This window comes from Pseudoxanthomonas sp. G3, assembly GCF_057654715.1.
This window is the reverse complement of the sequence record NZ_CM172805.1, coordinates 2,119,609-2,575,595: the sequence shown is the minus strand read 5'-3', so window position 1 is coordinate 2,575,595 and position 455,987 is coordinate 2,119,609. Positions and strand designations below refer to the sequence as shown.

General features: G+C 67.0%; 413 protein-coding genes, 9 tRNA genes and 5 pseudogenes (2 of these 427 only partly in view). 216 read left to right on the top strand and 211 right to left on the bottom strand.

What is annotated here, in order from left to right:
* The 3 genes from AC23D6_RS12185 to AC23D6_RS12175 form a co-directional block, all read right to left on the bottom strand.
* Positions 1-1,229, bottom strand: the 5' portion of a protein-coding gene (locus tag AC23D6_RS12185) for a DUF1501 domain-containing protein (RefSeq protein ID WP_487749523.1). 253 nt of this gene lie to the left of the window's left edge; 1,229 of the gene's 1,482 nt are visible here — the first part of the coding sequence; it begins with the start codon at positions 1,227-1,229; its stop codon lies off the left edge, out of view.
* Between the two features lie 9 nt (positions 1,230-1,238).
* Positions 1,239-3,110 carry a DUF1800 domain-containing protein gene (locus AC23D6_RS12180; protein ID WP_487749522.1) on the bottom strand — a complete coding sequence of 624 codons (1,872 nt, stop codon included), beginning with the start codon at positions 3,108-3,110 and terminating at the stop codon, positions 1,239-1,241.
* Between the two features lie 98 nt (positions 3,111-3,208).
* Entirely contained in the window at positions 3,209-4,612 is a 1,404-nt protein-coding gene (locus AC23D6_RS12175) for a GntP family permease (RefSeq protein ID WP_487752630.1), read from the bottom strand.
* A gap of 172 nt (positions 4,613-4,784) precedes the next feature.
* Here AC23D6_RS12175 and AC23D6_RS12170 point away from each other — a divergent pair, with 172 nt between their 5' ends.
* From AC23D6_RS12170 to AC23D6_RS12160, 3 genes are all read left to right on the top strand, one after another.
* Complete coding sequence (locus AC23D6_RS12170) at positions 4,785-7,004, top strand: TonB-dependent receptor (RefSeq protein WP_487749521.1); 2,220 nt, start codon at positions 4,785-4,787, stop codon at positions 7,002-7,004.
* A 238-nt stretch (positions 7,005-7,242) separates the two neighbouring features.
* Entirely contained in the window at positions 7,243-10,584 is a 3,342-nt protein-coding gene (locus AC23D6_RS12165; RefSeq protein ID WP_487749520.1) for a hybrid sensor histidine kinase/response regulator, read from the top strand.
* A gap of 95 nt (positions 10,585-10,679) precedes the next feature.
* The gene (locus AC23D6_RS12160; RefSeq protein ID WP_487749519.1) at positions 10,680-11,168 is read left to right on the top strand and encodes an NUDIX hydrolase; all 489 of its coding nucleotides are present in this window, start codon (positions 10,680-10,682) and stop codon (positions 11,166-11,168) included.
* A 1,224-nt stretch (positions 11,169-12,392) separates the two neighbouring features.
* Here the strand turns inward: AC23D6_RS12160 and AC23D6_RS12155 are convergent.
* Both AC23D6_RS12155 and AC23D6_RS12150 read right to left on the bottom strand, forming a co-directional pair.
* Positions 12,393-13,058, bottom strand: coding sequence for a response regulator (locus AC23D6_RS12155; protein WP_487749518.1), 666 nt, complete (start codon positions 13,056-13,058; stop codon positions 12,393-12,395).
* A gap of 80 nt (positions 13,059-13,138) precedes the next feature.
* Complete coding sequence (locus AC23D6_RS12150) at positions 13,139-13,906, bottom strand: 3-hydroxybutyrate dehydrogenase (protein ID WP_487749517.1); 768 nt, start codon at positions 13,904-13,906, stop codon at positions 13,139-13,141.
* 133 nt (positions 13,907-14,039) lie between these two features.
* Here AC23D6_RS12150 and AC23D6_RS12145 point away from each other — a divergent pair, with 133 nt between their 5' ends.
* From AC23D6_RS12145 to AC23D6_RS12115, 7 genes are all read left to right on the top strand, one after another.
* Positions 14,040-15,878: a 3-hydroxybutyrate oligomer hydrolase family protein gene (locus AC23D6_RS12145; protein WP_487749516.1), complete on the top strand. Its 1,839-nt coding sequence runs from the start codon at positions 14,040-14,042 to the stop codon at positions 15,876-15,878.
* A 201-nt stretch (positions 15,879-16,079) separates the two neighbouring features.
* Positions 16,080-16,694 carry a CDP-diacylglycerol--serine O-phosphatidyltransferase gene (gene pssA, locus AC23D6_RS12140; protein ID WP_487749515.1) on the top strand — a complete coding sequence of 205 codons (615 nt, stop codon included), beginning with the start codon at positions 16,080-16,082 and terminating at the stop codon, positions 16,692-16,694.
* Positions 16,695-16,764: 70 nt separating this feature from the next.
* Positions 16,765-18,177: a class III poly(R)-hydroxyalkanoic acid synthase subunit PhaE gene (gene phaE, locus AC23D6_RS12135; protein WP_487749514.1), complete on the top strand. Its 1,413-nt coding sequence runs from the start codon at positions 16,765-16,767 to the stop codon at positions 18,175-18,177.
* Positions 18,174-19,244 carry a class III poly(R)-hydroxyalkanoic acid synthase subunit PhaC gene (locus tag AC23D6_RS12130; protein WP_487749513.1) on the top strand — a complete coding sequence of 357 codons (1,071 nt, stop codon included), beginning with the start codon at positions 18,174-18,176 and terminating at the stop codon, positions 19,242-19,244. The genes phaE and AC23D6_RS12130 overlap by 4 nt, the downstream gene beginning before the upstream one ends.
* 8 nt (positions 19,245-19,252) lie before the next feature.
* Positions 19,253-19,624 carry a YfeK family protein gene (locus AC23D6_RS12125; RefSeq protein ID WP_487749512.1) on the top strand — a complete coding sequence of 124 codons (372 nt, stop codon included), beginning with the start codon at positions 19,253-19,255 and terminating at the stop codon, positions 19,622-19,624.
* Positions 19,625-19,663: 39 nt separating this feature from the next.
* The gene (locus tag AC23D6_RS12120; RefSeq protein ID WP_487749511.1) at positions 19,664-19,867 is read left to right on the top strand and encodes a PspC domain-containing protein; all 204 of its coding nucleotides are present in this window, start codon (positions 19,664-19,666) and stop codon (positions 19,865-19,867) included.
* Between the two features lie 4 nt (positions 19,868-19,871).
* Positions 19,872-20,309, top strand: a complete 438-nt coding sequence (locus AC23D6_RS12115; RefSeq protein WP_487749510.1) for a hypothetical protein — start codon at positions 19,872-19,874, stop codon at positions 20,307-20,309.
* Positions 20,310-20,465: 156 nt separating this feature from the next.
* Here AC23D6_RS12115 and AC23D6_RS12110 read toward each other — a convergent pair whose 3' ends face one another.
* The 4 genes from AC23D6_RS12110 to AC23D6_RS12095 all read right to left on the bottom strand — a co-directional run bounded on the left by AC23D6_RS12110 (position 20,466) and on the right by AC23D6_RS12095 (position 23,477).
* Entirely contained in the window at positions 20,466-20,882 is a 417-nt protein-coding gene (locus AC23D6_RS12110; protein WP_487749509.1) for a hypothetical protein, read from the bottom strand.
* A 73-nt stretch (positions 20,883-20,955) separates the two neighbouring features.
* On the bottom strand, positions 20,956-22,167 hold the full coding sequence (locus AC23D6_RS12105; RefSeq protein WP_487749508.1) for an NAD(P)/FAD-dependent oxidoreductase: 1,212 nt from the start codon (positions 22,165-22,167) through the stop codon (positions 20,956-20,958).
* Positions 22,168-22,251: 84 nt separating this feature from the next.
* Positions 22,252-22,947: a TetR/AcrR family transcriptional regulator gene (locus AC23D6_RS12100; protein WP_487749507.1), complete on the bottom strand. Its 696-nt coding sequence runs from the start codon at positions 22,945-22,947 to the stop codon at positions 22,252-22,254.
* A gap of 125 nt (positions 22,948-23,072) precedes the next feature.
* Entirely contained in the window at positions 23,073-23,477 is a 405-nt protein-coding gene (locus tag AC23D6_RS12095) for a GFA family protein (RefSeq protein ID WP_487749506.1), read from the bottom strand.
* A gap of 102 nt (positions 23,478-23,579) precedes the next feature.
* Here AC23D6_RS12095 and AC23D6_RS12090 point away from each other — a divergent pair, with 102 nt between their 5' ends.
* The 3 genes from AC23D6_RS12090 to AC23D6_RS12080 all read left to right on the top strand — a co-directional run bounded on the left by AC23D6_RS12090 (position 23,580) and on the right by AC23D6_RS12080 (position 25,826).
* On the top strand, positions 23,580-24,812 hold the full coding sequence (locus AC23D6_RS12090; RefSeq protein WP_487749505.1) for a cyclic di-GMP phosphodiesterase: 1,233 nt from the start codon (positions 23,580-23,582) through the stop codon (positions 24,810-24,812).
* Positions 24,813-24,886: 74 nt separating this feature from the next.
* Positions 24,887-25,258 (top strand): YciI family protein, encoded by a 372-nt coding sequence (locus AC23D6_RS12085; protein WP_487749504.1) that lies wholly within the window; start codon positions 24,887-24,889, stop codon positions 25,256-25,258.
* A gap of 136 nt (positions 25,259-25,394) precedes the next feature.
* Positions 25,395-25,826, top strand: a complete 432-nt coding sequence (locus tag AC23D6_RS12080; protein WP_487749503.1) for a nuclear transport factor 2 family protein — start codon at positions 25,395-25,397, stop codon at positions 25,824-25,826.
* Positions 25,827-25,832: 6 nt separating this feature from the next.
* Here AC23D6_RS12080 and AC23D6_RS12075 read toward each other — a convergent pair whose 3' ends face one another.
* Entirely contained in the window at positions 25,833-26,162 is a 330-nt protein-coding gene (locus AC23D6_RS12075; protein WP_487749502.1) for a hypothetical protein, read from the bottom strand.
* 71 nt (positions 26,163-26,233) lie between these two features.
* On the opposite strand from AC23D6_RS12075, the gene AC23D6_RS12070 reads away from it, so the two are divergent.
* The gene (locus AC23D6_RS12070; protein ID WP_487749501.1) at positions 26,234-26,434 is read left to right on the top strand and encodes a hypothetical protein; all 201 of its coding nucleotides are present in this window, start codon (positions 26,234-26,236) and stop codon (positions 26,432-26,434) included.
* 63 nt (positions 26,435-26,497) lie between these two features.
* Here the strand turns inward: AC23D6_RS12070 and AC23D6_RS12065 are convergent, their stop codons facing one another.
* The 6 genes from AC23D6_RS12065 to AC23D6_RS12040 all read right to left on the bottom strand — a co-directional run bounded on the left by AC23D6_RS12065 (position 26,498) and on the right by AC23D6_RS12040 (position 33,711).
* Positions 26,498-27,019, bottom strand: coding sequence for a nuclear transport factor 2 family protein (locus tag AC23D6_RS12065; protein ID WP_487749500.1), 522 nt, complete (start codon positions 27,017-27,019; stop codon positions 26,498-26,500).
* A gap of 5 nt (positions 27,020-27,024) precedes the next feature.
* Entirely contained in the window at positions 27,025-27,249 is a 225-nt protein-coding gene (locus AC23D6_RS12060) for a hypothetical protein (protein WP_487749499.1), read from the bottom strand.
* Between the two features lie 153 nt (positions 27,250-27,402).
* Positions 27,403-29,640 (bottom strand): CocE/NonD family hydrolase, encoded by a 2,238-nt coding sequence (locus tag AC23D6_RS12055; protein ID WP_487749498.1) that lies wholly within the window; start codon positions 29,638-29,640, stop codon positions 27,403-27,405.
* 429 nt (positions 29,641-30,069) lie between these two features.
* Positions 30,070-30,825: an SDR family oxidoreductase gene (locus AC23D6_RS12050; RefSeq protein WP_487749497.1), complete on the bottom strand. Its 756-nt coding sequence runs from the start codon at positions 30,823-30,825 to the stop codon at positions 30,070-30,072.
* Between the two features lie 124 nt (positions 30,826-30,949).
* Positions 30,950-31,843: an AraC family transcriptional regulator gene (locus tag AC23D6_RS12045; RefSeq protein WP_487749496.1), complete on the bottom strand. Its 894-nt coding sequence runs from the start codon at positions 31,841-31,843 to the stop codon at positions 30,950-30,952.
* A 113-nt stretch (positions 31,844-31,956) separates the two neighbouring features.
* Positions 31,957-33,711 carry an EAL domain-containing protein gene (locus tag AC23D6_RS12040; protein ID WP_487749495.1) on the bottom strand — a complete coding sequence of 585 codons (1,755 nt, stop codon included), beginning with the start codon at positions 33,709-33,711 and terminating at the stop codon, positions 31,957-31,959.
* Positions 33,712-33,919: 208 nt separating this feature from the next.
* Between AC23D6_RS12040 and AC23D6_RS12035 the strand changes: the two genes are divergently transcribed.
* On the top strand, positions 33,920-36,472 hold the full coding sequence (locus AC23D6_RS12035) for a methyl-accepting chemotaxis protein (RefSeq protein ID WP_487749494.1): 2,553 nt from the start codon (positions 33,920-33,922) through the stop codon (positions 36,470-36,472).
* 41 nt (positions 36,473-36,513) lie between these two features.
* Here AC23D6_RS12035 and AC23D6_RS12030 read toward each other — a convergent pair whose 3' ends face one another.
* Positions 36,514-36,777, bottom strand: a complete 264-nt coding sequence (locus tag AC23D6_RS12030) for a hypothetical protein (RefSeq protein ID WP_487749493.1) — start codon at positions 36,775-36,777, stop codon at positions 36,514-36,516.
* A gap of 116 nt (positions 36,778-36,893) precedes the next feature.
* Positions 36,894-37,286: a RidA family protein gene (locus tag AC23D6_RS12025; RefSeq protein WP_487749492.1), complete on the bottom strand. Its 393-nt coding sequence runs from the start codon at positions 37,284-37,286 to the stop codon at positions 36,894-36,896.
* A gap of 142 nt (positions 37,287-37,428) precedes the next feature.
* Here AC23D6_RS12025 and AC23D6_RS12020 point away from each other — a divergent pair, with 142 nt between their 5' ends.
* The 3 genes from AC23D6_RS12020 to AC23D6_RS12010 all read left to right on the top strand — a co-directional run bounded on the left by AC23D6_RS12020 (position 37,429) and on the right by AC23D6_RS12010 (position 39,459).
* Positions 37,429-38,352 (top strand): LysR family transcriptional regulator, encoded by a 924-nt coding sequence (locus tag AC23D6_RS12020; protein ID WP_487749491.1) that lies wholly within the window; start codon positions 37,429-37,431, stop codon positions 38,350-38,352.
* A 97-nt stretch (positions 38,353-38,449) separates the two neighbouring features.
* Positions 38,450-39,010: a dihydrofolate reductase family protein gene (locus tag AC23D6_RS12015; protein WP_487749490.1), complete on the top strand. Its 561-nt coding sequence runs from the start codon at positions 38,450-38,452 to the stop codon at positions 39,008-39,010.
* Between the two features lie 77 nt (positions 39,011-39,087).
* Positions 39,088-39,459: a YciI family protein gene (locus AC23D6_RS12010; RefSeq protein WP_487749489.1), complete on the top strand. Its 372-nt coding sequence runs from the start codon at positions 39,088-39,090 to the stop codon at positions 39,457-39,459.
* Positions 39,460-39,477: 18 nt separating this feature from the next.
* Here the strand turns inward: AC23D6_RS12010 and AC23D6_RS12005 are convergent, their stop codons facing one another.
* Complete coding sequence (locus AC23D6_RS12005; protein WP_487749488.1) at positions 39,478-40,173, bottom strand: aspartate/glutamate racemase family protein; 696 nt, start codon at positions 40,171-40,173, stop codon at positions 39,478-39,480.
* A 176-nt stretch (positions 40,174-40,349) separates the two neighbouring features.
* Here AC23D6_RS12005 and AC23D6_RS12000 point away from each other — a divergent pair, with 176 nt between their 5' ends.
* The 6 genes from AC23D6_RS12000 (at position 40,350) to AC23D6_RS11975 (ending at position 44,802) form a co-directional block, all read left to right on the top strand.
* Positions 40,350-40,757: a GntR family transcriptional regulator gene (locus AC23D6_RS12000; RefSeq protein WP_487749487.1), complete on the top strand. Its 408-nt coding sequence runs from the start codon at positions 40,350-40,352 to the stop codon at positions 40,755-40,757.
* Positions 40,754-41,638, top strand: coding sequence for an ABC transporter ATP-binding protein (locus tag AC23D6_RS11995; RefSeq protein ID WP_487749486.1), 885 nt, complete (start codon positions 40,754-40,756; stop codon positions 41,636-41,638). The genes AC23D6_RS12000 and AC23D6_RS11995 overlap by 4 nt, the downstream gene beginning before the upstream one ends.
* On the top strand, positions 41,635-42,321 hold the full coding sequence (locus AC23D6_RS11990; protein ID WP_487749485.1) for a hypothetical protein: 687 nt from the start codon (positions 41,635-41,637) through the stop codon (positions 42,319-42,321). The genes AC23D6_RS11995 and AC23D6_RS11990 overlap by 4 nt, the downstream gene beginning before the upstream one ends.
* 7 nt (positions 42,322-42,328) lie before the next feature.
* On the top strand, positions 42,329-43,480 hold the full coding sequence (locus AC23D6_RS11985; RefSeq protein ID WP_487749484.1) for an acyltransferase family protein: 1,152 nt from the start codon (positions 42,329-42,331) through the stop codon (positions 43,478-43,480).
* A gap of 149 nt (positions 43,481-43,629) precedes the next feature.
* A complete protein-coding gene (locus AC23D6_RS11980) occupies positions 43,630-43,899 on the top strand; it encodes a hypothetical protein (RefSeq protein ID WP_487749483.1) in 270 nt (89 codons plus the stop codon).
* Between the two features lie 156 nt (positions 43,900-44,055).
* Positions 44,056-44,802 (top strand): hypothetical protein, encoded by a 747-nt coding sequence (locus tag AC23D6_RS11975; RefSeq protein WP_487749482.1) that lies wholly within the window; start codon positions 44,056-44,058, stop codon positions 44,800-44,802.
* Positions 44,803-44,937: 135 nt separating this feature from the next.
* On the opposite strand, the gene AC23D6_RS11970 is transcribed toward AC23D6_RS11975, so the two are convergent.
* On the bottom strand, positions 44,938-45,927 hold the full coding sequence (locus AC23D6_RS11970; protein ID WP_487749481.1) for a cyanophycinase: 990 nt from the start codon (positions 45,925-45,927) through the stop codon (positions 44,938-44,940).
* Between the two features lie 217 nt (positions 45,928-46,144).
* The gene (locus AC23D6_RS11965) at positions 46,145-46,927 is read right to left on the bottom strand and encodes a hypothetical protein (protein ID WP_487749480.1); all 783 of its coding nucleotides are present in this window, start codon (positions 46,925-46,927) and stop codon (positions 46,145-46,147) included.
* Between the two features lie 337 nt (positions 46,928-47,264).
* On the opposite strand from AC23D6_RS11965, the gene AC23D6_RS11960 reads away from it, so the two are divergent.
* The 7 genes from AC23D6_RS11960 to AC23D6_RS11930 all read left to right on the top strand — a co-directional run bounded on the left by AC23D6_RS11960 (position 47,265) and on the right by AC23D6_RS11930 (position 53,421).
* On the top strand, positions 47,265-47,861 hold the full coding sequence (locus tag AC23D6_RS11960) for a hypothetical protein (RefSeq protein ID WP_487749479.1): 597 nt from the start codon (positions 47,265-47,267) through the stop codon (positions 47,859-47,861).
* Between the two features lie 123 nt (positions 47,862-47,984).
* A complete protein-coding gene (locus AC23D6_RS11955) occupies positions 47,985-48,551 on the top strand; it encodes a DUF2878 domain-containing protein (protein ID WP_487749478.1) in 567 nt (188 codons plus the stop codon).
* A gap of 111 nt (positions 48,552-48,662) precedes the next feature.
* Positions 48,663-49,154, top strand: a complete 492-nt coding sequence (locus tag AC23D6_RS11950; RefSeq protein ID WP_487749477.1) for a TspO/MBR family protein — start codon at positions 48,663-48,665, stop codon at positions 49,152-49,154.
* A 151-nt stretch (positions 49,155-49,305) separates the two neighbouring features.
* Positions 49,306-50,106, top strand: a complete 801-nt coding sequence (locus tag AC23D6_RS11945) for a transglutaminase family protein (protein WP_487749476.1) — start codon at positions 49,306-49,308, stop codon at positions 50,104-50,106.
* 735 nt (positions 50,107-50,841) lie between these two features.
* Positions 50,842-51,339, top strand: a complete 498-nt coding sequence (locus tag AC23D6_RS11940) for a hypothetical protein (protein WP_487749475.1) — start codon at positions 50,842-50,844, stop codon at positions 51,337-51,339.
* A gap of 263 nt (positions 51,340-51,602) precedes the next feature.
* The gene (locus AC23D6_RS11935; RefSeq protein ID WP_487749474.1) at positions 51,603-52,400 is read left to right on the top strand and encodes an oxidoreductase; all 798 of its coding nucleotides are present in this window, start codon (positions 51,603-51,605) and stop codon (positions 52,398-52,400) included.
* A 1-nt stretch (position 52,401) separates the two neighbouring features.
* Positions 52,402-53,421: an AraC family transcriptional regulator gene (locus AC23D6_RS11930; protein WP_487749473.1), complete on the top strand. Its 1,020-nt coding sequence runs from the start codon at positions 52,402-52,404 to the stop codon at positions 53,419-53,421.
* A gap of 184 nt (positions 53,422-53,605) precedes the next feature.
* On the opposite strand, the gene AC23D6_RS11925 is transcribed toward AC23D6_RS11930, so the two are convergent.
* From AC23D6_RS11925 to AC23D6_RS11915, 3 genes are all read right to left on the bottom strand, one after another.
* Positions 53,606-54,055: a hypothetical protein gene (locus AC23D6_RS11925; RefSeq protein ID WP_487749472.1), complete on the bottom strand. Its 450-nt coding sequence runs from the start codon at positions 54,053-54,055 to the stop codon at positions 53,606-53,608.
* A gap of 349 nt (positions 54,056-54,404) precedes the next feature.
* Positions 54,405-55,103, bottom strand: a complete 699-nt coding sequence (locus AC23D6_RS11920; RefSeq protein ID WP_487749471.1) for a hypothetical protein — start codon at positions 55,101-55,103, stop codon at positions 54,405-54,407.
* Between the two features lie 99 nt (positions 55,104-55,202).
* Entirely contained in the window at positions 55,203-55,415 is a 213-nt protein-coding gene (locus AC23D6_RS11915; protein ID WP_487749470.1) for a YegP family protein, read from the bottom strand.
* Between the two features lie 678 nt (positions 55,416-56,093).
* Between AC23D6_RS11915 and AC23D6_RS11910 the strand changes: the two genes are divergently transcribed.
* Positions 56,094-56,291: a hypothetical protein gene (locus AC23D6_RS11910; RefSeq protein ID WP_487749469.1), complete on the top strand. Its 198-nt coding sequence runs from the start codon at positions 56,094-56,096 to the stop codon at positions 56,289-56,291.
* A gap of 385 nt (positions 56,292-56,676) precedes the next feature.
* On the opposite strand, the gene AC23D6_RS11905 is transcribed toward AC23D6_RS11910, so the two are convergent.
* From AC23D6_RS11905 to AC23D6_RS11845, 13 genes are all read right to left on the bottom strand, one after another.
* Positions 56,677-56,762: transfer RNA gene (locus tag AC23D6_RS11905), tRNA-Leu, on the bottom strand.
* A gap of 58 nt (positions 56,763-56,820) precedes the next feature.
* Entirely contained in the window at positions 56,821-57,408 is a 588-nt protein-coding gene (locus AC23D6_RS11900) for a cysteine dioxygenase family protein (RefSeq protein ID WP_487749468.1), read from the bottom strand.
* A gap of 236 nt (positions 57,409-57,644) precedes the next feature.
* Positions 57,645-58,772: a homoserine O-acetyltransferase MetX gene (metX, locus tag AC23D6_RS11895; RefSeq protein WP_487749467.1), complete on the bottom strand. Its 1,128-nt coding sequence runs from the start codon at positions 58,770-58,772 to the stop codon at positions 57,645-57,647.
* Between the two features lie 540 nt (positions 58,773-59,312).
* The gene (locus tag AC23D6_RS11890) at positions 59,313-60,323 is read right to left on the bottom strand and encodes a tetratricopeptide repeat protein (protein WP_487749466.1); all 1,011 of its coding nucleotides are present in this window, start codon (positions 60,321-60,323) and stop codon (positions 59,313-59,315) included.
* Positions 60,323-60,760 (bottom strand): cytochrome c-type biogenesis protein, encoded by a 438-nt coding sequence (locus tag AC23D6_RS11885; RefSeq protein WP_487752629.1) that lies wholly within the window; start codon positions 60,758-60,760, stop codon positions 60,323-60,325. The genes AC23D6_RS11890 and AC23D6_RS11885 overlap by 1 nt, the downstream gene beginning before the upstream one ends.
* Positions 60,761-60,777: 17 nt before the next feature.
* On the bottom strand, positions 60,778-61,278 hold the full coding sequence (locus tag AC23D6_RS11880) for a DsbE family thiol:disulfide interchange protein (RefSeq protein WP_487752628.1): 501 nt from the start codon (positions 61,276-61,278) through the stop codon (positions 60,778-60,780).
* 92 nt (positions 61,279-61,370) lie between these two features.
* Entirely contained in the window at positions 61,371-63,311 is a 1,941-nt protein-coding gene (locus tag AC23D6_RS11875; RefSeq protein ID WP_487749465.1) for a heme lyase CcmF/NrfE family subunit, read from the bottom strand.
* A 291-nt stretch (positions 63,312-63,602) separates the two neighbouring features.
* Positions 63,603-64,067, bottom strand: coding sequence for a cytochrome c maturation protein CcmE (ccmE, locus tag AC23D6_RS11870; protein ID WP_487749464.1), 465 nt, complete (start codon positions 64,065-64,067; stop codon positions 63,603-63,605).
* Between the two features lie 4 nt (positions 64,068-64,071).
* Entirely contained in the window at positions 64,072-64,239 is a 168-nt protein-coding gene (ccmD, locus tag AC23D6_RS11865; RefSeq protein ID WP_487749463.1) for a heme exporter protein CcmD, read from the bottom strand.
* Entirely contained in the window at positions 64,236-64,994 is a 759-nt protein-coding gene (locus tag AC23D6_RS11860; protein WP_487749462.1) for a heme ABC transporter permease, read from the bottom strand. Before AC23D6_RS11860 ends, ccmD begins: the two co-directional genes overlap by 4 nt.
* A 15-nt stretch (positions 64,995-65,009) precedes the next feature.
* Complete coding sequence (gene ccmB / locus AC23D6_RS11855) at positions 65,010-65,696, bottom strand: heme exporter protein CcmB (RefSeq protein WP_487749461.1); 687 nt, start codon at positions 65,694-65,696, stop codon at positions 65,010-65,012.
* Entirely contained in the window at positions 65,693-66,337 is a 645-nt protein-coding gene (gene ccmA, locus AC23D6_RS11850) for a heme ABC exporter ATP-binding protein CcmA (RefSeq protein ID WP_487749460.1), read from the bottom strand. The genes ccmB and ccmA overlap by 4 nt, the downstream gene beginning before the upstream one ends.
* A 106-nt stretch (positions 66,338-66,443) precedes the next feature.
* Positions 66,444-67,076: a DUF3293 domain-containing protein gene (locus tag AC23D6_RS11845; RefSeq protein ID WP_487749459.1), complete on the bottom strand. Its 633-nt coding sequence runs from the start codon at positions 67,074-67,076 to the stop codon at positions 66,444-66,446.
* On the opposite strand from AC23D6_RS11845, the gene AC23D6_RS11840 reads away from it, so the two are divergent.
* On the top strand, positions 67,021-68,172 hold the full coding sequence (locus AC23D6_RS11840) for a pyridoxal phosphate-dependent aminotransferase (RefSeq protein WP_487749458.1): 1,152 nt from the start codon (positions 67,021-67,023) through the stop codon (positions 68,170-68,172). The two genes, AC23D6_RS11845 and AC23D6_RS11840, sit on opposite strands and share 56 nt — an antisense overlap.
* A gap of 155 nt (positions 68,173-68,327) precedes the next feature.
* A complete protein-coding gene (locus tag AC23D6_RS11835) occupies positions 68,328-69,125 on the top strand; it encodes an amidohydrolase (RefSeq protein ID WP_487749457.1) in 798 nt (265 codons plus the stop codon).
* Between the two features lie 734 nt (positions 69,126-69,859).
* Here the strand turns inward: AC23D6_RS11835 and AC23D6_RS11830 are convergent.
* The 11 genes from AC23D6_RS11830 to AC23D6_RS11780 all read right to left on the bottom strand — a co-directional run bounded on the left by AC23D6_RS11830 (position 69,860) and on the right by AC23D6_RS11780 (position 82,439).
* Positions 69,860-70,306, bottom strand: a complete 447-nt coding sequence (locus AC23D6_RS11830; protein ID WP_487749456.1) for a PaaI family thioesterase — start codon at positions 70,304-70,306, stop codon at positions 69,860-69,862.
* Positions 70,303-70,686 (bottom strand): hypothetical protein, encoded by a 384-nt coding sequence (locus AC23D6_RS11825; protein WP_487749455.1) that lies wholly within the window; start codon positions 70,684-70,686, stop codon positions 70,303-70,305. The genes AC23D6_RS11830 and AC23D6_RS11825 overlap by 4 nt, the downstream gene beginning before the upstream one ends.
* A gap of 11 nt (positions 70,687-70,697) precedes the next feature.
* A complete protein-coding gene (locus tag AC23D6_RS11820) occupies positions 70,698-71,906 on the bottom strand; it encodes a PQQ-dependent sugar dehydrogenase (RefSeq protein ID WP_487749454.1) in 1,209 nt (402 codons plus the stop codon).
* A gap of 23 nt (positions 71,907-71,929) precedes the next feature.
* Positions 71,930-73,801 carry an ABC transporter ATP-binding protein gene (locus AC23D6_RS11815; RefSeq protein ID WP_487749453.1) on the bottom strand — a complete coding sequence of 624 codons (1,872 nt, stop codon included), beginning with the start codon at positions 73,799-73,801 and terminating at the stop codon, positions 71,930-71,932.
* A gap of 87 nt (positions 73,802-73,888) precedes the next feature.
* Positions 73,889-74,986 (bottom strand): efflux RND transporter periplasmic adaptor subunit, encoded by a 1,098-nt coding sequence (locus tag AC23D6_RS11810; RefSeq protein WP_487749452.1) that lies wholly within the window; start codon positions 74,984-74,986, stop codon positions 73,889-73,891.
* Positions 74,987-75,006: 20 nt separating this feature from the next.
* Positions 75,007-78,102: an efflux RND transporter permease subunit gene (locus AC23D6_RS11805; protein WP_487749451.1), complete on the bottom strand. Its 3,096-nt coding sequence runs from the start codon at positions 78,100-78,102 to the stop codon at positions 75,007-75,009.
* A 243-nt stretch (positions 78,103-78,345) separates the two neighbouring features.
* Positions 78,346-79,194: a LytR/AlgR family response regulator transcription factor gene (locus tag AC23D6_RS11800; RefSeq protein WP_487749450.1), complete on the bottom strand. Its 849-nt coding sequence runs from the start codon at positions 79,192-79,194 to the stop codon at positions 78,346-78,348.
* 2 nt (positions 79,195-79,196) lie between these two features.
* Positions 79,197-80,282 (bottom strand): sensor histidine kinase, encoded by a 1,086-nt coding sequence (locus tag AC23D6_RS11795; RefSeq protein WP_487749449.1) that lies wholly within the window; start codon positions 80,280-80,282, stop codon positions 79,197-79,199.
* A gap of 106 nt (positions 80,283-80,388) precedes the next feature.
* Complete coding sequence (locus AC23D6_RS11790; protein WP_487749448.1) at positions 80,389-81,033, bottom strand: trimeric intracellular cation channel family protein; 645 nt, start codon at positions 81,031-81,033, stop codon at positions 80,389-80,391.
* A gap of 34 nt (positions 81,034-81,067) precedes the next feature.
* On the bottom strand, positions 81,068-81,508 hold the full coding sequence (locus AC23D6_RS11785) for a carboxymuconolactone decarboxylase family protein (protein WP_487752627.1): 441 nt from the start codon (positions 81,506-81,508) through the stop codon (positions 81,068-81,070).
* A gap of 43 nt (positions 81,509-81,551) precedes the next feature.
* The gene (locus AC23D6_RS11780; RefSeq protein WP_487749447.1) at positions 81,552-82,439 is read right to left on the bottom strand and encodes an RNA polymerase sigma-70 factor; all 888 of its coding nucleotides are present in this window, start codon (positions 82,437-82,439) and stop codon (positions 81,552-81,554) included.
* A gap of 113 nt (positions 82,440-82,552) precedes the next feature.
* Between AC23D6_RS11780 and AC23D6_RS11775 the strand changes: the two genes are divergently transcribed.
* Both AC23D6_RS11775 and AC23D6_RS11770 read left to right on the top strand, forming a co-directional pair.
* Positions 82,553-84,070, top strand: a complete 1,518-nt coding sequence (locus tag AC23D6_RS11775; protein ID WP_487749446.1) for a fumarate hydratase — start codon at positions 82,553-82,555, stop codon at positions 84,068-84,070.
* Between the two features lie 174 nt (positions 84,071-84,244).
* Positions 84,245-84,880: a glutathione S-transferase family protein gene (locus AC23D6_RS11770; RefSeq protein ID WP_487749445.1), complete on the top strand. Its 636-nt coding sequence runs from the start codon at positions 84,245-84,247 to the stop codon at positions 84,878-84,880.
* 118 nt (positions 84,881-84,998) lie between these two features.
* On the opposite strand, the gene AC23D6_RS11765 is transcribed toward AC23D6_RS11770, so the two are convergent.
* The 4 genes from AC23D6_RS11765 to AC23D6_RS11750 all read right to left on the bottom strand — a co-directional run bounded on the left by AC23D6_RS11765 (position 84,999) and on the right by AC23D6_RS11750 (position 88,309).
* Positions 84,999-86,108: a sterol desaturase family protein gene (locus tag AC23D6_RS11765; RefSeq protein WP_487749444.1), complete on the bottom strand. Its 1,110-nt coding sequence runs from the start codon at positions 86,106-86,108 to the stop codon at positions 84,999-85,001.
* Between the two features lie 47 nt (positions 86,109-86,155).
* Positions 86,156-86,575 carry an arsenate reductase (glutaredoxin) gene (gene arsC / locus AC23D6_RS11760; protein WP_487749443.1) on the bottom strand — a complete coding sequence of 140 codons (420 nt, stop codon included), beginning with the start codon at positions 86,573-86,575 and terminating at the stop codon, positions 86,156-86,158.
* A complete protein-coding gene (locus tag AC23D6_RS11755) occupies positions 86,575-87,759 on the bottom strand; it encodes a phospholipase A (RefSeq protein WP_487749442.1) in 1,185 nt (394 codons plus the stop codon). The genes arsC and AC23D6_RS11755 overlap by 1 nt, the downstream gene beginning before the upstream one ends.
* A gap of 64 nt (positions 87,760-87,823) precedes the next feature.
* Entirely contained in the window at positions 87,824-88,309 is a 486-nt protein-coding gene (locus AC23D6_RS11750) for a DUF456 domain-containing protein (RefSeq protein ID WP_487749441.1), read from the bottom strand.
* Positions 88,310-88,538: 229 nt separating this feature from the next.
* Between AC23D6_RS11750 and AC23D6_RS11745 the strand changes: the two genes are divergently transcribed.
* Entirely contained in the window at positions 88,539-88,748 is a 210-nt protein-coding gene (locus AC23D6_RS11745; RefSeq protein WP_093298942.1) for a cold-shock protein, read from the top strand.
* A gap of 91 nt (positions 88,749-88,839) precedes the next feature.
* Here AC23D6_RS11745 and AC23D6_RS11740 read toward each other — a convergent pair whose 3' ends face one another.
* Positions 88,840-89,316, bottom strand: coding sequence for a glycine zipper 2TM domain-containing protein (locus AC23D6_RS11740; RefSeq protein ID WP_487749440.1), 477 nt, complete (start codon positions 89,314-89,316; stop codon positions 88,840-88,842).
* Between the two features lie 142 nt (positions 89,317-89,458).
* Positions 89,459-89,899 (bottom strand): hypothetical protein, encoded by a 441-nt coding sequence (locus tag AC23D6_RS11735; RefSeq protein WP_487749439.1) that lies wholly within the window; start codon positions 89,897-89,899, stop codon positions 89,459-89,461.
* Positions 89,900-89,975: 76 nt separating this feature from the next.
* Here AC23D6_RS11735 and AC23D6_RS11730 point away from each other — a divergent pair, with 76 nt between their 5' ends.
* On the top strand, positions 89,976-90,788 hold the full coding sequence (locus tag AC23D6_RS11730) for a tRNA threonylcarbamoyladenosine dehydratase (protein WP_487749438.1): 813 nt from the start codon (positions 89,976-89,978) through the stop codon (positions 90,786-90,788).
* Here AC23D6_RS11730 and AC23D6_RS11725 read toward each other — a convergent pair.
* Both AC23D6_RS11725 and AC23D6_RS11720 read right to left on the bottom strand, forming a co-directional pair.
* A complete protein-coding gene (locus tag AC23D6_RS11725; protein WP_487749437.1) occupies positions 90,769-91,536 on the bottom strand; it encodes a TatD family hydrolase in 768 nt (255 codons plus the stop codon). The two genes, AC23D6_RS11730 and AC23D6_RS11725, sit on opposite strands and share 20 nt — an antisense overlap.
* 4 nt (positions 91,537-91,540) lie before the next feature.
* Positions 91,541-91,765, bottom strand: coding sequence for a DUF6116 family protein (locus AC23D6_RS11720; RefSeq protein ID WP_487749436.1), 225 nt, complete (start codon positions 91,763-91,765; stop codon positions 91,541-91,543).
* 172 nt (positions 91,766-91,937) lie between these two features.
* Here AC23D6_RS11720 and AC23D6_RS11715 point away from each other — a divergent pair, with 172 nt between their 5' ends.
* From AC23D6_RS11715 to AC23D6_RS11685, 7 genes are all read left to right on the top strand, one after another.
* The gene (locus AC23D6_RS11715) at positions 91,938-92,750 is read left to right on the top strand and encodes a glycine zipper 2TM domain-containing protein (protein WP_487749435.1); all 813 of its coding nucleotides are present in this window, start codon (positions 91,938-91,940) and stop codon (positions 92,748-92,750) included.
* Between the two features lie 149 nt (positions 92,751-92,899).
* Positions 92,900-94,063, top strand: a complete 1,164-nt coding sequence (locus AC23D6_RS11710; protein ID WP_245124111.1) for an acyl-CoA dehydrogenase family protein — start codon at positions 92,900-92,902, stop codon at positions 94,061-94,063.
* A 93-nt stretch (positions 94,064-94,156) separates the two neighbouring features.
* On the top strand, positions 94,157-94,708 hold the full coding sequence (locus tag AC23D6_RS11705) for a GNAT family N-acetyltransferase (protein WP_487749434.1): 552 nt from the start codon (positions 94,157-94,159) through the stop codon (positions 94,706-94,708).
* Complete coding sequence (locus tag AC23D6_RS11700; RefSeq protein ID WP_487749433.1) at positions 94,705-95,193, top strand: nucleotidyltransferase family protein; 489 nt, start codon at positions 94,705-94,707, stop codon at positions 95,191-95,193. The genes AC23D6_RS11705 and AC23D6_RS11700 overlap by 4 nt, the downstream gene beginning before the upstream one ends.
* A complete protein-coding gene (locus tag AC23D6_RS11695) occupies positions 95,183-95,833 on the top strand; it encodes a glutathione S-transferase family protein (RefSeq protein WP_487749432.1) in 651 nt (216 codons plus the stop codon). The genes AC23D6_RS11700 and AC23D6_RS11695 overlap by 11 nt, the downstream gene beginning before the upstream one ends.
* A 13-nt stretch (positions 95,834-95,846) precedes the next feature.
* Positions 95,847-98,108 carry a thiamine pyrophosphate-dependent enzyme gene (locus AC23D6_RS11690; protein WP_487749431.1) on the top strand — a complete coding sequence of 754 codons (2,262 nt, stop codon included), beginning with the start codon at positions 95,847-95,849 and terminating at the stop codon, positions 98,106-98,108.
* Between the two features lie 30 nt (positions 98,109-98,138).
* On the top strand, positions 98,139-98,681 hold the full coding sequence (locus AC23D6_RS11685) for an NADPH-dependent FMN reductase (protein ID WP_487749430.1): 543 nt from the start codon (positions 98,139-98,141) through the stop codon (positions 98,679-98,681).
* A 4-nt stretch (positions 98,682-98,685) separates the two neighbouring features.
* Here the strand turns inward: AC23D6_RS11685 and ubiM are convergent, their stop codons facing one another.
* Together ubiM and ygfZ are read right to left on the bottom strand one after the other, a co-directional pair.
* Positions 98,686-99,918: a 5-demethoxyubiquinol-8 5-hydroxylase UbiM gene (ubiM, locus tag AC23D6_RS11680; protein WP_487749429.1), complete on the bottom strand. Its 1,233-nt coding sequence runs from the start codon at positions 99,916-99,918 to the stop codon at positions 98,686-98,688.
* Between the two features lie 89 nt (positions 99,919-100,007).
* Positions 100,008-100,871 (bottom strand): CAF17-like 4Fe-4S cluster assembly/insertion protein YgfZ, encoded by an 864-nt coding sequence (gene ygfZ / locus AC23D6_RS11675; RefSeq protein ID WP_487749428.1) that lies wholly within the window; start codon positions 100,869-100,871, stop codon positions 100,008-100,010.
* Between the two features lie 39 nt (positions 100,872-100,910).
* Here ygfZ and AC23D6_RS11670 point away from each other — a divergent pair, with 39 nt between their 5' ends.
* Genes AC23D6_RS11670 through lolD form a run of 10 tightly spaced genes read left to right on the top strand, consistent with a single transcriptional unit; the run spans position 100,911 to position 107,563 of the window.
* Positions 100,911-101,096: a DUF1674 domain-containing protein gene (locus tag AC23D6_RS11670; protein WP_487752626.1), complete on the top strand. Its 186-nt coding sequence runs from the start codon at positions 100,911-100,913 to the stop codon at positions 101,094-101,096.
* A gap of 58 nt (positions 101,097-101,154) precedes the next feature.
* A complete protein-coding gene (gene sdhC, locus AC23D6_RS11665) occupies positions 101,155-101,547 on the top strand; it encodes a succinate dehydrogenase, cytochrome b556 subunit (RefSeq protein ID WP_487749427.1) in 393 nt (130 codons plus the stop codon).
* Complete coding sequence (gene sdhD, locus AC23D6_RS11660; protein WP_487749426.1) at positions 101,544-101,927, top strand: succinate dehydrogenase, hydrophobic membrane anchor protein; 384 nt, start codon at positions 101,544-101,546, stop codon at positions 101,925-101,927. The genes sdhC and sdhD overlap by 4 nt, the downstream gene beginning before the upstream one ends.
* Positions 101,928-101,931: 4 nt before the next feature.
* A complete protein-coding gene (gene sdhA / locus AC23D6_RS11655; RefSeq protein ID WP_487749425.1) occupies positions 101,932-103,722 on the top strand; it encodes a succinate dehydrogenase flavoprotein subunit in 1,791 nt (596 codons plus the stop codon).
* A 17-nt stretch (positions 103,723-103,739) separates the two neighbouring features.
* Positions 103,740-104,522: a succinate dehydrogenase iron-sulfur subunit gene (locus AC23D6_RS11650; RefSeq protein ID WP_487749424.1), complete on the top strand. Its 783-nt coding sequence runs from the start codon at positions 103,740-103,742 to the stop codon at positions 104,520-104,522.
* Positions 104,523-104,526: 4 nt separating this feature from the next.
* On the top strand, positions 104,527-104,958 hold the full coding sequence (locus tag AC23D6_RS11645) for an MAPEG family protein (RefSeq protein ID WP_487749423.1): 432 nt from the start codon (positions 104,527-104,529) through the stop codon (positions 104,956-104,958).
* Positions 104,955-105,203 carry an FAD assembly factor SdhE gene (locus tag AC23D6_RS11640; protein WP_487749422.1) on the top strand — a complete coding sequence of 83 codons (249 nt, stop codon included), beginning with the start codon at positions 104,955-104,957 and terminating at the stop codon, positions 105,201-105,203. Before AC23D6_RS11645 ends, AC23D6_RS11640 begins: the two co-directional genes overlap by 4 nt.
* Positions 105,154-105,609, top strand: a complete 456-nt coding sequence (locus AC23D6_RS11635) for a hypothetical protein (RefSeq protein WP_487749421.1) — start codon at positions 105,154-105,156, stop codon at positions 105,607-105,609. The genes AC23D6_RS11640 and AC23D6_RS11635 overlap by 50 nt, the downstream gene beginning before the upstream one ends.
* Before the next feature lie 6 nt (positions 105,610-105,615).
* Positions 105,616-106,863 carry a lipoprotein-releasing ABC transporter permease subunit gene (locus AC23D6_RS11630; RefSeq protein WP_487749420.1) on the top strand — a complete coding sequence of 416 codons (1,248 nt, stop codon included), beginning with the start codon at positions 105,616-105,618 and terminating at the stop codon, positions 106,861-106,863.
* Positions 106,856-107,563: a lipoprotein-releasing ABC transporter ATP-binding protein LolD gene (gene lolD, locus AC23D6_RS11625; RefSeq protein WP_487749419.1), complete on the top strand. Its 708-nt coding sequence runs from the start codon at positions 106,856-106,858 to the stop codon at positions 107,561-107,563. The genes AC23D6_RS11630 and lolD overlap by 8 nt, the downstream gene beginning before the upstream one ends.
* A gap of 27 nt (positions 107,564-107,590) precedes the next feature.
* Here the strand turns inward: lolD and AC23D6_RS11620 are convergent, their stop codons facing one another.
* The 7 genes from AC23D6_RS11620 to AC23D6_RS11590 all read right to left on the bottom strand — a co-directional run bounded on the left by AC23D6_RS11620 (position 107,591) and on the right by AC23D6_RS11590 (position 112,693).
* Complete coding sequence (locus AC23D6_RS11620; protein ID WP_487749418.1) at positions 107,591-107,908, bottom strand: EthD family reductase; 318 nt, start codon at positions 107,906-107,908, stop codon at positions 107,591-107,593.
* Between the two features lie 29 nt (positions 107,909-107,937).
* A complete protein-coding gene (locus tag AC23D6_RS11615) occupies positions 107,938-108,357 on the bottom strand; it encodes a TfoX/Sxy family protein (protein WP_487749417.1) in 420 nt (139 codons plus the stop codon).
* A gap of 1,556 nt (positions 108,358-109,913) precedes the next feature.
* Entirely contained in the window at positions 109,914-110,180 is a 267-nt protein-coding gene (locus AC23D6_RS11610; RefSeq protein WP_487749416.1) for a hypothetical protein, read from the bottom strand.
* Positions 110,181-110,268: 88 nt separating this feature from the next.
* On the bottom strand, positions 110,269-110,913 hold the full coding sequence (locus AC23D6_RS11605; protein ID WP_487749415.1) for a hypothetical protein: 645 nt from the start codon (positions 110,911-110,913) through the stop codon (positions 110,269-110,271).
* Between the two features lie 595 nt (positions 110,914-111,508).
* On the bottom strand, positions 111,509-111,877 hold the full coding sequence (locus AC23D6_RS11600; protein WP_487749414.1) for a hypothetical protein: 369 nt from the start codon (positions 111,875-111,877) through the stop codon (positions 111,509-111,511).
* Between the two features lie 71 nt (positions 111,878-111,948).
* On the bottom strand, positions 111,949-112,347 hold the full coding sequence (locus AC23D6_RS11595) for a hypothetical protein (protein ID WP_487749413.1): 399 nt from the start codon (positions 112,345-112,347) through the stop codon (positions 111,949-111,951).
* A gap of 58 nt (positions 112,348-112,405) precedes the next feature.
* Complete coding sequence (locus AC23D6_RS11590; RefSeq protein WP_487749412.1) at positions 112,406-112,693, bottom strand: hypothetical protein; 288 nt, start codon at positions 112,691-112,693, stop codon at positions 112,406-112,408.
* A 989-nt stretch (positions 112,694-113,682) separates the two neighbouring features.
* On the opposite strand from AC23D6_RS11590, the gene AC23D6_RS11585 reads away from it, so the two are divergent.
* The 23 genes from AC23D6_RS11585 to pbpC all read left to right on the top strand — a co-directional run bounded on the left by AC23D6_RS11585 (position 113,683) and on the right by pbpC (position 148,485).
* A complete protein-coding gene (locus AC23D6_RS11585; protein WP_487749411.1) occupies positions 113,683-114,702 on the top strand; it encodes an integron integrase in 1,020 nt (339 codons plus the stop codon).
* Positions 114,692-117,085 carry a DNA internalization-related competence protein ComEC/Rec2 gene (locus AC23D6_RS11580; protein WP_487749410.1) on the top strand — a complete coding sequence of 798 codons (2,394 nt, stop codon included), beginning with the start codon at positions 114,692-114,694 and terminating at the stop codon, positions 117,083-117,085. The genes AC23D6_RS11585 and AC23D6_RS11580 overlap by 11 nt, the downstream gene beginning before the upstream one ends.
* A gap of 2 nt (positions 117,086-117,087) precedes the next feature.
* On the top strand, positions 117,088-117,744 hold the full coding sequence (locus tag AC23D6_RS11575) for a MotA/TolQ/ExbB proton channel family protein (RefSeq protein WP_487749409.1): 657 nt from the start codon (positions 117,088-117,090) through the stop codon (positions 117,742-117,744).
* Positions 117,745-117,753: 9 nt separating this feature from the next.
* Positions 117,754-118,176, top strand: a complete 423-nt coding sequence (locus AC23D6_RS11570) for an ExbD/TolR family protein (RefSeq protein WP_093485470.1) — start codon at positions 117,754-117,756, stop codon at positions 118,174-118,176.
* Between the two features lie 38 nt (positions 118,177-118,214).
* Positions 118,215-119,927 (top strand): lipid A export permease/ATP-binding protein MsbA, encoded by a 1,713-nt coding sequence (gene msbA / locus AC23D6_RS11565; RefSeq protein WP_487752625.1) that lies wholly within the window; start codon positions 118,215-118,217, stop codon positions 119,925-119,927.
* Positions 119,924-120,934, top strand: coding sequence for a tetraacyldisaccharide 4'-kinase (lpxK, locus tag AC23D6_RS11560; RefSeq protein WP_487749408.1), 1,011 nt, complete (start codon positions 119,924-119,926; stop codon positions 120,932-120,934). The genes msbA and lpxK overlap by 4 nt, the downstream gene beginning before the upstream one ends.
* A 23-nt stretch (positions 120,935-120,957) precedes the next feature.
* On the top strand, positions 120,958-121,719 hold the full coding sequence (kdsB, locus tag AC23D6_RS11555) for a 3-deoxy-manno-octulosonate cytidylyltransferase (protein WP_487752624.1): 762 nt from the start codon (positions 120,958-120,960) through the stop codon (positions 121,717-121,719).
* Entirely contained in the window at positions 121,716-122,180 is a 465-nt protein-coding gene (locus AC23D6_RS11550) for a low molecular weight protein-tyrosine-phosphatase (RefSeq protein WP_487749407.1), read from the top strand. Before kdsB ends, AC23D6_RS11550 begins: the two co-directional genes overlap by 4 nt.
* A 31-nt stretch (positions 122,181-122,211) precedes the next feature.
* On the top strand, positions 122,212-123,627 hold the full coding sequence (locus AC23D6_RS11545; RefSeq protein ID WP_487749406.1) for a hypothetical protein: 1,416 nt from the start codon (positions 122,212-122,214) through the stop codon (positions 123,625-123,627).
* Positions 123,624-125,471, top strand: coding sequence for an excinuclease ABC subunit UvrC (gene uvrC / locus AC23D6_RS11540; RefSeq protein WP_487749405.1), 1,848 nt, complete (start codon positions 123,624-123,626; stop codon positions 125,469-125,471). The genes AC23D6_RS11545 and uvrC overlap by 4 nt, the downstream gene beginning before the upstream one ends.
* Positions 125,472-125,476: 5 nt before the next feature.
* Entirely contained in the window at positions 125,477-126,124 is a 648-nt protein-coding gene (pgsA, locus tag AC23D6_RS11535; protein ID WP_487749404.1) for a CDP-diacylglycerol--glycerol-3-phosphate 3-phosphatidyltransferase, read from the top strand.
* A tRNA-Gly gene (locus tag AC23D6_RS11530) sits at positions 126,115-126,190 on the top strand. The genes pgsA and AC23D6_RS11530 overlap by 10 nt, the downstream gene beginning before the upstream one ends.
* A gap of 105 nt (positions 126,191-126,295) precedes the next feature.
* A tRNA-Cys gene (locus tag AC23D6_RS11525) sits at positions 126,296-126,369 on the top strand.
* 28 nt (positions 126,370-126,397) lie between these two features.
* Positions 126,398-126,473, top strand: a tRNA-Gly gene (locus tag AC23D6_RS11520).
* A gap of 110 nt (positions 126,474-126,583) precedes the next feature.
* Positions 126,584-126,670, top strand: a tRNA-Leu gene (locus AC23D6_RS11515).
* A 1,142-nt stretch (positions 126,671-127,812) separates the two neighbouring features.
* Positions 127,813-129,711 (top strand): hypothetical protein, encoded by a 1,899-nt coding sequence (locus tag AC23D6_RS11510; RefSeq protein ID WP_487749403.1) that lies wholly within the window; start codon positions 127,813-127,815, stop codon positions 129,709-129,711.
* Positions 129,712-129,824: 113 nt separating this feature from the next.
* The gene (locus tag AC23D6_RS11505; RefSeq protein WP_487749402.1) at positions 129,825-131,942 is read left to right on the top strand and encodes a hypothetical protein; all 2,118 of its coding nucleotides are present in this window, start codon (positions 129,825-129,827) and stop codon (positions 131,940-131,942) included.
* Positions 131,939-135,196 (top strand): RHS repeat-associated core domain-containing protein, encoded by a 3,258-nt coding sequence (locus AC23D6_RS11500; protein WP_487749401.1) that lies wholly within the window; start codon positions 131,939-131,941, stop codon positions 135,194-135,196. The genes AC23D6_RS11505 and AC23D6_RS11500 overlap by 4 nt, the downstream gene beginning before the upstream one ends.
* Before the next feature lie 1,104 nt (positions 135,197-136,300).
* On the top strand, positions 136,301-137,923 hold the full coding sequence (locus AC23D6_RS11495) for an FMN-binding glutamate synthase family protein (protein WP_487749400.1): 1,623 nt from the start codon (positions 136,301-136,303) through the stop codon (positions 137,921-137,923).
* A 58-nt stretch (positions 137,924-137,981) separates the two neighbouring features.
* Positions 137,982-138,056: transfer RNA gene (locus AC23D6_RS11490), tRNA-Val, on the top strand.
* A gap of 289 nt (positions 138,057-138,345) precedes the next feature.
* A complete protein-coding gene (gene gyrA, locus AC23D6_RS11485) occupies positions 138,346-141,036 on the top strand; it encodes a DNA gyrase subunit A (protein ID WP_487749399.1) in 2,691 nt (896 codons plus the stop codon).
* A gap of 87 nt (positions 141,037-141,123) precedes the next feature.
* Complete coding sequence (locus AC23D6_RS11480) at positions 141,124-146,067, top strand: alpha-2-macroglobulin family protein (protein ID WP_487749398.1); 4,944 nt, start codon at positions 141,124-141,126, stop codon at positions 146,065-146,067.
* Positions 146,068-146,109: 42 nt separating this feature from the next.
* On the top strand, positions 146,110-148,485 hold the full coding sequence (gene pbpC / locus AC23D6_RS11475; RefSeq protein ID WP_487752623.1) for a penicillin-binding protein 1C: 2,376 nt from the start codon (positions 146,110-146,112) through the stop codon (positions 148,483-148,485).
* Positions 148,486-148,521: 36 nt separating this feature from the next.
* Here the strand turns inward: pbpC and AC23D6_RS11470 are convergent, their stop codons facing one another.
* Positions 148,522-149,001 carry a redoxin family protein gene (locus AC23D6_RS11470; protein ID WP_487749397.1) on the bottom strand — a complete coding sequence of 160 codons (480 nt, stop codon included), beginning with the start codon at positions 148,999-149,001 and terminating at the stop codon, positions 148,522-148,524.
* A gap of 150 nt (positions 149,002-149,151) precedes the next feature.
* Between AC23D6_RS11470 and AC23D6_RS11465 the strand changes: the two genes are divergently transcribed.
* The gene (locus AC23D6_RS11465) at positions 149,152-149,595 is read left to right on the top strand and encodes an Hsp20/alpha crystallin family protein (RefSeq protein ID WP_487749396.1); all 444 of its coding nucleotides are present in this window, start codon (positions 149,152-149,154) and stop codon (positions 149,593-149,595) included.
* A 139-nt stretch (positions 149,596-149,734) separates the two neighbouring features.
* Entirely contained in the window at positions 149,735-150,619 is an 885-nt protein-coding gene (locus tag AC23D6_RS11460; RefSeq protein WP_487749395.1) for a DnaJ C-terminal domain-containing protein, read from the top strand.
* 187 nt (positions 150,620-150,806) lie between these two features.
* Here AC23D6_RS11460 and AC23D6_RS11455 read toward each other — a convergent pair whose 3' ends face one another.
* The gene (locus tag AC23D6_RS11455; protein WP_487749394.1) at positions 150,807-152,993 is read right to left on the bottom strand and encodes a M3 family metallopeptidase; all 2,187 of its coding nucleotides are present in this window, start codon (positions 152,991-152,993) and stop codon (positions 150,807-150,809) included.
* Positions 152,994-153,136: 143 nt separating this feature from the next.
* Between AC23D6_RS11455 and AC23D6_RS11450 the strand changes: the two genes are divergently transcribed.
* Positions 153,137-155,170, top strand: a complete 2,034-nt coding sequence (locus AC23D6_RS11450) for an amidohydrolase family protein (protein ID WP_487749393.1) — start codon at positions 153,137-153,139, stop codon at positions 155,168-155,170.
* 94 nt (positions 155,171-155,264) lie between these two features.
* Here AC23D6_RS11450 and AC23D6_RS11445 read toward each other — a convergent pair whose 3' ends face one another.
* Positions 155,265-155,864: a hypothetical protein gene (locus AC23D6_RS11445; RefSeq protein ID WP_487749392.1), complete on the bottom strand. Its 600-nt coding sequence runs from the start codon at positions 155,862-155,864 to the stop codon at positions 155,265-155,267.
* Between the two features lie 127 nt (positions 155,865-155,991).
* Between AC23D6_RS11445 and AC23D6_RS11440 the strand changes: the two genes are divergently transcribed.
* Both AC23D6_RS11440 and AC23D6_RS11435 read left to right on the top strand, forming a co-directional pair.
* Entirely contained in the window at positions 155,992-156,474 is a 483-nt protein-coding gene (locus tag AC23D6_RS11440; protein WP_487749391.1) for a glutathione peroxidase, read from the top strand.
* A complete protein-coding gene (locus AC23D6_RS11435; RefSeq protein ID WP_487749390.1) occupies positions 156,471-156,875 on the top strand; it encodes a hypothetical protein in 405 nt (134 codons plus the stop codon). The genes AC23D6_RS11440 and AC23D6_RS11435 overlap by 4 nt, the downstream gene beginning before the upstream one ends.
* Here AC23D6_RS11435 and AC23D6_RS11430 read toward each other — a convergent pair.
* The 7 genes and pseudogenes from AC23D6_RS11430 to AC23D6_RS11400 all read right to left on the bottom strand — a co-directional run bounded on the left by AC23D6_RS11430 (position 156,860) and on the right by AC23D6_RS11400 (position 163,786).
* Positions 156,860-157,642 (bottom strand): alpha/beta hydrolase, encoded by a 783-nt coding sequence (locus AC23D6_RS11430; protein ID WP_487749389.1) that lies wholly within the window; start codon positions 157,640-157,642, stop codon positions 156,860-156,862. The genes AC23D6_RS11435 and AC23D6_RS11430 overlap by 16 nt on opposite strands.
* A complete protein-coding gene (locus tag AC23D6_RS11425; RefSeq protein WP_487749388.1) occupies positions 157,639-158,175 on the bottom strand; it encodes a TlpA disulfide reductase family protein in 537 nt (178 codons plus the stop codon). Before AC23D6_RS11425 ends, AC23D6_RS11430 begins: the two co-directional genes overlap by 4 nt.
* A 96-nt stretch (positions 158,176-158,271) precedes the next feature.
* Positions 158,272-159,051 carry a ferredoxin--NADP reductase gene (locus AC23D6_RS11420; protein WP_487749387.1) on the bottom strand — a complete coding sequence of 260 codons (780 nt, stop codon included), beginning with the start codon at positions 159,049-159,051 and terminating at the stop codon, positions 158,272-158,274.
* A gap of 68 nt (positions 159,052-159,119) precedes the next feature.
* Positions 159,120-160,250: an NAD(P)/FAD-dependent oxidoreductase gene (locus AC23D6_RS11415; protein ID WP_487749386.1), complete on the bottom strand. Its 1,131-nt coding sequence runs from the start codon at positions 160,248-160,250 to the stop codon at positions 159,120-159,122.
* Positions 160,251-160,399: 149 nt separating this feature from the next.
* Positions 160,400-162,040, bottom strand: a complete 1,641-nt coding sequence (locus AC23D6_RS11410) for a pseudouridine synthase (RefSeq protein WP_487749385.1) — start codon at positions 162,038-162,040, stop codon at positions 160,400-160,402.
* 32 nt (positions 162,041-162,072) lie between these two features.
* Positions 162,073-162,834: pseudogene (gene scpB / locus AC23D6_RS11405) on the bottom strand (SMC-Scp complex subunit ScpB); the annotation flags it as partial.
* A 46-nt stretch (positions 162,835-162,880) separates the two neighbouring features.
* The gene (locus AC23D6_RS11400) at positions 162,881-163,786 is read right to left on the bottom strand and encodes a segregation and condensation protein A (RefSeq protein ID WP_487749384.1); all 906 of its coding nucleotides are present in this window, start codon (positions 163,784-163,786) and stop codon (positions 162,881-162,883) included.
* A 382-nt stretch (positions 163,787-164,168) separates the two neighbouring features.
* Here AC23D6_RS11400 and AC23D6_RS11395 point away from each other — a divergent pair, with 382 nt between their 5' ends.
* The 12 genes from AC23D6_RS11395 (at position 164,169) to AC23D6_RS11340 (ending at position 182,121) form a co-directional block, all read left to right on the top strand.
* Complete coding sequence (locus AC23D6_RS11395; protein WP_487749383.1) at positions 164,169-164,468, top strand: YciI family protein; 300 nt, start codon at positions 164,169-164,171, stop codon at positions 164,466-164,468.
* Positions 164,465-164,731: a BolA family protein gene (locus AC23D6_RS11390; RefSeq protein ID WP_487749382.1), complete on the top strand. Its 267-nt coding sequence runs from the start codon at positions 164,465-164,467 to the stop codon at positions 164,729-164,731. The genes AC23D6_RS11395 and AC23D6_RS11390 overlap by 4 nt, the downstream gene beginning before the upstream one ends.
* 87 nt (positions 164,732-164,818) lie before the next feature.
* Complete coding sequence (locus AC23D6_RS11385) at positions 164,819-167,083, top strand: glycoside hydrolase family 3 N-terminal domain-containing protein (RefSeq protein WP_487749381.1); 2,265 nt, start codon at positions 164,819-164,821, stop codon at positions 167,081-167,083.
* A 183-nt stretch (positions 167,084-167,266) separates the two neighbouring features.
* The gene (locus AC23D6_RS11380) at positions 167,267-168,295 is read left to right on the top strand and encodes a LacI family DNA-binding transcriptional regulator (RefSeq protein ID WP_487749380.1); all 1,029 of its coding nucleotides are present in this window, start codon (positions 167,267-167,269) and stop codon (positions 168,293-168,295) included.
* 101 nt (positions 168,296-168,396) lie between these two features.
* The gene (locus tag AC23D6_RS11375) at positions 168,397-171,444 is read left to right on the top strand and encodes a TonB-dependent receptor (RefSeq protein ID WP_487749379.1); all 3,048 of its coding nucleotides are present in this window, start codon (positions 168,397-168,399) and stop codon (positions 171,442-171,444) included.
* A 66-nt stretch (positions 171,445-171,510) separates the two neighbouring features.
* A complete protein-coding gene (locus AC23D6_RS11370; protein ID WP_487749378.1) occupies positions 171,511-173,031 on the top strand; it encodes a tryptophan halogenase family protein in 1,521 nt (506 codons plus the stop codon).
* A gap of 384 nt (positions 173,032-173,415) precedes the next feature.
* Entirely contained in the window at positions 173,416-175,053 is a 1,638-nt protein-coding gene (locus AC23D6_RS11365; protein WP_487749377.1) for a glucoamylase family protein, read from the top strand.
* Between the two features lie 81 nt (positions 175,054-175,134).
* On the top strand, positions 175,135-176,412 hold the full coding sequence (locus AC23D6_RS11360; RefSeq protein ID WP_487749376.1) for a sugar ABC transporter substrate-binding protein: 1,278 nt from the start codon (positions 175,135-175,137) through the stop codon (positions 176,410-176,412).
* The gene (locus tag AC23D6_RS11355; RefSeq protein WP_487749375.1) at positions 176,409-177,293 is read left to right on the top strand and encodes a carbohydrate ABC transporter permease; all 885 of its coding nucleotides are present in this window, start codon (positions 176,409-176,411) and stop codon (positions 177,291-177,293) included. The genes AC23D6_RS11360 and AC23D6_RS11355 overlap by 4 nt, the downstream gene beginning before the upstream one ends.
* Positions 177,290-178,111 carry a carbohydrate ABC transporter permease gene (locus tag AC23D6_RS11350; RefSeq protein WP_487749374.1) on the top strand — a complete coding sequence of 274 codons (822 nt, stop codon included), beginning with the start codon at positions 177,290-177,292 and terminating at the stop codon, positions 178,109-178,111. Before AC23D6_RS11355 ends, AC23D6_RS11350 begins: the two co-directional genes overlap by 4 nt.
* 42 nt (positions 178,112-178,153) lie before the next feature.
* Positions 178,154-181,306: a discoidin domain-containing protein gene (locus tag AC23D6_RS11345; RefSeq protein WP_487749373.1), complete on the top strand. Its 3,153-nt coding sequence runs from the start codon at positions 178,154-178,156 to the stop codon at positions 181,304-181,306.
* 137 nt (positions 181,307-181,443) lie between these two features.
* On the top strand, positions 181,444-182,121 hold the full coding sequence (locus tag AC23D6_RS11340; protein ID WP_487749372.1) for a hypothetical protein: 678 nt from the start codon (positions 181,444-181,446) through the stop codon (positions 182,119-182,121).
* A gap of 156 nt (positions 182,122-182,277) precedes the next feature.
* On the opposite strand, the gene AC23D6_RS11335 is transcribed toward AC23D6_RS11340, so the two are convergent.
* The 3 genes from AC23D6_RS11335 to glk form a co-directional block, all read right to left on the bottom strand.
* On the bottom strand, positions 182,278-182,934 hold the full coding sequence (locus AC23D6_RS11335; RefSeq protein WP_487749371.1) for a bifunctional 4-hydroxy-2-oxoglutarate aldolase/2-dehydro-3-deoxy-phosphogluconate aldolase: 657 nt from the start codon (positions 182,932-182,934) through the stop codon (positions 182,278-182,280).
* A gap of 147 nt (positions 182,935-183,081) precedes the next feature.
* Entirely contained in the window at positions 183,082-184,992 is a 1,911-nt protein-coding gene (edd, locus tag AC23D6_RS11330; protein ID WP_487749370.1) for a phosphogluconate dehydratase, read from the bottom strand.
* Between the two features lie 232 nt (positions 184,993-185,224).
* Positions 185,225-186,232, bottom strand: coding sequence for a glucokinase (glk, locus tag AC23D6_RS11325; RefSeq protein WP_487749369.1), 1,008 nt, complete (start codon positions 186,230-186,232; stop codon positions 185,225-185,227).
* Positions 186,233-186,664: 432 nt separating this feature from the next.
* On the opposite strand from glk, the gene AC23D6_RS11320 reads away from it, so the two are divergent.
* Positions 186,665-187,747 carry an ABC transporter ATP-binding protein gene (locus AC23D6_RS11320; RefSeq protein ID WP_487749368.1) on the top strand — a complete coding sequence of 361 codons (1,083 nt, stop codon included), beginning with the start codon at positions 186,665-186,667 and terminating at the stop codon, positions 187,745-187,747.
* 49 nt (positions 187,748-187,796) lie between these two features.
* On the opposite strand, the gene AC23D6_RS11315 is transcribed toward AC23D6_RS11320, so the two are convergent.
* Positions 187,797-188,999, bottom strand: coding sequence for an amino acid aminotransferase (locus AC23D6_RS11315; protein ID WP_487749367.1), 1,203 nt, complete (start codon positions 188,997-188,999; stop codon positions 187,797-187,799).
* 277 nt (positions 189,000-189,276) lie between these two features.
* Here AC23D6_RS11315 and smc point away from each other — a divergent pair, with 277 nt between their 5' ends.
* The 16 genes and pseudogenes from smc to AC23D6_RS11235 all read left to right on the top strand — a co-directional run bounded on the left by smc (position 189,277) and on the right by AC23D6_RS11235 (position 206,974).
* The gene (gene smc, locus AC23D6_RS11310) at positions 189,277-192,780 is read left to right on the top strand and encodes a chromosome segregation protein SMC (protein ID WP_487749366.1); all 3,504 of its coding nucleotides are present in this window, start codon (positions 189,277-189,279) and stop codon (positions 192,778-192,780) included.
* Positions 192,781-192,816: 36 nt separating this feature from the next.
* A complete protein-coding gene (gene zipA / locus AC23D6_RS11305; protein WP_487749365.1) occupies positions 192,817-193,551 on the top strand; it encodes a cell division protein ZipA in 735 nt (244 codons plus the stop codon).
* A gap of 35 nt (positions 193,552-193,586) precedes the next feature.
* A complete protein-coding gene (locus AC23D6_RS11300; protein WP_487749364.1) occupies positions 193,587-194,021 on the top strand; it encodes a T6SS immunity protein Tdi1 domain-containing protein in 435 nt (144 codons plus the stop codon).
* A gap of 145 nt (positions 194,022-194,166) precedes the next feature.
* Entirely contained in the window at positions 194,167-194,520 is a 354-nt protein-coding gene (locus tag AC23D6_RS11295; protein WP_487749363.1) for a DUF2200 domain-containing protein, read from the top strand.
* 149 nt (positions 194,521-194,669) lie between these two features.
* The gene (locus tag AC23D6_RS11290; protein WP_487749362.1) at positions 194,670-195,002 is read left to right on the top strand and encodes a low molecular weight protein tyrosine phosphatase family protein; all 333 of its coding nucleotides are present in this window, start codon (positions 194,670-194,672) and stop codon (positions 195,000-195,002) included.
* 9 nt (positions 195,003-195,011) lie between these two features.
* Positions 195,012-195,386 (top strand): VOC family protein, encoded by a 375-nt coding sequence (locus AC23D6_RS11285; RefSeq protein ID WP_487749361.1) that lies wholly within the window; start codon positions 195,012-195,014, stop codon positions 195,384-195,386.
* On the top strand, positions 195,383-195,742 hold the full coding sequence (locus AC23D6_RS11280; RefSeq protein WP_487749360.1) for a GFA family protein: 360 nt from the start codon (positions 195,383-195,385) through the stop codon (positions 195,740-195,742). The genes AC23D6_RS11285 and AC23D6_RS11280 overlap by 4 nt, the downstream gene beginning before the upstream one ends.
* 603 nt (positions 195,743-196,345) lie before the next feature.
* Positions 196,346-198,284, top strand: a pseudogene (gene ligA / locus AC23D6_RS11275) (NAD-dependent DNA ligase LigA); the annotation flags it as partial.
* Between the two features lie 173 nt (positions 198,285-198,457).
* Positions 198,458-198,706 (top strand): annotated as a pseudogene (locus tag AC23D6_RS11270) (BRCT domain-containing protein); the annotation flags it as partial.
* 127 nt (positions 198,707-198,833) lie between these two features.
* On the top strand, positions 198,834-199,805 hold the full coding sequence (gene epmA, locus AC23D6_RS11265) for an EF-P lysine aminoacylase EpmA (protein WP_487749359.1): 972 nt from the start codon (positions 198,834-198,836) through the stop codon (positions 199,803-199,805).
* Between the two features lie 109 nt (positions 199,806-199,914).
* A complete protein-coding gene (locus tag AC23D6_RS11260; RefSeq protein WP_487749358.1) occupies positions 199,915-200,676 on the top strand; it encodes a DUF3011 domain-containing protein in 762 nt (253 codons plus the stop codon).
* A gap of 48 nt (positions 200,677-200,724) precedes the next feature.
* The gene (gene mtnA, locus AC23D6_RS11255) at positions 200,725-201,783 is read left to right on the top strand and encodes an S-methyl-5-thioribose-1-phosphate isomerase (protein ID WP_487749357.1); all 1,059 of its coding nucleotides are present in this window, start codon (positions 200,725-200,727) and stop codon (positions 201,781-201,783) included.
* Between the two features lie 175 nt (positions 201,784-201,958).
* Entirely contained in the window at positions 201,959-203,104 is a 1,146-nt protein-coding gene (locus AC23D6_RS11250; RefSeq protein WP_487749356.1) for a GGDEF domain-containing protein, read from the top strand.
* Between the two features lie 118 nt (positions 203,105-203,222).
* Positions 203,223-205,025 (top strand): sensor histidine kinase, encoded by a 1,803-nt coding sequence (locus AC23D6_RS11245; RefSeq protein ID WP_487749355.1) that lies wholly within the window; start codon positions 203,223-203,225, stop codon positions 205,023-205,025.
* Complete coding sequence (locus tag AC23D6_RS11240) at positions 205,022-205,462, top strand: response regulator (RefSeq protein WP_487749354.1); 441 nt, start codon at positions 205,022-205,024, stop codon at positions 205,460-205,462. The genes AC23D6_RS11245 and AC23D6_RS11240 overlap by 4 nt, the downstream gene beginning before the upstream one ends.
* A 3-nt stretch (positions 205,463-205,465) precedes the next feature.
* A complete protein-coding gene (locus tag AC23D6_RS11235; protein ID WP_487749353.1) occupies positions 205,466-206,974 on the top strand; it encodes a sensor histidine kinase in 1,509 nt (502 codons plus the stop codon).
* A gap of 27 nt (positions 206,975-207,001) precedes the next feature.
* Here AC23D6_RS11235 and AC23D6_RS11230 read toward each other — a convergent pair whose 3' ends face one another.
* The 3 genes from AC23D6_RS11230 to AC23D6_RS11220 form a co-directional block, all read right to left on the bottom strand.
* Positions 207,002-207,322 carry a hypothetical protein gene (locus tag AC23D6_RS11230; protein ID WP_487749352.1) on the bottom strand — a complete coding sequence of 107 codons (321 nt, stop codon included), beginning with the start codon at positions 207,320-207,322 and terminating at the stop codon, positions 207,002-207,004.
* Positions 207,323-207,467: 145 nt separating this feature from the next.
* Entirely contained in the window at positions 207,468-207,884 is a 417-nt protein-coding gene (locus tag AC23D6_RS11225) for a hypothetical protein (RefSeq protein ID WP_487749351.1), read from the bottom strand.
* 265 nt (positions 207,885-208,149) lie between these two features.
* Entirely contained in the window at positions 208,150-208,506 is a 357-nt protein-coding gene (locus AC23D6_RS11220; protein ID WP_487749350.1) for a hypothetical protein, read from the bottom strand.
* A 182-nt stretch (positions 208,507-208,688) separates the two neighbouring features.
* Between AC23D6_RS11220 and AC23D6_RS11215 the strand changes: the two genes are divergently transcribed.
* The 4 genes from AC23D6_RS11215 (at position 208,689) to AC23D6_RS11200 (ending at position 214,182) form a co-directional block, all read left to right on the top strand.
* Complete coding sequence (locus AC23D6_RS11215; protein ID WP_487749349.1) at positions 208,689-211,109, top strand: DEAD/DEAH box helicase; 2,421 nt, start codon at positions 208,689-208,691, stop codon at positions 211,107-211,109.
* Positions 211,106-211,981, top strand: coding sequence for a ribonuclease H-like domain-containing protein (locus tag AC23D6_RS11210; RefSeq protein ID WP_487749348.1), 876 nt, complete (start codon positions 211,106-211,108; stop codon positions 211,979-211,981). The genes AC23D6_RS11215 and AC23D6_RS11210 overlap by 4 nt, the downstream gene beginning before the upstream one ends.
* 85 nt (positions 211,982-212,066) lie before the next feature.
* Positions 212,067-212,888, top strand: a complete 822-nt coding sequence (locus AC23D6_RS11205; protein WP_487749347.1) for a hypothetical protein — start codon at positions 212,067-212,069, stop codon at positions 212,886-212,888.
* A gap of 172 nt (positions 212,889-213,060) precedes the next feature.
* Positions 213,061-214,182 carry an HDOD domain-containing protein gene (locus AC23D6_RS11200; protein WP_487749346.1) on the top strand — a complete coding sequence of 374 codons (1,122 nt, stop codon included), beginning with the start codon at positions 213,061-213,063 and terminating at the stop codon, positions 214,180-214,182.
* Between the two features lie 463 nt (positions 214,183-214,645).
* Here AC23D6_RS11200 and AC23D6_RS11195 read toward each other — a convergent pair whose 3' ends face one another.
* Positions 214,646-215,074: a type II toxin-antitoxin system death-on-curing family toxin gene (locus tag AC23D6_RS11195; RefSeq protein ID WP_487749345.1), complete on the bottom strand. Its 429-nt coding sequence runs from the start codon at positions 215,072-215,074 to the stop codon at positions 214,646-214,648.
* Between the two features lie 10 nt (positions 215,075-215,084).
* Entirely contained in the window at positions 215,085-215,306 is a 222-nt protein-coding gene (locus tag AC23D6_RS11190; protein WP_487749344.1) for an AbrB/MazE/SpoVT family DNA-binding domain-containing protein, read from the bottom strand.
* 112 nt (positions 215,307-215,418) lie between these two features.
* Here AC23D6_RS11190 and lexA point away from each other — a divergent pair, with 112 nt between their 5' ends.
* The 5 genes from lexA to AC23D6_RS11165 are packed head-to-tail and all read left to right on the top strand — an operon-like array spanning position 215,419 to position 221,988.
* Positions 215,419-216,024 carry a transcriptional repressor LexA gene (lexA, locus tag AC23D6_RS11185; protein ID WP_487749343.1) on the top strand — a complete coding sequence of 202 codons (606 nt, stop codon included), beginning with the start codon at positions 215,419-215,421 and terminating at the stop codon, positions 216,022-216,024.
* Position 216,025: 1 nt separating this feature from the next.
* Entirely contained in the window at positions 216,026-216,652 is a 627-nt protein-coding gene (gene imuA, locus AC23D6_RS11180) for a translesion DNA synthesis-associated protein ImuA (protein WP_487749342.1), read from the top strand.
* A gap of 9 nt (positions 216,653-216,661) precedes the next feature.
* The gene (locus tag AC23D6_RS11175) at positions 216,662-218,080 is read left to right on the top strand and encodes a Y-family DNA polymerase (RefSeq protein WP_487749341.1); all 1,419 of its coding nucleotides are present in this window, start codon (positions 216,662-216,664) and stop codon (positions 218,078-218,080) included.
* Positions 218,077-221,337 carry an error-prone DNA polymerase gene (locus AC23D6_RS11170; RefSeq protein WP_487749340.1) on the top strand — a complete coding sequence of 1,087 codons (3,261 nt, stop codon included), beginning with the start codon at positions 218,077-218,079 and terminating at the stop codon, positions 221,335-221,337. The genes AC23D6_RS11175 and AC23D6_RS11170 overlap by 4 nt, the downstream gene beginning before the upstream one ends.
* A gap of 6 nt (positions 221,338-221,343) precedes the next feature.
* Complete coding sequence (locus AC23D6_RS11165) at positions 221,344-221,988, top strand: alpha-ketoglutarate-dependent dioxygenase AlkB (RefSeq protein ID WP_487749339.1); 645 nt, start codon at positions 221,344-221,346, stop codon at positions 221,986-221,988.
* Between the two features lie 128 nt (positions 221,989-222,116).
* On the opposite strand, the gene flgL is transcribed toward AC23D6_RS11165, so the two are convergent.
* The 12 genes from flgL to AC23D6_RS11105 form a co-directional block, all read right to left on the bottom strand.
* Positions 222,117-223,319: a flagellar hook-associated protein FlgL gene (gene flgL, locus AC23D6_RS11160; protein ID WP_487749338.1), complete on the bottom strand. Its 1,203-nt coding sequence runs from the start codon at positions 223,317-223,319 to the stop codon at positions 222,117-222,119.
* Complete coding sequence (gene flgK / locus AC23D6_RS11155) at positions 223,316-225,196, bottom strand: flagellar hook-associated protein FlgK (protein ID WP_487749337.1); 1,881 nt, start codon at positions 225,194-225,196, stop codon at positions 223,316-223,318. Before flgK ends, flgL begins: the two co-directional genes overlap by 4 nt.
* Before the next feature lie 14 nt (positions 225,197-225,210).
* Positions 225,211-226,275, bottom strand: a complete 1,065-nt coding sequence (gene flgJ, locus AC23D6_RS11150; protein ID WP_487749336.1) for a flagellar assembly peptidoglycan hydrolase FlgJ — start codon at positions 226,273-226,275, stop codon at positions 225,211-225,213.
* A gap of 1 nt (position 226,276) precedes the next feature.
* Positions 226,277-227,458: a flagellar basal body P-ring protein FlgI gene (locus AC23D6_RS11145; protein WP_487749335.1), complete on the bottom strand. Its 1,182-nt coding sequence runs from the start codon at positions 227,456-227,458 to the stop codon at positions 226,277-226,279.
* Between the two features lie 10 nt (positions 227,459-227,468).
* Positions 227,469-228,155, bottom strand: a complete 687-nt coding sequence (gene flgH / locus AC23D6_RS11140; RefSeq protein ID WP_487749334.1) for a flagellar basal body L-ring protein FlgH — start codon at positions 228,153-228,155, stop codon at positions 227,469-227,471.
* A gap of 38 nt (positions 228,156-228,193) precedes the next feature.
* Positions 228,194-228,979, bottom strand: coding sequence for a flagellar basal-body rod protein FlgG (gene flgG, locus AC23D6_RS11135; protein WP_142124956.1), 786 nt, complete (start codon positions 228,977-228,979; stop codon positions 228,194-228,196).
* A gap of 797 nt (positions 228,980-229,776) precedes the next feature.
* A complete protein-coding gene (locus AC23D6_RS11130; RefSeq protein ID WP_487749333.1) occupies positions 229,777-230,529 on the bottom strand; it encodes a flagellar basal body rod protein FlgF in 753 nt (250 codons plus the stop codon).
* Positions 230,530-230,645: 116 nt separating this feature from the next.
* Positions 230,646-231,866 (bottom strand): flagellar hook protein FlgE, encoded by a 1,221-nt coding sequence (gene flgE, locus AC23D6_RS11125; RefSeq protein WP_487749332.1) that lies wholly within the window; start codon positions 231,864-231,866, stop codon positions 230,646-230,648.
* A gap of 36 nt (positions 231,867-231,902) precedes the next feature.
* Positions 231,903-232,586 (bottom strand): flagellar hook capping FlgD N-terminal domain-containing protein, encoded by a 684-nt coding sequence (locus AC23D6_RS11120; RefSeq protein ID WP_487749331.1) that lies wholly within the window; start codon positions 232,584-232,586, stop codon positions 231,903-231,905.
* Positions 232,587-232,613: 27 nt separating this feature from the next.
* Positions 232,614-233,021, bottom strand: coding sequence for a flagellar basal body rod protein FlgC (flgC, locus tag AC23D6_RS11115; RefSeq protein WP_093303034.1), 408 nt, complete (start codon positions 233,019-233,021; stop codon positions 232,614-232,616).
* An 11-nt stretch (positions 233,022-233,032) separates the two neighbouring features.
* Positions 233,033-233,419, bottom strand: a complete 387-nt coding sequence (gene flgB, locus AC23D6_RS11110) for a flagellar basal body rod protein FlgB (protein WP_487749330.1) — start codon at positions 233,417-233,419, stop codon at positions 233,033-233,035.
* Between the two features lie 199 nt (positions 233,420-233,618).
* Positions 233,619-234,575, bottom strand: a complete 957-nt coding sequence (locus AC23D6_RS11105) for a chemotaxis protein (protein WP_487749329.1) — start codon at positions 234,573-234,575, stop codon at positions 233,619-233,621.
* Between the two features lie 648 nt (positions 234,576-235,223).
* Here AC23D6_RS11105 and flgA point away from each other — a divergent pair.
* The 4 genes from flgA (at position 235,224) to AC23D6_RS11085 (ending at position 238,032) form a co-directional block, all read left to right on the top strand.
* Entirely contained in the window at positions 235,224-235,865 is a 642-nt protein-coding gene (gene flgA, locus AC23D6_RS11100; protein ID WP_487752622.1) for a flagellar basal body P-ring formation chaperone FlgA, read from the top strand.
* Positions 235,866-236,030: 165 nt separating this feature from the next.
* Positions 236,031-236,339, top strand: a complete 309-nt coding sequence (flgM, locus tag AC23D6_RS11095; RefSeq protein WP_487749328.1) for a flagellar biosynthesis anti-sigma factor FlgM — start codon at positions 236,031-236,033, stop codon at positions 236,337-236,339.
* Between the two features lie 5 nt (positions 236,340-236,344).
* The gene (locus AC23D6_RS11090) at positions 236,345-236,689 is read left to right on the top strand and encodes a flagellar protein FlgN (RefSeq protein ID WP_487749327.1); all 345 of its coding nucleotides are present in this window, start codon (positions 236,345-236,347) and stop codon (positions 236,687-236,689) included.
* Positions 236,690-236,862: 173 nt separating this feature from the next.
* Complete coding sequence (locus tag AC23D6_RS11085) at positions 236,863-238,032, top strand: ATP-binding protein (protein ID WP_487752621.1); 1,170 nt, start codon at positions 236,863-236,865, stop codon at positions 238,030-238,032.
* A gap of 150 nt (positions 238,033-238,182) precedes the next feature.
* Here AC23D6_RS11085 and AC23D6_RS11080 read toward each other — a convergent pair whose 3' ends face one another.
* The 33 genes from AC23D6_RS11080 to flhB all read right to left on the bottom strand — a co-directional run bounded on the left by AC23D6_RS11080 (position 238,183) and on the right by flhB (position 280,480).
* Positions 238,183-238,452: a GIY-YIG nuclease family protein gene (locus AC23D6_RS11080; RefSeq protein ID WP_487749326.1), complete on the bottom strand. Its 270-nt coding sequence runs from the start codon at positions 238,450-238,452 to the stop codon at positions 238,183-238,185.
* Positions 238,445-240,160, bottom strand: a complete 1,716-nt coding sequence (locus AC23D6_RS11075) for an EAL domain-containing protein (RefSeq protein ID WP_487749325.1) — start codon at positions 240,158-240,160, stop codon at positions 238,445-238,447. The genes AC23D6_RS11080 and AC23D6_RS11075 overlap by 8 nt, the downstream gene beginning before the upstream one ends.
* Positions 240,157-240,771, bottom strand: a complete 615-nt coding sequence (locus tag AC23D6_RS11070) for a sensor histidine kinase (protein WP_487749324.1) — start codon at positions 240,769-240,771, stop codon at positions 240,157-240,159. The genes AC23D6_RS11075 and AC23D6_RS11070 overlap by 4 nt, the downstream gene beginning before the upstream one ends.
* A 137-nt stretch (positions 240,772-240,908) precedes the next feature.
* Positions 240,909-242,099, bottom strand: a complete 1,191-nt coding sequence (locus tag AC23D6_RS11065) for a methyl-accepting chemotaxis protein (protein ID WP_487749323.1) — start codon at positions 242,097-242,099, stop codon at positions 240,909-240,911.
* 270 nt (positions 242,100-242,369) lie between these two features.
* A complete protein-coding gene (locus AC23D6_RS11060) occupies positions 242,370-243,440 on the bottom strand; it encodes a protein-glutamate methylesterase/protein-glutamine glutaminase (RefSeq protein WP_487749322.1) in 1,071 nt (356 codons plus the stop codon).
* Positions 243,440-244,042 carry a chemoreceptor glutamine deamidase CheD gene (gene cheD, locus AC23D6_RS11055; protein WP_487749321.1) on the bottom strand — a complete coding sequence of 201 codons (603 nt, stop codon included), beginning with the start codon at positions 244,040-244,042 and terminating at the stop codon, positions 243,440-243,442. Before cheD ends, AC23D6_RS11060 begins: the two co-directional genes overlap by 1 nt.
* Entirely contained in the window at positions 244,039-244,947 is a 909-nt protein-coding gene (locus AC23D6_RS11050; protein ID WP_487749320.1) for a CheR family methyltransferase, read from the bottom strand. The genes cheD and AC23D6_RS11050 overlap by 4 nt, the downstream gene beginning before the upstream one ends.
* 105 nt (positions 244,948-245,052) lie before the next feature.
* Positions 245,053-247,278, bottom strand: coding sequence for a methyl-accepting chemotaxis protein (locus AC23D6_RS11045; RefSeq protein WP_487749319.1), 2,226 nt, complete (start codon positions 247,276-247,278; stop codon positions 245,053-245,055).
* Between the two features lie 92 nt (positions 247,279-247,370).
* Complete coding sequence (locus tag AC23D6_RS11040; protein ID WP_487749318.1) at positions 247,371-247,775, bottom strand: hypothetical protein; 405 nt, start codon at positions 247,773-247,775, stop codon at positions 247,371-247,373.
* A gap of 157 nt (positions 247,776-247,932) precedes the next feature.
* Positions 247,933-250,554, bottom strand: coding sequence for an EAL domain-containing protein (locus AC23D6_RS11035; RefSeq protein WP_487749317.1), 2,622 nt, complete (start codon positions 250,552-250,554; stop codon positions 247,933-247,935).
* 179 nt (positions 250,555-250,733) lie between these two features.
* Positions 250,734-252,980, bottom strand: coding sequence for a methyl-accepting chemotaxis protein (locus AC23D6_RS11030; RefSeq protein WP_487749316.1), 2,247 nt, complete (start codon positions 252,978-252,980; stop codon positions 250,734-250,736).
* 201 nt (positions 252,981-253,181) lie between these two features.
* Positions 253,182-253,673: a chemotaxis protein CheW gene (locus tag AC23D6_RS11025; protein WP_487749315.1), complete on the bottom strand. Its 492-nt coding sequence runs from the start codon at positions 253,671-253,673 to the stop codon at positions 253,182-253,184.
* A gap of 92 nt (positions 253,674-253,765) precedes the next feature.
* Complete coding sequence (locus AC23D6_RS11020; RefSeq protein WP_487749314.1) at positions 253,766-256,465, bottom strand: methyl-accepting chemotaxis protein; 2,700 nt, start codon at positions 256,463-256,465, stop codon at positions 253,766-253,768.
* Between the two features lie 145 nt (positions 256,466-256,610).
* Positions 256,611-257,390, bottom strand: coding sequence for a flagellar brake protein (locus tag AC23D6_RS11015; RefSeq protein ID WP_487749313.1), 780 nt, complete (start codon positions 257,388-257,390; stop codon positions 256,611-256,613).
* Positions 257,391-257,530: 140 nt separating this feature from the next.
* Positions 257,531-260,170 carry a Cache 3/Cache 2 fusion domain-containing protein gene (locus AC23D6_RS11010; protein ID WP_487749312.1) on the bottom strand — a complete coding sequence of 880 codons (2,640 nt, stop codon included), beginning with the start codon at positions 260,168-260,170 and terminating at the stop codon, positions 257,531-257,533.
* Positions 260,171-260,329: 159 nt separating this feature from the next.
* On the bottom strand, positions 260,330-262,540 hold the full coding sequence (locus AC23D6_RS11005; RefSeq protein ID WP_487749311.1) for a methyl-accepting chemotaxis protein: 2,211 nt from the start codon (positions 262,538-262,540) through the stop codon (positions 260,330-260,332).
* A gap of 216 nt (positions 262,541-262,756) precedes the next feature.
* Positions 262,757-263,950, bottom strand: coding sequence for an OprO/OprP family phosphate-selective porin (locus AC23D6_RS11000; RefSeq protein ID WP_487749310.1), 1,194 nt, complete (start codon positions 263,948-263,950; stop codon positions 262,757-262,759).
* Between the two features lie 81 nt (positions 263,951-264,031).
* Positions 264,032-266,020, bottom strand: a complete 1,989-nt coding sequence (locus tag AC23D6_RS10995; RefSeq protein ID WP_487749309.1) for a chemotaxis protein CheA — start codon at positions 266,018-266,020, stop codon at positions 264,032-264,034.
* 44 nt (positions 266,021-266,064) lie between these two features.
* Positions 266,065-266,430 carry a response regulator gene (locus AC23D6_RS10990; protein ID WP_487749308.1) on the bottom strand — a complete coding sequence of 122 codons (366 nt, stop codon included), beginning with the start codon at positions 266,428-266,430 and terminating at the stop codon, positions 266,065-266,067.
* Positions 266,427-266,741, bottom strand: coding sequence for an STAS domain-containing protein (locus AC23D6_RS10985; protein ID WP_487749307.1), 315 nt, complete (start codon positions 266,739-266,741; stop codon positions 266,427-266,429). The genes AC23D6_RS10990 and AC23D6_RS10985 overlap by 4 nt, the downstream gene beginning before the upstream one ends.
* A gap of 185 nt (positions 266,742-266,926) precedes the next feature.
* Positions 266,927-267,925 carry a chemotaxis protein CheW gene (locus tag AC23D6_RS10980; RefSeq protein WP_487749306.1) on the bottom strand — a complete coding sequence of 333 codons (999 nt, stop codon included), beginning with the start codon at positions 267,923-267,925 and terminating at the stop codon, positions 266,927-266,929.
* A complete protein-coding gene (locus tag AC23D6_RS10975; RefSeq protein ID WP_487749305.1) occupies positions 267,922-268,704 on the bottom strand; it encodes a ParA family protein in 783 nt (260 codons plus the stop codon). Before AC23D6_RS10975 ends, AC23D6_RS10980 begins: the two co-directional genes overlap by 4 nt.
* Positions 268,704-269,666 carry a flagellar motor protein MotD gene (motD, locus tag AC23D6_RS10970; protein ID WP_487749304.1) on the bottom strand — a complete coding sequence of 321 codons (963 nt, stop codon included), beginning with the start codon at positions 269,664-269,666 and terminating at the stop codon, positions 268,704-268,706. Before motD ends, AC23D6_RS10975 begins: the two co-directional genes overlap by 1 nt.
* A gap of 12 nt (positions 269,667-269,678) precedes the next feature.
* The gene (locus AC23D6_RS10965; RefSeq protein ID WP_487749303.1) at positions 269,679-270,419 is read right to left on the bottom strand and encodes a flagellar motor protein; all 741 of its coding nucleotides are present in this window, start codon (positions 270,417-270,419) and stop codon (positions 269,679-269,681) included.
* A 235-nt stretch (positions 270,420-270,654) separates the two neighbouring features.
* Entirely contained in the window at positions 270,655-272,400 is a 1,746-nt protein-coding gene (locus tag AC23D6_RS10960) for a chemotaxis protein CheA (RefSeq protein WP_487749302.1), read from the bottom strand.
* A 27-nt stretch (positions 272,401-272,427) separates the two neighbouring features.
* A complete protein-coding gene (locus tag AC23D6_RS10955) occupies positions 272,428-272,562 on the bottom strand; it encodes a hypothetical protein (RefSeq protein ID WP_487749301.1) in 135 nt (44 codons plus the stop codon).
* A 34-nt stretch (positions 272,563-272,596) separates the two neighbouring features.
* Positions 272,597-273,208 carry a protein phosphatase CheZ gene (locus AC23D6_RS10950; protein WP_487749300.1) on the bottom strand — a complete coding sequence of 204 codons (612 nt, stop codon included), beginning with the start codon at positions 273,206-273,208 and terminating at the stop codon, positions 272,597-272,599.
* Positions 273,208-273,588, bottom strand: coding sequence for a chemotaxis response regulator CheY (gene cheY, locus AC23D6_RS10945; protein ID WP_435306692.1), 381 nt, complete (start codon positions 273,586-273,588; stop codon positions 273,208-273,210). The genes AC23D6_RS10950 and cheY overlap by 1 nt, the downstream gene beginning before the upstream one ends.
* A 160-nt stretch (positions 273,589-273,748) precedes the next feature.
* The gene (locus AC23D6_RS10940; protein ID WP_487749299.1) at positions 273,749-274,501 is read right to left on the bottom strand and encodes an RNA polymerase sigma factor FliA; all 753 of its coding nucleotides are present in this window, start codon (positions 274,499-274,501) and stop codon (positions 273,749-273,751) included.
* Entirely contained in the window at positions 274,498-275,376 is an 879-nt protein-coding gene (locus AC23D6_RS10935) for a MinD/ParA family protein (RefSeq protein ID WP_487749298.1), read from the bottom strand. The genes AC23D6_RS10940 and AC23D6_RS10935 overlap by 4 nt, the downstream gene beginning before the upstream one ends.
* Positions 275,366-277,102: a flagellar biosynthesis GTPase FlhF gene (gene flhF, locus AC23D6_RS10930; RefSeq protein WP_487749297.1), complete on the bottom strand. Its 1,737-nt coding sequence runs from the start codon at positions 277,100-277,102 to the stop codon at positions 275,366-275,368. Before flhF ends, AC23D6_RS10935 begins: the two co-directional genes overlap by 11 nt.
* 166 nt (positions 277,103-277,268) lie before the next feature.
* Entirely contained in the window at positions 277,269-279,353 is a 2,085-nt protein-coding gene (flhA, locus tag AC23D6_RS10925) for a flagellar biosynthesis protein FlhA (RefSeq protein WP_487749296.1), read from the bottom strand.
* Positions 279,350-280,480 (bottom strand): flagellar biosynthesis protein FlhB, encoded by a 1,131-nt coding sequence (gene flhB, locus AC23D6_RS10920; RefSeq protein WP_487749295.1) that lies wholly within the window; start codon positions 280,478-280,480, stop codon positions 279,350-279,352. The genes flhA and flhB overlap by 4 nt, the downstream gene beginning before the upstream one ends.
* Positions 280,481-280,591: 111 nt before the next feature.
* Between flhB and AC23D6_RS10915 the strand changes: the two genes are divergently transcribed.
* From AC23D6_RS10915 to AC23D6_RS10900, 4 genes are all read left to right on the top strand, one after another.
* On the top strand, positions 280,592-280,978 hold the full coding sequence (locus tag AC23D6_RS10915) for a hypothetical protein (protein ID WP_487749294.1): 387 nt from the start codon (positions 280,592-280,594) through the stop codon (positions 280,976-280,978).
* A 63-nt stretch (positions 280,979-281,041) separates the two neighbouring features.
* The gene (locus tag AC23D6_RS10910; RefSeq protein WP_487749293.1) at positions 281,042-282,331 is read left to right on the top strand and encodes a TolC family protein; all 1,290 of its coding nucleotides are present in this window, start codon (positions 281,042-281,044) and stop codon (positions 282,329-282,331) included.
* A complete protein-coding gene (locus tag AC23D6_RS10905) occupies positions 282,328-283,587 on the top strand; it encodes an efflux RND transporter periplasmic adaptor subunit (RefSeq protein WP_487749292.1) in 1,260 nt (419 codons plus the stop codon). The genes AC23D6_RS10910 and AC23D6_RS10905 overlap by 4 nt, the downstream gene beginning before the upstream one ends.
* Positions 283,588-283,591: 4 nt before the next feature.
* Positions 283,592-286,771: an efflux RND transporter permease subunit gene (locus AC23D6_RS10900; protein WP_487752620.1), complete on the top strand. Its 3,180-nt coding sequence runs from the start codon at positions 283,592-283,594 to the stop codon at positions 286,769-286,771.
* Positions 286,772-286,855: 84 nt separating this feature from the next.
* Here the strand turns inward: AC23D6_RS10900 and AC23D6_RS10895 are convergent, their stop codons facing one another.
* The gene (locus AC23D6_RS10895) at positions 286,856-287,839 is read right to left on the bottom strand and encodes a GGDEF domain-containing protein (RefSeq protein ID WP_487752619.1); all 984 of its coding nucleotides are present in this window, start codon (positions 287,837-287,839) and stop codon (positions 286,856-286,858) included.
* Positions 287,840-288,057: 218 nt separating this feature from the next.
* On the opposite strand from AC23D6_RS10895, the gene AC23D6_RS10890 reads away from it, so the two are divergent.
* On the top strand, positions 288,058-288,702 hold the full coding sequence (locus AC23D6_RS10890) for a hypothetical protein (RefSeq protein WP_487749291.1): 645 nt from the start codon (positions 288,058-288,060) through the stop codon (positions 288,700-288,702).
* Positions 288,703-288,796: 94 nt separating this feature from the next.
* Here AC23D6_RS10890 and AC23D6_RS10885 read toward each other — a convergent pair whose 3' ends face one another.
* The 28 genes and pseudogenes from AC23D6_RS10885 to AC23D6_RS10750 form a co-directional block, all read right to left on the bottom strand.
* Positions 288,797-289,387, bottom strand: a complete 591-nt coding sequence (locus AC23D6_RS10885; protein WP_487749290.1) for a TetR/AcrR family transcriptional regulator — start codon at positions 289,385-289,387, stop codon at positions 288,797-288,799.
* A gap of 215 nt (positions 289,388-289,602) precedes the next feature.
* Positions 289,603-290,394 carry a flagellar biosynthetic protein FliR gene (fliR, locus tag AC23D6_RS10880; protein WP_487749289.1) on the bottom strand — a complete coding sequence of 264 codons (792 nt, stop codon included), beginning with the start codon at positions 290,392-290,394 and terminating at the stop codon, positions 289,603-289,605.
* Between the two features lie 125 nt (positions 290,395-290,519).
* Positions 290,520-290,789 carry a flagellar biosynthetic protein FliQ gene (locus AC23D6_RS10875; protein ID WP_487749288.1) on the bottom strand — a complete coding sequence of 90 codons (270 nt, stop codon included), beginning with the start codon at positions 290,787-290,789 and terminating at the stop codon, positions 290,520-290,522.
* A 181-nt stretch (positions 290,790-290,970) separates the two neighbouring features.
* Positions 290,971-291,783, bottom strand: coding sequence for a flagellar type III secretion system pore protein FliP (fliP, locus tag AC23D6_RS10870; RefSeq protein WP_487749287.1), 813 nt, complete (start codon positions 291,781-291,783; stop codon positions 290,971-290,973).
* Position 291,784: 1 nt separating this feature from the next.
* Positions 291,785-292,177 carry a flagellar biosynthetic protein FliO gene (gene fliO, locus AC23D6_RS10865; protein WP_487749286.1) on the bottom strand — a complete coding sequence of 131 codons (393 nt, stop codon included), beginning with the start codon at positions 292,175-292,177 and terminating at the stop codon, positions 291,785-291,787.
* Between the two features lie 8 nt (positions 292,178-292,185).
* Positions 292,186-292,512, bottom strand: coding sequence for a flagellar motor switch protein FliN (gene fliN, locus AC23D6_RS10860; protein WP_487749285.1), 327 nt, complete (start codon positions 292,510-292,512; stop codon positions 292,186-292,188).
* Positions 292,509-293,546, bottom strand: coding sequence for a flagellar motor switch protein FliM (fliM, locus tag AC23D6_RS10855; RefSeq protein WP_487749284.1), 1,038 nt, complete (start codon positions 293,544-293,546; stop codon positions 292,509-292,511). Before fliM ends, fliN begins: the two co-directional genes overlap by 4 nt.
* Before the next feature lie 12 nt (positions 293,547-293,558).
* Complete coding sequence (locus AC23D6_RS10850) at positions 293,559-294,116, bottom strand: flagellar basal body-associated FliL family protein (protein ID WP_487752618.1); 558 nt, start codon at positions 294,114-294,116, stop codon at positions 293,559-293,561.
* A 185-nt stretch (positions 294,117-294,301) separates the two neighbouring features.
* On the bottom strand, positions 294,302-295,513 hold the full coding sequence (locus AC23D6_RS10845) for a flagellar hook-length control protein FliK (RefSeq protein ID WP_487749283.1): 1,212 nt from the start codon (positions 295,511-295,513) through the stop codon (positions 294,302-294,304).
* On the bottom strand, positions 295,513-295,965 hold the full coding sequence (gene fliJ, locus AC23D6_RS10840; RefSeq protein WP_487749282.1) for a flagellar export protein FliJ: 453 nt from the start codon (positions 295,963-295,965) through the stop codon (positions 295,513-295,515). Before fliJ ends, AC23D6_RS10845 begins: the two co-directional genes overlap by 1 nt.
* A 17-nt stretch (positions 295,966-295,982) precedes the next feature.
* A complete protein-coding gene (locus AC23D6_RS10835; RefSeq protein ID WP_487749281.1) occupies positions 295,983-297,380 on the bottom strand; it encodes a FliI/YscN family ATPase in 1,398 nt (465 codons plus the stop codon).
* A pseudogene (locus AC23D6_RS10830) lies at positions 297,377-297,907 on the bottom strand (FliH/SctL family protein); the annotation flags it as partial. The gene AC23D6_RS10835 and the pseudogene AC23D6_RS10830, both read right to left, overlap by 4 nt.
* Before the next feature lie 83 nt (positions 297,908-297,990).
* On the bottom strand, positions 297,991-298,977 hold the full coding sequence (gene fliG / locus AC23D6_RS10825; RefSeq protein ID WP_487752617.1) for a flagellar motor switch protein FliG: 987 nt from the start codon (positions 298,975-298,977) through the stop codon (positions 297,991-297,993).
* Positions 298,978-298,990: 13 nt separating this feature from the next.
* Positions 298,991-300,664 carry a flagellar basal-body MS-ring/collar protein FliF gene (gene fliF, locus AC23D6_RS10820; protein WP_487749280.1) on the bottom strand — a complete coding sequence of 558 codons (1,674 nt, stop codon included), beginning with the start codon at positions 300,662-300,664 and terminating at the stop codon, positions 298,991-298,993.
* Between the two features lie 53 nt (positions 300,665-300,717).
* Entirely contained in the window at positions 300,718-301,077 is a 360-nt protein-coding gene (fliE, locus tag AC23D6_RS10815; protein WP_487749279.1) for a flagellar hook-basal body complex protein FliE, read from the bottom strand.
* A gap of 77 nt (positions 301,078-301,154) precedes the next feature.
* Positions 301,155-302,606, bottom strand: a complete 1,452-nt coding sequence (locus AC23D6_RS10810) for a sigma-54 dependent transcriptional regulator (protein ID WP_487749278.1) — start codon at positions 302,604-302,606, stop codon at positions 301,155-301,157.
* On the bottom strand, positions 302,599-302,979 hold the full coding sequence (locus AC23D6_RS10805) for a response regulator (protein ID WP_056878992.1): 381 nt from the start codon (positions 302,977-302,979) through the stop codon (positions 302,599-302,601). The genes AC23D6_RS10810 and AC23D6_RS10805 overlap by 8 nt, the downstream gene beginning before the upstream one ends.
* Before the next feature lie 15 nt (positions 302,980-302,994).
* Positions 302,995-304,419, bottom strand: coding sequence for an RNA polymerase factor sigma-54 (gene rpoN / locus AC23D6_RS10800; RefSeq protein ID WP_487749277.1), 1,425 nt, complete (start codon positions 304,417-304,419; stop codon positions 302,995-302,997).
* Positions 304,420-304,656: 237 nt separating this feature from the next.
* Entirely contained in the window at positions 304,657-305,289 is a 633-nt protein-coding gene (locus AC23D6_RS10795; protein ID WP_487749276.1) for a response regulator, read from the bottom strand.
* Positions 305,290-305,501: 212 nt separating this feature from the next.
* The gene (locus AC23D6_RS10790) at positions 305,502-306,089 is read right to left on the bottom strand and encodes a PilZ domain-containing protein (RefSeq protein WP_487749275.1); all 588 of its coding nucleotides are present in this window, start codon (positions 306,087-306,089) and stop codon (positions 305,502-305,504) included.
* A gap of 3 nt (positions 306,090-306,092) precedes the next feature.
* Positions 306,093-306,398, bottom strand: coding sequence for a hypothetical protein (locus AC23D6_RS10785; protein WP_487749274.1), 306 nt, complete (start codon positions 306,396-306,398; stop codon positions 306,093-306,095).
* On the bottom strand, positions 306,395-306,811 hold the full coding sequence (fliS, locus tag AC23D6_RS10780) for a flagellar export chaperone FliS (RefSeq protein ID WP_487749273.1): 417 nt from the start codon (positions 306,809-306,811) through the stop codon (positions 306,395-306,397). Before fliS ends, AC23D6_RS10785 begins: the two co-directional genes overlap by 4 nt.
* Positions 306,812-306,867: 56 nt before the next feature.
* Positions 306,868-308,232, bottom strand: coding sequence for a flagellar filament capping protein FliD (fliD, locus tag AC23D6_RS10775; protein WP_487749272.1), 1,365 nt, complete (start codon positions 308,230-308,232; stop codon positions 306,868-306,870).
* A gap of 434 nt (positions 308,233-308,666) precedes the next feature.
* Positions 308,667-309,872, bottom strand: a complete 1,206-nt coding sequence (locus AC23D6_RS10770) for a flagellin (RefSeq protein WP_487749271.1) — start codon at positions 309,870-309,872, stop codon at positions 308,667-308,669.
* Between the two features lie 84 nt (positions 309,873-309,956).
* On the bottom strand, positions 309,957-311,105 hold the full coding sequence (locus AC23D6_RS10765) for a flagellin (protein WP_487749270.1): 1,149 nt from the start codon (positions 311,103-311,105) through the stop codon (positions 309,957-309,959).
* 81 nt (positions 311,106-311,186) lie between these two features.
* The gene (locus tag AC23D6_RS10760) at positions 311,187-312,398 is read right to left on the bottom strand and encodes a flagellin (protein ID WP_487749269.1); all 1,212 of its coding nucleotides are present in this window, start codon (positions 312,396-312,398) and stop codon (positions 311,187-311,189) included.
* Between the two features lie 342 nt (positions 312,399-312,740).
* Positions 312,741-313,313, bottom strand: coding sequence for a hypothetical protein (locus AC23D6_RS10755; RefSeq protein WP_487749268.1), 573 nt, complete (start codon positions 313,311-313,313; stop codon positions 312,741-312,743).
* Positions 313,291-314,145, bottom strand: a complete 855-nt coding sequence (locus tag AC23D6_RS10750; protein WP_487749267.1) for a hypothetical protein — start codon at positions 314,143-314,145, stop codon at positions 313,291-313,293. Before AC23D6_RS10750 ends, AC23D6_RS10755 begins: the two co-directional genes overlap by 23 nt.
* Before the next feature lie 165 nt (positions 314,146-314,310).
* Here AC23D6_RS10750 and AC23D6_RS10745 point away from each other — a divergent pair, with 165 nt between their 5' ends.
* Positions 314,311-314,727, top strand: a complete 417-nt coding sequence (locus AC23D6_RS10745) for a hypothetical protein (protein ID WP_487749266.1) — start codon at positions 314,311-314,313, stop codon at positions 314,725-314,727.
* Positions 314,728-314,854: 127 nt separating this feature from the next.
* Positions 314,855-315,808, top strand: coding sequence for a helix-turn-helix transcriptional regulator (locus tag AC23D6_RS10740; protein WP_487749265.1), 954 nt, complete (start codon positions 314,855-314,857; stop codon positions 315,806-315,808).
* Between the two features lie 7 nt (positions 315,809-315,815).
* On the opposite strand, the gene AC23D6_RS10735 is transcribed toward AC23D6_RS10740, so the two are convergent.
* The gene (locus AC23D6_RS10735; protein ID WP_487749264.1) at positions 315,816-316,442 is read right to left on the bottom strand and encodes a TetR/AcrR family transcriptional regulator; all 627 of its coding nucleotides are present in this window, start codon (positions 316,440-316,442) and stop codon (positions 315,816-315,818) included.
* Entirely contained in the window at positions 316,442-316,699 is a 258-nt protein-coding gene (locus AC23D6_RS10730; protein WP_487749263.1) for an acyl-CoA-binding protein, read from the bottom strand. Before AC23D6_RS10730 ends, AC23D6_RS10735 begins: the two co-directional genes overlap by 1 nt.
* Before the next feature lie 152 nt (positions 316,700-316,851).
* Here AC23D6_RS10730 and AC23D6_RS10725 point away from each other — a divergent pair, with 152 nt between their 5' ends.
* The gene (locus tag AC23D6_RS10725) at positions 316,852-318,840 is read left to right on the top strand and encodes an SDR family oxidoreductase (protein ID WP_487749262.1); all 1,989 of its coding nucleotides are present in this window, start codon (positions 316,852-316,854) and stop codon (positions 318,838-318,840) included.
* 85 nt (positions 318,841-318,925) lie between these two features.
* Here AC23D6_RS10725 and AC23D6_RS10720 read toward each other — a convergent pair whose 3' ends face one another.
* The 4 genes from AC23D6_RS10720 to AC23D6_RS10705 form a co-directional block, all read right to left on the bottom strand.
* Complete coding sequence (locus tag AC23D6_RS10720) at positions 318,926-319,354, bottom strand: group II truncated hemoglobin (RefSeq protein WP_487749261.1); 429 nt, start codon at positions 319,352-319,354, stop codon at positions 318,926-318,928.
* 82 nt (positions 319,355-319,436) lie between these two features.
* On the bottom strand, positions 319,437-320,393 hold the full coding sequence (locus AC23D6_RS10715) for a restriction endonuclease (protein WP_487749260.1): 957 nt from the start codon (positions 320,391-320,393) through the stop codon (positions 319,437-319,439).
* A 256-nt stretch (positions 320,394-320,649) separates the two neighbouring features.
* Positions 320,650-321,210 carry a phasin family protein gene (locus AC23D6_RS10710; protein WP_487749259.1) on the bottom strand — a complete coding sequence of 187 codons (561 nt, stop codon included), beginning with the start codon at positions 321,208-321,210 and terminating at the stop codon, positions 320,650-320,652.
* Between the two features lie 95 nt (positions 321,211-321,305).
* Positions 321,306-322,550 carry a patatin-like phospholipase family protein gene (locus AC23D6_RS10705; protein ID WP_487749258.1) on the bottom strand — a complete coding sequence of 415 codons (1,245 nt, stop codon included), beginning with the start codon at positions 322,548-322,550 and terminating at the stop codon, positions 321,306-321,308.
* A gap of 87 nt (positions 322,551-322,637) precedes the next feature.
* Here AC23D6_RS10705 and AC23D6_RS10700 point away from each other — a divergent pair, with 87 nt between their 5' ends.
* A complete protein-coding gene (locus AC23D6_RS10700) occupies positions 322,638-323,354 on the top strand; it encodes a DUF8198 family protein (RefSeq protein WP_487749257.1) in 717 nt (238 codons plus the stop codon).
* Here AC23D6_RS10700 and AC23D6_RS10695 read toward each other — a convergent pair.
* Positions 323,351-323,626 carry a polyhydroxyalkanoic acid system family protein gene (locus AC23D6_RS10695; RefSeq protein ID WP_487749256.1) on the bottom strand — a complete coding sequence of 92 codons (276 nt, stop codon included), beginning with the start codon at positions 323,624-323,626 and terminating at the stop codon, positions 323,351-323,353. The two genes, AC23D6_RS10700 and AC23D6_RS10695, sit on opposite strands and share 4 nt — an antisense overlap.
* A gap of 100 nt (positions 323,627-323,726) precedes the next feature.
* Between AC23D6_RS10695 and AC23D6_RS10690 the strand changes: the two genes are divergently transcribed.
* On the top strand, positions 323,727-324,530 hold the full coding sequence (locus AC23D6_RS10690) for an FHA domain-containing protein (protein ID WP_487752616.1): 804 nt from the start codon (positions 323,727-323,729) through the stop codon (positions 324,528-324,530).
* Here AC23D6_RS10690 and msrQ read toward each other — a convergent pair.
* Positions 324,499-325,128 carry a protein-methionine-sulfoxide reductase heme-binding subunit MsrQ gene (gene msrQ, locus AC23D6_RS10685; protein ID WP_487749255.1) on the bottom strand — a complete coding sequence of 210 codons (630 nt, stop codon included), beginning with the start codon at positions 325,126-325,128 and terminating at the stop codon, positions 324,499-324,501. The two genes, AC23D6_RS10690 and msrQ, sit on opposite strands and share 32 nt — an antisense overlap.
* 9 nt (positions 325,129-325,137) lie before the next feature.
* Complete coding sequence (msrP, locus tag AC23D6_RS10680; RefSeq protein ID WP_487749254.1) at positions 325,138-326,106, bottom strand: protein-methionine-sulfoxide reductase catalytic subunit MsrP; 969 nt, start codon at positions 326,104-326,106, stop codon at positions 325,138-325,140.
* Between the two features lie 202 nt (positions 326,107-326,308).
* Here msrP and serC point away from each other — a divergent pair, with 202 nt between their 5' ends.
* From serC to aroA, 3 genes are all read left to right on the top strand, one after another.
* Positions 326,309-327,394 (top strand): phosphoserine transaminase, encoded by a 1,086-nt coding sequence (gene serC / locus AC23D6_RS10675; RefSeq protein WP_487749253.1) that lies wholly within the window; start codon positions 326,309-326,311, stop codon positions 327,392-327,394.
* Positions 327,395-327,491: 97 nt separating this feature from the next.
* Positions 327,492-328,649 (top strand): prephenate dehydratase, encoded by a 1,158-nt coding sequence (pheA, locus tag AC23D6_RS10670; RefSeq protein ID WP_487749252.1) that lies wholly within the window; start codon positions 327,492-327,494, stop codon positions 328,647-328,649.
* A gap of 46 nt (positions 328,650-328,695) precedes the next feature.
* A complete protein-coding gene (aroA, locus tag AC23D6_RS10665; protein ID WP_487749251.1) occupies positions 328,696-330,006 on the top strand; it encodes a 3-phosphoshikimate 1-carboxyvinyltransferase in 1,311 nt (436 codons plus the stop codon).
* Between the two features lie 180 nt (positions 330,007-330,186).
* Here aroA and AC23D6_RS10660 read toward each other — a convergent pair whose 3' ends face one another.
* The 3 genes from AC23D6_RS10660 to AC23D6_RS10650 all read right to left on the bottom strand — a co-directional run bounded on the left by AC23D6_RS10660 (position 330,187) and on the right by AC23D6_RS10650 (position 331,934).
* Positions 330,187-330,753: an energy transducer TonB gene (locus tag AC23D6_RS10660; RefSeq protein WP_487749250.1), complete on the bottom strand. Its 567-nt coding sequence runs from the start codon at positions 330,751-330,753 to the stop codon at positions 330,187-330,189.
* A 151-nt stretch (positions 330,754-330,904) separates the two neighbouring features.
* A complete protein-coding gene (locus AC23D6_RS10655) occupies positions 330,905-331,111 on the bottom strand; it encodes a hypothetical protein (protein WP_487749249.1) in 207 nt (68 codons plus the stop codon).
* Between the two features lie 175 nt (positions 331,112-331,286).
* Entirely contained in the window at positions 331,287-331,934 is a 648-nt protein-coding gene (locus AC23D6_RS10650; protein ID WP_487749248.1) for an energy transducer TonB, read from the bottom strand.
* A 111-nt stretch (positions 331,935-332,045) separates the two neighbouring features.
* Here AC23D6_RS10650 and serS point away from each other — a divergent pair, with 111 nt between their 5' ends.
* Complete coding sequence (gene serS / locus AC23D6_RS10645) at positions 332,046-333,326, top strand: serine--tRNA ligase (protein ID WP_487749247.1); 1,281 nt, start codon at positions 332,046-332,048, stop codon at positions 333,324-333,326.
* A gap of 192 nt (positions 333,327-333,518) precedes the next feature.
* Here serS and AC23D6_RS10640 read toward each other — a convergent pair whose 3' ends face one another.
* A complete protein-coding gene (locus AC23D6_RS10640; RefSeq protein WP_487749246.1) occupies positions 333,519-334,253 on the bottom strand; it encodes a DNA alkylation repair protein in 735 nt (244 codons plus the stop codon).
* A gap of 59 nt (positions 334,254-334,312) precedes the next feature.
* On the bottom strand, positions 334,313-334,891 hold the full coding sequence (locus AC23D6_RS10635) for an FMN-dependent NADH-azoreductase (RefSeq protein WP_487749245.1): 579 nt from the start codon (positions 334,889-334,891) through the stop codon (positions 334,313-334,315).
* Between the two features lie 115 nt (positions 334,892-335,006).
* Between AC23D6_RS10635 and AC23D6_RS10630 the strand changes: the two genes are divergently transcribed.
* The 6 genes from AC23D6_RS10630 (at position 335,007) to AC23D6_RS10605 (ending at position 339,692) form a co-directional block, all read left to right on the top strand.
* Positions 335,007-336,014, top strand: a complete 1,008-nt coding sequence (locus AC23D6_RS10630; RefSeq protein WP_487749244.1) for a LysR family transcriptional regulator — start codon at positions 335,007-335,009, stop codon at positions 336,012-336,014.
* Positions 336,015-336,136: 122 nt separating this feature from the next.
* A tRNA-Ser gene (locus AC23D6_RS10625) sits at positions 336,137-336,226 on the top strand.
* A gap of 141 nt (positions 336,227-336,367) precedes the next feature.
* Positions 336,368-337,132: a TIR domain-containing protein gene (locus AC23D6_RS10620; RefSeq protein WP_487749243.1), complete on the top strand. Its 765-nt coding sequence runs from the start codon at positions 336,368-336,370 to the stop codon at positions 337,130-337,132.
* 298 nt (positions 337,133-337,430) lie between these two features.
* Positions 337,431-338,147: a hypothetical protein gene (locus AC23D6_RS10615; RefSeq protein ID WP_487749242.1), complete on the top strand. Its 717-nt coding sequence runs from the start codon at positions 337,431-337,433 to the stop codon at positions 338,145-338,147.
* A 366-nt stretch (positions 338,148-338,513) separates the two neighbouring features.
* Positions 338,514-339,302, top strand: coding sequence for a DUF5694 domain-containing protein (locus tag AC23D6_RS10610; protein ID WP_487749241.1), 789 nt, complete (start codon positions 338,514-338,516; stop codon positions 339,300-339,302).
* A gap of 63 nt (positions 339,303-339,365) precedes the next feature.
* Complete coding sequence (locus tag AC23D6_RS10605) at positions 339,366-339,692, top strand: hypothetical protein (RefSeq protein ID WP_487749240.1); 327 nt, start codon at positions 339,366-339,368, stop codon at positions 339,690-339,692.
* 54 nt (positions 339,693-339,746) lie between these two features.
* Here AC23D6_RS10605 and AC23D6_RS10600 read toward each other — a convergent pair whose 3' ends face one another.
* A complete protein-coding gene (locus tag AC23D6_RS10600; RefSeq protein ID WP_487749239.1) occupies positions 339,747-340,280 on the bottom strand; it encodes an REP-associated tyrosine transposase in 534 nt (177 codons plus the stop codon).
* 138 nt (positions 340,281-340,418) lie between these two features.
* Here AC23D6_RS10600 and AC23D6_RS10595 point away from each other — a divergent pair, with 138 nt between their 5' ends.
* The 3 genes from AC23D6_RS10595 to AC23D6_RS10585 all read left to right on the top strand — a co-directional run bounded on the left by AC23D6_RS10595 (position 340,419) and on the right by AC23D6_RS10585 (position 345,570).
* The gene (locus tag AC23D6_RS10595; RefSeq protein WP_487749238.1) at positions 340,419-340,697 is read left to right on the top strand and encodes a hypothetical protein; all 279 of its coding nucleotides are present in this window, start codon (positions 340,419-340,421) and stop codon (positions 340,695-340,697) included.
* A gap of 490 nt (positions 340,698-341,187) precedes the next feature.
* Positions 341,188-342,354: a serine hydrolase domain-containing protein gene (locus tag AC23D6_RS10590; protein ID WP_487749237.1), complete on the top strand. Its 1,167-nt coding sequence runs from the start codon at positions 341,188-341,190 to the stop codon at positions 342,352-342,354.
* Between the two features lie 210 nt (positions 342,355-342,564).
* Positions 342,565-345,570, top strand: coding sequence for a sensor histidine kinase (locus AC23D6_RS10585; RefSeq protein ID WP_487749236.1), 3,006 nt, complete (start codon positions 342,565-342,567; stop codon positions 345,568-345,570).
* Positions 345,571-345,582: 12 nt separating this feature from the next.
* Here the strand turns inward: AC23D6_RS10585 and AC23D6_RS10580 are convergent, their stop codons facing one another.
* A complete protein-coding gene (locus AC23D6_RS10580) occupies positions 345,583-346,425 on the bottom strand; it encodes a type 1 glutamine amidotransferase domain-containing protein (RefSeq protein ID WP_487749235.1) in 843 nt (280 codons plus the stop codon).
* A 108-nt stretch (positions 346,426-346,533) separates the two neighbouring features.
* Here AC23D6_RS10580 and AC23D6_RS10575 point away from each other — a divergent pair, with 108 nt between their 5' ends.
* Positions 346,534-347,448: a LysR substrate-binding domain-containing protein gene (locus AC23D6_RS10575; protein ID WP_487749234.1), complete on the top strand. Its 915-nt coding sequence runs from the start codon at positions 346,534-346,536 to the stop codon at positions 347,446-347,448.
* A 506-nt stretch (positions 347,449-347,954) separates the two neighbouring features.
* On the opposite strand, the gene AC23D6_RS10570 is transcribed toward AC23D6_RS10575, so the two are convergent.
* From AC23D6_RS10570 to AC23D6_RS10560, 3 genes are all read right to left on the bottom strand, one after another.
* Positions 347,955-348,758 carry an isocitrate lyase/PEP mutase family protein gene (locus AC23D6_RS10570; RefSeq protein ID WP_487749233.1) on the bottom strand — a complete coding sequence of 268 codons (804 nt, stop codon included), beginning with the start codon at positions 348,756-348,758 and terminating at the stop codon, positions 347,955-347,957.
* Between the two features lie 95 nt (positions 348,759-348,853).
* A complete protein-coding gene (locus AC23D6_RS10565; protein WP_487749232.1) occupies positions 348,854-349,072 on the bottom strand; it encodes a hypothetical protein in 219 nt (72 codons plus the stop codon).
* Between the two features lie 414 nt (positions 349,073-349,486).
* On the bottom strand, positions 349,487-350,353 hold the full coding sequence (locus AC23D6_RS10560; RefSeq protein WP_487749231.1) for a M28 family metallopeptidase: 867 nt from the start codon (positions 350,351-350,353) through the stop codon (positions 349,487-349,489).
* A 155-nt stretch (positions 350,354-350,508) separates the two neighbouring features.
* On the opposite strand from AC23D6_RS10560, the gene AC23D6_RS10555 reads away from it, so the two are divergent.
* Positions 350,509-351,156 (top strand): response regulator, encoded by a 648-nt coding sequence (locus tag AC23D6_RS10555; protein WP_487749230.1) that lies wholly within the window; start codon positions 350,509-350,511, stop codon positions 351,154-351,156.
* Positions 351,157-352,004: 848 nt separating this feature from the next.
* On the opposite strand, the gene rne is transcribed toward AC23D6_RS10555, so the two are convergent.
* A complete protein-coding gene (gene rne, locus AC23D6_RS10550; protein WP_487749229.1) occupies positions 352,005-355,178 on the bottom strand; it encodes a ribonuclease E in 3,174 nt (1,057 codons plus the stop codon).
* 388 nt (positions 355,179-355,566) lie between these two features.
* Between rne and AC23D6_RS10545 the strand changes: the two genes are divergently transcribed.
* Positions 355,567-356,556, top strand: a complete 990-nt coding sequence (locus AC23D6_RS10545; protein ID WP_487749228.1) for an RluA family pseudouridine synthase — start codon at positions 355,567-355,569, stop codon at positions 356,554-356,556.
* Here the strand turns inward: AC23D6_RS10545 and AC23D6_RS10540 are convergent.
* The 4 genes from AC23D6_RS10540 to AC23D6_RS10525 all read right to left on the bottom strand — a co-directional run bounded on the left by AC23D6_RS10540 (position 356,544) and on the right by AC23D6_RS10525 (position 360,004).
* A complete protein-coding gene (locus AC23D6_RS10540; RefSeq protein WP_487749227.1) occupies positions 356,544-358,601 on the bottom strand; it encodes an AAA family ATPase in 2,058 nt (685 codons plus the stop codon). The two genes, AC23D6_RS10545 and AC23D6_RS10540, sit on opposite strands and share 13 nt — an antisense overlap.
* A gap of 230 nt (positions 358,602-358,831) precedes the next feature.
* The gene (locus AC23D6_RS10535; protein WP_487749226.1) at positions 358,832-359,221 is read right to left on the bottom strand and encodes a DUF1761 domain-containing protein; all 390 of its coding nucleotides are present in this window, start codon (positions 359,219-359,221) and stop codon (positions 358,832-358,834) included.
* A 22-nt stretch (positions 359,222-359,243) separates the two neighbouring features.
* Complete coding sequence (locus AC23D6_RS10530; protein WP_487749225.1) at positions 359,244-359,657, bottom strand: energy transducer TonB; 414 nt, start codon at positions 359,655-359,657, stop codon at positions 359,244-359,246.
* Positions 359,657-360,004, bottom strand: coding sequence for a 4a-hydroxytetrahydrobiopterin dehydratase (locus AC23D6_RS10525; RefSeq protein ID WP_487749224.1), 348 nt, complete (start codon positions 360,002-360,004; stop codon positions 359,657-359,659). Before AC23D6_RS10525 ends, AC23D6_RS10530 begins: the two co-directional genes overlap by 1 nt.
* 92 nt (positions 360,005-360,096) lie before the next feature.
* Here AC23D6_RS10525 and AC23D6_RS10520 point away from each other — a divergent pair, with 92 nt between their 5' ends.
* Both AC23D6_RS10520 and AC23D6_RS10515 read left to right on the top strand, forming a co-directional pair.
* Positions 360,097-360,693, top strand: coding sequence for an NfuA family Fe-S biogenesis protein (locus AC23D6_RS10520; protein ID WP_487749223.1), 597 nt, complete (start codon positions 360,097-360,099; stop codon positions 360,691-360,693).
* Between the two features lie 15 nt (positions 360,694-360,708).
* Complete coding sequence (locus AC23D6_RS10515) at positions 360,709-362,379, top strand: hypothetical protein (protein ID WP_487749222.1); 1,671 nt, start codon at positions 360,709-360,711, stop codon at positions 362,377-362,379.
* 79 nt (positions 362,380-362,458) lie between these two features.
* Here AC23D6_RS10515 and AC23D6_RS10510 read toward each other — a convergent pair whose 3' ends face one another.
* Entirely contained in the window at positions 362,459-362,917 is a 459-nt protein-coding gene (locus tag AC23D6_RS10510; protein WP_487749221.1) for a c-type cytochrome, read from the bottom strand.
* A gap of 7 nt (positions 362,918-362,924) precedes the next feature.
* Entirely contained in the window at positions 362,925-363,320 is a 396-nt protein-coding gene (locus tag AC23D6_RS10505; protein WP_487752615.1) for a c-type cytochrome, read from the bottom strand.
* A 381-nt stretch (positions 363,321-363,701) separates the two neighbouring features.
* Here AC23D6_RS10505 and AC23D6_RS10500 point away from each other — a divergent pair, with 381 nt between their 5' ends.
* From AC23D6_RS10500 to AC23D6_RS10490, 3 genes are read left to right on the top strand one after another with little or no spacing between them, the layout of a single operon-like run.
* Positions 363,702-364,844, top strand: coding sequence for an efflux RND transporter periplasmic adaptor subunit (locus tag AC23D6_RS10500; protein ID WP_487749220.1), 1,143 nt, complete (start codon positions 363,702-363,704; stop codon positions 364,842-364,844).
* Positions 364,841-368,359, top strand: coding sequence for an efflux RND transporter permease subunit (locus tag AC23D6_RS10495; protein WP_487749219.1), 3,519 nt, complete (start codon positions 364,841-364,843; stop codon positions 368,357-368,359). The genes AC23D6_RS10500 and AC23D6_RS10495 overlap by 4 nt, the downstream gene beginning before the upstream one ends.
* Positions 368,356-371,466, top strand: coding sequence for an efflux RND transporter permease subunit (locus AC23D6_RS10490; protein WP_487749218.1), 3,111 nt, complete (start codon positions 368,356-368,358; stop codon positions 371,464-371,466). Before AC23D6_RS10495 ends, AC23D6_RS10490 begins: the two co-directional genes overlap by 4 nt.
* Positions 371,467-371,524: 58 nt before the next feature.
* On the opposite strand, the gene AC23D6_RS10485 is transcribed toward AC23D6_RS10490, so the two are convergent.
* From AC23D6_RS10485 to ykgO, 8 genes are all read right to left on the bottom strand, one after another.
* Positions 371,525-372,763 carry a TraB/GumN family protein gene (locus tag AC23D6_RS10485; protein ID WP_487749217.1) on the bottom strand — a complete coding sequence of 413 codons (1,239 nt, stop codon included), beginning with the start codon at positions 372,761-372,763 and terminating at the stop codon, positions 371,525-371,527.
* 4 nt (positions 372,764-372,767) lie between these two features.
* Positions 372,768-373,298 carry an N-acetyltransferase family protein gene (locus AC23D6_RS10480; RefSeq protein ID WP_487749216.1) on the bottom strand — a complete coding sequence of 177 codons (531 nt, stop codon included), beginning with the start codon at positions 373,296-373,298 and terminating at the stop codon, positions 372,768-372,770.
* Between the two features lie 9 nt (positions 373,299-373,307).
* Positions 373,308-374,192 (bottom strand): carbon-nitrogen hydrolase, encoded by an 885-nt coding sequence (locus tag AC23D6_RS10475; RefSeq protein ID WP_487749215.1) that lies wholly within the window; start codon positions 374,190-374,192, stop codon positions 373,308-373,310.
* Between the two features lie 93 nt (positions 374,193-374,285).
* Positions 374,286-375,602, bottom strand: a complete 1,317-nt coding sequence (locus AC23D6_RS10470) for an NTP/NDP exchange transporter (RefSeq protein WP_487749214.1) — start codon at positions 375,600-375,602, stop codon at positions 374,286-374,288.
* A gap of 7 nt (positions 375,603-375,609) precedes the next feature.
* Positions 375,610-376,560, bottom strand: coding sequence for an aldo/keto reductase (locus AC23D6_RS10465; RefSeq protein WP_487749213.1), 951 nt, complete (start codon positions 376,558-376,560; stop codon positions 375,610-375,612).
* Positions 376,561-376,674: 114 nt separating this feature from the next.
* Positions 376,675-377,706: an agmatine deiminase family protein gene (locus tag AC23D6_RS10460; protein ID WP_487749212.1), complete on the bottom strand. Its 1,032-nt coding sequence runs from the start codon at positions 377,704-377,706 to the stop codon at positions 376,675-376,677.
* 32 nt (positions 377,707-377,738) lie between these two features.
* Entirely contained in the window at positions 377,739-378,065 is a 327-nt protein-coding gene (locus AC23D6_RS10455) for a hypothetical protein (RefSeq protein WP_487749211.1), read from the bottom strand.
* Positions 378,066-378,187: 122 nt separating this feature from the next.
* Positions 378,188-378,313 carry a type B 50S ribosomal protein L36 gene (gene ykgO / locus AC23D6_RS10450; protein ID WP_010342887.1) on the bottom strand — a complete coding sequence of 42 codons (126 nt, stop codon included), beginning with the start codon at positions 378,311-378,313 and terminating at the stop codon, positions 378,188-378,190.
* Between the two features lie 175 nt (positions 378,314-378,488).
* Between ykgO and cmk the strand changes: the two genes are divergently transcribed.
* The 10 genes from cmk (at position 378,489) to AC23D6_RS10400 (ending at position 388,436) form a co-directional block, all read left to right on the top strand.
* Positions 378,489-379,166: a (d)CMP kinase gene (cmk, locus tag AC23D6_RS10445; RefSeq protein ID WP_487749210.1), complete on the top strand. Its 678-nt coding sequence runs from the start codon at positions 378,489-378,491 to the stop codon at positions 379,164-379,166.
* A gap of 147 nt (positions 379,167-379,313) precedes the next feature.
* Positions 379,314-381,005, top strand: coding sequence for a 30S ribosomal protein S1 (gene rpsA / locus AC23D6_RS10440; protein WP_487749209.1), 1,692 nt, complete (start codon positions 379,314-379,316; stop codon positions 381,003-381,005).
* 96 nt (positions 381,006-381,101) lie between these two features.
* A complete protein-coding gene (locus AC23D6_RS10435) occupies positions 381,102-381,407 on the top strand; it encodes an integration host factor subunit beta (RefSeq protein WP_056878658.1) in 306 nt (101 codons plus the stop codon).
* A gap of 75 nt (positions 381,408-381,482) precedes the next feature.
* The gene (locus AC23D6_RS10430; protein ID WP_487749208.1) at positions 381,483-381,755 is read left to right on the top strand and encodes a LapA family protein; all 273 of its coding nucleotides are present in this window, start codon (positions 381,483-381,485) and stop codon (positions 381,753-381,755) included.
* 3 nt (positions 381,756-381,758) lie between these two features.
* Complete coding sequence (gene lapB, locus AC23D6_RS10425) at positions 381,759-382,937, top strand: lipopolysaccharide assembly protein LapB (RefSeq protein ID WP_487749207.1); 1,179 nt, start codon at positions 381,759-381,761, stop codon at positions 382,935-382,937.
* On the top strand, positions 382,937-383,914 hold the full coding sequence (locus AC23D6_RS10420) for an MraY family glycosyltransferase (protein WP_487749206.1): 978 nt from the start codon (positions 382,937-382,939) through the stop codon (positions 383,912-383,914). The genes lapB and AC23D6_RS10420 overlap by 1 nt, the downstream gene beginning before the upstream one ends.
* Positions 383,915-383,932: 18 nt before the next feature.
* On the top strand, positions 383,933-385,846 hold the full coding sequence (locus AC23D6_RS10415) for a polysaccharide biosynthesis protein (protein ID WP_487749205.1): 1,914 nt from the start codon (positions 383,933-383,935) through the stop codon (positions 385,844-385,846).
* The gene (galU, locus tag AC23D6_RS10410; RefSeq protein WP_487749204.1) at positions 385,843-386,745 is read left to right on the top strand and encodes a UTP--glucose-1-phosphate uridylyltransferase GalU; all 903 of its coding nucleotides are present in this window, start codon (positions 385,843-385,845) and stop codon (positions 386,743-386,745) included. The genes AC23D6_RS10415 and galU overlap by 4 nt, the downstream gene beginning before the upstream one ends.
* A 51-nt stretch (positions 386,746-386,796) precedes the next feature.
* Positions 386,797-388,095, top strand: coding sequence for an NAD(P)/FAD-dependent oxidoreductase (locus AC23D6_RS10405; RefSeq protein ID WP_487749203.1), 1,299 nt, complete (start codon positions 386,797-386,799; stop codon positions 388,093-388,095).
* A gap of 2 nt (positions 388,096-388,097) precedes the next feature.
* Complete coding sequence (locus tag AC23D6_RS10400) at positions 388,098-388,436, top strand: tRNA-binding protein (RefSeq protein WP_487749202.1); 339 nt, start codon at positions 388,098-388,100, stop codon at positions 388,434-388,436.
* A gap of 55 nt (positions 388,437-388,491) precedes the next feature.
* Here the strand turns inward: AC23D6_RS10400 and AC23D6_RS10395 are convergent, their stop codons facing one another.
* Genes AC23D6_RS10395 through AC23D6_RS10385 form a run of 3 tightly spaced genes read right to left on the bottom strand, consistent with a single transcriptional unit; the run spans position 388,492 to position 392,751 of the window.
* Complete coding sequence (locus AC23D6_RS10395) at positions 388,492-389,697, bottom strand: acetyl-CoA C-acyltransferase (protein WP_487749201.1); 1,206 nt, start codon at positions 389,695-389,697, stop codon at positions 388,492-388,494.
* Between the two features lie 26 nt (positions 389,698-389,723).
* On the bottom strand, positions 389,724-392,096 hold the full coding sequence (locus tag AC23D6_RS10390) for a 3-hydroxyacyl-CoA dehydrogenase/enoyl-CoA hydratase family protein (RefSeq protein WP_487749200.1): 2,373 nt from the start codon (positions 392,094-392,096) through the stop codon (positions 389,724-389,726).
* Positions 392,097-392,121: 25 nt separating this feature from the next.
* Positions 392,122-392,751, bottom strand: coding sequence for a TetR/AcrR family transcriptional regulator (locus AC23D6_RS10385; protein WP_487749199.1), 630 nt, complete (start codon positions 392,749-392,751; stop codon positions 392,122-392,124).
* A 220-nt stretch (positions 392,752-392,971) separates the two neighbouring features.
* Between AC23D6_RS10385 and ndk the strand changes: the two genes are divergently transcribed.
* From ndk to AC23D6_RS10335, 10 genes are all read left to right on the top strand, one after another.
* Positions 392,972-393,397: a nucleoside-diphosphate kinase gene (ndk, locus tag AC23D6_RS10380; protein ID WP_487749198.1), complete on the top strand. Its 426-nt coding sequence runs from the start codon at positions 392,972-392,974 to the stop codon at positions 393,395-393,397.
* Positions 393,398-393,503: 106 nt separating this feature from the next.
* Entirely contained in the window at positions 393,504-394,631 is a 1,128-nt protein-coding gene (rlmN, locus tag AC23D6_RS10375; protein WP_487752614.1) for a dual-specificity RNA methyltransferase RlmN, read from the top strand.
* The gene (gene pilW / locus AC23D6_RS10370) at positions 394,621-395,436 is read left to right on the top strand and encodes a type IV pilus biogenesis/stability protein PilW (RefSeq protein WP_487749197.1); all 816 of its coding nucleotides are present in this window, start codon (positions 394,621-394,623) and stop codon (positions 395,434-395,436) included. Before rlmN ends, pilW begins: the two co-directional genes overlap by 11 nt.
* A complete protein-coding gene (locus AC23D6_RS10365; RefSeq protein WP_487749196.1) occupies positions 395,433-396,245 on the top strand; it encodes a RodZ domain-containing protein in 813 nt (270 codons plus the stop codon). Before pilW ends, AC23D6_RS10365 begins: the two co-directional genes overlap by 4 nt.
* 61 nt (positions 396,246-396,306) lie before the next feature.
* Complete coding sequence (locus AC23D6_RS10360) at positions 396,307-396,942, top strand: YfgM family protein (RefSeq protein ID WP_487749195.1); 636 nt, start codon at positions 396,307-396,309, stop codon at positions 396,940-396,942.
* Positions 396,943-396,959: 17 nt separating this feature from the next.
* The gene (bamB, locus tag AC23D6_RS10355; RefSeq protein ID WP_487752613.1) at positions 396,960-398,129 is read left to right on the top strand and encodes an outer membrane protein assembly factor BamB; all 1,170 of its coding nucleotides are present in this window, start codon (positions 396,960-396,962) and stop codon (positions 398,127-398,129) included.
* 184 nt (positions 398,130-398,313) lie between these two features.
* Entirely contained in the window at positions 398,314-399,714 is a 1,401-nt protein-coding gene (gene der, locus AC23D6_RS10350; RefSeq protein ID WP_487749194.1) for a ribosome biogenesis GTPase Der, read from the top strand.
* Positions 399,711-400,928, top strand: a complete 1,218-nt coding sequence (locus tag AC23D6_RS10345; RefSeq protein WP_487749193.1) for a molybdopterin molybdotransferase MoeA — start codon at positions 399,711-399,713, stop codon at positions 400,926-400,928. The genes der and AC23D6_RS10345 overlap by 4 nt, the downstream gene beginning before the upstream one ends.
* A gap of 61 nt (positions 400,929-400,989) precedes the next feature.
* Positions 400,990-402,126, top strand: coding sequence for a molybdopterin-synthase adenylyltransferase MoeB (moeB, locus tag AC23D6_RS10340; RefSeq protein WP_487749192.1), 1,137 nt, complete (start codon positions 400,990-400,992; stop codon positions 402,124-402,126).
* Positions 402,127-402,222: 96 nt separating this feature from the next.
* A complete protein-coding gene (locus AC23D6_RS10335) occupies positions 402,223-404,064 on the top strand; it encodes a monovalent cation:proton antiporter-2 (CPA2) family protein (protein ID WP_487749191.1) in 1,842 nt (613 codons plus the stop codon).
* A gap of 9 nt (positions 404,065-404,073) precedes the next feature.
* Here AC23D6_RS10335 and AC23D6_RS10330 read toward each other — a convergent pair whose 3' ends face one another.
* On the bottom strand, positions 404,074-404,847 hold the full coding sequence (locus tag AC23D6_RS10330; RefSeq protein WP_487749190.1) for an alpha/beta hydrolase: 774 nt from the start codon (positions 404,845-404,847) through the stop codon (positions 404,074-404,076).
* Between the two features lie 10 nt (positions 404,848-404,857).
* Complete coding sequence (locus tag AC23D6_RS10325) at positions 404,858-405,154, bottom strand: DUF1244 domain-containing protein (RefSeq protein ID WP_487749189.1); 297 nt, start codon at positions 405,152-405,154, stop codon at positions 404,858-404,860.
* A gap of 80 nt (positions 405,155-405,234) precedes the next feature.
* Between AC23D6_RS10325 and folD the strand changes: the two genes are divergently transcribed.
* The 5 genes and pseudogenes from folD to tadA all read left to right on the top strand — a co-directional run bounded on the left by folD (position 405,235) and on the right by tadA (position 410,387).
* Complete coding sequence (gene folD / locus AC23D6_RS10320) at positions 405,235-406,092, top strand: bifunctional methylenetetrahydrofolate dehydrogenase/methenyltetrahydrofolate cyclohydrolase FolD (protein WP_487749188.1); 858 nt, start codon at positions 405,235-405,237, stop codon at positions 406,090-406,092.
* Positions 406,093-406,283: 191 nt separating this feature from the next.
* Positions 406,284-407,741, top strand: coding sequence for an IMP dehydrogenase (guaB, locus tag AC23D6_RS10315; RefSeq protein WP_487752612.1), 1,458 nt, complete (start codon positions 406,284-406,286; stop codon positions 407,739-407,741).
* A gap of 116 nt (positions 407,742-407,857) precedes the next feature.
* Positions 407,858-409,423 (top strand): glutamine-hydrolyzing GMP synthase, encoded by a 1,566-nt coding sequence (gene guaA, locus AC23D6_RS10310; RefSeq protein WP_487749187.1) that lies wholly within the window; start codon positions 407,858-407,860, stop codon positions 409,421-409,423.
* A gap of 97 nt (positions 409,424-409,520) precedes the next feature.
* Positions 409,521-409,685, top strand: a pseudogene (locus AC23D6_RS10305) (GIY-YIG nuclease family protein); the annotation flags it as partial.
* 216 nt (positions 409,686-409,901) lie between these two features.
* Complete coding sequence (gene tadA / locus AC23D6_RS10300; protein ID WP_487752611.1) at positions 409,902-410,387, top strand: tRNA adenosine(34) deaminase TadA; 486 nt, start codon at positions 409,902-409,904, stop codon at positions 410,385-410,387.
* On the opposite strand, the gene AC23D6_RS10295 is transcribed toward tadA, so the two are convergent.
* Positions 410,384-410,848 carry a DUF2721 domain-containing protein gene (locus AC23D6_RS10295; protein WP_487749186.1) on the bottom strand — a complete coding sequence of 155 codons (465 nt, stop codon included), beginning with the start codon at positions 410,846-410,848 and terminating at the stop codon, positions 410,384-410,386. The genes tadA and AC23D6_RS10295 overlap by 4 nt on opposite strands.
* A gap of 100 nt (positions 410,849-410,948) precedes the next feature.
* Here AC23D6_RS10295 and orn point away from each other — a divergent pair, with 100 nt between their 5' ends.
* Entirely contained in the window at positions 410,949-411,512 is a 564-nt protein-coding gene (gene orn / locus AC23D6_RS10290) for an oligoribonuclease (protein WP_487749185.1), read from the top strand.
* Positions 411,513-411,576: 64 nt separating this feature from the next.
* On the opposite strand, the gene AC23D6_RS10285 is transcribed toward orn, so the two are convergent.
* Entirely contained in the window at positions 411,577-412,515 is a 939-nt protein-coding gene (locus AC23D6_RS10285; RefSeq protein ID WP_487749184.1) for a mechanosensitive ion channel family protein, read from the bottom strand.
* Between the two features lie 93 nt (positions 412,516-412,608).
* A complete protein-coding gene (gene ppsA, locus AC23D6_RS10280; protein WP_487749183.1) occupies positions 412,609-414,981 on the bottom strand; it encodes a phosphoenolpyruvate synthase in 2,373 nt (790 codons plus the stop codon).
* Between the two features lie 151 nt (positions 414,982-415,132).
* Between ppsA and ppsR the strand changes: the two genes are divergently transcribed.
* Together ppsR and AC23D6_RS10270 are read left to right on the top strand one after the other, a co-directional pair.
* Positions 415,133-415,954: a posphoenolpyruvate synthetase regulatory kinase/phosphorylase PpsR gene (ppsR, locus tag AC23D6_RS10275; RefSeq protein WP_487749182.1), complete on the top strand. Its 822-nt coding sequence runs from the start codon at positions 415,133-415,135 to the stop codon at positions 415,952-415,954.
* A 117-nt stretch (positions 415,955-416,071) separates the two neighbouring features.
* On the top strand, positions 416,072-416,554 hold the full coding sequence (locus AC23D6_RS10270; protein ID WP_487749181.1) for a DUF1249 domain-containing protein: 483 nt from the start codon (positions 416,072-416,074) through the stop codon (positions 416,552-416,554).
* Positions 416,555-416,566: 12 nt separating this feature from the next.
* Here AC23D6_RS10270 and AC23D6_RS10265 read toward each other — a convergent pair whose 3' ends face one another.
* From AC23D6_RS10265 to AC23D6_RS10255, 3 genes are all read right to left on the bottom strand, one after another.
* Complete coding sequence (locus tag AC23D6_RS10265; protein WP_487749180.1) at positions 416,567-416,794, bottom strand: hypothetical protein; 228 nt, start codon at positions 416,792-416,794, stop codon at positions 416,567-416,569.
* A 200-nt stretch (positions 416,795-416,994) separates the two neighbouring features.
* Positions 416,995-417,070, bottom strand: a tRNA-Glu gene (locus AC23D6_RS10260).
* Between the two features lie 52 nt (positions 417,071-417,122).
* Positions 417,123-417,198 (bottom strand) — tRNA-Ala (locus AC23D6_RS10255).
* Positions 417,199-417,337: 139 nt separating this feature from the next.
* Here AC23D6_RS10255 and AC23D6_RS10250 point away from each other — a divergent pair.
* The 21 genes from AC23D6_RS10250 to AC23D6_RS10150 all read left to right on the top strand — a co-directional run bounded on the left by AC23D6_RS10250 (position 417,338) and on the right by AC23D6_RS10150 (position 435,200).
* Positions 417,338-418,069 (top strand): beta-ketoacyl synthase chain length factor, encoded by a 732-nt coding sequence (locus tag AC23D6_RS10250; protein WP_487749179.1) that lies wholly within the window; start codon positions 417,338-417,340, stop codon positions 418,067-418,069.
* Positions 418,062-418,859, top strand: a complete 798-nt coding sequence (locus AC23D6_RS10245; protein ID WP_487749178.1) for a lysophospholipid acyltransferase family protein — start codon at positions 418,062-418,064, stop codon at positions 418,857-418,859. The genes AC23D6_RS10250 and AC23D6_RS10245 overlap by 8 nt, the downstream gene beginning before the upstream one ends.
* The gene (locus tag AC23D6_RS10240) at positions 418,837-419,106 is read left to right on the top strand and encodes a phosphopantetheine-binding protein (RefSeq protein ID WP_487752610.1); all 270 of its coding nucleotides are present in this window, start codon (positions 418,837-418,839) and stop codon (positions 419,104-419,106) included. Before AC23D6_RS10245 ends, AC23D6_RS10240 begins: the two co-directional genes overlap by 23 nt.
* A gap of 20 nt (positions 419,107-419,126) precedes the next feature.
* On the top strand, positions 419,127-419,381 hold the full coding sequence (locus AC23D6_RS10235) for an acyl carrier protein (protein WP_487749177.1): 255 nt from the start codon (positions 419,127-419,129) through the stop codon (positions 419,379-419,381).
* A gap of 13 nt (positions 419,382-419,394) precedes the next feature.
* A complete protein-coding gene (locus AC23D6_RS10230) occupies positions 419,395-419,946 on the top strand; it encodes a COG4648 family protein (RefSeq protein WP_487749176.1) in 552 nt (183 codons plus the stop codon).
* Positions 419,939-421,618: an ApeI family dehydratase gene (locus tag AC23D6_RS10225; RefSeq protein ID WP_487749175.1), complete on the top strand. Its 1,680-nt coding sequence runs from the start codon at positions 419,939-419,941 to the stop codon at positions 421,616-421,618. Before AC23D6_RS10230 ends, AC23D6_RS10225 begins: the two co-directional genes overlap by 8 nt.
* The gene (locus AC23D6_RS10220; protein ID WP_487749174.1) at positions 421,608-422,387 is read left to right on the top strand and encodes a glycosyltransferase family 2 protein; all 780 of its coding nucleotides are present in this window, start codon (positions 421,608-421,610) and stop codon (positions 422,385-422,387) included. The genes AC23D6_RS10225 and AC23D6_RS10220 overlap by 11 nt, the downstream gene beginning before the upstream one ends.
* Entirely contained in the window at positions 422,384-423,328 is a 945-nt protein-coding gene (locus tag AC23D6_RS10215; RefSeq protein WP_487749173.1) for a lysophospholipid acyltransferase family protein, read from the top strand. Before AC23D6_RS10220 ends, AC23D6_RS10215 begins: the two co-directional genes overlap by 4 nt.
* Positions 423,309-424,862, top strand: coding sequence for an HAL/PAL/TAL family ammonia-lyase (locus AC23D6_RS10210; protein WP_487749172.1), 1,554 nt, complete (start codon positions 423,309-423,311; stop codon positions 424,860-424,862). The genes AC23D6_RS10215 and AC23D6_RS10210 overlap by 20 nt, the downstream gene beginning before the upstream one ends.
* Positions 424,852-425,283 (top strand): acyl-CoA thioesterase, encoded by a 432-nt coding sequence (locus AC23D6_RS10205; RefSeq protein WP_487749171.1) that lies wholly within the window; start codon positions 424,852-424,854, stop codon positions 425,281-425,283. The genes AC23D6_RS10210 and AC23D6_RS10205 overlap by 11 nt, the downstream gene beginning before the upstream one ends.
* A complete protein-coding gene (locus AC23D6_RS10200; RefSeq protein ID WP_487749170.1) occupies positions 425,280-425,915 on the top strand; it encodes an outer membrane lipoprotein carrier protein LolA in 636 nt (211 codons plus the stop codon). The genes AC23D6_RS10205 and AC23D6_RS10200 overlap by 4 nt, the downstream gene beginning before the upstream one ends.
* A complete protein-coding gene (locus tag AC23D6_RS10195) occupies positions 425,908-428,280 on the top strand; it encodes an MMPL family transporter (RefSeq protein ID WP_487749169.1) in 2,373 nt (790 codons plus the stop codon). The genes AC23D6_RS10200 and AC23D6_RS10195 overlap by 8 nt, the downstream gene beginning before the upstream one ends.
* Positions 428,277-429,509: an NAD(P)/FAD-dependent oxidoreductase gene (locus AC23D6_RS10190; protein ID WP_487749168.1), complete on the top strand. Its 1,233-nt coding sequence runs from the start codon at positions 428,277-428,279 to the stop codon at positions 429,507-429,509. The genes AC23D6_RS10195 and AC23D6_RS10190 overlap by 4 nt, the downstream gene beginning before the upstream one ends.
* Positions 429,509-430,045, top strand: a complete 537-nt coding sequence (locus AC23D6_RS10185) for a DUF3261 domain-containing protein (RefSeq protein ID WP_487749167.1) — start codon at positions 429,509-429,511, stop codon at positions 430,043-430,045. Before AC23D6_RS10190 ends, AC23D6_RS10185 begins: the two co-directional genes overlap by 1 nt.
* Entirely contained in the window at positions 430,042-431,232 is a 1,191-nt protein-coding gene (locus tag AC23D6_RS10180) for a beta-ketoacyl-ACP synthase (RefSeq protein ID WP_487749166.1), read from the top strand. Before AC23D6_RS10185 ends, AC23D6_RS10180 begins: the two co-directional genes overlap by 4 nt.
* A complete protein-coding gene (locus AC23D6_RS10175) occupies positions 431,229-431,687 on the top strand; it encodes a hotdog family protein (protein WP_487749165.1) in 459 nt (152 codons plus the stop codon). Before AC23D6_RS10180 ends, AC23D6_RS10175 begins: the two co-directional genes overlap by 4 nt.
* On the top strand, positions 431,687-432,421 hold the full coding sequence (gene fabG / locus AC23D6_RS10170; protein ID WP_487749164.1) for a 3-oxoacyl-ACP reductase FabG: 735 nt from the start codon (positions 431,687-431,689) through the stop codon (positions 432,419-432,421). Before AC23D6_RS10175 ends, fabG begins: the two co-directional genes overlap by 1 nt.
* Positions 432,418-433,659 carry a beta-ketoacyl-ACP synthase gene (locus AC23D6_RS10165; RefSeq protein WP_487749163.1) on the top strand — a complete coding sequence of 414 codons (1,242 nt, stop codon included), beginning with the start codon at positions 432,418-432,420 and terminating at the stop codon, positions 433,657-433,659. The genes fabG and AC23D6_RS10165 overlap by 4 nt, the downstream gene beginning before the upstream one ends.
* Before the next feature lie 23 nt (positions 433,660-433,682).
* Positions 433,683-434,120 carry a hypothetical protein gene (locus AC23D6_RS10160; RefSeq protein WP_487749162.1) on the top strand — a complete coding sequence of 146 codons (438 nt, stop codon included), beginning with the start codon at positions 433,683-433,685 and terminating at the stop codon, positions 434,118-434,120.
* Positions 434,117-434,647: a hypothetical protein gene (locus AC23D6_RS10155; protein WP_487749161.1), complete on the top strand. Its 531-nt coding sequence runs from the start codon at positions 434,117-434,119 to the stop codon at positions 434,645-434,647. The genes AC23D6_RS10160 and AC23D6_RS10155 overlap by 4 nt, the downstream gene beginning before the upstream one ends.
* A 112-nt stretch (positions 434,648-434,759) precedes the next feature.
* A complete protein-coding gene (locus tag AC23D6_RS10150; protein WP_487749160.1) occupies positions 434,760-435,200 on the top strand; it encodes an excinuclease ATPase subunit in 441 nt (146 codons plus the stop codon).
* A 45-nt stretch (positions 435,201-435,245) separates the two neighbouring features.
* Here AC23D6_RS10150 and AC23D6_RS10145 read toward each other — a convergent pair whose 3' ends face one another.
* The 6 genes from AC23D6_RS10145 to AC23D6_RS10120 all read right to left on the bottom strand — a co-directional run bounded on the left by AC23D6_RS10145 (position 435,246) and on the right by AC23D6_RS10120 (position 441,848).
* The gene (locus AC23D6_RS10145) at positions 435,246-437,507 is read right to left on the bottom strand and encodes a heavy metal translocating P-type ATPase (RefSeq protein WP_487752609.1); all 2,262 of its coding nucleotides are present in this window, start codon (positions 437,505-437,507) and stop codon (positions 435,246-435,248) included.
* 116 nt (positions 437,508-437,623) lie between these two features.
* A complete protein-coding gene (locus AC23D6_RS10140) occupies positions 437,624-438,019 on the bottom strand; it encodes a heavy metal-responsive transcriptional regulator (RefSeq protein WP_487749159.1) in 396 nt (131 codons plus the stop codon).
* Positions 438,020-438,107: 88 nt separating this feature from the next.
* Positions 438,108-438,620 carry a DUF411 domain-containing protein gene (locus AC23D6_RS10135; protein WP_487749158.1) on the bottom strand — a complete coding sequence of 171 codons (513 nt, stop codon included), beginning with the start codon at positions 438,618-438,620 and terminating at the stop codon, positions 438,108-438,110.
* Between the two features lie 11 nt (positions 438,621-438,631).
* Positions 438,632-439,531 carry a copper resistance protein B gene (locus tag AC23D6_RS10130; protein WP_487749157.1) on the bottom strand — a complete coding sequence of 300 codons (900 nt, stop codon included), beginning with the start codon at positions 439,529-439,531 and terminating at the stop codon, positions 438,632-438,634.
* On the bottom strand, positions 439,528-441,330 hold the full coding sequence (locus tag AC23D6_RS10125) for a copper resistance system multicopper oxidase (protein ID WP_487749156.1): 1,803 nt from the start codon (positions 441,328-441,330) through the stop codon (positions 439,528-439,530). The genes AC23D6_RS10130 and AC23D6_RS10125 overlap by 4 nt, the downstream gene beginning before the upstream one ends.
* Before the next feature lie 116 nt (positions 441,331-441,446).
* Positions 441,447-441,848, bottom strand: coding sequence for a CopL family metal-binding regulatory protein (locus AC23D6_RS10120; protein WP_487749155.1), 402 nt, complete (start codon positions 441,846-441,848; stop codon positions 441,447-441,449).
* Between the two features lie 151 nt (positions 441,849-441,999).
* Between AC23D6_RS10120 and AC23D6_RS10115 the strand changes: the two genes are divergently transcribed.
* A complete protein-coding gene (locus tag AC23D6_RS10115) occupies positions 442,000-443,022 on the top strand; it encodes a glucokinase (RefSeq protein ID WP_487752608.1) in 1,023 nt (340 codons plus the stop codon).
* A gap of 412 nt (positions 443,023-443,434) precedes the next feature.
* On the opposite strand, the gene AC23D6_RS10110 is transcribed toward AC23D6_RS10115, so the two are convergent.
* The gene (locus AC23D6_RS10110; RefSeq protein WP_487749154.1) at positions 443,435-445,096 is read right to left on the bottom strand and encodes an ATP-binding protein; all 1,662 of its coding nucleotides are present in this window, start codon (positions 445,094-445,096) and stop codon (positions 443,435-443,437) included.
* Positions 445,097-445,252: 156 nt separating this feature from the next.
* On the opposite strand from AC23D6_RS10110, the gene AC23D6_RS10105 reads away from it, so the two are divergent.
* From AC23D6_RS10105 to AC23D6_RS10095, 3 genes are all read left to right on the top strand, one after another.
* Entirely contained in the window at positions 445,253-445,510 is a 258-nt protein-coding gene (locus AC23D6_RS10105; protein WP_487749153.1) for a hypothetical protein, read from the top strand.
* A 1,003-nt stretch (positions 445,511-446,513) separates the two neighbouring features.
* Positions 446,514-448,409 carry a molecular chaperone DnaK gene (gene dnaK, locus AC23D6_RS10100; RefSeq protein WP_487749152.1) on the top strand — a complete coding sequence of 632 codons (1,896 nt, stop codon included), beginning with the start codon at positions 446,514-446,516 and terminating at the stop codon, positions 448,407-448,409.
* Positions 448,410-448,475: 66 nt separating this feature from the next.
* Positions 448,476-449,060 carry a nucleotide exchange factor GrpE gene (locus tag AC23D6_RS10095; RefSeq protein WP_487749151.1) on the top strand — a complete coding sequence of 195 codons (585 nt, stop codon included), beginning with the start codon at positions 448,476-448,478 and terminating at the stop codon, positions 449,058-449,060.
* Between the two features lie 97 nt (positions 449,061-449,157).
* Here AC23D6_RS10095 and AC23D6_RS10090 read toward each other — a convergent pair whose 3' ends face one another.
* Positions 449,158-450,072, bottom strand: a complete 915-nt coding sequence (locus AC23D6_RS10090; RefSeq protein ID WP_487749150.1) for a DnaJ C-terminal domain-containing protein — start codon at positions 450,070-450,072, stop codon at positions 449,158-449,160.
* Positions 450,073-450,242: 170 nt separating this feature from the next.
* Between AC23D6_RS10090 and AC23D6_RS10085 the strand changes: the two genes are divergently transcribed.
* The 7 genes from AC23D6_RS10085 to AC23D6_RS10055 form a co-directional block, all read left to right on the top strand.
* Positions 450,243-450,737: a hypothetical protein gene (locus AC23D6_RS10085; RefSeq protein WP_487749149.1), complete on the top strand. Its 495-nt coding sequence runs from the start codon at positions 450,243-450,245 to the stop codon at positions 450,735-450,737.
* A gap of 165 nt (positions 450,738-450,902) precedes the next feature.
* Positions 450,903-451,556 (top strand): BON domain-containing protein, encoded by a 654-nt coding sequence (locus AC23D6_RS10080; protein ID WP_487749148.1) that lies wholly within the window; start codon positions 450,903-450,905, stop codon positions 451,554-451,556.
* 252 nt (positions 451,557-451,808) lie between these two features.
* A complete protein-coding gene (locus tag AC23D6_RS10075; protein ID WP_487749147.1) occupies positions 451,809-453,515 on the top strand; it encodes a cation:proton antiporter in 1,707 nt (568 codons plus the stop codon).
* Positions 453,516-453,722: 207 nt separating this feature from the next.
* Entirely contained in the window at positions 453,723-454,199 is a 477-nt protein-coding gene (locus AC23D6_RS10070) for a redoxin domain-containing protein (RefSeq protein WP_487749146.1), read from the top strand.
* 2 nt (positions 454,200-454,201) lie between these two features.
* A complete protein-coding gene (locus tag AC23D6_RS10065) occupies positions 454,202-454,738 on the top strand; it encodes a DsbA family protein (RefSeq protein ID WP_487749145.1) in 537 nt (178 codons plus the stop codon).
* Positions 454,739-454,848: 110 nt separating this feature from the next.
* Complete coding sequence (locus AC23D6_RS10060) at positions 454,849-455,310, top strand: PRC-barrel domain-containing protein (protein ID WP_487749144.1); 462 nt, start codon at positions 454,849-454,851, stop codon at positions 455,308-455,310.
* Between the two features lie 528 nt (positions 455,311-455,838).
* A protein-coding gene (locus AC23D6_RS10055; RefSeq protein WP_487749143.1) for a PAS domain-containing protein crosses the window boundary here: on the top strand, positions 455,839-455,987 show its 5' portion. It continues 1,141 nt past the right edge of the window; only the first 149 of its 1,290 coding nucleotides appear in the window; its start codon is at positions 455,839-455,841; its stop codon lies beyond the right edge, outside the window.

Sequence of the window (455,987 nt, the reverse complement as noted above, 5' to 3'; positions counted from 1 at the left end):
ATGAGGATCTCCGACATGATGCGGCGGTAGTCGGTGGTCACCGGCACATCGCCGAAGGTGGGCGAAAGCGTTTCCGGATTCAGACCGGGCCAGCTGCCGTAGAAGCGGCGGCCATTCACCGGGCCGCCGAGCACCAGCATCGGATTGCCATAGCCGTGGTCGGTGCCACCGTTGGCGTTGGCGCGCACGCGGCGGCCGAATTCCGATTGCACCACCACCGTCACCCGCGCCATTTCGCCCGTGCCGTTGAGTTCGGCATAGAACGCGGCCAGCGCGGCGGAGAGTTCGTTGATCTTGTTCTGATAGTAGTGGTAGCCGCTGCCCGCGGTGCCTTGCCCCTCGTGCGTGTCCCAACCGCCCAGGTCCAGCGTGGCGTAGCGCAGGCCCAGGTTGAAGCGGATGCTCTGCGCGATGGTCCACAGCTGCTGCGCGAAGTTGCCGGTCGGCCAGCTCGCCGGCAGGCTGGCGTAGCCCTGCTGGCCGATCAGGCGTAGCGCGCCGTCGGCGCGTCGGCCGGTGACCTCCAGGCCGGTCTGGCCGTTCCACAGCGAGGCCACCGTCTCGGCCACGCCGCGCAGGCCGGCGGGCGAGTCCGAACGCGTGCGTTGCCAGCTCCACGCCGTGGTGTTGAGCGAGAAGTCCGACGGGCTGCTCATGGTCAGCGCATCCACCGCGCCCATCAGGCCGGCCGGCTGCGTGCCGCTGACGCCCAGGGCGGGCAGGGTGCCGGTGCCGCTCGGGCGGGTCTCCCACGCGCGCGTCATCCAACCGCTCGGCGAACCGTATTTGCCGGGCGTGCCCAGGTCGATGTACAGCTGCGCATCGAAGTGGCTGCGCGTGACCGTGGTAGCCATGCCGCAGGCATGCACGATGGCCAGCTTGCCGTCGTTCCACAGATCGCGCAGGCCGGTCGCGGAGGGATGCAGGCCGAAGCCGGTATCCGCACCGCCGGCGAGCGTGAGCGGCAGCGCGCCGTACGCGCCGCTGGTCTCGATCTTCAGGCTGGGGCGTGCCTCCTCGTAGAAGCCGCGGTCCACGCCTCCGGTGGGCACGACCAGATTGAGGCCGTCCAGGCCGCCGCGCAGGAACAGGTGCACGACGGTGTCGTAGCTATTGACGGCCGCATCCACCGGATCGGCGAACATCAGCGTGCCGCCGGCCGCGCTGACGATGGCGGCGCTGCCGCAGCCTTTGACGAATTCGCGTCGGGTCAGTTTGAAATCGCGCATGGCGGGCCCTCAGCGGCTCATGAATTCGGGAGTCATCAGGATCAGCGCCACCAGACTGCGCAGGCGCTCGTGGTTGTAGTGCCGCTTCAGGTCGCTGCCCTGCCACGTGTTGGTGTCGGTGATGACGTAGGTGTTGGGGTCGCCGTTCTGCGCCATGAACGCCACCAGCGCCTGCTTGCGCGCGGCTTCCGGCTGGTAGCCCAGCAGGCGCGTGCACCACCAGGTCACCAGGTTGTTGGCTGTCCAGTTGGCGACGGGGACGTTGGCGCGCGTGGTATCGACCACCGGATGCAAGGGCACGTCGCCGTCCCGGGTTTCGGTCAACCAGCCCAGCACGCGCCAGGTCATCGCGAACGAGTTGGAGCCCGACCACGCCAGGCCCGTGTCAGGGTATCCGTTCGGCGCCGGCCAGTTGTAAGGCGCATGCCCGGTGAAGCCGTAGAGCCACATGAAGTCGTTGCTGCGGCCGTGGTCCAGACGCAGCGTCCAGTCGCCGCCCAGCGTGCGCATCGCCGCCACCGCGGCATCGAAGGGGCGACGGTTCTTCTGGCCGAAGCTGTTGATGAAGTCGTCCGAATTCAGGATATGGCGCATCACCAGTTCGATCTGGTTCGGCGCCTGCCAGTTGGCGCGGAAGATCGCCGCGGCGCTGTCGATCAGCCCTTGCCGCGGCGTATCGCCGATGAAGCGGCGGATCAGTTTCTTGCAGATGAATTTCGCCACGCGCGGATGGCTGGCCAGCCGATCCAGCACGTCGCGGCCATCCTTCAGCGCGGGCTGTTCGGGATAGATCAGCATGCCGAGCAGGAACTTCGGTCCGGCGTCGTGCCACGACTGCCGGTAGACGAAGGTGCCGTCGTTCTCGCTGGGGAACTGCCAGTGCCCGTTCTTCGCCGACCAGCCGGTGAAGGCGGCCGAGGTCTCGTACACGTCGATGTCGGTATATCCGATGGGATACGCCGGGTCCTCGGGGCAGGGCGGCACCTGGAACGGGTCCATGAAGCCCAGGTAGTTCTCCGCGCCGAGGGTGTGCAGCTCCAGCAATTCGCGGGCGAAGTTCTCGTTCGGGCCTGAGCGCGAATTGCTGATGTTGTCCAGGTAATACAGCATCGCCGTGCTCTGGGCCACGCCTTCCAGCATCGTGCGGAAGTTTCCCTTGGCGTTGGCGCGGATCACGTCGCGGTCGTAGTGCACGAACACCGGGCCGACGCTGAAGTCCGTGCCGAGCACATTGAAATGGTCGTGCCAGAAGTTCACCAGCACCTCGCGCAGCTGGCGGCGCGAGTACACGGCACGCACGAACGCCGCGCGCTGCACCTCGTTGGCCGGACGCATGCGGATGCTGTACTCCGGATCCGGCACCACGTGGTCGGCCCACAACTGGGCCAGCGACTTGTTGAGCGTGGTGTAGCCGCCGGCGGTCAGGCGGTTGGTGACGGCGCTGTCGTCGATGGCCTCCCAGTTGAGCTGCCAGTCCACGTAATTGGCCAGGCGCTGGCGGTCGGTGCTGCCCAGCGCGTTGAACTCGGCGAGCGTGGTGGCGGTGGCGCCGTAGCTGAGGTTGTTCAGCGCCTGCACCGCGAACGGGGGGCGCGCCATCGTCAGCAGACGCGCATTCGTCTGCCCCACCATCACACGGTCCCCGCTGGCGGCGACCGCCGGCTCGGGTGCGGGCGTGGTGTCCTTCGGGCTGGGCTGTTCGCCGCCCTTCCAACCGTACAGGCGGTTCAGGCGCTGGCGCACCTGGGTGGCGAGGTCCGCCTTGGGCCGCGACAGCAGCACATCGGTTTCCGCCTCATTGCGAAGCGCCGGACCGGTCGCGGTACGGCGGACAGGTCCGCGCGCGGCGAACCGGCGCCACGGGAGGGTATAGCGCGCCATGCGGTGTTTCCCACATTCCCCAGAATGGCGGGAGTATTGGCCAAGACCCGCGCGATGTATGCGACCGCGCGCACAGCCCGGTCACGTGGCGCGCGGTTTCAGACCAGGCCGGTGGCGTAGAACACGCCGATCACCACGAAGACGGCCGCGGTCTTGATGAGGGTGATCGCGAAGATGTCCTTGTAGGACTGGCGGTGGCTCAGCCCGGTGACGGCCAGTAGGGTGATCACCGCACCATTGTGGGGCAGGGTGTCCATGCCGCCGGAGGCCATCGAGGCCACGCGATGCAGCACCTCCATCGGGATGCCGGCCGCGTTCGCATTGGCGATGAAACTGTCTGCCATCGCCGCCAGCGCGATGCTCATGCCGCCCGAGGCCGAGCCGGTGATGCCGGCCAGCGCGGTGACCGAGATCGCTTCGTTGACCAGCGGGTTCGGGATGGCCTGCAGCGCATTGGCCACCACCAGGAAGCCGGGCAGGGCGGCGATGACGGCGCCGAAGCCGTATTCGGAGGCGGTGTTCATCGAGGCCAGCAGCGCACCGCCGATGGCGCTCTTGGTGCCCTCGGCGAAGCTGGCGAACACCGGCCTCCAGGCGAATGCGATCACCGACACGATGCCCACCAGCAGCGCGCCCTGCACGGCCCAGATCGCGGCGACCTTCGAGACCTCCTGCACCACCGGCGCCGGATTGCCGATGACGGCCGGGACGAAGGACTGGCTGTCGCCATAGAAGCCCGGAATCCAGCGGGTGAACAGGAAATTCGCCACGCCCACCAGTAGCAGCGGCAGGATGGCGATCAGCGGATGCGCCAGGCGGTCACCCCTGAAAGGCTCGGGTTCGTTGCGCAGCTCTTCAGTGCCGGCATAGCCCTCGCCATTGCGCGCGGCCACACGGCGGCGCCATTCCAGATACGTCATGCCGACGATCAGGATGAAGACGCCGCCGATCGTGCCCAGCACCGGCGCAGCCCAGCCGGTGGTGCCGAAGAACGACGTGGGGATGATGTTCTGGATCTGCGGCGTGCCCGGCAGCGCATCCATGGTGAAGGTGAAGGCACCCAGCGCGATGGTGCCCGGCACCAGCCGCTTGGGGATATCGCTCTGGCGGAACAGTTCCGCCGCGAACGGGTATACCGCGAACACCACCACGAACAGCGACACGCCGCCGTAGGTCAGCAACGCGCACACCAGTACGATGGACAGCATCGCGCGCTGGGCGCCGACCACCTTGATCGTCGCCGCCACGATCGCCTTGGAAAACCCGGAGATCTCGATCAGCTTGCCGAACACCGCGCCCAGCAGGAACACCGGGAAGTACAACTTCAGGAAGCCGACCATCTTGTCCATGAACAGGCCGGTGAACATCGGCGCGACCAGCGAGGGATCGGTCAGCAGCACCGCGCCCAGCGCCGCGATCGGCGCGAACAGGATGACGCTGTAGCCGCGGTAGGCCACGAACATCAGGAAACACAGCGCGGCCAGCACGATCAGGAACGACATCCACGACTCCTCGGCCAGCGCCGGTTGCAGTGCGGCGAGTATCGGCAGGGCCGTGGCGCCCATCCCACTGTACGAAGGTACGATGCCCTCCGCACGGGCCACCCCCTAGTGTTCGCTTCAATCGGCGGCAACCGCCCGCCGCCAACGTCATACCCGGGAGGAGGGGAGACCCATGAAGCGCAAGCACTTGAGCCTGGCCATCGGCTGCGTCCTGTTGTCGTCCGTGCCGGTGGCATGGGCGCAGGACGCCGCGCCGGTCGGCGCATCGCCAGCCACCAACGCCACCACGCTGGATTCGGTCAAGGTCACCGCGCGCAAGCGCGAGGAGACCCTGCAGGACGTGCCGGTGGCTGTCACTGCGTTCACGCCGGAGACGCTGGACAGGCTCAACATCAAGGACCTCGGCGACCTCGACGCGCAGGTGCCTAACCTGACCGTATACGCGGCGCGCGGCTCCACCAGCACCGTCACCGCCTACATCCGCGGCGTGGGCCAGGCCGATCCGCTGTGGGGCGTGGACCCGGGCGTGGGTATCTACCTGGACGACGTCTACATCGCCCGCCCGCAGGGCGCGTTGCTGGACGTGTTCGACGTGGAGCGCATCGAAGTGCTGCGCGGCCCGCAGGGCACGCTGTACGGCAAGAACACCATCGGCGGCGCGATCAAGTACATCTCGCGCGGCCTGCCGCAGGAAACCACCGGTTTCGCCTCGGTCACCGTGGGCAACTACAACCAGCTGGATGTGAAGGCGGCCCTCGGTGGCGAAATCGGCGGCAAGGACAGTGGCCTGCGCGGTCGCGTCTCGGTGGCCAGCATGAACCGCGACGGCTTCGGCGATAACACCTATACCGGGCAGGAGGTCAGCGACAAGGAAATCAATGCGGTGCGCATGCAGCTGGGCGCGTACTCGCAGGACGATTTCGACGTGCAGTTCGCCTTCGACTACATGGACGACCAGTCCGGCGTGCGTGGCGCGAAGATGCTGGCGCCCAATCCGCTGGCGCCGGCCTATCCGCCGACCAGCGACCGCTACGACATCCGCAGCGGCATGAAGAACATCAACGACACCGAGATGAAGGGTGCCTCGGTGACGGCCAACTGGCGTCCGAGCGATAACTGGGCGTTCAAGTACGTCGCCGCCAAGCGCGAGTCCGACACCGAGACCAATATCGACTTCGACACCACGCCGTTGCCGTTGGTGGACGTGCGTGCGTTCTACAGCGACAGCCAGGTGAGCCAGGAACTGCAGGCCAACTACGACGGCGGCGGCCGCGCGCGCGGCGTGATGGGCCTGTACTGGTTCAACGGCGACGCCGGCGGCCAGGTGCTGAACTACTTCTGGAACCCGCTGCTGGCCACCGGCCTGACCAATCCGCTGTTCGGCGATACCCAGGGCGTGGTCAACACCAAGAGCATCGCGCTGTACGCCGACTGGACCTTCGACCTGACCGACCGCCTGAAGCTGGACGTGGGCGCCCGCTATACGGACGAAGACAAGCATGCCATCGCGCTGAACCGTTTCTACACCAACAACCAGTACACGACCTCGTGGGGGACGGCGGCGAACTTCAACAAGACGGTCAACTTCAAGAACGTCTCGCCGAAGGTGTCGCTGGACTACCAGATCACCCCGGACATCATGGTCTACGGCCTGGCCTCGCGCGGCTTCAAGTCGGGCGGTTACAACATCCGCGCCAACACCACGGCGGTGCCGCGCTCGGGCGAGCCGTTCGACGACGAATCCGTCGACAGCTTCGAGATCGGCAGCAAGATGTCGTTCCTCGACCAGCGCCTGTTCCTGAACCTGTCGGCGTTCCACAACAAGTACGAGGACATCCAGCTGTCGGTGTTCACCTCGTACACGCTGCCGAACGGTTCGCAGAGCTTCTTCGGCGACTTCACCAACGCCGGCAAGGGCACCGTGAACGGCGTGGAAGTGGAGTACCAGTTCCTGCCGACGGCAAACTGGCTGATCAGCGGCAACCTGGCCTGGCTGGACGCGAAGTACGACGAGTTCATCACCAGCGGCGTCAACGTGGCCGACAGCCAGCGCTTCACCAACGCACCGGAGTTCTCCGGCGCGATCAATGTGGAGTACCGCACCGACCTGGCCAACGGCGGCAACCTGTCCGCGCGCGTGGGTTATTCGTACCAGTCCGAAGTGTGGCCGACCACCGACCTGAGTCCGCTGATCCGGCAGGAAGGCTACGGCCTGGTAAGCGCGGGCGTGATCTGGAAGCTCGACGACGCGTGGAGCCTGTCGTTGCAGGGCACCAACCTGGCCGACGAGGAGTACCGGACCACCGGCTACAACATCGCCGCCTACGGCGTGCTGACCGGCTTCTACGGTCCGCCGCGGCAGTACAGCCTGACCGCGCGTTACGACTTCTGAGTACGCGCAAGGCCACGGTGCGGGAACGGCAACGGCGGGCGAAAGCCCGCCGTTGCTGCGTTATGCTCGCTGGCATGTCCCTCCCTCACGTAGCGTGCGCCATGCGCACGATCGCCGAATCCGCCGCTCGCCTTGCACGGTACGGTCGTGATGCCGCCTCGACCGCCGCAGTGGGATCGACGCACGGGCTCGAACACCACGAGGTCATGCGGGCAGCGCACGCTACGTGGAGCACCGCATGTTGAGCGTCAGCGTGGTGGTGCTGGCTGGGTTGCTATGGCTGGGTGTGCTGTTCGGCTCGGCGCTGTATGCCGAGCGCCATCCGCGCGTGCTGGCGGTCCAATGGCCCTACATCTACGCCTTGTCGCTCGCGGTCTACTGCACCTCGTGGACGTTCTTCGGCACGGTGACGCAAGCGGCGCGCTACGGCTGGCCGCTGCCGCCGACGTTCGTGGGCACCATCCTGCTGTATGTGTTCGGCGCCTTCCTGCTGGTGAAGCTGGTACGGATGGCGCACGAATCCAACGCCACCTCGCTGGCCGACCTGATCGCCACGCGCCTGGGCAAGGACGGATGGCTGGCGGCGACCATCACCCTGATCGCCGCGCTGGGCCTGATCCCGTACATCGCGCTGCAGTTGAAGGCCGTGGCGATGAGCTTCGCACTGCTCACGCGTTCGCCCGGCAACGACGCGCTACCCGCCTGGCAGGACAGTGCGCTGTACGTGGCGCTGGCGATGGCGGTGTTCGCGATGCTGTTCGGCACCCGTCGCGCCAGTGCAGTGGAGCACAACCGCGGGCTGGTACTCGCGATGGCCTTCGAATCGCTGTTCAAGCTGGCGGCGATGCTCGCGCTGGGCCTGTTCGTCTGGTGGGGCTTGCCGGACCTGCCCCACGTGGCACCCGTGCAGGCGTCCCCGTCCGCCACCTACGGTTTCATGCCGCTGGTGGCCTTGGGCGTGCTGGCGATGTTCACCCTGCCGCACCAGGTGCATGTGGGCGTGGTGGAGTGCCGCGACGAGCGGCATGTGCGCACCGCACGCTGGCTGTTCCCGCTGTACATGGTGCTGATGGCGGCGCCGCTGCTGCCGCTGGCGCGCGCCGGCGGCGCGATGTTCGGCGATGCGGTGCCATCCGATCTCTATGTGCTGGCGCTGCCGCTCTCCCAGGGGCAGCAGGGGCTGGCGCTGCTGGCTTTCCTCGGCGGCCTGAGCGCGGCCACCGGCATGGTGGTGGTGAGCACGCTTACGCTGAGCCTGATGATAGGCAACCACTGGCTGGCGCCGGGCCTGCTGCGTGGCGGCTGGCTGCGCGGTACCGGCGGCGACCTGCGCGGTGCGGTACTCGCCCAGCGGCGCATCGGCATCGTCGCGGTAATGCTGCTGGCGTGGGCGTATAGCCGTCTGGTCGCCGGCAACGACGCGCTGGCCGACGTCGGCGCGGTGTCGTTTTCGGCATTGGCCACGCTGGCGCCGGCGCTGGGATTCGCGATCTGGCGCCCGCAGACGCCACCACGCGCGGTCATCGCCGGAATCTTCGTGGGCTTCCTGGTATGGGGTTGGCTGTTGCTGCTGCCGGTGACGATGGATGCGCGTGGGCTGGCGCCTGCGTGGCTGCAGGAAGGCCCGTTCGGCATCGCCGGCCTGTCGCCCGACGGCTTCTTCGGCCTGACCGGCTGGAGCCGATTGGGTCGCGCGGTCGGCGTCAGCCTGTTCCTCGGCACGGCAGTAACGCTGCTCGTGATGGGCTGGCGCGGCACGACACCGCGCAGGCTCGACAGTCGCGGTTTCGATGCGAAAACGCTGCGTGATGCCGGCCGTCGCTTCCTGCCGCGCGAACGCGTGGAGGAACTGCTCGCCGACGCCCCGCGGAGCGGACCAGTGCCGGGCGTGATCGAGGCGCGACTGGAACGCGAACTGTCCGCGGTCCTGGGTTCCGCCTCCGCACGCTTGCTGCTGGACGCTGCCAGGCGCGAGAGCGGCGACCTGGAAACCGTGGCCGCCATCGTCGGCGAGGTCTCGCAGGACCTGCGCTTCAACCAGCAGGTGCTGGAGGCCGCCCTGCAGAACATGAGCCAGGGCATCAGCGTGATCGACCGCGAGCAACGGCTGGTGGCATGGAACCGGCGCTACCGGGAGATGTTCGGCTTTCCCGCCGAGCTGCTGCAGGTCGGGCGCCCGATCGCCGAACTCACGCGCTGGGCACTCGCGCGCATGCCGCAGCGCGGCCACGACGAGCGCGCGCTGGAGCGGCGCCTGGCCTTCATGCGCGCAGGTACGCCGCACCTGACCGAGCGCGTGTTCCCCGACGGCAGCATCGTCGAGATTCGCGGCAATCCGATGCCGGGCGGCGGGTTCGTGGCCACGTACACCGACGTGACCGCATCGCGCCAGGCCGAACGCGAACTCAAGCAGGCGAACGAGACATTGGAACAGCGGGTCGCCGAGCGCACCGCGCTACTGGAAACCGCCAAGCGCGAGGCTGAGCACGCGAACGATGCCAAGAGCCGCTTCCTGACCGCCATCGGCCACGACCTGCTGCAGCCGCTGCATGCGGCGCAGCTGTTCACCGATGCGCTGTCGCAGCAGCTGTCCGAAGCACGCCAGCGCGACACCGCGCTGCAGGTGCGCGGCGCGTTGGACTCCACCACCGACCTGCTGACAGGCCTGCTGGACATGTCGCGGCTCGAAGCCGGCGGCCTGCTGCCGGAGCCTCGCGACCTGCCGCTGATGGAAGTACTGGAACCACTGGCGTCCGAGTTCCGCGTGCTGGCGAACGAACGGGGTCTTTCGTTCGACATCGTGCCGACCCGCGCCTGGGTGCACACGGACCCTCAGCTGCTGCGCCGAATCCTGCAGAACTTCCTCGCCAACGCGGTGCGTTACACCGCGCGCGGCGGCGTGCTGCTGGGCGTGCGCCGGCGGGGCGATCGCCTGCGCGTTGAAGTGTGGGATACCGGGCCTGGCATCGCCGAGGCCGAGCAGCAGCGGATCTTCGAGGAGTTCCGTCGTGGCGACGACGTCCCGGGGCAGGGTCTCGGTCTGGGCCTGTCGATCGCCGATCGCATCGCCGCGCTGCTCGATGCGCCCTTGTCGCTGCGTAGCCGGCTGGGACAGGGCGCCGTGTTCGCGGTGGAATTGGTGCGCGTGGCCACGCCCGCGCCGGCGCCGGTGTCCTTCGGCAAGCCGGGTCTCGCCGGTCGTCACGTGTTGGCCGTCGACAACGATCCGGCAGCGTTGTCCGCGCTGCGACAGGTGTTGGAGGGCTGGGGCTGCAGTGTGGCCGCCGCGGTGGGAAGCGCAGGCGCGGAGGCGGCGCTGTGTGAGCGTTCGGCAGACCTGTGGCTATTCGACTTCCATCTGGACGATGGCGATACCGGTGTGGCACTGGCCGAACGCCTGCGGAGCGCGCACGGCGCCCGGCCCTGCCTGATCCTCACCGCCGACCAGACCGAGGCCGTGCGCCGCGCGGTGCGCGATGCCGACCTCCCGCTGCTCGCCAAGCCGGTGCGGCCGCTGGCGCTGAAATCGGTGCTGGACCGATTGTTGGCCGCGCGGGTCTCTGATGTGGGAGCGACGTAAGTCGCGATCTCGGGTTTGCCAGCGGCCCATCGCGACTTACGTCGCGCCCACAGCAGCAATCGCTAGAATGCGCGCCTGGATTCCGGAGTTCGCGCATGCCCTACACCCCCATCGTCGCCACCCTCGGCTACGTGCTCTCGCCCGATCGTTCGCAGGTGCTGCTGATCCACCGCAACGCGCGCCCCGACGACCAGCACTTGGGCAAGTACAACGGCCTGGGCGGCAAGATCGAGCGCGACGAGGACGTGGTGGCCGGCATGCGCCGCGAGATCCACGAGGAGGCCGGCATCGTCTGCGACGCGATGACGCTGCGCGGGACGATCAGCTGGCCGGGCTTCGGCAAGCACGGCGAGGACTGGCTGGGCTTCGTCTTCGTGATCACCGCGTACAGCGGTACTCCGTACGAGACCAATCCCGAAGGCACGCTGGAGTGGGTACCGGTGGAGAAGATCCTGGACTTGCCGCTCTGGGACGGCGACCGCCACTTCCTGCCCCTGGTGTTCGACGACGACCCGCGCGGCTTCCACGGCGTGATGCCGTACCACGAGGGCCGCATGGTCTCGTGGGACTACTCTCGGATCTGAGGCCGGGCTGCCCGACCCTGTAGGAGCGACGTCAGTCGCGACCGGAATCCAAATGGGCACTGCACCATGGATCAGCGCTGATTCCCAAGACGCATGTTCCTCCTCGTTCCGGTCATCCATCTGAGTACAGGAGGCCAGGGTCCACGGTCGCGACTGACGTCGCTCCTACAGAGGGCGTCGCGTGTTCCACGTCCCTGCTTGTCCACATTCCCTGTGGAATGACATTGGGGAAACCATGTGGATAACCGCGTCGGCGCCTTGTGCCGCGGGCCTGTCAAGATATGTGGTGAATTTTTGACCAGTGCGTGACCGGTGGGTTTCGGGGTTGTCCACACCGCATGTGGATGGTCTGTCGACCAACATGTGGATAAGCATCGGCGCGCGTTGTGGCGCAACGCTGTCAAGGCGTGTGGCTAAATTATGACCAGTGCCGGTGTCGGCCGTGCCGGTGTCGGCCGTGCCGGCGGATTGTTTCACGCGATAAGCCGTCATCCCGGCCTGAGCCGGGATGACGGCGCTGTCGTCCCAGCGAATGCTGGGACCCATCTTGCTTTGCTACTGATACCTCAGCGCGGGCAGCGGCAGGAGCAAAGTGGATCCCAGCTTTCGCTGGGATGACGTTCAGAAGGGGGATGAGGTTCCGAAGGGGGGATGAGGCTCCTAACGGCAATAAAGTTTCGTCATCCCGCGAAAGCCGGGACCCAGCGACTTGGATCCCCGTCATGCGTGCAAGCGAAAGGCACTGGGTCCCGGCCTGCGCCGGGATGACAATGCCGTCGTCCCAGCGAACGCTGGGACCCATCTTGCTTTGTTCCCGATACCCCAGCGCAGGCAACGACAGCAGCAAAGTGGATCCCAGCTTTCGCTGGGATGACATTCCGAAGGAGGATGAAGTTCTGAAGGGGAGTAATGCTCCGTCATCCCGGCGAAAGCCGGGACCCAGCGACTTGGACACCCGTCATGCGTGCAAGCGAAAGGCACTGGGTCCCGGCCTGCGCCGGGATGACAATACCGTCGTCCCAGCGAACGCTGGGACCCATCTTGCTTTGCTGCTGATACCCCAGCGCAGGCAACGGCAGGAGCAAAGTGGATCCCAGCTTTCGCTGGGATGACGTTCCGAAGGGGGATGAGGTTCCAAGGGAAATAAAGTTCTGTCGTCCCAGCGAATGCTGGGACCCATCTTGCTTTTGCAGTGAGCAGATGCCGATGCGGTTTGCGCCGTGCTCAGCCCTCGATCTGCCGCGCCGGATCTGCCAGTTCCAGTTCGCGCAGCACCACGCCGGCCTGCGTGCGGTTGCGCACGCCGAGGCGGTCGAAGATGGCGGACAGGTGCGCTTTGACGGTTCGCTCTTGAACGTCCAGGCGGTCGGCGATCTGCTTGTTCAACAGGCCCTGCGCGACCAGCGTCAGCACGCGGAACTGTTGTGGCGAGAGGCTGGCCAGGCGACCGGCCAGTTCGGTGTCGTGTTCCGAGGATTGCGCGCGCGCCACCGCGGCGCGAAGTGAGGCCGGCAGCCATTGCTCGCAGGCGAGCACGCTGCGGATGGCATCGCGCAGCTCGTCCAGTCCGGAGCTTTTCGGCAGGTAGCCGGCCGCGCCGTGATCGAGTGCGCGCCGCACCACGCGCGGATCGTCGTTGGCCGATACCACCACCACCGCGACCGCCGGGAACTGCGCGCGGATCGCCGCCAATCCCGCGAGCCCATGATTGCCCGGCATGTGCAGGTCCAGCAGCACCAGGTCGATGTCGTCGTGCGCTTCCAGCGTGGCGATCACGCCGTCCAGCGACTCGGCCTCGCGCACCGTCAGTTGCGCCACGGCATCGACGGCCGCGCCACGCAGGGCGGCACGGAACAGCGGATGGTCGTCGGCGATCAGGAGGTTGGGCATGGGGGCAGGAGTGAGCGGAGAGGAGTGAGTAAGGTGTGGGCTTTCGCTCGCTTCTCACTCCTCTTCACTCCCGGCTCGCTTCATTGCACGGTCCAGCCGCCGTCCACCACGATCGTTTGCCCCGTGATGTTGCGCGCGGCCGGCGAGGTGAGGAAGGCGGTGATGCCCGCCAGTTCGTCCAGGCCGATGAACACGCCCTTCGGCATCGGCTTCAGCATCACCTGGCTGACCACGTCGGCCTCGGAGATGCCGCGCGTGCGTGCCTGGTCGGCGATCTGCTTGTCCACCAGCGGCGTCTTCACGTAGCTGGGGCAGACCGTGTTGATGGTGATGTCGGTGTCGGCGGTTTCCAGCGCCAGCACCTTGGAGAAACCCACCAGGCCGTGCTTGGCCGCCACATAGGCGCTCTTGTACGGGCTCGCCACCAGCGCGTGGATGCTGCCGATGTTGACGATGCGGCCGAAGCCGCGCTCGCGCATGCCGGGCAGCACCGCGCGCGTCAGGCGGGCCACGCCGACCAGCATGACCTGGACGAGGAAATCCCACTTCTCGATCGGGAAATCTTCCAGCGGCGAAACATGCTGCAGGCCGGCGTTGTTGACCAGCACGTCGATGGGTCGCGAGATCGTCGCCAGCGCCGCGTCGATGCTGTCCTGCGAGGTGACGTCCAGCGCCACGGCTTCGGCGGAGCCGCCTGCGGTACGGATCTGCGTGGCGACCGCTTCGGCGGCCTCGAGGTTCAGGTCGCTGACGATGACGTGGCGGCCGGCTTCGGCCAGCTGCGCGGCGATGCCGGCGCCGATGCCGCTGGCGGCGCCGGTGATGAGGAGGGTGTGGGTGGGTTGCATGGGGGAGCTCCTGCGTGTCATCGCTAGGGTAGCAGGCAGGCGCGCGCGGTTCGTGGTACCAAAGTACGATGACGGCGCTTCCTGCGGAGGGTAGTTTCGTGGCATTGACCGGAACCCTGGACGCTTTCCACGCATGAACGCGAACACGCGCATTACCCGTGGCGTCCTGCTGGGCGCGGTGCTTCTCGCCGCCTGTAGCAGTACGCCCCCCAAGCCCGAAGCGGTGGCCCACATGATCCAGCCCCAGCACACCACCGAGCACCGCGGCAGCGACGACCTGCTCACCGCCGGCCTGGGGCTCGACGGCCTGCGTGCGATGGCGGCGCCGGCGTTCGCCGATCCGGCGCACCCCACCGCCGCCGAGTTGCGCCGCCGCGCGATCTGGGCGAACTGGCGCGGCATCGCCGACCTGTCACCGACCGGGGGCTACGGCCAGGCCTATGGCAGCGTGGCCAGCATTCCCGGCCGCGAGTATTCCGCGCTGGCGAAAGTCCCCGGCGCCACCCAGCCGCACCGCGTGCTGGTGCAGGTGCCGGACAGCTTCGATGCGACGAAGCGCTGCATCGTGGTCACCGCCTCGTCGGGTTCGCGGGGCATCTACGGTGCGATCGCCGTCGCCGCGCCTTGGGCGTTGCCGAAGGGCTGTGCGGTCGCCTACACCGACAAGGGCGCGGGCACGGATTACTTCGATCTCGACGAACAGCAGGGCGCGCGCGAGGACGGCACCGTTGGCGCATTGGGCACGGATGCGCTGGCCTTCGTGCCCGATGCGCCGGTCGGCGCCAGCGGCGTGGCAGTGAAGCACGCGCATTCCAAGGACAATCCGGAAGCGGATTGGGGCCGTCACGTGAAGCAGGCGGCCGAGTTCGCGCTGGCCGCGCTGGACCAGGCGTTCCCGCAGGCAGCGCCGTTCCGTTTCGACAATACGCGTGTCATCGCGGTCGGCATCTCGAACGGCGGCGGCGCCGTGCTTCGCGCCAGCGAGGAAGAGGGCGGCTGGCTGGATGCCGTCGTCGCCGGTGAGCCCAACATCTACGCCGCGGACGCGACGGGTGCGCGCTCGTTGTACGACTACACCACCGAGGCGGCGCTGCTGATGCCGTGCGCGTTGCTGGACCTGCCGGCGGAGACGCTGCCGCAGCCGCCGCTGCGCGCGCAGGTGGAACCGTTGTGGACGGCACGCTGCGCCACGCTGAAGGCGGCAGGACTCGTCAGCGGAGGCGATGCGAAAGCGCAGGCAGCGTCGGCGCATGCACAGTTGAAAGCGAATGGCTGGACCGACGAGGCGCTGGTGGCCGGCGCGCTGAGCGTGGGCTTCGATCTGTGGCGTGCGGTGGCGGTGACGTACGCCTCAGCCTATGGCCGTTACGGTGTGGGTGAACATCCGTGCGGGTTCGCATTCTCGGCGCAGAACCCGGACTTCAGCGCACGCACGGCAAGCGCCGCCGAGCGCGCCGCGTGGTGGTCCGACGGCAGCGGCATTCCGCCGGGGGCCGGCGTGGGCATCGTGGACACGAAGCTAGCGCCGCCGGACTTCACCCTGCCGGGGCTGCAGTGCCTGCGGGCGCTGCAGACGGGCACGAGCGACGAGGCGCGCCGGGTGCAGGCCGGCATCGCGCAGACCGCCGCGCGCTACCCGCGGACGCGCCGGCCGGTGGTGGTGATCCATGGCCTGGACGACGGGTTGGTGCCGCCCGCATTTTCCAGTGCGCCTTATGTGGACGCCGCGCGTGCCGCGAATCCCGACGTGCGCTACTGGCAAGTACGCCACGCGCAGCATTTCGATGGGTTCCTCGCATTGCCGGCCTACGGCGCGCGCTATGTGCCGCTACTGCCCTATGTCTACGCCGCGCTCGACCAGGTCGATGCCACGCTCGATGGCCGCCGCGAGTTGCCGGCCAATGCGTTGATCAGCGCGCAGCCGCGGGGCACGGGTAGCGTGGAAACGAGCCAGTTTGCGATTCCGAGGTAGGGGATGACGGTTGTGGGAGCGACGTAAGTCGCGATTGGGCGAAGTCCAGAAGGCAGGGCGTGCCCGTCGTCCTGATTCATCCCCGGATGTCTGGCATCTTTTCGCGACTTACGTCGCTCCCGCAACAGGGGATCACGCCCCCACGACGGTTTCACCCGGTTCGGCTTACCCTGTAGGCCGTTCCTGGTCACGCGTGCCGCCATGTCCCGACACTTCTCGATGATCCGCGACTTCCAGCTGGCCGACTGGTTCACGCTGGGCAACGCGTTCTGCGGTACCGGCGCGATCTTCGCGGCGATGCGCTTCCTGCAGGAGGGCATCCTGCGCGACCTGATGATCGGCATGGCGCTGATCCCGCTGGCTTTCATCTTCGACGCCCTCGACGGTCGGGTGGCCCGGTGGCGCAAGCAGGCGTCGGTGCTGGGGCGGGAACTGGACTCGCTGGCGGACGTGATCTCCTTCGGCGTGGCCCCGGCGGCGCTGGCCTATGCCTGCGGCATGCAGGGCGGCTGGGACTGGCTGGTGCTGTCGTACTTCGTCGCCTGCGGCGTCAGCCGGCTCGCGCGCTACAACGTCACCGCCGAAACGCTCGCCGACGGGGGCGACAAGGTGAAGTATTTCGAGGGCACGCCGATCCCCACCAGCCTGCTGCTCGTGGTGCTGCTGGCCATCGCGGCCTATCTTGGCCACGTGGGGCCGCAGCTGTGGCTGGGGGCGTTGAAGCTGGGACCGTGGCTGCTGCATCCGCTGGTGCTGCTGTATGCGGTGTCGGGCACGCTGATGATCAGCAAGACCCTGCGCATTCCGAAGCCGTGAGCTGTGAGGTGACGGCGCGTCATGCACGTGCCGCCGGCCGCGGCTAGAATCGGTCGGGAAGGGAGGGCACATGGCAAATTCCGTTCCACCGTGGCCGGGCGATTTCGAATCGGTAGCCCAGCAGTACTGGAGTCTCTGGGGCGATGCCCTGCGGCAGGCCGGCGCAACGCCGACCATGTCCATGCCCGGCGCCGTGCCGGGCTGGCAGCAGACGGTCGACTGGTGGTCGAAGCTGGTGCCCGGCGGGCAGGCGCAGGTGGACGAGGCCGTGGGCCGCTTCCAGCGGCAGGCGAGCCAGTGGTTCGGCCAGATGCAGCAGGTCTCCGCGCAGTTCACCGGCCGCGACCACGACGCCACCGACATCGGGCGTGCCTGGCGCTCTGCGCTCGGCATGGCCGAGCCTGCGCCCGCCCACAACCCGTTCGCCGACATCTTCCGCCACATGCAGGGTGGTGCGCATGGCCTGGATGGCTGGATGCAGCAGATGCGCCCGTGGTTGGACAATCTGCAACGGGATGGCGACCGCTGGCTGCACCTGCCGACCTTCGGCCTCGCACGCGAGCACCAGGAGCGCTGGCAGCACCTGGCGCAGGCCTACCAGGACTACCAGCATCGTGTCGGCGAGTACGACCAGTTGATGTTGAAGGTGGCGCAGGACGCGTTCGTGCGCTTCGAACGCAAGCTGGAAGAACACGCCGAGCCCGGCCGCCAGTTGCAGAACGCGCGCGCGCTGTTCGACCTGTGGATCGACGCGGCCGAGGAGGCCTACGCGCAGGTCGCGATGTCGGACGATTTCCGCCACGTCTATGGCGGCCTCGCCAACGCGCAGGCCCGCCTGCGGCTGGGCGTCCAGCGCGAGGTGGAGCAGGTCTGCGCGCTGTTCGGCATGCCGACCCGCACCGAGGTGGACTCCGCGCATCGCAAGATCGTCGAACTGGAGCGCGCGCTGCGGAAGCTGACGCGTGCGCAGGCGGCGCCCGCGCGGCGCGCACCTGCAGCGCGTGCCACGGCGCAGCCTGTCGACGTGCCAGAAGAAACGTCGGCCCCGGCGCCGGTGGAAGCGAAACCCGCGAAGGCGCCCGCACCGACGAAGCGCAAGGTCGCAAAAAAGCGTGCCCCGACCCGTCGCAAGCCGGCACCGCCGAAGGCTGCGCCCAAGCCGCGTGCGGCGGCCAAGAAGACCGCCGCCAAGAAGCGCGCGCGACGCGCGGTCGCCGCCGTCGCGCCGGCCGTGACCAAGCAGGAGCGCGTGCCTGCGCCAACCAAGGCTGCCCCGCGCAAGCCGGCGAAGGCGGCGAAATCCACCGCCAAGTCGGTGAAGAAGCCGCCGGTGTCGAAGGCGACGAAGAAGCCGCCGGCACCTGCCGCGAAGCCAGCGTCGGTCGTGTCGATGAAGGACTGGGTGGCGCGCAATGCCGCGCGCGCGGCGACGGCCGAGCCGCCCAAGGCCGCCAAGAAGGCGAAGCGGGGTAAAGGCAAGTGAACGGACCGCTCAACTTCACCGCCGAAGCGCTGGCCCAGGAAGCCACGACGCTGACGCAGAAACTGTCCGCCGGCCTGCATACCTTGCCGGAGGTGGAGGATGTGCACTACGGCGCCACCCAGAAGCAGGAAGTCTGGCGCGACGGCAAGGTCGTGCTGTACCGCTTCGTCGGCGAGAAGGCGCCGACGGCGAAGGTCCCGCTGCTGATCGTCTATGCGCTGGTCAACCGTCCGTACATGGTGGATCTTCAGCACGACCGCTCGCTGGTGAAGGGCCTGCTGGCGCAGGGTGAGGACGTCTACGTCATCGACTGGGGGTACCCGGACCGCTCCGACCGCTTCCTCGAACTCGACGACTACATCAATCGCTTCATCGACGGCGCGGTGGACCACCTGCGCGACAGCAGCGGCCGCGATGCGGTCAACGTGCTGGGCATCTGCCAGGGCGGCGCGTTTTCGCTGTGCTATGCCTCGCTGCATCCTGAGAAGGTCAAGAACCTCATCACCATGGTCACGCCGGTGGATTTCCACACACCGGACAACATGCTGTCGCACTGGACGCGCGAGCTTGACGTGGACCTGTTCGTCGAAGCGCTGGGCAACGTGCCCGCCGACATGATGAACGCGTGCTACCTGATGCTGAAGCCATTCCGGCTGAACCTGCAGAAGTACGTGGGCCTGGTCGACATCCTCGACGACAAGCGCGCGATCGAAGATTTCCTGCGGATGGAGAAGTGGATCTTCGACTCGCCGGACCTCGCTGGCGAGGCCTTCAAGCAGTTCATCACCCAGTTCTACCAGCGCAACGGCTTCATCAAGGGCGGCATCCGGATCGGCGACGAGACCGTGGACCTGGGCTTCGTCGACATGCCGGTGCTGAACATCTATGCCGAACAGGATCATCTGGTGCCGCCGGATGCGTCGCGCGCGCTGAAGGACGTGGTGGGTACGGCGGACTACACCGAGTTGAGCTTCAAGGGCGGACATATCGGCATTTATGTCTCCAGCCGCGCCCAGCGTGAAGTACCCACGGCGATCCATCACTGGCTCGGCCAGCGCACACGATGAGCCCGACGATGCGTGGCATCCTGGTCCTGCTGGCGGTGCTGTTGCCGGACGCCGCGCAGGCCGCGCCGTCCGCGGCTGCCCAACGCGAGATCCAGGGGTTGATGGATGCCCTGTCGGCGTCGTCGTGCGAGTTCCAACGCAATGGCACATGGCATGGCCGCGACGAGGCACGCAAGCACCTGCAACGCAAGTACGACTACCTGCTGAAGCGCAATCTGGCCGATACCGCCGAGCAGTTCATCGAACGCGCCGCCAGCAAGAGCAGCATCAGCGGACGCGCCTATCAGGTGCGCTGTCCGGGCCAGCCGGTGCAGCCGGCGGCCAGCTGGTTCAGGACGAAACTCGACGCATTGCGCGGTTCAGCCGCATCGGCGCGCTGACGCGCTAGACTGGCTGGGGACAACCGTGGGGAGTTGCTGATGACTGCTGCATCCAAGCCGTTTGCCAGGTCATTGAACGACCGCATGATCGCGGGCGTGATGGGCGGCATCGCCCACCGCTATGGATGGAGCGCCACGTTGCTGCGGGTGATCTTCGTGATCGTCTCCATCGCGTCCGCGGCGTTCCCCGGCATCCTCGTCTACCTGATCCTCTGGCTGCTGATGCCGAACGAGCAGGACTGATGCCATGGCGCCCGCGGGGCTGTGGGTCGCTCGCGTGCTTGGCGTCGTGTGGGCGGTGCCCAACACCCTGATCGGCGTGCTCGCCGGCGTCGCCGGCATGGCCTTCGGCGCGCGCATGGAATGGAGCGGTCGCGATTTCGCCCTTGTCTTCCATCGCTGGCCCTGGGGACCCGGCGGAGCGATCACCTTCGGCAACACCATCCTCCACACCGGCGACACGCTGGAATCGGAATGCATCACCTACGAGCATCGCGCCGGCCGGACGCAGCACCCGCGTATCCGCCTGGGCGACCATGAGCGGGCGCATGTCTACCAGTACATGGTGCTGGGGCCGCTGTTCCTGCCGGTCTATCTTTTGTGCGGTGGCGTCAGCGTGCGCAATCCGTTCGAGCGCGCCGCTGATCGCTATGCGCTGACGGGCAAGGGCTGGTGGCCGGGCTGACCGACGAGCGGCATGCGGTCTTTCACTGCCTGCCCACGCCGACGCGCGTAGCGTCTGCATCGTCCGAAGCCCGCAAAGAACCCGTTCGATGCGGATCGGCAAGGAGGGCCCAGCCACCCGGGACGCACCCGACGTGACCGGGCCTTCTCATGTCGTTCATCCGCCGTGCGCGCTGCGTGTGCGGGCGGTCTTCTTCCCAGCGGCTCTCTTGGTGGTTTTCCGCGCCGTCTTGCGGGGCGCGGATTTTTTTGCGGTCTTGCGGGCCGTCTTTTTCGTGGCTTTCCGCACGGCCTTCTTGGCGGTCTTGCCAGCGGTTTTCTTGGTCGCCGTCTTCTTGGCAGCCTTCTTCGTCGCTTTCTTGGCCGCTTTCGTGGGCGCCTTCTTTGCGGTCTTCTTGGCCGTCTTGCGGCCCGCGCCGGACCGCTTGCCGCCTCCGTCCTGCTGATTGACGGTGGCCCACGCGATGCGTTCGGCAACCTCGCGTGGACGGCCCTGTTCCACTTCGCTTTCTTCGATGTGTTCGGCCTGGCGCTTCTGTTTGTCCGTGTAAGCGGACTTGTCTCCACGGGGCATGGTGTCGTCTCCTGCGGTGGACGTCCCGGCAGGGTGACGCGCGGGGGATGACGCGGATGTCAACGTCGCGCGGTCAGGGCGAACGTTCGAACGAGAACAGCGGCCACAATGCGTGCCGCTGTCGTCGCAGCCGTGCGCTCAGCAGGTCGGCGCCGAGTACGCTGTAGGTAATGCCGTTGCCGCCGTAGGCCATCGCGAAGTGGACGCGCGGTCCCCATTGCGGGTGAGCGCCGAAGAACGGCAGGCCGTCGGCCGTCTCTGCGAACGTGCCGGCCCATGAAAACGCCGGGGTGACGTCCAGGCCGGGGAACAGGCGGTGCAGGCGCTTCACCAGCGTGCGGGCCTTCTTCTGCACACGCGCATCACGTCGCGCGGGAATGTCGACGGCGTCGTCCTCGCCCCCCAGAAGCAGGCGTCCATCGGCCGTACTGCGTGCGTAGAGGTAGGGGCGTGCGGTCTCCCACAGCAGCGTGTCCCGCAGGAAGCCCAGGCGCTCGGCGGGGAGGGGATCGGTGATCAGGGCATAGCTGCTGCGGTTGCGTGCGACCCGTCGCTGCAGCCAGTGCTGGCTGGCATAGCCGGCGGCGAGCACCACGTGCCTGGCACGCACGCACGCGCCGGAGGCGGTCCGCAACGCGACGCCCCGGGGGGTCGTCTTGAGGTCGACCACACAGGTGCGATCGAAGATGCCGGCCCCCTGGCGCTGCAGGCGTGCGAGCAGGCGATACGTCAGCCGGTACGGATCCACGCGCGCCGCCTGCGTGCTGAGCAGGGCGGCCGGGGCGTCGAACCCGTAATCGTCGCGGATGCGCGCGCTGTCGAGAAGCGTCACCGCCAGCCCATGGCGCCGCCGCGCCTCGTACTCGTCCTTCATCGCAGCCACGTCGCGACGGCGACTCGCGTAATACAGGCTGTCGTTGCGCGCGAATTCCACGTCGCGCCAGGGCGACGCGATGTCTCCCAGCATCTCGATGGCCTGCGCGCAGGCGCGGTAGGCGAGGGCGGCGTCGGCTTCGCCGTAACGGCGCGCGAGGTCCACAAGGTGGGTATCGATCTCGTATTGCAGCAGGGCGGTGCTGGCTGCCGTGCTGCCCCAGCCGATGTCGCGCTGCTCCAACACGGCGACGTCGAATCCCTCGGCCGCCAACCGGTCGGCGACCAGAGCGCCGGTGATGCCGCCCCCCACGATCGCAACATCGCAACGATGGTCGGCCTGCAACGCCGGGAATGCGTGCATCAGCCCGTTCTTGACCGCCCAGTAGGGGTAGCCGCTCTTGAGATCCATGCCCTGCCCATGTAACGCGATGCCCCATGCTGGCATCAGGGCGCGCAGGCGCAGGTGAAGGAGACGCTGACCCGCGCCGCACGCTCAGCGCGGCAGGGTGCCCTGCAGGAACAGCTCCACGGCGGCCAGGGCCTGTGCTTCCAGCGTATCCACGTCCGGCAGTTGGGTACTGCCCGCGGCCAGGCGCACGATCTGGTCGCCGAACAGGCTCATGTAGAACTGCGCGGCGGCCGCCTTGGGCGAAGCCAGCTGCATGCGGCCGGCAGCCACCTGTTGTTCGAAGTAGTCGGCCAGGGTGGCACGGATGGACGCCACGGCGTGATCGAAGAACCAGTCGCGCAGTGCCGGGAAGGATTGGCCCTCGCCGATCACGATGCGATAGACCACCTGCGAGTCGGTGCGGGCCATCAACTGCGCCATGCGGATGGCAACGCGGCGCAGCGCCTGTTCGGGTGGCAGCTCGGTCAGGTTGAGGTCGCGGAGCAGGTGGGTATGCATGTCCAGCCGGCGCTCGAGGATGGCGCTGGCCAGGCCCTCCTTGTCGCCGAAGATCCGGTACAGGGTGGCCAGCGAGCCGCCGGCGCGGGCAACAATCTCGCTCAGGCGCGCATGCTGGTAGCCCTTCTCGGCGAACACCTCGGTGGCAGCGTCGAGGAATTTCTCCGCGCGGATCTCGCCGCGCCGGCACAGTTCGACCTGCGGGCGCGGGCGCAGCGGTGAATCGCCGGCGGGGTGCGTGTCGGTGAAAACGTTTTCCAGATATTCGGAGGAAATGCTCACGGGAAGTCCCTGCGCGACCGGGTGTCGACGTTTCCGCAGCCTAGCAAAAGGGCGCATGACTGTGGCAATCCCATGACACGATTCGAGCGGTGGGCCGGGGGTATTTTCGGCCGCCGCGAGAGGCCTTACAGATAGCTTGTCAGCGTGGGCGGGGCCTGCCAGCGGTCGTGCGCACCGTCGACGTAGGTGATCGGTGCGGCGGCGAGTTCTTCGGGTGTGGCGTCCTCCAGGCAACCCAGGTTGACGCCATAGATGCGCTCGCCCTCCGGAACGTTGTTGCCGATGCCGAACGGACGCACACCGCAGGTGCGGCAGAAGTGATGCGAGTTGCGCAGGGTGTTGAAACGGTACTCGGTCAACGCCTCCTCACCGGCGAGCAGGCGGAACCGGTCCGGGGTGACGATGGCCGGCCAGAAGCGGTTGCGCCGGCAGACCGAGCAGTTGCAGCGGTACGTCGGCCGGGTCAGGTCGATGTCCGCCTCGAAGCGGACCGCACCGCAGTGGCAGCGGCCGGTATAGGTCTTCAGCATGGGGCCTCCTGTGCCGATATCGCTCCCGGGGTGTAGGGGTTCCCCCGCTGGTCCGGGTCGTCGCCCGGGAGAATACTGGACCCCAGCCCGCCGGAGACATGCATGCTGAGGACCCTCGACGTCGCCGACCTGCGCCCCGGGATGTTCGTCCAGAAGCTGGTCGGGCCGTGGATGCAGCATCCGTTCTGGCGGACCTCGTTCCTGCTGGACGAGACGCGGCTGTCCGAACTGCAGGACAGCGGGGTCGAGCAGGTGATCGTGGATCTGGCACGCAGCGAGGTCGAGGTCGAGCTGGACACGGAGGGGGCCGACGGCATCGCGGAGCCGGCGACCCTCTCGGCCCCGCCTGCAGCCGATCCGGTGCTCGAGCGCCGCCGCGTGGTCGTGCCCGACGGCAATGCGGGTCTCGGCGCCGAACTCGCCCGGGCCCGCCGGATCTGCGACGACGGCCGCGAGGCGGTGGAGGCGATGTTCCGGGAGGTGAGGCTGGGGCAGGGCGTGGACGCCCAGCACGTGCTGCCGCTGCTGGACGAAATCACCGGCTCGGTCGAACGCCATCCGACCGCGCTGGTCAGCGTGGCCCGGCTGAAGGACGCCGACGACTACACCTACCTGCACTCGGTCGCCGTGGGCGCGCTGATGGCGATGCTGGCGCGCCAGTTGGAGCTGCACGAAGACCAGGTGCGCGAAGCCGCCCTGGGCGGCCTGCTGCACGACATGGGCAAGGCCTTGCTGCCCCAGGACGTGCTCAACAAGCCCGGCAAGCTGACCGAAGAGGAATTCGCCATCGTCCGTCAGCACCCCGTGCATGGCGAACGTCTGTTGCGCGAGGGCGGAATCGCCCAGGAGGCGATCCTGCACATCGCCCGCCACCACCACGAAAAATTCAACGGCGCGGGCTATCCGCAGCGGCTCTCCGGCGCCGAACTGCCGTTGCTGACACGGATGAGCGCGATCTGCGACGTGTACGACGCCATCACCTCCAACCGTCCGTACAAGGCCGGCTGGGATCCGGCCGAGTCGCTGCGCCGCATGGCCAGCTGGCAGGGCCACTTCGACCAGACGCTGCTGAAAGCCTTCGTGCGCAGCGTGGGCATCTATCCCATCGGCGCCCTCGTGCGTCTGTCCAGCGACCGCCTGGCGGTGGTGGTCGAACAGAATCCGGCCACCCTGCTGGCCCCGCGCGTGCGCGTGTTCTATTCGACCAAGTCGCGCACCCATCTGCTCATGACGGACGTCGACCTGGCCACCGCCGGCGACCGCGAGCGCATCGTCAGCGTCGAGTCCCCGGCCAGCTGGGGTTTCCGCGAACTCGAGAAACTCTGGCTGCCCTGATCCACCGCCGGAATGTCGATTCCCGCCGCCGTCGCGCGTCGCTGGAGCAGTTCCCATGCCTCAGGAGGCAGACCATGCGGTTCCTTTCGATGATCCGGGTCGACGAGACCACCGGCCAGCAACCCAGCGAACGCCTGATGACCGAGATGATGGCACTGATCGGCGAGATGTCCGCCGCCGGCGTGCTGCTCGACACCGCCGGGCTGATGCCCAGTGCGCAGGGCGCGCGCGTGCGCTCGCGCTTCGGCGAGATCCGGGTGACCGATGGCCCGTTCACCGAGGCCAAGGAGGTCATCGGCGGCTTCGCCATCCTCAAGGCCGATTCGCTGGAGGACGCGATCGCCCATACGCGCCGCTTCCTGCAGGTGCACGGGGATGAGTGGGACATCGAGTGCGAGGTGCGCGCCATCGAAGAAGCGCCCGACGGCGGCATGTCCGGCGGCTGAAAGACGACGGCGGTCGACCAACTTCCGGCACGTGGACGCGGCGGGTGCTTGCGCCAGCATGGCCCGCCCGCCGCGTCATTCCCGTGACCGGGCAGACCCGAAGGCCATCCCCCGAACAAACGCGAAGGAGTTCCGCATGTCGTTGCTTTCCCTGGTCATGGCGGCGGCCGCTGCCGCGACGCCGGCCCCCACCGCCGATGCCGCTACCCTGGCCGCGATCGAGGCTACCTGCCTGGACTACATCGATGGCCAGCTCGAAGGCGACCCGGCGCGGGTGTCGCGCGCGCTGCATCCGGACCTGGCCAAGCGCGCCGTGGTCGGCGACACGCCTTACGAGCGGCTGGGCCTGCGCCGGATGTCGAAGGACGAACTGGTGGAGCTGACCCGCCAGGGCGTATTGAAGACGCCGAAGGAGCAGTGGAACCGGAGCTGCCGCGTCCTCGATGTCACCGCCGAGACCGCCGCGGTGCGCCTGGAAACACCGTGGTTCGTCGATCATTTCCACATGGGCCGCTTCGACGGTCGCTGGGTGATCGTCAACGCGCTGTGGCACAGCAAGCCGCGCTGATGCCGCCTATCGCGGCGTTGCGTCGGCCGCCTTGCGGAACAGGGCCGCGCACAGCAGCCACACCGCGACATACGCGGCGGTGAAACCCAGCAGGAATCCGCGCGGTGCCTGCACCGTGGTCCCAAGCGCCAACCCGGCTGCCACGACCTGCAGGCCCGCCATCACGACCAGGGTGACGGCCATGCCGCGGGGCTGCCGGCGGGCGAGCAGGGCGCCCGCGATGCCGGCCAGTGGGATCGCCATGAAGGCCAGGTTCGCCGGGTGTGCGGGTTCGCCGACGATCCCGACGGCCAGGTTCGCCCACACCAGCAGGAACGCGGCGCCCAGCGCGATCACGCTCGCGACGAGATACGCCGGCGCCCGCGCCGCGCGCCGCGATCTCGAAAGCGACGCAGCCGGTGAGCAACATGGCGCCGAACAGGGCGAAGTCCGATCCCGTCCAGGCCACGTCGGACGTGAACCGCATCGCCACCCAGGGGGCGATCAACAGCGCAACGGCGCCGCCCCAGGCGAGGGGGCGCAGCCGGCGGATCCAGTGGGTCGTGGTGGAGGGAAGCGGCATGCTCGCCATCGTCAAGTTCCGTCAGCCTGCAGGAGTGCAGGCCTAGCGTCCATGCCGGGCGTGGGCGGGCGAGAGGCCGTGTGTGAAGCCAGTGCGAAGTCGCGGCGCGTCAGGGCGCGGGCGGGGCAGGCCGATGGCCGTAGCTCAGCACCCGGGTGATCTGCCAACGACCTTCCTGCTCGCGCCAGACCATGGTGAAGTCGGCCATGCCACCGCAGTCGTTGCCGCCGGTCGTGCAGAACGTGTGTTCGCCCTGCGCGATCGTGCCGTAGCCGCGGATCGGATACACCTTCAGCGAGCCCGGCACCAGGCGACGCTGGTACTTGCCGCAGACGTTCTCGCGCGTGCGGCCGATCATCTCTTCGCGCGTCCAGGTGACGCCGCCGTTGTCGTGATAGAACTCCACCGCCGCATCGAAGTAGTCCGCATGGCGCGCCAGCTGCGCCGGGTCCTCGCAGTGGTTGAACGCATCGAACACGGCCGCATCCAGTGCGGCCACCGTGCGCGTCAGGTCGTCCTGCGAACGTTCGGCCGGTGCCGCGGCGCCGGTGCGGCCAGCGAAGGCCAACAGCACGAGGCCCACCAGCGTGGGCATCGCGCGCTTCAACACCAGCGTCCGTGGAGTGCGCATGGCGGTCATGCCGGCGTGGCCGCCAAGCGCGGGCGCGCACCCAACAGGCGCGCCGGCAGCATCAGCAGCGCATGTAGGAAGGCGAACAACGCGGAGAACGTGACGCCCACCAACCGGAAGGGCAGCGACACCAGCCACACCACTGGCCACAGCACCAGCACCAGCAGGGCCAGCGGCCAGCACAGCACGAACAGGATGCACCAGGCGACAAGCGCGACGAGGGTCTTCATGAAGGCTCCTTGGGCGGGCGCCGACAACCGGCACACCCGGATCCTCGCGCCGCGTCGCCGCTGCGGACAACCGGCTTGCGACGAAACGGCCCTCATGGCGATGGAAGCTGGTTCAGTCGGGCTGAAGCGGATGCGCCACGCGGACCGCGCCGGTCAGTCGCGCAGGCCGAACGTCAGGCAGCTGCTGCCGTGCCACTGGATCTCGAGCGGCTCACCCGCGTCGGCAAGCACTTCGTCCGATGGATCCTTGCCACTGCCGAGGTTGAGTTGACGATCGGGCTGCTTGATGACGCCGAGCGTGACCACCAGCCGGCTGCCCGCCGCCAGCTTGCGCCCGAGCAGGCGCGTGTCCTTCACGACCAGGCGATGCGGCGCGCCGGGCTGCAACAGGCGGCGCTTGCGGCGATTCTCGCCGTAGCTCGCACGCTGCAGCCACCAGGCGAGGTCGAGGTACTGGCCTTCGGCGCTCAGTTCGTACACACCGATCGCCAGGTCCACGTCGTGCTTGTTGACGGTGAAATCCAGCACCCCGCCGAAAGGACCGGCGAGTTCCATGTCTTGCGCCTGTGGCTCGCCCACGAAGGCCAGACCCAACGTCGGGTCCAAGCGGGTGTTGACCACTTGCTGGGGCGGTGTCCATCCGGCGTCACTGCGATCGCCGAAATCCACGCGCTGGCGGGCAACGACCCCGGCTCGCGGCTGCGCCGACAGCGTGTAGACATCCGGCGATGCGCCCGGGGCCAGGCACAACGCCTGCGTGCGCGTGGCCATGGAGTCCAGCGTGTCCGCGTGACGCCAGGCATCGGTGCCCATGGCCTGCCAGTTCACGCGTCCTGCCAGCAGCTCCGGTTTCGGCGAGCCCTTCAATACATGGTCGAACCACGCCAACCGCAGCGCCTGCAGGTTGATGCGCGCGGCGGCATCCGGCACATAGCCTTGCACGTTCGGCGGTACGCCCGTCTGCATGGTGATGTGTTCGTAAGGCCCGATCACCAGCGTGTGGTCGGCGTCCGGGCGGTGTCGAAGATGCTCGCGCAGATAATGCAGCACGCCGGCCTGTCCGCCATCGAAGTAACCCGTCGTGGCGAGCACCGGAATATCGATGCCTGCATAGTCCTCGCCCTGCGGGATCATCGCCTGCCAGTAGCCGTCGTAGGCGGGATGGCGCAGCCATTCGGCGAAGACCGGGTTCGCACTGCCATCGAGGGCGGATCGCTCGCGGTACGCTCGACCGCTGGCGTAGGCGTCATGGTCTAGCTTCGCCCAACGCGCGCTGTCGCCGTAGCGCGCATCGTCCAGCCAGCGGCTGCTCGCGGTGTACAGCGGCCACGGGTACATGAAATTGAGGAAGACGCTGCCTTCCATCGGGATGTCGATGCCGGGCGCCGCCGACGCCGACGTGGCGATCGCCTTCAGCGCGGGCGGTCGGTACTTCGCCGCGGCCCACTGCGCGAAGCTGTTGTAGCTGCCGCCGAACATGCCCACCTGGCCATCGCTCCACGCCTGCGCGGCGATCCAGGCGATCACCGCGGCCGCATCGCGGCCGTCGTGGACGAAGGGGGCGATCGCGTCGGGGCTGCGGCCCTTGCCACGGCTGTAAGCGACCGCGCCGGCGTAGCCGTGCGCGGCCATCGTCTTGGCATCGCCCCATGCCACGTCATCATTGGCGTAGATGGTGAACTGGAGCAGCGTGGGCAGCGGCGGTGCTTTCGCCGGACGCACGATGAGGGCGGCGATCCGCGCGCCCTCAGGCGTGGTCAGCAGGGCGTCGCGATCGATGACGTAGCGACGCGCATCGTCCTCCTGCAGCGCGCCGGCGAACAGGGGCTGGAATGCGGCATAGGCCGCGTACACCTGATAGGCGCGGACCAGGTCGATGGCCTCGGGCAGTGGCAGCCGTGACCGGCCCGCAACCTTGGCCAAGGCCGCATCAAGCTCGCCCCGTACCCGAGCAAGCGACGTGCCGAACGAGAACTCCGCCTGCAATGCCGTCCGGTCGTCCAGTGAGCCAAAACGCTCGGCGAAGACCTGTCGCCACGCCTGCGCGTACGCCATCCCATGCTGCGCCTGCACCGTCTTAGCGCGCGCGTGGATCTCGTATTGCAGGAACTGCGGAGGTTGCGACGGGGCATCGCCACGCAGCGTCCGCAATGCCAGGATGCTGTCGACCGCCTGCGCGTACTGGCCGGCGACGAGCTGCAGGCGGAACCGTGTCGCGAAGTCGCGCTGGGGATCCTCGTCGCGATAGACCGCCAGCGCATCGCGCGCCAGCGTGGTCATTGCCGCCTCGACCTGGCCGCCCTGCAGGCCTGCGGGGACGCGGAGATCCTTTGTCTGGGCGAAGGAGGGGAGGGCGAGTGCCGTCAGCAGGAATCCCAGCAGCAGTCTCATGTTGGTCCGGTCCGTGGAGGGCGCGGGAAGCTTTGCACGCAAGGCCGTGGCGGGGAAGAGCGATGCGACGAAACCGGGCCCGTCGGTGACGAAACGGGCACGTGGCGCGCTGGAGAGTGGTTGGCGGAACGGCAGAACAGACGACGGGCATTGCACCTGCTCGGCGGTACCGACGTCATCCTCCCCGAATGATCCGGAGCGCCTCGTCAGCGCGTGAGGTTGTGTTGCTGACAGGGCGCCAAGGCGGGAGAGGAAGCTTGCCCGATACCTCCTGCAGCGCGCGTGTCGACACCGCTCGCATCGCGCGTTGTTCGCTTTCGCCGAGCAACGTGGACAGGCGTGGGCCTTCATGGAATCTCATGATGATTCTCCTTCGAGCACGTCGGGAAAGGGAGACCGGGCCCGCGATCGCGGGCCCGGCGGCTGACATCAGATGACCTGTCCGCCCGATACTTCGATGCGCTGTGCGGTAACCCAGCGATTCTCGGGGCCGAGCAGGCCGGCGATCATCGGCCCGATGTCGTCGGGCACGCCGACGCGGCCCAGCGCGATCATCTCGGCGAAGACCTTGTTCAGGTCGGGCATGTCGCGCACGGCGCCGCCGAGGAAGTCGGTCTCGATCGCGCCGGGTGCCACCACGTTCGCGGTGATGCCGCGGCTGCCCAGTTCCTTGGCCAGATAGACGGTCAGGATCTCGATGGCACCCTTGGCCGCGGCGTAGGCCGAGAACCCCGGATACGACACGCGGGTCAGTCCCGTGGAGAGGTTGACGATGCGCCCGCCATCGGCGATCAGCGGCAACAGGGCCTGGGTGAGGAAGAAGACGCCCTTGAAATGCACGTTGATCAGATGGTCGAACTGCGCTTCGGTCGTCTCCGCGATCGTGGCCATTTCGCCGTGGCCGGCGTTGTTGACCAAGTGATCGAAGCTCGTGCGCTGCCAGGTAGAGACAAGAACGTCGCGCAGGCGATCCACGAAGCCCGGGAAGGTGGCCACATTGCCGACGTCGAGCGGGAGGGCGGCGGACTTGCGGCCCATGGCCAGGATCTCGGCGACGACGGCCTCGGCTTCGGCGGCGCGGGAATGGTAGGTGACGATGACGTCGCCGCCGCTGCGGGCCACGCTCAAGGCGGTGTTGCGGCCCAGGCCGCGGCTGGAACCGGTCACCAAAGTAATCGTGCTCATACTGAACTCCAGGTGGGTTGGGGAGTCAGTACTGTCCTGCGCAAGGCCCCGACGAAGTTGCGGGAAGCGGGGACATCTTTGCCTATTCCTGCGACCCGGCCGATACGATCGACCGGCGCCGGCGTCACGCCATCGTCTGGACCCGCGCCTGGGCGGATCGGATGTCGCGGGCCGGCGGTGCGCCGAACAGGCGTCCATACTCGCGCGTGAACTGCGGGACGCTTTCGTAGCCCACGGCATAGGCCGCGTTGCTGGACGATTTTCCTTCCGACAGCATCATCCTGCGGGCTTCGATCAGGCGCAGCTGCTTCTGGAACTGCAGTGGGGACAGCGATGTGACCGCGCGGAAATGCTGGTGGAACGTGGAGGCGCTCATGCCGGCCACCTCGGCCAGCTTCTCGATGCGCAGCGGCTGCGCATATTCCGAGCGGATGACGGCCACGGCCCGCGCCACCCGTTGCAGGCTGCCGTCCACCGCACCCAGGGTACGGATGGCGCCGCCGTGGCGGCCCGCCAGCAGCCAGTAATGGATCTCGCGCAGGTACTGGTCGCCCAGGATGCGCAAGGCGTTCGGCTGCTCCAGCAAGTGCAGCATGCGGCTGGCGGTGTCCGCCACTTCGCGGTCGGTCGGTTCGACCTGCAGCGTGTCGGACGGCGCCGTCGCGTGTGCGGTCACCTGGGTGACCAGACCTTCGATGAGGCTGGGTTCCAGATCGATCACCACCGAGTAATAGGGCGTGCCGGCGCTCGCGTGGGTGATCTGGCTGACGGTGGGAATGTCGGCCGTGATCAGCATCGAATCGCCGGCAGCCAGCTCGATCGTGCGGCTGCCCATCGAAACCCGCTTGCGCCCCTGCACGATCAGCGCCACCAGCGGGCGCGAAATGGCGTACTGCAATTCGCCTGGGTGCAGGGCGCGGATCACGGTGACGCCCTTCAACGGCGTGCGCGCAACGCCATCGGCGTCAGCGCGCAGGTCGGCAAAGCGCCGCACGGCGGCCAGCAGGGTCTCTGTCATGGGCCAAAGATAGCGCGGGCTGATCGGCCATTGGGGCTGCCCGTAGCTTTGGGCAAGAAAACGAAAGGAATCAGCAAACGCTAGGCGCGCGGGCCCCGGATCGGTCGCGACAGTCAGTCGTGCGGGGGCGACGCCGCATCCAGCACGTGCAGGCCCACCGACAGCCGCTTGGCCACCCGTTTGGCCGCGGCGGCCTGCGAGGCGACTTCCTCGGCGGTGCAGAAGCGATGGGGATTGACCTGGGCCACGCCGATGGTGAGCGTGGTCAATGGGAAGGTGGTGTAGCGGCCAGCACGGTCTTCGCCTTCCAGGACACCGCGCGCGAGGTCATCGTCGTCGAACAGAGCGCGGCCGGCGGCGTTGAATTCAGCGACCATCTCGCGGCATCGGCGCTCCCAGTCGTCGCTCTGGAAAAGCACCACGAAATCGTCGCCGCCCACATGGCCGACGAAATCCCATTGCGGTTCAGCATGTCGCAGGAGCGTCGACGCTACCAGGCGGATCATGCGGTCGCCTCGGAAGTAGCCGTACTGGTCGTTGTACGGCTTGAAGTGGTTGAGGTCGCAATACGCCGCCCTGAACGGCTGCTGCGCGTCGATCAACCGCGTGATGTGCTCGGCAATGGGAATATTGCCCGGCAGCAAGGTGAGCGGGTTGGCGTAGCGCGCGGCTTCGATGCGCAGTTCCGTGACGCGCCGGACCAGCGCCTCACCGGTGCCCACGCCGGCGTAACGACCCTCGCGGGTGATGATGAAGCCATCCGAGAGATAGCGCTGGTCTTCGCCCAGCAGGATCTCCGACATCGCATCCACGCTCTGCGCCACGTCCGCCATGATGGGCGAGGCATGCATCAGCTGGACGCAAGGCTTGCGTCCCAACAGCTCGCGGGCGAAGGGCACGGCCATGCGCTCATTGAACACCCGGCGGTTGATGAGTCCGAGCGGAAGCCCTTTGCCGTCCACGACCGGCAGGGCCTGCAGGTCAGGGTGTTGGCGGAAGACCTGCTCGGCATCGAAGTTGCTGGCGCTGTCGGTGATCGACGGTGCCTCGATCAGCAGGTGTGCGGCGGTGACCTTGGGGAAGGTCGAGCGACGCCCGCTACGCGGCCATACCGGCAGTTTCTCGGGTGACGCCAGGCGGAGGTCTTCCGGGACGGCATCGGTTGCCCGTTCGGCCGGGCGACCCAGCAGGTACCCCTGCGCGTAACGGATACCCAGATCCCGGATGATCGCCAAATCCTGCGTGCGCTCAACGCCTTCGGCGATCAGGTCGGAACCCAGACTCTCGGCCACCTGCACCAGCGCACGCACGATACTGAGCCGTCCGGGGCTCTCTGCGATCTCGTGGACCAGATAGCGATCGATCTTGACGTACTCGGGCCCCAGCTCGTGCCATAGCTCGAAGTTGGAATGCCCGTTACCGAAGTCGTCCAGCGCAATGCGGATGCCGGCTGCGCGAAGGTAACCCAGTGCATCGGCCAGGCGGCCCACGTCCTCGACGATGTCGCGTTCGGTGATCTCGATGACGAAGCGGCTCAGGTCCCGTCCCGCCGACCGCAGTCCCTCGATGATCTGCTGCGGGCGAAACGCATCCTGCAGGATTGCATGCGCGCTCAGGTTGACCAGCAGGCGCCCGCCGCGTTCGAAATCGAAGCTGCGCACCAGCATGCGCGCGGCCTGCGTCTCCAGTTCGCCCAGGCGTCCGGTAACGCGTGCCAAGTCCAGCAACTGCAGCGGCGTCATCGTCCCGTGTGCGTGCCGCATCAGGCCTTCGTGCGCGACGACACGCTGGTCTTCCAGATGGACGATGGGCTGGTACACCGCGCGCAATCCGCCCGGACTCAGGGCAGCGTCCAGCACAGCGGACATCGGGGCGGGGGCGGGGCAGGCGAGCATGGGGCCGGGACGCTAGCGCGATCGCATGACAGTGGCGTGTCAGTTGCCGCCGTCATCGTGCTGTAGCGCACGCCGCGTACAACACCTTCATCCCGGAACGCCGCACGCGTGGCGACCAAGGACATTAAAGTCCTGGCGGAAGCGGCCGATATCGATGCGTCATTCTGTCCGGAATACGCCCATGGCCTTCCCCGCATCCCTGAAGTCGGTCCTTCATCGCGCGTACGATGCTGCTGCACGCAGCCTGCGCCTTCTTCCCTCCACGCAGCTCGCTCGTATGAGTCTGGCCGGCAAGATCCAGGCCAGCCTGCTGGTGTCCGGTCTCGGCCTGCTGGTGATCGCACTGGCGTACTGGCGCGCCAGTGTAGGCGCAGAGCGCGCCGGCGACACGTTCGCCGGCTATCAGGCACGTGCGGTGCTCGCAGGCGCGCTCGCCCAGCAGGTCGCCGAGGCGCGCCGATTGCAGACGGCCTATGCGCGCAGCTTGTCCGACGAGCATCGTGCTGCCCTGCAGTCCGCGCAGCGACGTTTGTCGAGCACGCTTGCCGCGGAAGCCGGCACCGTCGCCGACGGTCCGCGCCCGCCTGCGTTGAAGGCCGTTGCCGCCCAGATTGCGCAGTTCGGTGAAGGCATCGCCTCGCTCAATGCGCGCGTGGACGAGATGGGGCAGGGCGAATCCGGACTGCTCGCTCAGCTGGATGCAGCGGCCACTGCACTCGAGCGGCGCATCGACGACGCAGGCAACCCAGCGCTGATTGGCCACGTGCAGCGCATGCGGCGGTTCGAGAGCCAGTTCCTGCTGACCGGCGACGCGGCACACACCGATCGCGTCAGCGAGGAGAAGTTGCCGTTCGATCTGGCACTGACCGCCTCGCGCCTGTCGCTGGAGATGCAGGACGCGTTACGTGCCGACATGGACGCCTACCAGGGTGCCTTGCTGGCGTACACCGCCGCGCGCATCGGGCTGGATGTCGAAGCCCAGTCGCTCGAGGACATCGCAGCCGGCATCACCCCCGCGCTGGACGCACTGCAGCAGGCCCAGGCCGATGCGTTGGCGAAAGCGCGTGCGCAGCAACGGTCCCAGGGACGCTGGATCGACGCCTTCTTCATGCTGACCTGGCTGCTGGTGTCCGCAGCGGTGATCATGACCCTCCTGATGGTGCTTCGTGCGGTGCGCCGGCCGATCGAAGATACGTTGCGCTTCGCCGGCGATATCGCCGAAGATCGGTTGGACACCGTGCTGACGGTGCACAACCCGCACGATGAGATCGGCCGTCTCGCCGCGACGCTGAGCCACATGCAGGCCCGCCTGCGTACTCGCATAGAGGCCGAACGCGCCGCAGCACGCGAAAACGAGCGTGCCCGCCAGGCGCTGGATTGCGCGAAGACCGGCTTGATGATGCTCGACGCCGAGGGTGCGCTCGCCTATGCCAACCGTTCCCTGATGGCTGTGTTGCCGGACGCGGCGGCGATGGTTGGCCATCCCGCCACGCAGCTGCATGCGGCGTTTTCCGAAGCCCAACGGCGCTTGGCGACCGGCGAGTCGGCGTTCGAGGAAGAAGTCGAGCATGGTGGCGTGTGCTATCAATGGACCATCAACAGCGTAGTAGTCGAGGGCGCACGCATCGGCGCCACCGTCGAATGGCGCAGCCGTGCCGTCGAGATGTTGGTGGAGCGCGAGATCGCCGCCGTGGTGGATGCGGCAGCGCGTGGTGATCTCGCTGGTCGCGTTCCGTTGGAGGACAAGCAGGGCTTCGTATTGACGCTGGCAGGCAGCACCAATCGCCTGCTGGATGCCTTCCAGTACAACTTGTCGGCGCTGCAGGGCCTCTTGGCCGCGCTGTCGCAAGGCGACCTGACCGCGCGGATGGAAGGCGACTTCCACGGCGTGTTCGGGCGCATGCGCGACGATGCCAACGCCACCGTCGCGCAGCTGACCGACATCGTCGGTCGCATCCAGGATGCGTCCACCTCGATCAACACCGCCGCCGGCGAGATCGCCTCGGGTAATTCCGATCTGTCGCGCCGTACTGAGCAGCAGGCGGCGAATCTGGAAGAAACGGCCGCTTCGATGGAGGAACTGACTTCCACCGTGCGTCAGAACGCCGAATCGGCCCGACAGGCCAACCAGCTCGCCATCGGCGCCGCGGGCGTCGCCTCGCAAGGCGGCGAAGTGGTCGGCAAGGTCGTCACCACCATGACCGACATCGAACAGTCCTCGAAGAAGATCGCCGAGATCATCTCCGTCATCGATGGCATCGCCTTCCAGACCAACATCCTGGCGCTCAACGCGGCGGTGGAAGCCGCGCGTGCGGGCGAACAGGGCCGCGGCTTCGCCGTGGTCGCTAGCGAGGTCCGCACGCTGGCCCAGCGCAGCGCGAACGCCGCCAAGGAGATCAAGGGCCTGATCGAAACCTCGGTGGACAAGGTGGCCGACGGCTCGGCCCTGGTGCAGCAGGCCGGCACGACCATGAGCGAGATCGTCGCCTCGGTGCAGCGCGTGACCGATATCATGGCGGAGATCTCCGCCGCTTCGCAGGAACAGAGCACGGGCATCGAACAGGTCAACCAGACCATCACCCAGATGGATGAAACCACCCAGCAGAACGCCGCGCTGGTGGAAGAGGCTGCCGCTGCCGCCGGGAGCCTGCAGGTGCAGGCAGGAGCACTGCGCAAAGCCGTCGCGCAGTTCCGTACTGGCCGCGCGCCGCTGCGCCGCCCGCTACCGGCGTGAGGCTGCGCGTGCGAGTCACGCCCGCACGCTGCGGACACGCATCAGCCTGTCGGTGGGAAGTCGGCGAGCGAGACGCCGTCGACCGCCACCAACCGGTCGAGCCGGACGCGTTCCCCCGTGCCGAGTTCGGCGTACTCGATGCCGTCACGGGCCGACAGGGTGACGATGCGGGTGTCCCGCTCGTGCGCCTTGCCGTCATCGTCGACGAACCGGATCAGCGTCGTCGCACGGCGCGTCGCCGTCGCTTCGAGCACATCATGGAACTCGCAGTTGATGGGCGTGTAGGGGTCGGAGGGAGAGGGCATGGGAGATCCCGGACGCGGATGGCATCGGTCGGATGGCCAGCCTAGCGCGGGGCGTCGACGGCGTCGCTCGCCGCCAGCGTACCAGCGTGCGCGATGCCATCAGACGGGCGCGGGGCTCACCCCGGAATTCGCGCGATCACCTTGATCTCGAAGTCGAAGCCGGCCAGCCAGTTCACGCCGATCGCGGTCCAGTTGGGATAAGGCTGAGCCGGGAAGACCTCGCCCTTGACCTTCATGACGGTGTCGAACTGGCGCTCGGGGTCGGTATGGAACGTCGTCACGTCGACGATGTCATCGAGCGTGCAACCGCCCGCCTTCAGGGTGGCCTCCAGGTTGGCGAACGCCAGGCGGACCTGGGCTTCGAAATCCGGCTCGGGGGAGCCGTCGCTGCGGCTGCCGACCTGGCCGGAGACGAACAGCAGGTCGCCGGAGCGGATCGCGGCGGAGTAGGTGTAGTGGGCGTAGAGGTCGTGCCGACCGGCGGGAAAGACGGCGTCGCGGGATGCCATGGGAGTACTCCTCAAGTGGGTGGGGCCGTGAGGCCCCGGGACATGGCGAGCACTCTAGGCAGCGCTCCCCGGGGGATAAACACGCGGATCGCGGGATCACTGTTTGTAGAATCCAAACAATCCCCGCTGCCTTGGAGTTCGCATGGACCGTATCGACGCGATGCAGGCCTTCGTCCGCGTGGTCGAGACCGGCAGCTTCACCAAGGCGGCCGACACGCTGCAGGCCAGCAAGACCCGGGTGACGCAACTGGTGCAGCAGTTGGAGACGCACCTGCGGGTGAAGCTGCTCCACCGCACCACGCGCAAGGTCAACGTCACCGCCGACGGCGCCGCGTATTACGAGCGCGTCGTGCGCCTGCTGGCCGACCTGGACGATGCAGAGACCAGCCTGTCCGCGGCCTCCGAAGCACCGCGCGGACGGCTGCGCGTGGATGTGCCCGCACCGTTGGCCAGCCACGTGCTCGTGCCGGCATTGCCCGATTTCCATGCGCGCTATCCCGATATCCAGCTCGACCTCGGCGCCAGCGATCGCAAGGTGGACCTGATCGACGAGAACGTGGACTGCGTGATCCGTGGCGGCGTCCTCACCGATGACTCGCTGCGCGCACGTCACGTGGCCGACCTCGCGCTGGGGGTGTACGCCGCGCCGTCCTATCTGGCACGCGTGGGGAGGCCGGCGCATCCGCAGGCACTGGAAGACGCCGCGCATCGCGTCATCGGCTATCGCAGTGCGCGTACCGGCAACCCGCTGATGTCGCCGATGCGGCGCGGCGAAGAAGAGGTGCGCGTGCAGGGCCGTCACGTGCTGTCGGTGGATGACGGCAATGCCTATCTGGCGGCCGGCATCGCCGGGCTCGGCGTGCTGTGGCTTCCCACCTACATGGCGCGCGAGCCGCTGGCGCGGGGTGCGCTGGTGCCGCTGTTCGAAGACTGGCGGATCGAGCCGATGCCGATGTACCTCGCGTTCCCGCCCAGCCGGCACGTCAGCCGCAAGCTGCGGGTGTTCATCGACTGGGTCGTGGAGCTGTTGGCGCAGCATGCGCCCGCCATCCAGCCGCCGCGTTGATGCAGGACGCAGCGGCACGCGCTTCTTCATCGGGTGGGCGTCGACCCCATCCGCACATCGGCATACTCCTGTCATCCGCCATGAGACATTCGCCGCCATGGGACTTCTGACCTTCAGCCTCAACCTCACCCTCGACGGCTGCGTGGACCACGAAGAGGGCATCGCCGATGAAGAAACGCACGCGTTCTTCACCCGGCTCATGGACGAGCATGGCGCCATGCTATGGGGCCGCGTCACCTACGAAATGATGGAAGGCTACTGGCCGAAGGTGGCACGCGGCGAGGTGGAGGCGCCCCCGGCGACGCGCGAGTGGGCGCGGAAGCTGGAGGCGAAGCCGAAGTATGTGGTGTCGTCGACGCGGAGCGAGTTCACCTGGGCGCAGAGCCACCTCCTCACGGGCGAACTGCGCACGGGCATACAGGCGCTGAAGGATGCGACACCGGCCGGTGTGCTGCTGGGCAGCGGCATGCTCGCCACGGAATTGGACCGGCTGGACCTGATCGACGAGTACCGCTTCCTCGTCCATGCCCGCATCGCCGGCCACGGCCCGACCCTGTACCAGCGCGGACTGCCGCACGCGCGACGGCTTGATCTGGTGTCGGCGACCCCGCTGCGCTGCGGGGCGGTCGCGCTGCATTACCGGCGTGCGCGCGACTGACAGCCGCGCCTCGGGCGGCATGTCGATCTACGGCCTTCCGCTTCGTCGCCCAGGCATCTCTGCACAAAGGAACCGCCATGAAGTATCTCGGCCTGGCCTATTTCACCCCCGACAAGTTCGCCGCGATGTCGCCTGGCGATGTCGAAGCCTTGGTCAGCCAGTGTCCCGCCCTGGACGAGCAGATGCGGGCGACCGGCAAAGTGCTGGTATCCGCCTCGCTGGGGGATCTGGAAGGCTGGCGGACACTGCGCCCGCAGGCCGGCAAGACGCAGGTCAGCGACGGGCCTTACACCGAATCGAAGGAAGTCGTGGGTGGCCTCTTCATCATCGAAGCGGACAGCCACGACGAAGCGCTGCGCATCGCGTCCATGCACCCGGCGGCGACGCTGGGCGAGGCGGGAGGATGGGCGGTCGAGCTGATTCCGATGGATTTCTATCTCGAGCGCTAGCATGCGCGGTGGATTGCCTTACTCCGTCAGCGCAGCCTCCACCGCGGCGCTGGCATGCAGAGCCGTGGTGTCGAACAGCGGCACGCGCGCGTCCTGCGGGCCCACCAGCAGGCTGATTTCGGTGCAGCCGAGGATGATGGCCTGCGCGCCACGCGCGACCAGATCGTCCATGACGCGACGATAGGCATCGCGCGAAGGATCGCGGATGACACCGCGACAGAGTTCGTCGTAGATCACGTCGTGGACGATGCGACGGTCGTCGGCGTCCGGCACGAGGACTTGCAGCCCGTGCCTGTCCTGCAGGCGCTGGCGGTAGAAATGCTGTTCCATCGTGAAGCGGGTACCCAGCAGGCCGACCGTGCGATGTCCGGCGGCGGTGATGGCCGCGCCGGTGGCATCGGCGATGTGCAGCAACGGAATCGACACGGCCGCCTCCATCTGCGGCGCCACCTTGTGCATGGTGTTGGTGCACAGCACGAGCAGGTCGGCACCGGCGGCCTGCACGCGGCGCGCGGCGTCGGCCAGCACCTCGCCGGCGGTGTCCCAGTCGCCATCGCGCTGCAGCTGTTCGATCTCGTGGAAGTCGACGCTGTACAGCACGACCTTGGCCGAATGCAGGCCAGCCAGGCGGGCCTTGATGCCTTCGTTGACCAGGCGGTAGTACGGCACCGTCGATTCCCAGCTCATCCCGCCGATCAGTCCGATCGTCTTCATGCCTGTCCTGCCGTGTATGTCCGAGGCAGGAAGTATGTAGGCCGGCGTGCCGCGCCGGGTTGAGCAGTTTGAGGGGTGAGGGTGCGGTCTGTTGCAGGCCCCCGACACCGGGGGTGCTTTACAGAGGATTCCCTGCTGTGCATACTGTGCATATAAACTATGCACAGTGGGTGGCGGTGAGCGCGGAACTGTTTCTGTCGACCACCGACAGCACGCCGATGTACCAGCAGATCGTCGACCAGATCACCGCCAAGGTGATGGCTGGTGACTGGAAGCCGGGACAGGCGCTGCCGTCGATTCGCGAGCTGGCCAGCGCCAGCCGGGTCAGCGTGATCACGGTCAAGCGCGCCTACGCGGAACTGATGCTGGCCGGGATCATCGTTACCCGGCACGGCATGGGCTCCTTCGTGGCCGAGTCCTCGGACCTGCCCACCGACTTGCTGCGCGCGGAATTCACCCAGCACTTCGACGCGATGCTCGCCTGTGCCGCGCGCCTCGGCATTACCCGCCACGAGATACGGCAACTGCTCGATGACGAGCAAGCCGATCCCACGCCCGACACCTCCGGAGGATCCACGCCATGACCGCCGCACTCGCCTTGTCCGGCGTGACCAAGCGCTACGACAGCTTTGCGCTGCAGGACATCACCCTGAGCATGCCCGCCGGGCAGATCATGGGATTGGTGGGCGTCAACGGCGCTGGCAAGACCACCTTGCTGCGCATCCTCAGCGGGCTGGCGCGCGCCGACGCCGGCACTGTCGAAGTATTGGGCCGCGTGATGCCGGCGCAGCAGGTGGCGGTCAAGCAGGAACTCGGCTTCGCGTCGGAAGACATGCGCCTGTACAAGAGCCAGACGCTGCGCTGGCACATGGATTTCATCCGTTCGATCTATCCGGGCTGGGATGAGGCGTACGCCGCCGACCTGCTGCGTCGGTTCGACCTGCGGGCGGAGCAGACGCTCGCGGGCTTCTCGCACGGCCAGCGCGTCAAGGCGCTGCTGCTGTTGAACTTCGCCCGCCGCCCCAAGCTGCTGCTGCTCGACGAGCCCACCACCGGTCTCGACCCCGTCGCACGCGACGAGGTGCTGCAGGCGCTGGCCGACATCCTGCGCGACGACGCCCGCAGCGTGCTGTTTTCCTCGCACAACACGCGGGATATCGAGCAACTGGCGGACACGATCAGCTTCGTCCACCAGGGCCGCCTGCTCGCGTCCAAGGACAAGGAGTCCTTCCTCGACGACTGGCGCCGGATCATCTGCCAGGGCACGTGGCCGGCGGATGCGGATGCGTGGCCCGAGATCGCGATGACGCGCCAGAACGGATCCCTGCTGGAGCTGAAGGTGCGCCAGTTCAGCGACGGCCTCCTCGGCCGCCTGCAGGCGCAGGGGCTGGACATCCGCAGCGCCGAGGCGATGAGCCTGGAAGACATCTTCGTCACCACCGTGCGGGCGGGAGGTGCCGCATGAAGCGTTTCGAACTCAACCTGCCGGTGATCAGGCACCTGATCGCCAAGGACTGGGCGCTGTTCCAGAAGCAACTCGCGGCCTACGTGACCGGGGGCATCTTCGCGCTCTGCCTGATCGGCATGGCCAAGGGATGGAGCTTCTACCTGGGCTCGCTGTTGCTGCTGGTCGTCATGGTCGGCATCTCCTGCTTCTCGATCTCCACCTCGTTACTGGTCGAGCGCAAGGAGCACACGCTGGCCTTCGTCATGAGCCTGCCGCTCACGCCGTTGGACTTCTATCTGGCGAAGCTGCTCGGCAACCTGGTGACGTTCTTCGTGCCGTTCCTGCTCCTGTCCGCCGGCACCCTGGCCGTCATCGCGTTCACGCCCTTGCCGGATGGACTGATCGTCTTTTCGATCCTGATTTTCGGCTTCGTGACCCTGGCCTACAGCGTCTCCCTGAGCGTGGCCATGGCAGTGGAATCGGAAGGCTGGAACACCTTCGCCATGATCGGCAGCATGGTCCTGATCAATCCTTTCATCATGTTGCTGGGGCAGATCCCCGAGATCACCGGCAACGCGAACACCGAACGCGTCGTCTGGAGCCTGCCCGCCGTTTCCATCCTGCTCGTGGAGATCGTGGGGAGCATCGCCGTGCTGGTGATCACCGGCTGGGTGCGCTGCCGCAAGAAAGCGTTCTACTGACGCCGCCATGTCGGCGCCCGATCGCCTCCACGCGATGGACAACCTGCGGGCGCTCGCCATGCTGTCGGGCGTGCTGTTCCATGCGGCGCTGGCCTACAGTCCGCTAGCGCACGCCTTCATTCCCACGGCCGATCGCGTGTCGTCGACGGCGGTCGACGTGGGCATCTGGTTCCTGCATCTGTTCCGCATGCCGCTGTTCTTCGTGGTCGCCGGCTTCTTCGCGGCGATGCTGGTAGTGAAGCGCGGGATGGGCGGGATGTTCCGGAATCGTTTCATGCGCATCGCGCTGCCGTTCGTGATCTTCCTGCCGCTCGTGCATGGGGCGCTGAAGTACAGCACGCTGCACGCCGCGGAGACGGTGCAGCACCCATCGCCCATGCTGGCGATGATCCGGCAGCTGCTGCAGACGCAAGGCCTGCCCGAACAGCTGCCCGGCACCGGGCACCTGTGGTTCCTCTACTACCTGCTGTTCTTCTACGTGCTGGTATGGTCGGCGAAGAACTTCGGACTGGAGGCACTCGCACAGCGCGTGCGCGACCTGCGCCCGGTCTGGCTGCTGGGTGGGCTGCCGTTGCTGCTGGTGCCGTCGCTTGCCGCCGTCAGCGCGCCGCATCCCGCACCGGAAAGCCTCCTGCCGCAGTTCTGGGCCTTCGGTTTCTACGGGCCGTTCTTTGCGTTCGGGTACCTGCTGTATGACCACGACGCGATGATGGAACCGCTCCGGCCGCTCGCGCCGTGGCTGCTGGCCGCCAGTTTGATGCTCTATGGCGTCTTCTGGGTCCTGCTGGATCGACACGTACCCAGCCTGAGGGATCCTTCCGCCTCCTGGCCACTCGCCGTGCTCGAGGCTTACGTCAGCGTATGGATGACCTGTGCCTGCCTGATCGCAGGCAAGGCGTGGTTGGATCGTCGCCATGCCGTGCTGCGCTATCTGTCGGAGGCGTCGTATTGGATCTACCTCGTCCACCTGCCGATCCTGTTCGCGCTCCAATACCGTTTGCTGGACGTGAAGGCGCCTTGGGGCATCAAGTTCGTGTCGTCGGTGCTCGCGACCTTGGCGCTTTGCCTGTTCGGTTATCACGCGGTGGTGCGCAAAACGCGGCTGGGCGGGCTGCTGGGCGCGCGAGCGTCCGCAGCGATGGTGGAGATGGGAAAGTGATGTATTGCGCGTTTCGTACGACGATCAGACGACCAACGGCACCCCAATTTCACAGTCCTTGCACGTAGACCAATCCAGCCTGAAGGCAGGTTGCAGCAGCGGTGGCAAACGCCGCTATATTCCGTCTCCCCAGACGAAGGAGGATTTGAATGTTTACGACGAAGCGATATCTGAAGGCGGCGCGTGTGCTCGGTGTGGCGCTGGTGGCCGGTGTGGCGCTGAGCGGCTGCGCGACCTACGACGACGAATTCGCAGGCATCAACTCGCGCCTCGATTCGCTCGACACCAAGGTGCAGGGCGCAGCCCAGAGCGCCGAGTCGGCCAATCAGTCCGCGACGCAGGCGAATCAGCGTCTCGACCAGATCGAGCGCCGCGTCCAGCAGCTCGAAGCCGCCCCGCGTCGCGTGCCGCGCGGCTGATCGCGCTTGCGCGACGTGTTGCGCACCGTGTGAACCGGAACCCGGTGGCCCGTGCGGCCACCGGGCTTCCTTCATGATCCCATGAGTGTTTCGAGGAACCGCGTCATCCGTACTTCCCTACATTCCGCGATCAGGACCGCCGCCCACGCGCTGATCATGGCGCTGGCGTTGGCCAGTTTCGGTGCCAGTGCCGCGAAGGCCAGTGCCCAGAAGGCCGTTGCAGAGAAAGCCGCCGACGAGAAGGCGGCCGACGAAAAAGACGCCGACGGAAAAGACGCCGCGCAAGCGGACAACAGCCCCGATCAGCTCCCGCCCGGTCAGGACGTATCCGACACGGTGATCGAGCTCGCAGGCTGGATCGTCGCGAGCAAGGACAGCCAGGGCTATCCATTTGCCATCATCGACAAGGCCGCGGCGCAGGTGCTGGTGTTCGGCGGCGACGGTCGCCTCCGCGGCGCCGCGCCCGGGCTGTTCGGCTCGGCGGTCGGTGATCACACCGCGCCGGGCGTTGCGGGTCTCGCGCTGCGCGAAATTCCCGGTCGTGACCGCACCACGCCTGCCGGCCGCTTCGTAGGCGGTTTCGGCCCGTCCATCGACGCCGGACGCGTGCTGTGGGTGGACTACGACTCCGCGGTTTCCATCCATCCGACCGCCACCGGCGTACCGGCCGAGAAGCGCGAAGAGCGGCTCGCATCGGCCACGCCCGACGACAATCGCATCACCCATGGGTGCATCAATGTCGCGCCAGGGTTCTACGAGCGCATCATGCAGCCGACGTTCGAGAAGGGCGGGGTGTTCTACATCCTCCCCGACAAGGATTCGCTCGCGGAGACGTTTCCGGAATTCGCGGAAAGTCGCGCGACGGCGCAACGCAGCGGCGGCAAGCGCGCACGGCGCCGTTGAAGGGTGCGTCCTCCCCCGCGCGGCGTACCGACGAGAATGACGCTGCGCGCAGGCCCACCCATCCAGCAGAACGGGTCGGCGCGCCGTTCCATCGCATAGCCACGCCGACTGTTCCCGAGCGCTGAGCCGTGTTGTTCAGTACGCCGAGCCGCCCGGCTGGGTGGAGCTCAGTACGCCGGCTTCCGCGGTGACGGTGTAGACGGTACCGCCCACCGGCGCCCAGTTCACCAGATCGAAACCGTCGCCCGCGGCGATGCGCGCGACACCGATGTTGCGGTAGGTCAGCGGCTGTTTGGCCGCGCACACTTGGGGCAATCCCGGTGCCTGCAGGAAATACACCTTGCCCGTGCCGACCACGCTCGCATAACCGCCGTTGGCCACCAGCAGCGCGGTCGCTTCGTCGACGGCGATGCCGCGCGGGGCGCTGCTCCAGCCGTTGGCGGCCACGCGGCACAGAAAGGCGAGGTTGCGGCCCATGCGGTCGCGTGCGGCGAAGTGGGGGTCGCCGATGACACCTTGCAATGTCGGCACCCCGGCGAAGTCGCGATCGAAGGTCAGATAGCGGTTGAACGGATCGGCCAACGCCTGGCTGCTGGTCGCACCCTGGCTGGCGTTCGCGCTGTAGACGAACTGCGTCAGCACGTTGAGGCCGGCACTCGTGCCGCCCACCGGCTTGCCCTGCGCAATGCGCGCATTGAGCGTGGACTGCACCGGCGTGCCTTTCCAGAAGTTGAGGTAGTTGGACTGATCGCCGCCGGCGATCCACACCACTTCCGCCTTGGCGATGATCGCGGCGACATCCGCATGTTGGGCGGCGGTCGCGCTGGGAATGATCAGCGTGGCGACCGAATGGATGTTCGGGCACAGGCCCTGCACATACGGGTTGTAGGCATCGGCACCGGTGGCGCGGATGATCAGGAAATCCCCGTTGCCGCCGAGGTTGCAGAGCCACTGGAAGGCGGCATCGACGTCGGCGCCACCTCCCATCAGGACCGTGCCGGGCGTAGTGGCAGGCGAGACATCGCCCGTGCTGCCGACGCGGACATAGGTATAGGGCGGGGCCTTGCCGGCCAGTGCGGATGTGGACAGGATCGAAGCGAGCAGGAGCGCGAGCAGACGACGCATGGAACACCTCATCGTTGGGGTGACTTCCATGCAGACGGTCCAGCGCCTTCGATCCCCCATGCAGGCCGGTACGTTCAGCAGGCCATGGCGCATATCCAAGCCCGCGAAGGTGCCGTCAACCGTGGCCAAGCCGGGGCGGGCCACCGGTTATCGCCGCACGCGGGGCACGGAGGGTATCCCGCGCGCTGCACCGGTGGCCCGCCTGGCCTGCAACGCCTCAGAAATCGAAACGCCCGGTCACCGAGATCGGCACCGAGACGCGCTTTCCGGTGTCGTTGATACGCGCCAGACCGAGCCCGCCAACCGCGGAATCGTCGCCGGAAAGATCGTCGATGTAGTTCACTCCGGCGGTCAGTCTCATGCTGAAGCGTTCGGTGAAGGAGATCTGCGCGCCTGCCTCGAGTCCGCCGCTCAGTGCCCAGTCCTTCTCGTAGAACGGCGCGTTCGGGATCGTGATCGCCGCGTCGGGAATCTCGAACGTGGCCCGGATGTCATCGGTTTCGGTGGCGCCCAGTCGCGCTGAGACGAACGGCCTGACCCGACCACCGTCGCGGAAGAAGTGTCGGTAACCCACCTCCCACGTGTACGCGTCATAGCCCGAGAAGCGACCGAACACGTCGAGCTCGGTATCCAGTGCGGGCACGTAGGCGGCACCGACGCGCACACGCCCATCATCGGCGCTGGTCTCCTTCGCCTGCAGGAATATTTCGCTCCGGTCACTCAGTCCGTAGCCCAGCTCCAGGCCGAAAGACTTGGCGGTGCCATAAATCTGCTCGTGGCTGCGCGAGCGGATCCGCAGCTCCGCGCTCACGCCGGCCAATGCGGGATTCAACGGACCGAGATCCGGTACCGGGGCCACCGCGCCGGTATGGACATCGCCGCTGATCGGCCTGTCGGCGCCCCCGAACACGGATATCGAGAACTTACCCTGCTCGGGGCCGGCGGCATAAGCAGGACCCGCGGCGGCCAGTAGCAGGGCGGCGAAGACGTTGATGCGCATGTGTCTCTCCACGAAGTTGGTCATGCCTACGGGTTGTAGGCATCGCATCTACGCGCAGGGAAGTGCACTTGGATTCACCGATCTGTATTCCGTAAGCGCGCTTTCATGCGCCTTCACGGAACGTCGACGTCGCTGTATGCGCGGCGGCCGTTCGTCGGTGGCCGTTCGTCTTCATCACGGGTCTGCATCCAGCGTTGCCGGATGACCGTACGTAACCCGCCATGCGCCTCATGCGCCGCATGGCGGCCGCTCTTCGAGTGTGCGCTCCACGCTCCACTCGCGCATGTCCGTGTCGAAGGTTCTTCCCCTGAGTGCTTACTTCACAGGACATATCCTCATGACCACGTTCCGTACACGCGCTTGCGCGCTGATTGCCGCATTGCTTCTTCCGTTGCCTGTCCTCGCCGCGCCGACCGTCAACACCCTGGGTGGGGACACACGCGTCCAGCTTTCCGGAGACCTGGTGGGCGCGCTGACCTCCCTCGGCGTGTCGGTACGCGCGACGTATCCGGCCCGACTTCGTGGCGCGCATGCTGCGTTCCCGATCCCGGGAGGCGAGCTGGATCTGGGTTCGCTGAAGGGCGAGGTGGACCACGCAGGCGGCCTGACGCTGCAGGCCGGCGCCACGCAGGTCAATCTGAGCAGTTACACCATCGATACCACCGGCGCGACACCGGTGCTGACGGGACTGGTCAAGCTCAACGACAGCGTCCTGGGTCGGCTTCCCCTGTTCGACATCACGCTGGTGAGCGCGCCCGTCGTACGGGGGTTGCATGCCCGCGCAGGCTCGGTGCAACTGGACAACGTGAAGCTGACGCTCAACGCGGAAGCGGCCGAGGCCCTCAACGCCGTCTTCAACGTCACGGCGTTCCAGGCCGGCCTGCCGGTCGGCACTGCGCGGCTCAATACGTACTTCTACGAGCCCGCGCCTTGAAGACGTTCGTGCGCGTCCTGGCCGAGGGAATGCCCCCTCGGCCAGGCGATTCGGGGAAGGGATACCATGCGTCAGTCCGCTAGCGTGGGCGTCGGCCCACTGCATCGACGCGCATCGTGGTCGATGCTCCTTTTCAACGTGGTGGGCAACCAGCTTGTCTGGTTGATCGCCGTCGATCGGGCAGCGGCCGGATACGCATGGCCGGGCGTAGCGGCCGCCATCCTCTTCGTTCTGATATGCCTTCATGTGTCGCCCGCGCCCCGCGTGGAGACAAAACTGGTCGCCATCGCCGTCGCGCTGGGGATGTGCGTCGATGGGGTGGCCTCCGCGCAGGGCTGGGTGACTTATGCGGTGCCGCTTGCGAACGGCCATCTTGCGCCCCTCTGGATCCTCGCGCTCTGGGCGTCGTTGGCGGTCACGCTCAACGTCTCGCTGCGCAGCGTGCAGCATCGCTTGTGGCTCGCCGTGCTGCTCGGTGGCATCGGTGGCCCCCTGGCTTACCTGGCCGCCGAAGCGGGTTGGGGCGCGGTTCGATTCGAGGCGCCCCGTGCGATGGGACTCGCCTGGCTGGCCGGCGCCTGGGCCCTGCTGTTGCCGACGCTGCTGGTGGCTGCGCAGCGACTGCAGGCCGCGCACCATCGGCAGGCGCATGTCGGCGCCACCGCCCCCAGCGCGGAGTCGCCAGGCTGATCGCTTGCACGCCGAAGCACACGGGTTCATCGCGCCACGACATCGGCGCTGCAAGATGTAAGTAGTGTGTTTCTTTCGATGGATGTTTACCCACCCGATGATGGAGCCAGCATGACCCGTACTCGACAGATCCTGGGTTTGGTGGTCTGGCTGTTGGCCTGCTACGCCGTGGCCGGCATTGGCGCCGTGGCGTCGATCGATGCGGCCACCTTCTACGACGCGCTGGTGCAGCCGAGCTGGGCGCCCCCGGCATCGGTGTTCGGGCCGGTCTGGACCGTGCTCTACGGCATGATGGCGATCGCTGCGTGGCAGGTGTGGCGCGAAGGAGGCTGGTCGCGGCAGCGTCGCCCGCTGCTCCTGTTTCTGGCTCAGCTGGTCGTCAATGCCCTGTGGAGCTGGCTGTTCTTCGCCTGGCGACAGGGCGGCATGGCCTTCGTCGACATCGCGCTGCTGTGGCTGCTGATCCTCGCCACCGTCGTGGCCTTCTGGCGGGTGCGTGTTACTGCCGGTGTGCTGTTGCTGCCTTATCTTGGCTGGGTGAGTTTCGCGCTGGCGCTGAACTATGTCGTTTGGCGCAGTAATCCCGACCTGCTCGGTTACTGAGGACGTGGGCGGGCGTAGCGGAGCTGCCACGCGACGCTTCATCGGCACATCACGCGGGGCGCGCGTGGGGTGTGAGAGGATGCGTGCCCGCATCCGCACGCCTTGACGGACGACGCTCGCGCATGAATTTCCCTCATCCCCCGGTTGGACCATGCGTCTGCTAGCCGGATGCGAACTGACGGTCGAATCCACCGAGGATTGCGCGGTGGTCGCCATGCTGCGACCGCGCAGTGGCGAGTCGCAATGGCTGATCAGCGAAACCTATGCGTTCGATCCCCACGTGCGCCCGACCGAATACGTGGATGCGTTCGGCAACCTGTGCCAGCGTTTCGTGGTGCGCCGTGGGCGCATGCGGATCCGGGCCGAACTGGAGGTCGAAATCGAACGCGACATCGCGGTCGCGCCGTGGGTCGCGCCGGTTCCCGCGGCGCTCCTGCCCGATCACACGCTGCAGTACCTGCTGCCCAGCCGTTACTGCCCGAGTGATCGCGCGTTCGACCAGGCGCAGACCATCGTGGATGCGGCGGAGCCGCGCAGTGGCCAGGTGGGCGCCATCGTGGAATGGATCCGCACCCATATCGCCTACCGGTACGGCGTGAGCGACGCCACGACGGATGCGCTCGACACCCTGGCGGCAGGGGCCGGCGTCTGTCGCGATTACGCGCATGTCGGCATCACGCTGTGCAGGAGTCTGCGCATTCCTGCGCGGATGGTGGTCGGCTACCTGCATGGACTGGAACCCATGGACCTGCATGCCTGGTTCGAGGCCTACCTGGAGGGTCGTTGGTACACGTTCGATCCGACGCAGTCCGCGCCGCGCGGTGGCCGGATCGTCGTCGCCTACGGACGCGACGCGGCCGACGTGGCCTTCCTGACCAGTTACGGTGGACTGCAGACGGTGGACATGCAGGTATGGGTGGGGGAGCGGACGGGGGACGCAGGCGCTGTGTAAGGTGGGGGGCGAGCCATCTTCGCTCGCCAGGCCGATGACGCGGTGCGATCCTGAGATGAAGTCGCGTCGCCGTCGCAAGCCGCCTGCCGCTGGATCACGCCCTGTCGACTAAGTACCTCGCGGGTGGAGCAGACTGCCTTCGTCCTCCGCGGAATCGTCGCGATGGGTTGCAGCGAGGTGGCGAAGCCTCGCGTCGGGATTCTGGAAGGCGCGTAAGCTTGGGCTTCCCGTCGTCCGGCCCATCCTGGGGATGGGCGAGTAATCGACAAGGTATGGCGCGCGTGTGCCGCGGACGTGGCGCGCTATGCGCTTGCATCCGGCGCGCCATGAGGCGCGACATGACGCGCCATACGCCTGCAAGCCGCGCGCGATGCGTAGGGAATGGCCGGTGATACCACAGGATATCGACGTCGGAATGCCGTCCCATGGCAGGCCAAAGACAGCGCGATGACGCGCCATGGCGTTGCATATCGGCACGGATATCGTGCGGCATGGCGAACGGTAGGCGGGGATAGGTCGCACGATACCGGTTGGTATTGGCGGTGATACCGCTTGGTATGGCGGGTCATGCGCGGGCCGGTGTCGTGCGAGGTCGCGGCCTATCACGCGCGAGACGAAGCAAGGACGGCGAGCACGCGGCGGATAAATGTTAGAGGCTTTTCTTCGCGTGGCGTTCTACAGTCGGGGCGTCCGCCAGAGGGCGGGCATTCAACGACAAGGAGACAAGGACGCACCATGAGTCAGAACATTATCGATATCACGTTCGAGAACGATGCATTGGCCGACATCGACGGCGCATTGGGCATATTGCATATGCGATTGGGCGGGCTGGTGGCCCTCGACCCGGTGAAGCGGCGCCGGCTGCACAAGATGGGCGACAAGTCGGAGGCGTTCTGCCGGCTGGCGGTCGACGTGCTGACCAGCAATCCGCAGATCCTGCCCCCGACCTTCGATCTGGCCGCCCTGCAGCGCGATGTCGCGGCGCTGGATGCACTGCGGGCACGCACGGTGCAGCTGATGCGCCTGTACCAGCGGATGCTGGACACCGAAATGGCCTTGGGCAGCGACATCATGTCGAACAGCGTGGAGGGTTATCAGCTGCTCAAGCTGGCCGGCAAGAGCGGTGGCTTGGACTCGCTGCGCAAGCAGTTGTCGGTGCGGTTCAAGAGCAAGCGGGCGAGGGCAGAGTCCGAAGAGGAAGAGCCGGCAATGGGGAGTCAGGCGTCAGCGTAAGAAGCTCACCATGCTTGTATAAGTCGCACCGCAGAGGGAGCCGCAAGGCTCCCTCTTTCTTGCGGGCTTGCTGCGATGGTGGGCGTGGACCGTTGCCGTGAAAGTAGTCCTTCAGCGATCCGAGCGGACATCGCAACCAAACTCATGCCAACAAGCCATGGCACGCTAGGCTAGCAAAGTGGCGCACTTCGCTAGTCCGTTGGCATTTGGCGCAGATCAAAGTGGCGCCACCTTCCAAACGGGCGCAGTCCCAGGGTTCTGCCATGAGCACCATTCTTGTCACCGGCGCGTCTTCCGGTATCGGTAAAGCCGCCGCACTCCACCTGCTTCGGCAGGGCCATACGGTCTACGTAGCCGCCAGACGCGTCGAGGCCATGGCGGATCTGGCCGCCAAGGGCGCCATCCCGCTGCGCATGGACATTACGAGCGAAGCTGACGTGTCTTCGGTCGTGGCGCGCATCACCCGCGACCATGGCGCCGTGGATGTGCTGGTGAACAACGCGGGCTACGCCATTTACGGCGCGGTGGAAGACACTTCGATGGAGGATGCCCGGGCCCAGTTCGACGTCAACCTTTTCGGGCTGGCGCGCCTCACCCAGCTGTTGATTCCCGCCATGCGCGCGCGTGGGCGCGGAACGATCATCAACGTCTCGTCTATGGGTGGCAAGATCTACACACCGCTCGGTGCCTGGTACCACGCCACCAAACACGCACTGGAAGGCTGGAGCGATGCGCTGCGACTCGAGTTGCAACCGTTCGGCATCCATGTGGTCGTGATCGAGCCTGGCCTCATCGCTACGGAATTCGGTGACGTCATGACCCAGCCCATGCTGGCTCGTTCCGGGGCCGGTCCCTACGGAAAGCTGGCGCACGCGATCGCCAAGTCCGCTGCACCCATGTCGCCACCGACGGTCGTGGCCAACGCCATCGACCGGGCCGTGCGGGCGCGTCGGCCCAAGACGCGCTACGTGGCCGGCAATCTGGCGCGCCCGCTGATGTTCGTGCGCAAATACCTCGGGGATCGCGTTTATGATCGTCTGATCATGAGCCAATTCCGCTGACATGGCACGTAGTGCCTTTCCGGTAGATGCCGGCTGGCGACCCTTGCTCAAGGATCTGGGCATCCGCAGCGATACGTTGCTGCGGCGTGCCGGTCTCCCGCAGGAGTTGTTCACCCGCCCCGGCAACGGGCTGACCACGGCAGAGTACTTCCGCTTCTGGGAGTGCCTGCAAGCGGAGGCAGGCGATCCTTTGTTGCCGTTGAGGCTGGTGGAAGCGATCCAGGCGGAATCCTTCATTCCGCCGATCTTTGCCGCGCTGTGCAGCACCAACTTGTTGCAGGCTGGCCAGCGCCTGGCGACCTACAAGAAACTCATCGCGCCGATGAGCTTGCAGGTTGACGTGGATGCCGAGGGTGCGCTGACCCTGTCGCCGCGCTGGCTGGAAGCGGGCGCAACGGTACCGTTCGTCGTCGTCGCCAGTGAGCTCGCGTTCCTGCTGCGCCTGGCGCGCATGGCGACGCGGGAACCCATTGCGGCGATGCGGGTCACGATGTATCACTTGCCTCCGGCCTCGCAAGCGAAGGCTTACGCGAGGTTCTTCGGTGTCGTACCGCAGCAGCGAGACGGTCCCGGAATCACCTTCTCGGCGCTCGACGCGCGCCGGCCATTCCTCACGGCCAACGACGCGATGTGGAAGGTGTTCGAGCCGGACATGCGCAAGCGCCTGGGTGAGTTGGAGGCCGAAGCCGGCATCCAGCAGCGTGTCCGCTCGGCGTTGATGGAGCTGCTTCCTGCCGGTCAGTCGGGCATCGATGCCGTTGCGGCGCTGCTGTCGATGAGCAAGCGTACGTTGCAGCGACGACTGGAAGAAGAGGGCAGCCACTATCGCGCACTGGTCGACGCGACGCGCGAAGCGCTGGCCAAGCACTATCTGAAGCGGACGGAGCTTTCACTGGGTGAGATCGGCTTTCTCCTCGGATTCGAGGATCCCAACTCGTTCTTCCGCGCTTTCAACGTGTGGACGGGAGAAACGCCAGAAACATTCCGAAGGCGGGAACGTGAGGCTACACAATTGCCATGAAAGGTTGCGACCCGACGGATTTGCCCGGCAGTAAGTTGCGCGCCCCGATGTCCCGCATCGGGCGTTGATGCTCCATCAGTGGTCCAACGATGCATGCGAGCCGGACTATTCCGACGTCCCGCAGAGCGCAGTACCGCGCGCCTATCCGGTGAGACCCAAGGTGGCGCTGGCGTTTCCGGGCGAGCTACTCAACACGGCGGGACGCCCGTTTACTCACACGACGGGTCTCTTCAATCCAATCCAGGGCTTCGCGGTAGCCTTCCTCGCTCTCCAGAACGCGATCCGTCAGGGACCGCCCGGTCAGTGTGAGGTACTCATTGAGGTCCGCCGGGGTGAGTCCGGCGGCTTCGGTGGCCTGATGGAACAGGTGCCAGCGCATCGCGCGTTTCTCGAGTTCGTAGCGCGGCCAGAACGCGCGAAGGACATCCGCACCCGCGCGCACGCGATGGGCCGGTTCCCCTAGGCGCTTGTCCTTAGGGACGAGGCGATTGGCGGCGGCGAGGAGCAGGTGTGCCATGTCCTCGCGCTCTGCGGTCTCCTTCGTCGTCTGCAGTTGGCGTGCACACCGATCGAGGGCGGCGGACAGCTCGCGGAGCGAGGCCTGGAGGTACGGATTCGGGTGGTCTTTGATCATCGTTCGACAGTGCACGGGTCGCGAATGGCGCCCATTCACCACGGTAGACGTCTGGAGGGGCCATTTCCCTATGGGGATGAGTACGTAGGATGGGTTGAGCGAAGCGATACCCATCGTCGCGATGCCGGCACTCTGCAATTGATGGGTATCGCCTGCGGCTCAACCCATCCTACGAGACTGGTGATGCGTCTACACCAGCGGACGCTGGACGCAGGAATGGCGCTGGGCAGCGACATCATGTCGAACAGCGTGGATTGCGATAGGTTGGGGTGAGCTTGCGAAGCCCAACGCCGGGATGTCGGAAGTTGGGCGATGTTGGGCTTCACTTCGTTCAGCCCAACCTATGGTCCTAACACGCAAAGAAGATCATCGCGTGGGTGATTCCCGTCAGTACGGTGAACACCGCGAAGAGATGAGGAAGCGTGTTATCGCTGAACGAACGCTCTCGAAACGTAGCCCTGAAGAATCCCAGAAGATAGACCGACCAGAATGTGCTGCGCTGCTCCGCGGTCTCTAGATAGTGGAGACCACCATAGTGCTCGTTGCTGACGCTTTGCCCATTTCTTGGTGCGCGCATTCCAATCTGGTTCAGATCGATAATTGGCTTCCAGCCTTCTAGATAGAATCTGGGCACTGGTCCGATCGGGTTTCCTACTGCCTCTGCATTCTGGGCAGCCGTCCGCTCTGTACCCCAGCTCACCGATGCATTTGCGAGTCCTGCAGCCAACTTCCTCCCGGCCCTGGAGTGACCTGCTTGCCACCTGGCATCTTCAACAAAGTCCCCCCAAGGCTTGGCCTCGCTCACAAGCCAGAATCTGATCCAGAAGTAGAAAAAGCCTAGCCATGCCACTGCCAGGATCACCTGGGGATACTTCAGCTTGACCGGGATAAGGTTTCGTACTGTGCCGGCATCAACGACGTGGCCACCAGCTAGGTTGAATGTCACCAGGCCAATTGCCAGCGCATACAAGTCTCGCCGCTGCCTGAGCGCGTCGAGCTCAGTATCTTTCCTGTTTGCGATATTCCTCCGGCCGCTTCCGCCCACCATGCGCCCTCCCCGTCAAGTTGTGATCCAAGACACGTGATACAGGGTTTCCAGTTGTAGGATAGTGGGGTCGGCTGCCGCTAACAGCCGACCCCGAGGCCGTTAGGCCTGGTACCACTCACCGCGTACCTTGTCGTTGATTTGAATGCCAGGGATGGCATTCACAACGAGACGAATGCCGGCCACGCAGTCCGCGTGGTTCTTGTACCCCTCGCCACCATTGGCGATCTTGCGGGAGTTCTCCGCAAAGAGGGTCCACCGGAATTCGCCGGCATCGTCTTTGTACAGGACGAACTGCTTGGGAACGCTAGCCATACACTTTCCTCTGATATGCAGCGAATGCTGCGGGAACCACCGTACAGCCTCCAATCCCAGGGGTGTTGCAGATAAGTGTGTGGATAACCGGTGGAAATCTCAGTACCTGCGACGACGTTTCAATGACTTCCCTCTCGGGAGGCAGCTGGTGAAACATTGATCAATCCTCGCCTAGAGCCACCTTTCGAGTGGATGCCGTAGAGACGGGCGCCACGAGGCGCCCATCCATCGCTGACGATGTCGGCGTGTAGGTTCACGATGTTGTCGTGCTCGCCGATGCTTCTGACGGACATGCGCTCGTTCTGGCCCGGATGGACCAGGAACTTTAAGTGGCGGGCACGGCCTTGCCTCGCGACAGCGTCTCAGCCCCGGCGACAGGCCATGCGACATCGACCCATCCAAGCAACTAGGCCCTAGCTGGGATCATTTGTTCCGCGAGGACATCAGGAGCGAGGAGGAGAAGCGGGCCGCGCAGGCGAAAGAGAACGCGCGCCGCAAAGGCCTGCGGACGAAGAACTGGCACCTGAAGTACCTTGACGAGGGACGGCAGGCTGAAGGACTAGCTAGTAAGATGGGTTGAGCGAAGCGATACCCATCGTCGTGGTGCCGACGCTCTGCAAATAGATGGGTATCGCCTGCGGCTCAACCCATCCTACGAGATCGCGTGATGGAGAGAAGATGACAGGTGTTGGTCGTCCCGAAAAAGTTCATGTGGAGAACGAGTGGTACGACGGCCCGCGTGCCGGCGTTGCCGACATAGGTGGCGTGCCACATCGTTTCAAGTCCCAGTTTGACGAGAAGGATGACGAGTATCTTGGGACGTTCCTAGTCTGGCCGATAGAAAAGGAAGTGCTGGATCTGGAGCGCGAACAGTGAGAGATATTCGTCGCTTGGAGCGCGCTCTACAAGTTAGGCGAAGTGGGTAGCGAGTCCCATCCAGGGCATGGCGGAATAAGCGCCCGATGGGATGAAATCGAGGCCATTCTCAAACCAATCAGGGATGCGATTCCTGCGTCCGCCAGGCGAGCCGTTGCGGAGATGACGTACCTGGATCGCGAGGTGCGCTTGCGAGTTCCGGGCCCGCCTACATGTTGAGCTGGAGACTTCTTGAGAGCGCGCGGGGCTGACTTCGCCGTGAGCGACACGTAGCGCTCACGGCTTGGTGATGAGCGGTGACCGGTTCGGTCGCCTGCAGCCCATCCATTCTGGGAACGCTTGGAGCCCACAAACGAAAAAACCCTGGAGGTCCAGGGTTTGATCTTGGTGCCGGAGGTGGGACTCGAACCCACACGCTTTTAAGGGCGGCGGATTTTGAGTCCGCTGCGTCTACCATTCCGCCACTCCGGCGCGGACGCGAAGTATAGCCGAGCGCGGGGCCTCGCCGACAGGGCAGGCCCGTGTGGGCTCAATTGACCTGGTCGGTGCCCAGCAGGCGCTCGCCGCGGCGCTGCCAGCCGCTGGTGCCGGCGTCTTCCTCCGGCGTATAGATCCCGCAGCGGACCATCGTGCGCTGGTAGACGTGCAGGCTGACCGCCACCGCCTTGTCGCTGGGGTTGCGGATGGTGTGGTACTCGTGCGGCGGGATCAGGCTGCCGGCCGACCCGGTGCCGGCTTCTATCGTCCCGGCCGGGACGAAGCGGTAGCGCACGTCATCGTGCTCGGCCAACTCGTACTGCGTGATCTCCAGCCGTCCGCGCCACACCCCTTCCACGCACCACATGCCCGAATGATCGTGGATCTTCGTGCCCTGGCCGGGGCCCCAGGTCATCGCGATGACGCTGTAGCCGTGCTCCGGGCTGGTGTACAGCTCGCGCCGCGCGTAGTGGTCGGAGATCGGCTCCAGCACACAGGCGGGCAGCCGCACGTCCTCATCGCAGATCAGTTCGCACAGCGACTTGCGCAGCGCATCGGTGACGGCGCGGTCGTCGCCCAGGGCGACGGCGGCGTCCAGCGAGGCGACCAGTTTGTCGGCGCCGGGGAAATCGAGGGTCATGGCACGGCCCGGGTCAGGAAGTGGGGCCATTTTAGCCGCCCGGGCCGGGGAGGGTGGCGTGCAGTGCGAGATGAAGGTGATGGAATCCCTCGCCCCGTTCACGGGGAGAGGGTGCCCGAAGGGCGGGTGAGGGGCGAACGGAGGCAGGATGGGTCGGTGCACGTGCGACGACCGCGCTCGCCCCTCATCCGCCTTCGGCACCTTCTCCCCGCCTGGCGGGGAGAAGGGAAGCACGGTCAGATCCCCGCCAGGAAGTCCCGCACTGCCGGCCCGAAGCGGTCGTAGTCCACCAGGAAGGCGTCATGGCCCTGCGGCGATTCCAGCGGCACGAAGTCCGCCTGCGCGCCGCCGGCGGCCAGGCCCTCGGCGATCTGCTGCTGTTGCTGCAGCGGGAACAGGATGTCGGTGGTGGCGCCGATGGCCAACGCCCGCTGCACGCGGATCTTCGCCAGGCCCTTCACCACGTCGCCGTCTGCCTGCTCCTGACCGGCATACTCGGCCAGGTCGAACCAGTCCATCGAGCGGCTGAGGTAGAGATAGCAGTTCGGGTCGAAGCGACGCACGAAGCGGCGCGCATGGCCTTCCAGATAGCTCTCCACCTGGAACTCCAGGCCGAACGGCTCCTCGTCCGGGCGGTCCGACTCCAGCCGCACCCGGCCGAAGCGGCCGTCCCATTCCAGCGCCGAGCGGTAGGTGATCACGCCCAGCTTGCGCGCCATCCGCATGCCGGATTCCGGATATGTGTCGTCGTCGTACTGGCCGTGGTTCCAATTCGGATCCAGCCGGATCGCCTCGCGCTGCAGTGAACGGATGGCGATCGAGAACGGCAGCGCCTGCGCACTGCCGGAAATGTTGATGTGGGTGCGCGCCGCGCCCGGGTGCAGCAGCAGGTAGGCCAGCGCCGTCATCCCGCCCATCGAATTGCCGATGATGCAGGCCAGTTGCTCGATGCCCAGCCCACGCACCACGTCGAAGGCCGCGTTCGCGCCGTCTTCCACCGAGAGTTCCGGGAAGTCGAGGCGGTACAGCGCGCCGGTATCCGGATTGACCGAGGCCGGCCCGGTGGAGCCCTTGCAGCTGCCCAGCGAGTTCACGCAGACGACGAACCAGCGGTCGGTATCGATCGGCTTGCCCGAGCCCAGCATCGGCTCCCACCAGCCTTCCTCCGGATTGCCGGGATTGCGCGCGGCATGCGCGTCGGGCGACAGCCCGGTGACGATCAGCACCGCGTTGTCGCGCCGTTCGTTCAACGTGCCCCAGGTTTCATACGCGACCCGCGCTCCATGCAGCGCGCCACCCCGCTTCATGCGGAACGGCGAGGGCAGGGGATGGAAGCGGGTGCCGGGGGGGATGAATTCGGTCATCCGCCAAGTGTAACGACCCCGGCGGCGCTATTCCCCCTGCCAGCGCAGTCCGACGCGCACAGGCAGGTGGTCCGAGCCGAGACCGCAGCGTGTTCGGCTCATGCGGCAGGCGAGGCGGGGGTCATCGTCAAAGTGCGGGCAAGGCGCGGGAGTGATGCCACGTCGTGCACGCGTCGCGCATTCGGAACCATCGGTGATGCGGGAACGAAACCCCTCTCCCTGCGAAGCGGGGAGAGGGTGCCCGAAGGGCGGGTGAGGGGCGAGCGGAGCGGGGATGCCGGCGTTGCAATCAGCGTCAACGTGCGGCTACGACATTGGCCGAAGGATTCGCGCGAAGAGCGCCCCTCATCCGCCTTCGGCACCTTCTCCCCGCAGGCGGGGAGAAGGGAAAGACGCAAAGCGCTTTACGGATCCTCATCCACCTTCGACACCCACCCCGGCCAGGCGCACCGCGCCCGGCGTTCCAACGTTCTGCACGCCATGCCGCGCAAGCAGAGTGCTCTCACCCCCGCTTGCGGGGGGAAGGGAGCGACACGCGCCTTACGGCACCACGCGATCGATCGTCAGCGTGTAGGCGTTGCCGGCCTTCACGTCGGCGGTGATGGCGGTGGCTTCCAGGTCGCCGGCGGTGGCGGTGGCGGCGCCGCCCTTGGAGATCCGCGCGACCAGTTGCACCTGCGGCAGCTGCGAGAGCTTCAGCGTCGGCATGGGGCTGTCGCCGTCGCCGAGCGGCACGGTCATCGGGAACGACGCCACCGGCAGGCGCTTGGCCGCGACCGGCATCGGCGGGCCGCCGACCTGGCGCGCGAACACGAACAGCATGTCGCCCGGGGCGAGATTGTCCTTCAGCGCGGGCGCGAGATCCACCGTCACCGTCAGCAGTGCAGGCGATGCCTCTGCTGCAGGCGCGACCTCGCCAAGCGGCCGCAGGCCCGCTTCCGCACGGGCTTCGTTGATCTGCGTGCGCAGGGTGGCGGCGGTGTTGGGATCCACCTGGGCCAGCAGCGGTTCCCAGGTCTTCGCGGCCTCGGCCGGCTTGCCTTCCTGGCGTTGGGCCAGGCCGACGAACCAGGCGGCGCGCTGGTGGCCGGGATTGATCTGGCGCGCACGTTCCAGCAGCGCCATCGCCTGCGCGTCGAGCTTGCGCTCAGCGTTGTTGAACAGGCGGGCCTGCGCGGCTTCCACCAGCAGGTCGGCGTCGTCGGGCATCAGCTGCACCGCGCGCTCGAACGCCTTCTGCGCATCGCCGAAGCGCTGCAGCGCCGCGTAGGACTTGCCGAGCAGGCGCCAGCCTTCGGGTTCGTTGGGCTGTTTCTTGAGTTCGGCTTCGAGCTGGACGATGGCGTCTTCCAGCGTGGCCGGACCGGCGGCGGTGGCCTGCGGTTCCAGCGCGGCGGGCGTGCCGACCACGCGGTACAGCGCGAAGGTGGCGATGCCGAGCGCCAGCACGCCACCGATCACCAGCGGCCTGGCGCCACGCCACAGCGGCCACAGCACCGCCAGCAGCACGGCGACGGACAGCACGATGGCGAGGATCACGAACGTGGTCATCACCACTCCTGGTCGGTGTCGTCGGTGGCGGGGGCCGGTTGCCTGGCGCGGCGTGCGACGATGCGCCCCACCCACACGCCGCCGGCCAGCAACAGCAGCAGCGGGCCGAACCAGAGCACGTAGGTGCCGGGCGCGACGTCGGGCTTGTACAGCACGAACTCGCCGTAGCGATCCACCAGGAACTGCTTCACCTGCGCGTCGTCCTTGCCTTGGCGCATCAGGTCGAGCACTTCGCGGCGCAGGTCGTGGGCGATCTGCGCATTGGAATCGGCCAGCGACTGGTTCTGGCACATCACGCAGCGCAGTTCGGCGGTCAGCCTGTGGAAGCGGGCTTCCTCGGCGGCGTCACGGAACCGCAGCGGGGTCGGGTCGCTGGCCTGGGCGAAAGCGGGCGCGGCAATGGCGACCAGCAGGGCCAGCAGCAACGCGCGCAGCAGGAGGGCGGGGGAGGTGCTCATCGGCCGGCTTCGATCTTCTCCAGCGCGGGAATCAGCTGGTGGTCGATGATGGCCTGGTCGATGGCGCCGACGTGCTTCCAGCGGATCACGCCATGGCCGTCGACGAGGAAGGTTTCCGGCGCGCCGTAGATGCCCCAGTCGATGGCGCTACGGCCTTCGACATCGGCGATGACCATCATGTACGGATTGCCGAACTGCTCCAGCCAGCGCAGCGCGTCCGGGCGTTCGTCCTTGAGGTTGTAGCCGATGAAGCGCACGCGCTTGGTCAGCGCGAACCGCGTCAGGACCGGATGCTCCACACGGCATTCCGGGCACCAGCTACCCCACACGTTCATCACGTAGGGCTGGCCGGCGAGGTCGGCGTTGGTCACGCGCTTGCTCGGTTCGTGCAGCAGCGGCAGGTCGAACGCGGGCGCCGGCTTGCCGATCAGCGGCGACGGCAACGCATCGCGATCGCTGCGGTCGGACTGCTTCACGCCGTAATACAGCAGGCCCATCAGGCCGACGAAGAACAGGCCGATGATGACCAGCGCGAAGGTCAGCGCACCACGCGAGCGCGGCGGCGACGGCGGAAGTTCGGACGCGTTGTTCATGCGGGGGTCGCCTCGTTCTTGCGGTGATTCCGGAAGCGGCGGTCGGCGGCAGTGACGAAGCCGCCCAGCGCCATCAGGGCGGCGCCGAGCCAGATCCAGCGGACAAACGGTTTTATGTGCACGCGCAGCGCCCAGGCGCCATCGCCCAGCGGTTCGCCGAGCGCGACATAGACATCGCCGAGCACGCCGGGTTGTATGCCGGCCTCGGTCATCACCTGGCCACCGCTGGCATAGGCGCGTTTCTCCGGGTGCAGCAGCACCACCGGCGCGCCATCGCGCAGCACCTGCACGTGGCCGCGGTCGGAGAGGTAATTCGGGCCCTGGGTTTCGTCCACGCCCTGGAAATGGAAGCCCCAGCGGCCGACCTCGACGGTCTGCCCCGGCTTCACCGCCAGTTCGCGCTGCACGTTGAGCGCTTCCACCAGCAACGCGCCCACCAGGAACACCGCGATGCCGGTGTGCGCCAGCGTCATGCCGAGCATCTCGGGCGTGAAGCGGCCATTCGCGCGCAGGCGCGACCAGATGAAGCGCACGGTGCCCAGGCCGACCCACGCCGCGCCCAAGATGCCGGCGGCGGCCTTGAGCTTGCCCTGCGGTGCGACGAAATAAGCGACGGCGGCCAGCACGATGGCCAGCAGCGCCCACGGCAGCAGCATCGCGCCCAGGCGCGACGCCTTGTCGCGCTGCCACTTCGTCAGCGGGCCGAACGGCACCAGCGCCACCAGCGGCGCCATCAGCACGATGAACAACAGGCTGAAGTAGGGTGGGCCGACCGAGATCTTGCCCAGGTCCAGCGCGTCGGCGATCAGTGGGTAGAGCGTGCCCAGCAGCACCATCGCGCAGGCGGCGGCAAGCAGCAGGTTGTTGGCCAGCAGCAAGGTCTCGCGCGAATTGGCGGCGAAGTACGATGTCTCCGAGGCGTCATCGGCCAGCTGTGGTGCGCGCCACGCGTACAGCAACAAGGAACTGCCGATGACGACGCCGAGGAAGATCAGGATGAAGACGCCGCGGGTCGGATCGGCCGCGAACGCGTGCACGCTGGTGATCACGCCCGAACGCACCAGGAACGTGCCCAGCAGCGACAGCGAGAACGCGGCGATGGCGAGCAGCAGCGTCCAGCCGCGGAACGCGCCCCGCTTCTCGGTGACCGCCTGCGAGTGGATCAGGGCCGCGCCGATCAGCCACGGCATGAAACTGGCGTTCTCGACCGGATCCCAGAACCACCAGCCGCCCCAGCCCAGTTCGTAATACGCCCACCAGCTGCCCAACGCGATGCCAAGGGTGAGGAAGCCCCAGGCCACGTTCGTCCACGGACGGGTCCAGCGCAGCCAGCGCGCATCCACGCGGCCATCCAGCAACGCGGCGATGGCGAAGGCGAACGGCACCACGAAGCCCACGTAGCCCACGTACAGCAGCGGCGGATGGATGATCATCCCCGGGTCCTGCAGCAACGGGTTCAGGTCACGGCCTTCGCCGGGCGAGGGCAGCAGGCGGATGAAGGGATTGGAGGTGAAGATCAGGAAGGCGAGGAAGCCGATGGCGACCACACCCATCACGCCGAGCACGCGCGCCATCACCACGTCCGGCAGTCGACGCGAGAACAGCGCCACCGCGCCGGTCCAGATCGCCAGCACCAGCGCCCACAGCAGCAGCGACCCTTCGTGCGAACCCCACACCGCGGTGTAGCGGTAGACCATCGGCAGCAGCGAGTTGGAGTTGTCGGCGACGTACTTCACCGAGAAGTCCTGCCGCACGAACGCGACCGTCAATGCGATGAAGGCCAGCATCATCAGCCACAGCTGCGCATAGGCCGCGGGGCGGGCGATGTCCATCCACGCAGCCTTGCCCCGGTGCGCGCCGGCCAGCGGCAGCACCGCCTGCAGGATGGCCACCAGCAGCGCCAGGATCAGCGCGATTTGTCCGAGTTCAGGAAGCATCAGTCATCCATTCCCTCGCCCTGCGGACGGGGGTGAGAACGATCTGCTTGCGCGGCATGCCGCGCAGATCGTTTGAACGCCGGGCGCGCTGCGCCCGGCCGGGGAGGGTGCCGAAGGCGGGTGAGGGGCGAGCGGAGTCGCCGAAATAAGAGCAACGGGAAGATATCCGGATGCGCCGGCCCGCGGCTTTCCCGTCGGCCACACGACGAGAAGCAAGAGCGCCCCTCATCCGGCCTTCGGCCACCTTCTCCCCGCAAGCAGGGAGAAGGGAGATCACGGCGGGCTTGGCGATCAATTCGCCGGCCCCGTCGGTGCGGCCTGCACGTCGTGCTTCTGGTGCGCCTTGCCCATCTTGTCGGCGACTTCCTTGGGCATGTAGGTCTCGTCGTGCTTGGCCAGCACGTCTTCGGCGACGAACACGCCGTCCTGCATGGTGCCGGTGGCGACCACGGCCTGGCCCTCGCGGAACAGGTCCGGCAGGATCTTGCCGTAGCGCACGGTCAGCTGCGCATCGCCGTCGGTGACGCGGAAGTTCGACACCAGCGAGCCGGGTTCGCGCTTGAACGAGCCCTTCTCGACCATGCCGCCGAGGCGGAAGCGGGCGCGCTCGCTGGCGTCGCCGCGCAGCACTTCGGCGGGGGTGTACAGGTAGGCCACGTTGCGTTGCAGGGCCATCGCGATCAGCGCGGTGGCGGCACCGGCGACCAGCAGGGCCAGCAGCACGAACAGCAGGCGGCGGCGTCGGACGGGATTCATGCGGTCAGCGTTCCAGGTCGGCAGGGGCGGCGTTGCGGCGGGTATCGCGTGCGGCGCGCTGGCGGGCGGCGCGCAGTTCGCGGCGCACCTGCAGGCGCGGCGCGAGGAAATCCCACGCCAGCACGAGCGCGAACACGGCGTAAGCGCCGATCACGTATTCGAGGTAGGTCACGGCGCGGCCCCCTTGGCGGCGGCGAGTTTCGCCACCCAGTCCTTGCCGGCTTCGCGGCGCAGGTTGTCGGCGCGGGCGCGCGCCAGCAGCGAGCCGGCGAACCAGAACTTGGTCGCCACCACCATCAGTACCAGCGGCAGCACCATGCTGTCGTCCATGCTCGACTCACCGAACACGCGGATGGTCTGGCCCTGGTGCAGCGAGTTCCACCACACGACCGAGTAGCGGATCACCGGCAGGATGGCCACGCCGACGATGGCGAGCAGGCCGGCCGCGCGGGCGGCATTGCGGCGGTCGTCGATGGCGCCGTACAGGCCCATCACGCCCAGGTAGAGGAACAGCAGGATCAGCTCGGTGGTCAGGCGCGGATCCCAGTCCCACCACGTGCCCCACATCGGCTTGCCCCAGATGCTGCCGGTGGCCAGGGTGATGAGGGTGAACGCGGCGCCGGTGGGCGCGCAGGCCATCGCGAGGATCTCGCACAGCTTGATGCGCCAGATCAGCGCGATGGCCGCGTAGAACGCCATCAGGCCGAACACGAACATGCTCATCCACGCGCTGGGCACGTGGATGTAGAGGATGCGGAAGCTGTCGCCCTGCTGGTAGTCGGCGGGCGCGACGAACAGTGCCTGCCACAGGCCCACGCCGAGCAGCACGATCGCGGCGAGGTAGCACCACGGCGTCCAGCGCGCCGCGAAGCGGTCGAAGTAGGGCGGCGAACCGAGTTGGTGGAACCAGCGGACGAGTGGATTCATGCGCAGCGTCGGTCTTCAGGTCAGGGCGATGCGGATCGCCGCGGCGGCGGCCAGCGGGGCGAGCAGCAACGACAGCAGCAGGCCGGCGGCCAGCCAGAGGAGGGCGCCGGAGGCATCCAGGCCTTGCGCGTTGGCGGCCACGGCGCCCGCGCCGAACACCAGCACCGGCACGTACAGCGGCAGCGCCAGCAGGGCCACAAGGATACCAGAGCGCCTCATGCCGACCGTCAGGGCCGCGACCACCGCGCCCAGCAGGCTCAGCAGCGGCGTGCCCAGCGCGAGCGTGGCGAGCAGCATCGGCAGCTCGCTGCGCGGCAGGTGCAGCATCTCGCCCAGCAGCGGCGCGGCCAGCACCAGCGGCAGGGCGGTGGTGGCCCAATGGGTCAGCACGCGCACCAGCACCAGCCAGGCCAGCGGCACCGGCGCCAGGATCCATTGTTCGAGCGAGCCGTCCTCGGCATCGCCGCGGAACAGCGTATCCAGCGACAGCAGGCCGGCCAGCAGCACCGCCACCCACAGCACGGCGGGCGCTACCTTCGACAGCGCCTGCGGCGAGGTGCCCAGGCCGAGGGCGAACAGCACGACGACCAGCAACGCGAACAACGCCGGTTGCAGCGCGTCGCCACGGCGGCGCCACAGCAGTTGCACGTCGCGCACGACCAAAGCGCGGGCGGTCTGGAACAGGGAGGGCGCCGGGTTCATGCGGGACGCTCCAGCAGCAGCATGCGCGTCTGCACCGGCGGGGCCGCGTAGGCGCCGTGAGTGGTGACCAGCGCGGTGCCACCATCGCGCAGGTGCGCGGAGATCATCCGGTTGACCAGGGTGATGCCGTCCAGGTCGAGGTTGGCGTAGGGCTCGTCCAGCAGCCACAGCGGCGACGGCGAAAGCCACAGGCGGGCCAGCGAGAGGCGCTTCTTCTGCCCGGCGGAGAGCTGTCGCGCGAGCGCGTCCTCGTAACCGGCCAGGCCGACCATGGCCAGCGCGTTGCCCGGCATCTGGCGCGCGCGGCGCCCGTGCAGGCCGCACAGGAAATTGAGGTTCTCCAGCGCGCTCAGGTCGCCCTTCAGCGCCGGCAGGTGGCCCAGGTAGGCCATCGCATGGGCGCGGCGCGACGGGCCGGCCGGATGGCCATCGATGTCGATATGCCCCGCGTCGGCCCGCAACAGCCCGGCCAGCACGCGCAGCAGGGTGGTCTTGCCCACGCCGTTGCCGCCCTGCACCAGCAGGGCCTCGCCCGCGTCCACCGCGAAATCCAGCGGCCCGAACACCGGCTCGTCGTTGCGCGAGAACGCCAGGCCTCGGGCGGCCAGCAACGGCGGATGGGGAGCAACGGCGTCGGTCATCGGGTCGGGCGTTCCCGGGCGGGAGGCTGGGTGTCCTGAGGCTCAGCCGCCCATTCTAAACGGAGCCGCCGGTCCGGCCGCCTGCGACAGACCGTCGCGCCTCGGCCTAGCCGACCCAGTCGGTATGCGGGTCGCTGGCGGCGCAGGCCGGACGGGGCCACATCATCCGCAGGCGCACGGCTTCGCCCGCCGCCCAGTACAGCGTGCCGCCCTGGCCGAACTCCCGCGCCAGCGCGTCGGCCTGTGCCAGGGTGGCGTCCAGGACCAGGCAGCCGTACTCGACCATGCCGCCCCGGTTGTCGCAGCCCAGCGCCGGATGCAGGGCCAGTCCCAGCGCCTGCACGCGCGCTTCCAGGCGGGCCTGCGCGGCGTCGTTGTCCGGGCGCGCCGCCTCGCCGGGCGGCGGATTCCAGGCGGTGATGAACAGATAGCGTTCGGCCATGACCTGGCGCTCGATCTCCGGCGCGGTGAGGCCGGTGCAGAACAGCCATTCCTTGCGCCCGAGGGTGACGAAGTAGTGCGCCGCGGCCCAGGCGATGGCCAGCCGCGCGCGCTCGGCCTCGGGGACATCTCCCTTCGCGGCGCCATCGGCGGGAATGCTGTGTTCGGCCATGGCCGCATCATCGCGCGTCACGTCGAGCGCGTACACTCCGTGCTCCCTTCCGCCGAGTACCTGAACCGGGATGTTCCAGCCGCAGACCAAGCTGCCCAGGGTGGGCACCACCATCTTCACCGTCATGTCGCAGCTCGCCGCCGAGCACGGCGCGGTCAATCTGGGGCAGGGCTTCCCGGATTTCGCGGTGCCGCAGCGGCTGGTGGACGAACTGGATGCGGCCATGCGCGCCGGCCACAACCAGTACGCACCGATGACGGGCGTGGCGCCGCTGCGCCAGGCCATCGCCGAGAAGGTGCTGCGCTGCTACGGGCGCGAGGTGAACCCGGACACCGAGATCACCGTGACCAGTGGCGCCACCGAGGCGTTGTTCAACGCGATCCACGCGGTGGTGCGCCCGGGCGAAGAGGTGATCGTGCTGGACCCGGCCTACGACAGCTACGAGCCGGCCATCGACCTGGCCGGCGCGCGCGCCGTGCACGTGCCGCTGGATCCGCAGACGTTCGCCGTGGACTGGGACCGCGTGCGCGCGGCGATCACCCCGCGTACCCGCCTGCTGATCGTCAACAGCCCGCACAACCCGTCCGGCGCGATGTTCGATGACGCCGATATCCGCGCGCTGGCCTCGCTGCTGGAGGGCACCGGCATCTACCTGATCTCCGACGAGGTCTACGAGCACATCGTGTTCGACGGCCGCCGCCATGAATCGATCCTGCGCTATCCCGACCTCGCCGCGCGCGCGTTCGTGGTCTCCAGCTTCGGCAAGACCTACCACTGCACCGGCTGGAAGATCGGCTACGCCATCGCGCCGCCGGCGCTGAGCGCGGAATTCCGCAAGGTCCACCAGTACAACGTGTTCTGCACGTTCGCGCCGGCGCAGCACGCGTTCGCCGCGATGATCCGGCAGGAGCCGGAGCACTACGAGCAGCTGGGCGCGTTCTATCAGGACAAGCGCGACCGTTTCCGTGAACAGCTGCTGGGCACGAAGTTCAAGCCGCTGCCGGTGCCGGGCGGTTACTTCCAGCTGGTCGACTATTCCGCGGTCAGCGACATGCCGGATGCCGAGTTCGTGAAGTGGCTGACCGTCGAGCACGGCGTCACCGCGATTCCGCTGTCGCCGTTCTACGAAACGCCTCCGGCCGGCCAGCGCCTGGCGCGTTTGTGCTTCGCCAAGAATGAGGCGACGCTGGATGCGGCGATTGCGCGGTTGAAAGCGCTGTAATGATTCGTCATTCCGGCGAAAGCCGGAATCCATCTGGCTTTTGCTCCAGATTCAGAGAAAAACGGCAAAGCCCATGGATCCCAGCGTTCGCTGGGATGACGTCGGAACCATTGTGCGGTCGCCGTCATGCTGATGGCGGCCTGGAGACAGAACCCATGCAGGACCTCCGCATTTCCCTTATCCAAGGCGAAACCCGCTGGCACGACCCGGCGGGCAACCGCGACTACTACGGCGGGCTCATCGCGCCGCTCGCGGGGCAGACCGATCTGGTGATCCTGCCGGAGACCTTCACCAGCGGCTTCAGCAACGAGGCGATCGACCAGGCCGAGGGCATGGAGGGCGGGACGGTGGCGTGGATCCGCGAGCAGGCGGCATCCCTCGGCGCGGCGGTGACCGGCAGCGTGCAGTTGCGCACGGCCGATGGCGTGTTCAACCGACTGCTGTTCGCCACGCCCGACGGTGGGCTGCAGCATTACGACAAGCGCCATCTGTTCCGCTATGCGAACGAGCATCAGCGCTACGCCGCCGGCCGTGAGCGCCTGACGGTGGAATGGAAGGGCTGGCGGATCAATCCGCTGGTCTGTTACGACCTGCGCTTCCCGGTGTTCGCGCGCAACCGCTACGACGTGGAGCGCGAAGGCCAGTTGGATTTCGATCTGCAGCTGTTCGTCGCGAACTGGCCGGCACCGCGCGCGTACGCGTGGAAGACGCTGCTGCGGGCGCGGGCGATCGAGAATCTCTGCTACGTGGCAGCGGTCAATCGCGCGGGTACGGATGGCAATGGGCATGCGTACAGTGGCGACAGTGCGGTGATCGACTTCCTGGGGCAGCCGGTGGTGGAGTTGCCGGCGGGCGAGGGGGTGGTGACGTCGACGATTTCGGCGGAGGCGCTGGCGGCGCATCGGGAGCGGTTCCCGGCGATGCTGGATGCGGACCGGTTCGAGCTGCGTTGAACTCCGCCTTTGAAGTCCCTCTCCCGCCGGGAGAGGGGTTGGGGTGAGGGGCAACGAAGACTATCTCTTTGGTCTGCTCTGGCAGGCACCACATCCACGATGGTCATTTTGTTCGACGGTCTCGCGACGGACCTTCTTTTGTTCGCGCATGGTGCCGCTCGCCGCGGGGGCCTTCTTTCTTTGCTTGTGCAAAGAAAGAAGCAAAGAAACACACCCCAGGCGGCACGCCCTGCGCTTCGCTCCGGGTCCGCGAGCGGGCCGGGAATTTTCGTAAGGCACATCCATGTGCCATACGAAAACGCCGCCCATCCAGGGCGGCGCCCTTCGGGTTTTACCCGGCCCACTCGCCGTGCCTCATGGGGGCCCGAAGGCAGGAGCAAAGCAGGAGCAAAGCAGGAGCAAAGTCACAGCGCCCCGTCGATCTGTCAGGCGCGGCTCCTGGGGCCCCTTAGGTCCGGCAGTCACGGCGGGTAAAACCCCGCAGGGCGGCGCACAAGGACGTGCGCCGTTTTCGGCCGGGGCAGGAGGCCCCGTCCGAAAATTCCCGCCGGGACTGCGCACCCGTCGCGCAGCGGCGGGCGGACCGCCGGGGGGTGTTTCTTTTGCCTACTTTTCTTTGCACAAGCAAAGAAAAGTAGGGCCCCCGCGGCGAGCGGCACCATGCCTAACCCCACAGCCATCTCACCGCAAATCTATGAGCCCGACGTGCTCATGAGCGCGTGTGCGTATCGCGCTCAGCCCGCCTTCTGCGGCAGGATCTGGCACACCGCCTGGCACATGGCCAGCACACGGCCGGCCTCGTCGCGGACCTCTCCGGCGAGGAACAACTGTGTGCGCGTTCGTTCCACCAGGCGGGCGTGGCAGGTGATGTGCGGCATCTCCTGCGTCACCGGGCGCAGGTACTGCGTGTTGAGCGACGTCGTCACGCTGGGCGGGGCGATCAGGTACGAGAACGGGCCGAGCGTGTTGTCCAGCGCCGCCACGATGAAACCGCCCTGCATGTGCCCGATCGGATTCTGGTAACGCGCCAGTACCGGGAACCGCATCGTCAGCGACGCGCCTTCCACGTAGGCCACCGGCTCGCCCTGCATGTCGATCAGGCAAGGAGGCGGAATCTGCAACGGTACGCCCGCCGGCAAGCGCGTCCGCAGCAGGGCGTTGATGTCGGTGCGGTCGCTCATGGCGTGAAGCTCAGTTCGAACGAGGTGTAGAACGGCGCGCGCGGCGGTGGTGCCAGCGACTTGCCGTTGACCTGCTTCTGCACGCAGATCGCCAGCGGCGTGCCGCCCTCGCGCCAGGTGCGGCGGACCGCGCCGGCGGCATCCAGCTCGGCGACGATCACGAACGGCGAGGTATCGGCGTTCGGTGTCGCGCACTCGGCGGCGGCGTCCTGCAGCACGCGCGCCTGCGTTTCCCGCAACGCCTGCGACGTCGCCGCAGGCAACGAGGCCTCATCGGCGTCGGCGCGCTGCTTGGCCTGGGTGTAGTCGGTCGGCGCTTGCGCGTGCGCGGCGACGGCGCTGACCATCGCCCATGCGAACAAGGCGGTGCGGAGCATCATCGGGCGCATCGTCACGGGGCCTTAGGCGGTTCGATCCGCAGCAGCTTGCCGTCTTCCTCGTCGGTGACCACGTAGACGTTGCCGTCCGGGCCCACGCGCACGTCACGGACGCGCTCGCCGATTTCGTTGAGCAAGCGTTCTTCGCCGAGGACGGTATCGCCCTGCAGGGTCAGGCGGATCAGGTTGCGCTCGGCCAGCGAGCCGAGGAACAGGCTGTCGTTCCACGGGCTGTCCGGCTGGCCGGTGTAGAACGCCATGCCGGAAACGCCGGGGGATTTCTCCCACATATGGAAGGGCTGTTCCATGCCGTCCTTCGCCTTGCCCTCGGCTTCGGGGATGGGCTGGCCGGAATAGTTGATGCCGTGGGTGATGATGGGCCAGCCGTAGTTCTTGCCGGCTTCGGGCAGGTTGATCTCGTCGCCGCCGCGCGGGCCGTGCTCGCTCTGCCACAGCTTGCCGGTGCGCGGATCCAGCGCCATGCCCTGCATGTTGCGGTGGCCGTAGCTGAAGATCTCCGGGCGCGCGCCGGCCTTGCCGACGAAGGGGTTGTCCTGCGGCACGGTGCCGTCGAGGTTCAGGCGCACCAGCTTGCCCTGCAGCTTGTCCAGCTCCTGCGACATCGGACGCTTGTTGCGCTCGCCCTGGCTGATGAAAAGATGTCCTTTGCCGTCGAAGACCAGGCGCGAACCGAAATGGTTGGGGCCGTCGACCTTCGGTTCCTGGCGATAGATCACCTTCACGTCGGTGAGCGCGTCGCCGGCCAGCGTGCCGTACGCGACCGCCGTGCCTGCGGTGCCGTTGTCGCCGGGCTCGGCGTAGCTGAGGTAGATGCGCTGCGTGCTGGCGAAGTCCGGTGCCAGCACGACATCGAGCAGGCCGCCCTGGCCGGTGGCGAACACCTTCGGCACCCCGGTGATCGGCGCGGATACGGCGCCGTCGGTGCCGACGCGCCGCAGCGCGCCGCTGCGTTCGGTGACGAGCATCGCGCCATCCGGCAGGAAGGCCAGCGCCCACGGATGAGCGAGCCCGCTGGCCACCTGGGTGACGCGGATCTGGCCCTTCGCGCTGGTCAGCGTTTGCGCAGGCTGGCTGGCGGGCGCGGCCTGAGCGGCGGCGGGCGCCGCCGCGCTGGAGGCATCGCCGTTGGCGGAAGAGTTACACGCGGCCAGCGGCAGCGCGAGGAGGAGGGCGGTGGCGAGTCGGTGGGGAGCGTGGCGCAACGTCGTGTCTCCTGTGGGGGAAGTCAGCGGTAGCCGGCGGCCTGCAGTTCGAACAGTTCCGCGTAGCGGCCGCCTTGGGCCATGAGGTGCTCGTGGGTGCCGCTGGCCTCCAGCCGTCCCTCGTTAAGCACCAGGATGCGGTCGGCCATGCGGACGCTGGAGAAACGGTGCGAGATCAGCACCGCGGTCCGATTGTCCGACAATTCCTTGAAGCGTTGGAAGACCTCGAACTCCGAACGCGCATCCAGCGCCGCCGTCGGTTCATCGAGGATCATGACCTGCGCATCGCGCATATAGGCGCGGGCGATGGCGATCTTCTGCCACTGGCCGCCGGACAGATCCACGCTGTCCTTGAAGCGCCGGCCCACGAGCTGGTCGTAGCCGCGCGGCAGGCCTTCGATCACCTCGTCGGCCATCGCGCGCGCGGCCGCGGCGCGCACGCGGGCTTGATCATCCATGGCCTCGATGCGGCCCACGCCGATGTTCTCGCCGGCGGTCAGGTGGTAACGCACGAAGTCCTGGAAGATCACGCCGATGTTGGCGCGCAGGTCGTCGATGTCGTAGTCGCGCAGGTCGCGGCCGTCGAGGAGGATGCGACCCTCGTCCGGGTCGTAAAGCCGTGCGAGCAGCTTCACCAGCGTGGTCTTGCCCGCGCCGTTCTCGCCGACCAGTGCCAGCACTTCGCCGGCGTGCAATTCGAAATCCAGGTGCCGCACGGCCCAGCGTTCGGCATCGGGATAGCGGAAGCCGACGTTCTCGAACACGAAGCCGCGGGTGATCGGCTTCGGCACCGGGATGGCATTCGCGGGCGAGGCGATCTCGGGTTCGATCTCGAAGAACGAGAACAGATCGTCCAGGTACAGCGCCTGCCCGGCGACCTGCGAAAAGCCGATCAGCAGGCCTTCCAGCAGCTGGCGCAAGCGCAGGAAGCTGCCGGCCAGGAAGGTCAAATCGCCGATGCTGAAATCCCCGCGCACGGTGCGCCAGGCGATGTAGCCGTAGGCCACGTAATAGCCCAGCGTGCCGAGCGCGGCCAGCAGCGCGCCCCAGAACGCGCGTCGCCGGGCCAGGGCGCGGTTGGCGACGAAGAACTTCTCGGCCAGCGTGCGGTAGCGGTCGATCAGGAACCGATGGAGGTTGAAGATCTTCACCTCCTTCGCGGTCTCGACGCTGGCACCCATCTGCCGCAGGTATTCCAGCTGGCGGCGTTCGGGCGTCCACTGGAAGTTGAGCGAATAGCCGAGCGCGTTGAAGTGCGCTTCGCCGACGAAGGCTGGCACCAGCGCCAACGCCAGCAGTGCGATCAGCCACGGCGCGTAGACCAGCAGGCCGGCGGCGAAGCTGACCACGGTGATGGCATCCTGCACCTGGCCGAACAGCTGGCTCATCAGGTTCATGCGCCCCATCGTCTGCCGGCGCGCGCGATCCAGTTTGTCCTGCAGGTCGGGGTCCTCGAAGTCTTCCAGGTCCAGCTGCGCCGCGTGTTCCATCAGGCGGATGCTGGTGGCGTTGGTGAACAGCTCCGACAGCAGCGCGTCGGCATAGCTCACCAGCCGGCCGAGCAAGTCCGACACAATGGCCAGCCCGAACTCCAGCGCCAACAGCCCGACCAGCGTATCGAGCTGACCGCTGCGCCAGGCCTCGCCCAGCGAGCCGAGGTCCAATCCCAACCCGACCAGGCGGATCGCCTCGTCGATGATCAGCTTGCCGATGTACAGGGCGGCCACCGGCATGACCGCGCGCACCACGCGCAGGCCGAGGCTGGTGAGCGTCAGCGTGCGGCTGGTCTGCCAGATCTGGTGGAGGAACGGCCCCAGGTTGCGCATCGCATCGAAGCGTTCGCGCAGGTTGGGTCCGGTGCGCCGGGGGGGCGCATGCGAGGGAGAAGACGCCATGGCCCGATTGTGCCTGCTGGCGACCTCGGCGTCAGTGAACGCGTGATGCGCCGTCGCGTCCGGACATCGATCCCGAGGTGATGAGCCTCAGCGCATGGCCAGCGTCGGCTGCGCCTGCACGGAGACGGCCTGTCCGGGCTCGACACGCTCGCCGCCGCGCACGATCAGGCGGTCGCCGGCATGCACGTCGCCGCTGACTTCGACCAGATCGTCCACCGTCGCGCCGGTTTTCACCGGCAGGCGCTCGGCCTTGCCGGCAGCGTCCACGCGCAGCACGAAATCGCCCTCGCGCCGCAGGATCACCGCATCGCGTGGCACGGCGACGACCGTGCGGGTCTCCGCGCTCGGCAGGCCCACGTCGACCGCGGTGCCGACCGGTGCCTGCAGGTCGCGCACCGCGATGCGCAGTTCCAACTGCCGCGAGGCTTCATCGCCCACCGGCACCAGCGCGCTGACCGGGTAGTCGCGCTCGCCGCCGCCGGTGCGCACGCGTACGAGGGTGCCGCGCTCCAGATGGCGGGCGAGGTCCACGGGCGCACGCACGCGTACTTCAGGCGCCGCGGTATCCACCAGGCGCGCCACGGATGCGCCGGTGACCAGGTATTCGCCGCGCTGGGTGTGGCGCTCGGCGACAACGCCGTCGAACGGCGCGCGTACCACCATCTGCGTGCGCTGGTGGCGGATCTGGGCGAGCTGGGCCTGCGCACGCGCGCGCTCCTGCGCCAGCACGTCGCGGTCGGCGCGCAGCTGTTCGTACTGCGAACGCGCGATGTTCTGCTGCGCTGCCAACTGCGCATAGCGCTGCTCCTGCCGCGCGGCGAGGTCCAGCTGGGCCTGGATGCGGGCCAGGTCCGCCTCTCCTTCGCGCTCGCGCAGGCGCAGCGTGGTGTCGTCCAGCACCGCCAGCGCCTGGCCGGCACGCACGCGCTGCCCGACCTCGGCCACCTGCAACACGCGGCCTTCGCGCTCGCTGGCTACGCGCGCGTCCTGGCGGCTGATGATGCTGCCGGGCGCCCAATGGCGCGGCGCGAAGTCCGTGCTGATCGCGGGCGCGACGCTGACGATGGCCGGAGGCGGTTCCGGCGTGGCGGCAGGGGCGCTGGCATCGGCGTCCAGGCGAAGCAGGGGGAGGGCGAGGACGCCGGCCAGCGCAAGGGCGATCAGGGACTTGTGCAGGGTACGCATGGGGAGCTCCGGAGCAGGGGTCAGGACACGGGATGGGGCAGCGGTGCGTCACCGGTCGGCAATGCCGCACGCGTGGGCGCGGTGCGTCCGGCCAGGCGCAGCAGCGCCGGCACCAGCACCACGGTGAACAGCAGGCTCAGCGCGACGCCGCCCACGGACACGGCGGCCAGTCCGCGGTAGATCACCGCGCCGGGCCCAGGATTGATCGCCATCGGCAGCGCGCCGAGCACGCCGGTGAGGGCGGCGATCAGGATCGGACGCAGGCGCTGTTCCAGGGCCTGCTTCAGTGCGTCGTCCAGCGAGGCACCTTCGGCCTGCGCCTCGCGCGTCTGCGCGACCAGCAGGATCGCGTTGTTGATCACCATGCCCAGCAGCATGATGAAGCCGATCATCGACAGCAGGTCGAGCGTCTGCCCGGCCGCGAGGTCGAGTACGCGCAGGCCGGCCACGCCGCCCAGCACCGCCATCGGCAGCGTCGCCATGACGAACAGGCTGTCGCGCAGCGAGCGGAACATCGCCGCCATCAGCATGAACAGCACCACCAGCGCCATCGCGAAGTTGAGGCCCATGCTGCGCACCACTTCGCCCAGCCGGTCGGCGCTGCCGGAGATACGAATCGCGGCGTCGGGCGGCAGCGCGTCGCGCAGGGTGGGCACGATCTCGTCGTCGACGATGTCGAGCGCTTCTTCCAGCGACATCGCCGCCGGCGGGTCCACAGTGAGGGTGACGGTGCGACGACGGTCGATGCGGCGCAGCTGGTTGGGAGCCAGCACCGTGTCCACCTGCGCCAGCTCGGCCAGGCTCAGCACGCCGCCCTGCGGTGTGGCCAGCGGCGCGGCGCCCAAGCGCGCGATGTCGTCCTCGCCGTTGCTACGCAGGATGATGGCCAGGCGGCGATCGCCGTCGAAGTGCTCGCCCAGCCATTGGCCGTCGCCCAGCGTACGCACCACGGTGCCCAGTTCGGGGCGGCGCCAGCCGGCCTCGGCCAGGCGGCGATCGTCGGGATTGACGCGCAACTCCGGCGTGCCGCCGTCCGCGCTGGGCCAGGCCTGCACGTTGGCGCCGGCGAAACGGTCGGACAACGCCTTGCGCCCCGTCTCCGCGGCGCGCGCCAGTGCATCGCCGTCGCTGTGCTGCAGGTGGATGGCGATGGCACGTGCGGAGCCGCCGAAGCTGCCGAACAGGTCGCCTTCGCTGGCGAAGGCGCGCGTATCCGGGAAGCCGACCACGATCTCGTCGCGGACGATGCGCTCGAGCTCGCCGATGTCGTCCGGGTCCACCACGCGCGCGCCCAGCGTGCCGCCGCCTGGCCACAGGTTGAGGTACCAGTTGCTCAGCTGCGGGCCTTTCTCGCCGTCCATGTAGGGGCGCATGCGTTCCAGCAGGACCGGCGCGATCTCGCGGTTCACGCGCTCCGGGCTCATCCCGGGCGGGAAATTGAAGAAGGCATCGACGGCAGCGCGCTTCACCGGCGGCAGGTAATCGATCTGAGGCATCAGCACCGCCGCGAGCAGGGCGGGCGCCAGTACCAGCGCGCCAACCCAACCCAACTGGCGTGTCCGGCCCTCGGTGGTCTTCAGCGCCCAGTCGCTGAGGCGCGACCAGAACCGGTGCTGCCGTTCTTCGCCCGGGCGCGTGCGCAGCCAGCTGCCGGCGGCCGCAGGCAGTACGGTGACGGCGATCAACAGCGAGATGCCGACGGCGATGGAAATGGTCAGCGCGAGATCGGCGAAGAGCTGGCCTTCGACGTCTTCCATGAAGATCACCGGCAGGAACACCGCCACCGTGGTGAGGGTGGATGCGACCAACGCACCGCCGACCTGGCGCGTGCCTTCCAGGGCGGCGTGCGTCGCCGACAGCCCCTGTTCGCGCAGGCGCACGATGTTCTCGGCGACCACCACCGCCGCGTCCATCACCATGCCCACGGCGAAGGCCAACCCGGCCAGCGAAATGACGTTGAGGCTGCGGCCGGTCAGCTGCAGCACGATGAAGGTGGCCAGCAGCGAGATGGGAATGGCGCAGGCGATCAGGGCGGTGGCGCGCACGTCGCGCAGGAACCACCACAGGCAACCCACTGCCAGCAGCACGCCGGCGGTCAGGCTGCCGGACAGCAGGCCGAGCGCGCGGTTGATGAACACCGAGGCGTCGAAGCTCTGGGCGATGTCCAGGCCGAGCGGCTTCAGTTCCTGCTCGCGCACCTCGGCGACCACCTGCTTGACCTCGTCCAGCGTGTCGAGCACGTTGGCGCCGCTTTCGCGCAGGATGCGCAGGCCGATGGCCGGATTGCCGTTCTGGTAGGCGAAGAAACGTTGCTCGGGGCGCTTGACCTCGACGGTGGCCACATCGGCCAGGCGCACCGGCCGACCGTCGCGCCAGGCGAGGATCAGGTTGCCCATCGCGTCCGGCGAATAGCGGCCGGCGAAGCGCAGCACGTATTCGCGACGCCCGGCTTCGACCACGCCACCGGAGACGTCGGTGGCGCGCGCGGCGACCGCCGCGACCTCCGGGATCTGGATGCCGAGCGTCGCCGCGCGCGCGAGGTCAAGGGTGATGGTGAGTTCTTCTTCCGCGCCGCCGTTGATCTCGACGCCGGCCACGCCGTCGACCGACGTCAGCCGCGGCACGATGCGATCTTCGATGAACTGCCGGTAGTCGAGGATATCGCCCCGGGTGCCGGGCAGTTTCTGCACGAAGAAATACGTCAGCGAATTGTTGGCGTTATCCGCACCCGCCTGGACCACGGGGGGCGTGGCATCGCGGGGCAGCGGCTGAAGGCGGTTCATCCGCGACAGCACTTCCACCAGCATCGCGTCCATGTCGCTGCCCACGGCGAAGGTCAGGTTGATGAAGCTGTTGCCGGCGTTGACGTTGGAGGCCATCTCCTCCAGCCCGGGCAATCCCTGCATCACCGTCTCGATCGGCTCGACGATCTCCGATTCCATCTCCTGCGGGGAAGCAGCGCGCCAGCCGGTCTGGATCGACATCTGCGGGCGCTCGATGTCCGGGAACAGCTGCAGCGGTAGCTTGCCCAGGCTCAGCAGGCCGAACGCACAGACCATCGCCACCACCACGGCGACGGCGGCGGGATTGCGCAGGGAGGCTTCGGTGAGTTTCATCGTACGGGCGACCTTGGCTACGGCGGTGCGCACGATGCGCGCAGCGGCAGACGGCGCTATGGCCCGGAAGTCATGCGCGGCGCCGCATTGCGGCGAGCGGTGGACGCGGTGCGGCGAACCGAGGGTCGAGAATGCGCGTTACGCAGGTGGAGCACAGCTGTTGTGGGAGCGACGTAAGTCGCGATGGCCGTATCAAGGTGCGTCATCGCGACTTACGTCGCTCCCACAAGAAGCAGAGGAGGCTTACAACAACACCGCCAGCTTGTCGCGATGGCTGCGGGAAAGCTTGAGTTCCTGCCCGCAGTCCAGGCGCAGGAAGCTTTCGCCGTTCGTGTGCGGGCGCATTTCCACCACGCGGCGGGCATTGACGATGGTGGAGCGGTGGATGCGCGGGAAACGCTGCGGGTCCAGCTGCTTTTCCAGTTCGCGCATGGTCGCGCGCAGGATCAAGGTGGTGCCGTTGGCGTCGTCGCCATCCACATGGATGCACATGTAGTCGCCGGCCGCGTCGATCCAGCGGATGCTGTGCAGGTCCACGCGCACGGTGCGGCCGCCGTCGCGCACGGCGAGTTTCTCTTCGCGGCGCAGCAGGTCGAGTGCGTCGGGCTTCAGGGCTTCGTCCAGGTCCAACGGCGGCCGGCCGCTGAGCTCGCCCAGCAGGCCGAGCAGGTGGGCGCAATGGCCGCTGGCTTCGCGCTGCGCGCGTGCCTGGCGCACGCGGGCCAGCGCCTGGGCGAGGCGCGAATCCTCGACCGGCTTCAGCAGGTAGTCGGTGGCCGAGGCCTCGAACGCGCGTATCGCGTAGTGGTCGTAGGCGGTGACGAACACCACCAGCGGCAGCTCGTTGGCGGGAATCGCGCGTAGGGTCTGGAACCCGTCCATGCCCGGCATCTGCACATCGAGAAACATCAGGTCCGGGCGGTGCTCGCGCAGGCCCGCGATCGCCGCGGCACCGTCGCCGTACTGGCCGACGATCTCGATGTCGGGATGCGCGGCCAAACGAATCTCCAGTCCGCGGCGCGCGAGCGGCTCGTCGTCGACGATCAGCGCGCGCAGGCGCGGGGCGGGGGGCATGCGGGCGTGGCTGTCCATGCTTAGTCCCCGAGGGTCTGCGAGGTTTCGAACGGCAGGCGCAGCGACACTTCCAGGCCGCGCTCGCGGTTGCGGACCGAAAAGCCGCCCGCCTCGCCATACAGCACGTGCAGGCGCTCGCGCGTATTGCGCAGGCCCACGCCCTTGCCCGGCGGCAGCTGGCTGCCTTCCAGGCTGCCGCAGCCCGGGCCGTCGTCGATGACGCGCAGCACCAGTTGCTCGCCGTCGCGTTCGGCTTCGATGCGCAGCAGCCCGCCGGCGACCTGTTTGGCAACGGCGTACTTGATGGCGTTCTCCACCAGCGGCTGCAGCAGCAGGCTGGGCAGCAACGCGCGCCAGCAGTCCTCGTCGATGTCCGTCTCGATGCGCAGGCGCTCGGCGAAGCGGATCTTCTCGATGTCCAGGTAGAGCGTCAGCGCGTCCAGTTCCTGGCGCAGCGTGACCCGCTGCATCGGGTCGTTGTCCAGCGAGTGGCGAAGGAACGACGACAGGCCCTGCACCATGCGGTTGGCGGTGGCGTTGTCGCGGTCCAGGATCAGCGTAGAAATGGCGTTGAGCGTGTTGAACAGGAAATGTGGGTTGAGCTGGTAGCGCAGCATCTTCAACTGCGCCTGGTGGGCCATGCTGCGCGCCGCGAGCGCGCGCTGGGTCTCGCCCTGCAGTTGGCGGTAGTACTTGATGCCCATGTAGGCGCCCACCCAGGCCAGGACGACGTAGATATAGCCCAGCGAATAAGCGAGGAATTCCAACCGCGTGGACGGCCGGCAGGTTTCGCAGAAGTCCACCAGCGCTTCGCGGGTGACGAAATCGATGGTGGCCGAACTGAGCAGGATGGCCGGCATCATCACCGCCAGCAGCCGGCGCGGCGGCAGGCCCCAGCAGGCCCGCAGCAGGTAGCGCAGGCCCAGGGTGACCACGGCGCCGGTGATCGTCGCCGTCAGCGGCACCACCCAGTAGCCGGACGGCTTGCCGTGCGCGACCGCGTACAGACAGCCCTGCGCGAAGTAGGCGCCCCAGCCGCCCAGGTGCAGCAGCCAGAAGGCCTGCTGGCGGGGCATGTCGAGGGAGCGGGAGGCGGCGATGGCCATGACGGAAGACGGGACGGACGCAGGTGCCGCCATGCTAAAGCCATGCGTGCTCCGCTGCCGCACGGCTCATCGGCCCCCGTGCACGCTTGGGCGCACGGGACGCGCTTCAGCGCAGCGGGCCGGGCGGTTCGCCGTCGCCGCCGGACTGCAGGGCGACCGGCAGGTGCCATCCGTAAGCCACCGCCATCATGCGCAGGCCGAAACACAGTCCGGCACCGACCAGGGCGCAGGGCAGGGCAGGCAGCGACAGCCAATGGCCCAGCGCCACCACCAGCGCGCCGGCCAGCGCCGCGACCGCGTAAAGTTCGGCGCGCAGCACCAGCGGCACCTGCGCCAGCAGCAGGTCCCGCGCGATACCGCCGCCGATGCCGGTCAGCATGCCCATCGCCGCGGCCATCGGGGGCGAGATGCCGTATTCGAGTGCCTTCCGGGTTCCGGCCACGGCGAACAGCGCCAAGCCCATCGCGTCGAACAGGCGCACGGGATTGCGGAGCTTTTCGATCAGCGGCGCGCGGAAGAACGTCACCACGCCGGCGGCCAGCGAGGTGACGGGATAGCGCCAGTCGCTGAGCGCAGCGGGCGGCGTGGCGCCGATCAGCAGGTCGCGGGTGATGCCGCCAGCGGTCGCGGCGATGAACGACAGCACCAGCACGCCGAAGATGTCGAGCCGGCGACGCACGCCCAGGGTGGCGCCGCTGAGCGCGAACACGAACGTGCCGACCAGGTCGAGGATGAGCACCAGGGTTTCCATGGTGCCCATTGTGCCGCCTGGATCGGCTCTGGGGTCAGGGCAGGACCGGTTGCATGCCCACGCCCAGGCGATTCCAGGCGTTGATCGTCGCCACCGCCATGGTCAGCTCGGCGATGCCGTGTTCGTCGAAGTGCGCCTTCAGCGCCTCGTAGGTGGCGTCGGCCGGCGCGCCGGACGGCAGCGTGGTCAGTTGTTCGGCCCAGGCCAGCGCGGCGCCTTCGCGGGCATCGAAGAAGCGGCTGTCGCGCCAGCCGGCCAGCGTATGCAGCTTGCGCGACTCCACCCCGGCCTTGACCAGTGCGCTGCTGTGCATGTCCATGCAGTAGGCGCAGCCGTTGATCTGCGAGACGCGCAGGAAGATGAGTTCGAGGAACTCCTTGCCCAGCACACCGTTATGGACGGCGGTGCTGGTGGCGTACAGGCCGCGGAAGGCCTCCGGGACGTGCTTGGGGTAATCGACGCGATGGAATTTCATGCTCATGGCGGTGCCTCAATGGCGGCCACGATGGCCACCTTCGCTACCAGGACGCGCCACTGTCCTTCGCCGTGACACCCCTGCCCAATTTGTCCGGATTGGCGACGGTGAAGATCTCGCTGATGCGCTCGCCGTCGCTCATCGCGACCATCACCGCCACCAGTACGCCATCGCGGTAGCGCAGGATCGCCGGTTCCCCATTCACCGTGCCCATGCGCCAGGCGATGGCGGGGTCCTGCCGGCGGTACGCAGCCCAGAACAGCCGCGCGATGCGGATCGCGCCCAGCAGCGGGCGGATGACGGCCAGCGCCTTGCCGCCGCCGTCGGAGACCAGTAGCGCGTCTTCCCGCAACAGGGCGGTGATGGCCGGCTGGTCGCCACGGCGGGCGGCCTGCATGAAGCGCTCCAGCAGGCGGCGATGGTTCTCCGGCGGCACATCGAAGCGCGGACGCCCCGCCTGCACGCGTTCGCGCGCGCGGTGGACCATCTGCCGGCAGTTCGCTTCGCTCTGGCCCAGCAGGGGCGCGATCTGCGCGTAGTCGTAGTCGAAGGCCTCCTTCAGCAGGAAGGCCGCGCGTTCTTCCGGGCCCAGCCGCTCCAGCACCGCCAGGAACGCCAGCGAGACCTGTTCGGACACCTCGGCGGTGCGCTCGGGGCCGGGCGCTTCGTCGATCTCGCTGGGCTCGGGCAGCCAGGGGCCGGTGTAGTGCTCGCGCTGCACGCGCGCGGCGCGCAGGCGGTCGATGCCCAGGCGGGTGGCGGCGGTGACCAGCCAGGCCTCGGGGTCGCGGATGCCCGTCTTGTCGGCCTGCTGCCAGCGCAGCCAGGTGTCCTGGACCACGTCTTCGGCATCGCTGCGGCTGCCGAGCAGGCGGTAGGAGAGCCCGAACAGCCGGGGGCGGTGGGTTTCGAAGGTGTTTTCGGCGTTCATGCGACCAAAGACGGGCGAGGGCGCCCGCCCGTGACAGCCGGGCGGCGTGTCACTTTGGCCTAAAATGGCGGCTTCCGCCCGCGACCCCACCGGCAGCTCCGGCATTCCGCCCCATGACCTCGATCAAGCAAGAAGACCTCATCCAGTCCATCGCCGATGGCCTGCAGTACATCAGCTACTACCACCCGGTCGACTACATCCAGAACCTCGCCGCCGCCTACGAGCGCGAGGAATCCCCGGCGGCCAAGGACGCCATCGCCCAGATCCTGATCAATTCGCGCATGTGCGCCGAGGGCCACCGCCCGATCTGCCAGGACACCGGCATCGTCACCGTGTTCCTCGAGATCGGCATGGACGTGCGCTGGGACGACGCCACGATGGGCGTGGAGGAGATGGTCCACGAAGGCGTGCGCCGCGCCTACAACCACCCGGACAACAAGCTGCGCGCCAGCGTGCTGGCCGACCCGGCCGGCAAGCGCACCAACACCAAGGACAACACGCCGGGCGTGGTGAACGTGAAGGTCGTGCCCGGCAACACCGTCGATGTGATCGTCGCCGCGAAGGGCGGTGGTTCGGAAGCGAAATCGAAGTTCGCCATGCTCAACCCGTCCGATTCCATCGTCGACTGGGTGCTGAAGACCGTCCCGACGATGGGCGCCGGCTGGTGCCCGCCGGGGATGCTCGGCATCGGCATCGGCGGCACCGCCGAGAAGGCGATGCTGCTGGCGAAGGAATCGCTGATGGAGCCCATCGACATCACCGACCTGCAGGCGCGCGGTCCGTCCAACCGTGCCGAAGAACTGCGGCTGGAGCTGTACGAGAAGGTCAACGCGCTGGGCATTGGTGCGCAGGGCCTGGGTGGCCTGACCACCGTGCTCGACATCAAGGTCAAGGATTACCCGACCCACGCGGCGAACCTGCCGGTCGCGATGATCCCGAACTGCGCCGCCACCCGCCATGCGCACTTCACCCTCGACGGCAGTGGCCCGGTGATGCTGGACCCGCCCTCGCTGGAAGACTGGCCGGAGCTGACCTACGACGCCTCCAAGGGCCGCCGCGTCGATCTCGACACGCTGACGCGCGAAGACGTAGCCAGCTGGAAGCCGGGCGAAGTGCTGCTGCTCAACGGCAAGCTGCTGACCGGTCGCGACGCCGCGCACAAGCGCATGGTCGACATGCTCAACAAGGGCGAGCCGCTGCCGGTCGACCTGAAGGGCCGCTTCATCTACTACGTCGGCCCGGTCGATCCGGTGCGCGACGAGGTCGTCGGCCCTGCTGGCCCAACCACCGCCACCCGCATGGACAAGTTCACCGAGCAGGTGCTGGCGCAGACCGGCCTGCTGGGCATGGTCGGCAAGGCCGAGCGCGGCCCGGCGGCGATCGAGGCGATCAAGAAGCACCAGTCGGCCTACCTGATGGCGGTCGGCGGTGCGGCGTACCTCGTGTCCAAGGCGATCAAGGCGGCGAAGGTCGTCGGCTTCGCCGACCTGGGCATGGAGGCGATCTACGAGTTCACCGTGCAGGACATGCCGGTGACCGTGGCGGTCGATTCGCAAGGCACCTCGGTGCACAACACCGGGCCGAAGGAATGGCAGGCGCGGATCGGGAAGATTCCGGTGGTGGTGGCCTGACGCTGGTCCCTTCTCCCTGCGGGAGAAGGTGCCGAAGGCGGATGAGGGGCGAACGAAGCCGGTGCGCTCGCAGTCTTCCTGACCTTCGTCGCCCCTCACCCCAACCCCTCTCTCCCACAGGGACTTCCTTCGGTCGCCGCGGGGAGAGGGGCTTTCAGTTCCAGGAGCCACTGCATGTCTACTACGTTGTATTACTCCCGTAGCACCGCCAGCCTGGTCGTCCACTGGCTGCTGATCGAGCTGGGCATCCCGCATGAACTGCATGAACTGGATTTCGACAGGCGCGATCAGAAATCGGACGACTACCTGAAGCTCAATCCCGCCGGCGTGGTGCCTACGCTGGTGATGGACGGGCAGGTGATCACCGAGACCGCCGCCATCCTGATGCATCTGGCCGATACGCACCCGCGCGCCGACCTGGCGCCGGCGGTGGCGAGCACACAACGTGCGCAGTACTACCGCTGGATGCTGTTCTGCGCCAACACGCTGATGCCGGCGTACCGCGCGTGGTTCTACTCGGACGAGATCGCCGGCGAGGCCAATGTGCAGGCGACCCAGGACCATGCGCGGGCGAAGCTGGAAAAGGCGTGGGGGCAGGTGGCGGACCACCTCGAAGCGCACGGCCCGTACCTGCTGGGCACGCAACGTACCGCGGCCGACTTCCTGCTGACGATGCTGATGCGCTGGTCGCGCAACATGCCGAAGCCCACCGACACCTGGCCGGTGCTGCAGGCCCACGCGCAGCGCATGAAGGCGCTGCCGAGCTTCAAGGAAGTCTATGCCCGCGAAGGGCTGACCGATTGGACGTAGTGGAGATGCGTCCTGTGGGAGCGACGTAAGTCGCGAAGCTCCGAGGCTGAATCCACGCGGGCCGATGGAAAAAGCTCGCGACTTACGTCGCTCCCACATCGACCATCACCACGCCCGCTCAATCCACGTATTCGTCGAACTTCCTGCCGCCCTGGAACGGCATCAGGTGCTGGCGCAGGAGGCCGCGCGGCACCGTCTCCAGCTTCATCACGCCGTACTCTTCCGGCCACGCTTCCTGCTTCGGCGGCAGCTTGAAGGTGCCCATCAGCATGTCCACCAGCGGCAGGTGGATGGCGTAGTTCACGTCCAGGTAGTCCTTGTGCCGGGCATGATGCCAGTGGTGGTAGCGCGGCAGCACCAACAGATACTCCAGCCAGCCGAAGCGGATGCCGAGGTTGGCGTGTGCCAGCACCGCCTGCAGACCGACGAGGATCACGTAGGCGTTCACCGCCGGTGTCGAGAAACCGAGCACCAGCAGCGGCAGCAGCACCGCGCTGCGGGTCAGCACGATCTCGACGAGGTGGATGCGCGAACCGGCCAGCCAATCCATCTCGCGACTGGAATGGTGGACCGCGTGGAAGCGCCAGAGCCACGGAATGTTGTGGTAGGCGCGGTGCAGCAGCGCCTGGGCGAGATCGGCGACAAAGACGGCGATCAGGAACTGCGCCCAGACCGGCAGCGACTGGATCGCGTCCTTCAGCGCCGGGAATGCGGCCAAGCCGGCGATCATCGACGTGGACGCCGTCACCAGGATCAGGATGAACTGCACCAGCACGTGGCTCATGAAAAAGTAGCCCACGTCGGTACGCCAGCCCGGCCGCAGTGGCGATAGGCGGCGCTTGCCCAGGTAGTGCTCCAGCGGCACGAACACCAGCGCCGAGAAGAACAGCGAGATGACGAACCAGTCCAGCCCCAGCGAGTACGGGGTCTTGCCGATGGCATCGAACTGCACGTTGGTGCCGCCCAGCAGCACGGCAAGCGTCGCGCTGCCCACGCCGATCAGGGCGATGCGCTTGTTGCGGTCGCGCAGGATGGCCAGGGTGCCCAGCACGAACGCCGCGACCAGGCCCACCAGCAACAGGTGGCGGGCGAACTGTTCGTTATAGGCTGCGCGGAATTCCTTGCTCGTCAGCAGTTCGGGGTAGTGGAAGCACAGCACCGCCATCAGGCTGAGCAAGCCCAGCATGGCGGAGGCATACGCGAAGAACGAACGGCGCGGTCGGGGCATGGGCGGCTTCCTTGGCAGGCGGTACGGGTCCTGCGCCCGATCTTACGTCAGCCGATGCGATTTCCGGCCGCATCCACGACCGGCTCGCCGTCTTCCTTGTTGAAGGCACCGCGCTGCGGCTGCGGCAGAATGTCGAGCACCGCTTCCGAGGGGCGGCAGAGCTTCGTGCCCAACGCCGTGACCACGATGGGACGGTTGATCAGCACCGGATGGACCAGCATCGCATCCACGAGCGCGGCATCCGATGCGTCAGCCAGGCCGAGATCGGCGTAGAGCGCCTCCTTCGTGCGTACGACGTCGCGCACGGGGACCTGCATGGCGGCGATCAGCGCCAGCAGCGTGGCGCGATCCGGCGGTGTCCGCAGGTACTCGATGACACGCGGTTCGATGCCGGCGTTGCGGATCAGTCCCAGCGTGTTGCGCGATGTGCCGCACGCGGGGTTGTGGTAGATCGTCACTTCGTCCATCAGTACCAGTCCAACAGCGAGATGCCCAGGCCGAGGTAGGTGGCCTTGTGGTTGTAGTCGATCAGGCTTTCGCCGTAACCATGGAAGACCTGCACATGGCCGCGGAAGGTGCGGTTGATCGGGAAGCCGTAATCCACCTGCAACGCGCCGTGCGAATCGTCGCCGCCCCGCAGCGAGTGCCGTCCCAGCACAGTGAAAACGTGGCCGCCTTTCGCATAGGTCAGCATCGCGTCGCCACGGCCGATGTAATCCTCGATGTCCGGGTTGTCGTCATCGTTACCGTCGGGCACGCGGTACCACGGCCGCACGACGAACGCCCAGTTCTCGCGGTCCAGGCCGATGGTGGCGATCACGCGGTTCCAGCTGCGCGAGAGCGGATCACTGCGGCCGTTGGACTGGTGGTTGATGCCGATGCCGGCCATGCGGCCCTTCCAACCGGCGATGCTGTAGTTGTTGCGGAACACCAGCATCACTTCCGGTTCGTAGTTGGTCTCGCGGAACGGGCGCGACTCCTCGCCGTTGTAGACCTGCCAGCGCGAGCTCTGGGTGTACGCGCCCCAGATGTCGCCGTTGTCGCCGAACAGGTTCTCGGCGAACTTGGTCTTGAAGCTGAGCTGGAACTTGGCCTCGATGTCCTGCAGTGCCTGCGGCTCGGTCACCGTGTTGTCGGGGTTGGGGGAAGTGGGCGTTTCGTTGACCCGGCTGGTCCAGAACGCCGGCAACAGGTACAGCGGCTTGTAGCCGCGCAACTGGAACACGCCCAGCTTGGAGTCCTTGGCCAGTTCCCAGCGACTGTCGAGCAACGAGCCGCGTCCGGCATTGGCGATCAGGTCGGCATCCTCCGGATCGTCGGCGCGGAACCAGGCACCCAGCCGGCGGCGGGTGCGCTCGCTCAGGGCGAGATCCGGGTCCTGCGCTTCGGCGGCAGCCCGTGCCTCGGCGCGGGCCTTGGCCCGGGCAGCGGCTTCTGCCTCCTTCGCGGCCACCGCTTCCTCATCGGCCCGACGGGTGTCGGCGGCGGTGCGTCCGAGCGCGCCGTCGTAACAGGCCAAGCGCGCCGCGTCGTTCTCCAGGGAGAAGCAGGCTTCGGCCGGTGTCGCCACGGGCGCGCTTTCCTGCGCATGGGCAGCCAGTCCGTAGGTAACACCGATGACCAGCGGCAGCAGTCGGATGCGATGCGTCATGCAAGGGCTCGTGCAGTGGGGGCGGGACCATTCTGCCAGCCGGCGCGTGGAAGGCGGACGGATGTCAGAAGATCCAGGCGAAAACGAACAGGCCGAGCATCGCGAACGCGAGCCCCAGCTTCAGCACTACGCCCAGCACGATGCCCAACCAGGTGGCCAGGCCGACCTTGGTCGCCTGGCGAAACTCGCGCCCGTGCCAAAGCTCACCCACCAGCGCACCGATGAAGGGGCCGGCCAGCAGGCCGATGGGCATGAAGAACAGGCCGGCGAAGGTCCCGATGACGGTGCCCAGCAGGGCCTTCTTGCTGGCGCCCACCCGCTGCGCGCCGATGGCGGTGGAGAAGATGTCGACGGCGAACGAGAGCGCCGTCAGCAGGCCCAGGACCACCAGCGTGACCCAGCCGATCTGCTGGAAATCACCGGCCCAGGCCGCCAGCAGCATGCCGGCGAACACCAGAGGCAGGCCGGGGAGGGCGGGCAGGATCACTCCCGCGATGCCCACGAGGATCAGCACGACGGCCGCGGCGTAATACAGATACTGGATGTCCAAACAATTCTCCTAGGGAATCAAGGGCTTGGCGGGGGGTTGACTTTTTCGCGGAGGCGTTTGCATTTTGCCAAATGCCGGGTTACTGTGCGGCCGCTGTCGTTGCCAAGGTCACCGTGCACCGTGGCCTGATGGGGTAGATCCATGATCCGCTGCATCGCTTGTACCTCGTGTCCTCCTTGCAACCAGCCGCCGAGAGGCGTAACCACCACCCGTTCCAAGGAGCAACTAGATGTCCGAGCGTGAAACCGGAACCGTGAAATGGTTCAACGATGCCAAAGGCTTCGGCTTTATCAGCCGGGAAAATGGCGAAGACGTGTTCGTGCACTTCCGCGCCATCCAGACCCAGGGTTTCAAGAGCCTGAAGGAAGGCCAGAAGGTCAGCTTCACCGTCGTGCAGGGCCAGAAGGGCCTGCAGGCGGATGCGGTGCAGCCTGTCTGACATTGAGGTGATGCGTACCGCGCCCGGCGCGGGCTCCGCATGAAAAAGCCCGGCAGATGCCGGGCTTTTTCTTTGTCTGCGGGGGCGGAACTCAGCGCAGGACCACGCGGCCGTTCTGGACGCGGACGTAGGTGTTCTCGCGGATGCCCCCCAGATCGTGCTGGTTGATGGTCACGCGGCGACCATCGTCCATGCGTACGGTGACGTTGTAGGTGTCGCCGGTCGTGCGCTTCTGGATGGCGTTGCCGGCCGCCGCGCCAGCCACCGCACCAGCGACCGTGGACACGTTCTTGTTGCCCTCGCTGCCGCCCGTACGGTCGGAGATCTGGCGACCCGCCACCGCACCGACGATGCCGCCGAGCACGGCGCCCGTCGCTGACGGTGCGCTGCGGCCCGAGGAGACGACGTCGATGCGTTCGACGATGCCGCAGTCCGCGCAGTAGCGACTGGCCGGGGCGCTGTAACCGCCGCTGCCGTAACCGCTGCTGCCATAACCCGGAGAGGTGCTGGCGCAACCGGCGAGGGCGACGGTGGCGGTCAGGCCGATGACGAGCAGACGCATTTTCATGGGAAGCCTCCTATGTGCGATGGAGCCCGCCGTAGGTCGGGTCCTTCGGTCGCATGCTCCGCACCCGCGCGTGAACGTGATGACAATCGGGCCGCTTGCGCGGCCCGATTGTTAGGTGTGATTCAGAGGCGTGAGGCCGCCGTCATCCCTTGAAGTCCTGATGGCAGGCCTTGCAGTCCGCGCCCACTTTGTCGACCAGCGTGGCTGCCGCGGCGCAATCGGTCGGCGGCGCACTGAGGGCGGCGTCCAGGTCCGCGCGGAACTGGCTGGTGTGGCTCTTGAAGCGGGCGTCGTCGGCCAGGCCGGGGAACGCCAGTTCGAGATCGTTCGCCATCGCGCGCAGCGTGCGCACGTGCGGAATCGTGTCCGTGGCCGCACAGCGGTTTTCCTTCACCTTGTCCGCCAACTGGCCGGCATGCTTGCCCATCACGTGCATGACGCTGTGCGGGAAGGGGTCCTGGCGCGCCTGCAGCGCGCGCATCGCCATCACCGTGCAGATGGCGCCCACCACCAGGCCGATCAGGAAGAGGAAGAAGTAGCGCGAAGCGGCGGACGGCTTCTTGGTCTCGGGCTGGCTGGCCATGCGGCGGGCTCCTGATGGATGACAGGGCGATGGTACGACGGCCGTCACGGTTCGCGCCACGGCTTACACTAGTGAGATGAAGAAAGAACTCAGAGACCGCTTCGCCGGCATCGACCGCCTCTACGGCGTAGGCGCGACGGAACGCTACGCGGCTTCGCGCGTGGCCATCGTCGGCATGGGCGGCGTAGGGTCGTGGGTGGTCGAAGCGCTGGCCCGCTCGGGCGTCGGCCACCTCACGTTGATCGATGCCGACGACATCTGTGTGTCCAACACCAACCGGCAGTTGCCGGCGCTGGAAGGCCAGTATGGCCGCAACAAGGCCGAGGCGATGGCCGAGCGCTGCCGCGCGATCAATCCTCTGGTCGATGTCGAGATCGTGCCGCAGTTCCTCACGGCCTCCAACATGCGCGAGTTGCTGGATCGTGAGTTCGACCTGGTGCTCGACGCCTGCGACAGCTTTCGCGTGAAGGTGGAAATGATCGCCTGGTGCCGTCGGCGGAAACTGCCCATCGTGGTCTCCGGCTCGGCTGGAGGGCGCACCGATCCCACCCAGATCCGCCTGCGCGACCTCTCGCGCACCGAGCACGACGCGTTGCTCGCGCTGGTGCGCAAGAAGTTGCGCTCAGACTTCAACTTCCCGAAGAACCGCGGCCGCTATTTCGGCGTACAGGCGGTCTACTCGTTGGAGAACGTCAATTATCCGCAGGCCGACGGCAGCGTGTGCGGCCTTCGCCCGCAGCTGGGAGCTGATGCGGCGTTGAAGCTGGATTGCGGCGTAGGCTTGGGCGCGGCGACGCACATCACCGGTGCCTTCGCGTTCGCGATGGTGGGCAAGGCGTTGGAACTGCTGCTGAAGAAATCCCGCTCCGTCAGTGCGACGGCAGCCTGAAGAGGCGCTCCGCGTTCCGGGTAGTAAGCCGAGCGATCTCGTCGGGTGCGACACCGCGCAGCCCGGCGATGACGTCGCGGATCACCGGCAATCGCGCCGGTTCGTTGCGTTGGCCGCGGATGCCTGAGTCCGGCTGGTCCGGCGAATCGGTTTCCAGCAGCAGGTAGTCCAGCGGCATCGTCGTGGCGAGCGTGCGCAGCCGGTTGGCGCGATCGTAGGTCACCGGTCCGCCCAGGCCGATCAGGAAGCCGGCCTGCCATAGCTGTTTCGCCTGTTCCGGGCTGCCGGAAAAACTGTGCACCACGCCGCGCAGACCGCCGATCCGCCGGATCGACGCGATCACGGCATCCACCGCACGGCGCGCATGGACGATCACCGGCAGGTCGAACTCGCGCGCCAGCCGAAGTTGGCCATCGAAGTACTCCTGCTGCGTCTCCGCATCCAGCCCTTCCACAAAGAAATCGAGGCCGCATTCGCCGACGGCGACGGGCTTCTCCCGTTCGATCCAGGTGCGCAGGTCTTCAAGGTGGGTGGGCCGATGTTCGGACAGGTACATCGGGTGCAAGCCATAGGCGGCGAACAGGCCGGCATCCTGCGCGCAGACATCGCGCAGTTTCGGCCACGAAGCCGCCGTCACGGCAGGCACCACCTGGCGCGTCACTCCGGCGGCGCGCGCACGTGCCAGCACGGACGCGCGATCGGCGTCCAACTCGGGCGCATCGAAGTGGCTGTGGCTGTCAACCAGCATGGGGTCAGCGACGGGCGTCGGGGGCCTCGAGCGAGGAGGGCGGGTCCTTCCTCCGTTTCCAGTTGGCCAGCAACAACGTGCCCAGGCCGAACAGGATCTCGTCCACGAACGGCACCGGATCCGGCAGGAACAGCGTGACCACGAACAGCGCCGCGGTGATCTTGAACAGCGTGGGGTAGCGCAGCTTGCGCGCCCAATCGAGGAAGGGCAGCAGGATGGGATTGGGCATGGCGTCGGCACTCGAACGCGTTGGGATGGGCGTCACGCTAGCATGATCGGGAGGTCACGGAATCGTTCATTTTCCGTTGTTTTTCGTGGCCGTTCGCGGGTACTTGGTTCAGGTTCGCAGTGGTGCAATGATGACCAATGTGAACCGGGCACGGCCCGACTTGGAGGCAGCGATGAAGAGCAATACCACAACGATTCTTGTCGCCGTCGGCGCGCTGCTGGTGGGCGGTGTGGCCACCGCGGCTTTCCTCAAGGGCGGCGACAAGGGCCCGGCAGGCGATGGTCTGGTGACGGCCGCGGACGGCTCGCTGATCGCCGATGACGCGGCGTCGACCGACAACCAGATCCCGGTCGGCACCCTGCAGTACGCCGAGGTGGTGAAGTCCACCCCGGTGACGAGTTCGGAGAAGCTGTACGCCACGGTGATCGGCACCGAGGCCGTGCGCGAGACGACCACCAGCACCACCCCGCGCGAGGTCTGCCAGGACGTCGTCGTGCAGGAACGTGCGCCTGAGCGCGACGGCAACGTCGGCGGTACGGTGGCTGGTGCGGTGATCGGTGGCCTGCTGGGCAACCAAGTGGGCAGTGGCAGCGGCAAGAAGGCCGCCACGGTTGCCGGCGCCGTCGCCGGTGGCGCCATCGGCAACCAGGTGGACAAGCGCCACGTGGGCGGCAAGGTGGTCAGCCGCACCGAGCGCCAATGCCATACCGAGAACGCCACGTCCGAGTCCTCGCGCGTGACCGGCTACAACGTCACCTACCGCAACCCGGACGGCTCGACCGGCACGATGCGCATGGACAGCAAGCCGGGTAGCCGCATCGCGCTGGGCACCACGGACAAGGTCGTCGGCTACGACGTCACCTACCGCTTCGAAGGTCAGGAAAAGACCATTCGCATGGAACAGGAGCCCGGCGCCCGCCTGCCGGTGATCGATGGCCAGGTCGTGACCCAGACCGCCAGTGTGGATGCGCCCAAGCAGGGCTGAGCCCGCTGTCCCGGCCGGGACCTGCGTTTCAACGTGGCACCCCTCGAAGGCCGGCGTTTCGCCGGCCTTCGCTTTGCGGACTGGCGCTTACCGCCCCCGATAGCCACCGCATACAATCGCCGGATACCTCATATGCCGGTTGAAGCGCGATGGCCCTGAACCCGTACGACCTGTTCGATGTCCGCTCCCTGCTGAGCGAAGAGGAGCGCGCCGTCCAGGACGCGGTTGCCCGATTCACCGACGAGCGCGTGCGCCCGATCATTGGTGACGCCTTCGACCAGGGTCGGTTCCCGAAGGAACTGGTGCCGGAGATTGCCGAACTGGGCCTGCTGGGTTCCTCGCTCCCGGAGAAGTACGGCTGCGCCGGCCTCAACGCGGTCAGCTACGGCCTGATCTGCCAGGAACTCGAGCGCGGCGACAGCGGCATCCGCAGCTTCGTCAGCGTGCAGTCCTCGCTGTGCATGTATCCCATCTACGCCTACGGCAGCGAAGAGCAGCGCCAGCGCTGGCTGCCCGACATGGCGGCGGGCAAGGTGATCGGCTGCTTCGGTCTGACCGAACCGCACGGCGGTTCCGACCCGGCCAACATGAAGACCCATGCGCGCCGCGACGGCGACGACTGGGTGATCAACGGCTCGAAGATGTGGATCACCAACGGCAACCTGGCCGACATCGCCATCGTCTGGGCGCAGACCGACGAAGGCATCCAGGGCTTCCTGCTCGAGAAAGGCATGGCCGGCTTCACGGCGCAGGAGATCAAGCACAAGATGAGCCTGCGTGCCTCGGTCACCAGTGCGCTGTTCTTCGACAACGTGCGTGTCCCCGACAGCAGTCGCCTGCCCAACGTGAAGGGTCTCAAGGGCCCGCTGGGCTGCCTGACCCAGGCGCGCTACGGCATCACCTGGGGCCCGATCGGCGCGGCGATCGCCTGCCTGGACGAAGTGCTGGCCTACACCAAGGAACGCATCCTGTTCGACCGCCCCGTCGCGGCCACGCAGAGCGCGCAGATCAAGATGGCGGAGATGGCCCGCCGCATTACCCTGGCGCAGCTGCTGTCGCTGCAGCTGGGCCGCCTGAAGGACGCCGGCACGATGGCGCCGCAGCAGGTCTCGCTGGCGAAGTGGAACAACTGCCGCATGGCCATCGACATCGCGCGCGAGTGCCGCGACCTGCTGGGCGGCGCCGGCATCACCACCGAACACGCCGCCATCCGCCACGCGCTGAACCTGGAATCAGTCATCACTTATGAAGGCACGGAGACCGTGCACCAGTTGGTGATCGGTCGCGAGCTGACAGGCATCAACGCGTTTTGACAGCGCGCCGCAGCTTGTGTGCGGCCGGTAATGCGCGTGGAAGGCAGGGCCCGCACGCGGGGTGGCCTTCCGTTACGGGACGACATGGCACCGATGGACCTTTCCGAACTGCGACTCGAAACCCCCCGCCTCCTGCTGCGGTTGCCGCGGCGCGAGGACTACGAAGCGTGGGCGGCGTTCGCCACCGATGAAGAGACCATGCGCTACATCGGGGGCACGCAGGCGCGTTCGCCGGCGTGGCGCAGCCTGGCGGCGACGCTGGGGAGCTGGCACCTTCAGGGGTTCGGCATGTTCTCCGTCGTCGAGAAGGCCAGCGGCCGCTGGATCGGCCGGGTAGGGCCTTGGCAGCCGGAAGGCTGGCCGGGCACCGAGGTGGGCTGGAGCATCGCACGCGAGGCCTGGGGCCGTGGCTATGCACCGGAAGCGGCGACGGCCAGCATCGACTGGGCGTTCGACCACCTGGGCTGGGACGAGGTGATCCATACCATCGATCCGCAGAACGCCAACTCCAAGGCGGTCGCGGCAAAACTCGGATCGGCCTACCTGCGGATGGATCGCCTGCCCGAACCGCACCACGAGAAACCGGTGGAAGTCTGGGGGCAGACGCGCGCGCAGTGGCGGGCACGCAGGGCCGCGCACCCGTGACCTCGTCGTCCGCGCTGCACGCAGGCCTGCATGATGCCTTGCCGGAGCTGGCGCGGACCTTCCGCGATCCGTGGTGGATCATCGGCAGCGCTGCCATGGCGCTCGCTGGCGTGGCCGGCATCGAGCCGCAGGACATCGACGTGCTGTGCAGTCGAAGCGATGCGTTGAAGCTGCGCGAGGCGTGGTCCGATCATGTCGATGCGATGTTCCGGCCGGCGGACGAAGCACGCTTCCGTTCCACCTTTTCGCGCTTCACGCACCTGCCAATGCCGCTCGAAGTCATGGGTGGTCTGGAGGTGATGACGGCCAGCGGCTGGCAGGCGCTCCATGTGCACGAAGACCTGCGCATCGATATCGCCGGTCACGCGGTACGCATCCCGACGCTGGCCGACCAGCACCGCATCCTGCTGGCCTTCGGTCGCGACAAGGATCTCGCCAAGGCCGCCCGCATTTCCCAGTCGCCGGAGCGCCCATATGTCACCTGAGCCCGTCACCGTCCACGGCATGTCCACGTCCGGCAACTGCCACAAGGTGCGCCTGCTGCTCGAGCATCTGGGACGCCCTTACACGTGGATCGAAGTCGACAGCGCCAATGGCGGCACCCGCACGCCGGCCTATCTGGCGAAGAATCCGAACGGCAAGGTGCCGATGCTGGAGCGCGCTGACGGCCCCGTCCTGGTGGAGTCCAACGCCATCCTCTGTTGGCTGGCGGAGGGCAGCACCTACCTGCCGGCCGATGCCTGGCAGCGCGCGCAAGCGCTGAGCTGGCTGTTCTTCGAGCAGTACAGCCATGAGCCCTACATCGCGGTCGCGCGCTTCATCCGTGGCTGGACTCCGCTGGATTCGCCGCGTCGCGCGGATCTGCCTCGCCTGCAGGAGCGCGGCGCGCAGGCGCTGGCCGTGATGGAGAAGCATCTCGAACGGGCGGACTGGTTTACCGGTCCGGCCTATGGCGTGGCCGACATCGCGCTGTTCGCCTATACCCACTGCGCGGACGATGGTGGTTTCGACCTGGCCGCGTATCCGCGCATCACCGACTGGTTGGCGCGCGTGCGCGCCACGCCGGGCTTCGTTCCCATGCCGGGCGTGATCGACGATGTCGCCGCGCGCCTGGCGTCTTCCTGATCCGAGCGAGCACATGACGTCGAAAGCGATCCCCGCACGCATGAAGGGCCTGAACCGGGCCGAGATCTGCGACCAGAACTTCATCGAATTCGTCAGCGAGTGGAACGGCCAGGCGCATACAGCGCCGGCAGCGGGCGAGCCCGTCCTGCCCGGTAGCGCGCTGGACGCGCGCGGCTTCGTCGAGCTGCTCGAGTCGCAGCTGGTCAGCCGTCACCTCGATCTGATGGCGCGGGTGTTGCGCGTGCAGAACAAGGTCTTCTACACCATCGGTTCCAGCGGCCACGAAGGCAACGCGATGGTCGCGCGCGCGACGCGCCATACCGATCCCGCCTTCCTGCACTACCGCAGCGGCGGCTTCATGGCTGAGCGCTTCCGCAAGCTGCCCGGCATGGATCCGGTGATGGACTCGGCGCTGAGTTTCGCGGCCAGCGCCGAAGATCCCGCGTCCGGCGGCCGCCACAAGGTGTGGGGCAGCAAGCCGTTGTGGGTGCTGCCGCAGACCTCGACCATCGCCTCGCACCTGCCCAAAGCGTTGGGCACGGCCATCGCGATCGAGCAGGCGCGCCGGATCGGCCATGCGCTGCCGATCCCCGAAGACAGCATCGCGATCTGTTCCTTCGGCGATGCCTCCTCCAACCACGCCACCGCGCAGACCGCATTCAACGCGGCGGCATGGACCGCCTACCAGAAGCTGCCGGCGCCCGTGTTGTTTGTGTGCGAGGACAACGGCATCGGCATCTCGGTGAAGACGCCGGATGGCTGGATCGGCCGCAACTTCCGCGACCGCGCGGACTTGGACTATTTCCACGCCGATGGCCTGGACTTGGCGGCCGGCTACGGACAGGTGCAGGCGGCCGTGGCGCATTGCCGTCGCACACGTCGGCCGACGTTCCTGCACCTGCGCACCACCCGGATCATGGGCCACGCGGGGACCGATTTCGAAATCGAATGGCGTCCGCTGGAAGAACTGTGCGCCGTGGAAGCGACCGACCCGTTGTTGCGCAGCGCGGACATCGCGCTGGCATCGGGCTTGTACACGAAGGCGTCGTTGCTGGCGTTGTACGAGGCCACGCGCAAGCGTTGCTTCGCCGCCGCCGAAGAAGCCGATCGCCGGCCCAAGATCGGCTCGCTGGAAGACGTGGTGGCCCCGCTGGCCCCCTACAGTCCGCGCGAGGTCGCGAAGGAAGCGCGCCGCGTCGCCCCGCACGAGGTGCGCGTGGCCGCATTCGGTAGCGAGGACAAGCTGCCGGAGAAACTCCCGCCGCGGCACCTCGCCATCCAGATCAACAACGCGCTGCACGACCTGTTCTGCAAGTACCCGGAGACGCTGCTATTCGGCGAGGACGTCGCGCAGAAGGGTGGCGTGTACACCGTCACCAAGGGGCTGCAGAAGGCGTTCAAGGGCAGCCGCGTGTTCAACACGCTGTTGGACGAAACGATGATCCTCGGCTTGGCCCAGGGCTACGCCAACATGGGCATGCTGCCGCTGCCGGAGATCCAGTACCTGGCGTACTTCCACAACGCCTGCGACCAGATCCGCGGCGAGGCCGCGAGCCTGCAATTCTTCAGCAACGACCAGTATCGCAATCCGATGGTCGTCCGCATCGCCGGTCTGGGATACCAGCGTGGGTTCGGTGGTCACTTCCACAACGACAACTCGATCACCGCGCTGCGCGACATCCCAGGCCTGGTCGTCGGCTGCCCATCGCGGGGTGACGATGCCGCCGCCATGTTGCGCACGCTGGCCGCCCTGGCGAAGGTCGACGGCCGCGTCACCGTCTTTCTTGAGCCCATTGCGCTGTACATGACCAAGGATCTGTACGAGACCGGCGACGGGCAGTGGCTGTTCCCGTATCCGCCGCAGGACGAGGCGATGAGCCTGGGCGAGGGGCGCGTGTACGGTGAAGGCGCGGACGATCTGGTGATCTTCACCTACGGCAATGGCGTACCGATGAGCCTGCGCGCGGCGCGGACCATCGAAGGCAAACACGGTTGGAAGGTGCGCGTGGTCGACCTGCGCTGGCTGGTGCCGCTCAACGCGGCCTTCATCGCCGAACAGGCGAAGACGGCCAAGCGCATCCTGGTGGTCGACGAGGGCCGGCAGGCGGCCGGCGTGGGCGAGGGCGTCATCACCGCGATCGCCGAAGCCGGGTATCGCGCGCGTCCGTTCCAGCGCGTCGTCGGCGCTGATACCTACACGCCGCTGGCCGGCGCCGCCTTCCTGGTGCTGCCGGGCGACGCGGACATCGTCGCCGCGGCCGACCGGCTGGCATGATGGCGGCCTTGCTCTGATCGAGGAACGGATATGGCCACACCCCGCATCGGCATCATCGTCGGCAGCCTGCGCGCCGCTTCCTTCAATCGCCAACTGGCCGGCGCCGTGCGGGTGATGGCGGGCGACCGTTTCGTCTTCGAGGAGATCGGCATCGACGACTTGCCGTTGTACGACCAGGACGACGATGCGGACTTTCCGGTGGCGGGCTCAACGTTCAAGCGACAGGTGGAAGATTGCGATGCGTTGCTGTTCGTCACGCCGGAGTACAACCGGTCCATTCCCGGCGTGCTGAAGAACGCCATCGACGTGGGCAGTCGTCCCGGCGGCAGCAATTCCTTCGGCGGCAAGCGCGCAGCGATCATCGGTACCTCGCCAGGTGCGCACGGTACGGTGTCGGCGCAGCAGCACCTGCGCAATGTGCTGGCGGCGGTCGATGTCGCCGTGCTGCCGCAGCCGGAGATCGCGATCCAGTACCGCGAAGGGCAGATCGACGCGTCCGGCGAGATCCTCGACGAACGCCTGCGCAAGCGCTTGCAGATGTTCCTCGATCGCTTCGAGGCCTGGCTCGGCTGAGGCGTCAGCCCGGGCGCAACAGCGCCAGGCCATCGCGCACCCGTTGCAGCGGGTGCCGTTCGCCCGACGTCTCGGCGGCCAGCATGCCGGCGAGCGCACGCCGGAACGGGGTCAGGCGCTGCCCCGCACGCAGCACCCCTTCGCGCATCAGCCGCGCCGGCACCCGATCGTCGGTGTAGAGCGCGACGATCGCGCGCGTGGCCAGGTACAGCGCGCGCGTGCCGCGCCGGTGTTGGCGTTCGTAGCGCGCCAGCCCTTCGGCGCATCCCAGGTCGCCGTTGCGTTGCAGGGCCTCGCGCGCCATCGATGCCAGACGTTCGACGCTGGCCAGGCCGAGGTTGAACCCATGCGCGGTGACCGGATGCATGCCGACCCCGGCATCGCCGGCTAGCGCGAACCGGCGGCCGACGAACCGGCGCGCATACACACCGACCAGCGGATACACGTGGCGGCTGCTTTCCAGCTTCATGTGGCCAAGGCGGTGGCCGTAGCGCTGTTCGATCTCGCGGGCGAAGGCGTCCACATCCAGCGCGGCCAGACGCCGGGCCGCGGCGTCGGGCAGGGTGACGACGATGGAGGCCGCATGCTCCTGCAACGGCAGCAGCGCCAAGGTCTGTCCCGTCCCGAACCACTCCCACGCCACGCCCTGGTGAGGCTGTTCGTGGTGCATGCGGCAGACGAGCATGCTCTTGCCGAAGTCGTGCTGGTCCGCGCCGATGCCCATCGCGCGGCGCGTCTCGGAAAAGCGGCTGTCGGCGGCGATCAGCAACGGCGCTTCCAGCCGCGAGCCATCGGCCAGGGTGACGCCGGCATGATCGTCGGTCGCATGCACGGCGTGAATGCGCGCGCTGTCGAAGAGGTCGAGGCCCGGTAGATCACTGACGGCCTTCCATGCGGCTTCGCGGATACGGTAATTCGGCACAAGCATGCCGAGCCGGTCCTTGCCGGCGAGCCCGGCCTCGATGCGCATGCCGTGCAGGCAATCGCCGTCCATCACGCGCGCCGCGCGCAGGGGAGAACCCGCGTCCTCCGGCAGGTGCTGCCAGATGCCGAGATCGCGCAACAGACGCATGGAGGCATGCGTCAGGGCGATCTCGCGCCCATCGAAAGCAGGTTCGGCGAGCGCCGCACGCGATTGCCGTTCGACCAGCGCCACGCGTAGGTCCAGGTCGCAGAGCGCCTTGGCCAGGCTCAGGCCCGTCGGGCCGGCGCCGATGATCATGACGTCATGTTGCATGCGCGCGTGCTCCTCGCGGGGTTACCCCCAGTCTAGGCACACGCGCGATGGCGTCATTGACGTGGATCAATCGCCCGGCAGGGGAGCGCTCAGCGGCGAAGACCTTCCAGCAAGGGTTCCTGCACCAGGGCCACGCTATCGACCGTAAGCCCGTCGCCCGCGTGGTCCAGCGGCAACACCGCCAGCAGGCGCGCGCGCCCGCGTTCCTGGGCCACGCTCACTACTTCGCCGATGTCGCGCGTCTCATCGCGTACGGCTGCGCCGGGCGCGACCTCCGCGCCGACGATGAAGCCCTGCAGCGACCGCTTGGCCTTCCCGAGGAAGTGCGTGCGCGCCACGATTTCCTGGCCGGGATAGCACCCTTTCTTCACGCTGTACGCGGCCAGCCGGTCAAGTGCGAGCTGTTGCGGCGTCCACTGTTCGCGCTGCGTGTCGGACAGCCGGGGCAGGCCGTGGCGAAGATCGGCGTCGCGCCAGGCGGCCTGCTGGTGCGCATTTTCGGCTGCATGCGGGCCGATGCGCCACGTGCGCGGTCCGCCATCGCCACCAGCATCCAGCTCAACCCCGTCCTCGCCGATGCCCAATGCCGGGCCCTGCGCCTGGCCTGGTACGGCAAACGTGCCGCTGATGCCCGCGCCGTCCGGTGCCTCGACCTTCAACTTTCGTCTAAACACGAAACGCCGCAGCGCCTCGACGAAGGGAGCGACCGGGTGGTCCGGCAACACCAGCCACAGGCGATCTTCGGCCAGCTTGGCCAGCGCGAACACCGCAATCACGCGCCCCTTGGGCGTCAGCCACGCATTCCACTGCCAGTATCCAGGCGCCAGGGCAGCGACATCGTTGGCAAACTGGGCGTGGGCGAAAGCCGTCGCATCCGGGCCTTCCAGCGTCACCAACGCGTGGTCGGGCAGGGCGAAAACAGGCGTACTGGTACGGGAAAGGTTGTCAGCCAAGGGGGCGAGGATTAAAATTTTGTGCGTTGCGAGACCGCCATGATAGGTCAAACATCCCCGACTCCCGACACCGATCCCGGAACACAGCCGCCCGAAACCTCGACCCCGCCTGCGGGTGAAGGGGCAGGGGGAACGGCCGTGGCGAAGGAGATCGGCGGACGCGACGGGCCCGAGCCCACGCGTTACGGGGATTGGGAAAAGAACGGACGCTGCATCGATTTCTGAGCAGCGTGCGTAAAGCCAACGCGGTCTGACCGCCCAGCCGAGACAACGAGCGCAACGAATGGCGACTCCACAACGTCCGCTTTCTCCCCATCTTCAGGTCTACCGCTGGCAGATCCAGATGGTGACGTCCATCCTGCACCGCGCCACCGGCATCGTCCTCGCCGCCGGCGCGCTGCTGATCACCGCGGGCCTGCTGACGCTGATGATCGGCCCGGAAGCCTGGAACTGCTTCACCGACCTGGCCGGCGCCTGGTATGGCCAGGTGTTCCTGTTCGGCTGGACCTGGGCCTTCGCCTACCACCTGTGCAACGGCATCCGCCACATCGTGCAGGACTTCGCCATCGGCTACCGCATCGCCACGTTCGTGCGCAGCAGCTGGCTGTCGGTGATCGGCAGTCTGGTCATCACCGCCCTGGTGTGGGCTTACGTGCTGGTGGGAGGTGGCGCATGAGCGATTTCCGTACCCCGATCAAGAACGCGCGCGGCCTGGGCTCGGCCAAGACCGGCACGGAGCATTTCGTGCACCAGCGCCTGACCGCCACCGCGCTGGTCGCGCTGACGATCTGGTTCCTGGTGTTCGTGCTGAGCCTGGTCGGCGCCGACTACGTCACCGCGACCGCCGCCGTCGCCAAGCCCTGGAACGCCGTGCTGCTGGTGGGCTTCCTGGTCGCCACGTTTTGGCACGCCCAACTCGGCCTGCAGGTGATCCTGGAGGATTACATCCACAACTCGCTGCTCGCCCTGGCGGTGCAGACCACCGTCAAGTTCATCGCCGTGCTGGGCGCCATCGTGAGCGTCTTCGCCGTAGCCCGCATCGCGCTGGGGAATTGAGTCAATGTCCGCTTACAAGATCACCGAACACAAGTACGACATGGTCGTGGTGGGTGCTGGCGGCGCCGGCCTGCGCGCGACCTTCGGCCTGGCGGCCAAGGGCCTGCAGACTGTCTGCCTGACCAAGGTCTTCCCGACCCGCTCGCATACCGTGGCGGCGCAGGGCGGCATCTCCGCCGCGCTGGGCAACATGGGCGAAGACGACTGGCGCTACCACTTCTACGACACCATCAAGGGCTCGGACTGGTTGGGCGACCAGGACGCGATCGAGTACATGTGCCGCGAGGCCATCCCGGCCATCATCGAGCTGGAGCACTACGGCGTGCCGTTCTCCCGCACCGAGGACGGCAAGATCTATCAGCGTCCGTTCGGTGGCATGACCACCCGGTACGGCGAAGGCCCACCGGCGCAGCGCACCTGCGCCGCCGCCGACCGTACCGGCCACGCCATGCTGCACACGCTGTACCAGCAGTCGCTGGCGCATGACGCGCGCTTCATGGTCGAGTACTTCGCGCTGGACCTGATCTTCGATGAAGAGGGCGCCTGCCGCGGCGTGCTCGCCCTGGACATGGCCACGGGCACACTGCACCTGTTCCGCGCCCACGGCGTGGTGCTGGCCACCGGCGGCTACGGCCGCGCGTACTTCTCGGCAACGTCCGCCCATACCTGCACCGGCGACGGTGGCGGCATGGTGATGCGCGCCGGCCTGCCGATGCAGGACATGGAGTTCGTGCAGTTCCACCCGACCGGCATCTACGGCGCGGGCTGCCTGATCACCGAAGGCGTGCGCGGCGAAGGCGGCATCCTGCGCAACAGCAACGGCGAGCGCTTCATGGAACGCTACGCGCCGCACTACAAGGACCTGGCTTCGCGCGACGTGGTCAGCCGCTCGATGACCATCGAGATCCGCGAGGGCCGCGGCGTCGGCGAGCACAAGGACCATATCCTGCTTGACCTGACCCACCTGGGCCCGGAAGTCATCAACGAGAAGTTGCCCGGCATCGCCGAAAGCGCCCACATCTTCGCCGGCGTGGACGTGACCAAGCAGCCGATCCCGGTCATCCCGACGGTGCACTACAACATGGGCGGCATCCCGACCAACTACCACGGCGAGGTCGTGCGCAAGGTCGGCGACAACCCCGATGCCGTCGTGCCCGGCCTGTACGCGATCGGCGAAGCCGCCTGCGTGTCGGTCCACGGCGCCAACCGCCTGGGTTCGAACTCGCTGCTCGACCTGGTGGTGTTCGGTCGCGCGGTCGCCAACCGCTGCGCCGAGACCATCAAGAGCGGTTCGTCGCACAAGCCGCTGGCCGGCGATGCCTGCGACAAAGCGCTGTCGCACCTGGACAAGCTGCGCAACGCTAACGGCGACACGCCCACCTCGGTGATCCGCGACAACATGCAGCGCACGATGCAGGCCGATGCCGCGGTGTTCCGCACCAGCAAGACGCTGAAGGAAGGCTGCGACAAGATGGCCGACATCTTCTCCAGCTTCCAGGACGTCAAGGTCAGCGACCGTTCGCTGATCTGGAACTCCGACCTGATCGAGACCTACGAACTGCACAACCTGCTGCTCAGCGCGGTCGCGACCATCAATTCGGCTGAGCAGCGCCACGAGAGCCGCGGCGCGCACGCGCACGAGGACTTCCCGGAGCGCGACGACGTCAACTGGCAGAAGCACACGCTGGTCAATGTCGCCGAAGACGGCAAGTGCAGCTTCGATTTCCGCCCTGTGCACATGTACACGCTCAGCAAGGACGTGGATGTGGTGCCGCCCAAGCCGCGCGTTTACTGAGCCGGGAGACCTGACACATGGCCGAATTTTCCCTCCCGAAGAACTCGCGCGTCACCAAGGGCAAGCACTTCCCCGCGAAGGGCGCCAAGAACGTGCGCACCTTCAAGGTGTACCGCTGGAACCCGGACGACGGCGCCAACCCGCGCACGGATACGTACGAGATCGATCTCGACAAATGCGGCCCGATGGTCCTGGACGCGCTGATCAAGATCAAGAATGAGATCGATCCCACGCTGACGTTCCGCCGCTCGTGCCGCGAGGGCATCTGCGGCTCGTGCGCGATGAACATCGACGGTACCAACACGCTGGCCTGCACCAAGGCCATCGGCGATTGCACCAAGGCGGAAGTGCCGATCTATCCGCTGCCGCACATGGACGTGGTGAAGGACCTGGTTCCGGACCTGACCCACTTCTATGCGCAGTACGCGTCGATCAAGCCGTGGATCCGCACGCAGACGCCGGCCCCGCCGGACCGCGAGCGCCTGCAGTCGCCGGAAGACCGCAAGAAGCTGGACGGCCTGTACGAGTGCATCCTCTGCGCCTGCTGCTCGACCAGTTGCCCGAGCTATTGGTGGAATGGCGAGCGTTACCTCGGCCCGGCGATCCTGTTGCAGGCTTACCGCTGGATCATCGACTCGCGCGATGAGGACACCGGTGCGCGCCTGGATGATCTGGAAGACCCGTTCAAGCTCTACCGCTGCCACACCATCATGAATTGCGCGCGGACCTGCCCGAAGGGCCTGAACCCGGCGCTGGCGATCGCCGAGATCAAGAAGCTGATGATGGCGCGTCGCGCCTGACCGCATGAGCGACGCACCTGCCACGGCGATCCTCTGGCCCGCAGTGGCGATGGCCGGCCTGACCTTCCTGGTGTGGGTCAGGTTGTACCACCTGCGTTTGGGCGAAATGGCCCGCAAGCGTATTCACGCGCAGGCCCTGGCCAACGCCGCGGATTCGGTGCGCCTGCTGATCGATACCCGCGCGTCGGACAACTTCCGGAATCTGTTCGAGTTGCCGGTGCTGTTCTACGCCGGCGTGCTGCTGGCGGCGCAGCTCGGCGTGTCGGATACGTTGTCTCTTGCCCTCGCGTGGTCCTTCGTCGGATTGCGTGCCGTGCACAGTGCGGTCCACTGCACCTTCAATCACGTCATGACCCGCTTCGTCGCCTACGCGCTGGCGACGCTGGTGCTGATCGCGTTCTGGACGCGCTTGGCGTTCGCGCTGGCGGCGGCATGAGCGGCGACCCGGAACTCAAGCGCATCCGCTGGCGCTGCCGGCGCGGCATGCGCGAACTGGACCAACTGTTCGGCCGTTACCTGGACCGACGTTGGGAGACCGATTCCGAACAGCAGCGCGCGGTTTTCCTACGCCTGCTCGACTGCGAGGACGATAAGCTCTGGCGCTGGTTCATGGGTTACGAGCAGTGTCCCGATGCGGAACTCGCCACCTTGGTCGAACGGATCCGTCAGTTGCCGGCTTGAATGGCGCCCTTCGCGCCTGCTGCAGGGGTGGCTGGCCTTGCTGGGGTTGTTGGCCGCGTTGTCGCTGCTGCTCTGTGAGCTGCCCTCGACGATCGCCTGGCCCGGGGCGGTGCTGGCACTGGGTCGCGGCCTCTGGCTGGCGCGGGCCTATGGGGCGTTGCCAGAGCGTGAATTCTGGTTTCCCGGTGACGGCCGATTGGCCACCGTCGATGGGTCTCCGCTGCACGACCTGCGCCTGACCTGGCGCGGGCCGATGGCTTTCCTGCGCTGGCGCGAACGGCCGGGCGGAGCCTGGCGCCATGCAGCGTGGTGGCCCGACACGCTACCGACCCGTGCCCGGCGTGAACTGAGGCTTGCTGCGGACGGCGCCGATGCTGGGCGGCCGGCAAGCCCGATGGCACCATAGGGGTCTATGTTCAAACCCATCCCCGTCGCCATCGGCCTGCGCTATCTCCGCGCCAAGCGCCGCAACGGTTTCATCTCCTTCATCTCGCTGGCCTCGGTCGTCGGCATCGCCCTGGGCGTGATGATCCTGATCACCACGCTGTCCGTGATGAGCGGCTTCCAGCGCGAGATCCGCGACCGCCTGCTGCAGGCCACCGCGCACGCCACTGTGATGGGGGCGGGCGAAGCCATGCAGGACTGGCCGCATGCCACCAGGATCGCGATGGACGACCCGCGCGTGTCGGGCGCCGCGCCCTTCATCCATGTACAGGCCATGCTGAGCGGCAACGCCGACCCGCAGGGCGCGCTGGTCACCGGCATCCTGCCGGGTGAAGAGCCGAAGGTCTCCGTGATCGGCGACAAGATGAAGGCCGGCACGCTGGATTCGCTGAAGCCGGGCGAATTCCATATCCTGCTCGGGCAAGAGCTGGCGGCGTGGCTGCGCGTCGGGGTTGGCGACAGCGTGACGGTGACCGCGGGCGACTTCCAAGGCACGCCGATGGGCGCGATGCCTAAGATCAAGCGCTTCACCGTCACCGGCATTTTTGCGGTCGGCCACAACGACGTGGACCGGAACCTCGCGCTGGTGCATATGGGCGATCTGCAGCGTGTGTTGCGGATGGGCGAGGGTGTCACCGGCGTCCGACTGAAGCTGCACGACATGTACCAGTCCTGGGATGTGGCGCGCGACCTCGCGCTGCGCCTGCAAGGCCCTTACCGGATCAGCGACTGGACCAGCGAGAACGCCAACCTCTATCACTCGTTGAAGATGGAAAAGACGGTGATGGGCATCCTGTTGTCCTTCATCATCCTGATGGGCGCGTTCTCACTGGTGAATTCGCAGGTCATGCTGGTCACCGACAAGCAGGCCGACATCGCCATCCTGCGCACGCTGGGCCTGACGCCGCGTGGCGTCATGCAGGTCTTCATGGTGCAGGGCGTGCTGATCGGCGTGATGGGCACGGTGATGGGCGTGATCGGCGGTATCCTGCTGACCGTCAACCTGGAGTACATCCTCGCGGCCATCGAGGGAGTGTTCAACGTCACCCTGCTGCCATCGGATGTCTACTACATCACGGGGCTGCCCTACGAACTGGACGCAGGCGAAGTGGTGCTGATCGCGGCGGTCGCGCTGACGATGAGCTTCCTCGCCACGCTGTATCCCGCGTGGCGCGCCGCCCGCACCCAGCCCGCGGAGGCGCTGCGTTATGAATGAGTCCATCCGCACCGCCGTCATCCACGCTGAAGCGCTGGGCAAGACCTATGCCGAAGGCAAGCTGCGCACGCCGGTCTTCGACGGCCTGGAGCTCAACGTGCAGCCCGGCGAAACCGTGGCCATCGTCGGTGCGTCCGGCGCAGGCAAGAGCACGCTGCTGCACCTGCTCGGGGGCCTCGACACGCCCACCTCCGGTGAGGTCTACGTCGCCGGCAAGAAGATGTCGTCGCTTTCGGATGCCGCGCGCGGACAGCTGCGCAACACGTCGCTGGGCTTCGTCTACCAGTTCCACCACCTGTTGCCCGAGTTCACCGCGCTCGAGAACGTCATGATGCCGGTGATGCTGGGCGGCGCGGCGACGGACGATGCCGCCGCGCGCGCGAGAGCCCTGCTGGAGTCGGTGGGCCTGGGGCACCGCCTGGAACACAAGCCGGGTGAACTCTCCGGTGGCGAGCGCCAGCGTGCGGCCGTCGCGCGAGCCCTCGTCAACCAGCCGGCCTGCGTCCTCGGCGACGAGCCCACCGGCAACCTCGACGAGAAGACCGCGGCGACGGTGTTCGACCTGATGCTGGAGCTCAACCGCGCGCAGAAAACCAGCCTGGTCCTGGTCACCCATGACCGCCGCCTGGCACGTCGTCTGGATCGCGTGCTCGAACTGCACGAAGGCAAGCTGCGCGAACTGGCGCCCGAATCAGTCTGACGGGAGCACCTGCGGTCACGAGCGAGTTCAGTCGTGGCTTTCAATCAAGGCGAACGACAGCTCTGGCTTGAGTGTCGTGTACCGTCGGACGTCGGCCATCAGTGTAGGGCCTGCTACAGCGACCGCACGTTGGGCGGCTTCCATACTGGGAAAGTAGGCGTGCGATGCTGCGATGATGCTGCCGGGTGGCGGGGGCTCGCCTGCAATATGACGGTCGCTTTCGAGTCGTAAAAGCCCTTCTGGTGCAAGCAACGTGCGCGTGAGCCGCATGTGCTCAGCGTTGTAGTAAGTGTGGTCGAACGAGGCGCCTTCGACCCATCGATACACCCCCATGACTCTCACCATACTATCTCCGTATAAACAGTTGTCTGGTCTTAGTTTGCGCGCGAATGCTTGGCCTGGGTCTTGCGCGGCCGTTTAGCCGCCGCATCTTCTCGCGCCGCAACCAATGCAGTCCCCGCCCAATACGCCATGACGGCGCGATCCTCGAAGACCTCTGGAGGCGCCCGGTAGTACTGCAGGGTAGCGATGCCGCCTTCCTTGGGGTACGAGAACGGCGGCAGGCTCCTCTCGATGAACGCGGGCGCCGTGTTCGCGTTCGCCTTGAAGTAGAGCACACCGTCATGCACGGTGGCGATGAACAGGTCGTCGCAGTAGATATAGGTGCCGCCGAACATCTTGCGCTGCCTGAGCCGGCCGAGCCCCGCGAGAAGATGTAGCGCGGTGGCGAGAACGTCTTCCGAAGATGTCCGTCCGCCCGCTCGTATAGTGACGTCGCTCGTGGTGCTTCTCATAAGGGAACGTGTACTCGGTCAGAGTGTCGATGGGATAGAACGCGCCGGGGAACAGGAGAACAATGACCACGGATATCAGGGTGCCAACGATCATCGGCAGCGCGATGGCTAGCATGGGCGGGAACAGGCCGGACGATCTCCGGCCGCAAGCCGGGCATCCTCGCAGTCAACGCACCAGGCATCTGGCGTCGGGCTATCATTCCTCAGCAGACCAATGAAACCCCACCGCCCGCTTTGTGTCCAAACTGGCAAGAATGTGTTGGCACATAAATGCTTCCGGTTGCGGGCCATGTGCAGAGCATTGAATCGAATCGCCCATATGCGGCCTAACACCGGAATTAAGCCGACCCGCGAAGCGGGTTCGGCTTGAATGAATTGTTAGGCTGCATGCTCATCAATGCCTCCGTACGTGAGCGAAGATGATGAGAACAATAAGAGCCAGTCCAAGCACGACCCATGTTAGACCGAAGATGAGGTTGTACAGAGGCTGGCCGAGGAATGTCAGGAACGCTTGCTCCAGGCCGCAGTTGGATCGGCAGGGTCCAATCCCGGTCGGCCTTAGAAAGAGCATGACCGAGCCGTAGCCGATCGCTACAAGACCAAGTATCGATCCAAAGACCACAACGAACGTGGACGGCCGCTTTAGATATCGTGTAGCCACACTCTTTCCCATGCAGCCTAACGCCTGAATTAAGCCGAGCCGCGAAGCGGCTTCGGCTTGAATGAATTGTTAGGCGCGTATCTAACGCGAGTAATGGCAGGAAACATCGATTGCGCGCTCGGTAGGCCCGAATGTAAAGGTCAATTCTGGATGGCCGCCACCAAACTGGTACGGCGGAAGCGGACTGGTAAAGGAGTATGACCAGATTATGGCCGGCCTATCAATGAAATCAGGATCACCGAGAGCGCTTTGAAGCTGAGCCTTACTTAAGCCCAAGAGAGACTCTGCGTTGCTTGGGCATCTGGCGTTAGTAGGAGTGCCCATGGGTAGTGCTCGCATTGCGCGAAGGTCTTTGGCGAGGGAGTCGAGTAGCGACGAGTTTGCTGTGGCTGTTGCGCAACCAGTCAATGTAAGAAGCAGGCAGGATTGCAAGATGCGTAATTGCATGACTAGCGCCTAACGCCTGAATTAAGCCGACCCGCGAAGCGGGTTCGGCTTGAATGAATTGTTATGCGCCAAGGTAAGCCCGAAGCCCGCGACCTGCAACGGGTCCGGAGCATCCGGGAGCAGGACATCACTCGCCGCCAGCCCGTAACAGGGTGGGGCCGGTAAAGACCGAAGCCGGGAGCGACGCCGGTCCGCAAGCCAGCGAATCATCCGTAGGCCGCGCGGCGCGAGAGCGATGTACCCGAAGTCGAGTGAAGCGAAGTCGGAAGGACGCGCCTGGTTGCCTTGTATCAACAATCGATCAGCACCGAAGCCGGAGGCACCGCATGATCGGCTGCCAACCGAAGCCGACAGCGATCAAAGTCTTACCCACGTATAACACCAGAATTAAGCCGACCCGCGAAGCGGGTTCGGCTTGAATGAATTGTTAGAGCCCATGCCGGAGTGCTCACGCACCGCACCTGAATTCCGCCGCAGCCACCGCCTTTTCACTAGCCTCCAGCGATCTTGCTCTTGCTGCATCTGCGTTCTCCTGGGTCGGCTCAGACTCCGCTTTGTCCAAGGCATCTTGCGCAATATCTGCAGCACGATCCGCCTCATCAATAAGCTGGTCAGCTCTGGCGTTGCAGCTCTTGCCGGAAGCCACATGATTGCCGTCAACTTCTGTTGCGCAGGACGCGAGTAGCAGCACATGTGTGCTCAGTAAAATTCTCATGGGCTCTAACGCCTGAATTAAGCCGACCCGCGAAGCGGGTTCGGCTTGAATGAATTGTTAGACGACAAGTAGTCGATTGACGGAGACATCAGATAGGCACCCCAATCAGCTTGCGATGAACCCGCCGATTTGCCTGATGCTCCATGAATAGATCGCCGAGCACGAAATAGATTGCAGCAGCGTACTTGTTGGGCTTCAGGTCGGTTGCGTTGTCCGCAAACTCAAGAAGTTCAATATCAACACCCCCAACTGGCGTTAGGCAGGACGCCTGGTCATAAATGAACTTCATGGCTCCCTCCGAAAGCGAGCCGAGCAGGGACGGCACAACTTCAGGTCTCGAGTGCGGAAACGTCTTGTCTTGAAATAAGCATGTCCCAGCAACTGTGTGGCTTCGAATCGTCACAACAAAATCAGTCAAGTGCGAGCCGCCAGAGGCCATCTGATTCCTGGAACTAAAGTGCCGAACTGCTTCGAAGGATGGAAAGGAAACGGCGCCGGCGTGGGATTGCATTGGCACGGCCACCGAGTCTTGGCGGAACAGATCCAGAATCCCGTCAAGATCTGCTGCTACGCGCACATCAGTCTCTTCCGAGAAGTCGCGAAGAAGCTGCTCCTGCCAGTAGAGCAGACGTCCATCCGCTCGACACTGGCCGCGAAGAGTCGTTACGAACTTGGCGAACCGCTCCTCGCCGCAGTAGCTCTTTAGGTCACTTAGCTTGCTGCGATCTGTCACTGTCGTCTAACACCGGAATTAAGCCGACCCGCGAAGCGGGTTCGGCTTGAATGAATTGTTAGGGCGCGAGCAGCTAGCCCAGCCCGATCTAGTTAATTGCATGATTCACCAGTTAGCCAGAGCTTGCATGCGTCAACCTCGGCTACTTCGGCCGCTGATTCGAACTCTAGGATGTGCCAGTGGCCGTGTGACGCGAGCCTAGGGATTGCTGTGATGCTCATCCTGTATGCAGGCCCCAGCACTCTGAATAGTCCCTGGTACTCCGCGAGCGAGGCTTTATCCGAGCGATCTACCGTCATGAACGTAGCGATATGGTTTGCGGTAAGGCGTGGGTCGCAGCTAACCACAGCAACAGCACCATGTGGATCCATATAAGTGCAGCCATGGACTACAACTCGCTTGCCCTCGTACAAAGAGAAAGACTCTTTGAGCTTCAAGAGATCTAACTCTGGTGGTGAACTGGTGTGCATGTTGGCACATGCGCCAAGATAGGCCGATACAACCAGCATGAGCACCTTTGATGTTCTCATCGCGCCCTAACACCTGAATTAAGCCGAGCCGCGAAGCGGGTTCGGCTTGAATGAATTGTTAGGCATCAGGCTAGGGGCCGTAATGCCAAGGGCGCCGGCCAAATTACCGGCTCCGCGCCGTCAATGCTATAGCCCTCCAGCTCCGTTAGGGTGTGGTCATTTGCCCAAAGCATGACTCCAACCAAGCCACCAACGGCAGTCTTGCCTGAGTAGTCGGCAAGGATGTAGTTGTCTTGAGTTGCCGGATCAGCATCAAATGACGAACCGAACAGTACTGTCGGACAGTCGCCACAGCCGCATTTTGCAATGACTTTCAGAGACTCGATCTGGCTCAGTCGATCCGGAGCCTCGCGCTCCAACAGGAATCTGAGCAAAAGTCTCTCCTCATCCGAGATATCTCGTTGATAAGGAGTGCAGTAGTCAGAATCTTTCACTGATGCCTAACACCTGAGTTAAGCCGACCCGCGAAGCGGGTTCGGCTTGAATGAATTGTTAGCTGGCCAGCCTAGAAGCCCAGCCATGATTCATCTTCGATGATGCCGGAGGTATCCCCCAGCTTTGGGTCTGCGGATCTGATAGCGGCGAAGAAATCGGAGGGATCTTGGAATCGTGCCAGTTCGCGGCGAGCATCGTCTATCAGGACTAGATCAGGCACTGGCCTGCTTACATCCAAGCAAAGGATATCGTGGAAATCACCGCCAACTGGGATGAAGTTGTTGGGAATGTCCCAGTCTCCGAGGACGGCAAAAGCACTGGCAATATCGTCCGCACGGAACATCGGCCATGGCACTCTGACCTGTCCGTTGGCTAGCAAAAGCTCCAGACCTGCAGGCAGGGCCAGTAAGTCATCTAGAAACGGAGGTGGTGTGGCTTCCCACAGCTTGAATGCAGCGAAATAGTCCATGGCCAGCTAACACCTGAATTAAGCCGACCCGCGAAGCGGGTTCGGCTTGAATGAATTGTTAGGCATGCTGCCCGGGAACCAGCAACGACTCAAGCTTTTCAATGGCAGGCAGGACTGCCGGATGGCGCTTTACCCAGAGCGGCCCGAGGTAGTCAGCAATGCTCCTGGAGCCAAGCGTGTCATGAAGGGTGCCGGCCTTTGTAGCCTCAAGTAGGTCGTGGGCAAGATCCATGACTTGCTCAGTGATATGGCCTTGTTCGGTCCCTGCCTCGTCACTCCACTCCCGTTGGATGGAAGAGATCAGCTTTCCCGCGGCAACATCAATTGCGGTGCGCTCTCTCGGCATGCCTAACACCTGAATTAAGCCGACCCGCGAAGCGGGTTCGGCTTGAATGAACTGTTAGGCGCTGAGCCGGGATGGCACACGCCGTGTTCTGATGAGTAGTGTAAGCGGCCTTGGGTGTCGCGCAGTCGCAGCTTGAAAAGGCCAGCTTCTTGACCAGATGGCCACACACTAGGCCCATAAGAGAAATCTGCTCCCTCCCCAGATCAAGCGCAACCTCATGAGTGGCCGGGACGAAATGTCCCAGTACAACCTGCCAAGGCTCTCCCGCTCGAGCATTCAGCAGCTCAACCGAGCCGGGGTACAGCGTATATGGCGGACCCGACGAGCCGTAGGTATGGAAGGCGACACGCGCGGCAGAGCTGTTGCGAATGTGCACCAGTACATCCGGGCCTGCAGCTGCGAGGCAGCCGCGCGCGTCCAACTCAATGGTGATGTCTGCGTCCGCCGAAGAAAGCGAGTGGGCGCACCCGGCTAGTGCTATTGAAATGAGGGCGACCATCCTTGTTCTCATGCGCCTAACACCTGAGTTAAGCCGTGCCGCGAAGCGGCATCGGCTTGAATGAATTGTTAGGCCGGGAGCCGACGACGCTTTGGCAACACAGCCACAAGTAGGCAGATTACAGCCGAAGCAAATACGACGATAGCAGCAGTGCCGTTGCCGTTGGTCTGGCAGATATCCATTACCCACCTGCCCGGGATCTTCGCACCTGGTTGCGAACATGCAACAAAGGGATTTGACAGCAGGCGGTAACCCCACCAGGCGAAGTAGAGCGAGCCGACGCCAAACGAAATCCGGATAAGCGTACGCATCTCGCTCCGAACGGCCTAACACCTATTAGACCCTGATTAGGGGTGGTAGCGCGGAGTATTGAGGGGTTGTGCTGAGGCGTCAATCGGGGAACTTCTTAGCCGTATCAAAGACTTGCCCGACAGCAGATGGGCCTCTCTGAGCTCATGCTGTCGTCGTTATCCGCAGGGAGTGCGGTGGTATGGGTTATCGGCGCGAGGATGGGGCGGTAACGCCCGAGGATAAGCAGGCGCGTGGACCTACGTTGATCGACGAGGTGCGCCGACGGATTCGGGCGAGACACTACAGCGTTCGCACTGAGCGCGCCTACGTGGGGTGGATCCGGCGCTTCGTCCTGGCCAACGGGCGGCGCCATCCGCGCGAACTGCAGTCGGTGCACGTGGAAGCCTTTCTGACCGCGCTGGCTGTCGAGGGTCACGTTGCGGCGAGCACGCAGAACCAGGCGCTGGCGGCCTTGCTGTTCCTGTACCGGGAGGTGCTCGGCCTCTCGCTGGAGGGCCTGGAGGACATTGTTCGCGCCAAACGACCGCAGCGCATACCCACGGTCTTGTCGCGCGCGGAGGTGTCGTCGCTCCTGCTGCATGTCGAGGGCCGCGTAGCCTTGCTCGCCCGGCTGCTCTACGGCACGGGGATGCGGCTCATGGAAGCCGTTCGGCTCCGGGTGAAGGATGTCGACTTTGAACGGCACGAAATTACCGTGCGCGACGGCAAGGGCGCGAAGGACCGCCGCACGATGCTGCCGACCTCGTTGGTCGCCGCACTGCGCGAGCAGGTGTCGTTCGCGCTGGCCCTCCATGCCAGAGACATCGAAGCCGGGGCGGGCGAGGTCTGGCTGCCGCATGCGCTGGCACGGAAGGACCCGACGGCCGCGCGGCATTCGGGCTGGCAGTATGTGTTTCCTGCGCGCGGGCTGAGTCTGGACCCTCGCGACGGTTGTCGGCGTCGCCATCACGTGGATGAGGATGTGCTCTCGCGTCAACTCAAGCGCGCACGTATCGCGGCGGGCATCGTCAAGCTGGTGAGTGCGCACACGCTCCGACACTCGTTCGCCACGCATCTGATCGAGGCCGGCTACGACATCCGCACGGTGCAGGAGTTGCTGGGCCATAAGGATGTGGCGACGACGCAGATCTACACCCACGTGTTGAACCGCGGTGCCGGTGCCGTTCGCAGCCCGTTGGATCGTGCCGATGGCGGGTGATGAAGCCGAAGCGGGAGTGGCGCCGCCCTTCGGCTTGGCGTGCGCACTGGGCTGGCTCGCAGGCGCGGCGTGTGCGTTGTGGCGCAGCGAGCTGCCGAGTGTGACCGCGCTCTGGGCTGGACTGCTTGTTGGCTTGATCGGATGGGGATTGCCCAACCGCGGGCGATGGGTGGCGGCCGCCATGGTGGGCCTGTCATGGACGGGCCTGCACGCGACGTGGAGCCTGCAGGCGCAGTTGCCGGTGGCGTGGGAAGGGCGGGACGTCGTCGTGAGCGGTCGGGTCGAGGGTCTGCCGGAACCCGAAGCGCGCCGCACGCGCTTCCTGTTCCGCGTCGACGACGACGCGAGCCAGCCGGCGCCGCTGCGGGGCCGGCGGATGCGCGTGGCCTGGTACGACGAGCATGGTGCGGTAGAGATCGGTCCGCGTCGAGCACTGGGTGCGGGCGAGCGATGGCGTTTCCCTCTGCGGGTGAGGGCGCCGCGCGGGCTTGCCAATCCAGGGGGATTCGATGCCGAGCGCCATGCCATGGCGTCGCGGATCAGCGCGACCGGCTACGTGCGTGCGGCTGACGCGGCGACGAAGCTGGCGGCGGGGCAGGGTATCGATGCCTGGCGTGCCCGGATGTCCGGGCGCATCGAGGAGGCCGTGCCCCACGCCTCAAGCCGCTTCGTGCGCGCGCTTGCGCTGGGCGACACGCGCGGACTGTCGCAGGAGGACTGGCAGGTGTTGCGGGCGGCGGGGCTCACGCATCTGATCGCGATTTCTGGGTTCCACGTGGGCTTGGTCGCCGGCGCGTTCGCGCTCCTCGCCGTCCTCGTGTGGCGACTGTTCCCGTCGGCGGCGCGTCGCGTGCCCAGGCCACAGGCCGTGGCATGGCTGGCATTGCTGGGTGCGCTGGGTTACGCGGCCGCGGCGGGGTTCGCCTTGCCCACCTTGCGGACCGTGTTGATGATCGCGGTGGTCGTGCTGGCGCGCACGTCGCGACGGCCCGCGCGCGTTGTCGACGCCCTGGTGTTGGCCCTATTGGCCATCCTCCTGGTCGACCCCCTGTCGCTGATCGCGCCCGGGTTCTGGCTCAGTTTTGCGGGCGTGGCGTGGCTGGCGTGGTGCCTGCCCACATCGCTGCACTGGGCCAAGGCGTTCCTGCCCGCTCAGGGTGTCGCCACCGTCGGCCTGTTGCCGCTGACCGCCGTGTTGTTCGGACAGGCTTCGCTGGCGGGTCCGCTGGCCAACCTGCTTGCGATCCCGTGGTGGAGCCTGGTCGTGGTGCCGTTGGCGCTGCTAGGCACGCTGGCGGAACTGTTCCATGCGGGAGCCGGCGGCCTAGCCTGGCGGGCCGCGGCGACGTGCTTCGATCTGACCTGGCCGGTGTTCACGTGGCTGGCGGAGAGTCGCTTCGCCCTCTGGTGGCTGCCAGAGCCCTCCCGCTGGGCCTTGCCGCTGGCGCTCGTGGGGGCGTGCTGCTTGCTGATGCCGCGCGGCATGCCGGGGAAGGTGCTCGCGTCGCTGCTGTGGTTGCCGCTGCTGTGGCCCGATCGCGAGCTTCCGCGAGAGGGCGAGGCGGAACTGATGGTGATCGACGTCGGGCAGGGCCTTGCCGTGCTGGTGCGAACCTCGCGCCATGCCCTGCTCTACGACGCCGGCCCTGCGGTGGAGGAGGGCTTCGATGCGGGCGAACGTGCGGTGGTGCCCGCTTTGCGCGCGTTGGGCGTACCGCGATTGCATGCGCTGGTGGTCAGCCATGGCGACAACGACCATGCCGGTGGTGTCGAGGCGGTGCGGGACGTCATTCAGGTGGATACCCTACTGGCGCCCGCGGGGTCATCGGTGGCAGGTGATGCGCCCTGTGTGGCCGGCGCCGTGTGGCGATGGGATGGCGTGGAATTCCGCTTCCTGCACCCGCCACCGTACTTCCCCTATTTCGGCAATGAAGCGAGCTGCGTCCTGCGCGTCAGTACACCGCAGGGCGCGGTGCTGTTGCCGGGCGACATCGGCCGCCAGATCGAAGGGGGATTGGTGCGCAGGCAAGCCGGCTTCCTGCGCAGCGACGTTGTCGTGCTGCCGCATCACGGCAGTGCGGGATCGTCCGCGGGCGGATTCGTGCGCGCGACGGGTGCGCGCTTGGTCGTGGGGTCCAGCGGGTTCGGCAACCGCTTCCGTCATCCGCGGGAGGACGTGGTGGCCCGCTGGCGGGGAGCGGGAGCGGAAGTGCTGGACACCCAGTCCAGCGGTGCCGTCCGCATCTGGCTGGGGCGCGACGGGCTCGCGGTCCGTGAGCGGCGTCACGACCGGGCGCACCTGTGGGACGCCGTGCGGCGCCAGCGGGCCGGTGGGCTATCCTATCGGTTCGAAGATGGACGGCCCGATGTGCCGGAGGACTGAACGTGCTGGAACTGGTGAAGGCCGGCGGTTGGCCGATGATCCCGCTGCTGCTGCTGGGCGTGCTGGCGCTGGCCATCGTGGTGGAACGCTTCTGGTCGCTGCGCCGCAAGGAGATCCTGCCGCCCGGACTGGGCGAGGAAGTCCGCACCTGGGCGACCCGCGGCCAGCTGGAGCCGGCCCATATCGAATCCCTGCGCCGCAACTCTCCGCTGGGTGAGTTGCTGGCGGCGGCGTTGGACGTCCGCAACAAGCCGCGCGACCAGATCCGCGAGCGCATCGAGGACACCGGGCGGCATCTGGTTCACCGGATGGCGAAGTTCCTCAACGCGCTGGGCAGTATCGCCTCGGCCGGTCCGCTGCTGGGCCTGCTGGGCACGGTGGTCGGCATGATCCAGATGTTCCTGGGCATCCAGGACAGCGGCGTGGGCGATGTCAACGCGCTGGCCGGCGGCATCGGCAAGGCGCTGGTGTGCGCGGCGGCGGGCATGATCGTGGCGATCCCCGCGCTGCTGTTCCACCGCTACTTCCGCGGCCGCGTGACCGGTTACGTGATGGAAATGGAGAAGGAAGCCAGCGCCCTGGTGGATGCGCTGGAAGCCCGCCATCCTCGCGTCGTGCCGCGCCCGGCCGCCGCGTCGCCGGCGGCGACGGGTTCCTGAGGCCGCCGCATGCGCATCCGTGACGACCGCGCGCAGGACGAGCCCGACCTCAACCTGGTGCCGCTGATCGACGTGATCCTGGTGCTGATCATCTTCTTCGTGATCACCACCACCTTCGACGCCCGCTCGATGCTGCAGTTGCAGCTGCCCAGCGCGAACGGCGAACCCGTGGCGGCGCAGGTGAAGGCGCTGAGCGTGCTGGTGAACGCGGACGGCCGCTACTTCGTGGACGAACACGAAGTGCTGCGTACCGACATCGACGCGCTCAAGCAGACGCTGGAGCAGGTGGCCGGCAGCGACCGCGCTCGCCCGGTGTTGTTGCGCGCCGACGCCCGCACGCCGCACCAGGCCGTGGTCACCGCGCTGGATGCGCTCGGCCAGCTGGGCTTCCGCAAGATCAACATCGCCACCGCGCCGGAGGCGCAGAAGTGAGCGATCCGAACTCGCCGTGGCAGGTCTACAAGCGGCTGATGGCGTTCGCCCGGCCGTATCGTGGACTGCTGCTGCTGGCCGGGCTCGGCATGCTGATTGAGGCCGCGGCCGGCGGTGCCTTCAGCAAGCTGATGGAGCCGGTGGTCAACGAGACCTTCATTGATCGCGACCGCGCGAAGAGCCTGTTGCTGCCGCTGGCGATCGTCGGCCTGTTCGTGATCCGCGGCATCGCGGGATACGTCACCGACATGGGCATGGGCAAGGCCGCGCGCAGCATCGCCCGCGATGTCCGCGTCAACGTGCTGGGCAAGTACCTGCGCCTGCCGGGCCTGCGCTTCGATACCGAGCCGGTGCCGGCCATGCTGGTGCGGCTGGGATCGGATGCCGACCAGATGGCGCAGGCGGCCGTGGATGCGATGAAGGTGATGCTACAGCAGGTGCTGCAGATCATCGCCGCGCTGGTGGTGATGTTCTGGACCAGTTGGCAGGTCACGCTGGCGATCCTGATCATGGCGCCGCCGCTGGCGTGGATCATGGACAAAGTGGCCAAACGGTACCGGCGCATCAGCCACCGCATCCAGGAGAGCGGCGCGGAGATGATGCAGGCCGCGGACCAGACGCTCTCCAACCAGCAGGAAGTGAAGGTCTACGGCGCCCAGCGCAGCGAACTGGCCCGGTACGAGAGCCTGGCCAACGCCAACCTCAGGCTGGCGATGAAGGTCGAGGCGACGCGCAGCATCTCCTCGGCGATGGTGCAGCTGATGGGCGCCATCGGCCTGGCGCTGCTGCTGTTCTTCGCCGGCCGCGAGGCGATGGCCGGGCGGCTGACGGCGGGCGGTTTCGTGACGCTGATGATCTCGATGATGGCCATCATCCCGGCACTCAAGCAGCTCACCAATGTGCAGAACATGCTCCAGCGCGGCGTCGCCTCGGCGCAGCGGCTGTTCTCCGTGCTGGATGCGGAAGACGAGCAGGACTCCGGCACGCGTCCGCTCGATCGCGCACGCGGCCTGCTGGAATTCCGCGACATCACCACGCGCTACCCTGGCCAGGCGCGTCCCGCGCTGGAGGACATCAGCTTCACGGCCCGGCCCGGTACCGTCACCGCGATCGTCGGGCGCTCCGGCAGCGGCAAGTCGACGCTGATCAAGCTGATCCCGCGCTTCTACGAAGCCGAATCCGGGCAGATCCTGCTGGACGGCCATCCGCTGCAGGACTATCCGCTGGCCGACCTGCGCCGGCAGATCGCACTCGTGGGACAGCAGGTGATGTTGTTCGACGGCACCGTCGCCGCCAACGTCGCCTATGGCGAACTGCAGGATGCGGATGACGCGGGCATGGACGCGGCGGTGCGCGGCGCCAATGCGATGGAGTTCGTGCAGGAATTGCCTGAGGGCCTTCAATCGCCGATCGGCAACAAGGGCGGGCGCCTGTCGGGCGGCCAGCGCCAGCGCCTGGCGATCGCGCGCGCCATGCTGAAGGACGCGCCGATCCTCATCCTCGACGAAGCCACCGCGGCGCTCGACAACGAGTCCGAGCGCCTGGTGCAGAACGCATTGCAGAAGCTGATGCCCGACCGCACCACCCTGGTCATCGCCCACCGCCTGTCCACCATCGAGCACGCCGACCAGGTGCTGGTGCTGGATCAGGGCCGGCTGGTGGAGCAGGGCACCCATGCCGAGCTGATCGCCCGTGGGGGGCTGTACGCGCATCTGCACCAGATGCAGTTCCGCGAGGGCGAACCGGGGTGAGCAAGCGCGTGGCGCAGACCCCCGCATACTGGTTCGGCGATGCCCCCGTGCCCTTCTGGGCACGGGCGCTGTCCGGCGTCTACGCCGCATTGGTCGCATTGCGCTTGAAGCTCTACCGTGCCGGCCTGTTTCGCCGCCTCGGCGTCGGCGTGCCGGTGATCGTGGTGGGCAACATCACCGCCGGTGGTACCGGCAAGACGCCCTTGACCATCGCGCTGGTGGAGCGCTTGCGTGCGGCGGGCTTCAAGCCCGGCGTCGCCAGTCGCGGTTATGGTCGGCGCGACGACGCCACCCCACGCTGGGTCGATGCTGCCACGCCGCCCGAAGAGGGCGGTGACGAGCCGGTGCTGATCGCCCGCCAGACCGGCACGCGGGTGCGCGTCGACCGCGACCGGGTGGCGGCGGCGCGTGCGCTCGCGGCGGCGGGCTGCAACGTCGTGGTCTGCGATGACGGCCTTCAGCACTACCGACTGCGCCGCGACATCGAGATCGAAGTCATCGACGGTGCGCGCCGCTACGGCAACGGTCGGATGATCCCGGCCGGCCCGCTGCGCGAACCGGTACCGCGGTCGGCCGCATGCGATTTCCGCGTCGTCAACCTGGCTTCGCCCGAGGCCGAAGCCGCCTTCGGCGAATGGCCGATGCGATTGCAGTCCGAGGTCGCGGTGCCGTTGCGTGGCGGGCGTCCGCGGCCGCTGTCGGCCTTCGCAGGCCAGCGCGTGCATGCGGTGGCCGGGATCGGTCATCCGGCGCGCTTCTTCGCCATGCTACGGGGCTGGGGCCTGGGCGTGGTGCCTCACGCCTTCGCCGACCACCACGACTATCGCGCCGAGGATTTCGCCTTCGGTAGCGAACTGCCCGTGTTGATGACGGAGAAGGACGCAGTGAAGTGCGCGACCTTCGCCACCGATTGGTTCTACAGCGTGCCGGTTGCCGCCCAACTGCCGGAAGCCTTCTGGATCGCGCTGTTCGACAAGCTGGGCGCGCCACCGCGTCCGTCCCACTGATCTCCTTGCCGATGCCTATCACCATGCCGCCCTTCGTCGTCGCCATCCCCGCCCGCTACGCCGCTTCGCGACTGCCGGGCAAGCCGCTGCGGTTGCTCGGTGGCACGCCGTTGGTCGTGCACGTGGCACGCCGCGCACTGGCTGCCGGCGCGCAGCAGGTCTGGGTGGCCACCGACGATGCGCGCATCCGCGATGCGCTGGTCGGCACCGAAGTGCAGGTGGCGATGACCTCCGAGCGGCATGCGTCGGGCAGCGACCGCCTGGCCGAATGCGCCGACATCGCCGGCTGGGACGACGACGCGCTGGTGGTGAACCTGCAGGGCGACGAGCCGTTCGCGCCACCGGCGGGCATCCGCGCCGTCGCCGAAGCCCTCGCGGACAGCGGCGCGCCCATGGCGACCTTGGCAGTGCCGATCGAAGATGCGGCGACGTTGTTCGACCCCAATGCAGTCAAGCTGGTACGTGCGGCCAACGGCGACGCGCTGTACTTCAGCCGGGCACCGATTCCGTGGCATCGCGACGGCTTCGCCCACTCGCGCGAGGTGCTGCCGCCGGGCGAATGGCTGCGGCACATCGGCATCTATGCGTATCGCGCGGGATTCCTGCGCCGCTTTTCGACACTGCCGCCAGGACGGCTTGAGCAGGCGGAATCCCTTGAGCAGTTGCGTGTGCTGGAAGCCGGGCATCGGATCGCCGTCGCCCTGACGCCCGCGCCTTTCCCGCCCGGCGTGGATACGCCGGAAGACCTCGCGCGCGCGGAAACCCTTCTCCAGGGCGGCGCGTGAAACTGCTGGTGGTCTGCCTGGGCAACATCTGCCGCTCGCCGATGGCCGAGGGTGCGCTGCGTGCCCGGCTGGAGGCCGCGCGGCTGGCCGGGTGGGTCGAGGTGGACTCGGCCGGCACCGGCGGTTGGCACGCGGGCGAGCCGCCGGATCGGCGCGCGATCGCCTGCGCCCGCGCGCACGGGGTGGACATCGCCGGCCAGCGCGCGCGTCAACTGCGCGCGGCCGACTTCGACCATTTCGACTGGCTGCTGTGCGCCGACGGGGACAACCTGCGCGACGTGCGCCAGTGGGCCCCCGCCGGGCGCCGCGACCGGGTCGCCCTGCTGCTGGACTGGGCCGGGACGCAGCCTGGAGGGGAGGTACCGGACCCGTACACGGGTGGGACCGAGGATTTCCAGCGGGTCTGGCGACTGGTCGATTCGGCGGCACAGGCGGTCGTGGCCCGGCTCTCCGCCATGTGAGACTTGGGCATAATCAGGGAGGATGAACGACATGACCATGGCCCCCGAGCTGCCGCGTGGCCTGCAATGGCTGAACGCGCCCGCGACCACGCTGCACGAGCAGCGGGGCCGCATCGTGGCGCTCGCCTTCGTCAACAGCGCGTCGGCCTGGTGCGCCCAGCGGCTGGCCGATCTGGCCGTGCTGCAGGCCCGCTACCTGGGTCGACTGCAGGCACTGGCCATCCATGTGCCCCGGTTCGACAGCGAGCGCGATCCGCAGCAGGCCCTCAAGCGCCTGCGTCGCCATGGCAATGCGCTGCCGCTGGCGCATGATGCCGACTGGGTGGCCTGGCAGCGCTACGGCGTGGAGTCCTGGCCGACGATCCTGTTGATCGACGGCGAAGGGCAGGTGCGGCACCGGGCGGTGGGCGCCGATGGGCTGCAGGACCTGGAGCGCCAGATCGCCCGGTTGTGCGACGGCCTGCATGCGCCGCCGGACGACGACCTGCGCAGCTTCCGCGAAATCCATCCGGAACCGCGGATGCCGCTATGTTTTCCGACCGGGCTGGTGGCCACGCCGGACCGCCTGTTCGTGGCGGACAGCGGCCACCATCGCGTGCTGGAGTGCAACCATCAGGGCCGGGTGATCCGGCAGTTCGGCATGGGCACAGCCGACTTCGCCGATGGCGAACTCAACCATGCGGCTTTCCGGCGTCCGCAGGGCCTGGCCCTGGTGCGCGAGTCCCTTTATGTCGCCGACACCGGCAACCACGCGCTGCGGCGGATCAACCTGGCCACCAGCACGGTGGACACGCTGTGCGGCAACGGGCGTGCCGGCGAACCGGCCGAAGGCGTGGTCGACGTGGCGCGGAACGTGGCGCTCAACCAGCCGCAGGCGCTGGTGGTGAACAACAACCAAATCTTCCTGGCGATGGCGGGCGACAACCGCATCTGGAGTTACGACCTGGGCACGCGCGAACTGCGCGCCCGCGCCGGCTCGGGCCAGTTGGACGTGCGCGACGGCAGTGGGCCGATGGCGGCCTTTGCGCAGCCGGCCGGTCTGGCAGCGGTGCTGCAAACGCTTTATGTCTGCGATGCCGTCGGGTCGTCGCTGCGCTCGATGCAGCTGCGCGGCGATACTGTGCAGACGCTGGTCGGACAGGATGCCTGGACCTTCGGCGCGGAGGACGGCCCGCGCGACGGCGCGCGCCTGCAGCATCCGCAGGCGATCGCGCTGAGCCCCGATTCGCCGGTCATGTGGATCGCCGACAGCGGCAACGGCAGCCTGCGTACATTGCGCCTGGGCGGTGGTGAGGTCACGACCGTGGCGTTGCCGCGCCGGCTGCACGGGCCCGCCGGCCTGTGCGTCGCCGCGGGCGCGGTATGGATCGCCGAAACCGACGCTCACGCGGTCCTGCGCTACGATATCGGTACCGGCGAATTGAGCCACGTCCCGATCGACGAATGAGTCGTAGTCCCCAGCCGGCGTTCGACGGCAAGGCCTTTGCGGCCCGCCTGAGCACCGCACCCGGCGTTTACCGCATGTATGCCGCCGACGACAGCCTGCTGTACGTCGGCAAGGCGGGCGCGCTGCGCAAGCGTGTCACCAGTTATTTCAATAATTCGCCGAAGTCGCCGCGCATCCAGTCGATGTTGACCCAGGTCGCGCGCATGGACGTGACCGTCACCCGCACCGAAGCCGAAGCGCTGCTGCTGGAAAACCAGCTGATCAAGTCGCTGACGCCGCGTTACAACGTGCTGCTGCGCGACGACAAGAGTTATCCCTACGTGATGCTGACGCGCGAAGAGTGGCCGCGCATCGCGTTCCATCGGGGCGCGCGCGCCATCCCGGGCCGCTACTTCGGGCCTTATCCCGGCGCCACCGCGGTGCGCGAGACGCTCAACCTGATGCAGAAGCTGTTCCGCATCCGCAACTGCGAGGACAGCGTGTTCCGCAACCGTTCGCGGCCCTGCCTGCAGTACCAGATCGGCCGTTGCAGCGCGCCCTGCGTGGGGCTGGTGGCCGAAGCCGACTATGCCGAATCGGTCCGCCAGGCCTGCCTGTTCCTCGACGGGCGCAGCGACGAGCTGACCAAGGAACTCACCCAGGCCATGGAGCAGGCCAGCGTGGCGCTGGAGTTCGAACGGGCGGCGCGGCTGCGCGATCTGGTCGCCTCCATCCGGACGCTGCAGGCCCGCCAGTACGTGGACGGACGCGCGGCGGACCTGGACGTGCTCGCGTGCGCGATGCAGGGCAGCCAGGCCTGCGTGCTGCTGTTGGCGTTCCGCGACGGCCGCAACCTGGGCACGCGGACCTTCTTCCCGAAGACCAATGGCGAGGACAGCGCGGAGGAAGTGCTCGGCGCCTTCGTGTCGCAGTACTACGCGGAGCAGCCCGCGCCGCAGGAAATCATTCTCGATCGCGAGATTCCGGACGCCGAGCTGATCGAGCATGCGCTCGCTGCGGCCGCCGGACGCAAGGTCCAGCTGAAGTGGAACGTGCGCAGCGAGCGCGCCGGCTACCTGGACCTGGCCAAGCGCAACGCGGAGATCGCGCTCACCACCGAGCTCACCAGCCGCAACGCACAGACTGCGCGCAGCGAAGCGTTGAAGGACCTGCTGGGGCTACCCGAGGTCGCCAAGCGCATCGAATGCTTCGACATCAGCCACACGATGGGCGAGGCGACGGTGGCGTCGTGCGTCGTGTTCGATGCCAACGGAGCGGTGCGATCGCAGTACCGCCGCTACAACATCACCGGCATCACGCCCGGCGACGATTTCGCCGCCATGCATCAGGCGATCGAACGCCGCTTCCGCCGCGCGGTGGAGGAAGGCGGTGTGATGCCCGATGTGCTGCTGATCGACGGCGGCGCCGGCCAACTCGCGCAGGCGCAGTCCGCATTGGCGGACCTGGGCGTGGCGGGCGTCACCTTGGTGGGCGTGGCCAAGGGCGTCGAGCGCCGGGCCGGTCATGAAGCACTCGTGTTACCCGATGGGCGCGAATTGCGCCCGGGCGCCGCGTCGCCGGCCCTGCAGCTGATCCAGCAGGTACGCGATGAAGCGCATCGGTTCGCAATCACCGGGCATCGCGGCAAACGGCAGAAAGCCCGGATGACGAGCAAGCTGGAGGACATCCCGGGCATCGGACCGCGTCGTCGCGCCAGCCTGCTGAAGCACTTCGGCGGACTGGCCGGGCTGAAAGCCGCCGGCGTGGACGAGATCGCGCGCGTCGAGGGCGTGAACGCCGCGCTCGCGGAACGAATCTACGCTAACCTGCACGGGCTGCCGTCGCCCGAGGCCGGAAACGAGTAAGTTCGATGAAGTTGACCGTTCCCACCTGGCTCACGCTGCTGCGGATCGTGCTGATCCCGGTGCTGGTGCTGGTGTTCTACCTGCCGTACACGTGGACCAACTTCGCGGCGGCCTTCATCTTCATCCTGGCGGCAGTCACCGACTGGCTGGACGGCTGGATCGCGCGCCGGTATCACCTGTATTCAGCCTTTGGCGCCTTCCTGGACCCGGTGGCGGACAAGCTGATGGTGGCCGTATCCCTGTTCCTCATCGTGCAGGACAACCCGACGATGTGGATGGCGATCTGGGCGGCGGTCATCGTCGGGCGCGAGATCGCGGTGTCGGCGTTGCGCGAGTGGATGGCCGAACTGGGCCAGCGCGCCACGGTCAAGGTGGCCGCACTGGGCAAGATCAAGACCATCGTGCAGATGGTGGCGCTGTCCTGCCTGCTGTATGCGTCCACGCCGGGCTCGCAGGCGTTGGCCGACATCTGGATGGGGCGGTGGGTCTTCGTCCTGGGCGACTGGCTGCTGGCCATCGCGGCCCTGCTGACCCTGTGGTCCGGCATCCAGTACCTGATCGCGGCGTGGCCGATCCTGCGTGACGGCGAGAAAAAGACGGTTGACAGTTCCGAACAAGCCGCTACAATTTCGCCTCTCACGACGCGGGAATAGCTCAGTTGGTAGAGCACGACCTTGCCAAGGTCGGGGTCGCGAGTTCGAGTCTCGTTTCCCGCTCCATATTGGCCTCGAGAGGGGCAGCGACAGAACCCCGCATGCGGGGTTTTGTTTTGCAGGCGCCTTGAAAACGCGCCGTGATTGCGCCAGTCTGGCGCGGTCGCCATCGGCCTGGTGGCAGAGTGGTTATGCAGCGGACTGCAAATCCGCGTACGCCGGTTCAATTCCGACCCAGGCCTCCACATCCAGAAAGACGCAATGTCTTTCAACGCGGGAATAGCTCAGTTGGTAGAGCACGACCTTGCCAAGGTCGGGGTCGAGGGTTCGAGTCCCTTTTCCCGCTCCATATTCGCTCCCCTCAGGGAGTACGCCGAAGCCCCGCACGCGGGGCTTCGCTGTTTCTGCTGGGCAGGTGCCGCTTTCCAAGCTGGCACGACTGAGGCAGGCTATCCCCGTGCCCGGATGGCGAAATTGGTAGACGCATCGGACTTAAAATCCGCCGGCCGTGAGGCCATGCCGGTTCGATTCCGGCTCCGGGCACCATAAGTCATTGTCGGCGCTAATTTTTTCTTCAAGCGCTGTGCCAACGTGTGCCAAGTGTGCATCCGGTGTCGCATCTACCACCGGATGAATATTGATATGCGTTTTCGGTGTGCCAACGCTGGCACAGTTGGTAGACACAGGCTGGCACACAACAGTGCTGCGTGTGCCAGGTGTGCCAGCCCGCGATGAGCAAGTATTTGAACGAGTAGGGCTTACGTCGGAGTTCGATTCCGGCTCCGGGCACCAAAACTCACTCCCAGGACGACCGATACCGGCAGAAGAAGCCTGAAACCGCTTGTCATGTTCTCTCCGGCAAACCATCGAAGTCGCGGGATGGCCTTATCAGGCCGCCCGGCGCTCGAAGAGCGGGAGGACAAATTCCGTCAGTTCCATTTCGTTGATCGCTGGACCACCCGGGCAGCGTTGGATCCACGAAGGAGGCCAGGCGGATTTAGGACGGTCCGGACGAGTTCGGTCGGGACGACTGCTACATCCTGACCCGGTCCGCCCTCGCCGGCGGGCTGAAGGTGGTGGAGCTCTGACTAGCCAATTGGACTGCTTCAGCTTTCGGGAAGCCAGGGGCCGAAGAAATCTCCACGGCACCTTCACCTCCATATCGCTAGCCGAACAACGCAGATGGCGGGGCTTATCAGTATCACTAAGCCTGCATATTAGCCATCAAGCCAGATGAGCCACGAAGCTGGAATGATGGAAGAGGGGGCTCCACTCCAAAACCGCTCGCGTCGACCAGGCAAAGCGGTTCATCAAGAGGCGGAGTGATCCATGGAGCGGCTCGCTGGTTTACCGGTACGCGCGCGGCGAGCGCGATACTCAAAAAGTTGCTGCCAAAGCAAAACACTGCCCGTCAATACAGGGTGTTGAGCTCATCCTCGATGACCTCAAGTCGATCGGCGATGTGGAACGATCTCCACTTCCCTTTGCTAAGCCCTCTCGCTTGGAGGTGACAGTCAGTTCGTCAGATGCTCGCCCTTCCCCGCGCGCGATCGGTACGGTCGCTCACTCGCGTCATGCGCCTCTTGAGCAGGGGCGACGGGCACACTGCTCGACACGATATGGATCGCAAACCGCTTGCAGTAAACGTATGTAGCTGCAAGATTGTTTACAGGGTGGGGAAGGGGGAAATGATGACGATCATTCGCACGCCGCAGGAAGCGGTGGCGCCGTATTGCGTGTCCTCTATTCGAGGGAATAAAAGGGTGGTCGGGGCTCTGAGACTCGCACTTCTGTGCGCACTGGTTTTCTGCCTGATTCCTGAGCTTCGCGCAGAAGAAGCTGGAAGCGCGCACCAGTCTTACAAGGACCGACTGAAAGGTTCCCGCGACGTGGCTCAAGCCGGCCCAGGTCTGATGGGCGATAGCGTTGGCCTTTACACAGGCCAGGCGTCTTTCAGCCACGTAGACCTTGACGTTCCGGGCAACAGCGAATTGCCGATTTCAGTACGCCGAAGTCTGACCGTCGACTCCAATCGCAATCCTCTAGGCACATCGGCTCCGGACGCCACACTGAGACAGCGGCGCTCCCAGTTTGCCTTTGGTGACTGGGACCTTGAGCTTCCGCACCTGGAAGCTGTGTTCTCCTCGGCGGGCTGGGTTGTAGGAACGAGTGCCTCTACCGCGAGATGCTCTCAGGGGTTGAAGGCTGCAACCACAGTGGTTCAGCCGGTCAGGTTCTTTGCTGACGAGTTCTCTGAAGGCGTCAGTTTGTCCGGAGTGGCGGGGGGCGGTCCACTGTTGACTCCGGTGGCAACTGTCGACAAGCCGAATGTACTGCCGGCTACGACGTGGATCACAAAATCACTTTGGCACTTTTCCTGTGTCCCCCTTGCATCAAGTCAAGGGGGGGAGGGGTTTCTAGGCATCGCTCCGGACGGAACACGCTATCGATTCGATTGGATGGCGGAATACTTGGAGAAGCCGATCTTCAAACTCAGCACCGTCTCGAGCGTGGCCGCGCCGGCGCCGGTGGTGATGCAGAGGAAGCTGTTTCGGTTGTACCCCACTTCCATCTCCGACCGACACGGAAACACGATCACTCTACAGTGGCAGGGTAATAAACTGCTTTCCATCGCCTCAAATGATGGCAGGTCACTTGCATTCACGTGGTCCACGACCACACCTAGTCGCATTACGCAAGCCCAGTCAGGAAGCGAGCATGCGTCGTATAGCTATGCCACGGATGGGCGTCTTCAGTCCGTAACCTATGCCGATGGTAGCGGCTGGACGTTAGACAGCAGCGGACTATGGAATGCCCCCCGCTATCAGCCTATCGCCGGCGGTACGCTGGAAACGGACTACACGAACTACAGTTTTCATCTCTATTGCGGCTACGCACGAAAGCTCAATCCTGCAAGCGCTGTGCTCAGCATGACGCACCCTTCCGGAGCGACGGGTGTGTTCACCTTCTCCTGGAAGCGACATCTCCGTACCGACGTGCCGCTGACAGAGTGCGATATCGGCGAACCCATCAACTACCACCCGTCCGCCTACCAGGGTTCGCAGACACCACCGCCCGATCTTCCTGAGAACCTATGGTTCAGTAAACGTGCGGTTCTGAGCGATACGTTGGCTTTGGTCAGCAAAATCCTGTCCGGACCAGGTATTGGGGGGAACTATACGTGGTCTTATCAGTACGGCCAGTCCTTGCAGGACACCATGCCATTGGGTCCGGCGGCCGCCACAAATGGACGTCGGATCGCCACGGTCGTGATGCCGGATGGTGGGATAGAGGAGAGCATCTTCGGCTCGCAGTATGAGATCAACGAATCACAGTTGCTCGAAAGGAGAACATATCAGGCGGGGGCGCTTCTCAAATCGGAGTTCTTCTCCTACAGCGCGCCTAACGGCTTCGTGGACATGTTTGGAACTGGCGGAACGCGCGATGCACAGTTCTCGCTGCGCAATCGCCCTCTTCAGCAGTCAGTAGTCAGACAGCAGAGCCAAGACTTTACCTATCGCGTCGACGTATTCGATCACCGCGCTCGTCCTTCTCGCATTACCCGCAGCAGTGGGCCCTCTCCATGACTTTAGATATCCACGCGGATAGCACGCCTTCACCCTCAACCAATCGAAGCGTCTCGGGATCGAACTGCCTGCCAGAGAAGGGGCGTCGCATTCTTAAGTGCCCGTCCTCGGTCATGGTTGCTCTCTTGCTGGCGCTTCTTCCCCCGGTCGCGTCAGCGCAGCAAGGGAGATTTGTCTGGGAGGACTTCTCGAAACGGATCGAAGCCAGTCGCGAGGTCAAACCACTGGGGGATGATCTCTTTGGGGATCGCGTCAGTTTGTCTAATGGCGCCCTATCGTTCGGAAATGTCGATATCGACATCCCGGGCTCGAACGGCTTGCCCGTTCGGTTCGGTCGCAGCTACAGCGTGATGAACCGACGATACTATGGAAACACGGGGATGCTCGCCGACTGGGAAGCCGATCTCCCCAACTTGAATGGCATCTTTGGACCGGATTGGACGATTGCTCCAGGAGCGGGCCAGCCGGGGTCGACCAATCGCTGCAGTACGGTGGGATACCCGCCCTTCGCTGACCCCTTCAAACTGGAAGATTTCTTTCAGGGGATACACCTCGACATCCCGGGTGGCTACAGCGGCCAGGTGCTCAGAAAGGCGCCCACAGTTCCTGGTCCAGCGGACGGTTCAGCCTATGCGTGGGTCAGCACCGATGGGCAGACGCAACTCAAGTGCCTACCTGCGATAAAAAACGGCGCGGGCGAAGGCTTCATGGCGATCACGCCCGACGGTACCCGCTATTGGTTCGACTGGATGGCCCAGGTGTACGAGCCGGCCGTCAAGACAATCGACGATTTCAACAACAGGCCTACTCCCGTTCTCCTCTACAAGAAGAAGAACATTCTCTATGCCACTCGAGTCGAGGACCGGCATGGGAACTACGTTACGTATTCATATGCCAATGCGTGGAATGCGCCCGGTCGGCTAAGTTCCATCCAGTCCAGCGACGGCCGCAGTCTCACATTCGGGTGGACCGGCGATTTCATCAGCAGTGCAAGTGATGGAAATAGAATCTGGACCTACAGTTATGCGACAACGCCATCCGGCCGTGGGACTTTGACCGGTGTGGCACTGCCAGACCAATCCCGATGGAACATCAATTTCGCTCAGTTCACAGGAGCAGAGCTTCTGTTTCGCGATTTCGTACCTGGGGGCGAGGTCATTCGCACATGCACGTTAAACGAGTTGCCGATGAACTTCGCTGATCAGCCGACAGGGACGCTAACGCATCCTTCAGGAGCGGTAGGCACGTTTGTGGTGGATATTCGAGAGCACGGTCGAAGCAGGGTTCCTCTCAGCTGCAGCAACTTCTCAACTCCGTACAACGATCCCAATGATGACATCAACCTGTGGGCCATAAAGGGCTACAGCCTGACGCTCAAGCAAAAGAGGATCGCCGGCCCAGGTATTCAGGAGGCTATCTGGGACTACACGTACACGCCTGGAACCTCTATCCATAGATATCCGGGCACCACAAATAGCTATCCAGTTTGCGACTGGGCTAACGTCAATTGCTCACTACCGCCCTGTATGTCGGAAACGTGCGCCGGCGCCAGTGTCACCACGGTAATCGGGCCTGGTGGCGACTGGCAGCGATATACCTACGGCAACACCTATCGATACAACGAGGGCAAGCTTCTAAAGGTTGAAACCGGCGCGAGCGGCGGACCCTCTCTCAATACGGTGGTGAATCGTTACGATCTCAGTCAGCAGGATTCCGTATATCCCGCACGGTATGGGACAGCGATGGGCGGAGGAGACGGCGTGTTTCAAAAGGAGTTTCACCGACCTTTGGTGGAGAGCGCGATCTGGCAACAGGATGTGACTTTCACGCGGAAGAATGTGACCTTCGACTTTTGGGCGCGACCCAAACGTGTCACGAGATCAAGCGCGCCTGGAACTGCGCCGAGCGCCCCAGGTCCAATTGCTGAGCCGCCGCCGACGCTCTCGACGCCAGTCCTATCGATGCCCGCCGTCGCGTACACCGGACAAACCTTCACCCTTAGTTGGACCGCGCAACCTGGCGCAACCCACTATGTTGTCGAGTCTCGCCTAAGCACGGGCCAGTTTGGTACCCATTTCACCGGAGGGGCTACAAGCACCACGGCGAAGGTCCGAGTGGTCACAAGCTTTATTGCACGAGTGAAAGCGTGCGATGGCAGCACTTGCGGGGAGTTCTCCCAGCAGCAAGTGACCTCGATCCGCAGCAGTGGCGGCGGAGGATCAAACCCATGACGTTCCATAGCGGCAACTCACAAGAAGGACTTTTAGTGAACACGCAAGCGTCTCCCTCGCGCTCGAATAGGTCAGCCCTTGGAATGTTCTCGGCGCTCTGCGCTGCGCTGGCCGCGGCTTTTCCCGCGCTGGGCCTTGCTGCCAGCTACTCGAGAACGGACGACATTGTTTACCACGACAACCTAACGAAGTGGGTTCTGGGTCAACAGGTCTCCAGCACAAACGTCAATACGGGCGTAGTGGAGTTCAGGACCGACTACGACCCGACAACGGCCATGCCTTTGCGCAGGTACGGCCCAGGCACCGCTGCGACGCCGGGCAAGCTAGTGCAGACAGCCACGTACTACGCCGACGGCACAATGGCGACGGTCAAGGACGGCAACAACAATGTCACCACGTTGACGGACTGGTACCGCGGCATCCCCCGGACCATCCAGTACGCCGACGGCGCGGTCGAGAGCGCCACCGTCAATCCGCAGGGTTGGGTCACTTCGGTCACCAATGCGGCGGGCAGCAAGACCTGCTACGGCTACGACGCTATGGGTCGCGTGAACCTGATCACTCAGACGTCGGAGACAACCCCAGGAGTCTGTGACACGTCAGCCTGGAATCAAACCGTATTGACGTTCGTCAATGTAGGAGTGGCCGAATACGGCATCCCAGCCGGTCACTGGAGGCAGACGGTCACGACCGGGAATGCCGTCAAGATCAATTACTACGACGGACTGTGGCGCCCGCTGGTGACGCGTGAGTACGACGCAGCCAACGAAACGGCGACAAAGCGCTTCCAGCGGTTCACTTACGACCATGATGGGCGAGTGACATTCGCTTCATATCCGGGCGCGACCGATGCGCTGACCACAGGAACCTGGACTACCTACGACGCCCTTGGCCGAGTGAAGGTGTCGTCGCAGGACAGCGAGCTGGGCGTGCTCACGACGACCACGACCTATGCGTCGGGTTTCCAGACCCACGTGACCAATCCGCGCAACTACACCACGATCACGGAGTACCAGGCCTACGATCAGCCGAGCTACGACAGCCCCACGGGCGTCACCCAGTCCGCGGGCGCGGATACCTCCGCGACGGAGATCCATCGCGATGTGTTCGGGAAGCCGCAGCGTATCCGCAAGCGCAACGCGGATGGCAGCCTGTTCGTGGATCGGCACTATGGCTACAACGATTACCAGGAACTTTGCCGTTCCGAAGAGCCCGAGACCGGCACGACGCTGATGGGCTACGACACGGCAGGCAACCTGAAGTGGTCGTCCTCCGGTCTCCCCGCAGGTCAGGCCTGCGAGCCGAACGGCACGACGGCGGCAGTAGCGGCCCGGCGAAGCGATCGCACCTACGACAATCGGAATCGCTTGCAGGATCTGGCGTTCCCCGGTGGAAGCGGCAACCAGACGTGGCAGTACTGGCCGGACGGCTTGCCTTACAAGATCACGACACACAATGATGGACTGAATGCCGGCATCGTGGAGAACACCTACGCTTACAACAAGCGCAGGATGCTCACCGGGGAAAGTTCAACCCAGCTTGGCTGGTATACGTGGGGAATAGGCTACGGCTACGACAGCAATGGCAGCCTGTCCACGCAGACCTACCCCACGGGTCTGGTGATCAGCTACGGCCCCAACGCGTTGGGGCAGGCGACTCGCGCCAGTGATCAGACTGGCTACAGCTATGCGCACGGTGCCACGTACTACCCGAATGGCGCACTCAAGCAGTTCACTTACGCGAACGGTCTGACCCATTCGATGGCGCAGAATGCGCGGCAACTCCCGGACCGGGTCACGGCAAGCGGTCTGGCGATGGACTTCAGCTATCGCTATGACGCCAATGGCAACGTGAACCAGATCTACGATCACGTGCCCGACATGATTCCGGGCAGTGCTCCCAAGTATCGGCTGATGGAATATGACGGTCTGGATCGCCTTGCCGCCGCAGGTTCGGCCATGTTTGGTGGCGACCACTGGCACCGCTTCACATACAACGCCCTGGACAACATGACATCCTGGAAGCTGGGCGGCGTGAAGGATTACGCGCAGTACGTGTACAACACGCAGAACCGACTAGCCAACATCAAGAACAGCGCTGGCGCCAGTATTGTCGGATTTGAGTATGACCCGCAGGGCAATCTAGCGACCAAGAACGGCCAGACCTACCAGTTCGATTACGGCAACCGCCTGCGCGTAGTCTCAGGAAAAGAACACTATCGCTACGACGGCCATGGTCGTCGGGTGCTCGCCTGGGAGGTGGCGGGTGACAACATCCTGTCGATGTACTCCAATGCCGGGCAAGTGACGTACGAGGAGAACTATCGCCCCAATGCGCAGAAGGCGAGCGAACACATCTATCTCGCCGGAAGCATCATCGCCAGTCGCGAGCGCAATATCGTCACCAACGTGTACTCGGCAAAGTTCCATCATACGGATGCACTAGGCAGCCCGGTCGCGATCACCAACCAGGCTGGCGCGGTCATCGAGCGCAACGATTACGAGCCCTACGGCGCCATCATCGGCAAGCCGACCTATCAGGGCATCGGCTATACGGGGCATGTGCAGGATGGGGCTACCGGGCTGACGTATATGCAGCAGCGGTATTACGACCCCACGGTTGGCAGATTTCTTTCCGTTGACCCGATCACCGCTCATAGCGGTGACGCGCGATACTTTCATCGCTATTGGTATGCGGCAGGCAATCCCTATAAGTACACAGACCCAGACGGTCGACTTCTAGACACGATCTGGGACGTCGGTAGCGTCGTATATGATCTAGGTAAGGCCGCCTATGGAAAAATCACGGGCAAGGACCATCTTGTCAGAGAAGGTCTAATCGACGCAGGTGTTGATACTGCGTCGATGTTAATCCCGTTTGTACCCGCAGGGGCATCGAAGGTAGCTAGAGCGGGCGGTGAAGCTGTCGATGCCGCGCGGAAAGTGCCAAATCCTAATGGCCGAGCCGGGGGGGCCGCTCATCAAGGTAAAGTGGCAGAGGTGAAAGCTGACGTTGAGTCGCGAGGACTCACTGCCGTTCAAGAGTATAAAGTTAGCACCCCCGGGGGTAATAAAGAGACTCGCTACGTGGACGTCGCGGGAATCGATCAATCAACGGGTAAAGCTACTGAGTTCCATCAAGTTGGAAGGTCAACATCAAATGGCGGTCCCGTTTCTCGCGAGAGAAAAGCTATAGATGACGTAACCACGGCTAAGCCTGACGTTCCCGTTAAGTATCACCCATACGACAGATGATCGGAAAACAGATAAATTTCTACCTGACGGCGAATGATGAAGCTGACTTACTGAGCGCGATCAGTGCGGAAGCTGGAGCTGCGTTCCTAAAAAGCGATTCGAGTGGTCGTTACTATGTGGCGCCGGCTGAAAGAAGGGAGGGCGATCGGGCGATCGCGTACATATGCCCACCGTCGAGTTCGCAAGTAGTCTTGGGCTCCCTCCTCCGAGAGCGACCAGACGCCTCTCAGCTACTGGCAATCGAAGCAATTTTACCTCCAGCGGAGCCAGGCAAGATTTCTAGAGGACGGCTCTGGTATTCACCGAAGTTGTATGTGAATGGTGGGCATTCCGAGAAGCCGCGGAGTTTTGTCCAGTGGGCCAATCTTGTGATGAGTATTTCCAGGCGCACGCTCATCAAGTATGAGAGGGGAGACTGGATAGGTAGAGAGGTCGGCTCATTGATTGAGAAAGGTGAGGTCCGCTTGTTGTTCTAGGACCATAGGTTGGGGTGAGCTTGCGAACCCCAACGGGCAGGGAAGATGATGGGCCCTCGACTATAGGGGTGCCCGCCAGTAGGGCTGCACGTACTTCTTCGCGGTGAGTCCGGCCAAACGTGCCGACAGCCTCCTGGTCCACCGAGTCGGTGATCTCCCGAGGGTGAGGCTGTTCTGGAGGCGCCTATCGTTCTAATAAGCTGTGGGAGGGTAGCGACTCATGGGAAGCGAGTCATATCGTGAGTCAGAGTTGGTTTTGAGGCGAGCTGTTGTTAATGTAATCAATGCCTTAGAAGGTTTTTTCGGTTGAGGCTCCGGGCACTACTCTCGCCACGCCTTCAGCGTTTCTGTTTCTTCTCTTCTTCGCGCACCTTGCGGCGCACGAACAGCGCGACGAAGACACTGATGCCCACCATGACGATGCTGCCGCCGATGGCCAGCCAGCCGACCGGCTCCATGAATATTTCCCTGAGTATCGGATGCATGTGCGCGCCTCCCCGGTTGTGGTAGCGCCAACGTCGCACTGCCGATGCCGGCGGGCATTGATCCGGATCAATCCGGTCATCGGTTGCGACGTGCGGTCGCAGGGCTTGGCATAGAATCTCCGCTGGCCCACGGGAGACCGCCGATGCAGCGTTACCTCGCCTATGCCGTCACGGTGTTGCTGACGGCCTGCATGCTGGTGCTGACGTTCTCCTGGCCCGTCGCCTGGTGGGGCGTGGCGGTCTTCGGCGCGCTGGCGCTGCTGGGAACGTGGGACGTGCTGCAGACGCGCAGCACCTTGCGCCGCAACTATCCGGTGCTCGCGCATTTCCGCTATGGGCTGGAGTCGGTCGGGCCCGAGATCCGCCAGTACTTCATCGAAGGCGACACGGCCGAAGTGCCGTTCTCGCGCCAGCAGCGTTCGCTGGTCTACCAGCGCGCCAAGGGTGTGATGGACGTCGTTCCGTTCGGCAGCCAGCAGGACGTGTACAGCGTGGACTACGAATGGATCAATCATTCGATGGCGCCGACGCATGTGGATTCGCACGACTTCCGCGTGGTCGTCGGCGCGGGCTCCGCGCAGCCGTATTCGGCCAGTGTATTCAACATCTCGGCGATGAGCTTCGGCGCATTGTCGGCCAACGCGGTGCGCGCGCTGAACGAGGGCGCGCGACGCGGCAACTTCTACCACGACACCGGCGAAGGCTCGATCTCGCCCTACCATCGCGAGAAGGGCGGGGACCTGGTGTGGGAGATCGGCTCGGGCTACTTCGGTTGCCGCGATGAACAGGGGCGCTTCAGTGAGGCGCGCTTTATCGAGAATGCGCGCGCGTCGCAGGTGAAGATGATCGAGCTCAAGCTCTCACAGGGCGCCAAGCCCGGTCACGGCGGCGTGCTGCCGGCCGCGAAGGTGAGCGCCGAGATCGCCGCCACCCGTGGCGTCCCGATGGGGCACGACTGCGTGTCGCCAGCGAAGCATTCTGCGTTTTCCACGCCGGTGGCGTTGTTGCAGTTCATCGCGCGCTTGCGCGACCTGTCCGGTGGCAAGCCGACGGGCTTCAAGCTGGCCATCGGCCATCCCTGGGAATGGTTCGGCATCGCCAAGGCGATGCACGAGACCGGCCTGCTGCCGGACTTCATCGTGGTGGACGGTGCGGAAGGCGGCACCGGCGCGGCACCGGCGGAGTTCATCGACCACGTGGGCGTGCCGATGCACGAGGCTCTGCTGCTGGTCCACAACACGCTGGTGGGCCTGAACCTGCGCGACCGCGTGCGGGTCGGCGCGGCCGGCAAGATCATCAGCGCTTTCGACATCGCCCGCACCATGGCCATGGGCGCCGACTGGTGCAACGCCGCCCGAGGCTTCATGTTCGCGCTGGGTTGCATCCAGTCGCAGAGCTGCCACAACGACCGTTGCCCCACCGGCGTCGCTACCCAGGACCCGGTACGCTGGAAGCACCTGGACGTGGGCGACAAGTCGGTGCGCGTGCAGCAGTTCCACGACAACACCCTGAAGGCGCTGCGCGACATGCTGTGCGCGGCGGGCTTGGACCACCCGCAGCAACTGGGGCCGGAACACATCCTGCGCCGGGTTTCGCCCATCGAAGTGCGCTCGCTGGCCTCGCTGTACCGGTTCCTGGAGCCGGGCGAACTGCTGGACCGGGTGCCGGCGCATGCGGTGTTCCGGGACTTCTGGGCGGAGGCGCGCAGCGATGCGTTCGCGCCGCCGCGCCGGGTCAGCGCCCTGTGCGACACCAAGGATCGCTGAGGCCGGTGCGTTGACCCGCTCCCCGGTCCCCGTTTATCATGCGCGCCCCGACGAATTCGGGCGGTTAGCTCAGCGGTAGAGCACTGCTTTCACACGGCAGGGGTCACAAGTTCGAAACTTGTACCGCCCACCAGTTCCAGCGAAAAGCCCGGCCCCGGCCGGGCTTTTTCGTGTCCGGCGCCCGCCGTCCAAGCCTGCACCACCGGCGAATCCCTCAGTCCTCGCGAGCTGGCCGCAGCGGACCCCATAAGTGCTTGTTTCTCGGGCTGAAACGGTCGGTCTGGCACGTCCGTTGTGATACACTCGGCAGGTTGCAGAACCCGCCGGAATCCCCGCCTGTCGCTGCCTCGCTGGCCCACGCCGGCTAGGCGCGTTTTGGCCCGGATTCAGGCCCGAGACAACCAAAGAAGCACGGAACCCGAATGGCCGAGACCGCCAAGGAAATCATCCCCGTCAACCTCGAAGACGAGATGCGCCGCAGCTATCTCGATTACGCGATGAGCGTGATCGTGGGGCGCGCGCTCCCGGATGTCCGCGATGGCCTGAAGCCCGTCCACCGGCGCGTCCTGTTCGCGATGAACGAACTGGGCAACCACGCCAACAAGCCGCACGTGAAGTCCGCCCGCATCGTCGGTGACGTGATCGGTAAGTACCACCCGCACGGCGACCAGTCGGTCTACGACACGCTGGTGCGCATGGCGCAGCCGTTCTCGCTGCGCTACATGCTGGTCGATGGCCAGGGCAACTTCGGCTCGGTCGACGGCGACGCCGCGGCGGCCATGCGTTACACCGAAGCGCGCATGGCGCGGCTCACCCATGAGCTGCTGGCCGACATCGACAAGGAAACCGTCGATTTCCAGCCCAACTATGACGAGAAGGAACAGGAGCCGACGGTCCTGCCGACGCGCTTCCCGAACCTGCTGGTTAACGGTTCGGCCGGCATCGCGGTGGGCATGGCCACCAACATCCCGCCGCACAACCTATCGGAAGTGGTCAACGGCCTGATCGCGCTGATCGACAATCCGGAACTGGATGTCGACGGGCTGATGCAGTACATCCCCGGACCGGATTTCCCCACCGGCGGCATCATCAACGGCACCGCCGGCATCATCGCCGGCTATCGCACCGGCCGCGGACGCGTGCGCATGCGCGCCAAGGCCGACATCGAGGTCAACGACGACAACGGCCGCGAGTCGATCATCGTCACCGAGATCCCGTACCAGGTGAACAAGGCGCGGCTGATCGAGAAGATCGCCGAGCTGGTGAAGGAGAAGAAGCTCGAGGGCATCAGCGAGCTGCGTGACGAGTCCGACAAGGACGGCATGCGCATCTACATCGAGGTCAAGCGCGGCGAATCGGCCGAGGTGGTCCTCAACAACCTGTACCTGCAGACGCCGATGGAGTCGGTGTTCGGCATCAACATGGTCGCGCTGGTCGACGGTCGCCCGCAGCTGCTGAACCTGAAGCAGATGCTGGAAGCGTTCGTGCGCCACCGCCGCGAAGTGGTCACCCGCCGGACCATCTTCGAACTGCGCAAGGCGCGCAACCGCGCCCACATCCTCGAAGGCCTGACGGTCGCGCTCGCGAACATCGACGAGATGATCGAGCTGATCAAGACCTCGGCCAATCCCCAGGAAGCGCGCGAGCGCATGCTGGCCAAGACGTGGGAACCGGGCCTGGTGGGTTCGCTGCTCGCCGCCGCTGGCGCCGAGGCCTCGCGGCCGGAAGATCTGCCGGCCGCGATCGGGTTCGTCGACGGCCGCTACCAGCTCAGCGAGGCCCAGGCCACGCAGATCCTGGAAATGCGCCTGCACCGCCTGACCGGCCTGGAGCAGGAAAAGCTCACCGAGGAATACCGCCAGCTGCTGGACACCATCGCCGGCCTGATCCGCATCCTCGAGAATCCGGACGAGCTGCTGCAGGTGATCCGCGACGAACTGCTGAACGTCAAGGCCGAGTTCGGCGACGAGCGCCGCAGCGAGATCCGCCACAGCGAAGAAGACCTGGACATCCTGGACCTGATCGCGCCGGAAGACATGGTGGTCACGCTGTCGCATGCGGGCTACGCCAAGCGCCAGCCGGCCAGCGCCTACCGCGCGCAGAAGCGTGGTGGCCGCGGCCGCAGCGCGGCGGCGACCAAGGAAGAGGATTTCATCGACCAGCTGTGGCTGGTCAACACGCACGACACGCTGCTGACCTTCACCAGCAGCGGCAAGGTGTTCTGGCTGCCGGTCTACCAGCTGCCGGAGGCCGGCTCCAATGCGCGCGGCCGTCCGATCATCAACTGGATCCCGCTGGAACCCGGCGAGAAGGTCCAGGCCGTGGTGCCGGTGCGCGACTACGAGGAAGGCAAGTTCGTCTTCTTCGCAACGAAGAACGGCACGGTGAAGAAGACCCCGCTGACCGAGTTCGCGTTCAAGCTGGCGCGCGGCAAGATCGCCATCAACCTGGATGAGGGCGATGCCTTGGTCGGCGTGGCGCTGACCGATGGCGAGCGCGACATCATGCTGTTCGCCTCCAACGGGCGTGCCGTGCGGTTCTCTGAGTCGCTGGTGCGTGCCATGGGCCGTACCGCCACCGGCGTGCGCGGCATGCGGCTGGCGGAAGGCGCCGATGCGGAGGGCGAGGGTGAGCAGGACGAGGGCGAAGCGGCCGACGGCGAAGGCGGCACGACGATCGCCGAGGCCGGGTCCGAAGTGGTCAGCCTGGTCGTCATCGATGGCGATGGCGACATCCTGACCGCCAGCGAACGCGGCTACGGCAAGCGCACCCCGGTGATCGACTATCCGCGCAAGGGGCGCGGCACCCGCGGCGTGATTGCGTTGAAGACGACGGAGCGCAACGGCCGCCTGGTCGGCGCCATCCAGCTGTCCGACCACCACGAGGTCCTGCTGATCTCCGACGGCGGCACCCTGGTGCGCACGCGCGCGGCGGAAATTTCGCAGGTGGGGCGCAACACCCAGGGCGTCACCCTGATCCGCCTGTCCGACGGCGAGACCCTGCAGGCGGTGGAACGCCTGGACGCCTCGCTGGATGAGGACGATAGCGCCGAAGGCGGCATCGCGGCCACTCCGGCGGCGACCGACGCCAGCGACACCGCGCCGGAGGCCTGACCGGCGTACGAGGCGTGCGGGCGTTGACCCCGCCGCCTCGATCCCTGCGTTCTATACTGCCGACACGACCACGGCAGGGAATGGCACATGGGATCGGTACATCGGAACGGGACGAACGCGCGTAGCCGTTGGGTGCGCGCGTTTTTTATTGTATGCCTGGTCGCAACGGCACTGGCGGGCTGCAAGCGCAACGAGACCGGCCAATTGCCGGAGGCCAGCGGCGATCCGATCAAGGCCGAGGCGGCGAAGGTCGAGGGTTTCGCCCTTGTCGGCGCGTATCCAGACCAGCACGACGGCGATCTCGCCATCGCGCTGGAGTTCAGTCGTCCCTTGGTGAGTTCCCAGGCATTCGACGATCTGCTGGTGGTGAAGGGCGCCAACGGCGCCGTGGTGAAGGGCAGCTGGGTGCTGGACGACAAGGGCCTGATCCTGCGCTTCCCGTCAGTCGAAGCGGCGAAGGATTACGAGATCACGCTGAAGGCTGGCTTGTCGGCGGCCGACGGCACGCGCCTGGGCAAGGACGATACGCGCAAGGTGCATACCGGCGAACTGGATCCCGCCGTGGGGTTCGCTTCGCAAGGCAGTGTGCTGCCCGCGCGCGAGAGCCGGGGCCTGCCGGTGGTATCGATCAACGTGCCGGAAGTGGACGTGGAGTTCCTGCGCGTCAGCGAGAAGCAGTTGCCGAAATTCTTCGCCGAGTACCAGCGCGGCGGCCGCCGTGGCAGCTGGGACCTGGACAGCGACTACGGCGACAGCACACCCATCGGCGACCTTGCCGAGCCCGTCTATCTCAACCGGTTCGTGCTGGGCGGCAAGCCGAACGAACGCGTGCTGACCTACCTGCCGATCCAGGACATCCGCGAACTGCAGGATCCGGGCCTGTACTTCGCCGTGATGAAGCGCACCGGCAAGTTCGCGGGCGAGTTCGAGACGGCCTTTTTCACCGTCAGCGATATCGGCCTGCATACGCGTGCGTACAAGGACACCGTGTTCGTGCACACCGCGTCGCTGCAGGACGGCGCTGCGATCGGCAGCGTCGAGCTGAAGGTACTGGATGCGCGCGGCGAGGCCGTGCTCGCCGGCAAGACCGATGGCAACGGCAACGCCTTGCTGAAGTACACGCTCGATGCCGGCCACGTGCTGGTCGCCACGCGCGGCAAGGACGTGTCCATGCTGCCGTTCAACCAGCCGGCGCTGGACCTGTCCGAATTCGCCGTCGCGGGGCGCGAGCAGGCCTGGTTCGACGTGTTCGCCTGGTCGGGTCGCGACCTGTACCGCCCCGGCGAAACCGTGCGCATCTCGGCGCTGCTGCGCGACAACGACGGCAAGCCCGTGCCTGCGCCTAAGTCGGGCGCGGGGCAGCCGATCTTCCTGCGACTGAAGCAGCCGGACGGCAAGGTGTTCCGCGAGACACGCCTGCAGCCGGGGACGCAGGGGTATTTCAGCTTCGAGCAGACGATTCCAGTCGAAGCGCCCACCGGGCGCTGGCTGGTCGAGTTCCGCACCGATCCTGCCAGCAAGGAAGCGGTGCAGGGCATGGCCCTGCGCATCGAAGAGTTCCTGCCCGAACGCATGAAGCTGGACCTCGACGCGGGTCAGGCGGTGCTGAAGCCCGGCGAGCCCTTGAAGCTCAAGGCCACGGCGGCGTATCTCTACGGCGCGCCGGCCAGCGGCAACCGCTTCACCGCCAAGTTGGCCGTGGCGGTGGAGCAGCATCCGTTGGAGCAATTGCCCGGCTACTTCTTCGGTGACCCGACGCTGGAGTTGCCGAAGGAAGCCAAGGACGTTATCGACACTACGTTGCCGGAGAACGGCGTGCTGCAGGAGGACATCGCACTGCCCGCCGAGGCCAAACCGCGCAGCACCATCGCCGCCATCGTGTCCGGCAGCGTCTACGAAACCGGCGGCCGCACAGTGAACCGCACGCTCAAGCGCGTGATGTGGCCGGCGGGCGCACTGGTGGGTGTGCGTCCGCTGTTCGACGACAAGGACGGCGCCGATGCCAACGCCAACGCGGCGTTCGAACTGGTGCGCGTGGACGCCGCCGGCAAGCCGCAGCCGGCGAAGGGGTTGAAGGCCACGCTGGTGCGCGAACTGCGCGATTACCACTGGAACTACGACGAAGACGGCGGCTGGGATTACGACTTCACCCGCCGCTTCGAGAACAAGGACACCCGCACGCTCGATATCGGCGCGGGTGCGGCGAAGATCGACTTCCCGGTGGAGTGGGGCGAGTACCGGCTGGATGTGTTCGACCCGGCCACCGGCCTGACCACGCGCTATCCATTCCGCGCCGGCTGGAGCTGGGACGACCAGAATCGCGGGCTGGATGCACGCCCCGACAAGGTCAAGCTGGCCCTGGACAAGACCGGCTACAAGGCCGGCGACACGCTGAAGGTCACGGTGACGCCGCCCCACGCAGGCAAGGGCCTGCTGATGGTGGAAGCCGATCGCATGCTGTACGTGCAGGCGATCGAAGCCAAGCCGGGCAGTACGTTCTCGATCCCGGTGACGAAGGAGTGGGAGCGGCACGACGTTTACGTCACCGCCCTCGTGTTCCGCGGCGGGTCGGCGCCCAGCAAGATCACCCCGGCGCGCGCCGTGGGCGTGGCGCACGTGCCGATGGATCGTCGCGACCGTCGCGTCGCGGTCGGCCTGTCGGTACCGAAACAGATGCGGCCTGAGCAGGATCTGCGGGCCAGCGTCAGCGTGCCGGAACTCGCTGGCCAGACCGCACACGTCACCGTGTCCGCGGTGGACGTGGGCATCCTCAACATCACGCGGTTCCCGGTGCCGGACGCCAACGCGCAGTTCTTCGCGCAGCGGCGCCTGGGTGTGGACGCCTATGACATCTACGGGCGCGTGATCGAGAGCTTCGAGGGCGGGAGCGCGAAGATCCGCTTTGGTGGCGACATGGCCTTGTCGGCGTTGCCGCAGGCGAAGCGTCCGACCGCACGGGTGCAGACGGTCGACCTGTTCTCCGGACCGGTGAAGCTGGACGGCAAGGGCAATGCGCGGATCGCGTTGAGGGTGCCCGACTTCAATGGCACGCTGCGCGTGTCGGCCCTGGTGTATTCGGACACGCGCTATGGCAACCGCGATCGCGAGACCGTGGTGCGCGCGCCGATCGTGGCCGAAGCCAGCCTGCCGCGCGTGCTCGCGCCCGGCGACAAGAGCACGGTGACGCTCGACGTGCAGAACTTCACCGGCAGGACCGGCGCGTTCAAGGTGCAGGTCAATGGCGAAGGCCCGCTCAACATCGCCGAGGGCAGCCGTACCGCCGACCTGGCCGTGGACGCCAAGCGCACGCTGACCTTCCCGATCACGGCAGGCGAGGGCTACACCACCGCGCAGGTGCGGGTCCGCGTGGAGGGCAACGGCTTCAAGGTGGATCGCCGCTACGACGTGCCCGTGCGCGCGGGCTGGCCGGCGGTGCTGCGTTCCCGCACCCAGGTGCTGGACAGCCTGGCGCCGGTGGAAATGGGCGCTGGCTTCGCCGACGGGCTGATGCCGGGCTCGGTGACCGCACGCATGACGGTCAGTGCGCTGCCGCCGATCCCGTTCGCCAGTGCGCTGAAGGGGGCGTTGGAGTATCCGTACGGATGCGCCGAACAGACGACCAGCAAGGGGTATGCGGCGCTGGAGCTCGACGACGCGACGGCGAAGTTGCTCGGCATCGACGGCCTGGAGGCGAAGAAGCGGCGCGAACGCATGGAAGGTGCTTTCGGACGGCTCGCGTCGATGCAGGTGGCCAACGGCCACTTCTCGATGTGGGGCAACGACGATTACGTCAATCCGGGACTGACGCCTTACATCGCCGAATTCCTGCTGGACGCGCGCGAGGGCGGGTTCGCCGTGCCAGAGACCGTGCTGCAGAAGGCACTGACGCGCCTCAACGAGGACCTGCTGGCCGGTGGCGCGCAGTTCTATGGCTACGATCGGCGCGACCACCTCAAGTTCGCCAACCAGGCCTATGCCGGCTACGTGCTCGCGCGGGTCAACCGTGCGCCGCTGGGGACGCTGCGCGCGCTGTACGACAACGAGCGCGGCAAGACGCTGACCGGCCTGCCGCTGGTGCACCTGGGCATCGCGCTGTCGCTGCAGGGCGACCGCAACCGCGGCGCGAAGGCGATCGCGGAAGGCTTCGCCAAGACCGGTGACCGCCCCGAGTACCTCGGCGATTACGGCACCAAGCTGCGTGACGATGCATTGATGATCGCCCTGGTGCACGAGCGCAAGCTGGCCAAGCCCGAGTACGACCGCCGCACGATCTCGCTGGGTCGCGAACTGGATGCGCGCCGCAACAGCGGGTGGATGTGGCTGAGCACGCAGGAGCAGGTCGCGTTGGCGCGCCTGGGCAAGGCGCTGATGGTGGACCAGAAGAAGCTGGTGTCCGGTCAGTGGAGCATCGGCGGCGACGCCGAGGCGGTGGCGCCGGTGCGCCTGTTCGGCCGCAGCGTCGACCACGCCACGCTCGCCCGCGGCGTGCGTTTCGTGCCTGAGGGCTCGCCGCCGTTGTATGCCTCGCTGGACGTGGCCGGCATACCACGCAGCGCGCCCGCCCCGGACAACCGCCAGATCGGCATCGAACGCCGCTACTACACGACCGATGGCCAGGAGTGGAAGGGCGGCACGCTGAGGGAAGGCGAGGCGCTGATCGTGCGCGTAGGCATCACCGCGAACGTGGCGATGCCGGATGCACTGTTCACCGATCTGCTACCGGCCGGCCTGGAGATCGAGAACTTCAACCTGGGCGACGCCAAGCAGTGGACCGAGGTGGTGGTGGACGGCATCGCCATCAGCGACCGCGGCAGCGCCGCCGACGTCAAGCACGAAGAGTTCCGCGACGACCGTTACGTAGCGGCGCTGAAGCTGGACCGCGGCGATACCGCGAAGCTGTTCTACCTGGTGCGTGCGGTGACGCCGGGCACGTACACGGTGCCGCCGTCGCTGGTGGAAGACATGTACCGTCCGGATATCCGCGGTGTCGGCAAGGCCTCGCCGGCGACGATTACGGTGGTGCAGCCTTAGCGCTGGGAACGAGTGGAGAGCAACGAGGAACGAGCGCTGCAGGTGGCGAGCGGGCGGGAAATCCACGCGCTCGCCATCACTCGTTTGTCGTTTCTCGCCCTGTTGCGCTGGGCTACCATCGCCGCGCTCGTCGCGCTCCTGTGCCTCGATTTCGCTTTCCCGCCCCCACTGCCGAAAACCCGCGACACGAGCACGCTGGTCACCGCCCGCGACGGCACGCCGTTGCGCGCCTTCGCCGACCGCGACGGCGTCTGGCGTTATCCCGCGACGCCCGAAACGGTATCGCCGCTCTACCTGCAGGCGCTGCTGAACTACGAGGACCGGTGGTTCTGGCGGCATCCCGGCGTCAATCCATGGGCCCTGGCGCGAGCCGCCGGGCAGTTCGTCCGGCACGGGCGCGTGGTCTCGGGCGGCTCGACGCTGACGATGCAGGTCGCACGCATGCTGGACCGGCATTCGCGCACGCCGTGGGGCAAGGCCAAGCAGATGTTGCGGGCGGTGCAGCTGGAGGCGCATCTGTCCAAGCGCGAGATCCTCACGCTGTACCTGGAGCGTGCGCCGTTCGGCGGCACCATCGAGGGCGTGGAGGCGGCCAGCTGGGCGTATCTCGGCAAACCGGCCTCGCGCTTGTCGCATGCGGAAGCCGCGTTGCTCGCGGTGCTGCCGCAGTCGCCCAGCCGCCTGCGCCCGGATCGTCACCCCGATGCGGCGCGCGTGGCGCGCGACAAGGTCCTGCAGCGGATGGTGGACCTCGATGTCTGGTCGTCGGCGGAGGTGGAGGATGCGCGCATCGAGCCGGTGGTCGCGCGGGCGCTGCAACCGCCGCTGCAGGCGGCGCTGCTCGCCGAGCGCTTGCGTCGCGCGCACCCGCACGTGGCGCAGATCGCGTCCACACTCGATGCCGGACTCCAGCGGACCTTGGAAGAACGCCTGCAGAGTTACTTCTCGACGCTGCCGCCGCGCACCTCGGCCGCGTTGCTCGTGGTCGACAACGCCACGATGGAAGCGCGCGCCTATGTGGGTTCGGTGGCTTTCGGCGACCGCGAGCGGCTCGGCCACGTCGACATGGTGCAGGCGTGGCGCTCGCCAGGGTCGACGCTGAAGCCGTTCCTGTACGGGCTGGCGCTGGACGATGGCCTGATCCATTCCGAAAGCCTGCTGGTCGACGCGCCGCAGGCGTTCCATGGCTACCGCCCCGGCAACTTCGATGCCGCGTTCAACGGGCCGGTCAGCGCCGCCGATGCCTTGCGCCTGTCCCTCAACGTGCCGGCGGTGGACCTCCTGGACCGCGTCGGGCCGGAGCGCTTCTCCGCGCGCCTGGCGAACAATGGCCTGGTGCTGAGGTATCCGCGTGGGGCCAAGCCGAACCTGTCGCTGATCCTCGGCGGCACCGGCGCGCGTCTGGAGGATCTCGTCGGCGCGCACGCGGCGCTGAATCGGGACGGCTTGTCGGGGCGGGTGCGTTATACCACGCAGGATCCGCAGGCGGACCGTCGGCTGCTGTCGCCGGGTGCGGCGTGGATCATCCGCGAAGTCCTCGAGGCGCATCCCCGTCCCGGGTATGGCGGCGGCGTGCTCGACACCGGGCTGCGGCCCCGCGTGGCGTGGAAGACCGGCACCAGCTATGGCTTCCGCGATGCCTGGGCGCTGGGCGGGACGCGCCGCTACACTGTCGGTGTGTGGGTGGGGCGTCCTGATGGCACGCCGCTGCCGGGCCAGTACGGCGCCGTCACCGCGCTGCCATTGATGTTCGAAGTGATCGACAGCCTGCCGCGCGCACGCGCCGATGCCGAGCCGCGTGCGCGTCCGTCCGACGTCGCCGCGACCGAAATCTGCTGGCCTCTGGGATTGCCGCCCGAGCCCGAGGCGCCAGCGCTCTGCCAGCGCAAGCGCGACGCGTGGATCTTGGGTGGCAACGTGCCGCCGACCTTCGCCGAGCGCGACGCGCGCCTGTGGAGCGTAGGGCGTGAGCGTTTCGAGATCGATGCACGCAGCGGCCTGCGCCTGTCGGGCGAGTGCACGCGTCCGCACGAGGCGCGCAGCGCCGACATCGCGCGGTGGCCGGCGTTGGCCTCGCCGTGGCTGCCGGCGCAGACCCGCGCCGCGTCGCGACTGCCGGCGCTATCGCCGGATTGCCAGCCCGACGGTCGCGAGGCCATCGAGGAGCTGCGCATCGAAGGCCTCAACGACCGCGCCATGCTGGCGCGTGCGCCGGGCAGTCCGCACGGCGTGCGGTTGCAGTTGCGCGGCCTTGGCACCGACGCCCGCATCCAGTGGCTGCTGGACGGCCGATGGATCGCCGAGACGCGCGGTTTGCAGGCGTTCCAGCGCGATTTCGACGAGCCCGGCGAGCATCAGCTCACCGCGCTCGCTGACAGCGGGGCGTGGACGCGCGTCCGGTTCAACGTGCTGCGCTAGCCCTCGGACGCATCGCCAGCGCGGCGGGGCGGAAGCTCAGCCCAGCTGTTCCAGCATGTGCTCCGCGCCGGACACCTTGTATTCGCCGGGCGCTTCGACGAAGACGTGCTTCACCACGCCGTCTTCGGCGTACAGCGAGAAACGCTTGGCGCGGATGCCCATGCCGTAGGCGCTGGCGTCCATCTCCAGGCCCAGCGCCTTGGCGAGGTCGGCGTTGCCGTCGGCGAGCATCTGCAGGCCGTCCGGCACGTGCTGGGTCTTGCCCCAGGCCTGCATGACGAAGGGGTCGTTCACGGAGACGCAGAACACTTCGATGCCGCGCTTGCGGAACTCCTCGAAGTGCTGCACGTAGCTGGGCAGGTGCTTCTCCGAACAGGTCGGGGTGAACGCGCCGGGCACGGCGAACAGCACCGCCTTGCGGCCATCGAACAGGGTGACGGTATCCACCGTCTCCACGCCCTCGCGGATGCGCTTGAGGGTCACTTCGGGAATGCGCTCGCCAACCTGGATGCTCATGGGACTGCCTTTGTATGGATGAAAACTGAATGCAGTGTAGCGCGCACCGGAGGCACCTCCGTGACGGTCTTGAAACCGGGAGCCGCGTGCCTACTTTCCGGGACATGGGCGGCCGGGATGCCGGCGCCACTTTCCCGAGGAGACATCGACATGAGCATCGTGCAGTACAACCCCTGGGGCAACGCGCGTGGCCTGCAGGACGAGATCAAGCAGGTCTTCGACCGCTTCCTGGGCGAAGCCGACGCCGACCAGTCCAACGTGGTGACCAGCCAGTGGGCCCCGCGCGTGGACATCCGCGAGGACGCCGACCGGTTCGTCATCCTGGCCGACATTCCCGGCGTGGACCCCAAGGACATCGAAATCCACATGGACAAGGGCATTCTCAGTCTGCGTGGCGAACGCGCCGCGGAGAAGAAAGAGGAAGGGACGCGGTTCTCACGCGTCGAGCGCGTATCCGGCACGTTCTATCGCCGGTTCTCGCTGCCCGACAGCGCCAACCCGGACGGCATCACCGCCACCGGCAAGCATGGCGTGCTGCAGATCGACATCCCGAAGAAGCCCGAGACCACGCCGCGCCGCATCCAGGTGCAGTGAGTCCCCGGCCCGTCGCCTGCACGGCGGGCTTGCGGGCGGAGCGATAGAATCGGCCCGTGGCGCCCGCGTCGCGGGCCGATTCTTTTCCGGATGCCTGTCCTGCATGGGACGGGCATCCGCGTGATCCTGCGGAGATCCCATGCAGTTCAAGGACTATTACGCGGTGCTGGGCGTCGAGCCCTCGGCCGGCGATGCCGAGATCAAGACGGCCTACCGCCGCCTGGCCCGCAAATATCACCCGGACGTCAGCAAGGAGCCGGGGGCGGAAGAGCAGTTCAAGGCCGTCAACGAGGCCTACGAGGCGTTGCGCGACCCGCAGAAACGCGCGGCTTACGACCAGTTGCGCGCGCGCGGCTACCGTCCGGGCGAAGAGTTCCGTCCGCCGCCGGATTTCGGGCGCGGTGGACCCGGCGCGCAGGACTTCGATTTCGAGGAGATCTTCGGTGGCGCGGGCGGTGGCGGTGGTGGCTTCAGCGACTTTTTCGAAGGCCTGTTCGGCCGTCGCGGACGGGCGGAGCAGCCGGGGCCGCGAGGGCCACAGGGGCCTCGCGACTCGCGCGCCAAGCTCGCGGTGCCACTGCAGGCCGTCCACGACGGCGGCAGCGTGCGCGTCAACGTCAACGGCCGCCAGTTGGACGTGCGGGTGCCGACGGGTGTGAAGCCGGGCCAAGTGATCCGCTTGGCCGGGCAGGGCAGCCAGGGCGGCAACCTGCTGCTGGAAGTCGAGTACGCGCCGCATCCGCAGTTCGAGGTGGACGGCCGCAATATCATCCACGTGCTGTCGGTGACGCCGTGGCAGGCGGCACTGGGCGCCTCGCTCAGCGTGCCCACCCTGGGCGGCGCGGTGGAACTGAAGATCCCGCCGGATTCCGATACGGGCCGCAAGCTGCGTCTGCGTGGGCGTGGCCTGCCGGGGTCGCCGCCGGGCGACCAGATCGTCGAATTGGAAGTCACCACGCCGCGCGCGGAGACCGACGAACAACGCAAGGCGTACGCCCAGTTGGCCCAGGCCTTCGGGCAGTGATGAACGGAGAGGGTTGGCGAAAAAACCGCCAGCCCGCTTGACATGGCCGGTACGCAAGGGCGCGCGCCGGTTATCCACAGATTCGTGCAGCACTCATCCACACCCGGTGTGGACAACCTCGTCCGTGCAGCGCCCATAAAAAAACCACGCCACCCGAAGGTGGCGTGGCCGGCGACGAGGAAGTCGCTTACTTCACCTGCTTGGCGGCCGGCGCAGCCGCCGGCGCCGTCAGGCCGCGCTTCTCCAGCAGCGGCTCGATCTTCGGATCGTGGCCGGCGAAGTCGCGGAACAGCTTCATCGCATCCTGGCTGCCGCCCTGCGACAGGAGCGTCTTGCGGAAGTGGTCGCCGTTCTCGCGCTTCAGGCCGCCGTGGCTCTTGAACCATTCCACGCTGTTCGCGTCCAGCACTTCGGACCAGATGTAGGCGTAGTAGCCGGCCGAGTAGCCGCCCATGATGTGGCTGAAGTAGGGCGTCTTGTAGCGCGGCGGCACCGGTGCGTAGTTGATGCCGTCGGCGGTCAGCGCGGCGGCTTCGAACTTCATCACGCCGGCGGCGTCGGGCACCTGGTCGGCGGTGATCTGGTGCCAGCGCTGGTCCAGCATCGCGGCGCCGAGGTATTCGGTGGTGGCGAAGCCCTGGTTGAACTTGGACGCGGCGATCACCTTGTCCAGCAGCGCCTGCGGCATCGCCTCGCCGGTCTTGTAGTGCTTGGCGTAGTTGGCGAGGATCGACGGCCAATCGGCCCACATTTCGTTGACCTGCGACGGGTACTCGACGAAGTCGCGCGGCACGCTGGTGCCGCTGAAGTACGGGTACTTCACGTCCGAGAACATCCCGTGCAGGGCGTGGCCGAACTCGTGGAACGTGGTGGTCACTTCGTCCCACGTCATCAGCGTGGGTTCGCCGGCGGGCGGCTTCGGCACGTTCAGGTGGTTGGCGACCACCGGCTTGTCGCCGGTCAGGCCCGACTGCGACACGTAGGAGTTCATCCACGCGCCACCGCGTTTGGAATCGCGCGCGTACGGGTCGAAGATGAAGATCGCCAGCTGGGAACCGTCGGCGTTGAACACGTCATAGGTCCAGGTATCGGCGTGGTACTTCGGCAGGTCGGTGCGCTCCTTGAAGGTCAGGCCGTACAGCTGGGTGGCGGCGAAGAACACGCCGTTCTCCAGCACGTTCTTCATCTCGAAGTACGGCTTGAGCTGCGACTCGTCGAAGTTGTACTTCGCGGCGCGGACCTTCTCGGTGTAGAACGCCCAGTCCCACGGCGCCAGCGCGAACGTGGGCTCGCCCTTGGCCTTCTGTTCCTGGTCGATCATCGCCTGCAGGTCGGCGGCTTCGCGCTTGGCATTGGCCACGGCGGCCGGCGCCAGCTTGCCCAGCATCGCGTTGACCGCTTCGGGCGTGCGCGCGGTCTGGTCCTCCAGGCCGTAGGCGGCGTGGTTCGGATAGCCCAGCAGCTTCGCGCGGTCTGCGCGCAGCTTCATGATGCGGGAGACCAGCGCGGTAGTGTCGAACTCGCCGCCGCGGCTGCCGCGCGCGACCGAGGCCTCGTGCAGGCGCTGGCGCAGCGCACGATTGGTCAGCTGCGACTCGGGAGGCTGCCCGGTGGTGTTGAGCAGGGTCAGCACGTACTTGCCTTCCAGGCCGCGCTTCTTGGCGGCTTCGGCGGCGGTGGCGATCTGGCCTTCGGTCAGGCCATCGAGCTGCTTCACGTCGTCCACGACCACGGCCGAGGCGTTCACTTCCTTCAGCACGTTGTCGCTGAAGGTGGTGGCCAGCGAGGCCAGTTCGCCGTTCATCGTCTTCAGCGTCGCCTTGTCGGCGTCGTTGAGGTTGGCGCCCGAGCGCACGAAGCTGGTGTGGTAGCGCTCGATCAGGCGCACGCTTTCCGCGTCCAGGCCCAGGTCGTTGCGCTTGTCGAACAGCGCCTTGATGCGGGCGAACAGCTTCGGGTTGAGGCTGATGGCATCGCCGTGGGCGGCGAATTTGGCCGAGTAGTCGGCACGCAGCTTGTTGCGCGCGTCATTGGTATCGGTGCCGACCAGGTTGAAGAATACGGTGGTGGCGCGATCCAGCACCTGACCGCTCTTCTCCATCGCGATGATGGTGTTTTCGAAGGTGGGCGCAGCCGGGTTGTTGGCGATCGCATCCATTTCCTTCAGTTGCTCGGCCATGCCGGCATCGAAGGCGGGGGCGAAGTCGCTGTCCTTGATCTTGTCGAACTGCGGGTAATGCAGCGGCAGCGGGCTTTCCGCGAAGAAGGGGTTGGCGGCCTGGGTGGCCTGGGTGGCCGGCGTGGCGGCCTGGCTGTAGGCGGGCATGGCGAGTCCAAGGGTCGCGGCAAGCGCGATGGCGAGGCGGGTGGTCATGAAGCACGACGTCCTGACGAGGTAGATAGCCAAGGGTAACCCAGGGGTCCAGGCCGGACCCATGACGAAAGGCATGGGCACGCCTCCGGAAAGCCCGTCAATCTGCGGCAGAATCCCCCGAGCGCCCCCTGACGGAGAGTCCTGTGAAGCCTGTCCTTGCATTCTGCTGCGCGCTGTTGCTGGCGCCCTCGGCCATGGCCGCCGAGACCCTGAAGTACGTCGCACTGGTGGATGGCGGCAAGCAGGCGGGCGAACAGACGGTCACCCTCGGCGATGACGGCGTGACGCGCGTGGATTTCATCTTCAAGGACAACGGGCGCGGGCCGGAGTTGAAGGAGGAGTACACCCTCGCTGCGGACGGGACGTACCAGCGCTACCAGGTGAAGGGCGTATCCACGTTCGGCGCGCCGGTGGACGAGACGTTCATCCGCGAAGGCGATCGCGGCCGCTGGAAGAGCACGTCGGACACCGGAACGCATGCCTTCGTCGGTACCGCGCTTTACACGCCGCTGGGCGGTACACCCGCTTCGACCTCCGTCGCGCTGGCGGCGCTGGCCAAGCGCCCGGACGGGAAGCTGCCGCTGGTGCCGAGCGGCACGCTGACGCAGCGCAAGCTCGCTTCGATGGATATCCGCAGCGGTAGCCAGTCGCGTACGGTGGACCTGCTGGCGCTGACCGGTATCGGCTTCACGCCCAGCTTCGTCTGGGTGACCCGCGATGCCGAACCGCGCCTGTTCGCCTTCATCTATCCGGGCTTTCTGCAGCTGATCGAGGATGGTTGGCAGGCATCGGCCAACACGCTGGAAGCGCGGCAGAAGATCGCCGAGCGCGAGGCGCTGCTGGCGATGCAGCAGCGTCTGGCGCACCCGCTGCCGGGCACCACGCTGATCCGCAATGCGCGTGTGTTCGACAGCGAGAAGGCCGTGCTCGGGCCGGCGTCGGACGTGGTCGTCCGGGAGGGCCGGATCGTGTCGGTATCGCCCGCCGGGCAGGCCAAGGTACAGGCGCAGCAGGTCGTGGACGCCGGTAACCGCGTGCTGCTGCCTGGCCTGTACGACATGCACGTGCATGCGGGCAGTTGGGAGGGCGGCCTGCACCTGGCGGCGGGCGTCACCAGCACGCGCGACATGGGCAACGACAACGCGACGTTGCAGCAACTGATGGCCGAAGAAAAAGCGGGTACGCTGATGCATCCGAGGGTGATCCCGGCCGGGTACATCGAAGGCCAGAGTCCGCATTCGTCGCAGGGCGGCTTCGTGGTGAAGGACCTGGCTGGCGCGAAGCAGGCCATCGACTGGTATGCCGACCACGGCTACCCGCAGATCAAGATCTACAACTCCTTCCCGAAGGAGATCCTGCGCGACACCACCGCGTACGCGCACCAGCGCGGCCTGCGGGTCAGCGGGCATGTGCCCGCGTTCCTGCGCGCGCAGGACGTGGTGGAGCAGGGCTATGACGAGATCCAGCACATCAACCAGGTGATGCTGAACTTCTTCGTCACTCCCGAGACCGATACCCGCACGTTGGCACGCTTCTACCTGGTCGCGGACAAGACCGATGGCCTGGACTTCGACAGCAAGCCGGTGCAGGACTTCATTGCAGAGCTTGCACAGAAGCAGATCGTCATCGATCCCACGCTGGCGACGTTCGAGTTCATCCATCAGCGCGAGGGCCAGTTGTCGCCGATCGTCGCCGACGTGGCCGACCATCTGCCGCCGGACGTGCAGCGCAGCCGGCGCGCAGCCGAAATGGACATCAAGGACGACGAGACGGGCGCACGTTACAAGCGCAGCTTCGACAAACTGGTGGAGTTCACCGGCCGCATGTACCGGGCCGGCGTGCCGATCGTGGCCGGTACCGATGAACTTCCCGGCTTCACCCTGCAGCGCGAGCTGGAACTGTACGTGCAGGCGGGGCTGACGCCATCGCAGGTCCTGCAGGTGGCTACCTGGAACGGCGCCAAGTACACCCGCACGCTGGAGGATGCCGGCTCGATCACGCCAGGCAAGCGCGCCGATCTGGTGCTGGTGGACGGAGATCCGACCACGGACATCGCCGACGTACGCAAGCTCGCGCTGGTGATCAAGGGCGGGCAGGCGTACTACCCCGCCGAAATCCACGAAGCGTTGGGCATCAAGCCGTTTGCGCCTGCCCTGAGCGTGCAATCCGCTCGCTGACGCATCGGTTGTAGGAGCGACGTCAGTGGCGACCGTACACCTGGAATTCCTGGTCTGCGGTCGCGACTGACGTCGTTCCTGCGGGAGGGCAGGGCTACGTCAGGATCTCGTAACGCCGCCAGATCCACGACAACTCGTACAGCAGTGCCATCACCGCGAACGTGCCGTGGAAGCGCGGGCTGCGGGACACGATGGCGGCCAGGCTGCCGGCGATGTAGCCGGCATTGCGCACCCAGTACTCCACGCCCAGCTGTTGCGCGTAGGCATCGCCCTTGATGAGGGTGTCGCCTGCATCGACGACGAACATCAGGGCGAGCAGTCCGAAAAACCACTTGCGTCGTCCGTAGTAGTACTCGCGGTAGCCACCGCCTTCCGGCAGCGATTCCGGGAAGACCAGGGCGCACAGCAGGTACAGCAGCAGCGCGTACAGCGTGACGTAGAGGTACAGGCTGAAGTTCCAGTGCGCCTGGTGGGACAGGCTGAATTCCCACCACCAGAAATGCAGCAGGTAGACGAACATGAAGCCCGCCCAGACGAGGTGGATGCTGTAGACGCGGTGGGCATTCGGTCGTTCCACCAGTCGCGCCACGTGGCGCAGCAGATGGGTGAGGCCCAGGCCGACGATCATGCCCAACAGGATGCGGACATGGATGTAGAGGTTGGCGTGGCTGGCGGGATCGGCGGCTTCTGGCATGGGCAGCGTTCTGGATCCGGTGCGGGGCCACGTTAGCCGATCATCGGAGGCATGGACAGCGGTCGGGGCGTCGCCTTGCCCTGCGCGCGCGGGCGGTGTCTCATAGCGCCTTTCCCGGAGAGCACGCATGACCACTGCCTACGACTTTTCCGCCCAGGACATCGACGGCCGGGAGCGGTCGCTCTCGGAATACCAGGGCAAGGCGCTGTTGATCGTCAACGTGGCGTCCAAGTGCGGTTTCACGCCCCAGTACACCGGGCTTGAGGCGCTGTGGCGCGAATTCGGCCCGCAGGGGCTGGTGGTGCTCGGCTTCCCGTGCGACCAGTTCGGCCACCAGGAGCCCGGCGACGAGGCGGAGATCCGCAATTTCTGCTCGCTGAACTACGACGTGACCTTCCCGATGTTCGCCAAGATCGACGTCAACGGCGATGCCGCGCATCCGCTGTGGACGTGGTTGAAGCAGGAGAAGAGCGGGCTGCTGGGCATCGGCGCCATCAAGTGGAACTTCAGCAAGTTCCTGATCGGGCGGGACGGCAAGGTGCTCAAGCGTTATGCGCCCACCGACACGCCGGAATCACTCGCGGGGGACATCCGCGCCGCGCTCGCGTGAGCGACGTGCCCGCCAGCGGTACGCCGCTGTTCCACATCGAATTCGCGACCACCGACTACGGCCTGCGCGCCTGGGTGACGGGCGTCAACGGCACGCTGGACACCACGCTGGCGTATTGGCGCACGATCGCCGAAGAAGTGCGCCGCCTGCCGCCCAAGGGCCTGCTGGTGGTGGACGACATGGAAGGCGAGCCGCCGCCGCCGGGGCAGTTGCTGGAGTTCGTGCAGGCCATGCAGGGGCAGGGCATGGAGGCGGTCCGCATCGCCTATGTCGAACGGCATGCCGAACAGCTTGCGCAGGTGGAATTCGCCGGCCTGCTGGCCAACGAGCACGGTTTCAATGCCCGCGTGTTCGCCGACGAAACGGCGGCCGCGCTGTGGCTGCGCTACGGCGAGCGTTGACCTTCCAACCGCGACGGTGCTGCCTCCGCGAGCAGCCGCCGCGTGAGTGGCGACCACACTTTCCACGCGTGGCCGCCGTCCACCACGACCACGTGGTCCTGCGGCAGCAGGCCGGCAAGCGGCGGCATGGCACCGGCCAGCCGGTCCTGCGCGCCGTAGCCGAGCCAGACGGTCCTGGTGCGGGCCGGGTCGTGCTGCCACGATTGCAGGTGGCGCCAGAGTTCGCGCTGATAGTTGTCCGCGTCCACCTGGGCGGGAACGGGGCCCGCCCGCCACCGCTCCAGTCCGGCCTCACGTAGTTCATCGATGAGCGGCCGCTTGCCCAGGTAGGGCGCCAGCAACACCAGGCCATCTGCGTCCCCGGGATAGGCGCGGTCGTACATCAGCGTGCCCATGCCGCCCATGGAGGCGCCGAGCAGCCACACCTGTCGGTAACCCCGCTGGCGTGCCGGCGCGATCACTTCCTCGTGCAATCGTTGGGGCGCGCGTCCCTGCATGTAATAGGCGAATCCCAGACCGGTCAGCAGAACGTCCGCGTCGGTCCATGCCGCCTGTATCGCGGGCGCAATACCGCTGGCGCGCAGGGCGGCGATGTCGTCGCCGCGACCCGGCAGGACCACCACAAGACGCGTCGCCGGTCCGTCGGCGGGCACGAGCGCCTGCGGTATGGGCGCGCGTGCATTGCCGCCGCCGGGGAGGCAGGCAGCCAACCCTGCCGCCAGCAAGAACAGGCCGCCGATCCGCAGGATTCGCCGGGCGATGCTCACGGGGCGGAGACCTTCCGCTGAAGCGCTTCTTCCGGCAGCAGCTGCAGCAGTTCTTCGGTGAAGGATTCCAGGACGTCTTCCGAGTACCCGCGATGCGTCTGCGCGATCACACCGTCCTGGCCGATGATGAACATGTTGGGCAGGGCGGTCACACCGTAGCGATCACTGACCACACCGCGTTCGTCGTGCACGTAGGTGACCTTGAGGTCCTTGTTGGCGCGGATCACGGCATTGAAATCACGGCGCGGTTCCTTGAAGTTCACCGCAATGACTTCCAGGTGTTCGCGGCCGACGATGTCCTGGACCCTGGCGAGCATGGGCAGTTCGCGCCGGCACGGCCCGCACCACGAGGCCCAGAACGTCACCACGACCACTTTGCCCTGCAGGGCCGCCAGATCGACGGGGTTGCCCTCGCGATCCTTCAAGCCGATGGGCGGCGGCGTTTCCCCTATCCCGGGCTGCTTCACCGGTTCGGCGGCATGGGCATACGTTGTGACGGCCAGCAGGACCGCCAGCCACAGGCTACGCATCATTCGCTAGTCCTCCCCAGGACGTTGCGGGCGAGCGTAGCACCCCGTCGAAGACTTGTGCGGGCCCCCAAACGAGGCGGGACAGGTGGGGCCGGGGGGTTACTTCTCCACGAACGCGCGTTCGAACACGTACTGCCCGGCCGTGCCGATGCGCGGCGCCGCCGTGAAGCCGCGGCCGTCGAGCAGCGCGCGGAAGTCGGCCAGCATCTGCGGGCTGCCGCAGATCATGGCGCGGTCGTGCTCGGCATCCAGTGCCTCGATGCCGAGCGTCTTCATCATCTCGCCGCTGGCCATCAGGTCGGTCAGCCGGCCGCGGTTTGGGAAATCCTCGCGGGTGACCGCGGGGTAGTACAGCAGCTTCTCGCGGATCGTCTCGCCGAGGAACTCGTGCTGCGGCAGTTCCTTCTCGAAGTAGTCGCGGTAGGCGAGGTCTTCCACGCTTCGCACGCCGTGGGTCAGGATCACCTTGTCGAAGCGCTCGTAGGTCTCCGGGTCCTTGATCACCGAGAGCCAGGGCGCCAGGCCCGTGCCGGTACCCAGCAGGTACAGGTTGCGGCCGGGGTGCAGGTCGCTGATCAGCAAGGTGCCGGTGGGCTTGCGGCCGATCAGCACGGAATCGCCGGGCTTGATGTGCTGCAGGCGCGAGGTCAGCGGACCGTTGGCCACCTTGATGCTGAAGAACTCCAGCTGCTCTTCCCAATTGGCGCTGGCGATGGAATAGGCGCGCAGCAGCGGCTTGCCGTCCACTTCCAGGCCGATCATCACGAACTGGCCGTTCTCGAAGCGGAAGCCGTCGTCGCGGGTGGTGGTGAAGCTGAAGTAGGCGTCCGTCCAGTGACGGACATCGAGCACCGTCTCGGTGCCGAACGCGGAGGACATGAGGGGGTCTTGGCTATCGAATCAACGGCCTATTGTAGCCGACGTCGCCACGCCGGCCTTGATCGAACTCAATCGTGCCGCGCGGGAGTGCCCGCGTCCGGCTCGGGAACCACATGGCCGCGCTGGTGGAAGTACAGCTGCTCGGCGACCCTGCGCATGAAGGGCGTCCTCAGCGCCAGATCGAATGGCGCGTCGAACTGCAGCCGATCGAAGGCCCAGCGCAGCGCGCGTTTGGTTCTGAAAGCCGCTACGGCGTCCGTCGCGACGGGCATATCGTCATCGACGCAGGAGTGCAGGCGGTGCGCGATGGCCTCGCCAACCGCGCTCCCATGGCGCAGGCCGGCATGGATGCCGCCGGCGGTGACCGGCGATACCATGCCTGCCGCATCGCCAGCGAGCAGCACGCCTCTCCGCTGCCGCGGATGGACGGGTCCGCCGCAGGGAATCAGGCCGGCGCGGACGCTGCTCGGACGCCGCGATCCGGGCAGTCCCGTCATCACGGCGGTATGGCGAAGGAAGCCCTCGATGTCCGGCACGACGGTCGAGCCGGGCAGATGCCGGCGCGCCAGTCCCGCTTGCACGCCGGTCGGCGTCTGGGCCACCCAGCCGATATAGCCTGGCGCGTAGCGCTTGCTGATGAAGCAGTGCAGGGCACTGGGCTCGCGGAGCGCCGCACCATCGAATTCGTATTCGACGCCGTACAACCATTGATCCACGCGACCCAGCCCAAGGCGCGTCGCCACGCGCGATGTCGCACCGTCGGCGCCCACGAGCCAGCGTGCGCGCCCGATCCCGGGCAGCCGCCAGTGAGCTCCGATCCGCACCGCATCACGGAACGGCGCGCCCAAGCGCAAGGCGATGCCGCGATCCACGAGCCCTTCGCCCAGCCAGCGCATCAGGGCGGGCGTGTCCGTGGTGTGGAAGCGGTAGCCGGGCGCGGCGAGCAGCAGGCTCCGGAGATTGGGCGCATACAGCCGTGCGTGCGGCACGGCACGCACGAGCCGCGCGGGCAACCCGGCCAGGCAGGGATGAAGCAGCGCCTCATCCACCAGGATGCCGGTCGTATGGAGGCGTTCGCCCAGATCGCGCTTGCGATCAATCACGCAAACGCGCGCGCCGTGTTGCGCGAGGGCATGGGCGCATGCGATGCCGGCGAAGCCGGCCCCCACCACGATGACGTCGTAATCCGTTTCCTGCACGCGCGCGGCTGCCCAGTATCTCGGGAGCGTCCAAGATGCGTCGCGTCTGCGTAGTCGCCATGAAGCGACGGTGAAGCTTCGGAAACTCCGTGTGCCTCAAAAAAAGGAAGGCGCCCCGCAGGGCGCCCTCGTTCCACTCAGCAGCTCGCTCAACCGTGGCCGCCACCGCGCGGACCGCGCTGGCCGCCGCCGCCGGGTCGTCCACCCGGGCCGCGACCACCGGCGGGACGACCACCCGGACGCGGACCTGCATGCTGCGGCCGATTGCCGCCGCCAGGACGCCCCTGCGGACGCGGACCACGAGGCTGCTGGCCGTAGGGATTGAATCCGGGGTTTGCGTGGTCGGACGGGAAACTCGGCGCATTGCCGGGATGGCCGTATGGGCGCGCCGCACGCTGCGGCTTGCCGGCACCCTGTGCTCCACGCGGGCCGCGCTCGGCGGCGAAGCCACCGCCGCGGTCGTTGCCGAAGCGATCGCCACCGAAGCCGGCACCCGCACCCGCACCTGCGCCGGGACCGCGCTTGCCACCGGGCTTGCCGCCAGCGCCAGGACGACCGCCGGGCTTGCCGCCGTAGGGCTTCTTCGCGCCGCCGGGACCGGCGTTGCGGTGACCGGCAGGGCCGGTGTCCACGCCGTCCGGCACGTACCAGCTGCGGAACGCCGCGGGATTGCCATCCGGCAGGGGCTTGGGGCCCTTCGGCGTGCGCTGTTTGAACGGCTTCTGCGACTGACGGGCGGCTTGTTCGCCGCTGACGGTCAGGCCCCCGTGCGGCTTCTTGCCGCGGCCACGGCCGCGGTCTTCGCGTACATGGTCGAAGCGGCGCAACTCGCGGCCTTCATCGGCCGTGTTGTGGCCGTTGACGTAGGCGCTGCCGCTGCGGCCGCCCCCGAGATGTACGGTGGACTTGGAGGCCTTGCGCTGGCCGATGACCGGTTGCAGCGTCAACGCGGCGGGCGCGCCGTCTTCCAGGCCCAGGTCCTTGCGCAGCGCTTCGACCTGCGCGTCCGGCAGTTCCTGCGACTGGCCGCGCAGCAGCGGCTGCGGCAAGCTGACCTTGCCGTAACGCACGCGCTTCAGGCGGCTCACCTGGCAGCCCTGCGATTCCCACAGGCGGCGCACTTCGCGGTTGCGGCCTTCCTTGACGACCACGCGGAACCAGTCGTGCGAGTCGGTACCGCCGATGCGTTCGATCTCGTCGAACTTGGCCGGGCCGTCGTCCAGCGCCACGCCGCGGCGCAGGCGGTCGACGATATTGTCCGGCACGCTTTCCTGGCCCTCGGGCGCACGCACGCGGACCACGTACTCGCGCTCGACTTCGTACGACGGGTGCATCATCGCGTTGGCGAGTTCGCCATCGGTGGTGAGGAGCAGCAGGCCGGTGGTGTTGATGTCCAGGCGGCCGATCGCGATCCAGCGCGCGCCCTTCAGCGCAGGCAGGGCTTCGAAGATCGTCGGACGACCCTCGGGATCTTCGCGGGTGGTCACTTCGCCTTCCGGCTTGTTGTAGATCAGCACGCGGGCCGGTTCGGTGAGCGCGCTGGCGACGAAGGTCTTGCCGTCCAGTTCGATCTTGTCGCCGGCCTTGACCGACAGGCCGGTCTGCGCGGTTTCGCCATTGACCTTGACCAGGCCGTCGGCGATGCGCTGTTCCAGCGCGCGGCGCGAGCCCAGGCCGGCTTGGGCGAGCACCTTGTGCAGGCGTTCTTCCAGGCGGGACGCTTCGACCGGTGCGCTCTCACGCTTCAGGGACAGTTTGCCCAGCGTGGTCTTCTTCGGGGTGTTGCTCATTGCTTCTGCTCCGACGGTGCCCGGCCTTCCTCGTCGGAAGCAGCGGCGTCGTCATCTTGGGGGTGGGAGTCATCGGGCTCACCGGCGTCTTCGCCGGTGTCGTCCGATGCGGTGTCTTGATGGTCTTCGTTGTCGCCGTCGTCGTTCGACGCGGCAGTCTCATCGCCGCCGTGGTCGGCGTCGTCTTGCTCGTCCGCCGGCGCGTCGCCGCTGGCGATGCTGACCGGCAACGGGGCGCCGTCCAGCGGCAGCTGCGGTTCCAGTTCGCCGATGTCGCGCAGTTCGGACAGCGGCGGCAGTTCGTCCAGGCGCTTGAGCCCGAAATAATCCAGGAAACCCTTGGTCGTGCCGAACAGCGCCGGTTTGCCCGGCACATCGCGATGGCCGACCACGCGGATCCATTCGCGCTCTTCCAGCGCCTGGATGATGTTGCTGCTCACCGCCACGCCGCGGACCTGTTCGATCTCGCCGCGCGTGATCGGCTGGCGGTAGGCGATCAGGGCCAGCGTCTCCAGCGTGGCGCGGGTGTACTTGGTCTTGCGCTCGGTCCAGAGGCGGGCGACCCAGCCATGCACGTCGGCCTTGACCTGGTAGCGATAGCCCGACGCCACTTCGACCAGTTCGACGCCACGGTCGGCGCAAGCCTCGGTAAGCTGCTGCAGGGCGGCTTCGACGCTGCCTTCGGGTGCAGGTTCCTCTTCGGGAAACAGGCCATGCAGCTGCGCCAGCGTCAGCGGCTGGGTGGCCGCCATCAGCGCGGCTTCCACGATGCGGTTGATGAGCGATTGATCCATGCGGTCCTGTCGTTCGGGCAGGCAGCGGGCGTGGGCGCCGGCTGCGTCAGGGGGTGTCGTTGGCGGCGTCGGTATCGTCGAATTCGCTGGAGAACTGCAGCGGTTCGTTGGTGTTGTTCAGGGCGAGCGACTTGATGTAGATCGGCGCGAGCGGGGCTTCCTGCACGATGTCGAGCAACTGCTCCTTGGCCAGTTCCAGCATGGCGAGGAAGGTCACCAGCACGCCCAGCTTGCCTTCCTCCACCGTGAACATGCTTTCGAAGCGGTGGAACTTGCCATCCTCCAGCCGCGTCAGCACGTCGCCCATGCGCTGGCGCACGCTCAGCGCTTCGCGCTTGATGGCATGGCCGCTGAAGAGCTCGGCGCGCTTGAGCACGTCGTGCAGCGCCAGCAGCATTTCCTTCAGTTCCACCGGCGGCGGCAGCTTGACCGCCGCCCGGTCCGGCACGTGCGCATGCACGGGCGTGGTGTCGCGATCCTGGCGGGGCAGGGCGTCCAGGTCCTCGGCGGCCTGCTTGAAGCGCTCGTATTCCTGCAGGCGGCGCACCAGCTCCGCGCGCGGATCGCCCTCCTCGCCTTCTTCCGATACCGGTCGCGGCAGCAGCATGCGCGACTTGATCTCGGCCAGGATCGCGGCCATGACCAGGTACTCGGCCGCCAGTTCGAACCGCAGTTCCTGCATCACGTTGATGTAGTCCACGTACTGCCGGGTGATCTCGGCGACGGGGATGTCCAGAATGTCCAGGTTCTGCCGGCGGATCAGGTACAGCAGCAGGTCGAGCGGGCCTTCGAAGGCGTCGAGGATGACTTCCAGCGCGTCCGGCGGGATGTACAGGTCCTGCGGAATCTGCAGCACCGGCTGCCCATGCACGACCGCCAGCGGCATTTCCTGCTGCTGCGGATGCGTGGACGGGTTGGACGGAGTCGCGTCGGACGCGAGTTCTGGGCTCATCAAGAAACAGCCATCGTGCTAATCACAGCCTCGGCATGCGTAGGGCGCGCGGCAGGGGCGGCGCGGTTCCGGCAATGCGCTAACAACATCATGCGTCGCAGGGCGAACGCTTCCCTTACAGCAACCAGCAATGCACACCGCGGGAGCCGCGGGGGCGGACAGCGAGAGGTCGTCGGGCGCGGGCGGGTGGGGGCAGCGAATCAAACGTCCCGGTGGTCCCCGTGGAGGGGTGGGCGGACCGTGGTGGCCGGTGCCTCCCCTGGACGGGCCGCTGCTTCCGGCCGTGCAATGGAGGACAGGGTAAGCGCTGGCCGGGACGGTGTCCAGCACCGTGCACCGGGTGGGCACGTACAATTCAGGCTTCGACTCCGGAGTGAAGACCATGTGGTATGCCATTGAAGGCCATGACGCGGCCGACGTCCTGCCCAGGCGCCTGGAAGCCCGCGCGGCCCACCTGGCCCGCTTGACCGCCCTGCGCGATGAAGGGCGCCTGCTGCTGGCCGGTCCCTGTCCGGCGATCGACGCAGAGGACCCGGGCCCGGCCGGTTTCAGCGGCAGCATCGTTATCGCCGAGTTCGACTCCCTTGAGGAAGCCCGCGCCTGGGCCGACGCGGACCCCTATGTCGCGGCCGGGGTGTATGCCAGGGTGGACGTGCGCCCGTTCCGCAAGGTCCTGCCGTGAACAGGATCGAGCGGATTCGAGATGCGCTGGCGGTGCTGCAGCCGACCTTGCTGGATGTGGTGGACGACAGTCATAAGCATGCCGGCCACGAGGGTGCACGCGATGGCCGCGGTCATTTCACCGTGCGGATCGTCAGTCCGGCCTTCGCGGGCAAGGCCCCGCTGGCGCGGCATCGGGCCGTCTATGTCGCCCTGGGCCAGATGATGCAGACCGACATCCACGCCTTGGCCATCGAGGCCCGGACCCCGGACGAGGCGGGCTAAGCCGCGCGACGTTTTCCGGCACTGCCGCATGCAGTGCGCTGTGAAAACGTTTACATTCGCCCCCTTTCGCATCGCCGGGAGGGCGCCATGACCCGAAACCACCACCCCCTTGCTCTCAACCCCTTGCGGGTCGGTCTGTTGGCCGCGCTGATCGCCGCGCCTGTCGCGGCCAAGCCCCCGGTCTACGCCACGTCGGCCGAAACCGCGTTCGTCGACGCCTTGCTGGCGAAGATGACGGTGGAGGAGAAGCTCGGTCAGCTGAACCAGCCCCCCGGCGTTGGCAACAACACCGGCCCGGCCGCGATGGCGGGCAACGAGGACCAGATCCGCCGCGGCGAGATCGGCTCCTACCTGGGCACCCAGGGGGCGGCGCTGACCTGCCGTCTGCAGAAGATCGCAGTGGAGGAGTCCCGGCTCGGCATCCCCCTGCTGTTCGGCTACGACGTGATCCACGGCCACAGGACCGTCTTCCCGGTGCCGCTGGGCGAGTCATCCAGTTTCGATCCGGACGAGGTCCAGCACGCCGCGCGCGTCGCCGCGATCGAGGCCGCGGCGCACGGCATCCATTGGACCTACGCACCGATGGTCGACATCGCGCGCGACCCGCGCTGGGGCCGCATCGTGGAAGGCGCGGGTGAGGATCCGTATCTGGGTTCGGTGCTTGCCGCCGCCCGGGTGCGCGGCTTCCAGGGGGACGACCTGCGCAAGCCAGACGCGGTGCTGGCGACGGCCAAGCACTTCGTCGCCTACGGCGCGGCCGAAGCGGGGCGCGACTACAACGTAGCCGACATTTCCGAGCGTACGTTGCACGAGGTCTACCTGCCGCCGTTCAAGGCGGCCGTCGATGCGGGTGCGCAATCGATCATGGCCTCGTTCAACGAGATCGCTGGCGTACCCATGCACGCGCATCGGCCGTTGATCCAGGATCTGCTGCGGAAGGAATGGGGCTGGGACGGCCTGCTGGTGAGCGACTACACCGGTGTGATGGAACTGATGCCGCACGGTGTAGCGGCAAACCCGGAACAGGCCGGCGCGCTGGGCCTGCGCGCCGGCGTCGATGTCGACATGGTCAGCCAGATCTACGTCAAGGATCTGCCGGCGGCCGTCAAGGCCGGCCGCGTGCCGATGGCCGAGGTGGATGCCTCGGTGCGCCGCGTGCTCAACGCGAAGTACCGGCTGGGCCTGTTCGACGATCCGTACCGCTCCTGCACGCCGGACGGCGCGCGCGAGCGCGCGCTGACGCTGACGCCGGACCACCGCGCCGCCGCGCGCCGCATGGCGCAGAAGTCGATGGTGTTGCTGGAGAACGAAGGCGACGTGCTGCCCCTGTCGAAGTCCATCCGCACGCTGGCAGTGATCGGCCCGCTGGCCGACCATCGCCGCGCGATGCTAGGCAACTGGGCGGTCGCGGGGCGCGAGGAAGACGCGATCACGCCGCTGGAAGGCCTGAAGGCCGCGCTGGGCGACAAGGCGCGCCTCATCGTGGCCAAGGGCGCCGACATCGACAGCCAGGACACCTCCGGCTTCGCCGACGCCGTTGCGGCGGCCAAGCAGGCGGACGCGGTGGTGATGTTCCTCGGCGAACACCCGGACATGAGCGCGGAGGCCAACAACCGCACCACGCTCGACCTGCCGGGCGTACAGGAGCAACTCGCGCTCGCGGTGGCCGCGACCGGTAAGCCCTTCGCGCTGGTCTTGCTCAACGGGCGACCGCTGTCCATCGGCGGCCTCAAAGGCAAGGTGCCGGCGATCCTAGAAGCGTGGTTCCCGGGTGTGGAGGGTGGCCCGGCGATTGCCGATGTGCTGTTCGGCGACGTGAACCCGTCGGCCAAGCTGCCGGTGACGTTCCCGCACAACGTGGGGCAGGTGCCGATCTATTACGCGCACAAGAACACCGGCCGTCCGCCGCGCGAGGAAGAGAAGTACACCAGCAAGTACCTCGACGTGCCGTGGACGCCGCTCTATGCCTTCGGCCATGGCCTCAGCTACACGACGTTCCGATACGACGCGCCGGTCGTGTCGAAGAAGACGCTCGCGCCGTCCGCCCTGGCGCAACAGGTCAGCGTGCGCGTCACCAACTCCGGCAAGCGGGCGGGCGAAGAGGTGGTGCAGCTGTATGTGCGCGACGACGTGGCCAGCATTACGCGCCCGGTGAAGCAACTGCGTGGCTTCCAGCGCGTCGCGCTGAAGCCGGGTGAGTCGAAGGTCGTCACCTTCTCGCTCGGCTTCGATGACCTGTCGATGCTCGACGACCGCATGCAGCGCGTGGTGGAGCCGGGCACGTTCACTGTCTTCGTCGGCGGCAGCTCGGATATGACGCGCGAAGCAAAGTTCGAGGTCGCGGCCAAGTAAATGTGGCGTTGCAGTGGGCGTGAATATGCTGCAGCGCAAAATACTTACGAATACCTGCTGGCTTATGTAAGTACATGAATTTCAAGTGTTTTCTGGTTTGAATAACGCGGGCTTTACACGTTTCCGTGAAAACGGTTACAGTCCGCGCCACTTGTAGCAGTCATCACCGCGGAGGGGCGGGGAATGGCGCGAACCTCGGTCACCATCAAGGATGTCGCACGTGAGGCACGGGTTTCCGTGGCGACCGTGTCGCGTGCCTTGAACGGACACGAGAACGTCGCCGAGTCGGTGCGCCAGCAGGTGCTGGCCACCGCCGACCGGCTGCGCTACCAGCCCCATGCCGCCGCCCGCAGCCTCAGCAGCCGCCGCACCCAGACCATCGGTGTGGTGCTCCCCGATCTGTATGGCGAGTTCTTCTCCGAACTGATCCGCGGCATCGACTTGGTGGCGCGTGCGCGCCGTCAGCACCTGCTGGTCTCGAGCTACCACGGCCATCCGGAAGAGCAGGGCGAAGCCTTGCGCGCGATGCGTGGGCGCGTGGATGGCCTACTGGTGCTTTCGCCCTACACCGACCAGCCGGGTTTCCTCGTGGACAACCTGCCGTCATCGCTGCCGGTCGTCCTGATCAACACCGATGTGCAGGAAGCGGCGTACCCCGCGCTGACCATCGATAACTACAGCGCCGCCGTCGCCATGGTCGAGCACTTGGCGCAGGCCGGTCATCGCCGCATCGCCTTCATCGGCGGCCCGGAAGGCAACTTCGACGCACGCGAACGCCTGCGCGGCTACCGCGACGCCCTCGCGCGCTTGGTGCCTGGCGCGACGCCGTTGGAGTTCGCGGGCGATTTCAGCGAATCCGCCGGTTACGAGGCTGGAAAGCGGATCGCGCAGATGCAGGAAAAACCGCAGGCCGTGTTCGCGGCCAACGACATGACGGCGCTCGGTTGCCTGTACGCCTTCAACGAAGCCGGCGTGCGCGTGCCGCACGACGTCGCGCTCGCGGGCTTCGATGACATTCCGTTGGCGCGCTTTGTTCACCCGACCTTGACCACGATGCGGGTCAGTATCGCGGAGTTGGGTGGGCAGGCGATGAGCCGGCTGCTGGACACGATCGATTCCGATGGCGAGCGCGTGGCGCCGTCGGCGACGCTGGTTCCCGAACTGATCGTGCGGGAATCGAGCATCGGAGCGGTGCCCCAGGCGAAGAAGTAGCAAGGAGAGGCACCCGCTTTTTTTTGGGTGGGCTTGTAACCGATTACAGGCGGCATCAAGCCAGCCCCGCAATGAAACAACTTTTTGGAGGGAGAGAGCCAATGAAGCATCGCAACCGTTCCACAACCCAACCCAAGCGCAAGCTGCTGACCTGTGCGCTCGCCAGCGTGCTGGTCATCGCGAGCGGCCATGCCATCGCGCAGTCGTCCAATGCCACGCTGCGTGGCAAGGCTGAAGCCGGTGCGCAGGTGACTGCCGTCAACACCGCCACGGGCACCAAGCGTCAGGTGACCGCGACCGCCGACGGCAGCTACGCGCTCGTCGGCTTGGCGCCGGGCACCTATAAGGTTACTTCCGGTGGTGCCGAACGCACGGTGACCCTGCAGGTCGCCACGTCGGTCAATCTGGATCTTGCTGGCGCCGCGCCGGCCGCTCCGACGGGCGATGCGACCACGCTGGACACCGTCCGCGTATCGGCGCCGCCGCTGCAGGAGGTCAAGACCTCCGAAGTCGGCACCAACGTGTCGCTCAAGCAGATCAATACCATCCCGCAGCTGACGCGCAACTTCCTCGAGTTCGCCGACACCGTACCGGGCATGCAGTTCGAGACGGACTATGCTTCGGGTCAGTCCAAGCTCCGCGGTGGCGCGCAGAAGACCAGTGCCATCAACGTCTACATCGACGGCGTTGGTCAGAAGAACTACGTGCTGACGGGTGGCGTTGCAGGCCAGGACCAGAGCGCGGGTAATCCGTTTCCGCAGCTGGCGATCGGCGAATACAAGGTGGTGACCTCGAACTACAAGGCGGAGTTCGACCAGGTTGGCTCGGCAGCCATCATTGCCCAGACCAAGTCGGGGACGAACGAGTTTAAGGGTGAGCTGTTCACCCGCTACACCAATACCTCGATGCGCCAGCCGACAGTGGGCGAAGTCGCTGCTGGTGAAGAAAAGGATCAGACCAAGCAGAACGAGTATGGCTTTGCCTTGGGCGGCCCGATCATCCAGGACAAGATGCATTTCTTCTTCAGCTACGAAGCGAAGGATTTCATCCTCAACGTCAGTCCGGTGGCTGCACCCGCCGATCGCTCCAACTATGAGGCGTTTCTTCCGGAGCGCATTCGCGCACAATTGGGGCCGACTACGTCTCCGTTCAACGAAGACCTGTACTTCGGCAAGATCAGCTGGGATATCGGCGACAACGATCGACTGGAACTGTCGGCTAAGTATCGCGACGAGGAAGGCGTCAGTGGCAACGGCGGTACGACCACGGACAGCGCCGCCAAGGTCAATTTCAATACCGACAAGCGCTACGATCTCCGCTGGATGCATTACGGTGAGACTTTCCTCAATGAAGCGCGCGTCACGTACGAAGATTCGCTCTTCAATCCGGCGGCGTACGTCATCGGCAATCAATCGGTCTTCACACGCGGCCTGCGCGAGAACGAGGTCCTGATAACCAGCGACTCCACCAGTGCGTTGTCGATCCAACGCAAGGGGCAGAAGGGTCCCGCGTTCCAGAACGACCTGACCTTTAACTCGTTCGAATGGATGGGCGACCACGTCGTCAAGATGGGTGTGAAGTTCAAGTCGGTCGAGTTGACGCAGAGCGAGAACTCCGCCATCAATCCGACGTTCCGTTATGCCGTCAACGACGGCTCGGAGACGCCCAGCCCGTACCTGCCTATCGGTACTAACACGATCCCCTATCAGGTGAATTTCAACGCTCCCTTCGAAGGGGCCTCGCCGATCGTCACCACCAAGGCGAAGCAGTACGGCATCTACATCCAGGACGACTGGGATGTCACGGATCGCCTGCAGTTGAACCTCGGCCTGCGCTGGGATTACGAAGAGATCCCGTCCTACCTCGATTTCCAGACTCCGCAGGAAGTGGTGGATGCATTGTACGGCCCGGGTACGGGCAGCAATTCGGGCGGTGTCTATGCCGACCAGCTGCGCGCCGGTGGCATCAATATCGAGGACTACATCAGCACCGGCAACAACCGCGAGGCCGACAAGAACAACTGGGCACCGCGCCTGGGCTTCTCGTACGACCTGACCGGTGACGAGCGCTGGGTGCTGTTTGGTGGCGCGGGCCGCAGCTACGACCGCAACCTGTACGACTACATGGGGCTGGAACAGGTCAAGTCTGCGCTTTCCACCTACCGGATCAATTTCGTCGAGAGCTCGGGCTGCGCTCCGGTTTCCGCCACGTGTGTGAACTGGGATCCACGCTATCTCAATGGCATGGGTGAGCTCTATACACTGGTCGATGCGCGGAATCGCAACGGCGAGATCGATCTGATGAACAACGATCTGGTCACGCCCTATTCCGATCAGTACTCGCTCGGTATCCGCGGCACTATCGGCGAGTGGAACACCTCGGCGACCGTGGCATATATCCACAGCAAGGAAGGGTTCGTCTTCACCTTGGGCAATCGCTACCCCAATGGCAACTTCTACGATGCGCCGTCCTGGAACGCCAACGATATCGCGCAGCCGTGGGAGCATTCGCCGCCGGGCTTCGGTTCGCTGATTCTTGGCGACAACGGTATCGAAACCAAGACGACCCAGCTGTTGTTGTCGGCCGAGAAGCCGTACACGGAAGAATCGGGCTGGGGCTTCACCGCGGCTTACACGTTCTCCCGCGCAAAGGGCAACCGCGGCGGCGACGAACACTACTCCTTCGATGCACCGACGATCGATGCGTATCCTTTCATCGACTTGAAGGCTGTGCCGCGCCACCGCCTGGTAATGACAGGCATCTACGACCTGCCTTGGGGCTTCACGGCTTCCGCGAAGGTCACGCTGGCCACGCCGCCGCCGCTCAACTCCGTTGTCGGCTGGTGGGAGTACGGCTCGGCCACGGCGGTTCCGCCGCTGATCGTCTCCGTCGATACTCCCGGGACGCTGGGTACCAAGCAGCTGGATCTGTCGCTGTCCAAGCGTTTCGATATCGCCGAAGACATGGCATTTGAAGTGCGTGCGGACATGATCAATGCGACCAACGCCAAGAACTACAGCACGTATCGCACGACGTGGGGCTCGGGTGGCGTATACGATCCGGAGACGAGCGTGGTCAGCTCGGGATCTGGCGTCAATAGTTACTCGCCGCCGCGCACACTATTCGTCAGCGCGCGTCTGACCTGGTAACAGAGTGTCGTCATCGGCCATGTTCGGGACCCGCGCAAGCGGGTCCCGTCATTTGGGGGAGGGGAGATGGACGGGAATTCGATTCGCGAGATCGTGGTGGTGGGCGGCGGTTCGGCCGGCTGGATGGCCGCGGCAGCCTTGGTGAGACATCTCGATCGCAGCTGCAAGGTCCGGCTGGTCGAGTCCGACGAGATCGGCATCATCGGCGTCGGCGAGGCCACGGTGCCGCACATCCGCACGTTCAACGCGCAGGCACTGGGGCTGGATGAAGCCGAGTTCGTGCGGGCCACGCAAGGCACGTTCAAGCTCGGCATCGAGTTCCGCGACTGGGCGCGCATCGGCGATCGCTACATGCACGGCTTTGGCACGGTGGGCCATGATCCAGGCCCGGCGGCCTTCCATCACTACTGGTTGCGCCTGCTGCTGGCAGGAAAGGACGTCGGCGACATCGGCGCCTACCAACTGCAGACGGTGGCGTCACGCGAAGATCGATTCCTCCCGGGCGCAAACGATGTTCCGCCCACCTCGCCGCTGGCTTCGGTGGCCTACGCCTACCACTTTGACGCCACGCTCTACGCCCGCTACCTGCGTGGATTCGCGGAGGGGCAGGGCGTGGAGCGGATCGAAGGCAAGGTCGTCGATGTGGAGCTTCGTCCCGAAGACGGCTTCGTCTCGGCGGTGGTCATGGCCGATGGCCGACGGGTCGAAGGCGATCTCTTCATCGATTGCTCCGGTTTCCGTGGCTTGCTGATCGAACAGGCGCTCAAGACCGGTTACGAGGACTGGAGCCAGTGGTTGCCCTGCGACCGTGCCGTGGCCGTGCCGTGCGCGCGCGTGGGCGACCCGACGCCGTACACGCGCTCGACGGCGCGCACCGCCGGCTGGCAATGGCGGATTCCCTTGCAGCACCGCACGGGCAACGGATTGGTGTACTGCAGTCGGTTCCTCAGCGAGGACGAAGCGGTCGGCACCTTGCTGGCCAACCTCGATGGCGAGGCACAGGCGGACCCACGGCCCCTGCGATTCGTGACCGGCAAGCGGAAGCAGTTCTGGAACCGCAACGTGGTGGCGGTTGGACTTGCGAGCGGCTTCATGGAACCGTTGGAGTCGACCAGCCTGCTGCTGATCCAGACCGCGATTCTTCGCTTGCTGGACATGTTTCCGCGTCAGGGTATCGATCCCGGGCTGGCCGCCCGTTACAACGCGCGCACGCACTTCGAGTACGACCACATCCGGGATTTCCTGATCCTGCATTACAAGGCGGTCGAGCGCGATGAGCCTTTCTGGAAAGAATGCCGCGAGATGGCCATCCCCGATACGCTGCAGGCCAACATCGACCTGTTCCGCAACAGCGGGCGCTTCTACCGCGACGGTGAGGAGTTCTTCGCCCTGCAGAGCTGGGTCCAGGTGATGCTGGGCCAGCGCATCGTGCCGACCGCATATTCGCCACTGGTCGATCGCCTCTCGGAAGCCGAGGTCGAGGCTTTCGTGGCCAATGTCAGGCAGACGATCGACCGTTGCGTGCAAGCCATGCCCAAGCATCAAGCCTTCATCGAGCGGCATTGCCGGGCGCCGGCAATTCCCTGACCCCCTGATAGCCTTTGCAGACGTTGCAGTGCAGCATGGCGGGCCTTCAGTTTCTTTCGGGAAAACAATCGCTTGCAGCACGCAAGATCCACGGTTGGCCGCTTTTGCCATGGTCGATGAAAACGGTTACATTTTCGTGGCGAGATCTCATCCGTGGAGGGCGGACGTGACGCACGAGAGGCTGACCCGAGGCATGTCGCACGCAGGTGCGACGAGCCTGGAGCGAAACACACCGGTCGATCCGGTGACGGGAGCCCGTGCCTTCTCCGCCCGCTGCCTGATCGGCAACGAAATCCCACTTTTCTACTGACCGTCGGCGAAGCCCGTCCGTCGTATGGCGCACGGTGTTTCGCTCCTGCATGTAACCGTTTACAGCCCAGCACGATGACCACGAACGAAGCTCGCTTTCCGTTGACCCGCAGCATCACGGCGCTCCTCTTCATGCTGGCGATCGCCGCCTGCCAGAGGACGCCGGAGCCTGCGCCGAAGCCCGCGGCCACGCCAGCCCCGCCCGTGGTCGCCGCAAAACCCGAGCCGCCGGCCAAACCCGAGCTTCCGCCGCTGTTCCGCGATATCGAGCGCCGCACGTTCCAGTTCTTCTGGGACACGACCAACGAAGTGAATGGACTGACGCCCGACCGCTATCCGTCGCGCCCTTTCGCGAGCATCGCCTCGGTCGGCTATGCGTTGACGGCGTACCCCATCGGCATCGAGAACGGCTGGGTGAGCCGCACGCAGGCGGTGGACCGTACGCTGACCACGCTGAAGTTCCTGCGCGATCTGCCGCAAGGCGCGCAGAAGGAAGGGCGGGCCGGTTACAAGGGTTTCTACTATCACTTCCTCGACATGGACACCGGCCAGCGCTTCAACACTTGGGTCGAACTGTCCAGCGTGGATACTTCGCTGCTCATGATGGGCGTGCTGTTCGCGCAGTCCTACTACGACCGCGACGACGCGCGTGAGAAGGAGATCCGCGAGATCGCCGATGTGCTGTACAGGCGCGTGGACTGGACCTTCCTGCAGAACAACAAGCCGTTGATCGCGATGGGCTGGTTCCCCGAGAGCGGCACGATCCCGCACGATTGGAAGGGCTATAACGAAGCGATGATGGTCTACGTGCTGGCGATGGCCTCGCCGACGCACCCGGTGGGCCAGGACGCGTGGGAAGTGTGGACGCGCAGCTACGGCGAGCTCTGGGGCGTATTCCAGGGTCAGGAGTACCTGACGTTCGCGCCGCACTTCGGTCATCAGTACAGCCACGTTTGGATCGACTTCCGCGGCATCCAGGACGCGTACATGCGCGAACGCGGCATGGACTATTTCGAGAACAGCCGCCGTGCCACGTATGCGCAGCGCGCCTACGCGACCGAAAACCCGATGAAGTGGAAGGACTACGGCGAGAACGTCTGGGGCCTGACCGCGTCCGATGGTCCCCAGCAGACCCTGCAGGAGTACCGCGGCGAGCAGCGCCAGTTCCGCCACTACTCCGCGCGCGGCGCCGGCTTCCGCGAGAATTTCGACGACGGTACGATCGCGCCGACGGCCGCGGTCGCCTCGCTGCCGTTCGCGCCGGAGATCGTGATCCCGGCCACGGAAGAGATGCACCGCCGCTATGGCGACTACCTGTACTCGAGCTACGGGTTCCTCGACTCGTTCAACCCGAGCTTCGACTACGACATCCCGCTGAAGACTGGGCGCATCGTGCCGGGCAAGGGCTGGGTGGCCAGCGACTATATCGGCATCGACCAGGGCCCGATCCTGGCGATGATCGCGAACTACCGCAGCGACTTCGTCTGGAACGTGATGAAGAAGAACCCCTATATCCGTGATGGCCTGAAGAAGGCCGGCTTCGAAGGCGGCTGGCTGGACGCGAAGACCGAGCAGGCCGCACAGAGCGCGCCGACCGCACCGACTGCGCCGCCGGATCTCGACGCCGCGGCGGCACGCGCGTTGGGTACCGCCGAATCGCGTGCTAATCAAGCCGCGCAGCCCGAGGCGGCGCGCCCGCAGCAGCCGGAGTAAGCTGCACGCATGATCGAGCGCGTGCCAGCGTCGTTCTCTCCAGCACGCATCAGGGCCGCCTTCGCTGGAAGGCGAACCTTGATGCGCTGCTGTTTCCTGTTGGTTGTCGTGGGCCTCGTCGCCGTGCTCGCGGGCTGCGCGCGTACCGAAGACACGCGCACGACGGTGCGTTTCTGGGTAATGGGGTATGAGGGCGAAGTAGTCGCCAAGCTGCTGCCCGAGTTCGAACGCCAGCACCCGGACATCCACGTCGACCTGCAGATCGTGCCGTGGTTGTCTGCGCACGAGAAGCTGCTGACCGCCTTCGCGGGCGATTCGCTGCCCGACGTGTGTCCGATCGGCAATACCTGGATCCCGGAGTTCGCCGCGCTCGGTGCGCTGGAACCGCTGGATGACGAGGTCGCGGCGACGCCGGGTTTCAATGCGCCGGATTTCTTCCCGGGGGTCTGGGACACCGGCGTGATCGACGGTCGCGCCTATGCGGTGCCGTGGTATGTGGAGACGCGCCTGCCGTTCTATCGCCGTGACGTGCTGGCGAAGGCCGGCGTGAAAACGCTGCCGACCAGCTGGTCCGAGTGGCGCATCGCGCTGCGCAAGGTCAAGCAGGTAGCGGGCGAGGGCAACTACTCGATCCTGCTGCCGCTCAACGAGTTCGAACCCTTGTTGAGCCTGGCCATCCAGCAACCCGAGCCGCTGCTGCGCGACGGCGGACGCTACGGTAACTTCCGCAGCGAAGGCTTCCGCCAGTCGCTGGGCTTCTACAAGGAGATGTTCGACCAGGGCTGGGCGCCGGTGGTGACCAACAACCAGATCTCGAACGTGTGGGACGAGTTCGGCAAAGGCTTTTACTCGTTCTACATCTCCGGTCCCTGGAACATCGCCAAGTTTAAGGAGCGGCTGCCTGCCGCCCAGCAGGATGACTGGATGACGATGCCGCTGCCCGGGCCGAACGGTCCCGGCGCATCGTTGGCCAACGGCACCAGCTTCGTGGTGTTCAAGAACTCACCGAACAAAGATGCGGCCTGGAAGCTCATCGCCTGGCTGTCGTCGCCGCAGGTGCAGACCGAATTCCATGCCCTGACGGGGGACCTGCCGCCGCGCCGTTCCCCGTGGCTGACGCCCGCGCTGGCTGAGGATCCTTATGCCAAGGCCTACCGCGAGCAGCTGGAGCGCGCCGTGTCGACGCCGAAGGTGCCGGAGTGGGAGCGTATCGCCACGGAGATGCGGCTGGTCGGCGAGCAGGTGGCGAATGGGCGCATGACGGTGGATCAGGCGGTCGAAGAACTGGATCGTCGCGCTGACCGCATCCTCGAGAAGCGTCGCTGGATGCTGGACCATGCCAAGGGTGCTGCGCCGTGAGGTCCTCGCACGCGCTCGCGGGGTGGTTGTTCGCCGCCCCGGCCTTGACGGTCATCGTTGTGTTCTTCGGGTTGCCGGTGCTGGCCGCGTTCGTGCTGAGCCTCACCGATTTCGACATCTACGCGCTGGCCGACATCGGCAACCTGCGCTTCGTCGGCCTCGACAACTACCTTGGCCTGTTGCAGAACCCGTTGTTCTGGAAGTCGCTGGGCAATACCGTCTACTTCGTCGTCGTGGGCGTACCGCTTTCCGTGGCGGTGTCGTTGGGCGCCGCGCTGCTGCTGCATTCCAAGCTGGGGCGCTTCAAGGGCTTCTTCCGTACCGCGTTCTTCGCACCCGTGGTTACCACGGTAGTGGCGGTGGCGGTGATCTGGCGCTATCTCTTCCACACCAAGTACGGCCTGGTGAACTGGGGCCTGTCGTGGGTGGGCGTCGATGCGGTGGACTGGCTCGGCGATCCCACCTGGGCGATGCCGACCATCATCCTGTTCGCTGTGTGGAAGAACTTCGGTTACAACATGATCATCTTCCTGGCCGGCCTGCAGAGCATCCCCGAGGATCTCTACGAAGCCGCGCGCATCGATGGTGCATCGCGCTGGGCGCAGTTCCGCCACGTCACCCTGCCGCAGCTCGGCCCGGTGCTGTTGCTGGTCGGCATCCTGACCATGGCCGGTTACTTCCAGCTGTTCGCCGAACCCTACGTGATGACCCAGGGCGGTCCGTTGGAGAGCACCAAGAGCGTGCTGTACCTGATGTACGAAGAAGGCTTCAAGTGGTGGAACCTGGGCAACGCGTCGGCGGTGGCGTTCCTGCTCTTCATCCTGATGACGGCCGTCACCAGCGGCCTGCTGTGGTTCGCCCGCAAGCGGGGCGTGGAATGAACAATCGTCTGGCTGCGATCGCCGTGAACGGCCTGCTGGTGGCCCTGGCCGTCGTCAGCCTGGGGCCGCTGCTGTGGATATTGTCGGTGTCCTTCATGCAGACGGGCGAAGCCGGGCATTTCCCGCCGCCCCTGCTGCCGTCCGCGCCCACGCTGGACAACTACCGCGACCTGTTCGTGCGCGCCGGCATGGGCCGCTACCTGGTGAACAGCTTCATCGTCTCGACCAGCGTCATGCTGCTCTCGCTGCTGTTCAATACCATGGCCGGCTATGCATTCGCCAAGCTGCGTTTCAAGGGCCGCGACAGCACCTTCCGCGCGTTGCTCGCGGCGTTGGTGATCCCGGCGCAGGTGGCCATGATGCCGTTGTTCCTGCTGCTCAAGCAGATGGGGCTGGTGAATACCTATGCCGGCGCTATCGTGCCGGGCATGGCGGCGATCTTCGGCATCTTCCTGGTGCGCCAGTACGCGCGCTCGATCCCCGACGAACTGCTCGAGGCTGCGCGCATCGACGGCGCCAGCGAAGCGCGCATCTTCTTCCAGATCGTGCTGCCGGGCCTGAAGCCCATCCTGGTGACGCTGGCGATCTTCAGCTTCCTCGGCGCCTGGAACGACTTCATGTGGCCGTTGATCGTGCTGAGCGACGATGCATTGCAGACCCTTCCCGTGGCGCTGGCGGCGTTGTCGCGCGAGCACGTGATGGACTACGAACTGATGATGGCCGGCTCGGTCGTCACCATCCTGCCGGTGCTGCTGCTGTTCCTCGTGCTGCAGCGCTACTACATCCAGGGCTTGCTGCTGGGTAGCGTGAAGGGCTGAGTCTCGCCACGCCTGCCGCCCGTGTCTGACGGAGATGACAACATGGTGTCGATTTTCGCCCGCCTGACGGCCGGGTGGGTATTGCTTCCGGCGGTGTGCGCCGGTGCCCAGGCCGCCAATCCCGTGCGCGTGCTGGACGCATTCGATGACGCGTCCACATGGCGTGTGGTGACCTCCAACCAGGTGAGCGCGGCACTGCGGCCGGTGGACGGCGTGGAAGGCAAGGCGCTGTGCCTGGACTACGACTTCAACGGCGTGTCGGGCCATGCCGGCATCCAGCGCGACCTGGTGCTCGACTATCCGCAGAACTACCAGTTCGATTTCCGGCTCCGTGGCGATTCGCCGCGCAACGACCTGCAGTTCAAGGTCATCGATGCCAGTGGCGACAACGTATGGTGGGTCAACCGGCCGAAGTACGACTTCCCGAGCGACTGGACGCCGGTACGCTACAAGACGCGCCACATCGACAAGGCCTGGGGTCCGGATCCGGACCGCGTGCTGCGCAAGAGCGTCAAGCTGGAATACACCATCTACAACAACGTCGGGGGTAAGGGCTCGGTCTGCTTCGACCAGCTGACGTTCCAGCCGCTGCCGGTCGATGACGGCGCCCCGTTGACCGGTAAGGCGAGCGCGAACGTCGCGTTCCCCGCCGGTGCCGCATCGCTGGCGGTAGATGGCAACCCTGATACCGCATGGTCCGCGGACCTGCACGGCAACAAGGATCCGCAGCTGACGCTGGACCTGGGCAAGGTACGCGAGTTCGGCGGCCTGGTGCTCGACTGGAAGGCGGGCCAGCACGCGTCCGACTACCTGGTGCAGATCTCGGACGAGGGTGCGCGCTGGCGCGACGTGCGCACGGTCGTGGACGGGAATGGCGGACGCGACTATCTGGCGCTGCCGGAGTCCGAGGCGCGGTACATCCGCCTGTCCGTCGGCGATGGCCCGGGCACGTCTTTCGCGCTCGCCGGGCTGGAGGTCAAGCCGCTGTCTTTCGCGGCGCATCCCAATGATCTGATCAAGGCGATGGCCGCCGACGCGCCCAAGGGATGGTTCCCGCGCGGATTCAGTGGCGAGCAGCCCTACTGGACCATCGTCGGCCTCGACGGCGGACGCGAACAGGGCCTGATCGGCGAGGACGGCGCCATCGAGATCGCCAAGGGCGGTGTCAGCGTTGAACCCTTCGTGCAGGTGGACGGGCGTTGGCTCGGCTGGTCGGACGTGCAGGCGACGCAATCGCTGCAGGACGGTTACCTGCCGATTCCCACTGTCACGTGGACACATCCGCAGTTCTCGCTGGCCACCACGGCGTTCGCCGCCGGCAGGCCCGGCGAATCGCGCGTCGTCGCAAGGCATCGCCTGACGAACACAGGCAACGCGCCGCGCGCGTATGCCATCGCGCTGGCCGTGCAGCCCTGGCAGGTCAATCCGCCCAGCCAGTTCCTCAACACCACGGGTGGCTTCAGCCCGATCAACGCGATCGCGCTGAGCGACGGCGTGGCGAGCGTGAACGGACGCGCCAGCCTGCGCTTCGCTTCGCCGGATGGCGTGATTGCCACCCGATTCGACGAAGGCTTGGTGCGCGAACGCATGGAGGGTCTCGCCACGTCGACGGCCGGTGCGGCATCCGTCGACGGCGATGCAACGGGCTTGGCCTCTGGTGCTGTGCTGTACCGTTTCACCCTGGCACCCGGCGAGAGTCGGGACATCGACTGGGTCGCACCGCTGGAAGGCGCCTTGCCCGCGCGCATCGATGCCGCACGCGACCAGCAGGCGATGACCGCGGTCTGGCGCAAGAAGCTTGACGAAATGAAGCTGCAGGTCCCGGCCGAAGGTCAGGCTGTCGCCGATACGCTGCGCACCGCGCTGGCTCACATGCTGATCTCGCGGATCGGGTCGCGCCTGCAGCCGGGCACGCGCTCGTACTCGCGCAGCTGGATCCGTGATGGCGCGATGATCTCCGAGGGCCTGCTGCGCCTGGGGCGTCCGGAAGTAGTGAAGGAATATGTCGAGTGGTACGCGCCGTACCAGTTCGAGAATGGCAAGGTGCCGTGCTGCGTGGATGATCGCGGTAGCGATCCCGTGCCCGAGAACGACAGCCACGGCGAACTGATCTTCAACATAGCCGAGTACTACCGCTACACCGGCGACAAGGCCTTCCTGCGGGCGATGTGGCCGCACGTGCAGGGCGCGTTCGCCTATATGGAGGAGCTGCGCCTCAGTGAGCGCACGGAGGCCAACCGCGCCGTCAACGCGGCGTTCTACGGGATGATGCCGGCCTCGATCAGCCACGAAGGCTATTCGGCCAAGCCGATGCATTCGTACTGGGACAACTTCTGGGCGCTGCGCGGCTACAAGGACGCTGTCGAGGTGGCCGAGGCGCTGGGCGAGGTGGGCGAAGCCAAGCGCATGGCCGCGTCCCGCGACCAGTTCCGCGACGACCTCTACGCCTCGCTGCGCGCGGCCACCGCGCGCAACAAGATCGACTACCTGCCGGGTGCGGCCGAGATCGGTGATTTCGATCCGACCTCGACCACCATCGCGCTTGCACCGGGTGGCGAGCAGGGCAAGCTGCCGGCCGATCTGCTGGACAACACCTTCCAGCGCTACTGGCGCGAATTCGTGCAGCGCCGCGACGGCCAGCGCGAGTGGAAGGATTACACGCCGTACGAGTGGCGGAACGTCGCCGCGTTCGTGCGACTGGGCTGGCGCGAGCGGGCGTGGGAAGTGCTGGACTTCTTCTTCAAGGATCGCGCACCGCAGGCCTGGAACCAGTGGGCGGAAGTGGTCTCGCGCACCCCGCGCAAGCCGTTCTTCGTCGGCGATCTTCCGCACGCCTGGGTCGCCTCGGATTTCGTGCGCTCGGCGCTGGACATGTTCGCGTACACCCGTGAGGTCGACGACAGCCTCGTGTTGGCGGCAGGCGTGCCGGCGGCATGGCTCGATGGAAAGGGCATCGCGATCGATGGCTTGCGCACGCCCAATGGCGTGCTGGGCTACCACCTGCGCAATACCGATGGACGACTCCAGCTCGACGTGAAGACGGGCATGACGCTGCCCAGCGGTGGCCTGGTACTGCCATGGCCCTATACGGGCGAGCCGGGCGAGACCCGCATCAACGGCAAGCCCGCGCAGTGGACGAACGGCGAACTGCGCATCACGACGCTGCCGGCGAAGGTCAACATTCGCACACGCTGACCGCTTCGTAGAGCGGAGCTTGCTCCGCTGCTTCGATGCCGATGCATGCTCGACCTGGTGGAGCCGAGCAAGCTTGGCTCCACGTCGTGTCGTTGGAGGGAGTACATTGCCGGGCACCCCCCCTCCGCGTCGCCGCCATGGTTGCCGACACCCCGCGCATCCCGCTCTGGCCAGTGCCGCTGCTGATCGCACTGCTATTCCTGCTCGCGGCGCACACGGCCTACCTGCTGTCGATCCAGGCGGGCCACGTGCTGGCCTGCGTGCCGTACCTGGAGGGCTGTGTTTCGATCAGCCGGGCGGCACGCCATGGCGTGGGAAACCACCTCTTCCGGTTGCTGGTGATGCCCTGCGCGGTGCTGCATGCACTGGTCTGGCTGCTGGCGCACCGCTGGTTGCGCGGCGGCGGCGGGATGGTCGTGCTGGGTGTGGTTTCGGCCATCGCGCTCGCGGTCTACGCGACCTTCCTCGGCACCGATGGCGAGACCTACCGGTTCCTGCGCCGTTACGGCGTGGTCGTGTACTTCGGCTTCGGCTATCTCGCGCAGTTGGCGCTGATGCGGCGCGCTTCGCGGACGGATGCGTTGCCGACCCGCGTCATCGCGTGGATGTCATGGGTCGCGGTCGCGATGCTGGGGTTGGGCATCGCGAACGTCGTGGCAGGGCTGGTGGTTGCGGATGCCTCAGCGAAGGATCGCTGGGAGAACGTCTTCGAGTGGTGGCTCGGCCTGCTGATGGTTGGCTGGTATGGCGCGCTGGCGGTGGGTTGGCGGCGACAGGGGCTGGCGATGGAACTCAAGCGTCATGTCCCACTGTAGGAGCGACGTGAGTAGCGACCGTACGACGACAGCGTCCCCATAACTCCAGATCACGCAGAGCGGTTTCATCTGCATGGGAAGGCCGCCGCACCCCGATGCCAGGACGGCTCGCTCTCGCGGTCGCGACTTACGTCGCTCCCACAAAAAGAACGAAGCTCAGCCGCGCACACCCTTGACGATGGCGGCGGCCTTGGCCGAACTGGCGGTGACCTTGTCCCACTCGCCGTTGTCCAACCAGCCCTTCGGCACCATCCACGAACCGCCGATGCAGACGACGTTCGGCTGCGACAGGTAGTCGGCCGCGGTGTCTTCGGTGATGCCACCGGTGGGGCAGATCTTCAGCTCCGACAGGGGGCCGGCCAGGCCCTTGAGCATCGCCAGTCCGCCGACCGCGGTGGCCGGGAACAGCTTGCAGACGCGGAAGCCGCGCGCCATCAGCGCCAGCAGTTCGGTCGGCGTGGCGGCGCCGGGCACCACCGGGATATCGGCGGCGGCCAGCGCATCGGCGAGCGCCGGCGGTGTGCCGGGCGTGACCAGGAAGTCGGCACCCGCATCGATGGATTGCTTCATCTGCTCCGTGGTCAGCACCGTACCGGCGCCGATCACTATATCCGGCAGCTCCTTCTTCAGCATCGCCAGCGCATCCATCGCCACCGGAGTGCGCAGCGTCAGTTCGATCGCCGGCAGGCCGCCCTTGAGCAGGGCCTCGGACACGCGACGTGCTTCATCCAGCGTGTGCACGGTGACGACCGGCAGGATGCCGGCGGCATGGAGGAGGGTGGCGGCTTTCTGCTGACGGGCTTCGATGGTCATGGTGTGTCGATGAGTTGGAGTGAGCCCCTCTCCCATCGGGAGAGGGGTTGGGGAGAGGGGCGACGAAAGTCAGGATAGTTCACCCCCACCCTGGCGTTCGCCCCTCATCCGCCTTCGGGCACCTTCTCCCGAAGCGAGAGGGCAAGTTCAAGCATCCTTGGCTTCGTGCGGGGCTTCGGCCGCCAGCGCGGCGTCGCCGAGCTCGTATTCCGCGTCGTACTCCCAAGTGCCGTCGTGGAACGGCAGGCCGCAGGAGATGGACATGCCGCCCCGATCCGCCGCAGTAACGACGTCGCGATTGATCGCGAACAGGTTGCGGCCCAGGTCCAGCGCCGCGGGCGAGGTATTGGGTGCGATCTCGCGTGCGGCCCACTCGTCGGCATCGACGAGCGCTTCCAGCGTGCCGGCCTCGGCATCCAGACGCAGGATGTCGCCTTCGCGTAGCTTCGCGAGTGGGCCACCGCGGGCGGCTTCCGGCGTCAGGTGGATAGCGGCGGGGATCTTGCCCGAGGCGCCGGAGAGGCGGCCGTCCGTCACCAGCGCCACGCGGCGCCCCTGGTTCTGCAGCAGGCCCAGCAGCGGCGCCAGCGAATGCAGTTCCGGCATGCCGTTGGCGCGCGGCCCCTGGTAGCGGACCACGGCGACGAAATCCTGCGGCAGCGCGCCCGCGGCGTGCAGCTTGTTGAGCGCGCGCGGATCGTCGACGACGACGGCGGGCGCTTCGATGAAGCGGTACTCCGGTTTCACCGCCGAGGTCTTGATCAGCGAGCGGCCGAGGTTGCCGCGCAGCAGACGCAGGCCGCCCTGCGCTTCGAACGCGCGCGCCACCGGACGCACCACATTCTCGTCCGCGCTCTGCGCGATGCCGGGCGCATAGGCCAAGCGGCCATCCTGTAGCCGCGGTTCGTCGCAAAACGCGCGCATGCCGCCGGGCACGATCGTCGGCAGGTCGTGCATCAGGCCGGCGTCGAGCAGTTCGCGGAACACGAACTGGGTGCCGCCTGCGGCCGCGAAGCGGTTCACGTCGGCCTCGCCGTTGGGGTAGACGCGTGACAGCAGCGGCACCGTCTGCGCGATCAGGTCCATGTCGTCCCAGGTCAGGATCACGCCGGCCGAGCGCGCGACCGCGATCCAGTGGATCGTGTGGTTGGTGGAACCGCCGGTCGCCATCAGCGCCGCCATGGCGTTGACGATGGCGCGCTCGTCGATGAGGCGACCGATCGGGCGGTAGTCGTCGCCCAGCGCGGTGATCCGCAGGGCCCGCTCGGCGGCGGCGCGGGTCAGCACGTCGCGCAGCGGCTGGTCGGGATTGACGAACGACGTGCCCGGCAGCTGCAGGCCCATCGCTTCCAGCAGCACCTGGTTGGAATTCGCGGTGCCATAGAACGTGCACGTACCGGGCGCGTGATAGCTCGCGGCCTCGGCTTCCAGCAGTTCCTCGCGCGTGGCCTGGCCGGCGGCGTAACGCTCGCGGACGGCGGCTTTTTCCTTGTTCGGAATGCCCGGCGCCATCGGGCCGGCCGGCACGAACACCGCCGGCAGATGGCCAAAGGCGAGTGCGCCGATGAGCAGGCCGGGGACGATCTTGTCGCACACGCCAAGGTAGAGCGCGGCATCGAACATGTCGTGGCTGAGCGAGATCGCCGTGGCTTGAGCAATCACATCGCGAGAGAACAGGGACAGCTCCATGCCGGGACGGCCCTGGGTCACACCGTCGCACATCGCGGGTACGCCACCGGCGACCTGCGCGGTAGCGCCGAGGTCGCGCGCGACCCGGCGGATGATCTCCGGATAATGCTCGAACGGCTGGTGCGCCGACAGCATGTCGTTATAGGCGTTGATGATGCCGAGGTTGGGCGTGGCCTCGGCGCGCAGGCGGCCCTTGTCGGTCGGGCCGCAGGCAGCGAAGGCGTGCGCCAGGTTGCCGCAGCTCAGGCGTTCGCGCTGCGGCCCTCCGCGGTGGGCGGCGTCGATGCCGTCGAGGTAGACGCGGCGCAACGGCGCACTGCGCTGGCGGATGCGTTCGGTGACTTCCTGGATGCGGGGGTGCAGGCTCATGGGCGTAGGGCTAGGCTGCAGACGTGGGCATTCTGCATGGCGTGGCGGAAGAGGTCGTGAGAAGCGCGCCGCACCCGGGGCTCCACGTGCGGAGCGGCAGGACGGAGGAAGACGGCGACGGCATGCTGCTTTCTACCGCCTTTGACGCAGGCGCGAAAGCGACCAAAGCAAGACCAGTCTTGGTGCGCGACGCGTCATCGTGCTGCGATGCAGCGCGCAAATGCGCGAAACCTCAGGCGCGCGCGGCTTGCCCCGGGCCGAACAGTTCCACCGCATACGCCGCCGCACCGAGCAGGCCGGGGCGCGGATGCACATTCGCCAGCGTGGGGACGCGCGCCATCGCCGGCGAGAAACGACCTTTGTGTTCGAAGCGCTGGCGGAAGCCGGAGTGCTGCAGCGATGACAGCAACTTGGGTACCAAGCCACCGGTGAGGAATACGCCATCCCAGGCGCCGGTGGTGAGCACCAGGTCGCCCGCGATCGCGCCGAACACCGCGCAGAACACATCCAGCGTGCGCACGCAGCGCGGATCGCCGGCGGCAGCGCGCGCGGTGACATCCTTCGGTTCCAGCGGACCGCCCGGATCTTCGCCGGCGATCTCGCTCAACGCGCGATACAGGTTGACCAGGCCGGGGCCGCAGATCAGCCGCTCGTTCGACACGCGGCCGAACTGGGCGGAGAGGATTTCGAGAATGCGGATCTCTTCCGGCGTGCCTGGCGGGAAGCTGACGTGTCCGCCCTCGGTTTCCAGCGGATACGCGCGGCCGTCGCGGATCACCAGCGCGGCGACGCCCAGGCCAGTGCCCGGGCCGATGACGGCGTAGGTGCGCGCTACCGACAGCGGTGCGGGCGTCCATTGCGCGCCACCGATGGCGACCACGTCGCGCGGTGTCAGCAGCGAGACCGCCATGGCTTGCGCGGCGAAATCGTTGACCAGCTTCAGGCCCTGGAAACCGAGCGCTTGGCGCGTGCGGTTCACCGAGATCACCCAGGGGTGGTTGGTGATACGCGCTTCATCGCCATCGACGCGGCCGGCGACGGCGAACACCCCGTTCTGCGCGGTGGCGCCGGTCTCGTCGAGATAATGCTGCGCGGCATCGGCGAGCGACGGAAAATCGGCGACCACGAACTCGCGCACGCTGTCGTCGAGCAAGGGCACCGCGGCGTTCGGATCCGCCAGGGCGAAGCGTGCATTGGTGCCGCCGATATCGGCGAGGAGGACGCGGTCGGCGTGGCTCATGCGGAAAACATCCTGTTCGCTGCAGTGTGGCTTCCGAAACTGATCCGCTGCATTCGCCTGGTCGATCCTGTATTGCCGTGGAGAGGCCACGTCGCGTGGGCGGCGCATGATAGCGCGCACCCGCGTTGCGGGGAGGCCGTCGTTCCCGCGCGTGGGCCATGCGTATACGTATGCGCGATGGCAGCGTGGGCCGGTGGGGGTGCAGGCGAGCGGGAGAGGGTTGGACGCATGGGCGACGCACGTGCGGTGGAGACTTCAGGACATCGGCACCGGGGCCGCTTGCGTTGTGAAAACGGTTACATGGCAGAATAGCCCATCTTCCCCGCCCACGGAACGGGAAGCGAATGCGTCGCCCGCGAGGGCGACGGCTGCGACCGGGAGGGGCCCGGCGGCGGCAACCCAGCAGACGGGCGATGCCCGACCGGAGCAGTGATGGCCAGTGTCCAACTCGACCGCGTGCGCAAGGTGTACGACAACGGCCAGGTGGCCGTGCACGGGGCCAGTTTCGAGATCGCCGACGGCGAGCTCATGGTGCTGGTGGGGCCATCCGGCTGCGGCAAGTCCACGCTGCTGCGGATGATTGCCGGCCTGGAGGACATCACCGACGGCAACCTGCTGATCGGCGGCCGCCGCGTGAACGACATGGCGCCCAAGGATCGCGACATCGCGATGGTGTTCCAGAGTTATGCGCTGTACCCGCACATGACCGTGGCCGAGAACCTCGCGTTCGGCCTGAAGTTGCGCGGCGTCCCGCGCGCCGAGATCGACCGCCGTGTCAACGCCACAGCCGACACGCTGGGCATGACCCACATGCTGGGCAAGCTGCCGCGCGAGATGTCCGGCGGACAGCGCCAGCGCGTGGCGCTCGGGCGCGCGCTCGTGCGCGAGCCTTCGGTGTTCCTGCTGGACGAACCGCTGTCCAACCTCGATGCCAAGCTGCGCCATTCCGTGCGCACCGAGATCGGCCGCCTGCATCGCCAACTCGGCGCGACGATGGTCTACGTGACCCACGACCAGGTCGAGGCGATGACGCTCGGCCAGCGCATCGTGGTGCTGAAGGATGGCGAGATCCAGCAGATCGATACGCCCATGGCGTTGTACGAACGGCCGGCGAACCTGTTCGTCGCCGGCTTCCTCGGCAGCCCGGCGATGAACGTCCTGCAGGGCACGCTGCGGCAGCAGGATGGCTTGCGCCTGGTGCTCGACGACGGTGCGACGCTGCCGCTGTCGCCCACGGCGGTCGCCGACGCCTGGCTAGGCCGGCGCGTGGCGATGGGGCTGCGTCCGGAACACCTGCAGCCCGCGGGCATCGGCAAACCGGCGTTCGAGGCGCAGGTCGAGTTGATCGAGCCGGTAGGCAACGAGGTCTTCGTCAATCTGTCCTACGCCGGGCACGCGTTGGTCGCGCGCATGCCGCCGCAGCACCTGCCCGAGCCGGGCCAGGTGCTGCGGGTGACCGTCGAGAACGCCGTGCCGCATTTCTTCGATCCGGAGAGCGGGTTGCGGTTGGGGTGAACAAAGAAGGGAGGCCGAAGCCTCCCTTTCCGTTGCGCGTGCGCTGCGCTCAGCTGCGGCTGACGGCGTGTACGGCCCGCGCCACGTAGTCCAGGTTCTGCTGGTTCAACGCCGCCACGCAGATGCGGCCGGTGCCGACGGCGTAGATGCCGAACTCGTCGCGCAGGCGATCCACCTGCGCCTTGCCCAGGCCGGAATACGAGAACATGCCCGCCTGCTGCTGGATGAAGGCGAACTCCGGCGCGCCGAGCGCCGCCAGCTTGTCGACCAGACCGGCACGCAGCGCGTGGATGCGCTCGCGCATGTTGCCCAGTTCGACTTCCCACAGGGCGCGCAGCTCGGGGCTGGATAGCACGCCGGCCACCAGCGCGGCACCGTGCGTGGAAGGGCTAGAGTAGATCGTGCGGATGATGCGCTTGACCTGCGACTGCACCGCTTTGGCGGCGGTGGCATCCGGGGCCACCACGGACAGCGCGCCGACGCGTTCGCCGTACAGCGAGAACGACTTGGAATAGGAGTTGGCGACCACGAAGCTGTCGATGCCGGCCTCGGCAATGATCCGCACGGCCGCGCCATCCTCGGCGATGCCCTGGTCAAAGCCCTGGTAAGCCATGTCGATGAAGGGGAACAGGCCACGCTCCTTCAGCACGCCCGCCACCTGCTTCCACTGTTCGACCGTCAGGTCGGCGCCTGTGGGGTTGTGGCAGCACGCGTGCAGCAGCACCACGGTGCCGGGCTTCAGCTGGCCCAGGTCGGCGAGCAGGCCGGCGAAATCCAGGCCGTGCGTGGCGGCGTCGAAGTAGGTGTAGTCGACGATATCGAAGCCGGCCGCACCGAACACCGCGCGGTGGTTCTCCCAGCTGGGGTTGCTGATCGCCACGGTGGCGTGCGGCAGTAGCTTCTTCAGCAGATCCGCGCCGACGCGCAGCGCACCGCTGCCGCCGACGGTCTGGGTGGTGGCCACGCGGCCGGCGGCCACGAGGGCCGACTCTGTCCCGAACACCAGCTCACGGGTCGCGGCGTCGTACGCGGCCAGGCCGTCGATCGGCAGGTAGCCGCGCGGTTTGGCGGCGGCGGCCAGCGCCTGTTCCACCTGGCGCACGCAGTCGAGCAGGGGAATGCGGCCCTGTTCGTCGTAATAGATGCCGACGCCCAGGTTGACCTTCTGGGTACGGGGATCGGCGTTGAAAGCCTCGGTCAGCCCCAGGATGGGGTCGCCGGGCACCAGTTCGACGGATGCAAAAAGAGACACGGAATGTGGGCCGTTGCGTGGGAGAGGGGGAGGGGTGGAGCGGCCTGCGATGCTAACAGGCGGGAACCTTTCCCGTACTTCGCGCCCTGGGCGGCGTACGGCACTGGGAGCCCCGGGCACACTGTGGCGGGGGCCGCTATACTCATCGGTTGGTGCGCCTTCGGGTGCACCGGATTACCATATAAATCAATAGATTGGCAATCAAAGCTGATCCCATTACACACTTGCGGCAGCGCGCCGGCCCGGTCCGGTCGCGGTGCCCGGAAGACACCGCCGCATGCGCCTTTCCACCATCAAGCTGTCCGGTTTCAAGTCGTTCGTCGATCCCACCGTGCTCCACCTGCCGACCAACATGACCGGCGTGGTCGGACCGAACGGCTGCGGCAAGTCGAACATCATCGACGCCGTGCGCTGGGTGATGGGCGAGAGCTCGGCCAGTCGCCTGCGCGGTGACTCGCTGACCGACGTGATCTTTTCCGGCAGCTCCGCGCGCAAGCCGGTCAGCCAGGCCACGGTAGAGCTGATCTTCGACAACAGCGACCACGCCATCAGTGGTGAGTTCGCCGCGTTCAACGAAATCTCGGTCAAGCGCCAGGTCAGCCGCGACGGCCAGAGCAACTACTACCTCAACGGTACCAAGTGCCGCCGTCGCGATATCACCGACCTGTTCCTCGGCACCGGCCTGGGCCCGCGCAGCTACTCGATCATCGAGCAGGGCATGATCAGCCAGATCATCGAGGCGCGCCCGGAAGACCTGCGCATCTATTTGGAAGAGGCCGCCGGCATCTCCAAGTACAAGGAGCGCCGCAAGGAAACGGAGACCCGCATCCGCCACACCCGCGAGAACCTGGACCGCCTCAACGACTTGCGCGAAGAGATCGGTAAGCAGCTCGAACACCTCAAGCGCCAGGCCAAGCAGGCCGAGCAGTACAAGGCCTTGCAGGAAGAGCGCCGCATCAAGGACGCCGAATGGAAGGCGCTGGAGTACCGCGGCCTAGACGGCCGGCTGCAGGGCCTGCGCGAGAAGCTGGGCCAGGAAGAGACCAAGCTGCAACAGCTGATCGCCGAACAGCGCGAAGCCGAGCGCCTGCTGGAAACCGACCGTGTGCGCCGCGAGGAAGCCGCCGAGGCGTTGAACCGTGCGCAAGGCGAGGTCTACCAGGTCGGCAGCACGCTGGCGCGCATCGAGCAACAGATCCAGCACCAGCGGGACTTGGCCGAACGCCTGAAGAAGGCGCGCGACGAGGCCCACAACGCCCTGCAGGAACTCGGCCAGCACATCAGCGGCGACGAGACCCGGCTGGCGGTGCTGCGGGAATCGGTCGCCGACGCCGAGCCGCAACTCGAACAATTGCGTGAGGAAGACCTCATGCGCCAGGACGCCCTGCGCGAAGCGGAAGCCGCGCTGGCCGACTGGCAGCAGCGCTGGGAAACCCACAGCCGCGAGACCGCCGAGGCCTCGCGCGCCGGCGACGTGGAGCGCACGCGCGTGGACTACCTCGATCGCCAGGCCCTCGAAGCCGATCGCCGCCGCGAGGCGCTGGCGAACGAGCGCGCCGGCCTGGACCTCGATGCACTGGCGAGCGCGTTCGAACAGCTGCAGATGCAGCACGACACCCAGAAGGAATCGCTGGAGACGCTGACCGAGCAGGTCGAGGCGCGCAAGCAGGGCGCCAACGACGTGCAGGAACAGCAGCGCGGCGCGCAGGCCGAGTTGTCCGAGGTGCGCAAGCGCGCCCAGGAAGCCCGTGGCCGCCTGTCCTCGTTGGAGACGCTGCAGCACGCCGCGCTCGGCCAGGAGCAGGGCGCGGCGATGAGCTGGTTGCAGGCGCGCGGCCTGGACAGCGCGGCGCGCGTGGGCGAGAGGCTCACGGTCGAGCCGGGCTGGGAGAACGCCGTCGAAGGCGCGCTGGGCCAGTTGATCGAAGGCGTGCTGGTCGATGCGCCCGAATCCCTGGTCGACGCGCTGGGCGAACTCGGCGAAGGCCGCATCGCGCTGGTGTCGGGCGAAGCGGGCGAGGTGGTCGTCGCACCCACTTCGCTGGCCGCCAAGGTGCAGGGCCCGGCCGCCATCCGCCGGCTGCTGGCCCGCCTGCATGTCGCCGACGATCTGGCCGAGGCGCGTCGCCTGCAGGCACAGCTGCCCGAGGGCGATTCCGTCATCACCCGCCATGGCGAACGCTTGGGTGACGGCTGGGTGCGCGTGCTGCGCTCCGGCGCAGCCAAGCAGGGTGCGCTGCTGCGCGAGCGCGAGATCCAATCGCTGCGCGGCGAGATCGAAACATTGCAGGCGCGCGAAGCCGAACTGGAAGAGCGCCTGGCGACCTTGCGCGACCAGTTGCTGGCCGCCGAGCAGCAGCGCGAAGACGCCCAGCGCGCGCTGTACATGGCCCACCGCGCCGTGTCCGAACTGGCCGGCCAGCTGCAGAGCCAGCAGGGCCGCGTCGACGCCACCCGCACCCGCATCGAACGCATCGACGGCGAGATCGCGCAGCTCGTCGAAACCCTGGACGCGAGCCGGGAGCAGGCGCGCGAGGCCCGCAGCAAGCTGGAGGACGCTGTCGGCCGCATGGGCGATCTGGAAGCGGCGCGCCAGGCCCTGGAAAGCGAGCGCCGCGAGCGCGTCGACGCCCGCGACCAGGCCCGCGAAGCGGCGCGCACTTCACGCGATACCGCTCACGCCCTGGCGTTGACGCTGGAGTCGCAGCGCGCCCAGATCGTCTCGCTGAGCCAGGCCCTGGACCGCATGGGCGGCCAGCGCGGCCAGCTGGATTCGCGGCTGGAAGAGCTCACCTTGCAGCTCAACGAGGGCGATTCGCCGGTGCAGGAGCTCGATGCCCAGCGCCAGGCCGCCCTGGAGCACCGCGTCACCGCCGATCGCCAACTGGCCGAGGCGCGCGCGCTGCTGGAGGGCATCGACAACGAACTGCGCCAGTACGAACAGACCCGCCAGCAGCGCGATGAGCAGGCGCTGGCCCAGCGCGAGCGCATCTCGCAGCGCAAGCTGGACCAGCAGGCGCTCGCATTGAAGGCCGAGCAGCTGTCCGAAGCGGTCGTGGCCGGTGGCTTCGTGCTGGAGGACGTGATCAACACGCTGCCGGACGTCGCCGACATCCGCGAGTGGGAGCAGGCCGTCACCCAGATCGACGGCCGCATGCGCCGGCTGGAGCCGGTCAACCTGGCCGCCATCCACGAGTACGGCGAAGCCAGCCAGCGCTCCGAGTACCTGGAAGCCCAGAACGCCGACCTCACCAGCGCGCTGGAGACGCTGGAGGAAGCCATCCGCAAGATCGACCGCGAGACCCGCGGCCGCTTCAAGGACACCTTCGATCGCGTCAACGCCGGCGTGCAGCAACTGTATCCGCGCCTGTTCGGCGGCGGCCACGCCTACCTGGAACTGACCGGCGAGGACCTGCTGGACACCGGCGTCGCCATCATGGCGCGGCCACCGGGCAAGCGCGTGTCCAACATCTCGCTGCTGTCCGGCGGCGAGAAGGCGATGACCGCGGTAGCGCTCGTATTCGCCATCTTCCAGCTCAATCCCGCGCCGTTCTGCCTGCTGGACGAGGTGGATGCGCCGCTGGACGAAGCCAACGTCGGCCGCTTCACCAACATGGTGAAGGAGATGAGCGAGAAGGTGCAGTTCCTGTTCGTGTCCCACAACAAGGCCACGATGGAAGCCGCACACCAGCTCAGTGGCGTTACCATGCGGGAACCCGGTGTCAGCCGCCTGGTGTCGGTGGACCTGGAAGAGGCCGCCCGCCTGGCTGGCGCCGCCTGACCACCTGATCGATCCCAACCTGCCGGAGAATCCCCTGTGTCCGACATGGCCATGCTTCGTATCGGAATCCTCGTCGCCGGCGTCCTGCTGCTGGTCGCGATCTTCCTGTTCGGCCGTCCCAAGAAGCCCAGCCAGGGCCGCCGCATCGAGACCGCCGAGCGCGACACCGCGCGCGTCGAGCCCAGCCTCGCCGGCGACGACACCAGCGAACAGGTGCAGGACTACAGCGGCGAGCGCGTCAGCCAGCCGGAACTCGGCCTGCCGGGCGGCACGCCGGTCGCCGGGGTGGAGAACGACCTGGGCAAGCGGCCCAGCCAGGATTTCGACAAGATCGTCTCGCTCTACGTCGCGGCCAAGGCCGGGCACGTGCTGCGCGGCGAGGACATCGTGGTCGCCGCCGAGAAGACCGGCCTGACCTTCGGCCACATGAACGTGTTCCACCGCCTGGTGGAAGGCCACCCGGAACGCGGCCCGGTCTTCAGCATGGCCAACATCATGCAGCCGGGCAGCTTCGACATGGCCCACATCCGCGAGCTGGAAACCCCGGCCATCGCCTTCTTCCTGACCCTGCCGGCACCGATGACCGCACTGGAGGCCTGGGAGAAGATGCTGCCCAACGTCGAACGCATGGCCGAACTGCTCGGTGGCGTGGTCCTCGACGACAGCCGCAACACCCTCGGCCGCCAGCGCATCCAGCACATCCGCGAAGAGCTGCGTGCGTACGACCGCCAGCACGAAGCGCCGCCGCTGACGAAGGCGCCGCGGTGGTGAGCATGAAGATCGTGCGGTGCATTCACTAACGCCGCATGCAGCTGGTCGCCATCATCGAGGCGTCCTGGGGCTGGACCGGTTTGAAGCCGCTGCTCGTGGTCGGCGAGAACGCGTTCGGGAATCTCATCGTCAAGGACGTTGAGGAACGCTACTGGCGTCTCTGCCCCGAAGATCTGTACTGCAGGGTGATTGCGGCTTCCAGGTCCGAGCTCGATACGCTCTCCAGCGATCAGGACTTCCTGCGCGATTGGAGCATGACCGAACTGACGCGGCAGGCAAAGGAACGATGGGGTCCGCTCCGTCCAGGATTCAAGTACTGCCTGAAGATCCCCGGTGCGTTGGGAGGCCAATACGGTGGAGACAATCTCGCCACCATGTCGCTTGAAGAACTCATTTCTGCATCCGGCTCGATCGCCAAGCAGGTCGATCAACTGCCCGACGGCGCGCAGGTTCGTTTGGTAGTGAAGTAGCGCATAGGTTGGGGTGAGCGAAGCGAAGCCCAACATGGCCAGAGCCGCTCCCGCTTCTTCAACGGATAAAGATCACGTGTTGGGGTTCGCTTAGCTCACCCAACCTATGACAACGACGGTTGGGTCCGTCCGTGGAGGTTTTTCGATGTCGCACCGCATCTTCACCACCTCCTTCGCCAGCGTGTATCCGCTCTACGTGCAGAAGGCCGAGCGCAAAGGGCGCTCGAAGGAAGAGGTCGACGAGGTCATCGGCTGGCTGACGGGGTACGACGCGGCCGGGCTGGCGAGGCAGATCGAGGCGAAGACGGATTTCCAGACCTTCTTCGCCGAAGCACCCCGCCTGCATCCCCATGCGTCGCTGATTACCGGCGTGGTCTGCGGCGTGCGGGTCGAAGAGGTTGAAGATCCGCTGATGCAGAAGATTCGCTACCTCGACAAGCTGGTGGACGAGCTGGCGAAAGGGAAGGCGATGGAAAAGATCCTGCGGTGCCCGAAATAAAGGAATGCACCGTAGGCTGGGTTGGAGCGAAGCGGAAACCCAGCACTCGTACATTCGTGGGAATCGCTGGGTTTACGCTGCGCTCCAACCCAGCCTACGGCCGCCACGCAGGCCTTGGACGACCCTTTCGACATCCCGCACACTGCCCCATGCCCCGCAACATCCTCTTCATCTGCACCCAGAACCGCCTGCGCAGCCCGACGGCGGAGCAGGTGTTCGCCGATTGGCCGGGTATCGAGACCGCGTCGGCAGGGCTAGGCAACGATGCGGAAGTGCCGGTGTCGCCCGAGTTGCTGGCGTGGGCGGATATTGTCTTCGTGATGGAGAAGGCGCACCGAAACCGCCTGTCGGCGAAGTTCGGTTCCCACCTCAAGGGTGCGCGGGTGGTCTGCTTGGATATCCCGGACGAGTACGAATACATGGACCCTGAGCTGGTCCGCCTGTTGAAGCAGAAGGTCACGCGTTTCCTGCCCGCTGGATGAGGCCTCCCGATGATCGACCTGAAACTCACCGACGTCCGCCCCTTCATCGGCAGCAAGGACTTCGACGTCTCCCGGGCTTTCTATGAAGCCCTCGGCTGGACGACGGACTATCTCGACGACCAACTGGCCCGGATGACGAACGGCGCACACAGCTTCTATCTGCAGCGCTACTACCAGAAGGACTGGTTGGAGAACACGATGCTGCACATCACCGTGGCCGATGCCGCCGCGTGCCACGCGCAAATCGCCACAGTGTTGGTTAGTGGTGCGTTCGGTGAAGCCCGCGTCGCGCCGCCCAGGCACGAGGACTACGGCGCCCTGGTGACGTACGTCTGGGACCCGGCGGGGGTGTTGCTGCATCTGGCGCAGTGGGACGACGCATGAGCCGCCCCCTGCAGACCTACGCCGGCCGTTGCCATTGCGGCGCCATCCGCTTCGAGATCGAGAGCGACTTTCCCGAGCTGACGCAGTGCGACTGCTCCCTCTGCCGCAAGAAGAACGCGCTGATGGTGAAGGTGCACGAGAGCGCCTTCCGCCTGCTGACGGGCTCGGAGGCGCTGGCCGAGTACCAGTTCCACACCCATACCGCGCACCACCACTTCTGCAAGGTGTGCGGCATCTACCCGTTCCACCGCAAACGCGTCACCCCGGACTACTACGGCATCAACGTCTATTGCCTGGACGGGTTCGATCCCGCTGGCATCCCGGTGCGCATGACGGTGGGCGCGGGCATGCCGTGACTGACGGTGCCACCGGTTTTCCCGCTGACGACGGCGCCTTGGAGTTGCATGCCATGGAACGGGACGTGCTGTACCCGTTCCACGCCTGACCTGGCCCGCAGCGGGCGTTCCACGGGTCGTGTTTCTCACATTCCCCGCATGAGATGGCACTCTGCGCTCCATCCATGGAGCTCGGAGCCCCATCGATGGCTTTCTGAGCTCCATCGATTACACTCCGAGCCCCATCGATCACACTCCGAGCTCGATCGATCACATTCCGAGCCCCATCGATCACATTCCGAGCCCGATCGATCACTTTCCGAGCCCGATCGATCACATTCCGAGCTCCATCGATCACACTCCGAGCCCGATCGATCGCACTCCGAGCCCGATCGATCACACTCCCAGCTCCATCGATCACACTCCCAGCTCCATCGATCACATTCCGAGCTCCATCGATCACATTCCGAGCTCCATCGATCGCACTCCGAGCCCCATCGATGGGGCTCCCAGCGCCATCGCCCGACGGTGGACCCGGCAACGCCACGCGACGGAAGGCAGGGGCGGCCCTCGACCCGCCCGGCCTGCACCTCCCGTCACGGCCCGCGGCCTTAGAATTCACACATGACGCCGCCGACCCCTGCCGCCCGTATCGCCGACCTCCGCCGTCAGCTGGAGGATGCCAATTACCGCTACCACGTCCTCGACGAACCCAGCATCCCAGACGCCGAGTACGACCGCCTGCTGCGCGCACTGGACGAACTGGAAGCCGCGCACCCCGACCTGGTCACCGCCGATTCGCCCACCCAGCGCGTGGGCAATGCGCCGGCCGGCAAGTTCGCCGAAGTCCGCCACGCCATCCCCATGCTGTCGCTGGGCAATGCCTTCAGCGACGAGGAAGTGCAGGATTTCGTCCGCCGCATCGCCGACAAGCTCAAGCGCCCGGCCTTGCGGTTCTCGGCCGAGCCGAAGCTGGACGGCCTGGCTATCAGCCTGCGGTACGAGAACGGCGCCTTCGTCCAGGGCGCGACCCGCGGCGACGGCGCCACCGGCGAGGACGTCACCCTCAACCTGCGCACCATCAAAGCCATCCCGCTGACCCTGCGCGGCACCGGCTGGCCCGCCGTGCTGGAAGTGCGCGGCGAGGTCTACATGCCGCGCGCCGACTTCGAGAAATACAACGAGCACGCGCGCAAGCACGGCGGCAAGGTGCTGGCGAACCCGCGCAATGGCGCCGCCGGCTCGCTGCGCCAGTTGGACCCGCGCATCACCGCGCAGCGGCCGCTGGCGTTCTTCGCCTACGGCACCGGCCTTGTCGAAGGCGGCGAGCTGCCGGATTCGCATTCGGCCACGCTGAAGCAGCTGCGCGGCTGGGGCTTCCCGGTCAGCAGCCTGAGCGACGTGGTGGAAGGCGTGGACGGCCTGCTCGACTACTACCGGCGCATCGGCGAGGCACGCGATGGGCTGCCGTTCGACATCGACGGCGTGGTCTACAAGCTGGACGACGGGGAAGGGCAGCGCGAGATGGGGTTTGTCTCGCGCGCGCCGCGCTGGGCGATCGCGCACAAGTTCCCGGCGCAGGAACAGATGACGGTGCTGGAGTCCATCGAGGTCAACGTCGGCCGCACCGGCGCGGTAACGCCGTGGGCGCTGATGCAACCCGTGCACGTCGGCGGGGTGACCGTCACCCGCGCCACCCTGCACAACGCCGACCAGGTGGCGCGCCTGGACGTGCGCAACGGCGACACGGTGATCGTGCGCCGCGCCGGCGACGTGATCCCAGAGGTCGTCGGTGTGGTGCCTGAGCGGCGCCCGGCCGGCACCGTGCAATGGCAGATGCCGACCGAATGCCCGGTCTGTGGGTCGGAGATCGTCCGCGAGGAAGGCGAAGCGGTCTGGCGTTGCAGCGGCGAGCTGACCTGCCCGGCGCAGCGTAAGGAATCGATCATCCATTTCGCCTCGCGTCGTGCGATGGATATCGAAGGGCTGGGTGAGCGCTTCGTCGAGGATCTCAGCGACCTCGGCTTCGTGCAGAACGTGGCCGATCTCTACAAGCTGACCGTGGACGATCTGCTCGAGATGAAAAGCCGCGCAGACGAGCGCGACGGCACCACGCCCCTCGCACTTACTAAGAGCGGGGTGAAGTCGGGCAAGGTGGCGACGAAGTGGGCCGAAAACCTGATCGAGGCCATCGAACGCAGCCGAAACACCACGCTGGAGCGCTTCCTGTTCGGGCTGGGCATCCAGCACGTGGGCGAGAGCACGGCCAAGGCGCTGGCGCAGTGGTTCGGCGACCTGCAGCTGATCCGCCGCCTGCCGTGGCCGCTGTTCAAGCGCGTCCCGGACATCGGCGGCGAAGTCGCGCGCTCACTGGGCCACTTCTTCGATCAGCCCGGCAATCAACAGGCCATCGATGACCTGCTGGCGCGCGGCGTGGTCATCGGCGACACGCGTCCGCCGTCCGGCAAGCTGCGCGCCGGCCTCGACTTGGCCACGCTGCTGGTGGACCTGGAGATTCCGAAGGTCACCCGCGTGCGCGCCGAGCAGCTGGCGTCCGCTTTCCCTTCCGTGCCGGCGCTGCTGGACGCGCCGGTACACAACTTCGTCACTGCCGGCCTGCCGAGCGACTCGGCCAACGCCTTCGCCGCGTGGCTGGAGGACGAGGCGAACGCGCAACTGCTCTCGCGCAGCGGTGAAGCATTGGAGACGTTACGGGCGATCACGCCCGAAGAGGTCGCCGCTCCCGCCGGCCCGCTCGAAGGCAAGACCGTCGTGCTCACCGGCGGCCTGGCCGCGATGAGTCGCGACGAGGCCGGCGAGAAGCTCGAGGCGCTTGGCGCCAAGGTCGCCGGCAGCGTGTCGAAGAAGACGCATCTGGTGGTCGCCGGCGAAGCGGCCGGTTCCAAGCTGGCCAAGGCGCAGGAACTGGGCATCGAGATCTGGGACGAAGCGCAGTTGCTGGCGTTTCTGGAGCGGTACGCTTGAGCGGCAGGGATGATCGGTGTGGGAGCGACGTAAGTCGCGATCGCGCTTGTTGGCGTGTGCGGGCCGTGGCGGGTGCGCGGGCTCGGTTCATCGCGACTTACGTCGCTCCCACACCTGACATCGCGCGATGAACTGGCAGCCCTCCGCCTCGATGGACGCGCTGCGCCTGCGCGCGCAGCTCAACCGCCTCGTGCGCGAGTTCTTCTTCGCGCGCGATGTGCTGGAAGTCGAGACGCCGATCATGTCGCGGGCTGGAAACACCGACCCGAACATCGCGTCGTTTTCGCTTGAGTTCTCCGGTCGCACCGACGGTGCGCCGCGCACGCGCTGGCTGCGCACGTCGCCGGAGTTTCCGCTGAAGCGGCTGCTCGCGGCCGGCGTGGGTGATTGCTTCGAGCTGGGGCGCGTGTTCCGCGACGGCGAAGCCGGGGGGCGGCACAACCCGGAGTTCACGATGCTCGAGTGGTACCGCGTGGGCTGGACGCTGGAACCGCTGGTCGACGAGACGGTGGGGCTGGTGCAGGCCGCGCTGGCGATGATCGGGCGGGAAGCGACGGTCGTGCGTTCGAGTTTCCGTGACCTCTACGCGCAGCGCCTGGGCTTCGATCCGATGACCGCCGAGCTGGACGTCGTGCGCAACGCGGCGGCCCACATCCCAATCGACGGCGAAGGCCTGACCCGCGACGACTGGCTCGACCTGCTGATGACGCACGTGCTGCAGCCGGGCTTCGGCCGCGACGAGATCCGGGTGGTGCACGACTATCCGGCCACGCAGTCGGCGCTGGCGCGCGTGGTGGAGCGCGACGGCGTGCCGGTGGCGGAGCGCTTCGAGCTGTACCTCGGTGCGCTGGAGCTGGCCAACGGCTACCACGAGCTCACCGACGCGGTGGAGCAGCGGGCGCGCTTCGAACGCGATGTCGCCGTGCGGCAGGCGCGGGGTGATGTCGCGCCGCCGATCGACGCAGCGCTGTTGGACGCGTTGGCGCACGGCATGCCGGCCTGTGCGGGCGTCGCGCTGGGCGTGGACCGCCTGCTGATGGCAATGCTCGATACGCCGCGCATCGCGGACGTGGTGGCGTTCGATTTCGCGCGCGCCTGAAAGCCAGCCAAACGCGCCGCGCGCGTGGCTCGGTTTGCAAACGATTACGTGAGCGCGCGTTCATCATCGCTGCGTAGATTGCGTGCCAACACCCACGAGGACGCACGCCATGGAACGCTCCCTGATCGCGACACTGGTGCTCGGCACCGTCGCCCTGTTCGGCAACGTAGCTGTAAAGGCGGCGCCGCAGTACGACGACCGCTACTACGGCAACAGCCAGATCGTCCGCTGCGACTCCAACGACAACCGCTATCGCGAGTGCCGAATGGATACGCGCGGCGGCGTGCAGATAGTGCGGCAGATTTCCAAGACGCGTTGCGAAGAAGGCCGTACCTGGGGCCGCATGCGGGATGGCGTGTGGGTCGACCGTGGTTGTCGTGCGGAGTTCGCCAGCGGTCGTGGTGGCGGCGGCTGGGCTAATGTGCAGCGCATCCGTTGCGAGTCCAACGATGGCCGTTCGCGCACCTGTCCCATCAGCGGTCGCGGCGATGTGCGGCTGATCCGCCAGCTGTCCAAGGCGCCGTGCAGCGAAGGCTACAGCTGGGGTCAGGACCGCAACGCGATCTGGGTGTCGCGTGGCTGCCGTGCCGAGTTCGAGGTCTACGGCCGGGGCAACGGCTGGAATGGCGGGGGCTGGAACAACGGCGGCTATGACAACGGTTATGGCAATGGCTATGGCAGCGGCTACGGCCAGACCTTCCGCTGCGAGTCCGAGAAGGGGCGCACCCGGACCTGCGGCGTGGACGGCCGTCGCGTGCAGCTGGTTCGCCAGCTGTCCAATGCCGCCTGCATTGAGGGCCGCACCTGGGGCCGCGATGCCCGCGGCGTCTGGGTCACCGACGGCTGCCGGGCCGAGTTCCGCAGCTGGTGATCGCCCGGGTGTGAGGAGAGGCGGGGAGGGGGCCGGTACAATGGCCCCATGACCGACCCCATCGATTACGCCCGCTACGACCGCATCCGCCCCATCCGCTGGACCGGGAGCGCGCTGGAACTGCTGGACCAGCGCAAGCTCCCCTTCGTGGTGGAGTACCTCAGCTGCACCACCAGCGACGAGGTGGCCGCGGCCATCCACGACCTGGCCGTGCGGGGCGCCCCGGCGATCGGCATCGCCGCCGCCTGGGGCGTGGTGCTGGCTTCGCGTGAAGTGATGGCCGCCACGCCTGCCGAAGCCGCCGAGAAGTTGGAACCGGCCCTGCAGCGCCTCAACGCCGCTCGGCCCACCGCGGTCAACCTGGCCTGGGCATTGACGCGCATGCGCGCGGCCCTGAAGACCGCCGGCAGCGACTGGCGCGGGGTGCTCGAACTCGAAGCCCTGGCCATCGCCGAAGAAGACCTCGCCGCCAACCGCCACATGGGCGAACTGGGCGCGGCGCTGATTCCCGCCGGCAGCGGCGTGCTGACCCACTGCAACACGGGCTCGCTGGCCACGGCCGGGTTCGGTACTGCGCTGGGCGTGATCCGTGCCGGCGTGGCCCAGGGTCGCATCGGCAAGGTCTACGCTGGTGAGACCCGCCCCTGGCAGCAGGGCGCGCGCCTGACCGCATGGGAACTGCAGCAGGACGGCATTCCCGCCACCCTGATCGCCGACTCGGCCGCCTCGCACCTGATGAAAACCGGCGCCGTGCAGTGGGTGGTCGTGGGTGCGGACCGCATCTGCGCCAACGGCGACACCGCCAACAAGATCGGCACCTACCAACTGGCCATCGCCGCGCGCCATCACGGCGCGAAGTTCATGGTGGTGGCGCCCTCGTCCACGGTGGACATGGCGACGCCGAACGGCGACGCGATCCACATCGAGGAACGCGATCCGGCCGAACTGCTCGGCATCGGCGGCACCCGGATCGTCGCCGAGGGCGTGCCGGCCTGGAACCCGGTGTTCGACGTGACCCCGGCCTCCCTGATCGATGCCATCGTCACCGAGAAGGGCGTCATCGAGCAGCCCGACGAAGCGCGCATGCGCGCGGCCTTCGGCGGCTAGGTCCCGTCATGGGGGAAGGGCACGGGGAGCCTGAAAGCGACGCGGCGCGTCAGTCCGGCGTGGCCCGGAGCCGCGTCCGATGAGGCGCCGGCGTCGCCGAAACGCTGCTGCGGCGGGCGCGAGCCCGTTGGCACGGGCGTTGCACCGCCTGGGTGACGTTGGCCAGGAATCGCGCATGCGCGCCCGCTCTCTTCCCGCTTCGCCCGTGGTGGCGCCCGGCATGCTGCGAAGCCTGCGGGGCCTGCTTGCGCGCGATTCCACCCGCGGCCTGAATGCCGCCGAGCGCGAAGACCTGACCCAGGCCCAGCTGCGCGCCACCCGCCCCATCGTCAGCGGCGTGCTGCTGTGCGGGGCCGTGCTGCTGGCGATCATCGCCATGTTCGAAGTGATGGGTCTTACGCCAGCCATCGGCTATCCGGCCTGGCTGCAACTGGCGGTGGCCGGCGTGGTGGCCGGCTGCGCTGCGGGCGTCGCCCGGCTGCTCCAGTGGCAGCAGCGACTGATCCTGACCCTGGTGGCGACGCTGCTGACGGGCATCTTCATGAGCATGCCGCTGCCGGGCGCGACCGGGCAGCTTGCGCTGCGCACGGGCCTGTTCCAACTGCTGCCGCTGGCGCTGATGGCCCTGATGGTTCGGCCGGTGTCGCTGCTGGCCTTCGCGCTGCTGATCGTGGTGATGGCGCAACTTCGGATCGTGCTGCATGGGGTACCCGGCTCGGGCAGCGCGCTCTACTGGTTGTATACGCTCACCACGATCGGCTTCGGCCTGGTGCTGGCGGGCTATCGCACCGACTTCGCGGTCTCGGCGTGGCAGATGCGCCGCCGCCTGGTGGAGCAGGCGCACACCGATGCGCTGACCGGCCTGCTGAACCGCAACGGCTGGAGCGAACGTGCCGACGCCGCGCTCGCACGCGCCACCGTGGCCGGCGCGCCGATCGCGCTGGTGGTGCTGGACATCGATTTCTTCAAGCACATCAACGACCGCCTCGGGCATGACGGCGGCGACCTGGTGCTGCAGCGGCTGGGCGCGATCATGCGTGCCCGCACAGGGGGCGACGAAGGCTGCGCGGCGCGCATCGGCGGCGAGGAATTCGCGGTATTGCTCGATGGCGAAGACGCACGGTCGGCCTCGGCGTTCGCCGAGCGCGTGCGCCGCGAATTCGGCAAGGAAAACGACGGCGTGGTAGCCACGCTGTCCGCCGGCGTCGCCGCGCACGTGAAGGGCGAATCGCTGCGCGAACTGATGCGACGCGCCGACCAGGCGCTTTACGAAGCCAAGCGCGAAGGGCGCGACCGGGTCTGCGTCGCGCCGGCTCCCTGAACGCCAGGCTGAACGCCGCGGCCTTCATTCCCAATATGACGATCCTGCGCTAGCATCCGTTGGCTTCGCGCGCGGCGACTGTCGGGGTCTCCGGCGCGATTTTTCTAGTCAGGGGATCATGAACGAAGATCGTGCCCGCGCGACGTGGGGAAAATGGCGCCTGCCCTTGCTGGGGCTGGTGATCCTGCTGATCGTCGTCGGACCGGTTATCCTGCTGCAGCAGTTGGCCCGCTCCACGCAAAAGGCCGCCGACGAAGTCGTCCACACCCATGAGGTCGAAGCCACCGTGCTCGGCCTGGCCCTGGACGTACGCGAGATGGAAAGCTCCGCCATGCTGATCGCGCTGGGGGCCGATCATCCATTGGCACGCGAACGGTTGGTGAGCGGCAGGACTTCCTTGCCGGAGCGCTTCCAGAAGCTCGCGCGATTGACGGCGGACAACCCAGAACAGTTGGTGCGGGTCGGCCGCCTGCGCGAACTGGTGAATGCACGCATCGAGGTGGTGGACCAGTTGCTGGAGGCGCCGGAAGCCTACAAGGGATCGGTGGTGGCACCGCTGGCGACGCGGTTTCCCATCCGCGGCCTGCTGCTGGAGATCCTCGACGACGAGCGCGCCCTGCTGGATGCGCGCAGTCGCGACGCGAACGAGCAACGTCGGCGCATGGAATGGATCCGCATGGCGGCGCTGGGCGCCCAGCTGTTGCTGATCGTCCTGGTGGTGATGTCGCTGGGGCGGCAGGTGGCGCGACGGCTGAACGCCGAGAAGGAGACCGCGCGGGCCAGCCAGCGCGCACTGGTCATGCTGGACACGGTACGCGAACCGATCGTGTTGCTGGACGGCGAACAGCACATCCAGGTGCATAACGCCGCCTTTGCCGAGTTGTACGGCATCGAGAAGGGCCGCAAGGTCGCGAGCCTGGACGACCTGGGCGTCGCGTGGTCCGACAAGGTGATGCGCAAACGCCTGGACGACGTGCTGGCACGGGGGCGCGAGCTCTGGGACTACGAACTGCAGCAAGAAACCGCCGACGGCCTGAACCGGACGGTGTTGATCAACGCCCGCCGGATGCCGTTGCCGGATCAGGAAGACCATGCGGTGCTGGTGACGGTCAGCGACATTTCCCTGCAAAAGACCGCGCAGCAGGAAATCGCCGCGCTCAACCGCCAGCTGGAAGGCAAGGTGGAACAGGTCTCGGAAGTGAACCGCGAACTGGAAGCCTTCAGTTATTCGGTCTCGCACGACCTGCGTGCGCCGCTGCGCCACGTCGCCGGTTTCTCGGACAAGCTCGGACGCCACCTGGGCGAGGGCATCGACGAGAAGAGCCGCCACTACCTGAACGTGATCGGCGACTCCGCGCGCCGGATGTCGCAGCTGATCGACGATCTGCTGGTCTACTCGCGTCTGGGTCGCAGCGCGCTGCGCCTGCAGGCGGTGGACATGCAATCGCTGGTCGCCGAGTCGCGGGCGATGCTCGACGCCACCGAGGCGGGCGAAGGCCGTGCCGAGCGCGTGGAGTGGCGCATCGGTCCGATGCCGATCGTGCTGGCCGACGAGAACATGATGCGCCAGGTATGGGGCAACCTGCTCGGCAATGCCGTCAAGTACAGCAGCCTGCGCGATCGCGCGGTCATCGAGGTCGAACACCGGAAGCAGGACGATGGCAGTCATCTGTTCAGCGTGCGCGACAACGGTGCCGGCTTCGACATGGCCTACGCCGGCAAGCTGTTCGGCGTGTTCCAGCGCCTGCACAAGGCCAGCGAGTTCACCGGCACGGGCATCGGTCTGGCCAGCGTGCGGCGCGTGCTCGGCCGTCATGGCGGCCGCATCTGGGCCGAATCGGCGCCCGACCAGGGCGCGACCTTCTTCTTCACCCTTCCCGCGGCACTCGACACCGCGCCTTCCCGAGATCACGACGCATGAGCGACATCCGCACCATCCTGCTGGCCGAAGACAGCCTGGCCGACGCTGAAATGGCGATCGATGCGCTGCGCGAGGCCAACCTGGCCAATCCCATCGTGCACGTCGAGGACGGCGTGGAAGCGCTGGACTACCTGCTGCGGCGCGGCGCGCATGCGAATCGCGAGGAGGGTCTGCCGTCCGTACTGCTGCTGGACATCAAGATGCCGCGCATGGACGGCCTGGAAGTGTTGAAGAACATCCGCGGCCACGAGCAGCTCAAGCACCTGCCGGTGGTCATCCTGTCGTCCTCGCGCGAAGAAAGCGACCTGGCGCGCAGCTGGGACCTGGGCGTGAATGCCTACGTGGTGAAGCCGGTGGACATCGATCAGTTCTTCCAGGCAGTGAAGACGCTGGGCACGTTCTGGGCCGTCATCAACGAAACACCGGCGCGAGGCTGATCGATGCCGCGTACCGGGACGCCGCTGGGCCGCGTGAGGATCCTCCTGGTGGAGGACTCCGAGCTGGACGCCGAACTGCTGGTCGAGCAATTGCAGGATGCCGGCCTCGATGCCGAGTTCCAGCGCGTCGACGATGCCGCGAGCATGACCGCGGCGCTGGCCGGCGATCCTTTCGACCTGGTGATCTCGGACATGGAACTGCCGGGGTTTTCCGGCTACCAGGCGCTGGAGCTGCTGCAGGCGCATGATGCGCGGCTGCCGTTCGTGTTCTTCTCCGGCACGATCGGCGAAGAAGCGGCCGTCAAGGCCCTGCAGGAAGGCGCCAGCGACTACGTGCTCAAGCACACGCCCGCGCGTCTGCCGTCGGCGGTGGCGCGCGCGATCCGGGAAGCGCGTCGCGAGCGGGAGCGCGAGTACGCCGAACGCGAACTGATGCGCTCGCAACGACTGGACTGCCTGGCGATGCTCGCCGCGGGGCTCAGCCACGACCTGCGCAACATCCTGCAGCCGCTGTTGATCGTGCCGGATCTCTTGTCCACCTACAGCAACGACCCGAAAATCCTCCGTCTGGGCGCGGTGATCTCTGAGAGCGGCAAGCGTGGCCACGAGATGGCCGATTCGATGCTGTCGTTCGTGCGCGGCTCGCGCAAGGCGAGCGAGCGGATCGAAGTGGCGGCGCTCTTCCAGGCCGTGCAGCTGCTGCTGCAGGGATCCCTGTCCAAGCGGGTGCGCCTGGCGATCGAGCCGCCTGAGGAAGGCTTGCAGATCGAGGGCAACTACACCGAATTCCAGCAGTGCCTGATCAACCTGTGCCTCAACGGCATCCAGGCGATGGCGGAGCAGGGCGGGGCGTTGACGCTGTCCGCCCGGCGCGAGGCCAATGCGGAAGGGCGCGAGCACGTGGTGATCCGCGTGGCCGACGAAGGCAGCGGCATGGACGAGGCTACGCGCCAGCAGTTGTTCACGCCGTTCTTCACCACCAAGGCCAGCGGTACCGGCTTGGGGCTGATGTCGTGCAAGCGCATCGTTGAATCGGTGAAGGGTCGCATCCACGTGGAAAGCGCGCTGGGCCGCGGTACCGCCTTCGAACTGTGGCTGCCCGCGGCGCCGTCGCTCGAGTGGAGCGCGCCCGAAGGCACGGTGTTCCACGACGGCGAGGGCCGCCGCATCCTGCTGGTGGATGGCGACGCCACCCGCTTGTCGCTGCTGGGCAATGCGTTGGCCGCGCAGGGCTACGACCCGATGATGGCGCCGGACGGCGCGGTGGCGTTGCAGCAGATCGCCCGCATCGGCCTGCCGGCGTTGGCGATCCTGGACGACGACATCCTGCTGCTGTCCGCCGCGGACGTGCTGGCCGTGCTGCAGGAGGCGGGCTTCGACGGCCCGGTGATCCGCCTGCGTGAGCCCGGCATGCAGGCTGATGCCCATGATTGCGCGGCCGTGGTGACGAAGCCCGTGCAGATCCAGTCCCTGTTCGGAGCGATCGAGCACGCTCTGGGCATGCGCGCCTGAGCGGCAGGGTTCCGGCGTTTCGCGGCCTCAGACGTGGCCGGCCGCCGGCTTCAGTCGCTGCCACACCGCGCGCATGATCGGCTGCGCGCGGTACCAGCCGATCGGCGTGTCCGGGCAATAGCGCTGAAGGCGATCGCGCAGGGCCGGCGCGATCTCGTCGAACTCGCGCTGGTGATGCAGCAGGTAGGCGTCGTAGCCCACCTTCAGGCACCGCTCCAGATCACCCACCGTGGCGCCGACGACCTGGAAGGTGTCCTCGTTGAGGCGCGTTTTCCAGTACGCGAGTTCGGCATCGATATCGACGATCTGCGCGGTCGCTTGGGTGCTGCGGACATGATGGCTGGCCATGGTGATCCCCGTGTCGGTGTGGTGGTCTGACCGGATGAGTTTTGGTTCGCCAGAGTGATGCTTAAGTGAAATAAAGAGCGTTTTAACCGGTGTTTAACCGCGTGCGCGCGTTTTTATTCACTTTTGCATGGGATGCGTGAAGGCGTCACCGCTGGCGCATCGCCGCCGCCAGGATCGCGCGTTCGTCCATCAGGGCGACGGGGGAGGGTGGAAACAACGGCGGATCTTCTTCGAACGGGGCGTGCAGTCGTTCCCACACCCGCTCGATCACCGCCTGCGCGAGGGGCCAGTCCAGGCGTACGCCTCGCAGGATGCTCGCGTGGTAGCGGGCCGGTAATGACGGCATCAGTTCCTGCAACGACTGCCGGTGCGAAAGCAGATAGACGTCGTAGGCGAATTTCAAGGTGGGCACGTAGTGCCGGAACGGCGTGCCGGGACGGTGGAACGGCTGGCTGGCGTAGGTGTTTTCCCAGAACAGGAGTTCGGCGTGGATGTCGATGACGGCACACGGCGCGTGCACGTCCGCCCAAGCCGGGGCGATCAGGTGATTGAACTGTGGCATGCGATCCCACTCCCTGGCGCAAGGCCTGACGGAGCATGGACCCGCTGGATGAAACACGGCTTACCAAAGCATGACACCGCCGCGTCCCCGTCCCCACCGCGCGATCCCACCGCGCAGCCCCCCGTGGCAACGTTTCCCTCCCGCGTCCGCACAGGTACGCGGTCCATGATCCTGCCGGTTCTTGTCGTTATCGGCCCCTGCTTAGAGGGACACGCGCCGCGGTGCAGGGGCCGGCCAACCGTTCGTCGTCAACTCACCCGGGAAGTCAGTGCATCTGCGCCGTGTCGGGCTCATGTTCGTCGAGCCAGCGCCATGCCTCGCGCAGCAGCGTGCGTGCCACCGGCCACTCCGGACCGGCATCGCCACGCAGGCGCTCCCAATGATGTTCGAGTTCGAGTTCGGTATCCAGATCGAGGTCGTGGCCGCCATGGTCTGCATGCGACGCGGCGGCGAACGCGTATGCCCGGCAGGCATCTTCCCAGGCCACGTCGGGATGCAGGCGGCGGCGCCGGCCGTAGTCGTGGGCAGTGAAGGCAGCGAAAGCGTCGTCGGCGCGATCCGGTGAACGGAACGGTGTCTGGCGCAGGGTGTCGAGATGCTCGCGATAGAGGTGTCGGTTCATGGGCGGACGCTTCCGGCGGGGGTGTGGCCGTGGTAACCCGGCGCGCGTTACCCGTGGGTGACAAATCCCTTCAAACGCTTATCACAAAGATGAGACGCAGCCGTGCGATCAGCCACCGCTCAGTCTCAGCGGCTGAGACACACTCGGCGTCAGATGGCGGCTGCCCTGCAACGAGATACCCCATGCCTGCTCAGACCTCCCTGGTCCGCCACTACGCCCGTGATGCCGCCGTCCTGCCCGCGGAGTCTGGTGACGGCCATGCGCTGGCGGAACGCCTGGCGGGCAAGTACCACGATCGGGTGACGGGCCGGTTCGTCATTCCGGGCCGTGAAGGCCGCTATGCCGACCTGCCCGATGATCTGCCGCCGCCGCTTGCCGCCGCCCTGCGCGCGCGTGGGATCGGGCGGTTGTATTCGCACCAGGCCGAAGCCTGGACGGCCGCGCAGGCCGGCAAGCACCTCGCGATCGTCACGCCCACCGCGTCGGGCAAGTCGCTGTGCTACACGATGCCGGTGGTGGCCTCGGCGCTGTCTCGCAAGGGCAAGGCGCTGTACCTGTTCCCGACCAAGGCGCTGGCGCAGGACCAGGTGGCCGAACTGCTGGACCTCAGCCGCGCCGGCGAGCTTGGGCTGAAGGCGTTCACCTTCGACGGCGACACGCCGGGCGATGCGCGCCAGGCGATCCGCCTGCATGGCGACATCGTGGTCAGCAATCCGGACATGCTGCACCAGGCCATCCTGCCGCACCACACCAAGTGGGCGCAGTTCTTCGAGAACCTGCGCTACGTGGTGATCGACGAGGTGCATACCTACCGTGGTGTGTTCGGCAGCCATGTCGCCAACGTGCTGCGCCGGCTCAAGCGCGTATGCGCGTTCTACGGCGCGGAGCCGCAGTTCATCCTGTGCTCGGCCACCATCGGCAACCCGAAGGCGCATGCCGAAGCGCTGATCGAGGCGGACGTGGACGCGATCACCGAATCCGGCGCGCCCACCGGCGATAAGCATGTGCTGTTGTGGAATCCGCCGGTGGTCAATCCCGACCTCGGCCTGCGCGCATCGGCGCGGTCGCAGAGCAACCGGATCGCCCGCCTGGCGATCAAGGCCGGGTTGAAGACCCTGGTGTTCGCCCAGTCGCGCACGATGGTGGAAGTGCTCACCAAGTACCTGAAGGATGTGTTCGACCACGATCCGCGCAAGCCGGCGCGGATCCGCGCCTACCGTGGTGGCTACCTGCCCACCGAGCGGCGCGAGGCCGAGCGCGCGATGCGCGATGGGCGCGTGGACGGCATCGTGTCGACCTCGGCGCTGGAACTGGGCGTGGACATCGGCAGCCTGGACGCGGTGGTGTTGAACGGGTATCCGGGCTCCATCGCGGCGACGTGGCAGCGCTTCGGCCGCGCCGGTCGCCGGCAGCAGGCGTCGCTGGGCATTCTGGTGGCCAGTTCGCAGCCGCTGGACCAGTACGTGGTGCGGCATCCGGAGTTCTTCGCCGACAGCCCACCGGAGCACGCGCGCATCGCGCCGGACCAGCCGATGATCCTGCTGGACCACATTCGCTGCGCCGCCTTCGAGCTGCCGTTCCTGGCCGGCGAGATGTACGGACCCATCGATCCGTCGCCGTTCCTGCAACTGCTGGACGAAGACAGCGTGGTGCATCGCGAGGGCGATCGCTACGAGTGGATCGCCGACAGTTATCCGGCCAATGCGGTCAGCCTGCGCTCGGTGGCGGACGGCAATTTCGTCGTGGTGGACCGCACCGACGGGCGCCAGGTGATCATCGCCGAGGTCGACTTCAGCGCCGCGCCGCTGACGCTGTACGAAGGGGCGATCCACATGGTGCAGTCCACGCCGTACCAGGTGGAGCGGCTGGACTGGGAAGGCCGCAAGGCCTACGTCACCCGCACCCACGTGGACTACTACACCGACGCGATCGACTACACCAAGCTGAAGGTGCTCGAGCGCTTCGACGGCGGCATCGCCGGGCAGGGCACGTGCCACCACGGCGAAGTACACGTGGTCCGGCGCGTAGCCGGCTACAAGAAGATCCGCTACTACACGCACGAGAACATCGGCTACGGCCCGGTGAACCTGCCGGACCAGGAGATGCACACCACCAGCCTGTGGTGGCAGTTGCCGCCGCCGTTACTGGAAGCGTCGTTCGGCTCGCGCCAGGAGGCGCTGGATGGCTTCCTCGGCGCCGCGCATGCGCTGCACATCGCCGCGACGGTAGCTGTGATGGCCGAGGGACGCGATCTGCAGAAGGCGGTCGGGGATGGCGACGGTGCGTGGTTCGCGCTGCCGGACACGCAAGGCAGGGGACAGCTGCGCGGCGGCGAGGGCCAGCTGTTGTCGCCGACGTCGGGCGATCGTTTCGTGCCGACGGTGTACCTCTACGACAACTACCCCGGTGGCATCGGCCTGAGCGAACCCTTGTGGCGACGCCAGGCCGAACTGGTGCGTCGTGCCACGGACCTAGTGGGCCGCTGCGACTGCAAGGCCGGTTGTCCGGCGTGCGTGGGTCCTGTGCTGGCCACCGATGAGGAAGCCGACACCACGCCGCGTGCGCTCGCGATGCGCGTGCTGCAGCTGCTGGATGCCGCATGAGCATCAGCCTGGAGACACTTCAGCGGCTGCGACGGCAGGCGGGCCACGCGGCGGCGGCGGAACCGGTGGCGCGCATCGCGGAATCCCCCCGTGAGGCCGAAGCGATCGCAACATTGCGGCGCATGCTGGGTATCCGCGAACGCGCGCGCCCAGCACTGCCCGTGCCCGCGCGCGACCGTCATCTGCCGGGCACCGAAATCGCGCCTGGACTGCTGTTGCTGGAAGACGTGCTCCCGTTCGACAACGTACCGGATGAGGTGGACGGCACGTTCGCACGCACCGGCCTGCTGCCGACCCGCGGCATGCTGTTCTTCGACACCGAGACCACCGGCCTGTCGGGCGGCACCGGCACGCGCGCCTTCATGGTGGGCGCGTCGGACTTCGTGCCCGGCGGCCTGCGCGTGCGCCAGTTGCTGATCACCCACCTGGCGGCCGAACCGGCGATGCTGCGCGAATTCTCGCGCTGGCTGGCGGAGGACACGCGCCTGGTCAGCTACAACGGGCGCTGCTACGACGCACCGCTGCTGGCGACGCGCTACCGCCTGGCACGGCAGGGCACGCCGCTGGCCGGCATCGAGCATCTGGACCTGCTGTTCCCCACGCGCCGCCGGTATCGCGGCGTATGGGAGAACTGCCGGTTGGGCACCATCGAACGCCATGCGCTCGGCATCGTGCGCGAGGACGATCTGCCGGGCTCGGAAGCGCCCGGCGCGTGGTTGCAGTATCTGCGCGGAGGCGATGCAGGCCTGTTGCGGCGCGTGCTGCTGCACAACTTCCAGGACGTGGTGACGTTGGCGCGATTGCTGCTGCATCTTTCGGCGCCGCAGGATGTGGCGCCGGATGGAAGTGTATTTACCTCGCTTCCGCCTTGACCCCGTGACGGGGCGGGCGGATGCTGGCCGTGTCGGAACCCCACGAAGACGCACTGCCTGTCCGCCCTGCCACAGGAGCCGTCCCATGCATCGTCCCGTAGTCCTCTGCGTGCTGCTCGCCGGCACGTCGTTCACCGCCGCCGCGCAGGACCGCTTGCCGGTCGTCGATCGCTTCTACCTCGGCGCCGGCCGCTATTGGGCCGACCACGACCTGGACACGCGCTGGGATGCGAGCGATGGCTCCATGGGCACGCACGTTAATTTCCAGCGCGACCTGGGCTTCATCGACCGCCAGGATGCGCTGGTCTGGAATATCGGCGGCAGCTTCGGCGCGGAGCGGCGGCACAAGATCGATGCCTTCGGCTACGACTACGACGATGACACCCGCCGCCTGCTGGACCGCACGCTGCAGATCGGCGACAACGCGTACCCCGTCGATGCCGACCTGACCGGTCGCCTGGACCTGAAGATCACCGGCGTGTCCTACACCTGGTTCTTCCATCAGGACGGCCAGCGCGCAGCCGGCGTAGGGCTTGGCGCGATGCGCTACGACATCGCCGCCGAACTGGACGCCACCGCCACCGTGGCCGGCTCACCGGTGGCCTATGCGAACGACCTGTCCGAGGCCGAGTGGGCGCCGATGCTGCGCGTCGAGTACGCGCACGCGCTGTCGGCGCACTGGCGCTGGGGCGCGTCGCTCGCCTACACGCGCAAGAACAGCGGCAACGTCACCGGCGATGCGCTGGACGCGCAGGTGGAGCTGGAATATTTCCCGTGGGAGCGCTTCGGCTTCTCGTTGCGCTACAACTACAACGATGTGGACCTCGATTTCGAGCGCACCCGCTTCGACGGCAACCTCAACCTCAACAACCGCGGGCCGCAATTACTGGGCTTGTTCCGCTTCTGAACCGCGGCGCTGTCGGGGATCCACCGACAGCGGAGTGTGAAGCGGTGCGCACTCCGCCACATCGCCCTTCAAGAAGCGGCGGGGGCGGCCGACATCCTTGCTAGATTTCATCCGTCCGTGCCGCGCGACCGCGTGGGCACGCATTGAACCTGCAATAAAAAGGGGCCGTGCCTTGCGCATTCTGTACGTTGGCGATACCGCCTGCCTGCCTGACGATCTGGCCGACTACATCGGCGACATGGGAGACGCGTGGACCGTGGAGACGGTCGCCGACGGCAAATCGGCGATGTTCACGGTCTCCAACGGGCCGGTGGACGTGGTGATGGTCGGCCCCGGCTTGCCCGACCTGCCGCCGGCCACGCTGCTCGGCCAGATCCGCACGTTGCGTCCGGAAACCATCCGCATCGCCCTGCTCGAAGGCAGTGCCGACAGCCTGTCCGCGCCGATCAAGCTGATCGGCGTGGCGCATCGGTTCCTGCCGCTGCCGCTGTCGTCGGAAACGGTGCTGGAATCGATCCATAGCCTGGAAGAGCTGCGCGACCTGCTGGACAGCCCGCGCCTGCGCCGGGCGATCGGCCGGGTCGAACACCTGCCGTCGCCGCCGCACCTCTATTTCGCGCTGACCCGTGCGCTGGAAGAAGACGAAGGCACCGCCAACGACATCGCCAAGCTCGTGGCCGGCGACCCGGCCATCGCGGCCAAGGTGTTGCAGCTGTGCAATTCGGCGTACTTCTCCAACGGCCGCTCGATCACCGACCTGCGTGCCGCAGTGACGCGGCTGGGCCTGGGTACGCTGCGCGACCTGGTGCTGGCCAGCGAGGTGTTCTCGATGAAGACCACCTCCAGCGTCGACCGTGCCGCGCTGCAGAATCGTGCGCTGTTGGCCTCGCGCCTGGCGGCCAAGATCCTGCCGCGCACCAGTTCCGAACTCGGCGCCACCGCGGCGCTGCTGGCCGATATCGGCCTGCTGTTGCCGGGCGTACGCGATGAACGCGACACGCCGGTGGCCGATGACGACGACCGCCCCGGCCATACCGAGGCCGGCGCCTACCTGCTGGGCCTGTGGGGCCTGCCGATGCCGATCGTCGAGGCTGTCGCGTTCCATCGTCAGCCGCAGCGTTCCAGCCTGCGCAGCTTCTGGGTGCCCGGCGCCGTGCATGTGGCCGGCGCGCTGGCCAGCAACGAACCGGTCGATGAGAGCTACCTGAAGTCGCTGGGCGTGCTGGACCAACTGCCCAGCTGGCGGCAGATGGCCGAAACCATGGTCGAGCGCGCCGAAGAGCAGGCCGCCTGACGCGTCGTCCGATTCCGCGTACGCGCCTGCGCGCGACGCGGCGTCTGCGATGCTTCACGCCCGTCTCATGGAGCGGCACGCGAGGGGAAGTCATGGCCGTCATTCCGGCGCAAGCCGGAATCCATGGCCTGTCAGCGATGTCCTTTCTTAGGAATGTCAGGGAAGGCAACGGCAAAGTGGGTCCCAGCTTTCGCTGGAACGACGAGCCTCACCCCTTGCCGTCATTTCCGCACAAGCGGGGCCTTTCAGTGATGTCCTTCCTCGCGGATGTCAGGGAAGTCAACGGCAAGGTGGGTCCCAGCTTTCGCTGGGACGACGGGCCCGAATCCTTACCGTCACCTCTTGCCGTCATTCCAGCGCAAGCTGGAATCCATCGTCCGTCAGTGATCCGTATCCCTCGTGCGACGGGAAGCAAAGGCAAGGTGGGTCCCGGCTTTCCGGGGACGGCGGTGGTGCGTCGCTGTCAGGGACTGTAGGCGGGAGAGGGCTCCTGCACCTTGCCCGGAGACGGGATGATGATCCGCGGGCGTAGCCACGCGGCGAAGTCGCTTTCGCCGATACTGCCTTCCGACAGGCCCAGGTACTGCGGATAGAGCTCGTGGTCTTCCGCCGATAGCGTGGCGCCATTGAGCACGATGAAGACTTCGCAGGCCACGGCCGCGATGCGCTTGTTGCCGTCCACGAAGGGATGGTTGCGGGCCAGGCCGAAGGCCGTGGCAGCCGCCAGATCGGCCAGGTCCGGCGCAGGTTGCCCGTAGGCGTGCAACTGCCGGGGCCGCGCCAGCGCAGATTCCAGCAAGCCCTCGTCGCGAATGCCCATGGCGCCACCGTGTTCGGCCAATTGCCGGTCATGGATGGCCAGGGCCAGCGCCCGGCTGATCCAGACGATCATCCGCGCTGCCTCATTGGGCCAGCTTGTGGAGCAGGGTGCGGCGGCTGCGCATCACTTGCTCGGCCACCTCCATCTGCTCGGCCAGGGTGGGGTCGTAGACCGTCAGGCGGATACCGTCGGGGGTCTCGAGCGCGTGGAGTTCATCGCCTTTTTCCAAACGAAGGCGCGCCAGGAGCTCCTTGGGCAGGATGACGCCGGCAGAGTTGCCGACCGTGGTGATCTTGAGTTTCATGACTGCCTCCTTGGCGTTATAACCATGGTTATATTGAGGCGCGGGAGGCGTGAAGGCAAGCCGCACCTCTTTTCTCGCCATGTGAGATCTAAAGGTGTACAAATGTACACCTATGAACCGCGTCGACCTGCCTCCCCAACGTGCCGCTGTCCTGGCCTTCCTGCACCGGGAGCTGGCAGCCGGCCGCGCGCCCAGTCTGGCGGACATCGCCGATGCCTTCGGCTTCGCCTCCCGCAATGCCGCGCAGAAGCATGTGCAGGCCTTGGTGGCCGATGGCCTGGTGGAACAGGCGCCCGGCCAGAAACGCGGCCTGCGCCTGCCGGGCGGCACGGCCGATCTGCTGCCGCTGCCGGTGCTGGGCCGGGTGGCCGCCGGCCAGCCGATCGGGGCGGACATCGGTCTGGACGAGCAGCTGTGGCTGGACCGCCGGCTGTTCTCGCCGCAGCCGGATTACCTGCTGAAGGTGCAGGGTGATTCGATGATCGACGATGGCATCGTCGACGGCGACCTGGTCGGCGTGCACCGCACGCCCGACGCGCGCGACGGGCAGACCGTCGTGGCCCGCATCGACGGCGAACTGACCATCAAGCGCTTGCAGCGCGAACGCAAGCGCATCCGCCTGTTGCCGCGCAATCCCGCGCACGCACCCATCGACGTGCAGCCGGGGCAGGAGTTCGCCATCGAAGGCGTTTATTGCGGCCTGGTGCGGCGCGGCTGAGATGGGTGCGGTCGTCGCCCTCGATACGTTGCTGGCCGCGCGCACGCTGTGGCATGCGGGCCGCAGCGCGGCCATCGCCGCCGATGGTGAATCCACCGGCCATGCCGCGCTCGATGCGCTGCTGCCGCAGGGCGGCTGGCCGCGTCGCGCGTTGACCGAACTGCTGCTGCCCGCCGACGGCGTGGGCGAACTGGCGCTGCTGCTGCCCACGTTGGCGCGGATGACGCAGGCCGGCAGCACGGTGGCGGTGATCGCGCCGCCGTACATTCCGTATGCCCCCGCCTGGCAGGCCGCGGGCGTGGACCTGGCCTTGCTGGAAATCGTGGAAGCCACGCCGCGCGATGCGCTGTGGGCGTTCGAACAATGCCTGCGTAGCGGCGCCTGCGCGGCCGTGCTCGGTTGGCCGATGCACGCCGATGGGCCTGCGCTGCGACGCCTGCAGGTGGCGGCCGACAGCGGGGAATGCCTGGGTTTCGCGCTGCGCGACCGTCGCCATGCGGCCAATCCGTCGGCGGCCGCCTTGCGCCTGGAGGCTACCCGCGATGCGCGTGGCGGCACGCAGTGGCAGGTGCGCAAATGCCGCGGCGGACCGGCGCCCGCACAATCGTTCGCGCTGGTCGCGCATTGAGGCGCGCGCATGCTCTGGGCCTGTGTATTGCTGCCGCAGCTGGCGCTGGACGCCGTCCTCCGGCGTTTGCCTGATCCCGATGCGCCGCTGGCGCTGGTCGGCGGCGCCGTGCAACTGCGCACCCTGCAGGCGGTGAATGCCGCTGCTGCGCAGGCGGGCCTGCGGACCGGCATGCGGCTGACGGCGGCGCATGCGCTGCTGCCGGAGTTCGCGATGGTCGAATACGACCCGACGGCCGAAGCGCGCTGGCAGCGTTTCCTCGCCGCGTGGGCATACCGGCACAGTTCGCTGGTCAGCGTGCAGTGGCCGGGTTGCCTGGTGCTGGAGGTACGCGCCAGTTTCCGCCTGCTGGGGCCGTGGCCGCGCATCGAGGCGCGCTTGCGCGAAGAACTCGGCGCGCTGGGTTTCCAGCATCGCCTCGCCCTGGCACCCACGCCGCGCGCGGCGCACGTGTTCGCCGGCCTGCGCGACGGTCTGGCGGTAATGCAGCCGGCGGCGATGGCCGACATGCTGGACCGCGTGCCGGTGCGGCGCGCACGCCTGCCGGACGACGCCGGCGAGCGCCTGCACCGCATGGGCATCCGCGACCTGCGCACGCTGCGCGGGCTGCCGCGCGACAGCCTGCGCCGCCGTTTCGGCCTGCCGGTGCTGGAGCACCTGGACCGGCTGTACGGCCAGGCCGACGATCCGCTGGCGTACTACGCGCCGCCGGACCACTTCGACGCGCGCATTGAACTCGGCTACGAAGTCGAGAGCCACATGGCACTACTGTTCCCGCTGCGCCGGCTGATCGGCGACCTGTCCACCTACCTGTCCATCCGCGACGGCGGCGTGCAGCGTTTCGTCCTGCGGCTGGAACACGAGCAAGGCCACACCGATGTCGAGGTGGGCCTGCTGGCCGCCGAACGCGAACCCGCGATGCTGTTCGAGCTGACCCGCAACCGCCTGGAGCGCGTGCAGATCGCGCAACCGGTAGTGGGCGTGCGCCTGCTCGCCCGCGAGTTGCCACCGTTCGTGCCGGCCGCGCGCGACCTGTTCGATACGCGACCGCAGCAGCAGCTGCCGTGGCCGCAACTGCGCGAACGCCTGCGCGCGCGGCTGGGCGACGAAGCGGTGCATCGCGTAGCGCCTGCCGGTGATCCGCGCCCGGAACGCGCGTGGCGACGCGTGCAGGGCGACGGTAGCCGCATCGAATCCGCACCGGTACGTCCGCCACGCCCGACCTGGCTGCTGCCGCAGCCGGTGCCGCTGCGCGATCCGCATCCGCGCATCGTGTCCGGGCCGGAGCGGCTGGAAAGCGGCTGGTGGGACGGCGAGGACGCGCGCCGCGACTACTACGTGCTGGAAACCTCGCAGGGCCAGCGGGCCTGGGCGTTCGCGCCGCCGGGCGAGCAGGGCGGCTGGATGCTGCACGGGTGGTTCGCATGAGCTGGGACGATGCAGTGGACGGCGTCGACCGCGACACGCCCGGCGGTCGCCCGCCCCGCGCGTGGGAAGTGGCGCAGCGGTTGCGCCGGCATGCCGCCGCTAACGACGACGGCCCGCAGGAGGATGCCTGGCCGGCCTATGCGGAACTGCATTGCCTGTCGGACTTCTCGTTCCTGCGCGGTGCGGCCAGCGCGGAAGAGCTGTTCGAGCGCGCGCGCGATCTCGGTTACGAAGCGCTCGCGATCACCGACGAATGCTCGCTGGCCGGCATCGTGCGCGGTTGGGAGGCATCGCGCGCGACGGAGGTGTCGCTCATCGTCGGCAGCGAGTTCACCCTGGCGTGCGGGCTGAAGTGCGTGCTGCTGGTGGAAACCACGGCCGGCTACACGCGGCTATGCGAACTGATCACCACCGCCCGGCGCGCCGTCGACAAGAAGGGCTACCGGCTCACGCGCCAGGACGTGGAACGCGTCCTGGGCGATGTCGATGCCGCCATCTGCGGCCTGTTCGCTCTGTGGCTGCCCACGCGGGATATCGACGATGCGCAGGGGCAATGGCTGCAGTCGGTGTTCGGCGATCGTGCGCACGTGGCGGTCGAACTGCACCGTGAGCAGGACGATGTCGCACGCCTGCGGCAGCTGCTCGACGTGTCGACGAGGTTGGCGATGCCGGCCGTGGCCGCCGGCGACGTGCATATGGACGTACGCCGCCGCCGCGCGCTGCAGGACACGATGACGGCGATCCGCCACGTCGCACCGTTGGCCGACTGCGGCGAGCACCTGTTCCGCAACGGCGAACGCCACCTGCGGACGCGACGGGCGCTGGGCAACATCTATCCGCGCACCCTGATCGACGCTGCGGTGGCGCTGGCGCGTCGCTGCAGGTTCGACCTCAAGCGCGACATCCACTACCGCTATCCGGCCGAGCTCGTCCCGGCGGGCCACACGCCCACCACGTGGCTGCGCGAACTGACCGAGCGCGGCATGCACGAACGCTGGCCTGACGGCGCGCCGCCTTCCGTCGTCGCGCAGATCGACGGTGAGCTGGCGCTGATCGAGAAGCTGGAATACGAGGCCTTCTTCCTGACCGTGGAAGACATCGTCCGGTTCGCCAAGGCGCGCAACATCCTCTGCCAGGGGCGCGGCTCGTCGGCGAATTCGGCCGTCTGCTTTGCGCTCGGCATCACCGTGGTGAATCCGGCCGAGAGCCGCCTGCTGATGGCGCGTTTCCTGTCCGAAGAGCGCGACGAACCGCCGGATATCGACGTCGACTTCGAGCACGAACGCCGCGAGGAAGTGCTGCAGTATGTCTACGCGAAGTACGGCCGCCGCCGTGCCGCGCTGGCCGCCACGGTGATCCGCTACCGCGGCAAGAGCGCGGTACGCGACGTGGCCAAGGCGTTCGGCCTGCCTCCGGACCAGATCGCGCTGCTGGCCGACTGCTACGGCTGGGGCAACGGCGAGGCGCCCATGGAACAGCGCCTGCGCGAGGCGGGCTTCGACCCGGAGAATCCGCTGATCCGGCGCGTGCTGGCGGTGACCGACCAGCTGCGCGACCACCCGCGTCACCTGTCGCAGCACGTGGGCGGCTTCGTGATCGGCGATGCGCCGCTGTCCACGGTGGTACCGGTAGAGAACGCCTCGATGGACGACCGCACCATCATCCAGTGGGACAAGGACGACCTGGAGACCATGGGCCTGCTCAAGGTCGACTGCCTGGCGCTGGGCATGCTGACCTGCATCCGCAAAGCGGTGGACCTGGTAGAGAAGCACCGCGGATTCCGTCTGGATCTCGCGCGCCTGCCGAACAATGACGAAGCGACTTTCGAGATGATCCAGGCTGCCGACACCGTGGGCGTGTTCCAGATCGAATCCCGCGCGCAGATGAGCATGCTGCCGCGGTTGAAGCCGAACAAGTATTACGACCTGGTGGTGGAAGTCGCGATCGTGCGGCCCGGACCGATCCAGGGGGGCATGGTGCATCCCTATCTGCGCAGACGGCAGGGCAAGGAGCCGGTGACCTATCCGTCAGAAGAAATCCGCTCGGTGCTGGAGCCTACGCTGGGTGTGCCGTTGTTCCAGGAGCAGGTGATGGAACTGCTGATGAAGGCGGCCGACTACACGGACAGCGAGGCGGACAGCCTGCGTCGGTCGATGGCGGCCTGGGGACGTGGCGGTGACATGGAGCCGCACCGGATCCGCGTCCGTGAGCGCATGACGAAGAAGCATTATTCGCAGGAGTTCATCGACCAGATCTTCGAGCAGATCAAGGGCTTCGGTTCCTACGGCTTCCCGCAGAGCCACGCCGCCTCGTTCGCCAAGCTGGTCTACATCAGCTGCTGGCTGAAACGGCATGAGCCGGCCGCCTTCGCCTGCGCGCTGCTCAATGCGCAGCCGATGGGCTTCTATTCGCCCAGCCAGATCGTGCAGGACGCGCGCCGGGGGCAGGGCGGGCGCGTGTCCATCGACGTGCTGCCCGTCGACGTCGCCGTCAGCGACTGGGACAACACGCTGGAAGGCGGCCATGTGCGCCAGGGTGTCGACGATGGCGGACAACCGTCGCTGCGGCTCGGCTTCCGGCAGGTGGGCGGGCTGTCGGAGGCCACCGGCAAGGCGATCATGGCCGCGCGGGCGGAACGTGCGTTCAACGACGTGCGCGACCTCTGCCTGCGGGCCAGGCTCGATGAGAAGGCGCGCACTGCGCTGGCCGAAGCGGGCGCGTTGCAGTCGCTCGCCGGGCATCGTCATGCCGCGCGCTGGGCCGTCGCCGGCATCGAGCGGCAGCGTCCGCTGCTGCCCGGCAGCCCGGACGAGGACGCGATCGTCCTGCCTGCGCCGACGGTGGGCGAAGACGTGACCTCGGATTACCGAATGACGGGCCTGACGCTGGGCGCGCATCCGCTGTCGTTGCTGCGCGAGCGCCTGCGGCGGCAGCGCGTGGTCGATTCGCAACAACTGCGCGGTTTGCCGCACGGGCGGGGCGCATTCGCGGCCGGCATCGTCACCCAGCGGCAACGGCCGGCGACGGCGAAAGGCACCATCTTCGTCACCCTGGAGGACGAGCACGGCATGGTCAACGTGGTCGTGTGGTCGCACGTGGCGCTGCGCGACCGCAAGGCCCTGCTTGGCGCGCGCCTGATGGCGGTCCGCGGCCGTTGGGAACAGGTGGACGGCGTCTCCCACCTGATCGCACGCCGGCTGGAGGATTTCACCCATCTGCTGGGCGAGATCCAGCCCGGCTCCCGCGATTTCCACTGACCTCCCATGCGTGCGCTGACCGCCCACACCGAAGATCTGTTCGCCCCCACGATGCACCACCTGGTGGATGATGCGCAGGGCGGCATCCGCTACTGGCCGGATGTCATCGATCCTGCGACGGCCCAGCGCTGGTTCGATCTGCTGCACGCGGGCGCGGCCTGGACGCATCTGCAGCGGCCGATGTACGACCGCATCGTCGACGTGCCGCGGCTGCTGGCGAACTATGCCGTGGACGCACTGCCGGCCGACCTGCCGCTGGCCGCGCTGCTGGCCTGCGTGCAAGCCAAGGCGCCTGCGCCGTATACGCGCATCGGCATGAACCTCTATCGCGACGGCGACGACAGCGTGGCCATGCACGGCGACAAGCTGCATACGGTGGCGGCCGGCCATCCGATCACCCTGGTCTCGCTGGGCGCACCGCGGCGCATGCTGATTCGCGCGCGTGAAGGAAAACGCGAGACGCTGGCAGTGGACCTAGCCCCGGGCAGCGTGTTGTCGATGAGCCATGCGTCGCAGCGCACGCACGAGCACGGGATTCCAAAGACCCGGCGTTCGCAGGGGCCGCGAATCAGTGTGGTGTTCCGGGTGAGGCTTCCGTCCCCTGTGGGAACAGGTGGCTTGGCAGGTGTGGGGCGACGTAAGTCGCGATGAGGCGTTACCGGTGGCCCATCGCGACTTACGTCGCTCCCACAATAGTTTCCCGATTCCCCAAAAAAACGCCGCGAGGGTTCGCGGCGTGAGGGCAAGGACTGCTTGAAAGAGGGAAGGACGCGCCGCCGTCAGCCCATCAGCTTGAACAGCGACAACGACTGCATCTGCATGAAGACCGTCTGTGCGGCCTGCAGGGCGGTGTTTTCCATCTGGTAGCGACCGATGGCCTCGGCCCAGTCCAGGTCGCGCAGGGTGGACAGCGTGCCCTGCAGGGTGACGTTGTTGGCTTCGCGCAGCGCCGCCGCATCGTCGATGGCCGACAGCTGCGCGCCGCCACTGGCGCGGGCGTCGATCATCTTGCTTTGCGCCGTGGCGATGTCGCGCATCGCGGCCTGCAGGTTGTTCTGCATGGCGGCGCGCTGCGCGTCGCTGGTGGGGTTGGTCTCCAGCGTGGTGATCAGGCCCTGCACGGTGGCGAAGATGTCGCGCGAGCCCGCTGGGCCCAGCGTGAAGCTGTCGCCGTTGGCCGGTTGGCCGTCGATCCTCATTTGCACGCCAGCGAAGGCGATGCTCTCGCCCTTCGCATACGTGCCGGTGGTGACGACGGTACCGCCGCCATCGACCACCTGGTAGGTGTCGCCGGCGCCGAAGCTGAGCGTATACGTGCCGCCGTCCCAGGCCGCGGAATCGGTGACGCTGAACCCCATCAGCAGGCCGGTGCCGGTATTGCCCGGCGCGGCCTGGCCGTCGATGCGGCCATCGCCCGTGCGCAAGCGCAGGAACACCTCGCTGCCCGGCAGGGTGTCGGCGACGAACATGTCCGGCGCCACTTCCACCTGCCGCTGGGTCTGGTCGCCGCTGTAGATCACGCCGCCGCCGGAAATCGCGAACGGCGCGCTGCCGTCGCTGGTGCCGCCGAACAGGTAGCGCCCGGCGCCGTCGGTGCTGTTGGCCAGGTCCAGCAGGCCGGCGTAGATCGCCTTCAGTTCCGTGCTGATCGCCTTGCGGCTGTCTTCGCCCATGGCCGCGTTGTTGGCCTGGATGACGAGTTCGTTGACGCGCGCCATCGCATCGCCGACCTGGGTCAGTGCGTTCTCCTGCAGGCCGAGGCGGTTCTGCACCGCATTGGCGTTCATGCCGAAGCGTTCGAGTTCGGCCACGGCGCGATCCAGCCCGACCGCGGTGCCGGCGGCCACGGGATCGTCCTTCGCCGTGACCAGGCGCTGGCCGCTGGCCAACTGTTGCTGGGTGTGCGCCAGCTTCGCCTGCTTGGCCAGCATCGTCGTGATCGACTGCTGGTACATCATGCCGGTGGAGATGCGGTAGTTCATCGGCGGGTCGCGGCCAGGAGGGATTGGAAGAGCGTGTCGGCGGTGGCGATGATCTGCGACGCCGCCTGGTACGCCTGCTGCAGGCGCATCAGATCGGCGGCTTCTTCGTCGAGGTTGACGCCGGAAATCGCATCGCGCGCGGCCTGCGCCTGGTCGTGGATGACCTGCTGGGCCTGCGCGGAATAATCCGCCTGGCGCGCCGCCGAACCGACCTGCGTGGTCAGCCCGCCGATCGCGCCGTTGAGCGTCAGCGTGCCGCCGTTGAGCACGCGTGCGTCGTCGAGGTTGGACAGCAGCTTGGCGTTGCCGTTGTCGCTGGAATTGGCGCCGGTGGGCCCCACGCTGAAGGTGTCGCCAGCGGCAGGCGCACCATCCAGCACCACGCTCCAGCCGTTGTAGGCGATGGTCTGGCCGGGCGTGTAGGCGAACGGGCCGGTGCCGTTGATCGTGTACTGCGTGGCGTCGAGGAACTCGATGTCGACCGGCGCCAGCAAGCCGGCGTTGGCGGCGTCGGTGACCTTCAGGCCGCTGAGCTTGCCGCTGCCGGTGTTGGCCAGGTCGGTGGTCGCCTTCACCGGCGTGGCGGCGGCGATGCGACTGGGGTCGGTGATCGCCACGCTCAGATTACCGGCCGCGCCGGCGGTGGGCTGCAGCAGGAAGCGGTCGTTCGCCGCCGGCGTGCCGGAGGCGAGCACGACTTCAATGCCGTTGACCACTAGCGGATCCGCGGCCGTGCCGGTGCCCGTCATCGGGATGCTGGCGCCGGTATCCGGATGCGTGGCCACCCAGCCGGTCCCATCGAAGCGCAGCAGCACGTTCTGCGCGTTCAGTCCAGCGACGCTGCCGACCGAGGTGGTCAGGTTGGCGTTGCCGGTGTTGTTGGCGTTGGAAGAGATGCGCGGCGCCGCCAGGCTGAAGAAATCCGCACCCATCTGCCCGTACTGGTCCATGCCCGCGCGGTGGCCTTCGTTGAAGGTCTGCGCCAGCGAGGTCGCGATGCGGCCGAGCTCGGCCATCGCCGGGTCCAGCACGGTGGTGCGGAACTCGACCAGGCCGCCGATCTGACCGCCGAGCGCGCGCTTGTCGAGCGTGACGCGCTGGCCGTTCGTTTCCAGCGCGACCTGCAAGCGCTCCGGCCGATACGGATCGGCGACGGTGACCAGCGTGCTGGCAGTAGCGCCGACCACCAGCGGTTGTCCACCGGCGCTGAACACGTTCACCAGCCCGCCGTCCTGCGTGACCGCGTTGCCGCCGGTGAAGGCGACCAGTTCACTGATCAGCTGGTCGCGCCGGTCCAGCAGGTCGCCGGACGGGCTGCTGCTGCCGCCGATCTGGCCGTTGAGCTGGGCGATTTCCTTCGCCAGCCGATTCACTTCGCCGGTTGCCGCGGTGAGACCGGCGTTGACCTCGGTGTCCAGCCCGTCGAGGTGCTGGTCGATCTGGCGGAAGCGGGTGACCAGCGCGTTGGCCTGCGCCAACACGCTTTCACGGTCGGCGGAGCCGGCGGCATTGGACGACAGCGCATTGACCGAATCGAAGAAGCTGGACCACGGCGCGCTGATGCCGGTGGCTTTCTCCGAGAACAGCTGGTCCAGGCGCGTGGACATCACCGACAGCTGCTGCAGGCGCGAGAGTTCGCCGCCGCTGTCGAGCAGGCGCGAGGTGGCCAGCGAATCGGCCATCCGGCGCACGTCGACGATCTGCACGCCGTTGCCCTGGTACCCGTAGCCGAAGAACGTACCGTCGCGCGCTTCGAACTCGGTGCGCTGGCGCGAATAGCCCGGCGTGTTGATGTTCGCAACGTTGTGGCCGACGGTGGACAGCGCCCGCTGGAACGCGATCAGGGCGCTGCTGCCGGTGGCGAGAAGGTTCGACATGCGTTATCCCCTGGTCAGCGCCGCAGCGCGTTGCCGATGGCGTTGCCCACGACGTTGCCGACCGGGCCGCCGACCGTGGTGCCGATCGCCGACAGCACCTTGCCCAGGGTGGGGCCGTTGGCGATGGAGGCGATCTTGTTGGCGTAGGTCGGGTCGGTGGCGTACCCGGCGCGCTGCAGGCCGCGGGCGAAGCCGACGATGTCCTTGCCGGCCGACAGCGCCTGCTGGTAACGCGGGTTGTTCTTCAGCATGCGCACGTAGTCGGCGAAGCTTTCGGCCGGCGACGAATACGCGCGGAAGTCCGCGGTCTCGGAATGCTTCACGCCATTGGTGTACTCGTGGGTGGCGCTGCGCGCGCGTTCGCCCTTCCAGCCGGTGGCCTTGATGCCGAACAGGTTGTGCGCGCTGTCGCCGTCGCCGGTCTTGATCTGGCGCTTGCCCCAGCCGGTTTCCAGCGCCGCCTGTGCGACCAGTGCGCGCGGGTCCACGCCCAGTTCCTTGGCGGCCTTCTGCGCATGGCCCCAGATCTCGGCGACGAAACGCTCCGGCGTATTGCGCGCGTACTTCGACGGATCGGCCGAGGCGACCTGTTCGACCTCATCGCACGCCGCATCCGGGCGCACGGTGATGGTGTCCAGGGTGATCGTGTCCGGCATCGCCGTGCCGCCGTGCGTGTCGCGGCTGCCGATGCCGCGGCCGGCGATCGCGTCGAGCATGGAATCGGCATCGGTGCCCGGCAGCAGGCGCTTGTACGCCGACAGCGCCGTGGTCGCCGGCACCGCGGGCGTGGCCGCGTCGGTGGCGCCCAGCTGGCGCGCGATCATCGGGGCCAGGCCCAGGCCGCGACCCTGCGACATCGCGGTGGCGATCTGCTGGTCGTACATGTCGCGGAAGACCTGGTTCTCGCCCGGGAACAGCGAATCGCCGAAACCCGCTTCGCGCATGCACTTGATCATCATCTGCGCGAACTGGCCCTCGAGTTTGCGCGCGACCTCGTGGATGCGGGCGTTGTCGGCCTTCGCGCCGGCGTCGGCCAGCGGCAACGAGGGAGTGAGGGCGCTGAGCGGGGCACTGGCCATGTCAGATCACCTCGAGCTCCGCGCGCAAGGCGCCGGCCTGCTTCAGGGCTTCCAGGATCGCGATCAGGTCGCCGGGCGCGGCACCGACTTCGTTCACCGCGCGGACGATCTCGTCCAGCGACGTGCCACCCTCGAACTTGAACATGCGGTTGCCTTCCTGGCTGACCGAGACGCTGGACTGCGGGGTCACCACGGTGGTGCCGCCGCGGGAGAATTCGTTCGGCTGGCTGACGTTCGCCGACTCGGTGATCGTCACCGTCAGCGAGCCGTGCGTCACCGCCGCCGGCATCACCTGTACCTGCGCGCCGATCACGACGGTGCCGGTACGGGCGTTGACGATGACTTTCGCTGGCGCGCTGCCGGGCGTGAGTTCCAGGTTTTCGACTTGTGCGAGGAAGTTCACCCGGCGCGAGACGTCGGCCGGTGCACGCACGGCGACCGTCACCGCATCGATGGCGTAGGCGCTGCCGCTGCCGAAGCTCTGGTCCAGCGCCGCGACCATGCGCGACACGGTAGTGAAGTCGGCGCGGTGCAGGTTGAGGGTGACGGTGCCTTCGCCGCTGTCGAGTGCATTGGGGATCGCGCGTTCGACGGTGGCGCCGTTCGGGATGCGGCCCACGCTGGGCACGTTGACCGAAACGCGCGAACCGTCCTTGCCTTGCGCGCCGAAGCCGCCGACCACCAGATTGCCCTGGGCGATCGCGTAGACCTCGCCGTCGGCCCCGCGCAGCGGGGCCATCAGCAGGCTGCCGCCACGCAGCGAGGTGGCGTTGCCGATCGAGGACACGGTGATGTCGATCGGCTGGCCGGGCTTGGCGAAGGCGGGCAGGTCGGCGTGGATGGCCACGGCGGCGACGTTCTTCAGCTGCGGATTGACGTTGGCCGGGACGTTGACGCCCAGCTCGCCCAGCATGTTCTTCAGGCTCTGCACGGTGAAAGGCGCCTGGCTGGTGCGGTCGCCCGTGCCATCCAGGCCCACGACCAGGCCGTAGCCGACCAGCGGGTTGCTGCGCACACCGCCGACCTGCGCCAGGTCCTTGATGCGCTCGGCGCGCGCGGCCGGCGCCAGGCAGATCAGCACCAGCCCGATCCAGGCCAGCAGGCCCAGCAGCGTGTAGGGGTCGATACGGCGCGGTTTCTTGGTCGGCGCGGCGTTGGAACGTTCGGGGTTCGGCGTATCCATGGCGCGCGGCTCAGTTCGGGAAGATCGGGGAGTTGAAGAAACGGCCCAGCCAGCCCATCGAATTGGACTGCGCGATCGCGCCGCGGCCGCCGTAGGCGATGCGCGCGTCGGCGACCTTGCCGGAGGAGATCGTGTTGTCCGGGTTGATGTCGGCGGGGCGGACGATGCCCTGGATCTGCACCAACTCGTCGCCCTGATTCAGGCGCATGTTCTTCTGGCCCTGCACGACCAGGTTGCCGTTGGGCAGGCGCTGGATCACGGTGACCGTCACGCTGCCCTGCAACTTGTTGCTCTGCGCGCTGTTGCCGGCGCCGCTGAAGCCGCGGTCGCCGTTGATCGAAGCGCTGAGGATGTCGCGCCCGTTCCAGGTGACCGGCGCGCCGGCGATGTTGGGCGCGGCCAGGCTGACTTCGCTCTGCTTGTCCACCGAGGTGGTAGCCGAGGTTTGCGCGGTGGTGTTCTCCACCAGGTTGATCGTCAGCAGGTCGCCCACGTCGCGCGCGCGGCGGTCGGCGTACAAATTCAACCCGGGGCCGGCGCGGTAGATCGAACCCGCGGTGGCCGGCGCCTGCGCGGCGACGATCGGCTGGATGGGCTGCATCGGTGCGTAGGGACGCACGTCGCCGTAATAGCGCGCGCAACCCGGCAACAGGACCAGGGCGCAGGCGAGGGTAGTGGCGGACGTGGAGCGCTTCATGGCGAGCCTCGTGGTGTCTCGTGGGGGCGTCAGGCGGATCAGACGTTGTTGTTGAGGTAACCGAGCATGGAGTCGGTGGTGGAGATGGCCTTGGCGTTCATTTCGTAGGCGCGCTGGGTTTCGATCATGCTCACCAGCTCTTCCACGACATTGACGTTGGAGCCTTCCAGCGAGCCCTGCACGACGCTGCCCAGGCCGTTCAAGCCGGGTGTGCCGTTCTGCGCGGGACCGGAGGCGGTGGTTTCGACATAGAGGTTTTCGCCCTTGGCCTGCAGGCCCGACGGATTGACGAAATCGGTCAGCGTCAGCGAACCGATCTCCAATGCCTGGGCTTGGCCGGCCATGGTCACGCTGACGGTGCCGTCGTTGCCGATCGTCATCGACTGCGCGCCCTCGGGCACCTGGATGCCGGGTTGCACGGGATAACCGCTGTTGGTGACCAGTTCGCCCTGCGCATTGATCTGGAACGAGCCGTCGCGGGTATAAGCCGGCGAGCCGTCAGGCAGCAGTACTTCGAAGAAGCCGCGGCCGTTGACCATCACGTCGAGCGAGCGACCGGTCTGCTGCGGGTTGCCCTGCTGGAAATCCTTGGAGGTCGACACGACACGCACGCCGGTGCCGAGCTGCAGGCCGGACGGCAGTTGGGTCTGCGAGGAGGTGGAGCCGCCCGGCTGGCGCACCTGCTGGTACAGCAGGTCTTCGAAGCTGGCGCGGTCGCGCTTGAAGCCGGTGGTGTTGGTGTTCGCCAGGTTGTTGGAGACCACGGACATGCGCGTCTGTTGCGCGTCCAGTCCGGTCTTGGCGACCCAAAGGGCCTGATTCATGGCGGGGTTCCTCGCGGGTGAAGGGGTGAAACCGCGTGCTGCGGTTCCTCGCCCTCTCTCAGGCAAGTCCTGTGCCGAAACGGGTGTCGTAAGTCCGGCGCGGGTGCGCGGCGGAAAGCTGGCGGGCGGCGGGCCGGCAGGCGTTCTAGCGTTTTTGGGCATGGTGCCGCTCGCCGCGGGGGCCTCCTTTCTTTGCTTGTGCAAAGAAAGGAGCAAAGAAACACACCCCAGGCGGCACGCCCTCCGCGCTGTGCGCTCCGGGTTCGCGAGCGGTCCGGGAATTTTCGTAAGGCACATCCATGTGCCATACGAAAACGCCGCCCATCCAGGGCGGCGCCCTTCGGGTTTTACCCGGCCCACTCGCCGTGCCTCATGGGGCCCTGAAGAGCCAAGTCAGAGGCGTGCACGCCGGATCTGTCCGTGTTGGCTTTCGGGGCCCCTTTAGGTTCGGCAGTCCCGGCGGGTAAAACCCGCAGGACGGCGCACATGGATGTGCGCCGTTTTCGGCCGGGGCAGGAGGCCCCGTCCGAAAATTCCCGCCGGGACTGCGCACCCGTCGCGCAGCGGCGGGCGGACCGCCGGGGGGTGTTTCTTTTGCCTACTTTTCTTTGCACAAGCAAAGAAAAGTAGGGCCCCCGCGGCGAGCGGCACCATGCACCAACAGAAGAAGGCCCGTCCCGACAGGCCATGAAACCCATCCATCGCGGGCGTGGTACCAGACAGAGCGCGTGGCGAATACCGACTTCGTTGCCCCTCACCCCAACCCCTCTCCCGATGGGAGAGGGGCTTAGAAGTTACTAGCCGCCCAACCGCAGCAGCTGGTTCGACGACTGCGCCATCTCGTCGCCCGTGCGGATCACCTTCACCTGCATCTCGAACTGCCGCTGCAACTGGATCATCTGCACCAGCGCCCCGGCCGCGTCTACGTTGCTGCCTTCCAGCACCCCCATCGTCAGGCTGTTGCCGGTGGCCGTGGGAAGTGCGGGGGCTTGCGGATCGGACGGGCGCATCAGACCGTCGCCGCCGCGGGCCAGCTGAGACTGCGCCGCTTCCACGATGCGCATGCGGCCCACGACCGCCATCGTCTGCGGGCCTTCGCCCTGCGGCACGATCGAGACCGTGCCGTCGGCGCCGATGTCGATGGACTGCGCCGGCGGTATCGCGATCGGATTGCCGTTCTCGTCCAGCACCGCGCGGCCGCCGGCGGTGACCAGCTGGCCGTTCGGAGTGACGTTCAACTCGCCGTTGCGCGTGTACGCCGTGCCGCCGTCGGCGGCCTGCACGGCCATCCAACGGTTCGGCTGCAGCGAGGCATCGAGCGAACGCCCGGTGACCATCTGCGAACCGGTGCGGCCGTCGAAGCCCGGATCGATCAACACCGCGTCCACCCGCGACGGGAATCCCGGGCCCTGGATCTTGAACGCCTCGGTGCCGGCCAACGCGGCCTTGAAGCCCTTGGTGTCCACGTTGGCCAGGTTGTGCGACACGGTGCCCTGCGCCTGCAGCGAGGCGCGTGCACCGGTCATCGCGACATAAAGCGCTTTATCCATGGGGAAAGGCCAGCAGTGAGTGGGGAGGAGTGAGGAGTGAGGAAGGGCGGAGGTGTGGGTTCAGCGAGTGCGGTTGACTCCACTCACGCCTCACTTCTCTCCGCTCACGCCTCGCCTCACCTGATGTTGATCACCGCCTGGGTGATCTGGTCCTGCGTGGACAACGCCTGCGAATTCGCCTGGAAATTGCGCTGCGCCACGATCATGTTGACCAACTGCTCGGTCAGGTCGACGGTCGAGGACTCGAGCGCGCCGGAGGCCACCTGGCCGAAGTCCGAGGTGCCCGGTGCGCCGATGCGCGGCTCACCCGACGCGTAGCTGTGCGTCCAGGTGTTGTTGCCCTGCGACACCAGGCCCTGCGGGTTGGAGAAGTTGGCCAGCGCGACCTGGCCCAGCGCACGGTCTTCGCCGTTCGAATAGCGGGCGTAGACGACGCCGGTCTCGGACACGCTGAACTCGTTGAGCTTGCCGGTGGCGTAGCCGTCCTGGTTCTGGATGCGCTTGGAGAACTGCTCGCCGTACTGGGTGGTGCCGCTGATGTCCAGGGTCATGTTCAGCACGCCGGCGCCGGTGCTCGGCGTGAACGGCGCCAGGGCGACCTGGCCGTTGGCCGGCGCGGTCAGCGCGCCGTTGTTGTCGAACTGCACCGTGGTCGCCGCGCCCATCGAGGTGCCGTCGACGTAGACGTGCATGTTCCACTCGTTCGGGTTGGGCGTCTTCACGTAGTAGACGGTCTGCTGGTGGGCCACGCCCAGCGAGTCGTACACGGTGACCGAGGTGGTCTCGTTGTAGCTGGCGCTGTCGGTCGGCGAGAACGGCGTGATCGTCGGCTGCGCTGCGTTGCCCGGCAGGGTGACGCCGAGCTCGACATTGGTGGTCGGCGAGGGCGGGCTGTCGGTGGTCAGCAGGCGCAGGTCGGTCATGCTGCCGGTGTCGAAGCCGGTGCCGTCGGCGCGCGGCGGGAACACCTGCAGGCGGTAGCCTTCCGGCGTGGTGACGTAGCCGTTGGCATCGCGCTGGAAGTTGCCCGCGCGTGTGTAGACGTTGGTGCCGTTGTTGCTGACGGTGAAGAAGCCTTCGCGGTCGATCGCCATGTCGAGGTAGCGGCCGGTCTGGTTGATGTCGCCCTGCGAGAACTGCTGAGCGACGTTGGTCAGGCGCACGCCGGCGCCGATGCTGTTGCGCGTCAGGCCGTAACCGGTGGTGGAGAACACCTCGGCGAACTCCGCGCGCGACTCCTTGAAGCCGGTCGTGTTGACGTTGGCGATGTTGTGCGAGGTCACGTTGAGGTCGGCATTGGCCGCCCTCATGCCGGACAGCGAGCTGTTGAATGCCATGGAAGACTCCTTGCGGGTACGGTGGGAGCGTGAGGGTCAGGTCGCCGACTTGCCGATGCGCAGCACGTAGTCGAGCGGGGCGGTGCCCAGGCCGGGCAGGTTGAGGTACAGCCCATCGGAACCGATGGTCACGCTGTCGACGGTGGCGTCGACGTAGGTGTTCAGGGCGGTGGCGGTGCCGTCGGCGGCCGTGTGGGTGGCCTTGATCGAGTACGTGCCTTCCGGCGCGCGTTCGCCGTTGGCCTTCAGGCCATCCCACGCGAACGTGGTCTCGCCCTTGGCGGTGGCATCGACTTCGATGGTGTCGACCACGACGCCGCTGGCGTCGGTGATCTCGAACTTCACCGTACCCGCACTCGGTGACATCACCAGGCCGGTGGCGTTGCCGTTGGCCGGCAGGGCCACCGCATCGGACGGTACCACCACGGAATGGCCGACCAGCGAGGCGCCCTTGAGCACCTGGTCGCCGGTCAGTGCGGCGGTGAAGCCGGTGACGGTGCCGTTGAGGTCGCTGATGCCCTGCACGGTGGAGAACTGCGCCAGCTGGGCGACGAATTCGCTGTTGGACAGCGGCTTCAGCGGGTCCTGGTTGGCCAGCTGCTGCGTCATCAGGCGCATGAAGTCGGCCTGGCCCAAGGTATCGGCCTTCTTGGCCGTGGTCGCTGCGCCAGTGGTGCTGGTGTTGATCGCGGCGAAGGGATCGCCGTTGACGGTGGTCATGTGCGTGTTCGCTCAGTCGGCGGGGCGTCAGCGGCCCATGGTCAGGGTGGCCAGGGCGAGTTCCTTGGCGGTGTTCAGTACTTCCACGCCGGCCTGGTAGCCACGCGAGGCGGAGATCAGGTTGACCATCTGCGCCACCGGATCCACGTCTGGCGCATACACATAGCCATCGCCATCGGCCATCGGATGGCCGGGCTCGTAGCGTTTGATCGGCGGCGCTTCGCTCTGGGTGATTTCCTTCACCTGCACCGAGGTCAGCGAGCCGTCGGCGTTGAGCGGACGGGCCTGGAAGATCGGCTCGAGCGGTTTGTAGACCGCTTCAGGCGAGGACGCGATGGAATCGGCGTTGGAGAGGTTGCTGGCGATCGTGTTCAAACGCACCGACTGCGCCTGCAGCGCGGAGCCGGCGACGTCGAAGATGGGCAGGTTGCTCATGGCGCGTCCCCTTACTGGCCAGTGATGGCGGTGAGCATCGTGCGCACCTTGGATTCGATGAAGCTCAGCGAGGCGCGGTACTCCAATGCGGCCCGGCCGTAGGCGGCGCGCTCGGTGTCGGCATCGACGGTGTTGCCGTCCAGGCTGGGCTGCACGCCGGCGCGTTCGAACACGCGCGGGCTGGCATCGAGCAGGGTGAGGTGCTGCTCGTGCGTGGTCTGCAGGGGCGAGGCCTTGGCGGCGGCCTGCTCCAGGGCGGCCTGGAAGTTGAGGTCCTTGGCCTTGAAGTTGGGCGTGTCCGCGTTCGACAGGTTGCTGGCGATCAGCTGCATGCGCTGCTCACGCAGCGGCAGCGCCGCGGCATGGACGCCCAGATAATTGGAGATGGGATTGGACATGGCACCGCTCCGGCAGACCGTTGCCGGGGGTGCTGCAAGGCGTGTGCCAGAACACGGTCGACGCCTCAACTGGCGTCTTGATGGCCCCCTTGGTAAGGGGGCGATTCGCGCCAGCGGCGCGAATGGGGGATCGGCAGCGTGCGGCGGGGCCCGGGATTCGCGTAGCGGATCCTGGGGGTCTTATCGCATCGCGATAAGACTATGCCGCCGCCATTTGCGCGGCGGCGACCTGATTGAGCCGGAACAGCACGTGCTCGGCCAGCTCATGCGGGCTGTACTTCGCCACGAAGGCGTTGGCGCCCACGCGTTCGACCATGGCGTTGTTGAACACGCCCGACAGCGAGGTGTGCAGCAGCACGTACAGGCCGGACAGGCCCGCGTGGCGCCGGATTTCCGTCGTCAGGGTGTAGCCGTCCATGGCCGGCATCTCGATGTCGGAGATGACCATCGCATACCGCTCGGCCGGGTTCTCGCCGGCGGCGTGCACCTGCAAGAGGTGGTCCAAGGCCTGGCGGCCGTCGGAGAGCAGGGTGGCGGTGACGCCCAACTGTTCCAGCACGCTGCGGATCTGCGAGCGCGCGACGCGGGAGTCGTCGACCACCAGTACCTGCATCGGCGGGGCATCCGGGGACAGCGCCATTTCGGGCGCGAGCGTGGCGTCCATGCGCGACTGGCAGATGTCGGCCAGCACGCTTTCCACGTCGATCACCTGGATCAATTCGCCCTGGAAACGCGTTACCGCGGTCAGGAAGCTGTTCTCCGCGCCCAGTTCCGGCGGCGGATGGATGTCTTCCACGGCGATGTTGACGATGCGCTCCACGCCGCTGACCAGGAAGCCTTGGATGGAGCGGTTGAACTCGGTGACGACCAGGTAGTTGGGCGCGTTCTCCGGGCTGGGGTCGCGCTCGGGGTGGCGGATGCTCAGGCCCAGGTCGAGCACGGGTACGGAGCGCCCACGGACGTCCGCCACGCCGACGAATTCAGGCGGCAGGCCGGGCAGCTGGAACAGGTCCGGCCGGCGCAGGACTTCCTGCACCTTGAAGACGTTGACGCCAAAAAGCTGACGCCCGCCCAGGCGGAACAGCAGCAGGGCGAGGCGGTTGTGGCCGGCCAGGCGGGTGCGCTGGTCGATGCGGTTGAGCAGGTCCTGGGTCATGTCCAGCATATCGGCCGGGGGGTGGGGGTCTTGAGTGGTCGTCCACGTGCTGTCCAGACATGGTGCCGCTCGCCGCGGAGGCCTTCTTTCTTTGCTTGTGCAAAGAAAGAAGCAAAGAAACACACCCCAGGCGGCACGCCCTGCGCTTCGCTCCGGGTCCGCGAGCGGGCCGGGAACTACGTAAGGCACATCCATGTGCCATACGAAAACGCCGCCCATCCAGGGCGGCGCCCTTCGGGTTTTACCCGGCCCACTCGCCGTGCCTCATGGGGACCCTGAAGAGCCAGGTCAAAGGCGTGCACGCCGGATATGTCCGTGTTGGCTTTCGGGGCCCCTTTAGGTCCGGCTGTCCCGGCGGGTAAAACCCGCAGGGCGGCGCACAAGGATGTGCGCCGTTTTCGGCCGGGGCAGGAGGCCCCGTCCGAAAATTCCCGCCGGGACTGCGCACCCGTCGCGCAGCGGCGGGCGGACCGCCGGGGGGTGTTTCTTTTGCCTACTTTTCTTTGCACAAGCAAAGAAAAGTAGGGCCCCCCGCGGCGAGCGGCACCATGCTGGAGCACCCAGGATCTTGAAGAGGCACTCTGAGGCGCACCTTCTGGCACAACGCTTGCACCTCCTCCGCCGATGAACCGCCGGAGCCTGCCCATGCTGCGCCTGACCACCGCCCTGATCGGCGGCCTGACCGCGTGCGCGGTGATGGCGGCGGACTTCCAGCCGGTCGACACCATCAAGGCTGCCGCCCTCGGCGCGTTGCCCGCGGGCGCCGAGGCCGAGGCCACGCTGGACCCCGCACTTCGCCTGCCGCGCTGCAGCGGATCGCTGGTCGCGCGCGTACAGGGCAGCAACAGCGTGGAAGTCAGCTGCCCGGACGGCTGGCGCCTGTTCGTGCCCGTGCGCGTGCGCCGCAGCCAGACCGTGCTGGTGCTGAGCCGTGGCATTGCGCCGGGCGAAACGATCACCGCCGACGCCTTCATTCCCGAAACCCGCGACGCCTCGCGCATCGTGGGGGCCGCTGTCGCCGATCCGTCCCAGGCCGTGGGCCGCGTCGCCCGCCGCACGCTGAGCGCGGGCGCCGTGCTGTCAGCTTCCGATCTGGTCGCGCAGCGCCTGATCCGGCGTGGCGACAATGTCGCGCTGGTGTCGCGGCGCGGCGGCGTGGAAGTGCGTGTGGTGGGCAAGGCGCTGGGCGATGCCGGCGAGAACGAACGCGTCACCGTGGAAAACCTTTCCTCGCGCCGGGTCGTGCAGGGCGTGGTGGGGCCGGGCGGCGACGTCTGGGTCAGCCGATGAAAAAAAGTTCGCATCGCCCCTCAAGTTGTCCGAAAGGGAGCCGATACCGACGCTGGGTGGAAGAACCGGCGACAATCCGGCCTCTGCGGAAATGTGGAATCCGTCACTAAAGTTGGCGCTTCCACGGCCGATAACCTCGATGAACCCTGTTACAGGTGAACCAACATGAGCCAGAAAATCGAAGGCACTCCCCCTGCCGCCGTACGCAGCACCGGCCCCGTGGGCGGCCGCGTTGCCCCGGCGGGTGCTGACCGTTCGCGGCCGGTGGAAGCCAGCACGGGCGGCGACAGCCTGCGCCTGACCGGCGAAGCCGCCAGCCTCCAGGCCGTGCAGCGCGAACTGTCGACCGCCCCGGCGATCGACCAGGCCCGCGTGCAGGCCGTGCGCGAAGCGCTGCAGGCCGGCACGTACCAGATCAACGCCGAAGCGATCGCCGACGGCATGCTCGGCCTGGAAGACCAGCTGGGCGGTTGAACCGGATGAGCCACGCCCCCCTCCAGCGACTGTCCGCGGCCCTGGAAGAGGAGCGTCGCGCCATCGTCGAGCACGACGTGGAAGCGCTCGTGCGCTCCACCCAGGAAAAGCTCGACGCGCTGCGCGCGCTGGAAGCGGCTGCGGCCGGTTTCGGCTTCCCCGCCGAACTGCAGGCACGCCTGTCCGAGTTGGCCGAGTTGAACCACGCCAACGGCATTTTGCTGGCGCGCCGCCGCCGCGAAGTGAACTGGGCGCTGCGCCACTTGGGCCGCAGCGAAAGCACCGGCGCCTACGACGCGCAGGGACAGACGACGGCGGTGTCCGCGGTCCGTCCGCTGGCCGTCGCCTGAGCAACACGCCGCCCGCGTCGCGAACTGCGACGCCGCAACTTGCCGGCATCCCGGCACCGCCCGATACTGGCCACCCCTCGCCGCCGCCGATCGCGACCGTGGCCAGCGCGCCTTCTCCCAATCCTTCCCACGATGCCCACCCGCACGAGCGGGCGCCGCGCTTCGCCGACCTGATGGCGCTGGGCGAACTGATGGACGACGGCTACCTGCTCTGCCGGGGCGATGGCCATCCCATGCACGCCAACGCCGCTGCGCGCGCGCTCGTGCCCGAACAGGGCGACGCGCTGAGTGCGCTCGTGGCGCTGCTGCCGGCGGAGGCGATCCGCACCGCGCGCGAGGAGGGGCGCTGGAACGGCGACCTCACCCTGGCCGACGGCCTGGTCCTGCAGGTGCGCGCCTATTGCCACGACACCGGCGACGGCGGCTACTGCCTGATCGTCTTCCACGACGTCAGCGAAGCGCATGCGCGCCAGCAGGAACTGCAACGCCGGCACGCCCAGCTTCGGCAGACGCTGGTGCGGCTGGCCGGTGCGCAGGAACAGCTGGTGCAGTCGGAGAAGATGGCGTCCATCGGCCAGCTTGCCGCCGGCGTGGCGCACGAGATCAACAACCCGATCGGCTACGTGCACTCCAACCTCGGCTCGCTGCAGGAATACCTGCACAGCCTGTTCTCGCTGATCGAGGTCTACGAGCGCGCGCTGCGCCTGCCGGACCCGAAGGTGATGCTCCCCGAGATCCAGGAGATGCGCGACCGCTACGACATCGACTTCATCACCGGCGACCTGCCGCAGCTGATGTCGGAGTCGCGCGAGGGGATCGAACGCGTCACCGCGATCGTGCGCAATCTCAAGGATTTCTCCTATTCCGGTCGCGACGACAGCTGGAAATCGGCCGACCTGCATGCGGGCCTGGATTCCACGATCAACATCATCTGGAACGAACTCAAGTACAAGGTCACGCTGGAGAAGCACTACGGCAAGCTGCCGCTGGTGCAGTGCCGTCCCTCGGAGTTGAACCAGGTGTTCATGAACATCCTGCTCAACGCCAGCCACGCGATCGACGAGCGCGGCACCATCACCGTCAGCACCGGCGTGGACGGCGACGAGGTGTGGATCGACGTGCAGGACAGTGGCCACGGCATCCCGGACGAGATCCTGCAGCGCATCTTCGATCCGTTCTTCACCACCAAACCGGTCGGCAGCGGCACCGGCCTGGGCCTGTCGATTTCCTACGGCATCGTGAAGAAGCACAACGGCCGCATCGAAGCGCGCAACATCCCCGGTGCCGGGGCCTGCTTCCGCATCACCCTGCCGATCCGTCAGCCGGCCGCCGACGCGGCGTAAGCGATCTGATTCTTGTGGGAGCGACGTAAGTCGCGATCAGGGAATTCGTCGTCCTGAAGTTCGACTCGTGCGACCGGCGTTGGTCGCGTTCGACGATGCCACGATGGTTCCGTTTCCGCGTTCGCGACTGACGTCGCTCCCACATGCGCGTCAGCGGGGATCGAAAAACGCGAGTTTCTTCGCGCGCGGCAGCCGCTTGAGCTGCGCTTCCGCGCGCGAAGCCGCGCTCCGGTCGGGGTAGTCGCGCTGGGCCAGCAGACGCACCGGCGGATTGGCCCGGGTGTACTTCGCGCCGGTGCCGGCCACATGCGCGGCATAGCGCGTATCGAGCCGATTGGTGATGCCAGCGTAGTACGCGCCGTTGCGACACTCGAGCAGATACAGGCACCACGTCGCCTGCGTAGGCGGAGCCTCAGGCATGCGCGCGGTGGTGCGGCTGGTTCTCGTGGGCGGTGAAGGCCTGGCGGATGTGTTCGCGCAGGTCGTCGTCGTTCCACGGCTTGGTCAGGAAACGGTAGATCTCGCCGCGGTTGATCGCCTCGGTGACCGTGGCCAGGTCGGTGTAGCCCGACAGCACCAGGCGCACGGTGTCCGGGTACAGCATGCGCACGCGGCCGAGGAACTCGGTGCCGCTCATGTCGGACATGCGCTGGTCGGACAGGATGACCTGCACGTCGTTGGTCGCCAGCAACTCGAAGGCGTCGGTGACGTTGCTCGCCGCTAGGATGCGGTAGCCGTCGCGACGGAACAGGCGCACCAACGAGCGCAGGATGTTCTCTTCGTCGTCGAGCAGCAGCAGGGTGCGGTCGGGCTTGGTGGCGGCGAAGGCATCGGCGCGCAGGTAGCGGCGGCGCAGCACCGCGCCGGCGTCCTCGGCCGTCATCGGTTCGCCGAACAGGTGGCCCTGGAACATGTCGCACTGGTTGCGGCGCAGGAAGCCCAGCTGCGTGTCGGTTTCCACGCCGTGCGCGATGACCTTCATGCCCAGCTGGTGGCCCATGGCGATGATGGCGCAGGTGATGGCGACCTCGCGCGGGCTGGACGGCACACCCTTGACGAAGTTGCGGTCGATCTTGATCTTGTCCACCGAGAAGCGCACCAGCGAGTCCAGGTTGGAATCGCCCATGCCGAAATCGTCCAGCGTCAGCCGCACGCCTTCGCGGTGCAGCTGGGCCAGCGTGCGATGCACCAGGTTCATATCCTTGGCCAGCGCGTTCTGGCGCACTTCCAGCACCACCATCTGCGGCGGGATGCCGGCCTCCTGCATCGCCTCCAGCACCTCGGACACGAAGCTGGGGCGCAGCAGCTGAAGGGTGGAGACGTTGACCGCGATCTCGAAATCGTCGAAGCCCCAGTCGCGCCACACGCGCGCCTGCTTGAAGGCGTTGCGCAGCACCCAGTCGCCGATCTGCACGATGACGCCGAGCTTCTCGGCCACATGCATGAAGCGCTCCGGCACCAGCAGGCCCAGGGCGGGCGAGTACCAGCGCAGCAAGGTCTCCATGCCGACCACGCGGCCGTCGTGGGCGTTGATCTGCGGCTGGTAGAACAGACGCAGCTCGTTGTGCTGGATGGCGTTGACGATCTGCCGCGCGATGATACTGTCGCTGCGTGCGGTGATCGCGGCGCCACGGCGGTACAGCCGCACCAGGTTCATGCCTTCGTGCTTGGCCTGCTCCATGGCGCTCTCGGCGCATTGGAGCAGGCTGGAGGCGTTGTCGGCGTGCTCCGGGCACAACGCGATGCCCAGCGTGCCGGTCAGGAACAGCGTGTACGGCAGCACCGTCATGGGCAGTTCGATCTGCTCGCGCAGGAAATCGCCGAAGGCCTCCGGCGCGGGCGTGCCGGGTTGGCGCGGCACCGCCACCACGTATTCGTCGCTGCCATGGCGCCAGGCCCGGGCCTCGGGCCCGAGCACGCGCTGCAGCCGGTCGCTGAGGATCGCCAGCGCCTCGTCGCCGACTTCGACGCCCATGTTCTCGTTGATCGACCGGAAGTGGTCGATGTCCAGGTACAGCAGCATCAACGGCGTGCCGCCTGCATTGGCGGCGTCGATCATCCGCTGCAGGTCGGGCTCGCCGGCGCCGAGGCGGGGCAGGCGGGGCAGGCGGGCGTGCTCGGTGTTCACGCGGGATGTACGGGGTTCGCGGGGGCGGGCGCATAGGGTAGGCGAAGTCGCCAGCGCGTGCCCTCGTCCCGGTCCAGGCGCCCGCCCACGGCGTCCGCCAATGCGCGCCACAGCGCGATGTCAGCCGGATCCTCCGTGGCGTCGACGACCAGTTCGAAACCGTCGCCGTCGTCGTCCAGCGCGATGCATGCCGGGGTTCCGGCGTGCTGCAGCAACGCCTGGCCGATGCGGAAGGCGACCAGGGCGATGTCGGCATGCGGCGCCTGCGGCAACGGACGGAGTTCGACCGACACCGTGCCGGGGGCGCGCGTGCGCTCGACCTCCGCGCGCAGCGCCGCGTCCAGGCCGATGGCGTCCAACTGCGGCGGATGCAGGGTCGCATGCAGGTCGCGGAGGATCGCCACCGTTTCGTCGCTGGCGCGGATGATCTCGTGCAGATCCTCGGCTCTGACGGCCGCGTCGTCCTCGGATTGCACCAGGTGCGCGCCCATCTTGATCGCCGACAGCGCCTGTCCCACCTGGTTGTGCAGGGCGCGGCCCACGCGCGCGCGCTCGGCTTCCTGCAGGCGGAACAACTGGAGCAGCAGCGGGTCAGGCGGCGAGGTGGGCATCGGCAGCGGCGAGGGGATGGACGCCGCAGTATGCCAGCCGTGCCGCGGGCCCACGCGACACGGCATCCCGGAACGGAAACGGGGCGACCGCATCGCGATCGCCCCGTATCGGGTCCAGCCGGATCGGACTGGCAGGATCAGAACAGCTCGACCGTGCCGGCGCCCATGTTCTGCTGCGCTACCGGCTTGTGCGGCGGACGCTCCCATTCCGTGCGCTGGTCGCGCAGGCGGTTGCCGATCAGGCGCAGCGCGCTGAGCAGCTCGTTGTCGGTCGCGCCGCCGGAGCGGTGCAGCAGCTCCTGCAGGGCCAGCGCTTCCTTGTTGATCGCCGTCAGCCGATCGAGGTGGGTCACCGCGCTGCCGAGCGACTGCGTGGCGATGTCCTCGAACTGCAGCGAGCGGACCGCCTCGGCCACGCTGGCGTCGATGGCATGGCCGCACATCGAGACTTCGCGCATGCCGTCGCCCAGCGAGGCGTTGATGGCGGCCACCTGGTTCAGCATGCCGGCGGCTTCCGCGCGCGCCTCGCGGGAGCGATCCAGGTCGCGGGACGCCATGTTGGACACGGTGTCGCGGACCTTGGCGATGGATTCCTTCGAGCTGTGCGCCAGCTTGCGGATCTGCTCGTTGAAGGCGGTGGAACGCTCGGACAGGTTGCGCACTTCGTCGGCGACCACCGCGAAGCCGCGGCCGGCCTCACCCGCACGGGCCGCTTCGATGGCGGCATTCAGCGCCAGCAGGTTGGTCTGGTCGGCGATCGACTTGACGTCTTCCAGCAGCGAGAAGATGCCATCCAGGTGCTGGGCCATGTCGTCGATGTGGTGCACGGTGGTGCCGCTCTGGCCGGCGACCTGTTCCAGCGCCTCCACCAGTTGTTCCATGCGCTGGCTCGCGTTCTGGGCGAAGCGCGCCACGTCCACGCCGGCGCGGTCGCCGTCGCCGTTGCGGTCGATGATGCGGGAGATCGCCGTGCTCTGTTCGCGCGACTTGCGGTTCATCGCATCGAAGCTGCCGCCCAGGCTGCTGACGGCTTCGCGGATCAGCTCGCGGGCGCGGTCGATCTCGTGGCGCGAACCCTCGATCTCGTTGTTGACGAAACGGCGCAGCTCGGTGAGCAGCGCGTCCTGCTCGCGGATGACGCTGGCGTGTTCCGGGGACACGACGTGGCTGTTGACCGCCGTCAGCCAGGCGAAGATCAGCCACGCCAGTGTCAGCGACGTCAGCAGGGCCCATTGCAGGGCGTTGGGCCAGTCGAAACCGACCGACAGCGGGAACAGCAGGGTCAGGATGAGGGGTGCCGCCAGACGAACCAGGATGCGCGAGTACATGGATGCTCTCTGATGAAGCTCACTGTGAGTATCGGCCGTGGCCAACGGCTCTTTAGGCGGAAAACCCGGTGGTTTTGCAGGGGTGGACGATCTGTGACCGGCGTTGCTGCTTGTTGTAGGAGCGACGTGAGTCGCGACCGCGGCAATGAGGGGCCTGGCGCGTTGGGTGGGTATTGTTGTCGGCCGTCGTCTTCTGCCCGCACCGCGGTTCCACGTGCGGTCGGGGCGTGCGGTCGCGACTTACGTCGCTCCTACAGAGGGGCGACGGGCTCAGGCGATCGCCGCAGCGAGGTCCAGCAGGCGCTGGGCGATGCGTTCCAGCGGGATCGCCTCTTTGGCGGCGCCGAGGCGCATGGCCGCGCCGGGCATCCCCCACACCACGCTGCTGGCCTCGTCCTGGACCAGGGTCGGCGCGCCGGCCTGGCTCATCTCGAGCAGGCCACGCGCACCGTCGTCGCCCATGCCGGTGAGGATCGCGCCGACCGCGTTGCCGCCTGCGCTCTGGGCGACGGAGCGGAACAGCACGTCGACGGCGGGTTTGTGGCGGTTCACCGCGGGGCCGTCGTCGATGCGGCAGCGCCAGCGGGCACCGTCGCGGATCACCCGCATGTGCTGTCCGCCCGGCGGCAGGTAGGCGTGGCCGGGCAGGATGGCTTCGCCGTCGCTGGCCTCGCGCACGGCCATCGCCGAGTGGCGGTCCAGTCGCTCGGCGAAGGCGCGGCTGAAGCCGGCCGGGATGTGCTGGGTCAGGACGATGGCGGGTGCGTCGGCCGGCATCTGCTCCAACACCACGCGCAGCGCTTCGGTGCCGCCAGCGGACGCGCCGATCGCGATCAGCCGGTCGGTGGTGCGGAAGCGCAGCGCGGGCGGCGCAGGCAGGGTCGCGTCCAGGGCCATGCGGGGGGCGCTGGTGCGGGCCAGCGGGCGGACGCGCGCCTTGGCGGCGGCCTTGACCTTGGCGACGATCTCATCGCCATAGGCCTGCAGGCCGCTGGCGACGTCGAGCTTGGGCTTGGAGACGAAATCCACCGCGCCCAGGGCGAGCGCCTGCAGCGTGGTGTCGGCACCGCGCTCAGTCAGCGAGGAAATCATCACCACCGGCATCGGCCGCAGGCGCATGACGTTCTCGAGGAACGCCAGCCCGTCCATGCGCGGCATTTCGACGTCCAGGGTCATCACGTCGGGGTTGAGGCGTTTGATCTTGTCGCGTGCGAGCAGCGGGTCGGCGGCGGATCCGACGACCTCGATGCCCGGGTCGCGCGACAGGATCTCGGTCAGGATCTGGCGCACGACCGCCGAGTCGTCGACGATCAGCACGCGGCAGGGAGAGGCACTACTCATCAGAACAGCTCCACGCCTCCGGTGACGGGGGCCTTGGACAGGCGGGCGCGGGCGGCCGACTCGGCGGCCAGCACCTCGGCATCATGGGCATGCGGCAACCGCTGCACCACCGCCCGACCGGTATTGGGGAAGTACCAGACCTTGCGCGGATGTATTCCGCGCAGATCCTCGGCCACCACCGGGATGCGTTCGGCGTCCAGGTAGCGGCGGACGAATTCGGCATTGCGCGTGCCTACCGGATTGCTGGTGAATCCCTTCAGCACGTTGGCGCCGCCGAAGACCTTGGCCTCCAGCCGGTTGCGCGCGGCGCCCCGCTTGAGCAGGTCGTTGATCAGCAGTTCCATCGCATAGCTGCCGTAGCGCGCGGGCGCGCCATCGCCGACGGTGCCGTCGGGTAGCAGGAAGTGATTCATGCCGCCCAGCTTCAGCAACGGGTCGCGGATGCAGGCGGCCACGCACGAACCGAGCACGGTGACCAGGGCGGTGTCGTTGTCGATCACCAGGTATTGCGTGGGCAACAGCTTGGCGGCGTCGGTCTTGAAACGCGCGTCGTGGTAGCGCATCACGCTGCCTTCGGCGATCGCGGCGGCGGCGGCGCTCATGCCGGCCTCGCGCGACGGTACAGCGTGCGTCCGCACGGCTGGATGATGTCCGCCGCGTGCAGGTAGTTTTCCGAATGGCCGGTGTAGAGCATGCCGTCGTCGGCCAAGTGCGGCACCAGGCGCGTCAGGATCGCGCGCTGGGTCGGCTTGTCGAAATAGATCATCACGTTGCGGCAGAACACCGCCGTGAACGGTCCGGACACCTCGTAGCGCGAGGCGAGCAGGTTCAGCGGCCGGAACTCGATCAGCTGGCGAAGCGCCGGGTGCACGCGGCAGAAGCCTTCGTTCGGGCCGGTACCACGCTGGAAATAGCGCTTCTTCAGGGTGGGGTCGAGGCTGGCGACGCGTTCGACGGGATAGACCCCGCGCTCGCCGGTAGCCAGCACCTGGGTGTCGACGTCGGTGGCGAGGATGCGCACCGGCGGCGTCAGCGTGCCGTAGGCCTCGCAGGCGGTGATCGCCATCGAATACGGTTCTTCGCCGGTCGACGAGGCGCACGACCACAGTTTGAGCGGACCGTCATGCGCGCGGCGCTGCAGTTCCTCGTGCAGGCGCTCGAAGTGGTGCGGTTCGCGATAGAAGGACGTGAGGTTGGTGGTGAGCGCGTTGGTGAAGGCCTGCCATTCGTCGCCGCCATCGCGTTCCAGTTGGTCCAGGTAGTCCTTGAAGGTGCGCAGGCCGAGCGCCCGCAGGCGTCGCGACAGCCTGCCATAGACCATGTCGCGCTTGCCGTCGGCGAGAGCGATGCCGACGCGCTGGCGGATCAGTTCGACGACACGGCGGAAATCGCGGTCATCGAACTCGAAGTCGCGCGCCGCGGTGGGCGCGTCGCCCTCGCGAAGGGGCGGGGTGGTCGTCCGTCGGGTCGTGGCAGCCGTGGCAGGGAGGCGGGTACTGACGGACATCGGGGTCTCGTGACGAGGGGCTAGGGCCGATCCATGGCCGGTTCCCTGTCGCGTAGGCAGGGAACCGGGGGTGCTGCTATCCAACGGTGATGCAAACGCCGTGCCTCAGAATTCCTGCCAGTCGTCGCCGTCCGCCAGGACCGGCTCCAACGCGGCGGGGGCCGACTTGGCGACGGGCTTGACCGCGGCGACCACAGGTCGGGCGACCGCAGCAGGCTTGCCCGCGACCGGCGGGGCCGCGTGGTGCAGCTTGAACACCGACACGGACTCGGAAAGCACCAGCGCCTGCTCTTCCATCGAGCGGGCCGCGGCAGAGGCTTCTTCCACCAGCGCGGCGTTCTGCTGCGTGGTTTCATCCATCTGGGTGATGGTCTGGTTGACCTGCTCGATGCCCGCACTCTGTTCCTGCGAAGCGGCGGAGATCTCGGCCATGATGTCGGTCACGCGCTGCACCGAGGCGACGATCTCGCTCATCGTGGCGCCGGCCTGGTTCACGAGCTTGGAACCGTCAGCGACCTTGTCCACCGAGGTCTCGATCAGGCCCTTGATCTCCTTGGCAGCGTTCGCCGAGCGCTGGGCCAGCGTGCGCACTTCCGACGCGACCACGGCAAAGCCACGGCCCTGTTCGCCGGCACGCGCGGCTTCCACCGCCGCGTTGAGCGCCAGGATGTTGGTCTGGAAGGCGATGCCGTCGATGACCGAGATGATGTCGGCGATCTTCTTCGACGAGTGTTCGATGTCGCGCATCGTCGTGACCACCTTGCCGACCACCTCGCCGCCTTGCGAGGCGACGCCGGCGGCGCCGATGGCGAGCTGGTTGGCCTGTCGGGCCGACTCGGCGTTCTGGCGCACGGTGGAGGTCAGTTCCTCCATCGACGCGGCGGTCTCTTCCAGATTCGCGGCCTGCTGCTCGGTACGGCGCGACAGATCGGAGTTACCCGAGGCGATCTCGCCGGCGGCGGTGTTGATCGAGGTGGACGCGTCCTGGATGCGGCCGACGATGTCGGTCAGCTGGGCGACGGTGGCGTTGGCATCGTCACGCATGGTGGCGAACACGCCATGGAAGTCGCCTTCCATGCGGGCCGTCAGGTCGCCGCGGGCGATGGCCTGCAGCAGTTCGGAGACTTCGCCCAGGTTCTCGTCGGTGGTCTCCATCAGCTGGTTCAGACCATCGACCATGTCGCGGAAGTCGTACTGGTACTTGTCCACTTCACCGCGCTGGGTGAAGTCGCCGGAAGCGGCGGCCATCGCCAGGCGCTTGATCTCGGCGTTGATCGCCGACAGGTTGGCCTTGGTGGCGTCCATCGTTTCGGTGAGGTTGGCCTTCTCGCCCGGCAGCTTCGGCATGTCCTGGCTCAGGTCGCCGACGGAGTAGCGCTGCATGATCTTCAGCGCATCGCCGATGGCCTGCAGGTGCGAGGCGACCAGCGCGTTGGTGTCGCGCACCATGCGGCCGTACTCGCCCGGGAACTGGCTGTCGTCCATGCGGTAGCTGATCTGGCCTTCGTCGTGGCGCGCGGCCATCTCGCTCTGCGCGGCGATGACCGACTGCACCTGGCCCTGCATGCGCTGCATGGCGGTGAGCAGCTGGCCGACTTCGTCCTGGCGGCTGGTGTCGATCTTGCCGTCGAGCTTGCCGGCGGACACGTCGTTGGCCACGCGCACGGCTTCGCCGACGGCGTTGGCGATCGCGCGGGCGAAGAACCAGGCCAGGGCCAGGCCGCCCACGATGCTGGCCACCAGCATGATGATCATCAGCGTGCTGGAGGCGGTGAAGGTGCCCTCGGCATCGGCGCTGGCGGTCTTGGCCTGCTGATCGACGACATTGATGAGGGTCTTCAGCGCATCGCCGGCCTTGCGGTGCTGGTCGCGGGTGGCGCCGATGAAGGTGTCGACGGCGTCGTCAGGCAGCCCGAGGTCGAGCATCTCCTGGACGTCGGCATAGGACTGCTTGGCAGCCTTCCATTCCTTGACGAAGGCCTCGTAGGCCTTCTTCTCTTCCGCGCTCGCGATCAGCACGGCGTAGTCCTTGACCGACTGGTCGATCTTCTTCTCGGTCTGCGCGGCGAGCGTCTTGGCCTCGGCTTTGATCGCATCGCTGGCGCGCACATGCTGCCGGTAGGACGTCGTGCGAAGTTCGCCGAGCAGGCTCTGCAGGTCGCCGGCGGCCTTGACGCTGGGCAGGACGTTGCCGGTGACTTCGGTGGTGGCGCCGTTGAGCGAGTTCAGGCCGACGAACGCCGTCACGCCCTGGACCAGCATCAGCGCCAGCACGACGCCGAACGCCAGCATCATCTTCGTCGTCAGTTTGAGGTTCTTGATCCGCTGCATGGGATTCTTTTTCCTTTACCGGGGCGCATGCCGCGCCACCATCAGAGGCGACCAGGTCAGGGCGGGGCCGTGGGCCCCGCCCGCGAAGCGGATCAGCGGATCGTGGCCAGCTTCAGGTTGGACGGCGAGTTGACGACGATTTCCGCCCGCGAGGCGTCGCGCTCGATCGTGCCGATCACGCACACGTCCTTGCCTTCCAGTTCTTCCGGCGCCGGCTTGAACTTGGCGCGGGCATCGCCCGGGATGCGCGCGGTGAAGGTGTGGCGCGGGAAGCTGCCGCCCATGTACAGGAAGGTCGGGGTGCCTTCGGTGTTCTCGGCGAAACGCGCCTTGCCGACCTTGCCGCACACCGTGCCGCTCTTGCCGGTGAAGCGGGTGGCCATATCCGCCGGGATCGCATTGTCGACCTGCGACTGGCTGTTCGCCGGGGAGGCCGGCATCAACAGGGCGGCGCCGACGGCGACGATGGACAGGGTCAGGGCGGAAGCGATTTTCATGGTGTGTCTCCGGAGGGACAGAAGGGAGGTAAGGGCTCAATGCCTGAGATCGGCGGACACGCGGCAAACTTGAGGCCGTGCTTCGACGTGGACGGACGGGAAGGTCGCGACTGCGAGGGGCATCACACTTTCCGCGCCGGAAGGCCGGCGCGCCGTGTCAGACCGCAGCGACCGGCTCGCCCGCGCCTTCGGGTGCGGCCGTGTACTGCTGCGCCTGCAGCCACTGCTCCAGCGGCGCGGGCGGCAGCGGCGGCGAGAACAGATAGCCTTGCAGGACCGGGAAACGCTGCTCGGTGAGGAACCGGTGCTGCGATTCGGTTTCCACGCCCTCGGCCACCACCTTCATGCCGAGGCTCTCGCCGATGCGCAGGACGGACGTGGTGAGGGTGCGTGCGATCGCGCTGGTGTCGATGTCGCGGACGAAACTCTGGTCGAGTTTGAGCTCGCTGATCGGCAGGCGGTGCAGGTGGCTGAGGCTGGAATAGCCGGTGCCGAAGTCGTCCAGCGACAGGCGCACGCCCAGCACGTAGATGGCCTCGATGTTCTCCAGCACGTCCGGATCCGGGTCCAGCATGACACTCTCGGTGATCTCCAGCGTCAGGTGGTGCGGCGCCAGTCCGTGCTCGTCCAGCAGCTCGGAGATCTGCAGCGACAGCTGCGGGTCGCGGAAGTTGATCGCCGAGATGTTCACCGAGACGCGCGGGATGTCGATGCCCCGGCTGCGCCAGTCGGCCATCTGCGCGCAGGCCTCGCGCAGCACCCACAGGCTGAGATCGGCGATCAGGCCACATTCCTCGGCCACCGGCACGAAGCGCGACGGCGGGATCACCCCCAGATCCGGGTGGTGCCAGCGCAGCAGCGCCTCGACACCGTAGAGCTGGTGCCCGTCGCTGCCGCCGACCTGCGGCTGGTACTGCAGCTGCAGCTGGTCCAGACGCAGCGCTTCGCGCAACGCGGTTTCCAGCGATACGCGCTCCTGCGCCAGGCGGTTCATGTCCACGCTGAAGAAGCGGAAACCACCGCCGCCATCGCTCTTGGCCCGGTACATCGCCATGTCGGCATGGCGGACCAGCAGGTCGATGTCGCGGCCGTCGTCGGGGAACATCGCCACGCCGATGCTGGCGCTGGGATGCAGCGTCATCAGCCCGGCGGAGGTGGGCGCGGCGACCGCGCCGAGCAGGCGTTCGGCGACCGAGCCGGCCTGTTCGGCGCTGCACATCGGCAGTACCGCCACGAATTCGTCGCCGGCCTGACGGCCGACGATGCTGACGCCGCCGAGCTCCTCGCTCAGGCGTGCGGCGACATCGCGCAGCAGGCCGTCGCCGGCCGCGTGGCCTTGGGCGTCGTTGACCCGCTTGAAGCGGTCGAGGTCGATGAAGAGCACGGCGGCCGTGCCGTTGGCCTGGGCGACATTGGCCAGGGCCTGTTCGGCCTTGGCGCTGAACATGATGCGGTTCGGTAGCCCGGTCAGCGTGTCGTAGAAGGCCAGCTGGTGCACGCGCTCGTTGGTCTGCTCGCGCTCCAGCGTCAGCGAGCACAGGTGCAGGCAGGTGTCGGCCAGCCGTTCGTGGAGTTCGTCGGGGCCGCGGTTCTCGCGGTAGTAGAACGACAGCGTGCCGAGCACGCGGCCGCTGCTGGACTTGATCGGGTGCGTCCAGCAGGCGCGCAGGCCCAGCGGCGTGGTCAGGTGCCGCGTATTGGCGCACAGCGGGTCGCTGGCGATGTCCTTCACCAGCACGGTGCGCCCGCGCCACGCGGCGGCGCCGCAGACGCCAGCGCGCGGGCCGATCGACATGCCGTCGATCTTGCGCGCCCAGGCCTCGGGCAGGCTGGGCGAGGCGAGGGCGTGCATCAGTCCCTCGTTGTCGACGGTGATGATCGAGACCACCAGCTCCGGCGCGATGTGCTCCACCTCGCGGCAGATCAGCGTCATCACGTCGGCGACGCTCCACTCGTGCACCAGCGCGTCCAGGACCTTGTTGTGCAGCACCTGGTGCATCTTGGTCTGGGTGATGTCGCTCAGCACGCTCACCAGGCCCAGCAGCGAGCCATCCTCGTCGTGCACGGGATTGATCGCGGCCGAGAGCCACAGCGGCCGACCGGCCTTGGTGTAAAGCAGGACTTCGGTCTGCAAGCCTTCGCCGGCGGCCATGGCGCGGCCGATGCGGGCGTCCAGCGTGCCGTCGGTATGCGGGCCGGACAGCAGGTCCGCCGGCTTGATGCCGCGCAACTCCTCGAGCCGGTAGCCCAGCATGCGGGTGAACCCGCTGTTGACATAGACGACTTCGCGGTCGGGCGAACTGACGAAGATCGCGTTGTCGCTCTTGTCCACCACGATGGACAACTGGCGCAGGCGTTCCAGCTGCCGTTGCTGGTCGCTGGTGTCGCGCACGAAGGCGGTATGGAAGACCTGATGGTCGACCACCATCTTCGACATCGATACCGCGCACGCGCCCTCGCTGCCATCCGGCCGACGGAGCAGGGCCTCGCGATGGCTGCCCATCAGCCGGGCCAGGACATCTTCGGGGCTCGCGCCGGCGTCGGCCTGCGGACTGGCAAGCAGTCGCGTGAAGGGGGTGCCGTGCACGTCTTCGCGGCGGCAGCGCCAGAGCGCTTCCGCGGCCGGGTTGAACAGGACGATGCGGTGGCGCCCGTCGATGACGAAGGCGGCGTCCACCGATTGTTCAAGCACCTGCCACAGGCTGCCCTGCGGCGCCTCCGCCGGCGCGGCCGGTGCATCGCGCAGCGATGTCAGCGACGTCAGCGTACGACGGAGCATGCATGGTCCTTGCGGGAGGCGGGTGCCCAGGGGCTGGCGTCGGCGTTGGCGGAGAGTGCGACGGTCATCGTGGGCCAGGGGAGAGTGCCTTCTGGTGACATATCGGCCGGGGCCGGCGTTACTTGAAGGCGGTCACAGGTGGGGAGTGGACGGCGGGGCGGACCACGCCGTCCCCAGTCTTAGAACTCCTGCCAGTCGCCGTCGGCGAAGGCCGGTTCGGGCTTGCGCGGGGCTGGCTTGCGGGCCACGGCCTTGGGTGCGGCCGGCCTTGGCGTCGCCGGTTCGGCGATGGCCCGGCGCACCGGGGCGCTGACCGTAGCCTGCAGCTTGAAGACCGATACCGAAGCCGTGAGCGCCTGGGCCTGCTCCTCCATCGAGCGTGCCGCGGCCGTGGCTTCTTCCACCAGCGCGGCGTTCTGCTGGGTGGTTTCATCCATCTGGGTGATGGTCTGGTTGACCTGTTCGATGCCCGCGCTCTGCTCCTGCGAGGCCGCGGAGATCTCCGCCATGATGTCGGTGACACGCTGCACCGAGGCGACGATCTCGCTCATGGTCGTGCCGGCCTGGTGCACCAGGGCCGAGCCGTCGGCCACCTTGTCCACCGAGGTCTCGATCAGGCCCTTGATCTCCTTGGCGGCGTTCGCACTGCGCTGAGCAAGGGTACGGACTTCCGAGGCCACGACCGCGAAGCCACGGCCCTGCTCGCCGGCACGCGCGGCTTCCACCGCGGCGTTCAAGGCCAGGATATTGGTCTGGAAGGCGATGCCATCGATGACGGAGATGATCTCGGCGATCTTCTTTGAGGACTGTTCGATGTCGGTCATGGTGGTGACCACCTTGCCGACCACCTCGCCGCCCTGCGAGGCGACCGAGGCCGCACCGATGGCCAGTTGGTTGGCCTGGCGAGCCGATTCGGCGTTCTGACGCACGGTGGAGGTCAGTTCCTCCATCGAGGCGGCCGTTTCTTCCAGATTCGCCGCCTGCTGCTCGGTACGGCGCGACAGATCGGAGTTACCCGAGGCGATCTCGCCGGCGGCGGTATTGATCGAGGTGGACGCGTCCTGGATGCGGCCGACGATGTCGGTCAGCTGGGCGACGGTGGCGTTGGCATCGTCGCGCATGGTGGCGAACACGCCATGGAAATCGCCTTCCATGCGGGCGGTCAGATCGCCATCGGCGATCGCGCGCAGCAGGGCGGACAACTGCGCCAGATTGCGGTCGCTGGTGGCCATCATCGCGTTCAGGCCCTTCACCATCGCCAGGAAGTCGTCGCGGAAGCGCGCTTCGTCGCCGCGCACGCCGAAATCACCGGCCGCCGCGGCCTGGGCCAGGCGGTTGATCTCGGCATTGATCGCCAGCAGGCTGGCCTTGGCCGTGTCCATCGCTTCATGCAGGAAGGCGCGCGTGCCGGGCAGGCGGCGTGCGTCCTGGCTGAGGTCGCCATTGGCGTAACGCTGCAGGATGCCGATCGCATCGCGGAACGCGTCCAGGTGCTCGAACATCATCGTGTTGATGCCGCCGGCCAGTTCGCCGTACACGCCTGGGAAATCCTCCGGCATGCGGTGGCTGATGTCTTCGGCCTCGTGCAGGCGGATCATGTCGCGGGTTTCCAGCGAGAAGCGCTCCAGCATGTGGACCATCTCGTCGGTCGCCTTGAGCATCTGGCCGACTTCATCGCGGCCGTGGCGGCCGATGCGTACGCTCAGATCGCCGCGGGACACGCCCTTGATCGCGGCCAGGGCGCGCGAGACAGGATGCAGGACGGACTGGCCGATCACGAAGCCGATCAGCATGGTCAGCAGCACCAGCACGCCGCCGGCCAGGGTCATGATGAAGGTGAACTGCAGTGCCTGCGCCTGGGTGTCGTCGACGTAGACGCCGGTGCCGATCACCCAGCCCCACGGCTGGTAGAGCGCGGCATAGGAGGTCTTCGGAACCGGGTCTTCCTCGCCGGCTTTCGCCCAGCTGTAGTCGACGTGGCCGCCACCGGCCTTCGCCACGCGCACGAACTCCGGGAAGATGCGCTGGCCGTCCGGGCTCAGCACGTCCTGCAGCGGCTTGCCGATCAGGTCCGGGCGGGTGGGATGCATGAGCATGACCGGCGCTTCGTCGGTGACGAAGAAATAGTCCACGCCCTTGTTGGCCTGCATCGTGGCGAGCGTGGCCAGCGCGCTTGCCTTCGCCGTGGCTTCATCCAGCGTGCCCGCCTCCACCTTCTTGGCATAGCCCTCGATCACGCCCAGCGCCATCTCCGTCTGCGCCTTCAGGCCCGCCTGGCGGGTGCCGGTCAGGTCCAGGTACTGCATGCGGGCAGCCACGACGGCCAGGGCCACCGTGCCGACCGCGACGAGGAGGGTCTGGAGGAAGAACTTGCGCTTGAGCGGGACGTTGGAAAGAGCGTGGGCGAGCTTGGCGTTGATGTTCATGCGGGATCTCGGGGGGTCAGGCGCGGCGCCTGGGCGGGCGGAGTGCCCGTATTGCTATAGCGGCTGCGACGGCCGGAAATTCAGGACGTTTCGTGGCCCTTGCGACGAAAGACGGGTGCACGACCGAGGGGTACGCGCAAAAAAAGGGGGACCACGGACCTCGCGGCCCGCCGTCCCCCGGGGAGTTCGGAACTGCGTGGATCAGGCCGCGGCCTGCTCCGGCAGCGGCTGGCCGAAGTCGGCGCTGTCGATCAGCGTCTCGATGTCGAGCAGGATGAGCATGCGGTCGTCGACGGTGCCGATGCCCGAAATGAAGCGGGTGTCGACGCTGGCGCCGAACTCCGGCGTGGGGCGGATCTGTTCCGCCGACAGGCCGATCACGTCGGACACGCTGTCCACGACGATGCCGACGACGCGGTCTTCGACGTTCAGCACGATCATCACGGTAAAGGCGTCGTAACGCGCCTCCTTCAGCCGCAGCTTCAGGCGCAGGTCGATGACGGGCACGATGGTGCCGCGCAGGTTGATCACGCCCTTGATGTAGTCCGGGGCGTCCGGCAGGCGGGTGACCGAATCGTAGCCGCGGATTTCCTGCACCTTCAGGATGTCGACACCGTAGTGTTCTTCTCCCAGGGTGAAGCTGAGGAACTCCTCGGCGGTCGCCATGGCGGCCTGGCTCTTCTTGTCGCTCATTCGTCGGGCTCCTGTTGCAGCCGGTAAGAGGTGGGTGCCCGGAACGGGGCCTGTCACGGCCTAGATCGGCCCCGGGCGGGGTTTCTTTAGGGTCAGTAGGGATGGTGGGCCGGGGTGGGTCGTGGGGTCGCATCCGCTGCGATCCGGGTGACGCGTTCCTGGACCAGCCGCGCCACCCGGGTGCCGCTGTCCAACTGGAAGGTCGAGACCGCCTCGGCCAGTGCCTGGGCCTGCTCTTCCATTGAGCGCGCGGCGGCCGTGGCTTCTTCCACGAGGGCGGCGTTCTGCTGGGTGGTTTCGTCCATCTGGGTGATGGTCTGGTTGACCTGTTCGATGCCCGCGCTCTGTTCCTGCGAGGCCGCGGAGATCTCGGCCATGATGTCGGTGACACGCTGCACGGAGGCCACGATCTCGCTCATGGTCGTGCCGGCCTGGTGCACCAGGGCCGAGCCATCGGCCACCTTGTCCACCGAGGTCTCGATCAGGCCCTTGATCTCCTTGGCGGCATTGGCCGAACGCTGGGCGAGCGTGCGGACCTCGCTTGCGACCACCGCGAAGCCACGGCCCTGTTCGCCGGCACGCGCGGCTTCGACCGCTGCGTTGAGCGCCAGGATGTTGGTCTGGAAGGCGATGCCGTCGATGACCGAAATGATGTCGGCGATCTTCTTCGACGAGTGCTCGATGTCGCGCATCGTCGTGACCACCTTGCCGACCACTTCGCCGCCCTGCGAGGCGACGCCGGCGGCGCCGATGGCGAGCTGGTTGGCCTGGCGAGCCGATTCGGCGTTCTGACGCACGGTGGAGGTCAATTCCTCCATCGACGCGGCCGTTTCTTCCAGATTCGCCGCCTGCTGCTCGGTACGACGCGACAGGTCGCTGTTGCCGGAGGCGATCTCGCCGGCGGCGGTGTTGATCGAGGTGGACGCGTCCTGGATGCGGCCGACGATGTCGGTCAGCTGGGCGACCGTCGCGTTGGCATCGTCACGCATGGTGGCGAACACGCCATGGAAGTCGCCCTCCATGCGGGCAGTCAGGTTGCCCTGGGACAGCGAGCGCAGCACGTTCGAGACCGCGTCCACGCTGCCGGCGATCGTGGCCAGCAGGCTGTTGACCTGCTGCGACAGGCTGAGCAGGAAGCCCTGCTTGCCCGCCTCGCCGATGCGCCCGCTGAGATCGCCCTGCACGGCAGCCTGCACGATGCGGGTGACTTCCTGCTCCACCATGACCTCGGCGGTGCGATCGGCCCATTCGACCACATAGCCGATGCGCTGCCCGTCGCCGTCGGTCACCGGGTTGATGATCAGTTGCATGATGCGCCCGCCGACCGTGATCTGCGCGCGATGCGTGCCCTGCAGCTGCGCCAGCATGCGCGACTGGTGTTCGGGCTTCTTGTGGAAAATGTCGATGCTGCTGCCCACCACGGTGCGCACGTCGAAGGCGGGCAGGTCGCGTCGCAGGTCCTGCTCCGCATCGGCCAGCATCTTCATCAACGGACGGTTCGCGTACACGATGTTCCGGTCGGCATCGGCGATCATGACGTTGGTGGTCACGTCTTCGAGCGCGCTGCGGATCCGGAGGCTTTCGCGCGCCACGACTTCGTCGCGCTCGATGCGCGCGCGCAGGGTGCCCTGCATGGTGCGCATGGCGTCCATCAGTGTGCCGATCTCGTCGCCCCGTCCGCCCTCGATGTCGCTGTCCAGTTTGCCGCGGGCGATGTCGTCGGCCACGCGGACGGCGCCGGCCAGCGGGGCCGCCACCTTCCGGCGCAGCAGCCAGTAGAGGGCACCGCACAGCAGCAACGCACCCAGCAGGCCGACGGCGACGATGGTCCAGAGCACCGCGCGCGCGTCCTGCATCACGACGCTATGCGGCACGACCACGCCCAGCACGAAACGCTCCTGGGCCTGTCCGATCTGCAGGGGTACATAAGCTTCGACCATGGTTTCGCCGTCGGCGCCCTCGACTTCGCGGAAAACCGACTCGCCCGCAGCGACCTGCTTCAGCACCGCGCCGGCGCTGCCGTCGTCGAACGGCTTGCCCACACGGGCGGCGTCGCGGTCTGCGATGAGCACGCCGCCAGGCGTCACCAGCCGGACGAAGCCCGCGCCCATCGGGGCCAGCTTGCCGACGCGTTCCTGCAGCGCCTGCAGTGCGAAGTCCACCGTCATGACGCCCAAATAGGTCCCGTCCTGGACCAGTGGCGTGGACAGCGTGGTCATCAGCACGTCCTTGCCGGCGATCTTGTAGACGTATGGTTCGGCGACCACCTCGCGCTTCAATTCGCGCGGGCGCAGGTACCAATCGCCGGCTCCCGGCACTTCGTAATCGCGCAGCGCTTCCTGCAGGGGCGCACCGTCGCTCCACGCCCAATAGCTCATGAAGCGACCGGTATCGTCATGGCCTTCGGCGCCCGCGAACTCGGCGTCCTTGCCGTCGAAGGCGCCGGGTTCCCACAACGTGCCCACGCCGACCCATTCCGGGTGCGCTTCCAGCTGGCGCTTGAAGACGGCGCTCGCGCTGGCACGGCTGATACCGTCGCCGGCACGCTGCGCGAGCAGGGCATTCGCCAGGGCCTCGTTGCTATCGAACGCGGCCGTCAGCTCGCTCGCTATCCGTTGCGCTTCCAGGCTGGCGGTGTCTTCCATCGCCGATTGCGCCGAAGCGAGCAACGACCCGCTGGTGCGCCAATAGCTGGCGGCGGCCGCGACACCGAAGGCCAGCAGGGCCAGGATGGCGGTGCCCGCCATCACCTGCGTGGCGATGCTGCGGGAGGAACGAGCGGAAGCGTGCATGGCGACCTCGAGGGGCTGTGCGGTGTCTGGCATCGCGACGGTCCGCGATGGTCGGCGCCCTCACGGCGCCTTCACCCGGTGTATCGGCCCTTCACATGCGAGGTTTAGCCGTCCCGGCGGTCGATCGACGAAAGGTCGACACGCATCACGCCGCGCCGCGGTCGCGGGCACTGCGCTGGCGTTCGAGGCGGAAGATGTAGCGCTGCAACAGCGCGTCCGCACCGCGGGGCAGGTCGGTGAACTGGCAGCCGGCACGCCAGCTCTCGGTGCCGTTCTGGTTCAGCTGGCTGTGCAGGCTCTTGACCATCAGGCGCAGGCTGAGCGGTCCGCTATCCGGGAGATACAGCAGGCAGCCGGAGAATTCCTTGTACGGGCGCAGCAACGGATTCTCCGCCTGCACGGCGAGGGCCAGTCCGCCACCGCTGATGTCCAGCACACGGAACCGTTCGAAGGTGGTCTCGCCATCGGGATGATGCCGGGGAATGGCGCACTCCAGGGGCTGCGTGACCGGCACCTGCAGCCGGTAGAACTCCCGTCGCTGTAGCCGCAGCACGCTTTCGGGCAGGTCGGCGCGGAACGCGATCTGCCCGCCCTGCATCACGCGGGTGAGGCCCTGCAGGCGGAACTGCACGTGGATGCGGTCCAGGCGCGAGACGCAGGTGACGTGCGTGGCGTCTTCGATGCTGCGATTGATCGTCTCGCTGGCACTGCCGTCGATCAGCACGGCGTCCTCGTCTTCCAGCACTTCGACCATCGAGGTGGGGAAGGTGTGGTTGCGCGGCATGGCGCAGCCGCTGACGAGCGCACGCTTGTCGATCAGCGACTGCATGATCTGCCGGATCGCGTGCTCACCGCGCACCAGGTACTTTTCCTCGTCCTCGTAGCGGATCGGCTCGGCCAGCGGGGCGTCGGTGGAGTCGGTCATACGGAAAGGGCAGGGTGGTGGGCTTTGCGGAAGGCGTCACACGCTGTATCGGCGTGCGTCGCACGATCTTTAGCGACGCCAGAATGGCTGCGGCCCGGTAATCCCGGGCCGCAGGGGTGAAGCAGAGAGCAGGGTGAAGATCAGAACTCCTGCCAGTCGCCGTCGGCGAGCACCGGCTCGGGCTTGCGTACGGCTGGCTTGCGGGCCACCGCTTTGGGTGCGGCCGCCTTCGGCGTCGCCGCTTCGGTGATGGCCCGACGCACCGGGGCGCTGACGGTGCCATGCAGCTTGAACACCGCCACCGATTCGGTCAGCGCCTGGGCCTGCTCTTCCATCGAGCGTGCCGCGGCCGTGGCTTCTTCCACCAGCGCGGCGTTCTGCTGGGTGGTTTCGTCCATCTGGGTGATGGTCTGGTTGACCTGCTCGATGCCCGCGCTTTGCTCCTGCGAGGCCGCGGAGATCTCGGCCATGATGTCGGTGACACGCTGCACGCTGGCCACGATCTCGCTCATGGTAGTGCCGGCCTGGTGCACCAGGGCCGAGCCGTCGGCGACCTTGTCCACCGAGGTTTCGATCAGGCCCTTGATCTCCTTGGCGGCATTGGCCGAACGCTGGGCCAGCGTGCGCACTTCCGACGCGACCACGGCAAAGCCGCGGCCCTGTTCGCCGGCACGCGCCGCTTCCACCGCGGCGTTCAAGGCCAGGATATTGGTCTGGAAGGCGATGCCATCGATGACGGAGATGATCTCGGCGATCTTCTTCGACGACTGTTCGATGTCGGTCATGGTGGTGACGACCTTGCCGACAACTTCACCACCCTGCGAGGCGACCGAGGCCGCACCGATGGCGAGCTGGTTGGCCTGGCGGGCCGACTCGGCGTTCTGACGCACGGTGGAGGTCAGTTCCTCCATCGAGGCGGCCGTTTCTTCCAGATTCGCCGCCTGCTGTTCGGTACGGCGCGAGAGATCCAGATTGCCTGAAGCGATTTCGCCTGCTGCCGTGTTGATACTGCGTGATGCATCTTGGATGTGGCCTACGATCTCGGTCAGCTGGGCGACGGTGGCGTTGGCATCGTCGCGCATGCTGGCGAAGACGCCATGGAAATCGCCTTCCATGCGGGCGGTCAGATCGCCTCGTGCGATGGCCTGCAGTAGCCGGGAGACTTCCGCCAGGTTGCCATCGGTGGTTTCCATCAGGCGGTTCAGGCCGTCGACCATCTCGCGGAAGTCATACGCGTACTTGCCCGCATCGCCGCGATGCGAGAAGTCGCCCGCGGCGGCAGCCGACGCCAGGCGCTTGATTTCGGCATTGATCGCCGACAGGCTCGCCTTGGTCACGTCCATCGTCTGCGTCAGCACGGCCTTCTCGCCCGGCAGGCGGTCCATGTCGACTGACAGATCGCCGACGGCGTAGCGCTGCATCACGTCGACCAGGCGCATCTTGACCGCGATGTGCGAGGCGACCAGAGCGTTCGTGGCTCGCACCATGGTGCCGTACTCGCCCGGGAAGCGGCTCTCGTCGATGCGGTAACTGATCGTGCCTTCGTCGTGCTGGCGGGTCATCTCGGTCTGCGCGCCGATCACCGATACGACCTGCGTCTGTACCTGATGCATCGCGGCCAGCAGCTGGCCGACCTCGTCCTGGCGGTGGGTGTCGATCCGGCCATCCAGCTTGCCGGCAGCCACGTGTTCGGCGATGCCGACTGCGGCGCGCAGCGGCTGCGAGACGACGCGACGCACGCCGATCCAGGTGAGGATGGCGATGACGGCGAGGGCAGCCAGCGAAAGCGCCAGGATGCTGATCGTCAGCGCGTGGCTGGACGCGATGACGGTGGAGCGGGGCTCGACCGCGACCAGTGCCCATTTCCACGGTGCGAAACGCTTCACCGCCACCAGGGCGGGCTCGGCCTCGTCGCCCGCCTTGGGTGCGATATCCAGTACGGCATGTCCATGCTCCTGCTCCAGCAGCGCCTTCATGGCGGGGAGCGAATCGGCGCCCACGACCGTGGCGAACGGCGATTCCTGGCTGGCCGGGTGGGCCGCGAGCATGCCGTGGTGGTCGCCTTCGGCCATGTCGACGACGAAGAAATAGCCTGCCTCGCCCAGTTGCGTGGTGCGCAGCCGGTCTTTCAGTGCGGCCAGGCCATCGCCGTAGTTCTGGCCCACGAACAGGATGCCCACGGTCTTGCCCTGCACGTCGACGAGCGGCTCGTAGTGGGTCATGTAGTCGCGCCCGAACAGGCGCGCGCGCCCGGTATACGGCTTGTCCTCCAGGATCAGCGCATAGGCGGGGTGTTTGTGGTCGAGAGCCGTGCCGATGACCCGCTCGTTATCGGCGTTGCGCAAGGAGGTGGTCGCGCGGATGAACTCATCGCCCTGGCGGACGAACAGCGTCGCGACCACGTCGGTCGCGTCGGTGAAGCGATCCACGGCCGTGAAGTCGAGGTTGACGCTCTGCCGGCCGAAGCGCAGTTGGGGCACGTCGGTATCGCCGATCAGGGTCGTGTGCGAGGGGTCGGCCGACACGTCGCCCGCGGGCAGCGAGGCGCGGAAGCTGCGCGCCATGCGCTGCGTGGTTTCCGTCAGCGTCCGGTCGTAGAGGGCGACGGACTCCAGCATGATCTGTGCGGTGACATCGAGGTCGCCGAGGGCGCGCTCCTCGATCGCGTGGCTTGACTGGCGCTGGACCACCAGCGCGAGCAGCAGCAGGACGACGGCGACGGCGAGGGTGACCTGGAACGAGAGTTTGCTGCCGAGCGAAAGACGTGCGAATCGGTTCATGGGGCAGGCGACGGGCTTAGGGGTATCAGAATCGATATCGGCGTCACGGTTTTCCGATTGAGCTACACACGTGTACTTCCCGACGAACGGTAGGGCCTGCTGGAAACGACGCGGCCCGGGAAAGCCCGGGCCGCGAGGGTGGAGCAGACAAGGGTAGGATCAGAACTCCTGCCAGTCGCCGTCGGCGAGCACCGGTTCGGGCTTGCGTGCGGCTGGCTTGCGGGCCACCGCTTTGGGTGCGGCCGCCTTCGGCGTCGCCGCTTCGGCGATGGCCCGACGCACCGGGGCGCTGACGGTGCCATGCAGCTTGAACACCGCCACCGATTCGGTCAGCGCCTGGGCCTGCTCTTCCATCGAGCGTGCCGCGGCCGTCGCTTCTTCCACCAGCGCGGCGTTCTGCTGGGTGGTTTCGTCCATCTGGGTGATGGTCTGGTTGACCTGTTCGATGCCCGCGCTCTGTTCCTGCGAGGCCGCGGAGATCTCGGCCATGATGTCGGTGACACGCTGCACGGAGGCCACGATCTCGCTCATGGTCGTGCCGGCCTGGTGCACCAGGGCCGAGCCATCGGCCACCTTGTCCACCGAGGTCTCGATCAGGCCCTTGATCTCCTTGGCGGCATTGGCCGAACGCTGGGCGAGCGTGCGGACCTCGCTTGCGACCACCGCGAAGCCACGGCCCTGTTCGCCGGCACGCGCGGCTTCCACCGCCGCATTCAAGGCCAGGATATTGGTCTGGAAGGCGATGCCATCGATGACCGAGATGATCTCGGCGATCTTCTTCGAGGACTGTTCGATGTCGGTCATGGTGGTGACGACCTTGCCGACAACTTCACCGCCCTGAGAAGCCACGGATGCGGCGCCGATGGCGAGCTGGTTGGCCTGGCGAGCCGATTCGGCGTTCTGACGCACGGTGGAGGTCAGTTCCTCCATCGAGGCGGCCGTTTCTTCCAGGTTCGCCGCCTGCTGCTCGGTACGGCGCGACAGGTCGCTGTTACCGGAGGCGATCTCGCCGGCGGCGGTGTTGATGCTAAGCGCTGCCATCTGGATGCCGCCCACGATCTCCGTCAGCTGGCTGACGGTGGCATTGGCGTCGTCACGCATGGTGGCGAACACGCCGTGGAAGTCGCCTTCCATGCGGACGGTCATGTCGCCGCGGGCGATGGCCTGCAGCACCTGCGATACTTCGGCCAGGTTGCCGTCGGTCGTCTTCATCAGCCCATTGAGGCCTTCGACCATCTCGCGGAAATCGTACTGGTACTTGTCCACGTCGCCACGCTGGGTGAAATCGCCCGACGCGGCAGCCGTCGACAGGCGCTTGATTTCGCCGTTGATCGCCGACAGGTTGGCCTTGCACATGTCCATGGCTTCGGTGATGACGGCCTTCTCGCCCGGCAGGCGGTCCATATCGACCGACAGGTCGCCCACCGCGTAGCGGCGCATGACGTTCACCGCGCTCATCTTCACGCCGATGTGTTGTGCCACCAGCGTGTTGGTGTCGCGCACCATGCGGCCGTAATCGCCGGGGAAGTGCGTATCGTCGATGCGGAAGCTGATCTGGCCCTCGTCGTGGCGGCGGGTCATCTCGGCGAGGGCGGCGATGAGCGATTTCACCTGCGTCTGCATGCGCTGCATGGAGCCCAGCAGTTTGCCGGTCTCGCTGCGGTCATCAATGATGATCTCGCGATCGAGCTGGCCCCGCGCCACAGCGTCCGCGACACTCGTGACTTCGGCCATCGGCCGCACGATCGAACGCGTGATGAGGACCGCCGCCGCGATGGCCAGCATCAACGCCACCGCCACCAGCAGGCCGATGGCCTTGATGTTGGTGCTGTAGCCGGCCTCCTGCGCGGCGACCGATTCGTCCAGCACCTTCATCTTCGCATCCAGCATCCGCGCAACGGCATCGGCGGTGGCCTGGCGCAGGTCGCCGGCGCCGCTTGCGGGCGTCAGGTCGCCGACCTTGATCGATTCGATCAGACGGCGGCTGTTGTCGAAGTACAGCGCGGATTTCGCCATCATCTCCTGGTGCAGCGCCTGGTCCTGCTTGTCGGTAAGACCGGCGCCATACGCCCTGGAAAGCTCGTCGAAGGCCTTGCCGCCCGCGAGGAGTTCGCCGGTGTATTCGGCAACCTTCTCCGGGTTTTCGTAGCTGGCGACCAGGCCGCGCTCGCTGACACGGTATTCGGCCAGCATCGTGGCCATGCGCCCCAGATCGCGGATGGCCGGGACTTCCTTCTTCGTGATGTCCAGCACCACGTCCTGCGCCGCGCCCATGCGCAGTGCGGAGAAGGCGCCGGTGGCCACGATCAGCAGGACGAGGACGGCGAAGCCGATGGCCAGTCGTTTGCCGATGTTGAGGTGCTTGAACATGAAGGTGGTCTCGATAGGGTTCAGCGGTGAGGACGGCGCATCAGCGCGACAGCGCGTGGCGTCTGCACTCTGTTGGTGCGACGTCTGCTCTGGAGTAACGGCGTTGATGACCGCTTCTTTACAGCGGTGCGGACGAAAGGTAAGCGCGCTTACGAAACTGTCGTCGGCGCCCCGCGCGAACCGTGACCGGCGGCGCGGGGCAGGGGGGCGTAGCGGTCAGAACTGCAGCTGCGCGCGCAGTTCGAACACCGACGGATCGGCGGAGAATGCGCCGCGCGTGGCGTCGGTCTTCACGTAGTTCGCCTGGAACTTGAAGTAGGGCGTCAGGTACCAGTTCGCGCCCAGCGTCCAATCGGACTGGCGGCCGCCGGCGATGCCATCGCTGTTGAGATCGATGCGGCTGTAGCGCGCGAGCAGCTCCAGCGCGCCGTACTTGCCCTTCGGCTTCGGATTGGCGACGTTGCCGCCGCTGTAGCCGCGCGATTCACCGGTGGCGAACCAACTGCCGAACACGTACGCACCATCGGCCGAGTAGGACGGCAAGCCGAGATCGCGCGTGGTTTCCTGATGCAGGTATTCGCCCTGCACCGACCACGGTCCGTGGATCCAGAGCGCTTCCAGGCCGGAGCGATCGATGCGGTCGACGCGGGTCAGCGTGCCCGAGTCCACCAGCCGCACGGCCGTCAGCGCGGCCTCGGGCCTGGCGCGCCATCGCACGCTGGGGTACACGGTCACGCCGAGGCCGTTGACCTCGCTGTCCGGCTGTTCGCGCGAGGCGGCGATACCCAGGTGCAGGACGTCGCCCGCGGCCTTGCGCGGGGTCCATGCCACGCGCAGTGCGCGGGTATCGCCCTTGTTGTTGCCCAGCAGGTCGGATTCGAAGAAATAGCCGGCGTTGACCACGTAGTGGTCGCGTTCGAACGCCCAGTCGATGCCGCTGCGGCGATTCTCGTAGAACGCCTGCGTGGGCAGCGAAGCTTCCAGGAAGCTGACCGCACGCGTGGCGGTATTGCCCTCGAAGCCCAGCGGTACCTTCATCTGGCCGATGCGCACCTTGCCGAGGTCGCGGCCGAACAGTGCCTTGGTCTCGAGGCGCAGCGCCACGTCGTTCCAGCTCTTGGCCTGGAAGTCGTAGGTCACGCCCAGGTCGTACACGCCCTTGCGGCGCAGGGTGAAGCCGAGTTCCTGCCGACGCCAGGCGTCATCGTCCTCCAGCGCGGCGCCGTTGTAGCCATCGCCGGAGAACTGGTTGAGGTCGTATTGGAGATTGCCGCCGAGGCTGAGCTCGGTGCCGTCGGCAAAGGTGATCTTCGGCGGCCAGGCGGCGGCCTTCGTCGTGCCCTCGGCGGCCTGCGCCGGGGCGTGGGCGGCCGCCAGGGCCAGGGCGAGCAGGGAAAGTGCGTACTTCATGCGGATACCGGAAGTGTAAGGGCGTGCGCCGTCGTCGTCGCCGGGGCACGGCGACCGAAGGGGACATGCGGGAAGAGGCTGTCAGGCCGCCTGCTGCATCCGGCGCGAGCGGACCAGGCCGCCCACGTCGACGATCAGGGCGACGCGGCCGTCACCGAGGATGGTGGCGCCGGAGATGCCGTCGATGCGGCGGTAGTTGTTCTCGAGATTCTTGACCACCACCTGCTGTTGGCCGATGAGTTCATCGACTTCCAATGCAAGTTTCTGGCCATCGGCCTCGACCACGACGACCAGCGGATCGCTGGCGCGTGCGTCGCCGTAACGGTAGTAGTCGTTGAGCGCGACCATCGGCAGGTATTCGCCGCGCACGCGCAGCACGCGGCCGTCCCCGGCCACCGTGCGCACGTCGTCGGCCACCGGCTGCAGCGCTTCCAGCACGTAGGTCAGCGGCAGGATCAGCGTTTCGTCGCCCACCGACACCGCCATGCCATCGAGGATGGCCAGCGTCAGCGGCAGGCGGATCACCACGCGGGTGCCCTGGTTGGCGGCGCTTTCGAGCTGCACTTCGCCACCGAGGGCCTGGATGTTGCGGCGGACCACGTCCATGCCCACGCCGCGGCCGGACAGGTCGGTGACCGCTTCGGCGGTGGAGAAGCCCGGCTGGAAGATCAGGTCCCAGACCTGCGAATCGGTCGGGTTTTCCGGCACGGCCAGACCGCGCTCGGCCGCCTTGGCGAGGATGCGTTCGCGATTCAGGCCACGGCCGTCGTCGCTGACTTCGATGACGATGTGGCCGCCCTGGTGCGAGGCCGCCAGCGTGATCGTACCGGTCTCGTCCTTGCCGGCCTGTGCGCGCACGTCGGGCATTTCCAGGCCGTGGTCGATCGAATTGCGGACCAGGTGCACCAGCGGATCGGCGATGCGTTCGATCAGGCCCTTGTCCAGCTCAGTGCCTTCGCCGACGGTGCGCAGGCGCACCTGCTTGCCGAGGCGGGCGGACAGGTCGCGGACCAGGCGCGGGAAACGGCGGAACACCGCATCGACGGGCAGCATGCGCACGCCGATGACGGCTTCCTGCAGATCGCGGGTATTGCGTTCCAGCAAATCCAGGCCGGCGAAGAGGCGTTCGCACTGCGTCGGGTCGAGCACGCCCGACACCTGCTTCAGCATGGCCTGGGTGATGACGAGTTCGCCCACCAGGTTGATCAGGCCGTCGATCTTGTCGACGCTGACGCGGATGGAGGTTTCGGCGGTGTCGTTGGCGGCGGCCTGCGCGGGCGCGGCGCCCGGTTGCGCGGCAGCGACGACAGGCGCGGCGGTTGCGGCTTCGACGGCGGCCACCGCCGCCACCGGGATGGCATCGCGCTGCATGGGCTGGATGTCGAGTTCGCAATCGTCGACGACCCACGCGAAGACATCGTCCACCGCGCTGCGCGGCACCTTGCCGATCAGGCCGAGGTCCCAGGCGAGATAGGCTTCCAGCGGATCGAGCTGGTCGAAGCCGGGCAGGCGCTCCAGCCGGCAGGCGACTTCCAGCGGGCCCAGGTGTTCCAGTTCGCGGATGATGCGTAGCGGATCGTTGCCGCTCATGAAGAGCGACGGCGCCGGAGTGAAGCCGATCTTCCAGCCTTCCGGCGTTTCGTCGGCCTTCGGCGCGGCGGCCGCGGCGACCGGCGCGTCCTGGCCGGTCAGCACCGCGTTGAGGCGGTCCTTGATGGCCTGCACGGCGGCGGGATCGGCGGGTGTGCCGTGTTCGGCTTCGGCCAGCAGGGCGCGCAGCACGTCGACCGACGCCAGCATCGCGTCCACCGCGGGCGGGCTGACGGCGCGCTGGCCTGCGCGCAGTTCGTCCAGCAGTGTTTCCAGCACGTGGGTCAGGCCGGCGATCGCGTCGAAGCCGAACGTGGCCGAGCCGCCCTTGATGGAGTGGGCGGCGCGGAAGATGGAGTTGATCAGGTCGCCGTCGCGGCTGCCCTGTTCCAGCGACAGCAGGCCCGCTTCCATGGCCTCCAGCCCTTCGCGGCTCTCCTCGAAGAACGTGGCGTGGAAGCGCTGCATGTCCATGTTCATTGCGACGGAGACCTGTGACGGAAGGCGTAGGGGAGGAGGGGTGATCAGCCCAGGACTTTCTGGACGGTCGCGACCAGCTGTTCCGGATTGAACGGCTTGACCAGCCAGCCGGTGGCGCCGGCGGCCTTGCCTTCGGCCTTCTTGTCGGCGGCCGACTCGGTGGTCAGCATCAGCATCGGGGTGAACTTGTAGTCCGGCATGCCGCGCAGGGCGCGGATCAGCGAGATGCCGTCCATGTTCGGCATGTTGACGTCGGTGACGACGGCATTGAAGCGCTGGCCCTGCGCGCGGCCCAGGGCGACCTGGCCATCTTCGGCCTCGTCCACCGCGAACCCCGCCGAGGTAAGGGCGAAAGCGACCATCTGTCGCATCGAGGCCGAATCGTCCACTACCAGAATGCGTGCGCTCATGCGGGGTTCTCCACTTGTTGCGTATTGATGTTGGTGTCGTCCGAGGCCAGGCCGAGCTGGCGGCCCACGCCCAGCAGGCGCGCGGCGTCGCGGAAACTCTGGCTGACCGCGCCGAAATCGGTGGCCAGCCCGGCCTGCTGGCGCTGCCGCACGAAGCTGCACAGCACCTGCAGGCTGGCCGTGTGGACGCGCTGCACGGTGCCGGCATCCAGCACCAGCGGCGCCGCGTCGGCGACGTGCAGGGCGAGATGCTGCTTGAGGTCGGTGGCGGCCTCGATACCGAGGTCATCACCCAGGGGCACTGCGCTCATCGTGTCTCCGGAAGGGCGGCTCTAGTGGAGTATCGGCGCGGCGGCGCCGCTCTTTAGGGATGGGTGTGAATGTGTGATCGGGTTGGGGAAAGCAGGAGTGAGTGGCGAGGAGTGAGGAGTGAGTAAGGGCAAGAGCGTGTTCCCGCTTTTCCTCAGTCCTCACTCCTCTCCACTCGTTCCTCGCTTCACTGCAGCAACTGCGAAGCGTCCAGCAGGATCACCGCGCGCTCGTTGAGCCTCGCCACGCCGCGGAACAGCGGGTTGGCGATGCGGCCCACGCGGGCGTTGTCCGGGGATTCGATCTGGTGGTCGCTGAGGTTGGCCACGTCCTCCACCGCGCTGACGCGCAGGCCGAGGATCTCGCCATGCTCTTCCAGCACCACGATGCGGGTGGCGGTGTCGGGCTCGATCGGCCGACGGCCCAGGTACAGGCCGAGATCGATGACCGGCACCACCTGCCCGCGCAGGTTCATCACGCCCAGCATGTGCGGCGCGGCGCCGCGCAGCGGCAGCAGGGTGGCGGGCAAGACGACTTCCTGCACCTTCAGCAGTTCCAGTCCGTAATGCTGCTGGTCGCAGCGCAGGCGCAACCAGCGTGTCTTGCGTTCGGTCGCGCGACGGCGCTCGCCGGTGTCGACGGGTGCCTGCAAATAAGGATGGGTGGGCAGCGGCGGCAGGACGCGCGGTGCCGCGGGCCGTGCGGGAGCGATCGCTTCGGCCGCGGGCGCGGGCGCACTGACGCGTGCGGTAGGCGCGGCGCCCCCGTGCAGTTCGTCCAGCAGCGCTTCGAACTCGTCATCGGAAATGACATCGCCCGCAGGCGCGCGCGCCGGTGCGATGGCGGGTGCAGGGGCGGGCGGCGGCGTGTGTACCGGCGCGGCGAGGACGGGTTCGGAGACGGCTTGCGGTACGCCGTCGCCATGCAACTGGTCGAGCAGGGCTTCGAACTCGTCGTCGGTGATCAGGTCGGCATCCGCGCGCACCGGTGCGACCGCCAGGGCCGGCGCGGGCACGACGGGTGCTTCCACGACAAGTGTTTCCACGGCCGGGGCTTCGACAACGGGCGCGGACTCGGCGACGACGGATGCAGGTGTGTCGGCCGCGGCAGGACTAGCTGCCGGGGCGAGGGCCACGTCGCCCAGCAGGTCCTGCAGGTAGTCATCGAGGACGGCGGGTGTGGTCATGCGGCCTGCTCCGTGGCGCGGGCCTCGCTCATCAGCAGCCAGTCCAGCGCACGACGGTAGGCCGACAGGCCGCGGCCGGGATACTGCGCGGCCGGCGCGGAATGCGTCAGCGCCTCGATGCTGCAGATGCGGGTGTCGTTGGGAATGGCGTCGTTCCAGACGGCGTCGCCGTGCTCCTCTTGCATCGCCTTCAGCGTATCGGCGCCGGTGCGCGTGCGCTTGTCGTACAGGGTAGGCAGGATGGAGACCGGCAGCGCGCGGCGGCGCGAACGCTCGATCATCTCGCTGGTGCGGCACATGCCCTTCAGGCCGTGCAGCGCGAGCGGCTCGGTCTGGGTGGGGATGATCACGTGGTCGGCGGCGGCCAGCGCATTGACCATCAGCAGGCCGAGCGTGGGCGGGCAATCGAAGAGCACATAGTCGTAGGCGGTGCCAGCGCGCGCCAGCGCGTTGGACAGCGCCAGGCCGAGGCCAGGCTGGGTCGCGCTGCGGCGCTCCAGCGTCGCCAGCGGCGTTTGCGCGGCGACGAAGGCCAGGTTCTCGATTTCGGTGGCGCGCGCCAGGCGCACCAGTTCCGGCGGGTTCTCGTCGAACAGCTCCAACACACCCGAGGGCTGCGGGTCCGCCGGGACGCCGAAGGCCCGCGTCAGCGACGCATGCGGGTCCAGATCCACCAGCAGCACGCGATAGCCGCGCATGGCCAGCCCGCGCCCGAGGGCGAGGGTGGTCGTGGTCTTGCCAACACCGCCTTTCTGGTTGGCGATCGCCCACACGCGCATCACTGGACTCCTTCATGGACCTGGGGCGCCGGCGGCGCCCCGGTCATGGGCGTCGCGGCGTTCGTCGGCAGCGGCGGCAGCGAGATCACTGACGGCGGCGCGACGGCTTCACGCTGGGCATGCAATTCCGGTGCCGGACCGCCCGGGCTGGCCAGGATGATCAGCAGCACGCGACGGTTGGCGTTGCGGCCTTCGGCCGTGGCGTTGTCGGCGATGGGGCGGAACTCCCCGTAGCCGATCATGGCCAGCCGTTCCGGCGGAATTCCGTCGCGGACGAACAGGTGCACCACGCTCGCGGCGCGCGAGGAGGACAGCTCCCAGTTGGACGGGAACTGCGCCGTCCGGATCGGCCGGTCGTCGGTGTAGCCCTCCACGCGGACCGAATTGGGCACGCCGGCCAGCACCGCGCCCAGCTTGCCGACGGTCTCCTGCGCCTGCGGGTCCAGCGTGGCCGAGCCGGTGGCGAACAGGATGTCGCTGTTGATCTGCACTTCCAGCCAGAGGGTGGAGCGCTTGATGGTGACCAGCTTCTCGTCGATCAGTGGCGCCAGCGCGCGCTCCAGATCGTCGGCGATGCGCTTGAGCTCGCTCTGGGCGTTCTGCAGGCCCTTGGCGTCCAGCGACATGTTCATCTGCGAGGCCATCGCCGCCAGCAGGGTGACGTTGGGCGAGGGCGACGGGGCGGAAGGACCCTGCTTGGCGCCGGACTTGATCGGCGAGGGGCGGTCGAAGTCGGCGCCCTGCAGTTGGTGATTGCCGACCTGCACCGGATTGATCGTGCGCGGCGCACCGCCGAAGGCGGCGGTCAGCGCATCGGCCATCACCCGGTACTTGCCTTCGTTGATGGTGGAGATGGCGTACATCACCACGAAGAAGGCGAGCAGCAGGGTCATGAGGTCGGCGTACGGGATCGCCCAGGCCTCATGGTTGGCGTGCTCCTCGTGCTTGTGCCGGCGTGCCATCGTTGCGCCCGCTCAGTGCAGGAAGCCGGCCAGCTTGGCCTCGATGTTGCGCGGGTTCTCGCCCTGCGCGATGGCGATCAGGCCTTCGATGATCATTTCCTGCTCGCGGCTGCGGCCGCCGATCACGCTCTTCAGCTTGCTGGCGATGGGCAGGAAGAACAGGTTGGCCGAGGCGATGCCGTAGATCGTGGCGGTGAACGCGGCAGCGATGCCGTGGCCCAGCTTGCTCGGATCGGCGAGGTTCTTCATCACCGCGATCAGGCCGAACACGGCGCCGATGATGCCCAGCGTGGGCGCGTAGATGCCCATCGCCTCGAACACCTTCGCGGCCGCCAGGTCCTGGTGTTCCTGGCCGTTGAGGTCGATTTCCATCATGTGCCGGATCGATTCCGGCTCCACGCCGTCGACCAGCATCTGCAGCCCCTTCTTCAGGAATGGGTCGTCCTGCTGGTTGACCAGCGGCTCCAGGCCCAACAGGCCCTGCTTGCGGGCGATGTTGCTCCAGTCGACGATCTCGGCGATCAGCGCCTCTCCGTCGTTGCCCGGCGGACGGATCACCCAGCGGACGATGGCAACGGCGCGCTTGAACACCGGCGGCGGCGTGTGCACCAGGATCGCGGCGATGGTGCCCAGGATCACGATGACGAACGCCGCCGAGGACCACAGCGATGAGACGCCTGCGCCCTTGAGGATGCTGCCACCGACCAGCGCGACCAGCGCCAGGATGAGTCCGATGAGGCTGAAGATATCCATGTAGCGATCTATCGGCCCGGTTCAGGTGGACTTGAGCCGCGATCCCTGTAGGAGCGACGTGAGTCGCGACCGGGGTCACACCCGAATCTCTCTTTTGGGAGCGACGTAAGTCGCGATGGCCGCGAGACGGAGTGGGACAGGGTCCGGATGTCTGAAGGAAAGAGCTCGCGACTTACGTCGCTCCCATAAAAGCCTCGCTCCGACAAAAGCCCGGTTCCCACAACAGCCCGGCCCGCTATGCCGTCGCGCGCAGACCGTCCACGTCGAGGATCAGTGCCATGCGGCCATCGCCGATCAGGGTGGCGCCGGCGTAGCCCGGCAGGCCGCGCACGGCGCGCGGCAGGGGCTTGATGACCACTTCCTCGCGTCCGCGGACCTGGTCGACGACCAGGCCGAAGCGTTGGTCGCCCATCTGCAGCACCACGATGGTGAGCAGGGCGGCGGCGGCGGGTTCCACCCGCAGCCAGTCGCGCAGGTCGACCAGCGGCAACGTGTGCGACTGGCGATCCAGCACGGCGCGGCCGTCGAACCAGCGCAGGCTGGCGGCGGGCGCGTGCAGCACTTCCATCACACGCGCCAGCGGCAGCGCGTAGACCGGCTCGCCGGCCTGGACCAGCAGCGTGGGCAGGATGGCCAGCGTCAGCGGTACGCGGATGACGAAGCGGCTGCCGCGGCCCACGTCGGAATGGATGGTGATCTGGCCGCTGAGTTCGCGAATGCGCGACTGCACCACGTCCATGCCCACGCCGCGGCCGGAAATGTCGGTGACTTCGGCCTTGGTCGAGAAGCCCGGCAGGAAGATCAGTTGCAGGCATTCGTCGTGGGACAGGCGTGCGGCGGCTTCGGGATCGATCAGGCCCTTCTCCAGCGCCTTGACGCGCAGCCGCTCGGGGTCGATGCCGGCGCCGTCGTCGCGGATCTCGATGGTGACGAAATCGCCTTCCTGCTGCGCCGACAGTCGCACGTGGCCCTGGCGTGGCTTGCCGCTGGCGTCGCGCAGCGACGGCACTTCGATGCCGTGGTCGATGGCATTGCGCACCAGGTGCACCAGCGGATCGGCCAGGGCCTCCACCAGGTTGCGGTCCAGTTCGGTGTCGGCACCGACCAGTTCCAGGTCGACTTCCTTCTGCAGCTGGCGGGCGACATCGCGCGCCACTTTCGGGAACCGCGAAAACACTTTGCCGACCGGCTGCATGCGCGTGCGCATGACGGCGTTCTGCAGGCGTGCGGTGGCGATGTCCAGGCTGCTCACGGCGCGGTCGAGTTCCTCGTCGCGAATGCGCGCGCGCAGGGTCTTCAAGCGGTTGCGCGACAGCACCAGTTCGCCGACCAGGTTGACGATGGCGTCCAGGCGTTTGGTATCGACGCGGATGGTCTGCTCGGCCTCGCCGCCGGCTTTCGCGGCCGGCTTCGCGGCGGGCGCCGGTTTGGGCGCGGCCGGCGCGGGGCGCGGCGCAGCGACGGGCGCGGCGGTGGCCACCTGGGTCGGCGCGGCGTCGCCGTGCAACTGGTCGAGTAGTGCTTCGAATTCGTCGTCGGTGATCAGGTCGCCGGCGGCGGGGGCGGATGCCACGGCCGCGGCGGGCGCTGCGACTGGCGCGCCGCCGTGTACGTCGAACTGGTCGATCAGCGACTGCGGCGCGTGGGGCGGGTCCTCGCCCGCGCCGATCGCGTCCAGCATCTGCTGCAGGTAGTCGAGCGACTGCTGCGCGGCGTCGAAGTGGTGCGATTCGAGGGTCGCCTGGCCGGCGCGCACCAGTCCCAGGGTTTCTTCTGCCGCGTGGCAGAGGTTGACCATGGCCTGGATGCCGAGGAAGCCCGCGCCGCCTTTGAGTGTGTGGAAGCCGCGGAAGACCGCGTTGAGCTGATCGCTGTCGGAGGGGTCCTGTTCCAGCGTGACCAGCTGTTCGCCCAGGCGGTCGAGGATTTCCTGCGCTTCGATCAGGAAGTCGGCGGCGATTTCGGGCGTGACGGCGGACATGGACGGGCGGGTTACCGTAACGGTCGATCAGCGGGTGGGATGGGCCAGGCGAGGCGCGGCCGTGCGGCGCGCGGTGAGGCGCCGGGCGATCGCGTCGCAGGCCAGCAGCAGCCCGACGAACAGCAGGAGGAGAGGATGGCGATGGACGGAACGGTGGCGCATGGCAGTCTCCGGTTCCGCAGCGTCCGGCGGTGGGCTACAGGCCCAGGCCGGAGAGCAGGTCGTCGGCGTCGTCCTGCGAGAACGCGTTGCGGTCTAGACCAGCAACGGCCGGACCGGCGAGTTCTGAAGTCTCTTTCTTCTCCGGCGGCGGCAGACCGAGCGCACCGAAGCCCTCATGCACCCGGCGCACGATGCCGACGACCCGGCGGATGATCTGGCCGGTAAGGTCCTGGTAGCTCTGGGCCAGCGCCATTTCCGACAGGCCCTTGCCGATGCTGTCCACCAGCGCGGCCTGTTCGGCCGACAGGGCGGTGCCCTTGAGCTGGGTGGCGTAGCTACGGCACTGCTCGGCCAAGTCCAAGGTCTTGTGGCTGGCCTGTTCGGTCATCTCGACCACGTGGTCCAGGCGCGAGCAGGCGTCGTCGAGCTCGCCGGCGTCGGTCGGCGGCAGTTCGCCCAGGGTCTGCGCCAGTTCGCGGGCCAGGCGACCCAGGCCCTGCATCATCGGCTGCGTGCGCCAGGCGGCGATGGTGTCCAGTTCGCGGCGCCAGCCGGCTTCGTCGCCCTGTTCCAGGGCGTCGAGCGCGTGCTGCAGCCGCTCCACCAACGCGGCGCGCGCACCGGTGATGTCGGCGACGGCATTCATCAGGCGGCTGCTCCCAGGCGTTCGAAGATCTTGCCCAGCTTCTCTTCCAGCGTCTGCGCGGTGAACGGCTTGATGATGTAGCCGTTCACGCCGTTCTGCGCGGCTTCGATGATCTGCTCGCGCTTGGCTTCGGCGGTGACCATCAGCACGGGCAGGGTCTTGAAACGCTCGTCGGCGCGGATCGCCTTCAGCAGCTCGATGCCGGTCATCCCGGGCATGTTCCAGTCGGTGACCACGAATTCGAAGCTGCCCTGCGACAGCGCCGTCAGCGCGCTGTTGCCATCCTCGGCTTCCGCCGTGTTCGTGTAGCCCAGGTCGTTGAGCAGGTTCTTGATGATGCGGCGCATGGTGGAGAAGTCGTCCACGATCAGGATGCGCATGTTCTTGTTGGTCACGGATGCTCCGGTATTGCGTGGACGGTGGGTCTGGTGGGGATATCGGCCGGGGGCGGGAAAGGTTTAGGGGACCGGATGACGCGGAAGGGCAGCGGATGTGGAGCTGTTACTCACTCCTCACTTCTCACTCCTCTCCACGCGTTGCTCACTCGTCGTCTTCCAACCCGGCATCGGCCTTCTCGAACACCTGCAGGCGGCCGCGCAGGCGGACCATGGCCTGGCCGTGGATCTGGCACACGCGGGACTCGCTGACGCCGAGCACCGCGCCGATTTCCTTCAGGTTGAGTTCCTGCTCGTAGTACATCGAGAGCACCAGCTGTTCGCGCTCGGGCAGGTGGCCGATGGCCTTGACCAGCTGCTGGCGGAACTCGCTGCGCTCCAGGTTCTGCTGCGGCGACGGGCCGCCGGTGCGGGCGGTGTTCGGTTCGCCGTGATCGTCGATATGCGATTCCAGGCTCAGCACCTGGCCGCGCGCGGCGTCTTCCATCAGGCGCAGGTATTCCGGCAGCGGCATCTCCATCGCCGAGGCGACTTCGGTGGCGATGGCGGCGCGGCCGGTGCGCTGTTCGATCTCGCGCACGGTGGCGGCGGCCTGGCGGGCGCGGCGGTGTACCGATCGCGGCACCCAATCGCCGCGGCGGATCTCGTCGATCATCGAACCGCGGATGCGGATCGAGGCGTAGGTTTCGAACGAAGCGCCCTGCTCGGCGTCGTAGCTGCGCGAGGCTTCGATCAGCCCGATCATGCCGGCCTGGATCAGGTCGTCGATCTCCACGCTGGCCGGCAGGCGCGCCGCCAGGTGGTGGGCGATGCGGCGGACGAGGTCGGCGTGCTGGGTGACGCAGTCCGTGGCAGCGCTGCGCTGCACGGCGCGGTACTGGGCGGCGGCGGTGTTCATGCGGCCACCCCGCGCTGGATCAGACGCTCGACGAAGAATTCCACGTTGCCGCGCGCGCCCTGCGGCGGCTGCCAGCGGGCGGCCACGCGGGCGATGTCGGTGATGGCGCGCGCCGACGGGCTGCCCGGGTAGGCCTTCACGACGGCCTGCTGGCGCTGCACGGCACGGCGCAGCCAGTCGTCCTGCGGTACGGCGCCCAGGTAGTGCAGGGCGACATCGCCGAGGAAGCGCTCGCAGACGCGGGCCAGCTTCTCGTACAGCTTCCGGCCCTCGTTGGGGTCGCGGACCATGTTGGCGATGACGTGCACGCGGTCCAGGCCGCGTTCGCGCGCCAGCACCTTGATCAGGGCGTACGCATCGGTAATCGAGGCCGGTTCGTCGCAGACCACGACGACCGTGTCCTGCGCGGCCTGGCAGAAGGTCAGCACGCTGTCGGTGATGCCGGCGGCGGTGTCGACCACCATGACGTCCAGGGCGCGTTGCAGTTCGGAGAACACATTGACCAGGCCGACGTGTTCGGCCGGCGACAGTTCGGCCATGTGGCGGAAACCCGACGAGGCCGGTACCACCATCAGGCCGTCAGGGCCTTCGAGCAGCACGTCTTCGAGCTGGCAGCGGCCGGCGACGAGGTCGGCGAGGGTGAACTTCGGCGACAGGCCGAGCAGCACGTCGACGTTGGCCAGGCCGAGGTCGGCGTCCATCAGCAGGGTGCGCTTGCCCATCTCCGCCAGCGAGATCGCCAGGTTGACGGACACGTTGGTCTTGCCCACGCCGCCCTTGCCGCCGGTGATGGCGATGACGCGCACCGGATGGAACGCGGACGGGATCGGCGGGGTGCTGCGCGGATTGGTCTGCAGCAGGTGGTCAGGCGACATGGGTGGCCTCGGTCGAGCAGGGTTCGTCGGCTTCGCGGCGCAGCTGGTCCAGCCGCAGCACGAGGTGGGCGCTGTTGGCGCGGTGTAGGTCGTCGGGCACGCGCTGGCCATCGGTCACCCAGGCCATCGGCAACCGGTGGTCGACGACCACCGACAGTGCGCTGCCCAGGCGGCCGGTCTCGTCCAGCTTGGTCAGCACCACGCCTTGCGGCTGCACGGTGCTGAAGCGACGGACGACTTCGTCCAGGTCGGAGAAATGGGAGTTGGCCGGCAGGCAGAGCAGCGTCTGCACCTGGCCGGAGGCGCGCAGCCAGTTGAGCTGGCCCACCAGGTTGCGGTCGCGCTGGCCCAGCCCGGCGGTGTCGATCAGCACCAGCTTGTAGTCGCGCAGGCGCTCCAGCACCAGCGCCAGGGTCTGCGCGCTGTCGGCCTCGTGCACGGCGATGCCGAGCTGGCGACCGTAGCCGTGCAGTTGTTCGCGGCCGCCGACACGGACGGTGTCGGTGGTGACCAGGGCCACGTCGCGCGCGTTGTGGCGCTGCGCGAAGCACGCGGCGAGCTTGGCGATGGTGGTGGTCTTGCCGGCGCCGGTCGGGCCGACCAGGGCGATCACGCCGCCGGCTTCCAGCGGATCGATCTCCGTGACCGGCAGCTTCTTCGACAGCAGACCCAGCATCAGGCCGCGGCCGCGGTGGGCTTCGGTGTCGGCGGGAATCTGCAGGGCGATGTCGCGGGTGATGCCGGCGTCGAACCCGTAGTCTTCCATCAGCTCCATCGCCTGCATGCGTACCGGCGAGCCGCGCAGGCGTTCGTCGGTGAGGCGATGCATTTCGCGCTCGATCATTTCGCGCATCGCGGCCAGTTCGCCGCGCATCTGCACCAGTTGCTCGTCGCTTTCGCGGGCGTCGGCGGCGTTGTCGGCCACCACGGTCAGCGTGGGCACGATAACGGCGGCGGGTGCCGGAACGGGTGCGGCGGCCAACGTGCGCGTGGCGGGCAGGGTGGCGATCTTCGGGGCGGGCGCCGGTTCCGGCAGTGCGACCGGCGGGGCGATCGACGGCAACAGCGCGTCGAGGTCCAGGGTCTCGTCGGTCTCGGCACGCACGGCGGTCGGGGCGCGCGGCGGCGCCACCGATGCGGCGATGGGGGCGATGACCGGCGCCGGTTCGTTGGCGGGCGGCTCCGGCAGGCACGCAGCCAGCTTGGCGGCGAAGGATTCGGGTTCGATCAGCTGCGGCGCGATCTCGCGCAGCGGCTGGCTGGGCGTGAAGCGTGGCGGCGCTTCGTTGGCAGCCGCGACGGGCGTGGCGGCGATGGGTGCCGCGGGCGTGCGCGGCACGGCGACCGTGGTGTCAGCGCGCGCGGTGGTTACCTGTGCCGTCGATGCGTGTGCGGTCTGGCGGCGAGCGAAGTAGCTGGCGGCGGCTTCGGCGGGCGACAGGGCCGGCGCGCTCGGTGCCGGTGCCGTGGCATTCGGGTCGATGTTCGTCGCGCGGTTCGGTGCGGCCGGATCGAGCAGCGGATGCAGCGGCGCGGTACCGGTTGCAGGGCGCATGGCGTCCAGCGTGTGCTTCACCAACGCTTCGTCGTAATTGCTGGCGGCGACGATCTCGACGCCGTCCTCGGTGACGCGGTTGGACAGGATCACCGCGTCCGGGCCGTGTTCCTGGCGGACCATGGCGAAGGCGGTGCGCATGTCGGGAGCGACGAAGCGTTTGATTTTCATGTCAGGAGCCGGGATTCGGGATTCGGGAATGGGGATTCGCAGGAGCAGCAGCACATCGTTTTCGGCGATGCAGGTGGGTCCGAGTTGTCGTTTTCATTCGATCGCTCTCCGATAACAGGGAGCCGCTTGTGGCGAATCCCGAATCCCCAATCCCTCATTCCGGCTTTCAGCTGATCGTGCCGACCAACTTCAACCGCTTGTCTTCGGGAACCTCGCTGTAGGCCAGTACCGACAGCGTGGGGACGCTGTGGCGGACCAGGCGGGCGAGGGCGGCGCGGACCGAACCCGGTACCAGCACCACCGCAGGCTCGCTGCGGGCTTCCTGCTTGGTCACCACGTCGGCGAGGCTCTGGTGCAGGCGTTCCGCCAGTCCCGGTTCCAGCGCCGCGCCGGTTCCCTGGGTGCTGTCCTGCAAGACGCGTTCCAGATTCGGCGCCAAGGTGTAGACGGGCAGCTCCGGGGTCATGCCGGAGATCTCCTGCACGATGAAGCGGCCCAATGAGGTGCGCACCGCGGCGGTGAGCGCGGCCGGATCTGCGTTCTGCGGGGCGAACTCCACCAGTGCCTCGACAATGCGGCGCAGCTGGCGGATCGGCACGCGCTCGACCAGCAGGTTCTGCAGCACGCGCACCACGGTGGCCAGCGGCAGCGCCTTGGGCGTGAGATCCTCGACCAGCTTGGGCGCGCTGCGGCCCAGCTGGGACAGCAGCTGCTGCACTTCCTCGTGGCCGAGCAGTTCCGGGGCGTGTTCGCGCACCAGGTGCGACAGGTGGGTGGCCATGACGGTGGCCGGATCGACCACGGTGTAGCCCAGCGACTCGGCGGTGGCCTTCTGGTGCGACTGGATCCAGACCGCGTCCAGGCCGAACGCCGGATCCTTGCCGGGAATGCCGTCGATGGTGCCGAAGGCGCCGCCCGGGTCCAGGGCCAGTTCGCGGTCCGGGTGGATCTCGGCCGTGGCCACCGGCACGCCGTGCACCAGCAGGCGATAGCCGTTGGACGGCAGTTCGAGGTTGTCGCGGATGTGCACCGGCGGGATCAGGAAACCCAGGTCCTGGGTCAGCTTGCGGCGCACCGCCTTGATGCGCGACATCAGCTCCCCGCCCTGGTTCTTGTCCACCAGCGGGATCAGCCGGTAGCCCACTTCCAGGCCCAGCGGATCGACCGGGCGCAGCTCGTCCCAGGTAAGTTCGGCGTTGCGGTCGGGCGCGCCCGGCGCAGGCAGGGCCGCGACATCGCCGCCAGCCGCGTCCGGGCCTTCCTGGGTGCGCTTCCACATCTTCCAGGCCAGGTAGCCGAGGATCGCGGCCAGCGTCAAAAAGGCGACGTTGGGCATACCGGGCACCAGGCCGACCAGGCCCAGTACGCCGGCGGCCACCGCCAGCGCCTTGTGCTGGCCGAAGGCCTGGCCCATCACGGCCTGGCCCATGTCTTCCGAGCGCGAGGCGCGAGTGACCAGCATGGCCACGGCGGAAGAGACCAGCAGCGCCGGCAGCTGCGCCACCAGGCCGTCGCCGATCGACAGCAGGGTGTAGGTGGAGGCCGCATCGGCCGCCGGCATGCCGTGCTGGAACATGCCCACGGCGAAGCCGCCGATGAGGTTGATGAACAGGATCAGGATGCCGGCGATGGCGTCGCCGCGGATGAATTTGTTGGCACCGTCCATCGAGCCGTAGAAGTCGGCTTCCGCGCGGACTTCTTCGCGGCGGGCCTTGGCTTCCTCACGGGTCAGGATGCCGGCGTTGAGGTCGGCGTCGATCGCCATCTGCTTGCCGGGCATCGCGTCCAGGATGAAGCGCGCCGAGACCTCGGCGATGCGCCCCGCACCCTTGGTGATGACCACGAAGTTGATGATGGTCAGGATCGCGAAGACCACGATGCCGACCGCGTAATTGCCGCCCACGACGAATTCGCCGAAGGCCGCGATGACCTTGCCGGCAGCCTCGTGGCCGTCCTGGCCGTTGAGCAGGATCACGCGGGTGGACGCCACGTTCAGCGCCAGGCGCAGCATCGTGGTCATCAGCAGGACGATCGGGAAGATGGTGAAATCCAGCGGCCGCTTCACGTAGATCACGGCCAGCAGCACCACCAGCGAAATGGCGATGTTGAAGCTGAAAAGCGCGTCCAGCACCGCCGGCGCCAGCGGCACGACCACCATCGCGAGCAAGGCCAGCACGACCAGGGGCGCGCCCAGGCCATTCTTCAGCATGTCCATCCAGCGCAGGCCGCCGGTCGCCGGTTGCGCGCTCATGCCTTGCCTCCGTGCTCATCGACGTCCACGGCCGGCATGTCCGGGTGCGGCGCATCGCCTACACGCCAGGCACGCAGCTGGTACACGTAGGAGAGGATCTGGGCGACGGCGGCGTACAGTCTCACGGGGATCTCCCGGCCAAGCTGACCTTCGCGATACAAGGCGCGTGCCAAAGGCGGTGCGGACACGATGGCGATGCGGTGGGCGTCGGCCACTTCGCGGATGCGCAGGGCCAGTTCGTCCACGCCCTTGGCCACGACGCGGGGGGCGCCCATCTGGCCGGCCTCGTATTTCAGCGCGACGGCGTAGTGGGTCGGGTTGACGACGATGACGTCGGCGGTGGGGACGTCTTCCATCATCCGGCGCTGCGACAGCTGGTGCTGCATCTGGCGGATGCGGCCCTTCACTTCCGGGCTGCCCTCGCTTTCCTTCATCTCCTGGCGCAGCTCTTCGCGGGTCATTTTCAGCTTCCGCAGCCAGTTCCACTTCTGGTACGGCGCATCGATGGCGGCCAGCAGGATCAGGCCGCCGGTGGTGGCCAGCAGCAGGGTGCTGGTGAAGCCCAGGCCGCTGCGGACGGCCTGCTCCAGCGGCATCGTCAGCAGTTCGCGCAGGGGGTTCAGGCCCAGCTTCAGGCAGATCGCCGCCGCGCCACCGATCAGGGCCACGCGCAGCAGCGATTTCAGCAGCTCGGCCACGCTCTCGGCACCGTACAGGCGCTTCAGACCCTGGGCCGGGCTGAGTCGCTTGAAATCGGGCATCAGCGCTTTCTGCGAGAACTGGAAGCCGCTCATCGCGATCGGCGCGGCCAGGCCGGCCAGCACGCAGATGCCGGCCACCGGCGCGACGACCGCCAGCAGCTTCAGCAGCAACAGGCCGACGTAGCCGAACAACTGGTCCGGCTGGCGCATCAGGGCCGGGTCGGGCGTCAGCGCGATCTTCATCCAGCCCAGCGTGTTGCGTGCCAGGGATGGCCCCATCGCGGTGATCGCCAGCACGCCCGCCCCGAACACGGCCGCCGTCGCCAGCTCGCGCGAGCGCGGGATGTTGCCCTGTTCGCGGGCTTCGCGGCGGCGTTTTTCGGTAGGAAGTTCTGTGCGTTCGCCGCTTTCGTCCTGCTCAGACATGGCGCGTTTCCGACGGGGTCGGGCATGTCGGTGCAAGACCCGTTCCAGTCGATTGGCGCGCGGCGCCGTGGAATTGTCTAACGCGACCGCGGGCGGCTAGCATGTCCGCCGATGCTCCGCTTCCTGCGCCGCCGCCATTCCGCCTTGCTCCGCCTGCCTGCGCTGGCGCTGCTACTGTTGGCGGTGCTGGCCAACCCGGTGTTCGCCTCGCTGGGCGACCTGCACGAACTGGGCAACGGCGGCGATCACCTGCATGCGGTCAGCGACCACGGCGATGCCGCCGCGGCGCATGACCATGCCGACGGTGACGCAGGCGAAGGCGATCTGCTGCATGCGCTGATGCATGCCAGCCACTGCTGCGGCCACCTGACCGCCATCGTGCCGGCCGCGTTCGCCGTGCCCGGTATGCCGCCGGCGTCCACGGCACCGCTGGCCGATCCCGTCCCCGTGCCGTCCTCGCGGCCGGCGTCGCTGCTGCGTCCTCCGATCGTCGCGTGATGTCCGTGCCGGGCTGAGTTCCTTCGCCCGGCGTTCGATCACCGACTTCCCGGAGATTTCCCCATGTGGTTGCGACTGGCGGCATTGGCCGCCTTCGCGATCGCGCCGTGCGTGCACGCGCAGGCGCCATCGCCCGCTGTTTCATCTGAATCCCTGACGCTCGACGACGCCATCGCCCGGGTCGCCCGCGTCCATCCCGACCTTCGCCTGATCGACGCCCGCCGCGGCGTGTTGCAGGCGGAGTACGACGCCGCCTCACTGCGGCCGGCCCTGCGTGCAGGGCTGGAGATCGAGAACGCCCTCGGCAGCGGCGAGGCGCGTGCTTTCCGCCAAGCCGAAGCGACGCTGACCCTGGCCGGCGTGCTGGAGCGCGGCGGCAAGCTGGACGCGCGGCGCACGCTGGCCCAGGCCCGCATCGATGCGCTCGCCCTGCAGCGCGAGACGCAGCGCCTGGATCTGCTGGCCGATGTCGCGCGCCGGTACCTGGCCGTCGCCGCGGCACGCGCCCAGAGGACGATCGCCGAACAGGACATCGCCCAGCGCCGGCGCACCGTCGCCGCCGCGCGGCAGCGCCTGCAGGCGGGCGCATCGCCCGAGTCGGTCGTGCTTACCGCGCAGGCGGCCCTGGCGCGCGCCGAACTGGCGCTCGCCCGCGCCGAGCAGCAGGACATCGCCGCACGCCAGCACCTGGCCGCGCTGTGGGGCGAACGCGCGCCGCGGTTCGAGATCGCGCCGGCCGATCCGCTGGTGCTACCGGCCATCGCCGATGCGACGGACCTGGTCGCATTGCTGGACGGCACGCCGGAACTGGCCCAGTTCGCCGACGAGCGTCGCCTCCGCGAGGCGCGTGTCCGGTTGGCGCGCAGTGCGTCTTCGCCGGACCTCGACTGGCAGGTTGGCGTGCGGCGCATGCAGGACAGCGGCGACATGGCGCTGGTCGGCGGCGTTTCGTTGCCGTTGGGAAGCGCACGTCGCGCCGGCCCGGAGATCCGCGCCGCGGAAGCCGAACTCGCGGCGTTGGAAATCGAGCGCGAAGCGCGCGACGTAGCGTTGTACTCCACGCTGGCCGACGCGCACGGCCGCTACCGCGTGGCGCAGCTCGATGTCGCGCGCACCCGCACCGATGTGCTGCCGCGCCTGCTGCGTGCCGAACAGGCCGCCGAGCGTGCCTACCGCGGCGGCGCCATCAGCTACCTCGAATGGGCGCAACTGCAGTCAGAGACCACGGCGACCCGCCGCCAGCAATTGGACGCCGCGCTCGACGCGCAGGCGGCCCTGATCGAAATCCAGCGGCTGACCGGCCAGGCGTTCGTCGCCGCCCCTGCCGCCTCACCGGAAGGAACGACCCCATGATCCTGCGTCCCCTGATGAGCGCGCTTGCGCTAGCCCTGTTGCTCGCCGCCTGTGGTGCCGGCCAGGACGATCACACCGAAGACAGCCACGGCCACGAAGGCGACGCGCACGGCGCGGAAGAGTCCGCGCGTGGCGAACACGGTGGGCGCCTATTGGCTCAGGACGGCGTGACCGTCGAACTGGCCATCGCCGAAAGCGGGACGCCGCCGACCTACCGGGCCTGGCTCTACCGCGACGGCAAGCCGCTGCCGGCGACCGCGGGCACGGTCGAGGTGCGCCTCGTCCGCCTGGGCGGCGTCCGCGAGAACCACACGCTCGTGCCGCAGGCCGATGGCAGCCTGCTGGCCAAGACCGTCGTCGGTGAACCGCACTCGTTCGATGTTGACGTGCTCGCCCACGTGGACGGCAAGGCCTTGCGCTGGACTTACGACAGTTACGAAGGCCGCACCACGATCGCCGCGAAGATCGCCGAGGACTCGGGCATCCGCGTCGCGCCCGCGCAAGCCGGCGTGATCGCCGACGAGCACGAGGTACAAGGCCTGCTGACGCCGGTGGAAGGGCGGGTGGCCAACATCGCCGCGCGTTTCCCGGGGCCGATCCGTCGCCTCACCGCCAACGTGGGCGATCGCGTGCAGGCCGGCCAGGCGCTGGCGACGGTGGAAAGCAATCTGAGCCTGACGACGTACCCGGTCACGACGCCGATCAGCGGCGTCGTGCTGGCGCGCAACGCCAGCGTGGGCAGCGTGGCGACCGAAGGCGCGACGCTGTTCGAGGTCGCCGACCTGTCCTCGCTGTGGGTGGATCTGCACGTGTTCGGCGCTGATGCGCAGCACATCGTGCCGGGCGTGCCGGTGACGGTGACGCGCCTGAGCGATGGCGCCACGGCGCAAACCACGCTCGAGCGTGTGCTGCCCGGCACCGCGACCGCGAGCCAGAGCACGGTCGCGCGCGCCACGCTGGCGAACGCCGACGGCCTGTGGCGGCCCGGCTCCGCGGTGAAGGCGCGGATCACGGTGGAACAGCAGCCGGCCGCGCTAGTGGTGCCGGTGGCGGCGCTGCAGACGTTCCGCGACTGGACCGTGGTGTTCGTGCGCGTCGGCGAGACGTACGAGATCCGTCCGATCGAACTGGGCAAGCGAGATGCCGAACGCGTCGAAGTGCTGTCGGGCCTCAAAGCCGGCGACCAGGTGGTGGTGGCGCAGAGCTACCTGGTGAAGGCCGACATCGAGAAGTCGGGGGCCTCGCATGACCACTGACCCCATGATCCCGACGCCGCAGGGCTCGCTCGAACGCATTGTGCGCTTCGCCATCGAGCACCGCTGGCTGATGCTGGCGCTCACGCTTGCGCTCGTCGCCGTTGGCAGTTGGAGCTTCAGTCGGCTGCCGATCGATGTCACGCCCGACATCACCAACGTCCAGGTGCAGGTCAACACGCAGGTCGATGGCTATTCGCCGCTGGAGGCCGAACAGCGCGTGACCTTCCCGATCGAAACGGTGCTGGCCGGGTTGCCGGGCCTGGACTATACGCGGTCGATCTCGCGCTACGGCCTGTCGCAGGTGACGGTGGTGTTCGAGGACGGCACCGACCTGTACTTCGCGCGCCAGCAGGTGGCCGAGCGCCTCCAGCAGGTGAAGTCGCAGCTGCCCGATGGCCTGGAGCCGGAGATGGGGCCCATCGCCACCGGCATGGGCGAGATCTTCATGTACACGGTGGAAGCCGACGGCGAGGCCCGCAAGTCCGATGGCACGCCCTACACGGCGACCGATCTGCGCACGCTGCAGGACTGGGTGGTGCGGCCGCAGCTGCGCAATGTTCCCGGCGTGACCGAGGTGAACACTGTGGGCGGTTTCGCGCGCCAGATCCACATCACGCCCGATCCCGCGCGCCTGGTCGCGCTGGGCTTCACCCTGCACGACGTGGTCACCGCGGTGGCGACCAACAACCAGAACGTCGGCGCCGGCTATATCGAGCGAAACGGCCAGCAGTTCCTCGTCCGTGCACCGGGGCAGGTGGCCGACCTGGACGGCATCCGCGACATCGTGCTCGATCGCCGCGATGGTGTCCCCATCCGCGTGCGCGACGTGGCGCAGGTGGGCGAGGGGCCGGAACTGCGCACCGGCGCGGCGACGATGGATGGGCGCGAGGTCGTGCTGGGCACCACGTTCATGCTGATCGGCGCCAACAGTCGCGACGTCGCGCAGGCGACGGCGGCCCGCCTGGCCGACGCGAACCGCAGCCTGCCCACCGGCGTGCGCGCGGTGCCGGTGTACGACCGCACCTCGCTGGTTGATCGCACCATTCGCACGGTCGCAAAGAACCTGGTGGAGGGCGCGTTGCTGGTCATCGCAGTGCTGTTCCTGCTGCTGGGCAACGTGCGGGCGGCGCTCATCACCGCGGCGGTGATCCCGCTGGCGATGCTGTTCACGCTGACCGGCATGGTCCGTGGCGGCGTGTCCGGCAACCTGATGAGCCTGGGTGCGCTGGACTTCGGTCTGATCGTCGATGGCGCGGTGATCATCATCGAGAACTGCCTGCGCCGCTTCGGCGAACTGCAGCACGCCCTGGGACGCACGCTTACCGAAGAGGAACGCCTGGATGCCACCGCATCCGCGACCGCGGAGGTCATCCGGCCCAGTCTTTTCGGCTTGGGCATCATCACCGCAGTCTACCTGCCGATCTTCGCGCTCACCGGCGTGGAGGGGAAGATGTTCCACCCCATGGCGATCACGGTGGTGCTGGCGCTGACCGGCGCGATGGTGCTGTCGTTGACCTTCGTGCCCGCCGCCATCGCGTTGTTCCTGCGCGGCAAGGTGCAGGAACAGGACACGTGGCTGATGCAGTGGGCGCGTCGCGCCTATGCGCCTGCATTGGCGTGGGCGCTGCGAAGGCGCGTGCCCGTGGTCGCCGGCGCGTTGGCGACGGTCGTGGTGTGCGGCGTGCTGTCCACGCGGCTGGGGTCGGAGTTCGTACCCAGCCTGGACGAGGGCGATATCGCCATGCACGCCATGCGCATTCCCGGCACCAGCCTGGACCAGGCGGTGCACATGCAGTCCACGCTCGAGGCGCGGATCAAGCAGTTCCCCGAAGTATTGCGCGTGTTCGGAAAGCTGGGCACCGCCGAGGTGGCGACGGACCCCATGCCGCCGTCGGTCGCCGATACCTTCATCATGCTCAAGCCGCGCGAGCAGTGGCCTGATCCGCGCAAGACGAAGGCGGCCCTGGTCGCCGAGATCGAGACGGCGGTGAAGCAGATCCCGGGCAACAACTACGAGTTCACCCAGCCGATCCAGATGCGCATGAACGAACTGATTTCCGGCGTGCGTGCGGACGTCGCCATCAAGGTCTACGGCGACGACCTCGATACGCTGGTCGCGCTGGGAGAACAGGTGGAAGCCGTGGCGAAGACGGTGGAGGGCGCGGCCGACGTGAGGCTGGAACAGGCCACCGGTCTGCCGCTGCTGACCATCACCCCGGATCGTCAGGCGCTGATCCGCTACGGCTTGAATCCGGGCGACGTGCAGCACACCGTTGCCACCGCCGTCGGTGGTGAAGTCGCCGGCCAGCTGTTCGAGGGCGACCGTCGCTTCGACATCGTCGTGCGCTTGCCGGAGGCCTTGCGCCAGGATCCGGCGGCATTGCAAGACTTACCCATCCCGCTGGGGGGTGACGGCAACCTGGACGAATCCACGCGCAAGCCAGGCTGGGATTCCGGTGCGCCGGGGACCGTGCCCTTGCGCGAGGTCGCGACGATCGAAACCACGCTGGGGCCCAACCAGGTGAACCGTGAAAACGGCAAGCGCCGCGTGGTGGTCACGGCCAATGTGCGCGGCCGCGACCTGGGGGGGTTCGTGGCCGACCTGCGGCAGAAGATCGATGCGGAGGTCGAGGTGTCCGCCGGTTACTGGGTGGACTACGGCGGCACGTTCGAGCAGCTGATCTCCGCCGGTCAGCGCCTGGGCGTGGTGGTGCCCGTCACGCTGGTGCTGATCTTCGCCCTGCTGTTCTGGGCGTTCGGCTCGGCGAAGGACGCGGCCATCGTGTTCACCGGCGTGCCCTTGGCGCTGACGGGCGGCGTGGTGGCGTTGGCGCTCCGCGGCATTCCGCTGTCGATCTCGGCCGGCGTGGGATTCATCGCCTTGTCGGGCGTGGCCGTGCTGAACGGCCTGGTGATGATCGCCTTCATCCGCAAGCTGCGCGAGCAGGGGGCGCGCCTCGACGCCGCCGTGGTCGATGGGGCGCTGGGGCGGTTGCGTCCGGTGCTGATGACCGCGCTGGTGGCCTCGCTGGGCTTCCTGCCGATGGCGCTGAACGTCGGCGCCGGTTCCGAGCTGCAACGGCCGCTGGCCACGGTGGTGATCGGCGGCATCGTTTCGTCCACGCTGCTGACCCTGCTGGTGCTGCCGGTGCTGTACCGGGGGTGGCATGAGAGCGAGGAGTGAGCGAAGAGGCGTGAGAAGTAAGAGAAAGCGGAAGAAGAGGGCGGCATCGCTCACCCCTCACGCCTCTTCGCTCACTCCTCGCGCCTAGAACAGGTCGTCCGCGATGACGTAGTTGTCGCGGCCGGCGGACTTGGCACGGTACAGCGCGGCGTCCGCACGGGAGAACCAGTCGTGCCAGGTCTTTTCCTGGTCGCGCAGCAGGGCCGCGCCCAGCGAGATCGTGATGCGTCCGCCGGGGCCACGCAGGGCGCCGCGGACGGCCTTGCGCAGGCGCTCGGTGGCGGCTTCGAGGTCCGCGCTGGAATCCACTTCCAGCAGGACGACGAATTCCTCGCCGCCGAATCGGAACACCTGGTCGTTGCGGCGCATTTCGAAACGCAGAATCGAAGCAAGATCGGCGATGGCCGCATCGCCGGCGGCGTGGCCGTAGAGATCGTTGACCTCCTTGAACTTGTCCAGGTCCAGGACCACCAGGCCGTAGCCACGCGCGGTGCGCTGGAAGGTCTCGACCGCGTCGGCCAGGATGCGTTCCATGGTGCGGCGGTTCGGCAGGCCGGTGAGCGCGTCGAGCGCGGCGAGGCGTTCCAGGCGGGCGCGATCGTCCTGGGTGCGGGCGGCGAAGATGTAGGAGAAGGCGGTGATCAGCAGCGCACTGATGAGTACCGAAGCCGCATGCACGCCGTCATGGAAGAACCCGGGTAGCCACTGGATTCCGAGGACCAACGCCAGGTTGCACGCGACTGCGAGCCAGCGGTGGCCGATGAAGAAATTGGTGAGCAGGACCAGGTAGGTCCACGTGAGCGCCGTATGGCCGCTGAGTATGCAGGCGCCATACGTGGCGACGGAGTTGAAGATCGCCAGGGCGTTGCCGGCGCGCCGGCTGTCGCCGGTGCGCCAGGCATAGAGAACGGGCAGGCTGACGATGGCCACAATGGCGAAGTCGAATGCGGCCATCGCGCGGTGGCCGCTCAGCCAGCGGAAAACGCCGAAGGAGGCGATGGTGATCGCGGTGATGGAACCCAGCAGGGCGATGATGTCCAGGCGGAAGTCGCGGCGGTTCGGCTTCATCTTGAGCGCGGGATGCGTCTGCTGGGAGTCGTTGGATGCGTCGCTCAAGGGGACTTCGCCGGATGCGCCACCCCGGCGCCCCGCGAGTGTAGGCGCTTACTGTGAGACGGGAGTGATGGCGGTCACGCTTGCGTGGCTCTCACAGTCGCGAAGTACCGTCACTGCGCATTCAGCCACCCGCTCCAAGACTTTCGCCACCGCATCGGAGGAGATCGGACATGAAGGTATTGAAGACCGCTGTACTGGTGGCGTCGCTGGGAATGGCCATGGCGTCCGCGCTGCCTGCGCACGCGCAGACCGTGGGCTACAACATCCGAACCGGCGACGTCTGGGTGGACACGCGTCTGGGTGAGATCAACGACTATGGCCGCCGCTACCGCGATCCGTTCGTTTCGGAAATGACCGGCTATTACGGCGCGCCGCGCTCGCTGGTGCTGGACCTGCTCGACCGCCGCGGTTGGGCGCCGGGTGATGTGTACTTCGCCTGCTCCATCGCGCGTGCGCTGGGCATCCCGTGCCTTGATGTCGTTCAGCGCTATGAGCGCAATCCCGGCATTGGTTGGGGCAACCTGGCCAAGCAGATGGGCATCAAGCCCGGTTCGCGCGAGTTCCACGCGCTGAAGAATGGCGCGGTCGGTACCTACGATCGTTGGGGCTACCCGATCCGCGTCGACCAGCGCGTCAGCGTGGACTGGTCCAAGCATGGTCCCGGCCATGGCAAGGGCGGCAACACCGGCAAGCCGGCGCAGGCCGGTCCCGCCAAGCAGGACCACGCGGGCCATGGCAACAGCGGCAAGGGGCCTGGCAACAGCAACAAGGGCAATAGCGGCAAAGGCAATGGCAAAGGCAACGGACGCGACTGAGTCCTTCCATGCCTGAAAACAAGAACGGCCTCCTGATGGAGGCCGTTCTCGTTTGCAAGATCCGAATGCGTGTAGCGCGGTCCGCGTTGTCGCCTCAAGCCGTCAGCGCTTCCAGCGTCTTGAACACCTGCGGCACGGCCATCGCGGGTGTGCCGCCGTTGACCGATACGGCGCGCAAGCCGTGCTGGTAGCTCTGCCAGATCATGTCGTCGGCATGCTGGATATCGACGCCGCGGAACTCGCCCGCGGCCATGCCACGGCTGAGCTCGTTGCGCACCGGCTCGCGCATGCGGCGCAGCGCGGCATTCATCTCGGCTTCGACGGTCGGCGACCAGCGTGCGGACACGCTCCACAACGCGGGGTAGGCGATGAAGTTGGTCGCGTCTTCGCGCGCCATCCAGAAATAGAAATCCAGGATGCGCTGCGCGTGCGTCGAGCCCTGTGGGCGCTCCACCATCGGCGCTTTCCTCGAGGTGTAGTCCCGGATGTACAGCGTGGCGATGATGTCGGCCTTGGTTTCGAAATGCAGGATGACGCCGCGTGCGCTGAGCCCGGTTTCTTCACCCAGGTCCATCAGCGTGGTCTGGTCGAACCCCTTCGTGAAGAACAGGCGGCGGGCGGCGGCCAGCACGGCTTCCCGCGTCTCCTGGCTGGTGCGTCGCTTGTGCGTAGGGTTGGAACTCACAGGCATCCTCCGGTTTCGCATGGAAAGGCCCTCCGGCCACGGCGCGGGCGCAGGCCCATTCCGTTCGCTGCCGTATGTTGCCCCTCCCTCAGTCGCATTCTGCCCGTATTCATGCATTTATTGGAACAGGGTCCGCACATCCGCCGTGAAACGCGCACGCGCATGCTGCAAATCGGGCAGCCCGACACGGTTTCACAAAGGTAACAAGGATTTCGTCAGGCGGTGATTTGCCGCGCTGCATCAAACGAGAGGTCGAAGATGCGCTGGACCGGCGGTCCGAGTTCCCCCGCCAGCAGGGCCAGCAGGAACAGACCCAGCAGCAGTGCCGTCGGCAGGCCCAGCTGGATCGGGTTGAGCGCGGGCGCCGCCCGGCCCAGCACGCCGAAGGCGAGGTTGACCGCCAGCATCGCCACCATCACCGGCAAGGCCAGGCCCACCGCGGCGCGCAGGATATGGGTGAACAGCATGGGCGCCACTTCCAGCATCTGCTGCACGTCGGGCAGCGCGCTGCCGATCGGCAGCGAGCGGTAGCTGTCGACCAGCAGCGAGACCATCGCCAGGTGGCCGTTGAGGGTGAAGAAGATCAGGCCGAAGGCGAGGTAGAACCACTGGCCGACCACACCGGAGTTCACGCCGCGCAAGGGGTCGGACATCTGCGCGAACGCCAGGCCGGTGCCCTGCGAAACGAGTTCGCCCGCCAGCGCGCCGGCTTCGAAGGCCAGCCGCAGCATGAAGCCCATGCTGGCGCCGACCGCGAGTTCGCGCGCGACGTTGAGCACGGTGGAGGCGTCGAAGGCGATGCGGTCCGGCGTACCGGGCAGCAGCGGTGCGAGCGCCATCGCCAGCGCGCCGGCGATGATCACCCGCACCCGCACCGACACCGCGCGCGTGCCGATCAAAGGCGCCGCCATCAGCAACGCGCCGGTGCGCAGCATGGTCCACAGGATGGCGTTGATCATCCCGAAGGCCTGCTGGCCGTCGATCACCATCTGGGTGGCGCTATCCATCAGGCGAGGAACGAGTGATGAGGAACGGGGAACGAGAGCCGTACGTGCCGGAGATAGGGGGCACGGCGATTCGCTTCATCAACCGCTTCTACTCGTTCCTCGTTCCTCATCGCTCGTTCCCCGGCTTATCCGATCAAATGCGGCAAGCGCTGGAACAACCCCGCCGTGTACTCCACCAGCACGCCGAGCAGGTAGCTGCCGGTGGCGAACAGCGCCGCGGTCAGGGCGATGGCCTTGGCGACGAAGGCAATGGTGGGTTCGTTGAGCTGGGTGGCTGCCTGGATCACGCCGACGACAACACCCACCACCAGCACGACCAGCAGCAGCGGGCCGCCGACCCAGAGCGCGATCTCAAGGCCGCCGCGCAGTTCGGTAAGGGCAAGTTCGGGACTCATGGGGTGATGGGAGTGAGTGGAGGGGAGTGAGGAGTGAGGGGGAGGAACGAGAAACGAGAAACTAGGAATGGGGGAACGAGGAATGGGGGAGAGGAGTCAGGGGTGTGAGGGGCGGTAGGCGCAAAAGTGAAGCGCTCCTGCTTTCACTCACTCCTGACTCCTCTCCACTCTTTCCTCGCTCTCAGTTGAAGCTGGCGGCCAGCGAGCCGACGATCAGCACCCAGCCGTCGACCAGCACGAACAGCAGGATCTTGAACGGCGCGGACACCAGCATCGGTGAGAGCATCATCATGCCCATCGACATCAGCACGCTGGCGACCACCAGATCGATGATCACGAACGGGATGAAGATCAGGAAGCCGATCTCGAACGCGGTCTTCAGTTCACTGGTGATGAACGAGGCGACGATGATCGGGAAGGGCACGTCCGCCGGGCTCGCGTAGGCGCCATGGCCCGCCAGGCCGGCGAAGGTCATCAGGTCGGTCTCGCGCACCTGCGCCAGCATGAAATCGCGCAGTGGGCCGGTCGTCAGCGTCCACGCGGTGGAGAAATCGATCTGGCCGTTGAGATAGGGCGCCATGCCTTGCGCCCAGGCTTTTTCGCCCACCGGCATCATCACCAGCATGGTCAGGAACAGCGCCAGGCCGACCAACACCTGGTTGGACGGCGTCTGCCCCGTGCCGAGTGCCTGCCGCAACAAGCCGAGGACGATGATGATGCGGGTGAACGCGGTCATCGCCAGCAGCGCCGACGGAATCAACGTGATCGCCGTCATCAGCAGCAGCGTCTGCAGCGGCAGGCTGACCGTGTTATCGCCCACCTGTCCGACGTTGACCTTCGGCAGTGCGGGCAGGGTCGGCGCCGTCGGTGCGGCCGGGGCGGCGGGCGTCGCCGCGGGTGCAGGCGGCGTCGCGGCGGGCGCGGCCTGCGCCAGCGCCAGCACCGGCGCGCACAACCACAGCAGGCAGATCAGGGAAAGGACTAAACGGCGCATTTCAGGTCTCTTTGCGCAGGCGCTTGGCCAGCAGCTCGGCGAAGTTGGGCATCGTCGGGGCGGGCGCGACGATCAGGGGTTCGGGCAGCGTGTGCAGGGCCGTGATGCCGCCGGCACTGACGCCGATCAGCAGCTGTTCCTTGCCGACTTCGATCACCATCACGCGCTCCTTGGCGCCAACCGACAGCATCGATACGACGCGCAGCTGCTCGCTGGGGCGGATGCCCAGGCCGCCGCCGGGCAGGCGCTTGAGCAGCCAGGCCAAGCCGAGGATCAAGCCCAGTACCAGGATCAGTCCGACCAGCGCACCGCCGATGCCAGGCGTGGAGGGCGCGTGCTGGCCGATCTTCTGGGCGGGCGCCGCGGCGGCGGCGAGAAGGGCGAAGGTGTGCATCGTCGGGCTCAGCGCAGGCGGCGGATGCGTTCGCTGGGGCTGACCACGTCGGTCAGGCGCACGCCGAAGCGGTCGTTCACGACGACGACCTCGCCATGCGCGATCAGCGTGCCGTTGACGAACACGTCCAGCGGATCGCCAGCGCCGCGCTCCAGTTCCACCACCGAGCCCTGGTTGAGCTGCAGCAGGTTACGGATCGGCATGCGCGTGCGGCCGACTTCCAGCGACAGGGTCACGGGCACGTCGAGGATGACGTCCAGGCTCATGTCGGGTTCGGCGTGGGTCTCGGCCGACGCGTCGTCGAGGGTCGCGAGGTCTTCGTTCTCGGGGATCATGGTGTGGCGTCCTGGAAGGCGAACGGGGTGAGGGCCTGGCGCGAGGCGAGCGGAGCCTTGCCGGTGCCGGGCGGGTGCTTGGCGATGATCTTCACGGCGTTCTGGCCGTTGGAGATCCCGAACTCGCCGGTGAAGACCGGCACCTGCTCGACGCAGACCGGCACGGAACGGGGCAGGTCGATCGGCAGGATGTCGCCGACCTTCAGCTGGGTGAGCTGGCGCAGGTTGATGCGCTTCTCGGCCAGCACGCTGGAAACGGTGACTTCGGCTTGGCGGAGCTGCTGGTGCATGGTTTCGCGGAAGCTGTCGTCATCGTGCACGCGGTCGGACTGGATGCCGGCGTCGAGCAGTTCGCGGATGGGCTCCAGCATCGAGTACGGCAGGGTGACGTGCAGGTCGCCGCCGCCGCCGTCCAGCTCCACGTGGAAGCGGCTGACCACCACGTACTCGCGCGGGCTGACGATGTTGGCGAAGTGCGGGTTGACCTCGCTGGTGATGTACTCGAAATCCACCGGCATCACCGGCGCCCAGGCGTCGATCAGGTCGGTGAAGGTCTGCTTGAGCAGCAACTGGATCACCCGCATTTCCGTTGCGGTGAATTCGCGGCCCTCGATCTTGGCGGGGTAGCGGCCGTCGCCGCCGAAGAAGTTGTCCACCATGGTGAACACCAGCTTCGGTTCGAACACGATCAGGCCCACGCCGCGCAGCGGCTTGAACTTGATCAGGTTGAGGTTGGTCGGCACGTACAGCGAGTGCAGGTAGTCGCCGAACTTGATCGTCTCGATGCCGCGCACCGAGAGTTCCGCCGAGCGGCGCAGCAGGTTGAACAGGCCGATCCGCCACGTGCGCACGAAGCGCTCGTTGATCATCTCCAGCGTCGGCAGCCGGCCGCGCACGATGCGGTCCTGGCTGGCGAAATCGTAGGTACGCGCGACCGTCGGGTCGTGCGGCGGCTCCTCGGTTTCGATCGCGCCGGAGTCGACGCCGTTGAGCAGGGCGTCGATCTCGTCTTGCGACAGCAGGTCACTGGTCATGGCGGGTTCCGGTCACTGCATCACGAAGCTGGTGAACAGCAGCGCGTCGGCGCAGGGCTTGCCGGTCTCGGCGACCAGCAGCGTCTTCACCTCGGCGAGCGCGGCGTTCTGCAGGCGCTCCTTGCCCTCGCGCGACATCAGGCTGGTGGCGTCCTGCTGTGCGAACAGCATCAGCAGGCGCGCGCGGATGGCGGGAGCGTGCAGTTCGATGGCCTTGAGCGCTTCCGGATCGCGCGTCATCAGCTGCACCTCGACCTGCAGGTAGCGGGCGCCACCGGTCTCGCCAACGAGGTTGACGACGAACGGCGGCTCCAGCGCGAAGTACTGGGCGGGTGCGGGCACCGTGCCCGGGCTGGCGGCCTTCGGGCCTTCCGGCTTTTCTTCCTTGGCACTGTGGCGGGTGAAGTACCAGGCGCCACCGCCGGCCGCAGCGGCCGCGACGAGCGCGACCAGGCCGATGGTCAGCAAGGACTTGCCGCCCTTCGGCTTGTCGGCCTTCTCGGACTTGGATTTGCTGGCGTTCTTGTCGGCGGCTGCCACGGCGGTGGATCTCCTGAGGGGTCTCCCCAGGGGATGCAAGCGCTGTGCCGTGGCGTGGAAGCGGGGCCGACGGGGATTTGACGGCGGCTCATCCGGGAGGATCTCCGGTGTGGGAGCAACGTAAGTCGCGATCGCCGTCACGCATCGCCTGCTTCCCGACGCTTCGGGATACCCGCTCGCAGCATTCGCGACTTACGTCGCTCCCACAGGAATCATCACGCGTACGCGTCCACCAGGCCGCGAGCGGTCATGCGGACGGCGCGCGGTGCTTCTGGGGCAGGTTCTCCCGTATCGCCGATGCCTTCGCCCGTGTGCGCGTCGCGACCCTGCGACGGCGGCGCATGCTGGTGGCCCACGTCCGCATGCGCCAACTGGAAGCCGTGCTGCCCCAGCATTTCACGCAGACGCGGCAGGCTGCTTTCGAGCGCCTGGCGGACATCGGCCTGGGTGCTGGCGAAATCCGCGTGGACGCGGTCGCCGTCCAGCCGCAGGCGGATCTCCACCGTGCCCAATTCGTTCGGCGTGACCTTGATGTGGGCATGGCCGATCTTCTGGTCGGCCATCCAGCGCACGGCGTCGCCGATGTCCTCTTCGAAGTGGCCGCCGTGCAGGTCGGCGGTCGGGGCTTCCATCGTGTTGACGGTTTCCGTGCGGGCCAGGCCGAGCGCGGTGTTCGACGCCCCGATGCCCGCCAGCACATTGCCGGTCGGCGGGGTCGCGTCGGTGTCCTCGCTACGGAAGGCCTCGACGATGTCGCGGCCCAGCGTGACGACCTCCGGCAGCGCGGCGGCGACCTGGCCCATCGCCAGATGCGTGGCGAAGGCGAGCACGTTCTGCAGCGGCGCCTTCGCAGGCGCTTCGGCGGCCGGCGTGGTCGACGCAGTCGCTGGCGTCGCTGGCGTCGCGGCGTCAGGTGCTGCGGCTTCGGCCGTGGGCACGGTCGGCAGGGCGTCGACGGGCAGCGCGACCCGCGCGGTGCCCTGGCCGAGCACCGCATCGGTCACTGGCGTGAAGGTGGCCGACGAGGGCGTTGCAGGGGCGGGTGCGACGGCCGGGTCCACGAGGACGGCGGCGCCTGCCGTCGGTGCGGGTGTCGGCACGGCCGGCGCGGCGTCGAGTAGGGCGAGCAGCGTCATCGGCGCCGTGTCGTCCTGCTTGATCTCGTCTTCGGCCGCTGCGGCGTCCCTCGCCTCGTTCTGGGAGCGGAGCGCGCGCGCGTCGCCCTTGGCGACCTCGCGCGCTTCGCTGTCGCGCGCGGCGGACTTGCGCACCGGGGCGTCGTCGCGTGCGGCGGGGCGGCGGACCATGTCGTCGAAGGCAGGCTTGGCGGCGTCCTTCGTGCTGTCCTGCGGCGACGTCGTGTTGGCGCCCGATGCAGCAGCGGCGCCACTCGCAGTCGGTGCGAACGCGGTCATCGGCGACGGCATCAGGCGTCGCCTTCCGGTGTCGCGGTGGCGGCCAGGCGCGCGCGGCGCGCACCGAGGTCGTCCATCTCGCGCTGGTCGCGGCGGTCGACGATCTGCTTTTCCTGCACGCGATAGCTGGCGGCGAGCTGTTCCAGCACCTGTTTGTCGCGGCTGGCCAGCAGCAGGCGGTCACGTTCGATGTCCACGTTGGCGCGGCTGCGATCGACCGTCTGCAATTGCTGCTTCAGCGCCTGGTCGATGCGATCGAGGAAGGCGCGGCGATTGGCCAGCTGCGCCGGACTGGTGGCAGCCATCTGGCTGTTGGCGTAGTCCTCGGCGTACTGCCGCAGCTCCTCCAGCCGCGATTCCTGCAGCGCAAGCGCGCGCTGGCGGTCGGCCAGGTCGCGGGCGACGGAATCCTCGTGCTCCTGGGCGCGGCGCAGCAGGGGATCGATTCGGCGGGACTGCATCATGGCGGGGGTCCTTTGCGTTACTGCAGACCGTCGGGCAGCGGGATGCCGACGGGGGCGTTGCGTTGGATCAGGGCTTCCAGGGCGGCACGGCTGCTCGGCAGGTCGGCCGAGCGCGCCACGTCCTGGCCGAGGAACTCGACGATCTCCGGCCAGCGCTCCAGCGCTTCGTCCACGGTCGGATCGTTGCCGCGCTGGTAGGCGCCGATGGCGATCAGGTCGCGGTTGCTGGTATACGCCGACAGCAGGCGCTTGAGCTTGCGGATGCGGTCGCGCCAAGTTTCGTCGGCGATTTCGGTGACCACGCGGCTGACCGACGATTCCACGTCGATTGCCGGGTACAGGCCGCTGTCGGCGACGCGGCGCGAGAGCAGGATGTGGCCATCGAGGATGGCGCGCGCGGCATCGGCGATCGGGTCCTGCGGATCGTCGCCTTCGGTGAGCACGGTGTAGAACGCGGTGATCGACCCGCGACCCTTGGCGCCGTTGCCGGCGCGCTCGACCAGCGCGGGCAGGCGCGCGAACACCGACGGCGGATAGCCGCGGGTGGTCGGCGGCTCGCCGACCGACAGGCCGATCTCGCGCTGCGCCTGGGCGAAGCGCGTCAGCGAATCCATCAGCAGCAGGACGTTCAGGCCCTGGTCGCGGAACCATTCGGCGATGGCGGTGGCGCGGTAGGCGCCCTGCAGGCGCGCCAGCGGCGGCCGGTCGGCGGGACTGGCGACGACGACGGCGCGCGCCAGGCCGGCGGGGCCCAGCGTGGTCTCGACGAAATCGCGCACTTCGCGGCCGCGTTCGCCGATCAGGCCGACGACGATCACGTCGGCGGCGGTGTACTTGGTCATCATGCCCAGCAGCGTGGACTTGCCCACGCCCGAGCCGGCGAACAGGCCCACGCGCTGGCCACGGCCGATCGGCAACAGCGCGTTGATCGCGCGCACGCCGACGTCCAGCGGCTGGGTGATCGGTTCGCGCGAGAGCGGATTGATCGCCACGCCGGCCAGGCCGACGCTGCCCTCGGCCCGGATCGGGCCGCGGCCGTCGAGCGGCACGCCATCGCTGTCGATGACGCGGCCCAACAGGCCCTCGCCGACTTCAACACCGCCACGGCGGCGCGAGGGCACCACGCGCGCGTTCGGCAGCAGGCCGTGCAGCTCGGCGCTAGGCATCAGGTAAGTACGTTCGCCGGCGAAGCCGACGACTTCGGCATCCACCCAGCCGCCGTCGACGACTTCCACCTTGCAGGTGGCGCCCATCGGGGCTTCGCAGCCGATGGCTTCCAGGGTGAGGCCGACGGCGCGGCGCAGGATGCCTTCGCGGATCAGGCCGCGGCCGCCGAGTTCGGGATTGATCTGCGACAACCGCGCCGAAAGGCGCAGGTCGCGCGCGGTCAGCCATTCCAGCGGCTGGGCACTCATGCGCGGGCTCCGCGGTTGAGCACGGTGTCGAGCGCGCCGCGCAGGCGAGCTTCCAGCGTGCCGTCGATGCGGACGCTCTCGGCATGCACGCGCAGGTCGCCGCGGCTCAGGCTGGTGTCGGCGGTCAGGCGGGTGGTCGGTGTCAGCGCCAGCACCGGTGTCAACGCGGCGATGTCATCCGGATGCAGGCGCAGTTCGACTTCGCGCTGCGCACCGCCGACGGCATCCAGCGCGGTGGTCGCCAGTTCCTGCAGCAGGACCGGATCGGTCTGGTAGGCGCGGCCGACCAGGGCGCCGGCGATACGCACGGCGAGTTCGGACAAGGCCGCGACGACTTCATTTTCCAGCCGGTCCAGCGGACGCGAGAAGTTGTCGAGGATGCCTTCCATCTGCGCCGCAAGCCGGCGCACTTCGGACTGGCCCTGGCCAAAGCCTTCGGCATGGCCTTCGGCCAGACCGCGTTCCAGCCCTTCGCGATAGGCCGCATCCTGGATGGCCTGGATCTCTTCCAGTGTCGGCGGCACGGGCGGCGGCACTTCCTGCGCGGCGGCCGCGGCGGAGACCACGACGTCGAGCGGGGCGGGCATCCAGCGCATCGGCGAAGGCGCGCTCATACCATTTCCTCGGCGCCGGCCATCAGCGAAATGACACCCTGGTCAGCCAGGCGGCGGACGATGGCGAGGATTTCCTTCTGCGCGCCTTCCACGTCGGACAAGCGCACGGGGCCGCGCGCTTCCATGTCTTCCAGCAGGATCTGCGCAGCGCGCTGGGACATGTTGCGGGTGATCTTTTCCTTCACCTTGGCGTCGGCGCCGCGCAGCGCCAGGCCCAGGCGGTCGTTCGGCACTTCGCGCAGCAGCGCCTGCAGTTCGCGGTCGCCGAGGTCGGCGAGGTTGTCGAACACGAACATCAGGTCCTGGATGCGCGCGCCGAGGTCGGCGTCGACCTGGGTGATATTGCCCAGGATGGCCTGGTCCTGGCCGGAGTCCATGAAGTTGAGGATGTTCGCCGCGACCTTCACGCCACCGATGCTGGAGGCCTTGAGGTTCTGGTTGCCTGCGAACTGGCGCTCCATGATCTCGTTGAGTTCGTTCAGCGCGTTCGGCGGGATGCCATCCAGCGTGGCGATGCGCAGCAGCACGTCGGTGCGGGTGCGCTCCGGCAGCAGCTTGAGCGTGTCGGCCGCCTGGTCGCTGTCCAGGTGGGCCAGCACGATGGCGATGATCTGCGGATGCTCGTTGCGCACGAGATCCGAGATCGCGCGCGGGTCCATCCATTTCAGCGTGTCCAGGCCGGTGGTGTTGCGGCCCAGCAGGATGCGGTCGATCAGGCTGCCGGCCTTGTCGGCGCCCAGCGCCTGCACCAGCACGTTGCGCACGTAGTCGTCGGCGCCCATGCCCAGCGAGGTCTGCTTGTCGAGCGCTTCGCCGAAGGTGGACATGACCTGCATGACCTGCTCGCGGCTGACACCGGAGATCGTGGCCATGGCGATGCCGAGTTTCTGCACTTCCTTGGCGTTCATGTGCTTGAGCACTTCGGCGGCATCCTGCTCGCCGAGCGAGAGCAGGAGTACGGCCGCGCGCTGCACGCCGGTCAGGCTGTTGTCCTGGTTATTCATCGCTGGCCACCCAGTCCTTGACCACTTGCGCGACCTGCTTGGAATCGGTCTTCACCGCTTCGCGCGCCTGGCGCAGCCGATCCTCGTAGGCGTCGGAGGGCAGGGCGCGCATCGGCGGCAGCTCGTCGTGCGCCAGCGAGGCCACCGCGCGGACGCCGGCGTCGCCGTCGTCCACCACGGTGACATCGATGCCGTCGTCGTCGTTGCGCGAGGCCTTCTTCGCCTTCGGGTCGATGATCTGGCGCATGGCCGGGCGCAGCACGCCGAACAGCAGCAGGATCACCACCAGCGCACCGATGCCGTAACGCGCCACATCGCGCACCATCGGGTTGTGCAGCCAGGGGCTTTCCCAGAGCGGGACGTCCTCGGGCGCGTCGGTTTCGCGCACGAACGGCGCGTTCATCACCGACACCGAGTCGCCGCGTGCGGCGTCGAAGCCCACGGCTTCCTTCACCAGCGCCTCGATGCGGGTCAGCGTGGCCGCGTCCAGCGCGGTCATCACGACCTTGCCGTTGGCGCCCGGGCGCGGCACGTGGTCGACCAGCACCGCGGCGGTCACGCGGCGCACGCGGCCGGCCGGCTGGCGGGTGTGCTGCAGCGTGCGGTCCATTTCGAAGTTGCGCGTCGCGCTGCTCGAGGTTTCGGTCGGCGCGGCCGGGTTCGGCGCGGCGGCGGCGTTCGGGCCGGGCGGCGTGTTGCTGGTCGCGCCGGGCACGCCCTCGGGACCGGCGGCGGCGACGGTGTTCTGGCTGACCTGCTCGCTGCGGATCTTGGCCGGGTCGTTGGCGAAGGTCTCGCGGGCTTCCTCGGTGACCGAGAAGTCCATGTCCACAGCGACCTCGGCATTGATGCGGCCCGGGCCGGTCAGCGGCTCCAGCAGTTCGCGGATGCGGTCGTTGTACGAGGTCTCCAGCTTGCGCACGCGCTCGAACTGGGCGGCGTTCAGCGCCGCCTCGCTGTTCGGATCGCTGATGGTCAGCATGCGGCCGCTCTGGTCGACCACGGTGACGCGCTCAGGGGCCAGGTCCGGGATCGAGGAGGAGACCAGATGGACGATCGCATCCACCTGGTTGCGCTCCAGCATCGCGCCGGAACGCAGGTCGAGCACGACGGAGGCGCTGGCGACTTCGCGCTGGCGGGTGAAGGCGGATGGCTTGGGGATGGCCAAGTGCACGCGCGCATCGCGCACCGGACGCAGCGTGGTGATCGTGCGGACCAGTTCGGTTTCCAGCGCATGCTGGTAGCGCGCGTTCTCGACGAACTGGCTGACACCGAAGCCCGGGTCTCGCTCCATCATCTCGAAGCCCAGGCGGCCGCTTTCGGCCAGGCCGGCGCCGGCCAGCTTCAGGCGGGCGTCGTGCAGGTTTTCTTCCGGCACCGAGATCGCGCCGGTGGCCTGGTTCAGCTGGAACGGGATCTGCGCCGCGCGCAGCATGTCGGTGGCTTCGGCGGTGGCCTTCGGATCCAGGCCGGTGTAGAGCGGGGTATAGGCCGGCTTCTGCGACCAGAAGAACACGAACAGGCCCAGCGCGACGGCGCCGGCGATCAGCAGCAGCGTGCCCATCTGCTTGAACACGCGCGCGTCCTGGATCTTGGTCAGCGCCGCGCCCGCCTTGTCGGCGGTCAGCGATTCCTTCAGGGCTTCCTTGGACAGCGTGAGGGCCATGGCGATCGGTCGGTTCTAGGTAGGAGGTGGGTGACAGCCGAGCGAGCTCGGCTCTACAACGGCATGTTCAGGACGTCCTGGTAGGCCTGCACCAGGCGATTGCGGACTTCGACGGTGGCGCGGAAAGCGACCTGCGACTGCTGCGCCGCCACCATCACCCGGGCCAGGTCCGCGCGCGGATCGCCGAGTTCGAAGGCCTGAGCCAGCGCGCCGGCGTTCTTCTGCGCGCTGTTCACGCCTTCCAGCGCGTTCTGCAGCGTCTCGCCGAAACTCGGTGCCTTGACACCCGGTTGCTCGAAGCCGACCCCGTTGGGCGTGAATGCGCCCGGGTTGGGCATCGGCTCCAGGGCGCGGGTGCCCAGCTGGTGCTGGTAGCTGCGGATCTGCGAGAGGATGGAGGTGACGTCGGACATGGGCGGGTGCTTCGGTCGTCGGTGTGTCTTGCCGTATCAGCTGCAAGACCTGTGCCGGAACCGCGGCCCGCCGCCAGTCAGTTTTCCGTCGCCAGGGCGGCGTCTTCGCGTTCGACGCCGTACTTGCGCAGCTTTTCCACCAGCGTGGTGCGGCGCAGGCCCAGCAACTGGGCGGCGTGGGCGACCACGCCACCGGCGCGGTCCAGCGCGTCGCGGATCAGGTTCAGTTCGATCTGGGCGATGTGCTCGCGCAGGTCGATGCCGGCCTCGGGCAGGCGCTCCATGGCAGGCGCCGCGACGGTCGCGGCAGCGGCGATCGGAGCGGCTACGGCGGGGGCCGTGGCGACCGGCGTGGCGTCCGGCGCCGGCAGGTGTTCGGGCTGGTAGCGCTTGGGCAGGTCGTGCACGCGCACCAGGCCACCCGGGTGCAGCACGGCCAGGCGCTCGACCAGGTTGGTCAGCTCGCGCACGTTGCCCGGCCAGCTGTACTGGCGCAGCGCCTGCAGGGCGTCGTGGGCGAACTGCACCTCGCCACGGCCGGTGCGGGCCAGCTGCGCGGCGATGGTGGCGACCAGCAACGGCAGGTCGTCGGCGCGCTCGCGCAGCGCCGGCATCTCGATCGGGAACACGTTGAGGCGGTAGAACAGGTCTTCGCGGAAGTGGCCGTCGGCGATGCGCTGTTCCAGGTTGCGGTGGGTCGCGGCGATCACGCGCACATTGCAGCGGATCGTCTGGTTGCCGCCGACGCGCTCGAAGCTGCGCTCCTGCAGCACGCGCAGCAGCTTGACCTGCATCGGCAGGCTCATGTCGCCGATCTCGTCCAGCAGCAGGGTGCCGCCCTCGGCCATCTCGAAACGGCCCTTGCGGGCGGTGAGCGCGCCGGTGAAGGCCCCTTTCTCGTGGCCGAACAGTTCGCTTTCCAGCAGCTCGGCCGGAATCGCGCCGCAATTGATGGCCACGAACGGCCCGTCGCGGCGCGGGGACTGGTCGTGGATGGCGCGGGCCACCACTTCCTTGCCCGTGCCGGATTCGCCCAGCACCAGCACGGTGGTGTCGAACGCGGCGACCTGGTCGATCATCCGGCGCAGGCGGGTCACGGCCGGGCTGTTGCCGGTCGGACCGCTGGTGCCGACCTGCTGGGCCTGGTGTTCGGTGTCCAGCCGCTTGAGGCTGGCGCGGCGCAGGCAGGCTTCCAGCTGCGCGTGGCGGATCGGGGTCTCCAGGGCCCAGACGCCGGCCTCGTGCAGGCCGTGAGCGGCGGCGAAGGCGGCAGTGTCGCCCTGCAGCAGCAGCACCGGCGGCGGCAGCTGGGCCTTGCCCAGCCAGCCGAAGAAGGCGTCGGCGGCCTTCTGGTCGTCTAGTGAGCCGACGACGACGGCAAGCCAGTCGTGCGGGCGCTGCCGCTGCACATCCACATCACCGGCACTGACGACCCAGCGCGGCGTGAGGTCCATGAACTCGAGCAGGCCGGCCAGGCGCTCGGCGCGGGCGGCGTCGGTATCGATGACGAGGATGCGGGATTCACTCATGGCGGCGCTCTTTGAATCGTTCGAGGATGGGCAAGACTTCCTGGATGTAGGAAAGCTTGCTGACGAAATCGTCGGCGCCGGCCCGCATCGCGTGTTCGCGGTGCTCGGCGTCGTCGAAGTGGCTGGCGATCACCACGAAGGGGGGCGCGTCCTGGGTCTTGATCAGGCGCGTGGCCTGCAGGCCGCCCATCTCCGGCATGGCCAGGTCCATCAGCACCACGTCCGGACGCAGGGTCTCGGAGCGTTCGATGGCTTCCAGGCCGTTGCTGGCGCGGCCCACGACGTCCAGCCACTCCACCTTGCGCAGGTGGCGCAGGGCGGCGTTGATGAAACCTTCGTGGTCGTCCACCAGCAGTACGGTGATCTTGCTCATTGCGGTCGTGCTCCGTTATCCGGCCTTGGCCAAGACGGATACGGTAGCGCGTCGGCGTTCCCGGGCGGGAGCGATATCGAGCTGTTCCCGGTACTTCGCCACAGTTCGGCGGGCGATGTGGATGCCCTGGCGGGCCAGCAGGCCGGCGATCGCCTCGTCGGCCAGCGGCTTGCCGGCCGGCTCGGAATCGATCAGGCGGCGCACCATGGCGCGCACGGCCGGGCCGGACACGTTGGCCCCTTCCAGGCGCACGGCGAAGAAGTGCTTCAGCTCAAATGTGCCGCGCGGGGTCTGCATGTACTTGCCGGTGGTGATGCGCGAAATCGTGGATTCGTGCATGCCGATCTCGTCGGCGATCTCCTTCAGCGTCAGCGGCGCCATCGCCTCGTCGCCGTGGGCCAGGAAGCCGGCCTGCCGTTCCACGATGGCGCGCGCGGTGCGCAGCAGGGTGTCGTAGCGGATCGACAGGCCGCGGGTCAGCCAGCGGGCTTCCTGCAGCAGTTCGCGTAGCTTGCCGGCGCCTTCAGAGGTGCCGGCCTGGTCCAGGGCGCGCTCCTGCAGGGCGTTGACGCGGATGCGTGGGGTGCTGGCCGGGTTCAGGGCCACGCGCCAGGCGCAGTCGGCGTGCCAGGCGACCACGTCGGGGACGATGTAGCCCGACGGGGCCGGTGCCAGCGAGGCGCCCGGACGGGCGTCCAGCGACAGCACCAGGCGCACGCCTTCCATCACCTGGTCGGTGTCCAGGTCCAGCAGGCGGGCGAGGGCGTCGTATTCATGGGCGGCCAGCAGGGCCAGGCCCTCGGCGACGATACGCTGGGCGATACGGCGGGCCGGCACGCGGCCGTCCAGGCAGTCCAGCTGCACCAGCAGGCATTCGCGGACGTCGGCGGCGCACAGGCCGGGGAATTCACCGCGCAGCAGGCGCTCGCGCAGGGCCATCACGACCTCGGTGCGCAGGTCGAAGCGGGCCGAGGCCAGCAGGGCCAGCGCATCGGGGGCCTGTTCCAGGTAGCCGGCGTCGTTGGTGTGTTCCAGCCAGAACGCAACGACTTCCAGCGCGCGTTCGTCCAGTTCCAGGGCCAGGCGGTCGAGGATGCGGACGTGCGGGTCGGTAGATTCGCCGGCGGCCACGCGCTGCATGCGGTCGTCGTCGCCGTCCTGCCAGCCGGCACCCGGCACGTCCCACAGGCTGGATTCGGGCAGTTCGTCGAACGCGGCGCTCTCGGTGGCGGCGGCGTCCTGCGCTGGCATGTCGTCCACGTCGCCAACGGTGGCGGCGTCGTGCGCCTCTTCGATCTCCAGCAGCGGATTAAGCTCCAGCGCGCGGCGCACTTCCATTTCCAGCTGCAGGCCATCGAGCTGCAGCAGGCGGATGGACTGCAGCAACTGCGGCGTCAGGTGGAGCTGTTGGCCCAGTTGGGCGGAAAGACCCGTCTTCATCCCCGTCATCCCCGATTCGATGGTGCGCCAGGGTGGCGTCGCATCGTGGGGATACTTTCCGCCCCGGGTGACGGAAAAAAAATCGGGGCGTTTCTGGTTGTGATGCGGGCACGCCCCACGCGCCGTCGGGATTTCCCCTACAGCGTCGGTTTAATGTCGAGGGTGGATGCCCGACGGGGCGGTGCGATCACGGGATTCCGTCACGGAAGCGGTGTCGCCCCCGGAGTACTGCAAGGCTCAGGCCAATTCGTGCTGGTGGCGCGCGGCCAGCAACAGCAGGTCGTTGGCGCGGCGGCAGCCGAGCGATTCCATCATGCGCGCGCGATGTGTTTCCACCGTCTTGACGCTGATGCCGAGCTGCGCGGCGATTTCCTTGCTGCTCATGCCGCTGCCGAGCTGGCGGAGGATCTCGCGCTGGCGCGGCGACAGGGCGGCGATACCGGTGGGGCGCTGCGGATTGAGCATCGGCGCGAGCATCTTCGAGGATACCTGCGGGCTCAGGAATACCTGCCCGCTGGCGGCCGCGCGCAGGGCGAGCTCGAGCTCCATCGGCGCCGCTTCCTTGACGACGAAGCCCGCGCAGCCGCGATCGAGGGCCACGCGCACCTGGGTGGGATCGTTGTGCATCGACATCATCACCACGCGCGCCTGCGGCAGCGATTCGCGCAACAACGGCAGCAGGTCCAGGCCGCTGCGATCGGGCAGGGAGAGATCCAGCAGGATCAGGTCGGGCCGGTGGATGGCCGCCATGTCGAGCGCCTGCTGGGCATTGCAGGCCTCGGCCACGACGTCCACGTCGGGCAATGCCTGCAGCAGCCGGCTGATGCCGGCCCGGACCAGGGTGTGGTCGTCGACGATGAGTACACGCACGGAGAGAGCCAGTGGTTGTCGCGTTGCAGGGTCATGTCACGATAACGGTCGCGTCCTGTCGCGCCAATTCACAATGGCGACGGAGGCGTGAAAGCACGACATGAGTCACATTTGTGCGGAACAAGAAGCCGCTGACGGCGGGCAGGATGCCGCCGTCGTCTGTGATGGCGGCACGTTCCGCGCGAAACGGCGATGCGGTTGCGCGAACGCGCTTAGCTGCGCGGCGCCAGCTGGGCTTGGCGGGCCTCGGCCACCTGGCGGCGATGCAGCCGGAAGAGATGGCGGTCCATCGCTTCGGCCAGGCCGCCGTTGAGGTCCGCGAACTGCAGCCACAGGTGATGCACATGCGTGCCTTCGACCTGTGCGAGCACGCGCGCGGGCAGTTCGATGTGATCGCTCAGCCACGTGGCCGGCTGCAGCGTGACTACACCCTCGGTGCCGACGGCTGCGTCGACCGGTGTCGCGATATCCAGCCGCAGGCCGCGATGGGACCAGCGCAGCGTGGTGACGGGCAGCATGTCGTCATGGCGGCGGGCGAGGCGGCCCAGCAGCGACAGCACCAGGTCGAGCTTGGCCTCGATGCGCTGCTGGCTGGGCGTGGCTTCCTTGCGGTCTTCGGGATCTTCACCGCGGACATCCTCGGCCACGGCCAGGCCTTGCAACAGCGCTTCGGCCGGGGCCTGCATGACGGGGCGCGCGCCGGGCGAGAAACGCGCCGGCAGGACGACGTCGCAGGTCAGCGCGCCATCGAACAGCGCGTGCTCGGCCGGGTGTTCCACCAAGACGACCGGCGCCACCATGGCCTAGCCCCCGACGACAGACAGATAGGCGCGCGCGGCGCGGTCCGCGCGCTGGGTGGACTCCATCCGCAGGCGAGCCTGTTCGCGCGCGGCCTGCATGTCCCGCTGCAGTTCGAGCTGCGCGCGCAGCAGCGTGGCCAGCGCGTCGTAGCCGGCGCTGCGGCCGCCGTCGGCGTGCAAGAACGCGCGCACGTCGCGGTCGTGGCGGTTGAGCAGGGCCTCCACGCTGTCCAGTTCGTCGGCACGCAGCGCGGCGCGCATCGCACCGAGCTGGTCGAACAGATCGGCGAGGGCCGGGATGTCGTTCATCGTGCGGCGGCCATCGCCGGCACCTGGCGCTGTTCGGCGGGAATGGCGTTCCAGGCCGATTCGATCTCGCCCAGCAGGTCCAGCGATTCGCGCAGGGCCGAGGCGTCGTTGTGCAGGTTGGCTTCGATCAGCCGGGTCTGCACGTAGTCGTACAGCGCCGACAGGCTGGCGGCGATCTCGCCGCCGGCTTCGTGGTCCAGCGAGCCGTTGAGGTGGCCGATGATCGCGCTGACTTCGCCGATCGCCTTGCCCTTGCGCGCCAGGTCGCCGCGTTCCACGCAGGCTTCCGCCAGGCGCAGGCGCTCGCAGGCGCCGCCCAGCAGCAGGGCGACGAGGCGATGCGGATCGGCCTCCATCACGGCGCTGCTGAGGCCGGTATTGCGGTACTGCGCGGCATACGATTGAAGTGACATTCCATTTCTCCTGGGACCTGCGATACGCCGGAGGACGTAGGCGCGGGCCCGGCGGTTTATCCGGTCTGGGCGGTGAGTGAGGCGAGCTGCTGGGCGAGGGCGCTGCTGGTGGTGTTCATTTGCGAAATCATGCTGTCGAGCGCGACGAACTGCGCCTTGTAGCGGTTGCCGACGGCTTCCATGCGGGCATCGAGCGCGGTGCGCTGCGCGGCGACGTCCTTGATCTGCGCATTGAGGCCGTTGCTGCGCAGGGTGAACGCGCCGTCGGTGCCGATATAGCTGCCGACGGCCTTCTGCAGAGTGCCGGCGAAGGCGGTCTCGCCGGTGAAGGCGGCCTGGATCTTCTGCGGATCGGCCGCGAGCGCGGCGGTGAACTTGCTGCTGTCGAACACCAGGGTGCCGTCGGAGGACGGATAGCCCTTCGTTTGCAGGCCCAGCGTCTTAGCGTCGAGGCCCTGCGCGGCCAGATCGCCCAGCAGGTTGCCCATCATGTTGCGCAACTGCCCGGCCGCGCTGCGCATCTGCGCGTCGCCGGTCAGGGCCGAAGGCTCGTTGTTCTCGGCGTCGTACTTGGTGGATGCGCTGATCGCGCCCAGCGCCGTGTTGTAGGCCGTCACGAAGTCCTGGATCAGCTTGCTGGCCGCCGCGGTGTCGGTGGACACGGTGACGGTGCTGGTGCCTTCGGCCTTCAGGTCCAGGGTCAGGCCCGGGACGGCCTCGGTGATCTTGTTGCCGCTGGCGGTGACGGTCAGGCCATCGATGTTCACTTCGGCATCGGCCGCCGGCACGCGCTGCTGCAGGCTTGTCACCAGGCCCTGCAGGTCGGCGGCCCCTGACGCGAAGGTCAGCGTGAGGCCGTTGGCCGCGCCGGTCTTGTCGGAGGACACCGACAGGTACTGGCCGTCGTTGGAGGTCAGCACCGTGGCCTGCACGCCCTTGCTGCGCGCCACGTTGTTGATGGCGCTGCGCACGTCCTGCAGGGTGGCGCCCTCGGCCACGTCGATGGCGAGCGACTCGCCGCCCACGGTCAGCGTCAATTGGCCGGCGCCGAAGGTTTCACCGGTGGCGATCGGCGTGTTGGTGATCCACTTGTTGGCCGTGGCCAGCGAGACCACCTCCACGTTGTAGATGCCGTTCGGCGTGCCGCTGGCGACGCTGGCGCCCAGCACCGTGTCGGTGCCGGACTTCACAGTGCGCACGTCGAACGCCGTTGCGGACTTGAGCGCCTTGAGTGCGGTGTCCAGGCTGCTGAAGGCCGAACTGACGGTGCCGATGGCTGAGAGCTTGAACTTGGCCTGCGTCTCGATGCGGTTCAGGCGATTGTCGGCCGGCTTTCGATCGGCCGCGACCAGCTGTTCGACCATGCCGGCGATATCCAGCCCCGAACCGATGCCGCCGTAACCGAGCGAGTAGTCTGCCATTGCCGTTTCTCCTGTCGCGCCCTTTCCGCAAAAGGGTGGCCGGGCGGGCCGTCATCCGTTGGCGAATGCGGCCCGCCCGTACAGTTCCAGTAACGGCCTGCGGGAGCCGTTCTTTAGCCCGCATTTCTCCGTCTCCCACCGCCGCCGTGGGTCCGGCGGCTGGTGAGAAATGCGTGCGCGCGGGTCCATGCAGGGTTTGTGCCAGAGGGGCGAGGAACGAGTGGAGAGGAGTGAGGAGTCAGTGGAATCAGGAGCGGGGGGCGGGGCGCCGTGCGGCATGCCAGGCCCCCGCGTTTACTCACTCCTCACTCCTCTCCACTCGTTCCTAAAAAAAAGACCCCCGCCGTTGCCGGCGGGGGCTGGGGTACTGCCAAACGGAGGGAGACGAATCCGTCCGTGGACGACAGAGAACTAGGAGGAACGGGGGCCGCGCGTTAGCGCAGCAGGGACAACACGTTCTGCGGCACCTGATTGGCCTGGGCCAGCATGGCCGTACCGGCCTGCTGCAGGATCTGGGTGCGGGTCAGTTCGGCGGTTTCCTTGGCGAAGTCCGTGTCGCGGATGCGGCTGCGCGAAGCGGCCAGGTTTTCCGAGCTGGTCTGCAGGTTGGCGACCACCGAGGTGAAGCGGTTCTGCACCGCACCCAGGTCGGCACGCGCGGAGTTCACGGCGGTCAGCGCCTTGTCGACGATTTCCAGCGCCTGCTGCGCGCCCTTGAACGTGGAGATGTCCAGGTTCGAGGCGTACTGCTTGGTCGTCGCGACCGTGCTGGCGGCGACGTCGGCCGGGGCGGTGCCGCCGGTCCAGGTGCCGGTTTCGATGGCGATGCCCTTGAACGCGCCGTTGCTGCCCACGCTGTCCTTGACAGACGTCAGGCTGACCGCGCCGGCGGCGCCGAGTTCGGCATACACGCCGCTCTCGCCGATCTTGGCGTTGATCGCCGTGACCAGGGCCTTGGCGGCAGCGTCGCGGGTGCCGGTGGCGGTGCCCTGCGCGGCGACATCGACGGTGTCGATGGTGACCGTGGCGCCGTCGGCATTGGTCAGCTGCAGGCCTTCGATCTTCAGCGCGGTGACGCCGTCGGCCGGGGTGGCGGTGGTGAAGGTGGCGGTGGCGAACATCGCGCCGCCCAGCGAGCCGGCCTTGGCATCGACGACCTTGTCGATGGCGATGGCCTGGCCGGCATTGGCGCCGACCTGGAACAGCTGGCTGGTGAACGAGCCGTCCAGCAGCTTGGTGCCGTTGAAGTCGGCCTGCTTGGCGACACGGTCGATTTCGGAAGCCAGCTGCTTGACTTCAGCGTTCAGTGCGGCGCGGTCTGACGAAGAGTTCGTCGCGTTGGCCGACTGCACCGACAGCTCACGGATGCGCTGCAGGTTGTTGCCGATTTCCGTCAGCGAACCTTCGGCGACCTGGGCCAGCGAGATGCCGTCGTTGGCATTGCGCACGGCGACGTCGAGACCGCGGATCTGGGTGGAGAAGCGCTCGGAGATGGCCAGACCGGCGGCGTCGTCCTTGGCGCTGTTGATGCGCAGGCCCGACGACAGGCGCTGGATGGTGGTGGCGAGCGAGGCGCCGCTGCTGCTCAGATTGCGCTGGGCATTCAGCGAGATGGTGTTGGTGTTGATGACCTGTGCCATGGGAAAGTCCTGAAGTGGAACGAGGAAGGAGTGCCTGGCCGGAGCGGGCGGGAGAGACGCCCGCCCCGGTTGCCCAGCTGCGGATTAGCGGAGCAGGCTCAGCACGTTCTGCGGCACCTGGTTGGCCTGGGCCAGCATGGCCGTACCGGCCTGCTGCAGGATCTGGGTGCGGGTCAGTTCGGCGGTTTCCTTGGCGAAGTCCGTGTCGCGGATGCGGCTGCGCGATGCGGCCAGGTTTTCCGAGCTGGTCTGCAGGTTGGCGACCACCGAGGTGAAGCGGTTCTGCACCGCACCCAGGTCGGCGCGGGCCGAGTTGACCGAGGTCAGCGCGGCGTCGACGATTTCCAGGGCCTTCTGCGCGCCTTCGAACGTGGTGATGTCCAGGTCCTTGGCGAACGAGGCGGTCGCAGTGGCGGCAGCCGTGGTGGTCGCAGCCGTCAGGCCGGAGCCCGTCACCGTGCCACCGACGACCAGGTCCTTGCCGGCCTTCACCGAGTTCAGGGTCACCTGGTCGGCCGTGACCGAGGCGTACACGCCGGTCTCGCCCATCTTCGCGTTGATCGCCGTGGCCAGCGTCTTGGCGATGTCGTCGCCGCTGGTGCCGTTGGTGTAGGCCACGGTGTCGATGGCCACCGCATTGATGGTCAGGCCGGCGATGCTGCCGTCGGCCGCGGCATCGGCGATGGCCGTACCGGTGACATCGGCGGCGAACTTCACGTTGCCCAGCGCCTGCGAGCGGGCATCGACGACCTTGTCGATGGCGATGGCCTGGCCGGCATTGGCGCCGACCTGGAACAGCTGGCTGGTGAACGAGCCGTCCAGCAGCTTGGTGCCGTTGAAGTCGGCCTGCTTGGCGACGCGGTCGATTTCCGACGTCAGCTGCTTGACTTCGGCATTCAGCGCGGCGCGGTCTGACGAAGAGTTCGTCGCGTTGGCCGACTGCACCGACAGCTCACGGATGCGCTGCAGGTTGTTGCCGATTTCCGTCAGCGAACCTTCGGCGACCTGGGCCAGCGAAATGCCGTCGTTGGCATTGCGCACGGCGACGTCGAGACCGCGGATCTGGGTGGAGAAGCGCTCGGAGATGGCCAGACCGGCGGCGTCGTCCTTGGCGCTGTTGATGCGCAGGCCGGATGACAGCCGCTGGATCGTGGTTGCCAGCGAGGCGCCGCTGCTGCTCAGATTGCGCTGGGCATTCAGCGAGATGGTGTTGGTGTTGATGACCTGTGCCATGAGTTCGACTCCTTAGGCGTTTTCTGCACGGGGGATGATGTTGTCCAACGATTCCCCGCCGTGCCGCCGGGGACGCTAGGTTCAGCCTTGCAACAAGCTCAATACGCCCTGCGGCGCCTGGTTGGCCTGGGCCAGCATGGCCGTACCGGCCTGCTGCAGGATCTGGGTGCGGGTCAGTTCGGCGGTTTCCTTGGCGAAGTCCGTGTCGCGGATGCGGCTGCGCGACGCGGCGAGGTTTTCCGAGCTGGTCTGCAGGTTGGCGACCACCGAGGTGAAGCGGTTCTGGATCGCGCCCAGGTCGGCGCGCGCGCCGTTGACCGAGGTCAGTGCCTTGTCCACCACTTCCAGGGCGCGCTGGGCGCCGGCGAAGGTGGTGATGTCCAGGCCCTGGACGAAGCTGTTCGTGGTGGCCAGGTCGCCGCCGTTGGTGCTGGTCTCGGTCAGGCCGAGGTTGGCGGCGGTGGCGACGGTCGCGCCGGTGACGGCCGGACCGCCGAAGGCCAGGGCGAATTCCTGCCCGCCCTTGACCGAGGTCAGGTTGATGACGCCGGCCTTGACCTCGGCGTACACGCCGGTCTCGCCCAGCTTGTTGTTGATGGCGGCGGCCGCCGCCTGGGTGATCGACTGGCCGGCCTTCACGTCGAAGGCGCCGATGTCGACGGTGCTCGCGCTGCCGCCGGTCGGGGTGACCGTGATCTGCAGCTGCGAATAGGTCGTGTCGGCGGCGGCCGCGTCGGCGCCCAGGGCCGTACCGGTGTAGACGTTGGCAAAGGTCACGCCGCCCAGAGTCTGGGCGCGGGCGTCCACCACCTTGTCGATCGCGATGGCCTGGCCGGCGTTGGCGCCGACCTGGAACAGCTGGCTGGTGAAGGTGCCGTCCAGCAGCTTGGTGCCGTTGAAGTCGGCCTGCTTGGCGACGCGGTCGATTTCCGATGTCAGCTGCTTGACCTCGGCGTTCAGCGCCGCGCGGTCGGAAGCGGAGTTGCTGGCGTTGGAGGACTGCACCGCCAGTTCGCGGATGCGCTGCAGGTTGTTGCCGATCTCGGTCAGCGAACCTTCGGCGACCTGGGCCAGCGAGATGCCGTCGTTCGCATTGCGGACGGCGACATCGAGGCCGCGGATCTGCGTGCTGAAGCGTTCGGAAATCGCAAGGCCGGCGGCGTCGTCCTTCGCACTGTTGATGCGCAGGCCCGACGACAGGCGCTGGATGGTGGTGGCCAGAGAGGCGCCGCTGGTGCTCAGATTGCGCTGAGCGTTGAGCGACATCGTATTCGTGTTGATGACCTGTGCCATGTTCGTCTCCTCTTATTTGGATTCACGGCGTTGAAGGGAAAAGACGCTGCCGGTTTGTTTTGTTGGGCTAGTCGTCTTCGTGTTGCGAAATGAATAACGGCGCTGCCAAAAAAACCTTTAGGGCCGCCGCGAAAAAATGTGGTAGGGCCCGGAAACCCCTGCAATGCAAGGGTTTGCGCGATGAATCAAAAGCGTGACGGCGGCCCTAAAGTTGGTTCGGGGCGTGCCGTTAAGGGCGCCTCGCGAGCGTGGCAGCACGCCTGAAGCGCGTTCGGCAGACGCCACGTGCGCCATGGAGACAGGAGTGAAATATCGTCGCGCGCGCGGTGCGCACGCATCCGCTCACGGCGTGGGCGTGCGCCAGGCGTCGTCGGGATGGGCGAGCAGCGACAGCGCGGGCATGCGGTACTCGCATCCGATCAGCGTGCGTTGCTGCATGCCGGGATGTTCGCCGGCGTACACCACCAGCGCATGCAAATCATCGAGCGCGCCGGAGAGCGGTGCGTCGCGGCTGTCCGCGAGCGATTGTTCAAGGCGTGCGCTGGCCGTGTCGATGGGGGCATCCACCAGCAACAGCACCCGGTTGTCGGTGACGACGATGGCATCGCCTTCGTTACCCCACGCCTGCACGGGCGCATCGAGCCGATAGAGATCCATCTTCGGCGAACCGTACTGGCGCTCGGTCTGCACGAACTCGGCGGGACGTTCGCGTCGCAGCCGCCCCAGCAGGCCGGCGATGTCGGCGCTCGAGGTGCGGCAGGTCAGGGCATCCACCAGCGTGTCCGTCACCTGCACCGGCGAGGGCGGGGCGGGCGACGCGGGTGCGACGACCTGCGCCTGGAGCGTCGCGCTCGCGGCCAGCAGCGCCAAAGTGAGCGCGCGGACGGCGCTCCTACTCGATCTGCGCATTGGCATGCGCCGCGTCCAACGCTTCCATCGCGTCGCGGGGCTTGAGTTTGCCGGCCTTTTCGTAGGCGGCCGCCGCAGCGTCTTCCTTCTTGTCCCCGTGCAGGAGCAGCAGCACGTTGGCGTGCTCCACGTGCGCGATGGGGGAGTCGGGCGTCAGTTTGAGCGCGGTCTTGATATGGGACTCGGCTTCGCTCGCCTTTGCGCCATAGGTCAGGCCGCCGATCATCGCGCCGATCTTGCCGATGATCTCCGCGTGGTAAAGCGCCAGGGCGGTATGTGCCTCGGCGTGCTTCGGGGCGAGTTCCAGCGTGGCATCGAGCGAGGTGCGCACCTTGCCGGCGATGCCCTGCTTGAGCGCCTTGGCGATGCTGAGGCCCTGACTGTAGCGGCCGAGGGCGAAGGCGTGGCGGTAGTGGCTGTTGGCTTCGTCCGGCAACGCCTTGATCGCGGCTTCGGCTAGCTTGGCCGCCTGCTCGAAGCGCTTGAGCTGCTCAACCTCGTCGTCCACCAGATAAGTAGCGTGAATGCCCAGGGCCTTCACCGCGACGGAAGCCCCCAACGGCCCCAGCGCCTCGCCGGTCTCGTAGGCCGCCTGGAAGTCACCCCGGTGGAATGCGCGCCAGGCGTCCTGCAGCTGCTGCGCGAGATCGTCGGCCGTGATGCCCTTCGCCGCCTTGCCGGCCGCCGCGATCAGCGCCTTGGCGCGCTTCTCGTCGGGGTAGGGCTCCTGGTCGCCGGCATGCAGGGCCGGCCAGGCTTTCTTGAGCGCATCGCCTGCGTAGGCATAAGCCTTGGCATCGTGCGGAAACGGGGCCCACTTCGAAGACTTGCCTGCCATCTGTCGTCCCTCCGAGGATGCCGCGAGCATGGCGGCGAACGCCGTCCCCAGGCAACCCCTACGCAATCCGACGCGAGAGCGGCCAATAGTGTGATTGCTCGACGCCGCCGGGACAGCATCGCTTCATCGAAGCCGGCCACCGTGGTGCGGCACATGGAACCGAACATGGCCACCAAGAAGAATGCCCGCAAGCCGCTTGAACCGACCCTGCGCCATGTGTGGCTCGCAGGACTGGGCCTGATCGCCGTAGGCCGTCGCGAAGCCCTCGCCGCGGCCGCCGACGCGGGTCAGCGACTCGACGCCGCCCGCCAGCAGGCCGCGACCTTCGCCCGCACCACGCAGCGCGACGTGCTCGGCCGCCTGGCCGATGTCCGTGAGCAGGGCGAAGCCCGCGTGGGGCAGTTCAGCGCCGAGGTGGACGCACGCCTGGAACCGGTGCTGGTGAAGCTGGGCCTGAAGAAGAAGCCCGCGCGCAAGGCGTCGCGCGCACGCAAGGCGGCACCCGCCAAGACGAGCCGCAAGCCCGCCGCCCGCAAGCCGGCGGCACGCAAGCCGACGGCCCGCCGTACCCGTCGCGCCTGACCAGTCGCACCCGGCGGATCCCCGACGCCCCGGCTTGCCGGGGCGTTTCTGTGGGTGGTGCGGGTAGGCGCGGCCCCCGTTCCCTATCGAGGACAGAATCAGTCCTCGATAGGCGCCATACTGGGCCATGCTCAGCACCTCCAACCGCCTGCTTCGCTTGCTGTCGTTGCTGCAGTCGCGCCGTCACTGGACGGGCGCGGAACTGAGCCAACGGCTGGACATCGATCGCCGTACGCTGCGCCGCGACGTGGAGCGGCTGCGGGAACTCGGCTACCCCATCGATGCTTCGCCCGGCCTGGGCGGCGGCTACCGGTTGGGGTCGGGCAGCGCCATGCCGCCCGTGCTGTTGGAGGACGACGAGGCCGTGGCGGTTGCGGTGGCCTTGCGGACGGCCGCCGCCAGCGTCGGCCGGATGGAGGACACTTCCCTGCGACTGCTCTCCAAGCTGGACCAGTGGCTGCCGGCACGCCTGCGCAAGCGTGCCAGCGCGCTGTATTCCGTGACGTTGTCGCTGGCCGGCGGCGCGCCCACCTCGGACGTGGATGCACTGCTGCGCATCGCGGGCGCCTGCCGCGACGGGTTCAGGCTGCGCATGCAGTACCGCGACCGCAGCCAGCGCGCCAGCGAGCGCGTCATCGAACCCTTGCGGCTCGTGCATACGGGCAGCCGTTGGTACCTGGTGGCGTGGGATCTCAAGCGCGAGGACTGGCGGACGTTCCGGGTGGACCGCGTGCAATCGCTGCACGACACCGGCATGCAGTTCCCGCCGCGTGCGTTTCCCGGGGACGTCGTCGATTACGTGGCCAAGTCCATCACCCAGCCGTTCACACGCTTCCAGGTGCGCCTGCGCCTGCCGGGCCCCATCGAGGCGCAGGCCGAGCGCGTGCCGCCCTGGTGCGGCATCCTCGAGGCCGGCGATGCGCACCATTGCGTATTGGAGCTCGGCGCCGAGTCAGTGGAGGCCTTGCTCGCGCTGATGGCGCTGGTGGGGCCGGACTTCGAAGTGCTCGACGACCGCGGCCTGCTGCCGCAGCTGCGCGCTGCGTCGATGCGTCTGGGCGAGGTGCTCGCCGCTGCCTGAGCGCGGCTCAGTCGGCGTAGGCCTGGGTCAGTGTGTTCAGGTGCACCCGTTCCGCATCGCGCAGGAACGGCGCCACCAGCATCATCACCTGCACGATGCCCTGCCGGATGGCGGCTTGTTCGTCCTTCTCGCCCCGCGTGGACGCATAGTTCAGCCAGAACGTGGAGACCACCAGCACATTGGTGGCCGTGGCGGCCAGCTCGGCGGCCGAGGCGCGCATCACGCCGGCGTGGCCCATGCCGCGCATGACCGCGTGCGCACTGTCGTCCGCGCGCTTGAGGATGCGGGCGAAACGCAGGCGCAGGCGACGGTTGCGGCTGAGGATCTCGACCAGATCACGATAGAGGAAGCGGTAGTCCCAGATGCACTCGAACACCAGGTGCAGCTGTAGCCAGATGTCTTCCAGGCCGGGCAGGCGATCGGTGGGCGGCGTGAGCGCGGCATCCATGCGCTCTTCGTACTTCGCGAAGAGCTGTTCGATGATGTCGTCCTTGTTGCGGAAGTGGTAATACAAGTTGCCCGGGCTGATCTCCAGCTCGTCGGCGATGTGGTTCGTCGTGACGTGAGGCTCACCCTGCGTGTTGAACATCGCCAGGGCGGCGTCGAGGATGCGCTGGCGGGTGTCGCGCGCCACTAGGCAAGAAGTTTCTTTACCAGGTCCACGTACTTCTTCTGGGCGTCTTCGGGCGCGGTGCCCTTCAGCTTGGCCCAGGCTTCGTACTTGGCGGTACCGACGAAGTCGAAGAAGCCCGGCTTGTCGCCTTTCACGTCACCTTCCGAGCCCTGCTTGAACAGCCCGTAGAGCCTCAGCAGCGTGTCGTTGTCCGGGCGCTCGGACAGCGTCTGGATGTCCTTGGATGCCTGCTCGAACGCGGTCTTCAGATCTGCCATGGATGATCCCTCCCAGTGATCGTGGCCATCACACCACGGGTGGTGCAGGCGGTCAATCCGTGACGGGATTGTCGAACCGCAGCCGCTCTGGCAAGTTAGCGCGCAGGGCGGTCGGAGGGGCTCGCCCACACAACTCGAGGGATGGGGTCGTCATGAGCTATTTCGTCACGGGCGCCACGGGATTCATTGGCCGTTACCTGGTCGGCAACCTCCTCAAGCGCAGCGGGACGGTCTATGTGCTGGTCCGGAAGGACTCGCAGAAGAAGTTCGATGCCATCGCCAAGAAAGCCGGCTGGGACATGAAGCGCGTGTCCGTGGTGCACGGCGACATGACCAAGCCGCGATGCGGACTCACCCCCGCCCAGCTGCGCACGTTGACCGGCAAGGTGAAACATTTCTTCCATCTCGCCGCCATCTACGATCTGACCGCCACCCGCGAGTCGCAGCAGGCGGCCAATATCGACGGCACCCAGCACGCGCTCGATCTCGCGGCCGCATTGAAGGCTGGCTGTTTCCACCACACCAGCTCCATCGCCGCCGCCGGCCTGTATCCCGGCATCTTCCGCGAGGACATGTTCGAGGAAGCCGAGGGGCTGGACGATCCCTACCTGCGGACCAAGCACGAATCCGAGGGGCTGGTGCGCAAGGAGAAGCGGATCAAGTGGCGCATCTACCGGCCCGGCATGGTGGTCGGCCACTCCAAGACCGGTGAGATCGACAAGATCGACGGGCCTTACTACTTCTTCACCCTGATCAAGAAGCTGCGTGAACTGCTGCCGCAGTGGGTACCCGTGCTCGGCATCGAGGGCGGGCGCATCAACATCGTGCCGGTGGACTTCGTCGCCGACGCGATGGACCACATCGCGCACAAGCCGAAGCTGGACGGGCACACCTTCCACCTGACCGACCCGGAACCGATGCGCGTCGGCGAGGTGCTCAACACCTTCTGCCGCGCTGGCCACGCACCGGAAATGACCATGCGCATCGATGCGCGCATGTTCGCCTTCGTGCCGGGCAGCATTCGCATGGCCGTGGGCAACCTGCCGCCAGTGCGGCGCTTCATCGGCATGCTGCTGCGCGATTTCAAGATCCCGAAGGAAGTGCTGAAGTTTATCACCTATCCCACCCGCTTCGACAGCCGCGAGACCGAGCGGGCGCTGAAAGGCACCGGCATCGCGGTACCGCGCCTGGACGACTACGCGTGGCGCCTGTGGGACTACTGGGAACGCCACCTGGACCCGGACCTGTTCGTCGACCGCTCCCTGAAGGGCAAGGTCCGCAACAAGGTGGTCGTCATTACCGGCGGTTCCTCCGGCATCGGCCTGTCCACCGCGCAGCGGGTGGCCGAGGCGGGTGCCACCACGATCATCGTTGCGCGCGGCGAAGAGGAACTCTTCAAGGCGCGGGACGAGATGAAGAAGGCCGGCGGCAAGGTGTACGCGTACACGGCCGACCTGGCGGACATGGCCGACTGCGACCGGCTGGTGAAGACCGTGCTGGACGAGCATGGTCATGTCGACATCCTGATCAACAACGCCGGCCGCTCGATCCGACGCTCCATCGAGCTGAGCTACGACCGTTTCCACGATTTCGAGCGGACGATGCAGTTGAATTACTTCGGCAGCCTGCGCCTGATCATGGGCTTCCTGCCGAAGATGACCGAGCGCCGCAAGGGCCACATCATCAACATCAGTTCGATCGGCGTGCTGGCCAACTCGCCGCGCTTCTCCGCCTACGTCGCCTCGAAGGCCGCGCTGGACGCCTTCAGCCGCTGTGCGCAGGGGGAGTTGTCGGGCAAGGGCATCAGCTTCACCACGATCAACATGCCGTTGGTGAAGACGCCGATGATCGCGCCGACCAAGATGTACGACAGCGTGCCCACGCTGTCCCCGGACGAGGCCGCCGATCTGCTGGTCAAGGCCATCATCGAGAAGCCCAGCCGCATCGCCACCCGCCTGGGTATCTTCGCCGCGCTGGTCAACGCCGTTGCCCCGAAGGCCTACGAGGTGGTGATGAACACCGCCTTCGAACTTTTCCCGGACTCGGCCGCCGCCAAGGGCGACCGCAAGGCGCTCAAAGAAGCGGCGCCCAGCCAGGAGCAGATCGCATTCGCTGCGCTGATGCGGGGCGTGCACTGGTAGGCACGGGCAGCGATCGTAGAGCCGAGCTCGCTCGGCTTCGCGGATTGTCGGTTGTCCCGGGAAGAGCAGCGGAGCGAGCTCCGCTCTACGGGGTCTGCGGATCGGTCCACCGCAACGGCACCGCCTGCATGTTCCGCATGTGCAGCGCCAGCGGTTCGATCCGCGACCAGAGGAACTCGCGCAGGTCCGCGTCCGCGACGGTCTCCGTCATGGCGCCGTGGAAGCAGGCCAGCCAGCCGCTGGCTTCCTCCATCCCGATCTGGAAGGGCAGGTGGCGCGCGCGCAGCATCGGTGCGCCGTGCTTCTGGGTGAACAGCGGGGGGCCGCCTAACCACCCGCTGAGGAATTCGAACAGTTTCTGCTCGCTGCCCTCGAGCGAGGCCGGATGCTGCGCGCGCACGGCCGCCGCTTCCGGCAGTGTGTCCATCAATGCATACATGCGCTGGGTCATGCGCCGCAGGCCGGCTTCGCCGCCGATGCGATCGTAGGGAGTCGGCGCGTGAGCGTCGGTCATCGGGTCGGGGCGTGGGGCGGGTACCGGATCATCGATCCGATCCTCGGCGGTGCACAGCGACGAAGTGTCGCGGTGCGGTGCCTCACATGTTCTTGCACTGGCGCCAGCGCACCGGCTCGCTGCTGCCCGGCGGCGGGTTGAGCTGCACGCGGGTGGTGCGCAGCGCGGGATAGCGCTCCAGCTCCAGGCAGATCCACGGCCAGACTTCCTTCTCGCTGGCGATGCGGTCCACGCTCAGGGTGAGCTTGGTCTGCCAGACGCCGCGGGTGATGCCGGGCGTCTTGGCGAGTGCCTTCAGCACCTCGCGCATCTGCGCTTCCAGTTCTTCCGCCGTGGGTTCCTTGAAAGGCCCCGCAGCCACCGGCCCGGCGCTGGTCGCGGGGGGCGCGGGGGCTGCCGAAACGGCCGGCGGAGGGGCGGGCGTGGCGCGCTCGACCGGCGCTGCGGGACCTTGGCCGGACCACGTTGCCATGGCGGCCGCGCCGAAGGCGACGGCGCCCAGCCAGGCGATGCCGATGTGGCGCTTGGCACGCGTCGCGGCGTAGGTCGTCACCTGTTCGCGCAGGCTCGGTTCGATCAAATCCACGACCTCGGGCCACAGGCGGGGGCCGTCGAGGACTTCGATGTTGTTGCCCTGTGCGGCATCGCGGCCTTCCTTCTCCACGTTGCCCTCGGTGGCGAGGATGCCGCCATGGGCCGTGCCCAAGCGGATGCTGGAGGCGAGTTCAAGCACAGGCGCGGCGGCGATCCGGTACGCGGAGCCGTGCTTGCACGACAGCAGCCAGCGTTCGTCCCCGCGGGACAGCAGGAAGGTGGATTGCGGCTCGCGCGACTCGTGCGGCTCGGGGCTGGCTTCGACCAGGCCGCGACGCTCCATGGCGGCGAGCACGAGCTTGGCGAACTCGCGCCAGCGCAGGCCCGACAGCGCATGCAGGCCATAGGACATTTCATCGTGGGGGCGGCGGGCCAGCCAAAGGTAGGCGGTTGCCGCCATGCCGGTCACCAGGGTGACGGCCAGGCCAAGGAGCCAGATGGACATGCGTCGAGCAGACTTTTTTTGTTATTCGAAGCCGCGATTCTACCCGGCGTGCCGGCGGAGTGTCTGGTGCCACGCCAGTCCGTGGCGACGGATGCGTGATCGACGGACATAGAAAAGCCCGCCAGTCCGAAGCCGTAAGGGGAGGGGAGCAAACGAACTTCGATGGACTGGCGGGCTGGAATGATTGTTACGCCATTCGATGCTGCCGCGCAACAAAAAATCGTTCAGGAAAACGCATGAAAAAGCCTATGCAACCTTATGGTGCAGCCTTCTTGCGCGTTGCACGCTTGGCGGGCGTTTTCTTCGCGGCCGGCGCCGGTTTTTTGGCGGCCGTGGTCTTGCGGGCCCGCGCCGGCGTCGCAGCCGGAGCGCCACCGAGCCTGCGCAGTTCGGCATTGAGCGCATCCACGCGATCGATCAGCGCCGAGAGGTCCTCGCGGCTCGGCACTTCCAGGCGACGCAGGGCGCGATGCACGCGCTCTTCGAAAACCTTTTCCAGCCGGTCCCAGGTGTCGGACGCGCGCTCGCGCGCCTGGCCCACGGTGCTTTCCACCGCATCGCGCATGGCCTGCGCCTTGCCGCCGGCGGTCTTGCGCGTGATCTGCTCCAGCGAGAGGCCTTCCTTCACCAGGGTCTCGAACAGTTTGGTGCCCTCGGCCTGCGCGCGACCGAAGGCGCCGACGCCCGCCAGCCAGACCTGCTGCGCGGATTCGCCGAGGCGCTTGGACAACTGTTCGGCCTGGGCCTGTAGGTGCTCGTTGCTGGAGGAGGAGGCAGAAGCGGTCTTCTTGCGTGCGGATTTCTTCAGCGTGGCCATGGCGTTCCGTCGGCAGTGTGGTGGTGGGATTGCGCGCCAGAATCGGAGCGCCGTCTAGAGTTTTCACACCAGCCGATGAGGGGCGTGTGACCGGGTCACGGGCGGCGGGCGGCCCGGCGGCTGGAAACCAACTGGTCCACGTCGTCCAGCGCGCGCCGCAGGCGCGCGGTGGTCTCGGTCATGCGCGGGGCCACGTCCAGCCCGTCGAGGATCGAGCGGTGGCGGTCGTTGACGATGTCCTCGTTGTAGCGGATGCCATGCGCCGCGAGCATCGGCTTGAGCACCGCGGCGCGCTTGCGCAGGTCGGCCAGGGTGTTGCGGTAGGCCAGCTGGCAGACGCGGTGGCGCGACGAGAAGCTGAAGAGGTTGGTGAAGAACAACTCGCTGTCGTCCGAATTCGGTTCGAACACCAACTGGTCGATATCCGGGTAGCGGTGCGGATACTTCTCCATGCCGATCTGCATGCGCGACTGCAGCAGCGTACGCAGCGTCTGCGACAGTACGGCGGGCAGGCCGCCGCTCGCCAGCCCGACCTGCTCGGCCTCATCGGCTTGCGGCGCCGCTTGATTGGCATCGAAGGGCACCAGCGGGTTGATGCCGATCATCAGGTCGATGCCGCGGTCCAGCACGGTGCTGGCGTGCATGGTCCGGCGCAGCGCACCGTCGAGGAAATGGCGGCCGCCGATCTCCACCGGCGGGTACAGGCCGGGCAAGGCGGAGCTGGCCTGCACGGCGCGCGAGATCGGGATGTCGTCCCAGCCTTCCTCACCGAAGCGCACGGCTTCGCCGCTGTCCAGGTCCACCGCCACCACGAACAGGTCCGCGTCCAGCGTGCGGAAATCGTTGCTGCGACCGCGGCGGCTGAAGATGTCGCGGAGGAAGCGCTCGACTTCCTCATTGTCGAAGATGCCGGTCGGCACCAGGCCGCCGAAACGCAGGAACAGGTCCGACCAGCGGGTGGCGCGGCGCGGATTGCGGACGAGCCGCGCGAGCCAGTCGGCATACAGTCCCGGCAGACTGGCCGCGCGCCGCAGGTACTCGCCAACGTTGGGGCGCAGAAAGGTCTCGGGCCGGAACTCGGCGTCATCGCTGGTGCCGGTGATGAAGATGCGGCACATCTCGGCGGTGCCCATCCGGTTGGCCAAGCCGGCAGCGAGGAAGGCGCCGGAGCTGACGCCCACGTAGCAGTCCATCCGGGTCAGGTCCAGGCCGTCAAGCGCTTCGTCCAGGGCCCGCAGCGCGCCGAGTTCGTACATGCCGCCGATGGGGCCGCCGCCGGCGATGGCCAGTCCGATCTTGCCGTTGTGGCCCCGTCGGCGCGCGCTGTGGATCGAAAGCATGTACTACCCGTGATGACCTTGCCGTCCGAGTGTAGCCGACCGGCCAGCGGCTTGCGGGGCGCCCGGCCGGCCCGGATCATGTCACCCATGGCCCGAGGAAATCCGCTGATCGAACGCGTGGGCAGGCGGCTGGCCTGGCACCAGGCGCTGCATGATCCGGTCATCGAACCCCGCAACCGCCTGCGTTGGCTGCCCGAGCTGCGCCGCTGGCAGGCCGCGCGGCTGGAGACCAGCTTCACCCACTTCCTGAACGACCCGAAGCGCCGGGCGGCGGCGATGTTCTTCCTGACCGACGTCTACGGCGACCACGACTTCAGCCGGCGCGACGCCAACGTGGCCAAGGTGATGCCGATGATGCAGCGGCTGCTGCCGGGGGCCGTGCTGGAGACGGTGGCCCATGGCATCGAACTCGGCGCATTGACCCATGCCCTGGACATGCGGATGGCCGAGGCCCTGCATCGGCTGGCACCGCAGCGCCGCAAGCTGGACGCCGAGTTGTACGGCCGCGCGTATCGCGAGGTCGGGCTACCGCGCCTGCGATCGCACCAGATCGACCTGATCGCCGAAGTCGGCGTGGGTCTGGCGCAGGCCGTGAAGACGCCCGGCGTGGCGACCCTGCTCAAGCTGTCGCGCGGACCGGCACGGGCGACCGGCCTGGGCGAGCTGCAGGGGTTCCTGGAGCGGGGATTCGCCGCATTCGCCGCGCTGGGCGACGGCAAGGCCTTCGTGCGCGATATCGAAAAGGCCGAGCGCGCCGTCTCGCGCCGCCTGTTCAAGGCCGACGCGGATCCGTTCCGCGATTAGTCGAACTTCTCGCTCAGCACCCGGCGGATCTCGGCTTCGATCGGCCCCTTCATCGCCGACAGCAGGAAGCCCAGGTTGGCCGTGACCCGCAGCTTGTCGGCCAACAGCGCGATCTTGCCTTCCACGCCGGAGCGGCTGAAGTTCAGCGTGTCGCCGTCCCAGTCGTACTCCATGTCGAAGCGTTCGGCCAGTTTCTTCGCGACGTCTTCCACCGCCTTGCGGGCCTGTTTCGGCGACTTGGAATGCGCGTGTTGGATATCGATGCTGGCCATGCGTGAGCTCCCTCGGTTCAACCGCTATTGTGCGCAGCCGCAGTGCGCGATGCCAAGCCGGGGCTGCCGTGCGCACGCCAACCTGATAGGCTCCTCCGGCGTGCAGAACCTCCGACTTCACTTCTCCAACCGCCGTTCGCCGGATCGTCCGTTGACCACGGGCGTGCACCGCATCGTGCGTGAAGCGGCGGGCACGATCGGCGTCGGTGACGGATTGCAGGGCGCGCTGCTCGCGCAGATCTGCGTCGACCGCCGGGGGCTGTGGTTGCAGGTGGCCAACGGCATGCGCGGCGTGCACATCAACGGGCGCCCGGTGCGTCGGATGGCCGTGCTGCGCCCCGGCGACGCGGTCTATGTGGAAGGCGTGGAGCTGCTGCTGCAGTCCGGCTTTCAGTCGGCCGCCGACGTGCGCGATGCCGATGCAGGCCAGGGCGATGCGCGGGTCGTCCTGCGCGGCCTGGGCGGCAAGTACCACGGCCGCAGCGTGTCCCTTGAGCATCCCTGCCTGGTGGGCCGTGCGCGCGACGCGCAGATCCGGGTGGACGATCCCGCCTTTGCCGAACGACACGCGCGCCTCGAACTGCGCGGCGACCGCGTGCTGCTGCGCGATCTGGGCTCGGCCGACGGCACCCGGGTCAACGGCGTGGCGTTGCGCGATGCGATGCTGGTGGCGGGCGATCAGGTGGTCTTCGACGCCCAGCACCGCTTCGTCCTGGAAGTGCCGTGGGCCCCGAGTGCTCAGGCGGCGGATGGCTTGCCGGTGGAAACGGGCGACAGCGCCGAAGCGTCCGAGCTGCCCATTCGCGAGCGCGTCCACGCCGCGCGACGGTGGCCCTGGCTGCTGCTCGCCGCGCTGCTGATGGCGGCCGCGCTCAGCGCGCTGCTGCTGTTCGGCGCCGGCTGAGCGATTTCCACAGGCGCCAGCCCAGCAATACCGCCAGGATGCCGGCATAGAGCAACGGCTCGCGGATGTCGGATTTCACCAGCCACCAGAAATGCAGGACGGCCAACACGCCGATCGCGTAGACGAGCTTGTGCAGCTGGCCCCAGCGCCGGCCCAGGCGGCGCATCCAGCCCTGGGTCGAGGTGATCGCCAGCGGCACCAGCAGCAGCCAGGCGGTAAAACCGACGGTGATGTAGGGGCGTTTCACGATCTCTTCGAAGATCTGCGTCCAGTAGCCGCGCAGGTCCAGCACCAGGTAAGCCGTGAGGTGCACCGAGGCGTAGAAGAACGCGTACAGGCCGATCATCCGCCGGAAGCGCAGCAGCACTGGCTGGCCGGTCAGCTGCCGCAGTGGCGTGATCGCCAACGCCAGCATCAGCAGCCGGAGGGCCCACAGGCCGGTGCGGTGTTCGATCTCGGCCACCGGATCGGCGCCCAGGGCGTCGCTACCGGTCCGCCAGACATCGACGAACTGCCAGGCCAGGATCGCCAGCGGCACGAGCGCTAGCGCATGGACGGCGGCCTTGGCGGCGACCAGGCCGGCGGAAGTCTTACGCATCGGCGCGGCTCAATACCACTTCTTCAGGTCCAGGCCCGCATACAGCGAGCCCACCTGATCCGCGTAGCCGTTGAAGAGCCGCGTCGGGATGCGCTCGGCGAACAGCTTGCTCTGCGTGCCGGCGATGCGCCGCTCGGTCTTCTGGCTCCAGCGGGGATGGTCCACATTGGGGTTCACGTTGGAGAAGAAGCCGTACTCGGACGGCTGCAGATCGTGCCAGGCGGTTTCCGGCATCTTCTCCACGAAACGGATCTCCACGATCGACTTGATGCTCTTGAAGCCGTACTTCCACGGCACCACCAGCCGCAATGGTGCGCCGTTCTGCTGCGGCAGCGGCTTGCCGTACAGGCCGGTCGCGAGCAGCGTCAGCGGATGCATCGCTTCGTCGATGCGCAGGCCTTCTCGGTAGGGCCAGTTGATGGAGGAATAGCGCACGCCGGGCATCTGCACCGGGTCGGCCAGGGTGGTGAAGGCGACGTACTTGGCCTTTGCGGTAGGTTGGAATTTTTTCAGTACTTCACCCAACGGCACGCCTAGCCACGGGATCACCATCGACCAGCCTTCCACGCAGCGCAGCCGGTAGACGCGCTCTTCCGGCGTGAGCCCCTTCAGCAAGTCCTCCAACGCGATGCGTCCCGGCTTAGCGCACTCGCCAGCCACCACCACGGACCAGGGCGAGGTCTTCAGCGTCTTGCGCGCGGTGGAGGGATCCGCCTTGCCGGTGCCGAACTCGTAGAAGTTGTTGTAGCTGGTGACGTCCTCGTAACGGGTCAGCGTCTCCGTGGTGCGGAACCCGGACCGTGCCTGCTCGGGCGTGACCGTCACCTTCGGCGGCGCGGGGGGTTCGGCCTCCGCGCAGCCGGCAAGGGCGAGGGCGGGCGCGGCGGCGAAGGCCTGCAGCAAGCGCCGCCGCTCCCGGTAGACGGACTCGTCGGTGATCTGCGAGGCAGGAATCCTGAGGGCGTCGCGCAGGGACATGGAATTCTCCGTCGAGGGGGGCGATAGCGATTGGACGTTTCCCGCGCCCGAAAATTCCCGCGGTCGCGATGCATACAAGCCTATACGCACCGCGGTGATCGCGGGATGCAGGACGTACGGGATTCATGCCCTGGCGTCCGCTTCGTTGCCCCTGCAACTGATGCGCTGCGGCATACTACGGGGCCTCCTGTTCAGGTGCCCCATGACACGCGCGTTCAATTTCAGTGCCGGTCCCGCCACCCTGCCCGAGTCCGTGCTGCGGCAGGCCCAGGCCGAGATGCTCGACTGGAACGGCATCGGCGCGTCCATCGTGGAAATCAGCCACCGCAGCCAGGACTTCATCGCGGTGGCGGCCGAGGCCGAGGCGGACCTGCGCCGGCTGGTCGGCATCCCGGACGACTATGCGGTGCTGTTCTTGGCCGGTGGCGCGACGACCCACCAGGCGCTACTGGCGCTGAACTTCGCCAGCCCCAGCCAGGTGGTCGACTACGTGGTCACCGGCCACTGGGGCAAGACCGCGATCAAGCAGGCCAAGCCGTACTGCATGGTCAACATCGCGGCCGATGGCGAGGCCGGCGGCTTCCACGACATCCCGTCGCGCGACAGCTGGAAGCTCACGCCCGATGCCGCCTACGTGCACATCACCGCCAACGAGACCATCCACGGCGTCGAATTCCGCGACACGCCCGACGTGGGCGAGGTGCCGCTGTTCGCCGACTTCAGCTCATCGATCGCCTCCGAGCCGCTTGATGTGTCGAAGTACGGCGTGATCTACGCCGGTGCGCAGAAGAATTTGGGCCCGGTCGGCGTCGCGGTGGTGATCATTCGCAAGGACCTGTTCGAACGCAGCGGCCAGCCGCGCGCCGACATCTTCGACTACCGCTCGCACGCCGCGCGCGATTCCATGCTCAACACGCCGCCGACCTGGAACTGGTACCTGGCCGGCCTGGTGTTCAAGTGGATGCTGGCCGAGGGCGGCGTGGCCGAATTCGCGCGCCGCAACGCGGTGAAGTCCTCGCTCGTCTACGGCGCCATCGACAGCTCGGGCGGCTTCTACCGCAACGACGTGGTGCCTGCCGCGCGGTCGCGGATGAACATCCCGTTCTTCCTGCCGGACGACACCCTCAATGCGCGCTTCGTGGCCGAGTCCAAGGCGGCCGGCCTGCTGGCGCTCAAGGGCCACAAGGCGGTCGGCGGCATCCGAGCGTCGCTGTACAACGCGCTGCCGGTGGAAGGCGCGCAGGCGCTGGTGCAGTTCATGCGCGACTTCCAGCAACGCAACGGATAAGTAGCGCTGTTGTAGGAGCGACGTGAGTCGCGACCGCCAACCTTCCGGTCGCGACTCACGTCGCTCCTACAAAAAGCATCTTCAGGGAATACGAAATATGGCCTCCAAACCCACCCCACCCAAGAAAGCCGCCAAGCCTGCCAAAGGCAAGAAGGCAGAGACGCCCCCCGCGCCCGCCCCCGTACTGTCCGACGTACGCGCCAAGATCGACGGCATCGATCGCCAGATCCAGTCGCTGATCGCCGAACGCGCCGTCTTCGCCCACCAGGTCGGCAAGGCCAAGGGCAAGCTGGCGGCGGCGGTGGAATACTACCGTCCCGAGCGCGAAGCCCAAGTGCTGCGGATGGTGGTGGACCGCAACGAGGGCCCACTCAGCGACGAAGTGCTGGTGCACGTCTTCCGCGAAATCATGTCGGCATGCCTGGCGCAGCAGGAGCCGCTGAAGATCGGCTACCTCGGCCCGGAGGGCACCTTCAGCCAGCAAGCCGTGCTCAAGCATTTCGGCCGCTCGGCGCACGGCCTGCCGCTGGCGAGCATCGAAGAGGTCTTCCAGGAAGTGGCCAGCGGCAACGCCGATTTCGGCGTGGTGCCGGTGGAGAATTCGGGGCAGGGCACGATCCAGATCACCCTGGACATGTTCCTCACCTCCGACCTGAAGATCTGCGGCGAAGTCGAGCTGCGCGTGCACCAGTTCCTGATGTCGCGCACCGGCCGCATCGACGACATCGAGCGCATCTACGCGCATCCGCAGTCGTTCGCGCAGACCGCCGGCTGGCTGCGCGCGAACCTGCCGAAGGTGGAGAAGGTGCCGGTGTCGAGCAACGCCGAGGGCGCGCGCCGCGCGCGTGGCAACGACGATGCCGCGGCCATCGGCGGCGAGAGCGCCGCCCACGTGTACGGCCTGAAGAAGGTCGTCATGAGTCCGATCCAGGACGACAAGGACAACACCACGCGCTTCCTGGTGATCGGCCGCAGCATCTTCCCGCCCTCGGGCCACGATCGCACCTCCGTGCTGGTCTTCATCCACGACAAGCCCGGCGCGCTGTTCGACGTGCTCAGCCCGTTCGCGCGCCACGGCATCAGCATGAATCGCATCGAGTCGCGGCCCTCGCACCACGCCAAGTGGGAGTACGGCTTCTTCATCGACCTGGCCGGCCACATCGACGACGAGGCGATGAAGCAGGCGCTTGCCGAACTGAAGCAGCACTCGGCGCAGATCAAGGTGTTGGGTTCATACCCCGTCGCCGTGCCCTGATCCGTTGCCCGGGCCCGCGCGCGGGCCGATGAACCCGAGAGACCTGATGAGCAGTAAGCAAGACTGGATCGCCTCCGCCGGCCGCGCGCTGGGCGGCACCCTGGACATCCCCGGCGACAAGTCGGTGTCGCACCGCGCGGTGATGTTCGCCGCACTGGCCGACGGCACCTCGACGATCGACGGCTTCCTGGAAGGCGAGGATACGCGCGCAACCGCCGCGATCTTTTCGCGACTCGGTGTGCGCATCGAAACGCCGTCGCCGTCGCGCCGCATCGTGCACGGCGTGGGCGTGGACGGGTTGAAGGCCGCGGACGGCGCGCTGGACTGTGGCAATGCCGGCACCGGCATGCGCCTGCTGGCGGGTTTGCTGGCGGCGCAGCCGTTCGACAGCGTGCTGGTCGGCGACGAGTCGCTTTCGAAGCGCCCGATGCGCCGCGTCACGGGTCCACTCTCGAAGATGGGCGCGCGCATCGACACCGAAGAAGGTGGCCTGCCGCCGCTACGCATCCACGGGGGGCAATCGCTCACCGGCATCGACTACACGCTGGAGGTCGCCAGTGCGCAGGTTAAGTCGGCAGTGCTGCTGGCCGGCCTGTATGCCGACGGCGACACCGTGGTGCGCGAGCCGCATCCCACCCGCGACTACACCGAGCGCATGCTGAAGGCATTCGGCGTGGACATCGAGTTCTCACCCGGCTTTGCGCGTCTGCGCGGCGGGCAGCGGCTGAAAGCCACCGACATCGCCGTGCCGGCCGACTTTTCGTCCGCGGCATTCTTCCTGGTCGCGGCCAGCGTCATCCCGGGATCCGAACTGCGCCTGCGCGCGGTCGGCCTGAACCCGCGACGCACCGGCCTGCTGCAGGCACTGCGCCTGATGGGTGCCGATATCACCGAGGAGAACGCCAGCGAGCACGGTGGCGAGCCGGTCGCGGACCTCGTCGTCCGCCACACACCGCTGCACGGCATCGAGGTGCCGGAAGCGCTGGTGCCGGACATGATCGACGAGTTCCCGGCGCTGTTCATCGCCGCCGCCTGCGCCGACGGCCCGACAGTCGTGCGTGGCGCGGCCGAACTGCGCGTGAAGGAATCCGACCGCCTGGCCAGCATGGCCGACGGCTTGCGCACGCTCGGCCTGCGCGTGGACGAAACGCCCGACGGCGCGACGATCTTCCCCGGCCCGCTGCACGGCGGCACCGTGGATTCCCATGGCGACCATCGCATCGCGATGGCGTTCTCCATCGCCGGCCAAGTCGCGACCGGCGAGGTGCGCATCGCGGATGTCGCCAACGTGGCGACTTCGTTTCCGAACTACGACGGCCTGGCGACGGGCGCGGGATTCGCGTTGCGCAAGGCGTGACGCATGATGAGGATTAGTGTGGGAGCGACGTAAGTCGCGATGAGGCCTTCCCGATAGTCTTTCGCGACTTACTTCGCTCCCACAGCAGCCGCATTTCCAGCGAAGAATAGAAAAGGGGGACGCCTGCCCGCGTCCCCCTTTCCTTTCCTCGTCAGCTCCGTGTACGAAGCGATACGGTACTTAGATGGGCTTGAAGTCCACCGGCACCTTCACGCTGGTGGCGATCGCCTTGCCATTGCGCATGGCCGGCTCGAAGCGCCACTGGCGCACGGCGTTCACGGCGGCGCGATCGAGATCGCGCTCACCGCTGCGCTCGACGACGCGCACGTCGATCGGATTGCCCTGGGCATCGACCTCGGCGAGGACGACGACGGTGCCGCCGACGCCTGCACGCAGCATCGAGGCGGGGTACTTCGGCTCGGCGTTGCCGGCCAGCGGACGGGCATCGCGGCTGATCGAAGCAGGACGCGTGGCCGCGGCGCGTTCGGCGCGCTTGCGATCAGCCGTGGCGGCCGCGCGCTCATTGGCCGGTGCATTCGCGGCATCATCCGCCACCGGGGCAGGCAGCGCGGCGACTGGTGTTTCATTGCCGGCATGGCGCGACTGCGTCCACCACACCAGGCCTGCTGCGGTGACCGCGAAGGCCAGCAGCATCAGCAACACGGGCGAGGTGGTGCGGCGCGGTTCGACCGTGGTGTCTTCGACGGTGTCCGGCGTGCGGTATTCGTTGTTCGTGGGCGTCGACATATGAACCTCCGTTTCGCGTTGTGGGTTCCGCGTTGGAACGGGGCCGAGTTTTTGCGCGGTGATGTTTGCGAGACGTGAGTGAGGGATGAAAGGAGCAGGTTGGAGTTCAGCTATCAGAACCGTCGTTCATGCGCGTTTATACGGCGTGAGGTCACGGGTTGAAGAACGCCAACAGCGCCATGAGAACGACCGGCGCGGCGGCGCCCAACCATCCCAGTGATATCGCGCATCCGCTATATGTTTCCGCGGGGATCTGTCCCTGCTCGAGCTGCGCGATCAACGCATCGATCTGCTCATCCTGCAGAGCTCGGTATTCGGGTTCGCGAAAACGGATATCCGCATCGTGCAGATAGAACATCACGATCTTCGGAAGATGCACGGTGGGGTGCCTCTCATGCATCCATGCGGTGAACCCGGGCACGACGGACATATGCCACGACCGCAGGCTCGCGTCGTCGGAAGGGTTGATGGACCTCAACCGCCTAAGCTCGGCGGCGATTTCTCTCAGAGCAGCATGGTGGTCGCTGAAGACGTCACCGCATCTTGAAATCAATCGGCACCGTCACCGCACCGACCACGGGCTGGCCGTCACGCTGCGCGGGCTGGAAGCGCCACTGGCGCACGGCGTCGACCGCGGCGCGGTCCAGGTCGCGGGAGCCGCTGCGCTGGGCCACGTCGACCGAGAGCGGCACGCCGTCGGTGCCCACTTCCACGCGCACCATCACCGTGCCCTGGTCGCCGTTGCGCATGGCGGACTGCGGATATTCGGGCGCCGGGGTCTGGCCCGGGATCGGCACCGGCACATCGCCGGGGGCGAGGGAGACGGCTTGGGTGGTCGGGGTGGCCTCTGTCGGTGCGACCGGCGCGGTGGCTTCTTCCACCGGCGTCGGCATCGGCGTTTCTTCCACCAATTGCGGGCGCTCGTCGCTGGCCGGGCGCGGGGCCGGCTCTTCCATGCCGCTGGCGCCGTCGCCGGTGGACAGCGGTTCGGGCAGCGCCTCGATGGGCGCGGCCTTGCCGGGGAGGGTGGGTTCGGCGGTATAGAACCCGTCGTCGCGGCTGGCCCACCAGACGATCACGAAGAGCAGCAGGCCGGCGCCGAAGGCGATGGCGGCGTTGCGCAGGGCGGTGCGGGGCAGGCGGAAGGTGAAGTGCGGGTCGTTCTGTTGCGGGGCCGACATGGGAATCACCGGTAAGGTCGCGGCGATTCTTGCACAGCCGGCGTTAAACGCACGGGCAGCCGGTCGCGATTGGGCGATAATGGCCGCTTCCCACGTCAGACCGCTGTTTCCATGCTCGATCCCGTCCTGCTCCGCACCCAGCCCGCCGAACTCGCCCTGCGCCTGAAGGAGACCCGTGGTTTCGACCTGGACGTGTCCCGCATCGCCGAGCTCGAAGCGTCCCGCAAGCAGATCCAGAAGCGCACCGAGGAACTGCAGAACCTGCGCAACACCCGCTCCAAGGCCATCGGCCAGGCCAAGGCCAAGGGTGAGGACGTGTCCGCGCTGATGGCGGAAGTGGCGGGCTTCGGCGACGAGCTGAAGGCCTCGGAAGTGAAGCTGGACGAGATCCGCGCCGAGATCGAAGCCATCGCCTTGGGCATCCCCAACCTGCCTCACGCCAGCGTGCCGGTGGGCAAGGACGAAGCCGACAACGTCGAGCAGCACCGCTGGGGCACCCCGCGCACGTTCGATTTCGAGGTGAAAGACCACGTCGAGCTCGGCGCCCGCCACGGCTGGCTCGACGCCGACACCGCGGCCAAGCTGTCCGGCGCGCGCTTCACCGTGCTGCGCGGCCAGCTGGCCCGCCTGCACCGCGCGCTCGCGCAGTTCATGCTCGACCTGCATACCAACGAACACGGCTACGAAGAGACCAGCGTGCCGGTGATCGTCAACGCCGATTCGATGCGCGGCACCGGCCAGCTGCCGAAGTTCGAGGAAGACCTGTTCGCCACCCAGCTGGGCGAGCACACGCGCTACCTCATCCCGACCTCGGAAGTGCCGCTGACCAATATCGTCCGCGACGAGATCCTCGACGACGCCCGCCTGCCGCTGCGCATGACCGCGCATTCGATGTGCTTCCGCTCCGAAGCCGGCAGCGGCGGCCGCGACGTGCGCGGGATGATCCGCCAGCATCAGTTCGAGAAGGTGGAGCTGGTGTCGATCACGCGCCCGTCGGAAAGCTACGAAGAGCAGGAGCGCATGACCCGCGCCGCGGAAACCGTGCTGGAGAAGCTGGGCCTGCCGTACCGCCGCATGCTGCTGTGCACGGGCGACATGGGCTTCGGCGCCACCAAGACCTTCGACCTGGAAGTCTGGCTGCCGTCGCAGGACATGTACCGCGAGATCTCGTCGTGCTCGAACTGCGAGGACTTCCAGGCCCGTCGCATGCAGGCGCGCTGGCGCAACCCGGCCACGGGCAAGCCCGAGCCGGTGCACACCCTCAACGGCTCCGGTACGGCAGTCGGCCGTGCGCTGATCGCGGTGATGGAGAACTACCAGAACGCCGACGGCTCGATCACCGTGCCCGACGCCCTGCGCCCGTACATGGGCGGCGCGGACCGCATCGCCTGATGCTGTAATCCTTCTCCCCGCGCGCGGGGAGAAGGTGCCGAAGGCGGATGAGGGGAGCTCTTCGCGAAGAAGCTTCCGTGCTCCGCTTGTAGACGCGCGCTCAGCGTCCAATGCAGCCGAAGCCGTCTGTCTCCGTTCGCCCCTCACCCGCCCTCCGGGCACCCTCTCCCCGCTTCGCAGAGAGAGGGAGCGTCATGCCTTCTTGGGGCGGCCCTTCGTCGCCTTCGCCACCTTGGCGCGCACCGCCGCGCGGCCCAGGTCGCGCAGCGCATCCTTGCCTACCCAGCGTCGCGCCGCGTCGTCGGATGCCGCCAACTGCGTCGCCACTGCGATCGCTTTCGCATGCAGCACGGCGTTGCGGTGGCCGATGGCCCTCAGCGCCCAGCTCACGCCCTTGCTGACGAAGTTGCGCGCATCGCCCGCGGCGGCGTCCACGTGGGTCAGCCCGGCGAGAAAGGGCGCATCGGGCGTGTGGCGGTCGTGCACCGCCAGTCCGGCCAGCAGCGCGAACGCCGCGCGTTTCTCGAATTCGCCACGCTTGCGCGCCCATGCGTCGATCCGCCCCCACGCGTGCGGGCTGCGGTCGAACAGGTGCAGGCATAGCGTGTCGCAGACCGCCCAGTTGTCGAACTGGCGGCACCAGCGGTCCATCTGGGTCGTGGTGAGCTGCGCGGGGTCGGCGACGAAGGCCACCAGCAGGCGCGCTTCGTAGATACCGCTCTCCCAGAGCGGCTGCGCCAGCGCCGGCTGGCGACCTATGCGTTTGCCCAGCGCCTGGATCTCGCGCATGGGCACGCCGAGGGCGTGGGTGTCGGGGATGCCGTACCGCGCCAGGCTGGCGCGATGCTCGGCGCTGGCGGCCGCCCTCAGCAGGGCGAGGGCGCGCGGGGAGTCGATCGGTTCCGGGGCAGGGGTCCGGGCGGGCATCGGCAGGTCGGCAGGACGGGTGCCGGCAGCATACCGGTCCCGTCCCCCGACCCGGGGACTCAGGCGGCCTCGCGCACCGGCGCCGGGATGCTGGCCAGCGCGGCTTCGATGGCCTGCGCCTTGTGCTCGGGCGAGTAGGCCACGCGCTCGGCGCGGATGAATTCCACGTCGGTGATGCCAAGGAAACCGAACACCTGCTTCAGATACGGCGCCACGAAGTCGATCGCGGTGCCGGCGTACTCGCCACCGCTGGCCTCGGCCACGATGACCTTCTTGCCGCCGGCCAGGCCGACCGGGCCGTTTTCGGTGTACTTGAAGGTGCGGCCGGCCACGGCCACGCGGTCGATCCAGGCCTTCAGGGTGGACGGCACGCCGAAGTTGTAGCGCGGGGCGCCCAGGACGATGACGTCGGCGGCCAGGAATTCCTGCATGGCCGCTTCGCCGGCTTGTGCGGCGGCGCTGTCGCCCCCACCCAGTACCGCGTTGGTCAGGTGGGCCAGCGGTTGGGCGTCGAGGTCGCGGTAGGTGACCTCCAGGCCGGGTACGCTGTCCTGCCAACGGGCTACGATGGCGGCGGTGAGCTGGCGGCTGACCGAGTTGTCGGCCAGGGCGCTGCTGTCGATATGCAATAGTTTCATGGAGTGTCTCCGGGGCGGATGCGGCCTCGACCGCGTTGGAGCGCACTCTAGGTTGTTGCATTAGTGGGATAAACGTGGTCTAACGTCACTGATCGTTCTACAGGCGGAACTATAAATGCAGCACGACCTCAACGACCTCTATTACTTCGCCATGGTGGTGGACCACGGGGGCTTCGCCGCCGCCGAGCGCGCCCTGGGCATTCCCAAGTCCCGCCTCAGCCGGCGCATCAGCCAGCTGGAAACCGACCTGGGCGTGCGCCTGCTGCAGCGCTCCACCCGCCGCTTCGCGGTGACCGATGTGGGCATGAGCGTGCACCGCCATGCGCAGACGATGCTGGCCGAGGCGCAGGCCGCGCGCGAAGTGGTGGACCGCCTCAGTGCCGAGCCGCGCGGCGTGGTCCGGGTCAGCGTCCCGGTGGCGGTGGCGCAGATGCAGTTGCCGAAGATCCTGCCGGCCTTCCTCGACAAGTACCCGAAGGTGCGCCTGCAGCTGCACGTCAACAACCGCCGCGTGGACATCATCAACGAGGGCTACGACGTGGCCCTGCGTGTGCGCGCCAAGCTCGACGACGACGGCAGCCTGGTGATGCGCAGCTTCGGCCAGATCCAGGAGTTGCTGGTCGCCAGCCCGAAGTACCTCAACCGCGCCGGCCGCCCGAAGGTGCCGGAAGACCTGGCCGACCACGTCACCCTGAGCATCAGCGAGGACGAGGCGCGCCAGCGGTGGGAGCTGCATGGCCCCAACGGCGAGGTCCGCCGGATCGAGCTCAATCCGCGCCTGGCGGGGTTCGACTTCCCGCTGCTGCAGTCGATGGCGAAAGACGGGTACGGCATCACGCTGCTGCCCGAGACGGTGTGCGCCGAGGCCGTGCGCAAGGGCGAGCTGGAAGTGGTGCTGCCGGAATGGAGCCTGCCGCAGGGCATCTGCCACGCGGTGTTCGCCTCGCGCCGGGGCATGTTGCCGGCGGTGCGGGTCTTCATCGATTTCCTGGCCGAGCACCTGCCGCAGCAGATCGAGTCCTCGCGCCTGGATTGTGGCGGCAAGTGTTCGGAAGAGAAGGAAAAGGCCATCGCCGTAGCCATCGACAACGCCAAGGCCGCCAAGGTGAAGAAAGCCTCGTAGGCCACGGCCGCGGGGTTCGTGCGAAAATAAAACCCGGCCTGCAAGGGGCCGGGTAGGGAACATGGTAGCGGGGGCAGGATTTGAACCTGCGGTCCGGCCTGCGAGTCCCGAGATGCAATACCGGAGAGATGGCCGAGTGGTTTAAGGCAGCAGTCTTGAAAACTGCCGTAGGTGCAAGCCTACCGTGGGTTCGAATCCCACTCTCTCCGCCAGATTAATGTGCAAGGCATTGATTTGTAAGTAAAATATAGAATTCTCTTTGCCGTTACCAGCAACGCTACCAACAACGAACTTGGTGTGGTTTGCTGGGGGCGTGCCTTACCATCGCACTAGCTATGGGGGCGGGGTTTGTCGTGAAGAAGAAGATTGAGTTCGGCCGCGTGCGTGTGCCCGGCACCTACTACGAAGACACCTTAGCCACGATGCAAAGGTTGCGCCCACAAGTCCCTGTTGTGGCCGATAACTTTCGCGCCAGGCGTGGCATATCAATGTGGAGTCAAGACACCTTCTCAGAATTCTTGGCCGATTACGAAGCCGAGAGAAACGAACACGACTTTCGCATCACCGCAGGCGACTTGAAATTCATGATGTTCTCTACGGGGAATCTGACCTTCTTTGAAGTCGAAGGTCCGAAAAGGGATGAGCTAGAAACAATACTGCGCCCTTACGAAAGAGATGCCGAGAAGTACACGTTGAGATCCGTTGTTGAACCCACGGTTTTCATTGGTCACGGCGGTAGTCCCGCGTGGCGTGAACTCAAGGAGCATCTCCATGAGAAGCATCACTACAACGTCATCACATATGAAAGCGGGGCCCGCGCTGGGCACGTCATACGCGACGTAGTGGACGAGATGGCTGCGAAGGCTTCATTCGCAATCCTTGTTATGACCGCAGAGGATCAGCAGGCCGACGGCACATACCGTGCGCGACAGAATGTCATTCATGAGGCCGGACTCTTCCAGGGGAAGCTTGGCTATGCTCGCGCAATCATGGTGGTGGAAGATGGCGTAGACGTGCACTCCAATGTGCAAGGAGTCAACTACATTGGATTCAAGCAAAGAATATCCGAGTCCTTTGGTGAGGTGGTCGCTACCTTGCGTCGTGAGTTCGGCAAATAGACTGGTGAATCAATGAGCGACCTCGTGCTGTTCGGAGTTCTGGTGTTGATCTTGATTGTCGCAGCTTGGGCTCTTCTGCAGTCGTTGGCGACCAGCCTTCGCATTGCTCGCATAGAGAAGTTTCTAGATCACATGGAGGGTCGGATAATTCTCCTTCAGCGGGAAGCGCAACGTGCGCATCTGAAAGAGGGTGTACTCCGGGAGGATCTTCCTTTCGTTCATGAAGTGCACTCTCCTTACTCGCAAACGGAAAGGGAGCTTCACGACCTTCTGAGTCGCGCCAGATCAAGGAGTCGTGATGCGTAGATATGTGAGAAGGAATCTAGAGGCAAGTCTCGCTGCCTTTGCCGGCCTTGCGATGCTTGCAGCAGTTGTTCTCTATGTGTATCGGTTTCATGGGAATCCTCCCGGTCAGCCGGATGATTGGGCAGCTTTCGGTGACTTCTTCGGGGGCGTCATCAATCCGGTGATCGGCCTAGCTACCGTTGTTCTTGTGGTTATAACTTTGAGGGTCACGCGCAAAGAAGCCGAAGATACGCGGAAGAAGATGGATGATCAGTTGAACCTAATGCGAGATGATCAGGTTCGCCAAGACATGAAGCGCAGGCTAGACGGACTTCTTGCCGAGTGGAATCGCCTTATGGAAGAGCCTCCCAATAGAAGGCTACTTGAGGGGATAAGCGCTACTGAGGACGGCCGCTATCGGACCTACAGAAAGCTGCTTGAGTCTGGGTCTATACACAAGCAGATATTGACGAAGAGCAGAGAGTACCGCGCTGAGCATGGACAGGACGCACAGTACGTCCACACCACTTGGCGCACCTTGCGATTTGACGTCATTCCATTGATCTATGAGATTGATGAAGTGTGTTCGCGATACGCGGCAGTCTCAACCACTCACGAACTTCCCAACTTTTACCGGAACAGAATTCGCAGGACCACGGAGACTCTGTGCACGGCTGGCTATGTCGATGAGAGTTTGAGAGAAAGATTTCGGGTTGGGTTTCAAAAGTGAAAAATAGGAAAGCCCCGCCTACCGGGCGAGCGAGTAGGCGGGGCTTGGATTGCAGCTTCCCGGCTAACTAGGCCGTTTCTGCTGGTGCGGTTTTTCTGAACCTGCGGCACTCACACCTAATCCGCATTGTCTGGTGCCACCGCCACGGCGTGGGTACCCCGACCCATAGAAGTTCACGCCGTGGCGGCGGCATGGCTACTCGCTTTCGTTCCTGCCCACGCGTAGCGTCGGCGGCGCTTTCGGCGTAGAGAATTTCCCGGAGCGCGACGCCTCGTCCATGGGGGCTAGCGAGATAGCCCCAGCTAGCGATCCCTCTCAGGAACGGTTGTAGGATCGGTCAATCCATACCGCGTCGGAGAAAAGCTTATGCGTCGTCTCCTCATGCTGGCGTTGCTCTTGTTGGCGGGTGTTGCATGGGCAGCCGAGCCACCCGCGCGTGTGGTGCTCATCGGCACCTATCACTTCAGCAATCCGGGACAGGATCAGGCCAATGTGGAGTCGGTGGATGTCACCGTGCCCCAGCGGCAGGCGGAACTGCAGGCCGTGACCGATGCCCTTGCCGCGTTCAAGCCGACCTTTGTCGGCGTCGAATGGCCTGCCGAGGCGGCGCGTGCGCAGTACGCGCAGTATCTCGACGGGACGCTGCCGCCCTCTCGCAACGAAGTGGTGCAACTCGGGTTCCGGCTGGCCAGGCAGGCGGGGCTCGAACAGGTCCACGGCCTGGATGTGCCGGGCGACTTTCCGTTCGAACCGCTGAGCGCATGGGCGAGCGCCCATGGAAAATCGGCCCATCTCCAGGCGTTGATGGCCCAAGCGCAGGGCATCACCGCGCGCATCACCGCGTTGCAGGCCACGCACAGTATCGGCGGCGTGCTGCGCGACATGAATACCCCACAGACCCTCGATGAGGCCGCGGGCTTCTACGCCGAGTTCCTCCGCTACGGCAGCGGCGAACAACAGCCCGGCGTCGAACTCAATGCGGCCTGGGCGAAGCGGAATTTCGCCATCTGCGCGCGCCTGCTGCAGGCGCTGAAGCCGGGCGATCGCGCGGTGGTGTTCTACGGCCAAGGGCACGTGCCGCCGCTGGCGGCGTGCCTGCGGTCGGCGCCGGGCGTGGAACTCGTCGACGCCGCCGGATTCCTGCCCGCTTACTGAGCAGGGTTTGGCGGGGCCGCAGAGCCGGTATGCTCGCTGCCTCCTGCGGCCCGGACATCGCCCTTGGACACACCGAACGCCTCCCGCATCCCGCGCGCACCCTGGCGCGTCGCCTTGGCCGTGCTCTACGTGGCGGCCCTGTCCGCGCTCGCGGTCACCGCGTCCATGACCTGGCGGATGTACTGCGAGGGATTCGGCTGCCTCGGCAAGGGCATCGCCTGGTTCGCCTGGACCCTCGGCTTCGCGGTGACGCTGCTGCTGGGGTGGGTCGCGCACAGGACGTACCGGGGCACATGGCACGGGATCGTCCGCTACCTGGTGGTGCTGCAACTGCTGGCCGGCGTGGCGCTCCTGGTTTACTGGCTCTGGCTGCAGTGGCGATTTGCCTGAGCCCGTAGGATGGGTTGAGCGGAGCGGCTTTCAACGGCGAAGCCGGTCTACCCATCAAGTCGGCTCCCCGAAGCCGGCCTCGTCAGATTCCGCGCAACCCCAATCCATGCCCAGCCTTCCATCGCTCACGAACCGGTGGAATGTCGAGTAGGGCCAATCCGACACCCGCGCCACACGTCCATGCTTCACCGGATTCCAGTGGATGTAGTCCACGTGGCGCGCAAGGTCGGTTTCATCGCGTATCAAGTGCTCCCAATACCTTCGTTGCCAGATGCCGCGTTCGCTCTTGTCGACGTGGCTGGCGCGTCGATGCTCTCCATGCGGTAGGTTGCGAGAGAACCACGTCTTGATAAGGCGCCAGCGAAGTGGAAAGTCGGCGTCGCCCGGTGGCAGCTTCCAGACAGCATGCAAGTGATCGGGTAGGACGACCATCGCGTCGATGTCGAACGGGTGCCGTTTGCGGGTGTATCGGATGGCGTCGCGCAGTAGGTCGATGTGATCGACCAGCAAGGTGGCCCGCCGGTCGGCGAGATTGACGGTGAAGAAGTAGGTGGCGCCCGGGATGAAGGCGCGGCGGTAACGGGTCATCCTTGACCTCATGAGTCCAGTTGATGGGTATCGCGTTGCTCAACCCATCCTACGCTGACCCCTACGACCATCCGCTACCCCATCCCAGCACACCCGCCCGCTAGACTGCGGCATCGCCCGACCGGATGCCCGCCCCGCATGAAGCTCACCCCCACGCCGATCACCGCCGCCATTGCCGGTCTCTTTGCCGGCATCGTGATGCCGTGGGTCTGGCCGCGACTCGGGGACGAGACCTTGAACTGGGTGTTCGCGTTCCTGCTGGTCATCGCGCTGCCGATGCACGTGCTGGTGGTCGGCTTCAACCCGCCTCGGGAAGCGGGGCAGGGGGGATTGAACAGCGCGCTGATCAAGCGCGTGGCGATCTGGCTGGCGTCGGCGGTGGCGGCGGTGGCCCTGATGCGGATCCTGTCGCTGTAACACGGCTCGGTGGGGCCCATCGAGCCTTTTAGCCTCTCGCGCCAGTCTTAGTGAGAGAAGAACCAGTCTTTTTGCCTCTCGCGCCAGTCTTAGTGAGAGAAGAACCAGTCTTTTTGCCTCGCGCGTCAGTCTTAGTGAGAGACGAGCGAGTCTTTTTGCCTCTCGCGCCAGGCTTAGTGAGAGAAGAGCGAGTCTTTTTGCCCTTCGCGTCAGTCTTAGTGAGAGATGAGCGAGTCTTTTTGCCCCTCGCGTCAGTCTTAGTGAGAGACGAGCGAGTCTTTTTGTCTCTCGCGCCAGCCTTAGTGAGAGACGAGCGAGTCTTTTTGTCTCTCGCGCCAGCCTTAGTGAGAGAGGAGCCAGTCTTTCTGCCTCTCGGGTCAGGTTATGTGTGAGTAGAGGGACCGCCGGGGGCAAAATGGCTGGGGCATGACCTCTGGCGCTTAAGCCGTCCGCTCCGGTCCGTATGATTCAACTCACATAAGGAGGGGTCATGCGTCCACTGTTCGGAGTCTGCCTGCTCGCCATGCTGCCGTTCGCCGCGTCTGCGGCCGAACCCGTGCCGCATCCCATCCCCCGCCGTGCCGCGCTCGATGCCGAAGTGGCCCAGGCCATGACCGCCGCCCAGGCCAACGGCCTGGCCATTGCCGTGATCGACGACGGCAAGGTCGTGCACGTGGCCGCCTATGGCCGGCGCAACGCCCAGGGCGACCCGCTGCGGACCGACACCGTCATGTACGGCGCCTCGCTGACCAAGGCTGTGTTCGCCTGGACCGTCATGCAGCTGGTCGATGAGGGCAGGCTCGACCTCGACCGTCCCATCCACGAGTACTTCCCCAAGCCGCTCACCGACTATCCCGCCGAGGACGCCTACGGCCCCTGGCCGGACCTCGCCGGCGATGCGCGCTGGAAGACGATCACCGCGCGCCATCTGCTGACCCACAGCAGCGGCTTCGCCAACTTCGCCTATCTCGAACCGGACGAGAAACTGCGCATCCACTTCACCCCGGGAAGCCGCTACGCCTACTCGGGCGAGGGCCTGATCCTGCTGCAGTACGTGATCGAACGCGGACTGGGCCTGAACCTGGGGCAGGAAATGCAGCGCCGCGCGTTCGACCGCTTCGGCATGCCGAACACCAGCATGATCTGGCGCCCGGACTTCGCCGCCAACCTGGCCGATGGTTGGACCGAGGACGGCACTGTCGAGCCGCATGACGAACGCAGCCGCGTGCGTGCCGCCGGTTCGATGGACACCACTATCGCCGACCTGGCGAAGTTCGCCGCGGCCTTCGTCAACGGCGAAGGCCTGTCCGCCGCGAGCGCCGCGGCGATGACCACCGCACAGCTGCCGATCACCACGCGGTCGCAGTTCCCCACGCTGCAGGACGAACTGCCGATCGCCGAGCGCCGTCAGGATCTCGCCGCCGGCCTGGGCGTGGTGGTGTTCGACGGCCCGCAGGGGCCGGGCTTCTTCAAGGGTGGGCACAACGATTCCACCGGCAATACCTGGGTGTGCGTGCGCCAGCGCAAGCGCTGCGTGGTGATCTTGGGTAACGATGTGCGGGCCGAACGCGCGTTCCCACGCCTCACGGCCTTCGTGCTGGGCGATACCGGCGTCCCGTGGACATGGGAATACGGGGCCAAGCAGTTCGTGCCTTGACGCATGCGCGGTCTCGCCGCTGACGCGGAACGCCCCGCGGCTCGGGTAAAGTGCGCACCGAATCGCCGCGCCGTGTCCCGCTAAGGACACGACACCCTGGGGGAGGGCAGGCGGGCGTTCTTCCATCGTGTCGGCGGTGTCGAAGGGGGCAGGTTGATCAGCGTGGCGGGCAGACAGACCGAGGGGGCCGCAAGGCCGCACCGCGTGCGCATGCGTGCGTGGCGCGTGCTGCTGGCGTGCGCGTGCCTGCTGCTCGCGCCGCTGGCGCAGGCGCTGGACGCGCAGCGCCAGATCGCCCAGTTCCACCACACGGCGTGGACGGTCCGCCAGGGCGCGCCGGGCCAGATTACCGCGCTCGCGCAGACCGCCGACGGCTACCTGTGGCTGGGCACACAGGTCGGGTTGTACCGCTTCGATGGCGTGCAGTTCGAACGCTACGAGCCGGCGGACGGCCAGGCCTTTCCGGCCACCAGCGTGTCCACGCTGTATGCGACGAAAGACGGCGGGCTGTGGATCGGCTTCCGCTACGGCGCGGTGAGCTACCTGCGCGAGGGCCGACTGACCCATTACGGCGAAGCGCAGGGCCTGCCGACCAGCACGGTGTTCCGTTTCGCCGAAACCCCCGATGGCCGCCTGTGGGCGGCGACGTTCAGCGGCTTGGTCTATCTGCGCGAAGGCCGCTGGCATCGCGTCGAAGCCGCGTGGCGCGCGCCCGGCGCGCAGGCGCGCTCGGTGTTCACCGATCGCGACGGCGCGTTGTGGCTGGCGACGGAAGATGGCTTGGCCCGCCTGCGCAAGGGCGCGCGCGTCTTTGAGACGCTGGACGTGCGCGTGGGCCGGATCAGCCAGATGGTACAGGCCGCCGACGGCAGCCTGTGGGTCGCCGAGAACGAAGGCGGCGTGCGCCGCGTGCCGCTCGACGGCGTGGCCGTTCCACCGACGATCACCGCGCCGTCGGCCGGCTTGTTGTTCGACCGAGACGGCACGTTGTGGGCCAGCACCATGGGCGAAGGCCTGCAACGCCTGGCGCGTCCGCTGCCGCCGGCGCGCAGCGGCGGATCAGTGGAGCGTTTCCGTCAGGATGACGGTCTCAGTGCCGACTACCTGCTGCCGGTGCTGGAAGACCGCGAAGGCAATGTCTGGGTAGGCAGCAGCCGCGGCCTGGACCGGTTCCGCCACACCCAGGTGATCCCCGCGATGCTGCCGGATGGCGCGCAGGACTTCGCCATCGTCACCGCCGCCGACGGTACGTTGCTGGCGGGCAGCCGCAATCGTCCGCTGATGGCGCTCAATGGCGGAGCGTTGCGTTACCTCGACCTGCCGCCACCGATCACCGCGGCACACCGCGACCGCGCGGGCACGGTGTGGCTGGGCGGGCCCGGCGGGTTGTGGACGCTGCGCGACGGAGGCATCGCGCCGGTCACGCCGCTGCCGGTGTCCGGCTATTCCGGCGTGCAGGCCATCGCGCACGGCGACGACGGCGTGCTGTGGGTGTCGTTGAACACGCCCGGCATCCATCGCCTGGCGGACGGACGCTGGCAGCACCTGCGCGGCCGCCCAGGGCTGCCGCCGGGCTCGTCGCCGCTGGTGATGCTGCCCACGCGCGATGGTGCGGTATGGATGGGCTATGCGCGCGACCAGATCGCGATCCTGCGCGGCGACGACATCCGGGCGCTGGGACGCGAGGATGGCCTGGCGGTCGGCAATGTCACCGCCTTGCTGGAAAGCCGCGGCGGCGTGTGGATCGGTGGCGAGCGCGGGTTGGCGCGCGCTGCCCGCGGCCGCGTGCGCAGCCTGCCGCCGAGCCCCGACAGTCCGTTCACCGGCATCACCGGCATCGTGCAGACGCGCGCGGGCGATCTGTGGTTGAACGGCGCACGCGGCGTGTTGCACGTGAAGGCCGTCGACGTGGCCACGCTGTTTGACACGCCCGCGCCGCGTTACGAACTGTTCGATTTCCTCGACGGCATGCCCGGCGTGCCGGCGCAGTTCCGGCCGATTCCGACGGCCGCGGAGGGCGGTGATGGGCGCCTGTGGTTCGCGACCACCAGCGGCGTGGTGTCGATCGATCCGGCGCGCATCCACCGCAATCTGCTGGCGCCGCCGGTCTCGATCCTCTCGCTGGCGGCCGACGGCCAGACCCACCGCGTGGGCGCCGGCGTGCTGCGCCTGCCGCCGGGCACACGCAACCTGCAGATCGCCTACACCGCGCTGAGCCTGTCGATCCCGGAGCGCGTGCGCTTCCGCTACAAACTGGACGGCTACGACACCGAATGGCAGGACGCCGAGACACGGCGCACCGCGTTCTACAACGATCCCGGGCCGGGCACGTACACCTTCCGGGTGATCGCCGCCAACAACGACGGTGTGTGGAACGAGGTGGGCGCCACGCTGCCCGTGGTGATCGCGCCGAGGTACTACCAGACCACGTGGTTCGTCGTGCTGTGCGTGCTGTTGGGCGCGACCCTGTTGTGGGTCGCCTATCTGTTGCGCCTGCGCCACCTGTCCGCGCAGATCCGCGCGCGCCTGCACGAGCGCCACCACGAACGCGAGCGGATCGCCCGCGAACTGCACGACACCCTGTTGCAGAGCGTCCAGGGGCTGATCCTGCGCTTCCATGCGGTGTCGCAGTCGCTCGGCCGCGACGCGCCCGGCCACGCGGCGATGGAGCGCGTGCTGCAGCGGGCCGACGATGTGCTGGCCGAGGCCCGCGACCGCGTGCTGGACCTGCGTCGTGCGCGCATGTCGGGCGAGTTGTCCGAGGCGCTGGCCGCCCTGGGCGAAGACCTGGTGCCGGAGCACGCGGCCGAGTTCCGGCTCGAGGTCGAAGGCGAGCCGCGGGCACTGGATGCGCTGGTCCGCGACGAGCTGTACCGGATCGCGCGCGAGGCGGTGTTCAACGCGTTCCAGCACGCGCAGGCCGCGCATGTGGAAGTGGACCTGGACTATCAGCACGACGCGCTGCACCTGCGCGTGCGCGACGACGGCGTCGGCCTGCCCGAGGCCGTGCGAAGAGCCGGCGGTCGTCAGGGCCACTGGGGCCTGTACGGCATGCGCGAGCGCGCGCAGCGCATCGGCGGCACGTTGGTCCTCGCGTCCACCGATGGCGCGGGCACGACCGTGTCGCTGCGCGTGCCCGCCAGCGTGGCGTATCGCACCGCGCCGCCCCGTCCGTCGCGCTGGCCGCGGTGGTGGCGCCGGCGACGACGCGGGTGACGGATGCGCTGATCAGTCCAGGCGTGCCAGCAGCGCCTTTGCCACGTCCGCGGCGGAGGCCGGATTCTGTCCGGTGATCAGTTCGCGATCGACGACCACGTTGGACTGCCACGGCTGCGTATTGCTGCGGTAGTCCACGCCGGCCCACTGCAGCGCGCTCTGCGGGTAGAACTTCATCGTGCCGCCGTTGAGCAGGCCCTTTGCCTGTTCTTCCTCGTCGTTGCTGATCACGGTGACGCGGTAGCCGGCGTAGATCCACTGCGGCGACGGCGTCGCGCGGCCATCGCGCTCCATCTGGCGCAGGAAGGCCGCATTGTCCGGCAGGGTCGAGAGCAGCGCGATGGGGCCGTGGCAGACCAGCGCGGTGGGCTTGCCCTGCGCGTGGAAGTCGCGGAGCAGGCGACCCAACGCGGGGCTGGCCAGCAGATCCTGCATCGGCGCATGGCCGCCCGGGATGTAGACGGCATCGAAGGCGCCGTAACCGATCTGCTCCACGCGGGCCAGGCTGAGCACGGGCGATCGGGTGGGGGAGGTCAGCGCCAGCTGTGCCAGCAGGTCCTCGTGCGCTTTAAGTGCGGCGGCATCGTTGCCGAAGTACGCCTGGTCGAGGGAACTGCGATCGACCGTGGGCGCCCGGCCTTGCGGGGTGGCGAAGGTGACCTGGTGGCCGGCGTCGCGCAGCGCCTTGACCGGCTGCATCAGCTCGTTGAGGTAGAAGCCGGTGGGGTAGACCCGGCCGTCGCGCAGGTCCAGATGGTCGGCATCGGACAGGACCACCAACACGTTGGCGGCGTGGGCGTGGACGGCGCCGAGGGTCAGCAGCAGGGCTGCGGCGAGAGGGGCGAGGCGTTTCATGGCGATCTCCAAGGGGGCGGGGGGGCCCGGAATGGCGCGCACTTTATTCCCTGCGAATGAGGCGATAAATTGGGCTCGCGGGAAATCATCTGTTCTCATGAGGCAATAATGGCGCGCCGATTCGATCATCTGGCCGACGTCGAGGCGTTGGTGGCCGTGGTGGATCACGGCTCGCTGACGGCCGCGGCCGTGGCCTTGTCCACGACCCCGTCGGTGGTCAGCCGGGCGATCGCGCGGCTGGAAACGCGGCTGGGTAGCCAGCTATTGCGGCGGACCACGCGCCGGATCGGCCTGACCGAAGCCGGACGCCTGTACGTGGAACAGGCGCGCGCGGCCTTCCTCCTGATCGACGATGCCGAACGCGCGGTGCAGGGCGAGGCCGGTACGTTGACCGGGCAGGTGCGGATCAGCGTGCCCACCACCTATGGGCACTACCGGTTGCCGGCGTTGCTGGCCCCGTTCGTGCAGCGGCATCCGCAGGTGCGCGTGGAAGTGAACATCGCCAACCGCAACGTGGACCTGGTGGCCGAAGGCTTCGACCTGGCGATCCGCCTGGGCGTGCTGCCGGACAGCGGGCTGGTGGGGCGCCTGCTGGAGCACGCCACGTTGAGCGTGGTCGCGTCGACGGATTACCTGGCTGCGCAGGGCACACCACGCTCGCTCGACGAACTCTCCGCGCACACCTGCCTGCCGTTCGTGCTGCCCAGCAGTGGTCGCGTGTCGCCCTGGCTGTTCCGTGCGGAGGGCGAAGACATCGAATGGATACCCGCTTCCCGCATCGCCGTGTCCGACGACGTGCTCGGCGTGGTGTCGTTGGCGCAGTCCGGCGTGGGCCTGTGCCAGACCTACGATTTCATCATCGATGCGGCGATCGCGCGCGGTGCGCCCCTGGTGCGCGTGCTGCCGCAGCTCGCCGGGCGCGCGCGACCGTTCTCGCTGATCTACGCACCGCATCGCCGTTTGTCCGCGGCATCGCGCGCGCTGATCGAAGCGTTGGTGGAAGGCGCGTCGCGCACGGCGTGATCTGCGGTGCGGCGCGCCAGCGCCGGGAAAGAAGCGGGTTTTTCCGCGCGTCGTTGCACAGGCGATGGCAGCGGCAAGGTAAACGCAGAGAAGCAAATCTCCCTCAGCGCATGCATGCATTTACCTTTGACACGCGATGCCTGCGTGGTGATAGTCAGCTCACAGGAACGGGGGACGTCGACATGCGCAGTCTGCTGATACGGAGCATGGGATGGTTGCTGATCGCCGCCACAGCGCTCGTCTTGCTGGGCCTGGCCCAGGCGCCGGAGCTGTGGGCAGGCGGCCCGTGAGGCGCATGCGTCGCGCAAAAGAAAACCCGATCAAGCGCGATCGGGTCTGAAGGGGGAGTCCCCGGCACCGGCAGCCTGTTTCCGTTGCAGATCGGCCATGCCTGGCCTGTGCAGGGCGTGCCACCGGGGACAGCGCCATCGTCGCGGATGTGAGTCACATTGGCAGTCGGGAGCAACCCCGACAGGGCGTAGGAAAATTCCTACGCACGCCGCGCCTCATGCGAACAGAGCGTTGATCGCGCCGTAGCCCATGGCGTGGGGATCGGGCAGGGCGGTCCGTGTGCCATGCAGGAACGCGTCCATCTGCGCGCCGACATGACCGAATGCGGATTCGGCCAGGGCGGAACCGGCACTGATGCGGCGCACGCCCCACGCCGCCAATGCGTCGAAATCACGCAATTGCGGGCGCAGCATCACGTTGAGCGGCACGCCGCAGCCCGCGGCGAGTGCGCGGATCTCGGCTTCCTCGACCACGCCGGGCACGAACAGCCCGTCCGCACCGGCCTCGCGATACTGCGCGGCGCGTGCGAGCGTTGCAGCGACGCGGGTCGATTCCGGGACGAGCCCGCGCAGGTAGACGTCGGTGCGCGCGTTGATGAAGACGTCGGTTCCGTGCCCCTCGCAGGCATGGCGGATCGCGCGGATTTTCGCCGCCAGCAGGGCCGGATCGCCGCTGCCGTCTTCCAGGTTGATGCCGGCCGCGCCGGCCTGCACGACGCGCAGCACTGTGGCGGCCACGCGGGCCGGGTCGTCGTCGTAACCGCCTTCGACATCGACCGTGAGGGGGACGTGGATCACCCGTGCAATGCTGGCGACCGCATGCAGGAGCGCGTCGACCGCAAGCCGGTCGCCGTCGGGATAGCCCTGCGACCAGGCCAGGCCGGCACTGGTGGTGGCGATGGCGGCGGCGCCGTGGTGTTCGGCGAGGCGGGCGGTGCCAGCGTCCCAGACGTTGGCCAGACGGAGCAGGCCATGCTGGTGAAGGTGGCGGAAGCGGGCGGCGGTGTCGGCGGTGGGCATGGTGGCGTCCGGTGTGGGAAGACGCACAGCCTGCCATGTCCGCCCATGGCGGTCTCACCGTTTGCGGACAGCAACCCCGGACGGCGGCCCGCGGCTCAGGCGCAGAGCCGCCAGCCGTTGAAGAGCCGCCAGCGGCCGTCGCCGCCTTCGATGTTGATCGCGAAATCCAGCCCCTGCTGATGGCGCTGGTTGGCCAGTTTGACGGCGTACGTGAGAGCGGCGCCGCGCGTGGTGAAGCGCAGCGGCGGCGACTCGTTGATCGAAAGCTCGTACGTGCCGTCCGCGGCGGGCGTATTGAACAGGTCGAAGGTCATCATGAGCGCGGTGCAAGCAGGTGTCTTTCGAGCACGGTAAGCGTGGATTTGTGACGCCGGTGCGAATTCAGGCTGACCTGTTCGCGGGGATTAAGCGATGTCCAGCCCGTGTCAAGAAACCGTGCAATCCGGCTGAACGATCTACACGCCGTCTTCGCATCCGGCTCCGTAAAACACGCGCAGTGGTCGGGCCGACGGATCCACCCCCTCTGTCTCCCGGAACACCCTGCTACCGAGTCGCGAGACTGACACCCAGGGCCCCACGAGAGGACCGAACGCAGCGCACCGGACACCCCCTGTTCCCATGCTGCGCCTGGCGGTGGACCGCGAGTCCGACACCGTCGCCGCCCGGAGAGCCAGGCGTGTTCTCGATCACAACGGCCCCTGCGGGGGCCGTCGTCTTGTCGCCCGATTTCAGCGCGCCTTCACGCCCGCATCCCACGTCCGCAGCCCTTGCTCGACCACACGCAACGCATCGTCCACGCGCTGGCTGTCGAGTTCGGCGGTGGTGTCGCGTGGGCTGTGGATCACCTGCATCACCTTCGGCACCTGCGCAGGCTTGCCCCCGCCGAACACCTCGAGGATCGGACCGATCTCATCGCCTCCGACCAGCGAGAACGACACCGCCGGCCAGCCGGCCTTGAGGAAGGCCAGGTGGTCGGTGGGCGGGTACTTGTCCCCGGGCTTGAAGGCGAGCTTTTCGTACTCGCTCGCCGCGCGCAGCGAGGCGACCAGCAGGCTGTCGCCCTGCGGCGACATCATCCACAGCGTGTCGCCCCAGCCGAAGACGTCGAAGTTGACGTACAGCGCGGGCTTTTCGCGGCCGGTCGTCGCCACCCAGGCGCGCGAACCGAGCAGGCCTTTCTCTTCGAGGTCCCAGAACACGACCTGCACGCGGTGATGCGCCAGCGGCGCGGCCTTCAGCACGGCGGCCAGTTCCAGCACCGCAGCGACGCCGGACGCGTTGTCGGTAGCGCCGTGGCCGACGTCGACCTGATCGTAGTGCGCGCCGATCAGCAGCAGCGGCGCATCCTTGGGACCGCCAAGATCCGCCACGAGGTTCTGGCCGGCCTGTCCGTCCTGTTCGAAAGCCTCACGCTTCCACGCAATGCCGAGCCTGTCGAGCCGCTTGCCGATGGCGTCACCGCGCGTGCGAGTGTCGGCGTGGGCGCTGATGTCGCCGACCTGGGCCTGCCATCGTTCGGAGACGGTATCGGCCCAGGCAGGGCTGGCGGCGAGCAGGGCGAGCAGCAATGCGGCGCGCAGGCGGACGTTCGGCATAGGGGTTCCCCGTTGGAAAGCGCGAGTATGCCGCAGCGCCGGCGGTGCCTCGATAGTCCGGAATGCATGGACCGACCGGCCGCCGATAGAATGTTAATTGCGTGGCGCGGGACGGCCACCTACGCTCGACCCGAGACTCCAGGTAGCCGCCCCCCATGACCATCCGCGTTTTCCTCATCGACGACCACGCCCTCGTACGCACGGGCATGCGCCTGATCCTGGGCACAGAGACCGACATCGAAGTGGTCGGCGAAGCCGAGACGGGCGAAGCCGCGTTGCCGCTCGTGCGCCAGCTGAAACCCGATGTCGTCTTGTGCGACCTGCATCTGCCCGGCTACAGCGGCCTGGAAGTCACCGAGCGCATCGTGCGCGCCGACATCGGCGTGCGCGTCATCATCGTCTCGGTGCTTGAGGACGGTCCGCTGCCGAAGCGCCTGCTGGAGGCCGGCGCGTCTGGCTACCTGGGCAAGGCCGGCGACGCCACCGAGCTGATCCGCGCCGTGCGCGATGTTGCCCGCGGCAAGCGCTACCTGGGCAGCAACGTCGCGCAGAACCTGGCGCTGCACACCGTGGGCGGCGACGCGTCGCCCTTCGATGCGCTCTCGCCGCGCGAACTGGAAGTTGCCATGCTGCTCACGCAGGGCATGCGTCAGGAAGAGATCGCCCGCCGGCTCAACCTCAGCGCGAAGACGGTCAACACGCACAAGACGCGCCTGTTCGAGAAGACGGGCGTGCAGGACAACATCGCCCTGGCGCGCCTGGCCGCCCAGTGGGGCCTGATGGACCCGACCCGCGCGCTGTGATCGCTGGTCGGGATGGCGCCGCCGCTTGCCGTCATTCCAGCGAAGGCTGGAATCCGTTGCGCGGCGAGCCGCAGGGTGAAGCAAGAGCAAATGGGTCCCAGCGTTCGCTGGGACGACGTGGCTGGCCTCTGAAGGTCGACGTGCCCTGAGGTCGTCATTCCAGCGAAGGCTGGAATCCATTGCGTGCGAGCCACAGGGTGAAGCAAGAGAAAAATGGGTCCGAGCGTTCGCTGGGATGACGTGGCGGGCTTCCGAAGATCGACGTGCCCTAACGCCGTCATTCCAGCGAAGGCTGGAATCCATTGCTTGGACTAGCCGCCGTGGATGGAGCAAGCGCAAATGGGTCCCAGCGTTCGATGGGACGACGTGGGGGGCTTCGGAAGATCGACGTGTCCTGACGCCGTCATTCCAGCGAAGGCTGGAATCCATTGCGTGGCTAGCCGCAGGGTGAAGCAAGAGCAAAATGGGTCCCGGCGTTCGCTGGGACGACGTGGCGGGCCTCTGAAGGTCGACGTGCCCTGAGGTCGTCATTCCAGCGAAGGCTGGAATCCATTGCCTCTACTAGCCGCTGTGGGTGGAGCAAGCGCAAATGGATTCCAGCGTTCGCAGAGACGACGTGGCGGGCTTCCGAAGATCGACGTGCCCTAACGCCGTCATTCCAGCGAAGGCTGGAATCCATTGTGCGGACTAGCCGCCGTGGGTGGAGCAAGCGCAAATGGGTCCCAGCCTTCGCTGGGATGACGTTATGGTCTCGGCAGCGTCGCCTGTTGCGGAGGAATCCACCGTCTTCATAACGACACTGGCCGCTTGCGCGGCCAGTGTCGTCGAGCATCGTGAAGCAGCACGCGTCAGGCGCTGCGTTCCTCGGAGGTGCTGCCGTCCTGCTTGTCTTCCGCCGGCGCGTTGGCCGGCTTGGCCGGCGTCACCGGCTCGAACAGGCTGCGCGTGACCGACGGCGGCGTGTCCGCATCGGCAACGAAGAACAGCGAACCCGTCGCCGGCGCGGCGGGCTTCGGCGTGGCGGGCGGCGACGTCGGCGCAGCGGCCCCGACCGGCGCTTCGACATCGGCAGTGGCTTCGTTCACGGCATCGACCAGGTCGATCTGCACGGGCTCGTTGCGGACCTCGGCGACTGCCGGGGTTTCCGCGACCGTCTCCACGGCCTCGACGGCGGCGACGACCGGGGCCCGAGTCTCGACCGCCTCGACGACCACCGAGGCCGGTTCGGCGGCGATCTCGGCCTTCACCGTTTCGACGATGGCGACGGCTGCCGGCGCTTCGTGCTGCACCGTGGCGTTCACCTCGGGCTGGACACGAGCGGCTTCGGCCTTCACGTCCTCGATCACTTCGACGGCCGCGACGGTCTCGACCACGACCGGGGCGGGCACGATCACGGGCGTCGCGTCGGCAGCGGCCACCGTCTGCTGTTCCAGCTCGGCAGCCGCAGCCGCCGCGACCGGTGCGGCTGCCGCGACAGCGGCAACAGGCGCGGCCGGTTGCGGCTTCGGCGGACGCGGCGCGGCGACGGCCGGCTCTTCGTCGTCGAAGTCGAACTCCGGCTGCGAACGGTCGGCGATCGGGGCATCGTCATCACTGCCCAGGTCATCGGCCAGCACGCCTTCTTCACCCGCGGCACCGGCTTCACCGTTGCCACGACGGCGGCGGCGGCCACCCCGACGCCCACGACGGCGGCGACCACCTTCACTGGTTTCACCAGTGTCGGAAGACGGCGCGGCATCGCCCTGGACGGCGGCGACCTGCGTCGCGTCGAGCTCGATCGCCGGCGTGTCGGTCGTCGGGGCCGCGACGGAGGCAGCAGCGGGCGGCGCGACACGCGCAGTTTCCTGCGTGGCGGCCACGGCGGCAGCGGCCGTCGTCACCGGTTCGAGAGCGGCGGCGGCTGGCTTGGGTGCGTCCTGCTGCGGCGCGCGTGGAGCCTGCTGGCGCTGGCCTTCCTGACCCTGCTGCTTGCCACCCTGCTGACCCTGCGGCGGCTTGGGTGACTTTGGCTGCTGCTGTGCATTGCCCTGGGCGTTCTGCGGCTTCTGCTGCTTCTGGCCCTGCGGCTCGTTGCGCGGCTTCTGCTGCTGGGCGTTGCCGCCCTGCGTCTTCTCGCCCTTGTTGCGCTCGTCGCGACGGTTGTTGTCCGGCTTGCCGCCCCGGCCCTGGTTCTGCTGGCCGCGGTTGTCACGGTTGTCGCGGTTCTCGCGACGTCCGTTGTTGTTGCGGTCGTTGCGCTGGCGGTTGTCCTGCTGCGGACGGGCCTGCGGGGCCGGAGCCGCCGTTTCGCCACCGCCGAATAGGCGCTTGAAGAACCCCATCACGCCACCCGAGGCAGGCGCGGCGACGGCGACGGGCGTCGCGACCGGTGCCGCGACGGCTACCGGGGCCGGTGTGTCACGTTCCTCGCGCACCGGGGCGGGCTGCGCATGCTTGACGTGGGTGACCGCCGGCGCCGGCGGGATGTTGAGCTGCGACTTGGTCAGCGCGTGCACCGGCAGCTTGCGCGGGGTGCCGCGCTGGTAGCTGGGCTTGCTGGACTCTTCGCCCAGCTCGTTCTCGCGGATGCGGGTGACTTCGTAGTGCGGCGTGTGTAGCGCTTCATCGGCTACGATGATGATCGGCGCGTCATGGCGCTGTTCGATTTCACGCAGGGCGCCGCGCTTTTCGTTGAGCAGGAAGTTGGCGATCTCCAGCGGCGCCTGGATCAGCACCTGGCCGGTGTTGTCCTTCATGGCGTGCTCTTCGGCCACGCGGATGATCGACAGCGACAGCGACTCGACGCTGCGCATGCGGCCATGACCTTCGCAGCGCGGGCACACGATCTGGCTGGACTCGCCCAGGCTCGGGCGCAGGCGCTGGCGGCTCATTTCGAGCAGGCCGAAGCGCGAGATGCGGCCGATCTGCACGCGGGCGCGGTCGTACTTCAGCGCGTTCTGCAGCTTGTTCTCGACCTCGCGCTGATGCTTGTTCGACGACATGTCGATGAAGTCGATCACCACCAGGCCGCCCAGGTCGCGCAGGCGCAGCTGGCGGGCCACTTCCTCGGCCGCTTCCAGGTTGGTGTGGAACGCGGTCTCCTCGATGTCGCCGCCCTTGGTGGCGCGCGCCGAGTTGACGTCGATGGCGGTCAGGGCCTCGGTCTGGTCGACCACGATCGAACCGCCGGAGGGCAGGCGGACGTTGCGTTCGTACGCGCCTTCGATCTGCGATTCGATCTGGAAGCGGTTGAACAGCGGAATGTCGTCCTTGTAGTGCTTCAGCTTGCGCAGGTTGTGCGGCATGACCTGCTGCATGAACTCGCGCGCGGTCTCGTGGAGCTCCTCGGTGTCGACCAGGATCTCGCCCACGTCGTTGCGCAGGTAGTCGCGGAGGGCGCGCACGATCAGGCGGCTTTCCTGGTAGATCAGGAACGGGGCCGGCTTGGTCAGCGCGGCTTCGGCGATGGCGCGCCAGACGCTGAGCAGGTAATCCAGGTCCCACTGCAGCTCTTCGGCGTCGCGACCGACGCCGGCGGTACGGATGATCACCCCCATGTCGTCGGGGATGTTCAGCTTGTCCATCGCCTCCTTCAGGGCGGCGCGGTCGTCGCCCTCGATCCGGCGCGAGACGCCGCCGGCGGTGGGCGAGTTGGGCATCAGCACCATGTAGCGGCCGGCCAGCGAGATGAACGTGGTCAGGGCGGCGCCCTTGTTGCCACGCTCGTCCTTGTCGACCTGGACAACGACTTCCTGGCCTTCCTTCAGCAGCTCACGGATGCCGGCCTTGTTGTGGTCCACGCCCGCCTGGAAGTAATCGCGGGAGATTTCCTTCAACGGCAGGAAGCCATGGCGCTCGCCGCCGTAATCGACGAAGGCGGCTTCCAGGGAGGGCTCGAGCCGGGTGATGCGGCCCTTGTAGATGTTGGACTTCTTCTGTTCCTTCGACGGCTGTTCGATATCGATGTCGTACAGGGTCTGGCCGTCGACGATGGCCACGCGCAGTTCTTCGGCCTGCGTGGCGTTGATCAACATACGTTTCATTGTGCGTTCCTCGCGCGCTGCTACCGCGCGGAACGCCATGGCGTTTCGCCTCTGGAATGTTGCACCACCCCTTGCGCAGGCGCAGCGGGGCAGGTCGGGCTTCCAGCGCTACGACACCACGGCAGGCCGCGGGAGCGCTTGTTCTAATGGGTCTAGCGGGCCGGCGGCAGCTTCCCCGGAAGGTCGCGCCGCACGGGACATGTTCACCACAGGTGCCGTCACGCACCCGGCGGTATCCGGGCCTGCCGATCAGCCGCTAACATGGCCGCCCCTGGGGCGGTGGCCGCGCACTTGCCGGAATCGCGGGGAGACGGGCTTCTGGCCCAACTGCAACTCCCAGCGAAATCAAACCCTTATCTCGCCCCCCGAGTTTAACAGATTACCCTTCATGACCCCTAGCCCCCCGTCCGACAAGCCGGCGGCCCCGCCCAAGACCGCCGTGCGTACCGTCACCGTGCCCGACGACCGGGGCGGCCAGCGGCTGGACAACTTCCTCCTGGGCCAGCTGAAGGGCGCGCCCCGCAGCTTGGTCTACAAGCTCGTCCGCAGCGGCCAGGTGCGCGTGAACGGCGGGCGGGCGAAGGCCGAGCGCAAGCTGGAAGGCGGGGACGAGGTCCGCATCCCGCCGGTCAATCTCAGTGAAGTGGGAGAAACGGTCGGGCCGCCGGCCGGCTTCCTGAAGCGCATGGAGGCGGCCATCGTCTTCGAGGACGAGCGCCTGCTGGTCATCAACAAGCCGTCCGGCGTCGCCAGCCACGGCGGCAGCGGCATCAGCCATGGCGCCATCGAAACCATGCGTGCGCTTCGACCCCACCAGACCCTTGAACTCGTCCATCGGCTCGACCGGGACACCTCCGGCCTGCTGGTGATGGCCAAGAAGCGCTCGGCGCTGTCCGAACTGCAGGCCCTGTTGCGTGAGGACAGCGAGGACGGCACGCGCGGCATCGAGAAGCGCTACCTCACCTTGCTGGTCGGGCGCATGCCTGATGGGGTGATGAGCGTCGATGCGCCGCTGCATATCGGCCTGCGCCAGGGCGGCGAGCGTCATGTGCAGGTGCACCGCGACGGCAAGGCCTCGCTCAGCCACTTCCGTGTGCTGGAACGGCGCGGTGGACATTCCTATTGCGAAGTGCGCATCGAGACCGGCCGCACCCACCAGATCCGCGTGCACGCCCAGCACATCGGCCACCCGGTGGCGGGCGACGACAAGTACGGCGACCCGGCCGTGAACAAGCGCCTGCGCGAGCAGGCCGGGCTGAAACGGTTGTTCCTGCACGCCGCATCGCTGCGGTTCGCACTGGACGGCGGCAAGACGCCGTACGTGCTCAATGCACCGCTGGCGGAAGAGCTGGCCGCCGTCCTCGATCAGCTGGCCTGAGCGGGTCGGACCAGCGCGGCGGTGAAGCCCATGCCACCGCCACTGCCGGGCTTCAGCGCCACCTCTTGTGCCAGCGCCTCCAGCAGATCGCTGTAACGGCCGCGACCCTGCAAGGCCGCCAAGCGACGTCGCTGCGCCGCGAAGTCACCCGGCGCCAGTCGTGCCAGCGCCACCAGCTTTCGCCTTAGGCGGGCATCGTCGATATCGGCCTCCAGGCCGAACTCCTCGGCGTGGAAGGCGAACAGTCGCATGGTCTGGTCGATGTGCAGCCAGTCGAACCGCAGCTTGAAATCGAAGCGACGCAGCGCCGCCGCATCCAACTGGTCGATGAGATTGGTGGACGCCACGAACAGGCCGCGAAAATCCTCGATCTGGGTGAGCAGTTCGTTCACCTGCGTCACCTCCCAACTGCTACGCGCCTGGCGCCGGTCGCGCAGGAAGCTGTCGGCTTCGTCCAGGCACAGCACCGCGTCTTCACGTTCGGCCTGGCGGAACATCGCACCGATGCGTTCCTCGGTTTCGCCTACCCACGCGCTAAGCAGATCCGACGCACGACGCAGCATCAGCGGACGTCCGGTGCGCCGGGCGATGTGGGCGGCGAGGGCCGACTTGCCCGTGCCGGGCGGGCCGTAAAGACACAGTCGCGCGCGCGGATCGCAATCCAGCAGCGGCAGCACCGTGGCCAGGGACGGCGCCACATTGATCAGGTCGGGTTCGAACCGTCCCGCACCGCGCGTGTCGATCCGGCGCGCGCCGTGCAGTTGCGCCAGTTCGTCCAGCGAGCCGAGCAGGATCTGCGCGCTCGTCGCACCGTCGTGCACATCCAGCCGGTCAAGTACACGCGTGGCCCGTGCGTAGTGTGCGGGAGTGAAACTGCCGTGGTCGGCGATCGCATCCAGCAGGCCGTCGTCGACTTCGCGATGGCCGAGCGCGCGTTGCAGCAAGGCGCGTCTGTGCGCAAACGGAGGCGCGCTGACTTCCAGCACGATGTCGAAACGACGCAGTTGCGAAGTGTCCAGGTTGCCGATCCGATTGCCGACCCACAGGCAGGGCACCGTCGCCGTCTCGAGGCGACGGTTGATCCAGCTCTTGTAGCTCGGCGCGCGTTCGTCGCGACCCGACGGTGGGCGGAAGACGTCTTCGATCTCATCGAACAGCAGCAGGGCGCGGCGGTTGCCGGTGAGCGCGCGCTGGGCGGTGTCGTAGGCTTGCAGGCGCGCCTGGTGTTCGATCGGTTCGCCGTCGGCGCTCGCGGTGCGGACCAGGAACAGGTCCATGTCGAGATCGGCGGCCAGCGCACGCGCAAGTTCGCTCTTGCCGGTACCCGGCGGGCCATGCAACAAGATGTTCGCGCCGCCGCCATCGCGCGCCGCCGCGGCGAGATAGTTGCGTATCCGGCGCAGCGGCGTTTCCAGGTGCGGATAGTCGTCGAGCGACAGCGAGCCGGGATGGGCGCGTTCGAACAGCTGGTCGAGGAAGCGGGCATCCAGTTCGCCATCGTCGAGCAGCTGCAGCAGATGATCAGCAGGCTCCAGGCACTCCGACGCATCCGAGTAGTTGCCGTAGTACACGCGCAGCAAGCCGCTCGCCTGCAGCGGGCCGCGTGGGCGAAGGGCATCGCGGACGCCTCGTGGCGGCAGTCGCAGGCTGTCGTCGAGCAGGCGCAGCAAGCCGGCGCGATGGCTATGCCAACGCTTGCGTCCGTGTTCGACCGCTTCGCGCAGAGCCGGGTACTCCTGCAACGCACAGGAGAAGGCGATCACACGGATGTCGTCGTGCGAGTACCCGAACAACCGGGCCAGTTCGGCGAACAGCGGTGCTTCGACCAGTGCGGCCGGAAGCGACGCCTGGCGGCGTTGCAGCAGCTGTCGCACCTTCTGGCGCAACGCAGCCGGCGTGGCGTCGACAGCGCGCACGCGCAGCGTGACCAGGCCGGCCGCAAGCGCACGGCAGGTGTCTTCGTCGGGATCGGATTTCAGCAGGCAGGCATACAGCCGCAACTGCCATACGCGCGCCCACTCGGCGCGCAACTTGCGCAGGTTCATGTCGTCTCGTCTCACCGGCGCCTTGGGGCGCCTGGAAGGGTCACGGTTCGGCGCAGGCCCTCATGGCCTGGTCGGACGGCATCCGGTCAGGATGCGGTGAACTTCTCGGGGTGGTTGACGACACGCATGACGGCGCACCTGCGCTATCTGGAAAGGCCGCGGAGTCTACGCAGCGATCTCGCGCTTGGCAACACGCGGCACGCAGGTAGGCGGACGAGCGGTAGCGAGCTTCAGTGCCAGAGGCCGAGCACGAGGCCGAACAGGGCGAACTGCACGGTGTGGTAGCCACCATCGATCAGCCACAGGCGAAGACCGCGCTGGGCGAACAGGTAGTTGATGCCGAAGCTGGCGGCGACCAGACCGAACCCGACCAGTACGCCGCGGCATACGGCGAACGAGAGCGGCGGTTGCGGACCGAGGAACCAGGCGAACACCGCGGCCGCCAGCAGCGAGAACACGAACGCCCCACCGAAGATCTTCGCTGCATGGCCCTGCTTCTGCGGGTCCATACCGGCCGCCGCATTCCACGCCTTGCCGAACAGCGGGCCGTACCACACGCCGCCGAGCAGGAAACTCGACACGGCCGCGACCAGCACGGCCCAGAGATTGATTCCGTCCATCAGTGCATCCCCTCCTGATCGGTCAGGCGCCGCTGCCTTGCGCGAAGCAGCGGGTCGGTTTCTCGAGCACCGGTGGAAACGTCACCGGCACGGTGATGGTGTGGGTCACCGGCTGGCCGTTGCGGGTCGCGGCGCGGAACGTCCAGGTGCGCACCGCTTCCAACGCGGCCTTGTCCAGCGCTGCGTTGCCGCTGCCCTGGGCCTGTGCGACCTGCGAGGGAACGCCATCCTTTTCGATGGTCACGCGCAGCACGGTGGTGCCGCCATCGCTGTCGCACTCCGCCTCGGGCGGATACGCCGGCGGCGGCGTGTCGATCGCGGCGAGTTCGGTCGGCGCGATGGCCGGCGCGGCGGGCGCTTCGGTCTTGCCGCAGGCGACCAGCGCGACGAGAAGGGCCGGCACCAGCGCCGGGCGTACTGCACGCAGCATATCCATCAGGCTTCTCCCAGCAGGGCGCTGGCTTTCGCCGCGCAGATGAAGTCGTTCTCGCTCAGGCCACCGACGTCGTGGGTCGAATAGCGCACGACCGCGCGGTTGTAGTGCACACCCAGGTCGGGGTGGTGATCCTCGGCATGGGCGACGAAGGCGAGCGCGTTCACGAATGCCATCGTCTCGTAGTAGTTCTCGAACCGGAACGTGCGCGACAGCGCATGCCCGTCTTCCACCAGTTCCCAGCCCGGGACTTGCGGCAGCAGCTCGGCGATGCGGGCAGGGGGAAGACGGTGTTCGCTCCCGCGCAAGGGGACGCAGTGCGCCTGCGCCAGCGGAATGAGGTCGGACATCAGCGTCTCCTGCGGGGCGGCCAGTCTGAACGGAGACCGACGACGGGCCCATGAATGTGAATGCCCGTCGGGCAGGGGGCTAGAATACCCGCATGATCCAGATTTCCGACAGCGCACAGGCCCACTTCCGCAAGCTGATCGAACGCGAGGCCCTGCCGGGCTTGGGCGTGCGCCTGAGTGCCGTGCATCCGGGCACCGCGCAGGCGGATGCGCGCCTCGAGTTCGCCGAGCCGCGCGACCTCGCCGGTGATGAGTGGGCGGTCGACTGCGACGGCTTCACGCTCTACGTCGAGGCCGGCAGCGTGCATTGGCTGGACGGCGCCGAGATCGACTACGTCGTGAAGGGCGCCGGCACCCAACTGACCATCAAGGCGCCACGCATCAAGGGCGAAGCGCCCGCCGACAGCGCCTCGTTGGTCGAGCGCGTGCGCTGGGTGGTCGACAACGAGATCAATCCCCAGCTGGCTGCGCACAAGGGTCGCGTGGCGGTGGAGGAAGTCGGCGGCGACGGCGTGGTGTGGCTGCGCTTCGGCGGCGGCTGCCACGGCTGCGGCATGGCCGACGTGACGCTCAAGCAGGGCATCGAGAAGACGCTGATGGCGCGCGTGCCCGGCGTTACCGCCGTCCGTGATGCCACCGACCACGGGACCGGGGACGCCCCGTACATCCCGCGCGGCCACGCCGCCTGACGGACGCCAGCGCCGGTGACGAACGCCACCGACGTCATCGCGCATCTGCTGCCTCGCAAGGCGGCGCCCATCGTCGAACGCCATACCCGCATGCCCTTCGGTTGGGGCTTGTGGCTGCGCGGGCTGCCCGAGCGACTGGGTCGCATCACCCGCGAGCGTGCCGAGGCGATGGTTGGCGTATTCGCCGCGCGCGCGCCGCGCCCGGCCGATCCGGTACCGCCGGCTCCCGGACGTATCAGGGCGTTGCGCTCGTTGCTTTATCAGGGCTGGGGCCCTCCGCCGCGCGAAGAGCGCTGGATGCGATGGACAGCGGGCTTCACCAGCACGCTGATGCACGTGGCGTTCTTCCTGTTCCTGCTGTGGGTGGCGCTGGTGCAGATTCCGCCGCCGGAGCCGGAGACGGGCGAGGACAGCAGTCGCGTGCGGCTGGAGATGATCGGCCAGGGCTCTCCTGACGAAGCGGGCGGTGCGCCGCAAGCGGGTGAGTCAGCGGTGGCTGTCCCGTCGCCGTCGGATCGGCCCGCCTCGGCCGCTTCCGCGCCATCCGAAGCCCCAGCCTCTCCGCCGGAATCCATCCCCGCACCGGTGCCCACGGCAGAAACGGCTGCCGCCGCGCCCGACGTCACGCTGACTCAGCCCCAGGTGCAGACACGGGAACTGGCGCCGCCCGAGCTGGCGCAGCAGCCGGTACGGGTGACCGAGGTCCCCGAGCCGACCCGCGCCTACGTGCTGCCGCCACCGACACCGCGCGAGCCGGAGCTTCGCCAGCCCGTACCGCGTGAGGCAAGCGTGCGCGCACGCGAGGTCGCCGCACCGGTCGAAGCGCCGGTACTGCGAAGCGCAGTGCCGACGCGCATCATCGACGTTGCGCCGGTCAACACGCGCCCTGGGGACGTGCGCGAGCGCGAAGTGCTGGCGCCGGCGCCACAGCCGCGTACGGTGGCGGTCCCGACGCGCGAGGTCGCCCCGCGCGACGTCAGCACACCGCAGCGCGATGTCAGGCAGGCGCAGGTGCGCGAGCCTTCGCCGCCAGCACCGGCTTCCGCTCCAGCGCCGGCACCGGCTGCAGCGTCCACGGCTCGCGCACCTGCGTCAGCGCCGTCGCAGGAGCCCGCACGTCCCGCTCCGTCGCCTTCGAGCGCACCGCGCGGCGCGGCGCCCACCGCGGGCTCGCCCACGGTCGCGCCTGCGACGAAAGCGGGCGGCTGGACCACGCCCAACCGCGCGGACGATTGGGGCAACTCGCGGCGCAACGTCGCCGGTGACAGTGCCGCGGATGGACAGAGCAAGCCCGGCCTCTACAACGCCGACGGCAGCTTGCGTGTGCCCGGCAGCAGCGGCGAGAGTGCTCCGCGTGGCGCGCCAGGCGGTGACAACGATCAATGGACGCGCGAACGCTTGGCGGAATCGGGCACCTGGCTACAGCGGCCGCCTTACGATTACGAGCCGACCAGTTTCGACAAGTATTGGGTGCCCAGCGAATCGCTGCTGGCGGAGTGGGTGCGCCGCAACGTGAAGGAAATGGAGATCTCCATCCCCGGCACCAACCTCAAGCTGAAGTGCACGATCTCCGTGCTGCAGTTGGGTGGCGGTTGCGGGTTGGGCAACTTCTTCCCCGATCCGCCGGTCGCGCGGCCTCCGCCCGAGATCCCGGTCAAGCGCAAGCCGATCCCGACCGACAGCTGACGCGCGGTGCTACGCGCCGCACAACGAAAAACGGAGCCCTGCGGCTCCGTTCTCGTATCCCCGGCGAGGGGATAAAGGCTTACTCGTGTACCCCGTGCAGATCGCGCAGCTGCGACGGACGCGACGCGAAATACGCGGCGAGGTCGGAGATGTCCTGATCGCTCAGCGTGGCGGCCTGCGGGCCCATCAGCGCGTGCTGGCGGTCGCCGCTGCGGTACGCCTGCAGGGCATGGGCCAGATAGTCACCGTACTGGCCGCCGAGCTTGGGATAGGTGTCATCGATCGGGGCATTGCCTTCGGCGCCGTGGCAGTCGATGCAGCTCTGGCCGGTTGCCTTGCCTTTGGCCTTGGCCAGTTCCTCACCCTTGGCGATGTGACCCTTGGGTAGGCCCGCCGAGGAGCTGGAGCCGTGTTCGCCGCTGGCATGGCCGGGGTTCTCGGCCGAGACCTCCGTGTTTTCCACCTTCGAACATGCCACCAGGGCGAGGGCAGCGAACAGGGCGAAGGCTAGACGCTGGGCGTGCTTGGCGTTGGGCATGGTGGGCTTACTTGACGGTGGAAAGGAAAGCGGCGATGTCGGCGATGTCCTGGTCGCTGAAGCTCTGCGACTGGGCCTGCATCGTGGGGTGCTTGCGGTTGCCGTTGCGGTACTCCGTCAGCGCGTTGGCGAGATAGTCGGCCGACTGGCCGCCGATGCGCGGAACGTGGAAATTCGGGTACGCATTCTTGTAGCCCTCGATGCCGTGGCAGCCCTGGCAGGTGTAGGTCAAGGTGCGGCCGGTCTCCGGGTTGCCGACCAGCGGCTTCGGCGCGGCCGGAGCGGCGGCGGGTGTCGCTGTTTCGGCGGTGGCCGGTGCAGCCGGCGTTTCCTGTTGGGCGGTCAGGGCGGCCAGCGGAAGGGCGGCCAAGGCAAGGCAAGCGGCGAGCGGCAGCAGTCGCATCATTCTCGGGAAACTCTCAGGTTGCGCGCGCCGCGTACCACCGCGGCGCTTGGCTGAACGCAAGTATAGCCTGCGACCGAATGTCGCGCACAGGCGCGGTGCGCGGTGCCGTACGTCAGCGCAGCATCATGCCGCCGCCCGGCGGCGAACCGGGCGATCACGCGCGCCGGCATCGTGCGCATGTTCGGATGCATCGCTGTCATGTCCCCGATGCGTCGGCGTTGCCGAAGCAACCCTCCACCACCGGTGCGCATCGAACGCCCGACCTTCCCCCGAGCACGACGCCGGACGCAAGTCACCATGACCTTCGGCGCATGGAAGTCATTCAGGGGTGATATACCTTCATACAACACCACCACAACACCACCACGGTACCGCCCCATGTCCCGACCCAGCCCCCACTCCGGCCGTCACTACCTGCGCCTGGCCCTCGTGCCCGTCCTGTGCAGTCTGCTAGTCCTGACCGCCTGCAAGGGCGGCGGCCCGACCCCGGAGGCCCAGGCCAAGAACGGGGAAGCCCCGAAGGAACCCGATGCGGTCCCGGTCGAGGTCGCCAAGGCGACCCATCGCCCGGTTGCGGCCAGCTACAGCGGCACCGCGGCCCTGGAGGCCCTGGGCGAGTCCCAGGTGGTCGCCAAGACCTCGGGCGTGGCGCTCGCCGTGCTCGTCGAGGAAGGGCAGGTGGTCCGCGCCGGCCAGGCCCTGGTCCGGCTGGATCCAGACCGTCTGCGCCTGCAGGTGGCCCAGGCCGAAGCCCAGATGCGCAAACTGGAGAACAACTACCGCCGTGCGCAGCAGCTGGTCGGGCAGCAGATGATCAGCGCCAACGACGTCGACCAGATCAAGTACGACCTGGAGAACGCGCGCGCGGTCTACCGCGCCGCGGCGCTGGAACTGTCCTACACCACGGTGACCTCGCCGATTTCCGGCGTCGTCGCCTCGCGGTCGATCAAGACCGGCAACTTCGTCCAGATCAATACGCCGATCATCCGCGTCGTGGACCAGTCGCGTCTGGAAGCCACGCTCAATGTGCCGGAGCGCGAACTGTCCACGCTGAAAGCCGGCCAGCCGGTAGCGCTGGTGGTCGATGCGCTGCGCGGCAAGGTGTTCCAGGGCACGGTCGACCGCATCGCGCCGGTGGTGGATTCCGGCAGCGGCACGTTCCGGGTGGTCTGCTCGTTCGGCAGCGACGGCGTGTTGCAACCCGGCATGTTCGGCCGCATCAAGATCGACTACGACCAGCGCGCCGACGCCCTGGTGGTGCCGCGCGTCGCGCTGCTCGACGATGGCGACCCGGCCGTCTACGCCGTGCGTGATGGCAAGGCCACCCGCGTGCCGGTGAAGCTGGGCTACGTGGACGGTGAGTGGATCGAGGTGCGCGAAGGCCTCAAGGCGGGCGACCAGGTCGTCACCGCCGGTAAAGTGGCGCTGCGCGAAGGCAGCGCGGTGCAGGTGATCGGCGCCGAACCGGCCAAGGTGGCTGCCAAGGCCGACGCCGACAAGACTGCCGGAACCAAGCAATGAGCGCGCCCGGCCACGCACCCGGGGAGCACGATCCCCACACAGCGGGTGGCGGCGGCACGTTGGGCGGAGGGCTCGTCGAGTTCTCCACCCGCCGTCGCGTCACCATCGCGATGTTCTGGATCACGATGTTCCTGTTCGGCGTGATCGCGTTGGGGTCGCTGAAGGTCAACCTGCTGCCCGACCTGAGCTATCCGACGCTCACCGTGCGCACCGAGTACACCGGTGCCGCGCCCTCCGAAATCGAAACCCTCATCAGCGAGCCGGTGGAAGAAGCCGTCGGCGTGGTGAAGAACCTGCGCAAGCTGAAGTCGGTGTCGCGCACCGGCCAGAGCGACGTGGTGTTGGAGTTCGCCTGGGGTACCGACATGGACCAGGCCAGCCTGGAAGTGCGCGACAAGATGGAAGTCCTGTCGCTGCCGCTGGAAGCCAAGGCGCCCGTGCTGCTCCGCTTCAACCCCTCCACCGAGCCGATCCTGCGCCTGGTGCTGTCCAACAAGCAGGACCCCAAGAGCGACGCCGATGCGATCCGCCTGCTGACGGAACTGCGCCGCTACGCCGACGATGACCTGAAGAAGAAGCTGGAGCCGGTGAACGGCGTCGCGGCGGTCAAGGTCGGTGGTGGCCTCGAGGATGAGATCCAGGTCGACATCGACCAGCAGAAGCTGGCCCAGCTCAACCTGCCGATCGACAACGTCATCCAGCGCCTGCAACAGGAGAACATCAACATCTCCGGCGGTCGTCTGGAGGAGGGGTCTCAGCGCTATCTGGTGCGCACGGTCAACCAGTTCGCGACGGTCAACGAGATCCGCGACATGCTGGTGACCACGCAGAGCGGCGGCGACAACGCCGCTGCGTCGGCGGCCGCGCAGATGGCGGCGATCGCCGCGTCCACCGGGTCGGCCGAAGCGATGGCCGCGGCGGCCTCGGTGCAGAGTGCGTCGGGCGGCGGCGCCAGTGTCATCGCCGGTGGCATGCCCGTGCGCCTGAAGGACGTGGCCGAGGTGCGCCAGGGCTTCAAGGAACGCGAGGCGATCATCCGCCTGGCGGGCAAGGAGGCCGTCGAGCTCGCCATCTACAAGGAAGGCGACGCGAACACCGTGTCCACTGCCGAAGCCCTGAAGGCCAAGCTGGAACAGCTGAAGCAGCAGGTGCCGCCGGACGTCGAGCTGACCATCATCGACGACCAGTCGTTATTCATCGAACAGGCCATCCACGACGTTCAGTGGGATGCCGTCATCGGCGGCATGCTGGCCATCCTGATCATCTTCCTGTTCCTGCGCGACGGCTGGAGCACCTTCGTCATCAGCCTGTCGCTGCCGGTGTCGATCGTCACCACGTTCTTCTTCATGGGCGAACTGGGGCTGAGCCTCAACGTCATGTCGCTGGGCGGCCTGGCGTTGGCGACGGGCCTGGTAGTGGACGATTCCATCGTCGTGCTGGAAAGCATCGCCAAGGCGCGCGAGCGAGGCCTGGGTATCCTGGAAGCGGCGATGGTCGGCACGCGCGAAGTGAGCATGGCCGTGGTGGCTTCGACGCTGACGACCATCGCGGTGTTCCTGCCGCTCGTGTTCGTGCAGGGCATCGCGGGGCAACTGTTCCGCGACCAGGCGCTGACCGTGGCGATCGCCATCGGCATCTCGCTGATCGTGTCGATGACCCTGATCCCGATGCTGAGCTCGCTGAAGGGCCGCCCGCCGCTCGCGTTCCCGGACGAAGCGCCGCATCCACAGTGGAAGCCTGCCTCGCGCTGGCAGAAGCCTGTCGCGGCCACCGGCCACGGCATCGGCGCCACGTTCCGCTACACATTCTTCGGCATCGCCTGGCTCGTCGTGCGCGTCTGGCGCGGCCTGGTGGCCATCGTGGGTCCGGTGATGCGCAAGGCCAGCGATCTGACGATGGCGCCGTACAACCGCGCAGAATCCGGGTACATGCGCCTGCTGCCGGCCTCGCTGCAGCGTCCGTGGCTGGTACTGGGCTTCGCCGCCGCCGCATTCGTCGCGTCGCTGGCCATGGTGCCGTTGCTGGGCGCGGACCTGATCCCGCAGTTGGCGCAGGACCGCTTCGAGATGACGGTCAAGTTGCCGCCGGGTACGCCGCTGGCGACCACCGACGCGCTGGTGCGCGAGTTGCAGAACAAGCACGCCAAGGCCGAGGGCATCCACGCGCTGTACGGCGTGAGCGGCAGCGGTACGCGCCTGGACGCCAACCCCACCGAGAGCGGCGAGAACATCGGCAAGCTCACCGTGGTGATGGCCAACGGCGGCAACGAGGCCATCGAGGCCCGCGAAACCGATGCCTTGCGCACCACGATGAAAAACCATCCAGGTGCCCAGGTCGATTTCAGCCGTCCGGAGCTGTTCAGCTTCTCGGCGCCGCTGGAAGTCGAACTGCGCGGCCAGGACCTGGCCAGCATCGAACGCGCGGGGCAGAAGCTGGCGGCGCTGCTGCGTGCGAACCCGCACTATGCCGACGTTAAGTCGACGGTGGAGCAGGGTTTCCCCGAGATCCAGATCCGCTTCGACCAGGAGCGGGCCGGTGCGCTGGGGTTGACCACGCGCCAGATCGCCGACGTGGTGGTCAAGAAGGTGCGCGGCGAAGTCGCCACGCGCTACAGCTTCCGTGATCGCAAGATCGACGTGCTGGTGCGCGCGCAGGAGAACGATCGCGCGTCGGTCGAGAGCATCCGCCGCCTGATCGTCAATCCCGGCAGCGCCCGGCCGGTGACGCTGTCCGCGGTCGCCGATGTGGTGGCCACCAGCGGCCCGAGCGAAATCCACCGTGCCGACCAGGTACGCGTGGCCATCGTGTCGGCCAACCTGCGCGACATCGACCTGGGCAGCGCGGTGCAGGAAGTGCAGACGCTGGTGGCCGAGAATCCGCTGGGCGCCGGCGTCGGCATGCACATCGGTGGTCAGGGCGAGGAATTGCAGGAGTCCGTCACCTCGCTGCTCTTCGCGTTCGCGCTGGCGGTGTTCCTGGTGTACCTAGTGATGGCGTCGCAGTTCGAGTCGTTGCTGCACCCGTTCGTCATCCTGTTCACCATCCCGCTGGCCCTGGTGGGGGCGGTCGGTGCCTTGTTCCTGACCAACTCGCCGGTCTCGGTGGTGGTGTTCATCGGCCTGATCCTGCTGGTGGGCCTGGTGACGAAGAACGCCATCATCCTGATCGACAAGGTCAACCAGTTGCGCGAGGCCGGCGTGGCCAAGCGCGAGGCGCTGGTGGAAGGCGCGCGCTCGCGCCTGCGTCCGATCATCATGACCACGCTGTGCACGCTGTTCGGCTTCCTGCCGCTGGCCATCGCGCCGCTGTTCGGCAGCCCGGGCGCGGAAGTGCGTTCGCCCATGGCCATCACGGTGATCGGCGGCCTGTTGGTCTCCACGCTGCTGACGCTGCTGGTCATTCCGGTGGTGTATGACCTGCTGGACCGCCGCGCCGACGACTACTACCTGGAGCGCGGTCGGCGTGCGCGCCGCCTGCAGGCCCTGCAGCCCGACGGGGAGGGCGAACCCGCATGAGCGTCGCGGAGTTCAGCATCAAGCGGCCGGTGACGGCGGTGATGTTCTTCATCTCGCTGTTCGTGATTGGCCTGATCGCGGCGGTCCGCTTGCCGCTGGAGGCCTTTCCCGAGGTCTCGCCGCCCTTCATCTTCGTGTCGTTGCCCTACACGGGCTCCACGCCCGAAGAAGTGGAGCGCACGGTGCTACGGCCGGCGGAAGAAGCGCTGTCGACGATGGCCGGCATCAAGCGCATGGAGTCGAACGCGAAGGCGGACGGTGCGCAGATCTTCATCCAGTTCTCCGACTGGGATCGCGACGTGGCGATCGCCGCGTCCGAGGCGCGCGAGCGCCTCGACGCCATCCGCGACGACTTGCCGGACGACCTGCAGCGTTACTTCGTCTTCAAGTTCTCCACCACCGACCAGCCGGTCCTGCGGGTGCGCCTGGCCAGCAAGACCGACCTGACCGGCGCGTACGACATGATCGAGCGCGAGTTCAAGCGCCGGATCGAACGCATTCCCGGCGTCGCGCGGGTCGATGTGTCGGGCGCACCCCCGAACGAGGTCGAGATCGCGATCAACCAAGACCGGCTGACCGCGCACAACCTGAGCCTCAACGACCTGACGACGCGGCTGCAGGCGGTCAACTTCTCGATTTCAGCGGGCGTGATCAGCGATGGTCCGCAGCGCCTGCGCGTGCAGCCGGTGGGCGAGTTGACCGACCTGCAGCAGCTGCGTGACCTGGTGGTGGGCAGCGGCAACGTGCGCCTGGGCGATATCGCCGATGTGCGGCTGAAGCCTGCGCGCATGGACTACGGCCGTCGCCTGGATGGCCAGCCGGCCGTGGGCCTGGATATCTTCAAGGAGCGCAACGCGAACCTGGTCGACGTCTCCAGCAAGGCGCTGGCCGAGGTGGAAGCCATCCGTGCCCAGCCCGAGATGAGCGACATCCAGGTCAAGATCATCGAGAACCAGGGCGACAACGTCACCTCGTCGCTGCTGGAACTGGCCGAGGCGGGCCTGATCGGCCTGGTGCTCTCGATCGTGGTGTTGTGGTTCTTCCTGCGCCACTGGCCGTCGGTGTCGATGGTCACGCTGGCGATCCCGATCTGCTTCGTGATGACGCTGGGCTTCATGTATTTCGCCGGTGTCACGCTCAACATCCTGTCGATGATGGGCCTGCTGCTGGCCATCGGCATGCTGGTGGACAACGCCGTGGTCGTGGTGGAGAGCATCTACCAGGAGCGCGAGAAATATCCGGACAACCCGATCTGGGCCTCGATCGTCGGCACGCGCCACGTCGCCATCGCGCTGTCGGCCGGCACTTTGTGCCACTGCATCGTGTTCGTGCCCAACCTGTTCGGCGAGCGCAATTTCCTCAGCATTTACCTGGGCCAGATCGCGATCACCATCTCGGTGTCGCTGCTGGCGTCGTGGCTGGTCGCGGTCAGCCTGATCCCGATGATCTCGGCACGGCTGAAGACGCCGCCGCTGGTGCGCACGGAGACCGGCATCATCCCGCGCATGCAGAAGCGTTACGCCGGCCTGCTGCGCTGGACACTGGAGCACCGCGGCTGGAGCGTGCTCGGCATCCTGTTGATCATCGTCGTCAGCTTCGTGCCGATGAAGCTCACCAAGTTCGACATGTTCGGTAACGACGGCGGCGGCGAGGCCGAGCTCTACTACCAGTGGAAGGGCGCCTATACCAAGGAACAGATGTCGGCCGAGATCCTCAAGGTCGAGCAGTTCCTGGACGCCAATCGCAAGAAGTACCGGATCTCGCAGATCTATTCCTACTTCAGCGAGCAGGGCTGGGGCGGTACGCAGATCAAGTTCGACACCGAGAAGGCCAGCGAGACCAAGCCGATCGTCGAGCAACTGCGCAAGGATCTGCCGAAGTCGGCACGCGCCAATATCGGTATCGGCGGCGACGGCGGCAATCAGGGCGGCGGTGGACAGCCCGGCCAGAGCGTGTCGTTCCAGCTGGTGGGCGATTCCACTCAGACACTGGGCGAGATCGCCAACGATCTGATTCCCATCCTCGCCAAGCGCAAGGAACTGCGCGACGTACGCGTGGACGTCGGCGACCAAAACAGCGAACTCAACGTCCGCGTGGACCGTGAGCGCGCCGCGGCCTTCGGCTTCAGTTCGCAGCAGGTAGCCAGCTTCGTCGGCCTGGCGCTGCGTGGCGCACCGCTGCGCGAGTTCCGTCGCGGCGAGACGGAGGTGCCGGTGTGGGTGCGTTTCGCAGGGGCCGAGGACTACGGCACCGAAGACCTGGCCGGCTTCATGGTCCGTGCCCCCGACGGGCGCACGGTGCCGCTGCTGAGTCTGGTAGACGTGGGCATCACGCCGTCGGCGACGCAGATCCAGCGTACCAACCGCCAGACCACGCTGACCGTGCAGGCCAACCTGGCCGAGAAGGTCACCGTGCCGGATGCGCGCAAGGCCATGGAGGAGACGCTGAAGGGCATCTCGTTCCCGGCGGGCTACAGCTACTCCTTCGACGGCAGTGCCTTCCAGGAAGACGACGAGGCGATGGGGCAGATGATGTTCAATCTGCTGATCGCCTTGGTGATGATCTACATCGTCATGGCCGCGGTGTTCGAATCGCTGCTGTTCCCGGCCGCGATCATGAGCGGCGTGCTGTTCTCGGTGTTCGGCGTGTTCTGGCTGTTCGCGCTCACCGGTACCACGTTCGGCATCATGTCCTTCATCGGCATCCTGGTGCTGATGGGTGTGGTGGTGAACAACGGCATCGTCATGGTGGAGCACATCAACAATCTGAGGCGACGAGGTATGTCGCGCACGGATGCGTTGGTAGAAGGCAGTCGGGAGCGCCTGCGTCCCATCCTGATGACGATGGGCACGGCGATCCTGGCGATGGTGCCGATCGCGATGGCCAACACGCAGATGGCGGGCGACGGTCCGGCCTATGCGCCGATGGCTCGCGCCATCGCCGGCGGCCTGGCGTTCTCGACGGTGGTCAGCCTGTTGTTCCTGCCGACCATCTACGCCATCCTCGACGACCTGCGCAGCGGCACCGCACGGGCGATCAAGCGGGCGCGCACGCGACGCGGCGATCTGGCGGGCACCGCCAGCGTCACCGCCCTGCACGTGGACTGAGGCGGGCGCGGAAACGGGAGAGCCGGGCGATGCCCGGCTCTTTTTTCTTGATTTGGATTCAGCCGACCAGCTTGCCGAGCATCCGCAAGCCGCCGGTCCACACGCCGATAGCGGTGCCCAGGCTGGTCAGGAAGAAATTCAGCAGCACGCGCGCCACGCGGTTCTTCCACCAACCGCGGGTGGTCTGCACGTCGTCGCGCAGGGCCATGAAGTCCGCATACGTCGGTTTGCGCAGGGTGGCTTCGATGAAGGCGCTGACGGTACCGGACGCCAGCGCCGGATGCAGCGGCGTCAGCGGCGAGGCGATGAAGGCCGCGAGGATGCTCAGCGGATGGCCGCCTGCGATCGCGCAGCCGAGCGCACCCAGCAAGCCGGTGGCCAGCACCCACTGCACCAGCAGGTCGGAACCGACATCTACGCCGCCCTGCCAGAAACCCCAGGCGAAGCCACCGACGAGGAAGGCGCCGATCACCAATTCCATCCACGGCACGCGCGACTTCGGTTTGACCGTTTCCAGCGACCGGCGGACCAGCGCAGGATCCTCGGCATCGTCGCGCAGATGGCGGGCCAGGCCGGGCAGGTGGCCGGCACCGACCACCGCGAGCACGCGGTAAGGCGACGGTTGGCCCGCCGGAGCATCAGCCGCGACCTGGCGCAAGGCGGACGCCATGTACTGGTCGCGCTCGGCGATGATGGTGCGGTAGAGCTGCGGGCTTTCGGTCGCGAACTCGCCGAAGCTCGACTCCAACATGTCGCCCTGCTTGAGCTTCTCGATCTCGTCGTCGCCCACTTCTTCGTCGGCGAACATGCCGGCGAGGATGCCGGCGCCCACCTTGGTCCGCTGCCACCAGCCCAGCGATTGCAGCGCGCGCTTGAAGGTCAGGCCGACTTCGCGGTCGATCAGGTGAACGGGCAGGCCCCGCGCTTGCGCATCCAGCGCACCTGCCTTGAGTTCTTCGCCCGGCTCGACGCCCAACTGCTCGGCCAGGCGCCGCTGGTAGGCCGCCAGCGCGAGATTCGCGGCGAACAGGTGCGTCTTGCCCTCGCGGATCACCTTGACCAGATCCAACCGCGCCAGCGTGTCCGGGTCGGTCAGCGACTGCAGGCGGCCGGCGTCCAGCTCCACCGCGACACTGTCGTAGTCGCCGCTGGCGACCGCGGCGCGCACGGCGTCGACGCTCGCGCGGGACACGTGGGCCGTACCCAGCAGGGTGAAGCGCACGCCGTCGCGCTCGACGATTTCGTAGGGTTGTCCCTGCAGCGGGTCGGCGGCAGGGGCGGTGTTCGTGTCGGTCATCGTGTCATTCGTCTTGCGGAGGCGCGGTGGTCCCGACGCCGAGGGAGCGCTGCATCTGCACGGTGTCCAGCCAGCGGCCATGCTTCCAGGCGATGCCGCGGAAGATGCCGACCAGGGTGAATCCGAATTTCTCATGCAGCCGGATGGAGGCGGTGTTGGTCGGTTCGCCGATCACGGCGATCATCTGCCGATAGCCACGCGCCTCGCAGGCGTCGATCAGCGCCTGCATCAGCGCGGCGCCGATGCCGCGACCCTTCAGGCCCGGGACGACGTAGACCGAATTCTCCACGGTCTTGCGGTAGCCGATGCGGGCGCGGTAACTGCTCGCGTAAGCGTAGCCGGCGAACCGGCCATCGAGTTCGGCGACCAGATAGGGATAACCCGCTTCCAGCACTCCCTGCATGCGGCGCGCCATCTCGATGTCGTCCGGCACGTCGTACTCGTACGTGTTGACATGCTCGCGGACTTCGTCGGCGTAGAGGGCGGCGATGGCCGGCACGTCGGCCGGCGTGGCATCACGGACGATCAGCGGCACGCGCGGACCTCAGTCGATGTAGCGCTTGAGCAGGTCGCCGTACGCGTCGATGCGGCGATCGCGCAGGAACGGCCAGATGCGGCGGACGTGTTCGCTGCGCTGAAGGTCCACCTCGGCCATCAGGATGGTCTCTTCGGTACCGGCTTCGGCGATGAACTCGCCCTGCGGCCCGAGCACGTGGCTGTTGCCCCAGAAGCGGATGCCCGACGCGCCCAGCGGTGAGGGTTCATGGCCCACCCGGTTGCAGCTCAGCACGGGCAAACCGTTGGCGACGGCGTGGCCGCGGTGGCTCAGCACCCACGCGTCGCGCTGGCGGTCCTTCTCGGCCTGCTCGTCGTCCGGATCCCAGCCGATCGCGGTGGGGTACAGCAGCAGGTCCGCGCCGGCCAGCGCCATCAGGCGCGCGGCTTCGGGATACCACTGGTCCCAGCACACCAGCACGCCAAGGCGGCCGACCGAGGTGTCGATCGGGGTGAAACCCATGTCGCCCGGCGTGAAATAGAACTTCTCGTAGAAGCCCGGATCGTCCGGGATATGCATCTTGCGGTACTTGCCGGCGATGCGGCCGTCCTTCTCGTAGACGACGGCGGTGTTGTGGTACAGGCCGGCGGCGCGACGCTCGAACAACGACGACACGAGCACCACGCCGTGCTGCTTCGCCAGCGCACCCAGGCGCTCCGTGCTCGGACCGGGGATCGGTTCGGCCAGATCGAACTCCTGCACCGATTCGTGCTGGCAGAAGTAGGCACCGTTGTGGAGTTCCTGCAGCAGCACCAGGCGGGCGCCGCGCTTGGCGGCTTCGGCCACGCGGGTCTCGATCACCGACAGGTTGGCGTCGGCGTCGCCGTGGTTCTTTTCCTGGATCAGGGCGACGGGCAGGGTGGTGCGGTTCATCGTGGGCGCGAGCGGGCAGGGCGGCGAGGGGGCGAATGGTACCGCGTCCACCCCGCGCGCAGGCGCACGCGGCGTGAACACGCCGTGCCACGCTCAGGCGGTTGCGGCGTCCTCGCGGCGGCGCTGCTGGCGCCCCAATGCCCACCCGGTCGCCGCCCAGGCGACGGCCACGCCCGTGCCGATCAGCATCGCGACCGCCGGGTGCTCGGCCAATACATCGAGTGCGCGCTTGACCCACCCGCTCAGCGCGTCGCCGCCGCGATATACCACGGTGTCGATGAAGTTCTTCGCCTTGTACTTCTGGCCTGCCGGAACCACGGTGTAGAGCATTTCGCGCCCAGGTCTGACGAAGGCGTACTCGCCGGCGCGCCGCGCCACCATCACCACCACGAACACGCCGAACACCGGCGCCAGTGCCAGCCACAGGAAACCCGCCGCCATCACCAGCGGCACCGCCACCAGCAGCACGCCCACGCCGAGGCGCTGGGCGATACGCCCGGTGATGAACAACTGGCTGAGGATGGCCAGCGCCTGCACCACGGTATCGATCGTGCCGAACACGCGCGTCTGCTGTTCCTTGTCCGGAAAGAGCTGTTCGACCAGCTTGGCCTGTTCGAAGTAAAGGAAGGTCGTCACCGTCGCCAACAGCAGCACGAACAGCGCGATGCCGGCGAGATACGGCGTCCTGAACACCTCGGTGGCGCCAGCGAAAGGATTGCCGCCCAACGGCGCGCGCCGCTGCTCGGACGTACTGGCACCTTCCGGCAGAGGATGGCGGTCGCGCCACTGGTGCAACCACAAGGCCGTGACGCCGCTCGCGCCCATCAGCACCGATGACAGCAACATCAGGCCGCCATGCCCGAGGTGTTCCACGAGCAGCGTCGTCAGCAACGGGCCCGCCAGTCCGCCAAGGCTGGCACCGCTGGCGATCAGCGCGAAGAGACGTTTGGCCTCACTGCTCGCTAGCACGTCGGCCAAGACGCTCCACGCCAGCGAGATCAGCAGCAGGTTGATCACCGAGACCCAGATGTAGAACCCGCGCGCCAGCCATACGTCGTCGGGTCGGGCGAGCAGGGCGGCACCGAACCCCAGCAGACTGGCGACGACCGCGCCGAACACCCACGGCAGGATCCGTCGCCGCGACACCTTCGACGCGACCCAGCCAAACAGAGGCAGCACGATCAGCGTGGCGACGAACGTGCCCGTGAACAGCCATTGCAGGTTGTCAACGCCGCCGGTCACGCCCATCGTTTCGCGGATCGGCCGCAGCATGAAATAGCCGGCGAACAACAGGAAGAACATCAGCAAACCCGCACCCACGGCAGGCGCTTCGTGCGGGGCGACGTTGAACAGGCGGGACAGCCGGCGCGTCATCGCGCCGCCGGGCGCGGTCTCGGGGGCAGGGGGCATGGGCGGCTCAGGCGAGGGCGGCGATCAGCGCATCGCGCTGGGCGGGCGTCAGGTCCGGCCCGGTACCCGCCTTGAGGTTGTCGGTCTGCCGGTCGGGTTTGCCGGTCGCCGGAATCACCGCGGTGACCGCTGGGTGGCTGAGCGCGAATTTCAGGAAGGCCTGCGCCCACGAGGTCACCCCGGCCTCGGCCAGCGCGGGCGGGACCGGTTTGTCCTTCACCTGCGTGAACAGCCTGCCGTCCTCGAACGCGCGGTTGATCAGTACGGCCACGCCAAGGTCACGGGCCAGCGGCAGGACGCGCTTCTCGGCGCCGCGGCTCGCCACCGAATAGTTGATCTGCAGGAAGTCGGGCTTCTGCGCCTGGACGACATCGGCCAGTTCCTCCTGCGCGCGCTCGACGTAATGGGTGACGCCGACATACTTCACTTTGCCCTGCGCCTTCAGCTCGCGCGCCACCGCCAACTGCGTTTTCACGTCGCCCAGGTTGTGGACCTGCAACAGTGCGACCTTCTCCGTCCTCAGTCGACGCAGGGTGTCGGAAAACTGCGCCAGGCCGGCCTCGCGGCCATTCACGCCGGAGAGCTTGGTGGCCAGCCACGCCTTGCCCGTCAGGCCCTGCTCACCGAGCAGCGCGCCCATCACGTCTTCGGCGACGCTGTACGTGGGAGCGCTGTCGATCACGGTGGCGCCGGCGGCGAAGAAACGCTTCAGCACTTCGCGGAGCGGGTCGAGCTCGGCAACGCTCTGGCCGACTTCGAAACTGCCCGAGGTGCCCATGCCGATCACCGGAATCTTTTCGCCGGTCGACGGAATGACGCGCGTGTTCAACGGTCCAGCGAGGGTGCTCGACGCCCCAGTGGCGGGGGCTTGTGCCTGGGCGGCGTTCCGGCACGCGGCCAGGCCGATGCCGGCGGCGGCGATGGCGGCAGTGGTCAGGAACTTGCGTCGTGTGTACACGGCCGTCTCCTTCGGGGGAAACGGTCGTTATCGGGGATCAGCCGAGGTGAGTTGTAAACGAAACGTTCATTCCGCGCCCAACCGAAGTCATGGTCCGGTGAGCCGTTGCCCGCCTCAGCCGAGTAAACCGGCGGGCAGTTGCATGGTGATGCAGTGCAGGCTGCCGTTCTGCCAGATCAACGGACGGCAGGGCACCTGAACGATCTCGCGGTCCGGGTAAGACTGGGCCAGCACCCCGGCAGCTACATCGTCGGCAGGATCGCCATAGGCCGGCATCAGCACGGCGCCGTTGATGATCAGGTAGTTCGCATACGACGCCGCCAGCCGGCGCCCGTTGTCGATCACCGGCTGGGCCCACGGCAACGGGAATGTCCGGTAGGGCGTGCCTTCGGCCGTGCGCAACGCGGCGATGTCAGCCGCCATGGCCTGCAACCCGGCGTAATGCACGTCCGACGCGTCATCGCAGGCCTGATAGACGATGGCGTCATCCGGCGCGAAGCGGGCCAGGGTGTCGATGTGGGCGTCGGTGTCGTCGCCCTCCAGGTAGCCATGGTCCAGCCATAGCACGCGCTGCTGCTTCAGCCAGCCGGCCAGCTTGCTGGTCAGCTCCTCGCGGGTCGCCTCGGGATGGCGCTCGTGCAGGCACTGCCAGGTGGTCAGCAGGGTGCCAGCGCCATTGGTCTCGATAGCACCACCTTCCAAAGCAAAATCAATGCTTTGGACGAAATAGTTATGAAACAACTGCATGCCAGACAGCTCGCCGACGAGGCGATCGTCGCGGCTGGCCTCGTACTTTCCGCCCCACCCGGTGAAACGGAAATCCAGCAGTTTGAAGCGGTGCCCATCGCGCAGCGTGATGGGGCCGGAGTCGCGCAGCCAGGTGTCGTCGTATTCGGCCGGCACGAAGCGCACCTTCGCCATGTCCACGCGCGCGGAGCGCAGGCGGGCTTCGGCGTAGGTCTGCAGATCGTCGTCGGCCACGCAGATCACCACCGGCTGGAACCGGGTGATCGCGGCGACCAGGGCGACGTAGGTTTCTTCGACGTCGGCCAGGCGTTCGGCCCAGTCGGTGTCGGCGTGCGGCCACGCGATCAGGACCGCGGATTGGGGTTCCCACTCCGCGGGGAAACGAAAGGCATCGGTCATGGCATCAAGGTCGCGGCCGCGCCGCGAGGGTATCAGCGGATGGGGGGCTTCGGGCCGATTTCTTCGGCGGTCGCCTTGTTGAGGACCACGTCGATGACGCGGCTCTTCTCGAAGTATACGGTGAAACCCGGATAGACCCAGCGGTGGATCACCGGCCACTGGCGCTTCTGTCCGCCGCGCGGCTCGAGCTTCTGTTGCGGCGCGCCGAAGCGGGCTTCCACATCGGCCGCGGTCTGGCCGCGGACGGGTGCGGCGGCAGGCGTTTCCTGCGCTCGCTCAATCAACAGGGTGTCCGCCAGTGCGGGGCCGGACAGGCCGAGCAGGGCGATCAAGGGCAGGGCAAGGACGCGACGGCTCATGGTTGGGTTCCCCTAGGTGACTCGCCTTTTATAACAAAAGCCGTAAAACAAAAAACCGCCCGGAGGCGGCTTTCTGCGCTTTGCCTGGGATGCCGTGAAGCAGCCCGGCAGGCGATCCGTTCTTAGCGCTGACGCGCCTTGAAGCGGGGGTTGGACTTGCAAATCACGAAGACCTTGCCGCGGCGGCGGACCACCTTGCAGTCGCGGTGACGGGCCTTCGCCGACTTCAGGGAGGACAGGACCTTCATGAGTTGAAACCTCGGCGTAAATGTATGGGGTGAAGCGAAGCCCGACATTCTAGCGGCAATTCCATAGCCGGATCAAGCGGTTTCACGGCGGGGCCGGGGCGGCCGCCGTCCGCCCCCTTTCGGTCCCGGCCAGACGAGCGTCCATAATGGCGCAACCGCCCCCCTGGAAGCCCGCATGTCCGACCTCGCCCCCGTCCTGACCATCGATGGCCCCTCCGGCGCGGGCAAGGGGACCGTCAGTCGGATCGCCGCATCCCGGCTGGGCTGGAATTATTTGGATTCGGGCGCCTTGTATCGGGCAGTCGGCGTTGCCGCCAGCTGGGCCGACCTGGACGTGTCCGACCCGGCCGCACTGGTCCGCTGTGCCTTCGACACCCGGGTGAGCTTTCGCGAGACCGAGGCGGGATTGCGCGTGATCGTCGACGATCTGGACGCGACCGACGAGCTTCGTCTGGAAACGACCGGCGCGCTCGCATCGGCCATCGCGGCAATCCCGGAGGTCCGGGCCGCCCTGAAGGAGCGCCAGCGTGCTTACCGGCAGGCGCCGGGGCTGGTGGCGGACGGGCGGGACATGGGCACGGTGATCTTCCCGGATGCCCCATACAAGGTGTTCCTGACCGCCAGCGCCGAGGAGCGCGCCGAAAGGCGGTATAAGCAGTTGAAAGACAAAGGGGTTTCCGTCACAATCGACGGTCTGCTGCGCGAGATCCTCGCTCGTGACGCCCGTGATGCCCAGCGCACGGTGGCGCCCCTGAGGCCGGCCGACGACGCCGTCCACATCGACACCACCGGTCTCGGTATCGACGCCGTCGTCGAACGCGTGCTGGCCCTGGTGCCGGCGCGCACGCGTTAGTTCACGCGCTGCAGAAGGCCCGTCGGAATCCTCCGGCGGTCATCCAACCACAACACTCACGGCCATACGCATCCCGCGCAGGCCGACAACGGGTGGACCGTCCGCATTCGCGTGCGCCGGTCTGTGTCATCAACCGAGTATTTTTCAATGACCGAATCATTTGCCGAACTGTTTGAACAGAGCCAGACCCAACTGGCCAAGCTGAAGCCGGGCGCTATCGTCACCGGCGTCGTCGTGGAAGTCCGCAACGACGTGGTGGTGATCAACGCCGGCCTGAAGTCCGAAGGCATCGTGCCGATCGAACAGTTCCGGAACGACGCCGGCGAAATCGACGTGGGCGTGGGCGACGAAGTGAAGGTGGCCCTCGACTCGATCGAGAACGGCTTCGGCGAAACCGTCCTCTCGCGCGAGAAGGCCAAGCGCGCCATGGTGTGGGACGAGCTGGAGCAGGCGCTGGAGAAGAACGAGACCATCACCGGCCGCATCAGCGGCAAGGTCAAGGGTGGTTTTACCGTCGACATCAAGGACGTCCGCGCGTTCCTGCCGGGCTCGCTGGTCGACGTGCGCCCCGTGCGCGACCCGGGCTACCTGGAAGGCAAGGAGCTGGAGTTCAAGCTCATCAAGCTGGATCGCAAGCGCAACAATGTGGTCGTCTCCCGCCGTGCGGTGGTCGAGAGCGAGCATTCGGAAGAGCGCGAGCAGCTGATGGACAAGCTGCAGGAAGGCGTGGTGCTGAAGGGTGTGGTCAAGAACCTCACCGACTACGGCGCGTTCGTCGACCTGGGTGGCATCGACGGCCTGCTGCACATCACCGACATGGCGTGGAAGCGCGTGCGTCATCCGTCCGAAGTCGTGGAAGTCGGCCAGGAGCTGGACGTCCGCGTGCTGAAGTACGACCGTGAGCGCAACCGCGTCTCGCTGGGCCTGAAGCAGCTGGGCGAGGATCCGTGGGACAACATCGCCCGCCGTTACCCGGCCAACAGCCGCGTGTTCGGCAAGGTCTCCAACGTCACCGATTACGGCGCGTTCGTCGAGATCGAGCCGGGAGTCGAAGGCCTGGTGCACGTCTCCGAGATGGACTGGACCAACAAGAACGTCAACCCGTCCAAGGTCGTGCAGGTCGGTGACGAAGTCGAAGTGATGGTGCTGGACGTCGATGAAGAGCGCCGCCGCATCTCGCTGGGCATGAAGCAGGTCGCCGCCAACCCGTGGGAAACCTTCGCGGCCACCCACAAGAAGGGCGACAAGGTGTCCGGCCAGATCAAGTCAATCACCGACTTCGGCATCTTCATCGGCCTGGACGGCGGTATCGACGGCCTGATCCACCTCTCGGACATCAGCTGGAACACCACCGGCGAAGACGTTGTGCGCAACTTCAAGAAGGGCGACACGCTGGATGCCGTAGTGCTGGCCGTGGACCCGGAGCGCGAGCGCATCAGCCTGGGCGTCAAGCAGCTGGAGCAGGATCCGTTCGGCCAGTACATGGCGTCGCACCCGAAGGGTACGAAGGTCGAAGGCACGGTCAAGGACGTGGATGCCAAGGGCGCCACGATCGAGCTGGCCGATGGCATCGAAGGTTACGTCTCGGCGCGCGACATCAGCTACGACCGTGTGGACGATGCCAGCCAGCACCTGAAGGTCGGCGACAAGGTCGAAGCCAAGTTCATCGGCATGGACCGCAAGGGCCGCACCCTGCAGCTGTCGATCAAGGCCAAGGACGAAGCCGAAACCGCCGAAGCGCTGGCCGAGTACAACAAGACCGCCGCCGAAGCCGCTACCGGTACCACCAGCCTGGGCGCGCTGCTGCGTGCGCAGCTGGACGGCGGCAAGTCCGAGTAATCGGCTGCCTGTCGTTCGATACCCAGCAGTAACGTCCCCGCACCGGCCCGGGTTCGCCCGGGCCGGTGCGGGTACATCCGCTCCGATCCCCAGCCGATGACCAAGTCCGAACTCATCGAAATCCTGAGCCGCCGCCAGCCCCACCTCAAGGCCGAGGATGTCGACCTTGCCGTGAAGTCCCTGCTGGAAATGATGGGGGGTGCCCTGTCGCAGGGCGACCGGATCGAGATCCGCGGTTTCGGCAGTTTCTCGCTGCACTATCGTCCGCCCCGCATGGGCCGCAATCCCAAGACCGGCGAGTCCGTCGCGTTGCCGGCGAAGCACGTTCCCCACTTCAAGCCCGGCAAGGAGCTGCGCGAGCGCGTCAGCGACGTCACGCCGATCGAAGAAGCCGGCGAGTAAGCCGTGGGTCCCCGGGCGCGTGTCGTTCCGCGCCGTCTCCGTTAAGCTAGGCGCCGTCCTGCACGGAGTCGCCTGATGAATACCTTCCGCCTGGTCGTTGCGCTGCTGTTCCTGGCCTACGGACTCATCATCGGCGTCCTCAACACGCAGCCGATCACCCTTAAGCTCGTGTTCTCCGAGTTCCAGACTTCATCCGGCGTGGGCATCATGCTGTCGTTGTTGCTGGGCGTGGTGATCGGTGGACTGATCGTTGTCGCGACGGTCGTCTGGCCGCTGTACGCGAAACTGCGCAAGGCCACCCGGGCCGCCAACGCACCCGCAGGCGCCGCCTCTGACGCCGGTGCCTGAGCGATGGCCTTCCTCACCGAGTGGTTCTGGTTCTTCCTGTTCCTCCCGCTGGCCGCGTTGAGCGGCTGGATCATCGGGCGCCGCGGCGGCCAGCGGCACGGCGACACCCAGGTCAGCCGGCTCTCGAGCACTTACTTCCGCGGCCTGAACTATCTGCTCAACGAGCAGCCCGACAAGGCCATCGAGTTGTTTCTGCACATCGCGGAACTGGACAAGGAAACCTTCGAGACGCAGGTGGCACTGGGCCACTTGTTCCGCCGTCGCGGCGAGGTGGACCGTGCGATCAGACTGCACCAAGGGCTGGTGCAGCGCCCCGATCTAAATGACCAGCAGAAGGTGCAGGCGTTGCTTGCACTGGGCGAGGACTACATGCGGTCCGGCTTATTGGATCGTGCGGAGACGGTCTTCACCGATCTGGCCCGCATCGACCAGCGTGCGCCGCAGGCGCTCAAGCACCTGATCGGCATCTACCAGGCCGAGCGCGACTGGGAAAAGGCCATCGATAACGCACGTCGCCATGAAGAGGTCACCGGCGAGCCAATGGGCAAGCTGGTCGCCCAGTTCGAATGCGAACTGGCCGAGCGGCAGCGCACGGCGAACAACATCGATGCCGCCCGCGCCGCTGTTGCGCGCGCGTATGAAGCGGATGCGGGCAGCGTGCGGGCCGGCATCATCGAGGGCCGGATCGAGTCGGATGCGGGGAACGCGGAAGCCGCCATCCGCGCGTTTGAGCGGGCTGCACGGCACGATCCGGACTACCTGCCGGAAGTGTTGCCCAGCCTGCTGGCCAGCTATGACCAGGTAGGCGATCTGTCAGGCGCCCGTGCGTTCCTGTCTGAGATGTGCGAGCACTACCGCGGGATCGCGCCCGTGCTGGCGCTCACGAAGCTGGTGGAGCGCCAGGATGGCGTGGCCGCAGCGCGTGCGTATCTCGCGCGCCAGCTCAAGGATCGACCTTCCGTACGCGGCGAAGCGGCGCTGATCGACCTGACCCTGGCCGAGGGCGCCGACCCTATGGCCACCCTCAACGATCTCAAGCACATCACGGACCAGTTGTTGGTACGCAACCCCAGCTATCGCTGCACGCGATGCGGCTTCGGCGCGCGTACGCACCACTGGCAATGCCCCAGCTGCAAGGAATGGGGCACGATCAAGCCACTGCTCAACTACGCGGTGGTCTGATGCCGGCATTGCCCGTCTGGCTGCTGCTGCACTTCGCGGGTGCGGCCATGGGGACCTGGTGGGCGCGACGCTATGCCCTCAAAGGCAAGCTGCTGGACCAACCCGGGGAACGGCGAAGTCACGCCGTCGCGACGCCGCGCGGAGGGGGTATCGCGATCGTTGCGATGGTGGTGGTGGCCGGCCTGGTGGCGGGTCTCCAGGCTCCAGACGATCACTGGTTGCTCTGGAGCTTCGTCCCCGGCCTGTCGGTCGTCGCTGGTATCGGGTGGTGGGACGACCATAAACCACTTTCGCCCTGGCTGCGGTTGGGTGTGCAGGCGGTGGCCGCGGCGCTGCTGGCGCTTGGGGTGGGGTCTTCCACCGCTGACCTCGGCTATGCGACTTTTGCTTTCGTGGCGGCGATGGCACTGGTCAACGTCTGGAATTTCATGGACGGCATCAACGGCTTGGCGGCCAGCCAGGCGTGCCTGGCCGCGCTGGCCTACGCCACGCTCATGCCGGCCGGCGGCGTGGTGCACTGGGTGGCTTGGGCATTGTTTGCCGCCTGCGCGGGATTCCTTCCTTTCAACTTTCCACGCGCCCGGATTTTCATGGGGGATGTGGGAAGCGGCGCGCTCGGCTATACGTTGGCCATGCTGGCGACGACATCGCTGGTTGCAGCGCCTCGCGCTGCCATGCCGCTGATTCTGCTTCCCCTGTGCGCCTTCGTTGTCGACGCCGGCTTCACATTGGCGTGGCGCATGCTGCGCGGCGAGCGCTGGTGGACCCCCCACGTCAGTCATCTGTACCAATGGGCGGCCCGGCGGGTTGGTCACGCGGCTGTAACCGTGATTTATTTCGTGTTCGGTACCGTTAGCTTATTGTTAAGCTTCACATTGCCGACTACGACGGTGGGACAGACGGCAGTTGTCGTGGCAGGCACCTACGGCGTAGGGGTGTTGCTGTGGGTCTTACTGCGCAGGGGATGGCGCGACTAGCATCTGGAGAAGGATCTGATGGAATCCTGGCGGGACCGTGTAAGCAGTTGGATACCCCGGGCCCTGGTGGCCGCTCATGATCTGGCCATGGTGTGGGTCTGCTGGCAGGTACTGCACCGCCTGCGGTACGCCATGCTTCCTCACGGCCCCGAATTCCCGCTCTGGTCCAATGAGATCGCCATCGTGCTGGTGGCCCAGGGCGTCGTCTTCTGGTGGATGGGGCTTTATCGCGGCTTGTGGCGGTTCGCCAGCCTGCCTGACCTCTGGAACATCGTGAAGGCGTGCGCGCTGGGCTTCCTCGGCGTGGTGCTCGGTTTGTTCTTCTACAACCGGTTCGGCTCGACGCCCCGGGCCGTGCTGGGCTTCTATCCGTTTGCGCTGGTGGGTTTCCTCGGGTTCCCCCGGTTGGCCTACCGGGCATGGAAGGACAGCCAGATACATCGGACGCATGAAAGCGCGTCCCGGGTCCTGATCATGGGGGCGGGACGTGCCGGGGAGGCGCTGGTGCGCGAGCTGCGCAGGACCGGCGTTTACCATCCCGTAGCATTCCTCGACGACGCCGCTCGCCTGCATGGTTCCAAACTGCAGGGTGTCCCCGTGCTGGGGGGGCTGGAAGATGCCGCTGCTGTGGCACGCGAGACCGCGGCTCGCATGCTGGTGATCGCGATGCCTTCGCTGGAAGCGCCCGCGATGCAGCGGGTGGTCGCCATTTGCGAGAGCACGGGCTTGCCGTTCCGCATGGTGCCCCGTCTGGTGAACGTGCTGGAAGGCCAGTCGATGCCGGGCGACCTCAAGGAAGTCGCGATCGAGGACCTGCTGGGCCGCAAGTCGGTGACCCCGGATTGGAAGCTCATCCGTGGCTGGTTGGGCGGGCGCACGGTCATGGTGACCGGTGCGGGTGGTTCGATCGGCTCGGAGCTGTGCCGGCAGTGCGCACGGCACGGCGCGCAACGGATTGCCCTGGTCGAGATCGACGAGCTTGCCCTGATTACGATCCAGGGCGACCTGCGCCGGGCGTTTCCCGACCTCGAAGTACTCCCGGTCCTCGGCAACTGCGGTGACCCCGCCGTCATCGCGCACGCATTGCGCATCGCCGAGCCCGATGCGGTTTTCCACGCGGCCGCCTATAAGCAGGTGCCTCTGCTGGAAGGACATCTCCGCGAAGCGGTCGGCAACAACGTGCTGGCGACCGAGACGGTGGCGCGCGCTTGCCGCGACGCCGGTGTGGCGACTTTCGTGCTGATTTCCACGGACAAGGCGGTGGATCCGGTCAATGTGCTCGGTGCCACCAAGCGTCTGGCCGAAATGGCCTGCCAGGCGTTGGACGACGCACGTTCCAGCACACGCTACGTGACCGTTCGTTTCGGCAACGTGCTGGATTCGGCGGGCAGCGTGGTACCGCTGTTCCGGGACCAGATCCGAAAGGGCGGGCCGGTCACCGTCACCGACCCCGAGGTGACCCGTTACTTCATGACCATTCCCGAGGCCTGCCAGCTGATCCTGCAGGCGGCGTCGGGCGCGGCCCATGCCTCGATCTACACGCTGGACATGGGCGATCCAGTACCGATCCGCCTGCTGGCCGAGCAGATGATCCGCCTGGCCGGCAAACAGCCTGGGCGCGACATCGCTATCGTCTACACCGGGCTTCGTCCGGGCGAGAAGCTGCATGAAACGCTCTTCCACGCCGATGAGCGTTACCAGCCGACGTCGCATTCCAAGATCATGAAGGCGTTCGCGCGCGAGGTTTCGCCGGAATTCATCGATCTGGCGATGCAGCGCCTGCGGGCCGCCCATGCGCGCTACGACACTACCGAACTGGGTGAAGTGTTGCGGGTGGCCGTGCCGGAGTTCACACCCTTGTCAAATGATCATGACGAGGCATCCGCTAACATCGTGGTCTTCCCAGGCCGTGATGCTCGCAGGACTCGATGACTTCCACCCGTATCCGCAAAGCCGTGTTTCCCGTCGCGGGGCTCGGCACCCGCTTCCTGCCCGCCACCAAGACCGTTCCCAAGGAGATGCTGCCGATCATCGATCGGCCGCTGATCCAGTACGCGGTCGATGAAGCGATCGAGGCGGGCTGCGACACCCTGATCTTCGTCACCAACCGCTACAAGCACGCCGTCGCCGATTATTTCGACAAGGCGTACGAACTGGAGCAGAAGCTCGAGCGGGCCGGCAAGACCGAGCAGCTTGACCTGGTGCGCAACGTGCTTCCGTCGCATGTGCGCGCCGTGTTCGTGACCCAGGCCGAAGCGCTCGGCCTGGGGCACGCCGTGCTCTGCGCCAAGCCGATCGTCGGCAACGAGCCGTTCGCAGTGTTGCTGCCCGATGACCTGATCTGGAACCGCGGGCCCGGCGCGCTGAAGCAGATGGCCGATGCGGCCGAGCGCTCCGCCGCCAGCGTCATCGCGGTGCAGGACGTGGCGCCCGAGCAGACCGGCAGCTACGGCATCGTCGCCACCGAGTCCTTCAATGGACGCGAGGGTCGAATCGGCGCCATCGTCGAGAAGCCGAAGCCGGAGGATGCACCGAGTACCTTGGCGGTCGTCGGACGTTACGTGCTGGACGGTCGCATCTTCGAGTTGCTGGAGAACACGACACCCGGTGCCGGTGGCGAGATCCAGCTGACCGACGGCATTGCCCAACTGCTGCAGGAGAAGCCGGTCCACGCTTATCGTTTCCAGGGCACGCGTTTCGATTGCGGCACTCACATCGGCCTGATCGAAGCCACCATCCGTTACGCGCTGGATCACGAGAAACTCAGCGATGCGGCGCGCGACACCATGCAGAACGCGCTGAGCGAACTGGGCGTACGGGACCTGCAGTAAACGCCGCGGGCACCGTCGTGGCGGTTGTAAAGCCCCATAATGCCGCCCGCGATGTCAGAACCTGCTTCCAGCTACTACCTGGCGACGGCTGCGCCGTCCCTGCCGCATGAGCCCCTCCGGGGCCGTCGGGAAGCCGCCGTTTGCGTCATCGGCGGCGGTTTCGCCGGACTGAACACGGCCCTGGGGCTGGCCGAGCGCGGCCTGCGCGACGTCGTCGTCCTGGAGGCGAGGGCGCCCGGTTTCGGCGCATCCGGACGCAATGGGGGCTTCGTCTTCGGCGGCTTCTCGCGCGGCGAGGAGGCGCTGCTGCGGGAGTTGGGCGCCCCGCGCGCGAACGCCCTGTACGGTGGAACGCTGCAGGCGGTCGAGCTGATCCGTGAGCGGATCGCGCGCTACCGGATCGCCTGCGAACCAACGGAGCAGGGCGTCATCTGGGCGAACTGGTTCAAGGACGAGGCGATCCTGCGCGAGCGCCAGGCGTTGCTGGCCGAGCACTACGACACCCATTGGGCCTGGTGGTCGCGCGACCAGGTGCGTGCGCAGATCAAATCGGTCCGCTACCACGATGCTCTGTTCGAACCGCAGGGTTTCCACTTCCATCCGCTGAACTACGCGTTGGGGCTTGCGCGGGCCACAGCGGAGGCAGGTGTCGCCGTGCATGCGGCGTCCCCGGTGTTCTCGCTCGAACGCGTGGGCCATGCGTGGCGCGTCCGCACACCGGAAGGCGAGGTCGAGGCGCGGCATGTCGTCCTCGCCTGTGGCGGCTACCTGGCGGGTTTGCGTGCGCGCGTCGATGCGGCGGTGTTGCCGATCGCCACCTACGTCATGGTGACGGCCCCGCTGGGCGACCGCCTGCGGGACGTCTTGCGCACGGGCGCCGCCATCTACGACACGCGGTTCGCCTTCGATTACTACCGTCCTCTGCCCGACACCCGCATCTTGTGGGGAGGGCGGATTTCCGTGCTGGACCGCTCGCCTGCCGCGGTGCGGCGCCTCCTTTACCGCGACATGCTGAAGGTGTTCCCGCAGCTGGACGGCGTCGGCGTGGACTACGCCTGGTCGGGACTGATGAGTTATGCGCGCCACCAGATGCCACAGATCGGGCAGATCGAGCCTGGACTGTGGCTGGCGCAAGCCTTTGGCGGCCATGGCGTGGCGCCCACCACGTTCGCGGGCGAGGTGCTGGCCGCCGCGATCGCCCACGATGACCCAAGGTGGCGCGAGTTCGCCCACTACGGACTCGTCTCGGCGCTCAAACCGGCGGGATTGCTGGGCGCGCAGTTCAGCTACTGGTGGGCGGAATCCAAGGATGCGTGGAAAGACTGGCGCGAGCAAGCGAGGGGAGGGTAGGCATGGAGAACAAGGACATCAGCTGGGCGGATTTCGAGAAAGTCCATCTGTGTGCCGGCACGGTGGTGCGCGTGGAGCCGTTCCCGGAGGCGCGCAAGCCGGCGTGGAAGGTGTGGGTGGACTTCGGGCCCCACGGCGTCCGCAAGACCAGTGCGCAGATCCACGCGCTTTACGCGGCGGAGGACTTGGTCGGCAAGCAGATCGTGGGCGTGATCAACTTCCCACCCAAGCAAGTGGGGCCGTTCCTGTCCGAATTCCTGCTTACCGGCTTTTATACCGATGCAGGCGTCGTGGTGACGACGGTGGAGCGGCCGGTGCCGAACGGCGCCCGGTTGGCCTGAGCACAAAAAAACATGGCGCCTCGCGGCGCCATGTCTATCAAGCACAATCGCCGAATCAGAGCGATTCGAAGATGCCCGCCGCGCCCATGCCGGTGCCGATGCACATGGTCACCATACCGTACTTGTGCTGGCGACGGCGCATGCCGTGGACGATGGTGGCGGTACGGATCGCGCCCGTTGCGCCGAGCGGATGGCCGAGCGCGATCGCGCCGCCCAGCGGATTGATCTTCGACGCATCCAACTCGCTGTCGCGGATCACCGCCAGCGCTTGCGCGGCGAAGGCTTCGTTGAGTTCGATCCAGTCCAGCTGGTCCTTGGTCAGCCCGGCCTGCTTCAGGGCCTTCGGAATCGCGGCGATCGGGCCGATGCCCATCACTTCGGGGCGCACGCCGGCCACCGAGAAGCTGACGAAGCGCGCCAGCGGGGTCAGGCCGTAATCTTTGATCGCCTGTTCCGAAGCCAACAGCACGCCGGCCGCGCCGTCGCTCATCTGCGACGAGGTGCCCGCGGTGACGGTGCCCCCGAACTGCGGATTGCGGAACACGGTACGCAGCTTGGCCAGGCCTTCCAGCGAGGTGTCCGCGCGGGGGCCTTCATCCTGTTCCACCAACAGCTTCTTCAGGCGCACGGTGTTGCCGGCGAGGTCGGGCTGGCGCGAGATCACTTCGTACGGGCTGATCTCGTCCCTGAACTCTCCCGCGGCCTGCGCGGCGAGGGCCTTCTGGTGCGAGGCGACCGCGAAGGCGTCCTGGTCCTCGCGCGAGATCTTCCATTCCTCGGCCACTTTCTCGGCGGTGATGCCCATGCCATAGGCGATCGCCACGTGGTCGTTGTCGAACACGCTCGGCGCCATGGCGATCTTGTTGCCCATCATCGGCACCATGCTCATGCTCTCGGTGCCGCCGGCCAGCATCAGGTCGGCGTTGCCGAGGCGGATCTGGTCGGCCGCCATCGCCACGGCCTGCAGGCCGGACGAACAGAAACGGTTGATGGTCTGCGCGGCGATCGTGTTCGGCAGACCCGCCAGCAGCAGGCCGATGCGCGCCACGTTCATGCCTTGCTCGGCTTCCGGCATCGCGCAGCCGATGATGGCGTCATCGATGCGGTTGAGGTCGATCCCCGGCGCCTGCGCCACGACCGATTTCAGCACGTGCGCCAGCATGTCGTCCGGACGGGTGTTGCGGAACACGCCCTTCGGCGCCTTGCCGACCGGGGTACGGGTGGCGGCGACGATGTAGGCTTCTTGTACTTGCTTGCTCATGTCTCGGTGTCCTGTGTCGTCGTCGGTCAGTTACGCAGCGGCTTGCCGGTCTTCAGCATGTGCGCGATGCGGGCCTGGGTTTTTTCCTGCTGGGCCAGCTCGACGAAGTGCTTGCGCTCCAGCTTGAGCAGCCACTCCTCGTCCACCACCGCGCCGCGATCCACTTCGCCGCCGCACAGCACGGTGGCGATGCGCACGGCGATCTCGTAGTCGTACGGGCTGATGAAGCGGCCTTCCAGCATGTTCACCAGCATCATCTTGAAGGTGGCGATGCCGACATCACCGGCCACCTGGATGCGGCGGGCAGGTAGCGGCGGGCGGTAGCCGGTTTCGGCCAGCGCGAGCGCTTCCTGCTTGGCGATGTGCAGCAACTCGTAGGCATTGAAGGCGACCTTGTCGCCGGCGCGCATCAGGCCCAGTTCCTTGGCTTCGACGGCGGAGGCAGACACCTTGGCCATCGCCACGGTCTCGAACGTCTTCTTCAGTTCGGCGAACACATCGCCACCCGGGCCAGCTGCCTGCGACGCGCGCACGGCGAGCTCCTTCAGGCCGCCGCCCGCAGGCAGCAGACCGACGCCCGCTTCCACCAGACCGATGTAGCTCTCGAGGTGGGCGACGGTGCGCGCACTGTGCATCTGGAACTCGCAGCCGCCACCCAAGGCGAGGCCGCGGACGGCGGCCACGACCGGCACCAGCGAGTACTTGATGGCCTGGCTGGTGGCCTGGAAGTTGGCCACCATCGCTTCGAACTCGGCGATCTTGCCGGCCTGCAGCGCGCCCAGCGCACCGGCCAGGTCGGCACCGGCGGAGAACGGCTCCTTGGGCTGCCAGATCACCAGGCCCTTGAAGCGGCGCTCGGCGATCGCGACCGACTCCTGCACGCCGGCCAGGACCGCGTCGGAGACGGTGTGCATCTTGGTCTTGAAGCTGATCACGCCGATGCCATCGCCGTCGGTCCACAGGCGGACGCCGTCGTTCTCGAACACGGTTTCACCCGGGGCGAAGGCTTCACCCAGCAGCGGGTCCGGGAAGCGCTGGCGCGCGTACACATCCAGTGAGGAGCGCGGCAGCAGGGCATTGCGGCCCGGGCTGTAGCTGCCCTCGGCGCCGTGCACGCCGTTTCGGCCGTCGAACACCCAGTTCGGCAGCGGGGCGCTGCTCATGGTCTTGCCTGCGACGATGTCGTCCGCGATCCACTGCGCCACCTGCTTCCAGCCGGCGGCCTGCCAGGTCTCGAACGGCCCCAACGACCAGCCATAGCCCCAGCGGATGGCCAGATCCACGTCGCGTGCGGTCTCGGCGATGTCGGCCAGGTGGTAGGCGCTGTAATGGAACAGGTCGCGGAACACCGCCCACAGGAACTGCGCCTGCGGGTGCTGGCTTCCGCGCAGCTTGGCGAACTTCTCAGCCGGGTTCTTGATCTTCAGGATCTCGACCACCTCGGGTGCCGCGGTGCGGTCGGAGGCGCGGTAGTCCTGCTTCTCCAGGTCGAGGACCACGATGTCCTTGCCGACCTTGCGGAAGATGCCGGCGCCGGTCTTCTGGCCGAGGGCACCCTTGGCGATCAGCGCCTCCAGCCACTTCGGCGACTTGAAATAGGCGTGCCAGGGGTCGTCCGGCAGGGTGTCGGCCATGGTCTTGATGACGTGGGCCATGGTGTCCAGGCCGACGACGTCGGAGGTGCGGTACGTGGCGGACTTCGGCCGGCCGATCAGCGGGCCGGTGATGGCATCGACTTCATCGAAACCCAGCTTGAACTCGCCGGTGTGGTGCGCGGTGGCGAGGATCGAGAACACGCCGATCCGGTTGCCGATGAAGTTCGGCGTGTCCTTGGCGTAGACCACGCCCTTGCCGAGCGTCGTCGTCAGGAACGTCTCCAGTCCCTCCAGCACGGCCCGGTCCGTGGACTTGGCCGGGATCAGCTCCGCCAGATGCATGTAGCGCGGCGGATTGAAGAAGTGCACACCACAGAAACGATGGCGAAGTTGTTCAGGAAGAACTTCGGCCAACTTGTTGATTCCCAAGCCCGACGTATTGCTGGCCAGGACTGCATGGTCGGCGACGAATGGGGCGATTTTCTTGTAGAGGTCCTGTTTCCAGTCCATCCGCTCGGCAATTGCCTCGATGATCAGGTCGCAGCCCTTCAAGTGCTCCAGGCCGGTCTCGTAGTTGGCCGGCGTGATCGCCTCGGCCAGTGCCTTGCTGGCCAGCGGGGCGGGGCTGAGCTTGCCCAGGTTGGCGATGGCCTTCTGCACGACGCCATCCGGATGACCGTCCTTGTCGGGCAGGTCGAACAGCACCGTGTCGACGCCGGCGTTGGTCAGGTGCGCGGCGATCTGCGCGCCCATCACGCCGGCACCCAGCACGGCTGCCTTGCGTACAAGCAATGGATTGGACATGGAATTTCCTTGAATTACAGGGGTTTCAGACATGGTCGGCGCGCAGGCCGGCCTCGGCGAAGCGAATGAGTTCACGGGCGGCGCGCTCACGGTGCGCCGCTTCCGTGACGCCCGTGGGGCGCTTGATCAGGCCGAAATCGGCCATGGCGTAGGTCAGTGCGCCGGAGAAGAAGTCCAGCCGCCAGTACAGCTCCTCCTTGCTCAGCCCCGGCACGCAGGCGGCGATCGCCTTGCCGAACTCACGCAGGACGTGGCCATAGTGGTCTGACAGGAACTGGCGCAGGCCGTCGTTCTTCTCGGCGTAGGCACGGGCGATCACCCGCACGAAGGCGCCACCGCCGTGGCGATCCTGGGCCAAGGCCAGGGCCGGTTCCACGAAGGCGGCGAGGATCGGGGCGAGTTGGCCCGGATGTTCGGCCAGCGCCCTGTCCAGCTGCGAGAGGCGGGCGGCTGTCATGTCATCCATGCGCCGGCGGAACACCTCGTTGACCAGGTTTTCCTTGCTGCCGAAGTGGTAGTTGACCGCGGCGATGTTCACGTCGGCACGGCTGGTCACCTGACGCAGCGACGTACCGGCGAAGCCGTGCTGGGCGAACAGTTCTTCGGCCGCTCCGAGGATCCGCTCCTTCGTGGAGAAATGCGTGGTGTTGCCCATGGCCCCTCCGGGACTGAATCAAACGCTTGTTTGACTCATTGTCGGGGGAGGTTCTGGACAAGTCATGCTGCTTTGCACCATCGGGCTGTGCCAGGGCTGCAAAGCGCGGCGCGGTACGTTAGAATCTCGCTACGCTTTCTAGTCTAAGCCCGCGTTTCGACGCGGGTTTTTCATGTTAACCTTGGGCCGTAACGTGGCCCGCCCAACGGAGAGAATCCCCATGGCGCTGGAGCGCACCCTGTCGATCGTCAAGCCCGATGCCGTCGCGAAGAACGTCATCGGCGAAATCTACGCGCGTTTCGAAAAGAACGGTCTGAAGATCGTCGCCGCGAAGATGAAGCACCTCTCGCGCCGCGAAGCGGAAGGTTTCTACGCCGTGCATCGCGAGCGTCCGTTCTTCAACGCGCTGGTCGAGTTCATGATCTCCGGCCCCGTCGCCATCCAGGTGCTGGAAGGCGAGAACGCCGTGCTGAAGCATCGCGAGATCCTCGGTGCCACCAATCCGAAGGATGCTGCGCCGGGCACGATCCGCGCCGACTTCGCCGATTCGATCGACGCCAACGCCGCGCACGGTTCGGATTCGGTCGAGAACGCGAACATCGAAATCGCGTATTTCTTCGCCGCGACCGAAGTGTTCTCGCGCTGAACCACACGCGATGAGCAGCCACGACCTGCCGCCGATCGAGTTGAAGCTGGCCACGGACGCTCCGTCCGTGGCCATTGGCGCGCCCGTGTCTGCGAAACAGAACCTGATGGACCTGGACCGCGAGGGCCTGGAAAAATTCTTCGTCGGCACGCTCGGCGAACAGAAGTTCCGCGCGCACCAGGTGATGAAGTGGATCCACCACCGCTACGTCACCGATTTCGACCAGATGACCGATCTGGGCAAGAACCTGCGCGCGAAGCTGCAGGAACATGCCGAAGTCGTCGTGCCGCAGGTGGTGTTCGACAAGCCCTCGTCCGACGGCACCCACAAGTGGCTGCTGGGCATGGGCGTCGACGGCAAGAACGCCGTCGAAACCGTCTACATCCCCGACAAGAGTCGCGGGACGCTGTGCGTGTCGTCGCAGGTGGGCTGCGGGCTCAACTGCACGTTCTGCTCGACGGCCACGCAGGGCTTCAACCGTAACCTCACCACCGCCGAGATCATCGGCCAGGTGTGGGTCACGGCGCGCCATCTGGGCAACGTACCCGCGCAGAACCGCCGCCTAACCAACGTGGTGATGATGGGCATGGGCGAGCCGCTGCTGAATTTCGACAACGTCGTCCGCGCCATGAACATCATGCGCGACGACCTGGGCTATGGCCTGGCCAGTAAGCGCGTCACGCTATCGACATCCGGCCTCGTGCCGATGATCGACCGGCTGTCCACCGAGACCGACGTGTCGTTGGCGGTGTCCCTGCATGCGCCCAACGACGCGTTGCGCGAGCAACTGGTGCCGCTCAACAGGAAATACCCGATCGCCGAACTGATGGCGTCCTGCGTGCGCTACCTGCGTGCGAACAAGAAGCGCGATTCGGTGACGTTCGAATACACGCTAATGAAGGGCGTGAACGACCAGCCCGAGCATGCGCGACAGCTGGCGCAGCTGATGCGCAAGTTCAGCAACGCCGCACAGCTCAAGGACGCGGGCAAGGTCAATCTCATCCCCTTCAATCCGTTCCCGGGCACGCGCTACGAGCGCGCGCCGGAAGAAGACATCCGCGCCTTCCAGAAGTTGCTGCTCGATGCGCACGTGCTGACTATGGTCCGACGCACGCGCGGCGACGACATCGATGCAGCCTGCGGTCAGCTCAAGGGCCAGGTGATGGACCGGACGCGACGGCAGGCGGAGTTCCGCCGCCAACTGCAGGAACAGGGCATCGACGATGCGGCATAAGGCGGTCTGCCTGCTGCTGGTTCCCCTCCTGCTGGCGACGGCCTGCAGTCGACTCACCTTCGTCCGCCCCAAGATGGAACGGAAGGACGGCGAGCAGATTGCCCAGGATTACTCGGTCAAGGACAGTCCCGAGGTGAAGCGTCGCCAGTCGGTGCAGATGATGCTGTCGCGTTCGGTGCAGCGCCTGCAGGCGGGCGACCTGGATACCGCCGAGAAGGAAGCCCGTGCCGCGCTGAAACTGGCACCCGACTCGGCCGACGCCATGACCCTGCTGGCCGTCGTCGCGGATCGCCGTGGGCAGTCCGGCCCTGCTGGCGAACACTACCGCCGCGCCGCGGAGCTGGCTCCGGCGCAGGGCGCCATGCAGAACAATTACGGTACGTGGCTCTGCGCCAACGGCTTCGAGGCCGAGTCGCTCGTCTGGTTCGATCGTGCCGTGCGGGCGCCGGGATACGGCACTCCCGAAGTAGCGCTGGCCAATGCCGGCAACTGCGCCCTGGCTACCGGCCAGGCGGAGCGAGCGGAACGGGACCTGCGCCAGGCGCTTGCACGGGACGCGTCCAACACGACCGCGTTGGGCGCGATGGCCGAATTGGAATTCCGTCGACAGCAATACCTCTCGGCACGCGCCTTCATCGAGCGGAGGCTGGCGGCGGGACCGTCCTCCGTCGCAGTGTTGAAACTCGCATCACAGATCGAGGAAAGACTCGGCGACAAGGCCGCTGCCAGTCGATATGTTCAGCGCATTCGGGCGGAGTTCCCTGACGCGCGGGGCGTCACAACCGGGGGAAATGCAGGGCCATGATGGATACGGTAAGTGGGGGCATGCCGCAGGGGTGCGGCGATGCACTGCGGTCGGCGCGCGAGCGGGCCGGCCTGTCGATACAGGATGTCAGCCAGCGACTGAAGATGCCGCTCAAGGTGATCCAGGCCCTGGAAGCGGGGCATTGGGATCAGTCCGGCGGTGCCGTGTTCGTGCGCGGACAGCTGCGCAGCTACGGACGCTTGCTCAACGTGGACGTTGAGCCTTTCCTGCGCCAGGCGGAGACGTCGGTCGCGCCGCCGGCCGAGCTGGTCAGCCACGGCCACACGCCGCCGCTGCAGTATTTCTTCGAAAGTTTCAAACGCCGGGCCATTTACGTGGTGCTGACGGTGGTGATCGTGACGCCGATCTGGATGGCGCTGCGACCTGCCTCCGGACCCGCGCCGGAAGCCGCCACGGCCTCGCTGGATGTCGTACCGGAGGCGACGGGCACCGCACCGGAGGCGAGCGAATCCAACCGACCGGCAGCCCGCCCGCAGGCCGCGCCGATCGTTGCGTCGATGGCGCCTATGCCGCGCAGCGCCGCTCCGTGGTTGTCGTTGACGTTCAAGGGTGACAGCTGGGTCGAGATCGCTGCCCCCGATGGCCGCAAGCTGGAGCAGGCATTGGTCCGCGCGGGCGAGGAACGGCGATACGCACAGGGCGAAATCGGACGCATCAAACTGGGCGATGCCACGGCGGTCGAGGTTCAGCAAGCGGGGAGTACGGTGGATCTGGCGCCGTTCCAGCGAGCTAACGTCGCACGCTTTACGGTATCCTCTGAGGGTTCCCTCGCGCCGGTCGGTGACTGACCCGCGTACGGGTCTGTCCAACCTAGACCAAGACCCCGCATGAGACGGGGCAAGAGAGCGCATGGCGATTGACGATCTGCTCGACGAGCACGAACAAAGCGAACGCGTCCGCAGCTGGCTGAGGAACAACGGCGTCGGCCTGTTGGGCGGCGTGGCCCTGGGCCTGGCGGTGATCTTCGGCTGGCAGTGGTGGCAGAAAGGCCAGCAAGGCAAGCAGGAACAGGCTTACCAAGACTACCAGACGGCCGTTGAGGGGCTCGCGAAGGGCGATCTGAAGCAGGCAAAGACTTCGGTCGATGCGCTGGCCAAGGAAGAAGGGATCTACGCAGATGTCGCTGCCCTGCAGTTGGCCAAGGCGCAGGTGCAGGCGGGCGAGCGCGACGCCGCCATCCTCACGCTGCGCGGCGTGACCCCCGACGCATCGCTGCAACCGTTGGTCGACTTGCGCCTGGCGCGGCTGCTGATCGACAGCGGCAAGCACGACGAAGCACTCAAACTGCTCGACAAGGCAGACGACGCCTCCAGTCTGGAAGTGCGTGGGGATGCGCTGTTCGCGACCGGCAAGGCCAAGGAAGCGCAGGACGCCTACACGCGTGCCCTGACGACGCTGGACGTGGCCTCACCGCAGCGTCGCATCGTGGAACTGAAGCTCGTCCACGCAGGCGGCACCGTGCCCAAGACAGGGGGTGCTGCGTGAGCCGCTCGTCCAAGGCCATGACGATCCGTGTCCTGACCGCGGCCGTGCTGGTCCTCGCACTGGGTGGTTGCAGCACCCTCAAGGGCTGGTTTGGCGGCAAAGACAAGGCGGACGAGAAGCCGACCGAGCCCGCCGAGCTGGTGGACATCACCCCGGCTGTCAGCGTGGCCAAGATGTGGACTGCGAACGCCGGTAAGGGCGAGGAACGCCTGGGATTGCAACAGGTTCCCGTGGTCGAAGGTGGCCGGGTCTTCGCCGCCGCCGTGGAAGGCGGTGTGCGCGCCTTCGATCTCCAGACCGGCAAGCAGGTGTGGCAGTACAAGTCGGACCTGCGTTTGTCGGGTGGTCCCGGCGCCGGGCAGGGCTTGGTGGTGGTCGGCACGCTGGATGGGCAGGTGGTCGCCCTCGATGCGGCCACCGGTACCGAGAAATGGCAGGTCAAGGTGCCCAACGAAGTGATCGCCGCGCCCGCGATCGCGCAGGGTCTGGTGTTCGTTCGTACCAACGATGGCCGGGTGTCCGCGCTGAGCGCGGAGACGGGCGAGCGTCGCTGGTTCTGGACGCATGAACTCCCCAGCCTCACGGTGCGCGGCAATGCGCCGGTCGTGGTAGGCCCGGGCGTCCTGTTCGCGGGTAGCGATGATGGCACGTTGACGGCGCTGTCGGCCAACGACGGTCGGCCGCTGTGGACGCAGACCGTCGGCACGCCCGAAGGCCGTAGCGAGCTGGAACGCATGGCCGATGTGGACGGTGCACCGGTCCTTGAAGGCACCACGGTGTTCGCGACCAGCTTCAAGAAAGAAACCATCGCTATCGAAGGCCCCTCTGGCCGTCCGCTCTGGAAGCGCGAGAACGGCGGCGTGGGCGGTCTGGCGGTGACGAGCAGCGCGGTGCTGGTGTCGGATCCGGCGGGTACCGTCTGGGCGCTGGACAAGTACAGCGGCGGTTCGCTGTGGTCCAACACCACGCTGGCGCGACGTTCGGTAACCGCCCCGACGATCCATGGCGATTACGCCGTGGTGGGCGACTACGACGGCTACCTGCACTGGTTGAAGACCGACAACGGCGAGATCGTGGGTCGTGCCCGCGTGGGTGGCAAGGCCATCCGGGGCAAGCCGGTCGTGGCCGATGGCATCTTGATCGTCCAGGACGTGGAAGGCGGTCTGACGGCCTTCGGCTTCAAGTAATACACCTGCCGGGGCGGCATCCCGCACCCCTGGCCGGATCGGAAAAGGGCCGCCTCGTCGGCCCTTTTTCGCGGGCGCGGCCCAATTCCGATACCATGGCGCGCCTTTGCCGCGCCGCTTCGCGCGCCCCGGCGCCCCGCGGCCGCTTCGTACGGCGCCGCACCTCTTCTCTGGTTGCCTCTCCATGTTGCCCCTCGTAGCCCTGGTCGGTCGTCCCAACGTCGGCAAGTCCACTTTGTTCAATGCGCTGACCCGCAGCCGCGACGCCCTGGTCCACGACCAGCCCGGCGTGACCCGCGATCGCAATTACGGTGTCTGCCGCCTGGATGAGGAGGCCCCGTTCCTGGTGGTGGACACGGGCGGTATCGCCGGCGAAGAAGAGGGGCTGGCGGGCGCGACCGCACGGCAGGCGCGCGCCGCCGCCGAGGAGGCCGACCTCGTCCTGTTCATCGTCGACGGCCGCGAAGGCGCCTCCGCGCTGGACGATGAAATCCTGGCCTGGTTGCGCAAGACCGCGCGTCCGACGCTGCTGGTCATCAACAAGATCGACGGCATCAACGAAACCACAGCCCTGGCGGATTTCGCCCGCTACGGCTTTTCCGATGCCACGACCATTTCGGCTTCGCATCGGCAGGGCATCGACGACCTGCTGGCCGAAGTGCATGCACGGCTCCCCGAGGAAGGAAGCGGCGAGGCGCTGGACCAAGACCCCGCGCGCATGCGCGTGGCCTTCGTCGGCCGTCCGAACGTCGGCAAGTCCACCCTGGTGAACCGCCTGCTGGGCGAAGAGCGGATGATCGCGTCCGAGGTGCCCGGCACCACGCGCGATTCCATCGCGGTCGACATGGAGCGCGATGGTCGCCAGTACCGCCTGATCGATACCGCCGGCCTGCGTCGCAAGGGCAAGGTGGAAGAGGCGGTCGAGAAGTTCAGCGTGGTCAAGACGCTGCAGGCCATCGAACAGTGCCAGGTGGCGGTGCTGCTGCTGGATGCCACCGAAGGCGTCACCGACCAGGACGCGACCGTGTTGGGCGCCGTGCTGGATGCCGGTCGCGCGCTGGTCGTGGCGATCAACAAGTGGGACGGCCTGACCGCGTACCAGCGCGAGCAAGCGGAGGCATTGCTGGCCCGCAAGCTCGGCTTCGTGGAATGGGCGGAAGCGGTCCGGATCTCGGCGCTGCACGGTTCAGGCCTGCGCGAATTGTTCAAGGCGATCCACCGCGCCCACGCCTCGGCCACCAAGGAATTCGGCACCAGCGAAGTCAACAAGGCGCTGGAGATCGCCTACGAGACCAATCCGCCGCCGAGCATCCGCGGCCACGTGTCCAAATTGCGCTACGTGCATCCGGGCGGCGCCAATCCGCCGACCTTCATCGTGCATGGCACGCGCCTGAAGGTGCTGCCGGAGTCGTACAAGCGTTACCTCGAGAACTTCTTCCGCAAGCGTTTCAAGCTGGTCGGCACGCCTGTGCGCTTCATCTTCCGGGAGGGTGCCAACCCTTACGAAGGCAAGAAGAACGTGCTGACCGAGAAACAGATCGCCAAGAAGCGCCGCCTGATCCGGCACGTCAAGCGCGGCAAGTGAGCGCCTACCCCTCCCGCATCGCCGTCGATGAGGCCATCGCGCTGGTCCGGGAAGTGGCGCAGGCACGTCGGACGGGCAGCGAGTCGCTCGCGTTCAACCGCGCTGGCGGCCGCGTCCTCGCGGAGGCCGTGAAAGCCCCGATCGATCTGCCCTCGTTCGACAACAGCCGGATGGACGGCGTCGCGTTCGCGCATGCCAGCCTGGCAGCGGACGGCACCACCTGGCTGCGCTTGATCGGCGAGCAGTACGCAGGCGTTCTGCACGGGCTCCGTGTCGGGCCAGGCGAGTGCGTCCGCATCACCACCGGCGCTCCGTTGCCCGAGGGCACCGATACGGTGGCGATACGGGAAGACATCGTCGAACGCGATGGCGGCATCGACATCCCCTCAGGCCTGCATGCGGGCGCGGACGTGCGCCGCGCCGGCGAGGACGTGCGCGCGGGGACCGAGGTGCTGCGTACAGGACAGGTGCTGACCCCCGCGCGGATCGGCTTGGCCGCCGCGTTGGGGGTGCCGACCCTGACGGTGGCGCGACGGCCGACGGTGGCCGTATTCACCACGGGCGACGAACTGGTGGAGCCCGGCATGCCGGTGTTGCCCGGACAGGTCTACAACAGCAACCGTGACCTGCTGATGGGGTTGTTGCGCGCCGAGGGCCTGGAACCCACCGCGTGGCCCACGTTGCCGGATGATCCGCAGCGCATGCAGGTGATGCTGTCGGACGCCGCATCCGCGTTCGACGTCGTGATCACCAGCGGCGGCGTATCGGCGGGCCAGAAGGACCATCTTCCCGGCCTGCTGGAGACCCACGGGCGCATCGCATTCTGGAAAGTGCGGATGAAGCCGGGCATGCCCGTGCTGTTCGGCGAATGGGATCGCGCCCTGTTCCTCTGCCTGCCCGGCAATCCGGTGTCGACCCTGGCCACGTTCCTGACCCTGGGGCGCGCGCTGCTGGATGGGCTGCAGGGGCGGGATGATCCGCGACCGGCCTGGCAGGCACGCCTGGGCAGCGCCTGGCGCAAGGGGCACGCGCGGTTCGAGTTCCTGCGCGGCCATCTGGCAGCGGACGGCCAGGGCGGGCTACGGGTAGCGCCGCATGCCGACGACGCGTCCCACCAGTTGCGCGCTGCCGCGGACAGCAACGCCCTGATCGTGTTGCCGGAAGGCGAGCGCGACTACGCCGAAGGCGATGTCGTCGACGTCCTGCCGTACTGAGGCGACAGCGCGTTCCAGCCGGAGCGGCGCCATCGTGCGTGCGGTGCGTGATAATCACGCCATGCCGATTCGAGACCTTCCCCCCGCCGACGTCGCCCAGTGGCTGGCGGATGGCGCGCTCTTCATCGATGTGCGCGAAGACCACGAGCGTGCCAGCGGACAGGCCGAAGGCGCGCAGGGCATCCGAAAGGCGGACCTGCTGGCCGAACCGGCGCGCCATCTCCCCGACCGCGACGCGCCGGTCGTCCTGATCTGCCAGAAAGGCGGCCGTTCGATGGACGCCGCGCTCGCGCTCGAAGCGGCCGGCTACACGCGTCTGGCTTCCGTCACCGGCGGCACGTCGCGCTGGCAGGAGGAAGGGCGCCCGACCGTGCGCCCGGAGCTGCCTGCCGAGGCGAGGGATTTCAACGAGCGCTACTCGCGCCACCTACTGTTGCCGGAAGTCGGCGTGGAAGGGCAGCGACGGCTCGAGGGTTCGCGGGTGCTGATGATCGGTGCCGGTGGCCTCGGATCGCCGGCCGCGTTCTACCTCGCCGCCGCGGGCGTGGGCTATCTGCGCATTGCCGACGACGACGTCGTGGACCGCAGCAACCTGCAGCGGCAGATCCTGCACACCGAAGCGCGCATCGGTGCGCCGAAGGTGGTCTCGGCCCAGACCACACTCGGCGCCCTCAATCCGCGCACGCAGGTCGAAGCGGTGCAGGCGCGGGTCACGTCCGAGAATGTGGAGCAGCTGCTGGAAGGCGTGGACGTCGTGCTCGACGGCGCGGACAACTTTCCCGTGCGCTACCTGCTCAACGATGCCTGCGTGAAGCTGCGGATCCCGCTGGTGTACGGCGCGGTGCAACGGTTCGAAGGGCAGGTGAGCGTGTTCGATGCCGGCCGCCATCGCGGCGAACAGCCCTGCTACCGCTGCCTATTCCCCGAACCACCGCCACCCGAGTTCGCACCCAATTGCGCCGAAGCGGGCGTGCTGGGCGTGCTGCCAGGTGTGATCGGCCTGCTGCAGGCGACGGAAGTCGTGAAGCTCCTGCTCGGCATTGGGGAACCGCTATCGGGTCGCCTGCTCCAGTTCGATGCACTGGCCATGCGTTTCCGCGAGACGCGGTTGCGGCACGACCCGGATTGCGTCGTCTGCGCCAAGGGCAAGGATTTTCCGGGATACATCGACTACGCGGCGTTCTGCCGTGCGGGCTAGCGCAGGCGGGCGCGCACTAGCGGTCTCGGAACCGCATCCAGCGATCGGCCGTGCGGCTGAAACGATCGCGCGCATTACATCCGGTAGACTCGCGGCATGAGTGCAGAATCCGGTGCCAGCCAACTGGTAAGTGTCGTCGCCCTGCTGGGCGCGGCGGTGGTGACGGTGCCGATCTTCCGGCGCCTGGGCCTGGGCTCGGTGCTGGGTTACCTGGCCGCCGGCCTCGCGATCGGTCCGTTCGGCCTGAAATGGTTCAACGATCCGCAGTCCATCCTGCACGTCGCCGAGCTGGGCGTGGTGATGTTCCTGTTCGTCATCGGTTTGGAGATGCGGCCCAGCCACCTGTGGAGCCTGCGCAAGCAGATCTTCGGCCTGGGCGCGCTGCAGATCACGGTGTGTACGGTGCTTCTGACCGGCGTGGGGCTGGCGTTCGGCTATCCGCTGGCCGTGTCGTTCATCGGCGGCATGGGCTTTGTGCTGACCTCCACGGCGGTGGTGATGCAGCTGCTGACGGAGCGAGGCGATGTCGCCTTGCCGCACGGGCAGAAGGTCGTTTCCATCCTGCTGTTCGAAGACCTGTTGATCGTGCCGCTGCTGGTGCTGGTCGCCTTCATGTCGCCCCAGGTCGTGCAACCGGAGGAAGGGTCGCGCTGGGTCGCTATCGGTATCGGCGTGGCCTCGCTCGCCGGCCTGATCGCGGCGGGCATCTGGCTGCTCAATCCCTTGTTCCGGGTGCTGGCGGCGGCGAAGGCGCGCGAAGTGATGACCGCGGCCGCACTGCTCGTGGTGCTGGGCGCGGCGCTGCTGATGCAGCTGGGCGGCCTGTCGATGGCGATGGGCGCCTTCCTCGCTGGTGTTTTGCTGTCCGAATCGACGTTCCGGCACCAGATCGAGGCCGATATCGAGCCGTTCCGCGGCATCCTGCTGGGCCTGTTCTTCCTTGGCGTGGGCATGGCGCTCGATCTGGGCGTGGTGGCGAACAACTGGCCGCTGATCGTCGGCGCCGTGCTGGCAATGATGATGGTTAAGGCGCTCTGCATCTATGTGGTGGCGCGGGTGACGCGCAGCCCGCATGCTGAAGCGCTGGACCGCGCGGTGCTGATGGCGCAGGGCGGCGAATTCGCGTTCGTCCTGTTCGCCGCGGCCGCAGCGGCGGGCATCATCGATGCCACCGTCAATGCCAACCTCACTGCCATCGTGGTGGTGTCGATGGCGCTGACGCCGCTGTTCGTCCTGTTGCTGCGCCGCTTCACCCATCCCGATGCGCCCTCGATGGAAGGGATCGAAGAGGCCAAAGGCCTGAGCGGAAGTGTGCTGATCATCGGCTTCGGCCGCTTCGGCCAGGTGATGAGCCAGTCGCTGCTGGCGCGCGACGTGGACGTGACCATCATCGATACCGACATCGAGATGATCCGCAGTGCCGAGGAGTTCGGTTTCAAGATCTACTACGGCGACGGCACGCGCCTGGACGTGCTGCGCGCTTGCGGCGCGCAAACGGCGCAATCCATCGCGATCTGCATCGACAACAAGGAAGCGGCGAGCCGGATCGTCGAGCTGGTGAAGCACGAGTTCCCGCAGGCGCAGGTGCTGGTGCGCTCGTTCGACCGCGAACATTCGCTGGCCCTGATCGGGGCCGGGGTCGACTACCAGATCCGCGAGACGTTCGAGTCCGCCGTGGAGTTCGGCAAGGCGGCGCTGATGAGCGTGGGCATCTCGCGCGAGGACGCGGAGACGATTGCCTTGGAGATCCGTCGGCGTGATGCCGAGCGCCTGGAGCTGGAGATCGCCGGCGGCGACCTGCGCTCCGGCATCCCGGCGCTGTACGGCAACGCCAAGCACACCAAGCCCACGCCGACGCCGTTCACGAAGCCCAAGCGCGAGGCCAAGGCGCTGAACGAGGAAGCCGCCGAGATCATCGGTGAGGAAGAAGAGGAATAGCCGGCGCGCTCAGTCTGCGTCGGCCTCGAGGAAGGCCTGGATGGCAGGCCAGTACGCCGGATCCAGCGACAGGTCGTCGTGGCCGGCACGCGGGAAATCCAGCACCGTGGCCGGGCCCTTGAAGGCGGCCAGCAGCCGGTCCGTATTCGGCGGCGGCACCACGGTGTCGCGCCCCGCGCGCAGGACCAGCAGCGCGCCGCGGTGACGCGGCAGCCGCGCTGCCGAGTCGTAGCGATCGTGGAGCAGCAGGCGGACCGGGAACATCGGGTAGTGCGCCTGCGCGACCGCGGCCAGGCTGTCGAACGGCGTCACCAGGATCAGCGCTGGCACCTCGCGCTCGGCCGCGACATGGGTCGCCACGGCGCTGCCCAAGCTGCGCCCGGCCACGGCGACCCGGCCATCGGGGTGCCGCCTCACCACTTCGTCGTGCAAGGCCAAGGCATCCGCGAGCAGTGCGGGTTCCGTCGGCGTGCCATCGCTGGCGCCGTAGCCGCGGTAGGCCACGAGATAGACCGTGTGCGAGGGCAGGGCGTGCGCGAAGGCGTCCCGGTTGGCGTCTACGGATTCGGCATTGCCACCGAAGTACACCAGCGCTTCCGCGCGGCCGGGGTTGATCACCCAACCGCGCAGCACGGCGTCCGGGCGTGTCAGCGAAAAGTCCGTGTGGCCCGCATCGACCCGCGTGAACTGCGGGTAGTAGATCAGGCGTCGTTGCTGCACATACAGCAGGACGCACAGGGCGAGGTAGGTGGCGAGAAGGGCGCCTGCAATCCAGGCGAGCATCCGTCGCGCCCTAGCCATGCCGTTCCTGCGCCGCCTTGAACGCGGCGAGCTGCTCCGGTGTTGCTTCGCGCTGGTGGCGCGCCTTCCACTGGGCGAATGGCATGCCGTAGATGCGCTCGCGTGCCTGTTCCTTGTCCATCGGCACTCCCGCGGCGTCGGCGGCATCCTTGTACCAATCGGCGAGGCAGTTGCGGCAAAAGCCCGCAAGGATCATCAGATCGATGTTCTGCACATCGGTGCGGGTCTCGTTGAGGTGCTGGAGCAGGCGGCGGAAGGCGGCGGCTTCGAGGGCGGTGGTGTCGGTCATGGGGTCGGGATTCGGACGCGGGTCGCGCGGGGGTAGGGGAATCGGGGACAATACGCGCCGACTCTACACCCCACGTTCCCATGACTGCCCGAATCCTGGACGGCCGCCGCATCGCCGAAGACCTGCTGGACGAACTCAAGGTCCGGGTGGACGCGCGTGTGGCCCGCGGCCAGGCACGGCCCGGGCTGGCGGTGGTGCTGGTGGGAGGCGATCCCGCATCGACCGTCTACGTGCGCAACAAGCGCCGGGCGGCGGAGAAGGTCGGCATCGAGGCCTTCGATTACGACCTGCCGGCCGGTACATCCGAGGCGCAGCTGCTTGCCCTGATCGACCAGTTGAATGCGGATCCCAAGATCCACGGCATCCTGATCCAGCTGCCGCTGCCGGGGATTCCCGATGCGAGCCGGCTGATCGAACGCATCGATCCGCGCAAGGATGTGGACGGCTTCCACCCGGCCAACGTGGGCCACCTGGCCCTGCGCCAGTTCGGCCTGCGTCCGTGCACGCCACGCGGCATCACCACGCTGCTGGGTTACACGGATCAGCCCGTGCGGGGCCGCAACGCCACCATCGTGGGCGTGAGCAACCACGTGGGCCGTCCGATGGCGCTGGAGCTGTTGATCGCCGGCTGCACGGTCACCAGCTGCCACAAGTTCACCCCTCGCGAGGTGCTGCAGGCCCGGGTTGGCGACGCCGACATCCTGGTGGTGGCGGCCGGCAAGCCGGGCCTGATTCCCGGGGAGTGGGTGAAGCCGGGAGCCGTGGTCATCGATGTGGGCATCAACCGGCTCGACGACGGCCGTCTGGTCGGCGATGTGGGCTTTGATGCGGCCGCGCAGCGGGCCAGCTGGATCACCCCGGTCCCGGGCGGCGTGGGGCCGATGACAGTGGCCACGCTGATGCAGAACACCCTGGAAGCGGCCGAAGCGGGTGCCTGAGCAATGTTCTGCCCGGTTGTGGGAGCGACGTAAGTCGCGATGAAGCGCCCGGATTGCCCGATCGCGACTTACGTCGCTCCCACACCTGCGCATGGACGAGCCGGGAAAGCATCGTTCCAACTGCGCAGGCAGCCGGAAGCCCCGCTGATCAGGGTATAATGCCGCGCTTCCCCAACTATCCGGGCCCGCCGATGCTGCGCATCCAGGCTGAAGCACTGACGTACGACGACGTCTCCCTCGTCCCCGCCCACTCCACCGTCCTGCCCAAGGACGTCAACCTGGAGACGCGCCTCACGCGCGACCTGCGGCTGAAGTTGCCGATCGTCTCGGCCGCCATGGATACCGTCACCGAGGCCCGCCTGGCCATCGCCATGGCCCAACTGGGCGGCATCGGCATCCTGCACAAGAACCTGACCGTGGAACAGCAGGCCGCCGAAGTGGCCAAGGTCAAGAAGTTCGAAGCCGGCGTCATCAAGGAGCCCTTTACCGTCGGGCCCGAAACGACGATTGCCGAAGTGCTCAAGCTCACCCGCGCCCGCAACATCTCCGGCGTACCAGTCGTCGATGGTGGCCAGCTGGTTGGCATCGTGACCAGCCGCGACATGCGCTTCGAGACGAAGCTGGACGATCCGGTTCGCCACATCATGACCAAGAAGGATCGCCTGATCACCGTGCGCGAAGGCGCCAGCGACGGCGAAGTGCTTCAACTGCTGCACAAGCACCGCATCGAGAAGGTGCTGGTCGTCAACGACGGTTTCGAACTGCGCGGCCTGATCACCGTCAAGGACATCCAGAAGAAGACCGACAACCCCAACGCCGCCAAGGACAGCGCCAGCCGCCTGATGGTGGGCGCGGCCGTCGGCGTCGGTGGCGATACCGAGCAGCGCGTCGAAGCGCTGGTCGCGGCCGGCGTGGACGTGATCATCGTCGATACCGCGCATGGCCACTCGCAGGGCGTGCTGGACCGCGTCAGCTGGGTCAAGAAGCGCTTCCCGTCGCTGCAGATCATTGGCGGCAACATCGTCACGGGCGACGCCGCGCTGGCCTTGATGGACGCCGGCGCGGACGCAGTGAAGGTCGGCGTCGGCCCGGGTTCGATCTGCACCACCCGCATGGTGGCGGGCGTGGGCGTGCCGCAGGTTACCGCGATCGACATGGTCGCCGAGGCGCTGCAGGACCGCATCCCGCTGATCGCAGACGGTGGCATCCGTTATTCGGGCGACATCGGCAAGGCGATCGCCGCAGGCGCGTCCACGGTGATGATCGGCGGCCTGTTCGCCGGCACCGAGGAAGCCCCGGGCGAAGTCGAGCTGTTCCAGGGCCGCAGCTACAAGAGCTACCGCGGCATGGGCAGCCTGGGCGCGATGGAGAAGGGCTCCAAGGACCGCTATTTCCAGGACGCCAGCGACGCCGACAAGCTGGTGCCGGAAGGCATCGAAGGCCGCGTCCCGTACCGCGGATCGGTCGGCGGCATCATCCACCAGTTGGTCGGCGGCCTGCGCGCCACCATGGGCTACGTGGGCTGCGCCACCATCGAGGACATGCGCAGCAAGCCGAAGTTCGTGGTCATCACCGGCGCAGGCCAGCGCGAGAGCCACGTGCACGACGTGCAGATCACCAAGGAACCACCGAACTACCGGATGGGGTGAGGCGAAGGAGTGAGGGAAGAGGAGTGAGGAGTGAGAGAAAGCTCCGACACTCCTCTCCTCTTTCCGGCCCCCGCTTTTTGCTCACTCCTCACTCCTCGCCACTCACTTCTCGCTCCATGACCAACATCCACACCGACAAGATCCTCATCCTCGACTTCGGCGCGCAGTACACGCAGCTGATCGCCCGCCGCATCCGTGAGATCGGCGTCTATTGCGAAATCTGGGCGTGGGACCACGACCCGGAAGAAATCGCGAAGTTCGGGGCGAAGGGCATCATCCTGTCGGGCGGGCCGGAGTCCACCACGCAGCACGGCGCTCCGAAGGCGCCGCAGCAGGTCTTCGACAGCGGTCTGCCGATCCTGGGCATTTGCTACGGCATGCAAACGCTGGCCGCGCAATTGGGCGGCGCGACGGAAGCCGCCGATGCACGCGAGTTCGGCCATGCCGAAGTGCAGCTGGTCGCGCACGACGCCCTGCTGGGTGGACTGAGCGACCACCAGGGCGCGCCGCGCATCGACGTGTGGATGAGCCATGGCGACCATGTCGCCATGGCGCCGCCGGGCTGGACGATCACCGCCACCACCGACCGCATCCCGGTCGCGGCGATGGCGTTGGAAGAGAAGCGCTGGTACGGCGTGCAGTTCCATCCGGAAGTCACCCACACCAAGCAGGGCCAGACGCTGCTGCGCCGCTTCGTGTCAGAGATCTGCGGCTGCAAGACGCTGTGGACGGCGGCCAACATCATCGAGGACCAGATCGCTCGTGTGCGCGAGCAGGTCGGTTCGGATGAGGTCATCCTCGGTCTGTCCGGCGGCGTCGATTCGTCCGTGGTCGCGGCGCTGCTGCACAAGGCAATCGGCGAGCAGCTCACCTGCGTGTTCGTCGACACCGGCCTGCTGCGCTGGCAGGAAGGCGACCAGGTGATGGCGATGTTCGCCGAGCACATGGGCGTGAAGGTCGTGCGCGTGAACGCCGCGGACCGCTACTTCAAGGCGCTGGAAGGCGTCGCCGATCCGGAAGCCAAGCGCAAGATCATCGGCAACCTGTTTGTCGAGATCTTCGAAGAAGAGTCGAACAAGCTCAAGAACGCCAAGTGGCTGGCGCAGGGCACGATCTACCCGGACGTGATCGAGTCCGCCGGCAGCAAGACCGGCAAGGCGCACGTCATCAAGAGCCACCATAACGTCGGTGGCTTGCCCGAGCACATGAAGCTGGGATTGGTGGAGCCGTTGCGTGAGCTGTTCAAGGACGAAGTGCGTCGCCTCGGCGTCGAGCTCGGCCTGCCACGTACGATGGTTTACCGCCATCCGTTCCCGGGCCCGGGTCTGGGCGTACGCATCCTGGGCGAAGTGAAGCCCGAGTACGCCGAGCTGCTGGCCAAGGCCGATGCGATCTTCATCGACGAACTGCGCAAGGCCGATCTGTACGACAAGACCTCGCAGGCGTTCGCGGTCTTCCTGCCCGTGAAATCGGTAGGCGTGGTCGGTGATGCGCGCGCCTACGAGTGGGTGATCGCGCTGCGCGCGGTCGAGACCATCGACTTCATGACCGCGCACTGGGCGCACCTGCCGTATGAGTTCCTCGGCACCGTGTCCAACCGCATCATCAACGAGCTGCGCGGCATCTCGCGCGTGGTCTACGACATCTCGGGCAAGCCGCCGGCCACCATCGAGTGGGAGTAAGCGGTCAAGGTGTGTTGCTTGTAGACGATCCGGCTCCCGTTCGGTTCGTGGTGAGCCTGTCGAACCGCGCTCTTGGAGCTGAACCCGGAGCAGAGCGATGCAGTGTTGGGTTTACATGCTCGAATGCGCGGATGGTTCCTACTACGTAGGCCAGACCGACTGCCTTGAGAAGCGAATTGCCCAGCATCATGCGGGCGACGTGCCCGGGTGCTATACGTTCAAGCGCCGACCATTGACCCTGGTCTGGTCGCAGGAGTTTCCGACCCGTATGGAGGCCCTTGCGACTGAAAGACAGATCAAGGGGTGGAGCAGGGCAAAGAAGCAGGCCTTGATCGCCAACGACTGGCTCAAACTCAGTGGGCTGGCCAGGGGACGGGCGCAAGTTCAAGAGTTCTTGGGCGGAATGCCTGAAATCGCGTCATCGCGCGAAGGGCGTGGTTCGACAGGCTCACCACGAACGGATTCTGGAGGTGTGGAGATGTCAGCTTCAGTCAATCAGAGTGACGTGGAATGGATGCGCCACGCGTTCGCGCTGGCGGACCGGGCCGAGCGCGAGTTCGACGAAATCCCCGTGGGCGCCGTTCTGGTTGGCGCCGACGGGCAGGTACTCGGCGAAGGCTGGAACCGCAATATCCTCGATCACGACCCCACGGCCCATGCCGAGATCGTGGCGATGCGCGAAGCGGGCAGGGCGCTGGGCAACCATCGCCTGGTGGGCAGCACGCTGTACGTCACCCTCGAACCCTGCGCGATGTGCGCGATGGCGCTCGTGCATGCGCGCGTCGCGCGCGTGGTCTATGGCGCGACCGATCCGAAGACGGGCGCCTGCGGCAGCGTCTTCGATCTGATCGCTGATCCGCGCCATAACCACCGCGTCGAGGTCGAAGGCGGTGTCTTGGGAGAGGAGGCAGGACGCCGGTTGACCAACTATTTCCGCGCCAAGCGTGGGCGGCCATTGGTCTAGGGCGTCGGGAACTTCCGCTTCACCTTGCGGTGATCCATTTCCTCGTTGATGGCGGTGACGGCCAGCGTGGACTCGCGCGCCAGCAGCAGGCTGGCGGCCAGCATCGCCACGACACCGAGCGCCGCCAGCCAGGTCGGCAGCGAGCCCAACCGGTGGCCGGTGAACGTATCGACCGCCACGGCCAGACTGGTGCCGACGAAGCAGCTGATCGCCGCGTACAGCAGTTGGCCGGCGCGCAGGATGATCAGGCTGCGGGATCGCTGTAGTGCGATGCGTTTCTCCAGCAGGCTGCGCTCTGCTTCGTCCTCCACATCCGCCAGTTCGCGCAGCAGGGTGCGTGCGCGATCGATGATGCGGGCCAGGCGATTGTTGGCCGACAACAGCAGGGAGGCCGTCGCCGTGAGGAAGAAGGCGGGGGCCAGCATCGCGGTGAGGACGGCGTGATCGGTCGAGGGATTCATGGGCCGGTCGCGGGAGGGGTCTGCGTTATCATGACATGATGCGGCAGACCCGCATTCCCGGCGAGGACGTCCGGGCTTTCCTTCCGCCACGGATCACCGCATGACCTCGAACCACGCGCACAACGACCGCCTGATCTGGATCGACCTGGAAATGACCGGGCTGGATACGGACCGCGATTCGATCCTCGAGATCGCCACGGTGGTCACCGACTCCAAGTTGAATGTGCTGGCCGAAGGTCCGGAGTTCGCCATCGCCCACCCGGTGGCCGTGCTGGAGGCCATGGACGACTGGAACCGCAACCAGCACGGCAAGTCCGGCCTGTGGAAACGCGTGGTGGAAAGCGAGGTCACGTTGGCGGAAGCGGAGGCGCGGACGGTCGCGTTCCTGCACGAGTGGCTGCCGGCGGGCGCCTCGCCGATGTGCGGTAATTCGATCTGCCAGGACCGTCGCTTCCTGCATCGCCTAATGCCGCGGCTGGAGAAGTACTTCCACTACCGCAACCTGGACGTCAGCACGCTCAAGGAACTGGCCCGCCGCTGGGCACCGCAGGTACTGGAGGGCGTGCGCAAGCAAGCGAGCCATACGGCGCTGAGCGACGTACGCGATTCCATCGAGGAACTGCGCCATTACCGCAAGCACATGGCGGCGCTCGCCGGCGAGTGACCTGGTGTGCGCCATGCGCACGCCGCTCTGGACCCATCACCGCGCGTCGTGCGCACGGCGCACGCTACGTGGCCGGCTTCGCCACGTCGCCGTCGTCGGCCACGCCCCTGGTGACGATATCGCCCAGCGGCGCACCGTCGCCGTTATGGTGGTAGACGTGCAGGTCGCGCTGCGGATATGGGATATTGAGCCCCTGGCCGATGATCTCGGTGCGCACGGCCTCGGTCAGGTCGCTCTTGGTTTCGCCGAAATCCTTGGTCTTCGTCCACGCCAGCAGGATCAGGTCGACGCTGCTCTCGCTCAACTTGCTGACGATCACGCTCGGCGCGGGCTCGTCCAGCACGAGGGGATGGTCTTGCGCGATCTTCAGCAGGATGGCCTTAGCCTGCTTGAGGTCGTCGTCATAGCCCACGCCCACCGGTATGTCGATGCGGCGATGTGGCTTGGCGGTGAAGTTGATGATCGGCGCGGTGGTGATCAGGCTGTTCGGCAGCACGATCAGGCGGTTGTCGAGCGTACGCATCCGCGTCTGGAAGATGCGGACTTCCTCGACGATGCCTTCCAACCCGGCGGCCTGCACGAAGTCGCCGTCGCGGAACGGGCGCAGCACGATCAGCATCACGCCCGAGGCGATGTTGGATAGCGAGTCCTTCAGCGCGAGGCCCACGGCCAGGCCGGCGGCACCCAGCACCGCCAGCATCGAGGTGGGGTTCACGCCCAGCGACGTGAGCGCAGTGATGATGACGAGCACCATCATCGCGGCGTAGCTGGCGCGACGCAGGAAGCCGCCCAGCGTTGCGTCCGCATGGGTGCGACTTAATACGCGTTCCAGGCCTTGGCTAAGGCGTTTGGCCAGCCACATGCCGACCAGGAAGATGACGACGGCAGCCAGCAGTTTCAGCCCCCACGCCTGCAAGTCGAACCCGCGCAGGGAACTGATCCATGCTTCTGGTTCCAGCGGGATCTGAGACATTGCCTGCGGTTTTTTGGCGGGGACGGACATCGGGGCTCCTGAAAAACGGCACGCCCCATCAGGGGCGTGCAGTGGCATTCGGCGATGTTAACCGCCTTCGCGTTAAGGCGGTCGTGCGTGGCGTCAGCCCGCCTTGGTCTTCGCCAGGCGCAGCCAGGTGTCCACGACCGTGTCCGGATTCAGCGAAACGGACTCGATGCCTTCGGCCATCAGCCACTCCGCCAGGTCCGGATGATCGCTGGGGCCCTGGCCGCAAATACCGATGTACTTGCCCTTGGTCCGCGCGGCCTTGATCGCCATCGAGAGCATCTTCTTGACCGCGGGATTCCGTTCGTCGAAGAGGTCGGCGACGATCGAGGAGTCGCGGTCCAGGCCCAGGGTGAGCTGGGTCAGGTCGTTCGAACCGATCGAGAAGCCATCGAAGATGTCGAGGAATTCCTCGGCGAGCAGCGCGTTCGACGGCACTTCGCACATCATGATGATCTTCAGCCCGTTCTCCCCCTGGCGCAGGCCGTGCTTGGCCAGCACGTCGACGACCTTGCGGCCTTCTTCCAGCGTCCGCACGAACGGGATCATCACCCACAGATTGTCCAGGCCCATCTCGTCGCGCACGCGGCGCACGGCCTGGCATTCAAGCGCGAACGCCGGCTCGAACGACGGATCGACATAACGGCTCGCGCCACGGAAGCCGATCATCGGGTTCTCTTCATGCGGCTCGTAGCGGCTGCCACCGATGAGGTTGGCGTATTCGTTCGACTTGAAATCGGACAGGCGCACGATCACCGGATTCGGCGCCACCGAGGCGGTGATGGTGGCAATGCCTTCGGCCAGGCGGTCCACATAGAAGCTGACCGGGTCCGAATAGCCGGCGGTCTTGGCGTCGATCTTCTTACGGACGTCCAGATCCTGGCGGTCGTAATCCAGCAGGGCGAGCGGGTGCACGCCGATGTGGCTGGCGATGATCATTTCCAGGCGCGCCAGACCGATGCCGGCATTGGGCAACTGGCCGAAGTCGAACGCCCGCTCCGGATTGGCCACGTTCATCATGATCTTCAGCGGGGCCGCCGGCATCGCCGCCAGATCGGTGGTCGTGCGCTCGAAGGGTAGGGCGCCGGCGTAGATGAAGCCGGTATCGCCTTCGGCGCAGCTCACGGTGACTTCGGTGCCGTCGGTGATGTGGTCCAGCGCGTTGCCGGTGCCGACCACGGCGGGCACGCCTAGCTCACGCGCGATGATCGCGGCGTGGCAGGTGCGGCCGCCGCGATTGGTGACGATGGCGCTGGCGCGCTTCATCACCGGCTCCCAGTCCGGATCCGTCATGTCGGCGACCAGCACGTCGCCGGGCTGTACACGGTTCATGTCGTCCAGCGAACGCACCACGCGGGCCACGCCGCTGCCGATCTTCTGGCCGATGGCGCGGCCTTCGGCGATCACTTCACCGCGCTTTTCCAGCGCATAGCGTTCGATCTGGGTCGCCTTGGCGCGCGATTTCACCGTTTCCGGACGGGCCTGGACGATGAAGAGCTTGCCGGTCACGCCGTCCTTCGCCCATTCGATGTCCATCGGGCGCCCATAATGCTGTTCGATCACCAGCGCCTGCTTCGCCAGCTCGTGCACATCGGCGTCGGTGATGGAGAACATGGTGCGGAGTTCGGCAGGCGTGTCTTCGGTGCGCACGCGTTCGCCCGGCACATCCGAATACACCATGCGGATCGCCTTGCTGCCCAGCGCGCGCCGAAGGATGGCCGGCTTGCCCTGTTTCAGCGTCGGCTTGTAGACGTAGAACTCGTCCGGGTTCACCGCGCCCTGCACGACCATCTCGCCCAGCCCGAAGGACGAGGTGACGAACACCACGTCGCGGAAGCCGGACTCGGTGTCCAGCGTGAACAGCACGCCGGAGGCACCCACGCCCGAGCGCACCATCAGCTGCACGCCCGCGGACAGGAACACGTCCTCGTGCTTGAAGCCGTGGTGCACGCGGTAGGCGATCGCGCGGTCGTTGTAGAGGCTGGCGAAGACTTCCTTGACCTTGTGCACGACGTCGTCGGCGCCGGTGACGTTGAGGAAGGTTTCCTGCTGGCCGGCGAAGCTGGCATCGGGAAGGTCTTCGGCGGTGGCCGAGGAGCGCACGGCGACAGCGACGTCACCGCCGCCGTTGTCGGCGCAGAGCTTGGCGTAGGCCGCGCGGATATCCGCGTCCAGGTCGGGCTGGAGCGGGGCGTCGATCACCCAGCCGCGGATTTCCTTGCCCGCCGCGGTCAACGCCGGCACGTCTTCCACATCCAGCGTGGCCAGCTTGTCGAAGATGCGCTTGGAGAGATCGTTGTGGGCGATGAAGGCCTTGAACGCTTCCGCCGTGGTGGCATACCCACCCGGGACCGAGACGCCCAGGTTGGCCAGGTGGCCGATCATTTCGCCCAGCGACGAATTCTTGCCGCCTACGCGGGCCAGATCGGCCAGACGCAACTCGTGCAGCCACAGGATGTTCTCGTTCAAGCGCATTGCTCCGAAATGGACCGCACCGCGCCGAGGACCGTCGGCGTGGGGCCGTGTCTAGGGGGAAGAAGCGATATGATGCAGTGCATACCAATTGCAGACAAGCTTGATTTGACGGGGGTTTCCATGGTGAAGCAGGGGCAGGGTGACCATGTCTGAATTGCGTCCGGTGTTCTACGTGTCCGATGGCACCGGTATCACGGCCGAGACCATCGGCCACAGCCTGTTGACGCAGTTCGCGGGCATGCGCTTCCAGACCGACCGCTTGTCCTTCGTGGACGATGAGGAGAAGGCGCGGGACGCCGCCGACCGCATCCGGCGCACGGGTGAGCGACTGGGCGCCCGGCCCATCGTGGTGAGCTCCTGCGTGGACCCGGCCCTGAGTGCGTTGATCGCGGAGAGCGGGGCGCTGATGCTGGACGTGTTCGCGCCCTTTATCGAGCCGCTGGAGCGCGAACTGGGCGAGCAGCGGCAGTCGCGCGTGGGCCAGGCGCACGGTCTGGTGGATTTCGAGACCTACCATCGTCGCATCAACGCGATGAATTTCGCGCTGACCCACGACGACGGCATGGCGGTGAGTTACGACGAGGCGGACGTGATCCTGGTCGCGGTATCGCGCGCGGGCAAAACGCCGACCTGCGTCTACCTGGCCCTGCATTACGGCATCCGCGCAGCGAACTACCCGCTCACCGACGGGGATCTCGAAACCGATCGCCTGCCGGCGCGGCTGCGCCCTTATCGGCGCAAGCTGTTCGCGCTGACCATCGACCCGGAGCGCCTGCAGCAGATCCGGCAGGAGCGTCGCCCCAACTCGACGTACTCGAAGCTGGAGACCTGCAAGCGCGAGGTCGCGGCGGCCGAGGCGATGTTCCAGGTGGAGCGCCTGCCCACGCTGAGTACGACGAACAAGTCGATCGAAGAGATCTCCAGCAAGGTGCTCTCCACGCTGGGCCTGCAGCGCGAGATGTACTGAGCGGGGAGGGTCGTCAGGTCGCCCGGAAAATCCACGGGCGGCAGACCCTTAACTTAGGCCGCATGGCCGAAGGCGTCAATGCTGCCGCGCGACGTTCGTGGCGTGTAGGATCGGCCCATGTCCCAGGCCCTCGCCCGCACCGCACGCATCCCCCGGCTCAGCCGTTTCGGCTGGCTGATGGCGCTGTATGCGGAAAACCATGCGCGGCTGCTGCGCCTGTTCGCGCCCGAGCATTTGGTGCCCGGCGTCTACATGTCCTCGATCGGCGACGGCCTGGACGTCCGCCTGGAAGTCATCGAAACCCACCGCTACACGGTGGAGTTGCGCCTGACCTACGACCTGTGCGATCCGCTGACCGGCGAGCCGGATCCCTCGGCTTTCGTGCGGTTGTATCGCGACGCGCACCAGGCCGAGGCGACGCATTGCTACGTCGGGCGGCGGTGGCAGGATGTGATCGGGCTGTATCCGCCGCCAGCGGAAGTCATCAGCCATCGCATGCGGATGAACACCTTCCTCGGCAAGTGGCTGGAATACCTCGCCGAGCAGGGCCACGGCGTCGCCACGCTGCGCCGCGTGGACGCGGCGCGCGCGATCGCCTGAATCCCGATCGATTCAGGCCACCCGCATGAAGCGGATGGCGTTCAATCGACGCAGGCCGTTGCTGGCGTCGCGTGAAAGATTCATCACGTCGACCGCGCCGACGGTTTCCAGTTCCAGCAGTCGTTGCGCGACCGCGTCGAAAGCCGCTTCGTCCAGTCCCAGCGATCCGGCGGTCCAGCGCGTGTCGCGGTTGATGGGCAGTTGCGCAAGCAGTTCGTCTGCGAGCGAATCGTGGGTCATGACGGCGGGCTCCGGGCAAGGGGACACCAGCTTCGACTGCGCTTGTCTCAGGGCGTGCGCCCGGCGAACGACGGTGCAAAGGCCGGCCACACTCCGCTTCTACGCTGTCTGCCGTCAGATTCTTGTAAATGCCTGCGAAAGCGGCGTTGCCCGCGTACAGGCAAAAAGAAAGGCCCGGTTTCCCGGGCCTTCAAGAGAAGTGGCGTCCCCACGGGGATTCGAACCCCGGTCGCTACCGTGAAAGGGTAATGTCCTAGGCCTCTAGACGATGGGGACACACGAAAAGTTTCGCCAGATTTTCATTCCGGACGGCCTATTGTCCGAAAGTTGGTGGAGCCAGGCGGGATCGAACCGCCGACCTCCTGCATGCCATGCAGGCGCTCTCCCAGCTGAGCTATGGCCCCACGTGCTGGCAGGAGCGGAATAATAGCTAGGCTCTTTCCGATGCGCAAGCGTCCGTTACGAAATTTTTCACGACTGGCGAACACTCGGGCATGCGGGTGAAATACGACGCTTGAAGAACGACGGGAACACGCACGGCGCATGATCGCTTTTTCGGTGAAGGAATGGTCGGCCTGGGCGCCGGGCCTGGTGGATCCGGCGGCATGGTCCGCGTGGGCGCAGGCGCCGTGGCTGCCGGCGGGCGACGAATCGCCCGCATTGTCGGAGGTCCCGGCGATGCAGCGCCGGCGTATCGAGCGGTTGGGGCGTATGGCCATCCAGACCGCGTTCTGGTGCCAGCGCGCGGACGAAGGCGGGGCGCCGCTGGTATTCGCCTCGCGGCATGGCGACGTCGCGCGCTCGATGGAATTGCTCGAAGCCCTGGTGGCGGGTGAGTCCCCCTCGCCGACGACATTCGGCCTGTCGGTGCACAACGCCATCGCCGCGCTGTATTCCATCCTGCGTGGCGAACGTGGCAACTATGTGGCTACGGCGGGCGGCAAGGCGACCGTGGAGACCGCATGCATAGAGGCGGCCGCGTTGCTCGCCGATGGCGCTCCAGAGGTGCTGTTGGTGGTGTACGACGCGCCGCTGCCCGCGGTGTATGCCGGCTTCGCGGATGAGCCGGACGCCGGATTCGCCTGGTGCTGGAAGCTGATGGCGGCCGATCCGACGATGCCCACCTTGCGCTTGTCATGGGCGGCCGACGACGTGGAGGGCGACGCCACGGCCTTGCCCCACGGGCTGGAAGTGCTGCGTTTCCTGCTGGCCGGCGATGTTTCGCTGGAATGGCATGGCGACGGGGTCCACTGGCAGTGGCGGCGCGATGCGTGAACGGCTGGACCACGCCTGGCGGGTCGCGGGAACAGGGCTGAGCTTCCTCGCCTTCGGCATCGGCGGCCTGTTGCTGGGCGTCTGCGTGCTGCCGCCGCTGTTGTGGCTGGTGCGCGATCCGGACCGTCGCCGCCGCTGGTCGCGTCGTCTGGTGCAGCGCAGTTTCGCCGCCCATGTGGAACTCATGCGCCGCTTGGGCGTGATGACCTACGAGATCCGCGGGCGGGAGCGGCTGGCGCGCGACGGACTGCTGGTGCTCGCCAACCATCCGACGCTGATCGACGTCGTGTTGCTGATCTCCCTCCTGCCGAACGCCGACTGCGTGGTGAAGTCGGCGGTGGCGCGCAATCCCTTCATGCGAGGGCCGGTCCGGGCCGCAGGTTACGTGTCCAACGACGACGGTGCGGGCTTGGTCGAGGACTGCATCGCCGCGGTCCGGGCGGGCGGCACCCTGGTGATCTTTCCCGAAGGTACGCGGACCACGCCAGGGCAGCCCCTGAAGCTCCAGCGCGGTGCGGCAAACATTGCCGTGCGCGGTGCCCTGAACGTCACGCCGGTGCGCATCAGCTGCACGCCGCTGACGCTGGGGAAAGGGGAGAAGTGGTATCGTGTGCCGCCGACGCGGTTCCACATGGTGATCGATGTTCAGGAAGACCTGCCGATTGCCCCGTTCCTGAACGGAACGGAGGGGGAGGATTCGTCGGCGGGGGGAGAGGCGCTGGCGGCCCGGCGACTCACGGACTATCTGGCTCATTACTTTGCGGGAGATCCATCGCGTGCAGGCACTTGAGCACGAGATCAAGGAATTGATCATTTCTTCTTTGTCGCTGGAAGACATCGGCCCCGACGACATCGATACCACCGCGCCGCTGTTCGTGGAGGGGCTGGGCCTGGATTCGATCGATGCGCTCGAACTGGGCCTGGCGCTGCAGAAGCGTTACGGGGTCAGCCTCTCGGCCGACTCGCAGGAGACCCGCCGGCACTTCGCCAGCGTGCGCGCACTGGCGGATTTCGTCGTTGCCCAGGGCAAGGCCTGAGCGACGGCAGGACTGGCAAGATGACCAAGAACGAACTCTTCGAACGTATCGTCACGATCCTGCACGACAGCTTCGAGATCGAACCGGCACGCATCACGCCGGAGGCGAAGCTTTACGACGACCTCGACATCGACAGCATCGATGCGGTGGACCTGATCGTGCAACTCAAGCCACTGCTGGGACGGAACCTCCAGCCGGACGCGTTCAAGTCGGTGCGCACGGTGCAAGACATCGTGGACGTGCTGTACGGGCTGATCCGCGACGAAGCCGCCTGACGCAGGCCGCCCCGTGTCCCGGATAGGCGCGGCCATCTTCGTGATGCTGTCGGTGGCGTACCCCCTGGTGGTGTACTGGGCCATGGGGCGTTTCGAGCCCCGCTGGCTGGCGGTACTGCTGCTCGTGCTCGCGCTGCTGCGCGCCCTCGCTACCCGGCAGGCGGTATGGCTCGCTGCCGCTGGCGGCGCAGCATTGCTGGCCACGCTGGCGACGCTGTTCAACGAAGCCTTGCCGCTCAAGCTCTACCCAGCGCTGGTGAACGCGGTGCTGCTGACTGTGTTCGCCACCAGCCTGGCCTTCCCGCCGTCAGCGGTGGAGCGCATCGCCCGCATGACCGAGCCCGACCTGCCGCCGGAAGGCGTCGCCTACACGCGGCGTGTCACGCAGGTGTGGTGCGTGTTCTTCGTGTTCAACGGTGCGCTGGCGCTGGTGACCGCGTTGTGGATGTCCGACCGTGCGTGGGCGCTCTACAACGGCTTGATCGCCTACGTGCTGATCGGCGTGCTGTTCAGTGCGGAATGGCTGGTGCGCAGGCGCGTGCGAGCGAGGCATTCGCATGGCTGAGTGGCATGCGCTCATCGATGTGGCCGTGCGGCCGCTGCCGGGTCGGGTGTTCGCGCGCACGGCAGAAGGCATGGTCGACCACGCCGCGTTCCAGCACGACGTCCTGCGTTGGCACGCCACGTTTGACGCGGAAGCGGGCACGACGTTCGCACTCCATTTCGATGACGCCACGTGCTTTGCCTCGGCATTGTTCGGCGCATGGCACGCCGGCAAGGCCGTCGTGCTGCCGGGCGACGCATTGCCGGGCACACAGACAAGGTTGCAGTCACGCGTGGACGGGTTCGCCGGCGATTGGCCTGGTGCGTCGGCCCTTCATCAGCGCGAAGCCGGCGATGGTCCGCTCGCACCGCTGGATCCAGAAGCGACCCGTCTGATGGTGTTCACCTCCGGCAGCACGGGGGAGCCCGTGGCGATCGAAAAGCGCCTGCGCCAGCTCGATGCCGAAGTGCATGCGCTGGAATCCGCCCTGGGTGCCGGGCTGGGCGATGTCGCAATCCATGGCACGGTGTCGCACCAGCACATTTATGGCCTGTTGTTCCGCGTGCTGTGGCCGCTGGCGGCGGGGCGGGCCATCGTGCCGCGCGCCTTCTTCCCCGAGGATCTGCTTGGGGCGATGGACGGGCACGACGCGGTCCTCGTCGCGAGCCCCGCACACTTGAAAAGACTCCCCGCGCAGCTCGATTGGCCTTCGGTGCACGGCCGTCTGCGCGCCGTGTTCTCGTCGGGCGGCGCACTGCCTGCGGAGGCAGCCCACGAGGTGGCGCGACTGCTCGGTGTGCCCCCGGTGGAGATCCTGGGCAGCAGCGAGACCGGTGGCATCGCGTGGCGTCGATGGCAGGAAGAGCAACCTGCCTGGACGCCGCTGCCGGGCGTCGAGTGGCGAGTCGCCGAAGGCGTGCTGGAAGTCAGGTCGCCGCACCTGGCCGAACCCGCGTGGTGGCGCAGCCAGGACCGGGCCGAGGCTGACGGTGCCGGCGGCTTCCGCCTGCTCGGGCGCGCGGACCGCATCGTGAAGGTCGAGGAACGCCGCGTATCGCTGGATGCGTTGGAGCGCCAGATCCAGGCCCATCCTGCGGTCCGCGAAGCGCGCGTCCTGCTGTTGGGCGGCCAGCGCAGTGCGCTGGCCGCCGTGGTCGTCGTGGACGCGGAGACCGGCGTTCCCGACGATGCTGCCGGCCGCCGGGCCCTGGCGAACACGCTGTCTCGCCACTTGGCCAGTGCGCAGGATGCGGTCACCCGGCCGCGCCGCTGGCGATTCGTTCCGACGATGCCTGTGAACGCGCAGGGCAAGGTGACAGAAGCAGCGTTGACGGCGTTGTTCCGTCCGGAGCGTCCGCCCGCGCACTGGACCCTGCGCGATCACACGCATGCGTGCATCGAGTTGCCGCTCGATGCGTCGCTGGCCGTTTTCGATGGCCACTTCTCCCAGGCCCCCATCCTTCCCGGTGTGGCCCAGCTCGACTGGGCGGTGCAACTGGCGCGGGAAGCGTTTCCGCTGCCGGCACGTTTCCTCCGCATGGAAGCCTTGAAGTTCCAGCGCGTCGCCCGGCCCGGCGACCGGATCCGGCTCGATCTGGAGTGGCTGGCCGAACGGAGCACACTGGTGTTCCGCTACATGTCGGAACACGGTCCGCATGCGAGCGGGCGCGTGGTGTTCGCCGATGTGGAATGACGCCATGGCCGCGGCGAACGGGTTCCGCCCGCTGGTGGTGATCCCGGTCTTCGACCACGAGCACGCCATCGCCACGATGGTGGACGGCGTGCGGGCGTCCGGTGTGCCATGCCTGCTGGTCGACGACGGGTCCGCGGCGTCCTGTGCGCGCGAACTGGATCGGCTGGCGGCGCTGCACGCTCCCGAGGTGACCCTGCTGCGCCTGCCGGTGAACCAGGGCAAGGGCGGGGCCGTGCTGGCGGGCTTCCGCGATGCTGCGGAGTCAGGCTACACGCATGTGCTGCAGATCGACGCCGATGGCCAGCACGATCCGCGCGACATTCCGGCGTTCCTCGAAGAAGCGCGTGCACACCCCGACGCGATCATCTGCGGCGTGCCGCTGTACGACGCGAGCGTGCCGAAGGGGCGCCTCTACGGCCGCTACCTGACCCACGTCTGGGTCTGGATCAACACATTGTCGTTCACGATCCGCGACTCCATGTGCGGCTTCCGCGTCTACCCGCTGCCGCCGGTGATGCGGCTGATGGACGAAGAAACCATCGGTCGCCGCATGGATTTCGACGTCGAAGTGCTGGTGCGGCTGTTCTGGCGCGGCATCGCCGTGCGCAGCCGGCCGACGCGTGTGACGTATCCGTTGGACGGCGTCTCCCACTTCGACGTCTGGCGCGACAACGTAAGGATCAGCCGCATGCATGCACGGCTTTTCTTCGGCATGGTCCTGCGCCTGCCGCGGCTGTTGGCGCGCAAGTTCGAAGGCGGTCGCGCGTGAGCGATCGCTCGCACCACTGGGCCGATATCGGCGAATCGACGTCCGTGCGCGGCATCCTGCTGTTGTGCTTCGTGCATCGTTGGCTGGGTCGTTGGCCGTTCCGGGTCTGCGTGTATCCGGTGGTGTTCGTGCACTGGCTGTTCAACGGCACCGCACGCCGGGCGTCGCGCCAGTACCTTGAACGCGTTCACGACCATTTCGGCGTGCCGGCACGGCGACCCGGTGCGCTGCAGAGCCTGCACCACTTCGCCATGTTCGCCGAGACCCTGTTGGATAAGATCCTGGCGCTGGGCCAGCGCTATCCGATCGACAAAGTCGCGATGGAGCGCCAGGGCGTGCTGGCGCGCGTGAAGGGGGGCGAGGGTGGGCTGCTGATCACCGCGCATCTGGGCTGCCTGGAGCTGTGCCAGGTGATGGCCGACCAGGTGCCGGGCTTCCGCCTGACCGCGCTGGTGCACACCGCCCATGCCGAGCGCTTCAACCGGCTGATCCGGCGACTCGATGCGGGTAGCCGCGTCGAGTTGCTGCAGGTCACGGACCTGGGGCCCGCGGATGCGGTGAAGCTGGCCGAGCGCGTGGCCCGGGGCGAGTTCGTCGCCATCGCCGGGGACCGCGTGCCGGTAGGGGGCGGGCGGTCGGTAAAGGCCTCGTTCCTGGGCCACGAGGCCCCGTTCCCGATCGGCGCCTACGTGCTGGGCGCGGCGTTGCGCTGCCCCGTGTTCACGATGGCGTGTACCCACGTGGGCGACGGCTACCGTGTGCGCTTCGAGTCCTTCGCGGAGCGGATCGAGCTGCCGCGCGGATCGCGCGACGAGGCGCTGGCGCGCTACGCTGCGCAGTTCGCGGCGTGGATGGAGCGGCAGGTCCAGGATTCGCCGTACGACTGGTTCAATTTCTACCCCTTCTGGGATCAGGTAACGCATGACGCCCGCCATCAATGAAACCGCCGCGCCCGTCTTCGGCGAGGCTCCGCTGCGCATCGAAGACGTGGTGGCCTTGTCGCACCGGCGCGTGCCGGCCGTGCTGTCGACGGCACCGGTGTTCCGCGAGCGCATCGCCAAGGGGGCCGATTTCCTTGATCGCCTGCTGCACGAGGAAGGCGTGATCTACGGTGTCACCACCGGCTACGGCGACTCCTGCACGGTGAACATCCCACCGGCCCTCGTCGCGGAACTGCCGCACCACCTGTACACCTACCACGGCTGCGGGCTGGGCCGTTTCCTCGACGCCACCGAGACGCGCGCGGTGCTGGCCGCGCGCCTGGCGTCGCTGGTGCGCGGCATGTCCGGTGTCAGTCTGCCTTTGCTCGAAGGGCTCGAAGGCCTGCTGCGCCATGACGTGCTGCCGATGATCCCCGCCGAGGGTTCGGTGGGCGCCAGCGGCGACCTTACGCCGCTGTCCTACGTGGCGGCCGTGCTGTGCGGCGAACGCGAGGTACTGCATGAAGGCCGCATCCGGCCCGCGGCGGAGGTGCTGGCCGAAATCGGGCAGCCACCGCTGAGACTGCGCCCCAAGGAAGGTCTGGCGATCATGAACGGCACGGCGGTGATGACAGCGCTGGCGTGCCTGGCTTTCGATCGCGCCGAGTATGTCTCGCGCCTGGCCACGCGCCTGACCGCGTTCAACGTGCTGGCCAGCAATGGCAATGCCCATCACTTCGACGCCGTGCTGTTCGCCGCCAAACCGCATCCGGGCCAGGCGCGCGTGGCCCAGCGCCTGCGTGAGGACCTGCACAGCGACCGTCCGCCGCGCAATGAGCAGCGCCTGCAGGATCGCTACTCGCTGCGCTGCGCGCCGCATGTCATCGGCGTGCTGGAGGATGCGCTGCCGTTCCTGCGCCAGCTGATCGAGACCGAACTCAACAGCGCCAACGACAACCCGTTGATCGATCCGGAACGCGAACAGATCCTGCACGGGGGCCATTTCTACGGCGGCCACATCGCGTTCGCGATGGACGCGTTGAAGAACACGGTCGCCAACGTCGCCGACCTGCTGGACCGCCAGTTGGCCCTGATCGTCGATGCCCGCTACAACCATGGCCTGCCGGCCAACCTGTCCGGTGCGACCGGGCCGCGCGCCGCGATCAATCATGGCCTCAAGGCGTTGCAGATCAGCGTATCGGCGTGGACCGCAGAAGCGCTGAAGCTGACGATGCCGGCCTCGGTGTTCTCGCGCTCGACCGAATGCCACAACCAGGACAAGGTCAGCATGGGAACGATCGCTGCGCGCGACTGCCTGCGCGTGCTCGAGCTCACTGAGCAGGTGATCGCGGCCATGCTGATCGCCGCGCGCCAGGCCGTAGGCCTGCGCCAGCGCGTCGGGTTGCAGTCGACCCTGGGCGAGGCCCCGGCCGCGATGTACGAAGATCTCTGCACGCGGATCGCCCTGGTCGAAGAGGATCGTGCACTGGACGGTGAACTGCGCCAGTTGGTGATCGACATCCGCGAAGCGCGCTGGAACGTGTATGCCGGTTGAGTCTCGCGACGACCTGCGCATCGAGGTGGCGCTGGCCCCGGCGTTCCACGATTGCGACGCCATGCAGGTGGTCTGGCACGGCCACTATTTCAAGTACCTGGAGATCGCCCGCTGCGCGTTGCTGCAGCGCTTCGACTACGACTACCCGCAGATGCAGGCTTCCGGATACCTGTGGCCCATTGTCGATACGCGGGTCAAGTACATCCGACCACTGCGGTACATGCAGGCGCTGCGTGTATCCGCCCGGATCACCGAGTGGGAGAACCGGTTGAAGATGGAATACGAGATCCGCGACGAGGCGAGTGGGGAGGTCCTGACCCGCGCCCATACGCTGCAGGTCGCGGTCGACGCGGCTTCAGGCGAGATGCTGTATCTGTGCCCGCCCGTCCTATGGGAACGCCTCGGAGTGCCCGCGCCATGAGGTTGCGTCGCCTGCTGCTCCCCGTCCTGTTGTTCTTTTCTCTGGTATCCGTGCAGGTGGCAGGCGCCACCGCCACGGCCGATCCGCTGGCACAGGTGCGCACGCAGGTCGCGCAGGTGCCGCTGCTGCGCGGAAATTTCTCGCAGGAAAAGCAGGTCGCGGGTTTCCGCAATCCGCTGCGCTCGAATGGCCGCTTCGTGCTGGCACGCGAGAAGGGCGTGATCTGGACCACGGTCGCGCCGTTTCCGTCCGAGATCGTCATCACCCGCGACCGTATCGTCAGCCGCCAGCGCGACGGAAGCTCGCGGGTGGAAGTGGACGGGCGCCAACAGCCCGGGTTGCGCACCGTGAACGCGATGATGTTTGCGTTGATGAGCGGCGACATGAAGGCGCTGACCACCACCTTTGACGTTAAGAGCGAGCCGGCCGAAGGGAAGGCTTGGCGGATGACCCTGTCACCGCGCTCGCGCCAGCTGGCGCAGGCGTTCACGTCGGTGCGCCTGGCGGGCGATCGCTATGTGCGCGAGGTGGAACTGCGCGAAGCCAACGGCGATGTCACCCGGCTGCGCTTCGACGGTATGACCGAGACGCCCGCAACGCTGACGCGCGATGAGGCGGCCCGGTTTGACTGAGTCGCAGGAACCGCAGGCGGCGGATCGTGGGCTGAGCGGCTGGCGCTGGCTGGCGCTGGCGTGGTTGCTCGCATTGATCGGTGTGGCCTGGCACCAGTGGGGCTTCTGGCAGTCGCCGCGGATCGACAGCGACATTCTGGCGTTGTTGCCCCAGGATGCCGGCGATCCCGCCGTCGCCGATGCCACGCGTCGTATCGCCGGCAACAGTTCGCGCGACGTGGTGGTGATGCTCGGGGCACAGGACACGGACGCGGTGCTGCGTGCCCGCGCGGCATTCGAGGCCTTCGTCCAGGCGTCCGCGCAGCGTGGCGTGGACCTTCTCGTGGCCGAACGCTCGCCGGAAGACTGGTTCGCCCAGGCGCGCGACGTACTCGCGCCGTATCGCGACCGTTTGCTGACTCCGGCGCAGCGGCAGTATCTCGAACAGACATCGCCGGACGTCCTCGCTGAATCGGCACTGGCCGCGTTGTACGGACCCATGGGCGCACCGCGTCTGACGGAATGGCGCAGCGATCCGCTGGGCCTGTGGCCGCAGTGGTGGCAGGCGCAGGCGGCGGCGTCCGGGATGGCGCTGGATGCCGATGGCCTGCTGCAAGCCGACGAGCGGCATTGGGCCGTACTGCAGTTCACCCTGCGCGATTCCGCCTTCAAGCTGGATGGCGAGCGCCGGTTGCAGGACCTGCTCGATGGCGCAGCTGCCGCGGCCGTCGCCGCGGCGCCTGGCGTACAGGTGTTGAAGGCGGGTGTGCCACTGCATGCGGAATCCGCTGCCGTGCAGGCCAATCGCGAGGTCAACACCATCGGCTGGGGTTCGCTCGCGGCCGTCTTGCTGCTCGTGTGGCTGGCCTTCCGCTCCCTGCGGCCGCTGCTGCTGGTCGCGCTGTCGTTGCTGGTCGGTTGCGCCGTGGCGCTCACGGTCACCGTGCTCGTGTTCGGCAAGATCCACCTGCTGACGCTGATCTTCGGTGCGAGCCTGGTGGGCGTGGCGGAGGACTACGGCATCCACTGGTTCGCCTCGCGACAGGGCGAGCCCAAGGCGCGGCGCTGGTCGCTGCTGAGATACTTGCTGCCCGGCCTGTGGCTGGCGCTGCTGACCAGCGCGATGGCCTACCTCGCGCTGGGCCTGGCGCCGTTTCCAGGGTTGCGACAGATGGCGTTGTTCTCGGTTGTCGGCCTGGCCGCCGCGTTCCTGACGGTGATCTTTGGTTTCCCGTGGCTCGATGGCGGGGAGGTTCGCGCGACCGCGTTCTCGCGTTGGTTGGGCGGCACGCTCGCCGGCTGGCCACGCCTGGCTACCCGACGCGGCGGTCTCGTGCTCGCCGCCGTGGTCCTGCTCATCGCGGTGCCCGGGTTGCTCCAGGTGCGCGGCAATGACGACCTGCGCAGCCTGCAGTCGTCACCGTCGGAAATGATCGCGCAGCAGCGCGATGTGGGACGCCTGCTCGGCATGCCGAGCCCGGCGCAGTTCTATCTGGTGCAAGGGCGCGATGCCGAGCAGGTGCTCCAGCGCGAAGAGCAGCTGATCGCGCGCCTGCGCGAAGCGGAATCCAAAGGCCTGGTGGGCGGCCATCGCGCGCTCAGCGATTGGCTGCCGTCGCAACACCGCCAGGATGAAGATGCGGCGCTGACCGCGCGCGTCGAACGCGAAGTGTTGGCGCGCTTGTCAGCCGCCACAGGCGAAAAGCTGGCGCGTGGCGAATTCGCGCCGCGCTCGCTCACCCTCGGCACATTCCTCGCTTCGCCGGCGGCGCTGCCGGTGCGCCATCTGTGGCTGGGTCAGGTGGGGCAGGGCGTGGCCTCGGTGGTGATGGTCAACGATCGGTCGCGACCGGATGCGCTCGCCACCTTCGCGGCCCAGGCCGACGGCCTCGAAGGCGTGCGCTGGATCGATCGCACCGCGGACATCTCGCGCCTGTTGCAGCACTACCGCCGCATGATGACGGGTCTGCTGCTGGCGGGCGTGGTGGTCGTGTTCGGGGTGCTCGCCATCCGCTACCGCTGGCAGGCGTGGCGGGTGATCACGCCGACCTTGCTGGCGGGTGTGCTGACCGTCGCGCTGCTGGGGTGGCTGGGACAGCCGCTCCAGCTGTTCAACGTGCTCGCGCTGATGCTGTTGCTCGGCATGGGCATCGACTACGGCATATTCCTGGTCGAGCACCGGGGCGACGCCAGCGCCTGGCTGGCGGTCTGTGTCGGCGCGGCCAGCACGTGGCTGTCGTTCGGTCTGCTGGGTCTGTCGGCGACGCCGGCGTTGCGGGCCTTCGGCCTGACCCTGCTGTTCGGCATCGGCCTGGTCTGGCTGTTGTCCCCCTTGTTCCGGCCTGCGCCGGACGATTCCCCCACGAACGGAAACACCGCGGCATGAAGACGGAATGCACTGAAATCCTGATCATCGGCGCCGGCCCCGCGGGCTCGGTGGCCGCGGCGATGCTGCGCCAGCAGGGTCGCAAGGTCCTGATCGTCGAGCGCGAGCAGTTCCCCCGCTTCTCCATCGGCGAAAGCCTGCTGCCGCAGAGCATGGAGTACATCCAGGCCGCAGGCCTGCTGCAGGACGTGGTCGAAGCGGGCTTCCAGTACAAGAACGGCGCCGCCTTCGTGCGCGGCGAACGCACCACCGAATTCGATTTCCGCGACAAGTTCTCGGCGGGGTGGGGCACGACCTACCAGGTCCAGCGCGCCGACTTCGACCACGTGCTCGCGAAGGGTGCCGAGCGGATGGGCGCCGAGGTGCGTTACCGGCACGAAGTGCTGTCCGCCGAGCCGGGCGCCACGCCGCGCGTCACCGTGCGCTCGCCCGATGGCGAGGTGTATGCCATCGAAGCCGACTTCATGCTCGATGCGAGCGGCTTCGGGCGCCTGCTGCCGCGGTTGCTCAAGCTGGAGTCGCCCTCGAATTTCCCGGTGCGCGGGGCGATCTTCACCCATGTCCGCGACCACATCCCGGCCGATGCCGGCTTCGACCGCAACAAGATCCTGATCACCACGCATCCCGAGCACGTGGATGTCTGGTATTGGACGATTCCGTTCTCCAACGGCTGCTGCTCGCTGGGCGTCGTGGCCGAGCAATCCTTCCTCGACCGCTACTCGGGCACCGAACTGGAGCGCCTGCAGGCCATCGTCGGCGAGGATCCGAACCTGACGCGCCTGTTGAAGAACGCCGAGTGGGCCGTGCTGCCGGTGCGGCAGATCACCGGCTATTCGGCCAACGTGCGCTCGCTGTGGGGGCCGGGCTATGCGTTGCTTGGCAACGCGGGCGAGTTCCTCGATCCGGTGTTCTCGTCCGGTGTCACCATCGCGTTCAAGTCCGCGCAACTGGCCAGCGATTGCCTACGTCGCCACTATGCCGGCGAGGCGGTGGATTGGGAGGCCGATTTCGCCGAGCCGCTGCGCGGCGGTGTGCAGACGTTCCGCCGCTTCGTGGAGTCGTGGTATGCCGGCGGCTTCCAGAAGATCATCTTCCATCCCGATCCGCAGCCCGACATCCGCCGGATGATCTGCTCGATCCTGGCCGGCTACGCCTGGGACAGGAAGAACCCGTACGTCGCCGAGACACAGCGTCGCCTGCAGGTGCTGGAGCAGCTGTGCAGCGGCTGATGTCCCTCGTGCTGGTGATGCTGCTGGCGGCGTGCGCTTCGCACGCCACGCGGCTGCCCGGCATCGTGTTGCCGCCATTGCGGCTGGCGCCGGCGGCGCTAGGTCAGGATCTGGCCGTGCAGCAGCGTCTGGTGTTCCGCTTCGGATCGCACGTGCGCGAACTCGATGCGCTGCTGGAAGTCGATGCGCAGGCGGTCCGGCTGGCGGTCCAGGCGATGGGCCGTACCGGGGTGACGCTGCAATGGGACGGCGCAACCTTGTCGGAACAGCGCGCGTCCTGGTTGCCCGCCGCCGTGCGCAGCGAGCGCGTGCTGGACGATGTGCAGTTCAGCCTGTGGCCGGCCGATGCCGTCCGCGCCACGCTGCCGGCCGGCTGGACGCTCGCCGAGCGGGGCCAGATGCGCGAGCTCCGCCATGAAGGCCGCGTCTGGCTGGTGCGCGAACGCGTGAATGCGACCACGTTGCAGGTTCGCAACCTGGCCGATGGCTATGATCTGACGATCGAATCGGTGGCCGGCGGAGACGTGCTTCCTTGAACGGCGAGGCCATCTTCCTGAACGATCTCGGCATCGTGTGCGCCTTGGGCGCCGGCGCGACCGCCGTGCGTGAAGCATTGTTCCGCGACGACGCGCCGTCCGGCGTGGCCCAGGACGACACCCTCATCGCGGGGCATCGTCTGGCACTGGGAAAGGTCGCTGCGCCGCTGCCTTCGCTCGATCATCATCCCGTGCAGTTGCATGGCCGCAACAACGCGCTGCTACGGGCGGCGTACCTGCAGATCCATGACCGCGTGCAGCAGGCGATCGAGCGCTACGGGCCGACGCGCGTGGCCGTGGTCGTGGGCACCAGTACCTCCGGCATCGGCGAAGCCGAAAAGGCGATGGCGCACTGGCGCCGGCAGGGAGAATGGCCCACCGGTTTCCATTATGTGCAGCAGGAAATCGGGGCGCCGTCGCGTTTCCTCGCGGCCGAAGCCGGCGTGCGTGGGCCGACGTGGACGCTGTCCACCGCGTGTTCCTCCAGCGCGAAGGCCATGGCTTCGGCCGCGCGCCTGCTGCGTAGCGGCGTGGTGGATGCGGTGATTGCCGGCGGCGCGGATTCGCTGTGCGAATTCACGGTGCGCGGCTTCATCGCACTGGAATCGGTCTCGGCCGAGCGCTGCAATCCGTTTTCGCAGCATCGCCATGGCATCAACATCGGCGAAGGCGCGGCATTGTTCCTGATGACGCGCGAGCCGGGCCCCGTGCGATTGGCGGGGTGGGGCGAGACCTCTGATGCGCACCATATCTCTGCGCCCGCACCGGAAGGTCACGGCGCGATCGCGGCCATCGCGCAAGCGCTGGCGCGCGCCGGGCTGGAGGCGGACCAGATCGATTACGTGAACCTGCATGGCACCGCCACGCCGCAGAACGATGCAATGGAAAGTAGTGCCGTCGCGGCGGCGTTCGGCACTGGCGTGCCGGTGAGTTCAACCAAACCGCTGACGGGACACACGCTGGGCGCCGCCGGCGCGATCGAAGCCGGCCTGTGCTGGCTGGCCATGGTGGACAATCCCGGGCATCGCCTGCCGCCCCAATGGTGGGATGGCGCGCGAGACGTCGATCTGCCGCCGCTGGCGTTCGTCGCGCCGGGTGAACGCGCAGAGGGACCGCTGAAACATGTGTTGAGCCAGTCGTTCGCGTTCGGGGGCAGCAACGCGGTGCTGGTATTCGGAGGGGAATGAGCATGGACGTGCTGTACGACATCGAGCGCGTGGTGCCGCATCGCGGCACGATGCGGCTGGTCGACCGGCTGGTGGCCTGGGACGAGGACACGGTGACCGTGGAGCTGCGGGTGCCGGAAGAGGGTCCCTTCAGCCACGACGATGGCGTGCCCGCCTGGGTGGGCGTGGAGTACATGGCCCAGGCCATCGCCGCCTGGGCCGGCTGCCATGCGCGGCGTGCCGGCCGCGAGCCGTCGATCGGTTTCCTGTTGGGGACGCGCCGCTACGAGAGCCGGGTGTCCTGGTTCCGCGCCGGGGCGTTACTTCGGGTGGAGGCGCGCCGCGAGCTGCTGGGCGAGAATGGGCTGGGAATGTTCAGCTGCCGGATCCTGGGGGACGGCGAAGAACTGGCAACCGCCAACGTCTCGGTGTTCGAACCGCCGGACGCGATGGCTTATCTGGAGAGCGTGCAGTAATGAGGGGAGAGACAACGGTCCTGGTCACCGGTGGGAGCCGTGGCATCGGGCGCGCGATCGCGCTGCGGCTGGCACAGGACGGATTCGACGTGGTCGTGCATTGCCGCAGCCGGGTGGACGAAGCCGAGGCCGTCGCCGCGCAGGTGCGCGCGCTCGGGCGCGACTCCCGCGTGCTGGCGTTCGACGTCGCCGACCGCGCGGCCGCCGCGCAGGCGCTGGAGGCCGACATCACCGAGCACGGCACGTACTACGGCGTGGTCTGCAACGCCGGCATCGCGCGCGACACCGCGTTCCCCGCGATGAGCGGCGAAGACTGGGATGCCGTGCTGGGCACCAACCTCGACGGCTTCTACAACGTCCTCAATCCGCTGGTCATGCCGTTGGTGCGGCGGCGCAAGCCCGGCCGCATCGTCACGCTGTCGTCGGTGTCCGGCTTGGTCGGCAATCGCGGGCAGGTCAATTACAGCGCGGCCAAGGCCGGCATCATTGGCGCAACCAAAGCGCTGGCGCTGGAACTGGCCAGCCGCGAAATCACCGTCAACTGCGTGGCGCCCGGCCTGATCGATACCGAGATGGTCAGCGGCGACGTGGTGGACGAGGCCTTGAAGATGATCCCGATGAAGCGCGTGGGTAAACCCGAGGAAGTCGCGGCGGTGGTGTGCTTCCTGATGTCGCCGCAGGCGTCGTACGTCACCCGCCAGGTGATCTCGGTGAACGGGGGGCTGGTCGGATGAGCCGCATCGATCGACGCGTGGTGGTCACCGGTGCGGGCACGATCAGCCCGCTGGGACACGATTGGGAGAGCGTGCACCTGCGCTTGCGCGAGTGCCGCAATGCCGTGCGCCACATGGAAGACTGGGACAAGTACGAAGGCTTGAACACGCGGCTGGCCGCGCCGGCCGAACCCTTCGACCTGCCCGCGCACTACAACCGCAAGACCACGCGCAGCATGGGCCGCGTGGCGGTGATGGCGGTGCGCGCCACCGAGCTGGCGCTGGAACAGGCCGGACTACTCGATCATCCGGTGCTGAAGAGCGGTAAGGTCGGTGTGTCGTACGGGTCGTCGGCCGGCAGCCACGAAGCGATCGGCGACTTTGGCCGCATGCTCAACGCTTACACGACCGAGGGCATCAACGCCACCACGTACCTGAAAATGATGAGCCACACCGCACCGGTGAACATCGGCGTCTTCTTCGGCCTGACCGGACGCGTCTACACGACGTCCAGCGCCTGCACGTCCGGCAGTCAGGGTGTCGGCTGTGCCTACGAGGCGATCCGCACCGGCAAACAGGTGGCCATGATCGCCGGCGGCGCCGAGCAGTTGGATGCCACGGCGGCGGCGGTGTTCGACACGCTGTTCGCCACCAGCGTGCGCAACCACGAACCAGGGAGCACGCCGCGCCCGTTCGATGCCAATCGCGACGGCCTGGTGCTGGGCGAGGGCGCCTGCACGCTGGTGCTCGAAGAACTGGAGCATGCGGTGGCGCGTGGCGCGACGATTCTCGGCGAGATCGTCGGCTACGGTACCAACAGCGACGGCCAGCACGTCACCCAGCCCAGTGCCGACACGATGGCGCAGGCGATGCGCCTCGCGCTGGAAGATGCGGACCTGTCGCCGGAGGCGATCGGCTACGTCAACGCGCATGGCACGGCGACCGATCATGGCGATATCGCCGAGACGACCGCCACCGCGGCGGTGTTCGGCAACCGCATGCCGATCAGCTCGCTGAAGAGCTACGTGGGCCACACGCTGGGGGCGTGCGGCGCCTACGAGGCATGGATCACGCTGCAGATGATGCGGGAGGGCTGGTTCGCCCCCACGCTGAACCTGCAGACGCGCGATCCGCGCTGCGCCGACCTGGACTACATCACGGGCGAGGGCCGCGAGTTGCAGACCGATTACGTGATGAACAACAACTTCGCCTTCGGCGGGATCAATACATCGATCATCTTCAAGCGCTGGAAGGACTGACGTTACATATCACAGGGGGAAGGATGGACAAGCGTTGCGTTTCGCTGTTGCTCGCGATGGTGTTGGTGTGTGTCGCGGTGCCTGGGTTGGCGGGCAAGCACGATCCGATGGATGTTCCCGCTTACGAGCGCGTCGAATCGACGAACGGGATTCCTCCCAGTGCCGCAAGGCTCAAGGCGGCGATCATCCACGCCGGCAAGGCGCGGGGCTGGACGGTGGCCGAAAGTGAGCCGGGCCGCGTCACGCTGCGCTACGCGCCGCGGACCCACGAGGTGGTGGTCGCCGTCCGTTATGACGACAACGGCTTCAAGATCGAATATGTGTCCAGCGTCGAAACGAACTATCGGATGAAGGGCGGTGCGCCCGAGATCCATGGCAATTACAACCGCTGGATTCGCAACCTCGCCCAGGATATCCAGATGTCGCCGGTCTTCCATCGGACGGAGGCGGCGGCGCCATGAACCGGCGCCATGCGCTGTTGGGATTGGCTCTGGTGTTCGCGTCGTTCCAGACGCTCGCGGACGACATCATCCGTACATCGCCGCGGATCGAATTGCGGGCGGGCTACAAAGGGTATCCCGAGTTCGAAGACTGCGAATGGATGAAAGAGTATCCCGCGCACCTGGTGGAGTATGCCAAGGGACAAGTCGCCTTGACCGATGCGCCCCTCGATACATTGGAGGGGCGGACATTGCGTGTGCGTATCATGCATATGCGCACCGCCGACGGTGGCGGCTTCTCGGGACCCAAGTGGGCGATGATCCGCGCCGAGCTTTACGAAGACGGCAAGCTCATCGGGCAGTACCAGCCTTATCGGCGCACGATGACGCCGTTCCGCGACGGATGTTCGTCGCTCAGCAAGATCAGCGATGCGCTGGCTGCCGATACGGCTGCTTGGTTGCGGCGGGGCGATTTCAGGATCGCGTATCCGGACGACCAGGCCGAGATCGAAATCGGCCCCGAGGAAGACGTCCCGCCCATTCAGTGATTGGTCCCCTCGGCAGCGTTATGCAAGCCCCGCGCGGCATCCGAACTTCGGCGCGGTACGTTGTTGCAAGACCCTCGGCATCACCGTTCTTTACCCACGATGGAGTACCACCATGAAACGACTTCTGACCGCAGGCTTGTTGTCTCTGATGCTGGCGCCGCCGGTTGCGCTGGCCGCCGATACGCGCCTGGAGCTGCCACTGCAGGAACTGATCAACTCGCCCGAAGCCAAGGCCGCCGGCATCGATGGCAGCGTGCGCTTCTTCCTCGCCGGCCAGAAGACGCCCACCGTGGTGTCCCGTTTCGGCGAAGACGTGACCAACAAGAAGACCAACGGCGTGGGCAAGTCCGATGCCGAGTCCTGCCGCTGGGTCGCGCTGTCGGCGCTGAAGGCCCTGCAGGAGGGCGCGAAGGACCGCGGCGCGAACGCGGTCATCGACATCGTCAGCTACTTCAAGAAGAACGAGTTCCGCAGCGCCACGAACTATGAGTGTCATGCGGGCGGCATCATGAGCGGCGTCGCCTTCAAGGCGACCTACGCCAAGGTCAAGTAAGGAACCTGGTTGATCTGCGGCCGCCTTCGGGCGGCCGCCGTCGTTTCAGTCACCCGGCAGGCGTGCGCGTCGCAGGCGCAAGGCGTTGCCTACCACCGAAGCCGAGCTGAGGCTCATCGCCAGCGCGGCGAGCATCGGCGACAGCATCGGGCCACCGAACAGACCCAAGACACCCGCCGCCACCGGCACGCCTAGCGCGTTGTACGCGAAGGCGAAGGCGAGGTTCTGCCGCATATTGCGCACGGCCGCCTCGGAGAGCGCCTTGGCCCGTGCGATCCCCCGCAGGTCGCCCTTCACCAGCGTGACCTGCGCGCTCGACATCGCCACGTCGGTGCCGGTGCCCATCGCGATGCCGACATCCGCGGCGGCGAGGGCAGGGGCGTCGTTGATGCCGTCGCCGGCCATCGCCACCTGCCGGCCTTCCTGTTTGAGACGCGCCACCAGGGCGGCCTTGTCGGCCGGACGGACATCGCCATGGATCTCGTCGATGCCCAGGCGGGCCGCAACGGCGCGTGCCGTGCGTTCGCCGTCGCCGGTGGCCATGACGATACGGAGGCCGCCTTCGCGCAGCACGCGCAAAGCCTCTGGTGTGCTGGCCTTGATGGGATCGGCGACGGCGATGCTGCCGGCTGCCGCGCCGTCCAGGGAGAGGAACATCACGCTGCCGCCCTCTTCGCGGACGCGGTCGGCATCGGCCTGCAGCGACTCGACCGGAGCGCCTTCCTCCTGCATCAGCGCGCGGTTGCCGAAGGCGAGGCGATGCCCGTCGACGATCCCGCGGACGCCAATGCCGCTACTGGATTCGAAGTCCTGGGCGGTAGACAGCGCCAAACCGCGTTGTCGCGCTTCCTGCACGACCGCTTGAGCGAGCGGATGCTCGCTGCCCGCGTCCAGGCTGGCGGCCAGGCGCAACACGGTGTCTTCCTCGAACGGCGCGAGCGCGTGCACCGCCTTGAACGCCGGACGGCCTTCCGTCAACGTGCCGGTCTTGTCGACGATCAGCGTGTCCACCTTGCGCAGCGTCTCGATCGCTTCCGCATCGCGGAACAACACGCCGGCCTGCGCCGCGCGGCCGCTGGCGACCATGACCGACATCGGTGTCGCCAGACCCAGTGCGCAAGGGCAGGCGATGATCAGGACGGAGACGGCGTTCAGTACGCCATGCGTCCACGAGGGTTCCGGACCGAAGAAGCCCCAGCCCAGCAAGGTCGCGAGCGCCGCGCCAAGTACCGCCAGCACGAACCAGAACGACACCCGGTCGGCCAGTTTCTGAAGCGGTGCGCGACTGCGCTGCGCCTGTGCGACCAACTGCACGATCTGCGCCAGCACGCTGTCGCTGCCGACCTTCTCCGCGCGGATCACCAGACTGCCCGCGCCGTTCAGGGTGGCGCCGATCACGCGGTCGCCCGGGCCGCGCTCCACCGGCATCGCTTCGCCGGTAAGCATGGATTCGTCGATGTGGCTGCGTCCCTCGGTCACCACGCCATCGACGGGGACTTTTTCGCCTGGGCGCACGCGCAGGCGATCGCCCACATGGATGTGGGTCAGCTCGATGTCCTCGTCGGTGCCGTCGTCACGCAGTCGCCGCGCAGTCTTCGGTGCCAGGCCCAACAACGCCCGGATGGCGGCCGAGGTTTGCGAGCGCGCCTTCAACTCCAGCAGCTGACCCAGCAAGGTGAGCGAGACGATCACGGCCGCGGCTTCGAAGTAGACGCCGACGTGGCCATGCTCGCGGAACGACGGCGGAAACACCTGCGGCGCGAGCACGGCGGCCACGCTGTAAACGTAAGCCGCGGCCACACCGGTGCCGATCAACGTCCACATGTTCGGACTGCGGTTCCGGATCGACTGCGCCCAGCGCTGGAAGAACGGCCATGCCGCCCACAACACGACAGGCGTGCTGAAGGCGAACTCCAGCCAGGTGCGGACCGTGGGCGATACGGCGGTGATATACATGCCGCCCATCGCCAGCACCAGCGTCGCGGCGCTGAAGGGCAACGTCCACCAGAAACGCCGTCGGAAATCGGTCAGTTCCGGATTCTCTTCGTCGTCCAGCGACGGCAGCATCGGTTCGAGCGCCATACCGCATAACGGACAGGTGCCGGGAGCGTCGCGAACGATCTCCGGATGCATCGGGCAGGTGTACTGCGTGCCCGGTGGTGCGACTACGGGAGGTGCCGGCTCCACGGGGTTGAGATAGCGCATCGGATCGGCGAGGAACTTCGCACGGCAACCGGCGGAACAGAAGTGGTACGCGTTGCCCGCGTGCTCCGCATGATGCGGCGTGGTTGCCGGATCGACCTGCATGCTGCAGACCGGATCGACGGTGCCCGACGTATCCTTCGCATGATCGTGGTGGCCTGCACAGCAGGCAGGCTTCGTTGCGGGCGCGTGATGTGCGTCGGGGTGGTGAGGCGAAGGGTTCATGCCTCGCCCCCGAGCGCCGACAGGATCGGGCACTGGTCCAGCGCGCCGTGCCCCGGGCAGGCGTTCACCAGCGACTGCAGGCCATCGCGTACGCGCGTCAACTCCGCGATGCGCTGTTCGACATCGATGAGTTTGCTTGCCGCCGCCGCGCGGATCGCAGCCATGTCGCCACTGTCGGCACGGCTGAGCGCGAGCAGGTCGCGGATCTCTTCCAGCGTGAAGCCCAGCGTCTTCGCGCGGCGGATGAATGTCAGCCGCAGCACGTCGTCGGCTTCGTAGTGACGGTAGCCGCTGGCAGTACGGGTCGGGGGCGGCAGCAAATGCTGCTTCTCGTAGTAGCGCACGGTGTCGATGGGGACGCCCGTGCGTCGGGACAATTGGCCGATATTCATGCGGGAACTCCTTGAAGTGCCTGCAGTCTGCACCCTGGAGTACGCTCCAGAGTCAAGCGTGGGGCCGGCATCCGTGCCGGCCGCAGGATCAGGGCGTGTGTTCGGCGTACGGCTTCGTGCTTCCGTCCTTGCCCAGCGCGAGCACGGTGTACGGAGGCGCGTCGACACCGTCCACCTCCATGCCGGGCGAGCCGAGCGGCATGCCCGGCAGGACCAGGCCACGGATAGCGGGCTTGTCGCGCAGCAGGCGACGGATGTCGGGTGCCGGCACGTGGCCTTCGATGACATAGCCTTCGATCTCGGCCGTATGACAGGACGCATGCGCAGGGAGGATGCCGAGGCGCTCCTTCACCGGGCTCATGGCGTCTTCGACGCGATCATCGACTGTGAAACCTTCCTTGCGCAGGTGCTCGACCCACAGGTGGCAGCAGCCGCAGTACGCATCGCGGTGGACGATGATCTTCGGCGCGGTCGCTTCTGCGGCCTTTCGGGGCGGCGCGGCATGCGCGCTTTCGGTCGTCACCGCCTGCGAACAGGCGGTGACGAGGAAGGCGAGCAGGCACGTGGCGATGGCACGGGGCAGGGAAGTGCGTTGTTTCATGGTGTGCTCCATCAGAACCAGATCCGGACACCCGCCACGACGCGGGTGTCGCGCGTGGACTCGCCGGCTGAACGCTTGAGATCGGCGGTGTCGCCGAGCGCGCGCTCGTGCACCACGCCGATGTAGGGCGCGAAGCGGCGGGTGAGTTCGTAACGCAGGCGCAGGCCCGCCTCGACGCCGGTGAAGCCGCTGGCGATGCCGTATGCCCCGTCGTCCCGGGCCGCGAGATCCACTTCGACCAGGGGCTGCAGGATCAGCCGGTTGGTGATGCGCAGCGTGTACTCGGCCTCGACGTTCGCGGCGACCTGGCCGCCTTCGCCGATATACGCCGTCGCGGATACCTCGAAGCGGTAGGGCGCCATGCCCTGCACACCCAGCGCCGCCCAGGTACGTGCATCGCCGGGCTTGAAATCGTGCTTCACACCGGCCACGACGTCCCACCAGGCCGACACGCCGCGTCCATACAGCATTTCCAGGTCGGCGCTTTCGGTATGGCCACCGACCCGTTCGCCTTCGCTGCGCAACCACAGGCGATCGGTGTCGGTGCCGAACCAGGCGCTGCCTTCCCAGGCCTGGCCGGTGCCTTCGTCGGCATCCCAGGCCTCCAGCCGGTTGAAGGTCACCTTGCTGTTGAAGGCCGGCGCATGCTCCATCGCGTGGTGGTCGATGTCGGGGAACGCAGCCTTCAGGTCTTCGGCGGTAATCGCCGGCACCGGCCCGTGCGATACCGACATCGCATCGTGGTCGTGCGCGCCGTGTTGCGCATGCTCATCCTGCTCCTCCGCCGGCTCGCTGGCCGGAGGCGCATGCTGCGCATGGTCGTGGTGCTGCGCGAACGCCGGCACGCCGGTGCCCGCCAACAGGGCAACGACGCACGCGAGACGGAGTGGGGCGGGGAAGGAAGTCTTCATGCTTCGATCCTCACTTCCCGCATCATGCCGGCTTCCATGTGATAGAGCAGGTGGCAGTGGAATGCCCACCGACCGAGCGCGTCGGCGCGGACGCGGTAGCTGCGCCGCGTACCCGGCGGCATGTCGATGGTGTGCTTGCGCAGGTGGAAGCCACCGTCGGCGTCCTCCAGGTCGCTCCAGACGCCGTGCAGGTGGATCGGGTGCTGCATCATCGTGTCGTTGACCAGCACGATGCGCATCCGTTCGCCGTACTTCAACCGCAGCGGGTCGGCGCTGGCGAACGGAATGCCGTCGAACGACCAGGCGAACTTCTCCATGTGCCCGGTGAGATGCAGTTCGACGGTGCGCCCGGGTTCGCGGCCATCCGGATCGTCGAACAGGCTGCGCATGGCGCCGTAGGTCAACACCTGGCGCCCGTTGTCGCGCAGGCCGATGCCCGGGTCGTCGAGCTTGGGCTCGCTCGCGGACGACTGCATGTCGACCAGCGGATTGCCGGTCTCGCTGGCGGGATGGTTCGGCGCGTTCGATGTCATGCCGTGCGCGCCATGGTCCATCGTGCCCATGTTCGCGCCGCAGCCGCCTTCGCCCATCATGGCGCCGCAGCCGCCTTCCATGCCTTTCCCCGCACCGTGGCCGCCCATCTCGTGGCCCATGTCGGCCATCGTCAGCAGGGGACGTGGATCGCGGGACGGGATAGGTGCTTCCAGTCCGTCGCGGACGGCGAGCGTGCCGCGCGCGTAGCCGGTGCGCCCCATGTCCTGCGCGAAAATCGTGAAAGCATCCTGGCCTGTGGGTTCGACGAGCACGTCGAAGGTCTCCGCCACTGCGATACGGAACTCGTCCACGCTCACCGGATGGATGTACTGGCCGTCGGCGGCGACCACGGTCATCTTCAGGCCCGGGATGCGGACATCGAAGTAGGTCATCGCGCTGCCGTTGATGAAGCGCAGCAGCACCTTCTCGCCCGGCTTGAACAGGCCCGTCCAGTTGCCCGCAGGCGCCGCGCCGTTCACCAGATAAGTGTAGGTGTGCGCGTTGATGTCGGAGATGTCGGTGGGCGTCATCCGCATCCGCCCCCACATGCCGCGGTCTTCGATCGTTTCCTTCAGACCGTCGCGCTTCGCATCGCGCACGAAATCCACCAGCGTGCGCTGGTAGTAGTTGTCGTGCTCCGGCATTTTCTTCATGCGCCGGTACAGCGCGGCCGGCTCCAGGTCCGTCCAGTCCGACAGCAGCACGACGTGCTCGCGGTCATAGGCATACGGCGGCGGATCGCGCGGCTCGATGACGAGCGCGCCGTAGAGGCCCGCCTGCTCCTGGAACAGCGAGTGGCTGTGGTACCAGTAGGTGCCGGATTGCTTCACCTGGAAGCGGTACTGGAAGGTCTCGCCCGGCGCGATGCCGTTGAAGCTCAAGCCCGGCACACCGTCCATGTTCGAGGGCAGCAAAATGCCGTGCCAGTGGATGGAGGTCATGTCGCGCAGGCGATTGCTGACGCGCACGGTGACGGTGTCGCCTTCGCGCCAGCGCAGTGTCGGCGCGGGCAGGCTGTTGTTGACGGTGATCGCGGGGCGCGTGCGGCCGGTGATGTCGACCGGCATCGCACCGATGCGCAGGGCGAAATCGGTGCCGGTGACGAGCGTGGCGCCGCCGCGGCGCGCGGGCGTGCCGGCGGAGGCGGGCAGGCGCGCCAGGCCAAGGCCCAGCGCGACGCCGCCCGTCGTCAGGCCGCTGACGAACTGTCGGCGCGTAGGCCGGAACGCGCCAAGGCGTCCCGGTATGGGGTCATCGTGGTTCATTCAATCTCATCCTGTGGTGCCACCGCAGGGCGCCAGGCCAAGCAGCGGCAACGGTCGTGATCGCGGACCGGTGCGCACTCGGCGACCGGTATTCGGACAGCGCCGCGGAAGCGGCGTCAGGCGGCCAGGATGGGAGGTCGGTGCCGGTGCGACAGGGGTGCGGAGGCGTGTCCATCCGCGTGGTAGTCCGGTGCCGCAGCATGCCGCGGTGCGCCCTGTCCCAGCCAGAGTGGCCAGACCAGGGCGGGCGCGTGCTGGGTGCAGAAGCCATCACAGGCGCCCGCCTTGCAGCAATCGGGCATGCCGTCCTGCGGGTGTTGGTCGCCGGTGTCCTGCGCCGTGTTCTGCGCGGCGTCGACGTCCTCATGGCACGGCGGCATCGATGCGTCGTGCTGGGCCACGGCCATCTTCGGCGCGTCGTCCATGGGCATGCCGGCGGCCATGTGCGCGGACGCGCTGCCGTTCACCAGCAGAAGCAGGCAGAGCAGGGCACGCAGCAGGGGCGCGAATCGGGCCATGTCGCCATGATACGCCATCGTTGACGGACATACCTTGGCGTAGGGTCAAGGCTTGTCCACACCCGCACAACCACGCCATGACAGGGACACGATATCCTTGTCGCGTTTCTTCGGCATTGGACAGCATGGCATTCGGATGGCGGGCACGGTAATGACGGGCAGGGTGCCGGCAGGCGTATCCGAGGGCGGTGTTCCGGACGGGGTCCGTGCCCGGATCATCGTCGCCGATGTGGGGGGAACCTACGCGCGCCTGGGCTGGACCGACGGTGCAGACGCGGACCAGGTGCAAGATTACCGTCGCTACGCCTGCGCCGAACATCCGGATCTTGCCGCCATCCTGCGCGACTACGCCTCGAGCCATCCGTGCCAGGGCGCCGTCGTCGCCATCGCCGGTGTGCTGGAAGGCGATCGGCTGATCAATTCCAACCTGCCGTGGGCGGTGTCGGTGGAACAGACGCGCCAGGGTGCTGGCCTGTCCTGGGTGCGCCTCATCAACGACTTCGAGGCCGTGGCCAACGCGATGCCGGTGCTGGCGCGCGACACGCTGTCGCCGCTGACCGACGTCACCGAAAGCAGTGCGAAATCGCCGGCACTCGTGATCGGTCCCGGCACCGGGCTTGGTGCGGCGTTGTGGATGGAAGGCCATCCGCCGCGCGTACTGGCCACGGAAGTCGGCCAGGCCGCGCTCGCCGCCGGCAACGATCTGGAAATGGACGTGGTCCGTCGTCTGTTGCGCGAGCGCCGCCATCTCAATAACGAACACGTGCTGTCCGGCACCGGCCTGATGAACCTGTATCGCTGCCTGTGCGAGCTGCGCGGCGGCATCGCGGTCCATGCCGACGCCGGCGCGCTCGTCGCGGCAGCGGAATCCGGCGACGACTTGGCCCTGGAGACGCTGCAGGTGTTCTGCGGCTGGCTGGGCAGCCTCGTCGGCGACCTCGCGATCATCTTCGGTGCCAAAGTCGTTTACCTCGCCGGCGGTGTCACTGCCCACATCCCTAAGTTCCTCCACGACGGCCACTTCCTCCAGCGCTACCTCAACAAGGGCGTGATGTCCGAACGCCTGGAGCAGGTCCCGGTGTGGCGGGTGGAGCACGGACAGCTGGGATTGCTGGGGGCTGCGGCGTGGTTTTCAGCTAACCCAATACCTGCTGCTACCGATAATCCTCGCTAGACAAACAGCTGCGATCTGTCATGCAGTGTCGCCTTGAACGGGGCCAGCAGCTGATATCCAGGCAGATGCCGCTGGCGGACGTCGCCTCGACTTAGGATTCAGTGACCAGTCGCATCTCACCAAGGCATTCTCAGCCGCACTCGGCACCACGCCTGCGCGCTTGCAGCAGAATCACACTGGTTGAGCGCTTGCGTTCTGAGTATGTGCGCTCTTCAAGATTGTTACATCGGCCGCAACCGGATTAGGAAGATTTATGGGGGTAGGGGAGGGAATGGCATCTTCCCACCCGGCGCGGGTATCCCTTTTACGTCGCGATGTATCGCGACAACGGCAGGACCGCTGCGTGGCGACTCCGGTCTGATCGTCGTGCTGGGTGCGTCGGCGTGAGTGCCAAGTGCAAGATGCGTAAACGCTAAGCATGTGCCGGACCGAGCCCCGTTATTCCGGCGTTGTTGGCATCACTCACGATGGCGTTGCGCACCCCCTCTGCCAGCTCCCGGACCGAAAACGGCTTCTTCAGGATTGCCATGCCGCTCCTTCGAGCATCTTCAGGAATGATCGACTCAGGTGCATAACCGGTCATATAAAGCACCTTGAGTTCGGGGTGGAGGGCTCTAGCTTCTGTAGCTAATGACGTGCCGGACATGCTCGGCATCATGACGTCGGTTAAGAGCAAATTGACCTGCTTCAGCTGCCCTAGCTTGTGCAACGCCTGATCCGGTCCTTCCGCAGCGTGCACGATGTATCCGAACTGGGTTAGCGCATCTACAACGATCTCACGGACCTGCGCCTCATCCTCAACGACAAGTACGGTTGCGCTATCCGTGATTTGCGGCTCGGCGACACCTGTGTCTACCGGGGTAGGCAATCCGACCTGGCCCACAAAGCGCGGCAACAGAAGCTCGATGCAGGTGCCGACGCCAGGCGTAGAAGCGACACGCACGTGACCGCCGGACTGATGGACGAAGCCATGGACTTGGCTCAGTCCCAGTCCTGTTCCTTTTCCGACGCCCTTGGTGGTATAGAACGGCTCGAATACGCGTTCAGCGACGTCAGGCGTCATTCCTATGCCAGTGTCCCGGACGACGATACTCACGTACTGGCCGACCGGGAGCAGCATCTCGGAGGCCTGCTCTGATCCGAGTTCAATGTTGCTGGTTTTTACCTCGAGCAGGCCTCCCTCTGGCATAGCATCCCGGGCATTGATGGCCAGATTCATGAGCGCGTTCTCGAGCTGAGAAGGATCTGCGAAACAATGCCATACCCTCTTATCGAGCTCAGTCTTCACCGCTATGTGATCGCCGAGAGTGCGCTGCAGAAGGTGCGAAAGACCATCGACCAACTGGTTGGCGTTGACAGCTTGGGGTGCCAGGGGCTGTTGCCGAGCGAACGCCATGAGGCGGGAAGTCAGAGAAGCGGCCCGCTGGGCGCCTTCTTGGGCAACACCGATGTACTTCGTGATGCGCGCGTCGTCCTGAGCTTCTGCCCGCACCTTCGCAAGATCGAGTGCTCCAATGACGACGGCCAGCATGTTGTTGAAGTCGTGCGCGATGCCTCCGGTAAGTTGACCTACGGCTTCCATCTTCTGCATTTGGCGTACCTGTCCCTCCGCCGAAATGCGGTCCGCCACCTCTGCTTGAAGCTCGGCCGTTCGTAACGCAACCTTCTCTTCAAGCGTTTTGTTAAGTTCGGAAAGAGCGTTTTTGGCCTCAAGTTGACCTTCGTACGCGAGGGTAATCCCATGCACGAGCCCAACCATGGCTGCGGCCGTCGCGCCATACATTCCTAACGCAATCCACCCCGAAGGGGCGGCGATCTCCAAGCTGTATCTGGGATCGACAAGAAAGTACTGCGCCAGCAGACCGCACAGGATTGTCGCCAACAGCCCCGGTCCGAGGCCGCCCAATAACGCCGAGACCAGTACAGCGGGGAAAAACGTTAGGAAAGGGTATCCGTCCAAGGAGCCATCAAGAAGAACACGCACCCAGAGCGCTAGTAAGCTGACAAGGATTGCAAAGGCGTAGCGCAACGCACCCCTATCGCGGAAATTCAGTATGGACGGGAGCATTTTCATCTCAGCATCTGCCGATTTCCTGGCCGAGAGTCTAAATAGAGCCCGTTAAGCTGCCGTGTCTTGGGTGGTCTGTGTGGGCATGCACCTTTCGACCTTGTCAGGACCCCCGGGTGACGCTAAAACCTTGACCGGGCCGAGTGTGGGGGAGCCTTGTCCATGAAGATGATCGCGGAACTTGGGGAAGTTTTGACTGTCCGGACCGTTCAGATGCGGAGCGACGACGGCGTGGAGTTTTGGCAGGGCCGCTTCATTCTCGAGATGTCGGACGGTGCCCGCTGGCATGGAGCCACGACGCTGTTGCACAGGTCTAGGGAAGAGGCCGAGCGCGCCGCGCTGGCGCTTATGCGGAGCAAAGGGTGGGGGCCTGGTGCCTCGGCTCCCCTGACCACGCAGTGCGGAGCCAAGACGGCCTGACCTGGAGCGGACCGCTTACATGCCGAAGCCCATGTTCCAGACCCAGACGGGCTGTGCTGTATCCGTGGGCGAGCGAGGCTGGGGCTCGTAAGCGGCGTTGTCGATCCTCAGCGATCACTGCAAGGCTGGAACTGGAAAGCAGATGCTCGCGGGGACGGGCGTCAGTTACGGTGAGCAACGGTGAAGCCGTGAGCTGTGGGTCGTCGATGATTGCCGACCGGAATCGAAGCCTTTGTGCTCGGTGGCCTCGGCCTAAGCGTTGTGAGCGCTGCCGACTCGGCCGGTTCCCTTGGAACGGGTTGGTCCAGCCTGGGCCAGGGACTACGTGAATGCGCTTGCACATGAGGATGGATCATCAATTCTGCGAGCCTCGCCGTACTTGTGGATCAATGGCGTAGCTGTCGATAGCGTCGGATTCCTCACAAGATTACTAAAGCCCGACAGTCTGTAAATTTGTGAGGATCCCAAGGCGGTCGGTAAAGTTGCGAGGATTCCTCGGCGTGTCACAGCGCGACGTTTTCCTGATGCAGTCCAGAACAGCGGGGCAAAGCGTCCTACGCGAAGCTGAGCGATTAGGGATCGTTATCGAGGGTGGTACCGTTCTTCGGCACAAAGTGGCCGCTCGCTGATCGAGTCAGCATCGAAGCGTCTTGCAGAAGCCCCACACGCGCGGCGTGTGGCGGTAGCAAGTGATCGGGGCAGGGCTGGCTCCCTGTGATTCAGCGAAGAGGGAACAGTCGTACTTCCAGTCGCATCGCGCAGCTCCAGTCGGCAGGGCCTTTTCTGAACATGGTCTCGCAGGCGGGCCTGTCGAGCTGGCGCGACCACCTCGGCGTGGACACTCGAATGATGTGCCAAGCGCATGGGAGCCAGCCCGCCTCACTTAGGAAGACATTGACAATCGTCAAGGCCAGGCGTGGCCATCCCCGGTTCAATGCACACACGTGCAGGCGACCGGGTCGCTTCGCGATGTTGATCACTCCACGCCAAAGCGAGGCGCGCCATGGCCAGCAAGATCATCGGGATCGACCTTGGGACGACGAACTCCTGCGTCGCGGTCATGGAAGGAAAGCAGGCGCGCGTTCTCGAGAATGCCGAAGGTTCGCGGACAACACCATCGATGGTCGCTTTCGGTAAAGATGGCGAAGTACTCGTAGGACTTCCCGCCAAACGGCAAGCGATCACCAATCCCGAGAACACCGTTTACGCGATCAAACGCCTGATCGGTCGCCGGTTCGACGATCCGATCGTGGAAAAGGATCGAGGGCTGGTGCCATACAAGATCGTGGCCGGAGAGAACGGCGACGCGTGGGTGGAGCTGCGCGGCACGACCTATTCGCCTTCGCAGATCTCCGCCTACATCCTCCAGAAGATGAAGGAGACCGCGGAACGTTATCTGGGTGAGTCGGTAACGGAAGCCGTCATCACCGTGCCCGCCTACTTCAACGATGCGCAGCGGCAGGCGACGAAGGATGCGGGCAGGATCGCCGGTCTCGATGTCAAGCGGATCATCAACGAGCCCACCGCGGCTGCGCTGGCATATGGTCTGGACCGGAAAGGCAGCGGCAAGATCGGGGTCTACGATCTGGGCGGGGGCACGTTCGATGTCTCCATCCTGGAGATCGGCGACGGTGTGTTCGAGGTTAAAGCCACCAATGGCGATACCTTCCTTGGCGGCGAGGACTTCGACAAGCGGGTACTGGATTACCTTGCCGAAGAGTTCAAGAAGCAGCAGGGAATCGATCTCCGGACCGACCGCCTGGCGCTGCAACGCCTTCGCGAAGCGTCAGAATCCGCGAAGATCGAGCTATCCTCCACGCTCGAGACCACCGTAAACCTTCCCTTCATCACGGCCGACCAGAACGGGCCCAAGCATCTGGACATCAGGCTAACGCGGGCGAAACTCGAATCCCTCGTCGACGACCTCATCCAACGCACGATCGGGCCTTGCGAGATGGCGTTGAAGGACTCGGGGCTTCAGTCGGCGGACATCGCGGAAGTGATCCTCGTCGGTGGAATGACGCGCATGCCGAAGGTGCAGGGCGCGGTGAAGAACTTCTTCGGCAAGGAGCCGAACCAGGGCGTCAATCCGGATGAAGTGGTGGCGGCGGGCGCCGCCATCCAGGGCGGCGTACTGCAGGGCGATCTCAAGGATGTCCTGCTACTCGACGTGACGCCGCTGTCACTGGGCATTGAGACCTTGGGAGGCTTGTTCACCCGCGTGATCCCGCGAAACACGACGATTCCCGCAAGGAAGTCGCAGGTGTTCTCGACTGCTGAGGACAACCAGCAGGCGGTCACTGTGCGCGTGTTCCAAGGCGAACGGGAAATGGCGGCCGACAACAAGCCGCTGGCGCAGTTCGATCTTGTCGGCATTCAACCCGCACCGCGTGGTGAACCCCAGATCGAAGTGACGTTCGACATTGATGCGAACGGCATCGTCCACGTTTCGGCGAAGGACAACGCCACGGGCAAGGAACAGAAGGTACGGATCGAATCGTCCGGTGGCCTGAGCGAGGCGGACATCGCGCGCATGGTCAAGGACGCCGAGGCGAACGCCGAAGAAGACCGCAGGCGCCGCGAACTTGCCGAGACCAGGAACCAGGCCGAGCTGCAGCTGCACTCGATGGACAAGGCCCTCATCGAACATGGCAACCATCTCAGTGCAGACGAGCGCCGCGCCGTGGAGACCGCGGTCGCCGATCTGAGATCCGCCATCAGCGGCCAGGATCCCCAGAGAATCCGCAACAGTGCGCAGGCGCTGGGGCAGGCGTCGGCGAAGATCAGTGAAGCGGCAAGTCAAGGAGCGCAAGCTTCTTCGGGCGGATCCGCCCCACGGCCCAGTACGGACGATGTGGTCGACGCCGAATTCGAGGAGGTCGACGAGCACAAGCCGTAATGCCCGGCATCCAGGACCGACGGTATCTGACGGCGCCTACAGCAAATCCGACCGACACCCCACGCCATGAACCGAGACAAGCCTTCGCTGATGGAAAGCAACGAAGCGGCGCCGCCGGAGTCGCTCGCCGGGCAGTCTCCCAAAGAGGGGAACCGGACCGCGCGACCGGAGGCACGATCCGCGGAAGCGGAGCTTGCCGCGATGCACGAAAAGCTCCTGCGCGCGATGGCCGATAGCGAGAACCTGCGCCGACAGTCGCAGCGCGACCGGGACGATGCGCGGCACTTCGCGATCACGGATTTCGCGGTCGATCTGCTCGCAACGGCCGATACCCTCGAGCTTGCGCTCGAGCACATGTCCGATGCCCAGCGAAGCGACCCCGCATGGGCGCCGTTGGTGGAGGGTGTCGAGGCCACGCGTCGCATGCTGCAAGCGGCGTTCCTGAAGCATGGCCTGGCGCGCTCCCATCCGCTCGGGGAGCCGTTCGATCCCAACCTGCATGAAGCGGGCTTCCAGACGCACGACACGGGCACGCCCGCCGGCAGCGTGACGCAGGTCGTGCGACCCGGCTACACACTCCATGGTCGCGTGGTGCGACCGGCCCTTGTCGGTGTGGCCAGTGCCGCCCCAGAGGAGGCGGGCGACCCTTGAACCAGGCTCGCGCGCACGGAGCTTCAGGACGTCGGCAGCGTGGGTGATCCCGAGGTCTCGGATGCCAGTGCGGCATAGGCGTCACGTGGGGCGTCGCTCATCCAGGCAGTCCACGCCGAGGGTCGTAGGCCTTTCCGGCACTCCAGTTCTCCACGAATGCCTGCAGATCAGGATCCGGCGTCTCCGGCAGCGTGACCTTCAGCGTGAGGTACTCGTCGCCACGGCGTCCGGTGCGGTCGGGCACACCCTTGCCCTTCAAGCGGCGGGTCTGGCCGGTATTGCTGCCGGGCCGCAGCGTCACCATGACCGGCCCCGTTGGAGTTGGAACCTGGATTCTCGCGCCCATTACGGCTTCCGTGAGCGAGATCGGCAGGTCCATTCGGATATCGTCGCCGTCGCGGATGAAGTAGGGGTGGGGCCGCACGACGATCCGCACGAGCGTATCGCCCGGCTGGGCGCCTTCCGGGCCCGGAGCGCCCTTGCCGCGCAGGCGCAGCATCTGTCCATCGCGCGTGCCGGGTGGTATCGCCACATCGAGTACGGCGCCGTCCGGGAGGGCGACGCGGCGCGTGGTGCCGTTGACGGCGTCAACGAAATCAACTTCGACCTGGTACGACCTGTCTGCTCCCCGTGCACGGAATGGGGCCGCGCTGCGGCGGGAGAAGATGTCGGAGAAGAAATCGTAAGTATCCTCGTAGTCGGCCTCCCCACGCGCGGCCTGGTCACCGGACCCGAACGGATCACCACGGTTGTCATTCCGAGGCCTGCGATATGCCGGCTTCTCGACACCGTCGGCATCAATTTCCCCGCGATCGTACCGGCGCCGCGACGCTTCGTTACGCAGCAAGTCGTATGCAGAGGCAATGTCCTGAAACCGGCGCTTCGCCTCCCCATCGTCGGGATTCACGTCGGGGTGCCATCGCTTGGCGAGCTTACGATACGCCTTGCGGATGTCGTCCGATGACGCGTCGCGTTTCAATCCGAGTCTTTCGTAAGGATCGGAACCGGCCATCTCAAGGTGCCCCGGATGGTGAATGGCGCTTTGTGTCAAAGGTAGGGCAGGCCCGGGGGGGGGGGAATTGACTGTCGTCAATGCGACGTGCCGCCGGGGCGGGAAGGGTGGGTCAGGCATCAGGCCTGCGTACCGCACAACGCGGACATGCCTGAAAAGGGAGTCAGTCCATGAGCATCCTGCCGCGCGTCTCACCGACCACCAGGGAGCGCGTGTCGCGGGAATTCGACGACCTGGGTCCGACCATCTGCGTCTCGACGATCGAGACGGATGTGCAGGCGAACAACCCCGAGTGGTTGGATATCGCCAGGCAATGGATCGACGATCTGGATGATCCGGACCATGCGAGGGTGGCCCTTTGCATGTTCTATCGGCTTCTGACGGCCGAACTTCCGGTCGTGCACGAAGCGCCCGGATTGAGCCCGTTGCCGCGCGTAACGGACGCTGCGCGCAACGCGGTCCTGGAACGCATCGACACGGCAGACGGCGACAGTTTCTCGGCGAACGCCATCGAGGAGATGGAGCGGTCGAATCCGGAACTGCTCCGGATGGCTGACGACTTCGCCTCCGGCAGGGTGGACTACGCCCTGATCATGCGTGGATTCGCGCTGCTTTACGCCACGCTCAAGGTGCAAGCCGACATCGATCGCCTCACCGCGCATTGACCTGCGCGACCGATTCGGTAAAGCCAAGGACGTCGCAACGAACCTGCCCGGAATCTGATAACCGTCAATGCGGACGACGACCGTCTCGACCTAACGTGTCCTCGATGCGATCGCATGGCGGATGCCGCTCGACGCAGCCCTCATCGTTCACAACGGGAGAATCACATGAAATCAGATAGCGATATCAAGCACAATGTCGAGGCGGAGCTCAAGTGGGATCCGGATATCGATTCCACGGATATTGGCGTTTCCGTCAAGGACGGAGTAGTCACACTGACGGGTTTCGTACGTAGCTACAGCCAGAAGCTCTCCGCGGAAAGCGATACAAAGAAAGTAGCCGGTGTCCTCGCCGTCGCGAACGACATCGAAGTCCGCCTGCCGGCCCTGCACGAGCGGCCCGATCCGGATATCGCCCGGGATGCTGCGACCGCGCTGAAGAACGAGCTGCCGTTCTCGCACGAGAGATTCAAGGTGGTCGTCAAGAACGGCTGGGTCACGCTCGAGGGCACCGCCGAATGGAACTACCAGCGCACGCGTGCGGAAGAAGCGGTGCGACACGTGCGGGGCGTCAAGGGCGTCAGCAACCTCATCTCGCTCAAGCCGCAGGTCGCGCCTTCCGACATCAAGAAGAAGATCGAAGATGCCTTTCGCCGCAATGCGGAGCTCGAAGCGAACAGCATCACGGTTGAGGCCAATGGGAGCGAAGTGATCCTCAAGGGAACCGTGCGTTCATGGGCCGAGCGGCGGGAAGCCGAACGCGCCGCATGGCGAGCGCCGGGGGTGACGAAGGTCGACAACCGGCTCGCGATCAGCCCGTGACCCGAGAGCAGCCGTCACAAGGATGCGTCGAATGGATTCAGCCGGCACCGCCCCGCGAGGAGGGTGGCAGTGCCGGCGCCCGCGTGGGGCAAAGTCACGATGCGTCCTGACTTTCGGTTCTGAAGGCTGTCTCGAACCATGCGAGTACCCGCGTCCTGGCGCTGCGCGAACCCCCTGCCGAGACCGGGAAACAGTGCGTACCGCCGCGGCGTGCCGTTGCACGCCCAGACAATGTCCCCATGGTGAAGCGAGATGAGCGATCTGCAGCTGAGCCCGAGCCTGATCCTGATTCTGTCCTCCGTCGTGGCGGTGGGCTTCTTCACGTTCTGGCGCATGCCTGCCGCGATGGGCTACCTGCTCGCCGGACTGGCCATCGGGCCGCATGGATTGGGCCTGCTGGCCGCAAGCGAGGGCACACGCTTCCTGGCTGAACTGGGACTCGTGTTCCTGATGTTCATGGTGGGCCTGGAGTTCTCGCTGCCAAAGCTATGGGCGGCAAAAAAAGACGTGGTGCTGGCCGGCGCCCTGCAGGTGGGAATCACGCTGGGCGTGGTGGCCGGCATCCTGGTGCTGTTCGATGTCGAGCTTCGCGTCGCGTTGTTGATTGGCGGCGTGGTGGCGATGTCGTCGACCGCGATCAGCCTCAAGCAACTCGCCGAGCAGGGCGAGATCAGCAGCCAGCATGGGAGGCTCGCCTTGGGCATCCTGCTGTTCCAGGACCTCGCGACGATCCCAATGCTGACCCTCGTCGACGCCTGGTCCGACCCGGGTGAGCCGGATCCGCTTGCCGTGGTCTGGCGCATCGGCGCCGCCATGGTGGTGCTGGTGACAGTGGCGCTGCTGACGCGGCCGTTGGTGCAGCTGACGCTGGCGTGGGTCGTCAAGGTGCGCTCGGCCGATCTTTTCCTGATGACGGTACTGCTGGTCGCGCTGGGGACAGGCTACGTCGTGCAGCTGGCCGGACTGGCGACGCCGATCGGCGCCTTCGTCGCAGGTCTCGTGATCGGCGAAAGCGATTTTCGCCATAGGGTGGAGGATGACATCCGGCCTTTCCGCGACGTACTTGTGGGCCTGTTCTTTGTCACCGTGGGGATGGGTATCGATCCTGCCATCCTCATGTCCCGCCCCGACGTGGTACTGGGGTGGATGGCCGTCTTCGTGGTCGGCAAGCTGATACTGACTTTCCTTACCGGGCTGTTGCTTCGCAGGCCTGCGGCGCAGGCATTGCGTGTTGCGATGGTGCTCGCGCACGGGGGTGAGTTCGGACTGCTGCTGCTGGCCTTGTCCATGGGTGCGGGACTGATGCCCATGCAGATCGGCCAGCCGATCATGCTGGCGCTTGCCTTGAGCATGGGGCTCGCCCCATTGATGATCCAGCGAAGCGGGATCGCAGAAAAGCTGGCCGGGCCGGGCAGGTCACGCACGCGCGCCACTGAAGCAGCGCTACGCGAAGCCAGCCGAGGGAATCAGGAATGGGTGCTCCTGTGCGGTTGTGGACGTGTGGGCCGGCTGGTGGCGAACGCACTCGAAGCAGCGAGCCAGCCCTATCTGGCGATCGAACGCGATCTCACCCGATTCAACGAAGCACAGCGGCTGGGGCATCGTGTGGTGTTTGGCGACGCGACGCATCGCCGCATCCTGGATGCGGCCGACCTTCGGGGCATAAAGCTGCTGGTCGTGACCTTCGACAGCCCCTCGGCGGTGGAGCGTGTTATCCACGTGGCACGCGACTGCAATCCAGAGACGCCGTGTGTGGTCAGTGCCTCCGATGATCGCGATATCGGCCGGCTGGCGGCGACCGGGGCGACGGTCGTGTTTCCCGAGAACCTGGCGGCCGGTCTCGGACTCGCTGACCAGGCCATGCTCCTGTGCGGCATGTCCCAACGCGAGGCCGCCAAGGTCATCACCGCGCTGCGCACGGAACTGAATCCGGAACTACACGAGCGCGTCGGCGTCTGATACGCCGCACGCCGGACCGTCGTTGACGGTTGTCAAGGCAAGACGACCGCCGCATCGCTAGCCTTGCGTCCAGCCCACCGAGAACTCCCTCACATCGGCGCCACCCGTAGTAGACGGTGCCGGCCGCTCAGGCCGCGCTGCCTGAATCCGTTGCATCCCGGCCATGGCAAAAGGCCGGCCCTTACAACCTCAACCCGAGTCCACGACATGTCGACCATTCTCCAGGCCGGTACGCAGGCACCAGGCTTCAGGCTCCATGTGACCCCGGATCAACTGCTTGCTCTGGACGAAATGCAAGGCAAGCGCGTCGTGCTCGCGTTCTATCCGGCAGACTGGAGCCCGGTATGCGGTGACCAGATGGCGCTGTACAACCAAGTGCTTCCCGAGTTCCGCAGTCGAGGGGCCGAGATCTTCGGACTATCGGTGGACGGCGCCTGGTGTCACCAGGCGTTCGCGCAGGCCAGGAACCTGCATTTTCCGCTGCTGGCGGATTTTGAGCCAAAGGGCGAGGTGGCGCGCTCCTATGGAGCGTACAGGCCCGCGGATGGTGTTTGCGACCGCGCGTTGTTCGTGATCGATGAGCGACAGACGATCACTTGGAGCTACTGCTCGCCCATCGCGGTAAATCCGGGGGCCGACGGCATTCTAGATGCACTCGATGCAATGACGAAGAAGGGAGGATGACGATGGCTACGCTCAAGGTTCCTGTGACCGACACGGATCACGCACTGGGTTCACGCAGCGCGGCGGTAACGGTGGTCGAGTACGGCGACTATCAATGTCCCCACTGCGCGGCCGCTCAGTTGCCGGTCAAGCAGATCGTGGCGCGCTACGGCAGCCGGATCTGTCTGGTTTTCCGACACTTCCCGCTGACCGAGGTCCATCCGATGGCGGGCGCGGCGGCGGAGGCCGCCGAATTCGCGGGAAGCCATGGGCAGTTCTGGCACATGCACGAGGCCATTTTTGCCAACCAGTTGCGCTTGAGCTTCGATGTATTGATTGCCTTGGCGAGCGCGCTTGGGCTATCCGCCAACGCGCTGCGGATCGCACTGGCGTCGGGAGTCCACTCCAGCAAAGTGAAGGCCGACTTCCTGGGCGGCGTACGTAGCGGGGTGAATGGCACGCCGACGTTCTTCGTCAACGGGATACGTCACGATGCCGGCTATTCGGTGCCGGAGCTCGCCGTCAGCATCGAAAACGCGCTGCTTGCGGCTGCCAGATGAAGCGGCATGCCTGCATCGGGAAATGACAACGATCAAGGCGCTGTACGGAAGCAGCCGCGATGATCGCCGCGTCAGCGAAGCGGCTGACCATCCCATCAAGGAGCTGTCCCATGTCGACGATAACGATTGATACGAAACTACGCAGCGTCACGCCCGCAACCATCGACCGGCTGATGAGGGCGGGTGTGCTGAGGCGCCTGGCATCCCCCCTGGTGTTTGGCGCGGCTCTAGTACTGCTTTCCGCCGGGCCACTCCATGCACAGACGGTGGAACTGGTCGTCGTGGACGTCAAGACGGTGGCCCTCGGTCTACAGGCATCGAAACTCATCGGTATGGATGTGCGCAATGCGGCGGGGGAGAAGATCGGCACCATCGACGATCTCGTCATCCTGCCCGGCGCGCGCATCATGGCTGTCTTGCAGGTGGGTGGCTTTCTGGGGCTTGGCGGTCATCTTGTCGTGGTGCCGTTCCAAAGCCTGGCCATGACAGCGGGCGGCACGCGTGCCTCCCTCCCTGGCGGAACCAAAGAGGCACTCAGGAAGCTTCCGGAATTCCAGTACGGCAAGAAGTGACGCGCCCTCTGGCGGCTCGCGCCGAGGCGTCTGGGGATACATGGCGGGCCGCAGTTGTCCCTTGCGGCCCGCTCCATTCGCAAGAGTCACAGAGACCAGCAATCCTCGTGCAAAGCGAGTAGGCTGCCATCATAGAAATCGACGTCTGCCCCACGGTAAAACACGGCATGTCCGGTTTGGCCGCCTGCGGGGCCCCGTTGCGCGGAATTGCTCTCGAATGGCGCTGCCGTGTTGCAGCGCCTGATGGTCATCGTGCGTCATAGAGGGTAGTCCATTGAATGCGACGCCGCATCGGTTTCACAGCCCGTTCCTCGTGTCCGGCATCACCGCGAGATGTGCTGTTCCACCTTCAATCTCGCGGCGGTGCGTCCGCTGCGATCTGGCGCCCGGATGAGCCGCGGCGCGCACACGGCGCCTTCAGGGGTACCGGAGACGGTCCTCCGCAAGCCAGCGGTATGTTCGCCGTTTTCGTGGAACCCCCAAGCCGGGACGATCGAATGCGATGCGCATGTTCGCAGGATCTGGGGCGTGGACCCCGACGTGAACTTCGATTTTGCCACGTTCCGGCAGGGCGTCCATCCCGAGGATTGGTCGCGCGTGGAAGGCGGGATTGCCCATTGCCTCGACCCGGACGGCGATGGCGTGTACGCCGTCGAGTACCGCGTGATCGGCATCAA

Coding starts and splice junctions, on each gene's coding strand:
- AC23D6_RS11445 (WP_487749392.1), bottom strand. CDS start 155,864: ATGCCAGAAGCCGCCGATCCCGCCAGCCACGCCAACCTCTACATCCAT.
- rpoN (WP_487749277.1), bottom strand. CDS start 304,419: ATGAAGACGGGTCTTTCCGCCCAACTGGGCCAACAGCTCCACCTGACG.
- AC23D6_RS10330 (WP_487749190.1), bottom strand. CDS start 404,847: ATGCTCGCCTGGATTGCAGGCGCCCTTCTCGCCACCTACCTCGCCCTG.
- AC23D6_RS11375 (WP_487749379.1), top strand. CDS start 168,397: ATGAAGCATCGCAACCGTTCCACAACCCAACCCAAGCGCAAGCTGCTG.
- AC23D6_RS11775 (WP_487749446.1), top strand. CDS start 82,553: ATGACCTCGATCAAGCAAGAAGACCTCATCCAGTCCATCGCCGATGGC.
- AC23D6_RS11395 (WP_487749383.1), top strand. CDS start 164,169: ATGTGGTATGCCATTGAAGGCCATGACGCGGCCGACGTCCTGCCCAGG.
- AC23D6_RS11685 (WP_487749430.1), top strand. CDS start 98,139: ATGGCCACACCCCGCATCGGCATCATCGTCGGCAGCCTGCGCGCCGCT.
- ppsR (WP_487749182.1), top strand. CDS start 415,133: ATGTCTGAATTGCGTCCGGTGTTCTACGTGTCCGATGGCACCGGTATC.
- pilW (WP_487749197.1), top strand. CDS start 394,621: ATGCGGCATAAGGCGGTCTGCCTGCTGCTGGTTCCCCTCCTGCTGGCG.
- AC23D6_RS10960 (WP_487749302.1), bottom strand. CDS start 272,400: ATGTCCGCCGTCACGCCCGAAATCGCCGCCGACTTCCTGATCGAAGCG.
- AC23D6_RS11955 (WP_487749478.1), top strand. CDS start 47,985: ATGCTCCTTTTCAACGTGGTGGGCAACCAGCTTGTCTGGTTGATCGCC.
- fliE (WP_487749279.1), bottom strand. CDS start 301,077: ATGTCCGACGTCACCTCCATCCTCTCGCAGATCCGCAGCTACCAGCAC.
- AC23D6_RS11585 (WP_487749411.1), top strand. CDS start 113,683: ATGGGTTATCGGCGCGAGGATGGGGCGGTAACGCCCGAGGATAAGCAG.
- fliO (WP_487749286.1), bottom strand. CDS start 292,177: ATGCACACCTTCGCCCTTCTCGCCGCCGCCGCGGCGCCCGCCCAGAAG.
- AC23D6_RS10390 (WP_487749200.1), bottom strand. CDS start 392,096: ATGTCCAATCCATTGCTTGTACGCAAGGCAGCCGTGCTGGGTGCCGGC.
- AC23D6_RS11595 (WP_487749413.1), bottom strand. CDS start 112,347: ATGGACTATTTCGCTGCATTCAAGCTGTGGGAAGCCACACCACCTCCG.
- AC23D6_RS11470 (WP_487749397.1), bottom strand. CDS start 149,001: ATGAGCATCCAGGTTGGCGAGCGCATTCCCGAAGTGACCCTCAAGCGC.
- dnaK (WP_487749152.1), top strand. CDS start 446,514: ATGGCCAGCAAGATCATCGGGATCGACCTTGGGACGACGAACTCCTGC.
- AC23D6_RS11975 (WP_487749482.1), top strand. CDS start 44,056: ATGGCGCTGGCGTTGGCCAGTTTCGGTGCCAGTGCCGCGAAGGCCAGT.
- AC23D6_RS11020 (WP_487749314.1), bottom strand. CDS start 256,465: ATGCACGCTTCCGCTCGTTCCTCCCGCAGCATCGCCACGCAGGTGATG.
- ubiM (WP_487749429.1), bottom strand. CDS start 99,918: ATGCAACATGACGTCATGATCATCGGCGCCGGCCCGACGGGCCTGAGC.
- AC23D6_RS10535 (WP_487749226.1), bottom strand. CDS start 359,221: ATGGACGGAATCAATCTCTGGGCCGTGCTGGTCGCGGCCGTGTCGAGT.
- AC23D6_RS11120 (WP_487749331.1), bottom strand. CDS start 232,586: ATGACCACCGTCAACGGCGATCCCTTCGCCGCGATCAACACCAGCACC.
- AC23D6_RS11960 (WP_487749479.1), top strand. CDS start 47,265: ATGACCACGTTCCGTACACGCGCTTGCGCGCTGATTGCCGCATTGCTT.
- AC23D6_RS10890 (WP_487749291.1), top strand. CDS start 288,058: ATGAAGGTATTGAAGACCGCTGTACTGGTGGCGTCGCTGGGAATGGCC.
- AC23D6_RS11695 (WP_487749432.1), top strand. CDS start 95,183: ATGTCACCTGAGCCCGTCACCGTCCACGGCATGTCCACGTCCGGCAAC.
- AC23D6_RS11930 (WP_487749473.1), top strand. CDS start 52,402: ATGGCACGTAGTGCCTTTCCGGTAGATGCCGGCTGGCGACCCTTGCTC.
- edd (WP_487749370.1), bottom strand. CDS start 184,992: ATGAGCCTGCACCCCCGCATCCAGGAAGTCACCGAACGCATCCGCCAG.
- arsC (WP_487749443.1), bottom strand. CDS start 86,575: ATGGACGAAGTGACGATCTACCACAACCCCGCGTGCGGCACATCGCGC.
- AC23D6_RS10155 (WP_487749161.1), top strand. CDS start 434,117: ATGAACCGGCGCCATGCGCTGTTGGGATTGGCTCTGGTGTTCGCGTCG.
- smc (WP_487749366.1), top strand. CDS start 189,277: ATGCGCCTTTCCACCATCAAGCTGTCCGGTTTCAAGTCGTTCGTCGAT.
- AC23D6_RS10335 (WP_487749191.1), top strand. CDS start 402,223: ATGAGTGCAGAATCCGGTGCCAGCCAACTGGTAAGTGTCGTCGCCCTG.
- AC23D6_RS11580 (WP_487749410.1), top strand. CDS start 114,692: ATGGCGGGTGATGAAGCCGAAGCGGGAGTGGCGCCGCCCTTCGGCTTG.
- AC23D6_RS12015 (WP_487749490.1), top strand. CDS start 38,450: ATGGGACTTCTGACCTTCAGCCTCAACCTCACCCTCGACGGCTGCGTG.
- AC23D6_RS11010 (WP_487749312.1), bottom strand. CDS start 260,170: ATGAACCGATTCGCACGTCTTTCGCTCGGCAGCAAACTCTCGTTCCAG.
- AC23D6_RS10110 (WP_487749154.1), bottom strand. CDS start 445,096: ATGAAAATGCTCCCGTCCATACTGAATTTCCGCGATAGGGGTGCGTTG.
- AC23D6_RS11920 (WP_487749471.1), bottom strand. CDS start 55,103: ATGGTGGGCGGAAGCGGCCGGAGGAATATCGCAAACAGGAAAGATACT.
- phaE (WP_487749514.1), top strand. CDS start 16,765: ATGGCAAATTCCGTTCCACCGTGGCCGGGCGATTTCGAATCGGTAGCC.
- AC23D6_RS11300 (WP_487749364.1), top strand. CDS start 193,587: ATGCAGCTGGTCGCCATCATCGAGGCGTCCTGGGGCTGGACCGGTTTG.
- AC23D6_RS10360 (WP_487749195.1), top strand. CDS start 396,307: ATGGCGATTGACGATCTGCTCGACGAGCACGAACAAAGCGAACGCGTC.
- AC23D6_RS11190 (WP_487749344.1), bottom strand. CDS start 215,306: ATGAAACTCAAGATCACCACGGTCGGCAACTCTGCCGGCGTCATCCTG.
- AC23D6_RS10810 (WP_487749278.1), bottom strand. CDS start 302,606: ATGAGTGAATCCCGCATCCTCGTCATCGATACCGACGCCGCCCGCGCC.
- AC23D6_RS11980 (WP_487749483.1), top strand. CDS start 43,630: ATGTTTACGACGAAGCGATATCTGAAGGCGGCGCGTGTGCTCGGTGTG.
- AC23D6_RS11360 (WP_487749376.1), top strand. CDS start 175,135: ATGCGCTGCTGTTTCCTGTTGGTTGTCGTGGGCCTCGTCGCCGTGCTC.
- AC23D6_RS11570 (WP_093485470.1), top strand. CDS start 117,754: ATGCGCATCCGTGACGACCGCGCGCAGGACGAGCCCGACCTCAACCTG.
- pssA (WP_487749515.1), top strand. CDS start 16,080: ATGTCCCGACACTTCTCGATGATCCGCGACTTCCAGCTGGCCGACTGG.
- AC23D6_RS10565 (WP_487749232.1), bottom strand. CDS start 349,072: ATGACCTTCGACCTGTTCAATACGCCCGCCGCGGACGGCACGTACGAG.
- AC23D6_RS12090 (WP_487749505.1), top strand. CDS start 23,580: ATGCTGAGGACCCTCGACGTCGCCGACCTGCGCCCCGGGATGTTCGTC.
- AC23D6_RS10365 (WP_487749196.1), top strand. CDS start 395,433: ATGATGGATACGGTAAGTGGGGGCATGCCGCAGGGGTGCGGCGATGCA.
- serC (WP_487749253.1), top strand. CDS start 326,309: ATGACACGCGCGTTCAATTTCAGTGCCGGTCCCGCCACCCTGCCCGAG.
- flhB (WP_487749295.1), bottom strand. CDS start 280,480: ATGTCTGAGCAGGACGAAAGCGGCGAACGCACAGAACTTCCTACCGAA.
- sdhC (WP_487749427.1), top strand. CDS start 101,155: ATGGCGACTCCACAACGTCCGCTTTCTCCCCATCTTCAGGTCTACCGC.
- AC23D6_RS10295 (WP_487749186.1), bottom strand. CDS start 410,848: ATGAATCCCTCGACCGATCACGCCGTCCTCACCGCGATGCTGGCCCCC.
- AC23D6_RS11260 (WP_487749358.1), top strand. CDS start 199,915: ATGGAACGCTCCCTGATCGCGACACTGGTGCTCGGCACCGTCGCCCTG.
- AC23D6_RS10955 (WP_487749301.1), bottom strand. CDS start 272,562: ATGCGCCACCGTTCCGTCCATCGCCATCCTCTCCTCCTGCTGTTCGTC.
- AC23D6_RS11015 (WP_487749313.1), bottom strand. CDS start 257,390: ATGACCGACTCCACCGACGCCCCGCTGGCCGAGCCGATCCGCTACGAG.
- AC23D6_RS11500 (WP_487749401.1), top strand. CDS start 131,939: ATGACGTTCCATAGCGGCAACTCACAAGAAGGACTTTTAGTGAACACG.
- AC23D6_RS10660 (WP_487749250.1), bottom strand. CDS start 330,753: ATGTCGACGCCCACGAACAACGAATACCGCACGCCGGACACCGTCGAA.
- glk (WP_487749369.1), bottom strand. CDS start 186,232: ATGAGCCACGCCGACCGCGTCCTCCTCGCCGATATCGGCGGCACCAAT.
- AC23D6_RS11640 (WP_487749422.1), top strand. CDS start 104,955: ATGAGCGGCGACCCGGAACTCAAGCGCATCCGCTGGCGCTGCCGGCGC.
- AC23D6_RS10845 (WP_487749283.1), bottom strand. CDS start 295,513: ATGCCGTCGCCGATGACCGCGTTCGCACCGACTGCGAGTGGCGCCGCT.
- mtnA (WP_487749357.1), top strand. CDS start 200,725: ATGACCGACCCCATCGATTACGCCCGCTACGACCGCATCCGCCCCATC.
- AC23D6_RS10940 (WP_487749299.1), bottom strand. CDS start 274,501: ATGAACACCGCCGCCGCCCAGTACCGCGCCGTGCAGCGCAGCGCTGCC.
- AC23D6_RS11985 (WP_487749484.1), top strand. CDS start 42,329: ATGTCGGCGCCCGATCGCCTCCACGCGATGGACAACCTGCGGGCGCTC.
- der (WP_487749194.1), top strand. CDS start 398,314: ATGTTGCCCCTCGTAGCCCTGGTCGGTCGTCCCAACGTCGGCAAGTCC.
- AC23D6_RS10905 (WP_487749292.1), top strand. CDS start 282,328: ATGATCCTGCGTCCCCTGATGAGCGCGCTTGCGCTAGCCCTGTTGCTC.
- AC23D6_RS10145 (WP_487752609.1), bottom strand. CDS start 437,507: ATGCAGGTCGATCCGGCAACCACGCCGCATCATGCGGAGCACGCGGGC.
- AC23D6_RS10135 (WP_487749158.1), bottom strand. CDS start 438,620: ATGAAACAACGCACTTCCCTGCCCCGTGCCATCGCCACGTGCCTGCTC.
- cheY (WP_435306692.1), bottom strand. CDS start 273,588: ATGCGCATCCTGATCGTGGACGACTTCTCCACCATGCGCCGCATCATC.
- msrP (WP_487749254.1), bottom strand. CDS start 326,106: ATGTCCCTGCGCGACGCCCTCAGGATTCCTGCCTCGCAGATCACCGAC.
- AC23D6_RS11005 (WP_487749311.1), bottom strand. CDS start 262,540: ATGTTCAAGCACCTCAACATCGGCAAACGACTGGCCATCGGCTTCGCC.
- AC23D6_RS10715 (WP_487749260.1), bottom strand. CDS start 320,393: ATGTCCATCTGGCTCCTTGGCCTGGCCGTCACCCTGGTGACCGGCATG.
- AC23D6_RS12155 (WP_487749518.1), bottom strand. CDS start 13,058: ATGCCCAACCTCCTGATCGCCGACGACCATCCGCTGTTCCGTGCCGCC.
- AC23D6_RS11705 (WP_487749434.1), top strand. CDS start 94,157: ATGGACCTTTCCGAACTGCGACTCGAAACCCCCCGCCTCCTGCTGCGG.
- AC23D6_RS10805 (WP_056878992.1), bottom strand. CDS start 302,979: ATGAGCAAGATCACCGTACTGCTGGTGGACGACCACGAAGGTTTCATC.
- AC23D6_RS11085 (WP_487752621.1), top strand. CDS start 236,863: ATGGCGCTGGGCGAACTGATGGACGACGGCTACCTGCTCTGCCGGGGC.
- flgJ (WP_487749336.1), bottom strand. CDS start 226,275: ATGGCCAGTGCCCCGCTCAGCGCCCTCACTCCCTCGTTGCCGCTGGCC.
- AC23D6_RS10405 (WP_487749203.1), top strand. CDS start 386,797: ATGTCAGAACCTGCTTCCAGCTACTACCTGGCGACGGCTGCGCCGTCC.
- AC23D6_RS11950 (WP_487749477.1), top strand. CDS start 48,663: ATGACCCGTACTCGACAGATCCTGGGTTTGGTGGTCTGGCTGTTGGCC.
- AC23D6_RS10420 (WP_487749206.1), top strand. CDS start 382,937: ATGCCGGCATTGCCCGTCTGGCTGCTGCTGCACTTCGCGGGTGCGGCC.
- AC23D6_RS11385 (WP_487749381.1), top strand. CDS start 164,819: ATGACCCGAAACCACCACCCCCTTGCTCTCAACCCCTTGCGGGTCGGT.
- bamB (WP_487752613.1), top strand. CDS start 396,960: ATGACGATCCGTGTCCTGACCGCGGCCGTGCTGGTCCTCGCACTGGGT.
- AC23D6_RS10090 (WP_487749150.1), bottom strand. CDS start 450,072: ATGGCCGGTTCCGATCCTTACGAAAGACTCGGATTGAAACGCGACGCG.
- AC23D6_RS11780 (WP_487749447.1), bottom strand. CDS start 82,439: ATGAACGCCGAAAACACCTTCGAAACCCACCGCCCCCGGCTGTTCGGG.
- lexA (WP_487749343.1), top strand. CDS start 215,419: ATGAACCGCGTCGACCTGCCTCCCCAACGTGCCGCTGTCCTGGCCTTC.
- AC23D6_RS10460 (WP_487749212.1), bottom strand. CDS start 377,706: ATGACCGATGCCTTTCGTTTCCCCGCGGAGTGGGAACCCCAATCCGCG.
- AC23D6_RS12115 (WP_487749510.1), top strand. CDS start 19,872: ATGGCGCCCGCGGGGCTGTGGGTCGCTCGCGTGCTTGGCGTCGTGTGG.
- AC23D6_RS10175 (WP_487749165.1), top strand. CDS start 431,229: ATGAGCATGGACGTGCTGTACGACATCGAGCGCGTGGTGCCGCATCGC.
- AC23D6_RS10080 (WP_487749148.1), top strand. CDS start 450,903: ATGAAATCAGATAGCGATATCAAGCACAATGTCGAGGCGGAGCTCAAG.
- AC23D6_RS10770 (WP_487749271.1), bottom strand. CDS start 309,872: ATGGCACAGGTCATCAACACCAACACCATCTCGCTGAATGCCCAGCGC.
- flgE (WP_487749332.1), bottom strand. CDS start 231,866: ATGGCATTCAACAGCTCGCTGTCCGGCATGAGGGCGGCCAATGCCGAC.
- AC23D6_RS11835 (WP_487749457.1), top strand. CDS start 68,328: ATGCAGGACCTCCGCATTTCCCTTATCCAAGGCGAAACCCGCTGGCAC.
- AC23D6_RS11420 (WP_487749387.1), bottom strand. CDS start 159,051: ATGTCCTCCGCGTTCGGCACCGAGACGGTGCTCGATGTCCGTCACTGG.
- AC23D6_RS11345 (WP_487749373.1), top strand. CDS start 178,154: ATGGTGTCGATTTTCGCCCGCCTGACGGCCGGGTGGGTATTGCTTCCG.
- AC23D6_RS10530 (WP_487749225.1), bottom strand. CDS start 359,657: ATGGATATGCTGCGTGCAGTACGCCCGGCGCTGGTGCCGGCCCTTCTC.
- AC23D6_RS11790 (WP_487749448.1), bottom strand. CDS start 81,033: ATGGAAACCCTGGTGCTCATCCTCGACCTGGTCGGCACGTTCGTGTTC.
- AC23D6_RS10190 (WP_487749168.1), top strand. CDS start 428,277: ATGAAGACGGAATGCACTGAAATCCTGATCATCGGCGCCGGCCCCGCG.
- AC23D6_RS12020 (WP_487749491.1), top strand. CDS start 37,429: ATGGACCGTATCGACGCGATGCAGGCCTTCGTCCGCGTGGTCGAGACC.
- AC23D6_RS10430 (WP_487749208.1), top strand. CDS start 381,483: ATGAATACCTTCCGCCTGGTCGTTGCGCTGCTGTTCCTGGCCTACGGA.
- AC23D6_RS11290 (WP_487749362.1), top strand. CDS start 194,670: ATGCCCCGCAACATCCTCTTCATCTGCACCCAGAACCGCCTGCGCAGC.
- AC23D6_RS10875 (WP_487749288.1), bottom strand. CDS start 290,789: ATGAGTCCCGAACTTGCCCTTACCGAACTGCGCGGCGGCCTTGAGATC.
- AC23D6_RS11510 (WP_487749403.1), top strand. CDS start 127,813: ATGATGACGATCATTCGCACGCCGCAGGAAGCGGTGGCGCCGTATTGC.
- fabG (WP_487749164.1), top strand. CDS start 431,687: ATGAGGGGAGAGACAACGGTCCTGGTCACCGGTGGGAGCCGTGGCATC.
- AC23D6_RS10505 (WP_487752615.1), bottom strand. CDS start 363,320: ATGCGACTGCTGCCGCTCGCCGCTTGCCTTGCCTTGGCCGCCCTTCCG.
- AC23D6_RS10990 (WP_487749308.1), bottom strand. CDS start 266,430: ATGAGCGCACGCATTCTGGTAGTGGACGATTCGGCCTCGATGCGACAG.
- AC23D6_RS10085 (WP_487749149.1), top strand. CDS start 450,243: ATGAGCATCCTGCCGCGCGTCTCACCGACCACCAGGGAGCGCGTGTCG.
- AC23D6_RS10900 (WP_487752620.1), top strand. CDS start 283,592: ATGATCCCGACGCCGCAGGGCTCGCTCGAACGCATTGTGCGCTTCGCC.
- AC23D6_RS11765 (WP_487749444.1), bottom strand. CDS start 86,108: ATGCCCCGACCGCGCCGTTCGTTCTTCGCGTATGCCTCCGCCATGCTG.
- AC23D6_RS10610 (WP_487749241.1), top strand. CDS start 338,514: ATGCGTCGTCTCCTCATGCTGGCGTTGCTCTTGTTGGCGGGTGTTGCA.
- AC23D6_RS12085 (WP_487749504.1), top strand. CDS start 24,887: ATGCGGTTCCTTTCGATGATCCGGGTCGACGAGACCACCGGCCAGCAA.
- AC23D6_RS12105 (WP_487749508.1), bottom strand. CDS start 22,167: ATGGATCTCAAGAGCGGCTACCCCTACTGGGCGGTCAAGAACGGGCTG.
- AC23D6_RS11650 (WP_487749424.1), top strand. CDS start 103,740: ATGGCCGAATTTTCCCTCCCGAAGAACTCGCGCGTCACCAAGGGCAAG.
- AC23D6_RS11965 (WP_487749480.1), bottom strand. CDS start 46,927: ATGCGCATCAACGTCTTCGCCGCCCTGCTACTGGCCGCCGCGGGTCCT.
- AC23D6_RS11165 (WP_487749339.1), top strand. CDS start 221,344: ATGCGTGCGCTGACCGCCCACACCGAAGATCTGTTCGCCCCCACGATG.
- AC23D6_RS12150 (WP_487749517.1), bottom strand. CDS start 13,906: ATGCAACCCACCCACACCCTCCTCATCACCGGCGCCGCCAGCGGCATC.
- AC23D6_RS11910 (WP_487749469.1), top strand. CDS start 56,094: ATGACAGGTGTTGGTCGTCCCGAAAAAGTTCATGTGGAGAACGAGTGG.
- AC23D6_RS10455 (WP_487749211.1), bottom strand. CDS start 378,065: ATGAGCCGTCGCGTCCTTGCCCTGCCCTTGATCGCCCTGCTCGGCCTG.
- flhA (WP_487749296.1), bottom strand. CDS start 279,353: ATGAGCGCGCAACCGGCGACCGGCGGCCTGCGCTGGATGGACATGCTG.
- pgsA (WP_487749404.1), top strand. CDS start 125,477: ATGAAGTTGACCGTTCCCACCTGGCTCACGCTGCTGCGGATCGTGCTG.
- AC23D6_RS10525 (WP_487749224.1), bottom strand. CDS start 360,004: ATGTCCGACCTCATTCCGCTGGCGCAGGCGCACTGCGTCCCCTTGCGC.
- AC23D6_RS10150 (WP_487749160.1), top strand. CDS start 434,760: ATGAAACGACTTCTGACCGCAGGCTTGTTGTCTCTGATGCTGGCGCCG.
- AC23D6_RS10785 (WP_487749274.1), bottom strand. CDS start 306,398: ATGAACGACATCCCGGCCCTCGCCGATCTGTTCGACCAGCTCGGTGCG.
- AC23D6_RS10200 (WP_487749170.1), top strand. CDS start 425,280: ATGAGGTTGCGTCGCCTGCTGCTCCCCGTCCTGTTGTTCTTTTCTCTG.
- AC23D6_RS11620 (WP_487749418.1), bottom strand. CDS start 107,908: ATGGTGAGAGTCATGGGGGTGTATCGATGGGTCGAAGGCGCCTCGTTC.
- folD (WP_487749188.1), top strand. CDS start 405,235: ATGACTGCCCGAATCCTGGACGGCCGCCGCATCGCCGAAGACCTGCTG.
- cheD (WP_487749321.1), bottom strand. CDS start 244,042: ATGAGCGCCGCCGCCGCCGCGATCGCCGAAGGCAGCGTGATGCGCTAC.
- AC23D6_RS10695 (WP_487749256.1), bottom strand. CDS start 323,626: ATGGCCAGCATCGATATCCAACACGCGCATTCCAAGTCGCCGAAACAG.
- AC23D6_RS12005 (WP_487749488.1), bottom strand. CDS start 40,173: ATGAAGACGATCGGACTGATCGGCGGGATGAGCTGGGAATCGACGGTG.
- AC23D6_RS10975 (WP_487749305.1), bottom strand. CDS start 268,704: ATGCGCGTGTGGGCGATCGCCAACCAGAAAGGCGGTGTTGGCAAGACC.
- AC23D6_RS11130 (WP_487749333.1), bottom strand. CDS start 230,529: ATGGATAAAGCGCTTTATGTCGCGATGACCGGTGCACGCGCCTCGCTG.
- AC23D6_RS11990 (WP_487749485.1), top strand. CDS start 41,635: ATGAAGCGTTTCGAACTCAACCTGCCGGTGATCAGGCACCTGATCGCC.
- AC23D6_RS12165 (WP_487749520.1), top strand. CDS start 7,243: ATGTTGAGCGTCAGCGTGGTGGTGCTGGCTGGGTTGCTATGGCTGGGT.
- AC23D6_RS10385 (WP_487749199.1), bottom strand. CDS start 392,751: ATGGGCAACACCACGCATTTCTCCACGAAGGAGCGGATCCTCGGAGCG.
- AC23D6_RS11030 (WP_487749316.1), bottom strand. CDS start 252,980: ATGAACATCAACGCCAAGCTCGCCCACGCTCTTTCCAACGTCCCGCTC.
- AC23D6_RS11465 (WP_487749396.1), top strand. CDS start 149,152: ATGAGCATCGTGCAGTACAACCCCTGGGGCAACGCGCGTGGCCTGCAG.
- AC23D6_RS11225 (WP_487749351.1), bottom strand. CDS start 207,884: ATGCCACAGTTCAATCACCTGATCGCCCCGGCTTGGGCGGACGTGCAC.
- AC23D6_RS11745 (WP_093298942.1), top strand. CDS start 88,539: ATGTCCGAGCGTGAAACCGGAACCGTGAAATGGTTCAACGATGCCAAA.
- AC23D6_RS10570 (WP_487749233.1), bottom strand. CDS start 348,758: ATGCCCACCGCCGACACCGCCGCCCGCTTCCGCCACCTTCACCAGCAT.
- AC23D6_RS11145 (WP_487749335.1), bottom strand. CDS start 227,458: ATGGATACGCCGAACCCCGAACGTTCCAACGCCGCGCCGACCAAGAAA.
- AC23D6_RS10725 (WP_487749262.1), top strand. CDS start 316,852: ATGAGCTATTTCGTCACGGGCGCCACGGGATTCATTGGCCGTTACCTG.
- AC23D6_RS12145 (WP_487749516.1), top strand. CDS start 14,040: ATGAACGCGAACACGCGCATTACCCGTGGCGTCCTGCTGGGCGCGGTG.
- AC23D6_RS10720 (WP_487749261.1), bottom strand. CDS start 319,354: ATGACCGACGCTCACGCGCCGACTCCCTACGATCGCATCGGCGGCGAA.
- aroA (WP_487749251.1), top strand. CDS start 328,696: ATGAGCAGTAAGCAAGACTGGATCGCCTCCGCCGGCCGCGCGCTGGGC.
- imuA (WP_487749342.1), top strand. CDS start 216,026: ATGGGTGCGGTCGTCGCCCTCGATACGTTGCTGGCCGCGCGCACGCTG.
- AC23D6_RS11340 (WP_487749372.1), top strand. CDS start 181,444: ATGGTTGCCGACACCCCGCGCATCCCGCTCTGGCCAGTGCCGCTGCTG.
- flgK (WP_487749337.1), bottom strand. CDS start 225,196: ATGTCGAACCTTCTCGCCACCGGCAGCAGCGCCCTGATCGCGTTCCAG.
- AC23D6_RS11970 (WP_487749481.1), bottom strand. CDS start 45,927: ATGCGTCGTCTGCTCGCGCTCCTGCTCGCTTCGATCCTGTCCACATCC.
- fliF (WP_487749280.1), bottom strand. CDS start 300,664: ATGGCCCTCACGCTGTCCAAGGAAGCCCTGAAGGAATCGCTGACCGCC.
- AC23D6_RS10235 (WP_487749177.1), top strand. CDS start 419,127: ATGACCAAGAACGAACTCTTCGAACGTATCGTCACGATCCTGCACGAC.
- AC23D6_RS10965 (WP_487749303.1), bottom strand. CDS start 270,419: ATGGATATCTTCAGCCTCATCGGACTCATCCTGGCGCTGGTCGCGCTG.
- AC23D6_RS11280 (WP_487749360.1), top strand. CDS start 195,383: ATGAGCCGCCCCCTGCAGACCTACGCCGGCCGTTGCCATTGCGGCGCC.
- AC23D6_RS11615 (WP_487749417.1), bottom strand. CDS start 108,357: ATGAGAAGCACCACGAGCGACGTCACTATACGAGCGGGCGGACGGACA.
- AC23D6_RS10730 (WP_487749263.1), bottom strand. CDS start 316,699: ATGGCAGATCTGAAGACCGCGTTCGAGCAGGCATCCAAGGACATCCAG.
- AC23D6_RS10060 (WP_487749144.1), top strand. CDS start 454,849: ATGTCGACGATAACGATTGATACGAAACTACGCAGCGTCACGCCCGCA.
- AC23D6_RS12080 (WP_487749503.1), top strand. CDS start 25,395: ATGTCGTTGCTTTCCCTGGTCATGGCGGCGGCCGCTGCCGCGACGCCG.
- AC23D6_RS12055 (WP_487749498.1), bottom strand. CDS start 29,640: ATGAGACTGCTGCTGGGATTCCTGCTGACGGCACTCGCCCTCCCCTCC.
- rpsA (WP_487749209.1), top strand. CDS start 379,314: ATGACCGAATCATTTGCCGAACTGTTTGAACAGAGCCAGACCCAACTG.
- AC23D6_RS10395 (WP_487749201.1), bottom strand. CDS start 389,697: ATGAGCAAGCAAGTACAAGAAGCCTACATCGTCGCCGCCACCCGTACC.
- AC23D6_RS11210 (WP_487749348.1), top strand. CDS start 211,106: ATGAGCATCAGCCTGGAGACACTTCAGCGGCTGCGACGGCAGGCGGGC.
- AC23D6_RS12025 (WP_487749492.1), bottom strand. CDS start 37,286: ATGGCATCCCGCGACGCCGTCTTTCCCGCCGGTCGGCACGACCTCTAC.
- lapB (WP_487749207.1), top strand. CDS start 381,759: ATGGCCTTCCTCACCGAGTGGTTCTGGTTCTTCCTGTTCCTCCCGCTG.
- ccmA (WP_487749460.1), bottom strand. CDS start 66,337: ATGACCGACGCCGTTGCTCCCCATCCGCCGTTGCTGGCCGCCCGAGGC.
- AC23D6_RS10950 (WP_487749300.1), bottom strand. CDS start 273,208: ATGAATGCCGTCGCCGACATCACCGGTGCGCGCGCCGCGTTGGTGGAG.
- fliP (WP_487749287.1), bottom strand. CDS start 291,783: ATGCGCCGTTTAGTCCTTTCCCTGATCTGCCTGCTGTGGTTGTGCGCG.
- AC23D6_RS10165 (WP_487749163.1), top strand. CDS start 432,418: ATGAGCCGCATCGATCGACGCGTGGTGGTCACCGGTGCGGGCACGATC.
- AC23D6_RS12040 (WP_487749495.1), bottom strand. CDS start 33,711: ATGTCCGCTGTGCTGGACGCTGCCCTGAGTCCGGGCGGATTGCGCGCG.
- flhF (WP_487749297.1), bottom strand. CDS start 277,102: ATGAAAATCAAACGCTTCGTCGCTCCCGACATGCGCACCGCCTTCGCC.
- AC23D6_RS11105 (WP_487749329.1), bottom strand. CDS start 234,575: ATGACCCAGGACCTGCTCAACCGCATCGACCAGCGCACCCGCCTGGCC.
- AC23D6_RS11940 (WP_487749475.1), top strand. CDS start 50,842: ATGAGTCAGAACATTATCGATATCACGTTCGAGAACGATGCATTGGCC.
- AC23D6_RS10650 (WP_487749248.1), bottom strand. CDS start 331,934: ATGTCGGCCCCGCAACAGAACGACCCGCACTTCACCTTCCGCCTGCCC.
- flgM (WP_487749328.1), top strand. CDS start 236,031: ATGAGCCAGAAAATCGAAGGCACTCCCCCTGCCGCCGTACGCAGCACC.
- AC23D6_RS10105 (WP_487749153.1), top strand. CDS start 445,253: ATGAAGATGATCGCGGAACTTGGGGAAGTTTTGACTGTCCGGACCGTT.
- AC23D6_RS11295 (WP_487749363.1), top strand. CDS start 194,167: ATGTCGCACCGCATCTTCACCACCTCCTTCGCCAGCGTGTATCCGCTC.
- AC23D6_RS11025 (WP_487749315.1), bottom strand. CDS start 253,673: ATGAGCGACAAGAAGAGCCAGGCCGCCATGGCGACCGCCGAGGAGTTC.
- AC23D6_RS11070 (WP_487749324.1), bottom strand. CDS start 240,771: ATGCCCACCTCGCCGCCTGACCCGCTGCTGCTCCAGTTGTTCCGCCTG.
- AC23D6_RS11060 (WP_487749322.1), bottom strand. CDS start 243,440: ATGAGTAGTGCCTCTCCCTGCCGCGTGCTGATCGTCGACGACTCGGCG.
- AC23D6_RS12035 (WP_487749494.1), top strand. CDS start 33,920: ATGGCCTTCCCCGCATCCCTGAAGTCGGTCCTTCATCGCGCGTACGAT.
- AC23D6_RS10160 (WP_487749162.1), top strand. CDS start 433,683: ATGGACAAGCGTTGCGTTTCGCTGTTGCTCGCGATGGTGTTGGTGTGT.
- AC23D6_RS10585 (WP_487749236.1), top strand. CDS start 342,565: ATGCGTGCGTGGCGCGTGCTGCTGGCGTGCGCGTGCCTGCTGCTCGCG.
- AC23D6_RS10760 (WP_487749269.1), bottom strand. CDS start 312,398: ATGGCACAGGTCATCAACACGAATACGATGTCGCTCAACGCTCAGCGC.
- AC23D6_RS11635 (WP_487749421.1), top strand. CDS start 105,154: ATGCGGAACTCGCCACCTTGGTCGAACGGATCCGTCAGTTGCCGGCTT.
- AC23D6_RS10400 (WP_487749202.1), top strand. CDS start 388,098: ATGGAGAACAAGGACATCAGCTGGGCGGATTTCGAGAAAGTCCATCTG.
- AC23D6_RS11720 (WP_487749436.1), bottom strand. CDS start 91,765: ATGCCCAATCCCATCCTGCTGCCCTTCCTCGATTGGGCGCGCAAGCTG.
- AC23D6_RS12175 (WP_487752630.1), bottom strand. CDS start 4,612: ATGTCGTTCCTGATCGTGCTGGCCGCGCTGTGTTTCCTGATGTTCGTG.
- lolD (WP_487749419.1), top strand. CDS start 106,856: ATGAATGAGTCCATCCGCACCGCCGTCATCCACGCTGAAGCGCTGGGC.
- AC23D6_RS11245 (WP_487749355.1), top strand. CDS start 203,223: ATGAACGAAGATCGTGCCCGCGCGACGTGGGGAAAATGGCGCCTGCCC.
- AC23D6_RS10540 (WP_487749227.1), bottom strand. CDS start 358,601: ATGAACCTGCGCAAGTTGCGCGCCGAGTGGGCGCGCGTATGGCAGTTG.
- AC23D6_RS10205 (WP_487749171.1), top strand. CDS start 424,852: ATGCCGGTTGAGTCTCGCGACGACCTGCGCATCGAGGTGGCGCTGGCC.
- AC23D6_RS11925 (WP_487749472.1), bottom strand. CDS start 54,055: ATGATCAAAGACCACCCGAATCCGTACCTCCAGGCCTCGCTCCGCGAG.
- AC23D6_RS11735 (WP_487749439.1), bottom strand. CDS start 89,899: ATGGCCAGCCAGCCCGAGACCAAGAAGCCGTCCGCCGCTTCGCGCTAC.
- AC23D6_RS11815 (WP_487749453.1), bottom strand. CDS start 73,801: ATGGCGTCTTCTCCCTCGCATGCGCCCCCCCGGCGCACCGGACCCAAC.
- AC23D6_RS11545 (WP_487749406.1), top strand. CDS start 122,212: ATGACCATGGCCCCCGAGCTGCCGCGTGGCCTGCAATGGCTGAACGCG.
- AC23D6_RS11090 (WP_487749327.1), top strand. CDS start 236,345: ATGAGCCACGCCCCCCTCCAGCGACTGTCCGCGGCCCTGGAAGAGGAG.
- AC23D6_RS11250 (WP_487749356.1), top strand. CDS start 201,959: ATGCGCGCCCGCTCTCTTCCCGCTTCGCCCGTGGTGGCGCCCGGCATG.
- AC23D6_RS11875 (WP_487749465.1), bottom strand. CDS start 63,311: ATGCTTCCTGAACTCGGACAAATCGCGCTGATCCTGGCGCTGCTGGTG.
- AC23D6_RS11425 (WP_487749388.1), bottom strand. CDS start 158,175: ATGATGCGTAGCCTGTGGCTGGCGGTCCTGCTGGCCGTCACAACGTAT.
- ccmB (WP_487749461.1), bottom strand. CDS start 65,696: ATGAACCCGGCGCCCTCCCTGTTCCAGACCGCCCGCGCTTTGGTCGTG.
- AC23D6_RS12125 (WP_487749512.1), top strand. CDS start 19,253: ATGCGTGGCATCCTGGTCCTGCTGGCGGTGCTGTTGCCGGACGCCGCG.
- AC23D6_RS11410 (WP_487749385.1), bottom strand. CDS start 162,040: ATGAGCAACACCCCGAAGAAGACCACGCTGGGCAAACTGTCCCTGAAG.
- AC23D6_RS11215 (WP_487749349.1), top strand. CDS start 208,689: ATGCCTGCTCAGACCTCCCTGGTCCGCCACTACGCCCGTGATGCCGCC.
- AC23D6_RS11690 (WP_487749431.1), top strand. CDS start 95,847: ATGACGTCGAAAGCGATCCCCGCACGCATGAAGGGCCTGAACCGGGCC.
- AC23D6_RS11825 (WP_487749455.1), bottom strand. CDS start 70,686: ATGATGCTCCGCACCGCCTTGTTCGCATGGGCGATGGTCAGCGCCGTC.
- AC23D6_RS10500 (WP_487749220.1), top strand. CDS start 363,702: ATGTCCCGACCCAGCCCCCACTCCGGCCGTCACTACCTGCGCCTGGCC.
- flgC (WP_093303034.1), bottom strand. CDS start 233,021: ATGAGCAACCTGCCCATCTTCGACGTCGCCGGCTCCGCGCTGCAGGCG.
- AC23D6_RS11730 (WP_487749438.1), top strand. CDS start 89,976: ATGAAGAAAGAACTCAGAGACCGCTTCGCCGGCATCGACCGCCTCTAC.
- AC23D6_RS10750 (WP_487749267.1), bottom strand. CDS start 314,145: ATGGCAGGCAAGTCTTCGAAGTGGGCCCCGTTTCCGCACGATGCCAAG.
- AC23D6_RS12060 (WP_487749499.1), bottom strand. CDS start 27,249: ATGAAGACCCTCGTCGCGCTTGTCGCCTGGTGCATCCTGTTCGTGCTG.
- AC23D6_RS10635 (WP_487749245.1), bottom strand. CDS start 334,891: ATGAAACTATTGCATATCGACAGCAGCGCCCTGGCCGACAACTCGGTC.
- AC23D6_RS11440 (WP_487749391.1), top strand. CDS start 155,992: ATGACCACTGCCTACGACTTTTCCGCCCAGGACATCGACGGCCGGGAG.
- AC23D6_RS11455 (WP_487749394.1), bottom strand. CDS start 152,993: ATGACCACCCGCCTCGCCATCGCGCTTGCCGCGACCCTTGGACTCGCC.
- fliN (WP_487749285.1), bottom strand. CDS start 292,512: ATGATCCCCGAGAACGAAGACCTCGCGACCCTCGACGACGCGTCGGCC.
- AC23D6_RS10935 (WP_487749298.1), bottom strand. CDS start 275,376: ATGTCGCCTGACCACCTGCTGCAGACCAATCCGCGCAGCACCCCGCCG.
- AC23D6_RS11945 (WP_487749476.1), top strand. CDS start 49,306: ATGCGTCTGCTAGCCGGATGCGAACTGACGGTCGAATCCACCGAGGAT.
- AC23D6_RS10700 (WP_487749257.1), top strand. CDS start 322,638: ATGGCCCGAGGAAATCCGCTGATCGAACGCGTGGGCAGGCGGCTGGCC.
- AC23D6_RS11065 (WP_487749323.1), bottom strand. CDS start 242,099: ATGTACTCGCGCATCCTGGTTCGTCTGGCGGCACCCCTCATCCTGACC.
- AC23D6_RS10640 (WP_487749246.1), bottom strand. CDS start 334,253: ATGCCCGCCCGGACCCCTGCCCCGGAACCGATCGACTCCCCGCGCGCC.
- AC23D6_RS12120 (WP_487749511.1), top strand. CDS start 19,664: ATGACTGCTGCATCCAAGCCGTTTGCCAGGTCATTGAACGACCGCATG.
- AC23D6_RS11220 (WP_487749350.1), bottom strand. CDS start 208,506: ATGAACCGACACCTCTATCGCGAGCATCTCGACACCCTGCGCCAGACA.
- AC23D6_RS11755 (WP_487749442.1), bottom strand. CDS start 87,759: ATGACGCATCGCATCCGACTGCTGCCGCTGGTCATCGGTGTTACCTAC.
- AC23D6_RS12095 (WP_487749506.1), bottom strand. CDS start 23,477: ATGCTGAAGACCTATACCGGCCGCTGCCACTGCGGTGCGGTCCGCTTC.
- AC23D6_RS10485 (WP_487749217.1), bottom strand. CDS start 372,763: ATGACCGACACGAACACCGCCCCTGCCGCCGACCCGCTGCAGGGACAA.
- ccmE (WP_487749464.1), bottom strand. CDS start 64,067: ATGAATCCCGTCCGACGCCGCCGCCTGCTGTTCGTGCTGCTGGCCCTG.
- AC23D6_RS12010 (WP_487749489.1), top strand. CDS start 39,088: ATGAAGTATCTCGGCCTGGCCTATTTCACCCCCGACAAGTTCGCCGCG.
- AC23D6_RS12030 (WP_487749493.1), bottom strand. CDS start 36,777: ATGCCCTCTCCCTCCGACCCCTACACGCCCATCAACTGCGAGTTCCAT.
- AC23D6_RS10765 (WP_487749270.1), bottom strand. CDS start 311,105: ATGGCACAGGTCATCAACACCAACACCATCTCGCTGAATGCCCAGCGC.
- AC23D6_RS11935 (WP_487749474.1), top strand. CDS start 51,603: ATGAGCACCATTCTTGTCACCGGCGCGTCTTCCGGTATCGGTAAAGCC.
- AC23D6_RS10915 (WP_487749294.1), top strand. CDS start 280,592: ATGCTCCGCTTCCTGCGCCGCCGCCATTCCGCCTTGCTCCGCCTGCCT.
- moeB (WP_487749192.1), top strand. CDS start 400,990: ATGCCGATTCGAGACCTTCCCCCCGCCGACGTCGCCCAGTGGCTGGCG.
- galU (WP_487749204.1), top strand. CDS start 385,843: ATGACTTCCACCCGTATCCGCAAAGCCGTGTTTCCCGTCGCGGGGCTC.
- motD (WP_487749304.1), bottom strand. CDS start 269,666: ATGGCACGCCGGCACAAGCACGAGGAGCACGCCAACCATGAGGCCTGG.
- AC23D6_RS11795 (WP_487749449.1), bottom strand. CDS start 80,282: ATGGCCATCGCCGCCTCCCGCTCCCTCGACATGCCCCGCCAGCAGGCC.
- AC23D6_RS10705 (WP_487749258.1), bottom strand. CDS start 322,550: ATGCTTTCGATCCACAGCGCGCGCCGACGGGGCCACAACGGCAAGATC.
- gyrA (WP_487749399.1), top strand. CDS start 138,346: ATGGCCGAGACCGCCAAGGAAATCATCCCCGTCAACCTCGAAGACGAG.
- serS (WP_487749247.1), top strand. CDS start 332,046: ATGCTCGATCCCGTCCTGCTCCGCACCCAGCCCGCCGAACTCGCCCTG.
- AC23D6_RS10745 (WP_487749266.1), top strand. CDS start 314,311: ATGGCCACCAAGAAGAATGCCCGCAAGCCGCTTGAACCGACCCTGCGC.
- tadA (WP_487752611.1), top strand. CDS start 409,902: ATGTCAGCTTCAGTCAATCAGAGTGACGTGGAATGGATGCGCCACGCG.
- AC23D6_RS12180 (WP_487749522.1), bottom strand. CDS start 3,110: ATGGCGCGCTATACCCTCCCGTGGCGCCGGTTCGCCGCGCGCGGACCT.
- AC23D6_RS10325 (WP_487749189.1), bottom strand. CDS start 405,154: ATGACCGACACCACCGCCCTCGAAGCCGCCGCCTTCCGCCGCCTGCTC.
- ndk (WP_487749198.1), top strand. CDS start 392,972: ATGGCGCTGGAGCGCACCCTGTCGATCGTCAAGCCCGATGCCGTCGCG.
- AC23D6_RS11365 (WP_487749377.1), top strand. CDS start 173,416: ATGACCACGAACGAAGCTCGCTTTCCGTTGACCCGCAGCATCACGGCG.
- AC23D6_RS10590 (WP_487749237.1), top strand. CDS start 341,188: ATGCGTCCACTGTTCGGAGTCTGCCTGCTCGCCATGCTGCCGTTCGCC.
- AC23D6_RS11195 (WP_487749345.1), bottom strand. CDS start 215,074: ATGATCGTCTGGATCAGCCGGGCGCTGGCCCTGGCCATCCATGACCGG.
- flgH (WP_487749334.1), bottom strand. CDS start 228,155: ATGAAGCGCTCCACGTCCGCCACTACCCTCGCCTGCGCCCTGGTCCTG.
- AC23D6_RS10115 (WP_487752608.1), top strand. CDS start 442,000: ATGACGGGCAGGGTGCCGGCAGGCGTATCCGAGGGCGGTGTTCCGGAC.
- rne (WP_487749229.1), bottom strand. CDS start 355,178: ATGAAACGTATGTTGATCAACGCCACGCAGGCCGAAGAACTGCGCGTG.
- AC23D6_RS12045 (WP_487749496.1), bottom strand. CDS start 31,843: ATGACAGAGACCCTGCTGGCCGCCGTGCGGCGCTTTGCCGACCTGCGC.
- AC23D6_RS10415 (WP_487749205.1), top strand. CDS start 383,933: ATGGAATCCTGGCGGGACCGTGTAAGCAGTTGGATACCCCGGGCCCTG.
- AC23D6_RS10985 (WP_487749307.1), bottom strand. CDS start 266,741: ATGAGCGCAGTGCCCCTGGGTGATGACCTCGGTATCGAGGCCGCCACC.
- AC23D6_RS10655 (WP_487749249.1), bottom strand. CDS start 331,111: ATGTTCTATCTGCACGATGCGGATATCCGTTTTCGCGAACCCGAATAC.
- ykgO (WP_010342887.1), bottom strand. CDS start 378,313: ATGAAGGTCCTGTCCTCCCTGAAGTCGGCGAAGGCCCGTCACCGCGAC.
- flgB (WP_487749330.1), bottom strand. CDS start 233,419: ATGTCCAATCCCATCTCCAATTATCTGGGCGTCCATGCCGCGGCGCTG.
- AC23D6_RS11900 (WP_487749468.1), bottom strand. CDS start 57,408: ATGACCCTCGATTTCCCCGGCGCCGACAAACTGGTCGCCTCGCTGGAC.
- rlmN (WP_487752614.1), top strand. CDS start 393,504: ATGGACCTGGACCGCGAGGGCCTGGAAAAATTCTTCGTCGGCACGCTC.
- AC23D6_RS10755 (WP_487749268.1), bottom strand. CDS start 313,313: ATGCCAATGCGCAGATCGAGTAGGAGCGCCGTCCGCGCGCTCACTTTG.
- AC23D6_RS10510 (WP_487749221.1), bottom strand. CDS start 362,917: ATGCCCAACGCCAAGCACGCCCAGCGTCTAGCCTTCGCCCTGTTCGCT.
- AC23D6_RS11610 (WP_487749416.1), bottom strand. CDS start 110,180: ATGAGAATTTTACTGAGCACACATGTGCTGCTACTCGCGTCCTGCGCA.
- AC23D6_RS11335 (WP_487749371.1), bottom strand. CDS start 182,934: ATGACCATCGAAGCCCGTCAGCAGAAAGCCGCCACCCTCCTCCATGCC.
- AC23D6_RS12065 (WP_487749500.1), bottom strand. CDS start 27,019: ATGCGCACTCCACGGACGCTGGTGTTGAAGCGCGCGATGCCCACGCTG.
- AC23D6_RS11040 (WP_487749318.1), bottom strand. CDS start 247,775: ATGAAAATCGCTTCCGCCCTGACCCTGTCCATCGTCGCCGTCGGCGCC.
- AC23D6_RS12070 (WP_487749501.1), top strand. CDS start 26,234: ATGGCGCCGAACAGGGCGAAGTCCGATCCCGTCCAGGCCACGTCGGAC.
- AC23D6_RS10790 (WP_487749275.1), bottom strand. CDS start 306,089: ATGGTGGCGCCGGTCGTCTTGGTGGAACACCCGGCCGAGCACGCGCTG.
- AC23D6_RS11840 (WP_487749458.1), top strand. CDS start 67,021: ATGTTCCAGCCGCAGACCAAGCTGCCCAGGGTGGGCACCACCATCTTC.
- sdhD (WP_487749426.1), top strand. CDS start 101,544: ATGAGCGATTTCCGTACCCCGATCAAGAACGCGCGCGGCCTGGGCTCG.
- AC23D6_RS10630 (WP_487749244.1), top strand. CDS start 335,007: ATGCAGCACGACCTCAACGACCTCTATTACTTCGCCATGGTGGTGGAC.
- AC23D6_RS10140 (WP_487749159.1), bottom strand. CDS start 438,019: ATGAATATCGGCCAATTGTCCCGACGCACGGGCGTCCCCATCGACACC.
- AC23D6_RS11785 (WP_487752627.1), bottom strand. CDS start 81,508: ATGAAATTCCATCGCGTCGATTACCCCAAGCACGTCCCGGAGGCCTTC.
- AC23D6_RS10495 (WP_487749219.1), top strand. CDS start 364,841: ATGAGCGCGCCCGGCCACGCACCCGGGGAGCACGATCCCCACACAGCG.
- AC23D6_RS11770 (WP_487749445.1), top strand. CDS start 84,245: ATGTCTACTACGTTGTATTACTCCCGTAGCACCGCCAGCCTGGTCGTC.
- fliR (WP_487749289.1), bottom strand. CDS start 290,394: ATGGATAGCGCCACCCAGATGGTGATCGACGGCCAGCAGGCCTTCGGG.
- AC23D6_RS11890 (WP_487749466.1), bottom strand. CDS start 60,323: ATGACCACGTTCGTGATCCTCGCCATCGTGCTGTCCGTCGCCGTGCTG.
- AC23D6_RS11845 (WP_487749459.1), bottom strand. CDS start 67,076: ATGACGGTGAAGATGGTGGTGCCCACCCTGGGCAGCTTGGTCTGCGGC.
- msbA (WP_487752625.1), top strand. CDS start 118,215: ATGGCGTTCGCCCGGCCGTATCGTGGACTGCTGCTGCTGGCCGGGCTC.
- AC23D6_RS10245 (WP_487749178.1), top strand. CDS start 418,062: ATGCGTGAACGGCTGGACCACGCCTGGCGGGTCGCGGGAACAGGGCTG.
- AC23D6_RS11805 (WP_487749451.1), bottom strand. CDS start 78,102: ATGAAACTCACCGAAGCCTCCCTGCGCAATCCCGCCGCCGTCGCCGTG.
- sdhA (WP_487749425.1), top strand. CDS start 101,932: ATGTCCGCTTACAAGATCACCGAACACAAGTACGACATGGTCGTGGTG.
- AC23D6_RS10130 (WP_487749157.1), bottom strand. CDS start 439,531: ATGAAGACTTCCTTCCCCGCCCCACTCCGTCTCGCGTGCGTCGTTGCC.
- AC23D6_RS11235 (WP_487749353.1), top strand. CDS start 205,466: ATGCCGCGTACCGGGACGCCGCTGGGCCGCGTGAGGATCCTCCTGGTG.
- AC23D6_RS11495 (WP_487749400.1), top strand. CDS start 136,301: ATGCAGCGTTACCTCGCCTATGCCGTCACGGTGTTGCTGACGGCCTGC.
- AC23D6_RS11710 (WP_245124111.1), top strand. CDS start 92,900: ATGGCCCTGAACCCGTACGACCTGTTCGATGTCCGCTCCCTGCTGAGC.
- AC23D6_RS10250 (WP_487749179.1), top strand. CDS start 417,338: ATGATCGCTTTTTCGGTGAAGGAATGGTCGGCCTGGGCGCCGGGCCTG.
- AC23D6_RS10225 (WP_487749175.1), top strand. CDS start 419,939: ATGGCTGAGTGGCATGCGCTCATCGATGTGGCCGTGCGGCCGCTGCCG.
- AC23D6_RS10070 (WP_487749146.1), top strand. CDS start 453,723: ATGTCGACCATTCTCCAGGCCGGTACGCAGGCACCAGGCTTCAGGCTC.
- cmk (WP_487749210.1), top strand. CDS start 378,489: ATGTCCGACCTCGCCCCCGTCCTGACCATCGATGGCCCCTCCGGCGCG.
- AC23D6_RS11000 (WP_487749310.1), bottom strand. CDS start 263,950: ATGAAGTACGCACTTTCCCTGCTCGCCCTGGCCCTGGCGGCCGCCCAC.
- AC23D6_RS11670 (WP_487752626.1), top strand. CDS start 100,911: ATGATAGGTCAAACATCCCCGACTCCCGACACCGATCCCGGAACACAG.
- AC23D6_RS10270 (WP_487749181.1), top strand. CDS start 416,072: ATGTCCCAGGCCCTCGCCCGCACCGCACGCATCCCCCGGCTCAGCCGT.
- AC23D6_RS11590 (WP_487749412.1), bottom strand. CDS start 112,693: ATGCCGAGAGAGCGCACCGCAATTGATGTTGCCGCGGGAAAGCTGATC.
- AC23D6_RS10075 (WP_487749147.1), top strand. CDS start 451,809: ATGAGCGATCTGCAGCTGAGCCCGAGCCTGATCCTGATTCTGTCCTCC.
- AC23D6_RS10580 (WP_487749235.1), bottom strand. CDS start 346,425: ATGAAACGCCTCGCCCCTCTCGCCGCAGCCCTGCTGCTGACCCTCGGC.
- AC23D6_RS11320 (WP_487749368.1), top strand. CDS start 186,665: ATGGCCAGTGTCCAACTCGACCGCGTGCGCAAGGTGTACGACAACGGC.
- flgG (WP_142124956.1), bottom strand. CDS start 228,979: ATGAATCAGGCCCTTTGGGTCGCCAAGACCGGACTGGACGCGCAACAG.
- AC23D6_RS10555 (WP_487749230.1), top strand. CDS start 350,509: ATGACCATCCGCGTTTTCCTCATCGACGACCACGCCCTCGTACGCACG.
- AC23D6_RS10285 (WP_487749184.1), bottom strand. CDS start 412,515: ATGTCCGTCCCCGCCAAAAAACCGCAGGCAATGTCTCAGATCCCGCTG.
- AC23D6_RS10220 (WP_487749174.1), top strand. CDS start 421,608: ATGTGGAATGACGCCATGGCCGCGGCGAACGGGTTCCGCCCGCTGGTG.
- AC23D6_RS10095 (WP_487749151.1), top strand. CDS start 448,476: ATGAACCGAGACAAGCCTTCGCTGATGGAAAGCAACGAAGCGGCGCCG.
- AC23D6_RS11995 (WP_487749486.1), top strand. CDS start 40,754: ATGACCGCCGCACTCGCCTTGTCCGGCGTGACCAAGCGCTACGACAGC.
- AC23D6_RS11370 (WP_487749378.1), top strand. CDS start 171,511: ATGGACGGGAATTCGATTCGCGAGATCGTGGTGGTGGGCGGCGGTTCG.
- AC23D6_RS11860 (WP_487749462.1), bottom strand. CDS start 64,994: ATGAATCCACTCGTCCGCTGGTTCCACCAACTCGGTTCGCCGCCCTAC.
- AC23D6_RS10740 (WP_487749265.1), top strand. CDS start 314,855: ATGCTCAGCACCTCCAACCGCCTGCTTCGCTTGCTGTCGTTGCTGCAG.
- AC23D6_RS11230 (WP_487749352.1), bottom strand. CDS start 207,322: ATGGCCAGCCATCATGTCCGCAGCACCCAAGCGACCGCGCAGATCGTC.
- fliD (WP_487749272.1), bottom strand. CDS start 308,232: ATGGCAGACTACTCGCTCGGTTACGGCGGCATCGGTTCGGGGCTGGAT.
- AC23D6_RS11170 (WP_487749340.1), top strand. CDS start 218,077: ATGAGCTGGGACGATGCAGTGGACGGCGTCGACCGCGACACGCCCGGC.
- AC23D6_RS11725 (WP_487749437.1), bottom strand. CDS start 91,536: ATGCTGGTTGACAGCCACAGCCACTTCGATGCGCCCGAGTTGGACGCC.
- AC23D6_RS10210 (WP_487749172.1), top strand. CDS start 423,309: ATGACGCCCGCCATCAATGAAACCGCCGCGCCCGTCTTCGGCGAGGCT.
- AC23D6_RS10710 (WP_487749259.1), bottom strand. CDS start 321,210: ATGGCCACGCTGAAGAAATCCGCACGCAAGAAGACCGCTTCTGCCTCC.
- kdsB (WP_487752624.1), top strand. CDS start 120,958: ATGCCGCCCTTCGTCGTCGCCATCCCCGCCCGCTACGCCGCTTCGCGA.
- AC23D6_RS10910 (WP_487749293.1), top strand. CDS start 281,042: ATGTGGTTGCGACTGGCGGCATTGGCCGCCTTCGCGATCGCGCCGTGC.
- AC23D6_RS10575 (WP_487749234.1), top strand. CDS start 346,534: ATGGCGCGCCGATTCGATCATCTGGCCGACGTCGAGGCGTTGGTGGCC.
- AC23D6_RS10600 (WP_487749239.1), bottom strand. CDS start 340,280: ATGACCCGTTACCGCCGCGCCTTCATCCCGGGCGCCACCTACTTCTTC.
- msrQ (WP_487749255.1), bottom strand. CDS start 325,128: ATGCGTAAGACTTCCGCCGGCCTGGTCGCCGCCAAGGCCGCCGTCCAT.
- AC23D6_RS11240 (WP_487749354.1), top strand. CDS start 205,022: ATGAGCGACATCCGCACCATCCTGCTGGCCGAAGACAGCCTGGCCGAC.
- AC23D6_RS10895 (WP_487752619.1), bottom strand. CDS start 287,839: ATGAAGCCGAACCGCCGCGACTTCCGCCTGGACATCATCGCCCTGCTG.
- metX (WP_487749467.1), bottom strand. CDS start 58,772: ATGACCGAATTCATCCCCCCCGGCACCCGCTTCCATCCCCTGCCCTCG.
- flgL (WP_487749338.1), bottom strand. CDS start 223,319: ATGAACTACCGCATCTCCACCGGCATGATGTACCAGCAGTCGATCACG.
- AC23D6_RS12050 (WP_487749497.1), bottom strand. CDS start 30,825: ATGAGCACGATTACTTTGGTGACCGGTTCCAGCCGCGGCCTGGGCCGC.
- uvrC (WP_487749405.1), top strand. CDS start 123,624: ATGAGTCGTAGTCCCCAGCCGGCGTTCGACGGCAAGGCCTTTGCGGCC.
- AC23D6_RS10065 (WP_487749145.1), top strand. CDS start 454,202: ATGGCTACGCTCAAGGTTCCTGTGACCGACACGGATCACGCACTGGGT.
- fliM (WP_487749284.1), bottom strand. CDS start 293,546: ATGACCAGTGACCTGCTGTCGCAAGACGAGATCGACGCCCTGCTCAAC.
- AC23D6_RS11460 (WP_487749395.1), top strand. CDS start 149,735: ATGCAGTTCAAGGACTATTACGCGGTGCTGGGCGTCGAGCCCTCGGCC.
- AC23D6_RS10835 (WP_487749281.1), bottom strand. CDS start 297,380: ATGAGTGCCCAGCCGCTGGAATGGCTGACCGCGCGCGACCTGCGCCTT.
- AC23D6_RS10615 (WP_487749242.1), top strand. CDS start 337,431: ATGCGTAGATATGTGAGAAGGAATCTAGAGGCAAGTCTCGCTGCCTTT.
- AC23D6_RS11045 (WP_487749319.1), bottom strand. CDS start 247,278: ATGCAGCGGATCAAGAACCTCAAACTGACGACGAAGATGATGCTGGCG.
- AC23D6_RS11645 (WP_487749423.1), top strand. CDS start 104,527: ATGAGCGACGCACCTGCCACGGCGATCCTCTGGCCCGCAGTGGCGATG.
- orn (WP_487749185.1), top strand. CDS start 410,949: ATGACCTCGAACCACGCGCACAACGACCGCCTGATCTGGATCGACCTG.
- AC23D6_RS11400 (WP_487749384.1), bottom strand. CDS start 163,786: ATGAGCCCAGAACTCGCGTCCGACGCGACTCCGTCCAACCCGTCCACG.
- guaB (WP_487752612.1), top strand. CDS start 406,284: ATGCTGCGCATCCAGGCTGAAGCACTGACGTACGACGACGTCTCCCTC.
- AC23D6_RS10120 (WP_487749155.1), bottom strand. CDS start 441,848: ATGGCCCGATTCGCGCCCCTGCTGCGTGCCCTGCTCTGCCTGCTTCTG.
- fliS (WP_487749273.1), bottom strand. CDS start 306,811: ATGTCACTTCAATCGTATGCCGCGCAGTACCGCAATACCGGCCTCAGC.
- AC23D6_RS11350 (WP_487749374.1), top strand. CDS start 177,290: ATGAACAATCGTCTGGCTGCGATCGCCGTGAACGGCCTGCTGGTGGCC.
- AC23D6_RS12170 (WP_487749521.1), top strand. CDS start 4,785: ATGAAGCGCAAGCACTTGAGCCTGGCCATCGGCTGCGTCCTGTTGTCG.
- AC23D6_RS11080 (WP_487749326.1), bottom strand. CDS start 238,452: ATGCCTGAGGCTCCGCCTACGCAGGCGACGTGGTGCCTGTATCTGCTC.
- AC23D6_RS11285 (WP_487749361.1), top strand. CDS start 195,012: ATGATCGACCTGAAACTCACCGACGTCCGCCCCTTCATCGGCAGCAAG.
- AC23D6_RS11915 (WP_487749470.1), bottom strand. CDS start 55,415: ATGGCTAGCGTTCCCAAGCAGTTCGTCCTGTACAAAGACGATGCCGGC.
- AC23D6_RS11175 (WP_487749341.1), top strand. CDS start 216,662: ATGCTCTGGGCCTGTGTATTGCTGCCGCAGCTGGCGCTGGACGCCGTC.
- AC23D6_RS10545 (WP_487749228.1), top strand. CDS start 355,567: ATGACCCCTAGCCCCCCGTCCGACAAGCCGGCGGCCCCGCCCAAGACC.
- AC23D6_RS10470 (WP_487749214.1), bottom strand. CDS start 375,602: ATGCCCCCTGCCCCCGAGACCGCGCCCGGCGGCGCGATGACGCGCCGG.
- AC23D6_RS11800 (WP_487749450.1), bottom strand. CDS start 79,194: ATGGACAGCCACGCCCGCATGCCCCCCGCCCCGCGCCTGCGCGCGCTG.
- epmA (WP_487749359.1), top strand. CDS start 198,834: ATGAACTGGCAGCCCTCCGCCTCGATGGACGCGCTGCGCCTGCGCGCG.
- AC23D6_RS11880 (WP_487752628.1), bottom strand. CDS start 61,278: ATGGGCCTGCTGTATTACGGCGTGAAGCAGTCCGACCGCAGCGATCGC.
- AC23D6_RS10475 (WP_487749215.1), bottom strand. CDS start 374,192: ATGAACCGCACCACCCTGCCCGTCGCCCTGATCCAGGAAAAGAACCAC.
- AC23D6_RS10995 (WP_487749309.1), bottom strand. CDS start 266,020: ATGAACATGGACATGCAGCGCTTCCACGCCACGTTCTTCGAGGAGAGC.
- AC23D6_RS12160 (WP_487749519.1), top strand. CDS start 10,680: ATGCCCTACACCCCCATCGTCGCCACCCTCGGCTACGTGCTCTCGCCC.
- AC23D6_RS11505 (WP_487749402.1), top strand. CDS start 129,825: ATGGTTGCTCTCTTGCTGGCGCTTCTTCCCCCGGTCGCGTCAGCGCAG.
- AC23D6_RS10595 (WP_487749238.1), top strand. CDS start 340,419: ATGAAGCTCACCCCCACGCCGATCACCGCCGCCATTGCCGGTCTCTTT.
- AC23D6_RS10125 (WP_487749156.1), bottom strand. CDS start 441,330: ATGAACCACGATGACCCCATACCGGGACGCCTTGGCGCGTTCCGGCCT.
- AC23D6_RS11740 (WP_487749440.1), bottom strand. CDS start 89,316: ATGAAAATGCGTCTGCTCGTCATCGGCCTGACCGCCACCGTCGCCCTC.
- guaA (WP_487749187.1), top strand. CDS start 407,858: ATGACCAACATCCACACCGACAAGATCCTCATCCTCGACTTCGGCGCG.
- AC23D6_RS11480 (WP_487749398.1), top strand. CDS start 141,124: ATGGGATCGGTACATCGGAACGGGACGAACGCGCGTAGCCGTTGGGTG.
- AC23D6_RS10435 (WP_056878658.1), top strand. CDS start 381,102: ATGACCAAGTCCGAACTCATCGAAATCCTGAGCCGCCGCCAGCCCCAC.
- AC23D6_RS10490 (WP_487749218.1), top strand. CDS start 368,356: ATGAGCGTCGCGGAGTTCAGCATCAAGCGGCCGGTGACGGCGGTGATG.
- AC23D6_RS12110 (WP_487749509.1), bottom strand. CDS start 20,882: ATGCCCCGTGGAGACAAGTCCGCTTACACGGACAAACAGAAGCGCCAG.
- AC23D6_RS11810 (WP_487749452.1), bottom strand. CDS start 74,986: ATGCGTACCCTGCACAAGTCCCTGATCGCCCTTGCGCTGGCCGGCGTC.
- AC23D6_RS11050 (WP_487749320.1), bottom strand. CDS start 244,947: ATGTCCGTCAGTACCCGCCTCCCTGCCACGGCTGCCACGACCCGACGG.
- AC23D6_RS11830 (WP_487749456.1), bottom strand. CDS start 70,306: ATGAGCGACCGCACCGACATCAACGCCCTGCTGCGGACGCGCTTGCCG.
- AC23D6_RS10185 (WP_487749167.1), top strand. CDS start 429,509: ATGTCCCTCGTGCTGGTGATGCTGCTGGCGGCGTGCGCTTCGCACGCC.
- AC23D6_RS10265 (WP_487749180.1), bottom strand. CDS start 416,794: ATGACCCACGATTCGCTCGCAGACGAACTGCTTGCGCAACTGCCCATC.
- AC23D6_RS11380 (WP_487749380.1), top strand. CDS start 167,267: ATGGCGCGAACCTCGGTCACCATCAAGGATGTCGCACGTGAGGCACGG.
- AC23D6_RS11205 (WP_487749347.1), top strand. CDS start 212,067: ATGCATCGTCCCGTAGTCCTCTGCGTGCTGCTCGCCGGCACGTCGTTC.
- AC23D6_RS10980 (WP_487749306.1), bottom strand. CDS start 267,925: ATGACCACACCCGCCGTCCTCGATGACTACCTGCAGGACCTGCTGGGC.
- AC23D6_RS11715 (WP_487749435.1), top strand. CDS start 91,938: ATGAAGAGCAATACCACAACGATTCTTGTCGCCGTCGGCGCGCTGCTG.
- pheA (WP_487749252.1), top strand. CDS start 327,492: ATGGCCTCCAAACCCACCCCACCCAAGAAAGCCGCCAAGCCTGCCAAA.
- AC23D6_RS11035 (WP_487749317.1), bottom strand. CDS start 250,554: ATGCTCCGTCGTACGCTGACGTCGCTGACATCGCTGCGCGATGCACCG.
- AC23D6_RS10520 (WP_487749223.1), top strand. CDS start 360,097: ATGATCCAGATTTCCGACAGCGCACAGGCCCACTTCCGCAAGCTGATC.
- fliJ (WP_487749282.1), bottom strand. CDS start 295,965: ATGATGCAGTCCCGCCGAATCGATCCCCTGCTGCGCCGCGCCCAGGAG.
- AC23D6_RS11630 (WP_487749420.1), top strand. CDS start 105,616: ATGTTCAAACCCATCCCCGTCGCCATCGGCCTGCGCTATCTCCGCGCC.
- AC23D6_RS10560 (WP_487749231.1), bottom strand. CDS start 350,353: ATGCCGAACGTCCGCCTGCGCGCCGCATTGCTGCTCGCCCTGCTCGCC.